This is a genomic window from Frigoribacterium sp. CFBP 8759 (assembly GCF_014841655.1).
Lineage (GTDB): Bacteria > Actinomycetota > Actinomycetes > Actinomycetales > Microbacteriaceae > Frigoribacterium.
This window is the reverse complement of record NZ_JACYUH010000003.1, coordinates 458,669-788,483: the sequence shown is the minus strand read 5'-3', so window position 1 is coordinate 788,483 and position 329,815 is coordinate 458,669. Positions and strand designations below refer to the sequence as shown.

General features: G+C 70.6%; 280 protein-coding genes, 7 tRNA genes, 1 other RNA gene, 5 pseudogenes and 1 riboswitch (1 of these 294 only partly in view). Of the genes and pseudogenes, 107 read left to right on the top strand and 186 right to left on the bottom strand.

The window, feature by feature from the left end; translation table 11 throughout:
* The 7 genes from IFT79_RS13775 to IFT79_RS13745 all read right to left on the bottom strand — a co-directional run.
* The coding region (locus tag IFT79_RS13775; protein ID WP_192124746.1) for a thymidine phosphorylase at window positions 1–1,184 on the bottom strand (1,184 nt) is incomplete at its 3' end.
* An 83-nt stretch (window positions 1,185–1,267) separates the two neighbouring features.
* A complete protein-coding gene (locus tag IFT79_RS13770) occupies window positions 1,268–1,705 on the bottom strand; it encodes a cytidine deaminase (protein WP_233568359.1) in 438 nt (145 codons plus the stop codon).
* Entirely contained in the window at window positions 1,702–2,991 is a 1,290-nt protein-coding gene (locus tag IFT79_RS13765; protein ID WP_056046404.1) for an ABC transporter permease, read from the bottom strand. The genes IFT79_RS13770 and IFT79_RS13765 overlap by 4 nt, the downstream gene beginning before the upstream one ends.
* Window positions 2,988–4,262: an ABC transporter permease gene (locus IFT79_RS13760; protein ID WP_056046406.1), complete on the bottom strand. Its 1,275-nt coding sequence runs from the start codon at window positions 4,260–4,262 to the stop codon at window positions 2,988–2,990. The genes IFT79_RS13765 and IFT79_RS13760 overlap by 4 nt, the downstream gene beginning before the upstream one ends.
* Complete coding sequence (locus tag IFT79_RS13755) at window positions 4,259–5,779, bottom strand: ABC transporter ATP-binding protein (protein WP_192124744.1); 1,521 nt, start codon at window positions 5,777–5,779, stop codon at window positions 4,259–4,261. Before IFT79_RS13755 ends, IFT79_RS13760 begins: the two co-directional genes overlap by 4 nt.
* A 157-nt stretch (window positions 5,780–5,936) precedes the next feature.
* Window positions 5,937–7,022: a BMP family lipoprotein gene (locus tag IFT79_RS13750; RefSeq protein ID WP_056047703.1), complete on the bottom strand. Its 1,086-nt coding sequence runs from the start codon at window positions 7,020–7,022 to the stop codon at window positions 5,937–5,939.
* Window positions 7,023–7,189: 167 nt separating this feature from the next.
* The gene (locus IFT79_RS13745; protein WP_123570462.1) at window positions 7,190–8,308 is read right to left on the bottom strand and encodes a mannose-1-phosphate guanylyltransferase; all 1,119 of its coding nucleotides are present in this window, start codon (window positions 8,306–8,308) and stop codon (window positions 7,190–7,192) included.
* Between the two features lie 96 nt (window positions 8,309–8,404).
* Between IFT79_RS13745 and IFT79_RS13740 the strand changes: the two genes are divergently transcribed.
* The 5 genes from IFT79_RS13740 (at window position 8,405) to IFT79_RS13720 (ending at window position 13,264) form a co-directional block, all read left to right on the top strand.
* The gene (locus tag IFT79_RS13740) at window positions 8,405–9,547 is read left to right on the top strand and encodes a glycosyltransferase family 4 protein (RefSeq protein ID WP_173151232.1); all 1,143 of its coding nucleotides are present in this window, start codon (window positions 8,405–8,407) and stop codon (window positions 9,545–9,547) included.
* Window positions 9,548–9,733: 186 nt separating this feature from the next.
* Complete coding sequence (gene sdhC / locus IFT79_RS13735) at window positions 9,734–10,186, top strand: succinate dehydrogenase, cytochrome b556 subunit (RefSeq protein WP_082460414.1); 453 nt, start codon at window positions 9,734–9,736, stop codon at window positions 10,184–10,186.
* A gap of 4 nt (window positions 10,187–10,190) precedes the next feature.
* A complete protein-coding gene (gene sdhD / locus IFT79_RS13730) occupies window positions 10,191–10,640 on the top strand; it encodes a succinate dehydrogenase, hydrophobic membrane anchor protein (protein WP_192124742.1) in 450 nt (149 codons plus the stop codon).
* Window positions 10,641–10,698: 58 nt separating this feature from the next.
* Window positions 10,699–12,507, top strand: a complete 1,809-nt coding sequence (gene sdhA / locus IFT79_RS13725; protein ID WP_056046417.1) for a succinate dehydrogenase flavoprotein subunit — start codon at window positions 10,699–10,701, stop codon at window positions 12,505–12,507.
* A 1-nt stretch (window position 12,508) separates the two neighbouring features.
* Window positions 12,509–13,264: a succinate dehydrogenase iron-sulfur subunit gene (locus IFT79_RS13720; RefSeq protein WP_056046419.1), complete on the top strand. Its 756-nt coding sequence runs from the start codon at window positions 12,509–12,511 to the stop codon at window positions 13,262–13,264.
* A gap of 101 nt (window positions 13,265–13,365) precedes the next feature.
* Here IFT79_RS13720 and IFT79_RS13715 read toward each other — a convergent pair whose 3' ends face one another.
* Window positions 13,366–13,713, bottom strand: a complete 348-nt coding sequence (locus IFT79_RS13715; protein ID WP_056046421.1) for a hypothetical protein — start codon at window positions 13,711–13,713, stop codon at window positions 13,366–13,368.
* Complete coding sequence (locus IFT79_RS13710; RefSeq protein WP_192124740.1) at window positions 13,713–14,921, bottom strand: DUF6177 family protein; 1,209 nt, start codon at window positions 14,919–14,921, stop codon at window positions 13,713–13,715. The genes IFT79_RS13715 and IFT79_RS13710 overlap by 1 nt, the downstream gene beginning before the upstream one ends.
* Window positions 14,922–15,110: 189 nt before the next feature.
* Here IFT79_RS13710 and IFT79_RS13705 point away from each other — a divergent pair, with 189 nt between their 5' ends.
* Window positions 15,111–15,854, top strand: a complete 744-nt coding sequence (locus IFT79_RS13705; protein ID WP_192124738.1) for a hypothetical protein — start codon at window positions 15,111–15,113, stop codon at window positions 15,852–15,854.
* 160 nt (window positions 15,855–16,014) lie between these two features.
* On the opposite strand, the gene ptsP is transcribed toward IFT79_RS13705, so the two are convergent.
* Complete coding sequence (ptsP, locus tag IFT79_RS13700) at window positions 16,015–17,664, bottom strand: phosphoenolpyruvate--protein phosphotransferase (protein WP_192124735.1); 1,650 nt, start codon at window positions 17,662–17,664, stop codon at window positions 16,015–16,017.
* Between the two features lie 165 nt (window positions 17,665–17,829).
* Between ptsP and IFT79_RS13695 the strand changes: the two genes are divergently transcribed.
* From IFT79_RS13695 to IFT79_RS13655, 9 genes and pseudogenes are all read left to right on the top strand, one after another.
* Window positions 17,830–18,990, top strand: a complete 1,161-nt coding sequence (locus tag IFT79_RS13695; protein WP_123570466.1) for a YihY/virulence factor BrkB family protein — start codon at window positions 17,830–17,832, stop codon at window positions 18,988–18,990.
* Window positions 18,991–19,000: 10 nt separating this feature from the next.
* Complete coding sequence (locus tag IFT79_RS13690; protein WP_056046429.1) at window positions 19,001–19,846, top strand: exodeoxyribonuclease III; 846 nt, start codon at window positions 19,001–19,003, stop codon at window positions 19,844–19,846.
* Between the two features lie 48 nt (window positions 19,847–19,894).
* On the top strand, window positions 19,895–20,899 hold the full coding sequence (gene trpS / locus IFT79_RS13685; protein ID WP_192124733.1) for a tryptophan--tRNA ligase: 1,005 nt from the start codon (window positions 19,895–19,897) through the stop codon (window positions 20,897–20,899).
* A 2-nt stretch (window positions 20,900–20,901) separates the two neighbouring features.
* Window positions 20,902–21,606 (top strand): GNAT family N-acetyltransferase, encoded by a 705-nt coding sequence (locus tag IFT79_RS13680; RefSeq protein WP_192124730.1) that lies wholly within the window; start codon window positions 20,902–20,904, stop codon window positions 21,604–21,606.
* A 38-nt stretch (window positions 21,607–21,644) separates the two neighbouring features.
* On the top strand, window positions 21,645–22,646 hold the full coding sequence (gene ribD / locus IFT79_RS13675) for a bifunctional diaminohydroxyphosphoribosylaminopyrimidine deaminase/5-amino-6-(5-phosphoribosylamino)uracil reductase RibD (protein WP_192124840.1): 1,002 nt from the start codon (window positions 21,645–21,647) through the stop codon (window positions 22,644–22,646).
* 17 nt (window positions 22,647–22,663) lie between these two features.
* A pseudogene (gene ribA / locus IFT79_RS13670) lies at window positions 22,664–23,284 on the top strand (GTP cyclohydrolase II); the annotation flags it as partial.
* A gap of 236 nt (window positions 23,285–23,520) precedes the next feature.
* The gene (locus tag IFT79_RS13665) at window positions 23,521–24,867 is read left to right on the top strand and encodes an MFS transporter (RefSeq protein ID WP_056046434.1); all 1,347 of its coding nucleotides are present in this window, start codon (window positions 23,521–23,523) and stop codon (window positions 24,865–24,867) included.
* 174 nt (window positions 24,868–25,041) lie between these two features.
* Complete coding sequence (locus IFT79_RS13660) at window positions 25,042–26,991, top strand: ABC transporter ATP-binding protein (RefSeq protein ID WP_123570470.1); 1,950 nt, start codon at window positions 25,042–25,044, stop codon at window positions 26,989–26,991.
* A gap of 55 nt (window positions 26,992–27,046) precedes the next feature.
* Window positions 27,047–28,081, top strand: a complete 1,035-nt coding sequence (locus tag IFT79_RS13655) for an enoyl-CoA hydratase/isomerase family protein (protein ID WP_056046437.1) — start codon at window positions 27,047–27,049, stop codon at window positions 28,079–28,081.
* Window positions 28,082–28,150: 69 nt separating this feature from the next.
* On the opposite strand, the gene IFT79_RS13650 is transcribed toward IFT79_RS13655, so the two are convergent.
* The 15 genes from IFT79_RS13650 to IFT79_RS13580 all read right to left on the bottom strand — a co-directional run bounded on the left by IFT79_RS13650 (window position 28,151) and on the right by IFT79_RS13580 (window position 43,394).
* Complete coding sequence (locus IFT79_RS13650) at window positions 28,151–29,203, bottom strand: Gfo/Idh/MocA family oxidoreductase (protein ID WP_192124728.1); 1,053 nt, start codon at window positions 29,201–29,203, stop codon at window positions 28,151–28,153.
* Window positions 29,200–30,693 (bottom strand): NAD-dependent succinate-semialdehyde dehydrogenase, encoded by a 1,494-nt coding sequence (locus tag IFT79_RS13645; RefSeq protein ID WP_402751887.1) that lies wholly within the window; start codon window positions 30,691–30,693, stop codon window positions 29,200–29,202. The genes IFT79_RS13650 and IFT79_RS13645 overlap by 4 nt, the downstream gene beginning before the upstream one ends.
* Entirely contained in the window at window positions 30,690–31,298 is a 609-nt protein-coding gene (locus IFT79_RS13640; RefSeq protein WP_192124726.1) for an isochorismatase family protein, read from the bottom strand. Before IFT79_RS13640 ends, IFT79_RS13645 begins: the two co-directional genes overlap by 4 nt.
* 38 nt (window positions 31,299–31,336) lie before the next feature.
* Window positions 31,337–32,866 (bottom strand): D-alanyl-D-alanine carboxypeptidase/D-alanyl-D-alanine endopeptidase, encoded by a 1,530-nt coding sequence (dacB, locus tag IFT79_RS13635; RefSeq protein ID WP_192124724.1) that lies wholly within the window; start codon window positions 32,864–32,866, stop codon window positions 31,337–31,339.
* Between the two features lie 31 nt (window positions 32,867–32,897).
* Entirely contained in the window at window positions 32,898–33,881 is a 984-nt protein-coding gene (locus IFT79_RS13630) for a Gfo/Idh/MocA family protein (RefSeq protein WP_192124722.1), read from the bottom strand.
* Between the two features lie 68 nt (window positions 33,882–33,949).
* The gene (locus tag IFT79_RS13625) at window positions 33,950–34,678 is read right to left on the bottom strand and encodes a hypothetical protein (RefSeq protein ID WP_192124719.1); all 729 of its coding nucleotides are present in this window, start codon (window positions 34,676–34,678) and stop codon (window positions 33,950–33,952) included.
* A gap of 197 nt (window positions 34,679–34,875) precedes the next feature.
* Window positions 34,876–34,951 (bottom strand) — tRNA-Thr (locus IFT79_RS13620).
* 57 nt (window positions 34,952–35,008) lie between these two features.
* Window positions 35,009–35,671 carry a TetR/AcrR family transcriptional regulator gene (locus IFT79_RS13615; protein ID WP_055971509.1) on the bottom strand — a complete coding sequence of 221 codons (663 nt, stop codon included), beginning with the start codon at window positions 35,669–35,671 and terminating at the stop codon, window positions 35,009–35,011.
* Between the two features lie 183 nt (window positions 35,672–35,854).
* Window positions 35,855–37,003, bottom strand: a complete 1,149-nt coding sequence (locus IFT79_RS13610; protein ID WP_192124717.1) for a DNA polymerase III subunit delta' — start codon at window positions 37,001–37,003, stop codon at window positions 35,855–35,857.
* Between the two features lie 40 nt (window positions 37,004–37,043).
* Window positions 37,044–39,965, bottom strand: coding sequence for a type I DNA topoisomerase (gene topA, locus IFT79_RS13605; RefSeq protein WP_192124715.1), 2,922 nt, complete (start codon window positions 39,963–39,965; stop codon window positions 37,044–37,046).
* A gap of 159 nt (window positions 39,966–40,124) precedes the next feature.
* Entirely contained in the window at window positions 40,125–40,505 is a 381-nt protein-coding gene (locus IFT79_RS13600) for an Rv3654c family TadE-like protein (protein WP_192124713.1), read from the bottom strand.
* Window positions 40,502–40,876, bottom strand: coding sequence for a TadE family type IV pilus minor pilin (locus IFT79_RS13595; protein ID WP_192124711.1), 375 nt, complete (start codon window positions 40,874–40,876; stop codon window positions 40,502–40,504). The genes IFT79_RS13600 and IFT79_RS13595 overlap by 4 nt, the downstream gene beginning before the upstream one ends.
* Window positions 40,877–40,881: 5 nt before the next feature.
* Entirely contained in the window at window positions 40,882–41,160 is a 279-nt protein-coding gene (locus IFT79_RS13590) for a DUF4244 domain-containing protein (RefSeq protein WP_192124709.1), read from the bottom strand.
* A 102-nt stretch (window positions 41,161–41,262) separates the two neighbouring features.
* Window positions 41,263–42,315, bottom strand: coding sequence for a type II secretion system F family protein (locus IFT79_RS13585; protein ID WP_192124707.1), 1,053 nt, complete (start codon window positions 42,313–42,315; stop codon window positions 41,263–41,265).
* Complete coding sequence (locus IFT79_RS13580) at window positions 42,312–43,394, bottom strand: TadA family conjugal transfer-associated ATPase (RefSeq protein ID WP_192124705.1); 1,083 nt, start codon at window positions 43,392–43,394, stop codon at window positions 42,312–42,314. Before IFT79_RS13580 ends, IFT79_RS13585 begins: the two co-directional genes overlap by 4 nt.
* A gap of 369 nt (window positions 43,395–43,763) precedes the next feature.
* Between IFT79_RS13580 and acs the strand changes: the two genes are divergently transcribed.
* On the top strand, window positions 43,764–45,716 hold the full coding sequence (acs, locus tag IFT79_RS13575; RefSeq protein ID WP_192124703.1) for an acetate--CoA ligase: 1,953 nt from the start codon (window positions 43,764–43,766) through the stop codon (window positions 45,714–45,716).
* 69 nt (window positions 45,717–45,785) lie between these two features.
* Here the strand turns inward: acs and IFT79_RS13570 are convergent, their stop codons facing one another.
* Complete coding sequence (locus IFT79_RS13570) at window positions 45,786–46,256, bottom strand: RidA family protein (protein WP_056046459.1); 471 nt, start codon at window positions 46,254–46,256, stop codon at window positions 45,786–45,788.
* A complete protein-coding gene (locus IFT79_RS13565; RefSeq protein WP_167599048.1) occupies window positions 46,256–46,414 on the bottom strand; it encodes a hypothetical protein in 159 nt (52 codons plus the stop codon). Before IFT79_RS13565 ends, IFT79_RS13570 begins: the two co-directional genes overlap by 1 nt.
* A gap of 50 nt (window positions 46,415–46,464) precedes the next feature.
* Between IFT79_RS13565 and IFT79_RS13560 the strand changes: the two genes are divergently transcribed.
* The 3 genes from IFT79_RS13560 to IFT79_RS13550 all read left to right on the top strand — a co-directional run bounded on the left by IFT79_RS13560 (window position 46,465) and on the right by IFT79_RS13550 (window position 50,143).
* Complete coding sequence (locus tag IFT79_RS13560; protein WP_082460303.1) at window positions 46,465–49,023, top strand: transglycosylase domain-containing protein; 2,559 nt, start codon at window positions 46,465–46,467, stop codon at window positions 49,021–49,023.
* A 44-nt stretch (window positions 49,024–49,067) separates the two neighbouring features.
* Window positions 49,068–49,988 carry a metallophosphoesterase gene (locus tag IFT79_RS13555; RefSeq protein WP_123570827.1) on the top strand — a complete coding sequence of 307 codons (921 nt, stop codon included), beginning with the start codon at window positions 49,068–49,070 and terminating at the stop codon, window positions 49,986–49,988.
* Between the two features lie 78 nt (window positions 49,989–50,066).
* Window positions 50,067–50,143 (top strand) — tRNA-Pro (locus IFT79_RS13550).
* A 151-nt stretch (window positions 50,144–50,294) separates the two neighbouring features.
* On the opposite strand, the gene IFT79_RS13545 is transcribed toward IFT79_RS13550, so the two are convergent.
* From IFT79_RS13545 to IFT79_RS13510, 8 genes are all read right to left on the bottom strand, one after another.
* Window positions 50,295–50,900 (bottom strand): thymidine kinase, encoded by a 606-nt coding sequence (locus IFT79_RS13545; RefSeq protein WP_056046465.1) that lies wholly within the window; start codon window positions 50,898–50,900, stop codon window positions 50,295–50,297.
* Window positions 50,900–51,649 carry a response regulator transcription factor gene (locus IFT79_RS13540; RefSeq protein WP_082460304.1) on the bottom strand — a complete coding sequence of 250 codons (750 nt, stop codon included), beginning with the start codon at window positions 51,647–51,649 and terminating at the stop codon, window positions 50,900–50,902. The genes IFT79_RS13545 and IFT79_RS13540 overlap by 1 nt, the downstream gene beginning before the upstream one ends.
* The gene (locus IFT79_RS13535) at window positions 51,636–52,808 is read right to left on the bottom strand and encodes a hypothetical protein (RefSeq protein WP_192124701.1); all 1,173 of its coding nucleotides are present in this window, start codon (window positions 52,806–52,808) and stop codon (window positions 51,636–51,638) included. Before IFT79_RS13535 ends, IFT79_RS13540 begins: the two co-directional genes overlap by 14 nt.
* Entirely contained in the window at window positions 52,805–54,046 is a 1,242-nt protein-coding gene (locus IFT79_RS13530; protein ID WP_192124699.1) for a sensor histidine kinase, read from the bottom strand. Before IFT79_RS13530 ends, IFT79_RS13535 begins: the two co-directional genes overlap by 4 nt.
* 177 nt (window positions 54,047–54,223) lie before the next feature.
* Complete coding sequence (locus tag IFT79_RS13525; protein ID WP_192124697.1) at window positions 54,224–55,423, bottom strand: Rv2578c family radical SAM protein; 1,200 nt, start codon at window positions 55,421–55,423, stop codon at window positions 54,224–54,226.
* 78 nt (window positions 55,424–55,501) lie between these two features.
* Window positions 55,502–56,983 (bottom strand): malate:quinone oxidoreductase, encoded by a 1,482-nt coding sequence (locus tag IFT79_RS13520; RefSeq protein WP_192124695.1) that lies wholly within the window; start codon window positions 56,981–56,983, stop codon window positions 55,502–55,504.
* Between the two features lie 129 nt (window positions 56,984–57,112).
* Window positions 57,113–58,165, bottom strand: coding sequence for an aspartate-semialdehyde dehydrogenase (locus IFT79_RS13515; protein WP_173151274.1), 1,053 nt, complete (start codon window positions 58,163–58,165; stop codon window positions 57,113–57,115).
* A gap of 103 nt (window positions 58,166–58,268) precedes the next feature.
* On the bottom strand, window positions 58,269–59,534 hold the full coding sequence (locus IFT79_RS13510) for an aspartate kinase (RefSeq protein ID WP_055971466.1): 1,266 nt from the start codon (window positions 59,532–59,534) through the stop codon (window positions 58,269–58,271).
* Between the two features lie 137 nt (window positions 59,535–59,671).
* Here IFT79_RS13510 and IFT79_RS13505 point away from each other — a divergent pair, with 137 nt between their 5' ends.
* The gene (locus IFT79_RS13505) at window positions 59,672–60,481 is read left to right on the top strand and encodes a DUF1206 domain-containing protein (RefSeq protein ID WP_192124693.1); all 810 of its coding nucleotides are present in this window, start codon (window positions 59,672–59,674) and stop codon (window positions 60,479–60,481) included.
* 41 nt (window positions 60,482–60,522) lie between these two features.
* Here the strand turns inward: IFT79_RS13505 and recR are convergent, their stop codons facing one another.
* The 4 genes from recR to ffs form a co-directional block, all read right to left on the bottom strand.
* Window positions 60,523–61,122 (bottom strand): recombination mediator RecR, encoded by a 600-nt coding sequence (gene recR, locus IFT79_RS13500; RefSeq protein ID WP_043595550.1) that lies wholly within the window; start codon window positions 61,120–61,122, stop codon window positions 60,523–60,525.
* A gap of 3 nt (window positions 61,123–61,125) precedes the next feature.
* Window positions 61,126–63,678, bottom strand: a complete 2,553-nt coding sequence (locus IFT79_RS13495) for a DNA polymerase III subunit gamma and tau (RefSeq protein ID WP_192124691.1) — start codon at window positions 63,676–63,678, stop codon at window positions 61,126–61,128.
* 136 nt (window positions 63,679–63,814) lie between these two features.
* A complete protein-coding gene (locus IFT79_RS13490; RefSeq protein WP_192124690.1) occupies window positions 63,815–72,814 on the bottom strand; it encodes a choice-of-anchor G family protein in 9,000 nt (2,999 codons plus the stop codon).
* Window positions 72,815–73,215: 401 nt separating this feature from the next.
* Window positions 73,216–73,312, bottom strand: an RNA gene (gene ffs / locus IFT79_RS13485) — signal recognition particle sRNA small type.
* A 54-nt stretch (window positions 73,313–73,366) separates the two neighbouring features.
* Here ffs and IFT79_RS13480 point away from each other — a divergent pair.
* Window positions 73,367–74,047 (top strand): SDR family oxidoreductase, encoded by a 681-nt coding sequence (locus IFT79_RS13480; protein ID WP_192124688.1) that lies wholly within the window; start codon window positions 73,367–73,369, stop codon window positions 74,045–74,047.
* A 120-nt stretch (window positions 74,048–74,167) separates the two neighbouring features.
* Here the strand turns inward: IFT79_RS13480 and IFT79_RS13475 are convergent, their stop codons facing one another.
* Together IFT79_RS13475 and pta are read right to left on the bottom strand one after the other, a co-directional pair.
* Window positions 74,168–75,361 (bottom strand): acetate/propionate family kinase, encoded by a 1,194-nt coding sequence (locus tag IFT79_RS13475; protein ID WP_192124686.1) that lies wholly within the window; start codon window positions 75,359–75,361, stop codon window positions 74,168–74,170.
* Window positions 75,358–77,499 carry a phosphate acetyltransferase gene (gene pta / locus IFT79_RS13470; RefSeq protein WP_173151283.1) on the bottom strand — a complete coding sequence of 714 codons (2,142 nt, stop codon included), beginning with the start codon at window positions 77,497–77,499 and terminating at the stop codon, window positions 75,358–75,360. Before pta ends, IFT79_RS13475 begins: the two co-directional genes overlap by 4 nt.
* Before the next feature lie 85 nt (window positions 77,500–77,584).
* Between pta and IFT79_RS13465 the strand changes: the two genes are divergently transcribed.
* Complete coding sequence (locus IFT79_RS13465) at window positions 77,585–78,076, top strand: GNAT family N-acetyltransferase (RefSeq protein ID WP_192124684.1); 492 nt, start codon at window positions 77,585–77,587, stop codon at window positions 78,074–78,076.
* An 89-nt stretch (window positions 78,077–78,165) separates the two neighbouring features.
* On the opposite strand, the gene IFT79_RS13460 is transcribed toward IFT79_RS13465, so the two are convergent.
* Genes IFT79_RS13460 through IFT79_RS13450 form a run of 3 tightly spaced genes read right to left on the bottom strand, consistent with a single transcriptional unit; the run spans window position 78,166 to window position 82,748 of the window.
* Window positions 78,166–80,025: a BCCT family transporter gene (locus IFT79_RS13460; protein WP_192124682.1), complete on the bottom strand. Its 1,860-nt coding sequence runs from the start codon at window positions 80,023–80,025 to the stop codon at window positions 78,166–78,168.
* Window positions 80,026–80,079: 54 nt separating this feature from the next.
* Entirely contained in the window at window positions 80,080–81,375 is a 1,296-nt protein-coding gene (nhaA, locus tag IFT79_RS13455) for a Na+/H+ antiporter NhaA (RefSeq protein WP_056046486.1), read from the bottom strand.
* A gap of 59 nt (window positions 81,376–81,434) precedes the next feature.
* The gene (locus IFT79_RS13450) at window positions 81,435–82,748 is read right to left on the bottom strand and encodes a PP2C family protein-serine/threonine phosphatase (protein ID WP_123570498.1); all 1,314 of its coding nucleotides are present in this window, start codon (window positions 82,746–82,748) and stop codon (window positions 81,435–81,437) included.
* A gap of 293 nt (window positions 82,749–83,041) precedes the next feature.
* Here IFT79_RS13450 and IFT79_RS13445 point away from each other — a divergent pair, with 293 nt between their 5' ends.
* Window positions 83,042–84,871, top strand: coding sequence for a hypothetical protein (locus IFT79_RS13445; RefSeq protein ID WP_192124680.1), 1,830 nt, complete (start codon window positions 83,042–83,044; stop codon window positions 84,869–84,871).
* A gap of 262 nt (window positions 84,872–85,133) precedes the next feature.
* On the opposite strand, the gene IFT79_RS13440 is transcribed toward IFT79_RS13445, so the two are convergent.
* Window positions 85,134–85,826 carry a DUF6338 family protein gene (locus IFT79_RS13440; RefSeq protein WP_192124678.1) on the bottom strand — a complete coding sequence of 231 codons (693 nt, stop codon included), beginning with the start codon at window positions 85,824–85,826 and terminating at the stop codon, window positions 85,134–85,136.
* 167 nt (window positions 85,827–85,993) lie between these two features.
* The gene (locus tag IFT79_RS13435; protein ID WP_192124676.1) at window positions 85,994–87,058 is read right to left on the bottom strand and encodes a CHAT domain-containing protein; all 1,065 of its coding nucleotides are present in this window, start codon (window positions 87,056–87,058) and stop codon (window positions 85,994–85,996) included.
* Window positions 87,059–87,242: 184 nt separating this feature from the next.
* Here IFT79_RS13435 and IFT79_RS13430 point away from each other — a divergent pair, with 184 nt between their 5' ends.
* Together IFT79_RS13430 and IFT79_RS13425 are read left to right on the top strand one after the other, a co-directional pair.
* The gene (locus IFT79_RS13430; RefSeq protein ID WP_199859680.1) at window positions 87,243–88,406 is read left to right on the top strand and encodes an AAA family ATPase; all 1,164 of its coding nucleotides are present in this window, start codon (window positions 87,243–87,245) and stop codon (window positions 88,404–88,406) included.
* On the top strand, window positions 88,406–90,664 hold the full coding sequence (locus tag IFT79_RS13425) for a S8 family peptidase (protein WP_192124674.1): 2,259 nt from the start codon (window positions 88,406–88,408) through the stop codon (window positions 90,662–90,664). The genes IFT79_RS13430 and IFT79_RS13425 overlap by 1 nt, the downstream gene beginning before the upstream one ends.
* Window positions 90,665–91,745: 1,081 nt before the next feature.
* On the opposite strand, the gene IFT79_RS16740 is transcribed toward IFT79_RS13425, so the two are convergent.
* The 4 genes from IFT79_RS16740 to IFT79_RS13405 form a co-directional block, all read right to left on the bottom strand.
* Window positions 91,746–94,718 (bottom strand): RHS repeat-associated core domain-containing protein, encoded by a 2,973-nt coding sequence (locus tag IFT79_RS16740; protein ID WP_192124672.1) that lies wholly within the window; start codon window positions 94,716–94,718, stop codon window positions 91,746–91,748.
* A gap of 1,428 nt (window positions 94,719–96,146) precedes the next feature.
* Window positions 96,147–96,539 carry a hypothetical protein gene (locus IFT79_RS13415; RefSeq protein ID WP_192124670.1) on the bottom strand — a complete coding sequence of 131 codons (393 nt, stop codon included), beginning with the start codon at window positions 96,537–96,539 and terminating at the stop codon, window positions 96,147–96,149.
* Window positions 96,526–97,401, bottom strand: coding sequence for a hypothetical protein (locus tag IFT79_RS13410; RefSeq protein WP_192124668.1), 876 nt, complete (start codon window positions 97,399–97,401; stop codon window positions 96,526–96,528). Before IFT79_RS13410 ends, IFT79_RS13415 begins: the two co-directional genes overlap by 14 nt.
* Entirely contained in the window at window positions 97,394–98,254 is an 861-nt protein-coding gene (locus tag IFT79_RS13405; protein WP_192124666.1) for a hypothetical protein, read from the bottom strand. Before IFT79_RS13405 ends, IFT79_RS13410 begins: the two co-directional genes overlap by 8 nt.
* Before the next feature lie 220 nt (window positions 98,255–98,474).
* Between IFT79_RS13405 and IFT79_RS13400 the strand changes: the two genes are divergently transcribed.
* Window positions 98,475–98,723, top strand: coding sequence for a hypothetical protein (locus IFT79_RS13400; RefSeq protein ID WP_192124664.1), 249 nt, complete (start codon window positions 98,475–98,477; stop codon window positions 98,721–98,723).
* A 24-nt stretch (window positions 98,724–98,747) separates the two neighbouring features.
* Here IFT79_RS13400 and IFT79_RS13395 read toward each other — a convergent pair whose 3' ends face one another.
* Window positions 98,748–103,745, bottom strand: coding sequence for a VWD domain-containing protein (locus tag IFT79_RS13395; RefSeq protein ID WP_192124662.1), 4,998 nt, complete (start codon window positions 103,743–103,745; stop codon window positions 98,748–98,750).
* Between the two features lie 1,678 nt (window positions 103,746–105,423).
* On the opposite strand from IFT79_RS13395, the gene IFT79_RS13390 reads away from it, so the two are divergent.
* Window positions 105,424–105,753: a hypothetical protein gene (locus IFT79_RS13390; protein WP_192124660.1), complete on the top strand. Its 330-nt coding sequence runs from the start codon at window positions 105,424–105,426 to the stop codon at window positions 105,751–105,753.
* A gap of 175 nt (window positions 105,754–105,928) precedes the next feature.
* Here IFT79_RS13390 and IFT79_RS13385 read toward each other — a convergent pair whose 3' ends face one another.
* Together IFT79_RS13385 and IFT79_RS13380 are read right to left on the bottom strand one after the other, a co-directional pair.
* The gene (locus IFT79_RS13385; RefSeq protein ID WP_192124658.1) at window positions 105,929–106,747 is read right to left on the bottom strand and encodes a type IV toxin-antitoxin system AbiEi family antitoxin domain-containing protein; all 819 of its coding nucleotides are present in this window, start codon (window positions 106,745–106,747) and stop codon (window positions 105,929–105,931) included.
* Between the two features lie 267 nt (window positions 106,748–107,014).
* A complete protein-coding gene (locus IFT79_RS13380) occupies window positions 107,015–107,812 on the bottom strand; it encodes a metallophosphoesterase (RefSeq protein WP_192124656.1) in 798 nt (265 codons plus the stop codon).
* A 136-nt stretch (window positions 107,813–107,948) separates the two neighbouring features.
* On the opposite strand from IFT79_RS13380, the pseudogene IFT79_RS13375 reads away from it, so the two are divergent.
* A pseudogene (locus tag IFT79_RS13375) lies at window positions 107,949–108,267 on the top strand (heme ABC transporter ATP-binding protein); the annotation flags it as partial.
* An 821-nt stretch (window positions 108,268–109,088) separates the two neighbouring features.
* Here IFT79_RS13375 and IFT79_RS13370 read toward each other — a convergent pair.
* The 4 genes from IFT79_RS13370 to IFT79_RS13355 all read right to left on the bottom strand — a co-directional run bounded on the left by IFT79_RS13370 (window position 109,089) and on the right by IFT79_RS13355 (window position 112,504).
* Window positions 109,089–109,574: a sigma-70 family RNA polymerase sigma factor gene (locus IFT79_RS13370; RefSeq protein ID WP_192124654.1), complete on the bottom strand. Its 486-nt coding sequence runs from the start codon at window positions 109,572–109,574 to the stop codon at window positions 109,089–109,091.
* Window positions 109,575–109,627: 53 nt separating this feature from the next.
* Complete coding sequence (locus IFT79_RS13365; protein ID WP_192124652.1) at window positions 109,628–110,200, bottom strand: hypothetical protein; 573 nt, start codon at window positions 110,198–110,200, stop codon at window positions 109,628–109,630.
* 290 nt (window positions 110,201–110,490) lie between these two features.
* A complete protein-coding gene (locus tag IFT79_RS13360) occupies window positions 110,491–110,916 on the bottom strand; it encodes a hypothetical protein (protein ID WP_192124649.1) in 426 nt (141 codons plus the stop codon).
* Between the two features lie 160 nt (window positions 110,917–111,076).
* Window positions 111,077–112,504, bottom strand: a complete 1,428-nt coding sequence (locus tag IFT79_RS13355) for a hypothetical protein (RefSeq protein WP_192124648.1) — start codon at window positions 112,502–112,504, stop codon at window positions 111,077–111,079.
* Between the two features lie 2,632 nt (window positions 112,505–115,136).
* Here IFT79_RS13355 and IFT79_RS13350 point away from each other — a divergent pair.
* Window positions 115,137–115,988, top strand: coding sequence for a ScbA/BarX family gamma-butyrolactone biosynthesis protein (locus IFT79_RS13350; protein WP_274604885.1), 852 nt, complete (start codon window positions 115,137–115,139; stop codon window positions 115,986–115,988).
* Between the two features lie 9 nt (window positions 115,989–115,997).
* Here the strand turns inward: IFT79_RS13350 and IFT79_RS13345 are convergent, their stop codons facing one another.
* Window positions 115,998–116,630: a ScbR family autoregulator-binding transcription factor gene (locus IFT79_RS13345; protein WP_192124644.1), complete on the bottom strand. Its 633-nt coding sequence runs from the start codon at window positions 116,628–116,630 to the stop codon at window positions 115,998–116,000.
* Window positions 116,631–116,775: 145 nt separating this feature from the next.
* Between IFT79_RS13345 and IFT79_RS17080 the strand changes: the two genes are divergently transcribed.
* Window positions 116,776–117,678: an NAD-dependent epimerase/dehydratase family protein gene (locus tag IFT79_RS17080; protein WP_192124642.1), complete on the top strand. Its 903-nt coding sequence runs from the start codon at window positions 116,776–116,778 to the stop codon at window positions 117,676–117,678.
* A gap of 152 nt (window positions 117,679–117,830) precedes the next feature.
* On the opposite strand, the gene IFT79_RS13335 is transcribed toward IFT79_RS17080, so the two are convergent.
* From IFT79_RS13335 to IFT79_RS13305, 7 genes are all read right to left on the bottom strand, one after another.
* Complete coding sequence (locus IFT79_RS13335; protein ID WP_192124640.1) at window positions 117,831–118,178, bottom strand: hypothetical protein; 348 nt, start codon at window positions 118,176–118,178, stop codon at window positions 117,831–117,833.
* 324 nt (window positions 118,179–118,502) lie between these two features.
* On the bottom strand, window positions 118,503–118,964 hold the full coding sequence (locus IFT79_RS13330) for a hypothetical protein (RefSeq protein WP_192124638.1): 462 nt from the start codon (window positions 118,962–118,964) through the stop codon (window positions 118,503–118,505).
* A 571-nt stretch (window positions 118,965–119,535) separates the two neighbouring features.
* Window positions 119,536–120,447 carry an S-4TM family putative pore-forming effector gene (locus tag IFT79_RS13325; protein ID WP_192124636.1) on the bottom strand — a complete coding sequence of 304 codons (912 nt, stop codon included), beginning with the start codon at window positions 120,445–120,447 and terminating at the stop codon, window positions 119,536–119,538.
* Entirely contained in the window at window positions 120,444–121,295 is an 852-nt protein-coding gene (locus IFT79_RS13320) for a CBASS oligonucleotide cyclase (RefSeq protein WP_192124634.1), read from the bottom strand. The genes IFT79_RS13325 and IFT79_RS13320 overlap by 4 nt, the downstream gene beginning before the upstream one ends.
* Before the next feature lie 7 nt (window positions 121,296–121,302).
* A complete protein-coding gene (locus IFT79_RS17075; protein ID WP_192124632.1) occupies window positions 121,303–121,806 on the bottom strand; it encodes a hypothetical protein in 504 nt (167 codons plus the stop codon).
* Window positions 121,806–122,219, bottom strand: coding sequence for a hypothetical protein (locus IFT79_RS13310; protein ID WP_207116411.1), 414 nt, complete (start codon window positions 122,217–122,219; stop codon window positions 121,806–121,808). The genes IFT79_RS17075 and IFT79_RS13310 overlap by 1 nt, the downstream gene beginning before the upstream one ends.
* A gap of 58 nt (window positions 122,220–122,277) precedes the next feature.
* The gene (locus IFT79_RS13305; protein WP_249408055.1) at window positions 122,278–123,096 is read right to left on the bottom strand and encodes an AAA family ATPase; all 819 of its coding nucleotides are present in this window, start codon (window positions 123,094–123,096) and stop codon (window positions 122,278–122,280) included.
* 1,603 nt (window positions 123,097–124,699) lie between these two features.
* Between IFT79_RS13305 and IFT79_RS13300 the strand changes: the two genes are divergently transcribed.
* The 3 genes from IFT79_RS13300 to IFT79_RS13290 all read left to right on the top strand — a co-directional run bounded on the left by IFT79_RS13300 (window position 124,700) and on the right by IFT79_RS13290 (window position 128,180).
* The gene (locus IFT79_RS13300) at window positions 124,700–125,107 is read left to right on the top strand and encodes a hypothetical protein (protein ID WP_192124625.1); all 408 of its coding nucleotides are present in this window, start codon (window positions 124,700–124,702) and stop codon (window positions 125,105–125,107) included.
* Window positions 125,108–125,445: 338 nt separating this feature from the next.
* Window positions 125,446–126,408: a hypothetical protein gene (locus IFT79_RS13295; RefSeq protein WP_192124623.1), complete on the top strand. Its 963-nt coding sequence runs from the start codon at window positions 125,446–125,448 to the stop codon at window positions 126,406–126,408.
* Between the two features lie 50 nt (window positions 126,409–126,458).
* Window positions 126,459–128,180: a hypothetical protein gene (locus IFT79_RS13290; protein ID WP_192124621.1), complete on the top strand. Its 1,722-nt coding sequence runs from the start codon at window positions 126,459–126,461 to the stop codon at window positions 128,178–128,180.
* Window positions 128,181–128,405: 225 nt separating this feature from the next.
* On the opposite strand, the gene IFT79_RS13285 is transcribed toward IFT79_RS13290, so the two are convergent.
* A tRNA-Ser gene (locus IFT79_RS13285) sits at window positions 128,406–128,490 on the bottom strand.
* A gap of 120 nt (window positions 128,491–128,610) precedes the next feature.
* Here IFT79_RS13285 and IFT79_RS13280 point away from each other — a divergent pair.
* The 3 genes from IFT79_RS13280 (at window position 128,611) to IFT79_RS13270 (ending at window position 130,360) form a co-directional block, all read left to right on the top strand.
* Window positions 128,611–129,132, top strand: a complete 522-nt coding sequence (locus tag IFT79_RS13280) for a YbaK/EbsC family protein (protein WP_192124619.1) — start codon at window positions 128,611–128,613, stop codon at window positions 129,130–129,132.
* A 50-nt stretch (window positions 129,133–129,182) separates the two neighbouring features.
* Complete coding sequence (locus IFT79_RS13275; RefSeq protein WP_056046493.1) at window positions 129,183–129,563, top strand: RNA-binding S4 domain-containing protein; 381 nt, start codon at window positions 129,183–129,185, stop codon at window positions 129,561–129,563.
* 158 nt (window positions 129,564–129,721) lie between these two features.
* Window positions 129,722–130,360 carry a hypothetical protein gene (locus IFT79_RS13270; RefSeq protein ID WP_173151297.1) on the top strand — a complete coding sequence of 213 codons (639 nt, stop codon included), beginning with the start codon at window positions 129,722–129,724 and terminating at the stop codon, window positions 130,358–130,360.
* 87 nt (window positions 130,361–130,447) lie between these two features.
* Here the strand turns inward: IFT79_RS13270 and IFT79_RS13265 are convergent, their stop codons facing one another.
* From IFT79_RS13265 to IFT79_RS13255, 3 genes are all read right to left on the bottom strand, one after another.
* The gene (locus IFT79_RS13265; protein WP_192124617.1) at window positions 130,448–132,370 is read right to left on the bottom strand and encodes a helicase HerA-like domain-containing protein; all 1,923 of its coding nucleotides are present in this window, start codon (window positions 132,368–132,370) and stop codon (window positions 130,448–130,450) included.
* Window positions 132,371–132,521: 151 nt separating this feature from the next.
* Window positions 132,522–133,232, bottom strand: a complete 711-nt coding sequence (locus IFT79_RS13260; protein ID WP_192124615.1) for a phosphatase PAP2 family protein — start codon at window positions 133,230–133,232, stop codon at window positions 132,522–132,524.
* Between the two features lie 75 nt (window positions 133,233–133,307).
* On the bottom strand, window positions 133,308–134,537 hold the full coding sequence (locus tag IFT79_RS13255) for a multidrug effflux MFS transporter (protein WP_056046500.1): 1,230 nt from the start codon (window positions 134,535–134,537) through the stop codon (window positions 133,308–133,310).
* A 384-nt stretch (window positions 134,538–134,921) separates the two neighbouring features.
* Between IFT79_RS13255 and IFT79_RS13250 the strand changes: the two genes are divergently transcribed.
* On the top strand, window positions 134,922–135,488 hold the full coding sequence (locus IFT79_RS13250; RefSeq protein ID WP_043592905.1) for a TetR/AcrR family transcriptional regulator: 567 nt from the start codon (window positions 134,922–134,924) through the stop codon (window positions 135,486–135,488).
* A 46-nt stretch (window positions 135,489–135,534) separates the two neighbouring features.
* Here IFT79_RS13250 and IFT79_RS13245 read toward each other — a convergent pair whose 3' ends face one another.
* Window positions 135,535–136,089: an MOSC domain-containing protein gene (locus IFT79_RS13245; RefSeq protein WP_267658742.1), complete on the bottom strand. Its 555-nt coding sequence runs from the start codon at window positions 136,087–136,089 to the stop codon at window positions 135,535–135,537.
* Window positions 136,090–136,275: 186 nt separating this feature from the next.
* Here IFT79_RS13245 and IFT79_RS13240 point away from each other — a divergent pair, with 186 nt between their 5' ends.
* Together IFT79_RS13240 and IFT79_RS13235 are read left to right on the top strand one after the other, a co-directional pair.
* Entirely contained in the window at window positions 136,276–136,689 is a 414-nt protein-coding gene (locus IFT79_RS13240; protein WP_192124613.1) for a hypothetical protein, read from the top strand.
* A gap of 236 nt (window positions 136,690–136,925) precedes the next feature.
* Window positions 136,926–137,336 (top strand): hypothetical protein, encoded by a 411-nt coding sequence (locus IFT79_RS13235; RefSeq protein WP_192124611.1) that lies wholly within the window; start codon window positions 136,926–136,928, stop codon window positions 137,334–137,336.
* A 96-nt stretch (window positions 137,337–137,432) separates the two neighbouring features.
* Here the strand turns inward: IFT79_RS13235 and IFT79_RS13230 are convergent, their stop codons facing one another.
* The 5 genes from IFT79_RS13230 to IFT79_RS13210 form a co-directional block, all read right to left on the bottom strand.
* A complete protein-coding gene (locus IFT79_RS13230; protein WP_192124609.1) occupies window positions 137,433–138,530 on the bottom strand; it encodes a substrate-binding domain-containing protein in 1,098 nt (365 codons plus the stop codon).
* A gap of 110 nt (window positions 138,531–138,640) precedes the next feature.
* Window positions 138,641–139,999, bottom strand: a complete 1,359-nt coding sequence (gene mmsB / locus IFT79_RS13225) for a multiple monosaccharide ABC transporter permease (RefSeq protein ID WP_420709660.1) — start codon at window positions 139,997–139,999, stop codon at window positions 138,641–138,643.
* A 5-nt stretch (window positions 140,000–140,004) separates the two neighbouring features.
* Window positions 140,005–141,555 (bottom strand): multiple monosaccharide ABC transporter ATP-binding protein, encoded by a 1,551-nt coding sequence (gene mmsA, locus IFT79_RS13220; RefSeq protein ID WP_056046505.1) that lies wholly within the window; start codon window positions 141,553–141,555, stop codon window positions 140,005–140,007.
* 332 nt (window positions 141,556–141,887) lie between these two features.
* On the bottom strand, window positions 141,888–142,907 hold the full coding sequence (locus IFT79_RS13215) for a LacI family DNA-binding transcriptional regulator (RefSeq protein ID WP_233568360.1): 1,020 nt from the start codon (window positions 142,905–142,907) through the stop codon (window positions 141,888–141,890).
* A 166-nt stretch (window positions 142,908–143,073) separates the two neighbouring features.
* Window positions 143,074–144,456 (bottom strand): MFS transporter, encoded by a 1,383-nt coding sequence (locus tag IFT79_RS13210; protein ID WP_192124605.1) that lies wholly within the window; start codon window positions 144,454–144,456, stop codon window positions 143,074–143,076.
* A gap of 94 nt (window positions 144,457–144,550) precedes the next feature.
* Between IFT79_RS13210 and IFT79_RS13205 the strand changes: the two genes are divergently transcribed.
* A complete protein-coding gene (locus tag IFT79_RS13205; protein ID WP_192124603.1) occupies window positions 144,551–146,419 on the top strand; it encodes a cell wall-binding repeat-containing protein in 1,869 nt (622 codons plus the stop codon).
* Window positions 146,420–146,519: 100 nt separating this feature from the next.
* On the opposite strand, the gene IFT79_RS13200 is transcribed toward IFT79_RS13205, so the two are convergent.
* The gene (locus IFT79_RS13200) at window positions 146,520–147,674 is read right to left on the bottom strand and encodes a cystathionine gamma-synthase (protein WP_056046507.1); all 1,155 of its coding nucleotides are present in this window, start codon (window positions 147,672–147,674) and stop codon (window positions 146,520–146,522) included.
* A 94-nt stretch (window positions 147,675–147,768) separates the two neighbouring features.
* Entirely contained in the window at window positions 147,769–149,133 is a 1,365-nt protein-coding gene (locus IFT79_RS13195) for a cystathionine beta-synthase (RefSeq protein ID WP_056046509.1), read from the bottom strand.
* Window positions 149,134–149,378: 245 nt separating this feature from the next.
* Here IFT79_RS13195 and IFT79_RS16735 point away from each other — a divergent pair, with 245 nt between their 5' ends.
* Both IFT79_RS16735 and IFT79_RS13185 read left to right on the top strand, forming a co-directional pair.
* The gene (locus IFT79_RS16735) at window positions 149,379–150,053 is read left to right on the top strand and encodes a DUF3105 domain-containing protein (RefSeq protein WP_056046511.1); all 675 of its coding nucleotides are present in this window, start codon (window positions 149,379–149,381) and stop codon (window positions 150,051–150,053) included.
* Window positions 150,050–150,784 carry a DUF305 domain-containing protein gene (locus tag IFT79_RS13185; protein ID WP_173151313.1) on the top strand — a complete coding sequence of 245 codons (735 nt, stop codon included), beginning with the start codon at window positions 150,050–150,052 and terminating at the stop codon, window positions 150,782–150,784. Before IFT79_RS16735 ends, IFT79_RS13185 begins: the two co-directional genes overlap by 4 nt.
* 12 nt (window positions 150,785–150,796) lie before the next feature.
* Here IFT79_RS13185 and IFT79_RS13180 read toward each other — a convergent pair whose 3' ends face one another.
* A complete protein-coding gene (locus tag IFT79_RS13180; RefSeq protein WP_173151315.1) occupies window positions 150,797–152,671 on the bottom strand; it encodes an ABC transporter ATP-binding protein in 1,875 nt (624 codons plus the stop codon).
* Window positions 152,672–152,973: 302 nt separating this feature from the next.
* On the opposite strand from IFT79_RS13180, the gene IFT79_RS13175 reads away from it, so the two are divergent.
* On the top strand, window positions 152,974–154,569 hold the full coding sequence (locus IFT79_RS13175) for a LuxR C-terminal-related transcriptional regulator (RefSeq protein WP_192124602.1): 1,596 nt from the start codon (window positions 152,974–152,976) through the stop codon (window positions 154,567–154,569).
* A gap of 42 nt (window positions 154,570–154,611) precedes the next feature.
* Window positions 154,612–156,054 carry an APC family permease gene (locus IFT79_RS13170; protein ID WP_159826117.1) on the top strand — a complete coding sequence of 481 codons (1,443 nt, stop codon included), beginning with the start codon at window positions 154,612–154,614 and terminating at the stop codon, window positions 156,052–156,054.
* Window positions 156,055–156,183: 129 nt separating this feature from the next.
* Here the strand turns inward: IFT79_RS13170 and rplL are convergent, their stop codons facing one another.
* The 12 genes from rplL to IFT79_RS13110 all read right to left on the bottom strand — a co-directional run bounded on the left by rplL (window position 156,184) and on the right by IFT79_RS13110 (window position 168,399).
* Complete coding sequence (gene rplL, locus IFT79_RS13165; protein ID WP_056046519.1) at window positions 156,184–156,567, bottom strand: 50S ribosomal protein L7/L12; 384 nt, start codon at window positions 156,565–156,567, stop codon at window positions 156,184–156,186.
* Window positions 156,568–156,616: 49 nt separating this feature from the next.
* Window positions 156,617–157,132 carry a 50S ribosomal protein L10 gene (rplJ, locus tag IFT79_RS13160; protein ID WP_043592926.1) on the bottom strand — a complete coding sequence of 172 codons (516 nt, stop codon included), beginning with the start codon at window positions 157,130–157,132 and terminating at the stop codon, window positions 156,617–156,619.
* A gap of 246 nt (window positions 157,133–157,378) precedes the next feature.
* On the bottom strand, window positions 157,379–158,986 hold the full coding sequence (locus IFT79_RS13155) for a sensor histidine kinase (RefSeq protein WP_342211848.1): 1,608 nt from the start codon (window positions 158,984–158,986) through the stop codon (window positions 157,379–157,381).
* Window positions 158,983–159,741: a response regulator transcription factor gene (locus tag IFT79_RS13150; protein WP_056046521.1), complete on the bottom strand. Its 759-nt coding sequence runs from the start codon at window positions 159,739–159,741 to the stop codon at window positions 158,983–158,985. Before IFT79_RS13150 ends, IFT79_RS13155 begins: the two co-directional genes overlap by 4 nt.
* 112 nt (window positions 159,742–159,853) lie before the next feature.
* Window positions 159,854–160,819 (bottom strand): TolB family protein, encoded by a 966-nt coding sequence (locus IFT79_RS13145; protein WP_192124600.1) that lies wholly within the window; start codon window positions 160,817–160,819, stop codon window positions 159,854–159,856.
* Window positions 160,820–160,834: 15 nt separating this feature from the next.
* Window positions 160,835–161,848 (bottom strand): sugar phosphate isomerase/epimerase family protein, encoded by a 1,014-nt coding sequence (locus tag IFT79_RS13140; RefSeq protein ID WP_056047744.1) that lies wholly within the window; start codon window positions 161,846–161,848, stop codon window positions 160,835–160,837.
* A gap of 80 nt (window positions 161,849–161,928) precedes the next feature.
* Window positions 161,929–163,101 (bottom strand): Gfo/Idh/MocA family protein, encoded by a 1,173-nt coding sequence (locus IFT79_RS13135; protein WP_342211847.1) that lies wholly within the window; start codon window positions 163,099–163,101, stop codon window positions 161,929–161,931.
* Window positions 163,098–163,937: a carbohydrate ABC transporter permease gene (locus IFT79_RS13130; RefSeq protein WP_043592933.1), complete on the bottom strand. Its 840-nt coding sequence runs from the start codon at window positions 163,935–163,937 to the stop codon at window positions 163,098–163,100. The genes IFT79_RS13135 and IFT79_RS13130 overlap by 4 nt, the downstream gene beginning before the upstream one ends.
* Window positions 163,930–164,925 carry a carbohydrate ABC transporter permease gene (locus IFT79_RS13125; protein WP_082460311.1) on the bottom strand — a complete coding sequence of 332 codons (996 nt, stop codon included), beginning with the start codon at window positions 164,923–164,925 and terminating at the stop codon, window positions 163,930–163,932. The genes IFT79_RS13130 and IFT79_RS13125 overlap by 8 nt, the downstream gene beginning before the upstream one ends.
* Before the next feature lie 79 nt (window positions 164,926–165,004).
* Window positions 165,005–166,330, bottom strand: a complete 1,326-nt coding sequence (locus IFT79_RS13120) for an ABC transporter substrate-binding protein (RefSeq protein ID WP_123570513.1) — start codon at window positions 166,328–166,330, stop codon at window positions 165,005–165,007.
* Between the two features lie 180 nt (window positions 166,331–166,510).
* Window positions 166,511–167,659 carry a Gfo/Idh/MocA family protein gene (locus tag IFT79_RS13115; RefSeq protein WP_056046529.1) on the bottom strand — a complete coding sequence of 383 codons (1,149 nt, stop codon included), beginning with the start codon at window positions 167,657–167,659 and terminating at the stop codon, window positions 166,511–166,513.
* Window positions 167,656–168,399 carry a sugar phosphate isomerase/epimerase family protein gene (locus tag IFT79_RS13110; protein WP_152970255.1) on the bottom strand — a complete coding sequence of 248 codons (744 nt, stop codon included), beginning with the start codon at window positions 168,397–168,399 and terminating at the stop codon, window positions 167,656–167,658. The genes IFT79_RS13115 and IFT79_RS13110 overlap by 4 nt, the downstream gene beginning before the upstream one ends.
* Before the next feature lie 217 nt (window positions 168,400–168,616).
* Here IFT79_RS13110 and IFT79_RS13105 point away from each other — a divergent pair, with 217 nt between their 5' ends.
* Both IFT79_RS13105 and IFT79_RS13100 read left to right on the top strand, forming a co-directional pair.
* The gene (locus IFT79_RS13105) at window positions 168,617–169,807 is read left to right on the top strand and encodes an ROK family transcriptional regulator (RefSeq protein ID WP_056046530.1); all 1,191 of its coding nucleotides are present in this window, start codon (window positions 168,617–168,619) and stop codon (window positions 169,805–169,807) included.
* 88 nt (window positions 169,808–169,895) lie between these two features.
* Entirely contained in the window at window positions 169,896–170,630 is a 735-nt protein-coding gene (locus IFT79_RS13100; RefSeq protein WP_249407988.1) for a YqaJ viral recombinase family protein, read from the top strand.
* Here the strand turns inward: IFT79_RS13100 and IFT79_RS13095 are convergent.
* Window positions 170,612–171,253: a Pr6Pr family membrane protein gene (locus IFT79_RS13095; RefSeq protein ID WP_192124597.1), complete on the bottom strand. Its 642-nt coding sequence runs from the start codon at window positions 171,251–171,253 to the stop codon at window positions 170,612–170,614. The two genes, IFT79_RS13100 and IFT79_RS13095, sit on opposite strands and share 19 nt — an antisense overlap.
* 129 nt (window positions 171,254–171,382) lie before the next feature.
* On the opposite strand from IFT79_RS13095, the gene IFT79_RS13090 reads away from it, so the two are divergent.
* On the top strand, window positions 171,383–172,369 hold the full coding sequence (locus tag IFT79_RS13090; protein WP_446718863.1) for an NADP-dependent oxidoreductase: 987 nt from the start codon (window positions 171,383–171,385) through the stop codon (window positions 172,367–172,369).
* A gap of 42 nt (window positions 172,370–172,411) precedes the next feature.
* Here the strand turns inward: IFT79_RS13090 and IFT79_RS13085 are convergent, their stop codons facing one another.
* From IFT79_RS13085 to IFT79_RS13060, 6 genes are all read right to left on the bottom strand, one after another.
* The gene (locus tag IFT79_RS13085; RefSeq protein WP_192124595.1) at window positions 172,412–172,948 is read right to left on the bottom strand and encodes a GNAT family N-acetyltransferase; all 537 of its coding nucleotides are present in this window, start codon (window positions 172,946–172,948) and stop codon (window positions 172,412–172,414) included.
* A gap of 122 nt (window positions 172,949–173,070) precedes the next feature.
* A complete protein-coding gene (gene rplA / locus IFT79_RS13080) occupies window positions 173,071–173,760 on the bottom strand; it encodes a 50S ribosomal protein L1 (RefSeq protein ID WP_043592944.1) in 690 nt (229 codons plus the stop codon).
* 100 nt (window positions 173,761–173,860) lie between these two features.
* Window positions 173,861–174,292 (bottom strand): 50S ribosomal protein L11, encoded by a 432-nt coding sequence (rplK, locus tag IFT79_RS13075; RefSeq protein ID WP_043592945.1) that lies wholly within the window; start codon window positions 174,290–174,292, stop codon window positions 173,861–173,863.
* Window positions 174,293–174,401: 109 nt separating this feature from the next.
* The gene (gene nusG, locus IFT79_RS13070; protein ID WP_192124593.1) at window positions 174,402–175,496 is read right to left on the bottom strand and encodes a transcription termination/antitermination protein NusG; all 1,095 of its coding nucleotides are present in this window, start codon (window positions 175,494–175,496) and stop codon (window positions 174,402–174,404) included.
* Window positions 175,497–175,591: 95 nt separating this feature from the next.
* Window positions 175,592–175,873 carry a preprotein translocase subunit SecE gene (gene secE, locus IFT79_RS13065; protein WP_043592949.1) on the bottom strand — a complete coding sequence of 94 codons (282 nt, stop codon included), beginning with the start codon at window positions 175,871–175,873 and terminating at the stop codon, window positions 175,592–175,594.
* Window positions 175,874–175,957: 84 nt separating this feature from the next.
* Window positions 175,958–176,030 (bottom strand) — tRNA-Trp (locus IFT79_RS13060).
* Between the two features lie 233 nt (window positions 176,031–176,263).
* Between IFT79_RS13060 and IFT79_RS13055 the strand changes: the two genes are divergently transcribed.
* The 5 genes from IFT79_RS13055 to IFT79_RS13035 all read left to right on the top strand — a co-directional run bounded on the left by IFT79_RS13055 (window position 176,264) and on the right by IFT79_RS13035 (window position 181,302).
* Complete coding sequence (locus IFT79_RS13055) at window positions 176,264–177,466, top strand: pyridoxal phosphate-dependent aminotransferase (RefSeq protein WP_446718862.1); 1,203 nt, start codon at window positions 176,264–176,266, stop codon at window positions 177,464–177,466.
* A gap of 100 nt (window positions 177,467–177,566) precedes the next feature.
* Window positions 177,567–178,487, top strand: a complete 921-nt coding sequence (locus IFT79_RS13050; RefSeq protein ID WP_159826102.1) for an ABC transporter ATP-binding protein — start codon at window positions 177,567–177,569, stop codon at window positions 178,485–178,487.
* Window positions 178,484–179,293: an ABC transporter permease gene (locus IFT79_RS13045; protein WP_056046543.1), complete on the top strand. Its 810-nt coding sequence runs from the start codon at window positions 178,484–178,486 to the stop codon at window positions 179,291–179,293. The genes IFT79_RS13050 and IFT79_RS13045 overlap by 4 nt, the downstream gene beginning before the upstream one ends.
* An 84-nt stretch (window positions 179,294–179,377) precedes the next feature.
* Window positions 179,378–180,595, top strand: coding sequence for a sensor histidine kinase (locus IFT79_RS13040; RefSeq protein WP_192124591.1), 1,218 nt, complete (start codon window positions 179,378–179,380; stop codon window positions 180,593–180,595).
* A gap of 65 nt (window positions 180,596–180,660) precedes the next feature.
* A complete protein-coding gene (locus tag IFT79_RS13035) occupies window positions 180,661–181,302 on the top strand; it encodes a response regulator (protein ID WP_056047759.1) in 642 nt (213 codons plus the stop codon).
* A 79-nt stretch (window positions 181,303–181,381) separates the two neighbouring features.
* Here the strand turns inward: IFT79_RS13035 and IFT79_RS13030 are convergent, their stop codons facing one another.
* From IFT79_RS13030 to IFT79_RS13020, 3 genes are read right to left on the bottom strand one after another with little or no spacing between them, the layout of a single operon-like run.
* The gene (locus IFT79_RS13030) at window positions 181,382–182,473 is read right to left on the bottom strand and encodes a UDP-N-acetylmuramate dehydrogenase (RefSeq protein WP_255350790.1); all 1,092 of its coding nucleotides are present in this window, start codon (window positions 182,471–182,473) and stop codon (window positions 181,382–181,384) included.
* The gene (locus IFT79_RS13025; protein ID WP_056046546.1) at window positions 182,470–182,901 is read right to left on the bottom strand and encodes a MaoC family dehydratase; all 432 of its coding nucleotides are present in this window, start codon (window positions 182,899–182,901) and stop codon (window positions 182,470–182,472) included. The genes IFT79_RS13030 and IFT79_RS13025 overlap by 4 nt, the downstream gene beginning before the upstream one ends.
* Complete coding sequence (locus IFT79_RS13020; RefSeq protein ID WP_173151341.1) at window positions 182,898–183,356, bottom strand: FAS1-like dehydratase domain-containing protein; 459 nt, start codon at window positions 183,354–183,356, stop codon at window positions 182,898–182,900. The genes IFT79_RS13025 and IFT79_RS13020 overlap by 4 nt, the downstream gene beginning before the upstream one ends.
* Before the next feature lie 215 nt (window positions 183,357–183,571).
* On the opposite strand from IFT79_RS13020, the pseudogene IFT79_RS16505 reads away from it, so the two are divergent.
* Both IFT79_RS16505 and IFT79_RS13010 read left to right on the top strand, forming a co-directional pair.
* Window positions 183,572–183,790, top strand: a pseudogene (locus IFT79_RS16505) (DUF3072 domain-containing protein); the annotation flags it as partial.
* A 301-nt stretch (window positions 183,791–184,091) separates the two neighbouring features.
* A complete protein-coding gene (locus IFT79_RS13010) occupies window positions 184,092–184,994 on the top strand; it encodes a UbiA family prenyltransferase (protein ID WP_192124589.1) in 903 nt (300 codons plus the stop codon).
* Between the two features lie 54 nt (window positions 184,995–185,048).
* On the opposite strand, the gene IFT79_RS13005 is transcribed toward IFT79_RS13010, so the two are convergent.
* The 5 genes from IFT79_RS13005 to IFT79_RS12985 form a co-directional block, all read right to left on the bottom strand.
* Complete coding sequence (locus IFT79_RS13005) at window positions 185,049–186,212, bottom strand: FAD-dependent oxidoreductase (protein ID WP_192124586.1); 1,164 nt, start codon at window positions 186,210–186,212, stop codon at window positions 185,049–185,051.
* The gene (locus IFT79_RS13000; RefSeq protein ID WP_285063009.1) at window positions 186,199–186,981 is read right to left on the bottom strand and encodes a class I SAM-dependent methyltransferase; all 783 of its coding nucleotides are present in this window, start codon (window positions 186,979–186,981) and stop codon (window positions 186,199–186,201) included. The genes IFT79_RS13005 and IFT79_RS13000 overlap by 14 nt, the downstream gene beginning before the upstream one ends.
* On the bottom strand, window positions 186,978–188,096 hold the full coding sequence (locus IFT79_RS12995) for a type III polyketide synthase (RefSeq protein WP_192124584.1): 1,119 nt from the start codon (window positions 188,094–188,096) through the stop codon (window positions 186,978–186,980). Before IFT79_RS12995 ends, IFT79_RS13000 begins: the two co-directional genes overlap by 4 nt.
* Before the next feature lie 130 nt (window positions 188,097–188,226).
* A tRNA-Met gene (locus IFT79_RS12990) sits at window positions 188,227–188,300 on the bottom strand.
* Window positions 188,301–188,352: 52 nt separating this feature from the next.
* Window positions 188,353–188,424: transfer RNA gene (locus IFT79_RS12985), tRNA-Thr, on the bottom strand.
* A 126-nt stretch (window positions 188,425–188,550) separates the two neighbouring features.
* Here IFT79_RS12985 and IFT79_RS12980 point away from each other — a divergent pair.
* Window positions 188,551–189,123 (top strand): 2'-5' RNA ligase family protein, encoded by a 573-nt coding sequence (locus IFT79_RS12980; protein WP_192124582.1) that lies wholly within the window; start codon window positions 188,551–188,553, stop codon window positions 189,121–189,123.
* A 9-nt stretch (window positions 189,124–189,132) separates the two neighbouring features.
* Here the strand turns inward: IFT79_RS12980 and IFT79_RS12975 are convergent, their stop codons facing one another.
* The gene (locus tag IFT79_RS12975; protein WP_192124580.1) at window positions 189,133–190,077 is read right to left on the bottom strand and encodes an aldo/keto reductase; all 945 of its coding nucleotides are present in this window, start codon (window positions 190,075–190,077) and stop codon (window positions 189,133–189,135) included.
* Between the two features lie 129 nt (window positions 190,078–190,206).
* Between IFT79_RS12975 and IFT79_RS12970 the strand changes: the two genes are divergently transcribed.
* Window positions 190,207–191,931: a glycoside hydrolase family 13 protein gene (locus IFT79_RS12970; protein ID WP_056046553.1), complete on the top strand. Its 1,725-nt coding sequence runs from the start codon at window positions 190,207–190,209 to the stop codon at window positions 191,929–191,931.
* A gap of 79 nt (window positions 191,932–192,010) precedes the next feature.
* Here the strand turns inward: IFT79_RS12970 and IFT79_RS16980 are convergent, their stop codons facing one another.
* From IFT79_RS16980 to ubiE, 8 genes are all read right to left on the bottom strand, one after another.
* Window positions 192,011–193,177: a peptidoglycan DD-metalloendopeptidase family protein gene (locus IFT79_RS16980; RefSeq protein WP_192124578.1), complete on the bottom strand. Its 1,167-nt coding sequence runs from the start codon at window positions 193,175–193,177 to the stop codon at window positions 192,011–192,013.
* A gap of 281 nt (window positions 193,178–193,458) precedes the next feature.
* On the bottom strand, window positions 193,459–194,271 hold the full coding sequence (locus IFT79_RS12960) for an inositol monophosphatase (RefSeq protein WP_192124576.1): 813 nt from the start codon (window positions 194,269–194,271) through the stop codon (window positions 193,459–193,461).
* A 77-nt stretch (window positions 194,272–194,348) separates the two neighbouring features.
* Window positions 194,349–194,430 (bottom strand) — tRNA-Tyr (locus IFT79_RS12955).
* Between the two features lie 138 nt (window positions 194,431–194,568).
* On the bottom strand, window positions 194,569–196,035 hold the full coding sequence (gene cls / locus IFT79_RS12950; RefSeq protein ID WP_192124574.1) for a cardiolipin synthase: 1,467 nt from the start codon (window positions 196,033–196,035) through the stop codon (window positions 194,569–194,571).
* A gap of 33 nt (window positions 196,036–196,068) precedes the next feature.
* Window positions 196,069–196,557, bottom strand: coding sequence for a YajQ family cyclic di-GMP-binding protein (locus tag IFT79_RS12945; protein WP_056047782.1), 489 nt, complete (start codon window positions 196,555–196,557; stop codon window positions 196,069–196,071).
* A gap of 105 nt (window positions 196,558–196,662) precedes the next feature.
* Window positions 196,663–198,045 (bottom strand): FAD-dependent oxidoreductase, encoded by a 1,383-nt coding sequence (locus IFT79_RS12940; RefSeq protein ID WP_123570526.1) that lies wholly within the window; start codon window positions 198,043–198,045, stop codon window positions 196,663–196,665.
* Between the two features lie 91 nt (window positions 198,046–198,136).
* A complete protein-coding gene (locus IFT79_RS12935; RefSeq protein WP_056046562.1) occupies window positions 198,137–199,276 on the bottom strand; it encodes a polyprenyl synthetase family protein in 1,140 nt (379 codons plus the stop codon).
* A complete protein-coding gene (gene ubiE / locus IFT79_RS12930) occupies window positions 199,273–200,013 on the bottom strand; it encodes a bifunctional demethylmenaquinone methyltransferase/2-methoxy-6-polyprenyl-1,4-benzoquinol methylase UbiE (protein ID WP_233568365.1) in 741 nt (246 codons plus the stop codon). Before ubiE ends, IFT79_RS12935 begins: the two co-directional genes overlap by 4 nt.
* 52 nt (window positions 200,014–200,065) lie before the next feature.
* Here ubiE and IFT79_RS12925 point away from each other — a divergent pair, with 52 nt between their 5' ends.
* Window positions 200,066–201,298, top strand: coding sequence for an isochorismate synthase (locus IFT79_RS12925; RefSeq protein WP_123570527.1), 1,233 nt, complete (start codon window positions 200,066–200,068; stop codon window positions 201,296–201,298).
* A complete protein-coding gene (locus IFT79_RS12920; protein ID WP_192124572.1) occupies window positions 201,295–202,704 on the top strand; it encodes an MFS transporter in 1,410 nt (469 codons plus the stop codon). The genes IFT79_RS12925 and IFT79_RS12920 overlap by 4 nt, the downstream gene beginning before the upstream one ends.
* A 7-nt stretch (window positions 202,705–202,711) precedes the next feature.
* Here the strand turns inward: IFT79_RS12920 and IFT79_RS12915 are convergent, their stop codons facing one another.
* The 4 genes from IFT79_RS12915 to IFT79_RS12900 all read right to left on the bottom strand — a co-directional run bounded on the left by IFT79_RS12915 (window position 202,712) and on the right by IFT79_RS12900 (window position 207,547).
* Window positions 202,712–204,409 carry a cell wall-binding repeat-containing protein gene (locus tag IFT79_RS12915; RefSeq protein ID WP_192124570.1) on the bottom strand — a complete coding sequence of 566 codons (1,698 nt, stop codon included), beginning with the start codon at window positions 204,407–204,409 and terminating at the stop codon, window positions 202,712–202,714.
* Between the two features lie 124 nt (window positions 204,410–204,533).
* Window positions 204,534–205,385 carry a PPK2 family polyphosphate kinase gene (locus tag IFT79_RS12910; RefSeq protein ID WP_056046567.1) on the bottom strand — a complete coding sequence of 284 codons (852 nt, stop codon included), beginning with the start codon at window positions 205,383–205,385 and terminating at the stop codon, window positions 204,534–204,536.
* Window positions 205,386–205,438: 53 nt separating this feature from the next.
* Complete coding sequence (gene menD, locus IFT79_RS12905; RefSeq protein WP_192124568.1) at window positions 205,439–207,187, bottom strand: 2-succinyl-5-enolpyruvyl-6-hydroxy-3-cyclohexene-1-carboxylic-acid synthase; 1,749 nt, start codon at window positions 207,185–207,187, stop codon at window positions 205,439–205,441.
* Window positions 207,188–207,547 carry a PLD nuclease N-terminal domain-containing protein gene (locus IFT79_RS12900; RefSeq protein WP_056046571.1) on the bottom strand — a complete coding sequence of 120 codons (360 nt, stop codon included), beginning with the start codon at window positions 207,545–207,547 and terminating at the stop codon, window positions 207,188–207,190. It abuts the gene before it with no gap.
* Window positions 207,548–207,724: 177 nt separating this feature from the next.
* Here IFT79_RS12900 and IFT79_RS12895 point away from each other — a divergent pair, with 177 nt between their 5' ends.
* The gene (locus IFT79_RS12895) at window positions 207,725–208,012 is read left to right on the top strand and encodes a DUF4229 domain-containing protein (RefSeq protein WP_056047790.1); all 288 of its coding nucleotides are present in this window, start codon (window positions 207,725–207,727) and stop codon (window positions 208,010–208,012) included.
* Window positions 208,013–208,056: 44 nt separating this feature from the next.
* Here the strand turns inward: IFT79_RS12895 and IFT79_RS12890 are convergent, their stop codons facing one another.
* From IFT79_RS12890 to IFT79_RS12875, 4 genes are read right to left on the bottom strand one after another with little or no spacing between them, the layout of a single operon-like run.
* Window positions 208,057–209,013 carry a 1,4-dihydroxy-2-naphthoate polyprenyltransferase gene (locus tag IFT79_RS12890; protein WP_192124566.1) on the bottom strand — a complete coding sequence of 319 codons (957 nt, stop codon included), beginning with the start codon at window positions 209,011–209,013 and terminating at the stop codon, window positions 208,057–208,059.
* Window positions 209,014–209,041: 28 nt separating this feature from the next.
* Window positions 209,042–210,202 (bottom strand): AMP-binding protein, encoded by a 1,161-nt coding sequence (locus IFT79_RS12885; protein ID WP_192124564.1) that lies wholly within the window; start codon window positions 210,200–210,202, stop codon window positions 209,042–209,044.
* Window positions 210,202–211,110 (bottom strand): 1,4-dihydroxy-2-naphthoyl-CoA synthase, encoded by a 909-nt coding sequence (locus IFT79_RS12880; RefSeq protein ID WP_056046577.1) that lies wholly within the window; start codon window positions 211,108–211,110, stop codon window positions 210,202–210,204. Before IFT79_RS12880 ends, IFT79_RS12885 begins: the two co-directional genes overlap by 1 nt.
* 44 nt (window positions 211,111–211,154) lie before the next feature.
* A complete protein-coding gene (locus IFT79_RS12875) occupies window positions 211,155–211,586 on the bottom strand; it encodes a hypothetical protein (RefSeq protein WP_056046580.1) in 432 nt (143 codons plus the stop codon).
* A gap of 42 nt (window positions 211,587–211,628) precedes the next feature.
* On the opposite strand from IFT79_RS12875, the gene IFT79_RS12870 reads away from it, so the two are divergent.
* On the top strand, window positions 211,629–212,645 hold the full coding sequence (locus IFT79_RS12870) for an o-succinylbenzoate synthase (protein WP_192124561.1): 1,017 nt from the start codon (window positions 211,629–211,631) through the stop codon (window positions 212,643–212,645).
* A 45-nt stretch (window positions 212,646–212,690) separates the two neighbouring features.
* Here the strand turns inward: IFT79_RS12870 and ccsB are convergent, their stop codons facing one another.
* From ccsB to IFT79_RS12845, 5 genes are read right to left on the bottom strand one after another with little or no spacing between them, the layout of a single operon-like run.
* Window positions 212,691–213,701 carry a c-type cytochrome biogenesis protein CcsB gene (gene ccsB, locus IFT79_RS12865; protein ID WP_159826062.1) on the bottom strand — a complete coding sequence of 337 codons (1,011 nt, stop codon included), beginning with the start codon at window positions 213,699–213,701 and terminating at the stop codon, window positions 212,691–212,693.
* Window positions 213,701–215,539 (bottom strand): cytochrome c biogenesis protein ResB, encoded by a 1,839-nt coding sequence (gene resB, locus IFT79_RS12860; RefSeq protein ID WP_192124559.1) that lies wholly within the window; start codon window positions 215,537–215,539, stop codon window positions 213,701–213,703. The genes ccsB and resB overlap by 1 nt, the downstream gene beginning before the upstream one ends.
* A complete protein-coding gene (locus IFT79_RS12855; RefSeq protein WP_192124557.1) occupies window positions 215,523–216,287 on the bottom strand; it encodes a cytochrome c biogenesis protein CcdA in 765 nt (254 codons plus the stop codon). Before IFT79_RS12855 ends, resB begins: the two co-directional genes overlap by 17 nt.
* Window positions 216,288–216,917 (bottom strand): TlpA disulfide reductase family protein, encoded by a 630-nt coding sequence (locus IFT79_RS12850; RefSeq protein WP_056046589.1) that lies wholly within the window; start codon window positions 216,915–216,917, stop codon window positions 216,288–216,290.
* Window positions 216,914–217,561, bottom strand: coding sequence for a histidine phosphatase family protein (locus tag IFT79_RS12845; RefSeq protein WP_056046592.1), 648 nt, complete (start codon window positions 217,559–217,561; stop codon window positions 216,914–216,916). The genes IFT79_RS12850 and IFT79_RS12845 overlap by 4 nt, the downstream gene beginning before the upstream one ends.
* A 120-nt stretch (window positions 217,562–217,681) precedes the next feature.
* Between IFT79_RS12845 and aspS the strand changes: the two genes are divergently transcribed.
* Entirely contained in the window at window positions 217,682–219,016 is a 1,335-nt protein-coding gene (gene aspS, locus IFT79_RS12840) for an aspartate--tRNA(Asn) ligase (protein WP_056046595.1), read from the top strand.
* A gap of 78 nt (window positions 219,017–219,094) precedes the next feature.
* On the opposite strand, the gene IFT79_RS12835 is transcribed toward aspS, so the two are convergent.
* The 4 genes from IFT79_RS12835 to IFT79_RS16975 form a co-directional block, all read right to left on the bottom strand.
* On the bottom strand, window positions 219,095–219,361 hold the full coding sequence (locus tag IFT79_RS12835; RefSeq protein WP_192124555.1) for a glutaredoxin family protein: 267 nt from the start codon (window positions 219,359–219,361) through the stop codon (window positions 219,095–219,097).
* A gap of 90 nt (window positions 219,362–219,451) precedes the next feature.
* A complete protein-coding gene (locus IFT79_RS12830) occupies window positions 219,452–219,550 on the bottom strand; it encodes a 30S ribosomal protein bS22 (protein WP_003792170.1) in 99 nt (32 codons plus the stop codon).
* A gap of 107 nt (window positions 219,551–219,657) precedes the next feature.
* Window positions 219,658–219,852: a helix-turn-helix domain-containing protein gene (locus IFT79_RS12825; protein WP_043593002.1), complete on the bottom strand. Its 195-nt coding sequence runs from the start codon at window positions 219,850–219,852 to the stop codon at window positions 219,658–219,660.
* Between the two features lie 113 nt (window positions 219,853–219,965).
* Complete coding sequence (locus tag IFT79_RS16975; RefSeq protein ID WP_082460318.1) at window positions 219,966–220,502, bottom strand: ArsR/SmtB family transcription factor; 537 nt, start codon at window positions 220,500–220,502, stop codon at window positions 219,966–219,968.
* 36 nt (window positions 220,503–220,538) lie between these two features.
* On the opposite strand from IFT79_RS16975, the gene IFT79_RS12815 reads away from it, so the two are divergent.
* Together IFT79_RS12815 and IFT79_RS12810 are read left to right on the top strand one after the other, a co-directional pair.
* Window positions 220,539–221,987, top strand: coding sequence for a TrkH family potassium uptake protein (locus IFT79_RS12815; protein WP_370516184.1), 1,449 nt, complete (start codon window positions 220,539–220,541; stop codon window positions 221,985–221,987).
* Window positions 221,980–222,651, top strand: coding sequence for a potassium channel family protein (locus tag IFT79_RS12810; RefSeq protein ID WP_043593005.1), 672 nt, complete (start codon window positions 221,980–221,982; stop codon window positions 222,649–222,651). The genes IFT79_RS12815 and IFT79_RS12810 overlap by 8 nt, the downstream gene beginning before the upstream one ends.
* Before the next feature lie 4 nt (window positions 222,652–222,655).
* Here the strand turns inward: IFT79_RS12810 and proC are convergent, their stop codons facing one another.
* The gene (gene proC, locus IFT79_RS12805; protein ID WP_192124553.1) at window positions 222,656–223,507 is read right to left on the bottom strand and encodes a pyrroline-5-carboxylate reductase; all 852 of its coding nucleotides are present in this window, start codon (window positions 223,505–223,507) and stop codon (window positions 222,656–222,658) included.
* Window positions 223,508–223,553: 46 nt separating this feature from the next.
* Here proC and IFT79_RS12800 point away from each other — a divergent pair, with 46 nt between their 5' ends.
* A complete protein-coding gene (locus IFT79_RS12800) occupies window positions 223,554–224,516 on the top strand; it encodes a cation diffusion facilitator family transporter (RefSeq protein WP_123570541.1) in 963 nt (320 codons plus the stop codon).
* A gap of 39 nt (window positions 224,517–224,555) precedes the next feature.
* Here IFT79_RS12800 and IFT79_RS12795 read toward each other — a convergent pair whose 3' ends face one another.
* Complete coding sequence (locus tag IFT79_RS12795) at window positions 224,556–225,002, bottom strand: nucleoside deaminase (protein ID WP_192124821.1); 447 nt, start codon at window positions 225,000–225,002, stop codon at window positions 224,556–224,558.
* 93 nt (window positions 225,003–225,095) lie between these two features.
* Between IFT79_RS12795 and upp the strand changes: the two genes are divergently transcribed.
* The 5 genes from upp (at window position 225,096) to IFT79_RS12770 (ending at window position 230,590) form a co-directional block, all read left to right on the top strand.
* A complete protein-coding gene (gene upp / locus IFT79_RS12790) occupies window positions 225,096–225,728 on the top strand; it encodes a uracil phosphoribosyltransferase (RefSeq protein ID WP_043593011.1) in 633 nt (210 codons plus the stop codon).
* Between the two features lie 499 nt (window positions 225,729–226,227).
* Window positions 226,228–227,004, top strand: coding sequence for a winged helix-turn-helix domain-containing protein (locus IFT79_RS12785; RefSeq protein ID WP_192124551.1), 777 nt, complete (start codon window positions 226,228–226,230; stop codon window positions 227,002–227,004).
* A 312-nt stretch (window positions 227,005–227,316) separates the two neighbouring features.
* Window positions 227,317–227,769 (top strand): MarR family winged helix-turn-helix transcriptional regulator, encoded by a 453-nt coding sequence (locus IFT79_RS12780; RefSeq protein ID WP_056046607.1) that lies wholly within the window; start codon window positions 227,317–227,319, stop codon window positions 227,767–227,769.
* On the top strand, window positions 227,766–229,139 hold the full coding sequence (locus tag IFT79_RS12775) for a cryptochrome/photolyase family protein (protein ID WP_192124549.1): 1,374 nt from the start codon (window positions 227,766–227,768) through the stop codon (window positions 229,137–229,139). The genes IFT79_RS12780 and IFT79_RS12775 overlap by 4 nt, the downstream gene beginning before the upstream one ends.
* Before the next feature lie 26 nt (window positions 229,140–229,165).
* Complete coding sequence (locus tag IFT79_RS12770) at window positions 229,166–230,590, top strand: serine hydrolase (RefSeq protein ID WP_192124547.1); 1,425 nt, start codon at window positions 229,166–229,168, stop codon at window positions 230,588–230,590.
* 102 nt (window positions 230,591–230,692) lie between these two features.
* Here IFT79_RS12770 and IFT79_RS12765 read toward each other — a convergent pair whose 3' ends face one another.
* The gene (locus IFT79_RS12765; protein WP_192124545.1) at window positions 230,693–231,625 is read right to left on the bottom strand and encodes a carbohydrate kinase family protein; all 933 of its coding nucleotides are present in this window, start codon (window positions 231,623–231,625) and stop codon (window positions 230,693–230,695) included.
* A 117-nt stretch (window positions 231,626–231,742) separates the two neighbouring features.
* Window positions 231,743–232,192: a DoxX family protein gene (locus IFT79_RS12760; RefSeq protein ID WP_192124543.1), complete on the bottom strand. Its 450-nt coding sequence runs from the start codon at window positions 232,190–232,192 to the stop codon at window positions 231,743–231,745.
* A gap of 278 nt (window positions 232,193–232,470) precedes the next feature.
* Here IFT79_RS12760 and IFT79_RS12755 point away from each other — a divergent pair, with 278 nt between their 5' ends.
* Complete coding sequence (locus tag IFT79_RS12755) at window positions 232,471–233,256, top strand: NAD-dependent epimerase/dehydratase family protein (RefSeq protein ID WP_159826042.1); 786 nt, start codon at window positions 232,471–232,473, stop codon at window positions 233,254–233,256.
* Window positions 233,257–233,308: 52 nt separating this feature from the next.
* Entirely contained in the window at window positions 233,309–233,752 is a 444-nt protein-coding gene (locus IFT79_RS12750) for a GNAT family N-acetyltransferase (protein ID WP_192124541.1), read from the top strand.
* Window positions 233,753–233,784: 32 nt separating this feature from the next.
* Here IFT79_RS12750 and IFT79_RS12745 read toward each other — a convergent pair whose 3' ends face one another.
* Window positions 233,785–234,255 (bottom strand): Lrp/AsnC family transcriptional regulator, encoded by a 471-nt coding sequence (locus tag IFT79_RS12745; RefSeq protein ID WP_056046623.1) that lies wholly within the window; start codon window positions 234,253–234,255, stop codon window positions 233,785–233,787.
* Between the two features lie 170 nt (window positions 234,256–234,425).
* Between IFT79_RS12745 and ald the strand changes: the two genes are divergently transcribed.
* The 3 genes from ald (at window position 234,426) to IFT79_RS12730 (ending at window position 237,074) form a co-directional block, all read left to right on the top strand.
* Window positions 234,426–235,535 carry an alanine dehydrogenase gene (ald, locus tag IFT79_RS12740; RefSeq protein WP_123570549.1) on the top strand — a complete coding sequence of 370 codons (1,110 nt, stop codon included), beginning with the start codon at window positions 234,426–234,428 and terminating at the stop codon, window positions 235,533–235,535.
* A gap of 133 nt (window positions 235,536–235,668) precedes the next feature.
* Entirely contained in the window at window positions 235,669–236,232 is a 564-nt protein-coding gene (locus IFT79_RS12735) for a TetR family transcriptional regulator (protein WP_056046627.1), read from the top strand.
* 44 nt (window positions 236,233–236,276) lie between these two features.
* A complete protein-coding gene (locus tag IFT79_RS12730; protein ID WP_123570551.1) occupies window positions 236,277–237,074 on the top strand; it encodes a dienelactone hydrolase family protein in 798 nt (265 codons plus the stop codon).
* Between the two features lie 93 nt (window positions 237,075–237,167).
* Here IFT79_RS12730 and ribH read toward each other — a convergent pair whose 3' ends face one another.
* The 7 genes and pseudogenes from ribH to IFT79_RS12700 form a co-directional block, all read right to left on the bottom strand.
* Window positions 237,168–237,668 (bottom strand): 6,7-dimethyl-8-ribityllumazine synthase, encoded by a 501-nt coding sequence (gene ribH / locus IFT79_RS12725; protein WP_192124539.1) that lies wholly within the window; start codon window positions 237,666–237,668, stop codon window positions 237,168–237,170.
* A gap of 103 nt (window positions 237,669–237,771) precedes the next feature.
* Window positions 237,772–238,342: pseudogene (ribB, locus tag IFT79_RS12720) on the bottom strand (3,4-dihydroxy-2-butanone-4-phosphate synthase); the annotation flags it as partial.
* Between the two features lie 50 nt (window positions 238,343–238,392).
* Window positions 238,393–239,082 carry a riboflavin synthase gene (locus IFT79_RS12715; RefSeq protein WP_192124537.1) on the bottom strand — a complete coding sequence of 230 codons (690 nt, stop codon included), beginning with the start codon at window positions 239,080–239,082 and terminating at the stop codon, window positions 238,393–238,395.
* Window positions 239,083–239,264: 182 nt separating this feature from the next.
* Window positions 239,265–239,401: riboswitch (FMN riboswitch) on the bottom strand.
* Between the two features lie 111 nt (window positions 239,402–239,512).
* Complete coding sequence (locus IFT79_RS12710; protein ID WP_249407985.1) at window positions 239,513–239,941, bottom strand: pentapeptide repeat-containing protein; 429 nt, start codon at window positions 239,939–239,941, stop codon at window positions 239,513–239,515.
* A gap of 21 nt (window positions 239,942–239,962) precedes the next feature.
* Window positions 239,963–240,043, bottom strand: a pseudogene (locus IFT79_RS17070) (hypothetical protein); the annotation flags it as partial.
* Between the two features lie 231 nt (window positions 240,044–240,274).
* Window positions 240,275–241,699, bottom strand: coding sequence for an L-serine ammonia-lyase (locus IFT79_RS12705; protein ID WP_192124535.1), 1,425 nt, complete (start codon window positions 241,697–241,699; stop codon window positions 240,275–240,277).
* 97 nt (window positions 241,700–241,796) lie between these two features.
* Entirely contained in the window at window positions 241,797–242,312 is a 516-nt protein-coding gene (locus IFT79_RS12700; protein ID WP_056046638.1) for a MarR family winged helix-turn-helix transcriptional regulator, read from the bottom strand.
* 88 nt (window positions 242,313–242,400) lie between these two features.
* Between IFT79_RS12700 and IFT79_RS12695 the strand changes: the two genes are divergently transcribed.
* Entirely contained in the window at window positions 242,401–244,596 is a 2,196-nt protein-coding gene (locus IFT79_RS12695; RefSeq protein ID WP_192124534.1) for an MMPL family transporter, read from the top strand.
* Here the strand turns inward: IFT79_RS12695 and IFT79_RS16970 are convergent.
* Both IFT79_RS16970 and IFT79_RS12685 read right to left on the bottom strand, forming a co-directional pair.
* Entirely contained in the window at window positions 244,521–245,117 is a 597-nt protein-coding gene (locus IFT79_RS16970; protein WP_123570555.1) for a thermonuclease family protein, read from the bottom strand. The genes IFT79_RS12695 and IFT79_RS16970 overlap by 76 nt on opposite strands.
* Window positions 245,114–246,472, bottom strand: coding sequence for an MFS transporter (locus IFT79_RS12685; protein ID WP_192124531.1), 1,359 nt, complete (start codon window positions 246,470–246,472; stop codon window positions 245,114–245,116). Before IFT79_RS12685 ends, IFT79_RS16970 begins: the two co-directional genes overlap by 4 nt.
* Before the next feature lie 520 nt (window positions 246,473–246,992).
* Here IFT79_RS12685 and IFT79_RS12680 point away from each other — a divergent pair.
* The 11 genes from IFT79_RS12680 (at window position 246,993) to IFT79_RS12630 (ending at window position 256,734) form a co-directional block, all read left to right on the top strand.
* A complete protein-coding gene (locus IFT79_RS12680; protein WP_192124529.1) occupies window positions 246,993–249,011 on the top strand; it encodes an Ig-like domain-containing protein in 2,019 nt (672 codons plus the stop codon).
* 140 nt (window positions 249,012–249,151) lie between these two features.
* Window positions 249,152–250,138 (top strand): aldo/keto reductase, encoded by a 987-nt coding sequence (locus tag IFT79_RS12675; protein WP_192124527.1) that lies wholly within the window; start codon window positions 249,152–249,154, stop codon window positions 250,136–250,138.
* Window positions 250,139–250,322: 184 nt separating this feature from the next.
* The gene (locus tag IFT79_RS12670) at window positions 250,323–250,601 is read left to right on the top strand and encodes an acylphosphatase (protein WP_056046650.1); all 279 of its coding nucleotides are present in this window, start codon (window positions 250,323–250,325) and stop codon (window positions 250,599–250,601) included.
* A 265-nt stretch (window positions 250,602–250,866) separates the two neighbouring features.
* Window positions 250,867–251,385 (top strand): methylated-DNA--[protein]-cysteine S-methyltransferase, encoded by a 519-nt coding sequence (locus IFT79_RS12665; protein WP_192124525.1) that lies wholly within the window; start codon window positions 250,867–250,869, stop codon window positions 251,383–251,385.
* Between the two features lies 1 nt (window position 251,386).
* A complete protein-coding gene (locus IFT79_RS12660) occupies window positions 251,387–251,941 on the top strand; it encodes an RNA polymerase sigma factor (RefSeq protein WP_123570559.1) in 555 nt (184 codons plus the stop codon).
* Complete coding sequence (locus IFT79_RS12655; protein ID WP_192124523.1) at window positions 251,938–252,564, top strand: methylated-DNA--[protein]-cysteine S-methyltransferase; 627 nt, start codon at window positions 251,938–251,940, stop codon at window positions 252,562–252,564. Before IFT79_RS12660 ends, IFT79_RS12655 begins: the two co-directional genes overlap by 4 nt.
* Window positions 252,565–252,608: 44 nt before the next feature.
* Window positions 252,609–253,265: a DNA-3-methyladenine glycosylase I gene (locus IFT79_RS12650; protein WP_374058404.1), complete on the top strand. Its 657-nt coding sequence runs from the start codon at window positions 252,609–252,611 to the stop codon at window positions 253,263–253,265.
* Window positions 253,262–254,224 (top strand): DNA-3-methyladenine glycosylase 2, encoded by a 963-nt coding sequence (locus IFT79_RS16965; protein ID WP_192124521.1) that lies wholly within the window; start codon window positions 253,262–253,264, stop codon window positions 254,222–254,224. The genes IFT79_RS12650 and IFT79_RS16965 overlap by 4 nt, the downstream gene beginning before the upstream one ends.
* A 34-nt stretch (window positions 254,225–254,258) precedes the next feature.
* Window positions 254,259–254,933: a hypothetical protein gene (locus IFT79_RS12640; protein ID WP_192124519.1), complete on the top strand. Its 675-nt coding sequence runs from the start codon at window positions 254,259–254,261 to the stop codon at window positions 254,931–254,933.
* 77 nt (window positions 254,934–255,010) lie between these two features.
* Window positions 255,011–255,343, top strand: coding sequence for a hypothetical protein (locus IFT79_RS12635; protein ID WP_123570562.1), 333 nt, complete (start codon window positions 255,011–255,013; stop codon window positions 255,341–255,343).
* A gap of 104 nt (window positions 255,344–255,447) precedes the next feature.
* Entirely contained in the window at window positions 255,448–256,734 is a 1,287-nt protein-coding gene (locus IFT79_RS12630; RefSeq protein WP_056047805.1) for a M18 family aminopeptidase, read from the top strand.
* 96 nt (window positions 256,735–256,830) lie between these two features.
* On the opposite strand, the gene IFT79_RS12625 is transcribed toward IFT79_RS12630, so the two are convergent.
* Entirely contained in the window at window positions 256,831–257,460 is a 630-nt protein-coding gene (locus IFT79_RS12625; protein ID WP_192124517.1) for an alpha/beta hydrolase, read from the bottom strand.
* A gap of 48 nt (window positions 257,461–257,508) precedes the next feature.
* Here IFT79_RS12625 and IFT79_RS12620 point away from each other — a divergent pair, with 48 nt between their 5' ends.
* A complete protein-coding gene (locus tag IFT79_RS12620; RefSeq protein ID WP_192124515.1) occupies window positions 257,509–258,045 on the top strand; it encodes a DUF1990 family protein in 537 nt (178 codons plus the stop codon).
* Between the two features lie 60 nt (window positions 258,046–258,105).
* On the opposite strand, the gene IFT79_RS12615 is transcribed toward IFT79_RS12620, so the two are convergent.
* On the bottom strand, window positions 258,106–258,816 hold the full coding sequence (locus IFT79_RS12615) for an SRPBCC family protein (RefSeq protein ID WP_056046667.1): 711 nt from the start codon (window positions 258,814–258,816) through the stop codon (window positions 258,106–258,108).
* A gap of 151 nt (window positions 258,817–258,967) precedes the next feature.
* Here IFT79_RS12615 and IFT79_RS12610 point away from each other — a divergent pair, with 151 nt between their 5' ends.
* Window positions 258,968–260,077 (top strand): alpha/beta fold hydrolase, encoded by a 1,110-nt coding sequence (locus tag IFT79_RS12610; RefSeq protein ID WP_192124513.1) that lies wholly within the window; start codon window positions 258,968–258,970, stop codon window positions 260,075–260,077.
* Between the two features lie 98 nt (window positions 260,078–260,175).
* Here IFT79_RS12610 and IFT79_RS12605 read toward each other — a convergent pair whose 3' ends face one another.
* The 3 genes from IFT79_RS12605 to IFT79_RS12595 all read right to left on the bottom strand — a co-directional run bounded on the left by IFT79_RS12605 (window position 260,176) and on the right by IFT79_RS12595 (window position 263,993).
* On the bottom strand, window positions 260,176–261,456 hold the full coding sequence (locus IFT79_RS12605; protein WP_192124511.1) for an Nramp family divalent metal transporter: 1,281 nt from the start codon (window positions 261,454–261,456) through the stop codon (window positions 260,176–260,178).
* Window positions 261,457–261,669: 213 nt separating this feature from the next.
* Window positions 261,670–262,389, bottom strand: coding sequence for a hypothetical protein (locus IFT79_RS12600; protein ID WP_192124509.1), 720 nt, complete (start codon window positions 262,387–262,389; stop codon window positions 261,670–261,672).
* 107 nt (window positions 262,390–262,496) lie between these two features.
* On the bottom strand, window positions 262,497–263,993 hold the full coding sequence (locus IFT79_RS12595) for a CvpA family protein (protein WP_192124507.1): 1,497 nt from the start codon (window positions 263,991–263,993) through the stop codon (window positions 262,497–262,499).
* Between the two features lie 167 nt (window positions 263,994–264,160).
* Here IFT79_RS12595 and IFT79_RS12590 point away from each other — a divergent pair, with 167 nt between their 5' ends.
* The 4 genes from IFT79_RS12590 (at window position 264,161) to IFT79_RS12575 (ending at window position 268,000) form a co-directional block, all read left to right on the top strand.
* Window positions 264,161–265,084: an HpcH/HpaI aldolase/citrate lyase family protein gene (locus IFT79_RS12590; protein ID WP_192124505.1), complete on the top strand. Its 924-nt coding sequence runs from the start codon at window positions 264,161–264,163 to the stop codon at window positions 265,082–265,084.
* Window positions 265,085–265,249: 165 nt separating this feature from the next.
* Complete coding sequence (locus tag IFT79_RS12585; protein WP_082460323.1) at window positions 265,250–265,924, top strand: PadR family transcriptional regulator; 675 nt, start codon at window positions 265,250–265,252, stop codon at window positions 265,922–265,924.
* 140 nt (window positions 265,925–266,064) lie between these two features.
* On the top strand, window positions 266,065–266,946 hold the full coding sequence (locus IFT79_RS12580) for a DNA/RNA non-specific endonuclease (protein WP_056046674.1): 882 nt from the start codon (window positions 266,065–266,067) through the stop codon (window positions 266,944–266,946).
* Window positions 266,947–267,013: 67 nt separating this feature from the next.
* A complete protein-coding gene (locus IFT79_RS12575) occupies window positions 267,014–268,000 on the top strand; it encodes a hypothetical protein (RefSeq protein ID WP_192124503.1) in 987 nt (328 codons plus the stop codon).
* Between the two features lie 36 nt (window positions 268,001–268,036).
* On the opposite strand, the gene IFT79_RS12570 is transcribed toward IFT79_RS12575, so the two are convergent.
* Window positions 268,037–268,396: a hypothetical protein gene (locus tag IFT79_RS12570; RefSeq protein ID WP_056046678.1), complete on the bottom strand. Its 360-nt coding sequence runs from the start codon at window positions 268,394–268,396 to the stop codon at window positions 268,037–268,039.
* 221 nt (window positions 268,397–268,617) lie between these two features.
* Between IFT79_RS12570 and IFT79_RS12565 the strand changes: the two genes are divergently transcribed.
* Window positions 268,618–269,355 (top strand): S1 family peptidase, encoded by a 738-nt coding sequence (locus IFT79_RS12565; RefSeq protein WP_192124502.1) that lies wholly within the window; start codon window positions 268,618–268,620, stop codon window positions 269,353–269,355.
* Between the two features lie 168 nt (window positions 269,356–269,523).
* Here IFT79_RS12565 and IFT79_RS12560 read toward each other — a convergent pair whose 3' ends face one another.
* The 3 genes from IFT79_RS12560 to IFT79_RS12550 form a co-directional block, all read right to left on the bottom strand.
* Entirely contained in the window at window positions 269,524–270,048 is a 525-nt protein-coding gene (locus tag IFT79_RS12560; RefSeq protein ID WP_342211846.1) for a GNAT family N-acetyltransferase, read from the bottom strand.
* Window positions 270,049–270,076: 28 nt separating this feature from the next.
* Complete coding sequence (locus IFT79_RS16960) at window positions 270,077–271,441, bottom strand: peptidoglycan DD-metalloendopeptidase family protein (protein WP_148053639.1); 1,365 nt, start codon at window positions 271,439–271,441, stop codon at window positions 270,077–270,079.
* 357 nt (window positions 271,442–271,798) lie between these two features.
* Window positions 271,799–272,239: a MarR family winged helix-turn-helix transcriptional regulator gene (locus tag IFT79_RS12550; protein WP_056046684.1), complete on the bottom strand. Its 441-nt coding sequence runs from the start codon at window positions 272,237–272,239 to the stop codon at window positions 271,799–271,801.
* A gap of 107 nt (window positions 272,240–272,346) precedes the next feature.
* On the opposite strand from IFT79_RS12550, the gene IFT79_RS16955 reads away from it, so the two are divergent.
* Both IFT79_RS16955 and IFT79_RS12545 read left to right on the top strand, forming a co-directional pair.
* Window positions 272,347–273,522 carry an ABC transporter permease gene (locus IFT79_RS16955; RefSeq protein ID WP_056046686.1) on the top strand — a complete coding sequence of 392 codons (1,176 nt, stop codon included), beginning with the start codon at window positions 272,347–272,349 and terminating at the stop codon, window positions 273,520–273,522.
* A gap of 107 nt (window positions 273,523–273,629) precedes the next feature.
* Window positions 273,630–274,907, top strand: coding sequence for an FAD-binding protein (locus tag IFT79_RS12545; RefSeq protein ID WP_342211845.1), 1,278 nt, complete (start codon window positions 273,630–273,632; stop codon window positions 274,905–274,907).
* Between the two features lie 107 nt (window positions 274,908–275,014).
* Here the strand turns inward: IFT79_RS12545 and IFT79_RS12540 are convergent, their stop codons facing one another.
* Genes IFT79_RS12540 through IFT79_RS12530 form a run of 3 tightly spaced genes read right to left on the bottom strand, consistent with a single transcriptional unit; the run spans window position 275,015 to window position 277,175 of the window.
* Window positions 275,015–275,683, bottom strand: a complete 669-nt coding sequence (locus IFT79_RS12540) for a histidine phosphatase family protein (protein WP_192124498.1) — start codon at window positions 275,681–275,683, stop codon at window positions 275,015–275,017.
* A 41-nt stretch (window positions 275,684–275,724) separates the two neighbouring features.
* Window positions 275,725–276,444 (bottom strand): nucleoside/nucleotide kinase family protein, encoded by a 720-nt coding sequence (locus tag IFT79_RS12535; RefSeq protein ID WP_342211844.1) that lies wholly within the window; start codon window positions 276,442–276,444, stop codon window positions 275,725–275,727.
* Complete coding sequence (locus IFT79_RS12530; RefSeq protein WP_236556936.1) at window positions 276,441–277,175, bottom strand: DedA family protein; 735 nt, start codon at window positions 277,173–277,175, stop codon at window positions 276,441–276,443. The genes IFT79_RS12535 and IFT79_RS12530 overlap by 4 nt, the downstream gene beginning before the upstream one ends.
* A gap of 164 nt (window positions 277,176–277,339) precedes the next feature.
* Here IFT79_RS12530 and IFT79_RS12525 point away from each other — a divergent pair, with 164 nt between their 5' ends.
* The 4 genes from IFT79_RS12525 to IFT79_RS12510 all read left to right on the top strand — a co-directional run bounded on the left by IFT79_RS12525 (window position 277,340) and on the right by IFT79_RS12510 (window position 283,027).
* Window positions 277,340–278,302, top strand: coding sequence for an ABC transporter ATP-binding protein (locus IFT79_RS12525; RefSeq protein ID WP_192124496.1), 963 nt, complete (start codon window positions 277,340–277,342; stop codon window positions 278,300–278,302).
* Window positions 278,299–279,177 (top strand): ABC transporter permease subunit, encoded by an 879-nt coding sequence (locus tag IFT79_RS12520; RefSeq protein WP_192124494.1) that lies wholly within the window; start codon window positions 278,299–278,301, stop codon window positions 279,175–279,177. Before IFT79_RS12525 ends, IFT79_RS12520 begins: the two co-directional genes overlap by 4 nt.
* Window positions 279,178–279,303: 126 nt before the next feature.
* Window positions 279,304–280,821: a DHA2 family efflux MFS transporter permease subunit gene (locus tag IFT79_RS12515; RefSeq protein WP_192124809.1), complete on the top strand. Its 1,518-nt coding sequence runs from the start codon at window positions 279,304–279,306 to the stop codon at window positions 280,819–280,821.
* A 721-nt stretch (window positions 280,822–281,542) separates the two neighbouring features.
* On the top strand, window positions 281,543–283,027 hold the full coding sequence (locus IFT79_RS12510; RefSeq protein ID WP_082460329.1) for an MFS transporter: 1,485 nt from the start codon (window positions 281,543–281,545) through the stop codon (window positions 283,025–283,027).
* 297 nt (window positions 283,028–283,324) lie between these two features.
* Here IFT79_RS12510 and IFT79_RS12505 read toward each other — a convergent pair whose 3' ends face one another.
* Window positions 283,325–284,296, bottom strand: a complete 972-nt coding sequence (locus IFT79_RS12505; RefSeq protein WP_192124492.1) for a glycyl-tRNA synthetase — start codon at window positions 284,294–284,296, stop codon at window positions 283,325–283,327.
* 487 nt (window positions 284,297–284,783) lie between these two features.
* Window positions 284,784–285,623, bottom strand: coding sequence for an NAD(P)H-hydrate epimerase (locus IFT79_RS12500; RefSeq protein ID WP_192124490.1), 840 nt, complete (start codon window positions 285,621–285,623; stop codon window positions 284,784–284,786).
* A gap of 386 nt (window positions 285,624–286,009) precedes the next feature.
* Between IFT79_RS12500 and IFT79_RS12495 the strand changes: the two genes are divergently transcribed.
* Both IFT79_RS12495 and IFT79_RS12490 read left to right on the top strand, forming a co-directional pair.
* Window positions 286,010–286,807 carry an alpha/beta fold hydrolase gene (locus IFT79_RS12495; RefSeq protein ID WP_056046697.1) on the top strand — a complete coding sequence of 266 codons (798 nt, stop codon included), beginning with the start codon at window positions 286,010–286,012 and terminating at the stop codon, window positions 286,805–286,807.
* Between the two features lie 175 nt (window positions 286,808–286,982).
* Window positions 286,983–288,494, top strand: coding sequence for a flavin monoamine oxidase family protein (locus IFT79_RS12490; RefSeq protein ID WP_192124488.1), 1,512 nt, complete (start codon window positions 286,983–286,985; stop codon window positions 288,492–288,494).
* Here the strand turns inward: IFT79_RS12490 and IFT79_RS12485 are convergent.
* Together IFT79_RS12485 and IFT79_RS12480 are read right to left on the bottom strand one after the other, a co-directional pair.
* Window positions 288,425–289,189, bottom strand: coding sequence for a Pr6Pr family membrane protein (locus IFT79_RS12485; protein ID WP_192124486.1), 765 nt, complete (start codon window positions 289,187–289,189; stop codon window positions 288,425–288,427). The two genes, IFT79_RS12490 and IFT79_RS12485, sit on opposite strands and share 70 nt — an antisense overlap.
* Before the next feature lie 174 nt (window positions 289,190–289,363).
* Window positions 289,364–290,203, bottom strand: coding sequence for an aldo/keto reductase (locus tag IFT79_RS12480; RefSeq protein WP_159825978.1), 840 nt, complete (start codon window positions 290,201–290,203; stop codon window positions 289,364–289,366).
* Window positions 290,204–290,535: 332 nt separating this feature from the next.
* Between IFT79_RS12480 and IFT79_RS12475 the strand changes: the two genes are divergently transcribed.
* Window positions 290,536–290,814, top strand: coding sequence for a hypothetical protein (locus tag IFT79_RS12475; RefSeq protein ID WP_056046704.1), 279 nt, complete (start codon window positions 290,536–290,538; stop codon window positions 290,812–290,814).
* 137 nt (window positions 290,815–290,951) lie between these two features.
* Here IFT79_RS12475 and IFT79_RS12470 read toward each other — a convergent pair whose 3' ends face one another.
* From IFT79_RS12470 to IFT79_RS16950, 5 genes are all read right to left on the bottom strand, one after another.
* A complete protein-coding gene (locus IFT79_RS12470) occupies window positions 290,952–291,644 on the bottom strand; it encodes an endonuclease/exonuclease/phosphatase family protein (protein ID WP_307785101.1) in 693 nt (230 codons plus the stop codon).
* 112 nt (window positions 291,645–291,756) lie between these two features.
* Window positions 291,757–293,463, bottom strand: a complete 1,707-nt coding sequence (locus IFT79_RS12465; protein WP_192124484.1) for an Ig-like domain-containing protein — start codon at window positions 293,461–293,463, stop codon at window positions 291,757–291,759.
* Window positions 293,464–294,159: 696 nt separating this feature from the next.
* Window positions 294,160–297,357 (bottom strand): S8 family serine peptidase, encoded by a 3,198-nt coding sequence (locus tag IFT79_RS12460; protein WP_192124482.1) that lies wholly within the window; start codon window positions 297,355–297,357, stop codon window positions 294,160–294,162.
* Window positions 297,358–297,586: 229 nt separating this feature from the next.
* On the bottom strand, window positions 297,587–298,894 hold the full coding sequence (locus IFT79_RS12455) for an alpha/beta hydrolase (RefSeq protein ID WP_192124480.1): 1,308 nt from the start codon (window positions 298,892–298,894) through the stop codon (window positions 297,587–297,589).
* Window positions 298,895–299,002: 108 nt separating this feature from the next.
* Entirely contained in the window at window positions 299,003–300,106 is a 1,104-nt protein-coding gene (locus IFT79_RS16950; RefSeq protein WP_192124478.1) for a helix-turn-helix transcriptional regulator, read from the bottom strand.
* A 70-nt stretch (window positions 300,107–300,176) separates the two neighbouring features.
* On the opposite strand from IFT79_RS16950, the gene IFT79_RS12445 reads away from it, so the two are divergent.
* Window positions 300,177–301,658: a mannosyltransferase family protein gene (locus IFT79_RS12445; RefSeq protein WP_192124476.1), complete on the top strand. Its 1,482-nt coding sequence runs from the start codon at window positions 300,177–300,179 to the stop codon at window positions 301,656–301,658.
* 57 nt (window positions 301,659–301,715) lie between these two features.
* On the opposite strand, the gene IFT79_RS12440 is transcribed toward IFT79_RS12445, so the two are convergent.
* The 5 genes from IFT79_RS12440 to IFT79_RS12420 all read right to left on the bottom strand — a co-directional run bounded on the left by IFT79_RS12440 (window position 301,716) and on the right by IFT79_RS12420 (window position 307,851).
* Window positions 301,716–302,729, bottom strand: a complete 1,014-nt coding sequence (locus tag IFT79_RS12440; protein WP_056047824.1) for an LLM class flavin-dependent oxidoreductase — start codon at window positions 302,727–302,729, stop codon at window positions 301,716–301,718.
* 50 nt (window positions 302,730–302,779) lie between these two features.
* Complete coding sequence (locus tag IFT79_RS12435; protein WP_207116410.1) at window positions 302,780–303,760, bottom strand: ThiF family adenylyltransferase; 981 nt, start codon at window positions 303,758–303,760, stop codon at window positions 302,780–302,782.
* 137 nt (window positions 303,761–303,897) lie between these two features.
* Window positions 303,898–306,363, bottom strand: coding sequence for an ABC transporter permease (locus IFT79_RS12430; protein ID WP_192124474.1), 2,466 nt, complete (start codon window positions 306,361–306,363; stop codon window positions 303,898–303,900).
* Complete coding sequence (locus IFT79_RS12425; protein ID WP_199859676.1) at window positions 306,323–307,006, bottom strand: ABC transporter ATP-binding protein; 684 nt, start codon at window positions 307,004–307,006, stop codon at window positions 306,323–306,325. The genes IFT79_RS12430 and IFT79_RS12425 overlap by 41 nt, the downstream gene beginning before the upstream one ends.
* Window positions 307,007–307,092: 86 nt before the next feature.
* Complete coding sequence (locus tag IFT79_RS12420) at window positions 307,093–307,851, bottom strand: lysophospholipid acyltransferase family protein (protein ID WP_158612863.1); 759 nt, start codon at window positions 307,849–307,851, stop codon at window positions 307,093–307,095.
* Window positions 307,852–308,327: 476 nt separating this feature from the next.
* On the opposite strand from IFT79_RS12420, the gene IFT79_RS12415 reads away from it, so the two are divergent.
* A complete protein-coding gene (locus IFT79_RS12415; protein ID WP_192124472.1) occupies window positions 308,328–308,936 on the top strand; it encodes a response regulator transcription factor in 609 nt (202 codons plus the stop codon).
* 158 nt (window positions 308,937–309,094) lie between these two features.
* Here IFT79_RS12415 and araA read toward each other — a convergent pair whose 3' ends face one another.
* The 7 genes from araA to chvE all read right to left on the bottom strand — a co-directional run bounded on the left by araA (window position 309,095) and on the right by chvE (window position 318,452).
* On the bottom strand, window positions 309,095–310,624 hold the full coding sequence (gene araA, locus IFT79_RS12410; RefSeq protein WP_123570588.1) for an L-arabinose isomerase: 1,530 nt from the start codon (window positions 310,622–310,624) through the stop codon (window positions 309,095–309,097).
* Window positions 310,621–311,334, bottom strand: coding sequence for an L-ribulose-5-phosphate 4-epimerase (locus IFT79_RS12405; protein WP_043595113.1), 714 nt, complete (start codon window positions 311,332–311,334; stop codon window positions 310,621–310,623). Before IFT79_RS12405 ends, araA begins: the two co-directional genes overlap by 4 nt.
* Window positions 311,331–313,148: a ribulokinase gene (gene araB / locus IFT79_RS12400; RefSeq protein ID WP_192124470.1), complete on the bottom strand. Its 1,818-nt coding sequence runs from the start codon at window positions 313,146–313,148 to the stop codon at window positions 311,331–311,333. The genes IFT79_RS12405 and araB overlap by 4 nt, the downstream gene beginning before the upstream one ends.
* A 92-nt stretch (window positions 313,149–313,240) precedes the next feature.
* Window positions 313,241–314,230, bottom strand: coding sequence for a LacI family DNA-binding transcriptional regulator (locus IFT79_RS12395; protein ID WP_056046729.1), 990 nt, complete (start codon window positions 314,228–314,230; stop codon window positions 313,241–313,243).
* Window positions 314,231–314,388: 158 nt separating this feature from the next.
* Window positions 314,389–315,657 carry a multiple monosaccharide ABC transporter permease gene (gene mmsB / locus IFT79_RS12390; RefSeq protein WP_082460334.1) on the bottom strand — a complete coding sequence of 423 codons (1,269 nt, stop codon included), beginning with the start codon at window positions 315,655–315,657 and terminating at the stop codon, window positions 314,389–314,391.
* Window positions 315,644–317,194: a multiple monosaccharide ABC transporter ATP-binding protein gene (gene mmsA, locus IFT79_RS12385; RefSeq protein WP_192124468.1), complete on the bottom strand. Its 1,551-nt coding sequence runs from the start codon at window positions 317,192–317,194 to the stop codon at window positions 315,644–315,646. Before mmsA (IFT79_RS12385) ends, mmsB (IFT79_RS12390) begins: the two co-directional genes overlap by 14 nt.
* A gap of 103 nt (window positions 317,195–317,297) precedes the next feature.
* Window positions 317,298–318,452, bottom strand: a complete 1,155-nt coding sequence (gene chvE, locus IFT79_RS12380) for a multiple monosaccharide ABC transporter substrate-binding protein (protein ID WP_056046734.1) — start codon at window positions 318,450–318,452, stop codon at window positions 317,298–317,300.
* 468 nt (window positions 318,453–318,920) lie between these two features.
* Here chvE and IFT79_RS12375 point away from each other — a divergent pair, with 468 nt between their 5' ends.
* Window positions 318,921–319,223 (top strand): hypothetical protein, encoded by a 303-nt coding sequence (locus IFT79_RS12375; RefSeq protein ID WP_056046737.1) that lies wholly within the window; start codon window positions 318,921–318,923, stop codon window positions 319,221–319,223.
* Between the two features lie 84 nt (window positions 319,224–319,307).
* Here IFT79_RS12375 and IFT79_RS12370 read toward each other — a convergent pair whose 3' ends face one another.
* The 3 genes from IFT79_RS12370 to IFT79_RS12360 form a co-directional block, all read right to left on the bottom strand.
* Window positions 319,308–320,360 carry an aldose 1-epimerase family protein gene (locus tag IFT79_RS12370; protein ID WP_192124465.1) on the bottom strand — a complete coding sequence of 351 codons (1,053 nt, stop codon included), beginning with the start codon at window positions 320,358–320,360 and terminating at the stop codon, window positions 319,308–319,310.
* Entirely contained in the window at window positions 320,353–321,609 is a 1,257-nt protein-coding gene (locus IFT79_RS12365) for an FAD-binding protein (protein WP_192124463.1), read from the bottom strand. Before IFT79_RS12365 ends, IFT79_RS12370 begins: the two co-directional genes overlap by 8 nt.
* A 65-nt stretch (window positions 321,610–321,674) precedes the next feature.
* Window positions 321,675–322,745, bottom strand: coding sequence for an LLM class flavin-dependent oxidoreductase (locus IFT79_RS12360; protein ID WP_192124461.1), 1,071 nt, complete (start codon window positions 322,743–322,745; stop codon window positions 321,675–321,677).
* A 251-nt stretch (window positions 322,746–322,996) separates the two neighbouring features.
* Between IFT79_RS12360 and IFT79_RS12355 the strand changes: the two genes are divergently transcribed.
* Entirely contained in the window at window positions 322,997–323,476 is a 480-nt protein-coding gene (locus tag IFT79_RS12355) for a hypothetical protein (RefSeq protein ID WP_192124459.1), read from the top strand.
* An 83-nt stretch (window positions 323,477–323,559) separates the two neighbouring features.
* On the opposite strand, the gene IFT79_RS12350 is transcribed toward IFT79_RS12355, so the two are convergent.
* From IFT79_RS12350 to IFT79_RS12335, 4 genes are all read right to left on the bottom strand, one after another.
* Entirely contained in the window at window positions 323,560–325,002 is a 1,443-nt protein-coding gene (locus tag IFT79_RS12350) for an NtaA/DmoA family FMN-dependent monooxygenase (protein WP_342211842.1), read from the bottom strand.
* A 162-nt stretch (window positions 325,003–325,164) separates the two neighbouring features.
* Complete coding sequence (locus tag IFT79_RS12345; protein WP_056046745.1) at window positions 325,165–325,800, bottom strand: hypothetical protein; 636 nt, start codon at window positions 325,798–325,800, stop codon at window positions 325,165–325,167.
* A gap of 114 nt (window positions 325,801–325,914) precedes the next feature.
* A complete protein-coding gene (locus IFT79_RS12340) occupies window positions 325,915–326,862 on the bottom strand; it encodes an aldo/keto reductase (RefSeq protein WP_192124457.1) in 948 nt (315 codons plus the stop codon).
* Between the two features lie 109 nt (window positions 326,863–326,971).
* Window positions 326,972–327,946: a D-isomer specific 2-hydroxyacid dehydrogenase family protein gene (locus IFT79_RS12335; RefSeq protein ID WP_056046749.1), complete on the bottom strand. Its 975-nt coding sequence runs from the start codon at window positions 327,944–327,946 to the stop codon at window positions 326,972–326,974.
* Between the two features lie 570 nt (window positions 327,947–328,516).
* Here IFT79_RS12335 and IFT79_RS12330 point away from each other — a divergent pair.
* Window positions 328,517–329,575 (top strand): magnesium and cobalt transport protein CorA, encoded by a 1,059-nt coding sequence (locus tag IFT79_RS12330; protein ID WP_056046751.1) that lies wholly within the window; start codon window positions 328,517–328,519, stop codon window positions 329,573–329,575.
* Window positions 329,576–329,688: 113 nt separating this feature from the next.
* Here the strand turns inward: IFT79_RS12330 and IFT79_RS12325 are convergent, their stop codons facing one another.
* Window positions 329,689–329,815, bottom strand: the final stretch of a protein-coding gene (locus tag IFT79_RS12325; protein ID WP_056046752.1) for an OsmC family peroxiredoxin. 314 nt of this gene lie beyond the right edge of the window; only the last 127 of its 441 coding nucleotides appear in the window; its start codon lies beyond the right edge, outside the window; its stop codon occupies window positions 329,689–329,691.

Sequence of the window (329,815 nt, the reverse complement as noted above, 5' to 3'; positions counted from 1 at the left end):
TGCAGGGTGAAGAGGGGCTGGCCCTCGGTGACCCGGTCGCCCGGCTTCGCGTGCAGCTCGATGCCGGCGGCCGCCTGCACGGGGTCCTGCTTGCGGGCGCGACCCGCACCGAGGCGCCAGGCACCGATGCCGAAGGGCAGCGCGTGCTGCTCGGTCAGGTGACCGCTGCGCCCGGCGGTGACGACGTGCGTCTCGCGGGCGGTCGGCAGCGCGGCGTCGGGGTCCCCGCCCTGGGCACGGATCATGCGCTTCCAGGCGTCCATGGCGCGTCCGTCGTCGAGGGCGGCCTCGACGTCGGCGTCGGGTCGACCCGCGAGGGTCAGCATCTCGCGGGCGAGTGCCATCGTGAGCTCGCGGATGTCGGCGGGGCCGCCTCCGGCGAGGGTCTCGACCGACTCACGGACCTCGAGGGCGTTGCCGATGGTCAACCCGAGCGGCACGTTCATGTCGGTCAGCAGGGCGGTGGTCGCGACGCCGGCGTCGGTGCCGAGGTCGACCATCGTGCGGGCCAGCTCACGCGACCGCTCGATGTCCTGGATGAAGGCGCCCGACCCGAACTTGACGTCGAGGACGAGGGCGGCGGTGCCCTCGGCGATCTTCTTGCTCATGATCGACGACGCGATCAGCGGGATGGCCTCGACGGTGCCCGTGATGTCACGGAGCGCGTAGAGCTTGCCGTCGGCGGGGGCGAGGCCCGACCCGGCCGCACAGACGACGGCGCCGCTGTCGGCCATGATCTCGCGCATGCGGTCGTTCGAGATCGAGGCCTGCCAGCCGGGGATCGACTCGAGCTTGTCGAGCGTTCCCCCGGTGTGGCCGAGGCCACGGCCCGAGAGCTGGGGCACGGCGACGCCGAACGAGGCGACGAGCGGAGCCAGCGGCAGGGTGATCTTGTCACCGACGCCACCGGTCGAGTGCTTGTCGACGGTCGTCTTGCCGAGCCCGGCGAAGTCCATCGTCTCGCCCGACCGGATCATGGCCATCGTCATGTCGCGGATCTCTCGGCGCTCCATGCCGTTGAGGAAGATCGCCATGGTCAGCGCCGACATCTGCTCGTCCGCGACGTACCCGCGCGTGTACGCGTCGATGAGCCAGTCGATCTGCGCGGTGCTGAGGGCGTCGCCGCCCCGCTTGACGCGGATGAGGTCGACGGTGTCGAACGGTTCGACGGCGTTCTGGGTCACGGCGGGGCTCCTAGCAGTGGTGCGATGGGTGGTGCGAGGGCGCGACCACGGGGTCGCGACCGGGAGGGACGAGGAGGCGCGGGTCAGCCCTGCGAGGCGCGGTACGCCTCGAGCTGCCGCGGTCCGAACGCGTCGGGGATGACCTCGTCGATGGTCTTGAAGCCCGAGACGGTGTCGAGGACCATGGCTTCGTCGGAGTGTTCGTAGAGCAGCTGACGGCACCGCCCGCAGGGCATCAGGACCCCGCCGTTGCCGTCGACGCAGGCGAAGGCGACCAGACGGCCCCCTCCCGACATGACGAGGTCGGAAACCAGTGAGCACTCGGCGCAGAGGGTGATGCCGTACGAGGCGTTCTCGACGTTGCAGCCCGAGACGATCCGACCGTCGTCCGTGACGGCTGCAGCCCCCACGGGGAAGTTCGAGTAAGGGACGTACGCCTTGCGCATGGCGTCGCGAGCCGCTCCGCGGAGGGCGTCCCAGTCGGTCTCGGCGAGCACGGACTCGCTGCTGCGGCCCGTCACGACTTGATGTAGGGCTTGCCCGAGGCCGCGGGGCCCCGGGACTGCCCGACCAGGCCGGCGACCGCGAAGATCGTCACGACGTACGGCAGCATGAGCATGAACTCGCTGGGCACCGGCGAACCGATGGCCCCGAGCACGTTCTGCAGGTTGCTCGCGAAGCCGAACAGCAGCGCGGCGAGCGTGGCCCGGATCGGGTCCCACCGACCGAAGATGACCGCGGCCAGGGCGATGAACCCCGCGCCCGCCGTCATCTCTTTCTGGAAGTTGCCGAGCGAACCGAGCGTGAAGTACGCCCCGCCGAGGCCGGCGATCGCCCCCGCGAGGGAGACGTTCCAGAACCGGGTGGCGTTGACCTTGATGCCCACGGTGTCGGCCGCCTGCGGGTGCTCGCCCACCGAACGGAGGCGCAGCCCCCACCGCGTGCGGAAGAGACCGTAGAAGACGACCGCGATCGCGATGTACATCAGGTAGACGATGATCGTCTGACGGAAGAAGACCGGCCCGACGATCGGGATCTGGCTGAGGACCGGGATGTCGAGCTGCGGGAACCGCACGCCGCGGTTCAGCGACTCGGACTTCGACAGCACCTGCGAGTACAGGAAGCTGGTGAGGCCCGTGACGAGCACGTTGAGCACGACGCCGACGATGACCTGGTCGACGATGTAGCGGATGCTGAACACCGCCAGGACCATCGACACGAGCACGCCCGCGATCATCGCCCCGACCAGGCCGACGTAGGCCGACCCGGTCGCCGAGGCGACCATGGCCGAGACGAAGGCTCCGGCGAGCAACTGCCCCTCGATCGCGACGTTGACGACACCGACCCGCTCGCTGATGACGCCGCCGAGGGCACCGAAGATCAGCGGGGTGCTGAGTGCGAGGGCGCCGAGCAGCAGACCGGGCACCGGGATGGTCTGACCGGCGCTCGCCCACGTGAGGAAGCCGAGCAGGAAGAGGACGCCGAACACGGCGATCAGCCAGATCGGCACCTTCTCGAAGCGGACGGCGCGCAGCACCGCGACCACCGTGATGACGGCCAGGAGCACCGTCAGCACGATGCCGGTGCCGGCCGCCGGCAGGACCGCGTCGGGCAGGGCGAAGAAGTCCGTCGTCGTCGACAGGCGGAAGGTGCTCTCGCCGTCCCGGGCGAGGCCGAGGAACAGCACGGCGGCCACGACCGTGAAGATCGCGAACGCGATCGGGGCCTTGAGGCTGCGGGAGGAGGCCCGCGCCAGGTCGGGCGACGGCGCGGCGGGGACCGCGGTGTCGGGGGTGAGCGTGCTCACTTGGTGACCACCGCCTCCTTGTTCGAGGCCTTGCGCACCGGGCGGAGGCCCGGGGCCGGCAGACGGAAGATCGCTCGGACCAGCGGAGGCGCGGCCACGAACAACACGATGAGGGACTGCACGACGAGCACGATGTCGATCGGCACGCCGTTGGCGGCCTGCATCGAGTACCCGCCGGCCTTGAGCGCTCCGAAGAGGACGCCGGCGCCGAACACTCCCCACGGCCGCGAACGCCCGAGCAGCGCGACCGTGATCGCGTCGAAGCCGATGCCGGCGTCGATGCCCGAGGTGAAGCCGCTGGTCAGCGTGCCGAGCACCTGGGTCGACCCGGCGACGCCCGCGAGGGCACCCGAGATGAGCATCGCGTAGAGGTAGATGTTCTTGACGTTCATGCCGGCCGTGCGGGCTGCGTGCGGGTTCTCGCCGACGGCACGGAACCGGAAGCCGAGCGTCGACCGGTTGATCAGCCACCACACGACGGCGGTGATGACGATGACCAGCACGAAGCCCCAGTTGAGGTTGTAGCGGGCGCCGAACAGGTCGGGCAGGATCGCCGTGTCGAGCGTGGCGGGCGACTTGGGGTTCGCGCTGCCCGGAGCCTGCAGCAGGCCCTGCGTCCGCAACATGAAGGCCAACAGGTAGAAGGCGATGTAGTTGAGCATGATCGTGAGGATCACCTCGTGGGCGCCGGTGCGGGCCTTGAGCAGGCCCACGATGCCACCCCAGAGGGCACCCGCGGCGATGCCGGCGGCGAGGGCGAGGGGAAGGTGCACGGCGAGCGGCAGGTGGAAGGAGAAGCCCACCCAGCCGGCGGCGGCCGAGGCCATCAGCATCTGCCCGCGGGCACCGATGTTGAACAGGCCCACGCGGAACGCGACCGCGACGCCGAGGCCCGCGGCGATGAGGGGCACGGCGTAGTTCAGCGTCTCGGTCAGCGGACGGATGCCCGCCGCGAAGCCGTCGACCCGGAAGTTGTAGATCGCGCCCTGGAACAGCGACGAGTACGACCCGCCGACCGCGGTCCAGAACGCCTGGAAGAAGTCGGCCGGGCGCGAGAAGAAGTAGCCCAGCGTGCCCTGCACCGTGGTGTCGGTGAACCCGATGAGGAGGCCCGAGACGACGAGTGCCAGCACGACGGCGAGCACCGAGATGGCGGCGTTGCCGGTCGTGATCTCTCTCAGGAGGCGCGAGCCGCGTCCCTCGGTCGACTCCGGTGACGACGGGGCGGGTGGCGTGCCCGGGCCCGTCGTGGTGGTCGTGGCGTCGCTCACGCTGCCTGCTCCGTTCCCTGCGGCATCTCGCCGGCCATCATGAGCCCCAGCACGTCGCGAGGGGTGTCCGCCGGCACGATGCCGACGATGGTGCCGCGGTACATCACGGCGATGCGGTCGGCCAGGGCGGCGACCTCGTCGAGCTCGGTCGAGACGACGATGACGGGCACGCCCTGGTCGCGGGTCTCGACGATGCGCTTGTGCACGAACTCGATCGACCCGACGTCGATGCCGCGGGTGGGCTGGGCGGCCACGAAGAGCCGCAGGTCGCGGCTGAGCTCGCGCGCCAGAACGACCTTCTGCTGGTTGCCGCCCGAGAGGCGACCGGCAGGCGTCGTGATGCCCTGGGTGCGGATGTCGAACTCCTTCACCTTGGCCACGGCGAACGCCGCGAGCTCGGCGAGCTTGAGCGAGCCGCGTTTCACGAAGGGACCGGACTGCGAGCGGTCGAGCATGAGGTTCTCGGCCACGGTGAACTCTCCGACGAGACCGTCCTGGTTGCGGTCCTCGGGGACGAAACCGACGCCGGCGTCGAGGACCTGGCGCACGCTGCGGCCCGTGATGTCGCGCCCGTCCAGGGAGACCCGCCCCTCGACCCGGGGCTGGAGGCCGAGGATGGCCTCGGTGAGTTCGGTCTGACCGTTGCCCTGGACGCCGGCGATGGCGAGGATCTCGCCCCGGCGGACCTCGAACGAGACGTCGTCCACGACGACCTGCCCGATGGGGTCGACCACCCGGAGGTTCTCGACCACCAGGGCGGGCTCACCGGCTTCGGCGGGGGCCTTCTGGACGGTGAGCTCGACGGCGCGACCGACCATGAGCGAGGCGAGTTCGGCGTTCGAGGCGGTCGGTTCGGCCTCGCCCACGACCTTGCCGAGGCGGATGACCGTGATGCGGGTGGCGACCTCGCGCACCTCCCGCAGCTTGTGGGTGATGAAGACGATGGCGGTGCCGGCGTCACGCAGCTGACGCATGATCACCATGAGCTCGTCGGTCTCCTGCGGCGTGAGCACGGCGGTGGGCTCGTCGAACACGAGCACCTTCGCGTCACGGGACAGGGCCTTGATGATCTCGACGCGTTGCTGCACACCGACGGGCAGCTCTTCGACGAGGGCGTCGGGATCGATGTCGAAGCCGAACCGGCTGCTGATCTCTCGCACCTTGGCGCGAGCCGCGGCGAGGTCGAGCCGGCCGCCGGACCTGGTCTCTTCGTGGCCGAGCATGACGTTCTCGGCGACGGTGAAGACGGGCACCAGCATGAAGTGCTGGTGCACCATGCCGATTCCGGCGCCCATGGCGTCGCCCGGGCCGGAGAAGTGCTGGACGGCGTCGTCGAGCAGGATCTCGCCCTCGTCGGCCTGGTAGAGCCCGTAGAGCACGTTCATCAGCGTGGACTTGCCGGCGCCGTTCTCGCCGAGCAGGCAGTGGATCTCGCCGGGCTCGACGGTCAGGCTGATGTGGTCGTTGGCGGTCAGCGCGCCGAATCGCTTGGTGATGCCCCGCAGTTCGAGCTTCATCTCAGGTGGCTACCTCGGGTCTAGGCATTCGGGTGGGGACGGGCGGCACCGGGTCGGCGGCCCGCCCACGGGCGTTGAGAGGGCCGGGAGCGACGGGGTGACCGTCGCTCCCGGCCCTGGGTCAGTCGATGCTAATCGATGACGGGAGGTGCTTTCGTCAGCTGGTGAGCGCCGACGGGGACTCGACCTCGATCGAGCCGTCGATGATGCCGGCCTTGATGGTGTCGAGCTCGTCCTGCAGACCGGAGTCGACCTTGTCGGCGTAGTCGTGGAACGGGGCGATGCCGACGCCGTCGTTCTCGAGCGTGCCCACGTAGGGCGTGCTCGAGAACTTGTCCTCGCTGGCCTGCGTGACGACCGCGTCGGTCGCCTGCTTGATGCCCTTGAGCACCGAGGTGAGGAAGAGGTCCTTGTTGGCGCTGTCGGTCTCGTAGGTGTCGCTGTCGGCACCGACCAGGACGACGTCCTTGCCGGAGTCGCGGATCGCCTCGGCGGCGCTCTGGTAGATCGGGCCACCGACCGGCAGGATGACGTCGGCGTTCTGGTCGATCAGGGTCTGGGCGCTCTGCTTGGCCGTGGTGCCGGCCTCGAAGCCACCGGTGAAGGTGCCGTTCTGGGCGTCGACGTCCCAGCCGACGACCTTGACGTCCTTGCTCTTCTGCTCGTTGTAGTACTTCACGCCGTCGGCGAAGCCGTCCATGAAGATGGTGACGGTCGGGAACTGCATGCCGCCGAAGGTGCCGACGACGCCGGTCTTCGAGTAGCTCGCCGCCGCGTAGCCCGCGAGGAACGCGGCCTCGGACGTGTTGAAGGTGATCGGCTGCACGTTGTCGGCCGTGATGGACGAGTCGTCGATGGTGGCGTAGTTGATGCCCGAGTTCGCCTCGGCCGCCGACTTGGTGGCGTCGGCGAGCGCGAAGCCGACCGTGACGATCAGGTTGCAGCCCTGGTCGGCGAGGTTCGACAGGTTGGCGTCGTAGACCGTCTCGTCGGCCGACTCGACCGTCTTGGGCGTGGACCCGATGGTCTTCGCGGCCTCGGTCAGGCCCTCGTAGCCGAGCTGGTTGAACGACTTGTCGTCGAAGCCGCCGGCGTCGGAGACCATGCAAGGGACGAAGTCGCTCGAGGCGCCGCTGGTCGAGCCAGAGCCGCTCTCGGGGGCCGAGGCACAGCCGGCCAGGATGACGGCGGTGCTCGCCAGGGCGAGGCCGCTGAGCACGGCCTTGCGCGCAGTTGTAGTCAAGTTGTCCTCCAGGGTGCAGCCCGGCACGAGGCGCGCCGGGTGGGTATGGCTGACAGGTTACCTACTGTGACGTGCGCCTCCGACCGACGGGTGGTAGTGATGCCGAGGCGTTACACAGTCGCGACCACGACGTAACGAGCACGAAACGTCCACGGGCCCGGAACGGGTCAGAGGACGTCGCTGCGACCGCTCAGCTTGAGGGCGTCCACGACGCCCTTGACGCGTTGCGCGTTGGCCGTCGTCGTGACGAGCAGGGCGTCGGGGGTGTCGACCACGATGATGTCGTTGACGCCGATCAGCGAGATCAGTCGACCGCTGTTGCCGACGACGATGCCGCTGGAGCTGTCGGCCAGCACGCGGGCGTTCTCGCCGAGGATGGCCAGGTCGCTCTTGCGACCGCCGGCGTGCAGCTTGGCGATGGACGCGAAGTCGCCGACGTCGTCCCAGTCGAAGTCGCCCGGCACGACGGCCAGCCGGCCCGCTGCGGCGGCGGGTTCGGCCACGGTGTAGTCGATGGCGATCTTCTCGAGGCCGGGCCACACCTTGTCGACGACGGCGCCGCGCTTCGGGGTGTCCCATGCCGCCGCGAGCTCTTCGATGCCCTCGAGCAGGTCGGGACGGGTCTCGCCCAGCTGCTCGAGCAACCGGTCGGCCCGCGAGATGAACATGCCGCCGTTCCAGAGGTAGTCGCCGCCGGAGACGTAGCGCTCGGCCGTCTCGAGGTCGGGCTTCTCGACGAACGACTCGACCGTGCGGGCGCTCGGTGCGCCCTCGATGTCGAGCGGTGCGCCGACATGGATGTAGCCGAACCCGATCGCGGGTTCGGTGGGGGTGATGCCGATCGTGGCGATGTAGCCCTCGTCGGCGGCGACGATGGCCTCGCGGACGGCCCGACCGAAACCGCGGGTGTCGGCGATGACGTGGTCGGCGGCGAACGAGCCGATGATGACGTCCGGCTCACGACGACGGAGGACGGCGGCGGCGAGGCCGATGGCCGCGGTGCTGTCCTTCGGCTCGCTCTCGAGGACGACGTTGTGGTCGGCGAGGCCGGGCAGCTGCGACTCGACCGCGGCTCGGTGTGCCCGCCCGGTGACGACCATGATGCGTTGGTCGCCGTTGAGCGGGGCGAGGCGGTCCCAGGTGCCGCGCAGCAGGGTCGAACCGCTGCCGGTGAGGTCGTGCAAGAACTTGGGTGCGTCGGCGCGGCTGAGCGGCCAGAGACGGGACCCGATGCCACCCGCCGGGATGATGCTGTAGAACCGGTCGAGGCTTTCCTGGATCGTCATGAGTTCACCTTATCGACGCCCCTCCTCCATGCCTCCGATCCCCTCGCGCCACCGTCGCCGTCGAGGCTCGCAGCACGAGCAGTCCGAGGAGGACCGATGCGAGTCGTGATCGTGACCGAGAGCTTCCTACCCACCGTCAACGGGGTCACCACGAGCGTGCTGCGCGTGCTCGACCACCTGGCCCGACGCGGACACGAGGCCATGGTCATCGCCCCGGCCGGCCGCGGGACCACGAGCTACGCCGGCTTCCCCGTCCACCGGGTGCCGTCCGTGGCCTACCGCCAGTTCCCGGTCGGCCTGCCGAACCCGCAGGTCGCGGCCGCCATCGCCGGGTTCCGACCCGACGTCGTGCACGTCGCCTCGCCGTTCCTGCTCGGCGCCCAGGCCATCGCCGCGGCGGCACGCCTGGGCGTGCCCTCGGTCGCCGTCTTCCAGACCGACGTCGCCCGGTACGCGGGGACGAACGGCCTCGGGCTCGGCTCGGCCGTCGCCTGGCGGCTCGTCCGCCGCATCCACGACCAGGCCACGACGACGCTGGTCCCCTCGCGCGCCTCCTTGCGGGACCTCGAGACGGCCGGCGTGGGCCGGCTCGCGACCTGGGGGCGAGGAGTCGACTCGGCCCTGTTCCACCCGAACCGCAAGTCGGGCGACGCGGTGCGCGCCCTGCGGGAGTCCTGGGGCGCACCCGACCAGGTGCTCGTCGGCTACGTGGGCCGACTGGCCCCCGAGAAACAGGTCGAGCGGCTGGCCGCCCTGCGCCCCCTGCGGGAGGCCCGCCTCGTGGTCGTCGGGGGCGGCCCCTCACTGCCCGCCCTCCGCCGCCGCCTGCGACAGCTCGACCCGGTGTTCACCGGCCCTCTGCACGGCGAGCACCTCGCGGACGCCTATGCGGCGCTCGACGTGTTCGTGCACACCGGCTCGACCGAGACCTTCGGTCAGACCGTCCAGGAGGCCCACGCCAGCGGACTGCCGGTCGTGGCCCCGGCCGCGGGCGGGCCCCTCGACCTGGTGCGGCACGGGGTCGACGGGTTCCTCTTCGAGCCCCGCCACGACCACTCGCTCCGCCGGAGCGTCCGCACCCTGGTCCTCTCGGACGAGCTGCGGGCCCGCTTCGGCGAGGCCGGCAGGCGGGCAGTCGTCGGACGCACGTGGGAGACGCTCGGCGACGAGCTCGTCGAGCACTACCGACGGGCGATGGCGAGCGTCCGCGACGGGGCGGAGCGCGCCTCCGTCCGCTGATCGCGGGGCCGTGCCGACGGGTCCGTCTTGTCTCGACGTCGAACGACTTCGGAGGAGCGGGGCCGCGTCCGCACTCGGCGGGAACATAGACTGGACAGGTTCTGAGAACGCCACCAGCGGACACGGCTGTCCCTCGTACCGATCGAGCGAGAACGTCGTCCGCCCCATCCGCGAGGAGAAGTGCTCATGGCCGAGCAGTCGACGCGAACGGTCGCATCACCGGCAGGCAGACCGGGCGCACCGAAGATCAGTGCGCCCAAGGCGCCCGGGAAGATCGCCGGCACCCTCTACCGGGGCCGTGAGGGCATGTGGTCGTGGGTCCTCCACCGCATCACCGGCGTGAGCATCTACTTCTTCCTGCTGGTGCACATCCTCGACACCGCCCTGGTGCGGATCAGCCCCGAGGCATACAACGCGGTGATCGGCACCTACAAGAACCCGATCATGGGGCTCGGCGAGACCGGCCTCGTCGCCGCGATCCTGTTCCACGCCCTGAACGGCCTGCGGATCATCCTCATCGACTTCTGGGGCCCCGGCACCAAGTACCAGCGCGTCATGTTCTGGGTCGTCATCGGCCTCGCCGTGGTCCTGTTCGCCGGCTTCGCCCCGCGCCACCTGATGAACGTCTTCTCGGAGTAGAGCCATGACCACCCAGACCGTCGAAGCCCCGCGCTCGGCCCGTGCGGCCCAGCGCTCCACCAACTACGAGAAGTGGGGCTGGATCTACATGCGCGCCAGCGGCTTGCTGCTCGTCGTGCTCGTGTTCGGCCACCTGTTCATCAACCTGCTCGCGAGCGAGGGCGGCGTCAAGGCCATCGACTTCGCCTTCGTGGCCGGCAAGTGGGCCAGCCCGTTCTGGCAGGTCTACGACACCCTCCTCCTCTGGCTCGCGCTGATCCACGGCACGAACGGCATGCGGACGATCGTCAACGACTACGTCTCGAAGCCGACGGTGCGCAAGGTCCTGCTCGTCACGCTCTGGACCTCGACCGTCGTCCTGCTCGTCCTCGGCACGCTCGTGATCTACACGTTCGACCCGTGCCCTGCGAACGCCCCGGCCGACCTGCTGCCGTCGTTCTGCACCGCCGGCTAGCCACCCGGCCCACCGTCCACTCCGGCCACCGGCCGCACGTCCCCCACCGGAAAGAACCGTGACCACACCCTCCCCCGCCCCCGCCAGCACCGTCGTCGACGGCGTCCACTACCACCAGCACGACATCGTCATCGTCGGGGCCGGGGGTGCGGGCATGAGGGCGGCCATCGAGGCCGGCCCGAACGCCAGCACCGCGGTGATCTCGAAGCTGTACCCGACCCGTTCGCACACCGGTGCGGCCCAGGGCGGCATGGCCGCGGCCCTCGCCAACGTCGAGGACGACAACTGGGAGTGGCACACGTTCGACACCGTCAAGGGCGGCGACTACCTCGTCGACCAGGACGCCGCCGAGATCCTCGCCAAGGAGGCGATCGACGCCGTCCTCGACCTCGAGAACATGGGGCTGCCGTTCAACCGCACCCCCGAGGGCAAGATCGACCAGCGTCGCTTCGGCGGCCACACGGCCGAGCACGGCAAGAACCCCGTCCGGCGAGCCTGCTACGCGGCCGACCGCACGGGTCACATGATCCTCCAGACGCTCTACCAGAACTGCGTCAAGCACGGCATCAACTTCTTCAACGAGTTCTACGTCCTCGACCTCATCATGGGAGAGATCGACGGAGAAGAGCGCCCGGCCGGCGTGATCGCCTACGAGCTCTCGACCGGCGACCTGCACGTGTTCCAGGGCAAGGCCGTCATCTTCGCCACCGGCGGCTTCGGCAAGATCTACAAGACGACGTCCAACGCGCACACCCTGACCGGCGACGGCGTGGGCATCATCTGGCGCAAGGGTCTGCCGCTCGAGGACATGGAGTTCTTCCAGTTCCACCCGACCGGCCTCGCCGGGCTCGGCATCCTGCTGAGCGAGGCCGCCCGCGGTGAGGGCGCGATCCTGCGCAACAGCGAGGGCGAGCGCTTCATGGAGCGCTACGCCCCCACCATCAAGGACCTGGCGCCCCGCGACATCGTCGCGCGCTGCATGGCGACCGAGATCCGCGAAGGCCGGGGGGCCGGACCGCACAAGGACTACGTCTACCTCGACATCACGCACCTCGACCCGGCCGTGATCGACGCCAAGCTGCCGGACATCACGGAGTTCGCCCGCACCTACCTCGGCGTCGAGCCGTACACCGAGCCCGTCCCCGTGCTGCCGACCGCCCACTACGCCATGGGTGGCATCCCGACGAACGTCAAGGCCGAGGTGCTCCGCGACAACACGACGGTCGTGCCGGGCCTCTACGCCGCCGGCGAGTGCGCCTGCGTCAGCGTGCACGGCTCCAACCGCCTCGGCACGAACTCGCTGCTCGACATCAACGTCTTCGGCAAGCGCGCCGGCAACAACGCCGTCGAGTACGTGAAGGACGCACCCTTCGTGCCGCTGCCCGACGATCCGGCCGGCTTCGTGCGCGGTCTCGTCGAGGACGTCCGCAACGCCACGGGCACCGAGCGCATCGCGACGCTGCGCAAGGAGCTGCAGGACAGCATGGACCGCAACGCCCAGGTGTTCCGTACCGAAGAGACCCTCGACGAGGTCACCCACGTGATCGCCGACCTCCGCGACCGGTTCAAGAACATCTCGGTGCAGGACAAGGGCAAGCGCTTCAACACCGATCTGCTCGAGGCCATCGAGCTGGGCTTCCTGCTCGACCTCGCCGAGGTCGTCGTCTACTCGGCTCGTTCGCGTCAAGAGAGCCGCGGGGGGCACTTCCGCGAGGACTACCCCACGCGCGACGACGAGAACTGGCTCGTCCACACGATGGCGTACCTGACGGGCGACGCCCACTCGTCCCTGGCCGGCGACCACATCCGCCTCGACACCAAACCCGTCGTGATCACGAACTACCAGCCGATGGAACGGAAGTACTGACATGAGCACCGCTGTCCTCGAGAACAAGCCCCAGGGCGCCGACGCCGTCCCCACGTTCACGGCCACCCTGATCATCCGTCGGTTCGACCCCGAGGTCGACGACGAGCCCCGCTGGCAGGACTTCGACGTCCAGGTGCTGCCGACGGACCGGGTGCTCGACGCCCTGCACCAGATCAAGTGGGAGCAGGACGGTTCGCTGACCTTCCGTCGTTCGTGTGCCCACGGCGTCTGCGGCTCCGACGCGATGCGCATCAACGGTCGCAACCGGTTGGCCTGCAAGACGCTGATCAAGGACCTCGACATCTCACAGCCGATCTACGTCGAAGCGATCAAGGGCCTTCCCCTCGAGAAGGACCTCGTCGTCGACATGGAGCCCTTCTTCCAGTCGTACCGCGAGATCCAGCCGTTCCTCATGGCCTCGTCCAAGCCCGAGAAGGAGCGCCTGCAGAGCGCCACCCAGCGCGAGCGCTTCGACGACACGACCAAGTGCATCCTCTGTGCCGCCTGCACGTCGAGCTGCCCGGTGTTCTGGACCGACGGCCAGTACTTCGGTCCGGCCGCCATCGTCAACGCGCACCGCTTCATCTTCGACTCGCGCGACGAGGGTGCGCAGGTGCGCCTCGACATCCTGAACGACAAAGAAGGCGTGTGGCGCTGCCGCACCACCTTCAACTGCACCGAGGCCTGCCCGCGCGGCATCCAGGTGACGCAGGCCATCGCCGAGGTCAAGCAGGCCGTGTTGCGCGGGCGGGCCTGACACCGAGCCACCTCCACGAGAGAGGGCCCGACCACCATGTGGTCGGGCCCTCTCTCGTACGACGGGTCGCGGCGGCGCATGGACGCACGTCGACGACCTGGTCAGTCGTCCTCGACGATGCAGGCGGCCTCGAGGCCGAGGGCGAGTCGTAGCGCGACCGACACCCCGGTCTCGCCTTCGTCGCCCATCGGGGCGACGGCGTCGATCCAGAACACCGGGAGGGGCACCGAGGGCGGGTCGGGCAGCAGACGGTGGACCTCGTCCGCCTCGGTCAGTTCGGCCGCCTGGTAGACGGTGAGCAGCGGAACCCCACCCGCCCCGAACACCTGGAGGGCGTCGCCGCCGTCGATCTCGCGCACGCCGAGCGAACCGTCGACCGCGTGGGCCGCCGTCGCGAGGTCGAGCTGGTCGTAGACGTGCGGACTCAGGATGGTGATGTCGCGGGGCATCAGCTCTCGTCCTCGGCCGGACGCGGACGCTCGGTTCCGGCCTGGGACTCGATGCCGTCGGTCTGGCCGCCGGACCGGCTGCCCGTCCCGGCATCGGCCTCGGTGATGGCCTCGGCCTCGGCCTCGGCCGTGCTCTCGTGCAGCAGGTCCAGTTCGTGCAGGTCTTCCTCCCACGCCTGGAGCAGAGGGCTGGCGACGAGCTGGGCGAGCCTCTCGGGGCCGACCGCCTCCAGCGTGCGGTGCAGGGCGTTCCAGCCCGACGTGGCCTCGTCACCCAGCGGCACGACGTAGGCGGGCAGGCGCGGTCGGCCGACCACGACGACCGGACGTCCGGCGTCGAGGGCGGAGCGTTCGAGGCCGAGCCGACGCACGGACGGTGCGCCGATCAAGAGGGCGACCGGGTTCGGCGGGGGGTAGGTCACGGCCCGGACGCACCGATCGGACTCGCCCTCGCGGGCGATGACGAGGGCGAAGGTCGGCAGGGACGACTCGGCGATGTGGCCGAGAGCGTCGGTCAGCCGGGCGATGGCCTCGTCGAGCGTCCCCTCGGTCACGTCGACCGTCAACGCCGTGGTCTCCTCGATGCCGTGGTCGGTGACCCGTGCGGTGATCGTCGCCGACAGGTGCGGCCCCTCGACGACGACCCGGACGGTCTCGGGAGCCTGGTGACGGGCGTGTTGGGTGAGGACCCAGCGGTCCCAGGCGTGGCCCAGGGGCTCGGTCGCCCCCCATCGGGTCGGGACGGCGCCCGAGACGGCCGCTCCCAGGGTCTCGACCGCGCCTCCGAGGCTCGTGTCGTGGGACGCCCTGTGGAGCACCGTGAGGTCGACGCTGAGCTGGCAGGTGGTGTCGACGGCGTCCTCGATGAGGGGCAGCCACCCGGCGGACGGCGCGGCGGGTACCGAGGCGTCGGGCTCGGTGGCCGCGGCGTCGACGTCGGCGTAGGGCAGGCCCGTGAGGCCGTCCCGGAGACGGTCCTCGTCGTCGTGCACGGCCCAGACGCCCCCGGCGGCGACCAGGGCGGCCCGGAGGCCGACGGTGAGGCGCGACCGTTCGCTGGTGACGAGCACGACGCGTCGACTCGTCGGGGGTCGACCGAGGAGGTCCGCGAGCGGACGACTGAGTCGGACGACGCGGGCCCTGCTGTCGACCCGGACGGCGCGCGACGAGATCGCGTCGACCAACGGGTGTCGGATTGGGGTGCCCACCCGTCGATTCTGCTCCGTGGCGGAGGGCCGTGACCGGATGCACGGCGGACTCGGACCAGCCCGGCCCGAGACGGCCCACGAGGCCTAGGCTGGGTCCCCGTCATCGCCAACGACCCTCGAGAGGCCTGCCATGAACGACGCCCGACGCCTCGACCGACGGCCCTGCGGGCCCGGTCCGCGAGCGATCTCGTGAGACGACGCCCGTACCGCAACGGCGAACGCCCCCTCGACCAGCGGGAACGCCGACGAGCCTTCGCGGCAGCCGTCCGGACGAGGCCGCCCCTCCGACCCACCGCCGACCGAGAGTTCGGTCGGGCCCTCGCGCGCCTCGACGAGCTCGTCGAGAAGGTCCTGCTCTCGGGCGACCACGACCGCTTGCTCGACGAGACGCGGGTGTCGACCTGGCCTCGCGAACTGGACGCCGTGGCCGCGGTCGTGGTGGACCGGCTCGATCCGCCGCCGTCGGTCGACCGCGCGGCGGTGTCCGCCGCCGTCGCGGACAACCTGGAGGCGCGCTTCGGCCTGCGTGCGGGAGCCTCCCCGACCGAGAGGTCGGTCGTCCTCTGGCAGTCGGTGGCCGGTGCCGACTCGCGGCTCGCCGAGAACGGGTGGGAGCGTGACGTCCTCTCGGACGACCGGGAGGCGCTGGCCGAGTTCTTCGCCTCGGACGGCGATCCGGTGCGGGCACGTCTCACGCGGTCGTCGGGTCGCCTGCACCTCGAACTGCGGGGCACGAACGCACCCGTCGGCGACCGGTCGTCGTCGTACGCGGTGCTGTCGCGATCGAGCGCGCTCGTCCTCGTCGACGATCCCCGCGGCCTCGTCTCGGTGCTCGACGAGAGCACGGCCGGTGCGCTGCGCGACGTGGTCGTGGCCTGGGGCGAACTGGCCGACCACCTCGACGAACGTCGCGCCGAGGCCGGGGCACGCTGAAGCCGGACCGTCTTGAGGCCGGACCGTTCTGAGGCCCGACCGTCCTGAGGCCGGACCGTCCTGAGGTCGGAACACCCTGAGGCCCGTCGACCCCGAGGTCGGAGTCGGACGGCCGAGGGACGGCGCCGCCCCCGGGAGGGGCGACGCCGCGTCCCGTCCGTCAGACGGTGACGGCTTCGGCGGCCTGACGCGCGCCCGCGGCGGTGGTCGCCGCGACGGCGGCGGCCGCGAGCTCGCGAGCCTGGTCGAGGGTGTACCGGGAGAGCTCGAGGCGCACGTCGGCCAACGCGGCCGGCGTCATCGAGAGCGTGGTCGCCCCCAGACCGACGAGCACGACGGCCAGCAGGGGGTCGGCCGCGGCCTCGCCGCAGATGCCGACCGGCTTGCCGGCTGCGGCACCGGCGTCGCCGAGCGACTTGACCAGACGCAGCACGGCGGGGTGCCAGGGGTCCTGGTAGGCGGCCACGGAGCCGAGCATGCGGTCGGCCGCCATCGTGTACTGGGTGAGGTCGTTCGTCCCGACGCTGACGAAGTCGGCGCTGGCGAAGATCTGGTCCGCGAGCACCGCGAGCGAGGGGACCTCCGCCATCACGCCGACCGTCTTCAGACCGAGATCTCGGCCGAGGGCGACGAAGTACTCGGTCTCTTCGGCGTCGCTGACCATGGGCGCCATGACCCACAGGTCGGCGGTGGTCGCCGCTTGTGCCTGCGCCAAGGCGGTGAGCTGGTCGCGCAGGATGTCTTCTTTGACGCGCAGGGCGCGGAGGCCGCGCAGGCCGAGCGCGGGATTCTCCTCGTGGGCGTCGTTCAGGAAGCTGAGCGGCTTGTCGGCGCCCGCGTCGAGGGCTCGCACGACGACCTTCTTGCCCGGGAAGGCCTCGAGCAGGGCGGTGTAGCTCGCCGTCTGGCTCTCGACGGTGGGCGCGGTGGAATTGCCGAGGAAGAGGAACTCGGTGCGGAACAGTCCGACGCCTTCGGCACCCAGTTCGATGGCCCCGGCCGCCTCGGCCGGCGCGCCCAGGTTCGCGAGCAGCGGGACGGTGTGGCCGTCGGCCAGCGCACCCTCGGTGAGCGGCGCGGCGGCGGCGGCCGCGCGGTCGGCGATGCGCTTCTCGGCGTCGGCGACCTCGTCCGTGGACGGGTCGACCGTGACGACGCCGGTCGCGGCGTCGGCCACGACGATCGTGCCGTCGGCGAGGTCGAGCGCACCGGTCACCCCGACGATCGCGGGGATCGACTTGGACCGGGCGAGGATGGCGGTGTGCGACGTGGGTCCGCCGTCACGCGTGACCAGGGCGAGCACCTTGTCGAGGTCGAGCAGGGCGGTGTCGGCAGGGGCGAGGTCGGGCGCGACCAGCACGAACGGGGTGTCGCTCTCGGGCACCCCGGGAGCCGGGACGCCTCGCAGCGAGGCGATGACGCGCTGCGCCACGTCGCCGAGGTCCGTCGCGCGTTCGGCCATGTAGCCCCCCATGCCGATCAGGAGGTCCTGGAAGGCGGCGAACGCCTCGTGCACGGCGCGTTCACCGGTGCGACCGTCGTCGATGCGGGCCTTCACGTCGTCGGTGAGGGTGGGGTCCTGGGCCATGAGCGACTGGGCGTCGAGGACGTCCTTCGCCTCGCCGCCGGCCTTCTCGCCGCGGGCCGTGAGGTCGGCGGCGACCGCGGAGAGGGCGGTGAGCACGGCGTCGTACTCGAGAGCCGCGTCGGCGGTGCGGGGGTCGGTGCCCGGCTCGGGCAGCGGATCGGGCATCTTCTTGACGGGGCCGACGGCCACTCCACGTCCGACGCCAACGCCCTGTAGTGCCACGGTGAACCTCTTCGAGTCTCGATGGTGGGGACGTGCGGCAGGACGCCGGGCACGCCCACGGTCGGTCCATCGTAGACGGAACGTCCGCACGTCCGGTCAGTGCCGATCCCGGGGTCGACCGAGGCGGCCCGGGCCGCCTCGTCCGGCCACCCCTACCCTGGACGCATGCGCGCGCCGTGGACCCGAGAACCGACGCCCGACCCGGCCGAGGCGACCCGCGCCTCCGCGGCGGGACGCCCGTCCGGACGCGCCCGGCGGGCCGGCTCACGCGTCGTGGGGTCGCGGCCGACGCGGGTGCTGGCGCGGCACGTCACGGCGAAGGGGCCGCTGCTCGCCGCCGGGTTGACCTACCAGGCGCTCTTCGCCCTGTTCGCGGCCCTGTGGGTGGGCTTCTCGGTCGCGGGGTTCGTCGTCTCGGGCGACCAGGTGCTCCGTGACGAGTTGATCGTGTTCATCCGCTCGGCCGTCCCCGGGCTCATCCAGGACGTCGACGGCACGGGCGTCGTCGACCCCGAGTTGCTGCTCGACGCGTCGGTCTTCGGTTGGACCGGCGCGGTCGCCCTGCTCGGTCTCCTGGTGTCGTCCGTCACGCTGCTCGGCAGCATGCGCGACTGCGTGCGCATCGTGTTCCGGGCACCGCAACCGGTCACCCCGCTCGGCCGACTGATCGTGCGCGACCTCGGCCTGGCCCTCGCCTTCGGAGCCGCGGTCGTCGTGTCGGCGACGCTGTCGCTGCTCAGCACCACGGCGGTCTCGGGCCTGTTGTCCGGGGTGGGCGTCTCGACCCGGTCGATCGCGGGCGAGGCGACCCTGCGCGTGGTCGGCATCGTGCTCGTGTTCGTCTTCGAGACCGCGGTGCTGGCCGTCCTGTTCCGCGTGCTGGCCGGGCTGCACATCCCCTTCCGTCGACTGCTCGCGGGGGCGATGCTCGGAGCGGCCGGGTTCGTCTCGCTGACCGTGGTCGGCGGCGTCGTGCTCCGCGCCACGGGGTCGAACCCCCTGGTCGCCTCGTTCGCGGCCGTCGTCGGGCTGTTGATCGTGATCAACCTGCTGTGCCAGGTGCTGCTGCTCAGCGCCGGCTGGATCGCCGTCGGCATGGACGACCTCGGCGTGCTCGCCGACCCGCATCAGGAGGCGGCCCGCCTCCGCCGCCTCGAGGAGGAACGGCGAGCCCAGGAGGCGCGGGCCCGGTCGCGGGGCGGTCGCCTGGTGGACGGCGCCCGCGGGCTGCTCTCGCGGTCGCTGCGGGCCGTCCGCCGGGGTGACCCGTCCGACGCCCCGGGCACGGGGTCTCCCGACGACCCCGGTGACGGTGCCCGCCGCTAGTCTGGAGCCCATGTCCACGCGCCTCCGTCTCGCCACCGTCAACGTCAACGGCGTCCGTGCCGCCTTCCGCAAGGGCATGGGCGACTGGCTCTCGGCTCGCGACGTGGACGTCCTCACGCTCCAAGAGGTGCGCGCCTCGACCGACGACCTCGAGGGCCTGCTCGGCCCCGAGTGGAACGTCGTGCACGACCCGGCCACCGCCAAGGGGCGGGCCGGTGTGGCCATCGCCAGCCGGGGCAAGGCCCACGTGCACCGCGTCGAGCTCGGCCCCGACGACTTCGACAGTGCCGGGCGGTGGCTCGAGGCCGACTACGAGATCGACGGCACCGTCGTGACCGTCGTCAGCACGTACGTCCACTCGGGCGAGGTCGACACCCCCAAGCAGGACGAGAAGTGGAAGTTCCTCGACGCCATGTCGGCGCGGCTCCCCGAGCTCGCCGCCCACAACGAACTCTCGGTGGTGACGGGCGACCTCAACGTGGGCCACCGCGAACTCGACATCAAGAACTGGAAGGGCAACGTCAAGCGAGCCGGCTTCCTCCCCCGCGAACGGTCGTACTTCGACCGGTTCCTGGGGCCCGCGGGCGAGCAGGTCGTGACCGTCGACGGCACCGGCGGAGAAGGCCTCGGGTGGGTCGACGTGGGCCGACGCTTCGCCGGCGAGGTCGAGGGGCCCTATTCGTGGTGGTCCTGGCGCGGTCAGGCCTTCGACAACGACGCCGGTTGGCGCATCGACTACCAGCTGGCCACCCCGGCGCTGGCCGAGACCGTCGAGCACTACGTGGTCGACCGGGCGGCCGCCTACGACCAGCGCTGGTCGGACCACGCCCCGGTCGTCGTCGACTACCGGCTCTGACCCGCATCCCACCTCTTCTCTTCTCGCACCACCCCGACCGAGGACCTCATGACCAAGCCCCGTCTCTTCTCCGGCATGCAGCCGTCCGCCGACTCGCTCCACGTCGGCAACTACATCGGCGCCCTGCAGCAGTGGAAGTCGCTGCAGGCGACGCACGACGCCCTGTTCTGCGTCGTCGACCTGCACGCCATCACCGTCCCCCAAGACCCCGCCGCGTTGCGTGCGCAGATCCGCGGCACCGCCGCCCAGTACATCGCCGCGGGCATCGACCCGGCGGAGTCGGCGCTGTTCATCCAGTCGCACGTGCCGGCACACACGCAGTTGGCCTGGGTGCTCAACACCCTGACCGGCTTCGGCGAGGCCAGCCGCATGACGCAGTTCAAGGACAAGGCGGCCAAGCAGGGGTCCGACGCGGCCTCGCTCGGCCTGTTCGCCTACCCGACCCTGATGGCCGCCGACATCCTGCTCTACCAGGCCGAGACGGTTCCCGTCGGAGACGACCAGCGTCAGCACGTCGAGCTCACCCGCGACCTCGCCACCCGGTTCAACTCCCGTTTCGGCGAGACCTTCGTCGTGCCCGAGGCGGTGATCCAGAAAGAATCCGCGCGCATCTACGACCTGCAGTCACCCGAGTCGAAGATGAGCAAGTCGGCGGCCACCGACTCCGGAGTCGTGTGGATGCTCGACGAACCGGGCCGCACCGCCAAGAAGATCAAGTCGGCGGTCACCGACGCCGAGCGCGAGATCCGCTTCGACCGCGGGGCCAAAGCGGGGGTCTCCAACCTGCTCACCATCCTGTCGTCGTTCTCGGGCGCCAGCGTGGCCGACCTCGAGGAGCGCTACGCGGGTCGCGGCTACGGCGACCTCAAGAAGGACGTGGCCGAGGTCGTCGTCGAGACCTTCGCGCCCGTCCGCGCCCGAGCCCTCGAACTCCTCGACGACCCGGCCGAGCTCGACCGCATCCTCGCCGTCAACGCCGATCGGGCGAACGAGATCGCCCAGGCCACGATCGACACCGTGTACGACCGCATCGGCTTCGTCCGCAAGGCCTGATCGTGCTGCCGTTCGTGCTCGCGTCGCCGACCCTCGAGTTGCGGGTGCCGAGTGCGGCCGACGTGCCGGCCATCGTCGACGCCTGCCGCGACGAGACCCTGCAGCGTTTCACCACGGTGCCCGTGCCGTACGGACGGTCCGACGCCGAGTTCTTCCTGCGACGCATCGTGGACGACGGGTGGGCGACGGGACGCGAGTTCACCTGGGGGCTGCGCCGCCCGGGTTCGGGTCTGCTCGAGGGCGTGGTCAGCGTTCGGCTCCGGTCGTCCGACGTCGGCTTCTGGACGGCCCCCGCCTCGCGGGGTCAGGGGATGATGACCGAGGCGCTCGGCCTGGTGGCCGATTGGGCGTTCGGCGCCGGAGGGCTCCGAGAACTCTTCTGGGAGGGCTACGTGGGCAACGACGCCTCCGCGGCCGTCGCCCGCCGGACGGGGTTCACCTACCAGGGCGTCGGTCCGGGGCTCCACCCGGACCGTGACGGAGGCCACCCCCTCTGCTGGAAGGCCCGCCTACGACCGGGCGACGCTCGGTCGGCGCGAGCCGGTTGGCCCGACCTGGGGCGCCCCGGGGTCCGTCCCGGCGGCTCGGCGGAATACCCCGTGGCCGACGGCGTTGACTCCCTCACGGATGCCGTCGACGGCGTCGCCCGCCCGTCCCCCACCGCGCACGCCCCGGCGCGCGACCGTTCCGTCCCGGAGGCACAGTGAGCATCGATCCGATCGACCACGACGTCCTCGAACGCGCCATGCGCCGGGCCGTCACGCTCGCGCGACGTGGGCCGGCCCGCGGCGTCAACCCCCAGGTCGGTTGCGTCCTCCTGCGTCCCGACGGCAGCGTCGCGGCCGAGGGATGGCACCAGGGCGCCGGCACGCCACACGCCGAGGTCGACGCCCTCTCGCACCTCTCCCCCGGCGAGGCGCGGGGTCTGACCGCCGTCGTCACGCTCGAACCCTGCGACCACGTGGGCCGCACCGGTCCGTGCAGCGTCGCCTTGATCGAGGCGGGCGTCTCCCGCGTCGTCCACGCCGTCGCCGACCCCGGCGCGTCCTCCGGGGGCGGGGCCGAGCGGCTGCGCCGCGCCGGCGTCGAGGTGGTCGACGGCGTGCTCACCGACGAGGCCACCGAGATGGCTCGCCGCTGGTTGGTGACGGCCCGGACGGGCCGACCGTTCGTGACGCTCAAGTGGGCGTCCAGCCTGGACGGTCGCACGGCGGCGTCCGACGGCAGCAGCCGCTGGATCACCGGAACGGCGTCACGGCAGCACGTTCACGAGCAGCGAGCGGCCCACGACGCGATCCTGGTGGGCACGGGCACCGTGTTGGCGGACGACCCCAGCCTGACCGCCCGCGGCGACGGCGGAGAACTGCTCCCCGACCAGCCCCTGCCCGTCGTCGTCGGCACGCGCACCGTGCCGGCCGACGCCGCCCTGCGTCGGCACCCCCGCGACATCGTCGAGACGGGGACGCACGACCTCGAGGCCGTGCTCGACGACCTCGGCGCCCGCGGGGTCCGCAGCGTGTTCGTCGAGGGCGGACCGACCGTTGCCAGCGCGTTCGTCCGGCTCGGGCTCGTCGACGACTACGTCGTGTACCTCGCGCCCACGCTGCTCGGCGGCCCCCGGACGGCCCTCGACGACCTCGGTGTGGACCACATCGACGGGCAACGACGATTGCGCGTCACCGATGCGCACCCCCTCGGCGACGACCTGGTGGTCGTCGCCCGCGACACCCCCAGGAGCCCCGCATGACCACCACGCCCGCCGCATCGTCCCAGGTGTCGTTCGAGGTCGAGACCACGGTCCCCACCCGTCACGGCACGTTCCGCATGAGGGCCTACCGCGACACCCTCACCGGCGCCGACCACGTGGCGATCATCGCGAGCGACCCGGCCGGCCTCCCCCCGGCGGACGGTGCCCTCGTGCGCGTCCACTCGGAGTGCCTCACCGGCGAGGCGTTCGGCTCCCTCAAGTGCGAGTGCGGCCCGCAGCTCGACGCCGCGCTCGACACCATCCGGGACCACGGCGGGGCCGTCGTCTACCTGCGCGGACACGAGGGTCGGGGCATCGGCCTCGTCGACAAGCTCCGGGCCTACCGCCTGCAAGAGGACGGACTCGACACCCTGGACGCCAACCTCGCCCTGGGGCTGCCGGCGGACGCCCGGGACTACGGGGCGGCGGCCGACGTGCTGCGCGACCTCGGGCTCGGCCGCGTCAGGCTGCTGAGCAACAACCCCGAGAAGCGGCGTCAGCTCGGCGAGCACGGCATCGAGGTCACCGAGCTGGTGCCCCTCGTCGTCGGCGTCGGTGCCTTCAACGAGGGCTACCTCGACACGAAGCGCGACCGCATGGGCCACGAGTTGCCCGGCCACCTCGGCTCCGACGACTGAGTCCGCGGCGGCCCCCGCTCCCGCGGCGGCTCCCGCTCCCGCCGCCCCGACGTGCGTCCCCACCGGGGTACACGCCGGAGTACGATGGACGACGGCTGTCACGAGCGGCCACCGTCTCACCCGGCCGAGCGATCCGCAGATCCCTGCACCGCGCCTCCGTCCGACCCGTTGCGCCGCACCATGCGCCCGGTCGTCGACGTCCGCCGGGACCTCGACCCCTGCCTCGGAGTGCCCCCGTGTCTGCCCCCACCGTCGACCCGTCGACGTCGTCCGTCCCCGCCACCAACAAGCGTTCGCGCGTCATCGTCGCGAGCCTCATCGGCACCTCGATCGAGTTCTACGACTTCTATGTCTACGCGACCGCCGCGGTGCTCGTCTTCCCGACCATCTTCTTCGCCAACGACGACCCCGCCGTGGCCCGCCTCGCCTCGTTCGCGGTCTTCGGCGTCGCGTTCATCGCCCGGCCCGTCGGGTCGATCGTCTTCGGCCACTTCGGCGACCGCATCGGCCGCAAGGGCACCCTCGTGGCGTCGCTGCTGACGATGGGCATCGCCACGGTGCTGATCGGGTGCATCCCGGCGGGCACCACGCCCGGTTGGGCGGTCGCCGGCCCGGCCTGCCTCGTCGTGCTGCGCTTCTGCCAGGGCCTGGGCCTCGGCGGCGAGTGGAGCGGTGCCGCGTTGCTCGCGACGGAGAACGCCCCGGCGAACCGCCGCGCGATCTACGGCACGTTCCCCCAGCTGGGTGCGCCCATCGGCTTCATCATCGCCAACCTGCTCTTCGTGCTGCTGAACACGACCCTCACCGAGGAGCAGTTCATGGCCTGGGGATGGCGCCTGCCGTTCCTGGCGAGCGCGGTGCTGGTGATCATCGGCCTCTACGTCCGGTTCAAGTTGATCGAGACGCCGGCGTTCCAGAAGGTCGTCGACTCGGGCAACGTCGCGACCCTCCCGCTCGCCCGCGTGTTCCGGTCGAGCTGGCGCCCCCTGCTGCTCGGCACGTTCATCATGCTGGCGACCTACACGCTCTTCTACCTGATGACGACGTTCACGCTGACCTTCGGGACGGCCGACGCCGCGGGCGACCCGGCCGGCCTGGGCATCCCCCGGACGCAGTTCCTCTGGATGCTGATCCTCGGCGTGGTGTTCTTCGGCGTCTTCACCCTCGTGTCGGGGCCCCTGGCCGAGAAGTACGGTCGCCGCGCGATGCTCATCTGCGTGACGGCGGGCATCCTCGTCTTCGGCTTCACGTTCGCCCCGCTGTTCGCCGCGGGGGCCCTCGGCGCGCAGGCGTTGCTCATCATCGGCTTCGTCCTGATGGGGCTGACCTTCGGACCGATGGGGGCCGTGCTGCCCGAGCTGTTCCCCACGAGCGTGCGCTACACCGGTTCGGCGATCAGCTACAACGTCGCGAGCATCCTCGGTGCCGCCGTGGCCCCGTTCATCGCCGTCGCGCTCTGGACGGCCGCGGGCGGCAGCACCTGGCTCGTGGGGCTCTACCTGTCCTCGATGGCGGTGTTGACCCTGATCGCGCTCGTGCTCAGCCGTGAGACCCGCGACGTCGACTACGACACGGCCGGCTGACCGGACGCGACGTGCCCTGCCGCCCGGCCCGCGCCTCCTGAGCGGAGGCGCGGGCCGGTCTCGTGACGCAGGTGGAAGTCACCGGGACGAAGTACGGTCGTAGTCGGCGGAGGCACCGCCCGCGACACCGACCGCCGCACCCCGCGACGCCGGTCACCTGGCACGAGAGGCATCATGAGCTCCGACACACGCGCGCGCACGACGACGTCCGACGGGAAGGAGGCGCGGGTCGACCCACCGGCCGCGCCCCGGTCGCGGTGGGGTCGCCGTCCGCAGCCCGAGGGTCCGCGTGCCACGTTCCGTCAGCTGTTGCCCTACCTGTTCGAGCACAAGAAGGTCATGGCCGTCATCATCGTGCTCAGCGTCCTGGGTGCCGCGGCGTCGCTCGGTCAGCCGTTGCTCGTGCAGCAGGTCATCTCGGCCGTGCAGGAAGGCGTGACGCTCGGTCCCCTCGTCTGGGCCCTGGTCGCGCTGGTCGTCGTGGCCGGGCTGATCAGCGGGTTCCAGCACTACCTGCTGCAGCGCACCGGCGAGGGCGTCGTCCTGTCGAGCCGCCGTCGCCTCGTCGGACGCATGCTCCGGTTGCCCGTCAGCCAGTTCGACACGCGCCGGACGGGCGACCTCGTGTCGCGGGTCGGCTCGGACACCACCCTGCTGCGGGCCGTGCTCACCCAGGGGCTCGTCGAGGCGATCGGTGGCAGCCTCACCTTCGTCGGCGCCCTGGTCGGCATGTTCCTGATCGACCCCGTTCTGCTCGGACTGACCGTGCTCGTCGTCGCCGTCTCGGTCGTCGTCGTCGTGCTGTTGTCCGGACGCATCCGCGTGGCGAGCCGCCAGGCGCAGGAGAAGGTGGGTGACCTGACGGCCGCCGTCGAACGCGCCATCAGCTCGGTCCGCACGATCCGCGCCTCGGGCGCCACCGAACGCGAGATCGTCGCCGTCGAGCGAGACGCCGAGGGCGCCTACCGACGGGGGCTGCAGGTCGCGCGCATCTCGGCCCTGGTCGTGCCGATCTCGTCCGTCGCCCTCCAGGCCTCCTTCCTCGTCGTGCTCGGCGTCGGAGGTTACCGGGTGGCCAGCGGTGCCATCGAGATCGCCTCGCTCATCTCGTTCGTGCTCTTCCTCTTCCTCATGATCATGCCGCTCGGCCAGGCTCTCGGCGCCGTGCTCAGCGTCAACCAGGCCCTGGGGGCGCTCGGACGGATCCAGGAGATCCTCGACCTGCCGAGCGAGACCGACGGCGACGAGCGCCTCGCGGCCGAGGTCGCGACCCGTGAGGCGGGCGCCGGTGGTCTGGAGGCGGACGACGGCATCGCCGTCCGGTTCGACGACGTGCACTTCCGCTACCCCGACTCGCCGGTCCCCGCCGGGCCGGCCACGGGGGGCCCGCAGGTCTCCGGCGACCCGGTCCACGTCTCGGGTGAAGGCCCCGCCGACGACGACCTCACGGTGTTGCGAGGCGTGAGCTTCTCGGTGCCCGTCGGCAAGCGCACGGCACTCGTCGGCCCTTCGGGAGCAGGGAAGAGCACGATCCTGTCGCTCATCGAGCGTTTCTACGACCCGACCTCGGGTGCCGTGCGCGTGGGGGGCGCCGACGTGCGCACCCTCGACCGGCGCGACCTGCGGTCCCGCATCGGCTACGTCGAACAGGACGCCCCGGTCCTCGCCGGCACCATCCGCGACAACCTCACCCTGGGTTCGCCCGAGGCGACGGACGACGACTGCCGTCGGGTCCTCGAGGCCGTGAACCTCACCGCCGTCCTCGAACGCGGCGACCAGGGCCTCGACGCCCAGGTCGGCGAGGACGGGGTGATGCTCTCCGGAGGCGAGCGCCAGCGCCTGGCCATCGCCCGCACGCTGCTCAACGCGCCGCCGATCCTCCTGCTCGACGAGTCGACCTCGAGCCTCGACGGCCTCAACGAGCAGCGCCTCCGCGAAGCGATCGACGCGGTGGCCGAGAACCGTACGCTCATCGTCATCGCCCACCGGCTGTCGACCGTGGTCGACTCCGACCAGATCGTCGTCGTCGAGGCCGGGCGGGTGGTCGGTGTGGGCACCCACTCCGAACTGGTGGGGACGACGCCGCTGTACAAGGACCTGGCGAAGCACCAACTCCTCGTCTGAGGCCGGGCTCCGCGCGCGACGGGGCGCAGCCACGACACCGTGCGACGATGGCCCGATGAGCGATGTCGCCCCCGCGGTCCTGACCCACGTCGAGCGCGGGGTCGGTGTCGTCACCCTCAACCGCCCGGAGAAGATCAACGCGGTGACGCTCGAGATGCTCGGGCTCGTCGAGCAGGCGCTCGACGCCTGGGAGGACGATTCGCGGGTCTCGGCGGTGCTGTTGCGGGGCGCCGGGCCACGGGGGTTCTGTGCCGGGGGCGACATCGCGTGGATCCACGCCGCCGCCACGACGGACCCTCGGCGCAGCGTGGACATGTGGCGGCGCGAGTACCGTGGCACGCTGCGTCTGTCGCGCTGGTCGAAGCCGATCGTGTCGCTGCTCGACGGCATCGCGATGGGTGCCGGCATCGGGCTCGGCGGTCACGTCACGCTCCGCATCGTCACCGAACGCAGCTCGGTGGGCATGCCGGAGACCCGCATCGGGCTGACACCCGACGCGGGCGGGAGTTTCTTGCTGTCGCGAGCCCCGGGCGAGCTCGGCACCCACCTCGCCCTGACGGGCCGCGCGATGACGGCTGCCGATGCCCTGCACACGGGCTTCGCCGACCTGTTCGTCCCGTCCTCCGAGCTGACTCGAGTCCTGCCGGCACTGGCCGAGGGCGGCCCCGACGCCGTGCGGGCGCTGGGCACGACGGCGGGGCCGTCCGAGCTCGCGGATGCCGCCGGGTGGATCGATCGCGCCTATCGCGGCGACGACGCCGGGACGATCGTGTCCCGCCTGCACGAGCTCGCCGAGGAGGGTCTCGCCGACGCCGGAGCCGTGGTCGACGACCTCGTGGCGGCGTCGCCCACGTCGGTGGTCCTGACCCTCGAAGCCCAGAGGCGGGCGGCCCGTCTACCCGACCTCGAGGCCGTGCTGGGGCAGGAACTCGGCATCGTCACCTCGCTCGCCGCATCACCGGATCTCGTCGAGGGCATCCGGGCACGCGTGATCGACAAGGACCGCCGGCCCCGGTGGTCGCCGTCGACCCTCGCCGAGGTCGACGTCGAGGCGACGCTCGCGACGGTCGACTGGTCCACGCGGCTCTGACCGGGGACGAGTCGACCGCCGCCCCGCTCGCCGCGGCCGGCTGCTCGCGGTTCGCCGCGAGCCACCGGCTCAGAGGCGGACCACGCGTCCCTCCCCCGCGGAACGGCGGGCGGCCTCGATGACCTCGAGTGCCCGGACCGCGTCCCAGGGGTCGACCGGGAGGTCACCGTCGCCTCGGAGCGCCCGGGCCAGTCGGGAGTAGAACTCGGGATAGCGCCCCGGATCGGTCGACTCGTCGCGACGCGTGCCGCCCGTGACGACGACACCACGACGATCGCCCGCGTCGACCCCGTAGGTGGGATCGACCGGCGGCAGTCCGGACGACAGCTGGGCCTCTTGCGGGTCGAGGCCGTGCACCTCGTACGCGCCGGCCGACCCCAGCACCCGGAACCTCGGCCCGGGGAGGGCTGCGACGTGGCTCATCGTGAGCCGCGACCGTCGACCCCCGTCGTGCTCGAGGGACAGGTACACGTCGTCGTCGGCCGAGCCGGTCGGGCGGCGGGTCGCGATCTCGGCATGGACGGACCGGACCGGCCCCAGGAGGCGCACGGCCTGGTCGACGAGGTGCGGGCCCAGGTCGAACAGGATGCCGCCACCGTCGGCGGAGGTGGCCCGACGTTTCCAGCCGAGGCGGTTCTCGAGCTTCCACGGCTCGAAACGCGACTCGACCGTGTGCACGTCGCCCAGCTCACCCGACCCCGCGAGACGCGTCGCCGTCAGGAAGTCGCCGTCCCACCGCCGGTTCTGGTAGACCGTCAGCGGCCGCCCCAGCGACTCGGCGAGCCCGACGAGCCCGCGGGCGTCGTCGGCCGAGGTCGCCAGCGGCTTGTCGACCACCACGGCGGCCCCGGCTCGCAGGGCACGCACCGCGGTCTCGACGTGGGTGTCGTTCGGGGTGGCCACGACGACCAGGTCGAGCTCACGACGCCAGAGGTCGTCCACGTCGGCGACGACCTCGGCACCGGGATGCGCCGCGGCGGCCTGCCCGGCACGGTCGGGGTCGCGCGTGACGACGGCATCGACCTGCCAGGCCGGGTCCGCCGCCAGGAGCGCGCCGTGGAACACCCGTCCTGCGAGCCCGTAGCCCACGATGCCGACGCGCAGCGGCTCGACGGCGCTCATGCGGCGGCGAACGGGTCGGGGGTGAGCACGTAGACCGTCTCGAGGTACTCGTGGATGCCCTCGGCACCGCCTTCGCGGCCGAGGCCCGACGACTTGACGCCGCCGAACGGGGCCGAGGCGTTCGACACCACGCCGACGTTCAGCCCGAGCATGCCGGTCTGCAGCCGTTCGGCCAGCCGCTGCCCTCTGGCGAGGTCCCGCGTGAAGGCGTAGGCGACGAGCCCGAACTCGGTGTCGTTCGCGAGGCGGACCCCCTCGGCCTCGTCCCGGAACGTCGAGACGGCCAGGACGGGGCCGAAGATCTCGGTCGTCAGGATCTCGCTGCCGGGGGCGACGCCCGACACGACGGTCGGCTCGAAGAACGTGCCCGGACCGTCGACGGGGTGGCCGCCGGTCTCGACCACCGCGCCGTGGGCGACGGCGTCGCGGACCAGGCGGTCGGCCTTGTCGACGGCCCGGTCGTCGATCAACGGGCCCACGGAGACCCCGTCGTCGGTCCCCGCGCCCACCCGGAGCCCGCGTACGCGCTCGACCACCCGGGCGGTGAACTCGTCGGCGACCGACTCGTGCACGATGAACCGGTTGGCGGCCGTGCAGGCCTGGCCCACGTTGCGGAACTTCGCCTGCATCGCGCCCTCGACCGCGGCGTCGAGGTCGGCGTCGTCGAAGACCACGAAGGGCGCGTTGCCCCCGAGTTCCATCGAGGTGCGCAACACCTGCTGGGAGGCCTGCGTCAGCAGCGTCGACCCGACCGGCGTCGACCCCGTGAAGCTGAGCTTCCGGAGGCGCGGGTCACGGATCAGGGGCTCGCACACGTCGTTCGCCGACAGGGTCGTCACGACGTTCACCACCCCGTCGGGAACACCCGCCTCGGCGAGCAGGGCGGCGAAGGCGAGCGTCGTGAGCGGCGTCAGCTCGGCCGGCTTGACGACCACCGTGCAGCCGGCGGCGAGGGCGGGCGCGATCTTGCGGGTCGCCATGGCGAGGGGGAAGTTCCACGGGGTGATGAGCAGGCACGGGCCCACCGGGCGGTGCAACACCGTCGTCCGGCCGGTGCCCTCGGGGTTGGTGCCGTAGCGACCCGAGACGCGCACGGCCTCTTCGGAGAACCAGCGGAGGAACTCGCCGCCGTAGGTGACCTCGCCGAGCGACTCGTCCAGCGGCTTGCCCATCTCGAGCGTCATCAGGAGGGCGAAGTCGTCGCGCCGCTGCATCAGCAGGTCGAAGGCGCGACGCAACACCTCGCTGCGGTGGCGGGGGGACGTGGCCGCCCAGTCCTCTTGCGCGGCGACCGCGGCGTCGAGGGCCCGCAGGCCGTCGGCGGGAGTGGCGTCGGCCACCGCGACCAGGACCTCGCCCGTGGCCGGGTCGACGACGTCGATCGTCTCGCCGGAGGACGACGGGCCCCACGAGCCCCCCACGAAGAGGCCGGTGGGCACGGCCTCGACCACGCGACGACGCTCGGCGGCCGTCACGACCGGGCGGCTCACGCCGGGACCCCGGTCGAGCCGTCGACGACGTCGGACGACGGGACCGTGCGCACGCCGGCCGCGCGCAGCTCGGCCAGGGCGGCCTCGCTCGGAGACGGGGCCACACCCGCCACGAGGTCGGTCAGCACCGTGACCCCGAGCCCGGCGGTGACGGCGTCGAGGGCCGAGGCCCGGACGCAGTGGTCGGTCGCCAGACCGACAACGTCGACCTCGTCGACGCCCGTCGCGGCGAGGACGTCACCGAACGGCCGCCCGTCGTCGACGAGCCCGTCGAACAACGAATAGGCCGGCCGACCGTCGCCCTTGAGCACGTGGACGTCGACGAGGGCGGTGTCGAGGTCGGGGTGGTAGTCGGCACCGGTCGACCCCTGCACGCAGTGGACCGGCCACGAGTCGACGAAGTCGGGCTCGGGGCTGAAGTGGCCGCCGTTGTCGCCGTCGGCCGCATGCCAGTCGCGGCTGGCGACGACGAGGTCGTACCGGTCGCGATGGGCGCGGAGGTGGTCGGTGACCGCCTGCGCGACGTGGGCGCCGCCGGTGACCCCGAGCGCGCCTCCTTCGGTGAAGTCGTTCTGGACGTCGATGACGAAGAGTGCTCTGGTCATGCGACCATTCTCGCGCGCCGCACCGACAGCGGAACGCCTCAGCCGTTGGCCAGGTTGTCGCCGCAGCTGTAGACGGCCGTCGTCAGGGTGTCGAGGGCGGCCCGCGCGTCGTCCTGCACCGAGCCGATCGCGTAGAAGGCGAAGGTGAGCTTCGTGCCGTCCGCCGCGTCGACCGTGCCGGCGAGCGTGTAGGCCGTGTCGATCCAGCCGGTCTTGGCGTGCACGGCACCACGGGCCACGGCGTTCGCGCCCGTGAACCGGGAGGCGAGCGTGCCCGTCTTGCCCGACACCGGCAGCGCGTCGTAGACGACGCCGAGGCCGTGCTCGCGGTTGAGGACCTGGATCATCAGGCGCGCCACGAAGGTCGAGGGCACGGCGTCGTTCTCGCTCAGGCCGGACCCGTCGATGATCGTGAGCGACGACGTGTCGAGACCGTAGGTCGACGAGAGCACGGACTTGTAGAGGGCGGTGAGCGACGCGGCCGACCCGTCGGCACCGGACGCCTTCGACGAGACGCGTGCGAGCATCTCGGCGAGGGTGTTGTCGGAGGTCGGCAGCAGCTGCGAGATCAGGCGGCTGACCGGCTGGGACGACACCTGGGCGATCACGGTGCCGCTCGTGGCGGCGCCCTGGGTCATGGTGGCGGAGTCGGCGCCGACGACGCCCGCGGCGACGAGCGCGGAGCGGAAGGCGTCGCCGGCACGGGCGACGGGGTCGGTGCTGCGCGGACTCGTCTGGGCCGCGGGGTTCGCCCGGTCGCCGTCGACCATGAGCGCGGTGACCTCGGAGTGGTACCCGATGGTCTGCTCGGTGCGCTTCCAGGACGGGTCCCACTTGTCGGAGGGGTTCCAGAAGGTGGCGTCGAGCGTGATCTGCGTGAGGGGCTGCTCGCCGAGCGACGCCTTCACCTGGGTCGCGAGGTCGGCCACCGTGGGGGCCCCGGTGTACACGCTCGAGCCGGTGGCGCTGAGCGTGGCGTCACCGCCGCCGACCAGGGACACGGCACCCGTCCCGGCGTCGCCGGTCACCCGGGTCGTGAGACGCGCGTCGGGCCCGAGGACCGACAGGGCGACCGCGCTCGTCAGGGTCTTCAACACGCTGCCCGTGCGGGCCGGGGTCGAGCCGTTGCGGTCGAAGAGGACCTCGCCCGTGGCGGCGTTGACCACGCTGCCCTCGAACTGGGCGAGACGGGCGTCCGACGCGGCCCCGGTGACCGAGCAGGTCCGGAGGCGCGTGGCACCCGGGATCTCGGCGGGAACCGAACGGGCGGGGTCGACCGAGGAGGTCGGGGTCGGGGTGACCGTGACCGCCGGCTCGGGGCTCGACGCGGTGGCCCGTGCCGTCCCGGCGTCGGGCGCGGTGGCGGCCCCGGCGGCCACGGCGCCGCCGCCGAGCAGCGCGAAGGCGAGGACGCCCGCCGTCACGACGACCCCCCGCGGACGCGAGGAGACCCAACGCCGCACCGAGGCGCCCGCCCCCGTGGACCGGGCCGCGTCGCCGGAGCCGACGCCGTCGCCCCCCGTGGTCGACTCGGGACGGTCGTGACGTGGCTCACCCTGATCGCTCATCGAGGACATCATACGGAGCCTCGCGCCCACGTCATCCCTCGGAGGGGTACCGCACGCCGATCTGTCGGCGGACCTCGTCCATGGTGCGCATGACGCCCACGACGTCGGCGGCTGTCAGCAGCGGACTCTCTCGCTCGCCCGCCGCCACGACCCGTTCGAGTTCGAGCGCCTGGTGGTGCATGCCCCTCAGCCCGTTCTCGTCGGCCTCGTAGCGTTCGACCACGGCGTCGTCCTGATCACGCACCGTGAAGCCCCCGGGCGCGTAGAACGTGTCGTCGACGTCGATGCGGCCGGCGGTGCCGAGCAGCGTCGCCGTGTTGCGCCCCGAGGTGTCGAGGGCGGCGTACAGCTGGGCCGTCGCACCCGACTCGTGACCGAGCTGGATCGCGACGCGGGCGTCCACGCCCTGGTCGCTCAGCGTGGCGGCGGCCGAGACCGTCGAGGGCGCCCCGAGCAGGTCGTCCGCGAACGACACCGGGTACACCCCGAGGTCGAGCAGGGCCCCGCCGCCGAGGGCCGGGTCGTTGATGCGGTGGTGGGGATCGGTGGGCAGCGACTGGACGTGCACGGCCGTCAGGAGGCGCACCTCGCCGATGACCCCGGAGCGCACGACCTCGCGCAGTCGCGCGCTCTGCGGCGTGTACCGCGTCCACATCGCCTCGAGGACGACCACGCCGGCCTCGCGAGCGGCCGCGTGGACCCGCTCGGCCTCGATGGCGTTCACGGTGAAGGCCTTCTCGACGAGGACGTGCTTGCCGGCAGCGATGGCCAGCAGGGCGTTCTCGGCGTGGAACGGGTGCGGGGTGGCGACGTAGACCACGTCGACCTCGGGGTCGGCGACCAGGTCGTCGTAGCTGCCGTGAGCCCCCGGGACCCCGGCACGGTCGGCGAACTCGCGTGCCTTGGCCAGGTCTCGCGATCCGACGGCGGAGACGGTCGACCCCGCCCCCTGCAGGTCGGACGTGAAGGTGGCGGCGATGCCGCCGGCGCCGAGGATTCCCCATCGAAGTGTCATGCGGACTGTCTACCAGTCACCGCCGACGGGGAGGCCCGCGAGGGTCGAGGCGCCGTCCCGCGGTTCGTTCAGCAGGCGTACCAACGACTGGCCGAACGGACGAAGTCCGGGCTGTCGTCCGGTGCTCCCCCGTGCACGGCGGCGAACCCGACACAGGCGTGCGCGAGGTCTCCGCGGAAGTCCGGTCGGTAGACGGCGTCGCGGTGCGGGGCCGAGGCCCACCACTTGGCGGCGGCGACGTCGCCCGTGGTCGACGTGCCGCCCGCGAGGTTGCCGTCGCAGCCGACCGGGGGCACCCCGTCGCTGCGGACCACCTCGCCCTTGTGCCCCCAAGCGCTCAACGGATCGGGGCTCGGGTCGCCGGCGACCCAGAAGAGGTACTGCTCGAGGCACGCGTCGTACCGCACGTTCGCGGCCGGCAGCAGCCCGAGGCACGCCGCCTGTCGCCGCTCGTCGTACGCCGTCCGGAACGCGTCGAGGTCGGCGGCGGTCGTGCCCGTGGCGCCGCTCGCCGCGTCGGGGGCACCCGTCGCGCCGCTCCCGGCATCGGCGCCGGGCTGCGCGGGCGAGGGGACGGAGGCGCCGGTGGCGTCGTCGACGCACCCCGCGCCTCCTGCGTCCTCGGTCGTGAGGCCCGCCTCGGATGCGGGGTCGCCGCTCGCGAGGACCACCGTCGTCGGTCCGTCGGCCACGCCGGCCGTCGCGAGGGCCGAGGAGTCGCCTCCGGCCCAGACGACGAGGAGGATGCCCGCCAGGACGGCGGCGAGCAGCGCGGTGCAGATCACTCGGAGGGGCATGCGGGCCACCTCCTTCCGGCATCAGGTGGTCGTCGCAGATCGACCGTAGGGCGACGGGACGACGCCCGGGGGCCGTTCGGGGTACAAGTCGACGACGCCCTCACCACTATTGGGGGCGGAGGGACCGGGACCGGGGCCTCGAGACGGCACGCCCTCGGGCGAGAACAGCCCCGGGTCGTGGTGACCCGGGGCTGTGGTGGAGCCGCTTATCAGAATCGAACTGATGACCTTCTCATTACGAGTGAGACGCTCTACCGACTGAGCTAAAGCGGCGGGGCCGGCCTCGGCCGGTTGCCCGTGCCTCGCGGCACGATTAGATACTGTACAGGATCAGCGGACCTCACGCGTCACGAGACGACCGAGCTCGACGAAGCTGGCCTCCATGCGGGCGCGCAGGCTGTACCGCATGTCGCTGAGGTGGTCCACGTCGTCGTCGTCGATCCACTCGGCCCAGGCATGGCGGAGGGTGGCGATGCTGACCAGCGACACCAGGTGCGCGCGGCTGAGCAACGAGGCGTCGACGGCGTCGTCCGCCACTCCCTCGTCGGCCGCCATGCGTTGCGCGACGACGGTCGTCAGTCGCTCCTCGAAGACGCGCGTCGACGCGATGCGACGGGCCAGCAGGTCGGGGTGCGCCCGCAGCACCCGGCGACGCAGGACGACGAGCTCGCGATCGACCGTGGCCGACTCGACGGCGTGCGTCAGCAGCTGGATCAGGCTCGACAACACGGGCTCGTCGCGTTGGGCCACGAACCGCTCGAGGTCTCGACCGTCCGGCAGCGCGGGCGGATCGCCGACGACGGCTTCTTCCTTGGAGGGGAAGTAGTTGAAGAAGGTCCGCGGCGAGACGTCGGCCCGGCGGCTGACCATGTCGACCGTCACCGCGTCGAGCCCGTGTTCGACGATGAGGTCGAGGACGGCGACCTGGATCGCTCGTCGGGTGGCCAGACGTTTGCGCTCGCGCAGACCGGGGGCGGCGTTCGGGTCGCTCATCAGGCCATCATCGCTCATGCCGCCGGGGAAAGGGGTGGACGCCCCCCGCCGATCCGGTGCTCGGGCCGGTGCCGCCGGCGCCGGTGCCGCCGGGCCGCCGCCGGGCCGGTGCCGCCGTCGCCGGTGTCGCCGACGCCGGTGTCGCCGACGCCGGTGTCGCCGGGCCGGTGTCGCCGACGCCGGTCAGCGGGTGGCGTGACGGCTGACGACCACCAGCATGGCTTCGAGCGCCATGGCCGGTGACACGTTGGCCTCGATGCGGCGGCGGGCCAGGGCGATCGCGTCGAGGACGGCCAGGGTCGCGGCCGGCGTGGAAGCGGTCGCCGCGGCGTCGAGCTGTGCCCGGATGGCCTCGTTGATGGGCTGCTCGTCGACGCCCAGCTGCAGCAGCAGGACGTCTCGGTACAGCGAGAGGAGGTCGACCATGATGCGATCGATCCCGTCGCGGAGGCTCCGGGTCGCTCGCCGTTTCTGGTCGTCCTCGAGGGCGCGCAGTTGGCTTCGCAACGCCGGAGGCACGGTGCCACCCGGCTCGACGCCCAGGGAGCGCAACGCGCTCGCCCGTTCTTCGGCGTCACGCTCTTCCGTGATCGCCTTGGCGTCGTCGCCGGCCACCGCGAGCAGGGTCGCCGCCGCGATGACGGCGTCCGAGACGCTGCGGATGCCCAGGGCGGTCTCGAGGGTCTGGCGACGTCGCGACCTCGCCGAGGCGTCGAGCGCCAGGCGCCGCGCCATGCCGATGTGGCTCTGGGCCTCCCGGGCCGCCACGAGGGCGATCTCGGGCTCCACCCCGTCGCGGTCCTCGAGGAGCGCGGCGACGTCGGCCACGGCGGGCATGCGGAGGCGCACGCTGCGGACGCGGGAGCGGATCGTCGGGATGAGGTCGGCCTCACTCGGGGCGCACAGCAGCCAGACCGTCCGGGGTGGCGGCTCCTCGAGCGCCTTGAGCAGGAGGTTCGAGGTGCGCTCGGTCATGCGGTCGGCGTCCTCGATGACGACCACCCGGTAGCGACCCACCGACGGCGAGAACTGGCTCGCCGCGACCAGGGACCGGACCTCGTCGATCGTGATGATGATGCGTTCCGTGCTGAGGACCGCGAGGTCGGGATGCGACCTCGCGGCGACCTGCCGGAGGGTCGCCTCCTCGTCGGCCGGCTCTCGTGAGAGCAACGCGGCCGCGAAGGCGTAGGCGAGGTTGGAGCGACCCGAGCCGGGCGGGCCGGTGATGAGCCACGAATGGGTCATCGAGGCGTTGCCGGGCTGGGTGGAAGCCGCCGCGGTCAACGCCTCGATGGCGTCGGGCTGACCCGTGAGGTGTTCCCAGAGGGGCATGGTCAGCGTGCGCCCTCGACTCGAGGGCCTACCCCGCCGGTCACTCGGCCGCCGGGGCCTTCGGGGCCGACGTCTTCGCGGCCGGCGCCTTCTTCGCCGCGGTGGTCGTCTTGGCGGTGGCCGTCTTCGCGGTGGTGGCCTTCTTGGCCGGTGCCTTGGCCGTGGCGGCCTTCTTGGCGGGTGCCTTCTTGGCCGGAGCCTTCTTGGCGGCCGCCTTGGGTTTGGCCGGACCCTTGGCCCGCTTGTCGGCGAGCAGCTGGACGGCGCGGTCGAAGTCGACCTCTTCCACCGTCTCGCCCCGCGGGATGGTCGCGTTCGTCTCGCCGTCGGTGACGTACGGGCCGAACCGGCCGTCCTTCACCTTGATGGGCTTGCCGCTCACCGGATCGGCCTCGAACTCCTTCAGGGAGCTGCTGGCCTTGCGGGCACCGTACTTCGGCTGGGCGTAGAGCTCGAGCGCCCCGGGCAGGTCGATCTCGAAGATCTGGTCCTCGCTCGTCAACGACCGGGTGTCGGTGCCCTTCTTGAGGTAGGGGCCGTAGCGCCCGTTCTGCGCCTGGATCTCGTCGCCGCTCTCGGGGTCGGTGCCGACGGTCCGGGGCAGGTCGAGCAGCCGCAGCGCCGTGTCGAGGTCGACCGTGTCGACGCCCATGCTCTTGAAGAGCGACGCCGTACGTTCTTTCGGAGCGGCGGCCTTCTTGGCGGGGGCCTTCTTCGCCGGAGCTTTCTTGGCCCCGGTCGTGGTCGCGGCGGCGGACGACGGCTCGGTCACCTCGCCCGTGGCGGGGTCGGCCGTGATCTCGTCGGTCGCCGACTCGGGGGTCCGCTCGGTCACGTACGGGCCGAAGCGGCCGTCCTTCGCGATGACCTCCTTGCCCGTCTCGGGGTTCAGACCCAGCACGCGGTCGCCGACGACGGGGGCGTCGATGAGCTCGCGGGCCTTCTCGGCCGTCAACTCGTCGGGGGCGAGGTCCTCGGGAACGTTGACCCGACGGGGCGTCTCGGGGTCGTCGCCCGGCGCCTCGAGGTAGGGGCCGTAGCGACCGATGCGCAGGGTCACGCCGTCGGCGAGCACGATGGAGTTGATGTCGCGCGCGTCGATCTCGCCCAGGTTGTCGATGACCTTGCGGAGACCACGGTGCGACTCGTTGCCGAAGTAGAAGCCGTTCAACCAGTCCACGCGGTCGGCGTCGCCGCCGGCGATGAGGTCGAGGTCGTCCTCCATGCTGGCCGTGAAGTCGTACTCGACCAGGTCGGCGAAGTAGTCCTCGAGCAGACGGACCACCGAGAAGGCGATCCAGTTCGGGACGAGGGCCGTTCCGCGAGGGGTGACGTAGCCACGGTCGACGATGGTCGACATGATGGCGGCGTAGGTCGAGGGGCGTCCGATGCCGAGCTCTTCCAGGGTCTTGACGAGGCTCGCCTCGGTGTAGCGCGGCGGTGCCGACGTGTCGTGGCCCTTCGCCTCGACCTCGTCGAGGCCGAGGGCCTGACCGGCGGTCAGCGGGGGCAGCTTGGCCTCGGCCGGCTCGGCGGCGCCGTGGCGGTCCTCGTCACGACCCTCTTCGTAGGCGTTGAGGAACCCGCGGAACGTGATCACCGTGCCGGACGCGGCGAACTCGGCGAGCGTCCCGGCGGCGGCGCGAGGCGCGATGCCCTCGACGAGTCCCGAGGTCGTCGCCGAGACGACGACCGAGGCGGTCGAACCCTTGGCGTCCGCCATCTGCGAGGCGACCGTGCGCTTCCAGATGAGGTCGTAGAGCTTCCAGTCGTTGCCCCGCAGGACGTTCTGCATCTCGGACGGCGTCTTGAAGGTGTCGCCCGACGGACGGATGGCCTCGTGCGCCTCCTGGGCGTTCTTGCTCTTGCCCGTGTACAGCCGGGGCTTATCGGGGACGGTGTCGGACCCGTAGAGCTTGGCCGCCTGGCTGCGCGCCGCACCGATCGCCTGCTGCGACAGCGCCGGCGAGTCGGTGCGCATGTAGGTGATGTGGCCGTTCTCGTAGAGCGACTGCGCGACGCTCATGGTCTGTCGGGCCGAGAAGCGCAGTTTGCGCGCTGCCTCCTGTTGGAGGGTCGACGTCGTGAAGGGAGCCGCCGGTCGGCGGGTGTAGGGCTTCGAGTCCACCGAGCCGACGACGATCTCGACGTCCGACGAACCCAGCGCCTCGGCGAGCGCCCGCGACGCCGCCTCGTCGAGCGCGACGGCATCGTTCTTCAAGCGGCCCCGGTCGTCGAAGTCGCGCCCCGCGGCCACGCGTCCTCCGTTGACGCGGACGAGGCGTGACCCGAAGGCGACCTTCGACTCCCCCTCGGCCGCGACGGGCTCGAAGGTCGCGGTGAGGTCCCAGTAGGAGGCGGAGACGAAGGCGAGGCGTTCACGCTCGCGGTCGACGACGAGACGGGTCGCCGCCGACTGCACGCGCCCGGCCGAGAGACCGGGGCCGACCTTGCGCCACAGCACGGGCGAGACCTCGTAGCCGTAGAGGCGGTCGAGGATGCGACGGGTCTCTTGCGCATCGACCAGGGCGGTGTCGAGGTCGCGGGTGTTCTCCTGCGCCTTCTGGATGGCGTCCTTCGTGATCTCGTGGAAGACCATGCGCTTGACCGGCACCTTGGGCTTGAGCTCTTGCAGGAGGTGCCACGCGATGGCCTCGCCCTCGCGGTCCTCGTCTGTCGCGAGGTAGAGCTCGTCGGCGTTCTTCAGCGCGCGCTTGAGGTCGGAGACCGTCTTCTTCTTGGCGTCGGAGACGACGTAGTAGGGCTCGAAGCCGTTCTCGACGTCGACGGAGAACTTGCCCATCGACCCCTTCTTCAGCTCGGCCGGGAGGTTCTTGGGCTCGACGAGGTCGCGGATGTGACCGACGGAGGCGAGCACCTCGTATCCGTCGCCGAGGTACTGCCCGATCGTCTTGGCCTTGGCGGGCGACTCGACGATGACCAGTTTCTTCGTGCCTGGCACGGGACTCCTTGGGTGGTGGTGCGGCGACCCGGTCCGACGGACCGGGCGAGGGGCTGCAGGGCGAGGACGGGGTGCTCGATCGCTCCCACCGACCCCGAGGAACGTCGGGAGCCGTGCAGCCGACAGCCACACCATACACACCCGACGCCCGGGCCCCGTTCACGGGCCGCCGCCCCGGGGCGGGGCCGTCGCGGGCGGCGGACCGGCGGTCGCCCGGGCCCCGACGTCGAGGGGACCGAAGGTCGTCGAGACCTCCACCGTGACCTCTGCACCCGCGACGACGCAGGCCGAGAGAGCGACGCCGTTCGCCTCCGCGGTCGCGGCCGCGCGGTCGCAGGCGGCACCGACGACGGCCCCCGACAGGGCGTCGGCTGCGGCGAGCGCCGACGCGTCGGCCGCCCCGGCCGTGCGCGACCGGACCGCGAGGGCCGAGTGCGATCCGACGAGCGCGACGGCGAGGACGGTGATCGTCACGAGCGCGCCGGCCGCCAGCACGCTCGAGCTGCCGCCATCGCTCCCGAGGAGCTGGCGGACGGTCATCCCCCGGCCCGCGGTGCGCAGCTGCGGGAGGCCAACGCGACCTCGCCGACGAGACCGAGCCGTACCTGCCGGCGGAGGTCGACGCAGACGAGGTCGGCGGTGACGGACTCGGACACCGCCGCGCCCGGCGCCAGCCGGGCGAGGGTCGGGCCGACCGAACCACGGTCGCCCCGGGCGGTCTGCCGGGCGACCACGGCTGCGGCGTCGGCGAGGCGGACCGACTGCGAGGTCACGCCCAGGCTCGCCGCGACGAACGAGACGACCAGGATCAGGGCGGGCATCGTCATCGCGAACTCGACCGTCGCGCTTCCCCTCTCGTCGTCCACTCGACGGAGGAGACGGACGAGGCGCGCACGGACCCCGGTCGTCACGGCGATCACCCGACCGACAGGGCGGACCGGACCAGGTCGGAGAGGATGCTCCGGACCTCGTCCGACCTCATGATCGTGACGAGCAAACCGGCGAAGCCCACCGCGGCCATGATCACGATCGCGTACTCGGCCGTGGCGGCACCGTCGTCGGCCCGGGCGACGCGACGCGCGACCGAGGCGAGGCGGCCGAACGGGGCGAGGCGGCCGGCCGGGGAGGTACGGCGAGCTGGGGACGGAGGGCCTGACGTGGGGACGGCGGGCGACGGGGTCTCGGCAACGGTCATGATGTTCCTCTCGTGGGTGTCGGCACCTCATCGGTGACGTTCCGAGCCTGGCGGCATTCCGCGGACGGCTCGCAGACGTCGCACCGTGCTGGGGACGACCGATCACCAGGAGCCCGCTGTGGACGACACGAGCGAGACGACCAGCGGCACGACCCCGATGACCAGGAACGCCGGCAGGATGCACACGCCGAGCGGCAGCATCAGGGTGACGCCGAGGCGGCCCGCGGCGGCCTGGGCGGCCGTCCGGGCCTCCAGCCGCAGCTCGCGGGCCTCGGACCGCAGGAGCAGCCCCGCCGGTGCCCCCGCACGACGGGACAGGTCGAGCACCGCCTCGCACCGACGCCGCTCGACCCGGTCGGCGGACTCGCCGACCGGGCCCGCGCCTCCTGGTGGCTCGGTGACCGCGGCCTCGATCCCGCACGAGACGATCGCCTCGTCGACGGTGGCGAGGCCCGCCGACCACGAGGCTCCCCCGGACAACGCCACGGCGAGGAGTTCGGGGCGCAGGCCCGGCACCCTCGACGACGGGAGGGCGCCGCGCACGAGTCGGGCGTTCCACCGACGGGCGACCATCACGAGTCCTCCGGCGACGCCGACGCACGCCCAACCGATCGGGGTGCCGACGAGCACCGCACCGGTGTCGAAGCCCAGCCCCAGGGAGAAGAGGAGGCCCACCGGCGGGAGGGCGAGGACCACGTTCGCGGTCGCCCGTGGCCCGCTCAGGGCGACCTGGACGTCACGGCGCGCCTCGTCGGCCGACCGGAGCGCCGACACGAGGGAGTGGAGGCAATCGGCCATCGGGGCCCCGCTCGTCTCGGCCACGCGCCAGGCGCAGGCGACCTGCCTCCAGGTGCGGTCGTGCCCGTCGGGGTCCTGGGCGCCCTCGAAGGGTCGTGTGTCGAGCCAGGACACGAGGCTCGTCGACACCGCGACGCCGTCGCCGCCGTCGAGCGCGACCGCCTCGGCGAGCCGTCGGATCGCGCCCGGGGGTTCGACCGCGCCGACGTGGCCCCAGGCCCTCGCGGGCGCGACCCCTGCACCGATGAGGACGGCGAGGCGTTCGACCAGGACGGCGGCCGGCGTGAGTCGTGACCGCCGCGTCCTCCGGCGTCCGGGGCCCGGGCCCCCGGGACGACGGCCCGGACCACCGGTCACCCCCGTGATCCCGTCCGCGCGACCAGGCGTCCCTCGGGCGTCACGGCGAGATGGCCGATCTCGGCGAGCCTCCGACGACCGTCGCGTCGCTCGAGGTGGAACACGGCGTCGATCGCGCTGACGGCCTGCCGGGCGAGCGCGTCCACCCCGAGCCCGGCGAGTGCCCCGAGAGCCTCGAGTCGTGCGGGGACGTCGTCCAGACCGTTGGCGTGGACCGTGCCCGCGCCTCCGTCGTGCCCGGTGTTCAGGGCCGAGAGCAGGTCGCGGATCTCCGGCCCCCGGACCTCGCCCACGACGAGACGGTCGGGTCGCATCCGCAGCGCCTCGCGGACGAGACGGGACAGGTCGACTCCACCCGCTCCCTCGAGATTGGGTTGCCGCGTCTCGAGCGCCACGACGTGTGGATGGCGTGGCCGCAACTCGGCGACGTCCTCGATGGTGACGATGCGGTCGGAGACGGGAGCCTCGGACAACAGTGCGGCGAGGAACGTGGTCTTGCCGGCGCCGCCCGACCCGCTGACCAGGACGTTGACACGGCGCTCCACGCAGCCGGTCACCGCCTCGAGGGCCCCCGCGGGGAAGAACCCCCGACGATCGAGGTCGAGGAGCGACATCGACTCGACCCGGGGCACCCGGATCGAGATCGCCGTCCCCGCGACCGCCAGCGGAGGCAGGACGACGTGGACCCGGAGACCGTCACCCAGGCGCACGTCGACGCACGGACTCGACTCGTCGACGTGGCGTCCCCCGAGCGAGACCAGGCGCACCGCGACCTGCCGAGCCGAGGCCTCGGAGAGATGGACGCTCGTCTCGGGCTCGGCCCCGTCGCCGCGATCGACCCAGACACCCACGCCGCCGGTCACGAAGACGTCGGTGACGGCCGGATCGTCGAGGAGGCGCCCCAGAGGCCCGAATGCGGAACGCTCGGGTCGCGCAAGGCGTCCTTGTACCCCGAATCGAGCGTCTGTACCCCGGTCCATGCCGAGCGCCGGAACGGGAGGCAGGGTGAAGCGGGACGGAGGGTGACGGAGGGTGAGGGACGGGTGACCGGCGGTGTCGAGCTGAGGCGCGGAGAACATGGTCCCGACCGTAGGGAGCGCCCGGGCGGCACAGACAGATCGGTAGAGCACCGTGGGGACGGATCGTCGATGAACGCCCTTGGGGACGAGCCGTCCATCCACCCGGGCGACCGCCGGGTTAAAAGAGAGGGGCGGCACCGGTTGGGGGGAACCGGTGCCGCCACGTGCGCCGAGCGATTGGGGGGAATCAGCACGACGCACGTCGGAATTGAATCCGACTCGCCAAGTGTACCCCAGGTCGGCTCCGGAACACCACGTCGTCCGGCCGCCACGCGCGCGCGGCCCGCCCTTGCCCGGTGGGACCTCCGGAGTAAGGTCGTCGGCGCGGCTCCGAGCCGCGGTTCACGCAACGACGCGAGAGGACTTCCGATGCTCGACGGCACCGACGACCGACCCACCGAAGGACGCACCTTCGCCCCGCCTGCCGACTTCGCCCGGACGGCCGTCGCCGGCTCGGACCTCGCCGGACGAGCCGCCGCCGACCGCCTCGCCTTCTGGGGCGAGCAGGCCCGCGAGCGGCTCACGTGGGACCGGGTCCCGACCGAGACGCTCGACTGGTCGGACGCGCCCTTCGCCCGGTGGTTCGCCGACGGAACGCTGAACGTCGCCTACAACTGCCTCGATCGTCACGTCGAGGCAGGGCACGGGGATCGCGTCGCGCTGCACTGGGAGGGCGAGCCCGGCGACGCCCGCTCGGTGACCTACGCCGAGCTCACCGACGAGGTCAAGCGCGCGGCGAACCTGCTGCTGTCACTCGGCGTACAGGCGGGCGACCGCGTCGTCGTCTACCTCCCGCAGATCCCGGAGGCCGTGGTGACCATGCTCGCCGTGGCCCGGATCGGGGCGGTCCACTCGGTCGTCTTCGGCGGCTTCAGCGCCGAGAGCCTGCGCGCGCGCATCGACGACGCCGGTGCCCGCCTGGTCGTCACGGCGGACGGAGGCTGGCGCAAGGGAGCGGTCTCCCCGCTCAAGGCCGCCGTGGACGAGGCCCTGGCGGTGGACGGCGACTCGACGGTCGAGCACGTCCTCGTCGTCCGACGAGGCGGCAACGACGTCGACTGGACCGACGGCCGCGACGTCTGGTGGCACGACGCGATCGAGACCGTGGACGCCGAACACGTCGCCGATCCGTTCGAGGCCGAGCACCCGCTCTTCATCCTGTACACGAGCGGCACGACCGGGAAGCCCAAGGGCATCCTGCACACCTCCGGGGGCTACCTCACGCAGGTCGCCTACAGCCACTCCGTCGTCTTCGACCTGCACCCCGAGACCGACGTCTACTGGTGCACGGCGGACGTCGGCTGGATCACCGGGCACAGCTACGTCGTCTACGGCCCGCTCGCCAACGGTGCGACGCAGGTGCTCTACGAGGGCACCCCCGACTTCCCCGCACCGGGCCGCTGGTGGGACCTCGTCGAGAAGTACGGGGTGACGATCTTCTACACCGCGCCGACGGCCATCCGGGGCTTCATGAAGTCCGGGAGGGAGATCCCGGCGGCCCGCGACCTGACGTCCCTGCGCCTCCTGGGGTCGGTCGGCGAGCCCATCAACCCGGAGGCCTGGCTGTGGTTCCGCGAGGTGATCGGTGCCGGCCGGACGCCCATCGTCGACACGTGGTGGCAGACCGAGACGGGTGCGCAGATGATCTCGGCGCTGCCGGGTGTCACCACCACCAAGCCCGGATCGGCCCAGACCCCCCTGCCGGGCATCTCGGTCGACGTGGTCGACGACCACGGCACCCCGGTGGCGAACGGCGAGAGCGGCCTCCTGGTCGTGTCCGAGCCGTGGCCGTCGATGCTGCGAGGCATCTGGGGTGACCCCGACCGCTACGTCGAGACGTACTGGAGCCGCTTCGGCGACCGCTACTTCGCCGGCGACGGTGCCCGCCGCGACGAGGACGGCGACATCTGGCTGCTCGGCCGGGTCGACGACGTGATGAACGTCTCGGGTCACCGTCTGTCGACCGCCGAGATCGAGTCGGCCCTCGTGTCGCACCCGATCGTCGCCGAGTCGGCGGTCGTCGGTGCCGCCGACGAGACCACCGGTCAGGCGGTGGTCGCCTTCGTCATCCTGCGGAACAAGGCGAGGACGACGCAGACCCCCGAGGAGGCGGTGGCCACCCTGCGCGCGCACGTCGCCCACCAGATCGGCGCGATCGCGCGACCGCGCACCGTGGTGCTCGTCGACGAGCTGCCGAAGACGCGCTCGGGCAAGATCATGCGCCGCCTGCTGAGGGACGTGGCGGAGGGCCGCGAGGTCGGCGACACGACCACGCTGGCGGACACGTCGGTCATGTCGGTGATCACCGCCGAGATGCGCTGACCCCGGCGCGACGACGGCCCCTCCTCGTCGAGAGGAGGGGCCGTCGTCACGACCGGACGAGGAGGCGCGTCAGCGGACCTCGAGGACGAGTTCGACCTCGACCGGCGAGTCGAGCGGCAGCACCGCGACCCCGACGGCGCTCCGGGCGTGACGCCCGGCCTCGCCGAAGATCTGGCCCAGGAGGTCGGACGCGCCGTTGATCACCCCGGGCTGGCCGGAGAAGCCGGGATCGGAGGCGACGAAACCGGTCAGCTTGACGACGCGGAGGACGTCGTCGAGCGAGTCGAGCACCGTCGCCGCGGCGGCCAGGGCGTTCAGCACGCAGGTCGCGGCCAGCGCCTGCGCGTCGGCGGGCTCGACCAGCCCGTGACCGTCACCCACCTTGCCCGTGGTCGGCAGCCGACCGTCGACGAACGGCAGCTGCCCCGCCGTGTAGACGAGCGACCCCGTGCGGAGGGCAGGGACGTACGAGCCCGCGGGTGCCGCGACGGGAGGGAGGACGAGACCGAGCTCGGCCAGGCGCTCGTCGACCGTCGTCATCAGGCGTCCTGCCGAGGGCGCTTCAGCCACGCGACGGGACCACCCTCGGGCCCCTGGGTCACCTGGACGAGTTCCCATCCGTCGGAGCCCCAGTTGTTGAGGATCGCCGTGCTGTTGTGCACCAGCAGGGGCGTCGTCGTGTACTCCCAAAGGACCATTTCGGCTTCCGTTCAGCTTGAAAATCGGCGATGTCGCTTACCCTGATCCTATGTCTGCCCAAAAATCGAAGCCCACGTCAGCCATCGGGGCACTCTTCGGATTCGTCGGCTTCAGCGTCCTGGCCGGCCTCCTGGTGACCATCGGCGTGACACCGGCCATCGCGGTCGCCGGCATGACGGCCTCGAGTTCGATCGGCGTCTTCGAGTCGATCCCCGAGTACATCGAGATCGGCAAGCTGCAGCAGCGCAACACGCTGTACGCGACCCAGGGCGGGCAGCAGGTCCCCTTCGCGACCCTCTACAGCGAGAACCGCGTCGAGCTCTCGTGGGACGAGGTCAGCCCGAACCTCAAGACCGCCGTCGTCGCCGGCGAGGACCGTCGCTTCTACGAGCACGGCGGCGTCGACGTCACCTCGCTCGTGCGCGCGGCCGTGGGCTCCGCAGGCGCCGGCGAGTTGGGCGCGAGCGGTGGCGGCTCGACCCTGACGATGCAGCTCGTCCGCAACATCCGCATCGCGCAGTCGCAGCAGCTGCCGACGGCGGACGAGCGCGACGCCGCCTACAAGGAGGCGACCACCACGACCCTCGACCGCAAGCTGGAAGAGATGAAGTTCGCGATCGGGCTCGAGAAGAAGTACAGCAAGGACGACATCCTCCTGGCGTACCTCAACATCGCGTACTTCGGCGACCAGACCTACGGCGTGCAGGCCGCCGCCCAGCACTACTACAACAAGAGCGCGGCCGACCTGACGGTCCCCGAGGCCGCGAGCCTCATCGCGATCGTCCAGTACCCGGACTCGCGCAACATGTCGACGCCCGAGAAGTACCCGGCCAACAAGGCCCGGCGCGACGTCATCATCAAGTCGATGCTCGCCGAGAAGGACATCGACCAGGCGACGGCCGACGCCTCTCTGGCCACGCCCGTCGAGAGCTACGTCGTCCTCACGGCGCCCACGCAGGGCTGCGGCGCGGTCACGGTCCCCTCGGCCGCCTACTTCTGCGACTACGTGAAGAAGAGCATCAAGGACCTCGCCGTCCTGGGCTCGTCTCCTGAGGAACGCCAGGCCAACTGGAACACCGGTGGTTACGACGTCTACACGACGCTGAACCTCGACCTCAACGAGAACGCCAAGGCGCAGGTCGACAAGTACGCTCCGGCCAGCGAGGCCAACTTCCAGCTGGGCAGCGTGGTCGACAGCGTCGAGGCCGGTACCGGCCGCGTCGTCGTGATGGCACAGAACACCACGTTCTCCGAGACGTCGAGCCCCGACCGCACCCTCACCTCGGTGAACTACAGCACCGACCGGGACTACGGCGGATCGATCGGCTTCCAGCCCGGTTCGACCTACAAGCCCTTCACCCTCATCGACTGGCTCGAGCAGGGGCACGGCATCTACGAGAGCGTCAACGCCAAGCCGCGGACGTTCAACATGACCATCGACGGCAGCCGGGGCAACAAATACGCCCCCAAGAACGACGCGGGCGAGCAGCCCGGCCAGATGAGCGTCGCGGACGCGACGGCCAAGTCGATGAACACGGCCTACGCGGCCATGGCCGAGAAGCTCGACATCGCCGACATCAACGGCGTCGCGAAGAAGCTCGGCGTTCACCGTGCCGACGGGGGCGAGATGCACGACTTCGCGTCGTCGATCCTCGGCACCGCCGACGAGATCGCGCCGCTGACCATGGCGACCGCATACGCCGGGATCGCCGCGGGCGGCGTCTACTGCTCGCCGATCATCGTGGACAACATCAAGGACGACAAGGGTGTCGACCTCGGCGGCCAGCCGCAGTCGTGCAGCCAGGTCGTCGACCCCCAGGTCGCCGCGGCCGCCGCGGTGGCCATGCAGGGCCTCTGGCGGAACGGCACCGGCGTCGGCGGCCTCCCGGCGGACGGCTACCCCGAGATCGGCAAGACCGGCACCACCGACCTCAAGGACCAGATCTGGATCATCGGCGCGACGTCGAAGATCGCCACGGCCGTGTGGCAGGGCGTCGCGGACGGCCCCAAGAAGAGCCTCCGCAGCTACAACTCCCCCAACCTGGCCGGCTCGACCAGCTACGCGACGGCCCGCGTGCAGTACTTCAAGGCCGTCCAGAGCGTCAACAACACCGTGTACCCGGGAGGCGCGTTCGGCGAGGCCTCGGGCGCGGTGCTCCGCGGTTCGGGCGTCGCCGTGCCCGACATGGCCGGCACGACGCCCTCGGCCGCCCAGGCGCTGCTGAGGGGCGTCTCCCTGGTCTACGCGGACGGTGGCACCCAGCCGTCGGCCCTGCCCGCGGGTCAGGTCATCGGCTCGGACCCCGCCGTGGGCAGCGTCGTGTCCAAGGGCACGACCGTGAAGGTCTTCACCAGCGACGGCAGCGGCGCAGCCGCGGTCCCGGACGTGACCCGGCAGAAGGTGGGCGACGCGGTCAAGTCGATCGGCGGAGCCGGGTTCGACGCGTCCAAGGTGTCCATCGCGGGCTTCACGCCCGGAGACGGGAAGAACGCCTGCCAGGTCGCCTCGACGAATCCTGCCGCCAACACGTCCGTCGCGAAGGACTCGGCCATCGGGCTGACCGTCTACGGCGACAGGGACGGCAACGACCCGGGCAACTGCGCGTGAGCCCACGGAGCACCGGCGGGCCGAGCGCCCTCCAGACGACGGCCGTGACCGCAGCAGCGGGCGCGGCCGTCGGCCTCGGGGCGCTGGCCTGGGGCGTGTTCGTCGAACGCAACCGGTTCACCGTGCGGCACGAGGTGTTGCCCGTCCTCGAGCCCGGCTCCCGGACGCTGACGATCCTGCACCTGTCCGACCTGCACCTCGCACCCTGGCAGGCCGAGAAGCAGGAATGGATCCGCGGCCTCGCCGTGCTCGAACCCGATCTCATCGTCAACACGGGCGACAACATCGGCCACGAGGACGCCCACACCGCGCTCGAGTACGCCCTCGAGCCCTTCCGAGGCGTCCCCGGGGTCTTCGTCAACGGCTCCAACGACTACTACGGACCCTCCCCCAAGAACCCCCTGGCCTACTTCGGCGGCCCGAGCAAGGCCCACCGCACGCCCGTCGACCTCGACGTCGACCGGATGCAGTCGTTCTTCACCGACCAGCTCGGCTGGCTCGACCTGAACAACAGGGCCCGTGCGCTCGAGATGCGAGGCTCGCGCCTCGAACTCTTCGGGGTCAACGACGCCCACCGCGGCTGGGACCGCCTCGACCGCATCCCCGGTGCCCTCGACGACCTCCGCGAGAACGTGGGCTGGCAGGACGACCACGGTGGACCCGAGCCCATCAGCATCGGCGTCACCCATGCGCCGTACCAACGCGTGCTCAACTCCTTCGTCAACAACGGTGCCGACGTCATCTTCGGCGGGCACACCCACGGCGGACAGGTCCAGGTGCCCGGCTACGGTGCCCTCGTCACCAACTGCGACCTGCCGCGCAGCAAGGTCAGCGGTCTGACGACCTGGAGCCACGCCCGCAAGACCGCACACCTCGAGATCTCGGCCGGTCTGGGCACCTCGATCTACGCCCCCGTGCGGTTCTCGTGCCGCCCCGAAGCCGTGATCGTGACCCTGACGGCCTGAGCACGACCGGAGTGACACGAGCAGGCCCGAACATGGGCTATTCTTGTCAGGTTGCTTCACGTGAGAACGCGAAGACATCGGGGTGTGGCGCAGCTTGGTAGCGCGCCTCGTTCGGGACGAGGAGGTCGTGGGTTCGAATCCCGCTACCCCGACCACAAACAAATGGCTCCACCTTCGGGTGGAGCCATTTGTTTCTCTGTGCTCGTTGGTTCGCCCTGAGGGCGACACGAATCGGCGCCACCTTCGGGTAGGGCCGGTTTCTTCTCGTGTTCGCCGCTTCGCCGGTTCGCCCTCGGGCGACACCGGTCAGGCGAGGCGGCCGCCGGACTCGGCGAGATAGCAGGCACCGCAGAGCGACTCGTATGTCACCTGCTGACCGTCGATGGCGACCTGGTCGCCGTCGAACACGAAGCGGTCACCGACCGTGCGCGCCGTGAAGACCGCCTTGCGACCGCAGCGGCAGATCGTCTTGAGCTCTTCGAGCGAATGGGCCACCTCGAGCAGTCGCCGACTACCGGGGAAGGCCACCGTGCGGAAGTCCGTCCGGATGCCGTAGGCCAGTACGGGGACGTCGTCGAGGATCGCGATGCGCAAGAGGTCGTCGATCTGGTGCGGCGCCAGGAACTGCGCCTCGTCGACGAGCAGACAGGCCAGGCTCGACCCGGTCTCGGCCCGGACGGCGTCGCGGCGGGCCGAGAAGACCTGGCGGACCTCGTCGTCGGGGGCGAAGGTGACGTCCGCGGCCCGGGTCACGCCCAGCCGCGAGACGATGGCGTCGTCACCCTTGGTGTCGACGCCCGGCTTGGCGAGCAGGACCCGCTGACCGCGTTCTTCGTAGTTGTACGCCGCCTGCAGCAGAGCCGTGCTCTTGCCGCTGTTCATCGCGCCGTAGCGGAAGTAGAGCTTGGCCACTACTGCAGGTAACCGTCTTCGGCGGCCCGACGGATGAGCTCGGACTTCTTGCTGGCCGGACGGTTGGCCTTGGCGTACTTCTCGCGGACGCGCCGGAGGAAGGTCTTCGCCGTCTCGTACTGAACGTTCATCTGCGCGGCGACCTCGTTGGTGCTGAAGCCCGAGACGTACAACCGGAACGCCTCGGCCTCGCCGGCGCTGAGCTTGGGCCGGGTCTGGTTCGCGGCGCCGGCCGGCAGGGGACGCCAGTCGCGCTGCGGGGAGTTGTCTCGGGCCACGCCCATGACCTGGCGGGCCGCGTCCATCACCTCGCGCATGGGCAGGGTCTTCGACAGGAACGCCGACGCTCCCGCCTCGAGGGCACGCTCGCGGGACTCGCGGGTGTCGAGACTGGACAGCACGACGACCTTGGCCCCGGCGGCCCGGCAGGTGCGCACGCGGGCCTCGATCGAGACGGGCTCTTTCAACTGGAAGTCGAGGAAGACGAGGTCGGTCGGGAAGTTGTCGCTGTGCACCAGCTGCAGCCAGGTGTGAGCCGTCAGGACGAGGTCGAAGTCGTAGGCGTTGACGTTGATCCAGCTGCTGAGGCTGTCGAGGAGCACCTCGTGGTCGTCGAGGATCGCGAGCCGGACGCGACGAGCGGGCGGTGCCTCGGAACCCGGGCCGACGGTGGCCCAGGAAGGTGATGCGACGGGCCTCCCGAAGCCCGGACGGTGGGACGAGCGGCCGCTCGGCTCAGTGCTGGTCATAAGAAAACCTTAGTGTCAGAAGCGACGGCGCCCGGTCGACCCGCAGGTCGCCCGAGACGAGGCGCAGCACGGTCAGACAGGGGGCGAGCGACCGTCGTGCGGCGACGGCCGAGGCCCGGCACGCGAGCTCGATCGTGACGCCCACCCGCGCCTCCTCGGCCTCGAGCAGGACCCGGAGCGAGCGGACGTCGGCGGCCTCGACGTCGTCCACCGTCGCGACGAGGGCCCAGAGGGCGGTGCGGTGCCCGGGGCCCAGGAGATCGGCGAGCCGGTCGGGGTCGACGACCTCGGCGGGCACCCGGCGGCCGGGCGCGGCGAGTCGCCGGGCCAGCCACGTCGCGTCGGCGTCGGCCACCAGGGAGGCGCGCAACGCGTCGGCCACGCGCCGGGCCTCGTCGGCGTCCCCCTCGACGATCCGGCCGGACTCGACGAGCCGTGCGAAGAACGGCACCACCTCGCGGTTGAGGACGGTGACACGGTCCTGCTGGACCGACCGGGCGAGGGTCACCCTGAGGTCGTCGGTGCTGGCCCTGCGGAATCCCGTGGCCCGCGAGACCCACCCCTCGACATGGGCCACGAAGACCCCCGAGAAGGTCGCCGACGCGGCGGTCAGGGCGAGCAACGGGGTGAGGGCGACGACGACGTACGACGCGGTGGGCACCGGTGTGACGAAACCGGGCGCCTCGACCAGGACCACGAGGGCGAGGACCACGGCCACGGCGCCTCCGGCGGCGAGGATCTCGCGTGCCGAGCGGTACGGTGCCACCCCGAGCAGGAGCACCCCGGAGACGATCCCCGCCCAGTCGTCCCGGACGAAGGGATTGCTGCCGGAGGTGGCCAGGGCGGACAGGACACCCGCCACCGCACACGTCGCGGCGACGCACCAGAGCGCCCGCGGCCCGAACGGTGCCCGCAAGGGGCCGGCCGACACGACGAGTGCGACGCCACCCGCGGCCACGGCGACGAGTGCACCGACCGCGGCCCCCGGCGAGGACACGTCGGAGGCCCGCAGCAGCGTGCCGACCACGGCGACGAGCAGGGCGGCGAGAGCCGCCCCGAAGGTGATCGGTCGGGCCGCCAGGGCGCCGAGGGGGTCGACCTGCTGGGGTGATCGATCGGAGGCGCGCCCGAGGGCACGAGGAGGGGCGGGGAGGGTCACGCGGGCACCCCGTCCTCGGTGGCGACGTCGCCGACCACCGGCGCCCCGGCGGCGAACGGGACCCGCAGGACGATCGACGTCCCGCTGCCGGGGGACGACCAGACCTGCACGTGACCGTGGACGCGTGTGAGACGGCCCTCGACCGACGCCGTCAGTCCGAGACGGTCGGGGGCCACCGCCGCCGTGTCGAAGCCGACTCCGTCGTCGATCACCATCACGGTGAGGTCGGTGCCGTCGCCGAAGACGACGAGCTCGGCCCGGTCGACCCCGCTGTGGCGGCTCACGTTCACGAGGCACTGTGCGACCGCCAGGCCGAGGGCGTCCCCGGTGACGGGGTCGAGGCGACCGACGGCCGAGACGTCGCCGGTCACGGCCACCTCGAGGCCGCCCGATCGCGACTGCTCGACGGCCGCGTGCAGTCGGCTGGCCTCCCAGCCGTCGGCGGCCGTCACGGCGGCCTCGGAGGGCACCGACCCCGGTGAGAGCCAGTCGCGCCCCACGAGGAGCTCGAGATCGGCCGCGATCGACCGCGCGGTGTCGGGCGACAGAGGACCGGGGCGGGCGGTGGCTACGGCCGCGAGATGCCCGAGGATCGTGTCGTGGACGAGGGCCGCGGCCTGCTGCTCGATGTCGACACGGATGCCCTGCACCTGCTGCTCGAGTGCGGACCGGTGCAGCCGCGGCTGAGCCGACCGCGCGCGTCCCCGCGACGCCTCGGCGTGACCGGTCACCACCGCGACCAGGACGAAGGCCAGCAGGGCGGTCACGTCGAGCCGCAGGGAGGCCCCCGTGTGCCAGGTCGCCAGCTGCGTGGCGAGCTCGCCCGCCGCGTAACCCGCCGCAGTCCAGAGGAGACCCCGGCGGGGCCCGACGGCGGTGCTGCCGACCATGATGAGGGCGATCTTGGGCAACGAGAGCGAGAACGCGTCCGACGCCTGCACCGCCGCGACCTGCGAGAAGAGGGTGACGGCGTACCAGTAGAGGGCGGCGGTCCCGACGATCAGGTAGGCGAGGTGGGCCGTCGTGGACCGCGTGCGGTCGACCACGACGAGCAGGACGACCATCGGGAGGAGCGAGACCAGAGCGGGCCAGAGCAACAGATCGGGCGTGGCGGCCTGTTTCGTGAGCAGGAGGGCAGCCGCCGCCGCGAGGACGGTGGCCGCGATCGCGTGGCAGGCCCTCGACACCGAGTCGCCGAGCGCCGTCGGCGCCAGGTGGGCAGGGAGGCCGAGCAGCATGGGGCCTCCTCGGCTCGTTCGTGGTCAGGACAGATCATGACAGAAGCCGGACCTGGGCTGTACCCCGACATGTGGGGCCAGGGCGGGTGTCGCGCAGGCAGAGCGCTTCTTCTTGTGCCCCGTTCTGGTCGAGCGGGGCACAACACCCCGTGCCGATGACCTCTGGCCCTCGGAGGCTCAGAACAGTCGCGGCTGTGATCGGGCCCCGCCCGGCAGTTCGTGGGCGATGAGGGCGCGCGGGACCGCGGAGTCACCGGCACCGGCACCGGCACCGGCACCGACGGCCAGGTCGGGGATGCCCGCCAGGCCGCCCGTCCCGGCGGCCGGGGTCGCGCCGGTGCCGTTGAGGCCCATCAGTCGGAGGGAACGCGCGCTGTCGTCGAGTGCGGCGGAACGCATCGACCCCGTGGCCGGGTCGGCCCGCCCCTTCTCGAGGCCGTACTCGCGCAGCAGGGGCCGTAGCCGGGCGGCCAGCCAGGAGCGGTACCCCGTCGGGGCGTAGGTGCCCTGGGCGAAGAGCGCACGGTACTTGCCCACGAGTTCGGGGTGCTCACGCTCGAGCCAGGCGAACCACCACTCTTTGACCCCGGGCTTGAGGTGCAGGGCGCTGTACATGACGCTCGACGCGCCCGAGTCGCGGACGGCGGCGAGCGCGGCGTGCAGGTGGTCGAGGCCGTCGGTGAGGTACGGCAGCACGGGCATCATGAACACCGAGCAGGACAGCCCCAGCTCTCGGGCCGCGGAGACGGTGGCCAGGCGGGCCGCCGTCGTCGGCGTGCCCGGCTCGACCGACTGCTGCAGGTCGTCGTCGTGGACGGCGATCGACATGGCCAGGTCGACGGGCACGTGCTGCGCCGCCTCGGCGAGCAGGGGGAGGTCGCGCCGCAACAACGTGCCCTTGGTCAGGATGCTGAAGGGCGTGCCCGAGTCGGCGAGGGCGGCGATGATGCCGGGCATGAGCCGGTACCGGCCCTCGGCGCGTTGGTAGGGATCGGTGTTCGTGCCGAGCGCGACCGGGTGGTGCTGCCAGGTGGGGCGGTGGAGCTCACGCGCGAGCACCTCGGCGACGTTGACCTTGACGACGATCTGCCGGTCGAAGTCGTCGCCGCCGTCGAGGTCGAGGTACTCGTGGGTGGGGCGGGCGAAGCAGTACACGCACGCGTGGCTGCAGCCCCGGTAGGGATTGATCGTCCACCCGAACGGGAGGGCCGAATCGCCACCCGGCACACGGTTGAGGGCACTCTTCGCGACCACCTCGTGGAACGTCACCCCCGCGAACTCGGGCGTCGTGACGGAGGTGATCAGGTTGTTCAATCGCGCCAGACCGGGCAGCGCCGAGGCGTTCTCGGTGTCGACCGCTTGCTCGGACCATCGCATTCCCCCATTCGAACACATGTTCGAACCAGGGTCAACCCCAGGCCCGCAGCACGGGGACGCGAGGCCCGGGGCGAGGCGTCAGGCGTGGATGTGCAACGCCTCGGCGGTCGCCCCGATGGTCGACGCGGCCCGGCGTTCGTCGGACGAGAGGTCGTCGCCGTACGTGGGGATCATGGCGTTGAGCCGGGGCTTCCACGACGCGATGCGGTCGGGGAAGCACCGCTCGAGCACGCTGAGCATGATCGGCACGGCCGTGGACGCCCCGGGGGACGCACCGAGCAGGCCCGCGATGGTGCCGTCGCCCGCCGTGATGACCTCGGTGCCGAACTGCAGCACCCCGCCCTTCTTGCGGTCCTTCTTGATGACCTGCACCCGCTGACCGGCCGTGATGCGGTACCAGTCCTTCGGGTCGGCGTCGGGCATGAACTCGCGCAGCGCCTCGAACTTGGTCTGCTTGCTCGCCGCCAGTTGCCCCACGAGGTACTTGACGAGCGAGAGGTTGGCGAGCCCGGCCCGGATCATCGGGTAGAGGTTGTGGGCACGGATCGACGCGAAGAGGTCGAACATCGAGCCGTGTTTGAGGAACTTCGGGCTGAAACCGGCGTAGGGCCCGAACATCAGGCTGGCCTGCCCGTCGACGACGCGCGTGTCGAGGTGCGGCACCGACATCGGGGGCGAGCCGACGGCGGCCTTGCCGTAGACCTTGGCCTGGTGTTTGCCGACGATCGCGGGATCGTCGCAACGGAGGAACTCGCCGCTGACCGGGAACCCGCCGAAGCCCTTGATCTCGTCGATGCCCGACTTCTGCAGCAGGTGCAGCGCTCCCCCACCGGCGCCGACGAAGACGAAGCGCGCGTCGACGGTCGTCGGCGTGCCACCGACCTGCTTGCGGAGGGCCACCCGCCACGTGCCGTCGGCGAGCTTCGTGAGGTTCGTGACGCGGTGGTCGACCTCGAGGATCGCCCCCTCGCCCTGCAGGTAGGTGAGGAGGAGGCGCGTGAGGGACCCGAAGTCGACGTCCGTGCCGGCGGCGATGCGCGTCGCCGCGATCGGCTGCCCCTTCGCCCGTCCCGGGATGAGGACCGGTGCCCACGACCGGATGACGGACGCGTCGGTGCTGAACTCGAGCCCCTGGAACAGCGGGTGCTCGCGCAGGGCCTCGTGGCGCTTGCGGAGGTACTCGACGTTCTTCTCGCCCCAGACGAAGCTCATGTGCGGGGTCGAGTTGATGAAGGCGTCCGGCTGCGGCAGAGCCCCCTCGGCCACGAGGAACGACCAGAACTGCCGCGACACCTGGAACTGCTCGTTGACCTTGACGGCGCTCGACGTGTCGATGGTGCCGTCGGAGCGCTCGGGCGTGTAGTTGAGCTCGCAGAGGGCGGAGTGGCCCGTGCCCGCGTTGTTCCAGGGGTTGCTCGACTCGAGGGCGACGTCGCCCAGCGCCTCGTAGATCTGGATCGTCCAACTCGGCTCGAGCTGTTTGATCATGGCACCGAGGGTGGCACTCATGATGCCTGCCCCGATGAGGGCTACGTCGACGGGCTTCTTCGCATCGGTCACGACGTCAGTCTAGGCCCGGCCCCCTCGGCGACCCCGGGTGGCCGCCGGAGCACGACACCCCGGTGTCTCGATGTCGAGAGACCGGGGTGCGACGCATCACCGACCCCTCGGGCGACCGGCGTCGACGGATCAGGCGACGGCGCGTTCGGCGGCGACGAGCTCGGCGATCTGCACGGCGTTGAGCGCCGCACCCTTGCGGAGGTTGTCGTTGCTGATGAAGAACGCGAGCCCACGGTGACCGGGGACGCCCTCGTCGTGCCGGATGCGGCCGACGAAGCTGGGGTCGGCTCCCGCCGCCTCGAGCGGGGTCGGGACGTCGGTGAGGACCACCCCGGGGGCGTCGCGCAGGAGTTCTTCCGCGCGCTCCGCCGTGATGTCCGAGGCGAACTCGGCGTTGATCGAGAGCGAGTGCCCCGTGAAGACCGGCACCCGGACGCACGTGCCGCTGACCAGCAGGTCGGGGCGCTCGAGGATCTTGCGGCTCTCGTTGCGCAGCTTCTTCTCTTCGTCGGTCTCGTTCGTGCCGTCGTCCACGATGCTGCCCGCGAGCGGGATGACGTCGAAGGCGATGGGACGGACGTACGTGACCGGCTCGGGCAAGTCGACCGCGCGACCGTCGTGCACGAGGCCGATGGTGTCGCCCTCGATCGCGGCACGGGTCTGCTGCAGCAGCTCGTCGGCGCCGGCGAGTCCACTGCCCGACACCGCCTGGTAGGTGCTGACGATCAGGCGCTGCAGGGTGGCCTCGGTGTCGAGCACCTTCAGCACGGGCATGGCCGCCATGGTCGTGCAGTTGGGGTTGGCGACGATGCCCTTGACCGCCTCGCGGAGGGCGTGGGGGTTGACCTCGCTGACCACCAGGGGCACCTCGGGGTCCATGCGCCAGGCGCTCGAGTTGTCGATGACCAGTGCCCCGGCCGCGGCGAACCGTGGCGCGTGGGCCCGCGAGCCCGTCGCGCCCGCCGAGAAGAGGGCGATGTCGAGACCCGCGGGGTCGGCCGTCTCGACGTCCTCGACCACGATGTCGACACCGCGGAACGGCAGGGTCGTGCCCGCCGACCGGGCGGTGGCGAAGAAGCGGATCTCGGCGATCGGGAAGTCGCGCTCGTCGAGCAGCGTGCGCATGACCTTGCCGACCTGTCCGGTCGCGCCGATCACGCCGACGCGCAGTCCTTCGGCCATGGGTGCCTCCTGGGGTTCGGTGGTGCGGGTCCTGGCCCGGTGGGAGCCGGGTCGGGAGGCGCGGTGCGGTGGCCGCGCGCGCCTCCTCGGGTGGTGGGTCGCGTCAGCGGCCGGTGCCGCCGTGGACGACGGCGTCGACCTCGGCGTCGAGGCCGAAGGCCGTGTGGACGACGCGCAGGGCGTCGTTCAGGGTGTCGGCCCGGGTGACCACCGAGATGCGGATCTCGCTGGTCGAGATCATCTCGATGTTGATTCCGGCCTCGAAGAGGGCCGTGAACAGCCGCGCCGAGACGCCGGCGTTGGTGCGCATGCCCGCGCCGACGAGGGCCAGCTTGCCGATCTGGTCGTCGTACTGCAGGGACTCGAAGCCGATCTCGGCCCGGTCGGACTCGAGGGCCTGGAGCACGACGGCACCCTCGGACTTCGGCAGGGTGAACGAGATGTCGGTGCGGCTGGTCGACGCCGCCGACACGTTCTGCACGATCATGTCGATGTTGGCACCGGTCTTGGCGACCGTGCGGAAGATCTGGGCGGCCTTGCCCGGGACGTCGGGGACGCCGACGACGGTGATCTTGCCCTCGCTGAGGTCGCCCGCGACCCCGCTGATGATGGGTTCTTCCACGTTCTCTCCCTCTTTCGGGTTGACGACGAGCGTTCCCTCGTTGTTGTTGAACGACGAGCGGACGTGCAGGGTGACCCCGTGACGCCGGGCGTACTCGACGGCACGGATGTAGAGCACCTTCGACCCGGCGGCGGCGAGCTCGAGCATCTCTTCGCTCGTGACGCGGTCGAGCTTGCGGGCCTTGGGCACGACGCGGGGGTCGGCCGTGAAGACGCCGTCGACGTCGGTGTAGATCTCGCACACGTCGGCGTCGAGCGCCGCGGCGAGGGCGACGGCGGTCGTGTCGGAGCCGCCGCGACCGAGGGTCGTGATGTCGCCCGTGGACCGGTTGAACCCCTGGAAGCCGGCGACGATCGCCACGTACCCGGCGTCGAGCGCGTCCCGCACCCGTCCGGGCGTCACGTCGACGATGCGGGCCTTGCCGTGCTGGGCGTCGGTGATCATGCCGGCCTGGCTGCCCGTGTACGAGCGAGCCTCGACGCCCAGGCTGCGGATCGCCATGGCGAGCAGGGCCATGCTGATGCGCTCGCCCGCGGTGAGCAGCATGTCGAGCTCGCGACCGCCGGGCAGCGGGCTGACCTCGTTGGCCAGGTCGAGCAGTTCGTCGGTGGTGTCGCCCATCGCGCTGACGGCCACGACGACGTCGTTGCCGGCCTTCCGCGTCTCGACGATGCGCTTGGCGACGCGCTTGATGCTCTCGGCATCGGCGACGGACGACCCGCCGAATTTCTGCACGATCAAGCTCACGGTGACTCCTGAGAAGGGGGACTGGGCGCGCCGGAGGACGGCTCACGCCTGCGTCCGACGATTCTATTCGGTGTCGAGAGCGTGTGACGTACGTCGGTCGCGGGGCGTCATCGGCGCCTCTCCCCTACGGTGGACCGATGCCCGACACCACCGACCAGGCCCGCGGCGCCGCCAGCCGCCTCCAGGACAGCCGCGCCCTCACGACCGCCGCCCGCGTCGGCTTCGCCATGAACGGCCTGCTCCACGTCGTGATCGGCGTGATCGCCCTCGGCGTCGCGTTCGGAGGTGGAGGAGAGGCCGACCAGGGCGGTGCCCTCGGGCAGTTCGCGTCCCGCCCGGGCGGGGTCTTCCTCCTCTGGCTGATCGTCGTCGGGCTCTGGGGCCTCGGCCTCTTCCAGCTGCTCGAAGCCGCTCTCGTCCGCGGGACGGACAAGGACGCCTGGGCCGAGCGCGCGAAGGAGGGCGGCAAGGGCGTCGCCTACCTCGCCGTCGGGTTCACGGCCTTCACCTTCGCCCGGGGCTCGTCGTCGGACAGCTCGGGGCAGACCCAGACGCTCAGCGCCCGGCTGCTCTCCGCACCCGGGGGCGTCGTGCTCCTCGTCGTCGTCGCGCTCGCCATCGTGGCGATCGGGGCCTACTTCGTCGTGAAGGGCGTGAAGCAGAAGTTCCGCGAGGACCTCACGCTGCCGGGCGGTGCGGCGGGACGGGGCACGGTCGCCCTCGGCGTCACGGGGTACGTGGCCAAGGGGATCGCCCTGGGCGTGGTGGGCGTGCTGTTCGCGGTCGCGGCCGTCACCTCGGACCCGAGCGAGGCCACGGGGCTCGACGGCGCGCTGAAGGCCCTCGCGGCCCTCCCGTTCGGCGTGGTGGTGCTGACGGCCGTCGCCCTGGGGCTCATGGCCTACGGTGTGTACTGCGCCGTTCGGGCACGGCGCGCCCGCCTCTGACGGGCAGGCGCGCGCCGGACGGGTTCAGGAGGCGCGGGTCGTCATTCGGAGACGAGCCGGCGGCCCTCGAAGGCGCGGCCGAGCGTGACCTCGTCGGCGTACTCGAGGTCGCCGCCCACGGGCAACCCCGAGGCCAGTCGCGTCACCCGGAGACCGAAGGGCGCGAGCATCCGGGAGAGGTACGTCGCGGTCGCCTCGCCCTCGAGGTTGGGATCGGTGGCGATGATGACCTCTTGCACGGTGTCGTCGGCGAGACGCTGCACCAACTGGCGGATGCGCAGATCGTCGGGACCGATGCCGTCGATGGGACTGATCGCCCCGCCGAGCACGTGGTACAGACCGCGGAACTCGCGGGTGCGCTCGATGGCCTGGACGTCCTTGGCCTCTTCGACGACGCAGATCGTGGCGGGCGAGCGACGCGGGTCACGGCAGATGTTGCACGTCTCTTGTTCGCTGACGTTGCCGCAGATCTCGCAGAAACGCACCTTGGTCTTGACGTCGACGAGCAGCTCGGCGAGGCGTGACGTGTCGAAGGACTCGTTCTGCACGATGTGGAACGCGATGCGCTGCGCCGACTTGGGCCCGATGCCGGGGAGGCGACCGAATTCGTCGATCAGCTCTTGGACGATGCCTTCGTACACGCGCTACTCGCTTCTCTGAGGCGTGACCCGGGGGGCGATCGTCTCTTCTTCGATGAACTGGGCCCCGAGGATCTCGCGCACGACGGCCTCGCCGTAGCGCGACCCGGTGGGGATGCCCCGGCGCGGGTCACCGGTCGCCGCGCGACGCTCGGCCACCGACGGACCCGCACCGGCGGAGGCGGTCGGTGTGCTGGTGGCCGCTGTGGAGGGCGACGGGGCGGCGGCGGCGGGGCGAGCCGGGGGCACGTCGACCTCGGGCGGAGGAGGCGCGGCGTCGACCGTCGGGACGCCGCCGGGCGGTTCTTCGGTGATGTGCTCGGGTTCGTCGGGCTCGGGGGGCGGGGTCTGCGGGATGGGGGCGACGTCCCACCCGGTGACGGGGGTCGAGCCGCCGGACCGCCCGGCGGACGCGGACGCCGGAGCGCCGGACCGCCCCGCCGACGCGGGCGCCGGGGCGCCGGACCGCGCGGCGGCCTCGGGCGCCGCAGCCGGCGCGGGAGCCAGGGACGGGCTCGGCGCCGGCGACGCGGAGGCCTCGGGCGTCGACGACGTCGCGGCGGGGGCCGTGGCCCGGCCCGTCTCGGACGGCGCCGACCCCGGAGACGCGGGCCCGGACGGCTGGCGTCCGGCCTCGGGCGCCGGTGTGGTCGACCGGCCGGTCTCTCGCGGCGCACCCGACGTGGCGGGAGGGGCGACGGCGTCGACGGGTGCACCCGTGGGGGTCGGGCCCGCGGGCCCGTCGCCCTCGACGCGGGCGATGTACTTCACCTTGACGCCGAGGACGTCGACGATCGCGCGTCGCAGGTACTCGCTGACGCCCTCGGCCGCGCCCTGCGGCCGCTTGAAGCTCTCGACGTCGTTGGCGCTGGGGAAGGCCAGCGTCAGCACGTCGTCGACGAAGTCGACGACGGTGGCCGTGACGACGACCATCCAGGCCGTGCGCCGCGCCTTCTGGACGACCTCGACGATCTCGGGCCAGCTGTCACGCAACTGCTGGAGCGTGACGGGAGCCGCGCCGCTCCCGGACGCCTGGCCGGTGTCGGGGGTCTGTGCCCACGCGGCCGAGTGCGGTGCGGACGGAGGCGCGGGTTCGGTCGGCGTCGCGGAGTCGGCCTGGTCGGCCCGGGTGGCAGAGGTCGACGGAGCGGCCGTCGCCCAGGACGCCGTCGCACTCTCGACGGCCGACGGGCCACCGGCCGCCTCGGTCGACGGCGTGGCCTCGACGGGCGAGGCGGACGGGGCCGACGCGGACGGGGCCGACGCGGACGGGGCCGACGCGGCGACGGGAGGCGTCGATCGACCCGCCGTCCGGACCTCGGCCGGCCGGGCAGCCGCCTGCGTCGACGGGGCAGCGGACGGACCGGGCACGGCGGACGGACCGGAGCCGGAGCCCTCGACCCCGACGCGTCGTTCGAGGCGCTCGACCCGGGCGAGGGCGCCCCGGCCGGTCTGGTCGCTCTCGGGGACGAGGACGCGCGCGATCATCAGTTCGAGGTGCAGCCGCGGCGAGGTGGCCCCGGTCATGTCGGTGAGAGCGCGGTTCACGACGTCGGCCGAGCGCGACAGCTCCGCGGCGCCGAAGGCGTGCGACTGGTGCACGAGACGGTCGAGCTCGTCAGCCGTGACGCCCCGCAACACGGCCGAGGCACCCTCGACGGTCGCTCCGACGACGATGAGGTCGCGCAGGCGTTCGAGCAGGTCTTCGACGAACCGCCGAGGGTCTTGCCCGGTCTGGACGACGCGGTCGACCGCAGCGAACGCCGCGGCGCCGTCACGGGCGCCCAGCGCCTCGACGACGTCGTCGAGCAGCGATGCATGGGTGTACCCGAGCAGCGCGACGGCGCGCTCGTACTGGATGGCGCCGTCCTCACTGCCGGCCATCAGCTGGTCGAGGAGCGAAAGGGTGTCGCGCACCGACCCGCCGCCGGCACGGACCACGAGGGGGAGCACGCCCGGGGCGGCCTCGACCGACTCGCTCTCGCAGAGTTCGTGGACGTACTCGAGCATCTGGGCCGGGGGCACGAGGCGGAACGGATAGTGGTGGGTGCGCGACCGGATGGTGCCGATCACCTTGTCGGGCTCGGTGGTCGCGAAGATGAACTTGACGTGCTCGGGCGGTTCTTCGACGACCTTCAGCAGGGCGTTGAAGCCCTGCGGGGTGACCATGTGGGCCTCGTCGAGGATGAAGATCTTGAAGCGGTCGCGAGCCGGGGCGAACACGGCCCGGTCACGGATGTCGCGGGCGTCGTCGACGCCGTTGTGGCTGGCCGCGTCGATCTCGATGACGTCGAGCGAGCCGCCGCCGTCGCGTGAGAGCTCGACGCACGACGCACAGACGCCGCACGGGGTGTCGGTCGGGCCCTGGGCACAGTTGAGGCAGCGGGCCAGGATGCGCGCGGACGTCGTCTTGCCGCAACCGCGCGGCCCGCTGAAGAGGTAGGCGTGGTTGACGCGGTTGGTGCGGAGTGCCGTGCGGAGCGGATCGGTCACCTGCGTCTGCCCGATGAGCTCGGCGAAGTTCTCTGGCCGGTAACGGCGATACAGGGCGGTGACCACAGAGCAAGAGTAGTCGGGGCTACCGACAACGGTCGACGGCGGGAGTCGCCGTCGAGGGCCCCTCGCGGCGCCCCGGGCGCACGAGAGGGCCCGTCGTGTCGACGGGCCCTCGGGTGCGGCTCCCGGCCGGGGTGGACTACTCGGCGGACCCCCTCGCGCGACGGCGGACCCTGGTCGCCGACACGAGGCCGAGGCCGATCAGCAAGGCGAAGGCCGCGAGCGAGAACCAGCCGAGGGCGTCCGACCCCGTGTACGCCAGGCCCGAGACGGAGCCGGTCGGGACCGCTCCCCCACCGGTGCCGGTGCCGTTACCGGTGCCGGTGCCGGTGCCGGTGCCGCCACCCGATCCGGGCAGACCCGGGAAGCCGGGGGTGCCAGGGGTACCCGGGGTCCCGGGCGTCCCGGGAGTTCCCGGGTCGCCCGGTGTGCCCGGGGTCCCGCTGGCCGCCGCGACGGTGAACCCGGTGGTGACCGGGGCCGACGTGGCGCCCGCGATCGTCTCGGTCGCGGCGACCACGTGGGGTCCGACGGCGACGCCCGCGAGGACGACCGTCCAGCTCCCCGTCCCGGGGTCGGCCTGGACGACCTGCGCGGTGCCGTCGTCGAGCTGCACCGTCACCGTGGCACCGGGTTCCGCCGTCCCGACGACCGTCACGGGCGTCGTGCCGCCGGTTCCGGCCTGCAGGACCGAGCCGGCCACCGGGCTGGTGATCACCACGGGGTCGACCGAGGCGATCAGGAGGTCCTGGCTCACCGTGGTCGTGCCCGCGTCCGCGGTCTGCGTCGCCGTGACGACGTAGGCGCCGACCGGGACGTCCGTGAAGTCGACCGCCCAGGTGCCGTCGGCCCCGACCGTCGCCGACTGCGTCGGCCCGCCGCCGAGATCCACCGTGACGAGCGCACCGGGTGTGCCGGTGCCCGTCACCGTGACGTCCTCGAGGCCGTTCCCGTCGACGTCGGCGATCAACGCGCCGGGTGCCGGCGAGGTGATGACGACGGCGTCGGTGCTCGCGGCCGGCGAGACCGTGAACACGACGGTCTCGGGGGCCGACACCGCGCCTCCCACGGTCTGGGTCACGGACAGGGTGTGCTGCCCCTGTTCGACCCCCACCAGGGTGGTGGACCAGGCGCCGTCGGCGTCCACGTCGACCACGACCGGGAGGCCGCCGTCGATGCTGACGGCCACCGAGGCGTTCGGCTGGGCCGAACCGCCGACCAGGACGTCCGCCGTCCCCGCCGTGCCCGCCGGCAGGATCGAGCCCTGTTCGGGCGAGGTGACCACGAGCGGCGCGACCTCGGCCGCGGGGGCGAGGGTGACGTCGACCGACGCGCTGCCGGTGACGACGCCGCCGACCGTCTGTTCGACGATCACGGTGCGGGTGCCGACCGGGACCGCCGGCAGGGTCACCGACCAGGTGCCCCCGTCGGTGACGGTGGCCGTCTGCGTGATGCCGCCGACGGAGACGGTGACGGTCGCTCCGGGCTCGCCCGTTCCGGTGACCGGCAGGTCGACGAAGCCGTCACCGTCGGTGTCGACGACGAGCTGTCCGTCGGCCGGCGAGGTGATGGTGGGCGCGGCGGCGGGGTCGGCCGGGACGGGCACGACGACCACCGAGACCTCGACGGGAGCGCTCGTGGCGCCTCCGATGGTCTGCACGGCCGAGACCGTGTGCGTCCCGGTGCCGAGCACGACCGGCACCTGCCACGAGCCCGAGGCGTCGACCGTCGTGGTGACGGGGTCTCCCCCGTCGACCGTGACGGCGACGGGTGCGCCCGGCTGCCCCTGGCCACGGACGACGACCGGCGCGGTGCCGGCGTCGCCCGCCTGGTACTGCTGGCCGTCGGTCGGTGCCGTGATCGTGAGCGTCGCGGCGGCCTCGACCACGACCGTGGTCGTGACCGGAGCCGACTCGACCCCGCCGACGGTCTGCGTCGCGGACACCACGTGCTCGCCCACGCCGACCCCCGCGAAGGTGGTCGACCAGTCGCCGTCGTCGTCCACGTCGACCGTGACGGCCGTGCCGTCGTCGAGCGTCACCGCGACGGTCGCGCCGGCCTGGGCCGAACCGGACACCGGCAGGTCCACCGTCGAGGCGGCGGACGGCACGAGGAGGCGCGTGCCCGTCGCCGGGTCGGTGATCCGGATCGGGTCTGCCGCGACCACCGCGAAGGGCTGGGTCACGGGGACCGTCGTGACGGTGCCGTACTGCTGCACCACCGAGATCGGTCCGGCACCCACCGGCACCGCGTCGAAGGTCGTGGTCCACGCCCCCGTCGTCGGGTCGGCCGTGACGGCCTGGGTCAGGTCGCCACCGAGCGAGACCGTGACGGTCGCGCCGGGCTGGGCGGTGCCCGACACCGTGACCGGCGTCGTCCGGCCGTCGAGGACGACGACCGTGGCACCCGGGGCGGGCTCGGTGATGGTGACCGGGGTGCCGACCACCACGTCGAGCTGCTGGGTGGCGGGAGTCGTCGAACCGGCCGGCACCGTCTGCGTCACGACGACCGGGTACGAGCCGACGGGCACGTCGCCCACCGTGACGGTCCAGGTGCCCTCGGGGGTCACCGTCGTCGTCTCGGAGAGGTCGTCGCCCACCGCGACCACGACCGTGGCGCCGGGCTGACCCGTGCCGGTAACCGTGACGTCGGTGGTGTCGTCGGCGTCACGGACGACGATCGACGACCCGGCGGGCGGCGAGGTGATCGTCACCGGGGCGGCCACGACGACCGACACGTCCCGCGTGATGGGGGTCGACACGACGCCGTCGACGGTCTGGGTGACCGAGGCGGTGCGGTCGCCGACCGGGACGCCGTCGACCGTGACGCTCCAGGCGCCGGTCGTCGGGTCGGCCACGACGGTCCCGACCAGGCCGTCACCGAGGTCGACCGTGACGGTCGCTCCGGGCTGGGCCGTGCCGGACGCGACCACCGGGGCGGTGTCGCCCGCGGCGAGCACGACGACCGTCGTGCCGTCGGTGGGCCGGTCGACGACGAGACCCGCTGCCGCCGCGACCGTGAACGGTTGCGTCGCCGCGGCCGAGGTCGCGCCTCGGATCGTCTGCGTGGCGGTCAGGGTGTAGTCGCCGACGGGGACTCCGTCGACGGTCGTCTGCCAGTCACCCTCGGGCCCGACGGTGGCGCCGGCCGTGAGGCCCGTGCCGAGCGAGACGGCGATGGTGGCGCCGGGCTCACCGGTGCCCGAGACGACGACCGACGTGGTGCCGGCCGGGTCGAGCAGGGAGACCGTCGCACCGGGGGCGGGGGTGACGATCGCGGGCGCGGCGGGGGCCACGACGATCGACACGTCCCGCGTGACCGGGGTCGAGGTCGAGCCGTCGACGGTCTGCGTGACCGCGATGGTGCGGTCGCCGACCGGGACGCCCGGCACGGTGACGCTCCACGCGCCGGTCGTGCCGTCGGCCGTGACCGTGCCGGTCAGGTCGTCGCCGAGGTCGACGGCGATCGAGGCGCCCGGCTCGGCCGTGCCCGACACGACCAGGTCGGTCGTCGCGTCCGGCGTCGCCACCGCCACGACGGTCCCGACGGCCGGGGCCTCGATGACGACCGCGGCGGCGGAGACCACCGAGAGGGGTTGGGTGACGGCGGGCGACACCGAGGTGCCGAGCGCCTGGGTGGCGGTGAGCGTGCGCTCGCCGACCGTGACGCCGGCCACGACGACGCTCCAGGCGCCGGTGGTCGGGTCGGCGATCGTCGAGGCCACGAGGTCGACGCCGAGGTCGACGCGGACGGTCGCCCCGGGTGCGGCCGTGCCGCTGACCGTGACGGCCGTCGAGGCGGTCGCGTCGGCGACGGTCACGACGTCACCGGGCTCGGGCTGCAGGACCTCCAACCCGGGACCGACCACGATCCGGAACCCGGCCGCGACGGGGGTCGAGGTCGTGCCGGCCACGGTCTGCGACGCCGTCACCTGGTAGACGGCGGTCGGCAGGTCGGCGAAGAGGACGGACCAGTCGCCGGACGTCGGGTCGGCGGTCGTGGTGACGGCCGCTCCCCCGTTCAGTCGGACCGAGACCGGGGCGCCAGGGGACGCCGTGCCCGAGACGGGGACGTCCACGGTGCCGGCCGGGTCGAGCACCGTGAACACGGTGTCGTCCGGGTCGACGATGACGACCGGGGCGGCCGCGCGGATCTCGAACGAGCTCTCCTGCGCCGGCGAGGTGGTGCCGCCGATGCTCTGCGTCACCGACAGGTCGGCCGCGCCCACGGGCACGCCCGGGACGTCCACGGACCACCGGCCCGTGGCCGCGTCGGCCGTCGTCGTGGCGGCGAGGTCGGCGCCCGTCGCGGGATCGAGGACCACGTCGACCGTGGCTCCCGCCGCGGCGGTGCCGGAGACGGTCACCGTGGTCACGACCTCGGGCCCGGCCACGTCGACGACGGAACCGTCGGCGGGGGTCAGGACGACGAGGGGGTCGCCGGCGAGGATGCGGACCACCCGGGTCTCGGGAGCCGAGACCGAGGTGCCCACCGTCTGGGTGGCGGTGACGGTCCGCGTGCCCACGGGCACCCCGGCGAAGGACACCGTCCAGGCACCCGTCGTGGTGCCGGAAGTGACCGTGTCGGTGAAGCCGTCGCCGAGGTCGACGCGGACGACCGCGCCCGGCTCGGCCTGGCCCGACACGACGAGCGTCGTGGTCGAGGACGGGTCGGCGAGGACGATCGGGACGCCGTCGGCCGGGGCGACGATGGTCAGCGGGGCGGCCGGGTCGATCGTCACGACGCGCGTGTCGGCCTGCTGGACGGTGTCCCGCACCGCCTGTGAGGCCCCGAGGACGCGCTCTCCGACGCCGACGCCGACGAGCGTGACCGCCCAGGCCCCGGTGACGGGGTCGGCGAGGGTGCTGCCGACCTCGGCGCCGTCGAGGGTCACGGTGATCCGTGCGCCCGGCTGGGCGGTGCCGGCGACCGGGACGTCCTGCGTGGCCGCGGGCGAGGCGACGACGTAGCGGATGTCGGCGGCGGGCGTCGTGATGACCACGTCGGCCCCGGAGACGATCTCGAAGGCCCGGGTGACGGGCTCGGTGGTCGTCGTGCCACCGACCGTCTGGGTCGCGGAGGCGACCTGGTCACCCACGGGGACGCCCGGAACCGTGACGGACCAGAGCCCGTCGGGCCCGGCGGTCGTCGGGACGACCACGCCGGCCAGGGTGACCTCGACGGACGCACCGGGGTAGGCCGTCCCGGTCACGACGACGGCGGTGGTGCTGTCGGCGCCGGCGACCGTGACGACGTCGCCGTCACCGGGTGCGGTGATGGAGAGGTCGGCCTCGGCCGAGACCACCGAGAAGTCCGTCGGCTCGGCCTCGAGGAGGTCGGGGCCCTGCTGCTGGCTCGCGCCCACGACGTGGTCGCCGACGGCGACCCCGGTCAGGACGAGGGACCAGGCGCCCTGCGCGTCGGTGGCGACCGGGGCCTGGTCGACGCCGTCCACCGTGACGGTGACGGGCAGACCGGCCACGCCGGTGCCCGCGATGGTGACCGGAGCGGTCCCCTGGTCGTCGGCGACCACCAGCTGGGTGCCGGGGACGGGCGCCGTGATGACGACGTCGCCGCCGACGCTGACCAGGACGTCCCGCGTGACGGCGTCCGAGGTGGAGCCGTTGATGCTCTGGGTCACCGAGACCGTGTGCGGACCGACCGGGACGCCGACGACCGCGACGGACCACTGGCCCGAGACCGGGACGACCACCTGGCCGACGAGGCCGTCGCCGAGGTCGACCTCGACGGTCGCCCCGACCTGGCCCGTGCCCGAGACGACGACGGGCGTCGTGTCCTGCGGTCCCGGGACGAAGTACTCGGCGCCGTCGAGCGGTGCCGTGACGGCCAGGGGCGTGCCCTGCGCGATCGTCAGCGGCTGGGTCACCGGTGCCGAGGTGGTCCCGCCGAGGGTCTGAGTCGCACCGAGCGTGCGGACACCGGCGGGGACGTCGGGGATGACGGCGGTCCAGGCGCCCGTGGCGGGGTCGACCGTGGCAGGCACCTCGAAGCCGGCGCCGAGGCCGACCGTGACGGTCGCCCCCGGGTCGGCCGTGCCGGTGACGGTCACGTCGGCCGTGGTGCCGCCGACGATCGGGATCGTGGCCCCGGGGGCCGGCGTCGAGATGGCGACCGGGGTCCCGGCGACGATCGTCACGACGCGCGTCTGCGCAGGCGACACGGTGCCGCCGACGGTCTGCGTCGCCGAGATCGTGCGCTGACCGACGGGCACGCCGGCGACGTCCACCGACCAGGCGCCGGTCGTGGCGTCCGCCGTGACCCGGCCGGTGAGGCCGTCACCGAGGTCGACGCGGACGTCGGCGCCGACCTGGGCGGTGCCCGAGACGGTCAGCGTGGACGAGGAGGCGCTGTCGGCGACGCGCACCGTGGTGCCCTCGGCCGGGGCGAGGATGTCGAGCGGCGCACCGGCGGCGACCGTCAGCGGCTGCGTGACCGGCACCGAGACGACGCCCGCGACCGTCTGCGTGACGCTGATCGTCCGGGGTCCGACGGGCACGGACGACACGGTGGCCGACCAGGCGCCCGTGGCGTCGGCCGTGGTCGTGGCCACGTAGCCGTCGCCCAGGTCCACGCGGACGGGGGCGTTCGGCTCGGCGGCTCCCGTCACCGTGACCGGGGTGGTCGAGGTGGCGTCGGCGACCGTGAGGGTCGCACCGGGCGCCGGCGTCGAGATCGTCACGCCGGTCGCGGCCACGAGGGTGAAGTCGGTGGTCTGCGGGGCGGACACCGCGCCTCCCACCGTCTGCGTCGCGGTGGCCGTGTAGGTGGCGACCGGCAGGGCCGGGAAGGTCACGGACCAGGTGCCGTTGGGGGCGACCGTCGTGGTGAGGTCGCGGCCGCCGCCGAGGGTGACGGCGACCGGGGCACCGGCCTGCCCGGCACCCGAGACGGTGACGTCACGGGTGGAGTCGGCTCCGGGCAGACGGTACTGCGTGCCGGAGGTCGGGCTCGTGATGGTCAGGCCCGTGCCGGCGACGACGCTGAAGGCGCGCGTCACGGCGGCGGAGACGTCTCCACCGAGGGCTTGGGTCACCGACGCGGTGTAGCCGCCGACGGGCACGCCCGGGACGGTCGTCGACCAGGTGCCGTCCGCGGCGACGAGAGCCGTGGCCGTGCGGCCGCCGCCCAGGTCGACGGCGACGGTGGCCGTGGGGGTCGCGGTGCCCGAGACGATCACGGGGGTCGTGGAGTCGGCGTCGAGGACCGTGAAGACGCGTCCGGCGGTGGGCGTGGTGACGACGAGCGGCTGCTGCGCGACGACGGTGAAGTCCCGCGTGACGGGGCCGGTGGTCGCGGTGCCGAGGGCCTGGGTCACGGAGGCGCTGTAGGCCCCTGCGGGCACGTTCGCGACGGTCACGCTCCAGCTGCCGTCCACGGCGACCGTGCCGGTGCCCGTGAGACCGGCACCGAGGTCGGCCGTGACGGTGGCGCCGGGCTCGCCGGCACCGGTCAGCACGACGCTGCGCGTGGCGCCCGGGGAGGCCGGGACGACGAACACCTGCCCGGCGGTGGGCGTGGCGATGCTGAGGGGGGCGAGGGCCGCGGCGCGGACGGTGGAGGTCGCGAGGTCGACCCGGGACGCGTTCACCAGCGGGAGGACCGAGAGGCTGACCGCGTGGACGGAGCTCGAGCCGGCGTCGGTGCCTCGGCCGTCGCGGAAGCCCGCGCCGTCCTGGGCGTTGATCGTGACGCGGACGAGCTGGTTGAGCAGCGTCGTGAGAGGCGCGAGGGTCGTGACGACCGCGGCGGTCGTGGTGCGCAGGCTGGTCGTCGTGGCGGCGAGCGCCGTGCCGTCCACCAGGGGCGAGTAGAGGCCGCCCACGCTGCCGAGCAGCGTGCCGACGACGGGGAGGAGGGCCCCCCGGAGGACCGTGGCGCCGAGAGCACCGACGAGACCCGACCCGGTGACGGTCGTGGCGGCCGGCTGGACGGTACCGTCGAGCAGCGCGCCGAGGGTGGTCACGGTGCGGGTGCTCAACGTCTCGTTCACGCCGACGACGGCCAACTGGATGCGCAGTGCGACGGCGAGGTCGACGGTCACCTGGGTCGCGCGGATCGCGTCGTCCACGGCGGCCACGAGGTTGGTGGGCAGCTGGTTCTGCAGGATGTCGGTGATGCCGGCGGTGATCGCGGTGATGGTCGCGGGACGCAGCAGGTCGGTGTTCGCGGGCAGACCGTTCAGGGCGTCGAGGTCGATGACCACCTGGCCCGTGCTGGGGATGATGGTCACCGGCCCGCTGGTCAGGGGACGGGCGAGTTCCGCCGAGATCGTCGAGTCGAGGTCGACGGTCGCCTGCACGTTCACCGTTGGCTGGCCGAGCGTGACGGCGCCACCGAGGGGCAGGCCGTTCACGGCCGTGGTGAGCGGGCCGGTGATCGAGTTCGCGAGGCCGCTGACGGCGGTGCTGCCGGCGACCCCGTTGACCGCCGTCCCCAGGCCGCCGACCGTGGAGCGGAGGGACGAGGTCACGCCCTGGACGGCGGGGCTGGTCAGGGTGAACTCCGCACCGGCGACCTGGTAGGCCGTCGTGGGCGTGGTGGCGGTGGCGCCCCGCTGCTGGGTGATCTGCGACGAGAGCGCGCCGAGCTGCAGGGTCACGTCGCTGAGGACGCCCTGCGTGGCGGGCACCTGGGCGAGCAGCGGCTGGAGACGGAGGGTGGTCTGCTGGGCCGGGCTGCCGTCGCCGACGGCGATCGAGCCGTCCTGGGCGATGAGACCGGCCGAGGCGGTGGCGCCGGTCGCGGTGGCGTTCGCGTACTGACCGTCGACGCCGAGGGTGAGCAGCCCGTTGCCCCCGAGGAGGCGGATGCCGTTGCCCAGACCGACCGTGAGCGCGTTGACGGCGGTGAGGTTCAGCGGGTTGCGCGACGTCGGCGGGTTCTGCGTGGTGCCGAAGGCCGAGTAGGCCCCGCCGAGTGCGGCGACCTGGTCGAGCGCGACGATGCCCGTTCCGCCGACGAGCGACGCCTCGGCCTCGCTGCGGTCGGTCGTGGCCGCCTGCGCGGGGACGACGACGACGAGCGCGCCGACGACCGCCGCGACGACGGCGGCCGCCGTCGCCTTCAGTGCGCGGGACGCGTGGGAGCGCCGGGGACGCTCGATCGTCTGGCTTCGCATGGGTGTGCCTCTTCCTGACGGGACGAGCCCGCCGCCTGATCCGAAGAACTCCCGCTGGTGAGGCGGGAGGTGCTGCTGTTCTGTTGTGTCGTCGCCGCGTCGCCGCCCGGGGACGACGGCGAGGCGAACGGGACTACCGCGCGGTGCGCGGGCTCGTTCGCCTGGTGCGGGTGCTGCTGACGTGCCGTGGTGAGGGGCTCATCGGTCCTGATCCTGATCGTGTGGTGCGGGTGCGACGGCGCCGTCGCGCGTGGTCACACCGTGGTGAGGGGTGCGGCCGGAGCGGTGGTTGATCGCTCCCGACGAGCTGGTTCGGTCTCGTCGTGATGCCGAGCATAGGGGGCATCGCGCGGATCGCGCACCCCACGAAGGGGGGCCACGGGGCCTTCGGCCCCCAAAAGAGAAATGACCCCTCACGCACCCGTCAGAGCCCGGTTACCCTTGCTGCATTTCTGCCCTGGGGGAATTGGCCTGGATGACGCCGCGTGAGGAGCCTCGACGAGTTTAGCGGCAACTGAGTGGTCGCCGCGACCCGGGGTGTTGCCTGGGGGCATGAGAATCGTCATCGCCGGAGGACACGGCAAGATCGCCCAGCTCCTCGAACGCCGACTCGCCGACGCCGGGCACGACCCCGTCGGCATCGTCCGCAACCCCGACCACACCGCCGACCTCGAGGCCGCGGGGGCCCGTGCCCTCGTCCTCGACCTCGAACGGACCGACGTCGACACGCTCGCCGGCCACCTCGACGGGGCCGACGCCGTCGTGTTCGCCGCGGGCGGCGGCGGCGGCAGCGGCGCCGAGCGCAAGCTGACCATCGACCGCGACGGGGCCGTCCTCCTGGCCGACGCCGCCGAGAAGGCGGGCGTCACGCGCTACGTCATGGTCTCGGCCATCGGCACGGACGACTTCGACCCGGCGCGCGCCGAGCTGCCCGCCGCGAACGACGACGACGTGTACCAGGTGTACATGCGTGCGAAGAGCGAGGCCGACGCCGACCTCCGCCGTCGCGAGAGCCTGGACTGGACGATCGTCCGCCCCGGTGGCCTGACCGACGACGCCGGCACCGGCCAGGTCACGGTCGGCACGACCGTCGAGCGCGGCAGCATCCCCCGCGCGGACGTGGCCGAGATCATCGCCACGGCGCTGATCGAGGGCACCGCCGTCAAGACGCAGTTCGAGGCCGTCTCGGGCGACGTCACCGTCTCGGACGCGCTGGCGACCATCAAGTACTGACCCGCGCCTCCTGGTCGTCCCCCGACCACGGAGTGACGGACGAGAGCCCCGGAGGCGCGACCAGCGCACCGGGGCTCTCCCCCGTCCGAGGGTCGGTCGGGTCGTGTACCCGCAGACGCCTCAGCTGAGGGCGGCGGCCTGTCGGGCGATCTCGAGTTCTTCGTTCGTGGGGACGACGAGGACGGACACCCTCGACCCCTCGGGCGAGATGTACCGCGCCTCGCGGGACGCGAGCTCGTTGCGGTCTTCGTCGACGTGGATGCCGAAGAACTCCAGGCCCATGAGCGTCCGACGACGCAGCAGGGCGTTGTTCTCGCCGACCCCTGCCGTGAAGACGACGGCGTCGAGTCCCCCGAGCTGGGCGACGTAGGCACCGATGTAGTGCCGCAGGCGGTGCCGGTAGACGGCCAGCGCCGCCTCGGACACGGCGTCGCCCCGGGACGCGCTGTCCTGCACGTCGCGCATGTCGCCGCTGCCGGTGAGGCCGAGCAGCCCGCTGCCCTTGTTGAGCAACGTCTCGAGCTCGGCGAAGTCGAGTCCCGCCTCACGGTGGAGGTGGAACACGGCCGCGGGATCGATGTCACCCGAGCGCGTGCCCATGACGAGCCCCTCGAGGGGCGTCATGCCCATGCTCGTGTCGATGGACCGTCCGCCGTCGATCGCGGCGGCCGACGCGCCGTTGCCGAGGTGCAGCACGATGGTCTTCAGCTCGGCCAGGGGGCGACCGAGGAACTCGGCGGTCTTCTCGCTCACGTACTTGTGCGACGTGCCGTGGAAGCCGAAGCGACGAACGTGGTGCTTCTTCGCCAGCTCGGCGTCGATCGCGTAGGTGTAGGCGGCGGGGGCGAGCGTCTGGTGGAACGCCGTGTCGAAGACCGCGACGTGGGGGACGTCGGGGAAGGCCTCCCGGGCCGCGCGGATGCCCTGCAGGTTGGCCGGGTTGTGCAGCGGGGCGAGGGCCGACAGGCGGTCGATCGCCTTCTCGACGTCGGGCGTGACGACCGTCGCGCGGTCGAACTCCTCTCCGCCGTGGACGACGCGGTGGCCCACCGCGACCGGCGGGTACTCGGCGAAGGACGGGCCGTGCGCCTCGAAGGCGGTCAGCATCGCGGCGAAGCCGGCGGCGTGGTCGGCGATCGGCTGGGTGTCGTTGCGGGTCTCGTCGCCCGTGACCTCGTTGCGGTGACGGGTCGACCCGACGTCCTCGCCGATGCGCTCGACGAGACCGCTCGCGAGCGTGCGCTCGCCCTCGAGCTCGATCAGCTGGTACTTGAACGACGACGAGCCGGAGTTGACGACGAGGACGGTGCTCACGAGGAGGCTCCTTCGGTGCTGGTGACGGCGGCGGCGGCGGCCTGCGTGCCGGCCTGGATGGCCGTGATGGCGACGGTGTTGACGATGTCTCCGACGAGGGCCCCGCGGGACAGGTCGTTGATCGGCTTGCGGAGGCCCTGCAGGATGGGGCCGATCGCGACCGCACCCGCACTGCGCTGCACGGCCTTGTACGTGTTGTTGCCCGTGTTGAGGTCGGGGAAGATGAACACCGTCGCCCGACCGGCGACCTCGGACTCCGGCATCTTGGCGGCGGCCACCGTCGGGTCGGCCGCGGCGTCGTACTGGATCGGCCCCTCGACGAGCAGGTCGGGTCGGCGTTCGCGGACGAGTGCCGTGGCGGCGCGGACCTTCTCGACGTCCGCACCCGAGCCGCTGTCGCCCGTGCTGTAGCTCAACATGGCGACGCGGGGCTCGATGCCGAACTGCTGTGCGGTCTGCGCCGACGAGATCGCGATGTCGGCGAGTTGCTCGGCGGTCGGGTCGGGGATGACGGCGCAGTCGCCGTAGACCAGCACCCGGTCGGCGAGCGCCATGAGGAACACGCTCGACACGACGCCGACGTCGGGCAGCGTCTTGATGACCTCGAAGGCGGGCCGGATGGTGTGCGCCGTGGTGTGCTTGGCGCCCGACACCATGCCGTCGGCGAGGCCGAGCTTCACCATCATCGTGCCGAAGTACGAGACGTCGGTCACGGTGTCCATCGCCTGGGAGACCGCGATGCCCTTGTGGGCCCGCAGCTTGGCGTACTCGGTCGCGAAGAGCACCTGCAGGCTGGGGTCGAACGGGTCGAGCACGCGGGCGGTGGCGAGGTCGAGACCGAGCTCGGCGCCCCGGGCGCGGATGGCCGTCTCGTCGCCGAGCAGCGTGATGGCGGCGACGCCGCGCTGCAACAGGGTGGACGCGGCCCGCAGCACCCGGTCGTCGTCGCCCTCGGGCATGACGATGTGCTTCTGCGCCCCCCGCGCCCGCTCGAGCAGCTGGTACTCGAACATCAGGGGCGTCACCACCCCGGACGGGCTGACCTGCAGGAGGCGCAACAGCTCGGCCCCGTCGACGTGCGTCTCGAAGAGGGCCAGGGCGAGGTCGTACTTGCGTGGCGAGTCGGCGGCGAGGCGCCCGCGGGTCTGCGTGATGGCGAGGGCCGTGTCGTAGGTGCCGGTGCTCGTGGTCGCGATCGGCAGCGGGCTGTCGAGCCCCTCGAGCAGGCGCTCGACCTGCGGGGCGAGGGCGAACCCACCGTTGAGCACGATGCCGGCGAGCGACGGGAAGGTCTCGGAGGCGTGGGCGAGCACCGTCGCGACGAGCACGTCGGAGCGGTCGCCCGGCACCACGACGACGGCACCCTCGGTGAGTCGCGGCAGCACGTTCTCCATCGACATGGCCGCCACGACGACGCCGAGCGCCTCTCGGTCGAGCAGGGCGTCGTCGCCGCGCAGCAGGGTCGCACCGGTGGCCTGCAGCACGGCGCGCATCGTCGGGGCGACGAGGACGCGGTCCTCCGGCAGCGTCCAGATCGGGACCCGCCCGGTGGGTGACGCCTCGAGGGCGTGGCCGATGCCGTCGACGACCTCGTCGAGGTGGTCGGGATCGACCCGGTTGGCGACGACGGCCAGCAGGCTCGCGTGCTCGGAGCGCAGCTCGGCGGTGGTCAGTTCGGCGACCTGGCGCATGTCGGCGCCCGAGCGCCGCGTCTGGCCGTCGGCGCTGCGGCCGCCGAGCACCAGCAGCACGGGCGCGCCGAGGTTGGCCGCGATGCGGGCGTTGTACGACAGCTCGGTGGGGCTGCCGACGTCGGTGTAGTCGGAACCGATCACCACGACCGCGTCGCACTGCCGCTCGACGGCGGCGAAGCGGCTCACGATGGTGGCGAGCGCGGCATCGGGATCGGCGTGCACCGCGTCGTAGCTGACGCCGACGCACTCGTCGTAGGCCAGGTCGACGCTGTCGTGCGACAGCAGGAGTTCGAGCACGTAGTCGCGCTCGTCGGTCGAGCGGGCGACGGGTCGGAACACCCCCACCCGTCCCACCTCGTGGCTGAGCGTGTCGAGCACGCCCAAGGCGATCGTGGACTTGCCCGTGTGGCCTTCGGCAGAGGTGATGTAGATGCGTGTCGACACGCTCGCCAGCCTACGGGCGGCAGCCTTCGAGCCGCCGGGGAAGCGTGCTGGCGGAGGCCGCGAGACGTCTCCTAGGCTCGTCGGCATGCAGATCCGCACCGCGACCGAGGCCGACCTGCCCGGCGTCCTCGAGATCCACGCCGACGCCGTGGCGCACTCCCGGGCCATCTGGACCGACGTCACGCCGACCCTCGAGGGTCGGCGCGAGTGGCTGACCAGCCATCAGGAGGCGCGGTGCAGCGCGATCGTCGCGGTGGACGGCGACGAGGTGCTCGGCTACGGCAGCTACGGGCCGTTCCATGCCAAGGACGGCTACCGGCACACCTGCGAGAACTCGGTCTACGTGCGTCCGGGGCAACAGGGCAAGGGACTCGGACGAGCGCTGATGGCCGAACTCGTCGAGCGGGCCACGCGGGACGAGCTGCACGTCATGGTGGCCCTGATCGAGGCGGGCAACGAGGCGTCGGTGCGGCTGCACGCGTCGCTCGGCTTCGAGGACGCCGGCGTGCTACGCGAGGTCGGCACGAAGTTCGGCGAGTGGCTAGACCTGCGGTACATGATCCGCCGACTGGCCTGACCCGGGCGCGACGGGACCGACGAGGCGCCGGGACGACGACGGGCGCCGCCTCCGGGGAGACGACGCCCGTCGTGGGCAGAGCGGTGGGGTCAGCGTCCGGTCGACCCGTCCTGTCCGGTGTCGCCGGGCGTGTCGAGCCGACCGTCGACGGCCGGGTCGGGCGACACGACGTCGACCTGGAGCGGAGGCTCGGCGACGACGGCCGAGGCTGACGTCGCCCGGCTCACCGGGGAGGCGTCACGGCCACCCCGGACCCGGCGTCTGACCGCCTCCCAGGGGCGGGCGAGTCGTGTGCCACCGGCCTGGGTCGGGGCGTCGACCTCGAGCCCGTAGTACGCGCCGACGTGCTCCAGGAGGACGTCGCGCTCGGCCTTGTCGTACGCACGACGTTCGCGGGTGAAGGCGATGATCGTCGACCAACAGGTCAACAGCAGGACGATGCTGAACGGCAGCGCCGTCGTGATCGCCGCGGTCTTCAGGGCGTCCAGACCGCCGGTCAGGAGGAGCGCGACGGCGAGCAGGGCGGCCACCAGGGCGAAGAACACCCGGAGCCAGTTCTTCGGCTCGATGTCGCCGCCCGACGCGATCATCGCCATGACGAGCGATCCGGAGTCCGACGAGGTGACGAAGAACACGCCGATGAGCAGGATCGCGCCGAAGGTCAGGACCGTCCCGGCGGGCAGGCCGCCGAGCAGGGCGAAGAGCGACCCCTCGACGTCGACCGAGCCGTCGGCTCCGACGAGGCCACCCGAGCCGTCGGTCTGCTGGTGGATGGCCGCACCACCGAGGACGGCGAACCACAGGAAGGTGAGGGCGGTCGGGACGAGCAGCACGCCGAAGACGAACTGGCGGACCGTGCGGCCCTTCGAGATGCGGGCGATGAAGATGCCGACGAAGGGCGCCCACGACATCCACCACCCCCAGTAGAACGTGGTCCAGGCGCCCTGCCACTCCTCGCCGGCGGCGCCCTGCTGGGCGGTGACGTTGAAGGACAGCCCGACGACGTTCTGCAGGTAGGCGCCGATGGACTGCACGAAGTCGCGCAACAGGAACTGCGTGGGTCCGACGATCAGGATGAACAGCAGCAGGGCGGCCGCGAGGATGAGGTTGAAGTTCGAGAGGATCTTCATGCCCTTGGTCACACCGGTGACGAGCGACACGATGGTGACCGCCGTGATGACGGCGATGATCGCGAGCTGGCTCACGATGCTGCTGTCGGCGATGCCCGCCGCCTCGAGGCCGGCGCCGATCTGGATGACGCCGAGGCCGAGCGAGGTCGCGACGCCGAACAGCGTGCCGACGAGGGCGATGACGTCGATCAGGTTGCCCCAGCCCCCGCGGACGCGGTTGCCGAGGAGGGGCTCGAGGGCCCAGCGGATGGAGACGGGACGACCCCTCCGGTGGATCGCGTAGGCGAGGGCGAGTCCGAGGACGACGTAGATGGCCCAGGCGTGCAGCCCCCAGTGGAGGAAGGTCTGGGTCAGGGCCTGCTGCGCGAGCTGGTCCTCGGTGCCGGTGACGCCCGGTCGTGGCGAGGCGAAGTGGCTGAGGGGCTCGGAGACGCCGTAGAAGACGAGGCCGATGCCCATGCCCGCGGCGAAGAGGAGGGCGAACCACGAGCCGGTCGAGAACTCGGGCTCGTCCTTGTCCTTGCCCAGCTTGATGCCACCGAACCTGCTGAACCCGAGGAACAGGCTGAAGCCGACGAAGAAGGCGGCGATCAGGACGTAGTACCAGCTGAAGTTGCGGACGATGCCGCTCTGCAGGCCGAGGAACAGCGCCTCGGCCGAGGCGGGCGCGATCAGGGTGTAGGCGACGAAGCCGAGGACGACGACGGCGGCCGGCCAGAAGACCCAGCGGCGCAGTTGAGGGGTGGTCGAGACGGTCTCCGTCAGGGAAGCGGGATGGTCGGCGGGGGGCCCGGAAGGGGGCGGAGTTGTCGTGGCCATGCCTCCATGGTGACGGTTGAGGGGCCCGCCGTCCCAATCACGACGTCGTCGGGGTCACCGATCCTGGTGACGGTAGTACCGGTTGCGGGGTCGCAGGACGGCCGTCGCGAGGACGGCGGCGAGCACCGACGCGACGAGGATGGCCACCTTGGCGTCGTCGTCGTGAGCGCTGCCGAGCCCGTAGCTCAGTTCGGCGACGAGCAGGGACACGGTGAAGCCGATGCCCCCGAGGAGGGCGACGCCGGTGAGGTCCACCCACTTGATGCTCCGGTCGAGTTCTGCCCGGGTGATCCTGGTCGTGATCCACGTCGTCGCGAGGATGCCGACGGGTTTGCCGAGGACGAGGGCGGCGATGATGCCGATCGTGACCGGACTGGAGAGGGCCGTCCTCAGGCCGTCGAGGCCACCGAAGGCGACGCCTGCGGAGAAGAACGCGAACACGGGGACGGCGAAACCGGTGGAGATGGGCCGGAAGCGGTGCTCGAAGACCTCGGAGAGCCCCGGTCCCGCATCCGGGCCGCCACTGGCCTGGCTCCGGATGACGGGGACGGCGAAACCGAGGAGGACGCCGGCGACGGTGGCGTGGACCCCGGAGGCGTGGATGAGCCCCCACACCAGGACGGCGACCGGCAGGAGGATGAACCAGTTCGCGGCGGGGTGCAGGCCGAAGAACCGTCGGAACCTCTGGGTGAGGAACACGTACGCCGCGAGCGGCACGATGGCGAGTGCCAACGGGACGACCTCGATCGCGCTGGTGTAGACGAACGCGATGATGCCGATGGCGATGAGGTCGTCCACGACGGCGAGGGTCAGCAGGAAGATGCGCAGCGCGCTGGGCAACCTCGAGCCCACGATGGCGAGGACCGCGACGGCGAAGGCGATGTCGGTCGCGGTGGGGATGGCCCACCCCCGCACCGCCTCCGGGTCGGAGGCGTTGACGGCGGTGAAGATCAGGGCGGGGACGAGGACTCCGCCGAACGCGGCGGCCACCGGCACGATCGCCTTGCTGACCTTCCGCAGCTCTCCGGCGACGAACTCCCGTTTGAGCTCGAGCCCGACGAGGAAGAAGAAGATCGCCAGGAGCCCGTCCGCGGCCCACTCCCCCACGCTCAGGTGCAGCCCGAGACCCTCCGGGCCGAACTCGAAGTCCCGGAGTGCGAAGTACGCCCCCGAGAGCGGTGAGTTCGCCCACACGACCGCCAGGACGGCGGCGACGACGAGGACGACCCCACCCACGGTCTCCTTCCGGAGGATCTCGCCGAGGCGGGTGGACTCCGAGGTCGTCTCTTCGGCGAAGAGTCCGGGAGCGACGGCGGGAGGCGGGGAAGAGGGCAGGTCGTCGTGTGGCATCGTCGTCCTGTCTTACCAGACGACGCCGGGGCGGGCACGGGACGAGGCGACGGCGCCCGTCACGCCCGTGTCAGAGCCGGGGCGAACGTCGCCGCGACGACGGTGACGTCGTCGGCCTGCTCGTCGTCGCCGACCAGCTCGGCGACCTTCTGCACGATGTCGCTCGGGTCACCGGACGAGATGAGCAGCAGTTGGAACTGGCTGAAGGCGTGCAGTTCGTCCGGGAAGAGGTCGAGGACCCCGTCGCTGATGCAGACGATCGTGTCGCCTGGGTGCAGCTGGTCGGCGTAGGACGTCCAGCGGTCCCCGAGGCCGATGGGGAGGTCGGACGACTGCAGCCGCTCCACGAGACCGGTGGCGCGCCGGATGAGTGCCAGCCCGTGTCCGCCGTCGGCCCAACGGATCTCGCCCGACGGCGTGATGCGGGCGTGGAAGCACGTGGTGAACTGGACGTCGCCGTCGCCGCTCGCGAGGCCCGTCGTCGCACGACGCAGGGCCACGGCGGGGTCGAGATCGTCCGACGAACTGCGGATGACGGAACGCACGGCGGCGGCGATCATCCCCGCTCCGACGCCTTTGCCCATGACGTCCCCCACGGTCAGGGCGATGCCGTCCGGGGTGGGATACCAGTCGTAGAAGTCGCCCCCGACGGCGCGGGCGGGGATGCACCTCCCCCGGACGGCGAACATCTCGGGAAGGAGGCTCGTCTTCGGTGGCAGGAGCGACTGCTGGATGGTCGCGGCCCGGTCGAGCTCCCGTTCGACCGCGTGCTGCTGCGCTCGGGACAGCTCCACCTTGCGGCTCGCCTGCCGGGCGAGCTCGTTGATGGCGAGGCCGATGGTGGCGTAGATGGCCAGGGAGAAGGCGATGCGGATGAACTCGCTGGGCGCGCGTCCGCTCGGCTCGATCACGAACGGCAGCATGAAGGTGACCGCCGATCCGATCAGCAGCCACACGATGCTGAGCCGCCCCGGCCACACGGCGATCCAGACAATCGGCAGCAGGATGATGGGGATGAAGACGGACCCGCTGTCACCCGTTCCGTAGCGGAGCAGGCCCACCGCGACGAAGTCGGCGGCGGGGATGACGATCTCCCAGGTGAGCAGGCGGGGACGCCGGGAGACCACCGAGGCGAAGACGACGCCGCAGAACGCGGCGAAGACGCCGGCCCACATGCTCGGTGCATCGCTGACGGGCAACCACGGGATGAGCGTGCTCACGACCGCGGCGAGCAACACGAAGAGGAAGACGAAGCCCTGCTTGAGCAGGGCGACGTGACGTCGCGAGCCGGCCGACATGACCCGCGCGAGGAGGCCGGAGTCGCCCCAGACGCTGGGGCGCAGGGTGTCGTTGCCCAACTGACTGACGCTCATGACCCAAGGCTAGGGCGACCGGGCCTCCATCGGGGAGAAGGCGATGCCCCAGAACGTGGGGCGAGGACGAGAAACGGCCCCTCCCGGGGAGGGAAGAGCCGTCTCGATGCGGCCTATCCACAAAACCCCATTTGCCGCCCAGTTACTGGGCTGTTGGAGAGCGTGACATCCGTTGGGCATACTCCTAAGGGAGCGCCAGGCATAGCGCTTTCATGCCCTAAGTATCGTGGCCGCCTGGACTGCTGAAAGCTGGGAGAGGTTTTGAGATGGTTCGTGTTGCTCCAATCGCTGACGTGAGTCCGTGGCTGGTGTCCGTGGCCGAGGTTCTCCCCCGAGGCCACCGGGACCCTGCTCCGTACGCGCTCGGGGAGGCGGTGTCGGAACTGGCCGCTTATGCGCGTGCGCTCACCGACAGGTCTTGGCAGAAAAGTCCGGCGACAGCCAAGACGCGCGCCTCGCTGGCACGCGAGATTGAAGAGCAGACCAAGCTTCTTGGCCCAGGGCTTCGGTCCCTCTTGGACCCAACCCTTGGCGCCCTCGAAGCGGCGGAAAGCCGGTCCGACGTTGTTGAGTCGGCAGCACGTCTCGGGGACGCATGGCGTGAAGAGGGTGCCATCGATGTGTCGTTCGACGACCTCTGCGCGGCGGCACAGTCCCCCAGCACGACAACGAGAGCGTTGCGCCGCCTGTCGACAATTCTGTGCTCCCAGATCGGACCGGCAGCTCATGGCCCCCTGTCGGTTCTCAGCACAGCGGCGGGCTACCTCATCGAGCCTGAAGAAAAACTGGCGCGACAGCACCGCGGGGCCCTGCCTCAGCCACTCACGGATGAGCGCCGCCTTGAGCTAGCGAGAGACGCCCTCACCGCGAGGCCGGCGGGCGCGGTCGTGGCCTGGCTGGTGTTCCGCCGGGCGACAGTGGAGGACATGCAACAGACCGCGGGTCCGATGACGTTCTTCCGTGCCGACTGGGCACTCCCCAACGCTTTCGGCGACGGAGCGACTCCACTCAAAGAGGAGGCGGAACTGCGCGAAATTCGCAAGCACATGCCGTGGATGGAGGACCTGTACACCGCAGCGCAAGGAATCAAGCACAGGTTGACTTTGGTCCGTGTGGATCTCGGAGAACGGAAGCTTGCTGGCGCTCTGGATGATGCCCAGCGGCAGGTCGGCGCAGTCCTCAGCCTGGCAGTCGAAGCTGGCGGCGTCCCTTGGCGTGACGCCGGGGCCAGCGCACTCCTGCTGAACGGCGAAGTCCGTGGCGGGTCCTGGGGGCTACGACTCGACGAAGCGGAGCCCCCTGCTGACTTCGACAGTTACGGAGTGGGCGTCACGGGCACGGTACTGAAGGACGTGGCCGAGCAACTAGGCGAGGCCCTTTCGAATGGTCCCATGCCGGACCAGCTAGTCGAAGCGCTGACATCCCTCGGTGAAGCGCGAATGACTGACCACCGGGCTGTCGTCTTCTACGGAGAACGGCGCGTAAGCGAGCGGACGGCGACGGCGCTCGAGGATCATGCCTTGGAACTCATCGCCGCTGCCCTCGGCGTGGCCGGGCAGTCTCTTGCAGAGTCGCTTCAGTACCGCGAGGCACTGGAGCGCGTCGATCGTAGGCTTTCGAATCACGCGATGGCCCCGTTCGTGGGCGCTTCATTCCACGAGGGCGCGGAACGGGCGCGTGAGCTACGCGACTTATTCAACGTCCAAGGCCAAGGACTCCCCACGTTCTCGATGGCAAGGGTGTTGTCCGCAGCCGACGACGTGCGAGAACTGCCCATGAGCCAGCTGCAACGCGCGGATTTCGAAGACGCGATCGCGATCGTCACCGATATCCCATCCGAGCAGCGCGCGCTCGAAGAGGCGTGGCTCGAAACCGACCTCCTCCGTGCTCGGCTCAGGCGGGTGCGGAACGCGGTCAATCATGGACTGCCATTGCACGCAGCCACGATTGGCAGCGTCCGAGGCTACGCGGACGCAACTTCGAGGACGGCGCTGCATATGGCCATGACATGGTTCAAGTCGGGACGCACAGGAGCGTCTGTCATGGCGGCGGAGGGAGACGCCTGGAAAGAGCGGTTGCTGCGCCTCGAATCAGGGCGCAGCTGGTCCACAGAATTGACCTAAGCCTGTCGCGCCTCGCCCCCTACTTTGGCCTTGCATCGCTTCACGAGGCAGTGGCTTAGACCAGCATGACCTAGCGCACAGGCACGCGCTCAGACCTCAGTCGTTTTCCCGAGGGGGTGTCACCCCAGCGCCTCCGGTTGGAGGCGTTCCGAAGTCAGGATTGCCATGTGCGTCTCGTTCCACTGGGGCATCCGCCCTCGGCCGGGCGCCTCGCGTGTTTCGCGTGCCAGCCGCGGATGTCTCATTTGGGGTCGTCACTTGGTCACGGTCGTTCATGATTTCCTTCGATTGATGAGGCGGCTGTCCCAACCTTGTCCGCAAGCAGCCATTCCACGATGTAGTCATCATGGATGGCGACCCAGACTCCGGCCGTGTTCTTGACGCGACTAACGAAGCGCCCGTCGCTGCCCATCCTCCAGGACTCTTGGATGAACAAATCCCTGGGCTGGGGGTAGGTGCCGAAGTACGAGTCGGGTCCATAAACTCCCCCGACCCACTCGCCCGGAGCGGTGCGAACGCGAACCCATCGCGCCTTCGTTGACGTTGTGGCGTAGTCCCAGGCGGTCGGGGTTGCCTCGTACTTCAGAGATTCGGTGTGGGTCCGAATCCATTCACGGACCTTTGCCACTGGCCCTGTCGGGCTGTAGAAGGCGACACCGACCGCTGTGGGGATAAGGATTGCGAGGCACAAGTAGGCAACCGCCCACCACGTGACTTCAGAGGGCGACGGATCGCGCGCGTCCAGAAGCCGCTGAACAACGAGACCGACGAGAAACACCGCGTAGACGGCGTCGAAGGCGACGCTGACGATGAAGGCAAGGAGCAGCTGCGAGCCGGTCTGAATGTCGGACGGCTCGTGACCCCGCATCCGCACGCGAACCGCGACAAAGACGACCCCTGGGACGATGAGCCCCAAGTACACACCTAAGGCTGCTGCTGTCGTAGGTACGTTCATGCCCTCATCTTCCGGCACACCCGGCGGGAGGCGTTGTTGTGGGCGGCACTCGTCCTCTGGAACCGTAGCTTGCGACGCCCATCAGCCTCTCGACGCTCGACCCGCATGGAAAGCGTCGGTCGGGGAAGTCGCCAGAACGCAGTGGGCCAAGGCGAAACGACATGCTCTCAGGCCTCGTTCTCGAGCACGAGCTGCACGAGAGCCGGATCGACCCCTTCGGCGAGGACGAGCCGCGGCAACTCGTAATCGGGAGAACCATTCATCTCCATCTCGACCATGGCGGTGGCAAGAGCGCTCGCCACGGACTGACCATCCGCAATGGCTCTGTAGAAGCGGGTCGCAAACGTCACCGCGTCTCCATCGCCTATCTGCGCCGTCATGCCGATGGCCATGGGAACGGCTGCCAACAGAGGTTCAAGGTCGACCCCTGCGTCACACGCATTTAGGACAACGAGCTTAGGCGGATTGTCTAGAGCAGACACCGCACGCATGAACAGCTCCAGGGGGACTTCGCGTTCTGCTCCCTCGGGGGAACCATCGTCAAAGACAAGGACGTCCTGGCTGGCATGTCCGGAGAAGTGCACAACATGCGGGCGGAAACCTGAGAGCTGATCGAGGAGACCACCTGTCGTAACCTCCGAAACGTGCTGGATCTCAATTCGGTCACTGTTTCGGGAAGCCTGCACAGCTTGCTTCACGCGACGAATTTCCTCCCCCAGCTTCAGCTCACCGTTGGGGGTCGCGGTGCCGTAGAGAATGCGCAGAGGCTCGATCTGCGGTTTGGTCAAGGGCGGAACAGCGTCACGCGCCGCAGTGCCCGGGGAACTGCCACCGCCGAAAGACGACTGCACGCTTTGTGCCGAGAGCCTGTCTTGGTGACGTTGCCGTTCCGCAGCCCGTCGTTCATCATTTTGTCGCCGGCGTTCGGCATCGGCCTCCCGGGCAGCAAGCGCGTGCTCTCGCTTAAGGGCGGCGTTTAGGTCACGCGTCGCCGCCGCCTCCTGCTTTGAGAGGTCCGCGCGCTTCTTGGCCAGCCCACCAATTTTCTGCTGCTCACTGACGACCATCCGTTGCGCCGAAGCAACCTGCCCCTCTAGCTGCTTGCGAGTACTTGCGGACTTCGTCGTCAGCGCCCGCCCGCTCCTGTTCGCAGCCTCGGACTCCTTCTGCCCTTTCCTCTTTTCCGCTTTCCCTATGTCCGTGTCGATGCTGGCGCGCTTTGCAGCGATCATGGCGAGCTTTGCCCTTGCGGCGTCTGACGTAGCCACTCTTTCCTCACCCCGGTTCCGTGTCAGATGACCTGGTGGCCCAGTGCCGGCTCTCGAACGAGGTCGACGCCTGGAGCTTACCGACCGCACTGGACTGAATCTGATCGTTCTGGCCAAAACTAGTCCACCAGGGTGTTAATCTGATGCCATGGCTGGTGGGGCGAGAGAGAAGAACATGGACGATTCCAGAATGTATCGAGAGGAATTTGTCCACTTGGCGAGACTTGCTCTCGAGCACAAGGACGAAGACATGCGGCTGTATCTGGCACGCATCGTTCGATCGCTCAGGATTGATGACGCAACCCTCGCGGACGAGCTGAGAAGCGTTCTTGCCGAAACGCCACCCGTCGCGCCGTCTCGACTCAATGCTCCCCTTCTCTCAAAGCCCGCCATGCGCTTCGGGAACGCCCTGGACTCGGGCCGTGAGGGCCTAGCCATACTTCGAACCGTCTCGCCTGACGTCGGCCTCAGTGCGCCCGTACTCGCCCCCGCCTTGCGCCACCAACTTGACCGCTTACTCATGGAGAGGCGGCGGGGCGAGTCGCTCAGGAAGCACGGTCTGGAACCAATCAGTTCCGCAGTGTTCGTCGGCCCTCCCGGGGTCGGCAAGACACACTCTGCACGATGGCTAGCAGCTGAACTCGACCTTCCCCTCTTGAGCCTCGACCTGACTGCTGTAATGAGCAGCAAGCTGGGCCAGTCCGGAACAAACCTCAGGGCAGCCCTCGACTCTGCAAAGCAACAGCCGTCCGTACTGTTTCTTGACGAAGTTGATGCGATCGCGAAGCGACGCGGAGACGACTCCGATGTCGGCGAGCTGAAGCGGCTCGTCACGATCATGCTCCAAGAGCTAGATGACTGGCCCTCAACCAGCCTCCTGCTTGCAGCGACGAATCACCCCGAGATCATCGACCCAGCCTTGTGGCGCCGCTTCGGGGCGGAGATCCTATTTTCCAACCCGTCAGGCCCCGAACTACGCGACGCCATTAATCGGTTCCTCGCCGACGACCCTGAGCTTGGGCAGTACACGGACGTCTTTGAAGTCGTTTTCGCCGGCAAATCCTTTAGCGACATCGAACGATCGCTCCTGAGCCTTCGAAAGTGGCGCATCCTCGACAACACCCCGGCGGAAAGGCTCGTGCGAGAACTTGTCAAATCGGAGCTGGAGCGCCTGCCGAAAGCAACCCAACGGGATGTTGCCCACAAGCTAGTTGCTACTGGACAAGTCTCCCAGCGGCGCGCCTCGACGCTAACCGGCGTCTCACGAGACACGCTTCGTAAGCAAACGAAAAATACTCATGGGAATGATTGATGTCGACGAACAACTACCTCATTGGTCGCGGTGAGCTGCTCACCGAGCCTCTCGGTCCTCCACCACGCCGAATCGAGAAGGATCATCCCTACACGGTCGAAGAGGCTCGGGCTCGTCTCGCGCCGCAGCTCACTGCGGCCCTAGAAAGCTTCACGGCAGCGGAGGTAGTTGCCCCGAACGAAGCGCACGTCGTTCGCTTCGTACTCCATCCGGCCTACATCGCGAAATCGTACTTTCCGAGCCGCCTACTCCAGCATTCCGCCTTGGAAGTTGTAGGTAGCCGTGAGCGAGTTGTCCATGTCGAGGCTCACGTGGGAGCGAAATCCGTGGAGGACCCATATGTCTCCTCGGAGATGTTCGTTGCAGGAACCGCCGATGCATTCTTGGCACTTCGTGACCGCTTGATCGGATCAAGCATGGGCCCGGAATTCGATGAGGTTCGGCAAATCGAACTCATCGAACCCTTCAAGGCCTTCGACAAGATGCGCATGGGGTCATCTCCGTCAGAGTCCCCCTCGACCCAGGAAAGCTTCGAAGTCGTTCTGCACAAGCCTTCCAGCGCCATCGCCCCGGACAACCAGTTCCTGTTCCTTGAGACTGCTCGTGAGCTGGGCCTCGACGTCAGGGAGGACCTTGCGTTCGAGGCCGGAGATCTGTGGTTCGTCCCTTCGAGGGGAACACGGGATGCCGTTGAGCGCCTTGCGGGTTTCACCACGGTCCGAGTCGCGCGTGCGATGCCCAGGCTCACCGTCTCTCCAGCGGAACGTGCCGAGGTCACGACAGGACTGAGGAAGGTGACGCTCCCGACACCTCCGGCGAACCATGACAACCTTCGAGTCGCCATCCTCGATGGCGGGCTGCCCGAAGGTCACGCCTTGGGGCCCTGGGTCTCGAGCTACCGCGAGATGAACCCGGCCGCCAGGAGCGTTCTCGGCTTCGAACAGCATGGCCTTGCAGTCGCCTCTGCTTTCCTCTTCGGCCCCATCGGCGAAGACGGCGCCTTGCCCGCCCCTCCCGGAAAGATCGCCGTCATTCGGGTCCTCGATGAATCCACGCTCGCTGAGGATGCCTTTGAGCTTTACCAAACCCTGGCCCACGTCGAAGACATCGTCCTGTCCAACGCCTACGACTTCATCAACCTGAGCTTGGGCCCAGACCTCCCCATCGAAGACGGCGAGGTCCACGCCTGGACGGCCGTCCTGGACGACCTACTCAAGGACGCGCAGACGCTCATGACGGTCGCAGTGGGGAACAATGGGCATCTCGACCGATCATCCGGTAACGCTCGACTACTAGTACCTGGAGATGCGGTCAACGTGCTGTCCGTGGGTGCGTCAGATCAGCCTGGCAGCATCTGGGGCCGAGCCACCTACTCGGCAGTCGGACCTGGCCGTCTACCTGGCCGAGTCAAGCCTGATCTCCTGGCATTCGGGGGCAGCGCAGTCAGCCCATTCCGTGTCCTTAACTCCGCCTCTTGCACGACAGCAGTCGACGGAACAGGAACCAGCCTGGCGGCGCCGCTGGCCCTCCGCCAAGCCGTCTCTATCCGGCAGCTCCTAGGAGCGGATCTCTCCACACTCGCCATTCGCGGCCTCCTCATTCACGCCGCGCAGGACGGCGGGCTCGAGCGAGACGACGTCGGATGGGGCAAACTCCCCGAAGATCTGGGAGCGGTAGTGGTCGCCCCGGATGGAGTTGCCCACATCGTCTACCAGGGCGAGGTCAAGCCAGGCAAGTACATCCGAGCCACAGTGCCATTGCCGGCGGGCGGCCTCACTGGAACCGTCCAGCTCAAAGCCACCTTCTGCTTCGCGAGCCCTGTCGACGCGCAATCCCCTGACCTCTACACAAGAGCGGCGCTCGAACCTATTTTCAGGCCGGACATCAACAGCTACGCCAAGGGCGCGAAGACGCCCAAGTCACGACCGTTCTTCTCACAATCCGAGTACGAGACAGAGGACGGACTACGAACACAGCACGGCAAATGGGAAACCGTCCTGCGGGCCTCCGACAGCATGCTCGGCAGGACGATCGCCCGACCCGTCTTCGACATTCACTACAACGCCCGCGACGCCGGCGCGCTCAGCAAATCACGTGAACCACTTAAGTACGCACTGATCATCACGCTCGAGGCCAGCAAGCATGTTGATCTGCACACAGACATTCTCGATAGCTACCCGGACGTACTCGTCGCCATAGAGCCCGACGTCACGATCGAGGTGTCAGCGGTGAGCGTCCCTATCGGCACCGAGAGCTGACAAGCTCGGCCGAATGGCGTGCGCTCCGGCTCGCTCGATCCCCACGCATTGTGACCAACTAGTCAAGGAAGGTCGACGGCGCGAGGTGAGCAAGTTGAGGTAAAACGCCACACCTTTGGCGAGTTGCTGCTATGCGACCTCGATGGCCCGGACCTGAGACGGCTTCTCAAGCACGGCTTACACCTTGCTCCGGGGACACGCAAGCGGGACCACCACCACGTTGCCGCCTCGCCGCTTGCGACGTGCATCGGTGACCTCGGTGCCCCCTCATCCGGAATTACCACCGTGACCAAGAGCTGCCAGGCCATAGATCATCAGCCCGAGAATATCTCGAGCACGACCTCGACGATTTGATGGAACTGGTTACCGCTGCCGGGATCAGGCCCGAGACCGCGTCGGGTGCTGCTGACGAACACTTGAATAACGCAATGCATGGCCCATTGACCACCGTGCACAAACGTCTGCGAGCGGAACCGGTAGATCCGCATCAGCCCCCAAGCCGTCCGCTGCCGCATTGCCCTCAAAATCCCTGTCGCGGATTGCCCAGGCCAGGGCGCGGCATCTCGCTGGCATGAGTTGCTGAGGACCCTCCGGTCAGAACGGCGCATAAGCGTCAAGCGACTGTTGTGGACGCTCGCCTCACGGTCATCCTGGTTACGTGAGATGGAGGAGAGCAGTGACGCGAGTCCGAGGATGCGACTAACGCTCGTCGCATGCAGTTCAGGGCTCTCCACCAACGCAGCACGAAATGGGACCGAGCTGCGCTGCTCGGAGAACGGCCCGTGAACGTGGTCGGCGCTTGCGGGAGGACATGTAAAAGAGACCCCGCCCATCGGGCGGGGTCTCTCTTCTAACTAATCAGGAATGAACCCGGGCCTGGCGAGCGCTCAGGAGTGTGAATCCTTTCGAGATTCACGCCGGTCCAGAAAATAGGATCGGAGGAAAATGAAGCCAAAGACGGCGCACATCGCGACCAGGAAAAGTCTCGGCCATTCGAAGCCGGGAATGACTAGGGCGACAATCCCTCCGATCACGAAGATGAGCCCGAGTGCCAATCGAAGTCGAGACGAGAGTCCAGTTTTTAGGTACATACGTTGATCGCTGTTCCAATCGCTAGGACGGTGTATGCCGATGCGCTCGAGTAGCCGATCACGGCGAGGACGGTTGCCGGCGTTGCTGCTCCAGCGGTCGTGATCGTTGCAGCAATGGAGGCTGCAAGCCCGGCGGTGGCCGCAACGCTAAGCCCCAGGGAGAGGGCCGCTGTTCCGGCTGCGGAGAAGCAGTTTGCCCCTGTCGGGTCCGAGTAATTGACGGGGTCGTTGGCCGCAAATGCATAACGGTTCCCGTTGCTCGGATCGAGAGGTGCATCAAGAGTATCTTGCTGGGTCCACGCACCGGCGGTGGCGTCGTACCAGCGGAGCCCGAACTTGACGAGCCCCGTAGCGCGATCCTGGATACCGGACTTGAACGAGTACGGGTTCTGTCCTGCTCCGTTGCCGGTTCCGCCGGCGGTGAGTGCGCGGGTGCCGTAGGGGTCGTAGGCGTAAGAGAAGGAGTTGGTGGAGAAGTCCGTCAGGAGGCCGACGGGGTTGCCGAGGCCGTCCCAGACGTAGAGGGCGGAGATGTCTGACGAGGTGGTCAGCATCAGGGCCTGGCCGGTGCTGGGGTCTGAGTACACGTGGGCACCAGAGGTGCCACCGGTGTACTTGACAATCGTGGGATTGCCGTTCTGGTCCGCCTTGCCGTAGGTCGCGTTGTAGCTGACACCACTGGAGACCCCCTGCGACAGGACGGCCTTCTGGTTGACGCCGGCGTAGGTGTAGTTGCTGGTGACGGCGCCCTTGACGGCCTTGGTCATCTGCTGCGCTGAGTTGTAGGTGAACGCCGTTGTCGGGTTCGCGGTGAGGTTCCCGGCCCCGTCGTAGGCGTACCCCGCGGAGGTGATCTGGTTAGCGGCGTTGTACGTCAGCGTTTGCGATGACGGGGTGGCACCGGTGACGACCGCGGTGAGGCGGTTACCTCGGGCGTCGTAGGTGTACGCGTACGTGTTCGCGCCCGTGCCGCCAGCCTGTGCGACCTGGGTCACGCGGCCCTGGGTGTCGTAGCTGTAGGTGGTGACCTGGCCGGTCAGGTTGTCCCTGGACCACTGGATCTTCTGGCGGTCGTTCACTGCTGTGGTGCCGCAGGTGGGTGCGGGGCTGGTGGTGTTGTAGCAGTAGGTGGTGTCGTAGACGGCGGTGTTGTTGGTGTCGCCCGACCCGGTCCATGCCTTCAGGTTGCTGACTCGGCCTGACGTGTCATAGGAGGTGAGTTCCTTGCCTGCCCAGACGGTGTGTGCAGCGTTGGATTGCAGCCACGTGCCGGTGCGGCGCCCGTTGGCGTCGGTCTCGTACTGGATCTGCGCGGTTTTGCCACCCTTGGGGTAGGTCGTCGCGGTCAGGACGTTCGAGGCGTCGTAGGTGTTGGTGTACGTGCCGAAGGAGTCGACCTGGGTGCGCTGGTTGCCTGCCTTGTCGTAGGTGTAGCTGACCGTGCCGCCACCGGCAGAGTTAACCGTGGACAGCTGTCGTCCGAGCTGGTCAAAGGTGTTGGTGATCGTGCCGGTGTCGCTGACGCTCTTGGTGACCCGACCAGCCTTGTCATAGGTGTCGACCTGCGTGGGGCCGCCGATGATCTCCGTGCGAAGGAGACGGTCGAGCTTGTCGTAGGTGTACCGGGTGGTGTTGCCGCGACCATCGGTCTCAGAAGCCATCCGGCCGAAGGAGTCGTAGGTGTACGCCTTGGCGGCGAGGCTGCTCCCGGTGACGGGGGTCATGCCGGTCAGCTGGTGGTTGTTGTTGTAGCTGTAGACGGTCTTGTTGGCGCCATTCCCGGGGGCGGTCGCGGTGGCCACGGTGCCGTCGGTGTTGTACGTAAGTGCCGCCTGCGCGCCGGAGGCATCGGAGTTGCTGAGCTGATTCCCGGCACCGTTAAACGTCTTTAGGCTCTGGTTGCCGGCGTCGTCCGTGGTCGATGCGGGCAGGTAGGCCGTGGCAGCGGTCGAGCCGTACGTGGTGCTCGAGGACGCACCTCCCGGGGAGGCGACCTTGGTGAGGGACTCACCTGTGTTCGCACCATAGGTGCCGGTGGTCGTTCCGGAAGTGCTGGCGCCGGCCTGGCCGACGGTCGAGGACTCGGTGTCGGCGTTGCCGGTGTAGGTCGCGGAGCGCTCACGGCCGGCCGGGTCGACAGCCTTCGTCACGACTTCCTGGGCGGGGTTGATCGTGTAAGTCGTCCGAGGCACTGCGGTCACGGCTGCGGCCGTGTCCGTGTTCGGGCCCGCGACCAGAGTCTCCGTGGAGGAGGTGTAGGCCAGGCGGGTAGTCGAGGTGCCGGGCGAGCCTGCGGTGGTGTTCTGCTGGTCGACACGGGTCACCGCGTGAGTGGCGTCGTAGGAGAACGTCGTCACAGCGCCCGTGGTCGAGGTGATCGAGGTCAGATCCGTCCCCGAATAGGCAAACGACGTCGTGTTGCCCTCAGCGTCGACGATCGAGGTGAGGTTCGACGACGGGTCCTTCAGGTACTTCACGCTCCTGGCGTTGGAGCCGTCACCGGTCTGCGTGGCCGTGAACTGCAAGGTGCTCGGGTTGTAAACCAACGCAGCAGTACGCGTCCCAATCACACCCGCGGTCGACACGAGGGACTCGGGCTGACCGGCACTCGTGTAGGTGATCTTCGTGGCGTTGCCATTGCGGTCGGCCACGCTCAGGGCCTTGCCGTCCGCGTCGAAAGTGACGACCTGACGGGAGGTGCGGTCCGTCAGGGTGTACCCGATAGGCGTCTTGACGAGGTCCTGCTTGAATCCGGCCGGCGACGCGTACGCGGTCGCAGAGGCGGGGATGAAGTTCCAGGTGGCGCCGTCGGCGCCGGTGTAAACGACGTTGGCACCGTTCAGCGCCAAGGTTCCGGCGGACGCCAGGCCCATGGACCACTTGTTCGCAGCGACCGTGGCGGTGGCGCCGGTCTGCCAGCCGAGGGAGTTGTAGGAAGCCCCGATCGGGATGGTGGAGTTCACCCCGGGCATTGCAAGCCCGGCGGTGGTGACGAGGAGGTTGCCGGTGGCGACGTCGACGCTGGCCTGGACCTGGTCACTGATCGGGAACGGCAGGGTCGTGGCGGACGGCCGTGAGCCGGTGAGACCGGTCGTGCTCGGGCCCGAAGGAAGAGCTGCGGAAGCGGATTGTGCAACGCCGCCGACGAGGGCAGCACACGTAACACCGACGAGGGCAGCTTTCGCTGCGAACCCTCGCCCTCGGTGCGTACGAACAAGAGTGGACAACGAAACCCCAATGAGTCGTGATCTGACGATGAACACACGACGGCCCGTATAGAGACGCAGCGCCGGTGATTTAGGTGAGCCCGAACTGCGCCAAGTCACAGCGCATTGCCCCCAAGGCGAAAGCTAAGGCATTGAAAGACACCCCATGCCCCAGGGGCAGCTTGCAAAAAAACCTTCTCGTAGGTTTGCGGGCCACTCACCCTTAGAAACCACCCGCGCGGGCAATTCAATGTCGTGATGTTCAGTTCGCATTTTGGCTTTTACCTGGGCTAGGCATCTACGTTCAGCCACGGGCTCAGGGCGTCTCAGGGTCCCCCGCGCACGGCGCGTTGATAGTTCAAGTTGAGGATCGGCGGCCGGGATGACGCGAGCGACTTTCTAGCTACGGTCTTTTTCGGATGAAGGGCAGCCGAGTCGCGCAGTCGCGGGATCGAAGCGAAGGCGACTAGCTGTGAAGACTGAATGGACACGCGAGCACCTTTCGCGTCCTTGTCGCTTCTACCGCCAGCAGGAGCCAGGAGCCGTCAAAGGACACGGTCCAACGCTCGACCTAGCACGACCGCCCGATGCCCGACTAGTTATGGGAGGCCGGCGACGACCTTGTGCAGTGGCAAGCCGCTAGTAGGGTCCTCCTTCACAGAAGAAGCATCCAAGCATTTTCACGAGGACGTTTCCGTCCTCGTCTCGACCGAGTGAAGCGTAAGGCGTGTGTCGCCGGTGCCGACGCACGCTTCAAGCTGGCCGCCCCTCGATGTTGCTTGGGTCATCTAGGCTGCACACCTGGGCGCGCTCTGTGCCTGCCTTGCGCGGACAACGACAAGGTCGCCTTGCTCAGGTTGTTCAAGCATGCCTTGGGGACAACGAGCCGCTCCGACTCGGTGATGCCTCCCTGTGCCATTAGTGCCCAGACCACTGCAAGCAGCTTCTACTCCGGGCAGGTCTCGTCCCGGACAGGCACGAACGGCAGGCGGCCCACCAGCCGCTCCCCCGCCTTCTTAGTGTTCTTGGAGCGTCCAGCGGCATAGGTGCGCACGCGCCAGGCCTCGCCGCCCTGTCGGTACCCAACCGCCCGCATGTGTCGCTATCTTCCGTCGGGGCGGATCCCTGCCAGCGGGGGAACGGCACGTGTTGGACGCGAGGTCGACATCCCCATCCTTCAAATACCTACTCAGACCAGGCGGTGAACCGTCTCGACGTAAACCTGAAAACGTGGAATTCTCGGTCGCCATCAAGGAAACCCAGCAGGATGTCGTCGTCTTCTAGCTCAGCGTCGTCGTGGCGTTCTACCGGCTTCGAGTCTGGGAAACCAACAACAATGGCCGGCGTATCTGCGTCAGGGTACTGCCGGTTCCGGAGCCATTGCCGCCAACGGACCAGCTGGCCCACTTCAAACTTTTCTTCCGCTGTCCATTCGCCGAGGGCCGCCTGTAACCTGCTGGCGTACTCCGGCTCACGGGCGGCTTCTCTGTACCGTTGCCACCGCTCCTCTTTCTCGGACAGTTCCGGCGCGTCACTTTCGCCGGTCTGGTCCGCGTCTTGAGGGTCACCGTGCGCCATTGGTCACATTCCTTCGGTTGCTTGACCCATTGAGTTCGGGGTTCATTTGGCGGGTTGCATGGCGGGTGTTCTCGAAGAATGGATCCTCGGCGAGCCGGACCGGGGCCTCGAAGCGTACGCCGCGCCCGTAGGTGTGCACACCGGCTGTCCGCACAAAGACGCCCGGGCGATACTGGGCACCCTCACGACTGCTGCCGACACTGTCGAGGCGTGTCTCGTTCAGGCGTTGGGTCTCTTTGCGAAGGAGGCGTCTAAAGTGGCGCTCGCTCCTAACCTCTCGCAGCTCGTCTCTGGCAAAGATTGCGGTGAGATCCAGCGCATGATGGTCACCCATCTGCTGGAAAAACAATCCCCGCACCAAGAAGTAATCGAGGTCCTCTGACGGCGAGAACTCCGAATAAAGGTCGAAGTACGCTTTCGCGTCGCCATTATGAAGTTCGACTTTGTCACGGAGTGCCTCGATGAGGAGCGGCCGCACCGTCTTCCGGACGTTCATGCGGAAAGCGTAAAAAGCACTGTGATCGAAGACGTGCCAAGCGAAGCCCCGAGCTGCGCCGGGCCAGTCTGCTAGCTGGGTCGACGCGTCGCTCAGGCCTTGTACGCCCTCGGTGAGTCGCTTCAGCTGGGGCCCGATCAGAGCTACGATTTGGCCGTCTTGATGCCAAATGGGCGCAGTAGAACGCAACCTGTGAACATAGGATTCGGCGTGCTCAGTCAGTGGTCGAAGCGAGCCGGAACTGTGCCGGCCTGCGATGGAAATGCATAAGCGCTCGTCGGCTTCGAGGACAGGATCAGCCGTGAAGATAGCCTTTTCGTTACCAAGAAGGTCGGCGGCGAATCCGACGACTTTCGGGTCATCCATTGAAGTTCCTCTTGTAGAGATCAGAAGTCATGGCGTTGTAAGGGTCTAAGACTGTCCGGCCAACGTGACCGATGAAACGGGCGTGAGCAACCCCCGCTTTCGGTCCTAAGGGGCTCCCGTTTGTCAGCCAGCGTCGGTACCGCGCGAGGTAGTCATCGCGAAAATACACTCTTTGGGCCCTGAGATGCCGTGCATCGGTGGCAACGGCAGGGAGACGTCCTTCCCATCCCCACCGTCTGACGTCCGCGTGCCCCGCCATGGAGACCTCCGGGGCGAAGGGTTCTGCAGGGACGACCGCCGGTTCGTCGGTGAGATAGACGGCCGGAGGATCAAACGCCCTCGTGATCCACGCCCGGAACACCTCTTGGTGACTGTCCAGAGACATACTGTGCCTGCGAACCACATCTAACGGGAGGTCGACACTGGGATCGTTGAGAGGGATGTGCCGGAGGGCGATTCCTCCCGTGTCAAAAGGGGCAACCCGCCCGCCGAGACTGTCATCCTCGATGGGCGCGAATACTGCCACGTAGTCTCCAAAATCAGGAGAGTTCTTCCCGATCCCGTAGTAGACGTGCTGGGCTCCTACGAACAGCTCGATTTCCGCTTCTTCAGTCTTGTCGGAGCGAGACATGCCTGCAAAATTTCCCGTAAGACGCCTGTGAAGAATTTCCTGCCAGGTCATCTGAGATGTGGCCGCCACACCACCCGCGGGCGCCGTGGGCTTATAGCCACCACCTTGCGGTGCCTTCATTCTCATACCCTGAATCCAGGGAAACGGGCGGCCGATCCCCAACCTCAATCGACGTAGCGACACCTGCTCCAGGGCCCGCCTCACGTCCGTCGAGAAACTCATCAACTTGACACTACCGAAAGCGCAGGTACTGTCGCGAGCCTCATTCAGGGGAGGGCAGCTGACGAGGCGCCGAAGGCCAGCTGGTCCCGCGCGCAGTTGACGGGCAAGGAATTGCCACAGGGCCCTCGACTGAAGCCTTGCAGTTTCCTCACCCGAGGGCGGACTTGGCCTCCACCCGGTAGTCGACTGGCCCCGTAGGAGGAGTGGAAAAGGTATCGGCGTGACGAGAATCTGGGGCCAGCTCGCCGGCGCCACCCTGCAGGGTGAAACCGGCCAGGTGTCGGAGAAGACACGACAGAGGGACCTTTTCTCTGCGGCAGGTCCGGGTCGCCTCAAGGACATGGGCCAGGGGGCCGATCGGCTCGAAGGCCCAGGTGGGCATCAGCAAGCCAGCCAGCCGACGACGACGACGACGACGATCGTGATGCATTTGAGTCTGGCTCGAAGGAAGCGCCCCAGGAAATGGTGATTCCTAGGGCGCTTCCAGAACGGTCTACTTTCGAGTGAGGAACCCGTCAATGTCGACTCGGGTGCCAGAGGAGGCGCTGTTCTTCGTGCCGAGAGGCTTGACGACGACGGTGTGACTAGCTGTGGCGGACAGTGTTGCCGAACTGAACATGATGCTCCTGACTCCCGGGCTCGAGGAGTAGAGGTCGACGGTGGTTGCCGTCCCACCGTCGATCGCAACGGTTGCTCGTCCCGCCGCGGGCCCAGTTGCCATGACGACGGCGATCTGGTTAGTCCCGGTCGCAGGCTTATAGGTTGCCGATGCGCTTGATGCAGTGGCGTACTTCGTCGCGCCTCCCGAGCTGGCCCCAGCGCTGGCTGTCGTCCAGGTTCCGGCGAACGAGACTCGGCTGGTCACGGTCTCTTGGTCTAGGCCAAGCGTGATGGCTGTCGAGGCGGTCGACGCGGTGCTGAAATTGCCGGCCGTGTCGTAGGCACGTACCTGGTATCGCCAGGTTGAGGTGCCTGCGGGCACGTTGAGCGTCACGGACGTTCCAGTCACGTTCCCAGCGACAGTGAACGCGCCTCCGTTTGTGGAGTACTGCAATTGGTACCCGGCAACGCCAACATTGTCCGAGGACGCAGACCAACTGATACGAACGGGGATGCCCGCGGCGGGATTATCCGTGTCCGCTCCTAGGGTGGCTGCAGCAGGAGAAATGACTGCCGAGGCTGTACCGGGAGTCGTCGGAGCCTGTGTGTCGCCGCTGGGTGCCGTGATGACGAACTGGTAGCTGCTGGAGACCCATGACCCGCTCGCGTCGGTCGCCTTGACGACGAACTTATAGGTCCCAGCAGCCTTCCCGCTGTAGCTCTTTGGACTGCTGCAAGGAGTGAAGGCACTGGCCTGGGCTGACAATTCCAGCGAGCATTCGAACGTCGGGTTGACCATGTTCGAGGTGAAGGCGAATGCTGGTGCGGCGTTCGTGCTCGATCCCGCGGGCTTTGAGGTGATGGTCACGCTAGGGGGCGTGGCGTAGGGCGTCCAGGTCACGCCGCGGGCCGCCCATTGTCCAGCGACGTCCGTCGCCTTGACGAGGAACCTGTACTGAGTCCCGTCCGTGAGACCTGAGTACTGCTTCGGCGAGGCGCACGGCGAGAAGGTGTCCGGCTGCGCGACTGGCACGAGCGAGCATTCGTAGGTTGCTGTCTCATTCGCGGTGAAGGTGAACTGCGGCGATGCGGTGCTGGTCAGGTTGCTGGCAGGCGTCAGGGTGATGACCGGTGGTTCGAGGTCGACCATGAAGTCATAAGAAACCGTGGATTCGTTTCCAACCCAGTCCGTCCCAAGGACAGTGAAGCGGTAGGTCCCATGCTGAAGGTCACGGTAGACGGAGGCACCGTAGCAGTCAGACAAGCTCGGGGCAGCCCCTACCGGCACCAACGAACATTGGTAGGTCATGCCCTGCTTGTCGGCGGAGTATTCCAATACTGGCCCGTTGATGTTCGATTGCGCAGGCGGCTTCCTCGTGATCCGCAAGTTCGGTACGAGAGTGTCGACGGTCACATGGTGCCTAATCGCTGGACCCAAATTGCCGTCCGAGTCCTTTGCCCGGACTTGAATTGTGTGATCGCCATCGGCGAGGTCGCCAAACGTCGCAGGACTCGCACAGGGTGCGAACGGCCCCGTATAAGAGGGTGCGTCCAAGGCGCACTGGAACGACTGGGCGTCATCAGAGCCACTGAAAGACAGCGTCTGACTGCGCTTGTTCGATGCTTCGGCAGGGGGCGGCGAGAAAGCGACGGTTGGACCTGCCTGCGTCACGGTGATGCGGTAAGCGCCAACGGCCTCGCGCTCCGGGTCAACCCGCAAGCTGTAGTCGCCGGCGTTCAACCCGGTGACCGTCCTGGTCCAGCAATTGCCACTGTCAACAACGGTCTGGTTTGCATCGAGAAGCGTCCAGCTCAGTCGCTGCCGGTAGTTGAGGGACGGGCAAAGAGTCGGATCGATCGTGATTTGACGATTTGTCCCCTTGACCGTGAAGTCGTAGAGGTCGGTCGAGAGCTTTGTCTCGAGAGCCCCTGCCCCATTCGCAACCGCAGGCGAGGGGAGGTCCAACGGTAGCTGGACGGGCCCGGGCAGTTCGAATTGGAACTGCTCTGCCTCGGGCGTGACGAGGAGGTTCAGCGAGTAGGCCTCCGAAGTGGGCTGGATTTCGCCACTCGCCTCGACAGTCACGACATACGTACCGTTCAGGTTGCGCAGTCGCTGGTTGCCGTCTCCGCTCAGTCCGCTGGCCACGATCTTGCCCGTAGATGCGTTCGCAACACTCCACTTGATGGTTGACGAGCGGGTCTGCCAGTCGAGAAGAACATCCTGGTGGTTGAAGTTAGTTGCGTACTGGTCCCGAGCCCCCCAACTTTCGAGAACGCCTGAGCCTGCGGCAAGGGCAGGCGCCCGGAGTTCAGCGCTAATCCCGGGCTGCAACTGCACTGAGAAGTTCTGCGGAGCGACCACCCGAGCAGACACCTCGATGTTGTCCACAGCGAAACGCTGTGGCCCAGACAGGCCAGAGCCGGCCAGGGCGACGCTGACCAGATCGCGGTAGTGCTCGAAGGGCAGCGACACGCGCGTCGTGCGCACCGGTGTGCCGTCGCTGAGCACCCCGAGAGTGGCGGTCGACAGGTCTACTGGTGCTGCGGTCTGTGCATCGATGCGGAGCGCCACTGCGTCCGCGGTATCCCACTGCCCGAATGCAAGCAGGTCGAAAGAGACAGTGACTTCGTCGTGCTTCGGCAAGTCCGGAATGTGGAATCGGTATTGTTCGGCTCCACCGAATGGTCCCGCAGCAGTTCCGAATTCTGGACTTTGAGAGACTCGCAATGGGCTGAAGTTGGGTGCGATGGTGTTCGCGGCGAATGTCTCGCTGAGCTTGCCGTCGGTGCTCATCACCTTGTCGTCGGCCGACCGTGATGATTCGGTCGCCCCGGCGAATGCGACTGCGAAGTCGTTGTTGCGCGTGACGAGCACGTCAAGGACACAGTTTCCGAATGCGGGGCCGGCGACTACACCGGCTGCCTCGCAGGCCTGCTGTGCGCTCACTTGTTCGCTGATGGGGAAGTCGCCAGTCGTCTGGATCTGCTGCGGGAAGGATCGGTCCGTGAACGACGCCGTGGACTGCCCTGGCCCGTAGCTGAAGTCGGAGCTGGCGCTCCGGACTCGCCAGCTGTCCGCGTAGGCGTCATGGATGTCGACCGCGTTCGAGGCGTCGATCGCTACGCCGGTGCGAGTTCGGAGGTCGTTGAGGGGGTCACCGTCGTTGTTTCCCAAGAGTCCGACTGTCGGAACCCCTGGAGGCACTTGCACCCCGATGCTGCCCAGGGCAGCGTTGATCGGCTGCCACGACAGTTCCACGGGGGAACCTGTCTCCTCGTCCGCGGGCCAGGCCAAGCGGTAGGTGCCATTGTCGTTGAGGAAGTATCCGAGGTCCTCTTCATCGATGGTGATCCCCGTGCCGGGCGCAATGGTGATTGGCTCGCCGTCCAGCAACACGGTTCCGTCTGCGTGCATTTCGACGGTTTGGTCGCGCCAAGTCGTGACGACCGTAACGACGCTGGATTGCGTCCCAGCGGCCGCGAATCTTGCCTGCACACTGATTGCGCGTTCGGGTACTGCTAGGAGGTCGAACTCCCCTACGGACTGCATGTCGTAATTGAGCCCATCGAGAGTGACGAGGTGGGGGTCACCGTTCACGCGTGCTGGAGTAGAGACGTTGTCCGCGCCGTCCTGGTCGTAGGAATCGAACAGGACGTCGAGCAGGACACGAAGCGAGGCCACGTCCAAAGTCTTGAGGAAGGCTAGAAAGCTTGCGTTCTTGAAGAGGTCTGGAAAATTGATCGCGTCGTCGCACGCGTGCGCAACCGGGGTGTGGGTGATGTTTTTCGTCAGTTCCGCTGATGCCAGAGCTGCGCAGTATTCGGGGCCCTTCTCCCGCCAATACGCAACCCCCGTGGCATCTGTGGCGAACAGTTCGGACCGAGAGAAGGCCGGAACTTTCTCCGCCGGTTGTTCCACCGACTCTGAAGGGACGCAGATCCCCGGAGCCAGTGCACAGACGATGGCCGTTGTTATGAGGTCAACCGTGTTGGGTTGGCCAATCGAATACGGCTCCTCGGTCTGGTCGACGTCATTGTCGCGTCGCTTGCCCTCCTCACAGTCGTACTTCTCGACGGTGCGTTCGACAACGATCGCCCCTGCATGCTCACTCGATTGGGAGACGTCGAAGCGGTGCCTGGTCTCGGTTTTTACAAAGTTCCCGCGGGCGTCACGGTCGTTGCAGTCGCTCTTTTTGACGGAAAAGGTGTCTGTGAAGGCCTCCGCGTTGGCTGCCCTGATGGAGTTCCAGAGTGACTGCGACCGGTTCTGACCCTGACTATTCTTCAGTGTCTCCGCGTACTGCTCCGCCTCCTTGGCGGCCGTCTGTAGAACCTTCTCGCGACTCTTCGTAGTACCGGTGGCAACCTTCAGTTCCCAGAGGTCCATGGGCTTTGTCGAGGGATTGCTTGCCCCGTAGAAGTCGGGCTTGTAGTTGATGACGTCGGCGTACTTGCCGGGGTCTGTTTTCGAGACTGTTTCCCACTGTGCGCCAGGGTGGATGGCGCGTTGTGAGTGGCCAGGCTGCAAGCTCTCGAGACCCCAGTTCGAAAGGTCCTTCAGATCGAGGTACTGAATGAATCGTGCTTGGGCAATTCGCTCGCCCTGAACCTTGCCGTCAACGGTCGAACAGGTCCCGTTCTCGTAGGCATAGTTCTTTTCCCTGGACCAGTCGACCTGAGCGAGGCAGGCATCAGAAAATCTCCCGCGGGTTCCGACAGTCGCGCCATTGACGCAGATCTGCTGCCTCGCGGTGAGTTGAGCGTTGAGGTCGTTGCAGTCTCGGATGCTGTCGGCGGCCGAAGCTGGCTCGACTGCGACGAGACCCCCCAACACCGCTGCCGCCGCTAACACTAGAGCGGTCGCAGACCGCAGCTTCATCCATGACATGTGCATCCCCTCGCAAGGCACCCTCATGGAGCCCACGTGCAATTCTTAGGGGATTCCCAGCTCGTCGTGCGATCCCCCAAGAGGGGGTCCTGGCCCATCGCGCCCCCTGGCACACTGGCGGAACGGTCGAAGAAGGGATGACGAGATGGCAGGCACTCCCGGCGTGCATACGAACCGCGAGTTGACGGGTCCGGTACTTTTCGCCATCCCCGGACCCACCGACCTTTGGGGCTGGCAGCCAAAGGCCGGTTTGGTCAAGATTAGTAGCCCGTTCCGGACTCCTAGAGCTAGCTTCGACTTTGACCTGTCAAGCGACGGAGACTTGCTTTTCTACACCTGCGTCTTGGCGCTGCCAGGCTCACCGCGAGCCAGATTCGCCCTAGATCTTCTGTCAGGGCGAGAGGAGGAACTCGAGCCACTACCGCCCTCGACGGAACCTTTCTACGGCCAGAGAGGCCAAGAGTGTCGCGTCGAGCACATCGACTGGATCGACTTTCGACCGACCCGATCAATCATGCACGTGCGCCGAGATGAAACCAGCCTCCCGCAGCCTCTACTCGAGGGCAAACCGGCGGACTTTGCTTTCGACGACATTCCCGGAAGTATCCGCGAAGGACGGCCTGTCCAATATTCTCCCGACGGGCGACGGATCGCTGTCAGTTTTGACCACGGTGCTGGCCATCCGGGCAGCCTTGCCGTCGTCGAGCTGGCGAACGGGTCGATGACACGGCGCGACGGTTTTGTGTCATCTGGATCTAGCGCTTGGAGCCCAGACAGCCGATACCTCGTGGGCGAGCGACGTCAGCCCCTCGAGTCACGAGAAAGCCGTCTGGCCGTCTACGACCTTGATACAGGCGAGACCACAGCACTTCAGCTTGACTCGAACCTGGACGGAGCTGCGGTTCGAGGTTGGTTGGACCTAAGGCACGTTCTGATCTCTACGAGACGACAGCGAGTCATCGCCCTGCACGCTGTCGACATCGACTCGGGCCATGTGGTCAAACAGCGGGCCTTCCGGCTCCCCCTTCCTGCGGGCAGCGCGGCACCCTGGCTTTGGGCGCCCCGGGCAGTCATGGAGCATCCGGAGGCACTAGGACTCATCTGACCCGGACGCCGGTAAGAGCCAAATCAATACAGATGGCTGCGGTCCCGGAAACGATAAGGCAATAAAGATGAGGAACTTGGAAGTGATGGGCCAAGACGGAGACGAGGCAGGTTGGCCCTGCGCAACGAGAACGCGAGCCGGCCGACCCGGCAGCCCCGTTCCTTGGACGATCTGGGGCATGGGCCGTGCTTGGGCCTGGGACCCCCGTGGTGTACTGCTGGAGTTGACAAACATTGGCGATAGGAAGGTCGTTCATCTTCCGTCCGCCACCCTCGATCCGAGGGGCACAATCCTCCCATTTCGAGCGTCGCGCCCGAGGGTTGGAACCTCGTGAGGCAGAGGACGTTAAGCACGATCTTCTGACGGGACAATCGTCGCGCCAGACACCGGGGTCCATCCCAAAGTCGCCTGGACCGAGCGGCGAAAGACTCGACCTGGCGATGACGGAAGCCGCCCTTGGTCGTCTAACGCGCTCGGAGTACACCCTGACCGTGAAGAGGTCAGCCTCCAAGTTTTCCGTCGACGACCCCATTGGCTACAACCAGTCAGGTCCCGCCGCTCAATTCACCTCGGATGGACGACACCTCGCGCCGAGTCACCAGACGCCTGATCGGCAAAATCAGCGGAATCCCAACCATCAGTCTGCTCGATAACAAGATGGATCATTTCGACGGAGATGAGCTGGTCGGCTCGGCAAGCTGGAGCCCTGACGGCTCGCGGCTCCTGGTGGCCTCGAGCCCGGGCGCCTACCCACAAGTGCTCGACACACAAAATGGGTCTCAAGCACGCCTCGACATGGTCATAGAAGACCCCCGCAACACCCCCTGGCTGACACTCATGGGGGGCTCGACGATGCGAATCTCCTTGCCCACCGCGACGTGGGATCGCGGATGCACCTCGTAGCCGTGAACGTCAGGTCAGGTCAGCGCCGAAGACTTATCAGCGTCGCGCGCCCAGCGCCCAAGAATGAGATCAGTGGCGTCTTCATGGCGCAGTACCCTGCCCAAAAGTCGCCAGCGTCATGCGGACTCGCGTCAGCTCAGGAACAGAAGAAGGCGCAGGGTCTCGCGCGTGAAGGCTAGAGCGGAAGCCTCTTTGTCGGGCAAGCGGGCTCCATCACTTGCGCCGCCGCAACCAGGGTGGGCAGGCTGGCGACGACCTTATTGAGGAAGACCTCGACCCCCGGCAGCGGAGTCTTGGAGCTGATAACTCGGTCTAAAGCTCGGCTCGCTTGAGACACGGCATCCACTTCCGCCACCACCATGAGATTCGCGAGAGCACCGATACCGTCATTCGGGGCTTGCCCCATTCGCTCCGCATGTGGAGCGACAAGCTGCGCCAGGCGGGCCTCGTCGAGGTCGTATTCATCGCGCAGCGCGTCACGCAGAGCATCCGCTGCGATGGAAACGTCGCCTTCGTCGACGAACAGGTCGGCGACCGTCCTTTCGCGAGTAGTGACGGGCAGGCCGCCAACGACTTCGACGTCGCACGAGTCGAGGGCACGCCAGGAGTAGGCGAGCACACCCTTGGCGCTCTGGCGGCGGCCCGGGACGATGATTCTGTAGGGGGCCGGGTACACGTCGCCGATTCCGTGGACCATCGCCGCGGCCGCGGAGGCGATGACGGCGTCCGGACGCAGCGCCGCTGTACGTTCAGGGGCGAGCGCCGCGGGGTTCGTTGACAACCAGGCCGCGCGGAGATCGTCTAGGGGGCTCGAGGGGGTGGCGGCTAGGCGGTAGACACCGTAGTGGTCGGTTCGCTCAAGCTCGCCCGTTCGGACACGGTGAGCAAGATTCGCCCGGGCGACGCCATGAAGACGCGCCTGCGCGGTCGTGACCATGCCCCACTGGCAGGCCGCGATGTCGTTGACACGCCTGGCAACAGCAGAGGCATTCATACTTGAAGAGTAACAGTTACTTATACGCTGAAAGTAACCCCCGGGCCTCTGCCAGCTCGATGGCTGAGCCTGGTCAGCCGGGGTTCCGTGCGAGAAGCGTCGGGTAATTCTGAATCGCCTCGCCACCACGACTTCCGGGCCCCCGTCTTATGGGAAAATTTGGGTGACGTCGATAAGCCGTGCCGAGACGGACGCATCCATAAATCCGTAGATCGGAGCGACTCGTGCGAAAGCCGTTCCGCGGCTCAACGCTTGCGGACTAGCGGACTAGTCCAGCCAAGACCAGGTCAGATCTTTGAGGTCGAGAATTCCGATGTTCCCTGGCGAGTTGTTTGCGGCTAGGGAGTAGACAGCTCTTGAATCAGGAAAGTGCCCTTCGGCCCTTATGTGCATGTGTCCGTGAAAGAGCCGGGCGGGCGCAAGCTCGGTCCAGACGCCCGTAACAACGGCACGGCTTCGCCGAGAAGCACTCAGACCCTTTTCGCTGAAGAGACGCCGGTTCGGTTTGGAAATGGCGGCGTCAACGAGTCGCGTGCCCAGGTCGACCGCCTCATGCGCCAGCATCACATCCACAGTGCCGCCAGCCAGCGCGCGGGCGGCATCCGACTCCGTGGGCTCTTCGTTCCCCCACCAATCCCGACCTTCTATTCGCTTCTCCTGATCGGGTGATGCGGCGCCACCGAGAGAGAGGAAAGTTCGTCCTCCTATCTGAAAGCGATACCCCCTAGGTAGGAACGAAACCGTCTGTGTCTTGGGGAGGCGGTATGGCTCTTGCGGATGCAGTTCGAAGCGCGGCCCGAGTTGGCTCCAGTCGTCATGGTTGCCCGGTGTCACCAGGATGCGTTCGATGCCGTTCGTCTCCATGGCTTCGACGACACTTCGACGAAATGCAGTCCAGGGAGTGTTCGAGGTGAGGTTGAAATCACCGAGGTGAAGCACCGTTCGCACGTCCGGCGCTTGATCATGGAGCATTTTGAGGGCCCGACGAGCCCAGTACCCGCTCGAGTGCCAGTCGCCTGCGATCGCGACGCGCTCCTCAGGGACGGCCGGCACGTCGCTGGGCATCAGTAGTCGGGGGTCGCCGACACGCTCCGAAGCAATGGCGGGGAGGCAATCACCTTGGGACTCATATCGCCACGGTAGCCGAACGGTGCCCAGACGTGCAGTTCCGCAAAGGGGGTGTGGATGGCGCTGAAGCCACACTCCCAAACTCCGCGAGGTCCGCGAAGTCGCCGACCGAATCACAGTGATCCGGCTTGGCCGCGTCATCGGCGAGGCCGAGCCCACCGCCTCGGATGCCGAACTTGCCTCCCTCATGGTCGGACGCTCCGTGCAACTCACCGTGAGCAAGAACGCCCCTACCTTCAGCGCTGATTCTCTCGAGGTCAACGATCTCGTCGTGCTCGACGCGTCAGGGCAGGCCGTGGTCGATCATGTCTCGTTCCGCGTCTCGGGGGGGTGAGGTCTTGGCCATCGCCGGGGTGCAGGGCAACGGGCAGACGGAACTGGTCGAGGCGCTCAGTAGCCGACGATGCTGCTTTCCTGGGCGTCAACGTCAAAGACCAGCCCGGCACTGCCGACGCATTCACGCGACGATTCGACGTCACGTACCCGACCGCCATCGACGCGAACACCGGAAGCGTCCAGCTCGCCTTCGCCGGCAAGACGGCCCCCAATGCGACCCCGGCGACCTTCGTCTTAGACCCCGAGGGGCGTGTCAGCGCTCGAGTCCTCGGGTCCGTCGACCCATCGATCCTGCGAGCACTCGTCAAGACCGCCGCCGCAACGCCCGAGCCGTCGCATGGCGGTTGACCCAGCTTTCGGGGCTGCTAGCTTCCGACCCTGACGACCACCCCGGTATGGCCTGGCCAGGCGAGCGAACCGCGCGACAACCCACAGGCTGGCAGTCCCTTTGCCGTCGCGTCGAGCATCGTGACGCTCGTTGCTCTCGTCACCTACGCCGGTCTCTACGCCACGATGTGGGCCCCGGTCGCTCTCTGGCACCACGAAGGCTGGCTGTTCCTGTACCCGATCCTCCTCGCGGCCTGGGTGCCCGTCGGCATCCTCTCCGCCACGTCCAGCGGCCTCTCGATCGCCGGTTCGGTACGACACGAAGCACGGCGATCTCCGGGAGTCGTGAGCCTAGGCGTGGCTGCGTTATTGCTCACTGCGTCTCTGCCGGCCCTCTGGTTCGGGCCTGGCCCGCTCTAAGCACGGCAGATCGACCCGCGGCGCGCAGCACCCACAGTCCGAGACCGAACACGTGCTCATTGGTGTCTCGTTCGACGTTCCTCTATCGGGCGGCAGCAGGGCGCTTGGCCGGATGGTCTGTGGGCCGGAATCAGATGTCATCGCCTTGATCGTCGATGGCTTGACGAAGAGACGTGCGCGCGCGCGAGTAACGGCTCCGAATTGTTCCCGGTCTCTTATCCAAGATGGTCGCGACTTCGGCGAGGGAGAAGCCCTCCCAATGCACGAGGCGGATGATCTCCTGATCGAGGTAGCTCAGCTTGAGCAACAGAGCACGCAGCTCCTCACCATCGCCTACAGGCTGAGCAACAGAACCGCGCACTTCGATCTCCTGCCGGAGCCGGTCGGCGAGGGCGATCCGACGGGCACCGGCGCGTCGGTACGTGGAAAGAACCCGGCGAGCGATGCCGAACATCCACAAGCGGGCCTCGAGCGGCTCACCGGGTAGCTGATCGACGCGGCGCCAGACGACCAACTGCGTCTCCCCGAGCAGGTCGGCTGCGTCCTCAGCCGAGCGGACCCTGCGCAAGAAGTAACCGAGCAGATCTCTTGACGTCGCCTCGATCACTGCCGTCACGCGTGCTTGCCTGTCTCCGGTCTGTCTCGTCGAGGCGGCACTCCGTCCGAGGGTCACTCGGTGACCCCACATGTCAGGGAGACGCCGCCATATCGGGCAGAGCCCACGAGCTGGGGATCGAGTGTCGAGCGGATGCCTGTGTCGAGGGTCGTCACGACACTCTGGCTGAGGTCGGTCTCGCCACGGTCAGTCTGCACGAGGGCTGCGAGTCGGGCTTCGAGCGCTGACCAGTCGCTACCCTCGACAGCCTCTTCCACCACGTCCTGGGCTGCCGTACCGCTTGAGACATCGAAGCGAACTTCGGCCAGGCACCTGGTCGGTGCGCTGTCACCGTTGTCGATGAACGGGTCGCCGGGGAGAGCGAAGGCGATCGTGGCATGAGCTTCGTAGTCCGGCTGCAGACTCTCGACGAGGGCGCCAGCTCCGAGGAGCAGCGATCCTCCCAGCGCCACTGCGAGCAGAGGCCGTCTTGGTCGACGGAGCCCTGTCGTTCTGCGTGGCGCGTCCCTTGCCTCGGTGCGTGCAGCGGCAGACATCGGCGCAATGAGGACCAGGAGGTCCGGATCGTTCTCGGCAGTCGCCGGGCGGCTCCTGCTCAGGATCTCGTCGAGGTTCGCGTTCTTCATGAAAGGGCCACCGTTCTGGAAATGAGGCGTTTGTAGAAGACATGGCCGGCCACCTCCGGAGCGCTGCATCTCGGGGACCCAAGTGTGTGAGCAAGGGCTCAGTTGAAGGGCCACCGGCGGAAGCTAGCCGCTCCCCCGCAGCTACAAGGCTCCGGCTAGGTCGAGAAGTCAGTCCGAAACTGATCTCAGTGAACGATCCCCTATCGGGCACGACAGCTCACTCCCTGCCGGCCTCAGACCGTATGGGCTCCATCAAGTGCCTTTCGTGTCCTCGCCGGGCCGTACCGTAGCTACTCCCGGCGAAAGTGATCAACAGCGACGTGCAGCAGCAGAGTCGAATGAAAGCTCTCCCCTTGGTACACAGCCAGCATCGGCTGAATGACCGCGAGGGAGACGCGACCGTCTCCGGTCATGACGTCCCTGATCTCCGCGAGAGACAAGACGGTCCGGTTTACATCCGCGATCTCAGAGATCACATGCACCTTGTCTGCCAAGCCGTGTGTCCGGGCCAGAGCCACCACGTCGTCGAAGACTCGGGACGGCGGCGTTGGCCTGACAGCGTGTGGCTCGAATGTGTCGAGATGGCTCAGTAACCGGAAAGCTCTACTCCGACTCTTCGCGTCGTTCTTGATGACCAGTTCGGCTAGTCGCGACCCCTGTGGCGGCGAGACCATCGCGCGAAGGGCTTTCGCAACCAAGCTTTCGTCGAACATCACCTCCGTATGCTGGCATGCCCGAGCACAGCGCGAAAGCACTCCGGCGCGTCCCTCAGGGATCGGCTATCGGGGGTGGCCTGCCGGTCGACACCGACATAGGTTCACGTGCTGGTGACGCTGCCGGCAACATGAGCGGCCGAGACGCGTCGGGAGATCGTTGCTAATTTGTCTTCCCGTTAGGAAGGTGGGGGCCAACGTAGCCGACGTAGATCTTTCCCGTGCCACTCGTGTCGTCCCAGAAATGCACCCTCGGTGCCGGTCGCCCGCCCTGAACAATCTTGATGTGCGATGCCATGTAGACCTCCCCATCAGGATCGACGTCCTTGGGCACGCCGAAAACGCGGCTTGATCGGAACTTGGGATTGTTGTCGACCGTACTGCTTTCCAAAAGAGCAACCCAGGATTCCTGGACGACTGCGGAAGCCGAGTCTTTCGGCTCACGGCACCAACTTTTGAAATCGCCAGTCCATCCGCCGGAGGATGCCTCCGCATAAGCTTGCAAAGCGAGCATCGCTTGCCACGTTCGTCGTGCCCACGAAGACGATTGTGCGTACTGGTCAAGAGCGTCTGCGCCGTGCTCGACATCACCAACAACGAGTCGTGGCAGCTGCGCACGGGCCGCAAAAATGACGTCGTCGAAGCTGTCGATTTGTACGCCGTCGTATTGAGCCGGGGTTGGCACATCCGACAAATACCTGCCCGCCTCAGACAGCTGTGCCTCCAGATAGCGGATTCGGGCTGCTTGGTTGTCAATGGTCACTTCGATGTCGCGCATGACTTCAGCCGACCAGTCGAGATCCTCGCGCAGCCGCAAGCTTTCGGCCGCGGCCGCGTCCGCGAGGGCCTCTGCGGCAACCGTTTCAGCCAGAAGCTGATCGAGGGAGGCGTCAGTGTCAGTGGGCCTGATGAGGGCCCTGCCTTCTTCTCGGTATGACGCGGGCGGTCGGGCGGCCAAGTTCCGGAGAACCAGAGGGGCAGCAATTGTCTTAGCGGCTCGGCGCGGATTGGCGAACCATTTCGACCCGAGGACACGGTGACGAGACAGCGGCGACCTGACGTCGTCCATGGACGGGAAATAAGTCCGAGCAGCTCCGCCGAATGTCCTGAGCATGTCTGGGAGCTGCTCGTTAAATTCAGTCGTCGACGCCGAGTCGAGGACAAAAACGGGTGCGATGCCCGCCAACTGGCGTCCGACGATCTTCGATCGGTCAGAGATCTCCGCGTCGGTCGCTCGATAGTCATGACTCATCACCACAAGTGGCGAGGTTCGAGTTTCATCTAGGACCAGCTCGGCAACGGAGCGTGCTGCGTTCGGGTCTGCTACCTGCTGAACGACGGGCCAGAAAATGACCGGGCCCAGGCGCAGCTGACCTGACTCGAGGAGATAGTGAACGAGCCGCGGTGGTTGCACGACAGGCTCTGCTCCCCAGGGGTCTTCACTAACGTGTTCCAGGTCAAGCCACACCCAAGACCCAGAAGCCGCGTGCATGGCGGTCAGCGTCGTCGACCAGCGCCCCGTGATCGTCTCCTCATGCAGACCTAGCCGAACAATCCGAGATTCCGAGGCGCCTCCGTCCTCCACAGACACTTCGACTCCTTCACGTGGGGATTGGCGCCCACGCAAGGACAAATCCGCAGCGACGCCCTTTCGTTCAGAAATCCACCGTTCAAAGGACGCCAAGGCGACGTCAACCACGTCTGGGCCGGCGAAGTCGGCTATGAGCCTGTATTTGATAGACATTCGTTCCTCTGGGAGTAGGAGCAGGTTGGTCCGGGCTGGACTAGGAGGGTTTCGTAGAGCCGCTTTGCATGTCGGGCCGAGGGTTTAACTGTCCTTCGAGTCTGGCGTCAAGCGGACACGTGCGCCAGGGCCAAGCTCGACGCAACTCCACTCATGCATTGCTTGCTTAACGCCGGGCGAGTGACGAGATGCGCGCGACCGTGATCCAGGATGGAGTGTGACGACAAGGACCCCGCTTCAAGGCGAGCTGGGGCTCCGGCCCCGTGAGCTGACGCGGGGAGACGTCGAAGAGGCTTGTGACGACGGAGCCCCAACGAGGACGGTTCTGGATTGGAATGCGCAAGTACAAGCGCAGAAGCCGACGGTCCCCACCGCTACATTCCTTGCCGCTACGGCAAACTCAAGTGGCTGCCTTGCATGCCTCGGGGCGCGGGGAAGGCTCCGCAACGTCGGCGGCTTCCTCTTTGGTCGAACTCGATCTCTCTGGTCGGGCTCGCCCCACACTCCTACTGGTGACCAGCAATGCGATACGTCCCCGCATCTAAGGCATCAGCACATAAAGCCACTGCGGGAGTCCCAAATCAGCTCCTCGAGACAGGCCCTGAGTCCGGGTAGGGCATTTTGCGTGCTCATCGCGCTCCGGTGCATCCGATCATCTTGCCAACCGTGTCGACGATCGAGCGTTGAACCGCTTGGTCAGATGTAGCAGAGGATGTATCCCCGGCACGGACCGCCTCGGCCTCCCTGATTCCAGCGCACGAACGATTGTGGCTGCTTAAACAGACCCCAAGGGTCGGTTCCCTCTCATGCAGCGAGACCTAACGATGCCGTTGAGTGCGTAACTCAGCGGGGCGCGGACGCTCGGATGGTTCTGAGCCGGTCCTCAGCGAACTTTGCACGCAAAGACAGAATACGAATGGCGCCTAGGCGAATCAGGCCGGGGGCGCCGACGCGAGCAAGGTAGGGATTTCTCGCCGTCATCCCTAGCAGCGAAAAGACACCGGCAGTTGGCCCAAGGAGAAGAAGGGCCACCACAGTGACCCAGAACGCTGGAATTGCAGCCGCGGTGTCCCGAGCCAAAGGCACCAAGATCGCAACAAGGAGGGCTGCGGTGCCCAGTCCGCCGAGCAATCCAACGACGACGCCATAGGTCCTCATCTCGACCGACAGAAGCGCTACGCCACACGTCACGACGGCAAGCAGTCCACTCGCTACCAAGCACGTTCCCAAGAAAAGGCTTATGGACAACACGGATGCTGGTCCAGCCTGGATGCTGATCGTGGCCCAGGCGACACCGAGGCCGAAGGTCAATGGAATGGCGACTTGCTGAACCAATATGCCCGAGGGGGGCAACTGCGATTGCAGAAGGACTCGTTGATCCGCTAGCCGCTGATGCTTGCGCTCTAGCGCAGCCGCGCGTCGCAGCCAGGTCAAGCGGCCGGATACACGGCTGGCATCTACGAATATGAAGGCGATCACAATGCCTACGGCTGCGACAGCGGACCGGTCACCCCACGTGAGGAGGGTCGCCGTGCCCACACCGGCTGAGAGGAGTGATCCAAGGGCCGTAACGGCGCCCATGCATGCGCTTAGTTGTGTGAGCACCCATACGCGCCGGTCCTCTAAAGCGAGTTGGTGCGATCGAACGGAGCGTTGCCCGTGAGCGGTGACCTGGAAAGCTATGGCTAGAGCCGTGAGCAAGCCCAAGACGGTGAATGGCTCGGACCAAGCAAACCTCGCCAGAGTCTGCGAACTCGCCGCAAAGCTCCGCGTCGCCAAAACAGGCCCAAACACGGGCACGGCGACAGCGTAGGCCACCGCAAAGGCGTAGACCGCCAGCAACCCGAAAGCCTCAAAATGTGTCACGAGAACAAAGTGATCTGGGTTTACGCGTCTTGTTCTCAAATTGGGAGCAATTCGCTGCCTCGGGCGCCCCTTCACAGCGTCTCCTTCAGCAGTTTGCGCGTTGACAGGCACAGTCTCGACATCGCCTCAGGCCCACCCCGCGCCATGCGTGCCCCTTCTCCGAACTGGCCGATCTATAAATCTATAGTTCGTCGGCACCCTCCGTCGACTTCCGAGGGTTAGTCGGGCCGGAGACAAGCCGGTAAGCACGCCTCGAGAGCACTACCCAGACAATTGCTTGAAATATCGGGCGGAAGTCCCTTCCCCTCTTCGCATAGGACACGCGCCGTTGCCGTACGCGCAGGCCATAGGAATGGAGGCAGCGCGCCCCCTCTCATGGAGCCCGCTCTGGGGAAAAAGGTACTTGTTAGTACGTCTGAAGCGAAATCCAGAAACGCTTTTTTGCTCCTAAACTGTTCGCGTCTGGCGATTGTCGACAGCGACGGATTCCCGCTAGCTGGGCGCCGGAACTGGCTGCATTGCAGCCTGGGCAAGGCGGCACCCTTTCGGGTGCTACAAAACCGTTGCGAAGGTTTCTAAGGTCAGGAGCCATGACCTTTGAAGCGCCGTTCTGATGCAGCTTTCCTTGCCAACTTTCACTCCCGATCAGCTAGCGCCTGGGCGCTTCGTGCACCGTCGTCAACTCCGAGAGGTGCTGATCACCGAGGCACGTCAATTAGATGATGACTACTTTGCGCTCGGGGCCCAATGGCCCCGGGAACACCCGTTCTATTCGACTCATGAGCGAAGGGCAGACTCGGCGCTCGTAGCGGAAACCATTCGTCAAGTCACGATTCTGCTCGCACACACCATGTACGGAGTGCCCCTGGACGCGGCCTTCCTCATGCCCTCTCTATCCGCAAAGACGATCGCGGCGCCTGCCCCTTGGAGTGAGGACGAGATCATGGTGCAAGCTCAAGTTGTCGCCTCGGGCCGCACCCAGGAGGGTCCCACGAGCATGCGAGTGTCGGTGCGGATCGAGGGCGGAGGGCAGATCCTTGGCGAAGGTATCGGACACGCACGCATCGTTGCCCCAGAGGCATATGCGCGCCTTCGCCGAAACCGGCCTAAAAGGCCGATCGCGGTTCATGCGCGCGCACTCCAATCGCGGGGCCACTTACTGCAGTGGGGACGAGCTGATCGCCCCGTCGTTGTTGTCGACGAAACCGATCCTGTCTTCTTCGACCATCCCCTGGATCATGTTCCGGGAATGCTCCTTCTCGAAGCCGTTAGGGAGGGCGTCAGGAACTTGATGCGCCCCCACGAAGTCGACCTCACGTCTTTCGATCTCGTCTTTGCGCGGGTCGTCGAATTTGAGCCCGAAATTACATTGGAGGTCGATCGTTGTCGTCAGGGGAACTTCGCCGTGGCACTGAGGCAAGACGGAATGACATGTGTTCACGGCTTCGCCGGCGCTGAGGGTTGAGCCGTGAGGCTATCTTCTAATCCGAAGCGCCAGGTTCCGCGCGCCCATCAGGTTTTCTGGAGGGACGAGTCCAGGCAGGATGATAAGCCACATTTCCTGCACTCTTGTGAAAAGATCCTCGCGTCGCGTCATCACATCCGAGAGCATCTGCACTCCCGTGTAGGCGGGGATGATGAAGTGGGCAACTTTAGCCGGATCAACGTCCGCCACAACGTCTCCCTCATCTCTGGCTACGTTCAACAAGTTCTCAAAGGTGGCCATCCAGTCGGTATACGGAGCCTGGACCCCGAGGTGCCGCGAGGACGAGTCCGTGGTCAGCCGAATGCCGGCACTGACCAGTGGTTCATCGAGCAGTTGAACAGCAAGCCCCCGGCACATCAGCATCATGGCCTCAAGGGCGGACCGGCTGGAGGTCATGGCCGCCTCCGCGTAATTCCTGGAGATGCGGTGCTGCTCTGCGATCACTGCGTTGGCCACGTCTTCTTTGGACGCGAAGTGAAAGTACAGGGCCCCCTTCGTGACGCCTGCTCGCTCGGCAACGGTCTCCAACGACGTGCCTGCATAGCCGCGATCGTCAAAGATGAGCGCGGCACTTTGGAGGATGGAAGCGCGAGTCGCCACGGCCCGGTCTTGTTTGGGCATATGAAGTCCGATTCCCTCGAGAGCAGTTCCGCAGGCCCACACCAATCAACGAGCGGGACACGGACCAAGGTACTGGGTCTGTCTTTAGGGGCGCCTGCCCACCGACGTTTTTCGGCAATGCGGCAAACCGCAGGAGGGGGTAGTCGTGAGGTGTGAGCAAGATCAAGACCGCCGACCTATTGCCATCGTCGGAGCTTCGGGGTTTATCGGACGACACGTTGCGGAGGAACTGGAAAGCGTAGGTCACGTGATTCGGCGCCTTGGCAGGACAGCAACGCCTGCCGGCACCCTTCCCGTGGACATCGGCAGCAGGACGAGCTTAGGCGCGGCACTCTCTGGATGCCGGTCAGCCGTCTGGTGCGTTAGCTACCTCGGCGCCGACGAGAACAGGCAAATGCTTGTGAACGGAGAAGGTCCGGCACACTTTGCACGCGCATCTCGCGAGGTCGGCATCCATCGCGTTCTCTCTGTCAGCACGGCTTCCGTGTATGGCTCGGGACCGCACCGGGGGGCCCAGGCCAGTTCCATGCGCCTCAAGCCTGAGTCCTCGCGATCCCGATCTCGACTCGCCGGCGACAGCGCGGTCACCGCTCACGGTGGCGTCGTGCTTCGCCCTAACCTCGTGTTCGGGGTGGGTGATCGCTGGTTCCTTCCTGCAATAGCAACTTTGTCTCCAGAGAGCTTCCCCATTGCCGCAGAAGACGCTCGAGTCTCGGTCACCTCAGCACGCGACCTCGCCAAGGTCGTCGCCCACTTTGCGACTTGTATGAAACAGCCCGCGGAGTCGAGCTACGTCGTCGCAGCGCCGAGACCTTTCCGCCTGCGCGAGGTTCTGCGGGCGGTTGAGCCCCTTCGGGATGACGCCCGAACGGCCTCCCGGTCGCTGCAGGACCTGACTGTCCACCAACAGAACCTTTTGACGATGGACAACTGGTTCGACGTGAGTGGCCTTTGGGCAGAGACTGGTCTAGCTCCTTCCGAGCCCAGGATGGTGCTCTCAGCAGCGGAATCCGCTTGGTACAGGCAATTCCTAGCGGATCGATCTTGACCACGATTTGAGCCTTCTCGGTGGAACCGCAGGCTCGTCCCACGCGAGCACTCTGGTGGTGAAAGAGCGTGCTCGGTTCTACCAGAGGCGACGGCGAGCATGTAGCGCGGGGGACGCCATCGGGACCTTCAAACAGCCCTAGGTGCCCGAAGCTACTTTTTGAGTTCGTCCCTCACGACGAAGGGGTAGCTGAGCAATTTCGAGTGGCCACCGCCGAGGAGGCGTGCCACGACTACGACTGTGGCTAGCAAGCCCGCGGCAACAAGCAGGAGCGCGACGGCCACGTCGAATTCACCGTTTGGGTCGAGAAGGACGCGAGCTGCCCACGCCACATAGAAGCCGTAGCCGATGACTATGCCGGCAAACAAGATTGCTACACCGGCTTCGCGCAACGAGGATTGGTCGCGCTGGTACCTAGCCAGGCGAACCGCTTGCGCATCGACTAGGTAAGTCTGAGAAAGAGTGGCGCCAGATGGATGCACTCCGTCGGCCTTGCGCATGGCCTCTAGCAGAGCGACATCTCGCTCGAGCCTCCGTGTCCAGCGGGGGGCGGGCAAGACAAACCGGGCAGCAGCCAAGGCCACGGCTCCAAGTCCGACAGGTGTCGCGACGTAACCGAGAGCTAGAGGCAGGAGATCGGTAGCAGTTGTCAAGTGTGACTCCAGGTGAAAAGGGCGAGAACGAACCTTGCCGCCCAGGACGGCACGGGGCGGTTGCAGCCAAGCGCGGACGAGATGGTAGGTCCGGTACAAAGATGCCAAGCATGAGCCGAGGGCGCCAAGACGCGTCCACAAGTCATGCCAGTTCGCGACGGAAAGCTGGGGTCAATTTTTAGGGTGGAGCCTCGGTGGCTTGGGCCACGTGACGCTCTTGGAGCCCGTCGGCGATAGACCCACCGTCCCGAACTGATCGAGATATAAACGCTGGACTTTGCCGTTGGCCGCTTTGCCGTAGATATCGACACCCGCGTCCGACGCTGCTTTAAGCAACGGGGTTTTCATCGTGGCGCGGAGAGCTTTGCCACGACGCGTGCCAATGTGTTTCGTGATGTGGTTTTTTGCTTCCCAGACAAGCTGTCGTTTGTGGCTCTGGAGAACGATGACGGCATCCCCTGCAAGGCTCATGTAGATGACGCAACGCTTTCTCCACGCGAAGCTCACCCAGAGCAACACCGTTGCCAGGAACAAGTACGCCCCGAATCCAACAACGGTCAACAAGACCGCCAGCACGGGGTGAAGTACCCCTGATGACACTGCAAGATAGGCGAAAAGGAGCACTGTTGCCACGATCACAGCAACCGGGCCTCGATGGCGCCGAACGCTCTTGAGGGTCCACCAAGCGAGGTGCACATACTCGCGCTTATGAGGAGATCTGCAGCCGAGCTGTCGGGCGGGAGGGGGAAATGGGGTTTTGGGACGGCGGCTCACGGGGTGTCGTTCCTATCGAGATGCGGCGACTGAATGAAGGAGCTGGACAACTGGTGCAGTCGCTCAACCTGGTTCGACCCTAAACATACGTTTGGGTATGAAAAAGCCCCCAACAAAGGGGTGCAAGCGAAAGACCGAGAGCCGCCCTAAAACACCCCGTATCTAGTGGGCGTGCGCACCGGACTCTTTGCTTGGCAGTCCCGAGCACCAGGATCACAATGCATACGCCGCGTGCAGCCGGAAGTCGATTCCGCATGATCACCTCGCGGTAACGAAATGGCTGACAGTCCGCCTCAGCCGGGCAGCGCACAACTGCCGCCACACCCAGCGAATCGGTGTGTAATAACAGGCCCTTGCGTCTGACTCTCCGCAACCGACAGATTAGATTTGTCTCTGTCTACGCCGCTGTGAGCTGCATGCCAGCGCTTGTTCACGTTTCGGGATAGGCGGCCCCCCACTTTGCGCGGAAGGCTTCCACCTCGTAGGCGTGATCCGTCTCATTTTTGTCACGAAGCAGAGCGTGAAACCACGACGGCACGCGGGCAGTTGCGAGGCGCGAGCGAAAGATGTCGTCCTGCCATCCTCGGAGGTTGAGAGCAAACGAGTTGATCTCGGCGACTGATGAGGACGGATGGAGCTGCTTTAGCTCCAGCTCAATGTTCGCCAGGATGCTCCGTCGCCCCGCGACCGTCGCGGACTGCTGGTACGTGTTGGACAGCACAGTTCCCAGAAGCGACGTCAGCGGAAAGACGATCCACAGAAAGAAATGCCAGACCGATAGGTCGAGTGCCACGCCGATGAGGATCAGGACGACGGTAAGTACCCAGAACGTGGTCTTACACAGGATGACCCACGCGGATCGCAGGTCTGCGTCCCAGATGGCGTTCTCGCGCTGGCACAACGCCTCGGCAACTGGACTTGGAATACGGCGAACGTCGACATACCAGGGGGCCGTATTTCGACGAAACCGCTTTCGTGCCCACCGACTGATGAACACATTGTTTTTTTCTGCTGGTTGGCTACGAGACCACTCGAGCCCAAAGAGTTCAGTGTCGAACATCTCTTGGACGACGGCGGCGTCGGATGATAGGCACTGTCGCCACCTGGGCCAAGCGGCGGTGGTCAAAATGCCGACGACAAAGCCGCTGGCACCTAGGGGCCCGCGAATTTCGGGCAAAAAAATGCCGATGATTGCCAAAATGGCTAAGAAAATGCCCAGAAACCAGCGGACGAAATCCCAGCGTTCGATTGTCTTGTGGAGAGCGTTGGCCGCTTTGAGCAAAGAGACGAACTTGCTGGTCTGCTGCAGCTCGTAGATGGACTGAACAGCAAATCCGTTCACGATCGAGGCATTCGTGAACCGAAGAGCTTCCTCCACTCGTCCACAGCCGCATTCTCCTGGCCGGCGTCCTCGAGGCGGAGAGCGTTCTCGGCGGTGAGCTGCCACTGGCGGAAGTGCTCCGCTGCCAATTTCCGTTCCACTTCGGTCATTTGAGCATCGACGTCGTCGCCTAGCCCTGCAGGATCAGGCCAGGGGTCAAAGATTGCATCCGCGGCAGCAGCGAAGAAGAATGCAAGCTCTTCCTTGTATTTGGCGACGGGAGCTTGGACAAGGTCCAGGGCCATAACCTCAAGGAGAAACGAGGGCGCTATGGGCTCGTCGTGTTGACGGTTGACTGCCTTGATCATCTTGACCAGGGGAACGAACTTGGCCTTGAGATCCGAATTTTTCGCGCTGACTAGTTGCGCATGAACGGAGGGGTCTGTGTTCATCCACGACGTGCCGTTAGGGATGAGGTAACCGTTCTTGCTGGCGAACACCGGCGCCACTTCATAGGAGGCGACCTCCTCGTCGCTGTAGGAGATAAGCGCAACGTTGTCGTCTGCGTCCACCGCCCACCGGGTACGTAGGATCTCAGCAAGAGCCTCAACGGCTGCCCGCCCCGTTCCGTCTGACAGGTGCCCTTGGGGGCCATCAGGGTCGATGACGACGAAGATGTCGACGTCCTTCAATTTCTTGGTCTTCGTGTGGCGGTCGTAGCTGCCGGTCAAGAAGTCCGCGCTCAGCGACCAGCGAGACCGCACGTGGTCGCGTATTAGTGCGTGACGCTTAGCTGCCTCGTTGGCCTCCGTTGTCGTGATTTCCAAGTTCGTCTTCAGTCGAGCAAAGGCTTCGTCGACGCGACTCATGATTCTCCTATCGTGTGTAGATGCGCGCGGACGTGGAAGCGTGGGGCGCGCTAGCCACCGTCCCGATTGTTCGTCCACGAAGGTCGTTCATGCTCGCGCGCGTGCCCGGTGACCACCCGTCCTGAGGGGTCCGCGGACCGTTGAACTCGCAAAAGAGCTTGTAGGTGCTTCCGGCCGGCACGCTGGCGATCTTCGCCAGGTAACCGACGATCCGAGCCTGCGACGTCACGAAAGCTTGGTCGCCGACATTTGCTGACGTGTAGGACACGGGGAACTCAAGTACCGGCGCGACGGCCCCCGAAGGCTGGTGACACTCCAAGACAACGTGCTTCAAGCTGCCCTCATAGATCCAGGCAGCGATAGCTTTCTGGTCTCGATCCCAGTTACGGAGTAGGCGCGAGGCATCGATTCCTAGGTGATTGAGAACATCTCCCATGGTGGCCATGACGATGTCAGACAGGTGAGTAGCGGTTTGGGTCCGAGTGTGCGTGCTTGTCGAAGTCGCAGTCATCAACGCCCCCCGAGCTGCCGGAAGGCATCGTGATTCATCGACGAGTTCGGGGAACTCAGTTCCGTCGGTGGTGGAGTCTGCTTGGGGCGCCCGGTGGAAAGGTGCGCCGAACCCTGGGCTGCTTTCTTGGCCGCATCCCCGACAAGCCCGACATCAGGAAGATGCAGCACCCAGTCGGCCGGGGCCTGGGCGCCGCCCGGTACAGGGTCCAAGTTCTCGTCAACGGCGAAGGCACTGTCGTTGCTCTTGACGATGATCGTCAGTTCGAGGTCCCCGGCAACGAGAACGAGGGGATGAGTGTCGAGAATCCCAGAGGCAGTCATGGCCGCACCGAGTCCGGACACGGACAGCAGATCCTCCTCGACACTCCCTTGGGGCACGTTCGGGCTGCGTTCCAAGGTGGACCCGATCAAGGAGACGATCGTTTTCCACGCCTCGCCGGCACTTCGATTGGGGCTGCCGGCGATTGTTCTAGTGCGCTGCATCAGACGGCTCCATCTCTGTGACAACACGCAACGTCGCTGCCTCCGCGAGGTCGTCCAGGGTCATCTTGTTCGGGTCGATGGTGACCTCCATGCGCAGGAGCATCGCGTCGGTGACTGCCTTGCGAATGGAGCGGCCATCTTTGCCAACGAGTAGGCGAGCCACCTCTGGCAGACGCGAGCTTCCCGCCAAATTCGCCAAAGCGGGGAAAACAGCCCCGAAACCCTCAAGGGTCTTCTGAAGGATCTGTGCCACACCGACCTCGTCGGGCAGCGGCATCGAGATGGTGATGTCGGCTCGCGATCGGAAGGCCTCGTCAAGGGCCCCACTGAAATTGCTTGTGGCGACGGTGAAGACATGGGGCGTACGGACGGCGCCATCATCAAGTGCGGTCAGGATCGCGTCGGTAGCGCGGTGCACGTCCGTAGGGTTAGCAGCAAGAGAGGCTTCGCTTCGAGCGACGGCAATTGACTCGACTTCGTCCAACATGAGTACCGTCGGGATGCCGTCATCTGCAAGGCCGGGAATCAGCTCGGAGAACAGGTGGTGCACCCGCTGCTGACTCTGACCGTGTTCGGCGCTCATCAAACCGTGGGGGTTGATTTCGATGAACCGACACCGGCCCCCCTTCACGACGGTCGCTACTTGCCCAGCCAGTCCGCGCACCAGCGTCGATTTGCCCGTCCCTGGGGGCCCAACAAGCAACGCGAGCCCGTGCAAGGCACTGACATTGAACGACACCCTCTGCCGCAGCTGAAGGCCCAGGACAACCGAGCGAAGGAGGCGATCCTTTGACTCCGGCGGCATGACAATGGCGTCCCAGTCACCTCGCCCCCCGCCTGGCTCCACGAGGTCGTTTCGTACAACAAGCGATCTCAAATCCACAGTCATTCCTCCCAGAAGCGTGTCCCCATTTTAGAGGACAATGAACCCATTTGCATACCCTTCAGTTGGTTTCTAAGCCACCCGATCGATCACAGACCCGATAGCCAGATCGCGAAGTGCACGGGCATACCCTCGATGTGTGTAGGGCCTGGGCGGGCTTGGCATTACTGACGCTTCTCGCTTACTAGGGCGCCTCGTCCGTGCTGGGAATACTTGTCATGAACAGGATTGCCACGCGGCCTGAATGGATTTCCGTGGGGCTCCTTCTTGATCCTCGGTGTCGGCTCTGCGATGTGCGCTGCAGCAGGGGTCACGCGCCCTTCGGTGCCTTCACCAGCTAAGCCACTTCTTGCAGGTCCGTGCAAGACGACCTAGGTGCCGCCGCCTTCTTCCTCTTTGGCTCATCGCCTGCGCCGATCTTCGCCTCATCCTGCTTTTCACACCGACGGTGCTGTGGCTAGCCGTGCCCTTCATCTCTGCGTGGGTCCTCCCTTCGCTGGGCACGGCTTCTGGGCTCTTGGTGCTGCGCACTTTTCTCCACTCGCTGTCCAGCGCCATCTTCGATCTGGCGTGGGTCCAGCGACGCGAGCGCCTACCCAAGGCTGAACAGGAGTCACGGGCGCTGGCCGCAGTCATCTAACGGGGACCCGGATGCCTGATGTAAAGAACGTCTCGGTGCCGAATGTCCTGGACCAGGGCCGTTACTTCCCGCTGGATGACCACCTTTGCCTCTGGCGTCTCGTGCCACGACAAGTCGATAAGAGCCTCTTCTTTGGCAGTCCTGAGCTGTCGGGACCCGTTCGGGAGCCTACGAAGCCAAATTCGCCCCGTTGGAGATTCCACGAGCCCGCGATCTGCAACGAGTGATCGGAAAGCCACGGAGGTGCACCTGCCTTCCAGGGCCACCGTCCCTGCCTCTTCTAGGCCGTTCCGGAAGTAGCTGACTCCAGTGGCGAGGAATCGCGGATCCCCGCGGAGTGCGGAGACTGAGTCGCCGAAGGACGAAGTCCCCCTTGAGAACTCGAACCTTGTGTAGGTGAGGCGGTGCCTGAACCACGTCCGTAACAGAAGACCGGGATCGGGACTGTCGGCCAGCTGATTGATGTGGCCCCGTAGCCGCGCCCGGTACTGGCGGGGCATGTCCGGAGCCTCTGTCCGCGTGACCATCAGCAACCGGAGATACCAGGCCATTTTGGGGGCCAGGGGACGGCTGACAAAGGTCTGCCGTCGTCGAGGATGCGTCTGAAAGACCCACTCACCCTCCACCAAGCGAGCCTCAATGAGTCCCTGCTCAGCAAGAAGACGTGCCGAGGAGAGCGAAATGCCCAGGCGTCGGGAGAATGCATCAATTCCCTCGATCGTCACACTTCTATCCTAGAAGAAGAGTGAACTGTGACGAACATGCTTCACTAGAAACGGTGTAGCTCCGGGGCGTACGGGAGCCAGTTGCCAACAGATGAAAATCGGTACTTTGCTCGCGCAACCGTCGGCCCATTTCGACGCGTTTCTCCCGCAGACTCCTCGTATGGAAACGAAGATCGACTTCGACGCCGACACCCCTGAGTCCGTTGAAGCGACCATCGTGGAATTAGTGGAATCGCTCGCCAGACGTCAACGCGAGTTGGCTTCTGAGGGCAGGTACCCCTTCCGGCAGAACTGGGTCGGGACTGCCTCGCAGCTGACAAGGGCGCAGCTGAGACGAAAGCCTCGCCTCCGTGCCGCAGGGATCGGGAACCTCTCTGGGGAGGTTCTCCGGCTCGTCCGTTCTGGCGTCTCGACCATTACAGAGATCAATTCGCAGCTCGATCGAGATCATCCGGGCGCCCTCAACCGGCAGCAAATTCACCGGGCCATTCACCAGCTCACTCAGCGAAGAGAGATTCGCCGAGTTGCCCCCAGCACCTACATCCCCATTGAGAAAGGCAACGACTAACACATGACCCACCGCCTTCGGGCGGTACCCCAGACGACGAAAACCCCCGGTAGCGAGACGCCAATCTCTGCTGCCGGGGGTGCCCGAAAGTCCTTCAGGTCGAAGTACTTTCAGGCTAGACGCTCGTTCCCCCTCATGCAAGAGGGGCGCGGTACCGCAATCACTTCCGCCTGCCCATTTTCGCCCACGCAGACCTTCCGCCTGGGGCCCGTCAACGCCCGCTCCGCGGCCGGTTCCTGTGACCCGGCCGCAGTGACACGGCTTATGCCCGTACGGGCCGCGATCTCCCTAGCACCCGAGTGCGTCGACGCACCCGCCTCCGAGCGGGGTGAAGGAGCATGAGCAAGTTCGAAGCCCTTGTGCCGGCGAACATGATTGTTCGCAAGAGCTACGCCTCTCCAGCCACAGCGATCGCTTCCTACAAGCCCAGAGCGAATCTGTGCCCGCACTATCCCCTGGTAGCCGACATGTGCCGGGAGATCACGACGGCGATGGAACCTTCCACCGCGCGATCGGCCATCAACACGATCACCGCCCTGGCCCAACTTTTCGAATGGGGTGCCCAGCAGGGCATGCCCCTCGACCCCAAACTGCTCCTGCGACCTACAACGTTGGAACGTTGGGGGAAGGACAAGAACGGTGACCTGGCGAACACCTACCGCCTCGACCAAGCCATTCGGCTTCGAAGTGCTGGCCGCATGGTGGTGCCCGAAGAGTGGGCTCCGAGACGGGCGACAGCGTGGAAGCCCAAGAAGCAACCCCCGTACACGCTCGACGAGCTAAGTCGATACTGGTTCTCCGCTCATCACCAGACCACTCAGAAGCAGCGCCGGTTCTTCATCGGACTCCTAGCGCTGACCTTGGGTGCAGGCCTGAAGTCGGCGGAAGTCGCCAGCGCGCGACCGGAGCATCTCGTGACCATCGACGGAGTGCTGTGCCTGCGGACAGGGATCAAGGACAGCACCGCCCGCCTGGTGCCCATCCGCCTCGAGCACATCCAAACCCTGCAGGGCTTGGCAAAGGAGTTTCCGGACGAGCCCTTCATCGGCAACTTCACGGTCCGGCTCGACGAACCCCTCGCCCGCATCAGGTATCTGATCAAGGTTCCTGACGCACTGCCGCCCCTGAAAGCGAACCGCCTTCGCAACACCTGGCTGGTGAGCATCCTCGACTCGGGCGTGGACATCCCAACGTTCCTGCAGATCGCTGGGCTTCAGCAGACCCGCGCCCTCGGCGACCTCAAGCCCTACCTCAGCATGCAAGCCGCATCGCTGCTCCGAGCTACCGGTGCCACGCAATGACCGGGGCGTGTGTGCTCCCAGCTCCCTACGTCGCCCAACTGCGCCGTGCCATGAAAGCCAAGCTCGTCCTCAAGTCCGACGACATCGGCATCAACAAACTCACACCCGACGAGGCCTTCCACCGGGCTGTCGCCCTCGTGGATTCCTACGACCGTGCCCACAACCTCTTCGAAAGCCTGAAAACAGAGCAGGGGCGACGCCGTGTGCTGTCCTGGCGGGCCTTCTTCGTCCTCATGCAGGTCCACTTCTTGCTCGAACCGGGAACTGCGAAGTTGGAGGACGTCCGAAGCAGCGCCACGAGGGTCCAACACCTGTGGCCGCAGCTGGGCATCAAGGACGGCTTCGAGGTCAGGTACCACCACATCGAGTCGTACCTCGAAGACCTCCGCCGCCTGTTCGAACAAGACGACAGCGCCCTACGCTTCACTGATAACGGGACGATGAAGCCCTGGCGGGGCTTCGCGGGCACGCACGTCGACACGTTCAACGCCCTGTATCTCCTCAACACCATCCCAAAGGAGCTGCGCAGCACCGACATCGCGCTCGACGCCACGCACTACGAAAGCTGGGCCAAGCCCTTCAGCCGCGACAAGCCGCGCGAAAGTTCCGGAGGCGTCAAGGCCCCACCCAAGGCGGACTTCACCCAAGACGCGGACGGGCGCAAGTACTGGAGCAAAGACCCTGAAGCCAACTTCGGCCACTTCACCAACAACAGGCCGAGCATCGGAAGTAAGGGGTCCGTAGAGCGCAACCTCCACAACACCTTCCATGGCAGTCATCTCGAGGTCATGACCATGGTTCCCCGCATGGGCGACGACAGTCTGCCCGTCCTCGCCTGCGCCACCCCCATGCACCCCGGCGGCGCGGCTGACCTATCCCAAATCGCCAGAAGTCTCGATGCCATCCTCCAGGAGTGCGACCTCGACAACGTCCTCATGGACCGCGGCTACACCAACCGAGACGACCTCCCCCAGATGCTCCTCGAACGGGGACTCACCAAGACGCAGGACCTCATGGACAATCAGCGCGTCTTGGTGGAGACGCTGAACGCCGACGCACTCTTCGTCGACGGCTGGGTGTACTCGAAGGGCATGTGGGACTCGCTCAAAGTCGATCTCGGCGGAATCAGCCGACTGAAGAACACGAGTGAAGAGAACGAACGCCGCCACAACCTCTACGAGGCCCGCGAGAAGTTCGCGTACGTAGCGAAAACCAAGCCCAAAAAGCGCGGTGGCGTGTGGAAGCAGGAGCTGAAAGGGCCAGCCTTCGCCCGGCGGGTACGGTGCGTCAACTACCCGAAGACGTACCGAGACCAGCGCCTCGCGAACTTGCCAGAAACCCTGTGCACGCCGGGCAACGGCTGCACCTGCGGCGCGAGCATCACCATCAAGGAGGAGCTTCTGAAAAGTCGTCAGCGGAACCGATTCGGAACTCGGAAGTGGCTCGCCGACTACGGACGTCGCTCCCTCGTCGAGAACTACAACTCGATGATCCGCGGCGACATCACCGACATTCGCCGCGGCTATACCCGCGTCTTCGGCACCGTGAAGAACGGCCTTCTGATGACCTTCGCCATGGCAGCCGTGAATCTCATAGCTCTGAGGCGCTGGGCCCTGAGGCGCCTCCTGCAGGACCCCTACGCGGTCGTGCTCGGGGAAAACCCCTTCACCTTCCACGCGCGCCATCACCGCGCAGCCAGAGTGCAGCAACCTGCGGCCCACCAGCTCCCCACCTACGGCAAAGCCGTAGCCCCACCAGGCGTCTCAAAGTGACCCGAACCATCTAGTAGCTCCACCTCGCCTGGCGAAAAGCCCTGCTCGTTTTCGGACGAAGCGGGGTTTTTTGCTGCCCTCAGCCAAGTGGAAAGGCTCGCCTGACTCTCCCGGGAGCAGATGGGCGAAGCAAAAGGACCCCTGGCGGCCCGAAGAGGCTCGACAGGGGTCCTTAGTTGTTCTTTTGTGGCAATTTCACCAATCCAGTTGTGGATTGGCCCGATGCGGAGGATAGGGGATTCGAACCCCTGAGGGCTTGCACCCAACACGCTTTCCAAGCGTGCGCCATAGGCCACTAGGCGAATCCTCCAGGGCGGGCACACGGTGAACCGGCGCACGACCGAGACCAGCGTACCGGACTCCGCGGGGCCCGGGGGACGCCCCCGTGTCGCTGCTGACCTTGAGGCTCCCTCATGGCTACCGTCGGGGCATGACCGACTCGCACCGCCCCTCCTCGGAGCACCTCGACGCCGCCCTGCCGCCGCGGGCCCGCGCCGTCGTCGCCGCCCTCCGTGCCGCCGGTGCCGAGGGCGAGGTCCGCGAGTTCGACGAGTCGACGCACACGGCCGCACAGGCCGCCGCCGCCCTCGGCTGCGAGGTGGGCGCCATCGCCAGCAGCCTGGTGTTCCACACCGGCGGGGAGGCCCTGCTCGTGCTCACCAGCGGCGCCCACCGAGTCGACACCGACCTGGTGGCGTCGACGCTCGGCCGGGGCCCGATCATGCGGGCGAACGCCGACCAGGTGAAGCGCGCGACCGGCCAGGTCATCGGCGGCGTGGCCCCGGTCGGCCACCCCCGCCCGGTGCGGACGCTCGTCGACACCGCGCTCGAGACCCACGACGTGCTCTGGGCGAGCGCCGGCACCGCGAACACCGTTTTCGCCACGACGTTCGCCGAGCTGGTGCGCGTGACCGGGGGCACCCCGGCGCGCGTCGCCTCCGACGACCTCTGAGACCGGCCCCCTCGGTCGTCGACGTCGGCGGCCACCCGTAGCATTTCCCCATGCCGCCCCTCACGTCCGCCCGCGTCGACGCCTGGCTCTGGGCCGTCCGGCTCTACAAGACCCGCTCGGCCGCCAACGCCGCCTGCCGGGCCGGTCACGTGCGGGTGAACGGCGAGCGCGTCAAGGCCGCCCAGGCCGTCCGTCCCGGCGACGAGGTCCGGGCGCGCATCGCAGGCTTCGAGCGGATCGTCGTCGTCAAGACCTGCCTCGTGAAGCGCGTCGGTGCTCCGGCCGCGGCCGAGGCGATGACCGACCTCACTCCCCCGCCACCGCCGCGCGAAGAGGTCGCCGCCGTACCGGTCCGCGACCGAGGCGCGGGCCGCCCGACCAAGCGCGACCGTCGCGAGATCGAGCGCCTCCGGGACCGCGCAGAGAGCTGACACTCGCTCGACTCCCCCGATCGCGGGCTCCCCGCACTGGGGTGGGACGCCCCGGTATCTGTGCGAACGCATCGTCTACGCTGAGGGCACGGCGCTGCCCCGACAGCAGCAGCCTCGGGTCGGGGGACTCGGGGTCACGCCGACCCCAGGGGGACGACATGAACACGACCGACGCGGCGATGCCGACCGAGCGGGGCACCGTCACGGTGCGGCCACGGCGCGAACTCGCCCGGAGCGCCACGCTCACCGGCGTCTTCAGCCTGTCACCCGTGCTGATCGCGGTGCTGTGGCTGACCCTGCCGAGCGGTCACCAGAGCGGCGTGCTGGCCGTCACCTGCGGCGTCGTGGTCATGGGACTGCTCATGTACTGGCGCTACCGCCTCTCGTACGCGGCCGTCACGCGCAGCGAGTTCGTCAAGCGGGGGTGGTTGCCCGGCTTCGTCCGGCTGCGGCGCGACGAGGTCGACTCCCTCGTGCTCGTCCGCACCTACCGGGACCACTCGACCGAGACCGTCACGCAGCTGCTCGCCCTCGACGACGAGGGGCGACGCCTGTTCCGGATGCGGGGCACGTACTGGTCGGAGGCGTCCGTACACGCCGTCGTCGACGCACTCGGCATCCCGACGACCGTCCTGCCCCGGGCCCTCACCCGCCGCGAGTTCTTCGCGGCCTACCCCGACAGCCCCTACTGGTACGAGAGCCGCCCGTGGATCGGGGTCACCATCGCCTGCGGCCTGTTCGCCCTGGCGACCGGCACGCTCGTGGTGCTCTTCCAGGCGTTCGGCAACCCCGCCTGAGGACGTGCCCGCGGGCCCGGGCCTGCACCGCCTCGGGCTGCACCGACTCGGGGGCTGCACCGACTCGGGGCTGCACCGACTCGGGGCTCAGCGGCGACGCAGCGTGCCGAAGATGCCCTTGACGACCTCGCGCACGACCGCCTTGCCGGCACTCGACCCGAGGACCTCGCCGAGCAACCCGCCGGTCGATCCGGACCCCGACGAACGGGACCCCGAGGAGGCGCGGGTCGTCGTCCCGCGCCCGGCACGCGCCTTCGCGGCCGCCCGCTCGGCTCGCTCGAACTCCTTCTGCTGACGTTCGTACTCGGCCTGGGCGGCCCTCCGCTCGCGCTCGGCGGCGGTGACCGCCCGGGCGTCCGCCTTCTCGCGGGCCGCGGCCTCCTTCAGCTGGGCGTCGATCGTCGCCTGACGTGCCGCGGCGTCGGTCCGTTCGCGCTGGTCGAGCGCGGCGGCCTCGAGCTTGCGGGCGAGGATCTCCCGGGCCGAGTCGCGGTCGATCGACGCCCCGTAGGCGGCGGTCAACGGCGACGCCGCGACCGCCGCGGTCATGACGTCGGCCGGGGTCGGCGACATCGAACCGCGCGGGGCACGGAGGCGCGTCCACGCGACCGGGCTGGGAGCCCCCTTCTCGTTCATGACCGTCACCACCGCCTCCCCGGTGGCGAGGCCGGTGAGCACCGCGGCGAGGTCGTAGTCGCTCGTCGGGTACGTCGACACCGTCGCCCGCAGGGCCTTCGCGTCGTCGGGCGTGAAGGCGCGGAGCTGGTGCTGGACGCGCGAGCCGAGCTGGGCGAGCACCTCGCCCGGGACGTCCTTCGGGGTCTGGGTGACGAAGACGATGCCCACGCCCTTGGACCGGATGAGCCGGACGGTCTGCGTGATCTGCGCCAGGAACTCCTTCGAGGCGTCGGCGAACAGCAGGTGCGCCTCGTCGAAGAAGAAGACGAGCTTCGGCTTGTCGAGGTCGCCCACCTCGGGCAGGTCGTTGTAGAGGTCGGCGAGCAGCCACATCAGGAAGGTCGAGAACAGCGCCGGCTGGTCGTGCACGCCGGGCACCTCGAGCAGGCTGACGACGCCACGACCGTCCTCGGCCGTGCGGAGGAACTCGGCGGTGTCGATCTCGGGCTCGCCGAAGAACGCGTCGGCCCCCCGGTCGGCGAACGTGATCAGCTCGCGGAGGATCACCCCGACGGTCTGTCTGCTCAGCCCGCCCAGCCCCTCGAGCTCGCGCTTGCCCTCGTCGCTCGTCAGCCAGGTCAGCACGGCCCGCAGGTCGGACAGGTCGAGCAGCGGCAGCCCGGCCTGCGCGGCGTAGTGGAACACCAGGCCGAGGCTGCTCTCCTGCGTGTCGTTGAGGCCGAGCACCTTGCTGAGCAGCAGCGACCCGAAACCGCTGACCGTCGCGCGGACCGGCACGCCGGTGCCCTTGCCGCCCAGGGCGAAGTACTCGGTCGGTGCCGCCTGCGGCGACCAGTCCTGGCCGATCCCCCGCGTGCGGGCCAGCAGCTTCTCGTTCGCCTCGCCCGGCGTCGCGATGCCCGACAGGTCGCCCTTGACGTCGGCCGCGAACACCGGGACCCCGGCCGCCGAGAGCTGCTCGGCGAGCACCTGCAGGGTCCTGGTCTTGCCCGTGCCGGTCGCACCGGCCACGAGCCCGTGCCGGTTGAGCATCGCGAGCGGGATGCGCACGGGCACGTCGACCCGGGCATCGCCGTTCACGAGGGCGCCGAGCTCGAGGGCGGGACCGTCGAAACCGTAGCCCGCGCGGACGAGGTCGACCGCCGACTCGTCGAGCGGCCCGCCGGGCGGGACGGGCAGGCCGTCGACCGGGGTGCCGGCGACCGGCTCGGGTTCGGTCAGCCCGGCGTCCGCCGCGGCGTCGGCGACGTCCGCCTCGGCCGCGAGCCGCTCGGCCCGCGCGAGTGCCGCCTCCGCGTCCTGCTTCGCCTTCTCGGCGGCGGCGACCGCTGCGGCGGCCTCCGCCCTGGCCTGCTCGAGCGCGTCCGTCATGCGGCCAGCCTAGGCACCCTGCGCACCGCGGTCCGGGCGAGTTCGGCCACACCGGGCGACGCCGCACGCCGGCCTCGTCCGGACCCGCCCGTGATCGACCGCGCGAGCGGCGCCGAGAGCGCCCCGGTCGTCGACCCCGCGAGCGGCACCGTCAGGCGTGGCGCCCCTGCCAGATCCAGCCGCGACCCCGCACGTGCTCCTGCTCGTCGAGCAGCCGGTGCGCGACCGGGGCCCAGAGGACGACCGCGACCCCGGCACCGATCAGCAGCCCGCCGATCGTGTCGGTCAGCCAGTGCGCCCCGAGGTAGGTGCGGCTGAGCAGCATCAGCACCGTGTAGGCCGCGCCTGCGACCCACACCCAGACGCGTCGCAGGATCACCCCGAGCACGACGGCCAGCGTCGCGGCGTTGGACGTGTGGCCCGAGGGGAACGAGCCGTAGTCGCTCACCACGAGAATGTCCTCGGGACGGGCCCGGCCGAACGTGTGCTTGACGACCTGGACCACGCCCGCGCTGAGCGCGCAGGCGGCGATCCAGTAGAGCGCGGCCCAGGGGCGACGGCGCAGCAGGAAGAGCGCGGCGACGCCCAGCGGGACGACGAAGACGCCGACCACGCCCGCGCCGATCGAGTTGAAGATCAACGAGGGGACGTCCCAGAACGGGCTGCGGTGCTCGACCAGTTCGCCCATGAACCGCTCGTCGACGCCGATCACCCCCGCCCGGGCCGTGATCACGACGCCGAGCAGCAGCACGACGCCGATGGCGCCGAGCGCGCTGAACACCCACCAGCGGCGCTGCACGCGGCGGGCCACCCGTTCTTCGGACGGCGAGGCGGGCTTCGGGGCGAGCGGGTCGGTGCGCATCCCCAGACGGTACCGGGAGGCGCGGGTCGGCGACCGGGAGGCCCCGGTCGGCGACGGATGACCGGGAGGCGCGGGTCAGCGACCCAGCGCCGGCACCGTCCGCGGGCGCACCAGCAGCCACAGGCTCGCGATGGCCACGCACGAGGTGGCGACCATGACGCTGCCCATCGGCACGGCGGACCCGATGCCGAGGAAGCCGACCACCGGCGAGATGAGCCCCGCCAGGCCGAAGTTCAGCGCGCCGAGCAACGACGCCGCCGTCCCTGCCTCCTTGCCGTGGTTGGCGAGCCCGAGCACCTGGACCTGCGGGAACGAGAAGCCGCAGGCCGCGATGAAGAACCACAGCGGCACGAGGATGCCCACGAGCCCGGCACCGAGCGAGTCGAGCACGACGATCGACGCGGCGGCGAGCAGCAGGACGATCGTCGAGCAGGCGAGGATCCACTGCGGCCCGACCCGCCGGGCCAGCCGCGAGCTGATCTGCACGCCGGCGACGATCCCGAGCGAGTTGATCGCGAACAGGTAGCCGTACTGCTGGGCGTTCAGGCCGTAGACCTCCTGGAAGAGGAACGACGAGGCCGAGAGGTACGAGAACAGACCCGAGAAGACCATCGCCCCGATCAGGGCGACGCCGACGAAGATCCGGTCGCTGAAGAGCACCTTGTAGCGCTGCCCGAGGGTCGTGTGCCCGGCCTCGTGCCGCCGAGCGGGCGGCAGGGTCTCGACGATCAGGAAGATCGCGGCGATGATCACGAACGCGCCGTAGGCCACGAGGAACACGAAGATGCCGCGCCAGCTGGTGAAGGCCAGCAGCTGCGAGCCGATGACGGGCGCGACGATGGGGGCGAGCCCGTTCACCAGGGCGAGACGCGACAGCATGCGCACGAGCGGCAGCCCACCGAACAGGTCGCGCACCGTCGCCATGGCGACGACGCCCCCGGCGGCGGCACCCATGCCCTGCAGCACCCGGAACACGGCGAGCAGCTCGATGGTCGGCGCGCTGGCGGCGCCGATGCTGGCGAGGATGTGCACGGCGGTCGCGACGATCAGCGGCGTGCGACGGCCGACCTTGTCGCTCCACGGCCCGACCAGCAGCTGCCCCACGCCGAAGCCGATCGTCGTGGCCGTCAGCGTCAGCTGGATGACGCCGCTGTCGACGGAGAAGTCCCGGCTGAGTTCGGGGAACGCCGGCAGGTAGAGGTCGATCGTGAACGGCCCGAGCGCGGTGAGCGCGCCGAGCACGACGACGTAGACGAGCCGCTGGCGGCGGGTCAGGGAGTCACCCGGGTGGACGACGGTGGTCACGAGGCAGGTCCTGTCTGGGGGGTCGCGGAGGGGCGGTCACGGAGGGAGGGCACGGGGCGGTCACGGAGGGAGGGCACGGGGCGGTCACGGATCGGGGCACGCGAGGAGGCGCGGCCACGACGACGAGGCCGGCTCGCGGCTCGAATCGATGCGACCGGGCCGTCGCGCACGACCACCACGAGATCGCAGGGGGTGGGAGGAGGGAGGGGAACGGCGTCGCTGCACGACACCCGTCGGTTCTCAGCCTAACCCTGCCGTGCACCCCCGCGACAGACCTTCCGCCTCGGCGGCTCGCGCCGTGCCGTGTCGGCGCGTCGGCCCGGTCTAGGCTCGACCTGGCCTCGGACGCGATCGTCCCGTCCGAGCACCCGAGGAGGAACGTCCATGGTCGACGCGCGCATCGTCCAGACCACGAAGGCACTGCACGCCGCCGTCGTCGAGCTCGCCTCGACCCGGCCCGTGTCGAGCATCTCGGTCGCCGACGTCACCCGGGCCGCGGGCATCAACCGCGCCACGTTCTACAGCCACGCGACCTCGCCCGGCAGCCTGCTCACCGCGGTGCTCACCCCCGAGCTCGACGCGATCCGTGACGAGGACCACGCGCTGCGGCTCGACGGCCGGGCCGACGGCCCCGACGCGACGCGGCGTGCGATGGAGAAGGTCGTCGACCACGTCGTGCGGTACCGCGAGATCTACCGTCTCGCCCTGCCCGACCCGCTCGACGCGTCGATCCACCAGGCGCTGGCCCGCCACTTCGAGGAGTCGAGCGTGCAGCACCTCGCCGGCCTGCCCGCCGGCAGCCTCCCCGAGGGGCTCGCGGTGCACATCGCCGCCGGCCACCTGGCACACGGGCTCGTGGGAGCCGTCGAGGCCTGGCTCGGCGGCAAGCGGACGAGCCGCCGCGCCCTGCTCGACACCATGAACCTCATGCTGCCCACCTGGTGGGGTTGACCCGCAGCGCTCCCCGTTCCGACGGCTCGGCGGGCCGCCCAGCCGCCTAGGAGGCGCGCAGCAGTCCCGGCCCCACGCGCAGCACCCCGTCGGTGAGCGGTTCGCATCGCACTCCCCCGCGGCCCCGGAGCGCGCGGAAGGCCCCCGCGCCGAACACCACGTCCATCCACGCGCACGGGTTCGCCGCCCGGTTCGCGCGGAACGACACCGGGCCGTCGCCCGTGTCGAGGTCGAACTCGCGACCCACGAGGGCGTCGACGTCGATGCCGCGCACGACCACGTTGCGACGCGTCAGGGCGGCGTCGAGCACCGTGCCCTCAGGCAGACCGAGCTCGCGGGCCAGGTGCCCGAGCTGCTCGGCGGCGAAGAGGGTGACCGAGGCCCCGCGGTGCGCCGGGGCGTTGAAGTAGCGGTCGCCCACGATGCCGAGGTAGGCGCGCACGGTGACGGCGTCGTGCGACTCGGGGCCCGTGGTCGGGGCCGGGGCCGGGCCGTCGGCGGGGCGGCCGACGTAGCGGGACCGGGGCGAGGCGAGCAGCAGTTCGACCCTCACGGGAGAGGCGCCCGAGACGGGCAGCCGATCGTCCGGTCCTCGGGGCACGGGCCGAGCTTAGCCATCCGGCACCGCGGGACACCCCGTCAACGGTGAGACGCGCGAGGATGGGTCCTCGTGTCGTCCTCCGGTCCTCACAAATGTGGACTGGACCCCGCCACTCCTCAGGGCCAATGTGATGCCTGTGCAGAGTTGCACGACGGGCAACGACCCGGACACAGAGAAGAGACACCCATGAACAATCCCTCGATCGGTCGGACCGGCGCGATGAAGATCCTGATCACGATGGTCACCGCCATCGCCCTCCTCTTCGCGGGAACGGTGGCGTCACCGCAGGCCGCTCACGCCGACGTCGCGGGCAAGTACACCTGGGTCTGCATCGCGTCGAACGGCTCGAGCAACACGCTTCGCTCGGGTGCCGCCCTGAGCACCTGCAAGGGCTCGTACCTGAAGGGGTACATCAGCGGCAAGCAGGTCATCTCGATCGAAATGACGGGCAGCGGCAAGGTGGCGACGAACAACTTCACCCCGGAATGCATCGTCGCGACCTTCGGTGGCGTCATGAAGATCATCTCGACCGGTGGGGTCGGACTCCTCGTGTCCGTCAACAACGCCGCGTCGAAGCAGAAGGGCGCCTGTCACGCGTGATTCGCGGGCGGACCTGATCCACGCCTGAATCGGACCGGCCGGACTCTCGAACGAGGGTCCGGCCGGTTCTGTCCGTGCGTGTACACGCACACCCAAGTCGGCGGATCGATCAGGGTAGACTCGTCTGTCCGATTACGCTCACATGTCGACGAGACGGTACCAGCGGGGCACTCCGGATGCTTGCCTGTAATCGGCCTCGCAAAGCCGCGAGGTCGTGACGAAAGAGAGGCAGCATCATGAACACCTCTGTGAACACCACGAAAAGGAAGACCTTCGCCAAGGTCGCGACGACGATGGCAGCCGCCGCCGCACTGGTGGTCGGCGGTTCGACTGCGGCCCAGGCCGACCCCGCGGGCCAGTACTACTACGTCTGCGTCCAACCCGACGGCTCGAGCCTGACCTTGCCGGCCGGCACGTCCCTGCAGACCTGCCGAGGATCGTACTTGCAGAAGTACCTCGACGGAAAGCTGATCAGCTCGGCGAACCTGGCCGCACCGGGTCAGGTGGCCGACCCCAACGCCATCACGATCGACTGCGCGATCGGTCTGGCAGGCACGGCGATCGCCGTGTACACGACGGCCGGGGCCGTCGCCTACGTCGGTCTCGCGCTCGGCGGGCTCGGGACCTATCGCGCCTGCACCGCTTGACGGCTGGAACGTCAAGAGCCGGTCACCCCTGATGGGGTGACCGGCTCCGTTCGTCCGTCGGCCGACGCGAAGACACCGTCGACGGTAGAGGGCGGGTTACTTGGTGAGCGGCTCGAGCGTCGTGTCGTTGGCGTACGCCTCGGCGGCGTTGTCCTTGGTCACGATCTGCGGGGGCAGCAGGTAGGCCGGGACGACCTTGCTGCCGTTGTCGTACGACTTGTCGTCGTTCGTCTCGGCCTTGTCGCCCTTGCTGAGCGAGCTGACCATCGCGACGGCCTGCTTCACGAGGTTGCGGGTGTCCTTGTTGATGGTGGAGTACTGCTCGCCGGCCATGATCGACTTGACCGACTCGACCTCGGAGTCCTGACCGGTGACGACCGGGATGTCCTTGCCGGCCTGCTTCACCGAGGTGATGATGGCGCGGGCCAGGGTGTCGTTCGGGCTGAGGACGCCGTCGAGCTCGGTGGAGCCGTAGGTGCTGGTGAGCAGCGAGTCCATGCGGCGCTGGGCGTTCTCGGGCTTCCAGCCGTCGGTCGCCGTCTGCTTGATGTCGGTCTGACCCGAGGCGACGACGAGGGTGCCGTCGTCGATCTTGGGCTGCAGGACGCTCATCGCACCGTCGAAGAAGACCTTCGAGTTGGCGTCGTCGGACGAGCCGGAGAACAGCTCGATGTTGTAGGGCCCCTCGGCCTTCTTGGCGGCCATGCCGTCGAGCAGGGCCTGGCCCTGGAGCTCGCCGACCTTGAAGTTGTCGTACGCCACGTAGTAGTCGACGTCGTCGGTGTTGAGGATGAGACGGTCGTAGGCGATGACCACGGCGCCGGCGTCGTGGGCCGCCTTGACCTGCGTCCCGAGCTGACCGCCGTCGGCGGCACCGATGACGATGACCTTGGCGCCCTTGGTGACCATCGACTGGACGATCTCCTGCTGGTTCGCCACAGGGGCGGACGCGGCAGCGTACTGGACGTCGGGTTTGAATCCGGCGTCGGTGATGTCCTGGGTGAAGAGGTCGCCGGCGAGGACCCAGTTCTCGCTGGTCTTGGCGGGCAGGGCCACGCCGACGAGGGAGCCGGACTCAAAACCGGTCGCCGCGTCTCCCGAACCCGCGTCGGTGCGGGTCGAGTTCGAGCAGCCGCTCAGGATCAGCGTCGTTGCTGCGGCGACCGCGAGGGTCGTCAGCGCGAGTTTGCGCATGCTGTGTCTACTTTCTCGTTGTGAGGGGTGGTGCCGTGTGGTCGCCCGCGGTGCGGACTCCCGGTGGAGGCGCGCCCGGCCGTCGATGGACGGGCGCGCGGGTGGTGGGTCTAGTTGGGCGTGGTGGCCTTGGGTCGCTGCACGTCCGAGATGTCGCCGTTCGGGGTGAGGGCGGGCTCGGTCGTCTCGGCGTCGCGGCCGACACCGCTCTGGGTGCCCGAGGGCAGGTCGGAGGCGGCGATGCCGTTCTTGTCGCGACGCAGGCCCCGGGTGAGGAAACCGGTGATCGAGGGCCGACCCTGGCTCTTGTTGTAGACGTCGACGGCGACGGCGATGAGCAGGACGAGGCCCTTGATCATCTGGACCTTGTCGGACTCGACCCCGAGCAGCTGCAGCCCATTGTTGAGGACGGCGATGACGAATCCACCGACGATCGATCCGGTCACCGTTCCGATGCCGCCGGCGACCGCCGCACCACCGATGAATACGGAGGCGATGGCATCGAGCTCCCAGCTCACCCCGTCCTGGGGGCCGGAGGCACCGGCCCGAGCGACGTAGATCATGCCTGCCAGCGCGGCCAGCACGGACATGTTCATCATGACGAAGAAGTTGATGCGCTTCGCCTTGACGCCCGAGAGCTCGGCGGCGTGCGAGTTGCCACCCACCGCGTAGATGTGCCGACCGAAGATCGTGTTCTGCGTGACGAAACCGTAGACCAGGACGAGTACGCCGAGGATGATGCCCGACACGGGGAACGAGGTGCCGACGCGTCCGCCACCGAAGAGCGTCGCGGCGTAGGCGATGATCCCCACGAGCACGACCAGCTTTACGAGACTGACCCAGAGAGGGGCCCGTTCGGAACCCATCTTCTGCTGGATGCGGCGCAGGCGGAACTCGTTGTAGACCACGGCGACGATGATCACCAGGCCGAGCAGCAGGGTCGCGTTGTTGTAGCCGGTGTTCGGACCGAACTCGGGCAGGTAGCCCGCGCCGATGACCGTGAAGGCCTCGGGCACCGGCAGGGTCGTGGCGTCGCCGACGAACTGGTTAGCACCACGGAACAAGAGCATGCCAGCGAGGGTCACGATGAACGCGGGGACACCCACGTACGCGACCCAGAAGCCGTGCCAGGCCCCGATGGCGGCCCCGACCACGAGGCCGAAGACGATGGCGAGCGGCCATGGGAAGTTCCAGTTGCTCATGGCGGTGGCGACCATGATGCCGACGAAGGCGGCGACCGAACCGACCGAGAGGTCGATGTGCCCGGCGACGATCACCATCACCATGCCGATGGCGAGGATCAGGATGTACGAGTACTGGCTCACGAGGGCGATCAGGTTCGGCGGGTCGAGCGTCAGGCCACCGGTCAACACTTGGAAGAACACGATCGCCACGACGAGCGTCGCGATCATGCCGAACTGGCGCGCGTTCGACGTGTTGCCGCCGAACACCTTCTTCAGGTCTTTGATGCCACTCATGCGGCTTGCTCCTTCTTCTTCGAGGTCATGGTTCGCATGAGCGTCTCGGCGTCGGCCTCGGAGGCCTCGATCTCGTTCGTGACGGAACCCTCGAAGATCGTGTAGATGCGATCGGAGAGCCCCAGCAGCTCGGGCAGTTCGGACGAGATGACGATCACGCCTTTGCCCTGGGCCGCGAGCTGGTTGATGATGTTGTAGATCTCGAACTTGGCGCCCACGTCGATGCCTCGCGTGGGCTCGTCGAGGATGAGCAGGTCGGGGTCGGTGAACATCCACTTCGCCAGGACGACCTTCTGCTGGTTGCCGCCGGAGAGCTTGGCGACCCCCTCGTCGACCGTGGGGGTCTTGACGCGCAGGCTCTTGCGGTAGTCCTCGGCGATCGAGTGCTCTTCGTATGTGTTGACCACGGAGGCCTTCGAGATCTTGGTCAGCTTGGCCGCGACCGTCGAGCGCTTGATGTCGTCGAGCAGGTTGAGCCCCAGCACCTTCCGGTCTTCGGAGACGTAGGCCAGGCCGTTGTCGATCGCGTCCGAGACGTTCTTGATCTCGATCTTCCGGCCGTCCTTGACGATCTCGCCCGAGACGAACTGACCGTACGAGCGACCGAAGATGCTCATCGCGAGTTCGGTGCGACCGGCGCCCATCAGGCCGGCCAGGCCGACGATCTCGCCCTTGCGCACGGTGATGGACGAGCCCTTGCAGACGAAGCGTTCGGCCGTCTGCGGGTGGCGCACCCACCAGTCCTTGACCTCGAAGAAGACCTCTCCGATCTTCGGGGTGCGGTCGGGGAATCGGCTGGCCAGGTTGCGGCCGACCATGCCGCGGATGATGCGGTCCTCGTTGACGCCGTCCTCTTTCACGTCGAGCGTCTCGATGGTCTTGCCGTCACGGATGATCGTGATGGAGTCGGCGATGGCCTCGATCTCGTTGAGCTTGTGGCTGATCATGATCGACGAGATGCCGCGACCCTTGAGGCCGCGGATGAGGTCGAGCAGGTGCTGCGAGTCGGCCTCGTTGAGGGCCGCGGTCGGCTCGTCGAGGATCAGCAGCTTGACGTTCTTGTTCAGCGCCTTGGCGATCTCGACGAGCTGCTGCTTGCCGACGCCGAGGTTCTTGATGGCGGTGTCGGGGTCGTCCTTGAGGCCGACGCGGGCGAGCAGGTCGATGGCCTTCGTCTTCGCCGCGCGCCAGTCGATGGCCCCGAAGCGGGTCGGCTCGTTGCCGAGGAAGATGTTCTCGGTGATCGAGAGCTCGGGGATCAGCGCCAGCTCCTGGTGGATGATGACGATGCCCTGCGACTCGCTCGAGCGGATGTCGCGGAACCGCATCTCGGCACCCTGGTAGACGATGTCGCCCGTGTAGGTGCCGAACGGGTAGACACCCGAGAGGACCTTCATCAGCGTCGACTTGCCGGCGCCGTTCTCGCCGCAGATCGCGTGCACCTCACCGGCGCGGACCTGCATCGACACGTCGTCGAGCGCCTTGACGCCCGGGAACTCCTTCGTGATGGAGCGCATCTCGAGGATGACGGGAGAGTCAACGCCCATGCGGGGCACCCCCGGGGATGTGGCTGCTCGCGAGCTGTTCGCTCTGCGTCACGGCACTGGGCACGTCGTCCTCGACCTTCGACCTCGTCGTCGTCCGCCGGTGATGTGCACCGACGGGCATCCTGTGATTCGTCGCCGCCGTGCCGGGCCGTCCGTCGAGCCTGGCGAAGGGGCCGGACCCGCCGAATGTGACCGTTCACACTGCGACTGGAGCAAAGCTAATCCCGAGAGGGGGTGCTGTCAAATGCCGATGCCGATCCGTTATCGAACGCGGGCCGACCGACGCGCGCCGCGCCTCCTGACGGCTCGTCCCGCCGTGCCGTGACGGGCCGTCAGAGGAACCAGGGGCGCGAGGTCGACCCGCGCACCACCAGTTCCGGAGGGATCAAGGTGCGATCGACGACCGTGCCGCCCTCGAGCTCGGCCACGACGAGTTCGACGGCGCGTCGGCCGATCAGGGCGAAGTCCTGACGCACGGTCGTGAGCGGCGGCCACAGGTGCGGTGCGGTCGGCGAGTCGTCGAAGCCGACGACGCTGACCTCGCGGGGCACGTCGACGTCGGCCTCGCGGAAGGCGTGCAGCAGCCCCACGGCCATCAGGTCGTTGGCCGAGAACACGGCGGTGAAGTCGCGGCGACGCAGCAGCTCCTGCCCGGCCGTGTAGCCGAAGTCGGCCGTCAGGTCGCCGAGGATGGGCGGCTCGATCGACAACTCGGCCTCGCCCATCTCGAAGAGGAAGCCCTGCATCCGCTCGTCGGCCTCGATCCAGTCCTGGGGTCCGGCGACGTGCACGATGTGCCGGTGACCGAGGTCGATCAGGTGCCGGGTGGCGAGGCGCGCCCCTTCGAACTGGTCGACCGAGAGGCTGTGCGCCCGGGCCCGCTGCGTCGAGTCGAGCGCGACGATGGGGACGTCGAGGTCGAGCTCGTCGATGACGTCGAAGAACTTGCGTTGCGGGGCGATGACGATGATCGCCTCGACCGCCTGGTTGGTGAGCAGCTGCAGGCTCGCCCGGACGTCGTCCGACACCGTCGTCGTGCTCGCGATGCTCAGCCGGTAGCCGGCCGTCCGGGCCGCGACCTCGATAGCGTTGACGATCGTCTGCGGACCGAAGTGGACGTTCTGCAGGGTGAGCACGCCGATGGCCTTCGACCGGCTGGTGACCAGCGCCCGCGCGGCCTGGTTCGGTCGGTAGCCGATCTCGTCGATGACGTCGAGCACCTTCTGCCGCGTGCTCGGCCGGATGCTGGGACTGTCGTTGAGCACACGCGAGACGGTCTGGTACGAGACACCTGCGAGAGCGGCCACGTCGCGGATGTTGGGAGCACGCACCTTGTCGATGTCAGGCTTCACCGTCGCTCCGTCGCTCTGTGACCGGGCGATGTGACCGTACACATCGTCGTCCGGAGACCATTATGCATTCCCCGGAGGTCGCCGACGTCCCGGACGGGGGTCACCGCCCCGTCGCGACGCCCGGCGCCGATGGAGCGCCACCACGGTCGGCGGGCAGGAGGCGCGGTCACCGCCCCCGGGGCACCGCGCGGCCGCTCAGGGCGAGGGCGAGCACCGCGACGCCCGTGCCGACGGCGAAGCAGGCGACGAAGGCGAGGGGGCTGGACGCGCCGCCGAGCACCCCGAACGCGGCGCCGGTCAAGGCCAGCGCGACGGCCGAACCGGTGGAGTCGGCGATGGTCAACGCCGAACTGTTGAACCCGCGCTCGGACTCGGTCGACAGCGCGAGGACGAGTACCGAGAAGCGGGGGTACATGAACCCCATGCCGAATCCGGCGACGGCCCAGGTCGCTATGAGGAAGGCCGGGGGCAGGTGGAACAGGGGGGTCAGCGCGGCGACCACGACGCCGAGGAGCACGAGGACGATGCCGATGCGGATGCCGTCGCGCTGGGCCACCCGGTCGCTGAGCCTGCCCTGCACCCAGCTCGCGAACGCCCAGCCGAGCGCCCCCAGGGTCAGCGTCACGCCGGAGGCCGAGGCGCTGAAGTCGTATTCGGCCGAGAGCATGTACGGGATGTAGACCTCGCTGCCGAGGAACGCCGCCCCCACGAGACCGCGCAGCAGCACCAGGGTGGGCAACCCCGGGGCGGCGCGCAGCGTGCCCGGCGGCAACAGGGGCCGGAGCGCCACGGCGAGCACGACCACCGCCACCACGATGACCACGACGGTCAACCAGGTCGGGAACTCGGAGACCAGGTTGAGGGCCAGCACGCCGAGGGCCGCGCCGACCGACCAGAGGATGCGGCCGATGCTCCAGGGCACGCGCCGCCCACCCTCGGCCACCTCGGGCGGAGGGACGCGACGCAGGCTCGGCAGGACGGCGAAGAACGCGGGCACGGCGAGGCCGAGCGCACCGAGGAAGACCCAGTGCCAGCCGACCGTCTCGGCCACGACGCCCGCGACGAGTGGCCCGACGAGACCCGGGACGACCCAGGCCGCGGCGAACCCCGCGAAGATCGACGGGTGCAGGCCCGGCGGGTAGAGCCGGGCGACCATGACGTAGAGCCCGACGATGACCGCGCCGGAGCCGACGCCCTGCACCAGACGGCCGAGCAGCAGCACGACCATGTCGGGCGCGGTGCCGACGACGAGCAGCCCGACGGCGAACAGCAGCATCGAGGCGATGACCACGACGCGCGGCCCGCTGCGGTCGGCCCAGTTGCCCGCCACCACCATGCCGACCAGGCCGGACGCGAGGGGCGCCGCGAAGCTGAGCGAGTAGAGCGCTTCGCCGTCGAGCTCACGGCTGATGATCGGCATGATCGTCGTGACCGCGAGCGACTCGAACGCCGCGATGCCGATCAGGGCGCACATGCCGAGGGTGGCCAGCCGGTACCGACCGCTGAGCACGCCCTCGGGGCGGGTGCTCAAGGCGGCGGCGTCGGTCATGTCGTCAGCCTAGGCCGAGCCACCGACGGCACCCCCTCCCCTAGGATCGCCCTCAGGCGGCGAGGGGCGTCGCCTGCGTCTGGGGGTCTGTCTCGTGTCCACTTCTTCTCACCGTGCCGGGTCCGTCCGCGGTCTCGCCCTGACGGTCGCCCTCGGCGTCGTCCTCGGGCTCGGGACGACCACGGTCGCCGTCGCGGCTCCCGTCACCGCCGGTTCGACCTCGTCCCCGACGCTCGCCCAGCAGGACGCGGGTTCCGACCACGAGATGGGGGCATCGGGCGGCACCCGGGACGGGGCCGACGAACGCCTCTCGCGCGCCGCGGCCGTCTCGCCTCCTCGTGGCGTGCCCGGCTTCGACGTCAGCTCGTACCAGCCGTCCCCCGACTTCGCCGCCGCGCGTTCGGCGGGCGCCCGCTTCACGTTCGTCAAGGCCTCCGAGGGCGTGCCCGGCACCTACACGAACGGCAACCCCACCGGCAGCACCAACCGCTACCGTTCCGCCCAGTTCGCCGGCGCGCAGGCGGCGGGGCTGACGGCCGGTTTCTACCACTACGCGTTGCCCTTCTACTCGTCCGGGGCACCGCAGGCGCAGTTCTTCCTCGACAACGCCACGGCCTGGAGACCCGGCATGCTGCCCCCGGTGCTCGACGTCGAGGTGTCGACCAACCCGACCAAGCAGGGTGGACGCTGCTGGGGGCTGTCGCAGTCCGAGATGGTCACCTGGATCCAGTCGTGGATCGGCACCGTCGTCGCCCAGCAGGGCGTCCAGCCGCTCATCTACACCAACCAGGACTTCTGGAGCTCGTGCACGGGCAACAGCTCGGCGTTCCCGAAGGACCGCCTCTTCGTCGCGTACTACCCGACGGCGACCACGAACACCCCAGTCGCCCCGCCGACCTCGTCCTTCGCGACCTGGACGTTCTGGCAGTGGTCCCAGACCGAGGACTCGCCCTACCCCGGTGACCAGGACGTGTTCAACGGCTCCGAGGCCGACCTCGCGGCCCTCACCCGCCCGACCACCCCGGCCGTGGGCCGTCTCTCGGGAGCCGACGCCTTCGCCACCGCGGCGACCATCGCCGCCAGCGCCTTCACCCCGCCGGTCGTCGTGAACGGCAACGCCCCGACCAAGGCCTCGATCCCCCTGGTCTACGTCGCGTCGCGCAGCACCTACCCCGACGCCCTCGCCGGAGGCGCGGCCGCCGGCTACCGGGGCGCTCCTGTCCTCCTGACCTACCCCGACACCCTGCCCGACGCGACCCGCGCCCAACTGGCCGAGCTCCGCCCGCAACGCGTCGTCGTCCTGGGCGGGGTGGCCGCTGTCTCCGACACGGTGCGTCAGCAGCTCTCCCAGATCGCGACCACCGGCGCCGCCGGTGTCACCCGTGTCTCGGGTGCGGATCGTTTCGACACGTCTGCGACGATCTCGAGCACGACCTTCCCGAAGGGTCGGGGCGGGACGGCCTACGTCGCGACCGGCCTGGACTTCCCCGACGCCCTCTCGGGCGCAGCCCTGGCCGGCGGCCCCGACAAGGGCCCGATGCTGCTCACGCGGCCCGACGCCCTGCCGCAGACGGTCTCGGCCGAGCTCACCCGGCTGGCCCCCGCACGCATCGTCGTGCTCGGCGGGGTCAACGCGGTGGGAGAATCGGTCATCGCCCAGCTCCGGGCCGTCGCGCCCACGTCGCGGCTCTCGGGTGCCGACCGTTTCGACACCTCGGCCGTCATCGCCGCCGCCGGCTACCCCACCGGTTCCGACGTGGCGTTCGTCTCGACGGGTGTGAACTTCCCCGACGCGCTCGCCGGAGCACCGACCGCGGGCCGGCTGGGAGGTCCCGTCCTGCTCACGCGACCCGACGCGCTGCCCGTGAGCGTGCGCACCGCCCTGACGAAGCTCGGCACCGACGGCCTGGTCGTGCTGGGTGGCCCCAACGCCGTCAGCCCGGCGGTCGAGGCCGGACTCTGACCGGAGCCCGTCCCTGACGGACGCGCTCGACGTGGCCACGTGACGGAGGCGCGGTGCGGGACCACCCGCACCGCGCCTCCGTCGTCTCTCGCGAGGTCGCCTACGCGTCGAGGCGGGCGAGCGCCTGCGTGACGTCGCCGAGCAGGTCGTCGACGTCCTCGATGCCGACCGACAGCCGCACGATGGAGTCCGGCACCTCGAGCTCGGTGCCGCGCACCGAGGCGTGGGTCATCTCGCTCGGGTAGCCGATCAGCGACTCGACGCCGCCGAGCGACTCGGCCAGCTGGAACAGCTCGGTCGACTCGGCGAACCGTCGGGCCGCGGCGGCGCCCGCGCTCAGCTGCACCGAGAGCATGCCGCCGAACGCCCGCATCTGCCGGGCGGCGAGTTCGTGGCCCGGGTGCGACTCGAGCCCCGGGTAGTAGACGCGCTCGACCGCCGCGTGCCCCTCGAGGGCCCGGGCGATGGCGAGGGCGTTCGACGAGTGGCGGTCGACGCGCACGCCGAGCGTCTTGATGCCGCGCACCGTGAGCCACGCCTCCATCGGCGCCGACACGGCACCGACGCCGAACTGGACGAAGCCGACCTTCGCGGCGAGCTCGTCGTCGCGCACGACGACGGCTCCGCCCACGACGTCCGAGTGACCGCCGATGTACTTCGTCGTCGAGTGGACGACCGCGTCGGCCCCCAGGGCGAGGGGCTGCTGCAGGTACGGCGACGCGAACGTGTTGTCGACGACGACGACGGCCCCGGCCGCGTGCCCGATCTCGGCGAGCGCCGCGATGTCGCTGATCTTCATCAGCGGGTTGCTCGGGGTCTCGACCCAGAGCACGGCCGTCGGAGCGGCCTGGACCGCGGCGCGCACGGCGTCGAGGTCGCTCATCTCGACGGTGTCGAGCGTGACGCCCCAGGGCACCCACACCCGGTTGACGAGGCGGTGCGTGCCGCCGTAGACGTCGTTGCCCATGACGATGCGCGTGCCGGGCGCCAGGACCGAACGCAGCAGCGCGTCCTCGGCCGACAGCCCCGAGGCGAAGCTGAACGCGGCGCTGCCGCCCTCGAGGTCGGCGAGCAGGGTCTGCAGCGAGTCGCGCGTCGGGTTCGCCGACCGCGCGTACTCGTAGCCGCCGCGGAACCCGCCGATGCCGTCCTGGACGAACGTCGACGACTGGTAGATCGGGGGGACGACGGCACCGGTGGTGGGGTCGAAGTCCTGGCCGGCGTGGATCGCCCTGGTCGAGAAGCCGTGGGTCATGAGGATGTCCTTTCGAGGGGGACGGGTGGTGCAGACGGAGGGGGGACGAGGAGGCGCGGGCCGGGCCGCCGGGTGACGGTGCCGCCCCGGCCGCTCAGGAGGACAGGAAGGAGAGGACGTCCTGTCGGGTGACGACGCCGACCGGGCGGCCGTCGTCGGTGACGAGCAGGGCGTCGACGGACTCGAGCGCGGACCGGGCCGCCGAGACGGGTTCGTTCACGCCGATCAGGGGCAGGGGGTCGCCGAGGTACGCCGAGACGGCGTCGCCCATGGTCGCGCCCCCGCGGAAGATGGCCTCGAGCAACGCCTTCTCCTCGATGGCACCGACGACCTCGCCGATGACGACCGGGGGCTCGGCCGAGAGCACGGGCATCTGCGAGACGCCGTAGGTCTTCATGATGCCGATCACGTCGTGGACGGTGTCGGACGGGTGGGCGTGGACGAGGTCGGGCAACTGCCCGGTCTTGGAGGCGATCAGATCGCGGACCGACCGCTCGTCGTGGCTGACGCCGAAGCCGTACGAGCGCATCCACGCGTCGTTGAAGATCTTGCCGAGGTAGCCGCGCCCGCCGTCGGGCAGCAGGGCGACGACGACGTCGTCCGGGCCGAGCTCGCGGGCCACGTCGAGGGCGGCCGCGACGGCCAGGCCGGACGAGCCGCCGACCAGCAGTCCCTCCTCGCGGGCGAGGCGCCGGGTCAGCTCGAACGAACGGGCGTCGTCCGCGGCGATGATGCGGTCGACGACCGAGGGGTCGTAGGCGGCCGGCCAGAAGTCCTCGCCGACGCCCTCGAGAAGGTAGGGGCGGCCGGTGCCCCCGCTGTAGACGCTGCCCTCGGGATCGGCGCCGACGACCTGCACCGCGCCTCCGGACACCTCTTTGAGGTAGCGGCCGGTACCGCTGATGGTGCCGCCGGTGCCCACGCCCGCGACGAAGTGCGTGATGCGGCCGTCGGTGTCGCGCCAGATCTCGGGGCCCGTCGTCTCGTAGTGGCTGAGCGGCCCGTTGGGGTTGGCGTACTGGTTCGGCTTGAACGCCCCGGGGATCTCGCGCGCGAGGCGGTCGGAGACGCTGTAGTAGGACTCGGGGCTGGTCGGCTCGACGGCGGTCGGGGTGACGACGATCTCGGCGCCGTAGGCCTTGAGCACGTTGCGCTTGTCCTCGCCGACCTTGTCGGGCAGGACGAAGACGCAGCGGTAACCGCGCTGCTGGGCGACGAGGGCGAGGCCCACCCCGGTGTTGCCGCTGGTCGGCTCGACGATGGTGCCCCCGGGCCCGAGCAGGCCGTCGCGCTCGGCCGCGTCGATGATGCGCGTCGCGATGCGGTCCTTCGACGAACCGCCCGGGTTGACGTACTCGACCTTGACGAGCACGGTCGCCGTGATGCCCTCGGTCACCTTGTTCAGCTTGACGAGCGGCGTGTCACCGATCAGGTCGAGGACGGTCTCGGCGTACTTCACGGGTGCTCCGGTTCTCGCGGGGCCCTCGTGGGGCGCGCGCAGGTCGACGACTCGGGTGGTCGGGTCGGTCGGGGCGTCCCCGCCGGACCCGTTCGTCGAGTCTAACGACGGGGTCGTGGCGTGTGACGGAGGGTCGGCGGGCCCGACCTGCTGGCACGCGCCTCCCAGGCAGTCGTGAGAGAAAATGGTTGACGCATCCACGATCGGGTGCGTCCCGACCACCTCCCCGACCCCAGAGGACCCCCGTGGCCAGCAGCGACAAGCCGACCGACAAACCCACCGTCAAGCAGCAGCGAGACGCCCGGCGTCACGAGAAGGTGGCCGAGCTCAAGCGGCAACAGGCCCGGGCGAAGCGCAACCGCACCATCGGCATCGTCACCGCCTCGGTCGCGGGCGCGGCGGCGATCGCGCTGGTCGTCACCTTCGTCGTGACGAGCGGCCAGCCGCGGCAGGACCCCCAGGCCATCGAGATCGACGGCGTGAAGACCTACTCCGACCTCACCGCGAACCACGTCGGCGGCAGCGTCGACTACGCGATGACCCCTCCCGCGGGCGGCGACCACAACCAGATCTGGCTGAACTGCGGCGTCTACACCGAGCCCGTGCCGAACGAGAACGCCGTCCACGACCTCGAGCACGGCGCCGTCTGGTTCACCTACGACCCCGAGCAGGTCAGCGAGGCCGAGATCGAGGCGCTGCGCGACTTCGCCCCCGACACGTACGCGGTCGTCTCGCCCTACGAGGGCCTCGACTCCCCCATGTACGTCTCGGCCTGGGGCGCCCAGTTGCCCTTCGCGAACGTGACCGACGACGAGGCCACCGTGTCCGACTTCGTCACCAAGTACTGGAAGTCCACGAACGCCCCCGAGCCCGGTGCGCCGTGCAGCGGCGGCGTGGACGGCACCGGCAAGATCGCGTGACGGCACCGGGGCACGACGACGACGCGACCGACGGGGCGGGACCGCACCGCGCCTCCTCGGGTCGTCGGCTGAGGCTGGTGATCGCGGGGGTCCTGACCGTGGCGATCGTGCTGCTGGTCGGCGTCGCGCTCGGGCGGCTCAGCTCGCCCACCCCCGTCACGCCCGGTACGGACAGCGTCGAGGCGGGGTTCTCGCGCGACATGCAGGTGCACCACGAGCAGGCCGTGCAGATGGCGATGATGGTCCGCGACCGGACCGACGACCCCGCGGTGCGCTCGTTGGCCTACGACATGGCCCTCACGCAGTCGCAGCAGGCCGGTCAGATGTACGCCTGGCTCGAGCTGTGGCGCCTCCCGCAGGCGCCCTCGGAGCCGACCATGACCTGGATGACCCGACCGACCCTCGACGGGGACTACGGCAGCCACCACATGACCGACGACGGAGGCGCGGGCGGCTCGGCCACGCCCGTCGCCACCCACGAACCCGGCGGCCGCATGCCGGGGCTGGCGACCGACGAGCAGCTGGCGGCACTGGCCTCGGCGAACGGCGTCGAGGCCGAGCGGATCTTCCTGACCCTGATGATCGCGCACCACGAGGGCGGCATCGAGATGGCCGACGCCGTCCTGGCGCGCAGCGAGGTGCCGCAGGTGCGGGCCTTCGCCTCGGGCATGCTGCAGACGCAGCAGAGCGAGGTCGACGCCATGCAGGCGATGCTCGTCGAGCGCGGCTGACGGGACGCAGCGCTACGACGACACCTGCTGCCCGTACAGCTCGGCGTACACCCCGCCCAGGGCGAGCAGCTCGTCAGGCGTCCCTCGCTCGACGACGCGACCGGCCACCACGACGAACACGACGTCCGCGTCGCGCACGGTCGAGAGCCGGTGCGCGATGGCGATCGTCGTCCGGCCACGGGTCGCCGTGTCGAGGGCCTCTTGCACCACGCGCTCGGACACCGTGTCGAGGGCGCTCGTCGCCTCGTCGAGGACCATGACGGCGGGGTCCTTCAACAGGACGCGAGCGATGGCGATGCGTTGTTTCTCGCCGCCCGAGAGGCGATAGCCCCGCTCGCCCACGATCGTGTCGTAACCGTCGGGGAACGACGCGATGGTCTCGTGGATGTTCGCCTGCCGGGCTGCGTCGACCAACTGTTCGTCGGTCGCGTCGGGTCGCGCGTACCGGAGGTTGTCGCCGATGCTGGCGTGGAAGAGGTAGGTCTCTTGGCTGACGATGCCGATGTTGCCGACCAGCGATTCTTGGTCGAGGCGCCGGACGTCGGTGCCGGCGAATCGCACCGCCCCGCCGGACGCCTCGTAGAACCGCGGGATCAGGTACGAGACGGTCGTCTTGCCCGCACCGCTCGGGCCGACGAAGGCGGCGAACTGGCCGGGCGCGATGTCGAACGAGACGCCGTCGAGGGTCTTCTGCCCCGGCTCGGCGTCGGGGTACGAGAACGAGACGTCGTCGAACTCGACCCGGCCGAGCTGCGTCTCGTCGACCGGCTCGGCCGAGGGGTCGTTCGTGATCGCCGGGTGGAGGTCGAGGTACTCGAAGATGCGCGCGAAGAGCGCTCCGGAGGTCTGCAGGTCGAGGGCCACCCGCAGCAGCCCCATGAGCGGGAAGGTCAAGCGGGCCTGCACCGTGGTGAAGGCCACGATCGTGCCCGCCGTCACGGGCACGTCACGGAGGATCAGCCAGGCCGCGACCAGGTAGATGAGGGCGGGGATGACCGAGAGGAAGATCTGGACGACGGCGAAGAACCACTGCCCGCTCATCTGCTGACGCACCTGCAACCCGATCTGGGTGCGGTTCTCCGCCGAGTAGCGCTCGACCTCGGCGCGCTGCTGGTTGAAGCTCTTCGCCAACAGGATGCCGCTGACGCTCAGCGCCTCCTGCGTGATGGCGGTCATGTCGCTGAGCGACTCCTGCGTCTTGGTGGCGATGCGGGCGCGCACCTGGCCCACCCGTCGCTGGGCCACCACCAGCAGCGGCAGCAGGACGACCGTGACGACGGTCATCTGCCAGCTGAGCACGAGCATGGACACGAAGGCCGCGATGACCGTGACCGTGTTGCCGAGGACGCTCGAGATGGTGTTGCTCAGCACGTTCGCGACGCCGCCGACGTCGTTCTGCAGGCGCGACTGGATGACCCCGGTCTTGGTGCGGGTGAAGAACGCGAGCTCCATGCGCTGCAGGTGGCCGAAGAGGCGGATGCGCAACGCACCCATCACCTTGTTGCCGACCGTGGCGGTCAGGTACGTCTGCCAGACGCCGATGCCGGCGGACAGCACCCAGAGTCCCACCATGGCGCCCACGAGTTCGAGCAGCACGGGCACGTCGGGACCGCCCTGGGGGAACAACCCCCGGTCGAACGCCTGCTTGGTGAGCAGCGGTGGAGCCACGCTGACGGCGGCCCCGATCAGGACGAGCACGACGGTGACGACGAGGGCCCGCCGGTGCGGGGCGAACAGGCCGCGGATGCGACGGAACAGGTCGGGGATGCGCGGCGCGGTGGCGTTCGCCGCACGCTGGGCCTCGGCGTCGCCGCTCGAGACCCGGCCGGACCCGCCCGGTCGGCCTCCGCCCCGGGGACCGCCTGCGGGGGCGTGCATCGAACTCATGCGGTCAGCGTAGGCCCGACCCCCGTCACGAGTGGCCCACCGTCGGACGTCGACGCGTCGTCGCCGTTCGCGGTTGCCGTCACCGTTGCCGTCCCCCGGAAAAGAGCCTCACCGCGACACGCCGCGACACGCCGTAGAACGACCGTTCGTCCCCCAGTTGTGGGCGCAATGCCCGACAGACCATACGGCGTAATGAACACTCAGTTTAGTATGGCGGTGTCGGTGCACCTGACCAGGCTCCGGCAGCCGCGTTCTCCCTACCCGACGGGCGAGCCTCCCGAAGCGGCCGAGCTAGGACCATCGTGAACACGTCGAACCCCACGGCCGTCGAACCGCCGAGTGCCGAACTGCAGCCCGCCGACCACCGGGCCGCTCTCGATGCCATCGAGCAGGGCTGGACCCAGATCGCCCCCTTGCAGGGAGCGCGTCTGCGCGAGGCCATCCGCTCGACGCCCGAAGAGGAATGGCGCGGCCGACCCCGCATCCTGCTCGCCCTGGCGGCGAGCCACCGCTCGGTCGGCTCCCGCTCGCGCAGTGCGGCCCTGCCCTGGTTCCGCGGCGTCGCCAAGGCGCTCGACGCCGACCCCGACCTGCCGCTCGACATCCGGGCGGGCTACCACGTGCACCTCGGGGCGTCGCTGCGCACCCTCGGCAACTTCGTCGTGGCCCACGAGCACCTCGAGGTCGCCCGGACCCTCATCGAGAACGACCTCGCCGAGTCGATCAGCGTGCGCATCTCGCTCAGCGCCTCCTTCTCGTTGCAGCTCGGCCTCATCCGGCTGCACTACGGCGAGATCGACCAGGCCCGCTTCGCCCTGAGCCTCGCGAACGGTCTCGGCGAGGACCACCTCAGCACCGCCGAGCGGGTCGAGTGCCTCTCGGCGCTCGCCTTCGTCGCGATGCTGATCGGCGACTTCGACCTCGCCGACCGCCACGTCGACCTCGCCCGCGAGCTCGCCGACGGCACCGACCTGCTGGGGAGCTCGTTCGGGGCCCTCACCCAGATCACGCGCGTGCACCTCGCCCTCGAACGCGGTGAGGCCGTGAGCGGCCACGAGGGTCTGCTCGCCGACGTGCGGCAGGCGTCGCGCGGCAGCGACTGGGAGGCGCTCGGCCTGTTCGCCGAAGCGCACGTGCTGCTGTCCGAGGGCCGCTACATCGAGGTGCTCGACCTGCTGGCGCGGATCACCCGCACCATCGACGGGTTCACCGGGCACAGTGCCCTCACCGACTCGGCCACGGTGTTGCGGGCCGAGACCATGCGCCTGCTCGGTCAGCCGCACGAGGCCCGTCGACTCGCGTCGTCGGTGACGTCGTCGCACCACCACATCCGCTGTCCCGGTCGCGTGCTCGCCCTCGTGCACCTCGCCGCCGGTGAACCCGAGGCCGCCCTCGAGGCGCTCGAACCGTGCCTCGCCATCGGCGACCTGCACAGCGAGCGCACGATGGGCCAGGTGCACGCCCTCCAGGCGGCCGCACACCTCGCCCTCGGCGACGCCGCGCGCAGCGACATCGCCTTCGACCAGGCCCTGCTGAGCGCGGGTCACAACGGGTCGATCTGGCTCTTCGCCACCCTGCCGGAGGACGTCCTCGACCACCTCGTGCAGCGCGCCGTCGGCCGTCGTCAGCCGGCCGCCATCGTCGGGGTGCTCGACCGCCTGCGCGGGACCACGGCCGACGTCGTGCCCCAGCTCGCCGAGCCGCTGAGCGACCGCGAGCTCGTGATCGTCCGCCACCTGGCCACCGGTCAGACCCTCGGCCAGATCGGCAGCCAGCTGTTCATCTCGGTCAACACCGTCAAGAGCCACGTCCGCAGCATCTACCGCAAGCTGCAGGCGTCGTCGCGGCGCGAGGCGATGACCCGCGTCAAGCAGCTCGGCCTCGACCTCGACGACTAGGGACGAGGAGGCGCGGTGCCGGCCGTGGGGTAACCTCTCGCGGTGCCCCACGAGTCCCGCGTCACGTCCCGTCCGTCCCTCCTCGCCCAGCTGAGGGCGCGCAAACCCCTCGAGGCCTACGTCGCCGAGAGCGCGGCATCCGCCGACGGCGGCCCCCGTCTGCGACGCACCCTGGGCGTCTGGCACCTCACGGCGATCAGCATCGGGGCGACCCTCGGCACGGGCATCCTGGTCGTGCTGGGCACCGCCGTCCCGCTGGCCGGCCCCGCCGTCTGGATCTCTTTCGTGCTCGCGGGCGTCGCGGCCCTGCTGTCGGCCCTGTCGTACGCCGAGATGGCGGGCAGCGTGCCCGTGTCGGGGTCGAGTTACTCGTACGCGTACGCGACGCTCGGCGAGGGCATCGCGTGGGTCTGCGGGTGGTGCCTCGTGCTCGAGTACGCCGTCTCGGTCGCGGCCGTCGCCGTCGGGGCGGGGCAGTACGTGAACGAGGCCCTCGACGTGTTCGGGCTCGCCCTGCCGGCCGCGATCGCCGAGCCCCCGGGCGCCGGCGGCGTCCTCAACCTGCCCGCCGCGGTCCTCGTCCTGCTCGCCACCCTCGTGCTCGTTCCCGGCGCCCGGGAGAGCGCCTGGGTCAACACCCTGCTCGTCGTCGTCAAGGTGGCGCTCCTCGTGTTCTTCGTCGCCGTCGCCTTCACGGCCTTCCGCGCCGGGAACTTCGAGCCGCTGGCACCGATGGGCGCGGCCGGCGTCTCGGCGGCGGCCTCGCGCCTGTTCTTCTCGTACATCGGCTTCGACGCGGCGTCCACGGCCGGTGAAGAGGCCCGCGACGCGAAGCGCGACCTGCCGCGCGCCATCATCGCCTCGATCGTGATCATCACGGTGCTCTACATCCTCGTGGCCGTCGCCGCGATCGGCGCGCGCCCGTGGACGACCTTCACCGACGGCGAGGCGACCCTCGTCACGATCGTCGCCGACATCACGGGGCAGCCGTGGGTCGCCTTCCTCTTCGCCGTGACCGCCGTGGCGGCGATCGCGAGCGTCGTGTTGACGGTGCTCTACGGTCAGACGCGCATCTTCGTCTCGATGGCCCGCGACGGCCTCGTGCCCCGCGTCCTCGGCCGCGTCTCGGCGCGCACGCAGACACCCGTCGCCGGCACCCTGATCGTCGGCGGAGCCGTGGCCGTCGCGGCGGCGGTGATCCCCCTGGGCGCCCTGGCCGACGCGACGAGCATCGGCACGCTCTTCGCCTTCGCCCTGGTCAACGTGTCGGTCATCTGGCTGCGGCGCAACCGACCGGAGCTCGACCGCACCTACAAGGTGCCGCTCTACCCGCTGACCCCTGTCCTCGGCTGCGCCTTCTGCGTGCTGCTCATGGTGACCCTCGGGTGGGTCACCTGGGCGGCCTTCGCCGTCTGGATGGTCGTGGGCACCGCGGTGTACCTCGGGTACGGCCGCCGACACTCGGTCCTGGCCCGCGCCTCCTGATCCGGCCCTCCGCGTGGTCGGCGGGTCGCAGCGGAAACGCCAGAAGGCGCCACCCCGAGGGGTGGCGCCTTCCGTATGGTGCTGAGCAGACGTGCCGCTCAAGCGCAGAGGGCCGCGAGGGCCCGCCGACTACTTGAGGGTGATCGTCGCGCCGGCGGCCTCGAGCTGAGCCTTGGCCTTCTCGGCGGCGTCCTTCGTGGCACCCTCGAGGACGGTGCTGGGGGCACCGTCGACGACGGCCTTGGCCTCGCCGAGACCGAGGCTCGTGAGCGCGCGGACCTCTTTGATGACCTGGATCTTCTTGTCGCCGGCAGCCTCGAGGACGACGTCGAAAGCGGTCTGCTCTTCGACCTCTTCAGCGGCGGCGGCGGGGCCGGCGGCACCGGCAGCGGCCACGGGGGCAGCAGCGGTGACCTCGAAGACCTCTTCGAACTTCTTCACGAAGTCGCTGAGCTCGATGAGCGTGAGCTCCTTGAAGGCCTCGATCAGTTCGTCCTGCGTGAGCTTCGCCATGGTGTTCTCCTTATGGGTTTTCTAAAGTGTGGGTTGGTACGACAGCTGTTTAGCTGTCGGCTTCCTGCTTGGCACGCAGCGCCTCGACCGTGCGAACGGCCTGGGACAGCGGTGCCTGGAACAGGTAGGCAGCACCGAACAGCGAAGCCTTGAAGGCGCCGGCCAGTTTGCCCAGCAGCACCTCTCGGGACTCGAGATCGGCGAGCTGCTTGACCTCGTCTGCCGTGAGCGGGTTACCGTCGAAGTAACCGTTCTTCACGATCAGAGCGGGGTGTGCCTTGGCGAAGTCACGCAGGCTCTTGGCGACGGCGACAGGGTCACCGTGCACGAAGGCGATCGCAGACGGTCCGACGAGTTCGTCGTCGAACGAGCTGATTCCGGCGTTGTTGGCCGCGATCTTGCTGAGCGTGTTCTTCACCACGGCGTACGTCGCGTCTGCACTGATGGACTTGCGGAGCTCTTTCAGCTCGGCAACAGTGAGACCGCGGTACTCGGTGAGCAGGACGGCGGTCGAGTCACGGAAGTTGTCCGTGAGCTCGGCGACCGATGCTTCCTTGTTCGCCATGGCTCTCCTAAAACGTGGGTGTGCCGGCAGCCCCCGGGAACTCGACTCGGCCGCGCCGAGACCGGCGCCGCACCAATGAAAAAAGCTCCGGCGCAAGCGCACGGAGCTGGATCTCTTCGAGAAGAGGAACGACTTCACACACCTGCGCTGGTCGCTCTCTCTCGAGAACCTTCGGCACCCGTCTGCGAGCAGACGACTACAACCGGCGGTCTTGGGCTTCGTACAGAGTAGACGCAAGAGGCGCGCTCACGCAAGTCGCGCCTCCTCGGCTTCGTGGTGGGGTGCGCCCGCGGGCGTCGCGAGCGGCAGGCGGACGGTGAAGGTCGCTCCCCCGTCCGAGCTCGCGACGTCGACGGTGCCGCCGTGGGAGTGGACGACGGCCTGGACGATCGCGAGGCCGAGACCCGTGGAGCCGGCCTTCCGCGATCGCGAGCTGTCGGCGCGGGCGAACCGTTCGAACAGCACGGGCAGCACGGCCGGGTCGATGCCCGGTCCGTCGTCGGCGACCGAGACGACGGCCTCCCCCGACGTGTCGTCGACCGTGAGCGAGACGTGCACGTGGGTGCCGTCGGGCGTGTGGGTGCGCACGTTGGTCAACAGGTTGGCGACGATCTGGTGCAGGCGCATGGCGTCGCCCGGCACGGTCACCGGCTCGTCGGGCACGTACACGTCGACGTCGTGCGTGGGTCCGGCCACGTGGGCGTCGTTGACCGTGTCGAGCACGACCCTGGTCAGGTCGACGTCGCCCGTGACGAGGTCGCGACCCTCGTCGAGGCGGGCGAGCAGCAGGAGGTCCTCGACGAGCGAGGTCATCCGCAGCGACTCCGACTCGATGCGGCCCATGGCGTAGACCACGTCGTCGGGCAGTCCCGTGTTCATGCGGCGGGTCAGCTCGGCGTAGCCGCGGACCGACGCGAGCGGGGTGCGCAGCTCGTGCGAGGCGTCGGCCACGAACTGCCGCACCTTGTTCTCGCTCTGCTGACGGGCCTCGAGGGCCCCGGCCACGTGGCCCAGCATGCGGTTGAGCGACGCACCGACGCGGCCGACCTCGGTGCGGGTGTCGGCGTCGGCCTCGTCGACGCGTTCCGCGAGGGCCACCTCGCCGCGGTCGAGCGGCAGTTCGGCGACCCGCAGTGCCGTGTCGGACATGCGCTCGAGCGGGCGGAGGGCGCTCCGCACGACCCCGTAGGCGATCGCGATCGCGACCGCGAGGCCGATGAGGGTCACCGCGAGGATCGTGACCACCATGACCGTGATGGTGCGGTCGACGCTGCTCGTCGGCAGACCGACGACGAGGTACGCCGGCGTGGTGGCGAGGGAGCCCGACGTGGTGGTCGTCTGGTAGCCGACCGCGAGCGACTCCACCCGGTACGACCCCAGCGCCGACCCGAGCGAGACGGACTCGGGCGCGGTCGAGCCGGCGACGGTCGTCACGACCGAGGTCAGCTCGTCGGTCAGGCGCGGCGTGACGACCCGACCCGACTGCTCGACCTGGTACGCCGCCACGACCGTCTCGTTCACGACGACGGCCGTGAAGGTGCCGGGCGACTGCCGCGGGCCCGAGAGGTCGTCGCCGTCGGGCGTCAGGTAGGGCCGGCTCGTCGAGCCCTGCGCGTTCACCATGGGCACGGAGCGGCCCGTCGCCCCCTCGAGCTCGTCGTCGAGCTGACGCATGAGCGACGCCTGGAGCACGAACACGCTGACCGAGCCGATCACGATGGTCAGCAGCACCACGAGCGCGACGATGCTGAGGATCAGGCGGTTGCGCAGCGTGAGCGGCCCGGCGAGACCGGGCGCCCGGCCCACCAGGCCCCGGAGGCGCGAGCCCACCCGGGCGGGCAGGGCATCGCTCACGACGTGGGCTTGATCACGTAACCGACGCCGCGCACGGTGTGGATCATCGGCTCTTCGCCGACGTCGATCTTCTTGCGCAGGTACGAGATGTAGATCTCGACGACGCTGGACTTGCCGCCGAAGTCGTAGCTCCAGACCCGGTCGAGGATCTGCGCCTTGCTCAGCACGCGGCGCGGGTTGCGCATCAGGAAGCGCAGCAGCTCGAACTCGGTCGCGGTCAGCTCGATCTCGCGACCGGCGCGCGTCACCTCGTAGCTCTCCTCGTCGAGCACGAGGTCGCCGACGACGATGCGCGAGTCGCCCGCCTCGCTGATGGCCGAGGCCGACCGGCGGATCAGGCCGCGCAGGCGGGCCACGACCTCTTCGAGCGAGAACGGCTTGGTGACGTAGTCGTCGCCCCCGGCGGTGAGACCCGACACGCGGTCCTCGACGCTGTCCTTTGCGGTGAGGAACAGGATCGGGGTGTCGTCACCGCTCGACCGCAGTCGACCCAGCACCTGTATGCCGTCGATGTCGGGCAGCATCCAGTCGAGCACGATCGCGTCGGGCTTGAACTCGCGCGCCGTGGCGAGGGCCGCCTGACCGTCGGAGGCCGCCTTGACGTCCCATCCCTCGTAGCGGAGGGCCATCGAGAGCAGGTCGGTGAGACTGTTCTCGTCGTCGACGACGAGGACTCGGAGGGGCGTTCCGTCGGCACGGGTGAGGCGGGGGGCCGAGGCGGTGGCGGGGGTCGTTGTGGTCACCTCTCCAAGTATCGAGTCGTTTCTATGAACCAACTGTGATGGGTCGATGAGCGGGCTGCGCATCGTCCCCGGACGGCCCACGGCGACCACGCGGGCCGCGAGCACCCGGGGCGCCGGGCGCGCGTCAGGCGGACGGGTAGTCGGCGCAGGCGAAACGAGCCGAGTCCGGGGCCCAGCAGGGCACGTTGATCGTGCCCTGGCCGCCGAAGAGGGCGAGCACGTCGCGTGGCGCCCGGCCCGGCACGGGCAGGCCGTCGGGACCGAGGGGCAGGGTGCGCAGCACGACGTCGCGGTTCTCGGGGTGGCCGAGCGTGCCGGGCTCGAACGACACCCAGAGCAGCGTCGAGCCGTCGGGCGACACGTGCGGGAACCAGTTGACCCGTTCGTCGTCGGTCACCTGCACGACGTCTCCGCCGTCCAGGCGGCTCCGGAAGAGCTGCGCGTGGCCGGCGACCCCCGCGGAGGCGCGCTCCGAGTTCGCCCACAGCCACGCCCCGTCCGGAGAGAACTCGGCCCCGTCGTCGGGGTGCTCGTCGTCGGTCACCGGCGTGGTCGCGCCGTCGGCGAGCGAGACCAGGGCGACGTTCGTGCGCCAGCCGGCCCGCGCCTCCTCGTCGTCCGGGTCGTCGACCGGCGCCGGCAGGGCGCCGACGATCACGCTGAGCGTGGCACCGTCGGGCGAGACGCCGTGCAGGTAGTTCTTGTGGTTGCGGCCCGCCGGGTGGTCGCGCGTCACGCGGCGGGCGGTGCCGCCCGGGGTCACGCCGTCCCACGGCACCTCGTACAGGTGGCCGTCCCGGGCGCTCACGATCACGGCCCCCTGGTCGGGAACGATCACGTGGTCGTTGTTGATCTCGGGCACGTCGCCCATCGGCACCGGCTCGAGCGCCGTCTCGTCGACCCCACGGGCGTCGGCGGGCACCCGCCAGAGCAGGCCGTCGCCGTTGACGACGAGCCATCGACCGTCGGGGCTCCAGTTCGGGGCCTCGACGAGCACGCGGGTGCTCTCGAGGACGACCTCGACGTCGCCGGTCGCGGGGTCGACGACGAGCAGGCGGCTCCGTTGGCCGGGCAGCAGGGTTCGGGGCATGGGATCAGTCTGCCGTCACTGGTTCGAGAAGGCGGCGTCGAAGGAGGCGCTCGGTCGTCTCCAGAGGAGTGAACGGATGTAGGCGAGCGCCTCGGGAGCACCGTGCAACCGGTCCATGCCCGCGTCCTCCCACTCGATCGAGATCGGGCCGTCGTAGCCGATCGCGTCGAGGGCGCGGAAGGCGTCCTCCCACTTCATGTCGCCGTGGCCGGTCGAGACGAAGTCCCAGCCCCGGCGGGGGTCGCCCCAGGGCAGGTGGGAGCCGAGCACGCCCGAGCGCCCGCTGACGGGCTTGATGCGGGTGTCCTTGCAGTCGACGTGGAAGATCCGGTCGGCGAAGTCGGTGATGAACGACACCGTGTCGACCCCCTGCCAGAGCATGTGCGAGGGGTCCCAGTTGAAGCCGAAGGCCGACCGGTGCTCGATGGCCTCGAGCGCCCGGACGCTCGTCCAGTGGTCGTAGGCGATCTCGCTCGGGTGCACCTCGTGGGCGAACCGGACGCCCTCGGCGTCGAACACGTCGAGGATGGGGTTCCAGCGGTCGGCGAAGTCCTGGTAGCCGGCGTCGATCACGCTCGCCGGGACCGGCGGGAACATCGCCACGTAGGGCCAGATCTTCGAGCCGGTGAAGCCGACGACGGTGTCGACGCCCATCTTGCGGGCCACCCGTGCCGCCCGCTTCATGTCCTCCGCGGCCCGCTGCCGGACGCCCTCGGGCTCGCCGTCGCCCCAGGTGGACGGGCGCACGATCGCCTGGTGCCGGAAGTCGATCGGGTCGTCGCAGACCGCCTGCCCGGTCAGGTGGTTCGAGATCGCCCAGACCCCCAGGCCGTGCCGCTCGAGCACGTCGAGTCGCGACCGCAGGTACGCGTCGTCCTGGTCGGCGCGCTCGAGGTCGAGGTGGTCGCCCGACGCGGCGATCTCGAGGCCGTCGTAGCCCCACCCGGCGGCGAGTGCCGCGACCTCCTCGAAGGGCAGGTCGGCCCACTGGCCGGTGAACAGGGTGACGGGGCGGGAGCTCTCGGCCATGGGTTCCTTCTCGGGGGCGACGGGGGTGCGGGCGGGCGGCGGGGGCGGGGCGGGCGGCGACGGGGTCGGGACGGTCGGGGTCAGGGCAGGTCGACCCACCGGCGCGACGCGGCGGACGCGAGGACCGCCTCGGTCACCCGGACGGCGCGCAGGCCGTCGACGAAGGTCGGCAGCCCCTCGGGGGTCCCGCCCCGGACGGCGTCGTGGGCGTCGCGCACGAACCCGGCGAACGCGTCGACGTAGCCCATGGGGTGCCCGGCGGGGACGGTCGACAGGCGGGCGGCGTCGGGTGCGAGCACGGCCGCGTCGCGGGCGACGAGCTGCGTGCCCGACCGGCGTCCGACCCAGAGCGTCTCGGGCTCCTCCTGCGAGAACTCGAGGCTCTCGGCGGTGCCCGACAGGTCGAGCAGGAGGCGGTTCTTGCGACCCGGGGCGACCTGCGACACGAAGAGGGTGCCGATCGCCCCCCGTGCCGTCTCGAACACGACGGCCGCCTCGTCCTCGGTGTCGACCGACGAGCCGCCGCGGTGCGTGTGCACGGTGGTGGTCGTCGAGGTCAGCCGGGCCAGCCGGTCGCCCAGGACGAACTCGAGCAGGTCGACCAGGTGGCTGCCGATGTCGGCGAAGGCCCGTGACGGACCACCCGCGGCCGAGTCGACCCGCCAGTCGACGTCGTCGCTGTCGAGCAACCAGTCCTGCAGGTACGAACCCCGGACGCTCAGCACGCGGCCGACCTCGCCCGTGGCGACGCGGGCCCGGGCCTCGCGCACCATCGGGTGGTAGCGGTAGACGAAGGGCACGGCACCGACCAGTCGCCCGACCCGGGCGGCCTCGACCAGGGCCTCGGCCTCGGCGCTCGAGGTCGCCAGCGGCTTCTCGCAGACCACGTGCTTGCCGGCGGCGAGCGCCGCCAGCGCGACGGGCGCGTGCGTGGCGTTCGGCGAGCAGACGTGCACGACGTCGACGCCGGGATCGGTCACGAGGTCGTCGACGCTCTCGTGGGAGGTGTCGACGCCCAGGGACGCCGCCGCGTGGGCCGCGCTGGCGGCGCTCGAGGAGGCGAGGGCGACCACGCGGGCGCCGGCCGACCGCGCGGCGCCGGCGTGCACGCGCGCCATGAAGCCGCCGCCCACGATGCCGACGCGCAGGGGTTCGACGCGACCCGCGCCTCCTCGGCTCGGCGCTGCTCGGCCGGCCGGGCCGGCGGTGGCGCCCACCGGCCCCACCGCCGTGGCCACGGCCGGCTCGGTCACTTCACGGCCCCCGACGACAGTCCGGTGATCAAGTGTTTCTGCACGAGCATGAAGCCTATGAGCACGGGCAGCGAGACGACGACCGAGGCGGCCATGAGCTGGTTCCAGTAGACGTCCTGCTGCGAGGCGTAGGCGCGGAGGCCGATGGAGAGCGTGCGCGTGTCCTTGCTCGTCAGCACCGAGGCGAAGAGCACCTCGCCCCAGGCCGTGATGAAGGCGTAGACCGCGACCGCGATGATGCCCGGCTTGGCGACCGGGATGATCACGCGGAACAGGGCACCGAGGCGACCCGTGCCGTCGATCATCGACGCCTCCTCCAGCTCTTTCGGGATGGACGCGAAGTAGCCCGTCAGCATCCAGATCGAGAACGGCAGCGAGAACGTCATGTAGGTGATGATCAGGCCGAGGTAGCTGCCGGTCAGCTGCACGCCGACCGTGCGCTGGATCTGCACGAAGATCAGGAACAGCGGCAACAGGAACAGGATGCCCGGGAACATCTGCGTCGACAGCACGACCAGGCTGAAGCTGCGCTGGCCCTTGAACCGCAGGCGGGCCAGCGAGTACGCGGCGAGCACGGCCATGGCCACCGACAGCACCGTCGCCGAGATCGTGACGATCAGGCTGTTCTTGAAGTACGACGCCAGCGGCACCGTCTGCCAGATCTGCACGTACGGCTCGAGCGTCACCCGGCTGGGGATCCAGGTGAACAAGCCCTGGACGTCGGCGAGCGGCTTGATCGAGGTGGTCAGCACCACGTAGAGCGGGACGACCACCACGAGCGACAGGAAGGCCAGCCCGAAGAAGCGGAAGACCTTGAACCCACGGGTCTCAATCATCGTGTTGTCCCTTCGGCAGAACCATGCGGATGTAGAACGCCGACGCGATCAGCAGCACGACCAGGAGCATCACGCTCATGGCACCGCCGAGGCCGAAGTTCCAGTTGTTGAACGACTGCTGGTAGATCAACGGCGAGATGAGCGTCGCCTGCTCGGGCGACGCCGGGCCGAAGAGCACGTAGGGCACGTTGAACTGGTTGAAGATCCACAGGCTCATGATCAACAGCAGCACGGCGTTGGCCGGCTTGACCATGGGCAGGGTGATCTGGGTGAACTGCTTCCAGAGGCTGGCGCCGTCGAGGCTCGCGGCCTCGTAGACGTCGCCCGGGATGTTCTGCAACGCGGCGAGCAGCATCAGGAAGGCGAAGGGCCAGAACTGCCACGCCGTCACGATGACGATGGCCCAGAACGAGTTGCCGCCGAGCAGCCAGAAGGGGCGGTCCTGCAGGATGCCGAGGTCGTCCACCAGGAAGCGGTTGATGGCCCCGTCGCGCTGGTTGAACATGAAGGCCCAGGCGATGGTGCCGACGTACGACGGCAGGGCGTAGGGCACGAGGAAGAGCGTGCGGAGGATGCCGCGGCCCTTGAACGAGCTGGTCAGGAGCACCGCGCCGAGCATGCCCATGCTCCAGGCGATGGCCACCACGATGACGGTGAACATCAGCGTGCGCCCCAGGGCCCCGTACAGCTGGCCGGCGATGGGCGAGGACGGGTCGAGCGCGGTGACGAAGTTCTGCAGGCCGACGAAGGGCGCGTTGACCCAGTTGGCGATGCTGAGCTGGTTCAGCGTGATGAACGCGATCCAGATGCCGAGCACCATCGGGACGATGTGGACGAGCAGTTCGGCCAGGGCGGCGGGCGCCACCAGGAAGTAGGCGAGCGGCGATCGGTGCTTCTTGCGCTTGGCCGGCTCGATCGGGGCCTGCTGGTGCGGGTCGGGCGGGAGGTCTTTCTCGGCGGTGGCGGGGGGCAGGACGTTGACGGTCATGAGGGTCCTCTCGGGGCCTGGGTGGCGGGGGCGGCCGGTCGATCGGACCGGCCGCCCCCGTCACGGGCGGTGGGACGGGCTACTGACCCGAGCTCATCTGGCTGTTCGCGTCCTCGAGGGCCGACTTGACGTCGGACTCGCTGACGGAACCGCCCTGGGCTGCGGTGGCGAGGAGGTTCTTGATCGCGGTGCCGACCAAGGTCTCCATCTGCCCCTCGGAGGGGTAGAGGGGCATGGGCTGGGCGTGGTCCTCGAGGATCGTCTGCTTCAGCTTGATCGTGTCCGACTGGAACGCCGGGTCGTCGTACGCGCTCGTGACCACGGGCAGCGAGCTGAACGCCTTGTTCAGGTACACCTGCTCGGAGTCGCTCGTCAGGTGCTTGACGAAGTCGATCGCCGCGTCCTTGTTGCCGCTGTTCTCGAAGACGCTCACGTTGATGCCGGCCACGTGGCTCTGGGTGCCCAGCAGACCGGTCGCGTCGGCGGACTCCATCGGCACGGGTGCCGCGGCGTAGTCGGTGAAGTCGCGGGCCGAGAGGTTCGCGTCGGGGGCCTGGTCGAAGAACATCGCGGCCTTGTCGTCCGCGAACGTCGCCGCCATGTCCGAACCGTTCACGCTCTCGGCGTCGGACGGTGAGACCACCTTGTCGACCGCCATCAGGTCGACCCACTCCTTGACGCCCTTGACGACGCCATCGTTGCCGAAGTCGGGCTCGCCGTCCTCGTCGTACAGCGCGCCTCCGTTCTGCAGGCCCCGGACGAACGCCTGGTGGGCGTTGTTCGAGATGCTCGACCCGGCCATGGTGACGCCCCACTGGTCGATCGTGCCGTCGCCGTCGGTGTCGACCGTCAGCTTCTTGGCGTCCTCGACGAACTCGTCCCAGGTGGCGGGCGGGGTGGTGATGCCCGCGGCCTCGAACATCTTCGTGTTGTAGTACAGCGAGTACGACAGCCCGTAGAGCGGGATCGACGTGGGTGCCTGACCCTCGGCACCGCCGGTGGCGAAGCTGGACTGCACGAAGCGGTCCTGGCCACCGACCTGGTCGAGGGCGTCGCCCTCCCAGGGCACGAAGGCACCGCTGGACTGCAGCGACACCGCCCAGGTGTTGCCGATGTTGAGGACATCGGGCCCCTCGCCGCTCGAGACGGCGGTGAGGATGCGGTTGTAGAGGTCGGACCACGGGATGACCTCGAGGTCGACCTTGACGCCGGTCTCCTCCGTGTAGCGGTCGATGCTCTCCTGCAGGATCTCGGCGTCCTTCTCGACCGTGGGAGCCTGGTTGCTGGCCCAGTAGGTGATCGTGTCGGCGTCGCCGCTGCCGCCGGAGGCGCTGCAGGCGGTCATCGATCCGACCGAGAGGGCTCCGACCGCGAGGGCGGCGAGCCAACGGAACTTCGTTTGCATGACTTCTCCTGGTGTCTCTTCTTCGAGATTTCTCTTCATCGAGTGAGGGAAGGGGTGGTGCGGGGGTTCGTGGTGCTGTGGTGACTCCGGTGGTACGAGTGGTGCGGGTGGTGCGCTCAGGGGGTGGACGGGTCGGGAGGCGCGGTGCCGGCGTCGAGGAGGCGCCGGCACCGCACCGGATCAGCCGAGGGTCGGGACGGAGGGGTCCCAGCTCTCGGGCAGCTCGGGCGTCGGCTCGAGGGTCGAGTCGACACGGACGCTCTCGTCACGTTCGGCGGACTCGGCCAGCGAGACCATGACGTCGAGGACGTGGAAGGCGAGTTCGCCGGGCACGCGCTCACGGCGACCCTCGCGGATGGCCTGGGCGAGCTCGGCGACGCCGGTGCCGCGGGTGAAGGTCGAACCCGTGGCCGCGACGACCGCCGGCTCGTCGGTGCCCGTGTGGACCGTCGTGTCGCCCTCGAACTCGTTCGGGTCGGGGAACACGGCCGTGCCCTCGGTCCCGGCGATCTCGACGAAGCCGGCACGGGCCAGCTTCGAGTCGAAGCTGAAGACGGCCTGCGCGCTGGCGCCGCTCTCGAACTGCAGCAGGGCGCTCACGTGCGTCGGCACCTCGACGGGGAAGACCGTTCCGGCCTTCGGCCCCGAGCCGATGACCCGGCTGTCCCGGGCCTTCGACGCCGTGGCCGTGACCTTCGCGACGGGTCCGAAGACCTGCACGAGCGTGGTCAGGTAGTACGGGCCGACGTCGAACATCGGTCCCGCGCCGTAGGCGAAGAGGAACTCGGGGCTGGGGTGCCACGACTCGGGGCCGGGCACCTGGAAGAGCGCGAGGCCGGTCAGGGGCGTGCCGATGTCGCCTCGCTTCACGACCCGCAGTCCGGTCTGCAGACCGGCGCCGAGGAACGTGTCCGGGGCGACGGCCACGCGGACGCCCGCCTCCTTCGCGGCGGCCAGCAGCCGGGCACCGCTCTCGCGGTCGAGGGCGTAGGGCTTCTCACCCCAGACGTGCTTGCCCGCGGCGACGGCCTGCAGCGCCACGTCGACGTGGGCCGCCGGGATCGTCAGGTTGACCACGATCTCGACGTCGTCGAGGGCGAGCAACTCGTCGACCGTGCCGCTGGCGGGCACGCCCCACTTCTCGGCCTGGGCCGCCGCGCGGGCCTGGTCGATGTCGGCGATGAAGAGCACCTCGAGGTCGGGGAACTGCGTGAGGTTGCCGAGGTACTGGTCGCTGATCACGCCGGCGCCGATGACCCCGACGCCCACCGGGCCGGTCTTGCCGTCGGAGGCGACGGCGGGCCGCGAGGCAGTCGTCACGTCGGTCATGCGCGGACCCCCTGCAGGAACTCGAGGCTGTCGGCGAGCGCGGTGAACACGTCACCGGCGTGGTCGTCGAGTTCGACGACGGGGGTGGCCTGACGGGCCGCCTGCAGGATGTCGCGGACGGGCATCGACCCGCGCCCGACGGCGACCTGCTCGACGTCGTTCTTGTTCTTCGGGCCGTCCTTCACGTGGAGGAACTGAACCTTGTCGCCGAGGCGGGCGAGCAGCTCGGCGGCGTCGACGCCGCCGACCTCGACCCAGTAGGTGTCGATCTCGAGCACGACGTTCGCGGGCAGGGCCGCGGCGAACACCTCGAGGGCGGGGGTGCCGTCGATCAGGTTCTCCAGCTCGAAGGCGTGGTTGTGGTAGCCGATGGTGAGGTCGTGGGCGGCGGCCGCGTCGGCGATCTCGCCCAGCTCCTTCGCGATCGCCTCGACGTCCTCACGGGTGACCCAGCGGGTCTCGTCGATGTGCGGGTCGATGATCGTGCCGACGCCGAGACGGGTGGCGGCGGCGAAGATCGGCTCGAGGTCCTTGCCGATCAGGCCGACGTGCGCGCTGGGCGCGGTGAGTCCGGCGGCGGGCAGGGCCTCGGCGTACTCGTCGACGCGGTCGACGAAGGCGTACGGCTCGACCTGGGTGTAGCCGAGGTCGGCGATTCGCTTCAGGGTGCCGGGCAGGTCGGCGGCGATGGCGTCTCTGACCGTGTAGAGCTGGACCGAGATCGGGCTTGCGGTGGTCACCAGGCGTGTCTCCTCTTCCGAGTGGATGTGCGACGGCGACGGGCACCGTCGGGGACTCTCAGCGGTCGAGCCGTCGACCGGTCACCCCCGGAAGAGTGGCGGTCGGCGTCGACCGAGACTCACCATAGGACCGCTTCTGTCGACCCGCAAGCAAAAGTCGACCTTTTCTCGGCGGGGTTCTCTCGGGCGTCGCCGAGGGCTGTGGTTTACTGCTGCCATGTCCGACACGACGAGGTCGTCTGCCCTCGGCAGCACCGGAGCCAGCGAGATCTTCCAGCTGCTCCGCGACGGCGTGCCGCGCACCCGGGCCGAACTCGCGGCGATGACGGGCCTCGCCCGGTCGACGATCGGCCTGCGCCTCGACGTCCTGGCCGAACTCGGTCTGGTCGGCCCCTCCGCAGACGCCGTCTCGACGGGTGGCCGCCCTCCCTCTCGCGTGGCGCTCATCCCCTCGGCGCGCGTCGTCCTGGCCGCGGACTTCGGAGCGGGCCACGTCAACCTCGCCCTGACCGACCTGATGGGCGTCGAGCTGATCAGCGACCGTCGCCTGATCGACATCGCCGACGGTCCCGAGACGACCCTCGCCGGCATGGTGACCGGGGCGGACGCCCTGCTCGACCGGCTCGGTCGCACCCGGGACGACCTCATCGGGGTCGGGATCGGCCTGCCGGGCCCCGTGCAGTTCAGCACGGGTCGACCGGTGAACCCGCCGATCATGCCCGGCTGGGACGGCGTCGACGTGCCGGGCTGGGTGAGGCGCCACCTCGACGTGCCCGTCCTCGTCGACAACGACGTCAACATCATGGCCCTCGGCGAGCGCAGCCACGCCTGGCCGGGCACCGACCACTTCCTGTTCGTCAAGGTCGCCACCGGCATCGGCTCGGGCATCATCTCGGGCGGTCGCCTGCAGCGCGGCGCCCAGGGCATCGCGGGCGACATCGGCCACGTGCAGATCCCCCGCGGCGCCGGCGTCGTCTGCCACTGCGGCAACGTCGGGTGCCTCGAGGCCGTCGCCTCCGGCCCGGCCCTCGCCCGCTCGCTGCGGGCCCTCGGCCACGACTGCGAGGGTGGCCGCCAGGTGGTCGAGCTCGTCCGGGCCGGCAACGTCGACGCGGTGCAGGCCGTCCGCCAGGCGGGTCGCGACCTCGGCGAGGTGCTGACCGCCTGCGTCAACATGATCAACCCCTCGGTCATCGCGATCGGCGGCTCCATGGCGCAGGCCGGCGAGCACTTGCTGGCCGGCGTGCGCGAGGTCGTCTACCAGCGGTCGATGCCGCTCGCGACCGAGCACCTGAGCATCGTGCCGTCCCGGGCGGGCGATCGGGCGGGACTCATGGGCGCGAGCATGCTCGCGATCCACCACGCCCTCTCCCCCGCGGCGATCGACGAGCTCGCCGCCGCCGTCTGACCGCGGGCTCCCGGTGTTCGCCGCTCCGCCGCGACACGAGGAGGCGTGGGTGTCGTCCTCGCGCCCCCGGCGAGGGAGAATGGTCACCATGACCGTCGTCCAACCCATGCTCGCCCTGTGGGACGACGACGAGCCGACGACCCCCGCCGCGCCTCCTGCGCACCTGACGCGCGTGCTGGCCGACTCGTCGGACCGCATCGCATGGCTGCGGGCTCGCAGCCAGGGCATCACGGCCACCGACGTCGCCCGACTCTCGAGCCCGCGCGCCGTGCAGGCCGTCGTGCTCGACAAGTTGTACGGCAACGGTTTCGGCGGCAACGCCTACACCGACCACGGGCGGGCGCGTGAGCCCGAGATCGCCCGGTGGGTGCTGCAGCGACACGGCATCGAGTCCAGCCAGAAGCTCTTCCACGCCGCGGGTCAGCGCCGACACCTGGCCACCCCGGACGGCGTGACCGTCCGCACCGACGGCACCGTCGAACTGTGCGAGATCAAGACGACGAAGAAGGCCTGGTCGTCGATCCCCCGCTCGTACCTGCGTCAGGTGGCCTGGCAGCAGTATGTGCTCGGCGCCGAGCGCACCCTCGTGGTGTGGGAGCAGCACACCGACTTCGTGCCCCTGCACGGTGACCCGCAGTGCCGCTGGGTCGAGCGGGACGAGGACGAGATCCACCGTCTCGTGGCCCTCGCCGACCAGGTGCTCGACACCCTCGCACGACAGGCGCCGGTCGACCCGTTCGCGCCCGGCGGTCGGGCGTCGGCGCCGCCACCGCCCGACGCCTACGAGGCCTACGAACCCCCGCCCTACGATCCGTTGCGCTGAGGCACGCGCCGATCCGGGTCGACGAGGCGCAGGCGCGACGCCGCCACGACGAGCGCCCCGATCAGGGCGACCGCGACGGCGATGCCCACGCACCAGAGCGCCACGACGCCCCCGCCGAGGGTCGCCACGTCGAGGAAGGGGTACGGCACGAAGTCGGCGCCCCGGGCCAGGACGACGACCACCCAGATCAAGGGGATGGCCAGGAATTGCCACAACCGCCGCCAGGGCTGGCGGTCGCGGTCGGCGAAGAGCACCCAGTCGAGCACGACGTAGAGCGGGATCACCCGGTGGAACACGTCGCTCGCCCACCCCACGGTGTACGGGTCGTTCGAGGGCAGTCCCGCCAGCAGCAGGTTGAAGACCAGCCCGGTCAGCGCGATGTACGTGGTCGCCGCCGCCCGCACCGCGACCGTCCACCGGGGCGGCGTCGTCCGGCGCAGCACCGTGAACGCGCCGATCGCCAGGGCCAGCAGCACGATGAGGTTGCTCTGGATGGTGAAGTACCCGAAGAAGTCCACGAATCGGTACCCCGGGTCGCGCAGGCTGTTCTCCCACTGGGCCACGACGGCGACGAGGACCGCGACCGCAGCCGCGACGCGCAGGACGGCGACCGATGCTCTCATGCCCACACCGTACCCATCATCGTTTCCCTCTCGGTGACACCCGCGAAACACGGGTGACTCATCCGTCCCGTTGACTGACCTGACCACCGCGCCGGAGCCACGGCGCACACGAGCCGACAGGGGCCGCCGATGGACACGACGATGCAGACGACGATGCGGGCGATGGTGATCGAGCGGACCGGCGGGCCCGAGCAGCTCGTCGCCGCCGACGTGCCCTACCCGCGACGGGTCAACGCCGAGGTGCTCGTGCGCGTCGTCGCCGCCGGCGTCAACCGCTTCGACCTGGAGACCCGGGCCGGTCGCGGCGACAGCGACGCCATCCCGGCGTTCCCGGCCGTGCTGGGCCACGACTTCAGCGGCGTCGTCGTCGAGACGCCCTACGCGGCGCATCCGTTGAGTCCGGGTGACGCCGTCTACGGCATGGCCCCGTGCCCGCGCTCCGGTGGCAGCTACGCCGAGTACATCAGCGTCCCGTCGCTGTCGGTGGCCCGGAAGCCCACCACCCTGTCGCACCTCGAAGCCGCCGCTGTGCCCCTCGCGGCGCTCACGGCCTGGGGGATGGTCGTCGACGTCGCCAAGGCCCACGAGGGCCAGCGCCTCCTCATCAACGCCGGCGCGGGCGGGGTGGGGCACTTCGCGGTGCAGTTCGCCTCGCACTTCGGCGCACACGTCGTCGCGACCGGCTCACAGGCCAACGCGGCCTGGCTGCGGGAGCTCGGTGCCGCCGAGGTCGTCGACTACGGCGCGGCCGACGTCGACCGCAGCGTCCGTCAGGTCGACGTCGTGCTCAACCTGGTCGACGACGACGTCGAGGCCGACCGGTCGCTGAGGTTGCTCCGACCCGGAGGGCTCGCCGTCCACGCACCGCTCGCCTCGGGGGCCGCCTTCGCCGAGAAGGCCGCGCAGGCAGGCGTCCGGTCGACCGGGTTCGCCGTCTCCCCCGACGGCGCCACGCTGGCGGTCATCTCGCGACTGCTCGACTCGGGCGACGTCCGGGTCTACGTCGACGAGGTCTACGACCTGGTCGACGCCCGTGACGCCCATGCCCGCCTCGAGCGGTCGCACACCCGCGGCAAGCTCGTGCTGCGCGTCACCGACGACACCGAGGCCGCCTGACCCGGCCTTCGGACCGGCCGCCATGGCCCGAAGCGACCCCGCCTAGATCCGACGCTCGAGGACGAAGTCCTGCTGCAGGTCGTCGCCGAGGGCGAAGGTCTTCGTCCCGACCTTCACGAGTCCGTGCTTGGCGTAGAAACGAAGCGCCCGTTCGTTCTGCTGGTTGACTCCGAGCCACACCGAGGAGGCGCCGGTCGCGCGGGCTGCCTCGAGGGTCGCGGCCATCAGGGTCGAGGCCGCCCCCGTGCCGTGCCCCTGCGGCATGACGTAGAACTTGCTCAGCTCGACGGTCGGCCGGGACGAGACGGCTGCGGCGACGTCCGCGTCCTCGGGATCTCCCGCGATCATCATGCTGTAGCCGAGGGCCACCCGGGCCGTGGGGTCGACGGCCAGCAGGACGGTCCGGGTGTCGTCGGCGAGGTAGCGCGAGAAGGCCTCCTCGGACAGCACCGTGGTGACGACCCGGGCGATGTCCGCGAGGTCCGACCCGGGCGGGCAGGCGAGCGGGAAGGTCACCGCGGCGACCTCGGCGAGCAGGGGGGCGTCGGTCGGGAGGGCGGGGCGCACGGTGACGGTCATCTGCCCATGGTGCCCCACCCGCGCCTCCTCGCCCGACCACGGACGGGAGCCGACGACGAAGGCCGCCCCACTCGAGAGTGGGACGGCCTTCGGGCGACGCGATGCCTGGGAGGTCGGAGGACCTAGAAGACGTTGATGTCGAGGGGGATGCCGGGACCGAAGGTCGTCGACAGCGTGCCCTTGGTGATGTAGCGGCCCTTGGACGAGGACGGCTTGAGGCGGACGACCTCTTCGAGGGCGGCGTCGAGGTTGGTGTTCAGCTGCTCTTCCGAGAAGCCGGCCTTGCCGATGACGAAGTGCACGTTGCTGTGCTTGTCGACACGGAACTCGATCTTTCCGCCCTTGATGTCGTTGACCGCCTGCGCAACGTTGGGGGTCACGGTGCCGGTCTTCGGGTTGGGCATGAGGCCACGGGGGCCGAGCACCTTTCCGAGACGACCGACCTTGCCCATGAGCTCGGGGGTCGAGACGGCCGAGTCGAACGACGTGTAGCCGCCCGCGACCTTCTCGATGAGCTCGTCGCCACCGACCTCGTCGGCACCCGCGGCGATGGCCGCCTCGGCGGCGGCACCCGTCGCGAACACAATGACGCGGGCGGTCTTGCCCGTGCCGTGCGGCAGGATGACGGTGCCGCGCACCATCTGGTCGGCCTTGCGGGGGTCGACGCCGAGCTTGAGCGCGACCTCGACGGTCGAGTCGAACTTCTTCGAGCCGGTCTCGCGAGCGACGGCTACGGCCTCGCTGGTGCTGTAGAACTTGCCTGCCTCGATCTTCTCGGCAGCGGCGCGGTACGCCTTGGACTTCTGAGCCATGTTGGACCTCTTCGTACTGGGGACGTGGTTGCGAGCCTGGCCGGCTCTCCCACTGATGTCAGGGTCGTGCAGGCGGGTCGCCTGCACGGAGGGGTGCTGCTTAGGCGTCGACCGTGATGCCCATGGAACGGGCGGTGCCGGCGATGATCTTCGCCGCGGCGTCGATGTCGTTGGCGTTCAGGTCGGCCTGCTTGGTCGTCGCGATCTCGCGCACCTGGTCCATGGTCAGCTTGCCGACCTTGGTGGTGTGCGGGGTTCCCGAACCCTTGGCGACGCCGGCGGCCTTCTTGATGAGCTCGGCGGCGGGCGGGGTCTTGAGGATGAACGTGAACGAGCGGTCTTCGTAGACCGTGATCTCGACGGGGACGACGTTGCCGCGCTGCGACTCGGTCGCCGCGTTGTACGCCTTGCAGAACTCCATGATGTTCACGCCGTGCTGACCCAGGGCCGGGCCGATGGGCGGGGCGGGGTTCGCGGCGCCGGCGTTGATCTGAAGCTTGATCAGACCCGTGACCTTCTTTTTCGGTGCCATTGTTCTTTTCCTTCTTGTGGGGTTCGAACCGATCGCGGTCGCGACCTGCTCTCCCGGTGGCCCGCGGCGCGGACTCCGGTGATCTGTAGACCTGGGGGGTGGGTGCCTGCTAGAGCTTCGTGACCTGGTCGAAGCTGAGCTCGACCGGCGTCTCGCGCTCGAACAGCGAGACCAGCACGGTGAGCTTGCCGCTCTCGGGCTTGATCTCGTTGATCGTACCGGGAAGTCCGGCGAACGACCCCTCTTTGATCGTGATCGTCTCGCCGATCTCGAAGTCGACCTCGGCGGGGATGACCCGCTGGGCCTGCTTGACACCCTTGGCGCCGCCCTTGGCGGGCGCCGGGGTCGTGTCGACCTGGACGAGGCTCTTCAACATGTTGAAGGCCTCTTCGAAACGCAGCGGCGTCGGGTTGTGGGCGTTGCCCACGAAGCCCGTGACGCCGGGGGTGTGGCGGACGACGGACCAGCTGTCCTCGTTGAGGTCGAGACGCACGAGCACGTAGCCGGGGATGCGGACGCGGGTGACGAGCTTGCGCTGCCCGTTCTTGATCTCGACCACGTCCTCCATGGGGACCTCTACCTGGTAGATGTAGTCCTCCATGGTCATCGAGACCATGCGGTTCTCGATGTTCTGCTTCACGCGGCGCTCGAAGCCGGCGTACGAGTGGATGACGTACCACTTGCCGGGCTTGCCCCGCAGCTCGTAACGGAAGGCCTCGTAGGGGTCGACCTCGGCGGGCTCGTCGTCCTCGACCTCGGTGGCGGACACGTCGACGTCGACGTCGTCGTGCGCGATCTCGGCGTCGGCGTCCTGGACGGACTGCTCCGCCTCGGCGACGACGGCGTTCGCGGCGGGGGCGTCGCCCTCGTCGGCCGCCTGCTCGGCCTCGGAGTCGGCCTCGTCGTCGGTGGCCTCGACGGCGGCCTCGGCCTCGAACTCGTCGTCGATGTCGAGGGCGTCGTCGACGATCGCGTCGGCCTCGGGGTCGCGTGCCTCGGCCAGCGTGTCGAGCAGGCCGTCGAGGTCGCTCGTGTCGGTCGAACCGGAGTCGCCTTCGTCGACGACCGAGAGGGCCTCGGACTCGGCGGGCTCGACGGCGTCCTCGTCGGCGGCCAGCGTGCCGCCCTCTTGGGCCTCTTCGACCTCGGAGGACTGCTCGGCAGCGGTGGCGAGGTCGATGTCGTCGCGCTCGTTGTCAGGCAAGGGTTCTTCTTTCGATCGGGGTTGTCGGGTGCTCGTGCTCGGTGTCACGGGACCCGCTCACGTGGTGCTCGGGGAGTCGGCCGGTGGGTGACGCGTCAGCTGCCGGTCGGGCCGTTGCCGAAGACGTAGCCGACGCCGGTGCCGAACACCAGGTCGAGCAGGGAGACGAGGGCCATCATGATGACCACGAAGACCAGGACGACGCCGGTGTAGCTGAGCAGCTCTTTGCGGGTCGGCGTGACGACCTTCTTGAGCTCGGCGATCACCTGGCGGATGAACAACGCGATGCGGGCGAAGGGACTGCGGCGCGTCGCACCGTCGCTCTTCGCCTTTTCGACGACGTCTTCACTGGGGACGTCAACGTCTTTTCTCGCCACTGTTCCGACCTTCCGAGCTCGGCCCGTGGGCCTGTGTCCGTATCTGTGTGTGATCACCGTGTCATGAAGAACACAGCCGGGCTGCAGGGCGGACAGGACTCGAACCTGCAACCTGCGGTTTTGGAGACCGCTGCTCTACCAATTGAGCCACCGCCCTATGGGATCGACGCCCTTCAGATGACCTCTCGGTCGGACCCGGAGGCCCTGCCTCTCTCAGTCGGCTGTTGGTGAACCGGACTGCAGAGGCGCGCTGAAGCTTGGCGCATTCGATCGCCTCGTCAAGTGTAGGCGAAGCGGCGGGCGCGTGCAAAGCCGGGCGCCGCGGGGTCCGACGGACCCTCGGCGGGCGCACCCGTCCGGGCCGGTGACACCCCCGCTAGGCTGACCCACGTGACCCCGACCGCGCGCCGTCTCTCGTCCCGTATCTCGTCGATCGCCGAATCGGCCACGCTGGCCGTCGACGCGAAGGCCAAGGCCCTGCTGGCACAGGGCCGACCGATCATAAGCTACGGCCCGGGCGAGCCCAACTTCCCCACGCCCGACCACATCGTCGACGCGGCCGTCGTCGCCGCCCGCGACCCGCGGAACCACCGCTACTCGGCCGCGGCCGGCCTGCTCGAACTGCGCGAGGCGATCGTCGAGAAGACCCTGCGCGACAGCGGCACCACGGTGTCGACGTCGCAGGTGATCGTCACGAACGGTGGCAAGCAGGCCGTCTACCAGGCCTTCCAGGCGCTGCTCGACGACGGCGACGAAGCCCTCCTGCCGGCGCCCTACTGGACGACCTACCCCGAGGCCATCGCCCTCGCCGGCGGAGTCACCGTCGAGGTCTTCGCCGGTGCCGACCAGGGCTACAAGGTCACGGTAGACCAGCTCGAGGCCGCCCGCACCGAGCGCACGAAGGTGTTGCTGTTCTGCTCGCCGTCGAACCCGACGGGCGCGGTCTACTCACCCGACGAGGTCGAGGCGATCGGTCGTTGGGCCCTCGAGGCCGGCGTCTGGGTGATCACCGACGAGATCTACCAGAACCTCACCTACGACGGGGTGACGGCCGTCTCGATCACCGAGGCCGTGCCCGAGCTGGCCGACCAGGCGATCCTGGTCAACGGCGTGGCCAAGACCTACGCGATGACCGGGTGGCGGGTCGGCTGGATGATCGGCCCGACCGACGTGGTCAAGGGTGCCGCGAACCTCCAGTCGCACCTCACGTCGAACGTCTCGAACGTGTCGCAGCGGGCGGCCCTGGCGGCCCTCACCGGACCGCAGGACGAGGTCGAGGCCATGCGGGTCGCCTTCGACGCCCGACGCAGCACCATCGTCCGCGAGCTCAACCGGATCGACGGCGTCGTCACCCCCACCCCCGAGGGAGCCTTCTACGTCTACCCCGACGTGCAGGGCCTGCTCGGTCGCGAGTGGGGAGGCGTCACGCCCACCACGTCGCTCGAACTCGCCGACCTCATCCTCGAACAGGCCGACGTCGCCACCGTGCCCGGTGAGGCCTTCGGGCCCAGCGGGTACCTCCGGCTGTCCTACGCCCTCGGCGACGACGAGTTGCTCGAGGGCGTCCGCCGCCTCCAGCGCCTGTTCGCCTGAGGCCGCGACCCCCGTCCCGAGGCCGGGTCCACCGATCGGTGGACCCGGCCTCGACCGGTCGGGCCTGGTGCGCGGAGCCGCCACGGCGCACGCTGGAGCCATGACCCCCGAACCCGTCGTGCGAGTGCACGACCTCACCAAGACCTACGGCACCGCCACGGCTCTGCACGGCCTCTCGTTCGAGGTGGCCGCGGGCGAGACCCTCGGCCTGCTCGGCCCCAACGGCGCCGGCAAGTCGACCACCATCGAGATCCTCGAGGGCTACCGCGACCGGTCGGGCGGCGACGTGTCGGTGCTCGGCGCCGACCCGCAGCACGCCGGTCTCGACTGGAAGGCGCGCCTCGGCATCGTCCTGCAGACCTCCGGCGAACAGGGGACGGCCACGGTGCGCGAGCAGATCGCCCACTTCGCCGGCTTCTACCCGAACCCGCGCGACGTCGACGAGGTGATCGCCGCGGTCGGCCTCGAGGCGAAGGCCGGGGCACGCATCCGGTCGCTGTCCGGGGGGCAGCGACGACGCGTCGACGTCGCGCTCGGTGTGGTCGGCGGCCCCGAGCTGTTGTTCCTCGACGAACCGACCACGGGCTTCGACCCCGAGGCCCGCCGACAGTTCTGGCAGTTGATCCGGTCGCTGTCGGACGACGGGACGAGCATCGTCCTCACCACCCACTACCTCGACGAGGCGGCGCAGCTGAGCGACCGCGTCGCGGTGATCGCGCAGGGCCGGCTCGTCGCCCAGGGGCGACCCGACGAGCTCGGGGACGAGGAGGCGCGCACCCCTCGCGTGACCTGGCTCGACGAACACGGACGGCACGACGTCCGCACCTCCGCACCGGGCGCCCTGGTCGCCGACCTGCACGCCCGCGGAGGCGAACCGCGCTCGCTCGAGGTGATCCGGCCGTCGCTGGAGGACGTGTACCTCGGGTTGGTCGCGACCGCCGAGACCGTCGCGGACGGGGAACGGATCGCGACCGACGCCGGGGACGCGCCGCGCGCCTCCTCGTCCGGGGTGACCTCGTGAGGACGCTCTCGCTCGGCCTGAGCCGCACCCGGTACGAGGTGCGGGGGTACTTCCGGGCCGGCGACACCGTCTTCTTCACGTTCTTGTTCCCGGTCGTGATGCTCGCGATCTTCTCCACGGCGTTCAGCGCCTCGGGCTCGTTCGGCACGCGGCCGGACGGTTCCGAGGTGGGGGCCGCCGCGTTCTACCTGCCGGGGATGATCGCGGCCGGCATCCTGCTCTCGGGCGTGCAGAACCTCGCCGTCGACATCGCCCTCGAGCGTGGTGACGGCACCCTCAAGCGACTCTCGGGGACGCCCCTGCCGGTCGGGTCGTACTTCGTCGGCAAGTTCGGCCAGGTGCTCGTCACGAGCCTGCTGCAGGTGGCGCTGCTCGTGCTGGTGGCCCGGGTGCTCTTCGGCGTGCCCTTGCCGACCGACGCCGGGTCGTGGCTGACGCTCGCCTGGGTCTACCTGCTCGGCATCGCGACGTCGGCACTGGTCGGCATCGCCCTCTCGCGCGTGCCCCGCAGCGGGAAGAGCGCCACGGCCGTGATCGTCCCGATCACGCTCGTGCTGCAGTTCATCTCGGGGGTCTACCTGCCGTTCACCCAGCTGCCCGACTGGCTGCAGTCGGTGGCCTCGGTGTTCCCGTTGAAGTGGCTGGCGCAGGGCATGCGCAGCGTGTTCCTGCCCGACACGTTCTCGGCCGCCGAGGCCGGCGGATCGTGGGACCTGCCCGGCGTCGCCCTCTGGCTGGCGGTCTGGCTCGTCGCCGGCGCCGTCGCCTCGCTGCTGACCTTCCGGTGGATCAGGAAGGACACCTGACCCGTGGACGGCCACCGTCCTCCGCCCGATCGGCGACGACCACGACGGCCTCGCCGGCCCGCGGCTGCCACTAGCGTGATCGACATGGACGACACCGGCGACCGGGCGGAGGCCGCGGCCCCCGCCCGGTCGGGAACCGCCATCTCGATGCGCTGGTGGGACGCCGGCCTCGCGATCACGGTCGTGGTGATGGTCGTCCTGGCCACGACCTCGTCGAGCGGCCGGGTCACGGCCTCGTTCGTCGCCGTCGGGCTGCTGGTGCTCACGTGGTTCGCCCTCGCGCGGCCCGTGGTGCGTCGCGCCGTCGCGCTGCTGTCGCTCCCGACCGTGACGGCCGTCGCCGCGCTCGTGGTGGTGGGCGGCGTCACGGTGGCCGCCACCCCCGAACTCGCGGTCGTGCAGGCCTTCCTCATGCCGCTGATCTGGACGCTGCTCCCCGGCACCCGGTCCGCGATCGTCGCCAACGTCTGCTTGTGCGTCGCCATCTCGATCGGGTTCGTCGTCAGCCTGGGGTGGTCGGCCGAGGCCCTCGCGACGGCCGCCACCAGCGAAGGCCTCTCGCTCGTCTTCAGCATCGCGCTGGGGATGTGGATCACCACGATCGCCGGGGTCGGGGTCGAACGCGGCCGGCTGCTCGACGAGCTGCGCGAGGCCCAGGCCGAACTGGCCGCGCGGCACCGCGACGCGGGCACGAGCACCGAACGCGAGCGCCTGGCCCGGGAGATCCACGACACGATCGCCCAGAGCCTCACCGGAGTCGTCATGCTCGCGCAGCAGACCCGCGGAGCCCTCGCGGCCGGCGACCTGACGACGACCCGTGAACGGCTCGACGTGATCGAGGCCGCCGCCCGCGAGGCCCTCACCGAGGCGCGCACCCTCGTCGCGGCGACCGCGTCCACCGGACCGGCGGGCACCGACGTGGCGGCCGCCCTCCATCGCCTCGGCGAGCGCTTCGAGCGGGAGAGCGGAATCGGGATCACGGTCGACGCCGTCGAGGTCGACCTGCCCCGCGACCTGCAGGTCGTGCTGGTGCGGTGCACCCAGGAGGCGCTGGCCAACGTCCGCAAGCACAGTGCGTCGACGTCGGCGCGGGTCACGCTCACGGCGACGGACGGGACGGCCGTGCTCGTCGTGTCCGACGACGGCACCGGGTTCGACACGGCGGTCGCATCGACCGGGTTCGGCCTCGACGGCCTCCGCGAGCGGCTCGAGCTGTCGGGTGGCCGCCTCGACGTCTCGTCGGACCGCGACGGGACGGTCGTCACCGCGCAGGTCCCCCGCGCCGCGGTGGTGACCCCGTGACCGCGGGGCCCGCGCACGAGGATGCGACGTCGACCGGGCCCGGAGCCTCGCCGGCGGGATCGCCCGTGCACCGCACCGTCGTGGCCGACGACCATCCGATCGTGCGGCAGGGCATCGCCGCCCTGCTCGCGACGACGGACGACTTCGTCGTGGTGGGGCAGGCGAGCGACGGCTCCGAGGCCGTCGCCCTGGCGGACTCGCTCGAGCCCGACCTGATCGTGATGGACCTCCGCATGCCCGGCCTCGACGGTGTCGAGGCGACCGAGGCCGTCCTGGCACGTCACCCGACGACCAAGGTCGTCGTGCTCACCACCTACGAGTCCGACGACAGCATCCTGCGGGCGATCGAGGTGGGGGCGAGCGGCTACCTCCTGAAGGCCTCCCCGGAGGACGAGCTCGTGGCGGGCCTCCGAGCCGTGGTCGCGGGACAGGTGGCCCTCGCCCCCGCGATGGCGGCCCGTCTCGTCGGCCGCGCACGCAGCGGCGCCGAGCCCGTGCCGCGCCCGACCCCGTTGAGTCCTCGCGAGACCGACGTGCTCGCCCTCGTGGCGGAGGGTTGCTCGAACCGCGAGATCGGACGCCGGCTGTTCGTCGGCGAGGCGACGGTCAAGACGCACCTGCTGCACGTCTTCGAGAAACTGGGCGTCAACGACCGGACGCGCGCCGTCACGCTGGCGCTCGAACTCGGCCACCTGCCGCGCCGCTGAGGATCTCTGCGCCGCGACGTCGGACGGGCACCGCCGCGTCGGACGCACGTGGCCGCGTCGGACGCACGCGGCCGCGTCCCTACAGCGAGAGGCCGAGGAGGACGGGCTCGGGGTGCAGCAGCACGCCGAACTCGGACTGGACCCGCTGCTGCACGTAGCGCGCGAGCTCGGCGACCTCGTCGCCCGTGGCACCGCCACGGTTGGTCAGGGCCAGGGTGTGCTTGGACGAGACGGCGGCTCGCGAGCCCGGCAGGCGGAAACCCCTCGCGATGCCGGCGTGCTCGATCAGCCAGGCGGCGCTGAGCTTGACCTCGGCGGGCGCACGGGGCGCCGGGGCGGCCGGCTCCTCACCGAGTGGCACGACCTGGCGCTCGGGCTCGGGGCCGGTCGGCCACCGTGGCGCGTCGGCCGGCAGGGTCGACGCGTCGGCCCGCGACACGATCGGGTTGGTGAAGAACGATCCGCTCGACGCCGTGTCACGGTCGGCCGGGTCGAGCACCATGCCCTTCGCGGCCCGCAGGGCGAGCACGCTGGAGCGCACGTCGGCGACCGAGACCCGGGCCCCGAGCTCGACGCCGAGGGCCTTCGCGAGCTGCGGGTACGCGACCTGCTCGCTCGCGCCTCCGTGGTCCGTGAGGGCGAACTCCACGGCCGTGACGACGCCCCGACGGCCCTGCTTGAAGACGCTCGTGCGGTACCCGAGGTCGAGGTTGGCCGCGGGGATGCGGACGAACTCGCCCGAGTCGTCGTCCAGGAAGTCGACGGCCACGAGCGTCGAGGCGACCTCCTGGCCGTAGGCACCGATGTTCTGGATCGGCGACGCGCCCGTCGAGCCGGGGATGCCGCTGAGCGCCTCGAGCCCCGACCAGCCCTGCTCGACCGTGGAGGCGACGAGGTCGTCCCAGGGCTCACCGGCGGCGACGCGGAGGTGGACGCGGTGGTCGTCGGAGTCGACGCGCTCGACACCCCGGGTGGCCACGTGGACGACCGTGCCGTCGAACGGCTCGTCGGAGGCGACCGTGTTCGACCCGCCGCCCAGGACGTACCAGGGGTCGTCACCGACCGACGCCTCACGGACCGCGGCCAGCAGCTCGTCGGTCGTCGTCGCCTCGACCAGGCGGGCGGGCTCGCCGCCCACCTGCATCGTCGTGAGCTCGGCGAAGGTCGTCACGCCAGCGTCACCACGACCTGGGCCTTGCCCAGCACGGTCTGGCCGCCGGCGGTCACGGTCAGGTCGATGCGCGCCGTGCCGGCCTCGGCGTCGAGCTTGCCCACCTTCGCGACGACGGCGATCTCGGCCCCGGCGGTGGGGTCGACCACGACGGGACGCGTGAAGCGCACCTGGTAGTCCGACACCCGACCGAGCACGCCGGCGTCGTCGCCCGCCCCCTCGAGCCATTCGACGACCGGCTGGACGGCGGTGCCCATCGTGAGCATGCCGTGGGCCAGGACACCGGGGAGACCGACCGCGGCCGCCACGTCGTCGCGGTAGTGGATGGGGTTGAAGTCGCCCGAGGCGCCGGCGTAGCGCACCAACGAGTCGCGTGTCAGGGGGTAGGTCTTCTCGGCGACGACCTGGCCGACCTCGAGGGCGCTCACGCGGCGGCCTCGTCGTCGGCGCGGACGACGAGCGTCGACACGGCGGTGACCACGTGCCGCCCGTCGACGTCGCGCATGTCGGAGGACGCCGTGACCATGGCGTTGCCGCCCAGCGTCTTGACGCTCGTCACGGTCAGGGTGGCCGTGAGCTCGTCCCCCGCGACGATCGGACGCGAGAGCGAGAAGCGCTGCTCGCCGTGGACGACGCGGGAGAAGTCGATGCCCGCGTCGGGTTCGGCGAGCAACTGGGCGAGGGTGGCCTCTTGGACGACGACGGCGAAGGTCGGCGGGGCGACGAGGTCGCCGTGCCCGGCCGCGTGGGCCGCCTCGACGTCGAACGAGAGCGGGCTCGTCGAGCCGGTCGCGCGGGCGAACTCGCGCACCTTCTCGCGGCCCACGAGGTAGGGCGGGGCCGGCGGGAAGACCCGCCCTTGCAGATCAGGGTTCACGGACACGCGGTCGAGTCTAACCAGCGGGGTACGTCGCCCGGCCCGGTGTCGGGGGCACGGCGTACGTTCACGTCATGAGCGACGCGAACATCGACCCCGACATCACCCCCGTCGACCCGGCAGCGGCCGAGTCCGACGAGACGACGACCACCGACACGACGACCACCGACGAGACCGACCAGGCCGCCACGGCCCGCGAGGAGAACGCAGCTCCCGCACACGGCGAGACGCTCGGCGGCGCCCGCCCCGACGGCGGCAGCACGGCGTCGAAGGACCCCGACGACTGGGTCACCGGCGACGAGCCCATCACCGGCCCGCAGAAGAGCTACCTCGACACCCTCGCCCGCGAGGCCGGTGAAGAGCTGCCCGCCGACATGACGAAGGCCGAGGCGAGCGAGCACATCGACCGCCTCCAGCAGAAGACCGGCCGCGGGGCCTGACCCCTCGTCGTCCCCCGGGGCCCGGGCCGATCCGCGAAAGACGGCCCGGTGCCCCTTCCGATCCACCCGTGGCAGTCGTACACTCCAGTCACGTCTGGGATGGTAACTCGACGTGGGCACCCTCCTCTGGCGCGTGCCGGTACTGATCCACCTGCACCTCGAGCGCCGAGGGTGCGACGGGGTGCATCCGAGTCCTCCCCCGACTCGGGTGCACCTCTTCACGTCGCCCACCGCATCGCGTCCCGCCGTCCAGGGCCGACCGACCCGGGGCCGTGCGGCTCCGTCCGTCTAGGGTGAACGGATGATCTCCCCCGAGCCCCCGGTCTCCACCGCCGGCTCCGGTCGCCGCGACGGCCCCGCCTCGTGGACCGCCGCCCTGCTGGGTTCGACGCACCCGGGGCCGACGGTGGTGGTGACCGTCCTCGCCGTCGTGCTGGGCGCCTCCTCGGGGTTGCCCCTCGGCCGACTCGTGCTGCTCGCCCTCGCGGTGCTGCTCGGACAGGCCTCGATCGGGTTCGCCAACGACTGGCTCGACGCCGGGCGCGACCGCGCCGTCGGCCGGACCGACAAGCCGGTGGCCCGGGGCCTCGTGAGCGTGTCGGCCGTTCGCCGTGCCGCGGTGGTCTGCGGCGTGCTGATGCTCGTGCCGTCCTACGCGCTCGGGCCCGCAGCCGGCACGGCCCACCTCGTGCTCGTGGCCTCGGGGTGGGCGTACGACCTCGGGCTCAAGCGGACCCCGGTCTCGGTGGTGCCCTTCGTCGTGAGCTTCGGCCTGCTGCCGGCCGTCGCCACCCTCGCGGCGGCACCACCGTCGCCTCCCGCCGCCTGGGCCGTGGCGGTCGGAGCCGTCTTCGGCATCGCGATCCACTTCACGAACGTCCTGCCCGACCTCGACGACGACGCGCGCACCGGCATCGTCGGGCTCCCCCACCGCCTCGGGCGGACCGTCTCGGGAGTCGTCGCGTTCGCGGCGCTGGCCATCGCGGCCGTCCTGCTGCTCTCGGGCCGACTGGGCGGCGACTCGTCGGCTCCGGGCCTCGTCGCTGCCGCCGTCGGCACCGCCGTGACCCTCGGCATCGCCGTCGTCGGAGTGCGCCTCGTGCTCGCGGGACGCGTCGACCGGACCCTCTTCCGGTTGATCATGGTGGCGGCCCTGCTGCTCGTGGTGCAGCTCGCCCTCAGCGGCGGCACCGTCGTCGCCTGAGCACGCGGGTCGGCGGAGGGGAGCCGGGACGGCGCGGCCGCGGGGGCCGACCGCTCAGGCCCAGCGCATGGCGTAGACCGACGCGAGCAGGTGCCTGCTCGGAGCCCTCAGCACGGCTCCGAGCGCCAGGTCCCGGGCCCGAGCCGCTCCCCCGCCGACGGGCCGACCGAGGGCGGTGTTCCACTCGGCCTGCCGGGCGGCGCGGAGGGCGGCGCGGGCACGGTCGGCGTCGAAACGGCCGAACGTCGTCGGATCGAGCACCCGGCCACCCCTCCGCTTCACCGCCGCGGCGATGACGGCCTCGAGCGCGTGCCCGTCGAGCCAGCCGAGGTTCATGCCCTGGCCGCCGATGGGACTGATCTCGTGGGCGGCGTCGCCGATCAACGTGACCCGGCCGACGACCGTCCGGACGGCCAGCCGGCGCCGGACGCCGAACCCGCTCGTCATGGTCGAGGTCGTCGGGTCGACGGGTGACCCGGTGCGGTCCGACACGAGCCGCGCGACGTCGTCCGGTGCGACCGACGCGGTCGCTGCGTGAGCCGACCCGACGTGCACCACGAACCGTCGTCGACCCGCGGGCAACGGGAACGACTCGACCACCCCGGAGCGCTCGAGATGGATCACGGCGTCGGGGCCGTGGCCGGTGGCGTCGGCGAAGTCGCCCATCACGTAGCGGTCGGGCAGGTCCCGGGCCCTGGTGTCGACGCCCAGCGCGGCGCGGACGGCGCTGCGCGTGCCGTCGGCCCCGACGACGAAGCGGGCGGCGACGACCACCGGCCCCTCGTCGTCGACCCCCTCGACGACCACGTCCTCGTCGCGTTGTGCGAGCCCGACGAACCGCACGCCCCGACGGAGCGCGTCGTCCCGCCGCGCGGCCAACCCCGTCCGCAGCACCGCCTCGGTGCGGTCCTGCGGCACCGCCGCGACGAACGGCCACCGCGACGACGCCCGGTCGAACGGCACCACGCCGACCGTCCGCTCGCCGCTCCGGGCGATGCCCCGCCGGATGCGGACGGCGTCGGCGAGCAGGTCGTCCGCGAGGCCGAGCCGGTCGAAGAGGTCGATCGAGGGCGGATGCACGCCGAGGGCGCGCGAGTGCGCCGGATCGTCGACCCGCGCCTCCCAGACGACGGCGTCGAGGCCGCGATCCGCCAGGGCGGCGGCGAGCATCACCCCGACGGGCCCCCCACCGACGATCAGAACGTCATGCGTCCGCACGGCCGGCACCCCCGGGGGCGTCGACGCCGATCTGGCGGACGAGCAGCAGGCGGAAGGGCCACTGCCGGACGACGCGCCACCCCGGCGGAGCCACGTCGACCAGCTCGTCGGCGGTGAAGCTGCGGCGGATCGACAGGAGCCCGTCGACGTGGACGAACGAGCGGGTCCGCCACGGCCAGGTCGCGGCCCGGTAGGCGAGGTACGCCCCGCGGGCCCGCTCGATGTCGGCGTGCAGCACGAGACGGGACGCCAGGCGGGCGCTGTCGTCCAGCACGGCCGCCCGGGCCTCGTCGTCGAGGTGGTGCAGGACGTGGTTCGACACGACCACGTCGAAGGTCTCGCCCGCCGCCACGAGGTCGGCGCTCGAGGCCCGCCGGAACTCGACGCCGGGCGGGACGGGGCGGGACGCCGCGAAGGCGTGGGCCCGTTCGTCGGGATCGACGGCCACGACCTCGAGGGCGAGCCCGTCGCGACGGGCCCAGCCGGCCAGGGCGCGCGCGAGGTCGCCGCCGCCGGACCCGAGGTCGAGCAGCCGGGTCGTCACGTCCGCCGACAACAGCGGGCGCAGGCGGCGGAGGTACGCCCGGCGCCACCCCGCCACGAGACCGTTCACGACCGGGAAGGCCCGGTAGGTGGCGTTCAGCAGGCCGAGGTCGCAGCCCGGGTCGTCCATCAGCTCGACGAGTCCGACGCCTCGTCGCGACAGGTCCGGCCACCAGGGCGGCCGCACCGCGACCGACGGAGCCGAGGAGGTGCGGGTCGCGCTCACGAGACCGCGCGACGCGTCATCAGCGCGGTCTCGACGGTCAGTCCGGGGCCGAAGGCCATGGCGCCCACGCGCTGCGACGGGGCGGGTTGCCCGGCCAGGAGGTCGGCGAGGATGAACAGGACGGTCGCGCTCGACATGTTGCCGTAGTCGCGCAGGACGTCGCGTGAGGGCGCCATGTGGGCGTCGGTGAGCCCGAGCTGCTGTTGCACGCGGTCGAGGATGCTGCGCCCGCCCGGATGGACGGCCCACAGGTCGACGTCGCCGACGCCGACGCCGCCGGCCTCGAAGAGCGGTGCCAGGGCCGAGTCGATGTGCAGCTCGATGATCTGCGGGACGTAGCTGCTCAGCACCATGTCGAAGCCCAGGTCGCCGATCGTCCACGCCATGTCGGTCTCGCCGACCGGGGTGAGCACCGTCTCGAGGACGTCGAGGTCGAGCACGACGGAGCCCGACGGCGCCGGGCGGGCGGTCACCACGGCGGCGGCCGCCCCGTCGGCGAACACGGACGAGGCGACGATCGAGTCGGGGTCGTCGGAGCTCCGCAGGTGCAGCGTGCAGAGCTCGGCGCAGACGACGAGCACGACCGCCTCCGGATCGGCGAGGCAGAAGTCGCGTGCGGCGGCGAGGGCGGGGAAGGCCCCGTAGCAGCCCATGAAGCCCAGGTGGTGGCGACGGGTCGACGGCGACAACCCGAGGCCCCGGACGAGCAGGTAGTCGGGCCCGGGGGCGAAGAAGCCGGTGCACGACACGCTGATCACGTGCGTGACGTCGTCGGGCCCGAGGTCGGGCGCCGCCGCGAGCGCGGCACGAGCGGCGTCGAGGAACAGCTGGGGCGACCGGTCCGTGTAGACCTGGTTGCGCGCACCCGTGCCGGGTCGGAGGATCTCGTTCGACGCGGCGTCGTAGAACGTGGGCTCGCCCTCGCGCGGTCGCCGGTCGAGCTCGTCGACGACGGTGTGCCGGGTCTCGATGGCCGAGGCACCGAACGCGGCGCCGACGATGCGCTGACCGAGGCGGCCGAGGCCGGCCTGGGTCGCGAAGATCTCTCGGACGTCGTCCTGTCGGATGATGGTCGGGGGCACCGCGGTGCCGATGCTGCGGATGCTCACGGCCATGCTTCATCGTATGCCCGACGCCCGGGCACGGCGCACCGGTCGCGTCTCGGTGCGCGGAGACGACCCGGCGGATGACCACCGAGCGTACGGACGACGAAGGCCCGAACTCGTGAGAGATCCGGGCCTGCGGTAGCGAGGGCGGGACTTGAACCCGCGACACCACGATTATGAGCCGTGTGCTCTAACCAACTGAGCTACCCCGCCGCAGGCTGCAGGCCCTGCCGGCATCACACCGGGACGGGACCGAGACAGCCAGAGCCCCGAGTCAGGATTGAACTGACGACCCCTTCCTTACCATGGAAGTGCTCTACCACTGAGCTATCGGGGCGTGACCACCAGGCGAGCGACCGAGGCCGCTGCCGATTGGCACCAGACAAGGGTAGCAGAGCGAACGGGCTGCTGACGCCACGTGCCGACCCGGCCCGCCGAAGGCCCCGCGGGGCAGGATCGACGGGTGCACAGCCTCGAACTCCTGCTCGACCCGGCCTCCGACGGAGCCGTCCGTGACGAATGGCGCGTGCTGTCCGCGGCGGGCCTCCCGTCGCAGGGCGACCACGTCGGGACGTCGAACGCGCCGCACGTCACCCTGGTGGCACGACCCGACCTCGACCCGGCCGCCGACCCGCGCCTCCTGCCCCTCTCGGAGGCGCTGCCGATGCCCGCCGAGCTCGGTGGGCTGCTGCTCTTCGGGTCGCCCCCGCGCGGGCTCGTGCTCGTGCGACCCGTGGTCGTGACGGGAGAACTGCTGGACCTCCACGCCCGGGTGCACGAGAGCCTGGGAGGCGCGGGGGACGTCCCGCACACCACGCCCGGTCGGTGGACCCCCCACGTCACCCTCGCGTCACGCCTCACGCCCGACCAGGTGGCCCGGGCCCTCGACGCCCTCTCCGAGGCCGGCGTCCCGTCGACCCGGCCGGTCGTGCTGTCCCGGCTGCGGCGCTGGGACCCGGGCGCGCGGACGATCGTCCCGCTGGGTCCCGTCGCCGCGGACGGGCAGGCGCATGAGAGGGACGGCGCCGGGCGCTGACCCCGGACGTCAGGCGAGCGGACGCGAGGCCGCCTCGAGCGACGCCAGGTCGCCCTCGGTCAACTCGACCCGGGCGGCGTCGAGCAGGCCCTCGAGCTGGCGGGGGGTCCGGGCGCTGCCGAGTGCGCCGATGACGTTGTCGCGGGAGGCGAGCCACGCGACGGCCACGGCGCCCGGCTCGACGTCGAGACGCTCGGCGATCTCGACGACGACCTCGAGGGTGCCCTGGTTCTGCGGCGTGACGTAGCTGAGGGCCCGGCTGCCCCGGGGAGAGTCCCCGCGGCCGGCCTCGTGACGGTACTTGCCCGTCAGGAACCCGCTCGCCAGGGACGAGTGCGGCAACACGGCGAGGTCGTAGTGGTCCACGATGGCGGCGACGTCCTGCTCGTACTCGCCCCGTCGCACCAGGTTGTACGCGACCTGGACCAAACGGAACGGGTGGAGTCCGTCGCGATCCGCGATCGCGAGGGCCTGCCGGAGGCGCGCGCCGGTGTAGTTGGACGCCCCGGCGCAGAGGATCTTGCCCTCGTCGACGAGCTCGCTGAGCGCGCCCACCGTCTCGTCCAGCGGTGTCTCGTCGTCGTCGAAGTGCGTGAAGTAGAAGTCGACGTGGTCGGTGCGCAGACGGCGCAGCGACGCCTCGACCGCCGCCCGGATGCTGGCACGCGACAGGCCGGGGGCGTCAGGGTGCTGCCCGCACTTGGTGCTCAGCACGACCCGGTCGCGGTTGCCCGGTCGGGCGAGCCACCGGCCGATGATCGCCTCGGACTCGCCCCCGGAGTTGCCCGGCAGCCACGCCGAGTAGACGTCGGCCGTGTCGACGACGCGGCCGCCGTCGTCGGCGAACAGGTCGAGCACCTCGAGGGCGGTGGGGGCGCCGACCGTCCAGCCGAAGACGTTGGTTCCGAGCGCGAGCGGGAACGGCCGGGTGCCGGCGGGCAGGTCGGCCGTCACGAGATCGGTCGCAGGGTTCAGGATCGTGCCAATCGTGTCGCGGGTGTTCGTCCCGGAGGTCCCCCTCCGGGCTGTCCTGACCACGACCGTAGCCGATGCCGCGTCGGGGGCCTGCCGTATCGTGGCCTCATGTCCACACGAGATCCGGCCGAGACCGACACGCTGACCCCGACCGCCCCCCTCGAGGGCACCGCGACGACCGCCGACCAGGGCCACGAGTGGTGGCGCACCGCCGTCATCTACCAGGTCTACCCGCGGTCGTTCGCCGACGGCGACGGCGACGGCGTCGGCGACCTCCCCGGCATCACGTCGCGCCTCGACGCCCTCGGCGAGCTCGGCGTCGACGCCGTCTGGCTGTCGCCCTTCTACACCTCGCCCCAGCGCGACGCGGGCTACGACGTGGCCGACTACCGCGACGTCGACCCGCTGTTCGGCACCTTGGACGACTTCGACGCCCTCCGCGCCCGGGCCACCGAGCTGGGCCTGCGGGTCATCGTCGACGTGGTGCCGAACCACACCTCGAGCGACCACGCGTGGTTCCGCGAGGCCCTCGCCTCGCCGGCCGGTTCGGCCGCCCGCGGTCGGTACCTGTTCCGTGACGGCCGCGGCCCCGACGGCGAGCTGCCGCCGAACAACTGGCAGTCGGTCTTCGGCGGCCCGGCGTGGTCCCGCGTGACCGAGGCCGACGGCCGACCGGGCCAGTGGTACCTGCACCTGTTCGACTCGTCGCAACCCGACCTCGACTGGACGAACCGCCGCGTGCGCGACGAGTTCGTCGACGTGCTGCGCTTCTGGCTCGACCGCGGCGTCGACGGGTTCCGGGTCGACGTCGCTCACGGCATGGTCAAGGCCGAGGGCCTGCCCGACTACACGCCCCCCGCCGAGTCCGGCAGCATGGGCGGTGGCCAGGGCGAGTCCGCTCCCCCGCCCTACTGGGGCCAGGAGGGCGTCCACGAGATCTACCGCGAGTGGCACACCGTCCTCGCCGAGTACCCGGGCGACCGGGTGCTCGTCGCCGAGGCCTGGGTCGAACCGCTCTCGCGTCTGGCCGACTGGGTGCGCCCCGACGAGATGCACCAGGCGTTCAACTTCGCCTACCTCGAGACCGGGTGGTCCGCCCCGGCCGTCCGCGAGGTCGTCGACGCGTCCCTCCAGACCTTCTCGAGCGTCGGAGCCCCCAGCACCTGGGTCATGAGCAACCACGACGTCGTCCGGCACGCCAGTCGGCTCGCCCTGACGGCCGAGAACCCGCAGGGGTACGGCATCGGGCCGAAGAGCGAGGGGCTGCCCGTCCCCGAGCTCGGGTTGGCCAGGGCGCGAGCCGCATCGGCGCTCATGTTGGCCCTCCCCGGCAGCGCGTACCTCTACCAGGGCGAAGAACTCGGCCTGCCCGAGGCCATCGACCTGCCCGACGACTCCCGGCAGGACCCCACGTGGTTCCGCACGGACGGGGAGCGCTACGGCCGGGACGGCTGCCGCGTGCCGTTGCCCTGGTCCGCGACCGAGCCGGCCTTCGGGTTCAACGCGACGGGCGCCTCCTGGTTGCCCCAACCCGCGGACTGGTCGACGTACGCCCGGGACGAGCAGCGGGGTGTCGCCGGGTCGACGCTGGAGCTCTACACGCGGGCGCTCCGCCTCCGTGCGGAGCACGAGCTGGGTACGGGCACGCTGACCTGGCTCGAGGGCTTCGGGCCCGAGGTGGTCGCGTTCCGCAGCCAGGGGGTCACCGTCGTGGCCAACATGGGCGACGTCCCCGTCGAGCTCCCCGTGGGCGAGGTCCTGCTGGCCACCATGGTCGTCGACGGGCCGGCCCTGCCGGCGAACGCGACGGTCTGGCTCGCCACCACGTCGTAGCGGCGACGACGACGGAAGAGCCCCACCTGGCGACAGGTGGGGCTCTTCTCGTGCGTGCCGCGCGGAGCGGGACCACGGCTCAGTTCGTGTTGGCCTGGAGCCAGGGATAGGGGTCGACGGGCACGCCGCCGATCACGATCTCGAAGTGCAGGTGGGCCCCGGTGCTGTTGCCCGTGCTGCCGACCTTGCCGATGATGGTGCCGACCGTGACGGTGTCGCCCTCGCGGACCTCGACCGAACCGGTCTGCATGTGCGCGTAGACGCTGGTGACCTTCTGGCCGTTGACGACGTGGTCGATCCAGACGTTGTTGCCCAGGGCACCCGAGGGGCCGTCGACCTTGCTGACGACGCCGTCGGCGATCGCCTGGATCGGCGAGCCGGCACCCGGGACGAAGTCGAGACCCTGGTGGAACGTCGAGCAGAAGCCGCAGTTGGCCACCTGGCGGGCGCCGAAGCCGCTGCTGATCGGCACGCCCGTCTGGAACGGCCACTGGACCGTGCCGTCGACGTCGTTCGAGAACGTGCTGGCACTCGTCGAGGCGTACTCGGAGACGGCCTTCATCTCGGTGACCGAGTAACCGTCGCGCGAGACACCGGCCGTGCCGTCGGCCGAGGGTGCGGTCGCCGTGTAGCTCTGGGAGTCGGCGGCCTTCTTGGCGGCCGTCTGCGTGGGGGTGTCGACGAAGAAGGCGTTGGCGGGCACCGAGGTGGCCACGAGCATGGACGCGGCGAAGAGCATGGCTCCGACGACCGTGACGCGCTTGGTGGTGCGTCGGAAGGTCGCCCCGGCGGTGCGGGGCGCGCGGACGGGCGCCTCGAGGCGAGCCGCGGGGCGCTGTGCGCGGGCCTTCGCGGTGCGTCCGGCAGCTGCGGGACGGGTGCCGGAGTCCGCACCGAGACGAGCGGCTCGTCGCGGCGAGACGTGCTCGGTCGCCGCGGACGGGCCAGTCGTGGGCCGGGCCTCGGCGGCGGGCTCGGCGACCACGCGGGCCGCAGTGCTCGTAGCGGCGGCAGCCGTCGTGGTGGCGGAGGTCGTGGTGGCGGCGGAGGCCGTTGCGGTCACGGGCCGGGCCGCGCGGCGTTCGGCCTCACGGGCTTCGCGACGGGTGAGGTAGACGGGGGCGTCGGCCACGACGGGGACGGTCGGAGCGACACTCGGCGAACCGGTGCCCGTGAGGTCGTCGGTGGCGCGACGCGACGGGGTTCCGTCGCCGTCGGGCTCGGCGATCTGCTGGTACTTCGTCACGTGTGATGGGTCCTCGGGGTGATCGGGATCGGACGGTGGGTGCACCGTCGTCTTCACGGCCGTCACTGGTGATCGTGGCACGAGCTGCGCAGGACTTTCGGAAGGAGCCCTGGCGGAGTGCGTCACGCGATGATCACGGATCAATAACGACCTCTCCAGGGTAGCCGGTCGATGAACGAATGGCTACCCGCATTCGGGTGTCGATGTCGATATGTATGATTGACCTACGATATGACAACTCGAACGCTGCATGTTCATATCTCGCAGCGAGGGTGCTCCGGTCAGATCCCTGCCTCGACGACCAGGGCGGCGAGGTCCTGGGCGATGGCAGGGGCCGCGACGAAGGTCAGCGACTCGCTGGGGGCCTGACCGAGCTCCCCGCGGACGACGGCGCCTGCTTCGGCGGCCACGAGTGCGCCCGCCGCGTGGTCCCACGGCTTGAGTCCTCGCTCGACGTAGGCGTCGACCCGTCCCGCGGCGACGGCGCAGAGGTCGAGCGAGGCCGCCCCCAGGCGCCTCAGGTCGCGAACGCGCCCCACCACCCGGACCAGCGCCTCCGCGTGCTCGACCCGACGTGCGGCGTCGTACGAGAACCCGGTGGCCAGCAGGGACGTCTCGAGGGAGGCCGGAGCGTTCACCTCGAGGCGACGCCCGTCCAGCCACGCGCCGCCGCCGACCGACGCGGTGAAGGTCTCGCCCGACGTCGGGTTGACGACCGCTGCGGCGAGGGTGCGCCAGGTGAGCGGGTCGGGACCGCCCTCGACGACGGCGATGCTCACGGCCCACTGCGGGATGCCGTAAAGGAAGTTGACGGTCCCGTCGATGGGGTCCACGACCCAGGTGAGTCCCGTGGTCGAGTCGTCGGGTTCGCCCTCTTCTCCGAAGAAGCCGTCCCCGGGACGCAGCTCGGCCAGACGGCCTCGGACGTACGTCTCGACCTCTCGGTCGGTGTGCGTCACGACGTCGACGGCGCTGCTCTTGGTGTCGGCGACCACGACCCCCTCGGACCGGCGGAGGGCCGCGAGCTCGGCGGCCTCACCCGCGACGGCGACGGCGATCTCGAGCAGCTCGGCGGGGGTCGGGGTGACGGACACGGGTCCTCCTGTGGGGTGGGTGGCCCGGTAACGCAAGAACGGACTCGACGAGCGAGTCCGTTCTTGAGGGGCAACCGTGGCAAGTGAGGGATTCGAACCCCCGAAGGCTACGCCGGCTGATTTACAGTCAGATCCCTTTGGCCGCTTGGGTAACTTGCCATGCACGCCCAGCCCGTGTGATCACCGACCGGAGGCGCCAGACAAATATACAGCCTCGGGAGCCCCCTCACGACCACTCGCCTTCAGCGCCCCGCCGCGCGGACCGCCGGCCGGCGATGGACCGCGCGGACAGGTGGACTACTGGACGGCGGAGGTGAGGCGGGCGACGTTGTCGAGGACCTTCGAGCGGAAGGGACGCGCGAGCCAGTCGTCGAGGAACAGTTCGCGGCTCGAGGCGCGGTAGGTCTGCTCGACCTCGCGCAGCCGTTCGACGAACTCGAGTCCACGCACCATGACCGAGATCTCGAGGTTGAGGCTGAACGACCGCATGTCCATGTTGCTGGAGCCGATGACCGCGACCTCGTCGTCGATCGAGAAGTGCTTGGCGTGCAGGACGGTCGGCGAGCGGTACAGGAAGATGCGGACCCCCGACCGCAGCAGGGCCTCGTAGTAGGAACGCTGCGCGTGGTATACCACCGGCTGGTCGCCGATCTCGCTGACGAAGAGCTGCACCTCGAGCCCGCGCTGGGCCGCGGTCGTCACGGCGTAGAGCATCGACTCGTCGGGCACGAAGTAGGGGCTGGTGATGATGATGCGCTCCTGCGCGCTGTAGAGCAGCGAGTTGAACAACCGCAGGTTGTTCTCGCCGTCGAAGCCCGGCCCGCTCGGCACCACCTGACAGTCGATCGTCTCGAGCCGGTCGGCCGTGTGCACGGGGTCGGTCTCGCGGAGCAGCAACTCGTCGGTCTCGCTGTACCAGTCGGTGACGAACAGCGCGTTGATGCCGGCGACGATGGGGCCCTCGAAGCGGACCATGAAGTCCTTCCACTCGAGGCCTCGGCGCTTGTTCTTGCGTTTCTGGTAGCTCTTGTCGACCATGTTCTGCGAGCCCGTGAAGGCCACACGACCGTCGATCACGAGGAGCTTGCGGTGGTTGCGCAGATCGGGCCGCTGGTACTTGCCCCGCAGCGGCAGTACGGGCAGCATGAGCTGCCACTCCACGCCCATCGCGTCCAACCGCCGTCGGGCCTTGCGGTACCCCGGGTACCCGCGGCTGGCGATGTGGTCCATCAGCAGACGGACCGTGACACCCCGTCGACGGGCGTTCTCGAGCGCCAGGAAGAACGGCTCGGTCGTGCGGTCGAGGCTCGTGATGTAGAACTCGGCGTGGACGTAGCGGTGGGCCCCGTCGACCGCCTCGACCATCGCCGCCATGGATTCGTCGTAGTCGGTGTGCATCTCACCGGTGTTGCCTCCGACGAGCGGCATCGCACCGAGCGTGCGGTTGAGTTCGACCACCGAGTCGAGCCAGGCCGGCCACGGGTGGTCGCGCTTGACACGCTCCATGCCCTCGGTCGTCTCGATGATGTACTTGTTGATCTCGGTCTGCTTCTCACGACGACGCGCGGGCAGCTTGGTGCTGCCGATCAACAAGAAGAGGACGAACCCGACGTACGGGATCAGGAAGATCGCGAGCAACCACGCGGTGGCCGTCTGGGGCCGCCTGTTGATCGGGACGTAGACGATCGCGAACACCCGGATGGCGATGTCGAGCACGATGCCGAGAACGGCGATCGTCGGCGCCACCCAGGCGGGTTCGACCATGGACGGGACCTCGGAGCCGTGAGCCGCGGGTGACTAGCGGAAGTTGACGAACTGCAGGTCGACGTCGAGGTCGGCCTTCTTCAACAGCGCCATGGTCGCCTGCAGATCGTCACGGCTCTTGGACTGCACGCGCAGTTCGTCGCCCTGGATCTGGCTCTTCACGCTCTTCGGGCCCTCGTCGCGGATGATCTTGCCGATCTTCTTCGCCGCGTCCTGCTCGATGCCCTGCTTGAGGGACGCCTCGATGCGGTACTCCTTGCCGCTGGCGAAGGGCTCGCCGACGTCGAGGTGCTTGAGGCTGATGCTGCGCTTGATGAACTTCGACTCGAGCACGTCGAGCACGGCCTTGACGCGTTCTTCGGTGGCGGCCTTGAGCAGCAGCTTCTCGCCGCTCCAGTCGACCGAGGCGCCGACACCCTTGAAGTCGTAGCGCTGCTCGATCTCTTTCTGCGCCTGGTGGAGGGCGTTGTCGGCCTCCATCTTGTCGACCTTGCTGACCACGTCGAAGGAACTGTCTGCCATGGGGACCACCATACCGACGACCGACGAGGTCGGTGACGACCGCGCGCCTCCTCGGTTCCACCGTCGAGGGGAGCCGAGGAGGCGCGCTACGGGCGACCGAGGACGTCAGGCGGGCGTCGACTCCGTCTCGACGGCGCGCGAGACGCGCACCATCTCGTCACGCTCCACGACCTTGACCCGGGCACGCTCGTGCTCGTGGGCCCCGCCGAGGGCGATCTCGTGCCCGTCGAGACGGTGCCAGCCCTCGAGGTCGGTGTACTCGACGCCGCGCTGCTCGAGCAGGGCCGGGATGGCCTCGTCGGACGGGTCGACCGGCTGCCACCAGCTGGCCTGGTCGTTGATGAGGTGCTTGACGGTCTCCATCGCGTCGCTCTTGGTGTGCCCGATGAGGCCGACGGGGCCGCGCTTGATCCAGCCGGTGGCGTAGACGCCGGGGACGATCTGGTTGTCGTCGTCCATCACCTGGCCCTCGTGGTTCGGGATCACGCCACGACGCTCGTCGAACGGGATGCCGTCGAGCGGAGAGCCGAAGTAGCCGACCGCGCGGTAGATGGCCTGGATCGGCACGTCGCGGAGCTCGCCCGTGCCCTCGACGCCGCCCTGCCCGTCGGGCCGGGTGCGCTCGTACCGGAAGGCCGCGACGCGACCGTCGGCGTCGCCGACGACCTCGACGGGCTTGGCGTAGAAGTGCAGGTGCAGGCGACGCGACGCCGTCCCGACCTCGCGCTGGCGCCACTGGTTCAGCACCTTGTCGATGACGAACACCTGCTTGTTGGTGGCGATGGCCGTCTTGGACGCCTCGTCGTGATCGAAGTCCTCGTCGTAGACGATCATGTCGACGTCACGCACCTCGCCCAGCTCGCGCAGCTCGAGCGGCGTGAACTTGACCTGCGCCGGGCCCCGGCGTCCGAAGACGTGCACGTCGGTGATCGAGGACTGCTTGAGGCCCGCGTAGACGTTGTCGGGGATCTCGGTGGGCAGCAGGTCGTCGGCGTGCTTGGCCAGGATGCGGGACACGTCGAGGGCGACGTTGCCGACGCCGACGACGGCGACCGACGTCGCGTCGAGCGGCCAGGTGCGGGGGAAGTCGGGGTGACCGTCGAACCAGCTGACGAAGTCGGCCGCGCCGTAGCTGCCCTCGAGGTCGATGCCGGGGATGTCGAGGTCGGCGTCCTTGATGGCACCGGTCGAGAAGATGACGGCGTTGTAGTGCTTGCGCAGGTCGTCGAGCCCGATGTCGACGCCGTAGCGGACGTTGCCGAAGACCCTGATGTCGCCGCTGTCGAGCACGTCGCGCAGCGCGTTGACGATGCCCTTGATGCGGGGGTGGTCGGGGGCGACGCCGTAGCGCACGAGACCGTAGGGGGCCGGCAGCTGCTCGAAGAGGTCGATCGAGACGTCGAAGGCCTTCTCGGCCTTCGCGAGGATGTCGGCGGCGTAGATGCCGGCCGGTCCGGCGCCGACGATGGCCAGTCGCAAGGTGGTCACGGGTTCTCCCTAGATCTGGGGTGGCTCGGCGGGGCCGGCCGGTTGGACGATGGTGCTCGAGGACGAGACGGACGAGGAGGCGCGGCGCCGGTCAGGCGGACCGCTCGACCACGCGGTCGGCGAAGCGGGTGAGCGCCTTCTTCACGGGCCCGTCGGGCAGCGGGGACAGGGCGTCGAGGGCCTCGCGGGCCCACCGGTGAGCCTCGACCCGGGTGCGTTCGGTGACCTCGTGCTGACGGACGCGTCGGACCAGGTCGGCGAACTCGTCGTCGAGGTGGGCCGTCGCGTCGGCGAGCGACGCCGACGTGCCGCCCTCGAGGTTCGGTTCACCGCTCGACCCGTGGGCCGCGGCACGCGTGGCGTCGACGATGCGGTCGATCTCGGACAACAGCGACGACGCCTCGAGGTCGGCCTGCGCCAGCTGCCGCAGGTACAGCACCGGGAGCGTGACGACGCCGGCCCGCAGGTCGGTGCCGGCCTTCTTGCCGGTCTCGGCGGGCTGGTCGGACAGGTCGATGACGTCGTCGATCAGCTGGAAGGCGATGCCGATCTTCTCACCGAACTCGGCGACGGGGGCGAGGTACTCACGCGGTGCCCCGCTGAACATGACGCCGGCGCGGGCGGCGGTCGAGATGAGCGACCCCGTCTTGTCGGCGAGCACGTCGATGTAGTGGGCGATCGGGTCGTCGCCTTCTCGTGGGCCGACCGTCTCGTGGAGCTGACCGAGGCAGAGCCGTTCGAAGGTCTCGGCCTGGAGCAGGATGGCCTCTTGGCCGAGCCCCGACACGATGGTGCTTGCCCGGGCGAACAGCAGGTCGCCGGCGAGGATCGCGACGTTGTTGCCCCACACCGTCTGGGCACTGGGGACGCCGCGACGCATCTGCGCCTCGTCCATGACGTCGTCGTGGTAGAGCGAGGCGAGGTGGGTGATCTCGGTGGCCTGCGCCGAGGCGACGATCCCGGGGGTCGCGCCGTCGCCCAGCTGGGCGATGAGCAGCGTCAGCGTCGGCCGGACGCGCTTGCCGCCGGCCGCGAGGAGGTAGCGCGTCGTGGCGTCGGCGATGTCGTCGGCGAAGGCGATCTCGCGCAGCAACCCCTCTTCGACGAGCTCGAGCCCGTCGTCGACCGCGGCCACGAAACGACGCTCGGTCGGCGTGGCGAACAGCTTCTCGCCGAGGCCGAGCGAACGACCCAGCGAGTTGCGCTGCGCAGGAGGGGCGCCGGCGTTCACGACGTGGCCCGCTTCGACCGCGAGGAGGAGCGCGCGGCGCCCGACGCCGGCTTGCGACCCCGGTGCAGGGCGACGATGCCGAAGCTGAGGTCGCGGTGGGCGACGCGGGTGAACCCGGCGCCGCGGATCCACTGGCTGAGGACCTGCTGCTCCGGCCACTGCTCGATGGACTCGGCCAGGTACGAGTAGGCCGGGCCGTTGCTGCTGGTGACCTTGGCGACGAGGGGCATGCCGTACTTGAGGTAGGCCCGGTAGGCGGCGCGCAGGAGACCGAACGGCGGAGTGGAGAACTCGCAGACGACGAGGCGGCCACCGGGCTTGAGCACGCGGTTCATCTCGGCCAGCGCGACCTTGGGCCGGTTCACGTTGCGCAGCCCGAACGAGATGGTGACGGCGTCGAACGTGTCGTCGTCGAAGGGCAGCGACTCGGCGTTGCCCTCGACGAACTCGAGCTCGGGGTGGCGTTCGCGGCCGACCTCGACCATGCCCTTCGAGAAGTCGAGGGCGACGACCTCGGCACCCCGCTGCGCGATGGCCGCCGAGCTGGTGCCCGTGCCGGCTGCGATGTCGAGGACCTTGTCGGCCGGACCGGCACCGATCGCCTTCACGGTGGCGATGCGCCACAGGACGGCGTTGCCCGCCGAGAGCACGTCGTTCGTACGGTCGTAATGGCGCGCGACGCCGTCGAACATCGAGGCGACCTCGTCGGGTTGCTTGTTCATGTCGGCCTTGGTCACGATGGTGGATCCTACCGTCAAGCACTGGGGGTGTCCCGAGTAGGGTCGACGAGTGAAGTCCCCCGCGTCCCGCGCTCCGTCACTCGCCGTCCGCACCACGCGAATCGACCACGTCAGCCCGTTGCTCGACGTCGTCGACCGGGCGCGTCCGCTGGTCTTCGTCCGCGGCGGGGCGGGCATGGCGGGCGTCGGCGAGGCCCTCCGTCTCGAGTTCTCCGGGCCCGACCGCATGACCGAGGCCGCCGACGCCTGGCGTGCCGTGGCGGCCGCCGCCACGGTGCACGACGAGGTCGGCGTGCCCGGTACCGGGTTGGTCGCGTTCGGCTCGTTCGCGTTCGACGACGAGTCCGCCGAGACGAGCGTGCTGATCGTCCCGAGCATCGTCATCGGACGGCGCGACGGGGTCGCCTGGATCACGAGGGTGGACGACGCCGAGCTGCCCGCGGGGAAGCCGGTCGGCGCCTCCGTCCGCCTCTCGCTGGCCGACGGCGCCCTCGACGCCGGCGGCTACGCGACGGCCGTGGCCCGGGCCGTCGACGCCATCGGCGCCGGTCGGGTCAGCAAGGTCGTGCTCGCACGCGACCTCGTGGGCACGTTGCCCCCCGAGGCCGACCTGCGCCTCGTCGCCGCCACCCTGCTCACCGCGTACCCCGACTGCTACGCCTTCGCCGTCGACGGACTGATCGGGGCCAGCCCCGAGACGCTCGTCAAGTCCGAACGGGGCGAGGTGTCGGCCCGGGTCCTCGCCGGAAGCGCGGCCCGTGGCGTCGACGCGGCCACCGACGAGCAGGCCGCCCTCGCCCTGGCGACGTCTCCGAAGGACCTCGACGAACACGCCTTCGCCCTGCGCAGCCTGTTGCTGTCGCTCGGACCGCACGCCCGGGACGTCGTGACGGGCGAACAGCCCTTCACCCTGCGCCTCCCCAACCTCTGGCACCTGGCCAGCGACGTGCGGGGCCGCCTGACCGACGGGTCGAGCTCGCTCGACCTCATCGCCTCGCTGCACCCGACGGCGGCCGTCGCCGGCACCCCGACGCAGGAGGCGCTGGCCCTGATCCGAGAACTCGAACCGTTCGACCGTGGTCGCTACGCGGGGCCCGTCGGCTGGGTCGGTGCCGACGGCGACGGCGAGTGGGCCATCGCCCTCCGGTGTGCCCAGGTCGACCGGGACGGCTCGGTGCGGGCGTTCGCGGGGGCCGGCGTCGTCGCCGAGTCCGTGCCCGAGAGGGAGGTGGCCGAGACGGCCATGAAGTTCCGCCCCGTGGTCGACGCCTTCAGCCGATGACCGCGCCCGCCCCCGCGACGACGTGGTCGCGTCCGGTCGCCCTCGTCGTGGCGGCCGCGTTCTTCATGGAAAACCTCGACGCCACCATCCTGTCGACGGCGACCGCCACGATCGCGACCGACTTCGGCGTCCAGCCCGCGCAGCTCGGACTCGCCGTGACCGGCTACCTCGTCGCCGTGGCGGCGTTCATCCCGCTGGGCGCCTGGCTCGCCGAACGCTGGGGCGCCCGCCGCGTGTTCCTCGCGGCCGTCGTGCTCTTCGTCCTCGCCTCGGTCGCCTGTGCCGCGAGCACCGACCTGGTCGCCCTCACGACCTCCCGGGTCGTGCAGGGCTTCGCGGGCAGCATGATGGTGCCGATCGGCCGACTGATCGTCCTCCGCAGCACCGAGAAGTCCGAGCTGATCCGGGCGATCGCCTACCTCACCTGGCCCGCGCTCGTGGCTCCGGTCGTCGCGCCGCTGCTCGGAGGACTGCTCACCGAGCACCTCGGCTGGCAGTGGGTGTTCCTGGTCAACGTCCCGGTCGGCCTCGCGCTGCTCGCGGTCGCCTGGAGGGTCGTCCCCTCCCCCGAGGTCGGTGACCGCCAGCCTCTCGACCTGGTCGGTCTGGTGCTCGTGGCGGGATCGATCGTGGCACTGGTGCTGGCGTTCGAGCTGCTCGGCGAGCCCACGACGCTCGTGCCGGGCGTGCTGCTGGCCGTCCTGGCGGTGGTGCTCGGCCTCGTGGCCGTGCGGTGGTTCCGTCGGGCGGCGCACCCGTTGCTCGACCTCACGGCCTTCCGCATCGGGTCGTTCCGCGTGACGAACCTCAGCGGATCGCTCTACCGGGCCGTCGTGAACGGCATCCCCTTCGTCGTCCCGCTGCTGCTGCAGGACGGTTTCGGCTGGTCGCCGGTCGAGGCGGGACTCATGCTCATGTGGGTGTTCGTCGGCAACCTGGCCGTCAAACCGTTCACGACGCCGCTGCTGAAGCGCTTCCGCGTGGTGCCGATCATCGTCGTCGCGACGGTGGCCCTCGCGGCGACCTTCGTCGCGGCCGCGCTGGTCGGCCCCGACACCTCGCCGGTCGTCGTTGCGGGGGTGCTGCTGCTCAGCGGCGTCTTCCGGTCCGTCGGCTTCACGGCCTACAACACGCTGCAGTTCGCCGACGTCCCGGCCGAGATGATCGGACCCGCCAACGCCATCGCGTCCATCACGAGCCAACTCGCCGTGGGGCTCGGCGTCGCCGCGACGGCACTGGCCGTCCGCGTGGCCGACCTCGCGATCTCGACCGACGGCCCGGCACCCGCGGCGTCCGGGTACCAGGCCGCGTTGATCGTGCTGGCCGTGCTGGCCCTGCTCAGCCTGATCGAGGGGCTGCGGCTGCCCAAGGGGACCGGCGACGCGTTGCGGAGCCGCGCCTCCTGACGTCCGGTCAGCGACCGCAGACGGCCAGCGGGACCTCGTTGGCGGCCCCCAGCACCGCCGGTCCCCCGACGAGGACGACCTCGAAGACGCGGGCGTCGAGCACGGCTCGCTCCGTCGCCGGCGGGACACAGTCTCGCTCGCTCAGGACGAGCGAGGCACCTTCGCGGGCGGCGACCGCACCCGCGACCAGCGCATCGGCGAATCCCCGTCCGCTCGCCACGAAGATCGTCTCGGAGTCACCACCGACGAGTGCGGCGGCCGTCTCGTAGCGATCGACTCCGGCGCGACGCTCGGTGACGAGAAAGGGCTCCTGCTCGACGAGACTGGCTTCGTACGCCCGGGAGATGCTCGCCGTCCCGCCGACGAGGATGGCCCGGGCCTTGCCCAGCTCGACCATCAGGGCCCTCGTCGGAGCGTCGGCGGCCGACTGAGCACCTCGGACGAGGACGACCGGGGCGTCGTCCCGATGAGCGGCAGGACCTGCGGCCAGGGCATCCGGGAACGCCTCACCCGTGGCGAGGTAGATCCTCTCGCCGGTCGACGAGCCGAGGAACGAGTGACGCGCCACCAGGCGCGAGGTCTCGTAGCGGTCCGCTCCACCGAGCCTCGTGATCGCCGGTTGCCACGAGGCCAGCTGCTCGTAGACCTGGGCGGAGACCGCGGCCGGCCCACCCACGACCACGATGCGCTCGGGGGCGAGGCGCTCGATGACCGCCACGGTGGCTGCGGGGAGGGCATCCCGGTCGGTCATCGCGAGGGCCCCGCCCTCGTGGGCTGCCGCAGGGCCCGCGCTGAGCGCGTCCGGGAAGTTCAGCCCGTTCGCGACGTAGAGGACGGGGACCCGAGGCGTGGCACCGTTCGTGGAAGGAAAGCCCCAGGGCGACGACAGGACCGCTGCTCCGGTGCCGAACCGGTCGTCCCCGGCCACTCGTGTCGTCGTGAAGGTCCGTTCGGTGAGGACGACGTCGAGACCGGTGATCTTTTGTCCGGGACCGATGACGATGTCCTCGGCATCGGCGAACCGCCGACCCGCCGGCCAGTACAGGTCGTCGTGGACCCTCGATGACTGCGAGGACCCGTCTCCGAAGCTCAGGCGATAGGTGCCCGGGCGCAGGAGGGGGAACTCCCAGCGACCGTCCTCGCTCGCCGTGGACTCGGAGCCCTCGTCCTTGTAACCACCGGTGGTGGGGTTCTTCCACCAGATCGTCACGCGGGCGTACGGCAGCGGCACCGTCCTCCCGTCGACGACCGCCGACACCTGGCCCGACAGGAGCTGGGACAGGATGAGCGGGAGATCGCCGACCGAGGCCGCCGACCCGTCGGCGGGAACGTCCACCCAGAATCGAGGGGACCCATAACGGTACGGACCGGGATACGGCGCTTCGAGCGTGACGTACCACCGGCCCGGCGTGACTCCGGTGAACGTGAAGGTCCCGTCGGGCCGACGCTCGAGCGAGGGGACCGGGACCTCGTCCGGGGTGGTCCCGGGTGAGACGGCCGTCAACCGACCGGCGGACGACGGCACCATCGAACCATCGGCCGTCTGGGCCGTGACCCGACCGGTGATGCTCCCGATCGGCGTCGTGCCGAGCGGGGCGGCGCCGGCCGGGGCGACGACGAGCCAGGACGCGACGACGGCGACGACGAGAGCGAGGGAGAAGACCACCGCGGTAGGACCGCCACGGAGGGGCGAGATGACGAGCATGAGGCATTGTCAGGGACCGGGGGACCCGTGAGCAACACGCGTACCCCGAACCGTACCGTTCGACGACCGGCGATCGCCGGAGGCACCTGAACGGACGCGTCCGACCCGAGCGGACTGTCCCCCGCTACGACGTCGCGAGCTTCGTCTTCTCGAGCTCGACGTCGAACTGCGCGACGGGCCAGTCGAGCCCGCGCGACGCGAGGGCGTCGATCAGCAGCTTCTGGACGGCGACCCGGGCGTACCACTTGCGATCGGCCGGCACAACGAACCACGGGGCGGTCCCGGTCGACGTGCGACGGATCGCCGTCTCGTAGGCGTCTTGGTAGTCGTTCCAGACGAGACGCTCCTCGAGGTCGCCGGGGTTGTACTTCCAGTGCTTGTCGGGGCGGTCGAGTCGGTCCGCGAGGCGTTCCTTCTGCTCGTCGGACGAGATGTGCAGCATCACCTTGACCAGCGTGGTGCCGTTCGCGACGAGCTCGTCCTCGAACTCGACGATGTCGGCGTACCGCTGTTCGATGTCCTCGGGCGGCGCGAGGCGGCGCACCTTGCCGATCAGCACGTCCTCGTAGTGCGAGCGGTCGAAGACCCCGATCATGCCGGGGCCGGGCAGCTCGCGCCGCACCCGCCACAGGAAGTCGTGCGCGAGCTCGTCGGGCGTCGGCGACTTGAAGGCATGGTGCGCGACGCCCTGGGGGTCGACGGCGCCCACGACGTGCCGGACGATGCCGCCCTTGCCGGCGGTGTCCATCGCCTGCAGGACCAACAGCACGTTGCCGGTGCTGCCCCCGCTCCGGCTCTGCGCGAACATCTTCTCCTGGAGCTCGCTCAGGGTCTCGCGACCCGACTCGAGCGCCTGCTGTGCATACGCCTTGTCACCCGCGAAGCCCGGGGTGGACGAGGTGTCGACGTCGGCGAGCACGAAGCCCTCACCGGCTCGGAGGGACTGGGAGGGCGGGGTCGTCCACGTCTTGGCCATGCCCTCGACCCTACGACCGAGCGACCCGATCCGCCCTGGCGTGGCGCGGACGCTCAGCGGGAGAGGGGCACCTCGATCAGAACCGGCCCGTCGTACCGGGCGACGAGGGCCTGGTCGAGCTCCGCCCGCGTGGCCGCCTCGACGTACTGCCAGCCGTAGGCCACGGCGAGTGCCGAGAGGTCGACCTCGTGAGGGGTGAACTGCACACGGGTCATCGCCTCGGGCGACGCGGTGGCCGCGACCTCGAGCCCGTCGAAGATGGTGCCGCCGCCGTCGTTGCCGACGACCACCTGCAACCGGGGCCTGGTCTCGCCGAGGCCGAGGAGCATCGAACCGACGTCGTGCAGCAAGGTCAGGTCGCCGACGAGCACCCGGGTGGTGCCGGCTGCGGGGTCGTCACGCTGGCTGGCGAGGGCGATGCCGGTGGCCGTGGCGATCGTGCCGTCGATGCCGGCCAGCCCACGGTTGGCGTGCACGGGGATCTTCTTGCCCGGCACGATCTGGTCGAGTTCGCGGATGAGCCTCGACGCACCCAACACGAGGCGGTCGTGTGGCCAGCTGACGCGCCACAGGGCCTCGGCGAGGGCGCGGCGCGTCACCGGCCGCCGCAGCAGCTGCACCTCGCGACGCAGGAACTCGGCCTGTTCGGCCGCCTCGGTGCGACCGGCCGAGCCCTCGGCCGTCCCGTCGGCCCCGGGACCGTCGGCCGCGTCCTCGGACTCGGCCTCGGCCTCGAGCAGGCGACGACCCGTGTGGACCCAGAGCCCGACCCACGTGCGATGAGCGGCGTCGTCGGTCGAACCGACCCCCGAGGAGGCGCGGTCCACCTCGACGGCCTCGACCACGCGCGCGGAGCGACCCGGGTCGTAGGCTTCGGCCCCCGCCGCACGGACGACCACGACCTCGACCCCGCCACGGGTGAGCAGCGAGGGGATCTGACGGCTGAGGGTCGGGTGCCCGAAGACCACCACCCGACGGACGCGGCCGCCGAAGTCGGCGTCGTCGAGCAGGGCACGGTACGACGAGACGAGGTGCGGCCCGAAACGGGCCCCGCTCGAGACCTCGGCCACGAGCGGGGCACCCAGTGCCCGGGCAGCGGCCTCGGCCTCGGGGCCGGCGGCGTGCCCGGCGACGACGAGGGTCGCGGGGTCGACGTCGACCTCGAGCGCGGATGGTGCCACGAGCGGCGCGACCTCGACCGGCGCGGGGTGGGCGGCGGGCAGCGACTGCTCGCCCGACGACAGGGGCTCGCGGAACGCGACGTTGAGCTGGACCGGGCCGCGCGAACGCCCGAGGGCACCGTGGGAGTCGCCGCCGAGGGCCTCGGCGACGGCCTCGCGCGCGAGCGTGCGGACGGCCTCGTGGTCGACCGGACCGGAGCGGGGAGCCTCGACGTCGCGCACCCACCCGACGGCGCTCGCGAAGAGACCCGGTTGCACCGTCGTCTGGTTCGAGCCGATCCCGCGCATCTCGGAGGGACGGTCGGCGCTCACGACGATCATGGGCACACCCGAGTGGTGCGCCTCGAGCACGGCGGGGTGGAGGTTCGCCACGGCGGTGCCCGACGTGGTGATCACGACGCTCGGGACGCCCGTCTCGGCGGCGAGACCCAACGCCAGGAATCCGCCCGAACGCTCGTCGATGCGCACGTGGACCGACAACCGACCGGCGATCTCGAACTCGGCGGCCGCGAGGGCCAGGGCCTGGCTTCGGGACCCAGGGCTGAGCACCACGTCGCGGACACCCGCGTCGGCGAGGGACGCGAGCAGCGACAGGGCGTACTCGGTCGACGGACTGGTCACTTACTGCTTGCCGGTCTTGTCGTCGTTGTCGAGGTCGAGCAGCTCTTGCTCGAGGCGACGGATGCGCTCGTCGGTCGTCTCGCGGTCGAGGTCGCTCGTCGTGCGCCAGGACGTCCCCGAGAACTCGGGGTCGTCGTCGGGTGCGATGGTGCGCGTCGCGGCGGGGCGGCCGCTCTTGCGCGCCCGCCCGAGCACGAACCACAGCACCGCGCCGATGACGGGGAGGAGGACGATGATGACGGCCCAGAGGGGCTTGTTGAGGGCCCGGAACCGTGAGGCGTCGGCGAACAGGCAGTCGATGAGCGCGAAGATGACGAATGCCGCCGCGGCGACGATGCCCACGATGAAGAGCCTGACCATGGACCGAGCCTAGTTCTCGATCCGGTGCAACGCCTGATGGTCGGTCGGCCGTTGCGGAGCTGTGACGTACGGCGCGAGGCGGTGCCGCACCGCGCCTCCTCGGCCCGTCGGATCGCGGCCGCACGGCCCGTCCGCCGCGGGGCGGGCGCACACCTCACGGACCGTAGACTCCTCGTCGTGAAACCCTGGCTCAAGTACTCGATCGTCCGCCTCGGCCTGTTCGCGGTCGTGCTGGGCCTGCTGCTGGTGCTGAGGTTCGACCCCTTCTGGGCCACGCTGATCGCGGCGGTCGTCGGCTTCTGCGTCTCGTACCTGTTCTTCGCGCCGCTGCGCCGGAAGGTCGCGCTCGACCTCGCCGACCGCCGGTCGCGCCCGGCCAAGCTCGACGACGACTCCGTCGCCGAGGACGAGGCCATCGCCGAGGACGACGGCGAGCGCGCACGCCGCATCGACGGCCAGGCCTGACCGCCCCCGGGCCGCGAGCCCGGGCCGCGAGCCCGGGCCGGACCCTAGAAGAAGAGCGCGGCCGACAAGGCGAGAGCCCAGACCAGGGCCGTCAACGACGACAGCTGCAGGGCGAGGATCAGCTCACGGGGCGTCTTGCCCGTGACGCCGATCACCGCGGCGGGCACCGCGACGATGAGCGTGAAGTAGACGTAGGGCGCGTGCAGGTACAGGAACGCGAAGTACACGAGGATGAAGAACGGCAGCAGCAGGAACAGCGCGTAGAGGGCGCGCGCCACCGGGTCGCCGACGACGACCGCGAGGGTGCGCTTGCCGGCGGCGGTGTCTTGCGGGATGTCGCGCACGTTGTTGATCATCAGGACCGCGCAGGCGAACAGCCCGGCGGCGACCCCCGCCACCCAGGCGTCGAACGGGAACTCGCGCAGCTGTACGAAAGTCGTGCCCACGGTCGCGACGAGCCCGAAGAACACGAAGACGAAGAGCTCGCCCAGGGCGTTGTAGCCGTAGGGCCGTTTGCCGCCGGTGTAGAACCAGGCGGCCACGACCGCGGCGGCGCCGACGGCGAGCAGCCACCAGATCTGGGTGATGACGACGACGACGACACCGGCGACGGCCGCGAGGGCGAAGAACGCCAGCGCCACCTTCAGCACGGTCTTCGGACGGACGCTGCCCGAGCCGGTCAGTCGCGATGGCCCGACCCGGAAGTCGTCGGTGCCGCGGATGCCGTCCGAGTAGTCGTTCGAGTAGTTGACGCCGATCTGCAGGAACACCGCGACGGCGAGGCAGAGAAGCGCCAGGGTGAGGTCCCAGCCACCGTTCGCCCGGGCGACGCCGGTGCCGAGGGCGACCGGGGCGATGCCCAGCGGCAGGGTGCGCAGGCGGGCACCGCCGATCCAGTCGCCGGCCGTCACGCGACGGACCGGCTGCTTGCCGGGCCGCCCGCCCGGTCGGCCACCGGGGCGGCCGCTGCGCTTGGGGGTCGAGGTCTTCGTCTTCGCCACGTGGTCGAGTCTAGTTCGCAGCCGGCTATCAGCTTGCCTCGAGGCCGGCGACCAGGCGGGTCAGCGCCACCCGGTCCGGCTTGCCGCTCGCGAGCACGGGCACCGCGTCGACCCTGACGATGCGATCGGGTGCCGCGGCTCGACCGGCGGCGGCGGCCACCGCGGATCGCAGGGCCGCCAGGTCGTCGGCGGCCGACGGCGCAGGAGGCGCGGTGTCGGTGACCACGACGGGTACCTCGCCCCACCGGGCGTGTGCCGCGCGGACGACCACGGCGTCGGCGAGCCCCGGCTGCTCGCGCACGACCCGCTCGACGACGCCGAGCGACACCTTCTCGCCACCCGAGACGATCACGTCGTCGAGCCGGCCGCTCACGGTCAGCACCCCGCCGGGCGACACCGTTCCGGCGTCGCCCGTGCGGTACCAGCGCAGGCCGTCGCGCGTGACGAAGGCCGCAGCCGTGCGCTCGGGGTCGTCGAGGTACCCCTCGGCCAGCGACGGCCCGCTCAGCTCGACCTGGCCGTCGACGACCTCGACGCGGGTGCGGCCCACGGGCACGCCGTCGTACACGCACCCGCCACTGGTCTCGCTCGACCCGTAGGTGCGCACGACGGTCACCCCGAGCCGACGGGCCCGTTCGACGAGGGGGCCGGGAGTCGCCTGCCCGCCCACCAGGAGGGCGTCGAAGCGGCGCAGCACGTCGGCCACGCCGGCGTCCTCGTCGGCGGCGTCGAGCGCCGTCGAGAGCTGTGCGGGGACGAGCGACGAGTACCGCACGGGATGCTCGAGCCGGCCGGCGGCGGCGACGAAGTCGGCGACGTCGAAGTGGCCGGGCGTCAGCAGGGCCGGCTCGGTGCCCGAGGCGATCGAGCGGACGAGCACGTTCAGCCCGGCGACGTAGTGCGCCGGCAGGGCGAGCACCCACTGCCCGGGCCCGGCCAGGGCACCGTCGGCCGCGGCGGCACCGGCGAGCACCGCGTCGGAGGACAGGGCCACGCGCTTCGGGCGTCCGCTCGAGCCGCTGGTCTCGACGACCAGCGACACCGCCTGCGGCACGAGTCCCGGGAGGTCGGCGGGCACACGGTCGTCCGTCCGGGGCGCCACCGCGGGACCCCCCTCGAGCGCGACCCGGAGGGCGTCGAGCACCGCACCGGGCTCACGTGCGTCGACCGCCCGCAGGGTGCGCGTCATCAGTACTGCCAGGGGAAGGGCGACCAGTCGGGAGCACGCTTCTCGAGGAACGAGTCGCGTCCTTCGACGGCCTCGTCGGTGCCGTAGGCGAGGCGGGTCGCCTCGCCCGCGAAGACCTGCTGACCGACGATGCCGTCGTCGGTCGCGTTGAAGGCGAACTTGAGCATGCGGATGGCGGTCGGCGACTTCGTCAGGATGGTGCGCGCCATGGCGAGCGCCTCGCGTTCGAGGTCGACGTGTGGCACGACCCGGTTGACGGCACCCATCTCGTGGGCACGGTCGGCGCTGTACTCCTCTGCCAGGAAGAACACCTCGCGAGCGAACTTCTGCCCGATCTGCTTGGCGAAGTAGGCGCTGCCGTAGCCCGCGTCGAACGACCCCACGTCGGCGTCCGTCTGCTTGAACCGACCGTGTTCGCGACTGGCGATCGTCAGGTCGCAGACGACGTGCAACGAGTGGCCGCCACCGGCCGCCCAACCGGGCACCACGGCGATGACGACCTTGGGCATGAACCGGATGAGCCGCTGCACCTCGAGGATGTGCAGCCGCCCCGCCGACGCCGGGTCGGGCACGTTCGCCTGGTCGCCCTCTGCTTTGTAGCCGTCACGACCGCGGATGCGCTGGTCGCCACCGCTGCAGAACGCCCAGCCCCCGTCCTTCGCGCTGGGACCGTTGCCGGTCAGCAGGACGACCCCGATGCGGCTGTTCATGCGGGCGTCGTCGAGCACCCGGTAGAGCTCGTCGACCGTGTGCGGCCGGAACGCATTGCGCACCTCGGGGCGGTCGAAGGCCACGCGGGCCACCCGCCCGTCGAGGCTGTGGTGGTAGGTGACGTCGGTCAGGGCGTCGAACCCCTCGACCCCCCGCCACTCGGTCGGATCGAACAGGTCGGACACCTCGGAAGCCATGTCGCCAGCCTAGCGACGGGGTCTGACCTCGCCGCCTGGCGGGGTCAGACCGTCGAGACGAACCGCCCGATCAGCCAGACGAGCACGAACGGGTTCGACAGCGAGCTGAGGACCACCGCGGCCACCCCCCACCACCGCCCGCGGCGCAGGACGGCGGCCATCAGACCGATCACCCCGACGACGACGGAGGCCAACAGGGTGACCAACGCGAGGACGGCGGCCGGGCTCACGGCGTCCGCGGCCAGGAGTCCCAGGGCCACACCGTCGAGTGCGAGCAGCACGACGGCCAGGACGAACGTGACGACGCCGAGGCGTCGGCTGCGCGCAGGGTCGAGCACGTCGTGACCGGGACCGTCGAAGACCCGGAGGCCGTCGGCCTCGGACGAGGCGCGGCCGAGGCCGTCGCGCCCCGGGTCGGAGGGATCGTCGGGTGAGGGCTCCGGTCGTCGGACGGGTTCGGGTTCGCGGTCGACCATGACGCACGACCTTACCGGGGTCCCCGGTGCGACACTGGGCGGATGCCGACCGTCGACCGCGCACCGTCCACGACTCCCCCGCTGCCTCCCCTGGCCGACCTGGTCGAGGGTGCCCACGTCGTCCGTCTCCCCCTCCGCACCCGGTTCCGCGGACTCGACGCACGCGAGGCCCTGCTGGTCGAGGGCCCGTCGGGCTGGACCGAGTTCAGCCCCTTCGTCGAGTACGGACCGGCCGAGGCGGCCGCCTGGCTCGCGGCCACGATCGACTTCGGCTGGGGCCGGCTCCCCGAGGGGGGCGCCCGCCGGGTGCCGGTCAACGCGACCCTGCCGGCCGTCTCCGCCGACCGGGTGCCCGACGTGCTCGCCCGCTACCGCGGCTGCCGGACGGTCAAGGTCAAGGTCGCCGAGCGCGGTCAGACCCTCGCGGACGACATCGCCCGCGTCGCGGCGGCCCGCGACTGGGTCGGCCCCGAGGGGCGCGTCCGCGTCGACGCCAACGGAGGATGGTCCGTCGAGTTGGCCGAGGAGGCGCTGGTCGGCATGGCACCGTACGCCCTGGAGTACGCCGAACAGCCCTGCGCCACGGTGCCCGAGCTCGCCGAGCTGCGACGCCGCGTCTCGGGGACGGGCGTGCTCGTCGCCGCCGACGAGAGCGTCCGCAAGGCCGACGACCCGCTGGCCGTGGCCCGGGCCGGGGCCGCGGACCTCCTCGTGATCAAGGCCCAACCGCTCGGCGGCGTCACCGCCGCACTGCGCATCGTCGCGGCGGCCGGGCTGCCCGTCGTCGTGTCGAGCGCCCTCGACACGTCGGTCGGGCTCAGCATGGGGGCGCACCTCGCCGCCGCCGTGCCCGGGCTCCGCCACGACTGCGGGCTCGGCACGGCCGCCCTGCTCGGGGCCGACGTCACGCGTGATCCCCTGCTGCCCGTCGACGGGGAGATCGACGTGCGACGGGTCGAGGTCGACGTCGACCTGCTCCGCCGCCACGCGGTGGACGACGACCGACGCGACGTGTGGCTGGAGCGGCTGCGCGCCTCCTACGCCGTGCTCGCGGGCTGACGCCCCGTCGCACGCGGCGCCGGGCGACGCCACGGCGTCGGTGCGTCAGAGACCGGAGTACGCGTGGAGGCCCTTGAAGAAGACGTTGACGACCGAGAAGTTGAACATGACCGCGGCGAAGCCGATGATCGACAACCACGACGACCGGGCCCCGCGCCACCCACGGGTCGCCCGCGCGTGGATGTACCCGGCGTAGAGCACCCAGATGATGAAGGTCCAGACCTCTTTGGTGTCCCAGCCCCAGTAGCGGCCCCACGCCCGCTCGGCCCAGATGGCGCCGGCGATGAGGGTGAAGGTCCAGAGGACGAAGCCGACGAGGGCGATGCGGTAGGCCAGGTCTTCGAGGCGCTCGGCGCCCGGGAGGGTGTCGAGGAAGCGCAGGCCGGCGAGCTTGGACTGCTCACGCTTCGTCTGCACGAGCTGGGCGGCCGAGAGCCCGGCGGCGATGGCGAAGAACGCCGTGCCGAGGATGGCCACGAAGACGTGGATCACCAGCCAGGCGGACTGGAGCGCCGGTGGCAGCGGCGAGACCGCCACGTAGTAGTTGACGGTGCCGATCGCGAGCAGCACCAGGTTGAGGCCCATGACGTACGCGCCGAGGAACCGCAGGTTGACCACCAGCTGGACGGCCAGGTAGACCCCGACGATGATCGCGGTGCCGGTCAGCGAGAACTCGAACATGTTCGCCCACGGCACGCGACCGGCGGCCAGTCCACGCAGGACGACCGAGGAGACGTGGACGACGAACCCCAGGAGCATCATGGCGATGGCGACGCGCTCGAAGCTCGAGGCCTTGGCGGACCCACCGGCGGCGGGGACCGCCCCGCCCGCTCCGCCCGACGGCCGGTCGAGGACGACGGTGCTGCCGCCCGACGACGAGCGCGAGACGGTGGTGGTCGCGAGGGCCTCGGCCTTGGCCGCACGGGCCGCCGCCTGCTGGGCGTCACCGGACCGCTTCGCCAGGTCGAGGGCGAAGGCCACGAACGAGATCGTGTAGATGGCCATCGCCGAGTACACGGCGACGAGCGAGTAGTAGGCGAGGTCGGCGGTCACCATCAGATCTTACGTCCGCGTCCCCCGGCGGCGGGGCCGGGTTTCTCGACGTCGTGACGGGCCGGGTCGTCGGCGACCTCGCGCGCGACGTCGGCCGGGACGCCCAGGCCGCCCAGGTGCGCCTTGGCGATGTCGCCGACGGCGCGTCCGAGCGTGGGGTCCTCGCCGCGGGCGAGCCCGGCGTACTCGAGCCGGACGCCGTCGCCGGTCTCGGTGGCCTTGACCCAGACCCGACGGCGCGGCACGAACAACGCGGTCAGCAGACCGGCGAACGAGAGCCCCGCGAACAACAGCACCCAGACCTGCGAGGGGTCGTGGTGGATGTCGAACGAGGCGAACCGCTTCACCCCGTCGAAGGTGATCGTGCCGAGACCGTCGGGGATCGTCGCCGTCTCGCCCGGGGTCAGCTGGACCGCTTTCTCTTGCGCGTCGTCGTCGGTGCCGGCCAGCGGGGTCAGACCATCCGTGTCGAGCGTGTAGACGGACGTCGGCACCCCGGCGTCCAGCCCGAGGTCGCCCGAGTAGACGTTCAGGCTGAGCACGGGGTTCGTGGTGTCCGGGTCGGTGGACGTCAGGGCCCCCGTGCCGTTGTCCGCCGCCGTGGGGTAGAAGAACCCGATCATGCCGAGCTGCCGGGGCAGCGCGTCGGGCACTTTGATGACGCCGAGCGAGGTGAGGTTGGTGTCCTGCGGCAGGAACGGGACCGTGTCCCGGAACGCGACGTTGCCCTCGCCGTCGCGCACCGTCACGTCGACCGCGTAGCCGTTGCCCAGCAGGTAGACGTTCGAACCGCCGATCGACAGGGGCGAGTTGACCTTGATCTGCGTCTTCTCGGCGTCGCCACCCCGCGCCTGCGCGGTGACGTCGGCGGTGAAGTCGGTGGCCATGCCGGCCGCGCCCGCGGTGTCGGGCGCGTACTCGGTCGAGAACCGGTCGAGCGCGATCGAGAAAGGCGACAGCTGTGCCTCGTCGAACCAGCGGCCCGGGTTGAACGAGTCGTAGGAGCCGAGCACGTTCGAGAAGGTCTGACCCTCGACGACCACGCGCTGGCCCGAGTAACCGAAGCCGCCGCCGACGCCGACGGTCAGGAGGACCCCGACGAGTGCCGAGTGGAACACCAGGTTGCCGGTCTCGCGCAGGTAGCCGCGTTCGGCACTGACCGAGTCGCCGAAGACCTGCGTGCGGTAGCCGGAGCGCTTCAGCTGGGCCCGGGCCGCGTCGACGGCACGGGCGGCCGTGATCGAGGCCTCACCCGCGCCTCCTGGGGTCTCGAGCGTGATCGACCGGTACCCGGCCAGGCGCGACAACCGCGCCGGGGTCTTCGGCGGACGGGCCCGCAGCGCCTCGAAGTGGTGCCGTGTGCGCGGGATGATGCAGCCGATCAGCGAGATGAACAGCAGCAGGTAGACGGCCGAGAACCAGGGCGACGAGTAGGTGTCGAAGACGCCGAGCTTGTCGAGCACCGGGAACAGGTCGGGGTGGTCGGTGCGGTACTGGACCACGCCGTTGGGGTCGGAGGTGCGCTGCGGCACGAGCGAACCGGGGATCGCCGCGACGGCGAGCAGCATGAGTAGGAAGAGCGCGGTCTTCATGCTGGTCAGCTGTCGCCAGAAGAAGCGCAGGTAGCCGACGGGGCCGAGCTTCGGCTGCGTGATGCCCGCGCCGTCGGAGGCCGCCGGGCGGACCGAGTCGATGTGGTCGCTCGGGCGCAACGGGTCGCCGCCGACGTCGGTGGCGTCCGCGTCGGTCAACCCGGTGTCGCTCCGCCCGGTGTCGGTCCCGGCGGCCACCGAGGAGGCGCGGGTCGCGTCGCCCCCGTCGCGGTCAGACGATCGTGCCATAGGTCGCGATCACCGCCCCGACGTGTGACATGAGGCTGGACCAGAGGCCCGTGACCATGAGCAGACCGATGAGCACGAGCAGTGACCCTCCGACGATGTTGACGACGCGGATGTGCCGCTTGACGAACGAGATGGATCGTGACGCCCACCCGAAGCCGAGCGCGACGAGCAGGAACGGGACCCCGAGGCCGATGCAGTAGAAGGCCCCGAGCAGGACGCCCTGCCAGGCCGAGCCCGAGCCCAGGGCGAGCACCTGCACGGCGGCCAGGGTGGGTCCGATGCAGGGGGTCCACCCGATGCCGAAGACGATGCCGAGCAGGGGCGCCCCGGCGAGACCCGTCTTCGGGAGGAACCCGGGCTTGAGGGTGCGTTGCAAGAACGTGAACTGCCCGATGAAGACGAGACCGAGCAGGATCACCACGACGCCCATGACCCGGGTGACGACGTCGCGCCACTGGATCAACCAGAACCCCGCCGAGGCGAAGGCGAGCGAGGTGCCGACGAAGACGACCGAGAAGCCGAGGATGAACAGGACGACGCCGAGGACGAGCCGGCGGCGGTCGCGGCGCCGGGCCCACGCCTCGGTCGCCCCCGTCGTCAGACCGCCGACGTAACCGAGGTACCCCGGCACGAGCGGCAGCACGCACGGCGACAGGAACGAGATGAGCCCCGCCAGCAGGGCCACCGGCAGGCCGACCGCGAGCTGACCGCCCACGACCGCGTCGAAGAAGGGATTGCCCTGGTACACCTAGGACGTCTCGGCGAGGGTGTCGGAGATCAGGGTGTCGAGGATGCCGGGCCCGTCGAGACCGCCCAGGATGCGCGCCGCGATGCGGCCCTGCTTGTCGAGGACGATCGTGGTCGGCACGGCGTTGGGCGCGATCGTGCCGGCGAGGGCGAGCTGGACCGCGCCGTCGTTGGCGTCGACGACCGACGGGTAGGTGACGTCGAAGGTGCGGGCGAAGGCCAGGGAGGTGTCGGCCTGGTCGCGCACGTTGACGCCGAGGAACTCGACGCCCTTGTCGGCGTAGGACTGGTTGAGCTTCTCCAGCTCCGGTGCTTCGAGACGGCAGGGCGGGCACGCCGCGTACCAGAAGTTGAGGACGACGACCTCGCCCTCGTGGTCGCTCCTCGAGACGGTCTCGCCGGCGTCCGTCTCGGCCGTGAACGCGACCGGGTCGGTGCGGTCCTCGGGCGCGATCTCGGTCACGGTGCCGTTGCCCGAGATGTAGTTCTCGGTGGTGCCGTTGCCGTACTGCTTCGCGAGGTCGTCGGCGGTGGACGAGCACCCCGTGGCGACGACGCCCAGGACTGCGGCGAGCGCGAGGCCCCGGACCACGAGTCGGGCTCGGGTCGGACGGATGGTCTTCTGGCTCACACTGCTCCCAGGTCGACGGCGGACTGGTTCAAGTGTGCAGCGGGTTCCTGGTAGCCGACCTCGACGAAGCCCCCCTCGCGGCGTTCGAGCGTCGTGATGCTCGAGAGGGTGCAGCGGCGGCGGCGCGGGTCGTGGAACAGGCGGGCGCCCGTCACGCTCCGGTGGACCATCCAGATGGGCAGCTGGTGGCTGACGAGCACGACGTCGCCCTCGTCGACGCTCGACCAGGCCTCGTCGACCGCCGAGAGCATGCGGGCGGCGATGCTCACGTAGGCCTCGCCCCAGCTCGGCTTCAGGGGGTTGACGATCCAGGGCCACTCGGCCGGCACCTTGAGCTGTTTCGCGATGGTGAAGTCGCTGCGACGACCCTCGTACTTGTTGCTCGGCTCGATCAGCCGCTCGTCGACCTGCGTCTCGAGCCCGAAGGCCGACGACCACGGCGCCGCGCTCTCGCGGGTGCGCTGGAGCGGTGAGGCCACGACGGCACGGACCGGGACGCCCTGCTCGTGGAAGGCGTCGGCCGAGGCGGCCGCCATCCGGTGGCCGAGGTCGCTCAGGCCGAACCCGTCGAGGCGGCCGTAGAGCACGTGCTCGGGGTTGTGCACCTCACCGTGCCGGACGAGGTGGATCTGCTGCGCGGGCATGCGGACGAGTCTAGGTCGGGACCGCCTGCACACCTCCCACACGGGAAGCCCCAAGCTCGCCGTGGTCCGGCGGGGCCGTCCGGCGGGTCGCGCGAGGCGGTGACTGTAAACTCGGGCCTCGTGATCGAACGCACCCTCATCAAAGACCTGTCCGCGCTGCCCGACGGACCCGTGACCGTGACCGGCTGGGTCGAGACGGTGCGCGACCAGAAGAAGGTGCAGTTCGTCGTCCTCCGCGACGAGACGGGCGCCCTTCAACTGGTCCGCCCCCGTACCGCGGCCGACGTGCTCGAGGCCGCTGGCGAGACCGACGACGTCGCCGACGCGATCTCGTCGCTGTCGCAGGGCAGCTTCGTCACCGTCACGGGCGAGCTCAAGCACGACGAGCGCGTCAAGCTCGGCGGCATCGAGGTCAAGGTCGAGACGCTCGTCATCGACTCGCTGGCCGACCCCGAGACCCCCATCGCCGCCGACAGCGGCATCGACAAGCGCCTCGACTGGCGCTTCCTCGACCTGCGCGTCCCCCGCAACGCCCTGATCTTCCGCGTGCAGACGACCTTCGAGCACGCCCTGCGCACCTGGTGGATCGAGCGTGACTACGTCGAGATCCACACCCCGAAGCTCATGGCGACCCCGAGCGAGTCGAACGCCGAGCTGTTCAAGGTCGACTACTTCGACGGTGTCGCCTACCTGGCGCAGAGCCCCCAGTTCTTCAAGCAGATGGCCCAGTCGGCCGGCTTCGGCAAGATCTTCGAGATCGCTCCGGTGTTCCGGGCCGACCCGTCGTTCACGTCGCGTCACGCGACCGAGTTCACGGGGGTCGACGCCGAGATCAGCTACGTCGAGAGCCACGAGGACGTCATGCAGATGCAGGAGCAGTTGCTGGCCTTCGCGTTCCAGGCCGTGGCCGACAAGCACGGCGCCGAGATCAAGGAGCTCTTCGACGTCGACGTCGTGGTGCCGACCGTGCCGTTCCCCCGCATCCCCTTGGCCGAGGCCAAGCGCATCGTGGCCGAGCGCGGCTACGAGGTGCCCCGTGCGGACGCCGACATGGACCCCGAGGGCGAGCGCCGCATCGCCGAGTACGTCGCGGAGGAGTTCGGACACGACTTCGTGTACCTGACGGACTACGACGCCTCGATCCGCCCGTTCTATCACATGCGTCATGACGACGACCCGCAGCTCACCAAGAGCTACGACCTCATCTACCGCGGCACCGAGATCACCACGGGTGCGCAGCGCGAGCACCGCATCGAGGTGCTCGAGCAGCAGATCCGCGAGAAGGGCATGAAGCCCGAAGAGCTCTCGAGCTACCTCGACTTCTTCCGCTACGGCGCCCCGTCGCACGGCGGCTTCGGCATGGGCCTCGCCCGGGTGCTGATGCTCATGCTGAACCAGGCCAACCTGCGTGAGGTGACCTTCCTCTTCCGCGGCCCCACGCGCCTCCAGCCGTAGCTCCTCACCACGGATCACAGAAGCCCCGACGAGAGCGTCTCGTCGGGGCTTCTCGTCGTCGTGCGCCGTCGGCCGTCCTCAGCGGACGGCCGCGCGGAGCGCCGTCCGCAGGCGCTCGGGCTCGACCCGCCAGATGGTGTGCACGCGACCGTCGATCAGGACGACCGGGATCTCTTCCGCGTACTCGGCGGTGAGCTCGGCGTCGTCGAGGATGTTCTTCTCGTCGACGACCATGCCGGCATCGACGAACTCGGCTTCGGCCAGCACGCCGTGCACCGCGGAACGGGCGTCGTCGCACAGGTGGCAGCCCGGCTTGGTCAGGAGGGTGATTCGCGGTTCGGCCATGCCCTCAAGGGTAGCGAGGGCCGGATGGCGCCCGGGCACGACGAAGGCCCCCGGCGACCGGTGGTCGGCGGGGGCCTTCGCGTCGAGCGACTACTTCTTGTTGCGACGCTGGTGACGAGTCTTGCGAAGCAGCTTGCGGTGCTTCTTCTTCGCCATGCGCTTGCGACGCTTCTTGATGACAGAACCCATAGAGGACCTCACTGATTTCTGGATTGGACCGACCGGGTCCGAAACAGAACCGCGGAAAAATGCCTCGGGTCAGTCTACTAGGACGGCCCGAGAAAGTCGAAGTGGGCCTACCCGACGTCGGCGATGCCGATTCGCAGCACGGCCGCGACGGCCGATTCCGGCACGCGGAAGGACCGCCCGAAGCGGATCGCCGGCAGCTCGCCCGAGTGGACCATGCGGTAGACCGTCATCTTCGACACGCGCATCATGTCGGCCACCTCGGCGACCGTGAGGAACCGCACATCCGACAGATCCTGCGACATGACCCTGCCTCGTCTCGGGCCCCGGCCGGGGCTGTGGAGCAGACGGGTGTTCCCCATGTGCCTGGGGGCAACTCTAGGGGCGCGTGTGACTCGGTGTAAAGGCGCCCGGGCCGCTACTGGCCGGTGCGTCCCCACCGCTTGCGGACGGGGTCGATGACGCGCTCGTCCAGGGCCCCGAGCGCGCTCTGGGCGTCGTGCAGGGCCGAGGAGGCGCGGTGCTGGGCCCCGGCCGCGTAGCGACCCAGCGTGCTCCCGACGTCCTCGGCGTCGGGCAGGTTCTCGGCCGCCCGCCGGAGCGGGGCGGGGACGGAGGCCCCGGCCCAGGCGGCGAAGGGCGTGCTGGCCAACGCCTCGGAGGTCAGCGAGTCGGCACTGACGAACGGGATCAACCAGTCCTCGACCACCTCGAGCGGCCCCGACTCGAGCGAGTAGTACCGGTGCTGCCCTTCTTCGCGGACGCGCACCAGACCGGCCTCGCGCAGCACCCGGAGGTGCTTCGAGACGGTCGGCTGGCTGACGCCGAGGGACGTGACCATCTCACCCACGCTGATGTCGGCATTGGCGGAGTCGGTCGACAGCGAGGCGTCGAGCAGCACCTTCAAGAGGTCTCGGCGGGTGGCGTCGGCGATCACGGCGAAGATGTCCGGCATGCGACCAGCGTAGTGACCCGGGATAGCATGACCGTCGTGACTCGCGCCCCCGTCGCCGGTCGACGCCGCCCCTCGGACCCCGGCCGCTCGCCCTGGCGCAGACTCAGCGACGCGATCGACGACATCGGTCGCAAGTCGCCCGCGCGCTTCGCCATCCTGATCTTCACCGGCCTCATCGTCGTCTTCACCCTGCTGTTCTCGCTGCCGATCGCCTCGGCCGACCGGACGATCACCCCGCTGGCCGACTCCGTGTTCACGGCCGTCTCGGTCATCTGCGTGACCGGCCTCGCGACGGTCGACATGGCCACCCACTGGTCCCTGTTCGGCCACGTCGTCATCTTCGTCGGCGTGCAGATCGGGGCGATCGGCGTGCTCACGCTCGCGTCGATCATGGGCCTCGTCGTCTCGCGCAAGCTCGGCCTCCGCGCCCGGCTCATGGCCGCCGGCGACCAGAACCCGCTGCGGGTGCACGCCGGCCCGGTGCCCGAGGGTCAGGCCGTGCGGCTCGGCGAGATCGGTGGCCTGCTGACGACGGTGGCCCTCAGCTCGTTCGTGATCCAGCTCGTCATCGCGGTGCTGATGATCCCCCGCATGCTGATCGACGGCATCCCCGTCGGCGACGCGGTGCTCGACAGCTTCTACTACTCGGCGATGGCCTTCACGAACACCGGGTTCACGCCCAACGCCGAAGGTCTGGCCGCGTTCGAGAACGACTACTGGTTCCTCAGCCTGATCATGGTCGGGGTCTTCCTCGGCAGCATCGGGTTCCCGGTGATCTACGCCCTGGCCCGGAACCCCCGCAATCCCCGGCGCTGGTCCGTCCACGTCAAGCTGACCCTGCTGACGACGGCGATCCTCATCGTGTTCGGCATGGTGCTCTACATCGTCCTCGAGTTCGACAACCCGAAGACGTTCGGCGGCATCGAGGCCGGCCCGACGGTGTTCCAGTCCCTGTTCCTCAGCATGATGACGAGGTCGGGCGGTTTCTCGACGATCCAGATCTCCGACCTGAACGGATCGTCGCTCCTCGTCACCGACATGCTCATGTTCATCGGCGGCGGCTCGGCGTCGACCGCCGGAGGCATCAAGGTCACGACGCTCGCGGTGCTGTTCCTGGCGGCCTTCGCGGAGGCGCGCGGCCAGCGGTCGATGGAGGCCTTCGGCCGCCGCATCCCCAGCGACGTCCTGCGCCTGGCCGTCAGCGTCGTCCTCTGGGGCGCCACGATCGTCGCCGTGTCGAGCATCCTGATCATGCACATCACGAAGGAGCCCCTCGACCACGTGCTGTTCGAGTCCATCTCGGCGTTCGCCACCTCGGGGCTCAGCACCGGCCTGACCGACCGCCTGCCGGACTCGGCGAAGTACATCCTGGCGGTCACGATGTGGATGGGCCGCGTTGGTACAGTGACACTCTCCGTCGCCCTGGCCGCCAGCCAACGACGCCAGCTGTTCACCCGAGCCGAGGAGCGACCGATCGTTGGTTGACAAGATCAAGCACGACGCCCCGGTGCTCGTCATCGGCCTCGGACGCTTCGGCGCCGCGACCGCCGGACAGCTCGAACGGCAGGACCGTGACGTGCTCGCCGTCGACACCGACGCCGGGCTCGTGCAGAAATGGGCCGACCGCGTGACGCACGCGGTGCAGGCCGACGCCCGGAGCATCGACGCCCTCAAGCAGATCGGCGCGCAGGACTTCTCGATCGCGGTCGTCGCCGTCGGCTCGTCCATCGAGGCCAGCGTGCTCATCACGGCCAACCTGGTCGACCTGAAGGTGCCGCAGATCTGGGCGAAGGCGATCAGCCAGTCGCACGGCAAGATCCTCGCCCGCATCGGCGCAAACCACGTCATCTACCCCGAGCGCGAGGCCGGCGAGCGCGTCGCGCACCTCGTCTCGGGCCGGATGCTCGACTACATCGAGTTCGACGACGCCTTCGCGATCGTCAAGATGTATCCGCCGAAGCCCGTCCGCGGTGCCTCGTTGGCCGCGTCGAACATCCGCAAGAAGTACGGCATCACGATCGTCGGCGTCAAGAGCCCCGGTGGGGCGTTCGTCGAGGCGACCCCCGAGACGGTCATCAGCAACCACGACCTGATCATCGTGTCGGGCGACAGCCGCGCCATCGAGCGCTTCGCCGCCCTCGAGGGCTGATCGCCTAGCGCCCTTCGGCGATCTCGCGGTTGCGGGCCAGGGCCGCCTGGGTCGCCCGCTCGAACAGCTCGAGCAGACCACCGTCGGCGAGTTCGGCCACGGCGCGCTCGGTCGTTCCGCCAGGGCTCGTGACACGGCGACGGAGTTCGGCCGGTGCGGCGTCGGCCGGCAGGACGTCGCTCGTCGCGAGCAGCTCGCTCGCGCCACGGAACGTGCCCTGCACCAGGGTGGCGGCCTGCGCGCGGGTGAAGCCCAACGCGACCGCCGCCTCCTGCAGTTGCTCGACGAGGTAGAAGACGTACGCGGGGCCCGAACCCGAGATCGTGCTGAGCGCGTCGATCTGCGCCTCGGGGACGACCACGACGTCGCCGACGACGGCGAAGAGCGACCGGGCCAGGGCCAGGTCGGCGTCGGTCGAGCGCGACCCGGCGCTCAGGCCGGTCACCCCGAGACCGACGTGCGACGGCGTGTTCGGCATGGAGCGCAGCACCGACACGGACTCGGGCAGCGCCGCCTCCATCGTGGCCGTCGTCACGCCGGCGGCCAGGCTCACGACGACGGCGCCCGCGTCGAGCACGGGACCGATCTCGTGCAGCAGGTCGACCACCATGTGCGGCTTCACGCCGATCAGCACCAGCCGCGCACCGACGACCGCGGAGGAGTTGGCGCTCGGGTCGGTCTCGGTGGCGAGGGAGGTGACCCCGCCGTGCCGCAGCGCGCGGGCCTTGACCTCGGTGCGGTTCGTCACCCGCACGCCCCCGTCGACGGACACCTCGGGGCGCAGCAGGCCCTGCAGGATCGCGCCGCCCATCGAGCCGGCTCCGAGAATCGCTGTGGTGGGGAGGGTGGTGACCATCCGGCCATCCTAGGATCGACCAGGACCACACGAGGGGATCGAACCGATGAGCAGTCACGGCGGCAACAAGGCGATCATCGCCGCACTCAGCGCGAACCTGGGCATCGCGGTGACGAAGTTCATCGCCTGGGCGTTCTCGGGGTCGTCGTCCATGCTCGCCGAGGGCGTCCACTCCCTGGCGGACTCGGGCAACCAGCTCCTGCTGCTGCTCGGTGGCCGCAAGGCGAAGAAGGCCGCCGACGCCGACCACCCCTTCGGCCACGGGCGCGAACGCTACGTCTACGCGTTCGTCGTCTCGATCATCCTGTTCAGCGTCGGTGGCGTGTTCTCGCTCTACGAGGGCGTCGAGAAGCTGCGCGAGCCGCACCCCCTCGAGGTGCCCTGGCTGCCCGTCCTCGTGCTCGCCATCTCGCTCGCCCTCGAGGGGTTCTCGCTGCGCACCGCGATCCGCGAGTCCCGCCCGAGCAAGGGTCAGCAGAGCTGGGTCGCGTTCGTGCGCCGGGCCAAGGCCCCCGAGCTGCCGGTCGTGCTGCTCGAGGACGCCGCCGCGCTGCTCGGCCTGTCGTTCGCCATGATCGGCGTCGTGCTCACCTGGATCACCGGTGACGGCGTCTTCGACGCGATCGGCACCCTCGCGATCGGCGTGCTGCTCGTCGCGGTGGCCGTGATCCTCGGCATCGAGACGAAGAGCCTGCTCGTCGGCGAGGGCGCCTCGGCCGAGGACGTCCAGAAGATCCGCGCCGCGATCACGGGCGGGCCCGAGGTCGAGTCGATCATCCACATGAAGACCCTCTACCTCGGTCCCGACGAGCTGCTCGTCGGCGTCAAGGTCGCGATGCCCGGCCGCACGGTGCTGGCCGACGTCGCGAGCGCCATCAACGCCGTCGAGTCGCGCATCCGCGAGGCCGTGCCGATCGCCCGCGTCATCTACGTCGAACCCGACGTCTGGGTCAAGCCGGGCCAGGTCGACCCGCCGACCGACGCGATCGTCATCCGCGCGGCCGACTGACCCGAGGAGGCGCGGATCGGCCCTCGGGGTCGGCCCGCCTCAGTGCCCCTCGACGACGCGCCGCGCGGCGAAGAAGTCGTCCAGCCGAGCCCGGCACTCGGCCTCGCGCACGCCGGCGTACACCTCGGCGCGGTGCGGGAGCCTGCGGTCTCGGACGATGTCGTAGACGCTGCCCGCGCCTCCTGCCTTGTCGTCCCAGGCCCCGTAGACGAGCCGCGGGACCCGGGCGGCGAGCAGGGCCCCGGCGCACATGGGGCACGGTTCGAGGGTGACCACGAGCGTCGTGCCGGTGAGGTGCCAGTCGCCGGTGTGCGCCGCGGCGGCCCGCAGCGCGATCACCTCGGCGTGGGCGGTCGGGTCCTGCCGCAGCTCGCGTTCGTTCCGACCGGTCGCGATGACCAGGCCGTCGGTGTCGACCACCACGGCACCGACCGGCACGTCGGCCGAGACACGGCACGCGTCGGCCTCGGCGAGGGCGAGCGACATCCAGTCGTCGAACTCGGGCGGGACGGCGATCACGGGGCCTCTGCGGGGTCGGGACGGCTCACGGAACCGGTCGACTCCGCTACCGTTGAGCCTATGCGAGTGCACGTAGCGGACCACCCCCTGATCACCCACAAGCTGACCGTGCTCCGCGACAAGAGCACACCCTCCCCCACCTTCCGGGCGCTGACCGAAGAACTCGTCACGCTGCTGGCCTACGAGGCCACGCGCGACGTCCGCACCAGCCCCGTCGACATCGAGACCCCGGTCGGTCCGACCACGGGTCTCGAGATCAGCCAGCCGCGACCGCTCGTCGTGCCGATCCTGCGCGCCGGCCTCGGCATGCTCGAGGGCATGACCAAGCTCGTCCCCACGGCCGAGGTCGGATTCCTCGGCATGGTGCGCGACGAAGAGACCCTCCAGCCCACGACCTACGCCGAGCGTCTGCCCGACGACCTCTCGAACCGTCAGTGCTTCGTGCTCGACCCGATGCTCGCCACCGGCGGTTCGCTCATCGCGGCGATCGACTACCTGCTCGACCGCGGCGCCGTCGACGTCACGGCGGTCTGCATCCTGGCCGCACCCGAGGGCCTCGCCGCCGTCGAGAAGGCGATGGAGGGCCGCGACGTCCACGTCGTGCTGGGCGCCGTCGACGAGAAGCTCAACGAGCAGGGCTACATCGTGCCGGGCCTCGGCGACGCGGGCGACCGCCTCTACGGGCTCGCCTGAGCCCCGTCGCCCCGACGCCCCGGACCGCGCCTCCTCGACCGCAGGAGGCGCGGTCCGGCGTTTCCGGGCCGCTCACGGTGCCGGAACGCGAACGTCGCTTGACATCGCGACGCGGGGTGTAACAAGATCGACCCCATGACTAACAGTGTGCTCACCCCGACCTCTCGTGAGGCCCTCGGGAGCACCGGCATGATGATGCCGATGCACGCTGTCATGTGTCGAATGTGTGCCTGATCCGGTCACACACCTCGCCGAGTCGAAGCTGCTGACACCGCCAGCTGAGCTCGTGACCCCACCCGGTCACTGAGCCACCGACTCCAGGATGCCCCGCGTCGCCACCCTCGACGCGCATCCCGAACGGTGCATCGCACCGACTGCTCGTGACGTACGGCACCATCGCCGGCGGGATCGAGCACCGACACACATCGAGCAGTCCCTCCGCACCCGGCGACCCGTCGGCCCGAGAGACCGCCGCCGTCACGCAAGGACCCCGCCTGTCATGTCCCTCATCCTCGACCGCCCCGTCACCGCCACCCGCACCGTCTCGCCCGCCCGTTCCGCCGCCCCGACGCCCCTCCGCGAGGTCGCGCCCGCCCTCTCGGCCGCCCCCAGCGACGCGTCCGTCGTCGCGAGTCCCGCTGCTCCCGCGGCACCTCGACCCCGCGCCGTGCCCGAGGGCACCGAGGCCCGCGGCTTCGTCCTCTACGTCGGGCTCGACGAGCTCAAGGCCGCCGCCGACGGCACCTCGCTCGGCGACGTCGTCTCGCAGATCAAGGAGCTCGTCGGACGGATCGCCCCGTCGGCCGAGACGCACGCCGCCGTGGCCCTCGCCCCCGAGGGGGCCGGCGGCCGAGACGTCGAGGTCGTCCGCCTGGCCCTGCAGGACCCGGCCGCCCTGGCGAAGCGCCGACAGGTCACCGAGGACGACGAGCCCGGTGCCCGTGGCGGCGTCGTCGTCGACATCTCGCGCAAGCGCCTGCTGCTGGACGGCGACGTGGCTCCCCTGACCTACAAGGAGTTCGAGCTGCTGCAGTACCTCGTCCTGCGCGAGGGCCGCACCATCGAACGAGCAGAGCTGATCTCGAGCCTCTGGGCCGACGGCGACGACGAGGTGCCGAACGAACGCACCATCGACGTGCACGTCCGTCGACTGCGGTCGAAACTCGGCGCCTTCGAGGACATCGTCCGCACCGTCCGCGGGGTCGGCTACCGGTTCGACCGCCACGCGGACGTCTCGATCCGTCACGCGTCGACCCCGTCGCCCGACGTGTTCTGAACCCCGTCCGACACACGCGCCGGCCGCGGCGACGGCTCGGTGCGAGTTCCCAGGAATTCCTCGGGTCCACCCCTGGACCACCGTTACCGATCCGTTATAGATTGTGTCTCGCCGACGTCGTTTGCTGTGGCGGCCGAGGCGGAATGTGATTGCAGGACACTCCTGGTGCAAGGGAAGAGGGCCGGTCGCCATCGGGCGACCGTCCCTCTGTCGTGTACCCCCGGGTACACGCTCGCTCGTCGCCGCCCCCGCGCGTCGGCCCGAGGTCGGTGGCCTTTCGTAGACTCGACCTCGACGAACGTGAGGGACGACATGAGCGAGACATCGATGGCCGTGGGGGCCTGGGAAGCCCTGTTCCGGGCCCAGGTCAGCGTCATGCGTGAACTGACCGAGTGCTTCCCGACCCACGAGATCTCGTTCAACGAGTACGACGTGTTGTTCAACTTGTCCAACCAGCCCGATCGGCGGGCCCGCATCCGCGACCTGACCCGCCACCTGTTGCTGACGCAGCCGAGCATCAGCCGTCTCGTCGACCGACTGGCGTCGAAGGGCATCGTCGAGAAGGCCTCCGACCCCGGCGACGGCCGGGGCATCATCGTGACCATGACGGACGAGGGCTACGACCTCTACCGGCGCACGGCGGTCAGCCACGCCGAGGCCATCCGTCGTCGCGTGGGCGGAGCACTCGACGACGACGAACTGGCCTCGCTCGCCGATCTGTGCACCAAGCTGCGGCTCGGCACGCCGGTCGGGACGAACGCATGACCTCCCCTTCCATCGTCTGGTTGCGCGACGACCTGCGCCTCGCCGACAACCCCGCCCTCGTGGCCGCCGTCGAGCGCGGCGAACCGGTCGTCGTCCTCTTCCTGCTCGACGACGAGACCGACGGCCTGCGCCCCCTCGGCGGGGCCTCACGCTGGTGGCTGCACCACAGCCTCGCCGCCCTCGCCGAATCGCTGCAGGCCGTCGGTGGGCGACTCACGCTGCGCCGGGGCCCGCAAGCCCGCGAACTCCCCCGTCTCGTCGACGAGGTGGGCGCGGGCGCCGTCTTCTGGAACCGCCGGTACGGCCTGGCCGCCCGCGACGCCGACGCCGGGCTCAAGTCGTCGCTGCGCGAGCGTGGGCTCGACGTTCGCAGCTTCCAGGCGAACCTCATGTTCGAACCGTGGACCATCCAGACCGGGCAGGGCCAGCCGTTCAAGGTCTTCACGCCGTTCTGGCGCGCCTGCCTCGACCGGCCCGAACCCCGCCACCCCGAGGCGGCACCCGACGAGCTGCACGTCCCCCACGCGACGCCCGACAGCGACGACCTCGACTCGTGGGCGCTGCTGCCCACGACCCCCGACTGGTCGGCCGGCCTGCGCGACGCCTGGACCCCGGGCGAGGCGTCGGCCCTCGACACCCTCGAACGTTTCGCCACCGGCCACCTGGCCGACTACGGCCTGCGCGACGAGCCGGCCCAAGAGGCGACGAGCCACCTCTCGCCGCACCTCCGCTTCGGCGAGGTCAGCCCGTTCCAGGTCTGGCACCGCATGCGCGGCGACCTGGCACCCGACGCCCGAGAACAGGCCTCGGGCTTCCTGCGCGAACTCGTGTGGCGCGAGTTCAACCACAGCGTCCTCTTCGCGAACCCGCACCTCGCCACGAAGAACTACCGGCCAGAGTTCGACGACTTCCCGTGGCACGAACTCGAACCCGGCGAACTCGAGGCGTGGCAGCAGGGCACGACCGGCATCCCGCTGGTCGACGCGGGCATGCGAGAGCTGTGGACGACCGGGTACATGCACAACCGGGTTCGCATGGTCACGGCGAGCTTCTTGGTCAAGAACCTGCTGGCCGACTGGCGGGTGGGCGAGCAGTGGTTCTGGGACACCCTGGTCGACGCGGACGAGGCGAACAACCCCGCGAACTGGCAGTGGACGGCCGGCTCGGGTGCGGACGCGGCCCCGTACTTCCGAGTGTTCAACCCCGTCCTGCAGGCCGACAAGTTCGACAAGCACCGCGACTACGTGCGGCGCTGGGTCCCCGAGGTCGACACCGACTCGTACCCCGAGCCCATGGTCGACCTCAAGGCCTCCCGCCGGGCCGCGCTCGACGCCTACGAAGCCATGCGCCGCACCACGCGCACCGAATGACCCCGCCCCTCGAGAGGATCGCCTCCGTGACGACGTCATCACGACCCGACCGCACCGAACCACCCACGGGGATCGACGCCGTGTTCGCCGCACGCGCTCCCGAGCGGCGCGGCCCGAGCGCCGTGTGGGCGACCTTCGACCGTTCGGGCGTCACGCACGACGGCTCCTACGGCCAGGTCGCCCCCGGCACCGCGCCCGGCGTCGACACGGCGTACCGCATCGCCTCGTGCACGAAGAGCTTCACCGCCACCGCCCTGCTCGCCCAGCGCGACGCCGGGCTCGTGTCCATCGACGCACCGATCACCGACTTCGTGCCCGCCTTCGCCGACGTGGCCCTGCCCACCGCCGACTCCCCCGTGCCGACCCTGCGCATGCTCCTGACCATGTCGGCCGGCTTCCCCACGGACGATCCGTGGGGCGACCGGCAAGAATCCCTCACCGACGACGGACTCGACGCCCTGCTGCGGGCCGGGCTCAGCTTCGACAGCGTGCCGGGCACCACCTTTGCCTACTCCAACCTCGGCTTCGCCCTCGTGGGCCGGGCGATCGCGGCCGTCGCCGGCAAGCCCTACCGTGAGGTCGTCGAGTCGACGATCCTCGAACCGCTCGGCCTGACGGCCACCGGCTTCGAGGCGACCGTGCGGGCGATGGGCGGCGTCGCGATCGGCCATCGCCGCACCTCCGACGGGGGTGAGCCCCTGCCGTTCTCAGGCCCGGGCGCGTTCTCACCGATCGGCGGCTTGTTCAGCACCGTGACCGACCTGGCGCGCTGGGCGCGCTGGCTGGGTTCCGCCTTCGACCCCGAGGGCCGCGGCGACCTCGACGGCATCCTCTCGCGCGCCTCCCGACGCGAGATGCAACAGGTGCAGCGTTTCGTCCCCGCCCGAGTCGGGCACCCCGGCGGCTACGGGTTCGGTCTGTTCGTCGAGCACTACCCCGACCACGGCCCCGTCGTGTCGCACAGCGGGGGCTACCCCGGGTTCTCGGCCCACATGCGCTGGCAGACCGCGACCGGCCTCGGCGCGATCGGGTTCGAGAACGCGACCTATTCGAAGGTCTCCGAGCCGATCGGGCTCGCGCTCGACGGCCTGATGGCCGAGCGCCCCGATGCCCGCGTCGTCGTGCGGCCGTGGCCCGAGACGTCGGCGGCCCGCGAGGCGGTCGAGGCCGTCGTCCTCGGCGGCGCCGTGCCCGACGGGTTGTTCAGCGAGAACGTCGAGGCGGACCTGCCGCTCGACCGACGCCGCGCCTCCTGGGCCGCCGCCGTCGAGTCCGTGGGCGGTTGGGACGACGACGGCGAGGCATCGCCGCCCGACGAGTCGTCCGCTCCCTCGCACCTGGTGTGGCGACGACGGGGAGCCCGGGGCGTCGTCCGGTTCGAGATCCGGCTCACCCCCGAGCGTCCGCCCCGGGTCCAGACCGTGCTGGTGAGCGCCGAGAGCGCACGGTAGCCGAGGGCTCGCCGGGACAGGCGTCGTCAGTCGGGCAAGGCGTCGTCACGCGGGCCAGGCGTCGTCAGGCGGGCCCGACGCTGTCACGCGAGCCCGACGCGGTCAGGCGGGCGGCCGTCCTCCGGCGACCCCGGCGGCACGGGCGGCGGCACGGGCCCCACTCCGACCCGCGACCCCCAGGCTGCCCGTCGTCGCCCACGCGGCGATGAACCCGGCCGAGAACGCGTCCACGAGACCCACCGAGTCGACCCAGCGCGAGACGACCCCGTCGACCACGACCGGTTGCTGCCCCCGCGAGACCACGACGGCACCCCCGTCGTCGGCGACGATCGCGACCACGCCGACCTGCTCGGCGAGCGCCGTCGCCGACGCGACCGGGTCGTCCAGCCCGGTGAGCTCGCGAGCGGTCTCGTCCGACGGGAAGAACAGGTCGGCTCCGTGGACGGCCGCGAGGAACGCCGACGCCCCGAAGCGGCGGACGATCGAGGCGCTGCCCGGGGCGACCGAGACGAGCGCCCCCGCCTCCCGGGCCCGTCCCACGAGGCGTCGGAGGGCGACCGGGCTGCGGGACTGGGCGACGGTGTAGCCCGTGAAGTGCACGAGACCGGCCCCGGCGACCAGGTCGTCGGGGACGTCGTCGGGGCTCAGCGAGGCACCGGCCCCCCGATCGGTGAACATGATGCGCGACGAGCCGTCGACGGTGATGACGACCGTGCCGGTCGGATCGTGGGCGTCGTAGGACAGACGGGCCACGACCCCCGCGTTGGCGAGCAGTTGCGCGTGGCGTTGCAGGTCGGCCGTGCCGACCCGACCGACGAACGAGACCTCGACCCCCAACGACCCGAGCCACGCCGCCGTGTTCGCCGCCGAACCCCCGGCCCGGTGCCGGATGGTGGCGGCCGTCTCGGTCCCGGTGCCGTCCTCCGCCCGGGGGGTGACGATGATGTCGTCGAGGACGTCCCCGAAGACGAGGACGGGCGACCCGGTGCGGGGTCGGCCGCCGGAGCGGCGGAAGCGGTCGCTGGCGGGGATCATCGGCATCCAGCCGACCACGGATCGGAGGCCGGGACGGGACGAGGAGGCGCAAATCACCCTCGCGGGTGCGTCACGTTCACCCGTCCCGGCCTCGCGCCCGGCCCGCTCGGCCCCGACTCAGACGGTGGCGGGCAGCGGGGCCGGGGCCTCGCGACGGGCGCGCCGGCCCCGGACGACCAGGGCGTCGAGGGCGAAGCGGCCCGGCCCGGTGAGCACGACCGCGACGGAGACGACCGCCAGGACGAGGACGTACTCGAACCCACCCGTCGTCGAGTAGAAGCCGTTCGGCAGGTGGACGGCGACCAGGGCGACGACCGCCGTCACCGCCAGGAGCGCCGCGGCGACACGGGTGGCGACGCCGACCACGAGCGCGACGCCACCGGCGAGCTCGGTGACGGCCGCGACCGGGGCGGCGACCTCGGCGAGCGGGATGCCCATGCCCCCGAAGGCGCCCTGCGTCGCGGCGAGGCCGTCGACGGCGAGCTTCTGCCAGCCATGGGCGACGAACACGACCCCGAGGACGACGCGGACGAGGAGGAGGCCGAGGGACGAGAGAGCTGACGACACGAGGTGCCTTTCGGTCGGGGACGGGGTCGTGGCACGTCGTCGGGCCCTCCGCCACGGTAGGAGGTGACGCGTCACCGACCGGGGTCGTGGAGATCCCTGCCAGGCCTTCGCCAGAGCCTTGTCAGGCTCGGGTGGGGCATCCGGGGGACGCGGGGACGCGTCGCGAGGGCGGTTCGGCGGACGCGTGGCGTGCCCCGCGGGCGCTGTCGGTGGTCCCGGGCAGGATCGGGGCAGGACCACGGGACGGGCCGACGAGCCCCCGACGAGAGGCGGCACACATGGCGACCATCGCGATCACGGGAGGCTCGGGCCGCATCGCGACCTGGGTCCGCCCTCTTCTGCTCGAGGCCGGCCACGACCTGCGGCTGCTCGACGTGGTCACGCCACCCGGCGACCTCCGACGACGAGAGACCTTCGAGCACGTCGGCGTGACCGATCTCGACTCCCTCACCGTGGCGTTCGCCGGGGCCGACCTGGTCGTCCACCTCGCGTCGCACGCCAGCGAGCGCACGTGGCACGAGATCCGCGACCTCAACGTCGAGAGCGCCTACGTGGCACACGAGGCCGCCCGTCGGGCCGGCGTGACCCGGCTGCTCGCGGCCAGCTCGGTGCACGCCGTCGGGTTCGAACCGGGCTCGAGCGCCGCCGACCACGACGTGCCGGCCCCCCGGCCCGACACGTTCTACGGCGTCAGCAAGGTGCTGCTCGAGGCGGTGGGCAGCCTGTACGCCGACCGCTTCGGCTCGACCGTGGTGTCGGCGCGCATCATGACGGCCGAGGTCGAGCCGCACGACGTCCGCAGCCTCGGCACCTGGCTGTCCCCGGCCGACGCGACGCGGCTGATCCTGGCCACCCTGACGACGGCACCGGCCGGGCACCACGTCGTCTGGGGCGTCAGTCGCAACACCCGTCGCGTCGTGTCGCTCGCGGCGGGCGAGGCCATCGGCTACCACCCCGAGGACGACGCCGAGGCGTTCGCCGACCGCTTCGCCGGTCAGGTCCTGCCCCCCGACGCGCCCGTCGGCGGGGACTTCACGACCATGCCGTTGGGCGAGACCCGGTGACCCGCCCGAGGGCGGCATCCGGTCACGCGCGCGAGGCCGATAGCGTGGCCGTGTGACCCCCACCCAGCACTCGTCGTCCGTCGCCGAGATCGACCCCGTCGTCCTCTACGAGATCCTCCGCCTCCGGGTCGACGTCTTCGTCGTCGAACAGGAGTGCCCCTACCCCGAGCTCGACGGGCGCGACCTCGAGCCGACCGCGCGCCTCCTCTGGTTCGCCGACGACGACGCCCGGGTCCTGGCGACGCTCCGGGTGCTGCACGACGGCGACGACCGTCGCATCGGCCGGGTGGCGACGGCGTCGTCGGCTCGCGGTCGCGGGCTCGCCGCCGACCTCATGCGGTCGGCCGTCGACGAGTGCGACGGTCGACTGGTCCGGCTCGACGCCCAGGCCCACCTCTCGGGCTGGTACGCCCGGTTCGGCTTCGTGGTCGACGGTGACGAGTTCCTCGAGGACGGCATCCCCCACCTGCCGATGACGCTCGCCGCCACGCGCTGACGCCGGCCCCTGGCACGGCACCGGCTGATCGGTCAGACGGTCGGGCCGGGGTGGTGGTGCTCGAAGACCAGGCTGGTCCGGGTCGAGGCGACGGCCGGGTGCGCCGAGAGGTGGTCGAGGACGAACTCGCGCACGTCGTTCGTGTCGCGGACGGCCAGGTGGATGATGAAGTCCTCGGACCCGCCGAGGAAGAACAGCTGCACCACCTGCGGCAGGGCCCGGATCTCGGCCGAGAAGGCGGCGATCCGCTGTCGGGCCGACGCGAGGATCGTCACGCTGATCAGCGCCTGCAGGTCGAGTCCGAGCGCCGACAGGTCGACGTCGGCTCCGAAGCCGGCGACGACGCCGCGCTCGACGAGGGACCGGAGGCGCGCGAGACAGGTCGACGGAGCGATCCCGACCTGCGCGGCCAACGTGGCGTTGGGGGTCCGACTGTTCGCGAGCAGCAGGCGCACGAGCTGCCGGTCGATCTCGTCGAGCCGAACGTCCTTCGTCGCAGCCATGCCTCGTCCCGTCCCTCACCGTCGATCGTGCGGCCAGGCAGGGCCTGCACAGAATCTCGTGCGGAGAGCTTGGCACGCATCGGCACGAAACAGCACACTGACCTCAGTTCGGCGAACAGAGGCGTGCACCGGCCGCCCGTCGTCGAGGCCACTCCCCGAGAGGACGAACCATGCGCGTCGGCATCCCCACCGAGATCAAGAACAACGAGAACCGCGTCGCCGCGACACCGGCCGGAGTCCACGAGTTCTCCCGCCGTGGACACGACGTGATCGTGCAGGCCGGCGCCGGACGGGGGTCGGGGTTCACCGATGCCGAGTTCGTCGCCGCGGGTGCGACGGTCGTGGACGACGCGGCCGACGTCTGGGGCGAGGCCGATCTGCTGATGAAGGTCAAGGAGCCGATCGCGGCCGAGTACCCGCTCATGCGGGCGGACCAGACCCTCTTCACCTATCTGCACCTCGCGGCCTCACCCGAGTGCACCGAGGCCGTCCTCGCGTCCGGCACGACCGCGATCGCCTACGAGACGGTCCAGCGGGACGATCGCAGCCTGCCGCTGCTCTCGCCCATGAGCGAGGTCGCCGGCCGCCTCTCCACGATGGTCGGCGCCTACCACCTCATGAAGCCGATCGGGGGCACGGGCGTGCTGCTCGGCGGCGTCCCCGGCACCCCGAAGGCGAAGGTGGTGGTCATCGGCGGCGGCGTCGCCGGTGAACACGCCGCGGCGAACGCCCTCGGCCTCGGCGCCGACGTGACCGTCATCGACGTGTCGCTTCCGCGCCTCCGCGCCCTCGAGGTGCAGTTCGGCGGCAGGGTGCAGACCCGCGCCTCGACGGCCTACGAGATCGGCGCCCAGGTCGCGGCCGCCGACCTGGTGATCGGTTCGGTTCTGATCCCCGGCGCACAGGCCCCCAAGCTCGTCACCGACGAGATGGTGGCGTCGATGCGTCCCGGGTCGGTGCTCGTCGACATCGCCATCGACCAGGGCGGCTGCTTCGAGGGCTCGCGCGCGACCACGCACGACGACCCGACCTTCGCCGTCCACGACAGCGTCTACTACTGCGTCGCCAACATGCCCGGCGCGGTCCCCCAGACCTCGACCCGGGCCCTGACGAACGCGACCATGCCCTACGCACTCGCCCTCGCCGACCGGGGGTGGCGTGACGCCATCGCGGCGGATGCGTCGTTGGCCCGCGGCGTCAACGCGGTCGCGGGGCAGATCACCAACGCGGGCGTCGCGGCGGCGGCCGGCGTCGACCTGGTGGACGCCCGCGCGCTCTGACCCGTCCGACGACGCGACGGCCCACCTCCGCGACGGCGCCCTCCCGGACGCGGGGCGAACCGGTCCGGCCGGTAAGCGAAGACCTCCCTCCGAACCAGGTGGTCCGGAGAGGTGCAGCCCCTATGCTCTGGACATGGCACGACGACCCACCCCTCCGCGGGAGCGGCTGCTCGAGGCGGCGCGGACCGAGTTCGCGGCCCGCGGCCTCGCCGGAGCCCGCGTCGACACGATCGCGCGCGACGCCGAGGCGAGCAAAGAACGGCTCTACGCCCACTTCTCGACCAAGCGCGACCTGTTCGACGCCGCCCTCGGCGAGAGCATCGGCCGCTGGGTCGCGGTCGTCCCCTTCGACGCCCACGACCTGCCGGGCTGGGCCAGCGCGCTCTACGACCACCTGGCGTCGAACCCCGACGACGCGCGCCTCCTGCTCTGGGGCCAGATCGAGGGCGTCGCGTTGCCGAGCCCCGGCGTGCTCGACCACGGTCAGCTCGAGGCGCGCCGTGACTCGGTGCGTGCGGCCCAGGACGCGGGTGACATCTCGTCCGGCTGGGACGCCGACGAGTTGCTGACCATGGTCTTCGGCGTCGTGCTGGCCTGGTTCGTCACGCCCGAGGCCACCAACCTGCACACCGGCCCGCAGCAGCGTCGGTGCGACGTCGTCCGTCAGGCCGTCGCCCGCATCGTCGACCCCGGCTGAACCGCCCCCGGCACCGTCCGACCCGCCGGGAGTAGCGTCCCCGTGTGACCACGACCGAACCCACTCCCGCCCTCTCCCCCGACCTTCAGCGCGTCCTCGACAGCGTGCCCGACCCGGGCGGCGTCACGACGTCGGACGAGGTCTACGCGGCGACCGACGTCGATCTCGAGGGGTTCCTCGCGACGCCGGCCGGCGCCTCCTCGTCCGGGCTCGTGCCCGGCGTGCTCGTGCTGCACGACTGGTTCGGCGTCGTCGACCACGTCAAGGTGCGCGCGCAGATGCTCGCGCGGCTCGGCTACGTGGCGCTGGCCGGCGACGTCTACGGGCAGGGGGTCCGCCCGTCGCCCGAGGAGGCCGCCGGCGAGGCGGGCAAGTACTACGGTGACGTCGCGCTGTTCCGGTCGCGCCTGCTCGCGAACCTCGAGCGCCTGCGCGCCGAGCCGGGCGTCGACCCGTCGCGGATCGCGGTGATGGGCTACTGCTTCGGCGGCTCGGGTGCCCTCGAGCTGGCCCGCGCGGGTGCCGACGTCGCCGGCGTCGTGTCGTTCCACGGAGGGCTCGGGACGGGGATGCCCGCCGAGAAGGGTGCCGTGACGGCCCCGCTGCTCGTGATGACGGGTGCCGCCGACCCGGTGGTGCCCGACGAGGCGGTGGTCGGCTTCGAGGACGAGATGCGCGCCGCCGAGGCACCCGACTGGCAGGTGCTGAGCTACAGCGGCGTCATGCACGCCTTCGCCGTCCCCGGGACGGACGCACCCGATCACGGGGCCCAGTACGACGCCCGCGCGGATCGTCGCTCGTGGCAGCAGCTGGAGACGTTCCTGTCCGAGGTCTTCGCCTAGGCCCGACGGGCCCGACGGGCCCGACGGGCGCGACGCCAGACCGTCAGGAGGCGCGGTGCCGGGACGCTCGTCGCCCCGGCACCGCCTCCGTCGTCAGAAGCCGGCCACGCGGGCCGTGCCGGCCCGGGCAAGGTCGCGCAGCTGGACGGCCGTCGCGACGGCGGCGTGGGCGGCCTCGGCACCCTTGTCCTCCTTCGAGCCGGGGAGGCCTGCCCGGTCGAGGCCCTGCTGCTCGTCGTCGAGGGTGAGCACGCCGAACCCGACGGGCTTGCCCGTGTCGAGCGTCACCCGCAGCAGGCCCGAGGTCGCGGCGTCGGACACGTACTCGAAGTGCGGCGTGCCGCCGCGAATGATGACGCCGAGGGCCACGACCGCGTCGGCCCCGGCCTCGAGAGCGGCCTTCGCGACGACGGGCAGTTCGAAGCTGCCGGGCACGCGCACGACCGTGGCCGTGGCGCCGAGGCGCTCGACCGTCGACAGCGCGCCGGCCAGCAGGCCGTCGGTGATCGTCTCGTGCCAGGTCCCGGCGACGATCGTGACACGGATTCCCATGCCGTCGACGTCGAGTTCGGTGGGGGCGCCTTCTCCGCTCATGCGGGGTCTCCTTCGGTCGTGCGGGTGGTGGTCGTGGTGTCGGTGGCCCGGGAGTCGGACGCAGGGGATGGTGCGTCGAGGTCGCGGTCGCCCAGCCAGGAGACGAGAGCGGCGATCGTCACGACCGGCACGCCCTCGCGGGCCCCGAAGTCGAGCAGAGCCCGCAGTCGCATCATCTCGCCGTCGTCGCCCACGATCTCGCTGATGACGGCCACGGGTCGCAGCCCCGCGGCCTTCATCAGGTCGACCGAGGCCTCGGTGTGGCCATCGCGCTCACGCACTCCGCCGTCACGGGCGCGCAGCGGCAGGACGTGCCCGGGGCGGTGCAGGTCGTCGCGAACGCTGGTCGGCGACGCGAGCGTGCGGAGGGTCGTCGCCCGGTCGGAGGCGCTGATGCCCGTCGTCACGCCGGCCGCCGCGTCGACGCTGACCGTGTAGGCCGTGCCCCGGGCGTCCTCGTTGTGGGCGACCATGGGCGGCAGGTCGAGTCGGTCGGCGATCTCGTTCGTCATCGGTGCGCAGACGAAACCGGAGGACACCCGGACCGTCCAGGCGATCCACTCGGCCGAGGCCAACTCGGCCGACAGGACGACGTCACCCTCGTTCTCGCGGGACTCGTCGTCGACCACCACGACCGGGCGACCACGGCGCAGGTGCTCGAGGGCGAGCTCGATCGGGGCGAGGCGCGAGTCGACCCGCCCCTCCTCCCGGGGCGTCGACACGGTCACGGGCGCCCCGTCACGGCGGCGTCCCGCGGGTCCGCCGCGTCGGCCGGCGTGGCCGCACCGCGCGGGCCGTCGGCGTCGAGCGCGTCCAGTCGCAGCATGCGGCGCACGTGACGGGCGAGCACGTCGGTCTCGACGTTGACGCGGTCGCCGACGGCCTTGCCGCCCAGGGTCGTCACGGCGAGCGTCTCGGGGATGAGGCTGACCTCGAACCAGCCCGGCACCTCGCCGGGTTCGCTGATCGCGCTCACCGTGAGGCTGACGCCGTCGAGCGTCACCGACCCCTTGTCGACGAGCAGGGGCGCGAGGTCGTCGGCGAGGTCGAACCGGACCCGACGCCAGGCCTCGCCCTCTTCGATCTCGACGACCGTGGCCGTGCCGTCGACGTGGCCCTGGACGATGTGACCGCCCAGGCGGTCGCCGACGCGGGCGGCTCGTTCGAGGTTGACGGGCGTCCCGGGGCCGAACGTCCCCACGGTGCTCATGGCCAGGGTCTGCCGCATGACGTCGGCCGTGAAGGTGTCACCCTGCTGCTCGACCACCGTCAGGCAGACGCCGCTGACCGAGATGGAGTCACCGTGCGCGGCGTCGGTCAGCACGGCGGGGCCGTGGACCGTCAGGCGGACGCTGTCCCCCTGGTCGGCGACGCGCTCGACGCGTCCGAGTTCTTCGACGAGGCCGGTGAACATCAGCGCACCACCGGGCCCGTCGGGTCGGTGGGTCGGTGCGTGCGTGCATCGGGCCCGCGGGGCGTGGTCGCCTGCGTCGTCATGTCGTCCTCCGGTCTGCCTGGCTGTGTGCCGAGGGCTCTCCGGGGGTGCGCGACGCGAGGGTCGGCATCGGCCCGGGGGTCCGCTGACGGACGACCGGGCCCGCGCCACCTCTCATCCGGACTATGACCGTCGGTACCGGGGTTCCACCGGTTCAACCGGCCGCCACCTCTCGGGGACGACGCGGGTCGCGGACTGTGACCGCCGGCTCAGATTTTCACTGACCCCGGAGCGCGTTGCTCTGTCGGCGACGATAGCACCGCCGCCTCGAGCGGCCCCGACGTGTTCGGCCAGGGCGTAGCCGGGCGTCGCACGGGCGGCCCGGGCTCAGCCGTCGACGAGCCCGGGCTCAGCCGACGACGAGCCCGAGGTGAGCCGCCATCGTCGGGGCGAAGGTCGCCAGCTGCAGGTCGTCGATGGTCGCGCCGCGAAGCCCTTCGAAACCGTCGATGCGGGAGAAGTCGCTGGTGCGCAGATCGGTGTGCGACAAGGAGGCGCGGGTCACGTCGAGCGTGCCGATGCGGCAGTCGACCAGCGCGACCCGCAGGGCCTGCACACCCCCGAGGTCGAGTTCGCCGATCGTGCAGCCCTCGATCACGACGTCGGTGAGGCGCGCCCCGCGCAGGTTGAGGAAGTCGACCTTGCCGCCGACCAGGTGCACCGACCGCAGTTCGGCGTCGAACAGCTCGGCCGACCCCCACCGGGGCCGCTCGACGCGGACGTCACGCCAGGTGCTGCGCGAGGCGGCGAACTCGGGCGCGAACGAGTCGGCCAGCACCGACTCGACCAGGCGGGCGCCCCGCAGTCGGGCCGATCCGAGCCGCGGCGACTCGAAGACGCACTCGGTGAACTCGGACCCCTCGAGGTCGCGACCGGTCAGGTCGGCGTCGACGTACCGTTCGAGCTCACGGCTGTCGCGCGGACCCAGCAGGTCGGTGCCGAGGTCGACGAGCCCCCGGGGGTCGACGGGGTCGAGCCGCGGGGCGTCGGTGCCCCCGGGGTCGCGGGGCGGGACGGCGTGGGGCGGCGCGACGGGGTCATGCGACGAGGCTAGCGGCGGGGTGCGACACGACCCGAGGAACGTCCGGGCGGGCCCCCGACGCGGACGTTCTCAGCACTCGATGACGTTGACCGCGAGCCCGGCGCGGCTGGTCTCCTTGTAGCTGTCCTTCATGTCGCGGCCGGTCTGGCGCATCGTCTCGATGACGGTGTCGAGGCTGACGACGTGGCTGCCGTCGCCGAGCAGGGCCATGCGGGTGGCGGCGACCGCCGTGCCCGCCGCGATGGCGTTGCGCTCGATGCAGGGCACCTGCACGAAGCCGCCCACGGGGTCGCAGGTGAGGCCGAGGTGGTGCTCCATGGCGATCTCGGCCGCGTTCTCGACCTGGCGGGGCGTCCCGCCGAGCAGGGCGGTCAGCGCGCCGGCGGCCATCGACGCGGCCGAGCCGACCTCGCCCTGACAGCCGGCCTCGGCCCCCGAGATCGACGCGTTGCGCTTGTAGAGCGACCCGATCGCCGCCGCCGTCAGCAGGAAGGTGCGGGACAGCTCGTGATCGGTCGCGCCGTGGAACCTCATGGCGTAGTAGGCGACCGCCGGGATGATGCCGGCCGCGCCGTTGGTCGGGGCGGTGACGACGCGCCCGCCGCCCGCGTTCTCTTCGTTGACGGCCATCGCGTAGGCCTGCAGCCACTGGGCCGGCAGGTCGGAGGCCAACAGCGAGGAGGCGCGGCCCTGGTCGATCGCCGAGCCGCCGAGGGCGAAGGCGGTCGCCCTCTCGTCCTGCTGGCGCAGCATGGTCGCGAACTGCCGGGCGCGTCGGGGCACCTTCATCCAGCCGGGCAGGACGCCCGTGGCCTCGAGACCCGCGTCGACGCAGGCCCGCATGGCCGCCCAGCGTGAGTCGAGCCCCACCGCGGCGTCGGCCTCGCCGTGCAGCGCGACCTCGTTGCGCCAGGCGAGGTCGGCGATCGACGCGCCTTCGGAGTCGCAGAGGCGCAGCAGGTCGTCCGCGTCGGTGAAGGCGAACGGCGCCTCGGCGGTGGGCACGGCCCGCTCGTCGTCACCGTCCCGCACGACGAAGCCCCCGCCGACCGAGAAGTAGACCTCGCGGGCGAGGCTCTCGCCGTGAGCGTCGAAGGCCTCGACGCTCATCGCGTTGGGGTGCCGGGGCATGCGCGTCAGCGGCGCCATGCGCAGGTCGTTGGGGGCGAAGGCGATCTGGTGCCGGCCGAGCAGCCGCAGGCCGCCGCCCTGCTCGACCGCCTGCTGCATGCCCGAGACGACCTCGGGGTCACAGGTCTCGGGTTGCATGCCCGCGAGGCCGGCGAGGACGGCCGACGGAGTGCCGTGGCCGAGGCCGGTGGCGGCGAGCGAGCCGTAGAGCACGGCCTCGACCCGCACGACGTCGGTCAGCCGGCCGTCGACGTCGAGACCGAGCAGGAACTCGCGGGCGGCCCTCATGGGGCCGACGGTGTGCGAGCTCGAGGGGCCGATGCCGATCGAGAAGAGATCGAGGGCCGAGACGTGGTCGGTCACGGAGAACCTGCCTTCCGGGGTCACCACGACGTTACCCGCTCCCGCCGACGCGCAGGAGGTCGGGGCCGTGCGCCACCCCGGGGAGGTGCGGGTCGCCTCAGGCGGGTCGCCCCACCTCGCGGGCCCGCTCCGCCATCGCGCCCGACATGCCCTCGAGGAACCGTCGGACGGTCTCGAGCTCGGCCTCGTCGAACTCGGCCATGACCCGGTCGCTCATCACGCCGAGCGGCCCGAAGAACGCGCCCGCGACCTCGCGGGCGCGATCCGAGTAGCGGACGAGCACCCGGCGCCGATCGGCGTCGTCGCGGCTGCGGTGCACGTGCCCGACCTTCTCGAGGCGGTCGATGACTCCGGTCGCCGCCCCCGACGTGACGCCCAGGAGCTCGCCGAGACCGCCGGCGGTGACGGGGTCGCCGTCGCGCTCGGCCTGCATGACGTGCAGCAGCGCCTCGAGGTCGATGTGGCCGAGACCGTGTCGCGAGGCGAAGGCCTGGGCGACCTTCTGGGACTCGGTGGTCAGCCGTTGCATGTGGGTGACGATCTCGTCGGCCTGCGGCGAGCGCGACGGACGGGTCGACGGGGCCGTGGGGCCCGGGTCTGTCGGGGTGGGCATGGAACCTCCTGCGTGACGAGTCTGGTCGATGCTCCTGTGATCTGCAATACTCTTAGCTCCTAAGACATTCAGCGACTGAAGGATCACCATGCGCACCCTCGCCCGCATCGTCAGCGGCCACCGCACCGCCTGGGCCGTGCTCGCCGCGACGGCCGTCGCCGTCGCCCTGCTCTTCACGGTCCTGCCGCAGAGCGAGGGCGACGCGGCCCCGCCGTCGGGCGTCCCCGACACGAGCCAGTCGGCCCAGGTGGCCAAGTTGCTGACGACCTTCCCGAGTGCCGAGACGACGGTGGGCATCCTGGTCTTCAGCCACGACGGCGACCGGCTCGACGCCGCCGACCTGACCGCCGTCGACGAGCGGGCGGCCGCCCTCGCCGAGCTCGCCACGACCCCGCAGGCCGTCCGGCCGCAGATCAGCGACGACGGCACCGCGGCGATCGTGGCCGTCCCGCTCGACGCCACGACGGTCGACGCCGACGTCGCGGGCACGGCGACGAGCCTGCGGGACGCGGCCTCGGCCGACCTGCCCGCCGGGCTGGACGCCCTGCTCACCGGGCCGATCGGGTTCCAGGACGACATCGCGAACGCCTTCGCCGGGGCCGACTTCCGGCTCCTGCTGGTCACGGTGGTCGTCGTGGCCGTGCTGCTGATCGTCACCTACCGCAGCCCCGTGCTGTGGATCGTGCCGCTGGCCGTCGTCGGTGCCGCGGACGCCCTGGCCGGCCGGGTCGCGGCCGCCGTCGCCGAACCCCTGGGCATCCCGCTCGACGCCTCGATCTCGGGCATCCTCTCGGTGCTCGTCTTCGGCGCGGGCACCAACTACGCCCTGCTACTCGTCGCGCGTTACCGCGAAGAACTGCTGCTCGAGCCCGACCGCCATCGCGCGATGCGCACGGCCGTGACGAGCGCCGGGCCCGCCATCGCGGCCAGCGGCGGCACGGTCGCCCTGAGCCTCCTCACGCTGCTCCTCGCGTCGCTCACGGGCAACCGGGCCCTCGGTCTCGCCTGTGCGATCGGCGTCGGCGTCGCGATCGTGTTCGCCCTCGTCGCCCTGCCGGCGGCCCTGGTGGTCTGCGGTCGCGGGCTGTTCTGGCCCTTCGTGCCCCGCGCCTCCTCGTCCGGGCGCGACCGCGTCTCCGACGGGGCCGACGCGACGCGGACGGCCGACGCCACCGCAGGAGGCGCGGCGCACCACGCGGCACCGCGACGCGGCTTCTGGGACCGTCTCGGGCGCGGCGTCCGACGCCGTCCGGCCGTCGTGGCCGTGGCGTCCGTCGCGGGCATCGGCGTCCTCTGCCTCGGCCTGAGCGGCTACGCCGTCGGCCTCTCGCAGACCGACCAGCTGCTCGGCGACCCCGATTCGGTCACCGCGCAACAGGTGATCGACGACTCGTTCTCGGCGGGGCTGACCAGCCGCACCACCGTGATCGTCCCCTCGACGGTCGCCGACGAGGCCACCGCGCTCGCGTCGGGCACGGACGGCGTCGACACGGCCACGACCGGCGAGACCGAGGGCGGACTGACGCGCGTCGACCTGCAGCTGTCCGCCGAACCCGAGAGCGACGCCGCGTTCGCCACCGTCGAGCGTCTGCGTGCCGGGTACGCCGACGCCGGCGGCGGCCTCGCCGACGCGCTCGTCGGGGGCAGCGACGCCACCGCCTACGACACGAAGGTGGCGGCGCAGGCCGACATCGACCTGATCGCGCCGATCATCCTGGCGATCGTGTTCGCCGTCCTGGCCCTGTTGCTGCGCTCGCTCGTGGCCCCCGTCCTGCTCATCGCCTCGGTGCTCGCCACGTTCTTCGCGAGCCTCGGGGCCTCGACCTGGCTGTTCCAGAACGTGCTGGGGTTCCCCGCGCTCGACACGGCGGTGACGCTGTACGCGTTCCTGTTCCTCGTCGCCCTCGGGGTGGACTACAACATCTTCCTCACCACCCGGGCCCGCGAGGAGGGCCTCGTGCACGGCACCCGCGAGGGCATGGTGCGGGCCCTGGCCTCGACCGGCGCCGTCATCACGAGTGCGGGCATCCTGCTGGCGGCCGTCTTCGCCGTCCTCGGCGTGCTGCCGGTCGTCGCCCTGACCCAGGTCGGCGTGATCGTCTGCCTCGGCGTGCTGCTCGACACCCTGGTCGTGCGCACCGTGCTGGTGCCCGCGCTCGTGTTCCTCACCGGTGACGCGTTCTGGTGGCCGAGCCGGCGTCCGTCGGTTCAGCCGCAGGCGTCCCAGAGCCCGACCCTCGACGCCTCGGCCGACGCCTCGGCCGCGACGAACCGGTCGCGGTAGCGGTACGCGTCGTCGTAGGTGTCCTCGCGCCCGTAGCCCTCGGCGACGAGCCGCTCGTTGAGCATCGTGCCGTCCGGCGACCAGACGTAGCGCAGCAGCCGGTCGTAGCGGTCGGCGTCACCCTGCGAGGCGTCGTCCTCGAGCCAGACCGTGGCCCCCTCGGGCAGGGCGGCCGTCGTGAAGGCGCTCGCCTCTGGTCCGAAGCAGTCGACCGGCGCGTCGGGCTTCACGGTCTCGGGGGTGTCCACGCCGATCAGGCGGATGCGCTCGCGCTCCCCCGCCACCAGGACGACGACGGTGTCCCCGTCGACGACCCGGTCGACCACGGCCTCGACCGCCGCGGCCGGGACGCTTGCGGGCACGGGGACCGCACCCGCGCCTCCCGGGCCGCCACCCGCCGACCCGTCGCCGAGGAGGCGCGGGAAAGCCACGAGGACGGCCCCCGCCACGAGCACCACGAGGACTCCGAGCAGCCGGCGCGGCGTGAGGCGACGACGCGACGGACGGCGACGCGCGCTCACTCGGCGAGCCGCGTGCCGCGGAGCTCGGGCAGCATCGTGGCGGCGACGGCCCCCACGACGAAGACCGCGCCGAAGACGACGAACAGGGTGGGCGGCCCTCCGAGGGCGATCAGCGGGGGCACCGACAGCGGCGCGGCGATCGAGGCGATGCGCCCGACGCCGGCGGCCCACCCCGCGCCCGTGCCCCGCAGCGGGGTGGGGTAGAGCTCGGGCGTCACGGCGTAGAGCGCCCCCCACGCGCCGAGGTTGAAGAACGACAGGGCCATGCCCGCGACGAGGATCTGCGCGACGCTTCCGCTGACCGCCCCGAAGCCGAAGAAGACGGCCGCGACGGCCGACCCGAGCAGGAAGGTCGCGAGCGTCCCCCGGCGCCCCCACTTCTCGATCAACCACGCCGAGGCCGCGTAACCCGGCAGCTGCGCCAGGGTGATGATCAGCACGTACCCGAACGAGCGCACGAGCGGGAACCCGGCCGCGACGAGCAACGACGGCAGCCAGACGAAGGCGCCGTAGTACGAGAAGTTGGTCATGAACCAGATCACCCAGATCGCGACCGTGCGGCGAGCCATGCCGGCACCGAAGAGCCGGCCGACGGAGGCGCGGACCGGCTTCTCGACGACCCGCGCCTCCTCGGCGGCCACGGTCGGGGCGGCGACGCCGGCCGCCTGCTCGAAGCCGCGGACGGTGCGCTCGGCCTCGTCGTGACGCCCCTTCGACTCGAGGAAGCGCACCGACTCGGGCATCCTCAGGCGGACGAACACGGCGTAGAGCGCGGGAGCGGCACCGATCAGCAGGGCCCAGCGCCAGCCGTCGTCGCTCGTCGGGATCACGAGGTAGCCGACGAGGGCGGCCCCGATCGAGCCGACGGCCCAGAACGCCTCGAGCAGGACGACCACCCGGCCCCGGATGCGCCGGGGTGAGAACTCGCTGACGAGGGTCGACGCGACCGGCAGTTCGGAGCCCAGGCCGAGTCCGACGACGAAGCGCAGGACGAGCAGCACGCCGACCGACCAGGACAGGGCCGAGAGGCCGGTGGCGAGGCCGTAGAGCAACAGGGTCAGGGCGAAGACGGTCTTGCGGCCCAAGCGGTCGGCCAGCGAACCACCGACGGCCGCACCGATGGCCATGCCCGCGAACCCGGCCGACGCGACCCAGGCCAGTTGTCCGGCCTGGTCGCTCCACACGGTCATCAGTTGGGCGATGACGAACGAGAGCAGGCCGACGTCGAGCGCGTCCAGGGCCCATCCGATGCCCGAGCCGGCCAACAGGCGACGGTGCTTCGAGGTGAACGGCAGCTCGTCGAGGCGCTCGCTACGCGTCGGGGCGACCGGGGTCGAGGTGGGGACGGGGGTCATCTGGGCCTGTCGTCTCAGGGTGTCGTCGGGTCGGGCGGTGGTCGGACACGGACTCCTCGCGTGAGGCGGACCGGGCCACTGGGCAGTGTAGGAGCCGTGAAGATGGCCGCGGCTACAGACACCGGGGCCGCGGCACCGTAGCCTCGGGCGGACCGGATCATCTCGGTCCGCGACGGAGGCACCACCATGGCAGAGAAATCAGCGAAAAAAGGCACCGCGAAGGTTGCCGTGCGCTCCTTGAAGGAGAAGCGCGCCGACAAGAAGGCCAAGGGCGCGACGGGTGGCCACTCGGAGGACATCGTCTCCAACGCCAAGAAGCGCTGACGCACGACGTCCCCGAAGGGGCGCCGACCTCCGCACCGGGTGACCGGTCGCGAGGCGGCGCCCCTTCGTCGTTCCCGGCACGCGGCGACGCCCGCGACGACGCCTCGGGTCGGTCCGGGTGTGACACGACGACCACACCTGACATAACCTCGACCTCGTGGCCCGCGATCAGGGGTGGGGCCGGAGGGACGACGACATGATCGACAGGCGCATCAGGGCATGGGCGGCGACGGGGGTGACGGTCGTCGTGGCCGGCGCGCTGGCCCTCGGGGGCGCGACCAGCGCCTCCGCCGCCGGACCGGGAGCGGTCGGCTGGGCCGACTTCACCGTCGACGGGACGGCTCGTGCCTTCACGGGCACGATGACGCTCCCCGGGGACTTCCCGCAGGCGACGTTCACGTCGACCTCGCGCCAGGCGACGATCCCCAGCGGATCGAGCACGTGGCAGGGCACGGGCACGCCGGTCGGCGCCGAGTACGACTCGAGCCGTGGCCGCCCCTACCTCAACCTCCGTCCCGCCCAGGATTCGCCGACCGCGGCCGCCGCGTCGGTCACGACGTACACCTTCGACCGGGCCACCCCCGCGAGCGACTGGTCGTTCGTGCTGGGCGACGTCGACGCCGACCAGGTGACGGTGTCGGCCACCGGCGCCGACGGTGTGGCCGTGCCCGCCGACGCCCTCGGCTTCGGGAGCACGTACAACTACTGCCGCACCGCGGCCGGCGGCCCGTCGCCGTCGTGCGACGCCGCGGGACTGCGCGACGTGCCGACCTGGAACGCCGCCACGGGCGTGCTGACCGGCAACGCCACCGCGTCCGACACCGAGGGCGCCGCCGCCTGGTTCAGCCCGACCGTGCCGCTGTCGACGCTGACCTTCACGTACCAGCAGCGTTCCGGGTTCCCCGTCTACCAGACGTGGTTCGTGACCAAGACCTTCACCGCGAGCGGGGTGGTGACGAACGACGGCGCGGCCTACCCCGGAGCGATCGTGACGGTCGTCGACCCGGCGACCGGTGAGGTCGTCGGGACCACCACGACGGTCGGCCCCGACGGCACCTGGTCGGTCCCCGGCCTCGTCTCGGGCACGCCCTACGAGGTCGACGTCACCACACCGGAGGACGCCGCGGATCTGCCTGCCGTGCCCTTCACCATCGCGGGCGACGACTCCCCCGGACTCGACTTCGCCTTCGCCGGCGCCGTGCCCCCGGTGGCCACCGCGCCCCTCACGGTGACGGTCGTGGAGGCCGACGGGACGCCCGTGGCCGACCGTCCGGTGAGCATCGTCGTGCCCGGCCAGATCGACCCGGTGGCGTCGGGGACGACCGGAGCCGACGGCTCGGTCACCTTCGAGGGGCTCGACCCCGCGGCCGAGTACGACCTGGTGGACGAGGTCACGGGCATCGCCCGCGGTCCGGTCACCACGGCCTCCGGCGCGTCGATCACGCTCGACCCGACCGTCGAGATCACGACGAGCATCGTGAACCCCGACGGATCGGCACCCGCGACCGGGTCGACGGTCGACATCGTGCCGGTCGGCGAGACCGCGCCGGTGGCGAGCGTCGAGACCGGCGCGGGCGGCTCGTTCACGGCCGACGGCCTCACCCCTGGCGAACAGTACGAGGTGGTCCTCGACGAGGACGTCGACTCGGCCGTCACGATCACCGCACCCGCGACGAGCGGGACGATCCCGCCCGTGCAGATCGCGGCCCCCGCGACCGTGTCGGTCGAGGGCACCGTCGTGAACTCCGACGGCACGCCCGCCGCCGACCTCGAGCTGTCGCTGATCGAGGCGGACGCCACCGACCCCGAGCCCGTCGCCACCCCGACCACCGACGCCGCGGGCGTCTACCGGGCCGACGACCTCGTCCCCGGCACGACCTACGACGTCGTGGCCGACGGCGAGACCCTCGGGTCGTTCACGGCGCCGACCGCCGACGGGACCGTCCCGACCATCACCCTCGCCGCGCCTCCCGTGGTGACCCCCGTGCCCGACCCCGAGCCGACCCCCGACCCGATCGTCACGCCGGCTCCCGTCGTGCCGGCAGCCGGAGGCCAGGGCACGGGCGGCACGGGCACCGGCGGCTCGGGCCGACCGCTCGCCTACACCGGCAGCGAGCCGGGCCTGCCGCTCGGCGTCGCGGCGGCCGCCCTGGCCCTCGGCCTCGCGCTCGTCACGGGCTCGGCCGTCACCCGTCGCCGGGCGGGGCGCCGCTGACCGCGGCGGCCCCCGGGGCCCGACCCCACGAGGCAGAGGAGGCGCGGTGTCCGGTCGACGGGCACCGCGCCTCCTGCGGTCCGTCGGCCCGTGGGCCGGGCATGTGCCCGCACCGGGTGCGAGGGAGTTGGCTCGGGACCATGAAGAACACCACACTCGGCCAGGTCGACGGCGGACTCGACGTCGGCCGCCTCGGCCTCGGCCTCATGGGCATGTCCGCCTTCTACACCGGCAACAGCACCGACGACGACGAGTCGGTGCGCGTCATCCACCGCGCGCTCGACGTGGGCGTCACCCTGCTCGACACCGCCGACATGTACGGCCCGCACACGAACGAGCAGCTGCTCGGCCGCGCCCTCAAGGGCCGCCGCGACCACGCCGTCGTCGCGACGAAGTTCGGCAACGTGACCGACCCCGAGGCCCGCGCCGAACGCACGGTCGACGGTCGCCCCGAGTACGTCCACCGGTCGGTCGACGGCTCGCTGAAGCGCCTCGGCATCGACCACATCGACCTCTACTACCAGCACCGCGTCGACCCGCTCGTGCCCATCGAGGAGACCGTGGGCGCCATGGGCGAGCTCGTCACGGCCGGCAAGGTGAGGTTCCTCGGGCTGTCCGAGGCGGCGCCCGAGACGATCCGCCGTGCCCACGCGACGCACCCGATCACCGCCCTCCAGACCGAGTGGTCGCTGTGGAGCCGTGAGCCCGAGGCCGAGATCCTGCCGACCGTCCGCGAGCTCGGCATCGGCTTCGTGCCCTACTCGCCGCTCGGTCGGGGGTTCCTCACGGGCACCATCCGCTCGGTGGACGAGCTCGCCGAGGACGACTTCCGCCGGTTCGCTCCCCGCTTCTCGGGCGACAACCTGCAGGCCAACGTCCGCATCGTGCAGCAGGTCGACGAGGTCGCCCGGGCCGTCGGCGCCACGCCGGGTCAGGTCGCGCTCGCCTGGCTGCTCGCCAAGGGCGAGGGCATCGTGCCGATCCCGGGCACGAAGCGCCGCGCCTACCTCGACGAGAACGTCGCCGCCGACGACGTGGTGCTCGACGCCGAGCAGGTGCACCAGCTCGACGACGTGGCCGCGCCGAAGGGCGCCCGCTACGCCGACATGTCGACGGTCGACAAGTAGCGAGGCGGCCGGCGTCGGCTCGGCCGTCGGCCTGCGTGAGCCGTCGCTCCGCCACCCCGGCACCCCGCCACGAAATGAACATCCCGCCATCCCTTTCCGTGGCGGGATGTCCACTTCGTGGCGGGGTGAGACGTCCGGGCGCGGAACGAGGGCGAGCCCGAGGAGGCGCGGGTACGGTCGAGCGATGGACGACGTGATCAGACGCCGGGCCCTCGTGCACGGTTCGGTGCAGGGCGTGGGTTTCCGTTTCTCGACCGAGGGCGAGGCGGACCGACTGGACGTCGGCGGCTTCGTCCGCAACCTGCCCGACGGGACCGTCGAGGTCGAGGTCGAGGGACGGCCCGACCGGGTGGCGCTGCTGCTCGAATGGCTGGACGAGGGACCTCGTGGGGCCCGGGTCGACCGGGTCGAGGTGAGCGAGATCACCCCCGTGGGCGAGAGCGAATTCAGCACGCGCCACTAGCCCGAGCGACGATCAGTACGGGGCCCGGCGGCCGGAGACGAGAGACCCGGCCCGGACGCTCGCACACACCCGACAGTGTGGAGTGCCCGGACCGGGCGTTCAAGGGTACCTGCTCGACGGCCCGGCCCGATCACCCGGACCGGTTCGGTCGGACCGTCCGGCCCGGTCGGCCCGGGGCGTCCGATCTCGTCGACCGGTGACCTCACATCCGGTGCCGCTGCCGCGTCTACGGGGTGGATACCATCGCCGAGAGCCAGGAGGCACCGTGAGCGTCCACACCAGCGTCGACACCCCCGTCGGCCCGTTGACCGTCGTCGGGGGCGAGACGGGCCTCGTCGGCCTCTACTTCGACGAGCACCGCCACCTGCCCGATCCGACCGGCTTCGGCCCGGTCTCGCGGAACGGCGTCGGCCTGAGCGACTTCGCCGAGGTCGGGCGCCAGCTCGGCGAGTACTTCTGCGGCGAGCGGCGCTCCTTCGACCTCCCGCTGGCACCGCGCGGCAACGACTTCCAGGTGCGGGTGTGGACGCTCCTCCGCGACATCCCCTTCGGCGAGACCCGCAGCTACGGGCAGCTCGCGACCGCGCTCGGCGGCGTCGGCCTGGCGCGGGCGGTCGGCGCCGCCAACGGGCTCAACCCGTTGAGCATCGTCGTGCCGTGCCACCGCGTGGTCGGCTCGGGCGGGGCCCTGGTCGGCTACGCCGGCGGGCTCGACCGCAAACGGTTCCTGCTCGGGCTGGAGGCCGACCAGCCGTCGGGCCCCGACTCCGGTCGGCTGTTCTGACGTGGAACCCTTCGAGCGCGTGGTCGCCCGGCACGGTCGCACGGTCTGGCGCGTCTGCCGGGCCGTGCTCGACGAGCACGACACCGACGACGCCTGGAGCGAGACGTTCGTGGCGGCCCTCGTCGCGTACCCGTCGCTCCCGGCGTCGACGAACCTCGAGGCGTGGCTGGTGACCATCGCGCACCGCAAGGCGATCGACGTGCTGCGGGCACGCGAGCGTCGCCCCCGGCCGGTCGAGACGGTGCCCGAACCGCCGCCCGCGCCTCCTCACGACGAGACCGTCGCGCGCGCGGACGAGCTCGACGGGGCGCTGCGCACCCTGCCGCCGGGCCAGCGGCGTGCCGTGGTCTACCACCACCTCGTCGGGCTCTCGCACCGCGAGGTCGCCGAGCTGACCGGCATCAGCGCGGACGCGGCCCGGCGCGCGTCCGCCGACGGCATCGCGGCGCTGCGGCGGCTGCTGGCCGACCCCGCGACGCCTCGCGCGACCGGCGCCTCCGTCCGGGCCGCCGGTCGCGCCTCCTCCCCGTCCCCCGAGCCGAAGGGCATCCGATGACCGCCTCCCCCATCGACGCGTCGACCGACCCCGGCGACCTGCTGACCGGCCTCGACCCGACCGACGAGCGACTCGCCGCGCTGCACGCCCGCTTCGCCGAGACCGCCCTCGGCGTCGGGGCGGTCGACGTGGCGTACCGCACCCTCGACTCCCCCGTCGGCCTCCTGCTCGTCTGCGCCACCGACGTGGGCGTGCTGCGGGTGGCCTTCGAGATCGAGGGGCACGACACCGTGCTCGACCGCCTCGCCTCGACGGTCAGCCCGCGCATCGTCGAGACGCCGTCGCGGCTCGACGCCGTCGCGCGCGAGCTCGACGAGTACTTCCGCGGCGAGCGCCGCGCGTTCGACCTGCCGCTCGACCGGCGTCTGTCGAAGGGCTTCCAGCGGACGGTGCTCGAGCACCTGCCCGACATCGGCTACGGCGCGACGGCGAGCTACGCGGCGGTCGCCCTCGCCTCGGGCAGCCCCCGGGCGGTGCGGGCCGTCGGCACGGCCTGCGCCACGAACCCACTGCCGGTCGTCGTGCCCTGCCACCGGGTGGTGCGGAGCGACGGGACGGCCGGCAACTACCGTGGGGGCATGGCGGCCAAGCAGATCCTGATCGACCTCGAGGCGGGGGCGTGAGCGAGGCGGTGACCTCCGGCGTGACGGCGGCCGGCGCGGGAGCGGTGCCGTCGGACCTGGCGGGCGCGGGCGTCGTGGTCGGTGACGACGGGCTCGCCCGACCGGTCTGGGCGTCGACCGATCCGCTGTTGCGCGAGTACTACGACACCGAGTGGGGGCTGCCGGTCCGGGACGAGCGGGGCCTGTTCGAGCGGCTGAGCCTCGAGGCGTTCCAGTCGGGGCTGTCGTGGGCGACGATCCTGCGCAAGCGTCCGGCGTTCCGGAGCGCATTCTCCGACTTCGATCCCGACGTCGTCGCCCGCTTCGACGACGAGGACCGGGCACGGCTGATGGCCGACGCGGGGATCGTCCGCAACCGGCTCAAGGTCGACGCGACGATCCGCAACGCGCGGGCGACGATCGACCTGAGGGCCGACGGCGGCCTGGTCGACTTCGTCTGGTCGTTCCGGCCGGTCGAGACTCCCCGGCCCCGCACGATGGCCGAGGTGCCGACGACGTCGCCGGAGTCGCTCGCCCTCTCGCGGGCACTCAAGGCGAAGGGGTTCACCTTCGTGGGGCCGACCACCATGCACGCGCTGATGGAGGCCGCGGGCATCGTCGACACGCACCTCGTCGACAGCCACCGCCGCGGGTCGTCCGGGGTGTGGGGCGACGACGGCCGGCCGGTGCCGGACGGCGGCCCCCGGGCGGCCGGGTCGTGACCGCGGACTCGCCCGACGGGGCGGCACCCGACGGGGCGGCACCGGTCGGGGCGGTACCGCACGGGGCGCCCGCGCGCTTCGTCGTCGAACCCGTCGGCGCCTGGGACCACGCGCACGCCGTGGGATTGCTGGCGGCGCACAGCGTGCCGGGAGCCGAAGCCACCGACGTCGCCGCGGCCACGCACGCGCGACTGGTCGAGCTGGGCACGGGAGCCGAGCGCGCCTCCCACCGTCTCGACCTGTCGTTCGCGGCCACCGGGGTCGACGTGACGGTGACCGGGCCCGACGGCGTGCCGCCGACGCAGGCGACGGTCGACGAGGCACGACGCGTCGTGCGGACGTGGCTCGACCTCGACACCGACCTCGACGACGTCGAGCGGGGCTTCGCCGACGACCCCGTGCTCGGGCCGCTCGTCGCGGCGCGTCCGGGCATCCGCGTGACGGGCAACCCCGACGGGTTCGAGACGGCCGTGATGACGGTGCTCGGGCAGCAGGTCTCGCTCGCCGCGGCGCGCACCTTCACCGGGCGGCTCGTCGCGGCCCACGGCGAACCCGTCGCGGGGACGGGCCTGACGCGGTTCCCCCGCGCCGACCGCCTGGCGGCCGCCGACGTCGACGAGCTGCGGGCCGCGGTCGGGGTGACGAACAGTCGCGCGCGGACGATCCACGCCCTGGCCGAGGTCGTCGCCGACGGACTCGTCATCGCCCCCGACGTCGACCACGCCGACGCCCGCCGACGCCTGCTCGCCGTGCCCGGCATCGGCCCGTGGACCGTCGAGTACCTGGCCGTGCGCGCCCTCGGCGACCGCGACGCCTGGCCCGCGGGCGACCTCGTGCTGCGGCGCGTGATGGGCGGCCTGACGACGAAGGAGGCCGAGGTCGCCGGGGCACCGTGGTCGCCCTGGCGCGCCTACGCCCTGTTCCACCTCTGGGCCGCGGTGCTGCCGACCGCGCCGTGAAGTCTCGGCCGCCGGAATGCTCGATACTCGTCCGGTGGACATCGACGGCACCCTCGACATCGTCAGCGCGCATCGCGCCGCGGACGAGATCGAGGAGGCGCGGGTCCTGTTGCGAGCGCTGGCCGAGCAGGCGCCCCGGGATCTGATGGTCCGGATGGCCCTGACGGACTTCGCCCGGGCGGAAGGCCAAGTCGACCAGGCGGCCCGGTGGGGCATCGTGATCGACGGCTACACGACCGCCCACGAACGCCGGGTGTTCTGGCGCGTGATGACCGGCATCACGACCCTCAACCGTCTCCGCACCTATCTGCGACTCGAACCGGGTGCCGACCTGCCCCGCGATCTCGTGGCCATGTTGCCGCCGCACCTCGGCGGCACGCATGTCGACGGGTTCTACCGAGCACGCTGGGATGACGACACACGCCCGACACTCAAGGGGTTGGGGGACGCGGCGCTCCTGCCCATGTGGATCAGCACGCCTGTCCCGGCCGTCGCGGCAGGACTGTCCGAGTGGCAGCGCGATTCTCCGTCCCCGGCACTGGCCGTCGTCGCTGCCGCCCTCGCCCTCGTGAGCACGGCGGCGATCGTCGGCTGGATCGCCTACGGCGTCCGCAACCGCACCGTCGGACTCCCGCTCGTCGCCGTGGGCCTGCTCGTCGCCGGCGTCTGGTTCGCCCTCCACGCGACCTCCCTTCCCGTGCCCGAGTGACGGGCGCCGAACACCGTGGATCGGGGGCGTCTACCGTTCCACTCCCCGACATTTCCTCCACGACGAGAGCGGCCAGCATGAACACCGACGACGACCGACCCGACGACCAGGCTGCGGTCGAGGCCGCCGCGATCGAGACGCACCGGGCCGCCCACGGCACGGGCCCGACCGACACGCAGGGCGAACCCGCCGCATCGGGCGACGCGACGCCGGACGGCGACGTCACGCAGCCGCTCGGCGGCAGCCACTCGGGCGAGGACGGCTACGTCGCCGTGAGCCCCGGGGGCGTCTCGGGCGAGCAGGACGCCGCCTTGACCGTCGACGACGAGGACCCGCACTCGGCCGACCCCGAGGCGAACGCCCACCGCGGCGACATCGGCGCGAACCGCGGCGGCAGCGGCGGCCGCTGACCCGTGTGAGACCCCGGGAGCGCGCCGAGACCCACGTGCGCGAGCCGGGGCCTCGGCCCCTTCGTGGGGTCTCGGCGGCGACCGGGTGGTGCATGCTGGTGGGGATGACTGACACGCGCCCCCACCTCGACGACTTCGCCCGCTTCATCCAGGCCTCGCCCTCGTCCTTCCACGCCGCGGCCGAGGCCGCCCGCCGGCTCGACGACGCCGGGTTCACCGCCCTCGACGAGACCGCCGAGTGGCCCTCGGGCCCGGGCCGTCGTTACGTCGTGCGCGACGGCGCGGTCATCGCCTGGATCGAGCCGGCCACCGCGACGGCCACGACGCCGTTCCGCGTCGTCGGAGCGCACACCGACTCCCCCGGCTTCAAGCTGAAGCCCAAGCCGACGACCGGCACTCGCGGCTGGCTGCAGGCCGGCGTCGAGGTCTACGGCGGTCCGCTGTTCAACTCGTGGCTCGACCGCGACCTCGAGTTCGCCGGCCGACTGGTCACCCGCAGCGGCGAGACGCACCTGGTGCGCACCGGGCCGCTGCTGCGCTTCCCGCAGCTCGCCGTCCACCTCGACCGGGGCGTCAACGCCGAGGGCCTGAAGCTCGACCCCCAGCGCCACCTGAACCCCGTGGTCGGGGCGGGGCCGCTCGACGAGGCCGACGTCCTCGGCCACCTCGCCGGGTTGGCCGGGCTGACCGGAGCCGACGTGACCGGGTACGACGTGGTCGTGGCCGACACCGCGCCTCCTGCGGTCCTGGGGATGTCGGGCGAGCTCTTCGCCGCCGGGCGCATGGACAACCTGTCGTCGACCCACGCCGGTCTCGTCGCACTGGTCGAGACGGCGACCTCGGGCGTCGAACTCGACCACGTCGCCGTGTTCGCGGCGTTCGACCACGAAGAGGTCGGTTCGGCCACCCCGTCGGGTGCGGCCGGGCCGCTGCTCGAGGACGTCCTGGCCCGGGTCTCGGCCGGTCTCGGGGCGACGACGACCGATCACCGCCGGGCACTCGCCGGGTCGTGGTGCCTGAGCGCGGACGCCGGGCACGCGGTGCACCCGAACTACCCCGAGCGGCACGACCCGGTCAACCAGCCGGTCGTCAACCGCGGGCCGCTGCTCAAGATCAACGCGAACCAGCGCTACGCCACCGACGGGCTCGGGGCGGCCGAGTGGTCGCGGGCGTGCGAGCAGGCGGGTGTGCCGTTCCAGGAGTTCGTCTCGAACAACTCGGTGCCCTGCGGCTCGACCATCGGACCGATCACCGCGACGCGGCTCGGCATCCGGACGATCGACGTCGGCATCCCGTTGCTCGGCATGCACTCGGCCCGCGAGTTGTGCGGGGCCGACGACCCGGCCTACCTGTCACGCGCCGCCGCCGCCTTCCTCGCGCCGGACGCGTAGACCCGGCGCGGGCCCGATCCGCAGGCCCGGCGCGGGTCCGATCCGCAGGCCCGACGCGGAGGCGCTGCGCGACCGTCGGGCACCGCGCACGGCGGATCAGCCGAAGGCCTCCGCCGCCGGTGCCCCGAGCGCCCAGGCCAGGATCGCCGGCCACTCGCCGTAGCCCGAGTCCGGGGTGAGGTGACCGCCTCGGGGCACGACGACGACCGGGGCGTCGACCCGCGCCTCCCACGTGTCGACCGGGCCGAGCGGCAGCCACTCGTCGTCGTCCCCGGCGACGACGACCGACTCGGCGTCGCCCCCGAGCGCGAGCCGCCGCCCGTCGAACAGCTCCCCGGCCACGAACGCGTGGATCGGCTGGCCGGCGATCAGCTCGGGCGACGGAGGCGCGACCAGCGCGACCCGATCGGCGGACGGAGGCGCGACGCCGGCCCGCAGCCTCAACCAGAGCAGGCACGAGAGGCTGTGGCACAGCACCGTCACCGGACGGCCCGCGGGCAGGGCGGCCCGTTCGTGTCGCACCGCGGCGTCCCAGGCGGCGGGCGTGGGCTCGTCGGCGTCGGGCAGCTGCGGGTAGCGCACCACGTGTCCGCGGGCCTCGAGCTCGCCGGCGAGCCAGCGCTGCCAGTGCCCCTCGGGACGATGGTTCTGCCAGCCGTGAAGGATCAGGAAGGCCGTGGGCGGGGTCGGGAGCGGGGTCGGCGTCGGGGCGGTCGCGTCGGTCACGGTCCGATCATGCCCCGAGCCGGCGTCCTCACGTGGCAGGGTCGACCCATGACGTCACACCCGTACCGCGCCCGGTTCGGCGACGGCTACGCCTTCGAGGGCGAGCCCACCCTCGACGGTCCGCCGCCGACCCGATTCCACGTGACGACGCGCAGTCGGGTGATCGGCCACGGCCGGGCCGCCTTCGAGGCCGCAGGGGACGCCGTGCTGCACTGGCAGGTGCACCGCGGCTCGGGCTTCGTGCCCCTCGAGGTGCCCGTCCGCGTGGCCGTCGGTGCGACGAGCGTCTGGGGCGTGACCCTCGGCCCCGTGCACCCACCGGTCGCCTGCCGGGTGTTCGCCGTCGTCCGGTCCGCCACCGAGATCGGCTTCGGACACGCCGCCCTGGTCGGCCACCCCCAGCGCGGCTGGGAGAGCTACCGCGTGCACCACCACGACGACGACCGCGTCACCCTCGACATCCGCGTCGTCTGGCTCCCCGCCGCGTGGTGGATGCGGGCCGCCGGGCCGGCGTCCGCACTCGCCCTCTCGCTGATCCTGCGGCGCAACCTCCGTGCCCTCGACGTCGTCGTGGCCTCCGCCTGACGGCACCGCGCCCTCACCGGACGGCCCGGTCACCCCTCCGTGGGGACGAGGAGGCGCGGCTCACGAGAACAGGTCGTCGAGCCACCTCTGCCAGGCCGACCCGGTCGCGGCGGCGTCGGCCCCGTCGGCGAAGTCGTGGACGCTGACGCTCACCCCGGCCCCCCAGGCCTCCCGCCCGAAGACGCGGACGAGCGCGCTCGCGGTCCGCAGCCCCACGAACGACGCGGTGCGGTACGAGAGTCCCGCGGCGACCGGACCGACGCCGGGCAGGTCGACCACGACGGCGTCACCGACCTCGACGTCGTCGGCCAGGTCGAGGGCCTGCAGCACCCGGGCGGCCGATCCCGCCGCCCGCGACGACTCCGGGGCGTCGACGCTCGTGAACGTGGCCTCCCGCCCCGTGAACCATGCGACGTACTCGGCGAGGGTGTGCAGGTAGAAGTCGGTGTGCTCCTCGACGCCGGGCACCTGCCCCTCGTCGAAGACGCTCGAGTGCCGGTAGGTCAGCCGGGTCGCCTCCTCGGTGTCGTCGCCTGCCGCGAGGGCGAAGTCGAGCTCGTTGAACCAGCCGCCCTCGCCCTCCATGCGGTTGGCGTAGTGGCGACCCGGTCGCCAGGCCGTGACCACCGCACCCGGCCCGGCCGCGCCTCCCACCCGGGGTTCGACCTCACCGGGCCAGAGCCACCCGCCGGTGCCCGTGGTGACGGCGTCGAAGACCACGGCGGGAGGCGCGGCGAGGGTGACGGTCCGGACGATGTCGGCAGCGGGCACGATGACTCTTCTCTCGTCGAGGCGGGTGGGTCGAGGCGGGTGGGGCGGAGGCGGTGCGCCGCGGGCGGGACCCGGCGGGGTCAGCCTGCCACCGGGGACCCCGCCCGCGCCACCGTCCCGGGCTCCGAGCCCACCGTGCCACACTGATCCGATGACCCCTCGACGTCGCCACGCCGGTTCGCCACGGCGTTCGGCCGCCCGCGACGCCTCGCGAGCGGGGGACGTCGACACGACCGTCACCGTGCGTCGCGTCGAGCGGGGCGACCTCTACGTGCGGGTCAACACGATCGGCGACACCGGCGACCGTCCGTTCGTCCTCGTGCCGGGCATCGGCGTCTCGTCCGACTACTTCGAGCGCCTCGCGCCGAACCTCAACGAGTTCGGCCCCGTGCACGCTCTCGACCTGCCGGGCTTCGCCGGGGTGCCGCACCCGGGTCACGCCCTGAGCATCCGCGAGTACGCCGACCTCGTCGGCACCGCCATCGACGAACTGGGACTCCACGACCCGGTCGTCGTCGGGCACTCGATGGGCACGCAGATCGTCGTCGACCTCGCCGCGCGCCGACCCGACCTGTCGACCGTCGTGCTGATCGGGCCGGTGATCGACCCGGCCCATCGTCACGTGCTCGAGCAGGCGGTGCGGTTCGCCCGGGCCGCCTGGCACGAGCCCGGCCGGGTGAAGTTCCTGGCCCTGAGCGCCTACGTGCTCTGCGGGGTGCGTTGGTTCTCCCGCATCCTGCCGAAGATGATGACCTACCCGATCGAGCAGCACCTGCCGCAGATCGCCGCCGACACCCTGGTCATCCGGGGCGAGCACGACGCCGTCGCCCCGCGCGAGTGGGTGCGCCGCGTCGGCGAACTGCTGCCCTCGTCCCGCCTGTGGGAGATGCCCGGCGCCGCCCACTCCGTCATGCACGCCCACGCCGAAGAGGTCGCCAAGCTCTGCGTCGAGCACGCCCAGCAGCCGATCCGACACGACGAGGGCGTCGAGCTGCACCACTACGTCGACGCGGGGGACGGCGACGAGAGCGACGACTTCAGCCCCAGCCCGGCCGACTTCGTGAAGGCCGTGGGGGCGCGCCTGCGGTCGACCGCGGCGACCATGCGCGGAGACGACGAGGCCCTCGCGAAGGCCAAGACGGACCACGCCGAGTCGATGCAGGCGGCGTTCGACCGTCGCCAGGCCGAGAAGGCCGCGGCCGGCGCCGACCCCGACGACGGCCCGCACATCGAACCCACCACCGGCGGCGCCGACCGCTGACGGTGCGGCTCGTCTCGGCCGCGCCGGGCAGGGCCGGGGCGGGTCCGGTCGGGTCGGGTCGGGAACGCAGGAGGCACGGGTCGCCTCGCCGCCGCCCTTCACGCCCCCGAGACGGTCAGCCCGATCAGCACGAGGTTGAGGGCCACGACGACGACCACGGCCACCCAACCGGCGATCCGCGTCCCGACGGCGTTGACGCCTGTGCCCATGAGCGACCGGTCGCTCGTCGCGACGACGAGGGGCACGAGGGCGAAGGCGATGCCGAAGCTCAGCACGACCTGGCTGAGCACCAGCAACCACGTCGGGCTGATGCCCGTCGCGAGCAGCACGAGGGCCGGGATCAACGTGACGACCCGGCGCACCATGAGCGGCACCTGCACGTGCAGCAGGCCCTTCATGATCTCGGCGCCCGCCATCGCTCCGATCGACGTGGACGCCAGACCCGACGCGAGGAGGCCGACGGCGAACAGGACGCCGATCACCGGCCCGAGCGCCGCCGCGATGGCCCGCTGGGCCCCGGGGATCGTGTCGGTGCCGTCCTGACCCGACAGGGTCGAGGCCGCGAGCACGAGCATGGCGATGTTGACGCCGCCGGCGACGAGCAACGCCAGCACGACGTCCCACCGGGTGGCCTTCAGCACGCGGGCACGATCCGCCCCCTCGGCCACGACGCCGTGGTGGTCGCGGGTGAGTGCGGAGTGCAGGTAGACCGCGTGCGGCATGACCGTCGCGCCGAGCATCGACGCGGCGAGCAGCACCGCCGTGCTGTCCTCGAAGCGGGGCACGAGTCCGGACAGCATCCCCCCGGCCGAGGGAGGCGCGAAAAGCAGCCCCGCGCAGAAGCCGAGCGTGAGGACGGCGAGCAGGGCGATGACGACGGTCTGGAAGACTCGCCCGCTGCGGTACCTCGTGAGCAGCAGCAGGCCGAGCGAGACGAGGCCGGTGATCAGACCCCCGACGACCAGCGGCACCCCGAAGAGCAGCTGGAGCGCGAGGGCTCCCCCGATGATCTCGGCGACGTCGGTCGCGGCCGCCACCAGCTCGGCCTGACCCCAGTACGCCAGCCGGAGGGGCCGACGACGGAGGCGCGTGCCCATCACCTCGGGCAGCGACCGACCCGTGACGATGCCGAGCTTCGCCGACAGGTACTGGACGAGCACCGCGATGGCGTTCGCGAGGACGAGCACCCAGAGGAGCGTGTACTGGTACGCCGCCCCGGCCGTGAGGTTGGCGGCGACGTTGCCGGGGTCGACGTACGCGATCGCGGCGACGAACGCCGGGCCGAGCAGGGTGCCGCGGGGTCGGGCGTGCACGACCTGCGGGGCACGGCCGTCACGGGGGTGGTCGGCGTCGGCACGGCGGGTGTCGGACGAGCTCATGCCTCGACCCTAGCAAGATTTCGGTGTGCCGAAACCTTGGTGGGAAGCCTCCACAACCTGCCCTGCGCCCGTCCGCCGCGCGCCGCGCCCGCACGCCGCACGCCGCACGCCGAGAACCCCGTTCACGAAGACGAACCACGATTGATCGGGGTTCTTCTTCGCGAACGGGGTTCGTCGGTGATCGGTGTGTAGTCGACCGACCGCGCGGAGGTGTTACTCGGTGGCGGCGGTGATCTTCGCGACGCCGACGAGCATCTCGTCCTGGACGGCGTCGGTCCCGAAGGTCTCGTTCAGCAGCGACGCGGCGGCAGGGCTGACGTGCACCGTCGTGCCCTCGAGCACGGCGTTGCCGTCGACGACCTCGAGGGGCTTCAGCGAGCCACCGTAGAGGTTGAAGAGGTAGGCGTCTTCGGCGGCGACGGTGCCGTTGGCGGTCACGGTGCCGTAGAGCTTGCTCTCACCCGGGTCGATGCGGAAGTCGGTCAGTTCAACGACGGTGCCGTCGGCCGAGGTCAGGCTGAGGCCGGAGCCGTCGTGGTCGATCTCGCCCTGGACGTAAGGTCGCACGTCGCTGTCGGGGCCGTAGTAGTCGACGTTGCCGCCCGTGATCGGGAAGGCGAACGTGCCGTCGGTGAAGGTCGCGGTGCCGACGACGCCGGGGGTCAGGCCGAGCGAGGTGATCGCGTCGACGAAGGACGCGTCCACGGCGACCTGCGTGTCGACGCCGTTCGACAGATCCGGGATGGACGCCTCGGGCAGCATGCTCTCGCCGGGGCCGGGTTCACGGGTCTGGTTGACGGGGTGCGTCGGGGCCGTGTTGTTGCTCTCGGAGTCCGAGGTCGAGGCGCAGGCCGCGAGCGAGAACACGAGGGCGCCGGTGGCGACGACGCCGAGGACGCCTCGACCGAGGGAGGAACGGAAGGGGGTGCGCATGAATGGTCCTTGTCTGTGCTGCCCGGTGGGATTGATCGGTGTTCGACGCCCGGGCCGCGTCGGATGGGGCGAGGGGGCGACCCGGCCGGGCCGCCCCCTCGCGGCGCTCAGTCCTCTTCGGAGAAGAAGCGGTCGACCTTGCGGTGGTACCGCTGACCCAGCAGGCCACCGAGGACGGCACCGGCGAAGCTCAGGACGACGACGAGGCCGAGGCCGATGAGACCGGCGAGGGACGACGACTGCAGGTCGTCCATCGAGGGCACGAACGGGTTCGGCGACGACGAGTCTCCGGTCTGGGTGCCGACGACGCCGACGACGATCGCCAGGACGATCGTGATGACCAGGCCCCAGAGCCAGGTCGCGAGTCCCTGCTTGAAGCCGCTGAAGCGGGCGATGCGCGACGCCGTGTAACCACCGATGAGGTACCCGAAGAAGATGATCGCGAGCACCACGATGCCCGAGGTCAGCGCGAGCACGTCGGCGTTGTCGGTCGTGAAGCTGCGCAGGTCGGCCATGGCGGTCGAACCGGAGGCGACCCCGCCCCAGGCCGCGAGGACGCCGCCGAAGATCGTGATCATGACGAGGCCGAAGCCCGTCGCGGCGAACCAGCCGAGCAGGCCGGCGCCGAAGCGGATGCCGCCGAACTCCTCTTTCTGCTGGGCGAGCAGCTCACGGCGCACCGACACGTGGTCGATGCCCGAGTCCTTGACGAGGGGGTAGGCGTGGGAGCCGGTGTCGCGACCCGCGGCGGCTCCTGCGGCCGCGCCTCCGGCTGCCGCCGCGGTGGGCGCGACGGCGGTGGGGGCGTCCTGACCGAACGAGGGCTGACGCTCGGCCGCGGCGCGGTCGGTGGCGTCGCGTTCGGCGTCCGAGCGGTCGTCGACCCACCCGTCGTGCGAGGACGAGGAGGCGCCGGTCGCCGCGGTCGCGGACGCCGCGGTGGCCGTGTCGTCCCCTCGGTCACCGGTGGCGGGCGCGCCGGCGCGGGCGGCCTCGGCCGCACGGAGGGCCTCGTCGTCGTGCAGCGGACGGCGCGTGCCATCCGAGGAGGCGGACCAGGCCCGCTGGGCGGGCTCGGTCGGCGCCACCATGGGAACCGCCTCGGTGGGACGGCCGGTCGAGGCCGCGTCGCGGTCGGACTCCGAGAGGACCTCGGTGTCGCGGCGGTCGGCGTCGGTCGACGCGTCGGCGTCGGCGCGCTGGTCGGACCCGGTGTCGCCGGGGACGTACTCGGCGGGCACCGAATCGGGCAGCGCCTCCTCGTCGGACGACGCGGGAGCCTCGTGGGCCTCCGGGCCGGACGCGTCGGTGGTGGCGGGGGCCTCGGCGACGACCGGGCGGTCCTCGGCGTCGGCGACGGGGGCCTGCTGCGTCGGGGCGTCGGACCCGAAGTCGACGGCGGGCTGCTGCTGCGTCGGGGCGTCGCCGCCGAAGTCGACGGCCGGGGGCTGCTGGGTCGGGACCTCGGAGCCGTACGGCACCTCGGTCGGCTCGACCGTCTCGCCGGTCTCGTCGGACCGCGGGGCGTCGTTCGTGTCGCCGTGCTGGGGATCGCGTCCCTCGTGGTCGGGGCGGTCGCGCCGCGGATCGTTCGCGTCGGTCATGGCTCACTCCTGTCGGTGGGGTCGTTCCCTGGATCTGTGATCCGCCTGAACGTTACGCCCGAACGGCACCCCGGGCCGGGAGCCCCCGCCCGCACCCGCGGGACTCACGGGCGCGGACGAGCCGGTAGCGTGGACCGGACCGCCGAGCGACGAAGGACGACGACGTCATGACCGACACCAGCCAGACCCCCTCCGACCCGACCGCGACGGCCTCCGGCGCGACCGACTCCGCGGCGACGGGCCGCCGGGCCGCGGCGGCCGCCCGCACGCGACCGAAGGCAGACATCGCCCGTTCGTGGCTGCTCGTGCCGGGCACCGCCCCCGACCGTTTCGACTCGGCCCAGGCGTCCCGCGCCGACCAGATCGTCCTCGACATCGAGGACGCGGTCGACCCGGCCCGCAAGCCCGCCGCTCGCGGCGACGTCGTCGCCTGGCTCACGGGCGGCGGCGAGGCCTGGGTGCGCATCAACGACCGCTCGACCGACTTCTGGTCCGACGACGTCGACGCCCTGATGGGCCTGCCCGGACTGCACGGCGTCATGCTCGCCAAGACCGAGGCGCCCGAACACGTCACCGAGACCTTCGACCGACTCGGAGGCGCGGTGCCGGTGCTCGCGCTCGTCGAGTCGGCCCTCGGCATCGAGGAGAGCCCCGCCATCGCCAAGGCCCGCGGGGCGTTCCGCCTCGCGTTCGGAAGCGGCGACTACCGCCGCGACACCGGCACGAGCGCCGACGACCTGGCCATGGCCTACCCCCGCTCCCGCCTCGTCGTGGCGAGCCGCATCGGCGGGCTGCCCGGCCCGATCGACGGCCCGACGGTGGGCAGCAGCCACCCCGTCCTGCGGGAGCAATCCGGGGTCGCGGTCGCCCTCGGCCTCACCGGCAAGCTCTGCCTCGACGTCGAGCAGCTGCCCGTGATCAACGAGGTCATCAGCCCCACGCCGTCCGACGTCGCCTGGGCCCAGGACTTCCTCGCCGACTTCGAGGGACGCGGCCGGGTCATCCGAGACGGCAGCGACCTGCCCCGCCTGGGCCGGGCCCAGAAGATCGAAAAGCTCGCCTCGGCGTTCGGGGTGCAAGCCGCGAACTGACGGCTCGACGGAAGGAGGCGCGTCCCACTCGGGACGCGCCTCCTTTCTTTCTGCCCGGATGTCCGCCGGACCGTTGACAGACGATAGTCACCGACATATCTTTGACACATCGCGACAGGACGTCGCGACCTCGATCTCTTCCCCCCGACCCGAGAGGAGTACCCCATGGGTACCGACTTCACCACCGAGAACCACGGCGACCCCCGTCGCCGGCACCACGACTCCCCCGACGCCCGGCACGACCCGATCGGCCGAGGCGAGGGTCACGGCCGCTTCGGCCGTCCGTTCGGCCGCGGGTTCCGCCCCGGTCCGGGCTTCGGCGGCTTCGGCCCCGGTTTCGGCCCCGGCGGCCCGGGCTTCGGTCCCGGCGGTTTCGGACCGGGCCGCGGAGGACGCGGCCGGGCACGACGCGGCGACGTGCGCCTCGCGATCCTCTCGCTGCTGTCCGACGCCCCGTCGAACGGCTACGGCCTGATCAAGGCGATCGCCGAGCGCACCGACGGCACGTGGAAGCCCAGCCCCGGCTCGGTCTACCCCACGCTGCAGCAACTCGTCGACGAAGAGCTCATCTCGTCCGACGAGGCCGCGACCAAGAGCGTCTTCACGCTGACCGACGCAGGCCGGGCCTACGTGGCCGAACACGCCGACGAGATCGAGAGGGCCTGGGCCGCCACGGCGGACGACGCGAGCGACACCGACCGCGAGTTCCAGACCAGCCTCATGAAGCTCATGGGCGTCGTCAAGCAGTTCCACCACGACGGCAGCGACGCCCAGCGGGCCGCCGCCACCGCCAAGCTCGACGAGGCACGCCGCGCGCTCTACACGATCCTGGCCGACTGAGCCCCGGCGGGCCGAGGCTCGGCCGACCGAGCCCCGGCCGGCCCTCCTCCGGTGGGCCGTCCTCCGGTGGCGGCCGGACCGATGTCCGGGGTCGTGGGCATGATGGGCCCACGAGCACGACGACCCCGCCGGAGGCGCGCATGAGCACCGCAGACGACCGCACCACCGCGAGCACCGCCGACCTCGGGCGCGCCGGGTACGACCCGTCATTCCTCACGGTCGACGTGCCCCTGCCGGCCGTCCACGCCACCGTCCGCGAGCTGCCCTACGTCCACTTCACGGTGCTGCTCGACCCCGTCCGGCGGTTGGCCGCCCTGACGGCCGTCAACATCGACGGGTCGTCGCTGGTCGACCTCGGCCGGGGCGACGACTGGCACCTCGACGAGCGCGTGCCCGACGACGAGCAGACGGGTCCCGAGGTGTACGCCTCCAACGACCTCGACCGGGGGCACCTCGTGCGTCGGCGCGACCCGGTCTGGGGCGAGCGTGCCGTCGCGGCCGCGGCGAACGTCGACACCTTCAGCTTCACCAACGCCGCACCCCAGGCCGCCGAGTTCAACCAGTCGAAAGAACTGTGGCTCGGCCTCGAGGACCAGGTGCTGCAGTACGCCTCCACGCATCGGCAGCGGCTGACGGTCTTCACGGCGCCCGTGCTGCTCGACGACGACGCGCCCTACCGCGGCATCCGCCTGCCCCGTCGGTTCTTCAAGGTCGCGGCCTGGACGACCTCCGACGGCGGTTCGTTGCGCAGCGCGGCGTACCTGCTCGACCAGTCCCCCGAACTCGACGGCGTCGACCTCGAGGCGGCCTTCGCCCGCGCGCACGAGCAGGGCGACCCGCCGCCCCTCGGGCCGTACCGCACCTACCAGGTGCCCGTCCGCGACATCGCCGAGATGACCGGTTTCGACCTCGCCCAACTCGCCGAGGCCGACACGCTCCGGCCCGTGCCCACGATCGAGCCGCCGGACGGCATCCGCGCGGGGTGGGTGCCGCTCACGTCGGTCGACCAGCTGTCGTTCTGACCGCCAGGCGACGCGGCCCCGGCTCGTCCAGGCGGCTCGCATCGGGCCGTGCCAGCATTCTCGGGCCATGGCACCGAACGACCGAGATCCCGTCGACCCCACAGACGCCCCGTCACCCCTGCCGCCCGAGATGCCGCGCAGCCTGACGGTGCTGCGTGACGAGGACGCGCCGCCGGTCCGGGCCACACCCTGGCGAGAGGTCCGGGTGGACTTCCTGGTGCCGACCACCTCGACCGGTGCGGCCCGCGGCGTCCGGCACCTGCTCGACGAACCCGAACTGCACTTCTCACCCGGGCTGCGCCAGGGGACGCTCGCCCTGATGCCCCGACGGTCGGCACTCCTCCGCGTCGTGCTCGCGTGGGAGTGGTCGGTCGAGGCGGCGTCCTTCGCCGTGCACTCCTTCGAGCCCGAGCCCTTCTCGTCCGACGAACGAGACGCCCTCGAGGCCTGGTTGCGGGCGACGGCGCGACGGTTGCAGCTGTTCGACGGCGCCCTCGCGCGTGCCGTCGCCCGGGTCGACCACGACGTGGTCCGAGGCGTCGACACGAGCTCTCCCGAGGCGTCGCTGGCCGGCGCCTCCGCTGCGGCCCGGGCGGCAGCCCCTGCGGCCGCGGGTTCGCCTGACCCGGGCCCGGTCAGGGGCCGTCCGGTGCCCGACGACTCCGACCCGGTCGACCTCGCGGCGGCCGGGCCCGCCGCCACGACGATGCGGACGGCCACCCTCGGGACGAGACTCGCCTCCCCCGCCGTCGGCGCCGCCCACCCCGTGGTCGACGTCACCCTGCCGGACGCGAGCGACCCCGGCTGGGAGGTCTTCGTCGACGCCCTGAGCCGCCAGACCCTCGGTTACCGTCGCACCCTCGACGACGGCGGCAGCGCCTACGCGTTCACCTACCTCGTGGCCGACGACGTCGACGACGTCACGCCCGACGACCTGGTCGTCTGGCACGACCAACACATCCAGCGGCAACTGCTCGTCGAGGACGCCCGCCAGGCGTACGTGCACCTGCTCGCCGGGCTCGCGCCGCCCGTCTCGGTGCAGTACACGGTCTGACCGACGCGGCGCGCGCCTCCCGGGCAGGCAGTCGGGTCAGGGGGCGACGTCGACGATGGCGACGAAGCGGGTGCCGACGCCGTCGACCTCGGCGCGCACGACGCCCGGCTCGGGCTCGGGCAACTCGTCCGCACCGTGGTCGTCGCAGCTGAGGTAGGTGTACTCGGGCCACCACTTCTTGGGGCGAGCCGCCTCGTGGTAGCCGCAGACGACGCACTCCAGTTCGACCCAGACCGGCTTGCCCGTGCGGTTCGCCCTTGACTGGACCAGCCAGGCCGGCGGCGTCCGCTCGATCGCGACGAGTTCGTCGACCGTCATCTTCGGCGGCAGGCCGTGGCGCTTGGCCATCTCGAGCGGGATGTCCAGTCGCAGGGCGGCGTCTCGTCGCGTGATCACCCGCACACGCTACCCGTCCGCCCCCACCCCTCGCGAGCACCGGCGCTGTTGCCACGCGCAACACACGCCGTCAAGTCGGCCAGAGTGCCGACTTGCCCCCGAACGAGGGCCAGGCGGAAGCTCGACCCAGGCGGCACGTGTCCGATCCACCCGGTCGGTCGATCACCGGACCGCCCGGCAGGCACCACCCGACACGCACCACACGAACCAAGGGGAACCACATGAAGACCTCCGTCGCCGCCGCCCTCACCGCCGCAGCCTTCGTCGTCGGATCGCTCGGGGTCTCGACCTCGGCCGTCGCCGCCGGGCCCGTCGACACCATCCGGTCGACGGACGTCGTCGGCGGCGAGAAGGCTCCCACGACGCCGTGGGCCGTGCAGCTGGTCTTCCGGACCGGCGGCACCGCCAGCTACGCCTGCACCGGCGAGCAGATCAACGCCAGCTGGGTGCTGACCGCCCGCCACTGCATCGACGGCGTCACCTCGATGCAGGTGTACCACTCGAACAGCACGACGAACCCGGGCACCGCGATCGCCGTCGACCGCGTCGCCGCCGCCCCCGCGAGCGACATCGCGCTCGTGCACCTCGGCCAGCCGAAGGCGCTCGGCAGCTACCCGACGCTGAACCTCGGGTTCCAGGCGACGTCGTCGGGCACCGGCACGATCATGGGCTACGGCCTGCGCGCGAACTCGGTGCAGTCCGACGGCCTGTACCAGGCGACGGTGGGCCTGACCGGCCGCAGCACCGATGCCTACGGCGGGGCCGCGCAGCACCTGACCGGCACCACCGGCGCGGCGAACCACGGCGACTCGGGTGGCCCTCTGATCGTGGGCGGCCAGATCGTGGCCGTCTGCTCCACCGGCGACCAGGCCGACCCGGGCGCGAACACCCGTGCCGGCTCGAACTACGCCGTGCTGTCGCAGAGCGCGACCTGGATCCGCTCGACCGCCGGCCTCTAGTCCGCGACCTCGGGCGGCTCCGCCGGCGACGGGCGGCCTCGGACGGAAGGCCCGCACGGACGCGCCCGCCCATGGAACGCAGGAGGCGCGCCCCGGTCACGCGACCGGGGCGCGCCTCCGTCGTCGTGTCGACCCGCGCCTCCTCGGGGGGGCGTCGGCCGCCGGACGTCAGGCGATCGGCTTCTCGAAGCAGATCGACTGCGGGATGGTCGTGACGTAGGGCTCGTAGGTCGGGATGCGGGTGAAGCCGATCTTCTCGTAGAGGGCGACGGCGTCGGGCTGACGGTCCCCGGTCTGCAGGATGAGTCGGCGGGCACCGCCCTCACGGGCGACCGCCTCGAGCTCGGCCATCAGCAGTCGGCCGATGCCGCGGCCGCGCTGACCGTCCGCGACGATCACCCGCTTGACCTCCCATTCGCCGTCCCGGCTCTGCACGAGGGCGTGGCCGACGGGCGCGCCGCCGTCGGCACCGTCGTCGACGACCACCAGCACGGTGGCCAGCACGTTCGACGGGTGCACCGTGAGGGCGGCGTTCCGGGCCTCGACGACGTCGACGGGTTCGACGACGTCTCGGTGGTAGCGGACGGTCATCTCGGCGTCCATGGCGTCGCGCAGGGCGACGGCACGGGGATCGTCGAAGGCGACGCGTTCGAGATGCAGCGGGGGCAGGGCGGAGGGAGCGGTGTTCGTCACCAGACGATTCTGCCCCCTCGTGGGGTGCCTAGAGTCGCACGCCCCGCGCGGCCATGAACGGCACGGGGTTGGTCGAGGCGCCGCCGACACGGGTCTCGAAGTGGAGGTGGCAGCCGGTCGAGTTGCCGGTCGAACCGACGAGCGCGATCAACTGGCCCGCGACGACGCTCTGCCCGCGGGACACCTTGATGCCCCCGTTGACGATGTGGCCGTACGCGGTCGAGACGCCGCCGCCGTGGCTGACCTGGATGTAGTTGCCGTAGCCGCCGGTCAGGCCCGCGAAGGTGACCGTCCCGGAGGTCGCCGCGTAGATCGGGCTGTTGCAGCCGGGGGCCAGGTCGATGCCGTCGTGCATGCGGTACACGCCGGTCACGGGGTTCACGCGCATGCCGTAGCCGCTCGACATGTACCCGGCGCTGGGGCGCACCCAGCCCGAGCCGCTCGAGGCGCCGCCACCGCCGGACGAACCGCCGCCGGCGGACGGGGCGGGCGCGGGTGCGGAGGGCGTCGAGGGTCGGGCAGCGGCGGCCGCGGCAGCCGCGGCGCGCTGCTGACGGAGCGCCTCGGCCTGGCGGGCGGCCTCGGCGGCGGCGGCGGCCTTGCGGGCCTCTTCGGCCTGACGCGCGACCTCGACGCCGGTGGCGTAGTCGGCCTCGGTCTGCAGGCTCTGGTCTTGCAGCACGGCGAGCTGGCCCTGGAGGCGCGACTCGTTCTCCTGCTGGGCGGCGACGGCGGCCGCGGCCGCGTCGGACGCGGCCTGGGCCTCGTCCATCGAGACCTGGGCGGCTCCCTGCAACTTCACGAGCGCGTCCGAGGCGACCTTGGCCTGGTCGGACAGCGACTGGGCCACGTTGCGGTCGTTCACGGCCTGCTGACGGATGCCGTCGGTCTGCTCGGTGAGCTTGCTCATCGCGCCGAGGCGGTACAGCAGGTCGTCGGCCTGCTCGGTGTCGCCCACGAGCTGCGACGAGACGTCACCGCCACCGGTGCGGGCGAGCTGGGCCGAGACCTGACCGGCGCGCTGTTCGCTGGCGTCGGCCACCGCAGCCTTCTCGTCGGCCTGCGACTGCAGTTCGGCGAGCTTGGCGGCACCGGCGTCGGCATCGGCCTGGGCCTGCTCGAACTCGGCACCGAGACGCTCGGCCTCGGCCTGGGCGGTGGTGGCGTCGCTCGCGAGCTGGTCGAGCAGCCCCTGGATGCGGCTGACCTCGGATGCCTTCGCCGACTCGCTCGACCGGGCCGCCTGGACGTCGTCCCACGTCGGGTACGAGGCGGCCTGTGCGGGCGAGCCCCCGAGCACCGCGCCCGACGCGACGAGCGTGAGGCTGAGCAGCACCGTCGCCACGGCGGCGGCGACGCCCTGACGGCGGGGCAGGGACACGGGCGAAGTCACGGAGGAGCACCTATCTGTGGTCGGTCCTGAGCCCGCTGGACGCGCCGGATCGACGGTCGTCGGGGGTGGGGAACCCGCTCAGCCTACGGGCGGAACCGGGAAGGGTAAACCCGCACCTCAGGGTTTCTCGTCATCGGCATGTCCCCAGTCAGGGGTTCACAGGGGGATGCACGACATGACTCCAGTCACATCCGTCACACGATCTGTACCCCGATCGACGAGGAGGCGCGGGTCGGCGACAGCCGTCGCCCACGACGACGGGCATCGCCGTTCCGGGCCGGGCCGGGCCGGGGCCGGGCCGGGCCGGGCCGGGCCGGCCATCGGGCACCCGGCACCGGCGCCGAGCCGCCAGGCGGGTCAGTCGACGAAGGCCGAGTTCAGACGGTGGAGCGCCGCAGCGAGCGCGTCGACCTCGGCGGGCGTCCACCCCTCGAGCCGGTCGGCCAGTGCGGACCGGTTGGCGTCGACCGATCGGGCGAGCAGGTCACGACCACGGGCGGTCAGCGTGAGCGCCTGGCCGCGGCGACCCTCGACCGCGGCCCCTGCGCCGGGCTCGACCAGGCCCAGCTCGACGAGTCCGCCGAGCTGGCGCGAGACGGTCGAGCGGTTCAGCCCGAAGTCGGCGGCGATGTCGGTGGCGCGGCAGCCGGGGTGGGTGGCGATGAAGGTGACGAGCGAGTGCTCGACGAACGACAGCGGGGCACTCTTGTGCCGGGCACGGGCGACGGCCCGTCGGGACACGGTCTCGAGCTCCGAGTAGACCGTGTCGATTCCTCGCTGCCCCCGCTGGTCCGTCACGGGGTCAGCCTAACGGCGGGTGGTCGGGAACACCGAGGGGGTCGTTTGTGTTGCATAATGCAACTGTAGACCGACGGGCAACGGCGCCCCCGACCACGAGGAGCCCCGTGACGACCACCGACCTGACCCTGCACCGCCCGGACGACGGCGCGCGCCCCGACCACGACTCGTTCCGCGCCGACGCGCTCCGGGACCGGGACGACCGACCCGACCCGCGCCTCCACCGGGGTCACCAGCACGCCGGGCCCGCGATCGCGCGCCACCCGCGTCCCGACGCCGCGGCCTGGCGGTCCCTCGGCCTGCACGTGCTCATCCCGCTCTTCCTGGCCACCGGCATGGCCCTCGCCTACCTCGGCGCCTTCGGCCACCCGACCCCCCACCACGTGCCCGTCGCCGTCGTGGGCAGCTCGGCCCAGAGCGAGGTCTTCGCCCAACAGCTCAACGACGCCGACCCGGACGCCCTCGACGTGCGCACCGTCGCCGACGCCGACTCGGCGCGCAGGCTCATCACCGACCGCGAGATCTCGGGTGCGTTCGAGGTGGGCGCCACCGACGCGACGCTGTACGTCTCGTCCGCGGCGTCGGACACGACCGCGAGCGTCCTGCAGAAGGTGTTCGGTCCGGTCGCCTACCGACTCGGGCTGCCCCTGAAGGTCGACGACGTCGTCCCGAGCGGCGAGGGCGACCCGACCGGACAGGGCCTGTTCTTCCTGCTCGTCGCCCTGAGCGTCGGCGCGTACGCGAGTGCCGCAGCCATCTCGGCGGCGAGCGCCCGGCTGGGACTCGGCTCGCGCCTCCTCGCCGGGGTCGTCACGGCGGCCGTGATCGCGGCGATCGGCACCGTCGTGGTCGGCCCCGTCTACGGCATCGTCACGACCGGCCTCTGGGGCATCGCCCTCGTCAGCTGGTTGTACGTGACCGCCGTCGTCGTGATCGGCATCGGCCTGCACCCCCTGCTCCGCCACTGGACCACGCCGGCCCTGACCATGCTCTTCGTCATGCTGAACTTCACCAGCTCGGGCGGAGTCTTCTCGTCGCAGCTCGTGCCGCCCTTCTTCGGCGCGTTGGGTGCCTTCTGGAACGGCTCGGCCTGGCTGCACGCCACGCAGTCGATCGTGTACTTCCCCGGCCAGGGATGGGGCCGGGCCGGTCTGACGCTCGCACTCTGGCTGGCCGCGGGGCTCGCCCTCGCCGGACTCACCCACCTCTGGAGCGTGCGCCGCACCCGGCTCGCGAACGAGCGCGTGGCCGTCCGCGAGGACGAGGAGGGCATCGCCGCCTGAGCCGCGGGGCGTCGGGGACGCCGGGGACGCCGGGGACGCCGGGCGCGGCGGTGTCGCGTGCGACACCGGGCGCCGGGCCCGCCGGGGACGCATGCGAGACTCGACCGGTGACGACGACGCACGAGACCCTCCGGCCACCCCGACGCGACGAGCGCAACTGGGCCGACAGCTTCAGCTACCGGGCGACCCGGGTCGTGCAGCCGACCACGGTCGACGAGCTGAGCGAGCTGGTCGCCGGGGCCCCGCGCATCCGGGCCCTGGGCACGCGCCACTCCTTCAGCGACGTGGCCGACGGACCGGGGTTGTTGGTCTCGACCACGGCGTTGCCCGCCGACCCGGTGATCTCGGACGACGGTCACGGCGTCACCGTCGGGGCCGGCACGAACTACGCCGTCGTCGCGCAGCACCTCGACCGACACGGACTCGCCCTGCTGAACATGGGCTCGCTGCCGCACATCTCGGTGGGTGGCGCGATCGCGACCGGCACCCACGGCTCGGGACTCGGCCTCGGGAGCCTGTCGAGCGCGGTGTCGGCCCTCGAGATCGTCGGGCCCGACGGGTCGCTCCGGACCGTGCGTCGTGGGCAGCCGGGCTTCGACGGCAGCGTCGTGGCCCTGGGCGCCCTCGGCGTGGTGGTCAGGGTGACCCTCGACGTCCAGCCCGGGTTCCGCATGCGACAGGACACCTACGTCGACCTGCCCTGGTCGAGCGTCGACGACCACCTGGTGGACGTCATGGGAGCCGGGTACAGCGTCAGCTTCTTCCACGAGTTCGACCACCGCATCCGCGAGGTGCTGGTCAAGTCGCGCGTGCCCGAGGGCCTCGCCGACGTGTCGATGCCCCGTGACCTGTGGGGCGCCCGCCCCGCCCCCGTCGACGAGCACGCGGAGGTCACCGGCACGAAGTCGACGCCGATGGACGGCAGCGTGGGGTCGTGGGCCGACCGGTTGCCGCATTTCCGCATCGACGCCACCCCGTCCGTGGGTTCCGAACTGCAGAGCGAACACTTCGTCGCCCTCGAGGACGGTGCGGCCGCCCTCCGCGCCGTACGACGCGTCGGCGACGAGCTACGCCCGCACCTGCACACCTGCGAGACCCGCACCGTCGCGGGCGACCCGCTCTGGTTGAGCCCGACACCTCAGGACAGCCTGGGCATCGCCTTCACCTGGAAGAAGCACCCCGCCGAGGTCGCGGCCTTGATCCCCCGGGTCGAGGAGGCGCTGGCCCCGTTCACCCCGCGCCCCCACTGGGGCAAGCTGTCGGCCCTGCCGCACGCGGCGATCGTCGCGGCCTACCCGAGACTGGCGGATTTCGCCGACCTCGTGCGCGAGATCGACCCCGAGGGCAAGTTCGGCGGCCCGGCCGTGGAGCGCCTGCTCGCCTAGCCGCGACGGCGTGGAGCGCGTGCGCGCCTAGGCGCGACAGGTGGTCGACGGGTCGGGCCTGGAATCCGGCCTCGGGTCGGGCACCGTATCCGGCCTGGGGTCGGGCTTCAGTAGGACTCGCCGGTGGGGTCCGCCGCCTCGAGGTCGAGCAGCTCGGCCCCGCCGACGGGCAGGCCCTGCCAGGTCTGCAGGCGCCAGCCGGCCTCGACGCTGCCCTCGAGGGTGACGACCCCCGTGTTCTCGAGCAGGTGCTGACGGATGAACTCGTCGTCAGCGTTGACCGCCCGCGAGCCGACCCAGGCCCGGATGGCCGCACCGTGACTGACGGCCGCGACCGTCTCGTGCCCGTCGCCCTCGGCCCCGGCGATCAGGTCGGCCAACGCGGCGTCGTACCGCGCGTAGAACTCGTGCCCGTCCTCGGAACCGGGCACCCGGACGTCGAGGTCGCCCGACGCCCAGGAGAAGACGCAGCCGACGTAGGCCGTGACCGCCTCGGTGTCGCGTCGGCCTTCGAGGTCGCCCGCCTTCACCTCGCGCAACCCGTCGAGCACCGTCGGCGCGAGGCCCCGGGCGGCGGCCAGAGGAGCCGCGGTGAGCTGCGTCCGCACGAGCGTGCTGACGGCGAGGGCACCGATCGTCTCGTCGGCGAGGGCGGCGGGCAGAGCCTCGGCCTGCCGTCGACCGAGATCGGTGAGCCCGACGCCGGGGGCGACGGTGCCGAGCACGCCCTCGACGTTGTCGGGGGTCTGACCGTGGCGGATCAACAACAAGCGCATGATCGTCAACCCTACGGTGGACCCCCGACACCGGCGATCGGTCAGGCGTCGGGCCAGAGGCGGCCGGCGTCCACGACGACGTCGGCTCGGGCGCGGGTGGCCCGCACGAGCCGGGCGTTCGCCTCGTCGGGACCCGCGGCCCAGGCCTCGGCGGCTCCGGGAGTCATGCCGAAGCGGACGTGACGGGCGACGAGCCAGCGCCGTCGCAGCTCGGCCGGGGTGTCGACGAACCACACCTCGTCGAACGTCGAGCGCACCGCGGGCCAGGGCGTCAGCTCGGCCAGCAGGTAGTTCCCCTCGCTGACCACGACCTCGACGGACGGATCGACCTCGACCGCGCCGCCGATCGACTCCTCGACGCCCCGGACGTACTCGGGTGCCCACACCGTCCCCGACCGGGACCGCAGCCGCTCGAGCAGCGCGAGGTAGCCGTCGGCGTCGAAGGTGTCGATCGCGCCCTTGCGGTCGAGGCGGCCGAGCCGGGCCAGGGTGGCGCCCGCGAGGTGGAACCCGTCCATCGGCACGACCACGGCCCTCACCCCGACCCGCGTGAGCTCCTCGACGACGGCCGCGGCGACGGTGCTCTTGCCGCCGCCGGGCTCGCCGGCGACGCCGATCAGGGTGCGGACGGACGTCGGGGCGGGACCGCCGGGGGACGCGAGGCCCGCGGAGGAGCCGCGCCGCGCCTCCTGCGTCCGGGCGTGGACCGCCAGGGCTCGGGCGACGAGGTCCTCGACCGAACCGAGCGGCGTACCGGTCACTCGGGGCGGCCGGCCGAGCCCGGACCGGTGCCCGCGTCGTCGCCGACGTCCGCGGTCCGCAGCTCGGTGAGGGCCGCCTCACGCCGCGACCGGCGCCAGGCGAGCAGGGCGTGCAGGGCGATGGGCACGACCGACAGCACGACGAGCACGACCGCCAGCACGTCGATGTGGTCGCGGATGAACGGGATGCCGCCGAGCAGCGAGCCGAGCACCGTCATGCCCACGGCCCAGAGGAAGGCGCCGGTCACGTTGAAGAGCAGGAACCTGCGGTACCGGTAGCCCGCGGTCCCCGCGGCCAGCGGGACGTAGGTGCGGACGATCGGGACGAAACGACCGAGGATCAGGCTCGTGCCGCCGTACTTCGCGAAGAAGGCCTCCGCACGCTCGAGGTAGGCCGTCTTCAGGATGCGGGCGTCGTCCTTGAACAGGCGGCGGCCGAAGCGGTTGCCGAGGAAGTAGCCCACCTGGTCGCCGAGGACCGCGGCGACGAAGGCGCAGAGGGCGATCACCCAGACCTGCAGCCCCAGCGCCTCGTGCAGCACGCCGGCGGTGAAGAGCAGGGAGTCGCCGGGCAGGAACGGGAACAGCACGCCCGACTCGATGAAGACCATCAGCGAGATGCCGGCGAGGGCCCAGGGCCCCAGGGCGGGCAGCAGCTCGTCCGGGTTGAAGAGGACGAACCCCCCGCCGGTGGACGCGGGCAGGGCGGCGAGCAGGGTGTCGGCGATCACGAGGGACGACTGTAACGGGTCCACCCCGGGACGCGGCGTCCACCGAGCGGACCACTCGCGCATCCACCGGTCTCGGCCGGGCGGGGGATGCCCCCGGGCGCACCGCGCCCCTAGCCTGAGGCGATGCGGACACCCCTCAGCATGCCGACGACAGGACGCACGCGATGATCGAAGCCCGGAACCTCACCAAGATCTACGGAGACAAGCGCGCGCTCGACGACGCCACCTTCACGGTCCGACCCGGTCTCGTCACCGGGTTCCTCGGCCCGAACGGCGCCGGCAAGTCCACCACCATGCGCATGATCGTCGGGCTCGACCGCCCCACCAGCGGCAGCGTCACGGTCAACGGCAAGCGGTTCGCCGACCACGCGGCCCCCCTGCACGAGGTCGGCGTCCTGCTCGACGCCAAGGCCGTGCACACCGGTCGCAGCGCCCACGACCACCTGCTCGCCATGGGCGCCACGCACGGCATCGGCAAGAAGCGCGTCGACGAGGTGATCGCCTTGACCGGCCTCGAGTCGGTCGCGAAGAAGCGCGTCGGCGGGTTCTCGCTCGGCATGGGCCAGCGCCTCGGCATCGCCGCCGCGCTGCTCGGCGACCCGGCCACCGTCATCCTCGACGAACCCGTCAACGGCCTCGACCCCGAAGGCGTCGTCTGGGTGCGCACCCTGGCCCGCTTCCTCGCGAGCGAGGGCCGCACCGTGTTCCTCTCGTCGCACCTCATGAGCGAGATGGCCCAGACCGCCGACCACCTCATCGTGCTCGGGCGCGGCAAGGTGCTCGCCGACTCCCCCATCTCGGACGTCATCTCGCAGGCGTCGGGCGACGCCGTGCGCGTGCGCAGCCCGAACGCCGACCACCTCGTCTCGCTGCTGCAGGGGCCGGACGTCGCCGTCACGGCCGTCGAACCCGGCGTGGTCGAGCTGCGCGGCATCACCGCCGAGCGGGTCGGCGACCTCGCCGCCTCGTCCGGCGTCGTGCTGCACGAGCTCACCCCGCTGGTCCGCTCGCTCGAGGACGCGTACATGACCCTCACGCAGGACTCCGTCGAATACCACGCAGGAGGCGCGGCGCGAGGCAGCCGCGTCGCCCCCGACACGCAGACCCCCCAGGGAGCGACCCGATGACCGCCACGACCCCCACCCGTCACCGCGACCGACCCGTGCGCCCGACCTCGAAGCTCACCTTCGGCGGCGTGCTGCGCAGCGAGGTCGTCAAACTTCGCACGCTGCGCTCGACCTGGTGGTGCCTGGCGATCATGGTCGTCATCATCGTCGGCTTCGGTGCCCTCTTCGCCCTGAGCGCGGGCCTGTTCCAGGCCGGCGAGGCCAGCACCGAGCAACAACAGCAGATCGTCGCGCAGTCCGTCTCGGTCGGCGTGGTGTTCGGCCAGCTCGTCGCGTCGATCCTGGGCGCTCTCGTCATCACCGGTGAATTCGGCACGGGCATGATCCGGTCGACCTTCGCCACGGTGCCCAAACGCCTGCCCGCGGTCGTGGCCAAGCTCGTCGTCGTCGCGCTGACGCTCTTCGTGGTGTCGCTGGTCGCCCTCGTCCTGACCCTGCTGATCAACAGCGCGATCCTGCCGTCGAAAGAAATCACGGTCGACTTCGGCGACGGTGCCCTCTGGCGCAGCGTGGTCGGCGCCGCGGCCTCGATCGCCTTCATCGGCATGATCGCCTTCTCGCTCGGGGCGATCATCCGCAACGGCGCCGGCGCCATCGCGGCCTCGGTCGGCCTGGTCTTCGTGCTGCCGATCATCGTGCAGATCTTCACGGCGTTCGTCGACGCCGCCTGGGTCTACACACTGGCCGAGATCATCCCGCCGAACGCCGCCGCCCGGCTCTACGACTACGTCGTCTCCGGCCAGTCGGCCATGGCCCTGCCGAGCCCCGACGGGGCCCTCGTCCTCGAGCCGTGGAGCGCCCTGCTGGTGCTCGTCGGCTGGGTCGTCGTGCTCTTCGGTCTGGCGCTCGCGCTCGTGAAGCGACGCGACGTCTGACCGACGGGCACCGCGCCTCCTCGGGGTGACGGCGACGCGATCGGACGGATCGGGAAGAACCGGACCGTCTCGTACGTTCGGTCGCACAGGCACACCGCCGTCACCTCCGAGGAGCCCCATTTGAGCATCGACCCCTCTCCCCCGACGACCGTCGGCGACAGCCGAGCCGCCGAGAGCCGAGCCGCCGACACCGCGACGGCGGGCGCCGACGGCGACCCGGCCGGCACCGAGGCGCGCAACAAGCTCGTCATCGGGCTGCTGCTCGTGTCGGCCTTCGTCGTGATCCTCAACGAGACGATCATGGGCGTCGCCCTGCCGAGCCTCACGCGCGACCTCGACATCACCGTCACGGCGGGCCAGTGGCTGACCACGGGCTTCATGCTCACCATGGCCGTCGTCATCCCGATCACGGGCTTCCTGCTGCAGCGCTTCAACACCCGCCCGGTGTTCATCACCGCGATGAGCCTCTTCAGCCTCGGGACGGCCATCTCGGCGATCGCCCCCGGCTTCGGCGTGCTGCTGCTCGGCCGCGTCGTGCAGGCCTCGGGCACGGCGATCATGATGCCGCTGCTGATGACCACCGTGCTCACCCTCGTGCCGCCGGCCACGCGAGGCCGCACGATGGGCAACATCTCGATCGTCATCTCGGTCGCACCGGCCATCGGCCCGACAATCTCGGGCGTCATCCTGAGCGTGCTCGAGTGGCGCTTCATGTTCATCCTCGTGCTGCCGATCGCCCTCGTGGCGCTCGCGCTCGGTGCCGCCCGCGTCAAGAACGTCACCACGCCGAAGAAGGTGCCCCTCGACGTCACCTCGGTGATCCTGTCGGCCTTCGCCTTCGGTGGCATCGTCTTCGGGCTCAGCTCGATCGGCGAAGGGGCCGAGGCCGCCGTCCCCGCCTGGGTGCCGCTGGCCGTCGGCGTCGTCGCGCTCGTCGCGTTCGTGCTGCGTCAGCGCTCGCTGCAGCGTCGCGACCGCGCCCTGCTCGACCTGCGCACGTTCTCGTCGCGCACCTTCACGATCTCGGCGTCGGTGCTCGGCGTCGGCATGATCGCCCTCTTCGGCACCCTGATCGTCCTGCCGATCTACCTGCAGAACGTGCACGGCCTCGACCCGCTCGCCACCGGGCTGCTGCTGCTGCCCGGCGGCCTCGTCCAGGGCCTGCTGTCGCCCGTCGTGGGACGCCTGTTCGACAAGTACGGTCCGACCGTGCTGCTCGTGCCCGGCACCACCCTGGTCAGCGCGGTGCTGTGGTTCATGTCCACGGTGTCCGAGTCCACCCCGATCCCGATGGTCCTCGCCGCCCACGTCGCCCTCAGCATCGGCCTGGCCTTCATGTTCACGCCGCTGTTCACCTCGGGCCTCGGGTCGCTGCCGTCGAACCTGTACTCGCACGGCAGCGCGATCGTCGGCACGGTGCAGCAGCTGGCCGGCGCCGCCGGCACCGCCGTGTTCGTCACCGTGATGACCCTGGCCGCCACCGCGGCGGCCAGCCAATCCGGTGCCGGAGCCGCCGCCACGGGAGCCGGCGTGCGCGCCGCGTTCCTGGTCGGCGCGATCATCTCGGTGTTCGCCGTCGTGGGGTCGTTCTTCGTCCGGCGCCCGCCGGTCGTCGAGGGCGCCGAGCCGATCGTCGCGCACTAACCTGCGCGCGTCGCGCGTCGCGCGTCGCGCGTGGCGCGTGGCGAGACGTGCGTCGGCGCTGCCGAGCTGCCGAGCTGCCGAGCTGCCGAGCTGCCGAGCTGCCGAGCTGCCGATGGCCACGGCCTCCCCCTCGGGGAAGCGCCGGCCGTCGGCAGCTCGTCGTCGCATCAGCCGTCCGTGAGGTCGTGGATCGTCGTGCAACCGACGGCCCGAGCCGCGTGATCCCGTTCCCGCGACGGCCCCATGGCGCCGACGGTGCGGCCTGCACCACCCGCGCCTCCTCAGCCCCTGCGAATTCGGTGCGGGTGCGGGTGCGGGCAACTCCTGTCTCGGGGTGCGCCCTGCCTCCGGGTCCCTATCTTCTCGGCCCGCGCCTCCTCGGCAGTCCTGCGTTGCCGACACGCGCCTCCTCCGCGGTCATGCGTTGCCGACACGCGCCTCCTCGGCGGTGCTGCGTTGCCCGTGCGCGCCCTCCTCTGCCCCTGCAGGTGCGGGCAACTCCTGTCTCGGGGTGCGCGCTGCCTCTGGGTCCCTGTCTTCTCGGCCTGCGCCTCCTCGGAAGTCCTGCGTTGCCGACGCGCGCCTCCTCGGGCACCTGCTTCCTCGACGTGCGGGCCGACGCGGACACGGGCTCCGAGCGCGAGTAACGTCCGGGCACGTGCAGATGATGCAGACTTGCAGGCTGCGCACCCGACGTCACGCATCCCCGGGAGGCCGACCCATGACAAGCTCACCCACCACCTCGTCGAACGGCGGCCCGGGCGGAGGCACGCGCAGCCTCGTCCCGGCCCGGATGGACCGTCTGCCGTGGACGAGGTTCCACTGGTCGATCGTCGTGGGCCTGGGGTTCTCCTGGGTGCTCGACGGGCTCGAGATCCAGATCGTGGCTTCGGCCGGGTTCCAGGCGGACCTCGGGCTCACCGCCGCCGAGGTCGGGCTGCTGGGCACGATCTACCTCGTCGGCCAGGTCTTCGGGGCCCTCATCTTCGGGCGGATGGCCGACAGCCTCGGCCGCAAGAAGCTGTTCATCCTGACCCTGGCGATCTACCTCGTGGCGAGCGCCATCGCGGGACTGTCGCCGAACTTCGTCTTCCTGGCCGTGTTCCGGTTCTTCGCCGGTGCGGGGATCGGCGGGGAGTACGCCGCCATCAACTCGGCGATCGACGAACTCATCCCGTCGAAGTACCGCGGACGCGTCGACATCGCGATCAACGGGACGTACTGGGGCGGCGCGGCCCTGGGCGCGACGGCCAACATCTTCTTGCTCGACCCCGACCTGTTCGCCGAGAACGTGGGCTGGCGCATCGGGTTCTTCATCGGGCCGGTGCTCGGCCTCGCGATCATCTACCTGCGCCGCCACATCCCGGAGAGCCCGCGGTGGCTGATGACCCACGGACGCGAGAAGGAGGCCGAGGCGACGGTCGACGACATCGAGGCCCGCGTCGAGAAGGACAAGGGCACCGACCACCTCACCCCCGTGTCGGACGACCAGGCCATCGAGGTGGTCGCGGCGGGGCGGATCGGGTTCGGCACCATCATCCGCACCCTGGTACACGACTACCCGAAGCGAACCTTCGTCGGCGCCGCGATGATGATCACGCAGTCGTTCCTCTACAACGCGATCTTCTTCACCTACGCACTCGTGCTGCAGAACTTCTACGGCACGAGCCCCAGCAGCACGCAGTACTTCTTCCTGATCTTCGCCGTGGGAAACCTGCTCGGGCCGCTGGTGCTGGGGCCGCTGTTCGACAGCTGGGGTCGACGTCAGATGATCTTCCTGACGTACGCCGTGTCGGCGGCGGTGCTCGCCGTGTCGGCGATCCTGTTCCAGGCGGACGTGCTGAACGCCGCGACACAGACCGCGTTCTGGAGCGTCTCGTTCTTCTTCGCCTCGGCAGGCGCGTCGTCGGCCTACCTGACGGTGAGCGAGATCTTCCCGCTCGAGCTTCGGAGTCAGGTCATCGGCTACTTCTTCGCCCTCGGACAGATCGTCGGCGCCGTCGCTCCGAGCCTCTACGGCGCCCTCATCGGCGACGGGAGCGACCGGGGGCCCCTCACGGGCGGGTACTTCCTGGGCGCCGGCGTCATGCTGGTCGGCGGCGTCATCGCGCTCATCTTCGGTGTCGACGCGGCTCGCAAGTCGCTCGAGACGATCACCACTCCGCTGTCGGTCGTCCCCTCGTCGAAGCAGTCGCCGCGGAGTTGAGGTGGGCTGGGCTGGGCTGGGCTGGGCTGGGCTGGGCTGGGCTGGGCTGGGCTGGGCTGGGCTGGGCTGGGCTGGGCTGGGTTTGGCTGGGCCCGCGGGCTGGGCTTGGCTGGGCCCGCGGGCTGGGCTTGGCTGGGCCCGCGGGCGGGGTGGGCTGGGCTGGGCCCGCAGGCGGGGTGGCTTCACCAAGCCGGCGGGCGGCTTGGCCAGGCCGGACGGCGGGCCGTGCCTCGCGATCGGCTTGGCCGGGCCGTGCGGCGCGATGAAGACCAACGGCACGGGCCCCGAGCTCCACCGTTAGGTCCCCCCGATCGGGAACTCTCGACCGGCGCGCCGTCGGGGAATCGCCAGCCGCCACGATCGGTGACCCCGGGGTCCGAGCACTCGCGGCAACGAGGAGTTGCCGACATCCTCGGCGCGACGGGGGCCACCCGCCGTGAAGATCAGCGCATCGATCGCCTCGGCCGTCGACCGCCACCTGTTCTTCACCATCATGGCGCTCGCCCGAAACGGCACCCGCCCCTCACGGGCGATGTCGGCGTCCTTGACCCGGTCCTCGTCGAAACGCCGTTCATGGTGTGCTCGTCCATCCGTCTCGAAGCCGATGATGCCGTCGACCACCATGTCGATGATCTTGTTCGTCCCCGAGACGGGGATCTGACGCACGACGTGGCGTCCCGCGCGTCGGAGTCTCGTTCCGGCGGCGCTCTCGAGGATGCTCTCCGCGCCTCCTTCACTCCATGCGACGAGGCCGGCAGCGTCCATCCTCCTGCGGGACAACACCTCGGCGGCGTCGTCATCGTCCTGGACGATGCCTGCCTCCCTCGCCCAGTCGACGAGGATCACCGCGTCCTCGAAGGATCGCGCCTCCACGACCGCCCGGGCCAGGGCGTCGCGAGGATCGACCGCCCAGGTCGATCCTCGGCAACTCAGGTCGACGGGGTCCCAGACGACACGGACCCCTCGACGCCTCCGGAGGCGCGAGGCCGTCAACGGAACCGACACGGTGACGGGCGGTCGGCGCGACGACCACGACCACGCCCCGAGCAGGTGGAGGGCGGACGCTCCCGTGAGCCGGCCACCGACCGCCACCGCGACGAACCGGGGGTCATGGGGCGACCACGTGGAGTACCACCCCCGCCGGGGCCGGACGACGCTGCGGGAACGCACGGCGACGGTGAGGTGTCGGTCGGTCGCGCCGTGGGCGACGAGGTCGCGTTTGTGGAGCAGGCCTCCGGCGGACGAGACCAGTTCGGCGATCGTGGTCATGTCACGAGCGTGTCGGAATCGCGGGAGCCGTCACCTCCGCACGACTCGCACCGGGGACGCACGGCGGCGGCTGGCCCCTGGGGACGAGACGACGCCGAACCGGTGAGACCTTCTCCGCGGTCGGGAACGGCCTGCCGTCGCCAACTCCTGTCTCCTGCCCAGACCCAAGGTGGTGTGAGGGTTCCGGCCGGGTGGCGATGCCCTGGGGGCAGGAGTTGCCGACCGTGCTGGTGCAGTGTCGGGAACTCCTGCATCGGGCGTCGGCGTCGTGACGGAGGCGCGAGGGTTCCGCCTCGGCCAGTCGACAGCCCGGAGTTGCCGACCGGGACAGACCCTTGGCGGTGACAGCAAGCGGAACGGGACAGGACACGACGGGACGAGACGGAAGGGGGCAGTAGACGGACGGGACAGGGGCGGCACGAGGCGAGGCGGGGGCTGGGCGAGACGAGGCGGGGCGAGGCGGGGGCGGGGCGGGGCGGGGCGGCGATCAGGTAGTCGTGACCGCCGGGGGCATGCGCGCGAGGTCCGGACCGATGCCGATGTCGATGAGCACGATGCGCCCGGCCCGCTCCGCCCCCGGGCCCACGACGAGCCCGACCTTGTGGCCACCGAACGTGACGGTGACGTCCGCGGGGAGCACGTGGGGCGGATCGGGGAGGGCCCCGTCGTCCACCCCGATGCCGCTCGGAACGTCGACCGCGATCACTCGTGGTGCGGGTCCGATGGCGTCGCCGTCCGCGGCCGAACCTCCGGCCGGGGACGTCCCTGCGTCCCTCCCCGTCCCCGATGCCGATGCCGATGCCGATGCCGCAGCCGCTTCCGCACCCACACCCCATGTCGCACCAGCGACCACCGGCAGCACCGCCCGCACCACGCGCAGCGAATCCCCCCGGAGCCCCGCACCGTTCGAGCCCGTCCCGACGAGTCCGTCGAGCAGCACGTCGTACGCGGGCAGAACCCCCGCCACGACCGCAGCGTCGCACCAGGCTTCGACGTCGTCGAGCACGGCCCCTGCCGCGAGCGCCGCGGCCAGGGCGGCCTCGTGTACCCGTGACCCCACCGGCACGACCGTCACCGCGCCGCCCTGTGGCACGAGCTCGCGGGCGAGCGACTCCCCGGCGTAGAGCGCGTCACCGCCGTTGTTGCCGCTTCCGACGAGCAACAGGATGCGGCCCGCACGACCGTCCCGGGAGGACGAGGAGGCGCGCAACACGTCGCGCACGACGTCCGCGAGACCGTCGGCCGCCCGCCTCATCAAGGGTTCGCCCGCCTCCAGGTGTGGGCGCTCCGCCTCACGGATCTGTGCCGCCGTCCAAGCCTCGACCATGCGTCCACCCTCCTCCCCTCGACCGCCGGATGACCGGGCCGCCCACCCCGGTCCACCACGGCGCCGGGCCCTGCCGTGCCGCACCGTGCCGAGGGAGGACCTGCTCGTACGGCACCGACCGAGTCGGTAACTCCGGGCCTGTGACGCGCAGGCGGCCGAGGGCGCCGCCCACGGGAGGCACGGGCGGCACGAGGGAGGAGTTGCCGACATCGCGCGCCACTCGGCACCTCGGACGACCCGACCGCGAGCAGACCCGAGTCGACCGTCACCTGACGAGAACGGCACGACGAGCGGGACGCGCAGAGCGAGCAGAACGAGCACAGCGAGCACAGCGAGCACTACGACCACAACCGTCACGAGCTGTGCGGCGCTGCCAGACTGTCGGGATGCGTGCGACCACCCCGAACCCCGTCGACGGCACCGAGATCGCCTACGAGGTCGACGGGGACGGCCCGCCGCTCCTGCTCGTGCACGGCTCGGGCCTCTCGCGCGGCACCTGGCGGGGGCTCGGCTACCTCCGGGACCTGCAGCGCGACTTCACGGTGGTCGCGCTCGACATGCGCGGCCACGGCAAGAGCGGCAAGCCCCACGACCCCGAGTCGTACGCGATGGACCTGCACCGTGGTGACGTCGGCGCCGTGCTCGACGCGACGGGCCTCGAGCCCGCGCACTACGTCGGTTACTCGTTCGGCGCCCGCATCGGGCTGTCCGTCGCGGCGCACGAGCCCCGGCGCCTCCGGACGCTGACCACGATCGGTGGCAGCTGGGCCCCGATGAACGGCAACATCGGCGCGACCTTCACGCCCGACTGGCACGACGCCCTGACGACGGGTGGCATGGCCCGCTTCGTCGACCGCTGGGGCGAGACGATCGGCCGTCCGATCGATCCCGAGACCCGTCTGGCCTTCATGCAGGACGATCCGATCGCCCTGGCCGCCTTCTTCACCGCGGCCGAGACGGGTGGCGGCCTGACGGTCCCCCAGCTCGACTCGGTCGAGGTCCCCACCCTCCTGCTGGCCGGCACGCGGGACGTCGACCGCCATCGCGAGTCCCAGGAGGCCGCCCGCCGGATGCCGGCAGCCGTCTTCTACTCGCTCGTCGGCCAGGACCACGCCTCGTCGCTGCTCCCCGTCGACCAGGTGACCGACCTGCTGCGCACCTTCCTCGAGACCGTCGACGCCTGAGGCCCGCCCCGACGGGTCGTCGACCCGGAGGCGCGGCGCCCGAACGCAGAACGCGACCCGGAGGCGCGGCCCCCGAACGCAGGACGCGACCAGGAGGCGCGGTGCCGGAGCGCAGGACGCCACGGGACGACCCCGGCGAGCGCCGGTGCGCGACGACTGCGAGAATGGACGCACCATGGGCATCAGTCGGCGAGCGTTCTTGACGGGATCGGTCTCGGGGGCCGCGATCCTCGTGCTGTCGGCCTGCACGACGGACTCCCCCGCGCCGACGGCCAGCCCCACCCCGTCCGCCACCCCGACCCCCACGCCGACGCCGACCTCGTCGGGCACGGTCGCCCCCGCCGCCTTCCGCCGCAGCTCGTGGGCCGACGATCCCTACTCCCTCGGGGCGACGAGCCACCTCACCCCCGGCACCTCCGACGCCGACCGCCGGTTGCTCGGCACCCCGCTCGACGACCGCCTCTTCTTCGCCGGAGAAGCCGTCGCCTCGACGATGGGCGGCACGGTCTACGGTGCACGCCAGTCGGGCTTCGACGTCGCGGCGCAGGTCGCCGGGGTCGCCGCGGCCGACGAGCGCATCGCCGTGATCGGCGCCGGCATCGCGGGCGCGACCGCGGCGCGGTCCCTCGTCGACCGGGGCTACGACGTCGTGGTCGTCGAGGCCCGCGGCCGGGTCGGCGGCCGGGTGCACAGCGTGCACGACGACGACTGGCCCTACCCGGTCGAACTCGGCGTCGGCCTGCTCGAGGGCCCCGGGTCGGTGGCCCTCCAGGCTGCACTCGCCCTCGCCCGCGTCCGCACCCGGCCGCTCGACGACACCGTCGAGGTCCGGACGTCCGACGGTGCGGTCGACTCCCTCGGCGACGCCGCCGACCGTCTCGACCGGGCCGCGTCCTGGGCCGCGGGGCGCTCCACCACGACCGACGCCGACTCCGGCACGAGCGTCGCCGACGCCCTCTCCGGCTCGGGGGCCGACGAGGTCTCGGCCCTGCCCGGTCCGGACGGGGTCTCGGACGCCGACCGTCTCGCGCTCGTGCTCGACGACCTCCTCCCGGCCCGCTGGGGGGCCGGGGCCGACGACCTCGCCGCCTCGGCCCTCGGCGACGACCCCGCGGGCGACCTGCTGCCCACCGGCGCCTCCGTGGTGACGGGTGGCCTCTCGGGCTTCGTCGCGGGCCTGCTCGACGGCCTCGACGTGCTCCGCGACAGCAACGTCGTCCGCGTCCAGTACGGCGACCAGGGCGTCGGGCTGAGGCTCGCGACCGGCGAGTCGCTCTCGGTCGACCGCGCCGTGTCGACCATCCCCCTGGGCGTGCTGAAGACCGGCGTGCCCGAGTTCTCACCCGACCTGCCGTCCACCCACACGGACGCGATCGAGGCCCTCGGCGTCGGCACGCGCGAGGTGCTCTGGCTGCGCTTCGACGAGGCCTTCTGGTCCACCCAGGCCACGGTCTGGGCCGTGCTCGACGACGACGCCCCCTACCGGCTCTTCGTCAACCTCATGCCGGCGACCGGCGCGCCCGTGCTCGTCGCGCTGACGGGTGGCGACGCGGCGGCCGAGGTCGCCGGCCTCGACGACGACGCGGCGGTGGCCGCGGCGATGCAGAGCCTGGCGCCCTACCTCGACCTCGTGGCCGCCGGGTCCCCCGCGCCCACCGACGAGCCGACGGCCGACCCGACGTCCTGACCCGCGCCTCCTCGTCCGTCGACCGCAGGAGGCGCGCTGCCCGTCGCCGACGCCGGCCCGCCACCCTGGCGTGCCCGCGCGTGCGGCCGCACGTGGCTCAGCGCGACGAGCCCCGCGAGCACCCCGACGATCGTGCCCAGGGCGATGCCGTTGTACAGCAGGAACTCGCCCGGCCAGGTGACCTGCGCCGGGTCGAGGAAGAAGTACGGGTACCAGCCGACGTCGGCGCCGCGGACGATCGTGAACACGCCCCACACGAGCGGGAAGACCAGCACCACCGAGAGCACCCGCCACCGCACCCGCGGCCGGTCGGGGCCGAACACCCAGTCCACGAGCACGAACGTCGGGATCACGAAGTGCAGCAGCTGGCTCGACCAGGGCACCTCGATGCGGTAGTCGTGACTCGCCGACTCGGCGACGATGATGCCGAACACGATGCCCGACACGATCACGTAGGTGCTGACCAGGGCGTGGACTCCCGCGAACCAGCCGGGCTCCTGTCGCCCGCGCAACGACACGACGCCCGCGAAGGCGAGCACCACGACGTTCGCCATGTTGCTCTGCTGCGTGAAGTAGCTGAAGTAGTTGATCGAGCTGAAGGTGCTGAAACCGAGCACGTAGACGAAGTCGGCGACGAGGGCGACCACGCCGACGGCGGCCGCGAGCAGGCGTAGGACGCCGACGATCCGTCGCACCGTGTCACGCCCTCCGGATCTGGTCGGCTGTGGTCGGGGGAAACGTCGATCGTACTAGGCGCCCGCGCGACGCCTCGACGTGCGGAGGCCGGGCCCGCTCGTCGTGACGACGTGCGGACCCGGCCTCGGTGCCTCGGCGTCGCGACCCGGCGCGACGTCGTGCCGATCAGGCGATCAGCTGGGGATGTAGTTGAACTCGTCCGGGTTCGGACCGGTGCGCTCGTCCTTGTTCAGGGCGGTGATGGCGGCCACGTCGGCGTCGGTCAGCTCGAAGTCGAAGAGATCGAAGTTCTCTTCCACGCGCGAGCGCGTGACCGACTTCGGGAAGACGATGTCGCCACGCTGGATGTGCCAGCGAAGCGTCACCTGTGCGGTCGTCTTGCCGACGCGCTCGGCGATCTCGGTGATGGTCTCGTCCTTGAGGACGCCGCCCTGGGCGATGGGCGACCAGGCCTCGGTGTGGATGCCCTTCGAGACGCCGAACTCGCGCAGCGCGTCCTGGGTCAGGTAGGGGTGCACCTCGATCTGGTTGACGACCGGGACGACCGAGCCCTCGTCGAGGACGCGCTCGAGGTGGGGCTGCTGGAAGTTCGAGACGCCGATGGACTTCGCGCGGCCACTGGCGTGGATCTCTTCGAGGGCCTTCCAGGTCTCGACGTAGTCGACGTCGATGCCGGGCAGCGGCCAGTGGATGAGGAACAGGTCGACGTAGTCCTGCTTCAGCGCGTCGAGCGTGCCGTCGAACGCCTTCAGCGCGTCGTCACGCTTGTGGAAGCCGTTGTTGAGCTTCGAGGTGACGAAGATCTCGCTGCGGTCGATGCCGCTCTCGGCGATCGCCTCGCCGACGCCCGCCTCGTTGCCGTACATCTCGGCGGTGTCGATGTGGCGGTAACCGACCTCGAACGCGGTGAGGGTGGCGTCCTTGGTCTCGGCCGGGTCGACCTGGTAGACGCCGAACCCGAGCTGAGGGATCTGGATTCCGTTGTTCAGGGTGATGGTGGGGATCGTGGTCATGTGTAGAGCCAACCACTCACCCCCGTCGAACCTTCCGAGGAAACACTGGTGAGCGTACCCCGGGCGTGTTACTGTGGTGAGTCGCTTGGGCCCCTCTTCTCAGAAGTGCCCCGTGCGGTGACGACCGAGTCCACACCGGTGCACCGCCCGAACAGCCTCGCGAGACGACCTCGCCGGATGCGCACGATGACCACCGATCATCGTTGCCCTACTTCTCCGGCCGCCGTCACCGCAGGCCCGACCACCGCCGTCAGGCGGACCACGAGCGCCCATCCGGCATCTCGTGCCACGGATTCTGTCGCAACACAGAGCACACATCGAAATCGAGCATCATGAACGACATCATCAGCATCACCGGCACGGTCACGACCGCGCCCACCCTCACCACCGCCCGCCTCGTCGAGTTCGTCGTCGTCGACGACCGCGGCACCCAGTTCGCCGTCCGCGCCTGGCGCGACGACGTCACGGCCGCCGTGCGCGTCGGTGCGTCGGTCGTCGTCGACGGAGCGGCCGGCTGGGTCATCCCCGGTCGCAGCTGGCGCCACGAGCCCAGCCGCACCATCGTGCAGGCCTCGTCGGTCGAGACCCGCGAGCTCGCCCTGGCCGCCTAGGCCCCGGCGGCGCCTGCGGGCGCGACGACCCGAGGAGGCGCGGTGAGGCTGACGGCCGCACCGCGCCTCCTGCGGTTCCCGGCCCCGAGGAGNCGAGGAGGTGGCCGGGCCCGTCGTCGTGTGCGGAACCCGCGAGGTCAGAGCCCCCGGGCGCGGACCAGGATCGGACGGTGGTCGCTGATGCCGGCCGGCAGGGTGACGACGTCCTCGATCTTGAGGTCGTAGCTCGTCGCGAAGTCGAAGTGGCCCTTGACGTACTTGTAGCCGAGGTAGGTCGGGGTCGAACTGCGGGTCAGCACGAAGCCGTCGCGCTCGATGTGCTTGCGGAGACCGCCGTGGAACCACGGGTAGTTGAAGTCGCCCACCATGAGCATCGGCACGCCGGGCGCCAGCGCACGCATGAGGCGGTGCGCCGACTCGACCTGCTTCTTCCGCAGGGCGTTCGTGGCGGTGAGCGGGGCGGCGTGGAACGAGCCGATCAGCACGTCACGTCCGCTCTGCCGGTCGGCCAGGTGCATGGCCAGGAGACGCTCGTGCGCCGGCGACATCACCCGGTCGTGCATCGACTTCTTCAGCGCGTAGACGTTCGTCCCCAGCAACTCGAAGCGCGAACGGCGGTAGTAGGCCGCCAGCCCGAGACGGTTGTTGTGCGTCGACGCCGCGAGGGCGAACTCGCCGAACTCGTCGGGGATGTCCTTCGTGTCGGCCTCTTGCAGGCAGAGCACGTCGGCGTCGTTGTCCTCGGCGAGCGACCGGATCTCGCCCTTGGCCGTGTGCTCGCGAAGGTTGTAGCTGACGACGCGCATCGTGTGTCCGTTGTCTTCTGTCACGAGTAGCGAACCTAGTCCACGTCTGTTTCGGGGAGGTGCAGGTTGGACGAAAGGGGGGTGCCGGGTGAGGCGGACGTCGTGTCCGCCGCACCCGGCACCCCCTGACGGTCGGCTACTCGCCGCGGTGGCTGCCGTCGGCGTCACCGGTGAGCGTCGCGCGGGCCGCACGACGACGGGCCGAGACGACGAGCGCTGCACCGAGCAGGGTCAGCAGTGCGGCCAACGTGACCGGGCCGGCCAGCTCGGCGCCGGTGAAGGCGAGACCGGTGGTCGCTGCCGCGGCGGCGGGTCGAGGCGTCGACGCGGCCGGGGCGGTCGGGCCCGCCGCGGGGGCGGCGATCGCGGCCGGGGTCGTCGTCGGGGCGGACGTCGGCGTGGTGGTCGTGCCGGTCGCGCCGGAGACGCGGGCGAACCAGGCGTTCGAGGACGTCACGGCCTGACCCGACTCGATGCCCCGCGCCGTCACGGTGCCGACGTCGTGGTGGTCGGCGGTGCCGGCCGTGACACCCGCGAGGGCGGCGATGCAGTCGAACGAGGCACCGACCGCGAGCGGGCCGGCCCAGGTGACGCCGGTGGACGGTCCGCCCAGGGCACTGAAGTCGCAGCTCAGGCCCGTGACGGTGCCGTTGGCGACGACCGCGTCCGAGACCGAGACGTCGGCGAGCGCGTCGGCACCGGTGTTCGTCACCCGATAGGCCAGCGAGGCGGTCCCGTCGGAGAGCACGACGGCGGCGTCGGCGGTGTCGGCCGCGTGGCCCGCGGCGTCGCCCTTCGTGATGGTCACGGCGGAGACGGGGACGTCACCGCTGCCCACACCCCCGGCGGAGGCCTGGACCTTCGAGGCCGTGACCCGGCTGCCGGCGGCGACACCGGCCCGGACGGTCGATGCCGTCGCGGCGTTGGTGAAGGTCTGCGGGTCGGTGGCGGTGCCGGTGGGAGCGGCGAGGCTCACGGCGACGGCGGCACGGTACTGCGCGGTCCGCGTCTGCGCGCCCCACGAGACCGTGTACCCGGAGGTGGTGCAGTCGAACGAGGCCGGGGTCACGGCGACCGGGGCGGCCAGCGAACCGTCGGCCTTGGTGCGGATCTCGGTGAACACGGCGGTGTCGCAGTCGAACGACCACGCCTCGCCGGCGGGGACCGAGTCACCGACGGTGGCCGAGTCGAACGGCCCCATCGGCGTGTTCACGCTCCAGACGAGGAAGTCGTCGCCCACGAGGCGACCCTGGTCCGCACGGGTGTAGGTGCCGAACTTCGTCACGACGTCCGAGCCGCGCAGCACACCGGTCGGAGTGACGACGGTGGTGAAGTCGCGACCGTCGTTCGTGGTCGACGTGAAGGGGGTGGGCACGCCCGACGGGGTGGTGCGTCCCTCGAAGTCGGACGTGACGAAGGCCTGGCCGCTGACGTTGAGGTGGTCCTCGGCGTAGGCGGTCATCGTGAAGGTGACCACGGACGGGCGCGTCCCGACGACGGCCGCGTCGGCCACGACCGCACCGGTGGCGGGGTCGCGGAGCGCGAAGTCGGTGGGCAGGTTCTTCAGGTGCTCGCTGAGCGTCAGCGTGAAGGTGTCCCCGGCGAGGGTGTCGTCGGGCACCTGCCACGCGATCGTCGTCGTGAGCTGGGAGCCCTGCTTCGGCGTCGTCGGGGTGACCGTCACGTTCGTGATGGCACCGTCGATCTCGGCCGCCCGGGCCGGAGCCGCGGTGCCGGCGAGGGCGGCGGTGCCGGCCAGGGCGAGGGTGGCGAGCAGCGCGGCGGACAGGCGCAGGGCCCTCCGCCCGCGACGGGGAGACCCCGCGAGGGTGAGCGAATGCATGGTGGTGCCTTTTTCGGGTAGGGCAGACGCGCGCCTCGACCTGTTCCCCCGGTGCCGTGTTCGGGTACGGCGCCGGGGTCGGGTGAACGGGGATCGTCACGTCTCGGGTGACACCCAAACTAGGGCCGGTGTGCCGACCGTGTCCACCATCGGGGGGACAGATCACCCGGACGAGGAACGGGCGACGAGGGTGGAGCCCGGGCGACGGACGTTCCGCGGTGCGCGGTGCGCCGTGCGCCGTGCGCCGTGCGCCGTGCGCGGTGGGCGGTGCGCGGTGCGCCGTGCGCCGTGCGCGGTGCGCCGTGCGCCGTGCGCGGTGCGCGGTGCGCGGTGCTCGGTTCGTCGGCAACTCCTGCACCCTGACCGACACCGGTCCCGACTCCCCCGCAGGCGAGCGCCACCGCAGCACGAGCCAGGAGTTGCCGACACGGACGGCCTCGGTCGGCAACTCCTGCACCCTGACCGACACCGGTCCCGACTCCCCCGCTGGCGAGCGCCACCGCAGCACGAGCCAGGAGTTGCCGACACCACGCGGGCGGGGCAGGCGGGGCGGGAGGGGGCGGGAGGGGGCGGGAGGGGGCGGGGACGCGAGGAGGCGGTGGTCGCCCTCCCGGGGGAAGGTGACCACCGCCTCCGGGTGGCTCAGGCCGTCAGGCCGTCAGGCCGTCAGGCCGTCAGGCCGTCAGGCCACGGGTGCTACCCGCGCCAGGGGAACCAGCCGTGGAAGAGGTCGCCGAGGGCGTTCCAGATCCACTGCAGGATGTCACCGAGGCTCCAGCCGCCGGGGTGTCCGGGCTGACCGGGGTGGCCGGGCTGGCCCGGGCCGGGACCCGGGTCGGTGGGCGTCTCGGGCTCTTCTCCCGAGGCGACCGTGAGGTAGGTGACCTGTCCGGTGTCGCCGTACACGACGCGGCCGAGGAAGGTCTGCTCGTAGGGCAGGCCCGTCCAGGACGCGGTCAGCGTCACCGTCTCGCCCAGCCCTGCGGAGAGGGTGGCCGGGTCGACCGTGAAGCCTCCCACGGCCGTCGCCGGGTCGAGCAGGTACGACGTCAGCGTGTAGTCGAGCTGCCCGGCACCGCTGTAGAAGTCGACCAGCAGCACGTACTCTCCCGCCGCGGGGGCGTCGAGGTCGATCTGCTCGTCCGCCGAACCGGTGGCCGAGGATGCCGCGAGCCGGTCGGGCGCACCATCGGCGCCGGCCGTGTAGAGGAGCAGGTCGAGGTCCGCGGTGTCGTCGGCGCTGTCGAGCACGAAGCGCGCGTGGGTGGTGCCCTCGGCGATCGTGACCGGCGTCTCGGCCGCCGCGGTGCCTGCCGCGCCCGAGCCGGTCGTGACCTGCCCGGCGGCGAGGCCCTCGGTGGTGAGCGGCAGCTCGAGGGCGTCGCCCGCCGTGACGTCGAACGCCTTCTCGCCCGTGGCGCCCTCGCCGGCCACCTCGGCCGGGGCCTGCAGCTGGACGGGGCGCACGGCGAGCGGGCTGCGCACGTCGTGGGTCCCGTCGGACCAGGTGAGGTAGCCGGTGGCGAACTGGTCGAGCTCCGCCGTCGTCCGGGTGAAGGTGACCGTGTAGTCCTGCTCCTCGCCCGCGGCGCCGAAGGTCAACGTCGAGGGTTCGACCGTCGCCGTCACGCCGTCCATCTCGATCGGGGCGACCGTGTAGGTCCCCGCCCCGGTCGAGGTGACGGTGCGCGTGACCTGGGCGGTGCCGGCCAGCGAGCCGACGCTGATCGACGGCAGGTTGAGCGACGAGTCCGTGCCCTCGACGGTGTCGATCGAGTCGACGTAGGCCTGCCAGTCGGCCGGACCGTTCTCGTAGAGCAGCCCGGGTTCGAGGAACGCGGTCGGGTCGACGTGGCCGGCGCCCTGGGCGAAGACGTCCCGGCTCGGAGCACCGTCCTCACCGACGAGGTCGTAGGCGGTCGTCATCATGGCCGACTTGACCTCGTCCGGGGTCCAGTCGGGGTGGACGTCCTTCGAGAGGTAGAGCGCGGCCAGACCGGCGATGTGGGGGGACGACATCGACGTGCCCGAGAGGAACTCGTACGTGCCGGGCTCGCCCTGCGCGTTGGCACCGTCGGCGAGGATCGCCACGCCGGGGGCCGAGATGTCGGGCTTCAGCAGGTTGCCGCCGTCGGCCGTCACCGGGCCGCGCGACGAGAAGCCGGCGATCTGGGGGGTGGCGGGCTCGGGCAGCGCGCCCGGGTTGCCGTCGAGCAGGGTGACGGTGGCACCTTCGGTGTCGGCGTACGCGTGGACCGCGTCGTAGTCGTCGGCGTTGAGGTGGACCGTGGGGACGGCGTGTTCGTCGAGGTCGACCGAGCTGCTCGTCGGGTTGACCAGCACCATGCCGATGCCGCCGGCGCGCTCGACCTCGGCCGACTTGGCCGTGCGGTCGTAGACGCCGCGGTCGCAGAGCACGATCGTGCCGGCGGCCTTCGCCGGGTCGAGCGTGTCCGGTGCGCAGAGGGTCACCGCGGTGGCGTCGGCGCCGTCGGCCGCGACGGCGGTCGACGAGACGAAGTCGCCCGTCAGGCCGTCGGTGCCGGTCGGCACGGTGATCGAGCCGCCCAGGTAGTTCGTGCCGTCGGCGGTCTGCACCGTCGCGCTGTAGCTGGGGATGGTCGACGCCGCGACCGTGGTGATCCACGGTGCCGCGTTGTCGGCCGTGGTCGCGGTCGGGCCGTCGTTGCCGGCCGAGGCCGCCACGAAGACGCCGGCCGAGGCCGCGCCGAGGAACGCCTGGTCGGTGGCCGAGAAGGTGCTCGTGGCCCCGCCTCCGCCGATCGAGTAGTTGATGACGTCGACGCCGTCGGTGACCGCGGCCTCGATGGCGGCGATCAGGTCGAGCGTGGCGCAGCCGTCGTCGTCGGTGGCGACGCGGTCGGGGCCGTCCCAGCAGACCTTGTAGGCCGCGATCTTGGCGGCCGGGGCGACGCCCGAGACGGTGCCGAAGGAACGGTCGCCGATGGTGGCCTCGACGTCGGCGTTGCCCGCGGCGGTCGACGCCGTGTGCGAACCGTGGCCGTTGCCGTCGCGGGGAGAGAGGTACTCGCCCTGCTCCTCGGTGCCGATGTTGCCGACGCCGAAGCCGTCGACGAAGTAGCGCGCACCGATCAGCTTCGTGTTGCAGTCGCCGGCGTCGAACTGCACGCCGGTCTGGCACACGCCGGTGAAGGTGCCGCCGTCGCCCTTGGCGAAGACGGTCCGGTCGCCGTCGAGGTGGGGTTCGGCGTCGCTGGCCGACCCCAGGGGGTCACCGGCGAACGAGGCGTTGCCCGCCGCGATGCCCGAGTCGATGATGCCGACGACGACTCCTTCGCCGGCCTTCTCGCGTCCACCGACGGCGTCCCAGACGCCGCCGTTCCCCTCGGCGTCGCCCAGGCCGAGGAACTCGGTCGACGGCGTCGCCTGCAGCTTGAGCAGCTCGTTCTTCGAGACGGCGGCAACCGAGGGGTCGCTCGCGAGCTCGGCGGCCTGGGCGGCCGTGAGGTCGGCCGCGAAGGCGTTGGTCGTGATGGCGTAGCTCGCCTGGACGGTGGCGCCGGCCGCCGCCGCGACGTCCTGCTGGACGCCCTTCAGGTGCTCGGCGTAGTCCTGCACGGGAGCGCTCTGCGCGTCGAGGTCGCTGCCCTCGGGCACGGCGGTGCGGGCGAGGCCCGGCTGACCGCCCTCGTAGGTCGCGGCCGCCGGCTCACGCAACATGACGATGTACTTGCCGTCGGAGAACTGGCTGTCGCCCACGACGGCCGGGCCGTCCGCGGCGAAGGAGGCGGTGGCCGGCACCGCGACGAGGCCCGCGGCGACGACGCCGGTGGCGAGGAGGGTGGCGAAGCCGCCACGGAGTCGGGTGCGGGGCGGAGCGGTCGGCCTGCGTCGGCCGGATGGTGTGATCACGGATCGCCTTTCGATGCACGTCGTTCGGGACGTGCTGTCGGTGGTGCGCCGCAGCTCCGGGCCGCGGTCGATCCATAAGAACTACCTGTGAATGTCGGTGACCCTCTAGTGGGGGCCATGGCCGAAACCGGCCACTGACCGGCTTCGGCCAGAGAGTTCACACGAGGAGGCGCAGGCGGGGCACCGCCGTCGTCCCCCCTTCGGCGGACGGTCGCCTCGCCGCGCCTCCCTACCGCGTCGTCAGCCCGAGCCGCGCCGCCGCCCAGGCCGTCCCCGCGCCGAGCCCGCGCGACGCCGTCGACCAGTCGTGGCCGCTGCCGGGCACGACGTGGCGGGTGACGTCCATGCCCGCGGCCCGGGCGGCCGCCGCGACGACGGGCATCACGGGCCCGTAGCGCGAGTCGGTCCCGCCGATGGCGAAGAAACCGGCACTGTCGGCGTAGGGGGCCCGGGCGGCCAGCACGGCGAGCGGCTGGGCGGCGTCGTAGGCCGCCCGGTCGCCGGCGAAGCCGCGCTCGACCGTCACCTGTGCTCCCCCGTCCAGCAGTGGTCCCCGCTGCCCCGAGACGTCGACGAACGAGGCGAAGAGCTCCGGGTGGCCAGCCGCCAGCTGGAGCGAACAGGTGCCGCCCTCCGAGAAGCCCGACACGGCCCAGGCCCGACCGGGCGCCTGGACCGAGAGGTGGCTCGTGATCCACCGGGGCACGTCGACCGTCAGGTAGGTCTCGCTGTGACCGAGGGGTCCGTCGACGCACATCGGGTTGTTGGTCGGCCGCTCGAGCTGGTCGGGCATCACGACGATCGGCGCGAGGCCGTGATGCGTGCGGGCGAGGGTGTCGAGGGTCTCGACCATCCGTCCGGCGTCGACGAGGTTCTCGGGGGCGGCGCCGGGACCCTGTCCGGACAGGACGACGTCGACGGGCAGGGGCGGCGGATCGGCCACGAGGGCGGCGGGCGGCAGGTACACCAGGGCGTCCCGTGCGTCGAAGTGGGACGCCGTGCCCGGGATGGCGACGCTGCCGAGCCGTCCGCGGGACGGCAGGTCGGCGGGTGCCCGCCAGGTGCGTCCCAGGTCCGGGGCCGCCGGGGTCGACGTCCGTCCGGCCCGCACGGCCGCCCCCTGCGCGACCGGGACGACGAGCGGCGAGACGTCCGACACGCCGAGCAGGGCCCCCACGGTCGGGAAGAGCCCGCTGTCGCGGTCGATCGCGAGGCCCGTGGCGAGGGCCGTCACGACGATCGTCGAGGCCGCGAGGACCCGCCGCCCCGCGCCTCCGCGCACCACGGCGACCACGGCCGCGCCGACCACCGCCAGCAGGGCCCCGACCCAGAGACGGTCGACCCAGGTGGGCGGGACGTCGAGGACGTCCTCGACGTCTCCGAGCCACCAGGTGACCAGCGCGCCGAGGCCGGCCCCCAGCGCGGCGGCTGCGGCGACCCAGCGCCACCAGGTGCGGGCCCCGCGCGGACGGCGCACCGTCGAGACCACGAGCGCCCCGGCCACGGCGTACACGGCCGCGAGGGTGCCCGCGGACATCAGGGAGAGCCTCAGCACGAGGGCTCCGCACGGGGACGATCGATCACGTCCGGACGCTATCGAGGCGACTCGATGGGTGAGCCGTGAGAGGGCTGGGCGTCGGCTGACTCAGACCCAGCCGCGGCGTGCGGCCTCGACTCCGGCGTGGAACCGGTTGCTCGCGCCGAGCTCGTCGAAGAGGGCGTGCAGGCGCCGACGGAGCGTGCGGGACGAGATGCCGAGCTGACCCGCGATCACCTCGTCGGTCGCCCCCGCCGCCACGAGGGCGAGCAGGTCGCGCTCGGCGGGGGTGGGGGGTCGCATCGCGAGTCGCGCCTCCTGGTCCCGCAACGGCACGGTGGCTCCCGACGTCGCCGGCACGGTCGACGACGACGCCAGTCGCGCGGCCACCGCGGCCCAGTCGACCGCGGCCCCACCGGCCCCCGGGGTGCCCGGCACGGGCAACGCGCTGCGCCACCGGGCCTCGAACAGGTCGTGGAGGGCGGCGACGAGCGGCTCGGACTCGGTCACGAGGGCCTCCGGCCGGTCGGGGTCGTGCCCGATCGAGACGAGGGCCACCCGGCGGTCGGCGACGGCGAGCTTGACGGGCAGGTCGTGCGTGATGCGGGCCTCCTCCCCGTCGGCGCCGAGGCGGTGGACGCCCTGCCAGCTGCCGTCGGCCGAGATGCTGGCGACCGTGTAGACCGCCCGCCACCGCACGCCGCGCCCGAGGGCGACCCGCTGGGTGGACTCGTTCGACGCGACCACGTAGGGCGGACGGTCGAAGGCGACGAAGTCGGTGGTCGCCCGGTGCTCCAGCCTCGAGTACCAGTCCCCCACGGCCGCGTGCCCGACGACCACCCGCGTGAGTTCGTCGGCGTCGTGCGGGCGGCGGCCCTCGTCGAACAGCGCTCCCAGCTCGGGCACGGCCGCGCGCACCTCGACGAGCGCGTCGGCACGCGCGGCGACGACGGCCGGCACGGCCACGCGCGGGTCCACCGCGCCGTAGCCCTCGCCCCCCGCCGAGCGCTGGACGAGCCCGAGCGAACGGAGGCGCTCCAGGGCGGCCAGGGCCGTCGCCTCGTCGAGGTGCACGGCCCGTGCCACGGCCTCGGGCGTCGGCCCGGCCGCCGCTCCCGCGGCGTCCGCCAGCCCGGCCCCGGCGACGACGTGACGGTAGACCGCGACGGCCACGTCGTCGATCCCGAGGGCGGCGAAGGACGGAAGGGGCACGGGACGATCTTGCCCCGTCACAGCCGACTCTTGGTAGCGTCGTCCAGATGACCGGACACGGGGCGGGGCGGTGAGCCGCGAGACGATCGCGTCGCCGTCGGCGGCGAGGCTGCGCCGACCCGCTTTCTCGATCGGTCTCGCCGATCGGTTCTCGGGTAGCTGGCGCAGCGTGCTGGTCGTCTACCTCGCGTCGCGGCTGTTCTCGACGAGCGTCCTCTTCGCCGTCTACGAGGTCGCGAAACTCGCCGGTGCGACCTTCATCACCCCCGGCAGCGACCGCAGCTTCCTCGACTTCACCTCGTCGTGGGACGCCGACCGGTACCGCACCATCGCGCTGCACGGCTATCCCTCGACCCTGCCGACCGACGCGGCCGGCGAGGTGCTGCCGAACGAGTGGGCGTTCCTGCCGGTCTTCCCGTACCTCTGCCACCTGCTGATGGTCGCCACGGGCATGGACTTCGTCGTCGCCGCCCCTCTGCTCGCCACCGTCTTCGGTGCGGCTGCGGCCGTCGTCCTCCACCGCCTGCTCGTGACGAAGGTCGGACGCACCGGCGCCCTCTGGGCCGTGCTGCTGTTCTGCTTCGGGCCGATGGCCTTCGTCATGTCGGTCGGCTACGCCGAGAGCCTCTTCCTGCTGCTGATGTTCGGCGGTCTGCTCGCCATGCAGCGCCGGAACTACCCGCTCGTGGCGGCGGCGGGCATCGTCGCCTCGTTCGTCCGACCCGGGGCGCTCGCCCTGGCGTTGGCGCTCGGCATCCACCTGATCGTGCGGTGGCACACCGAGCGGGAGCGGCCCGGGGCCCGCACGGCCGCTGCCTCCGCTGCCGCTGCCTCGACCACGTCCTCCGCTTCGACCTCGACCTCGATCACGGGGCACGGCACGGCGGGTGCCGACGCGCCGTCCGCGTCGACGCCGCGGTCCCCCGGTGACGCCGGGACGCGACGGATCGCCGGGATCGGCAGCGCGCCTCCTGCCCTCGTCCTCGCCGCCCGGACGTCGGCCCGTCGTGCCTGGGCCGGGCTGCGCGAGTTCGTCGTCGGTGGACGGATGCCGAAGCGCGAGCTGACGACGATCGTCGTGGCGGGGCTCTCGATGGCCGCGGCGGGACTCGCCTGGCCGGTGGTCGCCCACGTGGTCACGGGCCAGTCCGACGCCTACCTCGAGACCGAGATGGCCTGGTGGGTGGATTACGTCGGCCGTCCGGCGTTCGTGCCGTTGACCCCGTGGTTCCTCCTCGCCGGGCGGTGGCTGGGCATCGGGGGCATCGTGCTCGTGCTGGCCATCATCGCGTCGTTCACCTTCTGGGTGACCCGACGCTCGACGCTGCGGCTCGGTCACGAGGTCGTCGCGTTCACCGCGGGGTTCTTCGCCTACCTCGTCGCGGTGTTCCTGCCCCAGCAGAGCCTGTTCCGCCTGCTCATGCCCCTCAGCCCCCTGCTCGGCACGCCCGCGATCTCGTCGCGACCGTGGGTGCGGCGCTCGATGCTGCTCGGCGGGGCCGCGCTGCAGCCCGTCGCCGTCGTGTTCGTCTTCCTCTTCACCGCACCGTAACCGCCGGCGCGATCCCGGCCCCGACGGGCCGTGCGGCGGCGGGCTGGCGCCGGCGCGCTACGCGGCGGCGGGGGCCAGCTGCATCGCGTCGGCGAGGAGCGCGACCGACCGGAGGCGCGCCTCCGTCGACGAGGCCGAGTGCGCGACGATCAGCTCGTCGGCCTGGGCGGTGCGGGCGAACTGCTCCATGTACTCGCGTGCGTCGCCGGGCGTGCCGACGGCGGTGTAGGTCGTCATGGTCTGGACGTGCTGCCCCACCGGGGTGCGCAGCAGGTGGTCGAGCTCGTCGTCGCCGAACTCGCGGGTGGGGTCGATCTGCCCGCTCTGGCGCAGCAGCATCATGAGGCGCTGACGCTTGACGGCGGCGAACTGCGTGTCGGCGTCGTCCGCGTCGTCGGAGACGATCGCGTTGACGGCGGCGAGCACGTACGGCTCGCTCAGCTGGGTCGACGGCTGGAACTCGCGACGGTAGGCCGAGACGGCGTCCACCAGGTCACCGGGGGCGAAGTGCGAGGCGAAGGCGTAGGGCAGACCGAGGGCGGCGGCGAGCTTGGCACCGAACAGCGACGAACCGAGGATGTACAGCGGCACGTTCGTGCCCGCCCCGGGGACGGCCTGGACGCCGGCGACGCGCGACTCCCCCGCGAGGAACGCCTGCAGTTCGACGACGTCCTGCGGGAAGCGCTCGGACGACGAGGGGTCGCGGCGCATGGCCCGGAACGTGGCCTGGTCGCTGCCGGGGGCTCGGCCGAGGCCGAGGTCGATGCGCCCCGGGTGCAGGGTCTCGAGGGTGCCGAACTGCTCGGCGATGGCGAGCGGCGAGTGGTTCGGGAGCATGACGCCGCCCGAGCCGAGGCGGATGGTCGAGGTCTGGCTCGCGATGTGGGCGATCAACACCGACGTCGCGCTCGAGGCGATGGAGGCCATGTTGTGGTGCTCGGCGTACCAGACCCGCCGGTACCCGCTCGCCTCGGCCTGCTGCGCCAGGGCCACGGAGGCCGCGAAGCTCTCGCGCACGGTCTGACCGGGTGCGACGGGGGCGAGGTCGAGGATCGAGAGGGGAATGCTCATGCGGGGGTGAACAACGACGGTCGTCGCCGTATGCCCGGTCTTGGCGATCGTCAGGTCGAACCGGTCGTCTCGGACGATGGAACGCATCCGCATTCGAGACGTGGTGGGATCGGACGCCAGACGCTGTCGAAACTGGCGAGATCGACCTCGCGGACACCTCCGGCGAGTGCCGGTGGTGCCCCGAGCAGTATCCGGAGCGCCTCCCATGCCGTCATGTTCCCCACCACGCCGGCCAACGGGGCGGCTGAGCCGCCGGGCGAAGAACCCTTCAGAGTTCGCGCGGCACGTCCGTGATCGTCGGCTGTCGCGGCACGGATGCACGACCAGCACGTCGTTCGGCCGGGCAGGACGGTGACACCCGGCACCCCGAGCAGGGCGCCGTACGCGCCTCCGACGATGTGCGGGACACCGACCGCGGTGCTCGCCGTCGCCACGACGTCGGCCACGACGGGCACCGAGGGCTGGTCTGCGCAACTCACGACGAGATCGGCACCCGAGAGCAGGGTCGCGAGCTGTTCCGCGGTGTCCACCCGAGTGCGCCAGACGTCGACGGTGATGTCCGCGTCGATCTCGGCGACTCGCTCTGCGGCTGCGTCGACCTTGACTCGTCCGATGTCTCCGGAATCGAAGAGCACCTGCCGGTTCAGATTGGAGAGTTCGACGACGTCGGGATCGATGAGCACGAGCCTTCCCACCCCAGCCGCGGCCAGCGATTGGACGACCCACGAACCAGCACCACCGACGCCGACCACGACCACGCACGCACCGGTGAGCCGGCTCTGGATCGTCGAGGCGTCGTGTCCTCGAGCGACTGCGGACAGTTCATCGGCCGAGATCATCTCGTCGAACAGCTGCAGCTGACGCGAATGCCTCGTGGCACGGTCGGTGGAAGATGCCTCCGACGCCAGGAAGCGTTCGGATTCGAGGACCTCCAGCACGTCCTCGAGCGCTCCGCGATCAAGCAAGGAAAGCGTCTGGGCGAGCTGCACTGGCGTGCGAGTCCCATCGAGCAGCGGGACGAGGTCCGCCACCCAGGGCTCGACGGAGAAGGTCGACACGACCCGCTCGTACGTTGCCCTGAATTGCAGGCGACCGTCTGCGAGCTGGACGACGATGATGCTGTCTCGCAGACGGGGGCGGGCGGCTGAGCCCGTTCTCGCGTCAGCGCTCATGACGTGCCCCTCAGAATCGTCAGGGGCTCCGTGCGGGAGGCCCGCAGGACCGGCCCCACGGCGGCGATGGCGAGAGCGATCGCCGTCACGCCGACGATTCCCGCGATCGTCACGGGATCGACCACCGGGTCGACCCCCACGCCGAGGAGCCTCGAGACGATCCGCGTCCCGAGTGCTCCCCCGAACGAGCCGAGGAGCAGTCCTGCACTCAGCGACGCCACGGCGATCACGGTGGCGTCCCAGGCGACGAGGGCACCGACGCCGCGACGTCGGCACCCCACGGTGCGGAGCACGGCGAGTTCATCACGCCGCGATTCGACGTCGAGGCTCAGCGTGCTGCTGGCCCCCAGGGCCCCGAGGGCCAGAGTCACCGTCACCGCTGCGAAGAGTCCTGCCGTGAGGGCTGCCGTCTCGGAGGCTGCACGATCCCTCGTCGCCTCGGCGGTGATGACGTCGACACCGGGGACTCCGACCACCTGCGCGGCGACGCGGTCTGACAAGTCGGCGACATCGACCCCTCCGTCTGCCGACACGTCCCACCGAGAGACCCCCGTGACACCGAGTTCGCCCGCCGTCCTGCGGTCGATGACGACCTGTTGCCCCGTGGCCACCGAGGTGAAGAGCCCGACGACTTCGAGGGACACCTGGGTCCCCCCGGCCGACACGACGACCTCATCACCCGGGGCCACCGTCAGGGACTCGGCGACCCCCCTCGGCAGAGCGATGCCCCCACCGGCCCTCAGCAACTCGACACCTCTCGATCCGCCACCGGCGGACCACGCGAGCCCCGACACGTCGAACCAGGTCTCGGGGTCGATCGCCTGGAACGGCACGTCGAGTTCGGCGGACGCCGACAGGACGGTGGCTTCACCGGACACCGACCGCGCGACGTCCCGAACGCCGTCGACGACGACGATCGGCTCGGCGTCGTCCGACAAGGGCACGACCGACGTGACTTGCACGTCGGCCCCGAACTGCCGATCGATCTGTTCCCCTGTCGCGGAGGCGACGGCACCGACGCAGGTGGCGAGCGACACCGCACCGAAGACCACCAGGGTGAGAGCCCCGGTCACCGTCGACCTGCCGCGGGTCGGTCGGCGACGCGCCAGGTCGGCGGCCCACTGGAGCCTGGCCGCGAACGCCGCCAGGGGCGCGATCGCGAGGCGGGAGAGGGCCACCGCACAGACCGCCAGGGCGACCAGGCCCAGAGCGTCGAGGACGGCGCCTGCGTCGAGGGCCCAGATCACCAGCCCCGAGACCGATGCGACCACGGCGACCGCGACGGCTCGTCGCCGTGAGCACGATCCGGGCGAACCGTCTGCGGGTTCGACGCCCCTCACGACGAACGCCGGCGGAATTCGACGGACGTCGGCGACGGCTCGTCGGGCCCCGAGCGTGGCGGAGGTCGCTCCCGCGAGGACGCCGAGACCGACCGAGAGGGTGAGGGTCGGAAGAGACGGAGCCTCCCCGTCCATCCGACTCATCACCACCGCAGCGCCGGCGACGCCGACCGCGACGCCCACGACCGTTCCGGCCGCTGCGACGATGGCGATCTCGGCGCCGACCGACGAGACCAACCACCGTGTGGACGCGCCCGTGGCCCGCAGCACACCGTAGGTACGGCGCCGTGCTCGGACGGCAGCCGTGCTCGCCAGTGAACCGAGCAGTGCCGACACGGCGAGGGCGACCAGAGCGAGCCCTGCCATCACCGCCGTCACGGCCGTTTCGATGGGCCCGAGGCCGTCGGCCACGGCCGACGTGTCCTGGAAGACGGCGCCGGACGGAAGCGCCGCTCGGTGTTCTGCTGCCCAGGTGGACGCGACTGCAGGATCGAGTTCGAGGTCGAGACGGGTGAGGTCACCCTCGAGCCCGAACGCCCTCTGGACGACCTCGAGGTCGGTGAAGAGGTTGTCCCGGGCGAAGACACCCAACAAGCGGGGGTCGACGAGCCCCACCACGTCGAACGAGCGGACGCCCGAGGGAGTCGTCATCGACATTCGACTCCCCAGGGAGGCGCCCATGCGGTCTGCGACATCTGTCGGCACCAGGACCTCGTCCGAGCCCGGTCGAGGAGCTCGACCGTCGGTGACCACCTGGGAGGCGAGTGAGTCCGGCCCGGCCGGGGCCCCGGTCAGGAGGAGGGCCTCGGCCTCACCCGTCGCGCCGACCACGACCGTCTCTCGACTCAGGGTGGGGAGCGACGACACGACTCCGGGATCGGCGGCGAGTGCGTCCACGAGACCCTCGTTGACGAACTCACGATCCACCTCGGGGACGATGCCCACGTCCCCGAACGTGAGTAACGAATCGATTCCGTCGACGACCGTCTGGCGCGCCGTCAGCCCGGTGACGAGTGAGGCCGTGAGAAGGGCGACCCCCAAGGCTGCCGTGAGGGCGGTGAGTCCTGCCCGCCGCCGTCCGTCAGCGATGTTCCGCCAACCAAGCGCGAACGCGTTCTTCATGGGCCCTCCCCTCGACGCTGTCGATCGTGGCCGCCGGTGTGAAGCGTTCGTCGGCGATGACTCGGCCGTCTCGCAGGACGATGATCCTGTCGGCGATGCAGGCGGTCTCGAGGTCATGGGTGACTACCACGACCGCTGACGCCTGGTCGTCGACGACCATGCCCCGGAGCAGCCTCAGGACATCCCGTGAGGTCGCACTGTCGAGCGCGCCGGTCGGCTCGTCGGCGAGGACGAGAGACGGACGGGAGAAGAGCGCTCGAGCCAGGGCCACACGCTGGGCCTCTCCGCCCGACAAGGTGGCCGGACGGGCCGATCCGAGACCGTCGAGGCCGAGTTCGTCGAGCAGCGCGTGCGCTCGATCCGCCCATTCCGAGCGGCGTCTTCCCGCGACGAGTGACGTGAGCGCGACATTCTCGAGCACCGACAGGGTCGGGACGAGGTGGGAGTCCTGGAAGACGAATCCGATGCGATCTCTTCGCAGGACGGTGCGCTCCGCCTCGGAGAGGGAAGAAAGTGTCATTCCGTCGAAGACGATCTGACCGTGATTGGGGGTGTCGAGAGCACCGACCATCTGCACCAGAGTCGACTTGCCCGAGCCGGAGCGACCGACGATCGCGATGATCTCGCCCTCGTGAAGGTCCAACGAGACACGGTCAACGGCGGGCGGTCTCCCACCTCGGCTCTCGAAGAGCCGTGACACTTCTCGGATCTCGACGAGCGGAACCGTGCTCATGCCGCCGACTCCGTCCGCATCAGATCGAAGTCGGTCCACATCTCCCAGTCGCCGGCGCGGCCGTCGAGGATGAGCCTCTCGATGAGTCGCCACAACGCGACCGTCGACCCCTGGACCTCGACGTCATCTGTCGGGGCGGGAATCGCCGGGTGGATCGTCAGGACGAAGTGAGCTTCTCCCGTCCGGTCGAGGTGCATCGGCAGCATGGCTGCGCCCGCGGCACGACTCATGAGGGCCGGCCCCTGCGGTGCGACGACGGAAGCCCCCAGGAACGGGACGACGGTGTGGTGACGGCCTCGGCCTCTGGGATCGTATTCGGGGAACATTGCGAAGACGAGCCCGTCCTTGAGCGCTCGGAGCCCCTTTCGGAAGGTCGCGTCGTCGTCGATGGCGAAGGCGTCGACATCGAGAGAGGGAAACGCCCGATCCCGGAGCTCGTCGAAGTTCATCCTGTTGAAGACGAAGCGCGTGGGGTGTCGGTGCGCGATGATCGGCGGGACGACGTAGGACGCCCCGAAGTGCAGGGGCAAGGCCAGGGCGCCACGGCCGTGCTCCCTCGCCTCCTCGAGGTGCTCGCCGCCACGAACCTCGACGACCTCGTCCAGCCGAGCTCGGTCGTCGAGCCACAGCGTGACGAACGTCGACTCGAATTGCATCCGAGGCCCGTAGTCGCCATATCGCCCCGCTGCAGCGTCGATGTCGACGGAGGCGAGACCTGGCAAGCCCCCCATGGCGGCACGGGCCTTGGCCGCCATGCCGGCGCTCGTGTCGGACGGGTCGGCGATCGAGTCGTAGGCGGGCAGGTCGAACCGGGCGATGTCGTTCATGAGTCGCCACGCGGCAGCGGGCCCGGCGGCGCGGAGCGCCGACCAAAGACGTTCGTATCGGACGACCTCGAAGAGGGTGAAGATGGGAAGGGACATGTCGACTTTCGGGAGATGCGGTCACCGGACTGACGGGGAAGGCGGACCGCCCGATGGGCGGCCCGCCCCGGATGTCAGGTGCAGAGGCATCCGCCGTTGCAGCGTGCTGCGCTACCCGGCTTGAGCGTCGTGCTCTCGATTTTCTTCATGCGTTCCCTCCTCCCACGTCGAGTCGACGAGACACCTCCGAGTCTCGGCATCGGCAGCTCGACTCGAAAGTCACGGCCGTCACGAAGTCACCACGCATCCGTCATGTCGACGTCATGAGACATACTGGTCACGAAGTCGATGACGAGTAGGGGGATGCCATGTCGACCGACGGGCCGATCGACGTGTGCGTGGTCGCCGACGAGGTGCTGACGCGGTCGGCGATCGAGGCGTGCATCCGTGTGACGCCGGGGCTGAAAGCTGTCGCGATCCACGATTCCGCGAAGCCCTGCTCCGAACCAGGGCCACCCCCGCGGAGCGTGCTGGTCATCGACGCCGACGACCACCCCGACGTCGTGGACGCCGCCCGGCGACTGCGCGAGGGGCACGACGCCGTCGTCGTCCTGGGTCGCCGCTTACCCGCCGTGCTCGTCCGTCAGATCGTCCAGTCGGGCATCGACGCGGTCGTCTCGAAGCGGGCGAGCATCGACGAACTCCTCGCCGTCGTCCGGCGAACGGCTGCCGGAGAAGACCACGTCGACCCGAGGTTGGCGGCCACGGTCCTCCGCGCCGAGGCGTGCCCGCTCACGGCACGCGAGCGTGACGTCCTGCGCCTCGTCGACCGGTCGCTCTCGACCAGACGGTGCGCCGCCGAGCTGCACCTCGCCGAGGGCACGGTGCGCAACCTGATCTCGTCCGCCGTCCGCAAGGTCGGGGCGCCCGACCGCGGACGGGCCGCCTCGGACGCGCGAGATCTCGGTTGGATCTAGACCCGCGCCTCCTCGGGGCAGACGCGGTCGAGCAGGCCCGGCCATCGCGACGACGAATGGTCCCGCACCGTCGTTCGCCGTGGGGCGAAGGACGATCCGGGACCACTCGATGCGCGAGCCGCGCGAGCCGCGCGAACCGCGCGAGCCGGCCGCGAGGCCTACAGGCCGCGGGCGAGGCGGTGGTACGCGGCGTTCCAGGCGACCTCGTGACGGAAGTCGCGGATGCGGGTGTCCTCGTCGATCACGAGCAGCTCGGTCTCGACGATGCGGGCGAGGTCCTCGAAGGCCTCGAGCCCGACCGCGGTCGACATGACCGTGTGGTGGGCGGCGCCGGCCGTCAGCCACGCCTCGGCCGACACGGCGAACGACGGACGGGGCTTCCACACCGCGCGCCCCACCGGGAGGTTCGGCAGGTCCTCGTCGGGGTCGACCACGTCGACCACGTTGACCGTCAGGCGGAAGCGGTCGCGCACGTCGCTCATCGCGACGACGACGGCCGGGCCGGGGTCGGCGGAGAAGACCAGGCGCACCGGGTCGTCCTTGCCGCCGATGCCGAGCGCGTGCACCTCGAGGGAGGCGCGCCCCGACGTCAGCGCCGGGCTGACCTCGAGCATGTGCGCCCCGAGGATCTTCTCCTCGCCGGGCACCAGGTGGTACGTGTAGTCCTCCATCAAGGAGGCGCCACCCGGCAGCCCGGCGCCCATCACGTTGGCCGCACGCACCAGCACCGAGGTCTTCCAGTCGCCCTCGGCACCGAAGCCGTAGCCCTCGGCCATCAGGCGCTGGACCGCGAGGCCGGGCAGCTGCTTGAGTGCACCCAGGTCTTCGAAGTTCGTCGTGAAGGCACTGAACCCGCCCTCTTCGAGGAACGAGCGCAGACCGATCTCGATCGCCGCACCGTCCCGCAGCGACTGGTGACGCTCGCCGCCCGCCCGCAGCGCGGGGACCACGTCGTACTCGGCCTCGTAGACCGCGACGAGCTCGTCGATCGCCGTCTCGGACGCCGCGGCGACGGCCTCGGCCAGTTCGTTGACGCCCCAGGTGTTGACCTGGACGCCGAAGGCCAGCTCGGCCTCGGTCTTGTCGCCCTCGGTCACGCCGACGAAGCGCATGTTGTCGCCGAAGCGTGCCAGCTTGAGCGAGCGCATGGCCGAGGCGCCCGCGGCGGCGCGCATCCAGGTGCCGACCTGCTGCTGCACGCGCGGATCGCTGACGTGGCCGACGACGGTCTTGCGGGGCACCCCGAGACGGGTCTGCATGTAGCCGAACTCGCGGTCGCCGTGGGCGGCCTGGTTGAGGTTCATGAAGTCGAAGTCGATGTCGGCCCAGGGCAGCGCAACGTTGGCCTGCGTGTGCAGGTGCAGCAGCGGCTTGCGCAGGGCGTCGAGGCCGCCGATCCACATCTTGGCCGGGCTGAAGGTGTGCATCCAGGCCGTGACGCCGATGACCGAGTCGTCGAGGTTCGCCTCGAGCATCGTGCGACGGATCGCGTCGGCGTCGGTCAGGACGGGCTTCCAGACGAGGCGCACGGGCACGTCGGAGGCGGCGGCGAGTTCGTCGGCGATGGCACGCGACTGGTCGGCGACCTGCTGGAGCGTCTCTTCGCCGTAGAGGCCCTGGCTGCCGGTGAGGAACCAGACCTCGCGCGAGGCGAGGAAGGCGGTGGGGTCGAGGGTGTCGTTCGTCACTTCAGTTCTCCTGCGGGTGCTTGTCCGTAGACGTTCTGGTACCGGTCGAAGAGGGCGTCGATGCTCTCTGCCGGGATGGGGATGGGTTCGCCGAGCTGGCGGGTGATGTGGACGGTGCGGGCCACGTCCTCGGTCATGACGGCGGCCTTGACCGCGTCGCGGGCGTCCTTGCCGATCGTGAAGACGCCGTGGTTCTGCATCAGCACGGCCCGGCTGCGGTGCCCCTCGAGCGTCGCGACGATGCCGCGGCCGATCGAGTCGTCGCCGATGATCGCGAACGGCCCCACGGGGATCTCGCCGCCGAACTCGTCGGCCATCGCCGTGATCACGCACGGGATCGCCTCGCCGCGCGCGGCCCAGGCCGTGGCGTAGGTCGAGTGCGTGTGCACGACTCCCCCGACGTGCGGCATGGTGCGGTAGACGTAGGCGTGGGCGGCGGTGTCGCTGGACGGACTGCGATCGCTGCCCGGCGTCCCCTCGACCACGGTGCCGTCGAGGCGGCAGAGAATCTGGTTCTCGGCCGTGAGGTCGTCGTAGAGCACCCCGCTGGGCTTGATCACGAAGAGGTCGGTGCCGGGCACGCGACCCGACACGTTGCCGCCCGTCCAGACGACGAGCCCGTAGCGCACGAGCTCGGCGTGCAGGGTGGCGACGTCTTCTCGTGTGGCGTCGATGGCCGCCTGCGTCGAGCGGTCGATCCAGCCGGTCATGCGGTCACCTGCGCGTCGCTCGTGGCGGAGGCCGTGGCGTCCTGCTCGACGGCATCCGTGCCTCCACCGCCCTCGGTCGTCGCCGAGGGAGCCGAGGAGGCGCGGGTCGCCTCGCGACGCATCGCCCGCAGGCGGTGCATCACGTCGTTGCCGCCCCGACCGAACCAGTCGTGCAGCAGGAGGTACTCGGCGTACAACGCGTCGTAGGCGTCGGCGGCGGCCTCGTCGGGGACGTAGGTCGCCCGGTCGACGCTGCCCATGGCCTCGGCCGCCGAGCGGATGTCGGGGTAGGCGCCCGCGGCGACGGCGGCGTGGATGGCCGACCCGAGGGCCGGGCCCTGCTCGCTCGTGATGGTCGAGATCGGCAAGCGCAGCACGTCGCTGTAGGTCTGCATGAGGTGGGCGTTCTTGAGCAGGCCGCCCGCGGCGATGAACTCGGTGACGGGCACGCCCGACTCCTCGAAGGCCTGGACGATGCGGCGCGTGCCGAACGCCGTGGCCTCGAGCAAGGCCCGGTAGCCCTCTTCGGGCGTCGTGCTGAGCGTCTGGCCGACGATGACGCCGCTCAGCTCGTGGTCGACGAGCACCGAACGGTTGCCGCTGTGCCAGTCGAGGGCCACGAGGCCGTGGGCCCCGACGGGCTGCTCGTAGGCGAGGTCGGTGAGGTGCTGGTGCACGCTCTTGCCGGCCGCCGCGGCGTCGTCGACCGACGACTGCGGCACCTGGTTCTTCACGTACCAGGCGAAGATGTCGCCGACGCCGGACTGACCGGCCTCGTAGCCGTAGAGGCCGTCGACGATGCCCCCGTCGACGACGCCGCACATGCCGGGCACCTCGGCGAGCTTGTCGCCGTTCATGACGTGGCAGGTGCTCGTGCCCATGATGGCGACCATCTGGCCGGGCTGCGTGGCCTTGGCGGCCGGGGCCGTGACGTGCGCGTCGACGTTGCCGACGGCCACGGCGATGCCCTCGGGCAGTCCGGTCCAGCCGGCGGCCTCGGCCGTCAGCGTGCCCGCGACGTCGCCCAGGGCGCCGATCTCGTGCACGACCTTGGTCTCGGCGAAGTCGGCGAAGTCGGGGTTGAGGGCGGCGAGGAACTCGCGGCTGGGGTACTCGCCGTCCTGGTAGATGCCCTTGTACCCGGCGGTGCAGGCGTTGCGCACGTAGCGGCCGCTGAGCTGCCAGACGATCCAGTCGGCGGCCTCGACCCAGTGCTCGGTCGAGGCGTAGACCTCGGGGTCCTCTTCGAGCAGCTGCAGCCCCTTGGCGAACTCCCACTCGCTCGAGATGAGCCCGCCGTACCGGGGCAGCCACGACTCGCCCCGCGACGCGGCCAGCTCGTTGATGCGGTCGGCCTGGCCTTGCGCGGCGTGGTGACGCCACAGCTTGACGAACGCGTGCGGGCGGTCGGCGAAGCGGTCGAGCTCGTTGAGCGGGGTGCCGTCGGCGGTGGTCGGCACCATGGTGCAGGCCGTGAAGTCGGTGCCGATGCCGACGACCGCGGCGGGGTCGACGCCCGACGCGCGGAGGGCCTCGGGAACGGCGTTCTTCAGCACGTCGACGTAGTCGGACGGCACCTGCAGGGCCCAGTCGGCGGGGAGGCGCTCGCCCGTTCCGGGCAGCGTGCGGTCGACGACCGCGTGCGGGTACTCGAACGTGGCGCTGGCCAGTTCGGCGCCGTCGCGCACGCGCACGACGACCGCGCGGCCGCTGAGCGTGCCGTAGTCGACGCCGACGACGTACGTCTCGGCCGAGGCGCCGGCGGGGTCGGGGGCCGCGGGCGACGGGTCGGAGGGGATGGCGGTCTCAGCCATGGAACGTCCTTGTCCTGATGCGAAAGTGAGCGCTCACATTCTCACATGAGCGAGTGGGACCGTGCAATCTCGCACGGGCGGGTCGGGGTCGGTCAGCGGGCCGGGGCCGCCGTCGAGCGGCGGACGACGAGCTCGGGGTCGAGTGCCGCCACGGGCGCCTCGTCGCCGGCGAGCACGGCCTCGACGGTCGTCATGAGTCGGCGCCCGAGCGCCTCGAAGTCCTGCCGGACGGTGGTCAGCGGCGGGACGAAGTGTTCGGCCTCGGGGATGTCGTCGAAGCCGACGATGCTCACGTCGCGCGGCACGACCCGACCGGCGTCGACGTACGCGTGCACGACGCCGAGCGCCATCTGGTCGTTGCCGCAGAACACGGCCGTGACGTCGTCGCGCCCGGCCAGCTCTCGGCCGATGCGATGACCGGAGCCCGGGGTCCAGTCGCCGCGCAGCAGCACCGTCGAGTCGACGCCGAGCCGTTCACAGGCCTCGCGCCAGCCCCGCTCGCGGTCGCGGCCGTCCATCCACCCGTCGGGCCCCGCGACGTGGGCGATGCGGCGGTGACCGAGCGAGACGAGGTGCTCGACGGCCGCCTCGGCCCCGGCGGCCTGGTCGAACGAGACCGTGTGGTGGCCGTCCTCGGCCTCGCTGTCGGCGGTGACCAGCGGCACCGACACCCCGGAACGCCGCAGCACCTCGAGGGCCTCGGCGTCGGGCGCGATGAGCACGATGGCCGCCACGTTCTGGCCCACCAAGGAGTCGAGGGCCTGCCGCATGCCCTGCCGGTCGTCGACGTCGAGGGTGGCCATCGACACCTGGTACCCGGCTCGTCGGGCGGCACCGTTGAAGCCGTGCATCGTGCTCGACGGCCCGTAGAACGGGAACCCCGTGCTGATCACGCCGAGCGACCTCGTCTTGCGGCTGGCCAGCGCCCGGGCGGTGAGGCTCGGCCGGTAGTGGAGCTCGTCGATGGCGACGTCGACCTTGGCCTTGGTGGCGGGACGGACCGTCGGGTCGCCGTTGACGACCCGCGAGACGGTCTGGTGCGAGACGCCGGCTGCGGCCGCGACGTCGAAGAGGGTTGCCACGAGGTGATCCTAGTTCGGTTCGGTTTTCGGGACGGTGGCGTCGTGTGCGGCCGGCCCGCGCCTCCTGCGGTCTGGTCGGTGCCCGCCGGGGGCGGGGAGACGAGGAGGCGCGGCTCCCGTGACCGGGAACCGCGCCTCTCGCGGATGGTGGCCGCTCGTTACTTGCCGGACGAGGCGGCGCGACGCTTGTTGAAGACGTCGAACGCGACCGCGGCGAGCAGCACGAGGCCCTTGATCAGGGACTGGTACTCGGTGCCGACGCCGAGGATCGACATGCCGTTGTTCAGGATGCCGATGATGAGACCACCGACGATGGCGCCGGTGACCGTGCCGATGCCGCCGGTGACGGCGGCGCCACCGATGAACACGGCCGCGATGGCGTCGAGCTCGAACCCGTTGCCGGCGCTGGGGCTGGCGAGGTTCAGCTGGCCGGTGAAGACGACGCCGGCCAGGGCGGCGATGACGCCCATGTTGACGAAGAGCAGGAACGTGACGCGCTTCGTCTTGACGCCGGACAGCTCGGCGGCGTGCAGGTTGCCACCGATGGCGTAGACGTGACGGCCGAACACCGAGTTCTTCATGATCATCGAGTACGCGACGACGAGCACCGCGAGCACGACCAGGACGATCGGGGTGCCCGAGTAGCTGGCGAGCAGGAACCCGACGTACATGACCAGGGCGACCGTGAAGACCATCTTGGTGATGAACCACAGGAAGGGCTCGTCCTCGAGCTGGTACTTGCGACGCGTGGCACGGCCGCGGAGGCCGGTGCCGATGAGGGCCAACGAGGCGACGGCGCCGAGGACGAGCGTCAGCGGCTCGTACCCGGTCGTGCCGAAGGCGGGCAGGAAGCCCGACCCGATGTCGCGGAACCCCTGGGGGAAGGGCGAGATCTGCTGGCTTTGGAGGGCGATCTGGGCGGCACCGCGGAACGCGAGCATGCCGGCCAGGGTGACGATGAACGCCGGGATGCCGAAGTAGGCGATCCAGAAGCCCTGCCAGGCCCCGACCAGGGCGCCGAGCACGAGGCAGAGCACGACGGCGAGCGGCCAGGGCAGGCCCCACTGGGTGATCATGACGCCGGCCATGGCGCCGGTGAAGGCGACGATGGAGCCGACCGAGAGGTCGATGTGGCCGGCGATGATGACCATCACCATGCCGATGGCCAGGATCAGGATGTAGCTGTTCTGGACCACCAGGTTCGACACGTTGATCGGTGCCAGCGTGATGCCGTTCGTGGTGACCTGGAAGAACAGCACGATGACGATCAGCGCGATGAACAGGCCGATCTGGCGCAGCTGCCCGCCGAGGTACGAGACGGCACCCGTGATCGGGTTGCCGCCCGAACCGGACTGCGGCTGACGGGAGGTGGGCGACCCGCCCGTGGGCTTCGGGTCGGTGGCCTGGGTGGGGCTAGGCGCGCTCATTGACGGGGCTCTCTCGTTCGAGGGTCATGTACTTCAGGAGGAATTCGGGGGTCGCCTCGGCGATCGGCACGTCGGCCGTGATGCGCCCCTCCGAGAGGGTGTAGATGCGGTCGCAGATGCCGAGCAGCTCGGGCAGTTCGGACGAGATGACGATGACGCCCTTGCCCGCGTCGGCGAGCTGGTTGATGATCGTGTAGATCTCGTACTTCGCGCCGACGTCGATGCCACGGGTGGGCTCGTCGAGGATGAGCACGTCCGGGTCGGCGTACATCCACTTCGACAGCACGACCTTCTGCTGGTTGCCCCCCGAGAGCTTTCCCGTCACCGACGCCACGGTGGGCGCCTTGATGTTCATGCTCTTGCGGAAGCGCTCGGCGACGGTGCTCTCTTCGGACCGGTTGACGAAGCCCCAGTTGGCGAGCTTGCCGAGGGCCGAACCGGACACGTTGCGCGTGATGTCGTCGATCAGGTTGAGGCCGTACTTCTTGCGGTCCTCGGTGGCGTAGGCGAGACCCGCGGCGATGGCCTTGCTGACCGTCGACGTGTCGATCTTCTCGCCGCGCTTGTAGACGGTGCCCGAGATGCCGGTGCCGTAGCTCTTGCCGAAGACGCTCATCGCGAGTTCGGTGCGTCCGGCACCCATCAGCCCGGCGATGCCGACGATCTCGCCGGCCTTCACGGCCAGGTTGGCCTGGTGGATGATCTCGCGCGTCGAGTCGAGGGGGTGGTGGACGGTCCAGTCCTCGATGCGCAGCAGCTCGTCGCCGACCTTCGACTCGTGGGCCGGGTAGCGGCTCTCGAGGTCACGGCCGACCATGCCCTTGATGATGCGGTCCTCGGACACCTCGTCGGCGTGCATGTCGAGGGTCTCGATCGTCTTGCCGTCGCGGATGATCGTCACCTTGTCGGCGATCGCCTTGATCTCGTTGAGCTTGTGGCTGATGATGATCGACGTGATGCCCTGCCCCTGCAGGCTCTTGATCAGGTCGAGCAGGTGGGCCGAGTCGTCGTCGTTCAGGGCGGCGGTGGGCTCGTCGAGGATGAGGATCTTCACGCGCTTCGAGAGCGCCTTGGCGATCTCGACCAGCTGCTGCTTGCCGACTCCGATGTCGACCACCTTGGTGACCGGGTTGTCGCGCAGGCCGACGCGGGCCAGCAGGCCGGCGGCGTCGAGGTTGGTCTTGTTCCAGTCGATGAAGCCGTTCTTGGCCTGCTCGTTGCCGAGGAAGATGTTCTCGGCGATCGAGAGGAACGGGCTGAGCGCCAGCTCTTGGTGGATGATGACGACGCCCGCGGCCTCGGAGTCGTTGATGTTCTTGAAGTCGACGGGCTGGCCGTCGAGCAGGATCTGGCCGTCGAACGAGCCACTGGGGTAGACGCCCGAGAGCACCTTCATGAGCGTCGACTTGCCGGCGCCGTTCTCGCCGCAGATCGCGTGGACCTGGCCGCGCTCGACCTCGAGCGTGACGTCCTGCAGGGCCTTGACGCCGGGGAACGTCTTGGTGATCTCCCGCATCTCGAGGATCGTGTTCGCCACGTGTTCCTTCTTCCGTGTGTCGGGTGGGTGCCGCTGGGGAGCAGAGAAGCGAGGAGGCGCTGGTCGGCGACCGGCGCCTCCTCGGTTCTCGCAGGGGAGGGACCTACTTGAGGTCGGCCTCGGTGTAGTAGCCGCTGTCGATCAGGACCTCTTTGTAGTTGTCCTTCGTGACGATGGTCGGCTGGAAGAGGTACGTCGGGACGACCTTCACGCCGTTGTCGTACGTCTTGTCGTCGTTCGTCTCGGGCGTCTTGCCGGTGAGCAGGTCGTCGGCCATCACCACGGACTGGTCGGCGAGCTGACGCGTGTCCTTGTAGATGGTCGAGTACTGCTGACCCTCGATGATCGACTTGACCGAGGCGGCCTCGGCGTCCTGGCCGGTGATGACCGGGAGGGCGTCGCTGGTGTAGCCGGCACCCTCGAGCGCCGAGATGATGCCGATCGAGATGCCGTCGTAGGGCGAGAGCACGCCGTCGAGCTTGGTGCCGCCCGAGTAGGTCGACGCGATCAGGTTCTGCATGCGGGCCTTGGCGGTGGCCGGGTCCCATGCCGCGGTGGCGGCCTGCGTGAACTGGTCCTGACCGGAGCCGATGGTCAGCGAACCGTCTTCGATGTAGGGCTTGAGGGTGTCCATCGCGCCGTTGAAGAAGAAGGTGGCGTTGTTGTCGTCCGAGCTGCCGGCGAAGACCTCGATGGTCTTGGGCGAGGCGCCGTCGACCTTCTTGCCGTCGGCGTCGGCGAGGCCGAGACCGGTCAGGAGGCTGGTGCCCTGGTCGACGCCGACCTTGTAGTTGTCGAACGAGACGTAGTAGTCGACGTTCTCGTTGCCCGTCAGCAGGCGGTCGTACGAGATGACCTTGATGCCGGCCTTTGCGGCCGAGTCGAGCTGGTCGCTGAGCGAGCCACCGTCGATCGAGGCGACGATGAGGACCTTCGCGCCCTTGGTGATCATGTTGCTGATCTGCTGGACCTGCTGGGGGATCTTGTTGTCGGCGTACTCGAGGTCGACCTTGTAGCCCTTGTCCTCGAGGGCGCTCTTGACGGCGTCGCCGTCCTTGATCCAGCGCTCGGACACCTTGGTGGGCATCGCGACGCCGACCAGCGCACCGGCGTTGTCGCCGCTGCTGCTGCCGCCGGCGTCACCGCCGCGTCCGCCGCCGCCGCCGGAGCAGGCGGCCAGGGAGAATGCCATGCCGACGGCGACGATGCCGACGAGGAGCTTTTTCTTCACGGTTGTTCCATTCGTGTCAGGTGTCATCTCGACGGCGTCGTCGATGACGGGTGATGGTGCTGTGAGGGGATCTCTGTGGTGCGGGCGCTCGACGGCTCGGGTGGCCGGGGACGCGCCGGGCCGACGGGTGCGCGAGGCCTGCCCGTCGGGGCTGAGGGGACGTCAGGCCGGGGCGACCGCGAGGAGGCGCGGGGCGGGCGACGTGCGGACGGCCCGGTGGGCGGCCGGGCGGCGGAGGGAGGAGCTGTTCACGGTTGACCTCTTCGTCAGGAAACGTGTGGCTGGGGTGTCGCGGAGTGGAGCAGGATGGCCCGTCGCGGGGACGGTCGAGCGCTGACCTGAGAATGTGAGCGCTCACATCGGTGGTGCTGGGCAATACTGAACGAGGTCCAGGTGCTTGTCAAGTCGGTCGGTGCCCGGCGTGTCGCGACAGGATTTACACGTTCGCCACACGCCGTTCACGCGCGTGAGCGGTCGTCACGTCACAGTGTGCCCATGATCACCGCGACCGCGACCGTCCACACGGCGCACGACGCCGCCGGCCTGTTCTGGTTGTCGCGCCGCCTGCTCGCCGAGCACCGGGCCGCGAAGGTCGAGGTGGGCCAGTACCTCGTGCAGCTCGCCGACGCCGGGACCGTGCTGCTCACCGAGCTGCCCGAGGCCCTGCGGTTCGACGTCGTCGTCCGGGACGAGCTGACGGCACGCCGCACGCGCCGGGCGCTCGAGGCCGCCCTCGAACGCTGCCTGCCCGGCACGGTGTCGGCCATGACCTGGCAGACCGAACCCGTCGCCGTCTGAGGGCGGCCCGGCGCGACTCCCCCGAACCAGCGCGACACCCCGGGTTCGTGGGGTGTCGTGCTGGTTCGGAGGTGTCGCGCCGCGCTAGAACGCGGTGATGGTCCAGCTCGCCGTGTGGGCCTCGCCCGGGGCGAGCAGCACGAGGTCGTCACCCGAGTTGAAGGCGTCCGGCGGGCAGGTCATGGGCTCGACGGCCAACCCGACGCGGTCGTTCTCGGGCTCGGGGCGGTCGGCGGTGTGCACCTGCACCCAGGGCAGCTCGGTCCCCCACGACATGGTGACGCCGTGGCCGTCGCGCGCGGTCACCGTGGCGGTGACCCGCGCCTCCTGAGCGGGGCCCCCACCGGCGTCGCCGTCAGGGGTGCCGAACGCGAGGTCGGTGAAGGCGTGGTCGACGAACAGGTCTCCGACCGGGTGCCCGTCGCGGAAGTCGAAGCCGTCATGGTCACCGACGGGCCGTGTGCCGACGGGGACCAGGCGGTCGTCGGTCACCTCGAGGTAGCTCGCGGCGGGCAGCGTGAACGACCAGTCGTCGACGCGACCCTCGCCGGCGACGAGGTAGGGGTGCGGCGCGGTGCCGTAGGGGGCGACGCCCGTGCCCGCGTTGCGGGCCGTGACCGTCGTGGTGAGCCCGTCGTCGGTCAGCTCGTAGACGACCGACAGCGCCAGCCGCCACGGGTAGCCGTCGCTCGGCACGAGCACGAACGAGGCCGAGGCCCGCGCGGCCTGGGCCTGGTCGATGGTCCAGTCGGCCCAGTGGGCCAGGCCGTGCAGGGCGTGGCCGCGCTCGACCTCGTTCAGGGGCAGCTGGTGTTCGACCCCGTCGCGCTCGTAGCGTCCGTCGGTCACGCGGTTGGGCCACGGGGCGAGCAAGGCCCCGCGGAAGCCCGGCCGCACCTCGTCGGCGGCGAACGGCACGACCAGGTCGCGGCCCTCGAAGGTGAGCGTGCGCAGCGTGGCCCCGACCCCGGCGATCTCGGCCCGGTAGCCGTCCCGCTCGAGCACGACCTGCGCGCCGGAGACCGGCACCGGCGACGTGACGAGGCGAGCGGTCGGCGGCGCCCCCGGTGCGGGCTCGACGACGGGGGGCACGGTGCCGTGCGGCGGCACGGGGGCGACGGGGGTGGGCTCAGACATGCGCGGGCTCTCCGAGGACGGACGCGGACAGGAACGGGTTGCGGAAGCGGCCCTCGGGGTCGACCGCCGCGACGTGGGCGGCGAAATCGCCGAGACGCGGGAACACCCGGCGAAGCTCGGCGTGCGTGGCGGTCGAGACCTTGCCCCAGTGCGGGCGGGCGTCGAACGCGCCGAGCACCCGCTCGATCTCGGGCAGGACGGCGAGCACCTCGTCCGGGCGGCGGTGCCAGGTGAAGTGGAAGGCCACGCTCTGACGTCCGCCACTCGGGCTGATCCAGGCGTCGTCCGGGGCGATCGTGCGGATCTCGCTGACCATGAGCACGTCGGCGAAGGTGTGCGCGATGCCACGGAGCCCCTCGATCGCGGCCGCGGCGTGCTCGGCGGGGATCAGGAACTCGCTCTGGATCTCTTCGCCGGCGCTCGGCGTGAAGTCGAAGCGGAAGTGCGGCAGGCGTTCGAGCCACGGGCCGGCCACGCCGCCCTGCTGCGTGACGGCCGCGGTCTCGGCCCCGGGGATCATGTGCGTGGTCGCGTCGGCCCGCACGGCGCCGAGGTCGCGGAGGTCGAGACCGACCGCGTCGCCGACCCGGTGCTTCGACCAGACCTGGTCGACCCCCGCGCCGTCGTACCGCGTGAAGAAGCTCAGGCTGTACGCGCCGGCGAGCACGGCGTCGAGGTGCTCGAGGGCGGCCGCCCACGGGAGGTCCTCGTGGATGGTCTGCTCGACGTCGAAGGTCGGCACGGTGTCGAGTTCGAGGCTCGTGACGACGCCGACGGCGCCCAGCGAGACGACGGAGGCGCCGAACGCGTCGTCACCGCGGCGGACGGTCTCGAGGCTGCCGTCCGCGCGGACGAGCTCGACGGCGCGGACGCCGGCCGAGAGGGCGGGATTGCGCACGCCGGAACCGTGCGTGCCGGTCTGGACCGCTCCGGCGACCGAGATGTGGGGCAGCGAGGCGAGGTTGTGCAGGGCGAGGCCGCGACGCTGCAGCTCGCCCGCGAGGGCGGCGTGCGTCGTGCCCGCACCGACGCGGACCGTGCCGGCGGCCGAGTCGACCTCGACCGGGGTGTCGAGCGCGTCGAGCGAGACGAGGACGCCGTCGGTGTCGGCGACCCGGTTGAACGAGTGGCGCGAGCCCAGGGCCTTGACCCGACGGCTGCCGGTGACGACGTCACGCAGCTCGTCGATGCTCGTGGGGCGACGCAGGTCGGTCGTCGAGTACTCGACGTTGGCGGCCCAGTTCTGCATGGAGACTCCTTCGGCTCGGGGTGCTGCGTCGAGTCTAGGCGAGCCCCACCGCCGGGAGTGAGCGCTCACTCGCCTCGGGCGGCGGCCTGCCAGCCGAGCAGCGGGCCGAGGCGCTCGGCGGCGTCGGTCAGCACCTGCGTGTACTCGGCGAGTCCGAAGTCGAACGGCAGCTCGACGATCAGGTCGTCGACCTCGCGCATCGCGGCGTTCTCGTGCAGCTGCTCGGCGATCCACTCGGACGGGCCGACGAGGTCGCGGTCGAACATCATGCCGCGGGGTCCGTGGGCCACGGTGGTGCGGTCGCGACGGGAGGACGCGTAGGCCTCGTACGCCGCACGCTGCTCGGCGGTGGCCGTGTCGGTGGGCAGGACGACCGCGCCCTTGGCGACCCGCGCCTCCTGACCCGAGGGGTGGACCGCGCGGAACGCGCGGATCTGCTCGAGTTGCGACGCCGCGAAGCGGGTCGGCTCGATCGGCCCGGGCGCGCCCGCGAAGCTGACGTTGCTGATCAACATGCCGAGGCCCTGGCGACCCGCCCACTCGGCCGACCGGGGGCTGCCCGCGCCGTACCAGACACGGTCGGCGAGGCCGGGGCTCTGCGGCTGCACCCGCCCGGTGAAGACCTCGATGCCCTCGGTGCCCTCGAACGCGCTGACCTGCTCGCCCCGGACGAGCGAGAGGAACTTCTCGACCCGGCCGTACGAGAAGTCCTGGTGGTCGGCGGCGTCCCCGTAGAGGTGCGGCCCGACCTCGTCGTAGGCGCGGGGCTCGCCGACGCTGACGCCGAGCTGCAGCCGGCCGCGCGAGAGCACGTCGACCGTGCCCCAGTCCTCGGCGAGACGGAACGGGTTCTCCCAGCCGAGCGGCATCACGGCCGTGCCGAGGGTCAGGCGCGAGGTGCGCTGCGCCGCCGCCGAGAGGAACGCGACGGGCGACGAGATGCCGAACTGCAGGTGCCGCGTGCGGGTCCAGCCGCCGTCGAGCCCCAGCGCCTCGGCCCGCTCGAACAACTCGAGCCCTTGCTCGAGTCCGACGGTCGGGTCGTCGCCCTCGAAGGCGCCGATGGTGAGGAAGCCGAGGCGACGAAACGGCCTCGCGGCGGCGGACGGAGCGGGCGACGAGGAGGCGGTGGTCACCCGTCGAGCCTAGCCAGACGACCCGGGGTCGCCGGGCCGGGCCCCGGCCCTCGTCCCCCCGTGCGACATCCCCGGACGGCGTCCCCCGGGGCGCGTCCCCCGCATTGGGGACCGGCCCACCCCCGTACTGGGTGCCTGTGCCCCGTTGTCCCCCACCCCGGAGTGCGGTTCGCTGGACGGAGCCGTTCGAGGGTCACGTCGACGACGACTCGACCACGCACGCCACCACGACTCCAGGGGAACAGAACACGATGGACACCGCAGAGCCCGACACCGGACGCCCGGGCACGAACGACCCCTCGGACGCGGCGCTCGTCCTCGACCCCACCGCGACCGTGGGCACCGTCCGGACCACGCCGGCGCGCCCGGCCCGCATCCGTCGCGAACGCGCCACCCGTCTGCGTCGCCCCGCCACCTTCGTGCTGTCCTGGCTCGACCTGCCCAACGACGGCAGCGACCCCACCCTGCCCCTCGGCACGTGCCTCGTGCTGCGCACGGTCGGTCGACCGGCGCGGGACGTGCTCGTCGACCTGCCCGGCGGCCCCGTCCGGGGTCGCGACAAGCTGCGCCCCGGCGCCCCCCTCGGCATCGCGACCCCCGTCGAGCTCGACGCTCTGGTCGCCCTCGGCACCGTCTTCGTCGAGTGGTCGGACGCTCGCGGTGTCAGCCGGACGACGTGGCTCCGCGTCCCGCCGGTCCCGGCTCGGTACCGCAGCCCCGCCGCCCACTGACCACGTCGACACGTCCACCCCTGACCGGGACGTCGCCGGGACGGACGTGAGCGACGCGCCGACGCGCGCCGCCCCTCCCGGGCTCAGTGCCGGTACGCCGCCGCCGGGTGCGTCGCGGGGAGCCGGGGTCCGCCGCCGGTCAACCGCTCGCGCAGCGTCTCGCCGGGCACGTACGCCTCGCGCAGTCGACCACGACGACGCAGCTCGGGCACGACCAGCTCGACGAAGTCGGTCAGCGTGTCGAACGAGTGGTACTGGCGCAGGTTGATGCCGTCGATGCCCTCGTCGTCGAGCCAGCGCTCGACGGCGTCCGCGACGACGGTCGGGGTGCCGGCGACGAAGAACGTGCCGCCCCAGGCCTCGTCGACCGAGTCGATCAGCTGCCCCACCGTGATGTCGAGCGGCAGCGCGGCGGCTCCCGGGTGGTCGAGCCGACCCTCGGCCTCGAGCGCCTCGCGCACGGTCCGGTCGCGGGGGTGCGCCGGGGCGTCGAAGGGGATGCTGCGGTGGATCAGCTTGCCCTGCTCGCTGGCGAACGAGCGGTAGAGCGCCAGCTTCTCGGCGACGACCTCGTCGGTCTCGCCCGTGATGACGCCGGCCTGCACGATGAACGACACGTCGTCGGCGGAACGTCCGGCCGCGACCGCCGCCTCGCGCGTGGCCGCGCCGACCGCCCGGACGGCGGGGCCGCCGGTGAAGACGACCTCGGCGTTGCGGGCCGCCTGCTCGACGCCCTTCGGCGACGCCGTCGCGAGGAAGAGCACGGGCGTGCGCTGCGGCGACGGCTCGCTGAGGTGCGGGCCGGCGACGCGGAAGTGCTGGCCGACGTGGTCGATCGCGTGCACCTTGGCGGGGTCGGTGTAGACGCCGGAGCCGGGCTCGAGCCCGTCGGCGGTGGGGTCGGCGACGACGGCGTCGTCCTCCCACGAGCCCTCCCACAGCTTGTAGAGCACGTCGAGGTACTCGGCGGCGCGGGCGTAGCGCTCGGCCTTCGGGATCTCGGCGTCGAGGCCGAAGTTGCGGGCGGCGTTCGGCAGGTACGACGTCACGACGTTCCAGCCGACGCGCCCCTTCGTGAGGTGGTCGAGGGTCGACATCCGCCGCGCGAACGCGAAGGGCGGCTCGTAGCTCGTCGAGAAGGTGATGCCGAAGCCGAGGTGCTCGGTCACCGCGGCCATGGCCGGCACGACCATCATCGGGTCGTTGTTGGGCGCCTGGATGCCCTCGAGCAGGGCCGGTGCCGGGCTGTCACCGAACACGTCGTAGGCACCGAGCACGTCGGCGATGAAGATCGCGTCGAAGCCGCCACGCTCGGCCAGGCGGGCCAGCTCGAGCCAGTACGCCAGGTCTTTGTACTCGCTGCGGTGGTTGTGCGGCAGTCGCCAGAGACCGTGCGTGATGTGCCCGACGCAGTTCATCTCGAAGAGGTTGAGGATCAGCTTCTTCTTCGGGGCGGGGCTCCCGGCGTCGGCGGCGGCGGGGACGGTGGCGGACGGCTCGGGCGCGGGGGTGTCTGCGGTGCTCACGCGTCCTACTGTGCCGCACCGCGCCTCCTCGTCCACCGGGTGGTGACGCCGTGTCGCCCGAGGGGAGAGCCGGGCGGCACCACACCGAACCGCGTCCCGTGCACGACACCGCGACGAGACGAGGTGTGGTGCACGGAACGCGGTGCGGCGCGGCGCGGCGGGTCAGCGCTCGCGGATCGTGGTGGTCACGTCGACGAGGCTGGGATCGGCGGGTGCCGAGCCGAAGCCGAACCGCACGGGCGGGTCGAGCGGGGCCAGCGCCCCGAGGGCGCGACCGTCGAGACGGGCGTCGACCGCGACGATGCGGCGGGCCAGAGTCACGCCGTAGTACTCGCGACGACCTCCACCGGCCGTGCCCGCCGTGCGGGCACCCCGGACGATCAGTCGGGCCACCGGGTCGATCAGCGTGAGCCAGCCGGGGCGGGTCGCGAACGCCCGGGGCACGAGCCTCAGCAGCCAGCCGAGCGCGGACACGGGCCCGATCTCGAGCGACAGGTCGAGGACGTCGCCGCCCGCGTCGTCGGGGCCGGCCGAGACCCGGAGCGTCCGGTCGACGCCGCGCCACGACACGGGCTGCACGCGCACCTCGTCGAACGTGTAGGTCGACGAGACGTAGTCGGCCACGGCCTGCGACGGCGCCAGCAGCGTGCGGTGGCCGTCCGCCCCCTCGACCATCACGTCGACGAAGCGGCCGAGCGGCGAACGGTCCCACAACCCGACGACGACGCGCGTGCCGGACTCCGTGCCGAAGCCGGCGATGCGTCCGTGGAACCGCTGGTCGGGGGTCGCTCTGCTCATCGCTCGACCGTACGCCGACGGTGCTGCACGCACCGCGCCACCGGGGTCCGTCGCTCCCCCGCTCGTCGCGGGCCGAGGCGGACCCGGAGGCGCGGGTCGTCGGTTCGGGAGGCGCTACTCGGCCACGCGGTCCGAGACGGTCTCGAGGGCGGCGAGCTCGTCGGCGCTGAGGGCCACGCTCGCGCTGGCCAGCAACGCGGGCAGCTGCTCGAGGGTGCGGGCGCTGGCGATCGGGGCGACGACGCGGGGCTGCGCCTGCAGCCAGGCGAGGGCGATCGTGGCGATCTCGACCTGGTGGGCGCTCGCGATGTCGCGCAGGGCGGCCACGACGTCGAGCCCCTCGTCACTGAAGTAGCCCTCGACGTTGCCGCTGCGGGCCCCGGCGATGTCGTCACGGCTCTGGTACTTGCCGGTGAGGAAGCCCGCGGCGAGCGAGAAGTAGGGCGTCACGCCGAGCTGGTTCAGGGCGGCGAGCGGAGCCAGGTCGCGCTCGTAGGACTTGCGGGTCACGAGGTTGTAGTGCGGCTGCAGGGCGACCGGGGCCGCGAATCCCTCGCGGCGCGCGATCTCGACCCACTCGGTGATGCGCTCGGGCGAGAAGTTCGAGATGCCGACGTGCCGCACCTTGCCGGCCTTCTGCAGCGCGTCGAAGGCGCCGAGGGTCTCGGCGAGGTCGTCGCCGGTGTCGAAGTGCGCCCAGTACAGGTCGATGTGGTCGGTCTGCAGGCGGGTCAACGAGGCGTCGGCCGCGGCGGCGACGTTGGCGGCGCCGAGCCCGGGGAACTCGGGGTGCTGGCTGACCTTGGTGCCGAGCACGATCTGGTCGCGACGCGAGGCGCCACCCTGGGCGAGCCAGGTGCCGATGACCGTCTCGGACTCACCGCCCGAGTTGCCGTCGGCCCAGGCCGAGTAGACGTCGGCCGTGTCGACGAAGTTGCCGCCGCCGGCGACGAAGGCGTCGAGCACCGAGTGCGACTCGGCCTCGTCGCTGGTCCAGCCGAAGGTGTTGCCGCCGAGGGCGAGGGGGAAGACGTCGAGGTCGGATGTTCCGACGAGGGGCATGCGGGGGTTCCTTTCGCGAACGTCGCGTCGGGTCGGCGCGGCGACTACCCAGGTCTAACGCGTGCGGCGCGGGTTCGTTCCCAGGTCCGCGGCGTTCCCGGGTGCGCGGTCAGTACCCCTGCTCGACGTCGACGACGCCCTCGGGGTCGCCGCCCTCGGCGAGCGCGCGGATGTTCGCCTCGACCCGGGCCTGGAACAGCGGCTCGGTCATGTCGTTCGTGTTCGCCTGGTGCGGGGTGACGAGCGCACGGGGCTCGGCCCACAGGGGGTGACCGTCGGGTAGCGGCTCGGGGTCGACCACGTCGAGGCCCGCGGCTCCGATCCGCCCCTCGGCGAGTGCCGTCACGAGCGCGTCCGTGTCGACGAGCGGGCCGCGGGCGATGTTGACGAGCACGGCCGTGTCCTTCATGGCGGCGAACTCGGCGGCACCGAGCAGGCTGCGAGTGCCGTCGGTGAGGGCCGCGGCGACCACGACGACGTCGCTCGTCGGCAGGACCTCCGCCAGGCGGTCGACCGTGATCGTCCGGGCGGCACCCGGCACGGCCTCGTCGGTGCGGCGCACCATCGTCACCTCGACGTCGAACGGCTGCAGCAGCCGCAGCAGCTCGGTGCCGATGCCGCCGGCCCCGACGATGGTGACGGACGCTCCGTTCAGCGAGATGCCGCGCTGCTCGCGCTCCCACGAGGAGGCGCGGGCCCTGATCTGCAGGGAGCGCAGCGTCGCCAGCGTCAGCGCCAGGGCGTGCTCGGCCACGGGTGCGCTGTACGCGCCCTTGGCACTGGTGAAGACCAGGCCGTCGCGGGCGGTGGCCTGCATGGTCTCGACGTAGGCGTCGACCCCGGCGCTCGGCAGCTGGACGACGCGGACGCGGGGGTGCTCCTCGATCGCCGCGCGCAGGGCGTCCTGGTCGACGCGGCCACCGAGGACGATCATGTCGGTCTCGTCGCCGAGCTCGACCAGGCGGGCGTCGGTCGCGTCCACCGCCCTCGTCGCGGGGGCGACGCCCCAGGCGTCACCGGACGACGCCTCGGAGTCGGCGGTGGCGGAGGCGGAGGGCAGGACGGTGACAGCGACGGTGCTCATCGCTCCACCGTATCGATCCGGTCACGAAAGCGACTCAGGCTCGTGTCCGCGTCGAGCCGGTGGCAGAGTGACGCCGTCTGCAGGTCGCGAAACCCGATCGTGGACGCGGGAGGCACGGGTCAACGGCGACACGCGCCTCCTTCCCCTCACCCCACCCCGTCGCTCCCGTCGCACGACGGTCGACGGTCGCGGCCCCCGGGGGTACGCTGTCCCACGGCCCAGGCGGGCCCACGGCCCCACCGGGCCCGGCGGCAGCACGACGGAAGGCAGGTGAGCGGCGATGGCTGGTGACAGTACTGGCGCCCCGCGGCATCGCTCCGTGATCGCGCCGTCCGCCCCGCTCGTCTGAGCACCGGGCCCGACCGACCACGAGCGAGGCCCACGGGCACCGACGTCTCCTGTCGACGCACGTCGTCGACGACCCGACACCCCGGTGTCGTCTCGTCGCCCGTGTGCGTCGCCCCGGCCCCACCGCACACCCGTCGTCCACACGGCTGTCGTGACCACCACCGGTACGACATCGTCCCTCGACGGACGGTCGTCGCACCCCGAACGGCAGGAGCGCAGACCATGGCACTCATCGACAACGGCATCTACGTCGCGGGACACCGCACCGACAGCCCGGCGAACCTCGACGAGACGTTCGAGCTGCTGCACGAACACCAGGGCATGGCCTGGATCGGGCTGTACCGCGCCGACCCCGACGAGGTGCGCTCGATCGCGCAGGAGTTCGAGCTGCACCCGCTCGCCGTGGAGGACGCACTCAAGGGCCACCAGCGCGCGAAGCTCGAGCGCTTCGGCGAGACCCTCTTCGTCGTGCTGCGGTCGGCCCGCTACCTGGACGCCGAGGAGACGGTCGAGTTCGGCGAGGTGCACGTGTTCGTCGGTCCGGGCTTCGTCATCACGATCCGGCACGCCGAGAACCCCGACCTGGGTCGGGTGCGGCGCCGCCTCGAGTCGAACCCCGAGCTGCTCGCCCTCGGACCCGAGGCCGTCCTCTACGCCGTGCTCGACCAGGTGGTCGACGGCTACGGCCCGGTCGTCGCCGGCATCGAGAAGGACATCGACGAGATCGAGGACGAACTCTTCGGCGGCGACCCCGAGGTCTCACGGCGCATCTACGAACTGCTGCGCGAGGTGATCAGCTTCCAGCGCGCGACGAGCCCGCTGCGGGGGATGCTCGAGAACCTGCTGCGCGGGTCGGACAAGTACGGCGTCGACGTCGAGTTGCAGCGCTCGCTGCGCGACGTGCTCGACCACGTGTTGCGCATCGGCGAGCGCGCCGACACGTTCCGCGCCCTGCTCGAGAACGCGCTGACCGTGCACTCGACGCTCGTCACCCAGGCGCAGAACGACGAGATGCGGCGCCTGTCCGAGGCCGGGCTCGCCCAGAACGAGGAGACCCGGCGCCTGTCGGAGGTCGGCCTGCAGCAGAACGACGAGGTCAAGAAGATCTCGGGCTGGGCGGCCATCCTGTTCGCCCCGACCCTGGTCGGCGGCGTCTACGGCATGAACTTCGACCACATGCCCGAGTTGCACTGGCAGTTCGGCTACCCCATGGCGGTCGCCGCCATGGTCGCGGTCGGCGCGAGCATCTGGGGCGTCTTCAAGTGGAAGAAGTGGCTCTGACGCCGTCGCACCGGTGACGCCGTCGGGCCGGTGACGCGGAGAACGCAGGAGGCGCGGGTCGGGTGACCCGCGCCTCCTGCGTTCACGAGGCGGTGCGGTGCTGCGGTCGGGGCCTAGGCCTCGAGCGCGGCGTCGAGCGTTATCTCGACGCCGGTGAGGGCCTTGGAGACCGGGCACGTCTCTTTAGCGTTCTGGGCGGCCTCGAGGAAGCCGGCCTCGTCGATGCCGGAGACCTCGCCG

What these genes read in the sequence shown, in the direction of transcription:
- IFT79_RS12595 (WP_192124507.1), bottom strand. Translation starts at nt 263,993, where the DNA reads ATGACCGACGCGAACGATCCGCGGCGCGACCGCCCCGACCACGAGGGA.
- IFT79_RS12420 (WP_158612863.1), bottom strand. Translation starts at nt 307,851, where the DNA reads ATGGCGGCCAAGGCCCGTGCCGCCATGGGGGGCTTGCCAGGTCTCGCC.
- IFT79_RS13395 (WP_192124662.1), bottom strand. Translation starts at nt 103,745, where the DNA reads ATGTCATGGATGAAGCTGCGGTCTGCGACCGCTCTAGTGTTAGCGGCG.
- IFT79_RS13335 (WP_192124640.1), bottom strand. Translation starts at nt 118,178, where the DNA reads ATGCGCAAGGCCGACGGAGTGCATCCATCTGGCGCCACTCTTTCTCAG.
- IFT79_RS13040 (WP_192124591.1), top strand. Translation starts at nt 179,378, where the DNA reads ATGGACGACACCGGCGACCGGGCGGAGGCCGCGGCCCCCGCCCGGTCG.
- IFT79_RS12370 (WP_192124465.1), bottom strand. Translation starts at nt 320,360, where the DNA reads ATGTCTGAGCCCACCCCCGTCGCCCCCGTGCCGCCGCACGGCACCGTG.
- acs (WP_192124703.1), top strand. Translation starts at nt 43,764, where the DNA reads ATGCTCGACGGCACCGACGACCGACCCACCGAAGGACGCACCTTCGCC.
- IFT79_RS13755 (WP_192124744.1), bottom strand. Translation starts at nt 5,779, where the DNA reads ATGAAGCTCGAACTGCGGGGCATCACCAAGCGATTCGGCGCGCTGACC.
- IFT79_RS13415 (WP_192124670.1), bottom strand. Translation starts at nt 96,539, where the DNA reads ATGGCGCACGGTGACCCTCAAGACGCGGACCAGACCGGCGAAAGTGAC.
- IFT79_RS12620 (WP_192124515.1), top strand. Translation starts at nt 257,509, where the DNA reads ATGACGTCACACCCGTACCGCGCCCGGTTCGGCGACGGCTACGCCTTC.
- IFT79_RS12365 (WP_192124463.1), bottom strand. Translation starts at nt 321,609, where the DNA reads ATGCAGAACTGGGCCGCCAACGTCGAGTACTCGACGACCGACCTGCGT.
- upp (WP_043593011.1), top strand. Translation starts at nt 225,096, where the DNA reads ATGCGAGTGCACGTAGCGGACCACCCCCTGATCACCCACAAGCTGACC.
- IFT79_RS12765 (WP_192124545.1), bottom strand. Translation starts at nt 231,625, where the DNA reads ATGATCCCCGCCAGCGACCGCTTCCGCCGCTCCGGCGGCCGACCCCGC.
- IFT79_RS16975 (WP_082460318.1), bottom strand. Translation starts at nt 220,502, where the DNA reads ATGCCGGACATCTTCGCCGTGATCGCCGACGCCACCCGCCGAGACCTC.
- IFT79_RS13440 (WP_192124678.1), bottom strand. Translation starts at nt 85,826, where the DNA reads ATGAACGTACCTACGACAGCAGCAGCCTTAGGTGTGTACTTGGGGCTC.
- IFT79_RS13745 (WP_123570462.1), bottom strand. Translation starts at nt 8,308, where the DNA reads ATGACGATCCAGGAAAGCCTCGACCGGTTCTACAGCATCATCCCGGCG.
- IFT79_RS17075 (WP_192124632.1), bottom strand. Translation starts at nt 121,806, where the DNA reads ATGACTGCGACTTCGACAAGCACGCACACTCGGACCCAAACCGCTACT.
- IFT79_RS12695 (WP_192124534.1), top strand. Translation starts at nt 242,401, where the DNA reads ATGCGCACCCTCGCCCGCATCGTCAGCGGCCACCGCACCGCCTGGGCC.
- IFT79_RS13115 (WP_056046529.1), bottom strand. Translation starts at nt 167,659, where the DNA reads ATGACCGACGTGACGACTGCCTCGCGGCCCGCCGTCGCCTCCGACGGC.
- IFT79_RS12580 (WP_056046674.1), top strand. Translation starts at nt 266,065, where the DNA reads ATGAGCACCGCAGACGACCGCACCACCGCGAGCACCGCCGACCTCGGG.
- IFT79_RS13695 (WP_123570466.1), top strand. Translation starts at nt 17,830, where the DNA reads ATGCGCGCGCCGTGGACCCGAGAACCGACGCCCGACCCGGCCGAGGCG.
- IFT79_RS13240 (WP_192124613.1), top strand. Translation starts at nt 136,276, where the DNA reads ATGAACAATCCCTCGATCGGTCGGACCGGCGCGATGAAGATCCTGATC.
- IFT79_RS12610 (WP_192124513.1), top strand. Translation starts at nt 258,968, where the DNA reads ATGACCCCTCGACGTCGCCACGCCGGTTCGCCACGGCGTTCGGCCGCC.
- IFT79_RS12755 (WP_159826042.1), top strand. Translation starts at nt 232,471, where the DNA reads ATGGCGACCATCGCGATCACGGGAGGCTCGGGCCGCATCGCGACCTGG.
- IFT79_RS13345 (WP_192124644.1), bottom strand. Translation starts at nt 116,630, where the DNA reads ATGCCCAAACAAGACCGGGCCGTGGCGACTCGCGCTTCCATCCTCCAA.
- IFT79_RS13230 (WP_192124609.1), bottom strand. Translation starts at nt 138,530, where the DNA reads ATGCGCAAACTCGCGCTGACGACCCTCGCGGTCGCCGCAGCAACGACG.
- IFT79_RS13390 (WP_192124660.1), top strand. Translation starts at nt 105,424, where the DNA reads ATGGACGACACCTCGCGCCGAGTCACCAGACGCCTGATCGGCAAAATC.
- IFT79_RS13480 (WP_192124688.1), top strand. Translation starts at nt 73,367, where the DNA reads ATGAGAATCGTCATCGCCGGAGGACACGGCAAGATCGCCCAGCTCCTC.
- IFT79_RS12775 (WP_192124549.1), top strand. Translation starts at nt 227,766, where the DNA reads ATGACCTCCCCTTCCATCGTCTGGTTGCGCGACGACCTGCGCCTCGCC.
- IFT79_RS12655 (WP_192124523.1), top strand. Translation starts at nt 251,938, where the DNA reads ATGACCGCCTCCCCCATCGACGCGTCGACCGACCCCGGCGACCTGCTG.
- IFT79_RS13625 (WP_192124719.1), bottom strand. Translation starts at nt 34,678, where the DNA reads ATGCCCCTCCGAGTGATCTGCACCGCGCTGCTCGCCGCCGTCCTGGCG.
- IFT79_RS12715 (WP_192124537.1), bottom strand. Translation starts at nt 239,082, where the DNA reads ATGTTCACCGGCCTCGTCGAAGAACTCGGACGCGTCGAGCGCGTCGCC.
- IFT79_RS13180 (WP_173151315.1), bottom strand. Translation starts at nt 152,671, where the DNA reads ATGAGTTCGATGCACGCCCCCGCAGGCGGTCCCCGGGGCGGAGGCCGA.
- IFT79_RS12700 (WP_056046638.1), bottom strand. Translation starts at nt 242,312, where the DNA reads ATGCCCACCCCGACAGACCCGGGCCCCACGGCCCCGTCGACCCGTCCG.
- IFT79_RS13740 (WP_173151232.1), top strand. Translation starts at nt 8,405, where the DNA reads ATGCGAGTCGTGATCGTGACCGAGAGCTTCCTACCCACCGTCAACGGG.
- IFT79_RS12735 (WP_056046627.1), top strand. Translation starts at nt 235,669, where the DNA reads ATGGCACGACGACCCACCCCTCCGCGGGAGCGGCTGCTCGAGGCGGCG.
- IFT79_RS13125 (WP_082460311.1), bottom strand. Translation starts at nt 164,925, where the DNA reads ATGACCGTCAACGTCCTGCCCCCCGCCACCGCCGAGAAAGACCTCCCG.
- IFT79_RS12785 (WP_192124551.1), top strand. Translation starts at nt 226,228, where the DNA reads ATGTCCCTCATCCTCGACCGCCCCGTCACCGCCACCCGCACCGTCTCG.
- sdhC (WP_082460414.1), top strand. Translation starts at nt 9,734, where the DNA reads ATGGCCGAGCAGTCGACGCGAACGGTCGCATCACCGGCAGGCAGACCG.
- IFT79_RS13365 (WP_192124652.1), bottom strand. Translation starts at nt 110,200, where the DNA reads ATGAAGAACGCGAACCTCGACGAGATCCTGAGCAGGAGCCGCCCGGCG.
- mmsB (WP_082460334.1), bottom strand. Translation starts at nt 315,657, where the DNA reads ATGAGCGCGCCTAGCCCCACCCAGGCCACCGACCCGAAGCCCACGGGC.
- IFT79_RS13275 (WP_056046493.1), top strand. Translation starts at nt 129,183, where the DNA reads ATGCCGCCCCTCACGTCCGCCCGCGTCGACGCCTGGCTCTGGGCCGTC.
- IFT79_RS12635 (WP_123570562.1), top strand. Translation starts at nt 255,011, where the DNA reads ATGAACACCGACGACGACCGACCCGACGACCAGGCTGCGGTCGAGGCC.
- IFT79_RS13720 (WP_056046419.1), top strand. Translation starts at nt 12,509, where the DNA reads ATGAGCACCGCTGTCCTCGAGAACAAGCCCCAGGGCGCCGACGCCGTC.
- ald (WP_123570549.1), top strand. Translation starts at nt 234,426, where the DNA reads ATGCGCGTCGGCATCCCCACCGAGATCAAGAACAACGAGAACCGCGTC.
- mmsA (WP_056046505.1), bottom strand. Translation starts at nt 141,555, where the DNA reads ATGGGCGTTGACTCTCCCGTCATCCTCGAGATGCGCTCCATCACGAAG.
- IFT79_RS12970 (WP_056046553.1), top strand. Translation starts at nt 190,207, where the DNA reads ATGTCCACACGAGATCCGGCCGAGACCGACACGCTGACCCCGACCGCC.
- IFT79_RS12490 (WP_192124488.1), top strand. Translation starts at nt 286,983, where the DNA reads ATGGGCATCAGTCGGCGAGCGTTCTTGACGGGATCGGTCTCGGGGGCC.
- IFT79_RS12605 (WP_192124511.1), bottom strand. Translation starts at nt 261,456, where the DNA reads ATGAGCTCGTCCGACACCCGCCGTGCCGACGCCGACCACCCCCGTGAC.
- ccsB (WP_159826062.1), bottom strand. Translation starts at nt 213,701, where the DNA reads ATGGTGACCGCCGACCTCGCCTACTACTCGCTCGTCGCCGTGTACTCG.
- IFT79_RS13590 (WP_192124709.1), bottom strand. Translation starts at nt 41,160, where the DNA reads ATGACCGTTGCCGAGACCCCGTCGCCCGCCGTCCCCACGTCAGGCCCT.
- IFT79_RS13090 (WP_446718863.1), top strand. Translation starts at nt 171,383, where the DNA reads ATGGACACGACGATGCAGACGACGATGCGGGCGATGGTGATCGAGCGG.
- IFT79_RS12335 (WP_056046749.1), bottom strand. Translation starts at nt 327,946, where the DNA reads ATGAGCACCGTCGCTGTCACCGTCCTGCCCTCCGCCTCCGCCACCGCC.
- IFT79_RS12575 (WP_192124503.1), top strand. Translation starts at nt 267,014, where the DNA reads ATGGCACCGAACGACCGAGATCCCGTCGACCCCACAGACGCCCCGTCA.
- IFT79_RS13715 (WP_056046421.1), bottom strand. Translation starts at nt 13,713, where the DNA reads ATGCCCCGCGACATCACCATCCTGAGTCCGCACGTCTACGACCAGCTC.
- IFT79_RS13540 (WP_082460304.1), bottom strand. Translation starts at nt 51,649, where the DNA reads ATGACCAGCACTGAGCCGAGCGGCCGCTCGTCCCACCGTCCGGGCTTC.
- IFT79_RS13210 (WP_192124605.1), bottom strand. Translation starts at nt 144,456, where the DNA reads ATGACCGACGCCGCCGCCTTGAGCACCCGCCCCGAGGGCGTGCTCAGC.
- IFT79_RS13200 (WP_056046507.1), bottom strand. Translation starts at nt 147,674, where the DNA reads ATGACCCACGGCTTCTCGACCAGGGCGATCCACGCCGGCCAGGACTTC.
- IFT79_RS13085 (WP_192124595.1), bottom strand. Translation starts at nt 172,948, where the DNA reads ATGACCGTCACCGTGCGCCCCGCCCTCCCGACCGACGCCCCCCTGCTC.
- IFT79_RS13120 (WP_123570513.1), bottom strand. Translation starts at nt 166,330, where the DNA reads ATGCAAACGAAGTTCCGTTGGCTCGCCGCCCTCGCGGTCGGAGCCCTC.
- IFT79_RS13460 (WP_192124682.1), bottom strand. Translation starts at nt 80,025, where the DNA reads ATGGCCACGACAACTCCGCCCCCTTCCGGGCCCCCCGCCGACCATCCC.
- IFT79_RS12780 (WP_056046607.1), top strand. Translation starts at nt 227,317, where the DNA reads ATGAGCGAGACATCGATGGCCGTGGGGGCCTGGGAAGCCCTGTTCCGG.
- IFT79_RS12800 (WP_123570541.1), top strand. Translation starts at nt 223,554, where the DNA reads ATGAGCAGTCACGGCGGCAACAAGGCGATCATCGCCGCACTCAGCGCG.
- IFT79_RS12375 (WP_056046737.1), top strand. Translation starts at nt 318,921, where the DNA reads ATGATCACCGCGACCGCGACCGTCCACACGGCGCACGACGCCGCCGGC.
- IFT79_RS12870 (WP_192124561.1), top strand. Translation starts at nt 211,629, where the DNA reads ATGCCGACCGTCGACCGCGCACCGTCCACGACTCCCCCGCTGCCTCCC.
- IFT79_RS12340 (WP_192124457.1), bottom strand. Translation starts at nt 326,862, where the DNA reads ATGCCCCTCGTCGGAACATCCGACCTCGACGTCTTCCCCCTCGCCCTC.
- IFT79_RS13490 (WP_192124690.1), bottom strand. Translation starts at nt 72,814, where the DNA reads ATGCGAAGCCAGACGATCGAGCGTCCCCGGCGCTCCCACGCGTCCCGC.
- resB (WP_192124559.1), bottom strand. Translation starts at nt 215,539, where the DNA reads ATGGCACGATCGTCTGACCGCGACGGGGGCGACGCGACCCGCGCCTCC.
- IFT79_RS13290 (WP_192124621.1), top strand. Translation starts at nt 126,459, where the DNA reads ATGAAAGCCAAGCTCGTCCTCAAGTCCGACGACATCGGCATCAACAAA.
- IFT79_RS13570 (WP_056046459.1), bottom strand. Translation starts at nt 46,256, where the DNA reads ATGACGACGGTCGACGAGCGCCTGGCCGAGCTCGGTCTCGTCCTCCCT.
- IFT79_RS13270 (WP_173151297.1), top strand. Translation starts at nt 129,722, where the DNA reads ATGAACACGACCGACGCGGCGATGCCGACCGAGCGGGGCACCGTCACG.
- IFT79_RS13105 (WP_056046530.1), top strand. Translation starts at nt 168,617, where the DNA reads ATGTCCGACACGACGAGGTCGTCTGCCCTCGGCAGCACCGGAGCCAGC.
- IFT79_RS13650 (WP_192124728.1), bottom strand. Translation starts at nt 29,203, where the DNA reads ATGAGCGCCGTCGAGCCGCTGCGCGTCGGCATCGTGGGCTACGGGCTC.
- IFT79_RS12885 (WP_192124564.1), bottom strand. Translation starts at nt 210,202, where the DNA reads ATGACGCGCACCCTGCGGGCGGTCGACGCACGTGAGCCCGGTGCGGTG.
- IFT79_RS12675 (WP_192124527.1), top strand. Translation starts at nt 249,152, where the DNA reads ATGAAGAACACCACACTCGGCCAGGTCGACGGCGGACTCGACGTCGGC.
- rplJ (WP_043592926.1), bottom strand. Translation starts at nt 157,132, where the DNA reads ATGGCGAACAAGGAAGCATCGGTCGCCGAGCTCACGGACAACTTCCGT.
- IFT79_RS13425 (WP_192124674.1), top strand. Translation starts at nt 88,406, where the DNA reads ATGTCGACGAACAACTACCTCATTGGTCGCGGTGAGCTGCTCACCGAG.
- IFT79_RS13140 (WP_056047744.1), bottom strand. Translation starts at nt 161,848, where the DNA reads ATGGCCGAGAGCTCCCGCCCCGTCACCCTGTTCACCGGCCAGTGGGCC.
- IFT79_RS13530 (WP_192124699.1), bottom strand. Translation starts at nt 54,046, where the DNA reads ATGCTGCTCGGCCTCCCTGCCCACCTGGCGCCGACGGCGCTCGGCGAC.
- IFT79_RS12900 (WP_056046571.1), bottom strand. Translation starts at nt 207,547, where the DNA reads ATGGTCAGGCTCTTCATCGTGGGCATCGTCGCCGCGGCGGCATTCGTC.
- IFT79_RS13560 (WP_082460303.1), top strand. Translation starts at nt 46,465, where the DNA reads ATGTCTGCCCAAAAATCGAAGCCCACGTCAGCCATCGGGGCACTCTTC.
- proC (WP_192124553.1), bottom strand. Translation starts at nt 223,507, where the DNA reads ATGGTCACCACCCTCCCCACCACAGCGATTCTCGGAGCCGGCTCGATG.
- IFT79_RS13350 (WP_274604885.1), top strand. Translation starts at nt 115,137, where the DNA reads ATGCAGCTTTCCTTGCCAACTTTCACTCCCGATCAGCTAGCGCCTGGG.
- IFT79_RS12835 (WP_192124555.1), bottom strand. Translation starts at nt 219,361, where the DNA reads ATGGCCGAACCGCGAATCACCCTCCTGACCAAGCCGGGCTGCCACCTG.
- dacB (WP_192124724.1), bottom strand. Translation starts at nt 32,866, where the DNA reads ATGAGCGATCAGGGTGAGCCACGTCACGACCGTCCCGAGTCGACCACG.
- IFT79_RS12520 (WP_192124494.1), top strand. Translation starts at nt 278,299, where the DNA reads ATGACCGCCACGACCCCCACCCGTCACCGCGACCGACCCGTGCGCCCG.
- IFT79_RS12345 (WP_056046745.1), bottom strand. Translation starts at nt 325,800, where the DNA reads ATGAGCAGAGCGACCCCCGACCAGCGGTTCCACGGACGCATCGCCGGC.
- chvE (WP_056046734.1), bottom strand. Translation starts at nt 318,452, where the DNA reads ATGACACCTGACACGAATGGAACAACCGTGAAGAAAAAGCTCCTCGTC.
- IFT79_RS13655 (WP_056046437.1), top strand. Translation starts at nt 27,047, where the DNA reads ATGAGCGATGTCGCCCCCGCGGTCCTGACCCACGTCGAGCGCGGGGTC.
- IFT79_RS13100 (WP_249407988.1), top strand. Translation starts at nt 169,896, where the DNA reads ATGACCGTCGTCCAACCCATGCTCGCCCTGTGGGACGACGACGAGCCG.
- araB (WP_192124470.1), bottom strand. Translation starts at nt 313,148, where the DNA reads ATGGCTGAGACCGCCATCCCCTCCGACCCGTCGCCCGCGGCCCCCGAC.
- IFT79_RS12830 (WP_003792170.1), bottom strand. Translation starts at nt 219,550, where the DNA reads ATGGGTTCTGTCATCAAGAAGCGTCGCAAGCGCATGGCGAAGAAGAAG.
- IFT79_RS13250 (WP_043592905.1), top strand. Translation starts at nt 134,922, where the DNA reads ATGGTCGACGCGCGCATCGTCCAGACCACGAAGGCACTGCACGCCGCC.
- ribH (WP_192124539.1), bottom strand. Translation starts at nt 237,668, where the DNA reads ATGAGCGGAGAAGGCGCCCCCACCGAACTCGACGTCGACGGCATGGGA.
- IFT79_RS12995 (WP_192124584.1), bottom strand. Translation starts at nt 188,096, where the DNA reads ATGGCCGTGAGCATCCGCAGCATCGGCACCGCGGTGCCCCCGACCATC.
- IFT79_RS13565 (WP_167599048.1), bottom strand. Translation starts at nt 46,414, where the DNA reads ATGGTCCTTTGGGAGTACACGACGACGCCCCTGCTGGTGCACAACAGC.
- IFT79_RS12910 (WP_056046567.1), bottom strand. Translation starts at nt 205,385, where the DNA reads ATGGCCAAGACGTGGACGACCCCGCCCTCCCAGTCCCTCCGAGCCGGT.
- IFT79_RS12920 (WP_192124572.1), top strand. Translation starts at nt 201,295, where the DNA reads ATGACCGCGCCCGCCCCCGCGACGACGTGGTCGCGTCCGGTCGCCCTC.
- IFT79_RS13305 (WP_249408055.1), bottom strand. Translation starts at nt 123,096, where the DNA reads ATGCCGCCGGAGTCAAAGGATCGCCTCCTTCGCTCGGTTGTCCTGGGC.
- IFT79_RS12330 (WP_056046751.1), top strand. Translation starts at nt 328,517, where the DNA reads ATGGCACTCATCGACAACGGCATCTACGTCGCGGGACACCGCACCGAC.
- IFT79_RS13580 (WP_192124705.1), bottom strand. Translation starts at nt 43,394, where the DNA reads ATGTTCTCCGCGCCTCAGCTCGACACCGCCGGTCACCCGTCCCTCACC.
- nhaA (WP_056046486.1), bottom strand. Translation starts at nt 81,375, where the DNA reads ATGCCACACGACGACCTGCCCTCTTCCCCGCCTCCCGCCGTCGCTCCC.
- IFT79_RS12680 (WP_192124529.1), top strand. Translation starts at nt 246,993, where the DNA reads ATGATCGACAGGCGCATCAGGGCATGGGCGGCGACGGGGGTGACGGTC.
- IFT79_RS13145 (WP_192124600.1), bottom strand. Translation starts at nt 160,819, where the DNA reads ATGCCCCGAACCCTGCTGCCCGGCCAACGGAGCCGCCTGCTCGTCGTC.
- IFT79_RS13660 (WP_123570470.1), top strand. Translation starts at nt 25,042, where the DNA reads ATGAGCTCCGACACACGCGCGCGCACGACGACGTCCGACGGGAAGGAG.
- trpS (WP_192124733.1), top strand. Translation starts at nt 19,895, where the DNA reads ATGACCAAGCCCCGTCTCTTCTCCGGCATGCAGCCGTCCGCCGACTCG.
- IFT79_RS12670 (WP_056046650.1), top strand. Translation starts at nt 250,323, where the DNA reads ATGGACGACGTGATCAGACGCCGGGCCCTCGTGCACGGTTCGGTGCAG.
- IFT79_RS13465 (WP_192124684.1), top strand. Translation starts at nt 77,585, where the DNA reads ATGCAGATCCGCACCGCGACCGAGGCCGACCTGCCCGGCGTCCTCGAG.
- IFT79_RS12465 (WP_192124484.1), bottom strand. Translation starts at nt 293,463, where the DNA reads ATGCATTCGCTCACCCTCGCGGGGTCTCCCCGTCGCGGGCGGAGGGCC.
- IFT79_RS12440 (WP_056047824.1), bottom strand. Translation starts at nt 302,729, where the DNA reads ATGAGCATTCCCCTCTCGATCCTCGACCTCGCCCCCGTCGCACCCGGT.
- rplA (WP_043592944.1), bottom strand. Translation starts at nt 173,760, where the DNA reads ATGGCTCAGAAGTCCAAGGCGTACCGCGCCGCTGCCGAGAAGATCGAG.
- IFT79_RS13450 (WP_123570498.1), bottom strand. Translation starts at nt 82,748, where the DNA reads ATGAGCGTCAGTCAGTTGGGCAACGACACCCTGCGCCCCAGCGTCTGG.
- IFT79_RS13320 (WP_192124634.1), bottom strand. Translation starts at nt 121,295, where the DNA reads ATGAGTCGCGTCGACGAAGCCTTTGCTCGACTGAAGACGAACTTGGAA.
- IFT79_RS13525 (WP_192124697.1), bottom strand. Translation starts at nt 55,423, where the DNA reads ATGCGATGGTCCGAGCAAGCGGTCGACACCGAGAACGCCTCGGCGCTG.
- IFT79_RS12745 (WP_056046623.1), bottom strand. Translation starts at nt 234,255, where the DNA reads ATGGCTGCGACGAAGGACGTTCGGCTCGACGAGATCGACCGGCAGCTC.
- IFT79_RS13690 (WP_056046429.1), top strand. Translation starts at nt 19,001, where the DNA reads ATGTCCACGCGCCTCCGTCTCGCCACCGTCAACGTCAACGGCGTCCGT.
- IFT79_RS13010 (WP_192124589.1), top strand. Translation starts at nt 184,092, where the DNA reads ATGATCTCCCCCGAGCCCCCGGTCTCCACCGCCGGCTCCGGTCGCCGC.
- IFT79_RS12500 (WP_192124490.1), bottom strand. Translation starts at nt 285,623, where the DNA reads ATGGTCGAGGCTTGGACGGCGGCACAGATCCGTGAGGCGGAGCGCCCA.
- IFT79_RS13505 (WP_192124693.1), top strand. Translation starts at nt 59,672, where the DNA reads ATGCCCGACACCACCGACCAGGCCCGCGGCGCCGCCAGCCGCCTCCAG.
- IFT79_RS13385 (WP_192124658.1), bottom strand. Translation starts at nt 106,747, where the DNA reads ATGAATGCCTCTGCTGTTGCCAGGCGTGTCAACGACATCGCGGCCTGC.
- IFT79_RS13380 (WP_192124656.1), bottom strand. Translation starts at nt 107,812, where the DNA reads ATGCCCAGCGACGTGCCGGCCGTCCCTGAGGAGCGCGTCGCGATCGCA.
- IFT79_RS12875 (WP_056046580.1), bottom strand. Translation starts at nt 211,586, where the DNA reads ATGGTCGACCGCGAACCCGAACCCGTCCGACGACCGGAGCCCTCACCC.
- IFT79_RS12430 (WP_192124474.1), bottom strand. Translation starts at nt 306,363, where the DNA reads ATGAAGAACGCGTTCGCGCTTGGTTGGCGGAACATCGCTGACGGACGG.
- IFT79_RS13430 (WP_199859680.1), top strand. Translation starts at nt 87,243, where the DNA reads ATGGCTGGTGGGGCGAGAGAGAAGAACATGGACGATTCCAGAATGTAT.
- IFT79_RS13410 (WP_192124668.1), bottom strand. Translation starts at nt 97,401, where the DNA reads ATGGATGACCCGAAAGTCGTCGGATTCGCCGCCGACCTTCTTGGTAAC.
- IFT79_RS12880 (WP_056046577.1), bottom strand. Translation starts at nt 211,110, where the DNA reads ATGGCTTCCGAGGTGTCCGACCTGTTCGATCCGACCGAGTGGCGGGGG.
- ribD (WP_192124840.1), top strand. Translation starts at nt 21,645, where the DNA reads ATGCGCCGGGCCGTCACGCTCGCGCGACGTGGGCCGGCCCGCGGCGTC.
- IFT79_RS13130 (WP_043592933.1), bottom strand. Translation starts at nt 163,937, where the DNA reads ATGATTGAGACCCGTGGGTTCAAGGTCTTCCGCTTCTTCGGGCTGGCC.
- IFT79_RS13280 (WP_192124619.1), top strand. Translation starts at nt 128,611, where the DNA reads ATGACCGACTCGCACCGCCCCTCCTCGGAGCACCTCGACGCCGCCCTG.
- IFT79_RS12355 (WP_192124459.1), top strand. Translation starts at nt 322,997, where the DNA reads ATGGACACCGCAGAGCCCGACACCGGACGCCCGGGCACGAACGACCCC.
- IFT79_RS12945 (WP_056047782.1), bottom strand. Translation starts at nt 196,557, where the DNA reads ATGGCAGACAGTTCCTTCGACGTGGTCAGCAAGGTCGACAAGATGGAG.
- IFT79_RS13515 (WP_173151274.1), bottom strand. Translation starts at nt 58,165, where the DNA reads ATGGCCGAAGGACTGCGCGTCGGCGTGATCGGCGCGACCGGACAGGTC.
- IFT79_RS13295 (WP_192124623.1), top strand. Translation starts at nt 125,446, where the DNA reads ATGAGCAAGTTCGAAGCCCTTGTGCCGGCGAACATGATTGTTCGCAAG.
- IFT79_RS12915 (WP_192124570.1), bottom strand. Translation starts at nt 204,409, where the DNA reads ATGCTCGTCATCTCGCCCCTCCGTGGCGGTCCTACCGCGGTGGTCTTC.
- IFT79_RS13405 (WP_192124666.1), bottom strand. Translation starts at nt 98,254, where the DNA reads ATGAGTTTCTCGACGGACGTGAGGCGGGCCCTGGAGCAGGTGTCGCTA.
- IFT79_RS13265 (WP_192124617.1), bottom strand. Translation starts at nt 132,370, where the DNA reads ATGACGGACGCGCTCGAGCAGGCCAGGGCGGAGGCCGCCGCAGCGGTC.
- IFT79_RS12480 (WP_159825978.1), bottom strand. Translation starts at nt 290,203, where the DNA reads ATGACCACGATCCCCACCATCACCCTGAACAACGGAATCCAGATCCCT.
- IFT79_RS13615 (WP_055971509.1), bottom strand. Translation starts at nt 35,671, where the DNA reads ATGAGCGACCCGAACGCCGCCCCCGGTCTGCGCGAGCGCAAACGTCTG.
- IFT79_RS13435 (WP_192124676.1), bottom strand. Translation starts at nt 87,058, where the DNA reads ATGATCGCTGCAAAGCGCGCCAGCATCGACACGGACATAGGGAAAGCG.
- IFT79_RS13050 (WP_159826102.1), top strand. Translation starts at nt 177,567, where the DNA reads ATGACCCCCGAACCCGTCGTGCGAGTGCACGACCTCACCAAGACCTAC.
- IFT79_RS12495 (WP_056046697.1), top strand. Translation starts at nt 286,010, where the DNA reads ATGCGTGCGACCACCCCGAACCCCGTCGACGGCACCGAGATCGCCTAC.
- sdhD (WP_192124742.1), top strand. Translation starts at nt 10,191, where the DNA reads ATGACCACCCAGACCGTCGAAGCCCCGCGCTCGGCCCGTGCGGCCCAG.
- IFT79_RS13260 (WP_192124615.1), bottom strand. Translation starts at nt 133,232, where the DNA reads ATGCGCACCGACCCGCTCGCCCCGAAGCCCGCCTCGCCGTCCGAAGAA.
- IFT79_RS12505 (WP_192124492.1), bottom strand. Translation starts at nt 284,296, where the DNA reads ATGACCACGATCGCCGAACTGGTCTCGTCCGCCGGAGGCCTGCTCCAC.
- IFT79_RS12600 (WP_192124509.1), bottom strand. Translation starts at nt 262,389, where the DNA reads ATGCGCACCCCCTTCCGTTCCTCCCTCGGTCGAGGCGTCCTCGGCGTC.
- IFT79_RS12565 (WP_192124502.1), top strand. Translation starts at nt 268,618, where the DNA reads ATGAAGACCTCCGTCGCCGCCGCCCTCACCGCCGCAGCCTTCGTCGTC.
- IFT79_RS12845 (WP_056046592.1), bottom strand. Translation starts at nt 217,561, where the DNA reads ATGCCCGCGCAGCAGATCCACCTCGTCCGGCACGGTGAGGTGCACAAC.
- IFT79_RS13600 (WP_192124713.1), bottom strand. Translation starts at nt 40,505, where the DNA reads ATGACCGTCCGCCAGCTCCTCGGGAGCGATGGCGGCAGCTCGAGCGTG.
- cls (WP_192124574.1), bottom strand. Translation starts at nt 196,035, where the DNA reads ATGGTCGAACCCGCCTGGGTGGCGCCGACGATCGCCGTTCTCGGCATC.
- IFT79_RS13640 (WP_192124726.1), bottom strand. Translation starts at nt 31,298, where the DNA reads ATGACCAGAGCACTCTTCGTCATCGACGTCCAGAACGACTTCACCGAA.
- IFT79_RS12475 (WP_056046704.1), top strand. Translation starts at nt 290,536, where the DNA reads ATGAACGACATCATCAGCATCACCGGCACGGTCACGACCGCGCCCACC.
- IFT79_RS13630 (WP_192124722.1), bottom strand. Translation starts at nt 33,881, where the DNA reads ATGACACTTCGATGGGGAATCCTCGGCGCCGGCGGCATCGCCGCCACC.
- rplK (WP_043592945.1), bottom strand. Translation starts at nt 174,292, where the DNA reads ATGGCACCGAAAAAGAAGGTCACGGGTCTGATCAAGCTTCAGATCAAC.
- IFT79_RS12795 (WP_192124821.1), bottom strand. Translation starts at nt 225,002, where the DNA reads ATGTCGCTCGCCCTCGCCGAGGCCGACGCGTGCCGTGTCTCGGCCGAC.
- IFT79_RS12590 (WP_192124505.1), top strand. Translation starts at nt 264,161, where the DNA reads ATGACCGACACCAGCCAGACCCCCTCCGACCCGACCGCGACGGCCTCC.
- IFT79_RS13300 (WP_192124625.1), top strand. Translation starts at nt 124,700, where the DNA reads ATGGAAACGAAGATCGACTTCGACGCCGACACCCCTGAGTCCGTTGAA.
- IFT79_RS13095 (WP_192124597.1), bottom strand. Translation starts at nt 171,253, where the DNA reads ATGAGAGCATCGGTCGCCGTCCTGCGCGTCGCGGCTGCGGTCGCGGTC.
- IFT79_RS12455 (WP_192124480.1), bottom strand. Translation starts at nt 298,894, where the DNA reads ATGTCCGCGGGCACCCTCGCGGCCGTGTACGCCGTGGCCGGGGCGCTC.
- IFT79_RS12415 (WP_192124472.1), top strand. Translation starts at nt 308,328, where the DNA reads ATGTCGACCGACGGGCCGATCGACGTGTGCGTGGTCGCCGACGAGGTG.
- IFT79_RS12405 (WP_043595113.1), bottom strand. Translation starts at nt 311,334, where the DNA reads ATGACCGGCTGGATCGACCGCTCGACGCAGGCGGCCATCGACGCCACA.
- IFT79_RS13235 (WP_192124611.1), top strand. Translation starts at nt 136,926, where the DNA reads ATGAACACCTCTGTGAACACCACGAAAAGGAAGACCTTCGCCAAGGTC.
- IFT79_RS12630 (WP_056047805.1), top strand. Translation starts at nt 255,448, where the DNA reads ATGACTGACACGCGCCCCCACCTCGACGACTTCGCCCGCTTCATCCAG.
- IFT79_RS13610 (WP_192124717.1), bottom strand. Translation starts at nt 37,003, where the DNA reads ATGCCCCTCTGGGAACACCTCACGGGTCAGCCCGACGCCATCGAGGCG.
- IFT79_RS12540 (WP_192124498.1), bottom strand. Translation starts at nt 275,683, where the DNA reads ATGCGCTTGTTGTTGATCCGCCACGGTCAGACCCCCGACAACGTCGAG.
- IFT79_RS12525 (WP_192124496.1), top strand. Translation starts at nt 277,340, where the DNA reads ATGATCGAAGCCCGGAACCTCACCAAGATCTACGGAGACAAGCGCGCG.
- IFT79_RS12510 (WP_082460329.1), top strand. Translation starts at nt 281,543, where the DNA reads ATGACAAGCTCACCCACCACCTCGTCGAACGGCGGCCCGGGCGGAGGC.
- IFT79_RS12585 (WP_082460323.1), top strand. Translation starts at nt 265,250, where the DNA reads ATGGGTACCGACTTCACCACCGAGAACCACGGCGACCCCCGTCGCCGG.
- IFT79_RS12685 (WP_192124531.1), bottom strand. Translation starts at nt 246,472, where the DNA reads ATGACCCCCGTCCCCACCTCGACCCCGGTCGCCCCGACGCGTAGCGAG.
- rplL (WP_056046519.1), bottom strand. Translation starts at nt 156,567, where the DNA reads ATGGCGAAGCTCACGCAGGACGAACTGATCGAGGCCTTCAAGGAGCTC.
- IFT79_RS12825 (WP_043593002.1), bottom strand. Translation starts at nt 219,852, where the DNA reads ATGTCGCAGGATCTGTCGGATGTGCGGTTCCTCACGGTCGCCGAGGTG.